Raw genomic sequence first — 454304 nt, forward strand, 5'->3', positions numbered from 1 at the left:
GCGCGGTCGATGGCAGGCTGCGCATGCTGACAACGGACGGCAAGGTCAGCGGCGAAGTCGCGGCCAGTCCGACGCCGGTGGTGGCCTTGGCCATGTCGGCGGACGGTGCGCTGATCGCTGCGGCCGGGATCGGCGGCACGGTGGCGATCATCGATCGCAAGTCGCGCAACCTGCTGCGCACCCTGGTTGGGCCCGGGCTGCCGGTGTGGGCGGTCGCCTTCCTTGCCGATCGCGAGACACTGATGACGGGTGGTGCGGACGGCAGAATCAGGCGCTGGAATGCCCGCACCGGCAATCCCATCGGTTCAAGCCTGATCGGCACACCGGCCGACCCGCTTGCGGCCTATGCCGGTGATCACGGCGCCGATGTGTTTCGGGCCTGTGTTGCCTGCCACACGCTCTCGGACAAGGAGGTGCAGCGTGCGGGTCCCACGCTTGCGGGACTCTACGGCCGCAAGATCGCTTCGGTGCCGGGATATCGCTTCTCTGATGCACTGAAGACGATGGACATCGTCTGGACGCCGGAAACCGTCGCACGATTGTTCGAAATCGGGCCGAATGCCTACACCCCCGGCACGAAGATGCCGGAGCAGCGCATCGGCTCGGCCGAGGACCGGCGCGCGCTGACCGACTTTCTGGGCCGCGCGACGTCGAGATGATTGCATTGCGCCGATTCGACGGCGTCCGCTTTAGTCCTTGCCGTTGCGTTCGCGGAGATAGTCATCCGTCGTTCGCGGCGGCGTTCGTTCCGGAACGCCCTTGAACGGATCGAATTGCTGTTCGCTCATGACCACGACGCGGCAGTCCGCGCACATCCTGAGCGCCTCGATTCGCTTGTCGCCGGCCGGATACATCCAGTGCCGGCCTTCGAGCTTGGCGGCGATGCGTTCGATCGTGCTCTTGACGCCGAAGGGCGTGCCGCAGCGGACGCAGAGCGCGGGCTCCTCTTCCTTGATGACAACGGCAGGCGCGCGTGCCGCCCGGAAATCGATCTGCGGCTTGAGGCTGATGACCTTTTCCGGACAGGTGCTCTGGCACAGGCCGCACTGCACGCAGGCATCCTCGATGAATTTCAGCACCGGCCGCTCGGGATCGTCGCGCAATGCGCCGGTCGGGCAGGCCGAGACGCAGGACAGGCACAACGTGCAGCCATCGGTCTCGACGCTGATTGCGCCGACCGGCGCACCTTGCGGCAGCGCGATGACGTCGACCGGCTGCGGCGCCAGCCGGTGCAGCTCGCTGAGGGCGAACCGCAAGAGGTCGCGCCGCTTGCCGACGGTCTTGAAAGTTGCCGGCGTCGGGACCGCGGCGAGCGTGCCGATATCAGTCAAATGCGCGCCGAGCGCGTCGGGATCGTCGGTTTCGACGGTGGCGAGGCGACGGCCCGCAAATCCAAGGCCGCCGAGGATCGCCTCAGCCATCGCGATCGTCTGCGTCAATCCGGTCACGTCGTGGCGCGACTTGCCACGGAGCAGGAAGCGCACGGCAGAGACGCCATAGGCGAAGGCGCCGACGATCGCCTCCAGCCCGACCTGCGTGAGCTCGTTGACGGCAAAGGGAAGCACGTTCGCCGGCAGGCCGTCGCCATGCCGCGCGAGGGCGTCGATCAACGGCGTGCCGTGCGGGCTGTCGTGAAAGAGCAGCACCGCATTGGCGCCGCCGGCCTCGCGATAGGCGAGCAGCATGGCGCGAACTTTATGGAGCTGCGTATCGGCGGGCGGCAGCGCGTAGGAGACCGCGCTGGTCGGGCAGGCCGCCGCGCATTGGCCGCAGCCCGCGCAGATATTCGGATCAATTGCGACATGATCGCCGACGGGCATGATCGCCCCGGTCGGGCAAAGATCGAGACAGCGATGGCAGCCCGTGCGCTTCGAGCGCGAATGGGCGCAAAGCGCGGGCGCAACCTCGACATACTTCGGCTTGTCGAAGCTGCCGACGAGATCGCGCGCGGTCAGCACGGCGCGCAGCACCGCGGCGGGATCTTTCGCGTCGGCGCGGAGATAGCCGTCGCGCAGGTCGTGGGCGGGAAACAGTGGCGGACCGCCGGAAAGATCGAGCACGATATCGCAGCGCGAGGTGACCCCGCTTCGCGGCGGGTCGAGCACAAAGCGATCGCGCGAGGAGGGGCGGGGACGCGCATAATCGTCGATGACAAGTTCGAATGCGCCGAAATGTCCCTTCGCGGAGCGGATCGTGCCCTTCACGATCGGGAACACCGTGGCAACCGGCGGCACCGTGTCATCGAGCTGCTTCAGCATCACGGTGACGTCGAGGTGATCGGCAAGCAGGCGGCCGGCCTCGATCGCGGCCTCATTGCGCCCGTAGATCAGGATGACGCCCTCGCTCGACAAGGTGACGAGAGGATAGTCCGGGGCGGGGATGGAGGCGGATGCAAGCAGAGCGGCCATTTTTGCGCCGGCGTGCGCGCCGTCGCGGGACCAGCCGGCCGTCTCGCGGATATTGACGAAGCCGATCGCATCAGGCCGCTCGCCGGCCTCGTCCGAAAATTGCGCCGCCTGCTGCGTGCAGGCGACCGTCAACTCGCCTTCTGTCGCGGCCATGTTGCGGAAATGATCGAGCTCCGCCCCGCAGAGGTGGCGGAAGCTCTTGACCTCGCTGTTCGGACATGCGCGCCGGATCGCAGCCACGTCGAGGCGCATCGTGTCTTCGCACGAGCAGATCAGGATGGTCTTCGACGGCTGCTCCAGGTTAACTCCTCCGCCTTTCGGACGACGACGTCGGACTCGCGCCGGCCCTCCGCCTCGTATAGACATTATCCATCGGGAAGAAAAGGAAAGTGGAGGACGGCCTGCCGTCGATCCCAGTGAGCCATGTTTCCGCGGCGGAACCGATCCACCTGCCGCCGCCGTTCACATTGGTGCGATTGCGCGAGAGCGGCGACGCTTTTGCCCATGCATGCCGCATCGCACCGGAGAGCGGCGCCGGAACGCTCGTCTATGTCGGCCGCTTCGACCTCGCCGAGTTCGCCGTGGTGCTCGAGCCGGCCGAGCCGTTGCGCAGTGCGCGGCGTGCGTTCTACGCAGGCATGGTCGCGCTCACCGACGCGCTTCGCGCCTATGCACCGCCGAGCAAGCCGATCACGATCGGCTGGCCGGATGCGGTCAGGATCGACGGGGGGCTGGTCGGCGGCGGACGGATGGGTTGGTGTTCCGGAGCTGACGAGGACGCGCCGCCGCCCTGGCTGGTCTTCGGCGCCATGATACGGACGGTTGCCATGAACGATGACGATCCAGGCGTCCACCCGCTGGCCTCGGCGCTTGACCAGGAAGGCTTTGGCGAGGCGGGCGCGGCGCAGATCACGGAAAGCTTCGCCCGGCACCTGATGCTGGCGCTGGACGGCTGGCGGGTCGACGGCTTCGACAGCGTCGCGCGCGACTATCTCACGCGAATGCCGCGTGAGAGGCAGACAGTGCAACGCATCGATGATTGCGGCGACCTCCTGACGCGCCGCATCGGGACGGAGACGATCGAACGGAGCGATCTGGTCCGGGCGCTCGCGGCGCCGTCCTGGCTCGATCCGGCCCTCGGAGGACCGCGCCTGTGAAACTCCTGCGCACGATCGCGCTCGATCCCTCCGACACCTTCGTGTTCGACGTGGCGGCAGAGCCGGGCGAATGGGCCGTCTCCGGCGCCTTCCGCTTCTGGGATTGCGATGGCGCGAAGCTCGAGGGCAAGGCCCGCGCGGCGTTTCGCGGTGGTTTCCTCGGGGTGCAATCCTGGGGCTGGTCGACGCTGGCGCAGATCGTTCCGGCGACCGCCGACGATTACCACGGCCTGGTCGATCTGCTGGCGAGGCAATTGGTCGATCGTTTCGGCGCGCCGGATATGGCGGCGGCGAAAACGGCCGCGGAAGAGGAGGTCGCTTTCGCCCAGTCGCTCTGCAGCCATCCCATCAGCTCGCTTATTGCAGTGCACCGCACCTCGAGCGACGGGGAGGTCCGCGAGTCGTTCCGCCGGCTGCAGCTCCGGGAAGGGCAGGGGCATGGCAAGGCGTTCTCGTTCATGGAGATGGAGGACGACGTCCAGCCGGACGGCGATCTCAGGCTTGCGGATCTCGGCCGGGAGCCGACCGTCCGATGAACGATTTCTGGATCGCCTGTGGTCATCATCTGCTCGATCGCGACGAGGGCGGCGGCCTGCGTGTCACGGACGAATTTCTCAAAGCCTATTTTGCCCGTCCCGAGCTGATGCCGCCGGACGACGCGTGCCCGGTCGAACGCCGGCTGCACCGCGATTTGCTCGCTGACCCGCGCCAGGCCGTCGGCGCCGGCGAGATCGCCGCGATTGCCGATGCGGATGCCAGGGAGAATTGGCAGTTCGTGCTGGCGTTCCGCGATCTTCTGCTGCGGCATCCGACGCTCGAAGCCGCCTATCTTGCCTGGGTGCGCTCAGGGGCGAACGATCTGCCGCCGCTGTTCGTCAACCAGCTCGTGCACGTCATCCTGCGCAACGCGCTCGACGGCTGCGACGACCCGTTCGTGCTGCGCGCGGCCGAATTGTTCTTCCGGATCCAGCGCGTTCTCCCACATGAGCACGCTTTGTTGCTGGGAGACGAGGAGGTCGTCGGCGGCCGGAGCCCGACCCCGGTGCTCTCGCTGATGTCGATGCTCGGCGCTACCACCGATGCGGTGGTCGAGGTGTTGGGCGAGGAGAATGCCGAGGCCTATTGGCACCGGAGCGACCAGTTCGACATGGCCCTCGACCTGACCGCCGATGGCCGCGGACCTGTAGCGCTGGCGCAGGCGATGACGCGTTGGGTCTCCCATCTGCTCGGCATCGATGTCGTGATCGAGCCGCTACGGGCGCTGCACGAGGCGAAGCTGACCTGGTATGTCGGGCTCGATGCCGATGCCACGAGGCTCGGCGACCGTCTGTGGCACGGCGAAGAGCTCGGCGAGCGCGACGCCGACCGTGTGCTCGCGCTGTTCCGGCTGACGTTTGCGGATTCCAGCCGTGCCCTCGACGATGTCGGGGGTGAGCCGGTCTACCTGATCCTATCGATGACGGCGGATCAGAAGCTGCGGATGAAGCCACAGAATCTGGTGACCGGGTTGCCGGTGAAGCGGCTGGAGATGGCGACATGAGCCCCGCGGCATTGCCGTCCCTCTCGATTGCCGTCGGCGTCGTGGTCGAGCGGCGCAAGGCCGACTCGCCTTGGGTCGATTTCATCTGGCGCGGAATTGCCGTCCTGCCGGACGAGCCGTCGACCCAACCCTGGACCGTGCTTCGCGAGCAGGACGGCACGACCCTGTTCTATGCCGGAAGCGCGACCATCGATCTCTATCCGTCGGAGACGGCGCGCTATCGCGACAATCTCGCCTCCGGCGGTCCGAGCATCTGGGTCGTGCTGTCGCCCGCGGAAGGCGCCTGGCCCTATACCGTCACCGCGGTGACCGCCGACCCCGCCGAGGGCGAAGGCTGTACCGAAGCCGCCGACAATCTCGTCGAGGCCGTGCCGATGCCGGAGGTGCTGCGCGAAGCGATTGAAAGCTTCGTGGCCGAGCACCATGTCGAGCGGGAGTTCGTCAAGCGCAAGCGGCGCCGTGCCGACCCGGAGGCGCTGGCGCGGCGCGAACATGAAGGCGGACAGGAATGAGTGAGGAGGACTTCCTTGCGCGTTGGTCCCGCCGCAAACAGCAATCGCGAGCGGAGCCGGCAAAGCCTGCCCCGGCGCAGCCCGCGCCGCCGCCCGAATCAAAAGGTGACGAGACTGAATTCGACCTATCGAGTCTGCCCTCGATCGACGAGATCAATGCTGCCACCGACATCACGGCTTTCCTCGGCAAGGGGATTCCTCGGGAGTTGAGCCGTGCGGCCCTTCGCCGCGCTTGGGCGACCGATCCCGCGATTCGCGACTTCGTCGGGCTTGCGGAGAATGCATGGGACTTCAACGACCCGACGGCGATGCCGGGATTTGGCCCGCTGGATTGCTCCTCGGAGGAACTGGCAGCACTGGTCGATCGCATCGTCGGCGGCGTGCGCGAGGCGGCTCAGTCTGCGGCCCAGTCTCTTGCCGAGGCATCGATCGAACCGGCGGATTCTCCGGCGGAATCGCATCAAGCCGATGTGGCACTTGTTTCCAATGTCGTTGAGCCGCCCGATGAGACGCGGCACCTGGCAATCCCTGCTGCAGTGCAACCGACAGTGGGTGACAGACCCGTGGATTCTGCGGAGCCGGTGAGGTCCCGCACGCATGGTGGTGCACTGCCGCGCTGACCCACGACCAAAGGCTATAGGGACAGGCTATGGCAGGCGATTGACCGTTGCAGGAACCCGGATTACGCTACCTACTGCTTTGTAACAAAAGCGATAATCGAGCAGACGGGACTTGGATGGGAGGTCCACGTGCGGGATGACGGGCTTGATCGAGCGATCGATGCCGCAGGCGGCATCGCTCAGCTTGCACGCAAAATAGGCATTAGCCAGCCCTCCGTGTCGAATTGGACCCGTGTGCCCGCACAACGGGTGGTTGCAGTCGAAACGGCGACCGGCGTCTCCCGAAACGATCTGCGGCCCGATCTTTACGGTGAGCCAGCCGGCTCCGCCGAACTCTTCGATTCCATCGATGCGGCGCGCGCGCAGGAATACGCCTTGCTCGCGGTGCTGCTGTCTGCGCCTCCGTCGAAGCGCCTGCTCGATCAGCTCGCCGCGCTCAGCGGAGACGCGACGCCGCTCGGGCGCGCGCATGCGGCGCTTGCCGAGGCCGCCTCGAACGCCGTCCCAGCGAAGGTCGAGCGGGAGTATTTCGATTTGTTTGTCGGGCTCGGCCGCGGTGAATTGCTGCCCTATGCTTCCTATTATCTCACGGGCTTTCTCAACGAACGGCCCTTGTCGCGCCTGCGCGGCGACCTGATGACGCTCGGCATCGAGCGTATCGCCAACGATTCCGAACCCGAAGATCACGCCGCCATCTTGTGCGAGATCATGTCGGGCCTTGCCGATGGCCGCTTCGATGCCTCGCACGAGGCGCAGCGCGCCTTCTTCGAAAAGCACGTGTCGCCATGGATGGGGCGGTTGTTCGCCGACATCGAGAACGCGGGGACTGCCCGTTTCTATCGCGCAGTCGGCGCGCTCGGCCGCAGTTTCATCGAAATCGAGACGGAAGCATTTACATTCGCCAGCTGACCGAGGCGCTTCGGTCCGGGAGAGATGCGATGAGTGACGAGACGAAAGCAAAGGTCGGACGCCGCGATTTCCTGCGCAAGGTCGGCTTGGGTACCGCCGGTGCCGGCGCGGCGCTTGCGACACCGTTGGTCGGGTCCGCCCAGGCCGACAATGAAACCAACGATGAGAAGCGCAAGGCGCGCTACAAGGAATCCGATCACGTGAAGACGTTCTACCGCGTCAATCGTTATCCGGCCTGAGAGGGAGGCTGCCGTGCTTATCAAGCGAACACACCAGCGTTCCGATCGCCGCGGTTCCGTCGCCGAATCCCTTGCGGGGCAGGGCGGGGGACTTGATCGCCGCACATTCCTGCGCAAATCCGGTCTGGCCGGCGGCGCGCTCGCCGCGCTCGGGGCCATACCGGTCGGCAACGTGCGAAAGGCGGAGGCGGCCGCCGCCGGCCCGCTCGCGGCCGGCGCCACCGTCAAGAAGAGCATCTGCACGCATTGTGCCGTGGGCTGCACGGTGACGGCGGAAGTCCTCAACGGAGTCTGGATCGGGCAGGAACCGAGCTGGGATTCGCCGATCAACCGTGGCTCGCATTGCGCCAAGGGCGCCTCGGTGCGCGAGCTCGTGCATAGCGATCGCCGCCTGCGCTATCCGATGAAGCTGGTGAACGGGCAGTGGACGCGCGTGTCGTGGGACACGGCGGTGAACGAGATCGGCGACAAGCTGCTGCAGGTTCGCGAAAAGTCGGGCAGCGATTCCGTCTATTGGCTCGGCTCGGCCAAGATGACCAACGAAGGAGCCTACCTGTTCCGCAAGCTCGGCGCGTTCTGGGGCACCAACAACACCGATCACCAGGCGCGGATCTGCCACTCCACCACCGTCACCGGCGTCGCCAATACCTGGGGCTATGGCGCGATGACGAACAGCATCAACGACATGCGCAACTCCAAGACGATGCTGTTCATCGGCAGCAACGCGGCGGAAGCGCATCCGGTCAGCATGCAGCACCTGCTCGAATCCAAGGAGCTCAACAAGGCGAATTTCATCGTCTTCGATCCGCGCCTGACCCGCACCGCGGCACATGCCACCGAATATGTCCGCATCCGTCCCGGCACCGACATTCCGGTGCTCTACGGCATGATGTGGCACATCCTGAAGAACGGCTGGGAGGACAAGGAATTCATTGCCCAGCGCGTCTACGGCTTCGACGACCTGCGCAAGGAGGTCGAGAAATGGAATCCGCAGGAGGTCGAGCGCGTCACCGGTGTGCCCGCCGCGCAGCTCGAGCGCGTCGCCAAGACATTCGCGACGGTCAAGCCCGCGACCATCATCTGGTGCATGGGCCAGACCCAGCACACCGTCGGCACCGCCAACGTGCGGGCGAGCTGCATCGCGCTGCTGATGACGGGCAACGTCGGCAAGGCCGGGGCCGGCGCCAACATCCTGCGCGGCCATGACAACGTGCAGGGCGCGACCGATGTCGGGCTCGATATCGTGACGTTGCCGTTCTACTACGGCCTCGCGGAGGGCGCCTGGAAGCACTGGTCCCGGGTCTGGGAGGTCGACTACGACTATCTCGTCTCGCGCTTCGACGAGAAGAAGCAGATGGAGACGCCAGGCATCCCGCTGACGCGCTGGTTCGATGCCGCGCTGTTGCCGAAGGCCGACGTCGCACAGAAGGACAACGTCAAGGCCGTGTTCGTGCAAGGCCATGCCAGCAACAGCATCACGCGCATTCCCGAATCGCTGAAAGGCCTGAAGGCGCTCGAGCTGCTGGTGATCGCCGATCCGCACCCGACCACCTGGGCGTCTCTGGCGGTCGAGGCCGGGCGCAAGGACGGCGTCTATATCCTGCCCGTGGCGACGCAGTTCGAATGCGCGGGATCGCGCGTCGCCTCCAACCGCTCGATGCAATGGGGCGAGCAGATCGTCAAGCCGATCTTCGAATCCAAGGACGACCTCGAGATCATCTATCTGCTGGCGAAGAAGTTCGGCTTCGCCGACAAGATGTTCAAGAACATCAAGGTCGAGAACAATCTTCCGGTCCCCGAGGACGTGCTGCGCGAGATCAACCGTGGAAGCTGGTCGACCGGTTATTGCGGCCAGTCGCCGGAGCGCATCAAGGCGCATATGAAGAACCAGCACAAGTTCGACCTGGTGACGATGCGCGCGCCCAAGGACGATCCGGAAGTCGGCGGCGATTATTACGGCCTGCCTTGGCCGTGCTGGGGTTCGCCCGAGGTGAAGCATCCCGGCTCGCCGCTGCTCTACAACAACAATCTGCACGTCATGGACGGCGGCGGCGCATTCCGTCCGCGCTTCGGCATCGAGCGCGAGGAGAAGCTGCCCGACGGCACGACGCGGAAGGTGAGCCTGCTCGCCGACAAGTCTTTCTCCAAGGGATCGGAGATCGAGGACGGCTATCCCGAGTTCACGCTGGCGAGCCTGAAGAAGCTCGGTTGGGACACGGATCTCACCGAGGCCGAGATGGCGACCATCCAGCGGGTCAACCCGGCCAATCCGGATGCGGTGTCTTGGGCGCTCGACCTCTCCGGCGGCATCCAGCGCGTCGCGCTGAAGCATGGCTGCGTGCCCTTCGGCAACGGCAAGGCGCGCATGAATGCGTTCGGTCTACCGGATCCGATCCCGGTGCACCGCGAGCCGATCTACACGCCGCGCGTCGACCTCGTCGAGAAGTATCCGACCTTGCCCGATGCCAAGCAGTTCCGTCTGCCCAACATCGGCTTCTCGGTGCAGAAGGCGGCGGTGGAGAAGGGGATCGCCAAGCAGTTCCCGCTGATCCTCTCCTCCGGACGTCTCGTCGAATACGAAGGCGGCGGCGAGGAAACCCGCACCAATCCGTGGCTCGCCGAATTGCAACAGGACATGTTCATCGAGATCAGCCCGGCTGATGCCGCTGACCGCGGCATCAAGGACGGCGGCTGGGTCTGGGTGAGCGGCGCTGAGAACAACTCGCGGGCCAAGATGAAGGCGATGGTGACCGAACGCGTCGGCAAGGGCGTCGCCTGGATGCCGTTCCATTTCGGCGGCTGGCTCGGCGGTAACGACCTGCGCAAGAACTATCCTGCCGGCACCGACCCGATCGTGCTGGGCGAGAGCGCCAACACGATCACGAGCTACGGCTACGATCCTGCAACCGGCATGCAGGAGCCGAAGGTCACCCTTTGTCAGATCGTCGCAGCCTGAGAGGAGCACGCACATGGCTCGGATGAAATTTCTCTGCGACGCTGATCGCTGCATCGAGTGCAACGCCTGCGTCACCGCCTGCAAGAACGAGCACGAGGTGCCCTGGGGCATCAACCGGCGGCGTGTCGTCACCATCAACGACGGCAAGCCGGGCGAGCGCTCGATCTCGATGGCCTGCATGCACTGCACGGACGCGCCCTGCGCGGCGGTGTGTCCGGTGAACTGCTTCTACACCACGGCCGATGCCGTGGTGCTGCACTCCAAGGACCTCTGTATCGGCTGCGGCTATTGCTTCTACGCCTGTCCGTTCGGCGCGCCGCAATATCCAAAGGTCGGAAACTTCGGCTCGCGGGGCAAGATGGACAAGTGCACCTATTGCGCCGGCGGCCCGGAGGCCGACGGCAGCAAGGAGGAATACGCGAAATACGGTGCGAACCGGCTGGCCGAAGGCAAGCTGCCGCTCTGCGCGGAAATGTGCTCGACCAAATCGTTGCTTGCGGGCGACGGCGAGATCATCGCGCAGATCTACAAGGAGCGCGTCATGAAGCGCGGCTACGGCTCCGGTGCGTGGGGCTGGAAGACCGCATATCGCGAGGCGATCGAGTCCTGAGGTGGCAACAGAAGGGCGCGCAAATACCGGGGAGGACGTGATGGCGTCATTTGGAAGGTTCATTCGCCTGGCGTTCGGCGTTTGCACGCTGCTTCTCTTGGCGATGGCGGCGCCTGCGAGTGCTCAGCAGGTCAATCCGACTGCAAGCGCGGTCAAGGAGCAGCAGCTTCTGCAGGAGCTGAACCGGATTCAAGGGCGTGTCAGCATTCCGGATCAGCGGTCCGGCGTTCTCGAGCAGCCGCAGGGGCGGGAATGGCGGGAATTCCGCATGGTGACGCTGCCCTGGATCGGCGGCGTTGCCATCATCGGCATGATCGCCCTGATCATGATCTTCTATCTCACCCGCGGCATGGTTCGACTGGAAAGCGGCCGCTCGGGCCGCACCATCGTGCGCTTCAACGGTTTCGAACGTTTCGTGCACTGGATGACGGCAACCTGCTTCATCATCCTGGCGATCTCTGGCCTCAACGTCACCTTTGGCCGGCAACTGCTATTGCCGCTGATCGGTTTCGAGGCCTTTTCCGAATGGTCGCAATGGGCCAAATACGCCCACAATTATCTGAGTTTCCCGTTCACGCTGGGGGTCGTCCTGATCTTCCTGATGTGGATCGGCGGCAACATTCCCAGCAAGGTGGATATCGAATGGGCCAAGCGGGGTGGCGGCCTGATCGGGCATGACCATCCGCCGGCCAATCGCTTCAATGGCGGCCAGAAAATGATCTACTGGATCGTCGTGATCGGTGGTGGGCTCGTCGCGGCGAGCGGCTATGCGCTGATGTTCCCGTTCTACGGCACGGGTATCGAAAGCATGCAGATGGCCCAGATCGTCCACTCCATTGTGGCGGTCCTGTTCGTCGCGGCGATGATCGGGCACATCTATATCGGCACCATCGGCATGGAAGGTGCGTTCGCGGCCATGGGCTCGGGCGAAGTCGACGTCAACTGGGCGCGCGAGCACCACAGCCTCTGGCTCGACGAGCAGATGGCGCGAACGGGACCGAACGACGGGCAGCGGCAACCCGCGACCGCAGCGGCCGAATAAAGCGAGCCTGCCCGCCTACCGCAGCTCTTTCGCAAACAAAACGGAGCGGTCCTGCAGCTCCTGCTCGGGAAGCTTGTCGGCCCGTCCCGTTTGCATGTCTTGAATGGACGCCATGCCGGGCTGACCGAAGTGAGGCACTGGATGCGGCCTGAATACGCTATTGGCCGCACCGGCGAGAAGCATGGCTGCGATTAGCGAGAGCATGAGGAGTTTCATGCGCGTCTCCGTCTGCCATCTCCACCCGGCACGATGAATACATCCGGATCGTCGAATCGGATGTGAGCCGCTTCACAGCGATGGGTTCCGTGGGCCGAGCTCCCCTGACGACAGTCAACTTCGGCGTCAAACTGGACATCTGCTTGCCAATACGAGCGCCCATCCCGCATCGGCGCGGTGATCCGCTGAGGCGGAATTCCCCCATCAGGCCAGCCATTTGGCTCGCATTCCGTCGGCTCGTCAGGGATCAGCGCGAAACTGGTCCGGCTCTTGCTCTTGTCAGTATGAGAAATCTTGATAAACGTCATACTGTAAAGGCGGGCGAATGGAACGAGTAGCGATGCGGACTTTGCGGGCGGTCGAGCCCGGAACGGTGGCGCTGCTTGGCGGGCTCGTCGCCGCCAACATCGCCGCATGGGCCTGGGCCTTCACGCTGTTCGGCGAGCGGCCGACGGTGATGGCGACCGCCTTGCTGGCCTGGGTGTTCGGCCTGCGTCACGCCGTCGATGCCGACCACATTGCCGCGATCGACAACGTCGTGCGCAAGCTGATGCACGGCGGCGAGACGCCGCGCAGTGTCGGCCTCTATTTCGCGCTCGGCCATTCCACCGTTGTCGTGGTGGCGACCATGCTGCTGGCACTGGGCGTCGTGAGCCTTGGCGGCGACAGCCTGCTCAAGGAGGTCGGCGGTCTCATCGGCACCTCAGTCTCGGCGCTGTTCCTGCTTGCGGTTGCCGCGATCAACCTCGTCATTTTCGTCGGCCTGTGGCGGACGTTTCGCGCGGCGCGGGAGCATGGCGTTCACGATGCTGCGCAGCTCGATGCGCTGCTTGCCAGCCGCGGTATTCTGGCCCGGCTGCTCGGCCCGATGTTCCGCCTGGTCACGAAGCCCTGGCACATGTACCCGCTCGGCTTCCTGTTCGGCCTCGGCTTCGACACCGCAACGGAGATCAGCCTGCTCAGCATCTCCGCCAGCGAAGCCGCGCGCGGCGCCTCGCTCGCCGATGTGCTGGTTTTCCCCGCGCTGTTCGCTGCAGGCATGGCGCTGGTCGACGCGGCCGATTCCGCGCTGATGGTGAGCGCCTATCGCTGGGCCTTCGTCGATCCCTTGCGCAAGCTCTGGTACAACCTCACGATCACCGGCGCCTCCGTCGCGGTTGCACTGTTCATCGGCGGGATCGAAGCGCTCGGCCTGATCGGCGAGCGGCTCGGTCTCTCCGGCGGCGCATGGGCGCTGGTCGAGGACCTCAACGAGTCGCTTGCCAATGTCGGCTTTGTCGTGATCGCGCTGTTTGCGGTCGCATGGCTCGTCTCGGTCGTGCTCTATCGCCGCATGTTCGGGAACGAGCCTCGCCGCGCCGGCACGAAAGTTTTGGAATGCACCGATGCGACCGAGGCGGCCTGAGCACGGTCGTCACGGCGTCGCTTTGACGGCACTCTCGGTCTTGGCGCTGCTCGCGGATGACGGCCGCGCCCTCGCACAGAGCAATGACGCCTCACGCGAACTGCCGCCGGTCGAGGTCAGTGGCGGCGCCGCGCCCGGGCGCAAGATGACGGCCGCATCGCGCCGTGCCGCCAGACCGCCCGCGGCCGGCCGCCGCATCTTCGTGTCTTCCGCGACGGCGCAGGCGTCGGATCCGCGCAGCGCCGGCTCGGGTGCAAGGGCCGCAGCCGGCATGGCCAGCGAGATCACCGTCTCCGGCGACGAGATCAACGCACGCCCGTTCACACGGCCGGGCGAGGCGCTCGAAGCCGTGCCCGGTCTGATCGTGACGCAGCATTCCGGCGAGGGCAAAGCCAACCAGTATTTCCTGCGTGGGTACAATCTCGACCACGGCACCGATCTGGCGATCATCGTCGACGGCGTCCCCGTCAACATGCGCACCCACGCGCATGGCCAGGGCTATGCCGATCTCAACTGGCTGATCCCGGAAACCATCGCCGCAATGGACGTGCGCAAGGGACCTTACTTCGCCGACGAAGGCGACTTCGCCTCGGTCGGAAGCGTTCACATCGGCCTGATCGACAGCACAAGGCGGCTGGCGCAGGTGAGCGCCGGCGGCTTCGGTTACCGCCGTCTGCTCGGCATGGATTCCGCGAAAGTTGGCGACGGTTCGCTGCTGGTGGCCGGCGAGATCGGTACCTACGACGGCCCGTGGGACGATGCGGACAAATTGCGAAAGCTCAACGGCCTCGTGCGCTACAGCCAGGGCACCGCGACCGACGGCATGTCGGTCACCGGCATGGCCTACGTCAACAAATGGAATTCGACCGACCAGGTGCCGCAGCGCGCCATCACCAGCGGGCTGCTCGGCCGGTACGGTTCGGAAGATCCGAGCGACGGCGGTCATGCCAACCGCTTTGCGCTGTCCGGGCGCATCGCGCAGACCGACGACATCGGTTCATGGAAGGCCAACGCCTATCTGGTGAAGAGCCAGCTCGACCTCTTCAACAATTTCACTTACTTCCTCGACGATCCCGTGCTCGGCGACCAGTTCCACCAGCACGACGACCGCTTGATGACGGGCGCCAACCTCTCGCGCACGCTGAACGGCTCCTTTGCCGGCCTGCCGATGCAGACCATTTTCGGTCTGCAATCGCGCTATGATGCGATCGACCTCGCGCTCACCAATACGTTCCGGCGCGGCTTCATCGGCAATATCCGCAGCGACAAGGTCGGCGAGGGCAGCGTCGGGGTCTATGCCGAAAACACGGTGCGCTGGACCGACTGGCTCAGGACGACGTTGGGCTGGCGCGGCGATTATTACGCCGCCGACGTCACTTCTCTGTTCAACGCCGCAAATTCCGGCCGCGCCGATGCCGCGCTCGGCAGCCCGAAATTCAGGATGGTGCTTGGTCCGTTCGAACGGACCGAATTCTTCCTCGGCGCCGGCTACGGCATGCACTCGAACGACGCCCGCGGTGCGACCACGACGGAAGATCCCACCGATCCCGCGACAAGGCTCACGCCGTCGCCGCTCCTGGTGCGCACCAGAGGCGCGGAGGTCGGGGTTCGCAGCAGGATCATTCCCGGCCTCGACAGCTCTCTCAGCCTCTTCATCCTGGACCAGGATTCCGAGATCCTGTTCTCCGGCGATGCCGGCGATACCGCGGCAACCCGCGCCAGCCGCCGCTACGGCTTCGAGTGGACCAATCATTACCGGCCACGGTCCTGGATCGACATCGATGCCGATCTCGCAATGACGCATGCGCGCTTCCGCGGCCATGACGGCGAGCAGGCCGCGGTCTATGCCTCGCTCGCCGGCTATCCCGAGGCGCAGATCGGCAATGCGCCTGGCAACTACATTCCCAATGCCCCCGCGATGGTGGCATCGGCCGGAATAACGCTCGGCGAGAAGACCGGCTGGTTCGGCAGCGCGCGCTGGCGCTACATCGGCGCGAGCCCGTTGACCGAGGACAATGCGTTCCGCTCGCGACCGACCGGCCTCGTCAACGCGCGGCTCGGCTACCGCAGCGAGAACGGCTGGCGCATCCAGTTCGACGTGCTCAACCTCTTCAACAGCAAAGCGAACCAGATCACCTATGCCTATGGCTCGCTGTTGAAGACCGACACGCTCTACAATCTCTGCACATCAGGCACCGCACCGGCGGCCGTTTGTCAGAACGGCGTGATGGACTACGTGCTGCATCCGGTGGAGCCACTGACGTTCCGCGTCACTGTGGCCGGGACGTTTTAGGTTCATTGCGCGAGCGGTTTACCGGGCGAGCCTGCCAAAGCAATGACCTTCACCGTTGGTCGGACATCGTCAGCCGGTTGCGGGCTGGAGGGCGGGTCCTGCGCCCGGCGATGGCCGGCACGAGCGTTGGCGCTTCCCCGGCCAGACGGAGCGCGAAATAGGCAATGGTCGCTTGAAGGCCGTCCTTCAATGCCACCCGCGGACGCCATCCCAGAATCTTCTCGGCGGCATCGATCACGGGCTTGCGGCGCTTGGGATCGTCCTTCGGCAGGGGCTCGAAGCGCAGCGGCGACGCCGATTCGGTGCATGCCAGCACTTCACGGGCGATGGCCTCGATCGTGACCTCGTGCGGATTGCCGAGATTGCATGGGCCGGTGACCGAGGCGGGGCTCTCCATCAGGAGCTGAAGCCCCCGCACGAGATCGTCCACGAAGCAGAAGCTGCGCGTCTGCGTGCCCTTGCCGTAGATCGTGATCGGCTCTCCGCGCAAGGCCTGCACGATGAAGTTGGAGACGACGCGGCCGTCATTCTCGAGCATGCGCGGCCCGTAGGTGTTGAAGATGCGCGCGACCTTGATCTCCGTCCCGTGCATCCGCCGATAGTCGAACATCAGCGTCTCCGCGGCCCGCTTGCCTTCGTCGTAACAGGCCCGCGGCCCGACCGGATTGACGTTGCCGAGATAGGATTCCGGCTGCGGATGCACCTCCGGGTCGCCGTAGACCTCGCTGGTGGAGGCCTGAAGAATCCGGGCGCCCTTCTGCCGTGCAAGCTCGAGCAGGTTGATCGAGCCGAGCACGCAGGTTTTCATCGTCCCGACCGGATCGACTTGATAGTGGCGGGGCGATGCCGGGCAGGCGAGGCTGTAGATCCGGTCGATCCCGCCCTCGATCTCGATGGGATCGCGCACGTCATGCTCGATGAAGCGGAAGTTCGGATGGTTGAGCAGGGGCCGGATGTTGTCGGTGGTTCCCGTGAACAAATTGTCCAGGCAGATCACCATGCTGCCGCGTTGCAGGAGCGCGTCGCAGAGATGCGATCCGATGAAGCCGGCGCCGCCGGCGACCAGGACCGTCGGCGAGCGGCGGGATGCGTGGATGCGGGTCTGGAGCGTCATGACGTGGCCTTTCAGAGTTGGGCGACCTGCATGGGACGAACAACAGGGAGTGGTGCCGTCTTGCGGCGGCGCCGCGCGGCTGCCTCGGCATAATAGGTCTCCAGCTGCCGTGCGCGATGGTCGGGCGTGTGGTCGGCGAGAACCCGCCGCCGCGCGTTGTGTGCGATCGTGCGCCGTTGCTCGTCCGGCATATCGCGCAGGATCTCGACGACCTCGCGCGGGCTGGCTGCCAGCAGGATTTCCTTCGAGGGCGCGAAGATCGTCTCGATCCCCGGCCAGCGGTCCGAGATCACGGGCGTGCCGCAGGCTGCCGCCTCGAACAGCCGGACGGACGGGGAGAAGCCCAACGCCTTCATGTCGGCGCGGGTGGCGTTCAGCGTGAAACGCTGCGCCGCGTAGAACTCCGGATGCTGCTTTGGCGAGAGGTGCTCGATCCGAGTGACGTTGGCGGGCCAGGCGATATTGTCCGGATATTGCGCACCGGCGACGACGAATTGATCCGACGGCAGCGTGCGCGCTGGTGCAAGCAACAGCTCCTCGAGAACGGGCTGCCGGTCCTCGCTGTAGGTGCCGAGATAGCCGAGCGCCCATTTCGGCGGCGCCTGCTTCGGCGCGTAGATCTCAGCATCTGCGCTGCAATAAAGCACACGCGCGAGCGGACTGCCGTAGCCCTGCTCGATCATGCCGGGCACCGGTCCGCCGCTGAAGGAGAGATAGAGATCGAAGCGCGGGATCATTGCCGCCGAGAGATAATCGAGGCCTTGCTCCAGCCGCGCCAGAGTGACCGGCGTGTCGATGTCGTAGAACGCCGTGACGCCCCTCGCGTGGGTCGTGGTCCACTCGGCGAGCGCGATGCCGTCAGGGACATAAGAGCCGATGATCACCAGATCGGCATCGCGGATCAGCTTGCCGAACTGGCGCGGAACATCCCTCAACGATTGGTACAATTCGACAGTCCAGGCCGAGGGCTTGGTCAGGTCACGGTGCTCCCGATACCAGGGCACGTCCCGCTCCAGGAACGTGATGCGGTGACCTCGTCGCGCCAGCGCTTCGATCAGGGCGCGGTAGGTCGTGGCATGACCGTTGCCCCAGGACGAAGTGACCGAAAGACCGATGACGACGATGGAGAGGTTCATTCTGCTGCCTCGATTCGGGAGCTGCTGGCGACGAAGAGATCGTTGAACTGGCGGGCGCGCTGCCGATAGGTGTGTTGGCTGAGGATGCGCACGCGGGCGCGCTGCGCGATCGCGCGTGCCCGTCCCGGATCCAGCGCGGCAAGGTGTTCGGCGACGGCGGCCCCGTCAGCCGCGACCAGAACCTCGCGGTCCGGTTCGAGGAAATGATCGATGCCGGCCCACTGATCGGTGATCAGGCAGGCGCCGGCGCCGATCGCTTCGAACACCCGCGTCGGCGGCGAGAAGCCGTAGCGCGCCATGCTGTCGCGATTGACGTTGAGCGTGGCGAGCGCGGAGCCGAAGAACGCGTTGTGGTCTGCGGTGCCGACATGGCCGACCTTGCGCAGATTGGCCGAGACGTTCTTGTCGTCCCAGCCGGAGCCGCCGAGTACGAAGGACTTCTCGGGCAGGCGGCGTGCAACGTCGAGGAAGAAATGCTCGACGCGCCTCTCGCGGTCGGGCAGGCGGTTCGCCAGCAGGCTGAGATCGCAGGCGAAGCGCGGATTGGGCGGCGACGGAAAATGCGTGGCCGGATCGAGCGCGTTGTAGATCGGTACACAATCCCGCGCGCCCACAGATCGATACGCGGATACGACCGGTTCGCCGCCGCCATAGGTCAGGACCATATCGTAGCACGGGATCGCGCGACGCAGATGATGCTGCGGATCGCTTTCGATCGCCTCGAGCGTGGCGGGAGCATCGACGTCCCAATAGATCCGCGTCAGCCGCGACGGCACCGCGGCGACGGCGTTCTCCAGCTCGAGATCGAAGACGCCGACGCCGCTGGCCTTGACCAGCATGTCGGCCGATTGTGCGGCGGTGTCGAGCGCACGGCGCCAGCCGTCGGCGGTCGCGGGATAGACGATCACCCTGGCCCAATCCGGTTCGTCGATGTCGCGATGCGACTGGCGGTCGAAGGCGTCGGGCTCGTAGAAGGTGACCTCGTGGCCGAGCGCCGCGATCTCCTTCAGCATGCCGCGATAGTAGGTGGCGGCGCCGTTCCAGTAGGACGAGACGAGGCTGGATCCGAAGAAGCAGATCTTCATGCGACGGCTCCGATGTCGTGCTGAGGCCGTGCCGAGCGGCCCGTATCCCTGAGGTCGGTGACGATGTCGATGAGCTGCTCGGCGCGGTGGCGGCACGTATGGCGATCTCGGATGACCTTCAGGCCGGTCTCCACCATCGCGGCAGAGAGGTCCGGATCGTCGAGGACGGTGCGAAGCGCATGCTTCATCTGCGCGCCGTCGGCAATGCTGAGATAGGCACCCTCTGGGAACAGGCCTTCCTCATCCGACCAGGGTGCTGAAACCAGGGGAATGCCGCAAGCCAGCGCCTCGAAGACGCGAATGGTCGGGATGCCCGGAAGCAGGGCGACGTAAGGCCCGCGCGGCACATGGATGGTCGCGCGCGCGCCGGCGAAGGCGACGGGGGCCCGGTGCGCCGGCAGCCAGCCGCCGTAGCGGATGCCTGCGCACCTGATGGTGTGGAGCGCGTCATCGGAGTAGCGGACGCCATGGACGCTGGCGCGGAGCTTCAGCTCCGCCACGGGCTTGACCAGGAACTCGTTCAGCTCGGCGCTGCGCTCGCCATCTCCCCAATTGCCGATCCAGACCAGATCGTCGCTCCGCTCCACTTGCGGCAGTGGATGATACAGCGCGACATCGGCGGCCTCGTGCCAGGTGAAGACCCGGTCGGCCCAGCCGAGCTTCAAATAGATCTGCCGAAGCACCTCGCCGAAGGCGAGCACACCGTCGAAGCCGTCGAGGTCGAATTGCGCAAGCTCCTCGGGCGCGCTGACGGCACGGTGATGAGTGTCGTGAAAGAGCAGGGTGAAGGACCCACCTTGCGCCCGCCTGCGCCCGATCTGCGCGAGGAGATCGGGCGAATTCCATTCATGCACGATGACGAGATCGGCGCCCTCTAGCGCCCGGTCGAGATCGAGGCCGGTATCGTAGCGGCGGATGTCGATGCCGGAAAAGACCGCCGGGATGTCGTCCATGGCACGACTGCCGCCTTCGCGGATCGCGTTCAGCCGGCTCCAGCCGTCGATGGGTTCGAACACGACGACCTCGTGCCCGAGCGCATGGAGCTCGCGCGCATAGCCGCGCAGGAAATGTGCGTTGCCGTTGTTCCAGCACGAGGTGAAGGCATGATAGAACAGGACGCATTTCATGCGCGCACCTCGATTTGGCTGGCCGCCGCGCTCGTCCCGCGCGATGCGATCAGGTCCCGGTAGAGACCCAGATAGGCGCTCGTCATGCGCGTCAGCGAATAGGTCAGGGATTGCTCATAGGCAGCGCGCTGCAGCTTTGCTCGACCCATCTCGTCAGCGCAAAGCTCTGCCAGGACCCGATGCAGCGCCTCGTTGTCGGCCGGATCGACGAACAAGGCTGCGCCGCGCCACAACTCCCGGAACGTCGGGATGTCGGAGAGGACCAGCGCGCAGCCGGCGGCGGCGGCTTCCAGCACCGAGAGACCGAACGGTTCATAGAGTGCGGGGCTGACGAAGATCGCTGCATGCTGCAGGCGCGCCTCCAGCTCTTCATGCGGCAGCTCTCCGAGCCAGGTGACGCCAGCTGGCAGGCGTGCTTCGATAGGACCGGCCACCTCGACCGGCCAATCCAGCCCGGGCGCGGCGGCGGCGAGCGCTTCGATGTTCTTGGCTCGGTCCCACAGCCGTCCTGCTGCGAAAATCAAGTCCTGCTTCCGTCCAGCGAGGGCGCGCGGCGTCATTCCGTTCCAGATCACCGCGCCGCGCGATTGCGGCTGGTAGATCGCCGTGATGTCGTCGTGGAAGGCCCGGCTCGGACAGACCCAGGCGTGCGCCGCGTCGAGCGCAGCGGCGACCCGCTCGCTGTAGCGGCGCCATTTGGGCTCGCCAAGCCAGGCCGTATCGCGGCAGGCCAAGGCCCAGGAGTTCACGCAGGAATGCGCCACCAGTACCGTCGGGGCCTGCCATGCAAAGGTCGCCTCGCGAAAGCTGTTGAGATGCACGACGTCGGGCATCAACCTGGCTTCCAGGTTTGCAAGCACGCGCCTTGCGTCGGAAACGTTTTGGCCTTCCGGGTCTTGCCATTCGAGTGCGAGGTCCGTCTCGATCAGGTGAACGCTGGTCTCACGCAGCATCTGACGCTGATTGACCCGTGCCCGCGGGCCCAGCGTCACGAGCGTGACGTCGGCGCGGGACGCAGCGAGACTGGCGGCGAGGGCGCAGGAATAGGTCCAGACGCCGCCGACCGTGTCGGTCGTCATCATGATCCTGATGTCGGCCCCACGGGTCATGAGGCCACCTGGAGTTCGAGGCTGTCGAGCGGCACCGGGCGATCGTTCTGCACGTCGCTGAACTGGTCGAATATCGCGAGATAGTGCCGGTGTGCGCGCTCCCAGGCGACATCGTCGGGCTCGCCCCAGAGCTTGCGGTAGTCGGGAGAGCCGGGATAGGGATAGAGCGGCACCGGATCGTTGGCCCAGACGCCGGCATCCTGCATCGTGCGGCGCCAGCGCTGCACCACGGGATCGTCGTCCTCGGGCACCTCGATCAGATTGGCCTGCACGAAGGGGACGTGGCGGCGGGCTTCGACCAGCCGTTCCGCGAGCTGATCCGTCGTCATCTTGCAATTCTTGGCGAGGGCCGCGCGCCCTTCCACGGTGAGGCTCTCGATGCCGGCTTCGATCGAGACGCAGCCGGCGCGCCCGAGCAGGGCGAGCATGTCGGGCTTCCAGAGGTCGATCCGCGTCTGCACGCCGAACTTCAGCCCGCGCGTCGTCAAGCCCTCGAGGAGCTCGCGATTGGGAAGGAAGATCTCGTCGATGAAGTAGACGTACTCGATGCCGTGACGGCGCAGACGATCGATCTCGTCGAGAATGACGGCAGGCGGCCGCTTGCGATAGGCGTTGCGGAAATTCTCCTTGGCGCAGAACGTGCAATTGTACGGACAGCCGCGCGAGGCCTCCACCTCGGCGCCCGGCGCCGTCGGCTCGGCCTCGAAGCGGTGATGATGGTGGTGGTGACGCCGGATCATCTCGTCAGGCCAGTCGAGCGCGGGCTGATCGCTGAACGCGACCGCCTGCGGGCCGCCATTGACCCGGAGCGACGCACCGTCGGCGAAGCACAGGCCGGGAAAGTCCCGTTCGCCATTGGCGAGACGCAGCAGCGACGCCTCGCACTCGCCCATCACGACGATATCGACGCCGAGCTTCCTCAGGGCGGTCTTCGGCGTAGTCGAGCCATGCGGGCCGACCGCGATCAGGGTCGGCGCAAGGTCCCGCACCGCGATGGCGAGCTGCTGCGGCACGCGCAGCTCGGGCGGCGCGCAGCGCCAGAACAAATAGGTCGGTGCGGTGGTGAAGACGATCTGGTCCGGTCCAAAGGCGCGCAGCTCGGCTTCGATGTCGCGGAGGGAGAGATCGAACATGTGCGCATCGAGCAGCAACGTGTCGTGGCCGGCCGCCTTCAGATAGTGCTCGGAGATGCCGAGCTCGAGTGGCAGGTGAGGGGAGCGGCAGCCGAAATAAATGCTGCCCGAAAAATCCCAGTTCGGATTGATGAGGGCGACCCGCGTCATGCCAGGGCCTCGCTTCTGTCCTGTGATCCGAAGCGGCTGTCGAGCCAGGTGTGGAGCGAGCGCAGGCCGTCGGCGAGCGGCATTTGCGGCGTCCAGCCGAGCGCGGTGGCGAGCGCCCGCGTGTCGGTCACGTACCAGGGCTGATCGCCCGGTCGCCAGTCGGCAAAGCGATAGCTGACCTTGTGGCCCGTCAGCTCGGTAATGTGGTCGATCAACTCGAGCAGGCTGACCGCATTGGCCGGACCGCCGCCGAGATTGAAGACGCGCCCGCGCGCCAGCGCGATGTGGTCGAGCGCCGCGAGCCAGGCGTTCACCGCGTCCGACACGTGCAGCGCGTCGCGGACCTGCTTGCCGTCGCCATAGATCGTCAGCGGATTGCCGCTGATGGCGCTGAGCAGGAAGTGTGCGATCCAGCCCTGGTCCTCGGTGCCGAATTGGCGCGGCCCGTAGATGCAGCTCATGCGCATCACCACGGTCTGAAGCCCGAAAACCCGGGCATAATCGTGGACGTATTGATCGGCGGTGCCCTTGGAGCAACCATAGGGGCTGTAGAAATCGAGCGGGGTGTTCTCCGAAATGCCGCCAGCGAGCAGGTCATTGACCGGCGTGTAGCGGCGGCCGGCGAGCGCGATCTCGCTGTCCTCGATCAGGCGTCCGTAAACCTTGTTGGTCGAGGCGAAGATCACCGGGGCCGAGGAATTGTGCGAACGGACCGCTTCCAGCACATTCAGCGTGCCGCGCGCGTTGATCTCGAAATCGGCCGAGGGGTCGCTGACGCTGTCGGTCACGGCGACCTGAGCGGCGAGGTGCAGCACGGCCCGTGCCTCGCGCACGGCGTCGATCACCGGAATCGGCTCGCGGATATCGGCCACCGTGATCGCAACGCGGTCGCCATGCCGGGATTTCAGCCATTGCGCATTCTCGCGCACGCCGGCGCGGGCGAGATTGTCGAGCACCAGCACACGGTCGCCGCGCTCGGCCAGACGGTCGGCGAGATTGCAGCCGATGAAGCCGCAGCCACCGGTGACCAGGACGGGTCTGTTGTCTTGTTCACTCATCACGCGACCAACCCTCGTTGCAGCAGCTCACGGGTCGCCCGCTCCGCCTGATCGTCGGCGATCTGGTCGGCGAGGTACCCGGCGAGCTCTTCAAGCCCGTCCTTGAACGCGACATGCGGCTCGAAGCCGAGCAGGTCGCGTGACTTGCCGATATCGGCAAAGCAGTGGCGGATGTCGCCGGCACGGTATTTCCGTGTGATTTCGGCAGCGATCTCGCACCGTCCCATCACCTCCGCCAGATCCTCGGCTACCGACAGAATGGTGCGGCTCTGGCCCGAGCCGACGTTGAAGACGTCCTGGGCGTGGTCGGATTCGAGTGCCATGCGGCAGGCGCGGGCGACATCGTGCACGTGGACGAAGTCGCGCCGCTGCAGGCCGTCTTCGAAGACGAGCGGCGGCCGGCCATTGAGCAGCCGCGCGGCGAAGATGGCCAGCACCCCGGTATAGGGATTCGACAGCGCTTGCCGCGGACCGAACACGTTGAAGAAGCGCAAGCCGACCGTCGGAATGCCGTAGGCCTTGCCCGTGATCAGGCACATCCGTTCCTGCGCATATTTGTTCAGCGCGTAGATCGAGCTCAGCGACGGCTGCTTGGTCTCAGGCGTAGGCACGGGATCAAGCGCATGGCCTGCATGATCCCGCAGTTCCCACTCGCCTTGGCGAAGCTGCCCGATCGGTCGTTCATCGCAAGCGACGACGTTGCCGACGGCATCGCGATAGAGGCCTTCGCCATAGATGCTCATCGAGGACGCCATCACCAGCCGTGCGACCGGTCGCTTCGCCAGCGCTTGCAGCAGCACGGCGGTGCCGAGCTCGTTCGTCCGGACATAGGGCTCGATGTCGTACATGCTCTGGCCGACGCCGACGGCGGAGGCGAGATGCAGGACCATGTCGGCGCCGCGCAAGGCCTGTTCGACGGCGACGCTATCCGTGACGTCACCGACCACGAGCTCGGCGTCGTCGGAGAGATAGGCGGGCCGCTGACGGTTGCCGCCATGGACTTGCGGAGAGAGATTGTCGAGAAGGCGGACATCATAGCCGGCCGCAAGCAGCGCGTCGGCCGTATGCGAACCGATGAATCCCGCGCCCCCAGTGATCAATACTCGCGTCATTCACCGCTCCGTGCCGCATGGGACCGATCCATTCGGACCAGCCGATGATGAGAGTTGAAGCGCGCTTTGCTTGGTCGGGCGACCTGCGCGCCAGTCACGTCTGGGAGTTAGAAGCGGGGCAAGGAATGTTCGTTCCTGCGAAACCTACAAACGAAAATTTCTCTAACCTGGATCAATAACCCAAGTGAATCCCGGCTAGAATCCCGGCTAGAAATGCGCGCCATGAGGCGGCGCCGGCAGGTCGAGATGTCTTGCAACGGTCGCGCCGATGTCGGCAAAGCCGGCGCGCCGGCCGATCGGAGCCGTTGACCGCGCGGTCCACGCCAGGATCGGGACCTGCTCGCGCGTATGATCGGTGCCGCTCCAGGTCGGATCGCAGCCATGATCGGCGGTGATGATGAGAAGATCGTCGCTTCGCAGCCGGCTCAGCAACTCGGGGAGGCGGGCATCGAAAGCTTCGAGCGCCGCTGCGTAACCGGCGACGTCGCGGCGGTGGCCGTAGAGCGTGTCGAAATCGATGAAGTTCGCGAACAAAAGCCCGCCTTCTGCAAGGCCTCTCAGCCCATCGAGCGCGGCATCGAAAAGCGCCGCATTGCCGTCGCCGCGCAGGTTTCGCCCGGTGCCGCGATGGGCGAAGATGTCGTCGATCTTGCCGATCGTGACGATGTCGCGGCCGGCAGTGTCAGCAAGGTCGAGGATGGTTCGCTCGGGCGGCGGCACCGAGAAATCGCGCCGGTGCGAGCTGCGCTTGAAGCTGTCCGCGCTCGTTCCGACGAACGGACGTGCGATGACGCGGCCGATGTTCAGGGGATCGACCAGCCGCCTCGCGACCGTGCAGACCTCATAGAGTCGCTCGAGCCCGAACGTCTCCTCGTGCGCCGCGATCTGGAACACGCTGTCGGCCGAGGTGTAGCAGATCGGCTCGCCGCTGCGCATGTGGCGCTCGCCGAATTCGGCGATGATGTCGGCGCCGGAGGCGTGGCAGTTGCCGAGGATGCCGGGCAGTCCGGCTTGTTCGCACAGCTTCGTTACGAGATCGCGCGGGAAGCAGGGCTGGATCTTTGGAAAATAGCCCCAGTCGAACGCGACAGGCACGCCGGCGATCTCCCAATGGCCGGATGGCGTGTCCTTGCCACTCGATATCTCGCTGGCGCAGCCATAGCGCGCATGTTGAACGCAGCCGTCGAGCCCGGGCGGGACGCGCCCCGTCGCAAAGCGGCAGGCCTCTCCAAGGCCAAGCCCCACGAGATTGGGCAGGCGCAACGGGCCGTCCCGTTGCGGACCATTGGCACGCCCGGCCATGCACGCATCCGCAATGTGGCCGACAGTGTCGGCACCTTCGTCGCCGTAATTGGCGGCGTCGGGCGCCGCGCCGATTCCGACGGAATCCATCACCAGGATCAGGGCACGCATGTCGGCTCCCTGAGCGGCGGGGAGGCGCCAATGGAAGAGGCGAGACCGGTCTTCGTGCAATAGCGCTCGACCATCCGCGCGCAGAAATCGGCGAACTCGTTCACGTCGAGCGGCGGGCTGGTGTGATGCGGTTCGAGGCCGCGGTGTTCCGGCGTGAAACAGAACGTCGCGGTGACATCGAACTCGGCCAGCGCATCCATCTGGCGATCGAACCAGTCCAGCGCATTGGGACGGAAGCTGTCGGCCCATGACAGGCCGGTCCGCAAGTGCCTGACGCCGAAGCGGCGCATCCAGCGCACGGCGTCATCGAGACGATGGTCCTCGAAATGAAACCACTGGCAGAGGCCCATGTCGGCGGCATATTGGCCGAACAGCTCCGCTGCGGCTTTCGGCGTTCCGTCTTCGCGCAGCAGGCCCATGTGGAAATGCCGGTAATAGGAGGACCCCTCCGCCTCCTTGTGCCGCGTGGTCGCCTCCCAGGCCGAAGGGAGATCATAGAGGCTGTACCAGTGGATGCGCGGCGCACGGCCGATCAGAAGGTCGGCGGTGCGCGACAGGCCCCAGGCTTGCACCTCCTCGGCGCCGAACGAGGAGACGCCGACCTCGGTCACCCAGACCGGGAGCGAGGTAACAGCCTTGATCTCCTCGATCTTCGCCGGCCATTCTCCGATCTGCCATAAATTCCAGTCGAGCGGAAAGCCGTGCACGGCGACGGCGTCGACGTGGTCGAGCACGCCGCGCGCCTGCATGCTGCGCATGAAGGACGGGTCGATCGGCGAGATGCCGCCGAGCACGCGCGGCAAGGTCGGATGCGCGCTGCGGATAGCTTTTCCCGCCGCGAGGGCAAGATTCGCGAACATCGTCCAGTCCGGGTCGATCAGCAGGTCCCAATGCGACTTGTTGTTCGGCTCGTTCCAGATCTTGGCAGCTTCGATCATCGACCCGCCTCCCGTAATGGATAAACCGGTCCGTCAGCCTGCGGCCGTACCGTGTGCCTGCACAGATAGACTTCCTCCTCCGGATGCGCCGCGATGGCAAAGCCGGCGCTGCGCAGCATGGCCTCGACGCAGGCGCGATTGGGCACCCACCAATTGGTGGGATCGTCGGCATATTTGTGCTCGATGAAGTGCAGCTTCGGGTAGCCGGAGGAATCGAACTGCTCGGTAGTCCAGAAGTCGTAGTTCTTTTCGATCGCATCGACATGGCTATCGCCGCGCAGCATCGACTGGAACAGCAGGAGATCGCCGGCGACGTGCTCATGGATCAGGTCCAGCGCCAGCAGCGGGTGTCGCAGATGGTAGAGCACGCCCATGAAGATCACGAGGTCGAACTTCTCACGGAGCTGCCCGACATCATAGGCCGACATCTTGCGGAATTCGATCCTGAGCCCGTTCACTTCGGCCGCGAAGCGGGCCTGGGCCAGATATTCTTCGTCGGTGTCGAGGCCGAGCACGCGTTCGGCACCGCGCCGCTTCATCTCCATGGCGTAGAAGCCGGCATTGCAGCCGATATCGAGCACGGTCTTGCCTTCGAGCCGGTCCGGGATGATGCCGGAGAAGCGCTGCCACTTCACATTGGGGTAGTCGCCGAGAAAGTGGGACGGCGCCGTCGGCACGCCCTTGAGGTCAAGATTGTGAAACCATGGCCCTAGCGCATCGACGCGCTGGCGGATTTCCTCACGGGACAGGGCCCCTCGGGTCATGCAATCGCTCCGTTATTCATTGAGACCGGCCGGGCCCCGTCCGATGAGGCGCGGGCCCGCAACGTGGAACGGCCCTCGACGCCCTCGGCGAGCAGGGCCATTGCCGTGCGATAGCCGTCGATGGTGCCGACATCGACATAGGATTCGCCGGCCTTGATGCCGATGCCGATGCCGCCGGCCGCAAGATAGGCATTGACCAGCGTCCCGAAATATTCGTCGCGGCGTTCGCGTGCGCGCCACAGCGACTGGAGCTGGCGGAAGCCGTGCGCCGACATCTTGAAAGCACCCCAGATCCAGCGCGAGGCTGCATTCGGCTGCTTGACCTGGATCTCCGTCACCTGCTCGCCGTCCAGCACCACCGCATCGAAGAATTCGGGGTGCTCGACCGGGAACAGCAGGAACGAGAGGTCTGCGTCGGGTAGGGATTGCAGGGCCGCCTTGGGAAACCAGACCGTGTCGGGCAAGCCGACCATGACGTCCTCGTGCTGCCCGACGACTGTGCTTGCCCTGAACACCGCGTCGCACAGGCCGGAGGCTTCGGGCTGCACCACATAGGCGAGCTCGGCGCTGCCGTAATGGTCGCCGAAATATTCGAGGATGTCGGACTTGCCGGGCGAGATCACGAAGCAGATCTTGTCCGCGCCGCCGAGGATGAGGCGCTCCAGCAGATATTCGGAGACGGCGCAGGGACGGTCGGTGCCGTCGTCGCGCCGGCTGCCGACCGGCAGCAATTCCTTCGAGAAGGCGAGCGGCTGGATACGGCTGCCGCGGCCTGCGGCCGGAACGATGCCCCACATGATCAGGCCTCCTCGATTTGTTGCCGGCTGACGCGGCTCGACGCAATCTGCTCGAGCATCGAGATCAGTTCACGCGCCCGCTTGTCGGATGTGTGCTGGTCCATGGTGCGGTCATAAGCGCGCAGGGCCATGCGTCTGAGCTCGGCATCCGGCATCGCGAGTGCGGCAAGCGCGTCGTGCTCATCGCGTGCGATCAGGATCTCCTCTCCGGGCGCGAAGAAGTCCGCAATTCCGGGCCAGTCGTCGCTGAGCAGCGGAGCACCGCATGCCGCGGCCTCGAACAGCCGGCCCGACGGGCACCAGCCCATCTCCGCCATGGCCCGGCGGGTGACGTTGAGGGTCAGCCGCGATGAGGCAAAGAACGGCGCGTGCTCGGACGGCGGTAGGTGCCGCACGAAATAGATGTTGGGCGACCATGGGAAATCGTCCGGATATTGCGCGCCGCCGATCAGGAAACGGAGATCCTGGCGCGCCCGCGCGGGCGCGACGAAAAGCGTCTCGAGCGTGCGCTGGCGGTCTTCGGAGTAGGTGCCGAGATAGGACAAATCGGCGCGATAATGCGGCTGCGGCGTAACCGGATGGTGGATGTCTGTGTCGACATGCCCATAAAGCGGCTGGGTGTCGCGCGCGCCGAGCCTGTTGCGGAATTCGTCCGCAACGTGAGGCCCTCCGGTAAAGCTGAGCACCAGCGCGAAGTCCCGCAGGCCGCGCGGGCCGATATAGGGGACAGCCTCGCCGGCGGTGAGCCTTGCCAGCGTGACCGGCGTATCGAGGTCGTAGAACACGGGAACGGCACGATCCTCGGCGAGGATCAGCTCGGTCGCGGCGATCGCATCGGGACAATAGGAGGTCACGATCGCGACGTCGGCGTCACGGATTTCGGCGATTGCCGCCTGCCGCACATCGTCCCAGTTAGCGAACAGCCGGAGCGCGCCGCCCGGCAGTTCGTAGAGATCGCGGGCACCGGCATAATAGGGCACGTCGCGCTCGAAGAAGACGACGCTGTGTCCCGAACGCGCGAGATGCTTGCAGAGGCCGCGCCACAAGGTGGCGTGACCGTTGCCCCAGGACGAGGAGATTGTCAGGCCGAAGATGACGATCTTCACGCCGGCACCCGCTTGTTGATCCCGGTGATCTTCATGCCGCTTCTGTCGGCGCGGAGCGTGCTGATGCTGGCCGGATCGATCTCGATCGAGAGAAACTGGTCGAGCGGCGTGCGCGAATAGTGCAGCAGCGCGGCGCGGATCGGCTCGGCGTGGCTGACGAGCACGACGGCGTCGAGATTGCGATCGCCACGCAACTGCTCCAGATGAGCGACCATGCGGCTCTGAAGCGACCGCATGCTCTCGCCGCCGGGCGGGCGGCTGGTGCCGCGTCGCTTATTCCAGCGTGACCATCGGGGATCCGGCGCCAGGTCGTCGAACGATCGTCCGGTCCATTCGCCATAATCGAGTTCGTCGAGGGCGGGAACGATCTCGACCGGCAGCCTGAAATGCGCCGCGAGGATGCATGCCGACTGCATACAGCGCCGTTGCGGACTGGACTGAATGAGCGATGGCCGCGGCGCGATGGTGCCGGCACAGCGCGCCATTTCCTCACAGCCGAGATCGTCGAGCGCGACGCCTTTCATCCGGCCGCACAGGATGCGGCCGAGCAGGGCGTGGTGACCGTGCCGGACGAGATGAATAATGCCAGCCATCACGCAAACGCCTTGTCGTCGATGAAGGCGCGCGTCCGCCGCCCGGCCTCCTCGTCGGTGAACTGCTGCGGCGGTGATTTCATGAAATAGCTGGACGGGCCGGTCAGCGCTCCGGCCTGGCCGCGGTCCATGGCGAGCTTGGCACAGCGCACCGCGTCGATCACGACGCCCGCCGAATTCGGGGAGTCCCAGACCTCGAGCTTGACCTCGGCGCTCAGGGGAACGCCGCCGAACGTCGTTCCCTCCAGGCGGATGAAGGCGAGCTTGCGGTCGGTGAGCCACGGCACGTGGTCGCTCGGTCCGACATGGATGTTGTCGGGGTCCATGGGGACGTCGAACTGGCTGGTCACGGCCTGGGTCTTGGAGATCTTCTTCGAGGCCAGCCGCTCCCGTTCGAGCATGTTCTTGAAATCGGTGTTGCCGCCGACATTGAGCTGGTAAGTGCGGTCGAGCCGCACCCCGCGCTCGCGGAACAGATTGGCGAGCACGCGATGCAGGATGGTGGCACCGACCTGGCTCTTGATGTCGTCGCCGACGATCGGCAGGCCCGCTTCCTCGAAGCGGCGCTGCCAATCCGGATTGGAGGCGATGAAGACCGGAATGCAATTGACGTAGCCGCAGCCGGCCTCGATGGCGCGCGCCGCATACCACTCGCTGGCGCGCTGCGAGCCGACCGGAAGATAGGAGACCAGGACGTCGGTGCGGGACATCGCCAGCACTTCGGACACGTCGGCCTCCGGCACCTCCGCAATCGGAACGTCGTCGGTGAGATAATGTCCGATGCCATCCAGGACCGGACCGCGCTGGACGATCACGCCTGTCGGCGCGACGTCGGAGAAGCGGTGCGTGTTGTTGGGCGGGGCGAAGATCGCATCGGCGACGTCGCGGCCGACCTTGTTGGCGTTGACGTCGAACGCCGAAGCGATCTGGATGTCGCTGATATGGTAACCGCCGAGGTCCGCGTTCATCAGCCCCGGGACCGGCTCGTTCGACTTGGCGTTGCGGTAGTAGGTGAGGCCCTGGACGAAGGAGCTCGCGCAATTGCCGACGCCGACGAGTCCGACGCGCACGCGGCGCCTGTGTTGGAGACGAGAATGCATGGAATGAAGCCCTCCGGAAGCACGCGGCGTCGGTGCAAGAGTCGGTGTAAGTACGTCGGCGAACGTGTGGAAGGTATGTTCGTTCCTGGAAAGGAGATGGCGGGCGGCACGCCTTGGCCGATTCCTCGCGTCAAAATGCGACGCGCTTAACATGGGATAAAATCCCGTACCGCCTGCTCGGAACGAACGACTTTCATGATGAAGATGAAGAAGATGAAGAAGATGAAGAAGATGAAGAAGATGATGCTCGCCTCGCGCGACCGCTTCGTACTATCGCGAAGAACAAATCACCCCGGCCCGCGTTTGTCGGCCAATGGTTCGATGCAGTGCGCGGGTTCATCGCCCGGCTAGTCAACGAGGGTGTGACATGACGTCCAAGGCGCAAAACAGCGAAGCTCACGAGACTACCGATCACAACGTCATCCAGAAATGGGCCGAGGAGCGCGGCGGGAGGCCGGCGACGGTGAAGGCGACGGAGGAGGATGGCCACGCAGGAATCCTGCGCATTGATTTTGATCCGCCGGACGAAGCGCTGGATCGCATCAGCTGGGACGAGTTCTTCGAAAAGTTCGATGAAGCCGGCATTGCGTTCCTGCATCAGGATCGAACCAAGGACGGCAAGCTCAGTCGATTCCACAAGTTCGTGCGACATTAGCGACCGCGCGACATGGCGGGCGGCTGGGCGGAAGCAATCAGGGCGGGCGATTTCGCACGCGCCTGGACGATCAACGATCGAGATTTGTTGGAGATCGCGCATCCGCCCAAGCACACCGGCCCGCGCCATCTCCAGCGGATCTGGCGCGGCGAGGACATGAACGATAAGCACGTGCTGGTGCGCTGCTATCACGGACTCGGCGACACCATCCAGTTCCTGCGCTTCATGAAGCCGCTTCGCGCGATTGCGCGCAGCGTCACCCTGTGGTGTCAACCCGAGGTGCTGCCGCTGGTCGAGGGCGCAGCGGGCGTCGATCGCGCCATCCCGCTGCATGATGGTGCGCCCGAGAGCGCTTTCGAGGTCGACATCGAGATCATGGAGGTACCGCACGCCATCAGAGCGCGCCGGGATCAGGTGGAGATGCGTGGTCCTTACCTGGCGCTGCCTCCAATTGCTCTTCCGCCGCTTCGGCGAGAACAAAGTCTGGCCGTCGGCCTGGTCTGGAAAGTCGGTGAGTGGGACAAGCGGCGGGAGGTTCCGGCCGTCTTGCTGCGCAATCTCGCGGGTCCCGGCGTGACGCTCCATTCGCTCCAGCGCGGCGCCAGCGCCGATGAGCTCGCGGCGATCGGGGCGCGGGACGTCAGCACGCCCGACATCATAGCGCTCGGCCACCGCCTGCGGCAGCTCGATCTCGTCGTATGTGTCGACACCATGGTGGCGCACCTTGCGGGCGCGCTGGGATGCGAGGCCTGGGTCTTGCTGCATGCCGATTGCGACTGGCGCTGGCCTCAATCCGGCGCGCGTTCGTTCTGGTATCCGAGCCTGCGGCTGTTTCATCAAACACGGCCGGACGACTGGGGTCCTGTCATTGCCGAGGTCCGAAACGGGCTGCAGGCCCGCCTCGAAGCAGGTAGAGCGACCGCAGCGATGTGATTTCCAGGCCATTCTTTCCAAGACATTGCTGAGGAACGAGCGCCGCCCACGCGCTTTGGAGCAACGTCTTCGCGAGGGAAAGACGCTCATGCAAAGTTCCGACGCCGGTGTGTCGACCGCCAGCCTGTCGCGCGTGACAGACGATATCTGGATCGTGAACGACAAGCCGATCAGCGCCGCCGGCCTGCAACTGCCCGTGCGGATGACCGTGATCCGCCTGTCGAATGGCGACCTCGTGCTGCATTCGCCGGTGAGATATTCGCCGGCTCTGCGCCAGGAGCTGGAGCGGCTGGGCACGATCAGATGCCTGCTGGCGCCAAATATTGCGCACTGGATGTTCCTGCCTGAATGGCAGAGGCAGTTGCCGCAGGCAGCGGTCCTTGCCGCGCGCGGCCTTGCGGCGCGCTGGCAGGTGCGGGCGGCGGGCCTGCGTATCGATCGCGAGCTTGGGGATACGACGCCGGAGGAATGGGCCGCCGATCTCGAAACGGTGTCGGTGAATGCTCCGATGTTCTCGGAGATCGAGCTGTTCGACAGACGGAGCCGGACGCTGGTTCTGACCGATCTCGTGCAGAACCTCGATCCCGACCACCTCAGCGCCTCGAATGCGGCTGCGGCGAACCTGCTCGGCATTGCCAGGCCGGACGGGAAGGCCCCGGTCTATCTGCGGCTGCTGCTCCGCCTCGGCGGCCGTTCGGCGCGAGCTGCGGCCGAGCGGCTCGTGAAGCTGGCTCCGGAGCGGGTGATCTTTGCGCATGGTGACTAGTTCGAAACACAGGGAACGGCACGCCTGCGGCGATCCCTGCGCTGGCTGCTTCCGGCGAAGGTCTCGGGACGCGAGCACAGGCAGATGGTCGGCACGCGCGTCGTCATCACCGGCGCCTCCAGTGGAATCGGCCGCGCCGCGGCGCTGGCGTTTGCGCGCGAGGGCGCAAGCGTGGTCCTCGCCGCACGCCGCGGCGAGGTCTTGATGCGGCTTGCTGCCGAGTGCGAGGCGCTCGGAGGCCGCGCGCTGGCCGTGCCAACCGACGTCACTGACGCGGAGGCGGTGCAGCGTCTGGCCGGTGCGGCGGACGAGGCCTTCGGCGGCATCGACGTCTGGATCAACAACGCCGGCACGGGCGTGTTCGGGGCCTATCAGGACGCGGACATCGTGCTTCATCGCCGGACCATCGAGGTCAATCTGCTCGGCACCATGCATGGCGCGTTCGCGGTGCTTCCGATCTTCCTCCGCCAGAACCGCGGTGTCCTGATCAACAACATCTCGCTCGGCGGCTGGGCGCCGACGCCCTTTGCCGCAGCCTACACCGCCAGCAAGTTCGGCCTGCGCGGCTTCACCGCAAGCTTGCGTCAGGAGCTCCGGGCTCATCCCGACATTCACGTCTGTGGCGTCTTTCCGTCCATGGTCGATACGCCGGGCTTCGTCCACGGCGCCAACGTCTCCGGACGAAGGCTCGATCCTGGTCCGCTGCTTTATCAATCCGAAGATGTAGCCCAGACCCTCTTGAGCCTCGTCCGCGCGCCGCGTGACGAGATGGCCGTGGGGTGGCCGGCGCGCGCCGGGCAACTGGCCTATGCGATTGCCCCTGAGATCACCGAGAATATCATAGGAGCTGCATTCCGCTGGCTACTGTCGCGCGCGCGTCCCGCAGCAAGGAACGAAGGCACCTTGCTCGAAGCGGGTCCGCAGGGCACGTCCGTCGACGGCGGCTGGCTGGTGCGGAAGCAGGTTCCGCCGGCCGCTGTGCTCAGCAAGGGGCTCGTGGTGCTCGGGATCGCTGCCGGCCTGGCATTCGCGGCATCGAGGGCGGGCCGTTCCAGGCCCCGCGCGAGGACGCGGCGGCGCCGCGCGTGAGTCCGCGGCAATCTCGCGCCGAGGACCCGACGGCGATGCCCCCGCCGGACCGCAGATGGCTCCGGCGCCGGAACGAAGCCCCGAAACCGCGCGTTCCTGCGGGAAACATCCGAGGACCAGACGTTGCCGCTCTATCATTTTGATTTGGTGGATTCTGAAACCGTAGCCGACGAGGGAGGTGCCGATTTGCCGGACGACATCAAGGCTCTGGATGTCGCCGAAGAGATTGCGCGGCGCCTGCTCGAGGAGCGTCCCGAGCTCAAGGGCCGCCACTTCTCGATCCTCGTCACGAACGAGGATGGTGAGGAAATCGGCCGGATGCCGCTGGATGTAGTGCACTGAAGCCGTGATCTGACATGACGTTCACGATTGGGGTGATCGCCGACACGCATGGACTGCTGAGGCCCGAGGCGGAGCGCTGCCTCGCCGGCGTCTCGCACATCATCCACGCCGGCGACATCGGCGCCCAGGCGGTGATGGACGGGCTTTGCCGCATCGCACCCGTCACCGCGATCAGGGGAAATGTCGACCGGGGCACGTGGGCTGAACGCTTTCCCGAAACACAAACGCTGCGCCTCGGCGGCCGCAGCTTCCACGTCCTGCACGACCTCAACGAGCTGACGATCGATCCTGCCGAGCTCGAAATCGACGTCGTGGTCTCAGGGCATTCCCACCGCGCGCGGATCGAAACCGTCAACGGCGTGCTTTATCTGAATCCAGGCAGCGCAGGGAAGCGACGCTTCAAGCTGCCGATTACGCTGGCAACGCTGGAGCTCGATTCCGGCGGGCCGCTGCGGCCCGTCATTCATGATCTCGACAGGGTCTGACGCTAGGCCGGCGACCGCCGCCTAGTGCGTCTTCGATTTCTGCCACCGCTCCAGATCCAGCGGCGGCCGTTCCGGATCGATCTGTTCCTTCTCGGGATTGCCTTGCCAGGGCTTGTTCGTCTGCCGGTGCGTCGGCATATCGGTCTTCCGGCGTGGATCGTCGAGCGGTGTCTCTCGCGGATCGGTTTCAGGTTCAGTCGCCTTTGGCATGTGTGCTCTCCGGGGGATTTGCGCGGTGCCGATAAGGCAACAACCCGAGCAGTATCAGCTCGTTCCAGCGGCTTTGTCATGGTTCCGGCTGCGGCGATCGGTTCAGGAACGACTCCGGGCGCAGTTCATTGCTCCGTATCAGGATCGCGAAGCGATACAGGAGCAAAAGATGTCAAAAATGCCTCCCGTCCCCGAAGAGCAGCGAAGCAACAAAGGGCCGGGTTCCGACCCCGTCGTCGAAACGGCGGAACGGGAGCCGGGCCGCGAGAACTTCGACACCCAGGGCCACCACGGCAATATCAAGCAGAACACGACCAATCAGGGCTATCAGCAAGACCGATGACGCTCGACCTCAACAAACCCAGTGAGAGACATGCGATGAGTAGAATGGGTCTCGTGCTGGTCGCCGTATTGGCGGCCGCCACCGCCGGTCCCGCATGGGGACAGGGTGGCGGCGGTGGCACGGGAGGAAGCGCCGGTGGCGGGGCGGCCGGGAGCACGTCCTCGGCGCCCGGAACCAACTCGGCCGGAACGGCTCAGTCGAGCGGTGGCGCAGGCCCAAGGGGATCGACGACGGTCGGGCGACCCGGCAATCCGGCAGGCGGCTCCAATGTCGGACGCATCGATGGGACCGTCACGCCCGGACCCTCGCTGCAGGGCGACGACCAGATTCGTTCGGAGACCTCCCGCGATTCCGAAGCGGATCGAAAGATCAAAGGCATCTGCAGGGGATGCTAAGCCTATGATGCTGACCCCTTGATCAGCAGGGCTATCGCATTTGAGATTTTCCCTGCGGCCATCCTTCGAGACGCCCGCTTGAGGCGGGCTCCTCAGGATGAGGTCGGAGTGCGCGGCAGCAGTTTCAACGGGCACTGACACCGATTAGCCTCATCCTGAGGAGGCGCGTCAGCGCCGTCTGGAAGGACGAGGCGTGCGCGCAGACCGCCGCCACAAGTCATATGCGATTGCCCTGCCTCTGATCAGGACGCCGGCTTGACCGGCGTCCAGTCTAGGTCCGCATCATCGCGAGGCTCGGCTCGACCAACCCCGCCTCATCGGCTTTCTCCAGCGCTTCCTCGTTGGTCGGAAACGTGCGGCTCATCTTCTCTCCGTCCTTGAGCAGGGCGTATGCCATGATCGCCTCTCTGGCTTCCGTCGCTACGCACTATGCGATTTCCCTGAGGTTACTCAGGGTCGACAATCCGAGGCCACCCAAAGCAAGCAAGAACGATCTTCTCGGCATGTGCATCTCCAACATGTGAGCGACAGACGCAGCGTGATATCGAACGTTCCTATCGGGAATGAAGCCGATAACCAATCGCGCACGCGTGCCGACGAATGTCTGGCTCGCCTAACGTATGTTAGTCCCGATGAATTGGCACGATTGATCGCAAGCTCGATCCCAGTGAGATGCTGATTGCCATAGGAACGTGCGCGTGCGGCATGGCTTGATTCCGCATCGGAAGTGCCGAGCCGCGCACGAGTTCACCACATGCAAGACAGACAAAGCGATTTCCCGACGTCCGCAGGCGTCCTTCTCGGACTTGGCCTCGGCGCATTCTTCGACGGCATCGTCTTTCATCAGCTGCTGCAATGGCATCATATGTTAAGCGGTTGGTATCCGCTCAATTCCATCGAGAACATCACCCTCAATACGACTTGGGACGGCATCTTTCACAGTACCGCCTACGTCCTAGTGCTCGCCGGGCTTTTTCTGCTGTGGCAGCGGACACGCCGAAGCGCGCCGCGGTGGTCCGGCTCGCAGTGTTTCGGGACGATCCTGATCGGGTGGGGCATCTTCAATCTCGCTGAAGGCGTGGTCGATCACCAGATCCTGAGATTGCATCAGGTGAACGAGACCGTGCCCGACGACCAGCGCATTTTCTGGGATATCGGCTTCCTGCTGTGGGGGGCTGCGATGATCTTCATGGGCGTTGCCATGGCACGCGTGGGGGCGCAGGAGGGAGTGCATGCGAAAGGCAGCCTACAGGGTCGTTAGAAACACGCCGCCGGCTCTGGTCTACGTGATCTTTCTGCTGCTGCTCGTGCTCGCAACGGCACCAGCGTTTCGACCAGTGCTGTTCGGCCTCTCCATCGACGATCTCTTGCAGTTGCGCTGTTTTTCGCCGGTCTGAGCGCGGAGGTGACCATGGTGGAGTTCAGGCTTCCTAGAAATTCCCGCGCCCCCACGCGAGGCGCCACTTCGCAAAAAGGAACCATGGCTGCGGCGCTCGCTTATCAGACGCGAGTTGGAGGCGCCTGATGGGAAAGAAGCAATTTGCCGCTCTGCCGTTTCGTCTGGACAAGTCGGAGCTGCGGGTGATGCTGATCACGACCAGGCGCAAGCGCAGGTGGAGCGTCCCAAAGGGATCGCCGATGCGCAACAAGGAGCCGCACCTGACGGCTGCGTTCGAAGCCTATGAGGAGGCGGGCCTGGTCGGTGTCGTGGCCACGCGCGCACTGGGCAGCTTCAAGCATCGCAAGCGAAAAGGTGATCGCAAGCGGACCATGAGCGTTGCCGTCTTCCCCATGAAGGTGCACGGGCGGGAGCGCTGGTGGCCCGAGAAGGGCGAGCGGGAGGCGATCTGGGTCTCGCCGAAGACGGCGGCGCGCCTGGTGCACAAGGCGCAGCTCCGGCGCCTGATCGCCCGGTTCGCGGCGCAGACGGCGCGCGAGACATCCTCGCCGCTCGGCCGGTGAGGGGTGGTCCGGGATTAGGAACGCGTCGCGCGCCCAATCATTCAAGGTTGATGGACCAACAAACCACGGGGCTCATATCTGAGGAGCGGCCGCCTCACGACATCCTGGCAGCGGCGATCGAGCGACGCCGCGCTGTCCTGTTTGTGGGCGCCGGTGTCTCGATGGCCGTCGGCCTGCCGTCCTGGCAGTCCCTGATCGATCATCTCCTTGACGATCTCGGCCTCGATCGCAACGTCATCGATGGAATGCATGGCGGCTATCAGATGCTCGCGGAATATTATCGGATCAAGCGCGGCGGGATCGGCCCGCTGCGCAGCTGGCTCGACCGCAATTGGCGTGTCGACCCTGAGAAGATCGCCGCTTCAGAGCTGCACCGGATGATCGTCGAGCTGGACTTTCCGGTCATCTACACCACCAATTACGACCGCAATCTCGAAACCGCGTTCGACGTGCTGAACAAGCCCTTTGCGAAGATCAGCAACGCGAAGGAGATCGCGAGCGCGCGTGCCGGTGTCACCCACATCATCAAATTCCACGGCGACTTCGACGACGATGCTTCGCTGGTTCTGACCGAGACCGACTTTCTCAACCGGCTCGCCTTCAATTCCCCGCTCGATATCCGCTTTCGCGCCGATGCGCTGGGCAGCACGCTGCTCTTCGTCGGATACAGCATGTCCGACCCGAACATTCGGCTGTTGCTGCACCGGATCTGGCAGATCTGGGACGAGTCCGGGCACAGCCAGGACCGGCCGAGATCCTTCGTGTTCGTCGCGCAGCGCAATCCGGTGCAGGAGGCCGTGCTCGCGAACTGGGGCATAACCACGATCGCCCGCCCGACGGCATGGCTGCCGATGACGGTCTCAGGCGGTTGCTGCGCGACATTCGCGAGCGGCGTGACGGCAGGACAGCGCCTAGCTCGGGTCCCGACACCGAGAGACATCGTTAAAGCGTGATGAGATCAGGTTTGATTGCGACAAGGTAAGTGCACTCCCTCTCCCGCTTGCGGGAGAGGGCTGGGGAGAGGGTGTTTCCGCAATGGGATGGCCGCCTAGAGGAGAACGCCCTCACCCGCGCCTTCGGCGCGACCTCTCCCGCAAGCGGGAGAGGTTGCACCGAGCCCGTGGCAATCGATTCAACCTAAAGCCATTCCGCTTTAGGGCCGCCGCACGCTGCAGATCTCGTTCGGGGCTGGAGTGAGGCTTGCGGCATATTGCATGTCCAGAAAGCCGGCGCGCCAGCGCTGCGCCATGGCCGTCCCCGACAGGTCGAAGGATTTTTCCGGCCCGGCTTCCTCGCGGCCCGGGCGGTAGCTCAGGAGATAGACCTCGTCGTCGTAGTGGAGGTCCTGAAGCTCGGCGCGAAGCTGACGGGCCTCCAGCGCGTAGCCGAGGCGCTGGAAGGTCTGGTTGCCGAAGGTCAGGTCGCTCTTCCGCTCGGAGGCGGCCTCGAGCCCGTTAGGGACCTTGCCATCGCGCGGAAACAGATCGATCACATAGAGGCGGAGCGGGCCTGCAGTTTCGAGGATCGGATCGAACGGCGCGTTCAGCGAGAACCCACCGTCGCAAAGCCAGCGGCCGGCGATCTGCACCGGAGCGAATTCGGGGAGATACCCGCAGCTGGCCAGGATATGGTCCATCTCGATCCGCTCCGACGCGGAGTCGAAGAACACGGCATCGCCGCTCTCGACGTCCGTGGCGCAGATCGTGATCCGCAGATCGCCGCCGTTCAGACGTCCGAAATCGATCAAGCGCTGCAGGCGTTGCCGGGTCGGGCCGAGATCGTAGAGGCCGCCGTAGTGAGACGCCGGAATGGGGAGGCGGGGGTGGAAGAAACCGGAATGACCAAGCACGCGCGTATTGATCGAGCTCAGCCACGCGAAGGTATGGCGGCCCGCGTTCGGCACGTCGGATGGACTGCTTGGTGCATGCCAGTAGCTGCGTAAATTTCGCAGCCGATCGTCGCGCGGGCTCCCCGCGATCAGCGCGGCCGTGATGGCCCCGGCCGACGAACCGGTCACCCAGTCGATCGGCAGCCGAAGAGAGGTGAGTGCTTCGAACACACCACCATGATAGGCGCCGAGGCCGAGACCGCCGGAGAACGCGATGGCGGTGAGAGGACGCTCGGCTGCGGATGCGCCGCCTGGCTCAGCTGCACGGTCGGTCAAGACGGGCGCCAGTTGCCGGTCAGGTGGTCGCGCCGATCACCGGTACCTCCTGCAATGGCGCGCACGGCCGTAGCGGAGATTGATCGCGGGAGCGGCGGCGAGCAATCGACATTCATTTCAAAGCTCCAATGCCGACAATGAACGCGGCTCTTGATGCGGTGTTCCAAGGGCTTCGAACGACACGCATCCAAAACAATCTCCGAGCCTCGGCAACGCGGCTACTCGGGCAGAGGCGTATCGGCGATGTCCAGCAGCGCGCCGAGGCCTTGGCGGAGGCGCCGCGTCGCGATGCTGTCGTTGGCAAGGCCGAACACCACGAGCGAGCGCGCGGTCACCGCGTAAGCATGCCCGAACTCGAACTCGGCCATCGGTGCGTCGGGCCGATTGGTATCGATCAAACCCAGCCAGCTGTGTCCTTCGGTGACCTCCGGCAGGGTGAAGTTCACGACGTCGTGGTGCGCGTTGTAGACCAGCAGCATGGTCGCGTCCGAGCCGCGCCGCTTGATCCCGGTCTCCTGCGCGCGGCCGTCGAGCAGCATGCCGAAGCATTTGGCGTTGCCGTCCTGCCATTGCTCCGTCGTCATCTCCTCGCCGGACGGCGACAGCCAGGTGACATCCTTGACGTCGAGCTCCTCGTTGTGCGAGCCGACCAGGAAGCGGCTGCGATATAGGATCGGAAACGCCTTGCGGGTGGCGATCAGCTTGCGCACGAACTCGCGCAGGCTGCGGCCGTTCGCGGTGATGCCCATCCAATTGAGCCAGGTGGTCTCGTTGTCCTGGGCGTAAGCGTTGTTGTTGCCGTTCTGGGTGTGCCCGAACTCGTCGCCTGCGAGCAGCATCGGCGTGCCGTGGGACAGCAGCATCGTCGCCAGCAGATTCCGCTTCTGGCGCTCACGCAAGGCGGTGATCTCGGGGTCGTTGGTCGGCCCTTCGGCGCCGCAATTCCAGGAATGGTTGTTGCTGTGACCGTCGCGATTGTCCTCGCCATTCGCCTCGTTGTGCTTGTCGTTGTAGGAGACGAGATCGTTGAGGTTGAAGCCGTCATGCGCGGTGACGAAATTGACGCTGGCCCAGGGCCGGCGTCCGCGCTTGTTGAAGAGGTCGCCGGAGCCCGAGACGCGCTTGGCGAAGTCGGCCAGCGTGCCTGGATCGCCCTTCCAGAAGGCGCGCACGGTGTCCCTGAACTTGTCGTTCCACTCGGCCCAGCCCGGCGGAAACTGACCGACCTGGTAGCCACCGGGCCCGATGTCCCAGGGTTCTGCGATCAACTTGACGCTGGAGAGCACGGGGTCCTGGCGGCAGGCGTCGAGGAAGCCGCCGCCTTCATCGAAGCCATAGGGTTCGCGCGCCAGGATGGTGGCGAGATCGAAACGGAAGCCGTCGACCCGCATCTCGGTCGCCCAGTAGCGCAAGGAATCGGCGACGAGTTGCAGCACACGCTGATGCGAGAGATTGACGGTGTTTCCGGTACCGGTGTCGTTGATGTAGTAGCGCTTCTCGTCCGGCAGCAGGCGGTAATAGCTGGCATTGTCGATGCCCTTGAACGACAGGGTCGGGCCGAGCTCGTTGCCTTCGGCGGTGTGATTGTAGACGACGTCGAGAATGACCTCGATGCCATGGGCGTGAAACTGGTTGACCATGGCCTTGAATTCGTTGGCCGACGTCGCCTTCAGATAACGCGGCTCCGGCGCGAAGAAAGCAATGGAGTTGTAGCCCCAGTAATTGCGCAGGCCTTTCTCGACCAGATAGCTGTCGTCGACGAAGGCATGGATCGGCAATAGCTCGGCGCTGGTGATGCCGAGCGAGCGCAAGTAAGCCGGGATTTCCGAATGTGCGAGGCCCGAGAACGTGCCGCGGTCGGCTTCCGGCACCAGCGGATGCAGCTGGGTGAAGCCCTTGACGTGCATCTCGTAGACGATCGTGCGCTCCCACGGCACTTCCGGCTTGCGCGCCACGCCCCAGGTAAAGGCGGGATCGATGACGCGGCATTTCTGCATCAAGGGCGCGCTGTCGCGTTCATCATAGGACAGATCCTTGTCGGCGTGATCCAGCCGGTAGCCGAACAGCTCCGGCCCCCAGCGGAGCTGGCCGACCAGCTGCCTGGCATAGGGATCGAGCACGAGCTTGTTGGGATTGAAGCGGTGGCCGGCGTCGGGTTGGTAAGGACCATGGACGCGATAGCCGTAGACGGTGCCGGGGCGAGCGGAGGGCAGATAGCCGTGCCAGACCTCGTCGGTATATTCGGGCAGCTCGATACGCTCGAGCTCGGCTTCGCCGGTATCGTCGAACAGGCAGAGCTCGACCTTGGTGGCGTGGGCGGAGAACAGAGCGAAATTGACGCCGAGCCCATCCCAGGTGGCGCCGAGCGGGAAAGGTCTGCCTTCGGTGATCCGGGTGCGGCGCAGGCGTGAGGCCGTCCGCGTCAGGGCGTCGTCTGAATGTGCTGGCTGGTCCATCTCTGCCCCCGAGTTGCCCGTCAGGATGTCGGCGCAGTCGCGGTAATGGGCTCCACGTCGGCCGGCTTAGACGGCGCGTTGGCTTTTTGCAGAGCCGCCTCCTTGCTGATGGCCGGAATGGAGTTGCCGATCCGCCCGACGATCGCGATCAGCTCAGCGTCCGAAAGTCCGAGCCGTTTCTTGACGAGGCGCACCTGGGCGCGGTCGGTCAGGTCGAGCTTGTTGCGGATCAGTTGCGGCTTCGGGCGGCGCATGGCCACGGCTCCTGTCTGGGGTGGTAACCGTCGCGCTGCTGATTCCGTTCCCGTTGCGCTGCAAATGTCCGGCGTAGGCGCCGTGGAGGAACGAACGCACACGGCTCCGCTTTGTCGCTCCGACGCGCGCAATTGCATGCCGAGGTGGGCATGCCGCGAAAGGGGATGGGCTTGAGTCAAAGACTGGGAATGGCCGAGCAAAGTCGGCGCCATGGTCCTCAGATCGTCGATCATGGGGTTTCGTTCAACCTGTGGGCGCCGACGGCGCGATCGGTCGAGCTGCTCGAAATCGGCCAGCCGCCACGGAAGATGCCGCGCGATGCGGACGGCTGGTATCAGCTGTTGAGCCAAACTGCGCGCGCCGGCACGCGCTATCAGTTCAGGATCAACCAAGACCTCGTCGTGCCCGATCCCGCCTCATGCTTCCAGCCGGACGACGTCGGCGCGCCGAGCGAGGTGGTCGATACGGCCGCGTTGAGGGACCCGGTGCTCTATCCGGGCCGTCCCTGGGCGGAAGCGGTGATCTACGAGCTGCATGTCGGCACGTTCAGCGAAGAGGGGACCTATGCCGGCGTCGAGAAGAAGCTGCCTTATCTTCGCGATCTCGGCATCACCGCCATCGAGCTGATGCCGCTCAACGACGTCCCCGGGCGGCACAATTGGGGCTATGACGGCGTGCTCCTGAACGCGCCGAATGCCCGCTATGGCCGGCCGGAGGATCTCAAGCGGCTGCTGCGCGCCGCGCATGCCCTGGACATCATGATCTATCTCGACGTCGTCTATAACCATTTCGGGCCGCAGCTGAACTATCTGCATCTCTGTGCGGAGAACTTCTTCAACCCGCGCCACACCACCGGCTGGGGGCCCGCTGTCAACCTCGAAGGAGCCGACGGCGCGTTCGTGCGCGGGTTTCTGATCGAGAATGCCCTGATGTGGCTGCGCGATTATGGGTTCGACGGCCTGCGCTTCGATGCCGTTCATGCGCTGAAGGACGACTCGAAACGTCATTTCCTGGTCGAGCTCGCCGAGACCCTGCGCAGCCAGCTGGCGGGCCGGCGCATCCATCTGATGCTGGAGAACGAGGCCAATCAGGCGCACCTGCTCGCGCGTTCGCAGGGACGAGCGACGTACTACGATGCGCAATGGGGCGACGACTTCCACAACGCGCTCCATGTCCTGCTCACGGGCGAGGACGAAGGTTATTACCGGGCGTTTGCGGACAAGCCGCTCGAGCATTTGGCGCGATCCCTGACCGAGGGCTTTGCCTATCAGGGCGAGGTGTTTCCCCTGCACGAGGCGCCGCGCGGCGAGCCGAGTGCTCATCTGCCGCCCGAAGCGACCATCTTCTTTGCCCAGAATCACGACCAGGTCGGCAACCGCGCCTTGGGGGAACGTCTGTCCCGGCTGGTCGGTCCGGACAAGCTGGAGCTGGCCCTCGCACTGGTTCTGCTCAGCCCGCATATTCCGATGCTGTTCATGGGCGAGGAAGCGGCAGCCGAAACGCCCTTCCTGTTCTTCGCCGACTGGACCGGCGAAGCCGCCGAACTGACACGGGAAGGCCGCCGCAAGGAGTTTTCGCACTTCAAGGCGTTCGCGACGCCCGAAACGCGCGCCGGGATCCCGGACCCGTGCGACGAAAGAACCTTCCGCGCCTCCAAGCTGGACTGGACCAGCATCGAGCAATCGCCTTCCGGCACCAGGTTCCGGGCATTGACGACGCAGCTATTGAAGATGCGGCATGAGAAGATCGTGCCGCTCATCAAACGCGGGTTCGTCTCGGCGCAGCGACAATTGCTCGGCGCGGATCCTCAGATGGGCGGCGTGGATGTGCGCTGGCAGACGGAGCAGGGCGACGTTCTGCAGATCGTCGCCAATTTCGCCGACCACGAACTGCCGATGCCGTCGCTGGTCGACGGCGAGAGCCTGTGGCGATTGCGCCGCCATGTCGCCGGAGCACTTGGGCCCGGCGACATCATCGTGAGGCTTGGCCGCAAGCGCTGACGCAAGACGAGGTCAGCGCTCTCAGCCTAACTGCCGGCACGGCTCGCGACGGCCGGTGTGGGCGAGGTCGCGAACTTGCCGAGCCCGAGGTAGACGAGGCCCGCCACGCCGATTCCGAACAACCAGCTCAGATCGGCGCCGCCGAGCAGATGGATCGAGATCGGCCCCTGCAGCGCGCTGACGAGGCCGTCCTGCACCAGCCATCCGGCAACGAGGCCGGCGAAGAACGCGATCATGCCGGCCCAGTTGATGTCGCCATAGGCGCTGCTCTCCGGCGAGCGATAGAGCTCGGCCACCTCGATCTTGCCCTTGCGCTTGATGAAGAAGTCGGCGAGCACCACGCCGGCCCACGGGCTCATCCATAACAGCAGGCTGATCATCCAATGGTCGAACGCCTTCGCGAAGGACGGCGCGAAGATGAAGTAGAGGGTAACCAGATAGCCGGCAACACCGACGATCACGGTGAGCCAGAAGCGCGAGAGCTTCAGCCCCGCGCTCAGGGCCGCCAGCGCCGCCGAATAGACGTTGAGGATGTTGGTGGCGATCGGGCCGTGCAGCACCATCAGGAGGACAAGGATGCTGACAGGACCGCCGAACACCGCGCTGACCATCTTGGCGGGGTCCGTGTCCAGCGTCGTCGAGGCAATGGTCGCGCCGAGAATGCCGAGCCAGACCGTCGGCACGAACATGCCGACATAGCTGTACCAGAACACGGCTTTCGACGGCGTGGAGCGCGGCACGAAGCGCGAATAGTCGGAGGCCCAGGTGACCCAGGAAATGCCCCAGCCGACGCCGATTGCGGTCATTAGCATCGTCAGCATCGCCAGATGCGCGCCGGGCGGCAGCGAGGTGGTCAGGTTCCAGTTGACGACGCCGGGCCGCGTCCAGGCCAGCACGCTCATCAGCACCATGATGGCGATGGTCGGCGGCACCGTGTACTTCTCGAAGGTGCGGATCGCGTAGAAGCCGTAGACGCCGATCATCACCTGCACCGCCATCACCAGCGTGATGACGATCATCTCGACCAGCCAGGTGTCGGGCACGCCGAACTGGCCGAGGATGCCCATCGAGACCTTGACCGGGAAATAGGTGTTCACGCCGATCCAGCCCAGCGTCATCAGGAACATCAGGATGCTCGGCAGGTAGGCGCCGCGGACGCCGAAGGCGGACCGGCTCAGCACCATCTGGTTGACGCCGGTCTTGTGCCCCATCACCGTGAAGGTCGCGAAGATCGCGCAGCCCACGATGTTGCCGAGCACGATGACTGCGATCGTCTCCATCAGGCCGAGCTTGAGGATGATGCCGAGCGCGCCGAGCGCCCAATTCACCGGCGCGATGTTGGCGCCGGCCCAGATCCACATCTGCTGCGGCCCGGAGGAGTCCCGGTCCGCGTCGGGAATTGGCTCGATGCTGTGAATATCAGCGCGAAGTTCGGAATCCGTCATGACATCCCCCAATACGAAGCACGCTTCGCATCATCGCAGCATAAATCGTGCCATGGGTCGCGGAGCGGCCGGGCAGGGTGCGTTTCGATGCCGGACGCAGCGAGGCTCGCCTCGGATGCAATTGCGTTTTCGAGCGCGGGGCATGCTGACGCGTCGGCCTGCCGCGGCACGCCGGACCCGCCGGATAGTGGCGATCGATGCACGGCCGGGCAGCGGTACGATGATAAATTAAGCAGCCCAACTCAAAAGCGCAGCACTCGCCTCTAGTCGAATAGGGCAGCGGCGCTGTCGCGACTGGGATGGCCGGCCACGATGCGCTGCATCATCTCGATGAAGAGCGCCTGTTCCCGCTGGCTCAAATCGCCGAGCGTTGCGCGATGCGCCCGCCGTGCTGCGCCCTCGATTTTAACCAGCAGCGCGGCGCCGGCCGGCGTCAGGCGGCACAATCGCGCGCGCCGATCGTCCTTGTTCACCGCGCGCTCGACCAGGTTGCGCGCAGCGAGGCGCTTCAAGGCGCCTGTTGTCGTGGTGCGATCGAGCGCGATATCGGCCGCCAAAGTGGTCTGATCGGCGGTTTCGCGCACCGCCAGCGCCGAGAGCAGGCTGTATTGCAGCGGCGTGACCTCGAATTCGCCGCAGGCTTCCTGAAACAGCGCGACGTGAATCTGGTGCAGCCGGCGGATCAAATAGCCGGGCCGTTCCGACAATGGCCAGGGGCGGTGCTTGCCCCCGCTGCGACTTTTCCTGGCTTGCCGCAATGCACGCTCTCCCAACCCCAGACCGTTCGCGCTTAGCTCGATTCGAACGCGCTCGCTACATCAGGATCATGGCACGAAGCTTGCTTTTGTCCAAATGCGAAGCATGCTTCGTAACGTCCAAATGCGAAGCATGCTTCGTAACGTCCAAATGCGAAGCATGCTTCGTAATTCGAGAGCGGGGCAACCGCCTGCGCAAGAGCCTGAGGAGAGCGCCATGTCCGTCACTGCCAGCTTCGATCTTCTGCTCCGGGGTGGCCGCGTGATCTGTCCGGCCTCCGGCGTCGATGGCCTCAAGGACGTCGCCATCCGCAATGGCAAGATCGCGGCGGTCGCATCCGACATTCTGCCGACCAGCGCGAAGGAGGTCGTCGATGTCAGCGGCAAGCTGGTGCTGCCCGGGCTGATCGACACCCACGCGCACGTCTATCAATATGTCTCCGGCCGTTTCGGCATGAACCCCGACATGGTGGGCGTGCAGTCCGGCGTGACGACGCTGGTCGACCAGGGCGGTCCGTCCTGCATGACGCTGCCGGGCTTCCGCCATTTCATCGCGGAAGCCTCGGCCTCGCGCGTCTATGCGTTTATCTCCGCCTATCTCGTCGGCGGTCTCGAGGGCCATTTCTATCCGCAGCTCTACAGCCCCGACGGCGTCGACATCGATGCGACCGTCAAGGCGGCAACCGCCAATCTGGATCTCGTGCGCGGCATCAAGGCTCATGCCGAGATCGGCGGCTTCGCGCGCTGGGGCATTCGCGTCATCGAAATGGCGGCCGAGATCGGCAAGCGCGCCGACCTGCCGGTCTATGTGCATTTCGGCCAGCTCTGGGGCCTGCCCGAGAGCGGCGCCAACGGCGAGGATGCCGACACCATCCTCACCCGCGTCATTCCGCTGTTGCGCGAGGGCGACATCCTCGCGCATCCCTTCACGCGCCATCCCGGCGGATTCGTCAATCGCGAGGGCGAGATGCATCCGGTGATCCAGGCCGCGCTCGACCGCGGCCTCAAGGTCGACGTCGGCCACGGCAGCCATTTCTCCTATCGGCTCGCGAAAAAGGCGATCGCCGCCGGCATCATTCCGACCACGCTCGGCGCCGACATCCACGGCTACAACACCCATGTGCCCGCGCCGGCGGGAACGCCCGACCAGCACGAGGACGATGAGAACCATCCCTTCGCGGGACAAGCCAAGTTCAGCCTGGTCCAGGCGATGAGCTCGATGATGGCGCTCGGCCTGTCGCTGGAGCAGGTGGTGCCGATGGTCACCTCCAATCCCGCAAGAATGCTTGGCCGCAGCGAGGAGATCGGTGCGCTCAAGATCGGCATGGACGCCGACGTCTCCGTGCTCACGGAGAGAAACGGCCGCTTCGTCCTCAAGGACAACGAGAACAACGAGGTGATTGCCGAGCGCCTGCTGCAGCCGGCGTTCTGCCTGCGCGCCGGCACCCGCTTCGACGCGGTCGCGCCGATCCTGCCGCAAGCCGTCGCGGCATAAGGCCGGGCGGTGGAGGAGAACGCGAAGTTGCGCAACGAGCGAGAATTTCGATCGGGCAGGACGGGGCAGGGCGTTGGCGCGCGGCTGCCGCGCAAGGAAGACGACCGCCTGATGCGCGGCCGCGGCCAATATGTCGGCGACGTCAGGCTCGCCGGTCTTCAGGACGTCGCCTTCGTGCGCAGCCCGCTGGCGCATGCGCGCATCCGCGGCATCCATGTGCCCGAACGCCATCGCGGCAGCGTGTTCACGGCAGCCGATCTCGTCGGCATCAAGCCGATAAGGGCGGTGTCGGGGCTGCCGGGCTTCAAGATCTCTGAGCAGCCGGTGCTGGCGACCGGCAAGGTGCGTCAGGTCGGTGAGCTCGTGGCGATGTGCCTCGCGCCGACCCGCGCCGAGGCCGAGGACATCGCGGCGGCCGTGACGCTCGATCTGGAGGAGCTGCCCGCAATCCATGACATGCTGAAGGCGCGCGAGCCCGGCTCGGCGCTGGTGCACGAACATTGGGGCGACAACGTCTTCCTGGAGACCAATTACGAGATCGACATCTCCGCAGCGCTCGACGCGCCGATCAAGGTGACGCGCGAGATCTCGACGGCGCGGCAATGCATGTCGCCGCTGGAAGGCCGCGGCGTGGTCGCGACCTTCGACAAGAGGCTCGACCAGCTCACACTGCATTCGGCGGCGCAGATGCCGCACATCACGCGCAGCGGCCTCGCCGAATGCCTCGGCATGGAGGAGGGGCAGATCCGCGTGATCTCGCCCGACGTCGGCGGCGGTTTCGGTCACAAGGGTATCCTGTTGCCCGAAGAGGTCTGCCTGTCCTGGCTGACGATGCGCTGCGGCCATCCCGTGCGCTGGCTCGAAGACCGCCGCGAGCATCTCGTCGCCAGCTCCAATTGCCGCGAACATCATTACAAAATCACTGTCTATGCTGACCGTGACGGCACGCTGCGCGGCATCGACTGCGAAGCGACGGTCGATTCCGGCGCCTACTCGTCCTATCCGTTCTCGGCCTGCCTGGAGGCCGCGCAGGTCGCCAGCATCCTGCCCGGCCCCTACAAGATGCCGGCCTATCGCTGCCGCACCTTCTCGGTCGCCACCAACAAATGCCCGATCCTGCCCTATCGCGGCGTCGCGCGCACCGGCGTCTGCTTTGCGCTGGAATTGATGCTCGACCTCGTGGCGGCGGAAGCCGGCCTCGAGCCCGGCGAGGTCCGGCTGCGCAATCTGGTGCGCCCCGAACAGATGCCGTTCGACAACATCACCAAGAAGCATTTCGACAGCGGCGATTATCCGGAAGCGATGCGCCGCGCGCTTGCGGCCATCGACATCGGCGCCATCCGCGCCAGGCAAAAGCAGGGTGACGCCGGCGGCCGCCGCATCGGCGTTGGCGTCTCCATCTATTGCGAGCAGGCCGCGCACGGCACCTCGGTCTATTCCGGCTGGGGTATCCCGATGGTGCCGGGCCATGAGCAGGCCACGGCGCGCCTGACGCCGGACGGCGGCCTCGAACTGCGCGTCGGCGTGCACTCGCACGGGCAGGGCATGGAGACGACGCTCGCCCAGGTCGCACACGAAATCCTCGGTGTGGATGTCGCGAACATCCGGATCCTCCTCGGCGACACCGCGATGACGCCGTATTCGACCGGCACCTGGGGCTCGCGCTCGATGGTGATGGCGGGTGGTGCGGTCGCGACCGCCTGCCGCGAGCTCGGCGAACGTGCGCGCCGCATCGGTGCGAAACTGTTGCAGCACGATCCGGCCTCCGTGGTGTTGCAGAACGGCGAGGTGCGCGGCGTCAACGGCAGCGTCAGCCTGAAGGCGATCGCCCACACTTGGTACCGCCGCCCGCAGGATTTGCCGCCAGACGTCGATCCGGGCGGGCTCGAGGTCACGCAAGGCTACAAGCCCGTGCGCGACAGCGGCACCTTCAGCTATGCCGCGCATGCAGCCGTGGTCGCGGTCGATCCTGATCTCGGCGAGGTGGAGATCCTCGACTATGTGATCGTCGAGGACGGCGGCGTGCTGGTCAATCCGCTCGTCGTCGACGGCCAGATCTATGGCGGCCTCGCGCAAGGCATCGGCACCGCGCTCTACGAGGAAATGCCGTTCGACGCATCCGGCCAGCCGCTGGCAACGACGCTCGCGGATTACCTGCTGCCCGGCCCGACCGAGGTCCCGGCCGCGCGCCTCGACCACATGGAGACGCCGTCGCCCTATACGCAATTCGGGGTGAAAGGCATCGGCGAGGGCGGCGCCATCGCGCCGCCCGCCGCGATCGCCAATGCCGTCAACGACGCGCTGCGCCCGCTCGGCGTCGAGCTGATGCAGTCGCCGATCACGCCGCATCGCGTCGTCGCGGCGGTGCTGGCTGCGCGTGCGGCTGAGAGGAGCGCGGCATGAAACCGGCGCCCTTTGCTTACGAGCGCCCGCGCGATCTCGATGCGGCTCTGTCGATGCTGGCCGCAAGCGGCGGATCGGCGAAGATCATCGCCGGAGGCCAGTCGCTCGGCCCCATGCTCAATCTGCGGCTGGTGCAGCCGGAGCTGATTATCGACATCTCGGGCCTTGCCGAGCTCAAGCGCGCAGAAGTCTCCGGCGACGAGCTTGTGCTCGGCGCCCTCGTCACCCATGCCGATATCGAGGACGGCCGCACCGCCGACGTGACCCGCGGAGCCATGCGGGCCGTCGCCGCCAATATTGCGTACCGCGCGGTCCGCAATCGCGGCACCATCGGCGGCTCGCTCAGCCATGCCGATCCTGCCGCGGACTGGATTTCGGCGCTGGCGGCCCTGGGCGCGCGCGTGACATTGCGCAGTCTTGCCGGTGCGCGATCGATGGCGGTCGAAGCGTTTGTGGTCGGTGCGCTGGAATCTGCGTTGCATGCCGGCGAGATCGTCGAGGCGGTCCACGTGCCGGCGCGATCGGCGACGGCGCATTGGGGTTATGCCAAGAGCTGCCGCAAGACCGGCGAATTTGCGCACGCGATCGGTGCGGTGCTGGTCGATCCCGCCGCCGCCTCGGCGCGTATCGTCATCGGTGCAATCGACACGGCGCCGATCGTCGTCACGAATGCCGAGCTGTTCGGCGGGCGGATCGCCGCGGACTACAAGCAGCGTTTCGATGTTCGTGTCGCCGACGCGCTCCTCGCAAAAGCCGGCATCGACGATGCCGCGCAGCGCCACATCCATGTCAGCGTGCTGAAGCGCGCCGTTCTGGAGGCCGCGGCATGACCACAATCGCGCTTCAGGTCAATCGCCGCGCGGTGGAGCTGCCCGCCGAGCCGCGCACCAGCCTTGCCGATTTCGTCCGCGACAGGCTCGATCTCACCGGCACGCATCTCGGCTGCGAGCACGGGGTCTGCGGCGCCTGCACCGTGCTGCTCGACGGCGTGCCGGCGCGCTCCTGCATCACCTATGCGGCGGCCTGCGAGGGCGCCGATGTCACCACGATCGAAGGCCTCGACGAGGACGAGATCACGACCGAGCTGCGCGCTGCCTTCACCCGCGAGCATGCCCTGCAATGCGGCTATTGCACGCCCGGCATGCTGGTCTCGGCGCGCGACCTGGTGCTGCGTCTGCCCGACGCCGACGAGCGCCAGATTCGCATTGGCCTCAGCGGCAATCTCTGCCGCTGCACCGGCTATGTCGGCATTGTGCGCGCGGTGCAGTCCGTGATCGAGGCAAGGCGCGCGCGCAACGTCGCGCCACAGGCAGGCGGCGGCCGCACCATCCTTGGTCCTGCCGGCTCGGGGCGAGCGGCAACCGCCCGGAACGAGCTGCGGCCTGCGCGGCACGCGCCAGCTCCGGCACTGGAAAGTGCCACCCTAAGCAGCATCCCCGACTTCACGCCGGCAACAATACTCGATCAGCGCTTCACGTTGCCGTATCCGCCGGCAAAGGTGTTCGCGATATTCGAGGACATTGCAAGCATCGCCGCCTGCCTCCCTGGCGTATCGCTGTCGTCGACGCCAAAGCCGGAGCGCGTCGAAGGATCGATCCGCGTCAGGCTCGGACCGATCGGAGTAAGCTTCGAGGGTGCCGCGCGCGTCGAGCGGGATCCCGCGACACTCTCGGGGCGCATCGTCGGCATCGGCACCGACCAGCGCAGCCATTCCGCGACGCAGGGCGAGATCCGTTACCGCCTGCTGCCGCTGGAAGGCGGCGCGGCGACCGCGGTCGAACTGTCGATCGGCTACACGCTCACGGGAATGCTGGCTCAGGTCGGTCGTCCCGGCCTGGTGCGAGACCTTGCAAAACGTCTCGTTGCGGAGTTCGCCGCCAATCTCGACCGCCACATGTCCGGCGCCTCGTCGGGGCAGGCAGCTCCGGCGGAGCTCAGCTTCTGGTCGATTGCATCGGACGTCTTGCGAGCCCGGCTCGCGCAAATGTTTCGCCGCGCCTTCGGAAGAGGTGGCGCGGAATGATCGGCGCGCCGGCGCCGCGGAGTGACGAAGTCTGGACTGCCCTGACATCAACAGCGTGGGATTTGGAGAGACAAACATGACACGAACACTCGGACTGGTTCCGGCAATCGCGTTGGCGACGGCCTTGTTCGGCGGCGCCGCGGGGGCGCAGACCATCAAGATCGGCGTCAACGAGCCGCTCACCGGCGCGTTCGCGGCCTCAGGCACTTACGTCGTCAACGGGGCCAAGATCGCCGCCGACGAGATAAATGCCAAGGGCGGCATCCTCGGCAAGAAGATCGAGCTCGTCATCGAGGACAACAAGAGCAACCCGACGGAGGCCGCCGCCGTCGCCGAGAAGCTCATCACCAGCGACAAGGTGCCGGTCCTGATGGGCGCCTGGGGCTCGAGCCTGACGCTCGCGGTGATGCCGAAGCTGATGGAATACGAGACGCCGATGGTGGTGGAGACCTCGTCCTCTGGCAAGATCACGACGACGGGCAATCCCTTCATCTTCCGCATCTCGCCGCCCCTCGGCGATCGAGGCCGCGGCGTTCAAGGGCATCGTCGACAAGCTCGCGCTCAAGAAGGTCGACTTCCTCGTCATCAACAATGACTGGGGCCGCGGCACCGCCGAGGACTTCAGCAAGATGATGAAGGAGAAGGGCATCGGCATCGGCCTGGTCGAGACCATGGATCAGGGCGCGCAGGACATGAGCGCGCAGCTGTCCAAGATCAAGAGCTCGGACTCCGAGACCGTCATCGTCACCACCGCCGTCGACCAGCTCACGCTGATTTTCAAGCAGGCCGCCGCCCTTGGTCTGAAGAAGCGCATCATCACCACCGGCGGCTCGCAGAACCCGGACCAGATCATCGCCCAGGCGGGAGCGGCCGCCAACGGCACCATGCATCTGACGACCTTCCTGCCCTGGTTCCCGGACAAGACGCCGAACCCGGAAGCCACCAACTATTTCATCGCGGAATGGAAGAAGCGCGGCTTCGACTTCGCGGGCTGCACCGAGAGTTTCCGCGGCTATGACGGCATCCGCACCGTCGCCGCCGCGATCGAGAAGGCCGGCAAGGCCGAGCCGGCCGCGATCAAGGCGGCGCTCTGGAATATCAACATCAAGGGGCTGAACGGTGACATCGTGTTCCGCAAGTCCGGGCCCGAGGGCAAGGAAAGCGGTCAGAGCCAGCCGAACGTCTATCTCATCGAGATCGCCGACGGCAAGATCGAGATGAAGACGCTCTAACGCGCGATGAGATCAGATTCGATGCAGCAACGAGGAGGTGCGCTCCCTCTCCCGCTTGCGGGAGAGGGTTGGGGAGAGGGTGTCTCCGCGGTGGGATTCCCCAAGAGGATAGAACCCTCACCCGGCGCTTCGCGCCGACCTCTCCCGCAAGCGGGAGAGGTAATGCAGAACATCCGGGAACAATCTTGAGCGAATTCCTCCAGCATCTGATCAACATGCTCGTGCTCGGCGGCACCTATGCGCTGCTGGGTATCGGGCTGACCTTGATCTTCGGCATCATGAACGTCGTGAACTTCACGCATGGCGTGCTCTACACGTTCGGCGCCTACATCATGTTCATCGTGGTGCAGCAGCTCGGGCTGAACTTCTTTCTCGCGCTGCCCGTGGCCGTGCTGGCCGGATGGCTGCTGGGTGCGGCCATCGAATTGACATTGCTGCGTCCGCTGCGCGGCTCCGACATCGACACCACCATGCTGGTGATGATCGGCGCCTGGATCGCGATGCAGTCGGGCACGCTGTGGATCTGGGGCGGAGTCGCAAAAGCGGTGGCGACGCCATTTCCGGAGGCGCCGCTGGTGCTGGGGCCGGTCTCCGTTTCATGGCTGCGCCTGTTCGTGCTCGCCGCGGCGGCCATGTTGATCCTGGTGACTTATCTGCTCATCAACAAGACCAGCCTCGGCCGCGCGATGCGGGCGACCTTCCAGGATCACGACACGGCGTCCCTGATGGGCGTGAACGTCGACATGATCTACACCTCGACCTTCGCGATCGGCTCCAGCCTCGCCGCCGCCGCGGGCGCGCTGCTCGGGCCGGTCTACGTGATCTTTCCGCAGATGGGCGATCTCGCCGCGGTCAAGGCTTTCGCCATCGTCATCCTCGGCGGCCTCGGCAACATCACGGGCGCGGTGATGGGCGGCTTCATCCTGGCGCTGGCCGAGGAGCTCGGCGCCGGCTACGTCTCGTCAGGCTACCGCGATGCCATGGGCTTTCTCATCATCATCGCGGTGCTGATCTTCCGGCCGACAGGCCTGTTCGCGCGCGCGGAGCGCGTCGGATGAAGACGATCGTCACGATTCTCGCCGTTGCGGCGCTGGCCTCGGTGCCGCTCTGGCTGCGCGATCCCTATCTGCTCAACGCGCTGATCACGACCGGCATCTTCGTCATCGGCGCGATGAGCCTCAATCTGCTGCTCGGCTTCACCGGCCAGCTCAGCCTCGGTCATATCGCCTTTTTCGGCATCGGCGCCTATGTCAGCGCGCTGACTTCGCTCGGTTTCGACATCGGCCTGCCCGGAGGCTTTCGTCTTGTCCACGCACCATGGCCGCCGATCGTAGGCTTCGTGCTGGCGATCCTGATTGCAGGATTGTGCGGCTATTTCGTCGGTCTGTTGTCGTTCCGCGTCCGCGGCGCCTATTTCGTCATTGTGACGATCTCCTTTGCCGAGGTGGTCCGGCTGGTCGCGCTGAACTGGGTCGAGCTGACGCAGGGCCCGTTGGCGCTGACCAATATCCCGTCCATCGCGTTGCCCTTGCCCGGCTTTGGCGAGCTGACGCTGCGCACGAAATTCCACAACTATTATCTCGTCCTGGTCGTTGCGCTCATCGCCTATCTCCTGATCGCGCGCCTCGTTCATTCCCATTTCGGCCGCTCCATGCGTGGCCTGATGGAGAACGAAACGCTGGCCGTCTCGGTCGGCATCGACGTGACCAGGACGCTGACGATCGCTGCGGTGATCTCCGCCGCGATCGCCGGCGCGGCCGGGAGCCTCTATGCGCACTACATCCGGATCATCGATCCCGAAGTCTTCGCCTTCATCAACACCGTCACCATGGTGATCATGGTCATCAGCGGCGGCAAGGGCTCGCTGGCGGGTCCCGTGGTCGGCGGCCTGATCTTCGGCCTGCTGCCGGTGGCGCTACGTCCGGTGATGGCACCGGAAGCGCAGTGGATCGCCTATGGCGGCGTGCTGATCGCCATCCTATTCGTGTTGCCGCGCGGCATCGTGCCGTCGCTGGCGCAGCGGTTGACCCGGCGACGGCGCGGGACGACGGCGCTGGCACCGGTGACGCTCACTGAAACCGGCGCCAAGGAGCCGGCGTGATGACTGCGCGCAGCATCGCCATGACCATCGATCAGGTCGCGGTCCGCTTCGGCGGGCTGGTCGCGATCTCCGACATGAGCTTTGAGGTCGGCGAGGGCGAGATCGTCAGCCTGATCGGGCCGAACGGCGCCGGCAAGACCACCGCCTTCAACGTCATGACCGGTTTCCTGACGCCGAGCGCAGGCGGAGTGACCTATCGCAACACTGCACTCGGCGGATTGAAGCCGCATGAGATCGCCGATCTCGGCCTGATCCGCACCTTCCAGCGCACCAGCGTATTCCCGAACGACACCGTCTATGACAACCTCCTGATCGGCCTGCACCGGCAGGGCCGGGTCCGGCTGCTCGACGCCATCCTCGGCCTGCCAGGCGCGCGCGCCTCGGAGCGCAAGCTGCGGCAGCGCGCGAGCGAGCTGCTCGAATGGGTCGGGCTCGAACGCCGCGCCCACGATGCGGCAGGCTCGCTCTCCTACGGCGAGCAGCGCTTGGTCGGCGTCGCGCTGGCGCTGGCGGCCGAGCCGTCGATGCTGCTGCTCGACGAGCCCGTCTCCGGCATGAACGCCTCGGAGACGCACCGTTTCGTCGAGCTGATCCGCAGCATCCGCGACCGCGGCATCACGATTTTGCTGGTCGAGCACGACATGCCGATGGTGATGACCGTCTCGGACCGTATCGTGGTGCTCAACTATGGCCGCATCATCGCCGAAGGGACGCCGGATGTGATCCGCAACGATCCTGCTGTCATCGAAGCCTATCTTGGACATGGAGCAGGACGTGCTTGAGATCCGCGACATGGTCTGCGGCTACGGTGGCGTCACCGCGCTGCGCGGCATCTCGCTCGACGTGAAGGCCGGCCAGCTGGTCGCCCTGATTGGCGCCAACGGAGCCGGCAAGAGCACGACGCTGCGTGCGATTTCCGGCCTGGTGCCGCCGCGCTCGGGCCAGATGAAGTTCGAGGGCATCGACATCACCGGTGCGAGGCCGCCGCGCGTGCTGGCGAGCGGCATCGCCCATTGCCCGGAAGGGCGGCGCGTGTTTCCGCATATGAGCGTCGAGGAAAATCTCGACATGGGGGCTTACCTCCGTCGCGGTTCGGGTGAGATCGCGGCCGACCGCGATCGCATCTACTCGGAATTCCCGCGGCTCGCCGAGCGGCGCAGGCAGGCCGCGGGCACGCTGTCCGGCGGCGAGCAGCAGATGCTCGCGATCGGCCGCGCGCTGATGTCGCGGCCGCGGCTGATCATGTTCGACGAGCCTTCGCTCGGGCTCGCCCCCAACATCGTCGAGCGCACCTTTGCGATCATCCGCGGCATTCGCGATGCCGGCACCACCGTGCTGCTGGTCGAGCAAAACGCCTTTGCCGCGCTCGAGATGTGCGATCATGCCTATCTGCTCGAGAACGGCCGCATCGTGCTGTCGGGCGCCGGCACTGAGCTGATCGCGAACGAGCATGTGCGCAAGGCCTATCTCGGTGGCTGACGACGCCGGGTGGATTGCCGTCTGCGATCTCGACCGGCTGAAGGCGGAGACCGTCGTCCGCGTCGCCGGGCGCGACCTGCTCGTGATCTGGAACGAGGGCAACGTCGTCGCCTGCGAACGTGCATGCCCGCACGAGCAGGCGGATCTGGCCTTGGGGCAGGTGACGGCCGGGCGCCTCAATTGTCCCCGCCATGCGGCATCATTCGATTTGCGCGATGGCGAAATCAGTGCGGGATGGCCGAGCCGGCCGCTGCGGCTTTATCCGGCGCGGATCATGGACGAGCGAATCTGGATTGAGCTGCAGGAGCGGCAGCCTGGGCGATGATGCCATCATGCCCCTGTTTTGCCCGACGAGTCAAAGCGGCAAAGGCGGTGTCGATCGGCCCTCAAACAATTCGCCTTTGCAAACAACGACATCGCTACTGTGCATGGGGTTGTTTTTCGCACTTTTAGTCCAGCAGCCGCCGCGCGGCCTCCACCAGGACTCCGTCCGGACGGCGCAAAGCCTCGAGAATGGTGAAATGGTCGGCGCCTTCGACCGAGATGAGCTTGCCCGGCGCTCCCGCCGCCACGCGCCTGTCGTAGAGATTGATGGAATCGCAGACGAGCGCCGGCAGCTCGCTGCTGCCATAGGCGATGTCGAGGCGCTTCCGGGTGACGGGCAGGCGCAGTGGCGACAGCGTGGCGATCTCCTCGTCCGTCAGCTTCAGAGCGTCGTTCAGCCCCGTATCGCGGATCGGCGCGAGATCGTAGACGCCCGAGAGCGCGAGCCCCGCATGGACGCGCGGATGATCCAGCGCCATTGCGACGAGATGGGCGCCGGCGGACCAGCCCGACAGCACGACCGGCCCGGCAACGCCGTAGGACGCGCCGTGCGCCGCGAGCCAGTCGAGCGCGCGCGGGATCTCGGCGACGATCTCGCTGAGGGACACCTCGGGCGCCAGCGAATAGCCGGGGATCGCAACCGACCAGCCATGCGCGGCGACGCCTTCGACCAGCATGGCGAACAGCTCGCGCGAATTGCGCTGCCAGTAGCCGCCATGCAGGAACACCAGGCAGGGCGCATCAGGCTTTGCGGCCGGATAGAGGTCGATCTTGTTGTTGGCCCGCTCGCCATAGGGCAGGTCGAGATGCGACTTGAGCGTGCCCCGCAGCCGGCTTGAGGCCTCGTTGCGCTCCGCGATCAGGGCCGGGCTGTTCTTGACCGCCGCGTTGTTGTCATAGGCCGCGCTGCGCTCCGCCCGGGACAGTTCGGACCAGCGGTCGCGGGGGTCGAGCGGCCGAATTGTCGAATAAGCGTTCTCAACCATGGGGAGTCTCCGTTTGCGTCAGGCACTGCGCAAGATCGCTTCGATCTCTTGCGCTGCTGCGAGCAGCGAGCGGTCTTGCCCGCGCGCCGCGATGATCTGAAGGCCGAAGGGAAGCCCGCGCCGATCCGTTCCGCACGGAATCGAGATCGCCGGCAGGCGGGCATGATTGACGAAGGGCGTGAACACCGCGTGGGCTCGCGGGCTTGCGGGGTTTCCGCCGATCATATCAGGGCCGAGCTGCGTCAGCGGCCAGGCGACGCAGGGGACGGTCGGCGCCAGCAGCAAGTCAATTTCGGTGAAGAAGGCGGCGAAGGCGTTGGCGATCGCGGTGCTCGCAAGCAGCGCTGCAGCGACCTCCGCACCCGACCAGGAGAGACCTCGCTCGATCTGCTTGGCGACGTCAGGATCGAGGACAGTCGGATCTTTGCGAAAGCTATCGCCATGGAGCGCCGCGAGGCCCGCATGCTGCAGCGGCATGATCGCATCCTCCGTGGCGCCTGCCGGCCAGATGGGATCGCGTCGTGTAATGTGCAAACCTGCTGCGGAAAGCCGGTCGACCGGCGGCGGCGAGGCCACTCGCGACGACGTCGTCGATCGCGACGCCGAGACCAAGGCGCGGCGAGAACGCGATGCGCTGACCGCCGATGTCTCTGGCCTGCAGCGCAACGATGGCCGAATCCGGATCGCGCGGATCGGCGCCGGCCATGGCTTCAAACGCCAGCGCGATATCGGCCGCGTCCGATGCGATCGGCGCGATGACGGAGAGGCCGAAGAACGGTTCGGCGAAACCTGGCCCATAGGGGATCGCGCCATAGGACGGCTTGAAGCCGGCGACCCCGACATGCGCCGGCGGCCTGCGGCTGGAGCCGCCTGCATCGGTGCCGATCGCGAGCGGCACCAGGCCGGCCGCAACCGCTGCGGCCGGGCCGCCGGATGAGCCGCCGGGCGTCAGCGCGGGATCGAGCGGATGCCGCGTCGGCCCATATAGCTGCGAGGTCGTAACGCCCTTGCAGGCGAATTCGGATGTTGCGCCGATACCGACGACGACGGCGCCGGCCTTGCGCAGCCGCTCGACCGCGATGGCATCGCGCGGCGCGATGAAATCGCAGAATAGGCGCGAGCCCTGCGTCACGCGCCAGCCGCCGACCCAGATGTTGTCCTTGACGATCACGGGAACACCGGCGAGCGGCATGATCTCGCCCATACGCAGGCGGTCATCGACCGCCGCAGCATCCGCCAGCGTGCGCGCAGGATCGATCGCGACGACCGCGTTCAAGGCCTTGGCGGCCTCGATGCGGCCAAGCGCGGCTTTCGCGGTCTCGACGGCATTGGTCCGCCCGGCGCTGACTTCGGCAGCGATCTCGCGCGCGTTATTTGTCCGCGTTGTCATGGCCTCCCCAGATCAACGCCAATGTACCGCCAAGGACAAGGCACGCCAGCGCGAAGAAGGCCATGCCGAGGCGGGCCACGCCATCGAGGATCGACACCAGCGCGGGCGCGGCAAGGAGACCGACGTAGGACGCGGTCAGCACCGCGCCGGTGGTCTCGCCGATCCGGTCCTGCGGGGCGAGGCGGGCGATCTCGGCGACGAAGACGCCGTTCCAGCCCGACGCCGTCAGGCCGAATAATGCGGCGATGATGAATTGTCCGCTGCGGCCGAGCGAAGCGCCGTTCAGGCCGAGCAGCGCGGCGCAGAAGGCCATGCCGAGGCCGATGACGACGAGGACGGCGCGCGAGGCATCGAGCCGCATGGCGACATAGCCCCAGCCGAGACGGCCGACGAGACCGCCGGCTTGCGCGCAGGCGAGCGCCATGCCGGCTTCGATATGGCTGAGCCCGAGCTCGCGTGTGCCGAGCGTGACGAACACCGTGTTGAGCGACACCTGCATCGCGCTGAACGGCATCGAGGCCAGCGCCAGCATCGCGATCCGCCGGTCCGCGATCACCAGCGCCAGCCGCGCGCGGAGATCGAGCTTCGGCGGGGGGGCGACCTTGCCGGCATAGGCCGGCCGCAACCGTTCGAACAGCGCGATCGCAAGTAGGGCGGCGAAGCCCACGGCCGCATAGCACCAGACCGGCCCGAACGCGATGGCGATCGCCGGCAGCGCCAGCGAGCCGCAGACCGCGCCGATCTGGTTACCGGTCTGACGCACCGAGAACACGAAGGCGCGCCGCTCGGCGGTCACGAGGCGCGCCAGCAGCGCCGCGCTCGCCGGCGTCTCCGGCCCCATGGCCAGGCCGATGCAGAGGCCCGCGGCCAGCAGCGCGGCGCTCGTTCCGAGCGAAGCCAGGGCCATGCCGACGACGATGGCCGCCGCGCACAGGCTCGCGATCCGCAGCGAGCCCAGCCGCGCGATGAAGCCGCCGCCCCAGAACGAGGCGGGGATGCCGACCGCGAACACCGCGGCGGAGAACATCGAGAGCTGCCAGACCTCGATATGGGCGCGCGGGGCCACCACGCCGGGCGCGAACAAGGCCAGCGCGACCAGGGCCTGCAGCGCGGTCATCGCGCCCAAAGCAGGCAACAAGGCCGGCAGCAGCGCGGGCGCTGGCCGAGCGGCCGTGTTTCCGTCTACCATGGCAACGTGCTCATGGGAGGAACATTGTGGCAGGCGGTATTTCCATTCACGCGGTCGATGTAGCGAGCGGGCGCCCGGCGCAGGGGCTGCGCGTCGAGATCTGGCGGATCGATCCGGATTCCCAGCGCATCGCCGAGGGGCGGCTCGGCGCCAACGGCGTGCTCGATCATGCCGTCGCGCAAGGCGCAGGTGTGACGGAGGGCGCGTACGAGGTGCTGTTTCATCTCGGCGAATTCTTTGGCGAGCGCGACGGCTTCCTCACCGTGACGCCGTTCCGCTTTCGCATCAAGAACGTTGACGAGCATTTTCATTTGCCGCTGAAATTTACGCGCTGGGGCTATTCGTTGTTCCGCGGCGCCTGATCAGTTGGTCAGCCGCCGCGACAGGCCGGTGACGCGCTCCATGACCGCGACCAGCGCGACGGTGGCGATGATCAGCACGCCCGACAACGCGGCGATGGTGACATCCAGCTTGCCTTCGAGATCCTGCCACATCCGGATCGGCAGCATATCGGTGGCGGCATCGCGCAGGAACAGCGAGACCGGCACGTTGTCGAAGGAGGACATGAAGGCAATGAAGGCGCCCGCGATGATGCCCGGCCGGATCAGCGGCAGCACGATGCGGCGAAAGGTGTAAAGCCGGCTCGCGCCGAGCACGGCCGAGCTTTCGAGCAGGGTCGGCTCGAGCTGGGCCAGGGCTGCGATTGTATTGCGCACGACATAGGGCACGCAGACCACGGTGTGGCCGATCACCAGCGTCAGCGGCGACACCGGCAGGCCCACCAGCGAGAACAGCATCAGGGCGGCGAGGCCGAAGGCGAGCGCCGGCAGCACCAGCGGCGACATGAACAGCGAATCGAGCAGCCGCGCCGACAGCGTCCGTGACCGCGAGATCGCAAGCGCCGCGGCGACGCCGAGCACGACGGACAGGCCGGTCGCCCACATCGCCACGATCAGGCTGTTCTTGGCGGCGAAGTGCAACTGCCAGGCATTCCACAGCTCGACGTACCAGCGCAGCGAATAACCCGGCGGCGGGAATCGCAGCGAGAAGCCGCTCGTGAAGGAGACGATCAGCACCACGAGCGAGGGGGCAATGATGATGAGAAGCGCGATCACCGCGATCACGCCCATGACGAGCTCGAAGCTGATCGCCTCGAGCGTGCGCTTGCGGCCGCTCATCATGCGCCTCCATAGCCGCGCGACATGCGGCCGAGCGTGGTGAAGACCGAGACGACTGCGAGCACGGCGAGCAGGAAGATGATCGAGATCGCGGCCGCGAACGGCCAGTTCTGCAGCGTCGAGGCCTGCTGGTAGAGATACATCGGCATGAACAGCATCTGCCCGCCGCCGATCAGCGACTGGGTGATGAAGGCGGTGATCGCGGCGGCATAGGTCAGCGTGCAGCCGGCGATGACGCCCGGCAGCGAGAGCGGCAGCACGATCCGGAAGAAAGTGCGCCAGCTTCCGGCGCCAAGCGAGCAGGAGGCATCGTCGAGATTGGGATCGATGCGGCTGAGCGCGGTGATCAGCGGCAGCGTCATCAAGGGCATCTGCACCTGTGCCAGCGCGATCACCACGCCGAACTGGGTGTAGAGCAGCTTGAGCGGGGTATCGATCAGGCCGAGCGATTGCAGCGTCGCGTTGATGATGCCCTGGCGACCCAGGATGACGATCCAGGCGAAGGTCCGGACCACGACACTGGTCAGAAGCGGCAGCAGCACGATCAGGATGATGACGGTCTGAAGCTTTGGCCCGACCCGCTGATACAGCCAGGCGATGGGAATGCCGAGCACCAGGCAGACGGCGGTCACCTCGGCCCCCAGCAGCAGCGTCGAGCCGAGCACGCCGAGGCTGAAGGGATCGGTGAGGAAGTGCAGGTACTGGCCGAGCCCCCAATGGAGCCCGGCCGTGTCGTTGTGCAGCGAGAGCCAGAACAATTGCAGCAGCGGCGCGACGAAGAAGATCAGGAAGAACAGCGCCAGCGGCGCTGCCAATCCCATTCCGTAGGACGTCACGTCCCGTGCTGCCGGCGCTGCGCCCATGGTCTAGATCTTGATCTCGCGGTTGAAGCGCTCGATCCAGGCCGAGCGCTGCTCGTTGATCTTCTTCCAGTCCTGGAACACGAACTTCTTCTTCAGTTCAGTCGTGTCCTTGGCCAGCACGCGTGCGATCTCGCCGCCCATCGCCACCTTGGAATTGGTCGGCACGATCAGGTAGGGCGGGTTCATCAGCGTGGTCTGCACCTCCGGCATCAGCGCCGCCTCGATCAGCTTGAAGGCGAGCTCGCGGTTCGGCGAGTTCTTGACGATGTGGATCGTGGTCTTGAAAGCGATGGCGCCTTCCTTCGGTGCCACGAACTCGACCGGCACGCCGCGCGCCTTGAGGATCTGGATGGCGTTGAAATTGCCGGGCGAGATGTCGATCTGGCCCTGCTGGAACAGGGTGGCGAGCGCGCCGGGATTGGCGGCGACCGCGGCGAGATTGGGCTTGAGCTCCTCCAGCGCCTTGAAGCCCGGATCGACGTTGGCCTCCGAGCCGCCGCGCATCTTGGCGATCTCGACCAGCCAGCCGGTGCCGAGCGTCGAGTTGAGGTTGGTGATGCCGACGCGGCCCTTGAACTCCGGCTTCCAGAGATCGGCCCATGACGTCGGCGGCGTTTTGACCGCTTCCGGATTGTAGGTGAGGCCGACAACCTGGAAGAACGGGGCGGGGCCCATCGGCTCCTGCGCCTCGGCGATCAGGTCCTTGTAATAGGCGCTCTTCTCGACCGGATAGGGCTCGACCAGATCCTGGCCGACGGCGACGAGGGCGGGGCCGGGATCGTGCAGCATGACGTCGATCGGCGGATTTGCTTTCGCCGCGTTGACCTTGGCGATCTGGTCGACCGAGAGCATGGGATCGAGCACCATCGCGGCGTCCGCGTTGGCCTTGCGGAACGCCGGCACCAGCACGGCCTTGTGCGCTTCCTCCCAGCTTCCGGTGAAGGTCGCAAACACCAGCGGGCGGGCCTGGGCGTAGCTCAGGCCTGGAAACGCCTTCATGGCCCCGAGCGTGAGCGCCGTGGTCAGCAGGCTTCTGCGATTCATGATCATATCAAACTCCCCTCTGGACAAAGACTAGATCTAAAGCGTTGCGGGAAAGGCGTTGGCGAGCGATGGGGCGAGCGGTGCGAGGCGCACCGCCGCGCCGTTCTCCAGGGCGCGCGTCTCGCCGATGCGGGCCTGAGAAACCTTGACGCCGGAGCCATCGGCCGTGGTGACCTCGTGCACGACGGTGGCGCCCAGCGGCAGCGACATGCCAACGACGCCGGCAAAGCCGGTCTCGTCGCCGACGAATTGCAGGTGCTCGGGGCGGATGCAGACGGTGACGCGGCCGCCCTCGCTGAGCGCACCGCCTGCGGGACGCGCGATGATCTCCGCGCCGGCATCGAGACGCACCTTCGCTGCCGTGCGGTCCGCTGAGACCACGATGCCGGGCATGCGGTTGGTGGAGCCGACGAAGGTGTTGACGAACAGCGTCTGCGGACGGTCGTAGACGTCCGATGGCGAGCCGAACTGCTCGAGCTTGCCATGGCTCAGCACGGCGACGCGATCGGCCATCGACAGCGCTTCTTCCTGGTCGTGCGTCACGATCAGCGTGGTGATGCCGGAGACGCGCTGCAGCCGCTTGACCTCAATCTGCATGTCCAGCCGCAAATTCTTGTCGAGCGCGGCGAAGGGCTCGTCGAGCAGCAGGATCGACGGCTTGATCGCGAGCGCGCGGGCGAGCGCAACGCGCTGCTGCTGGCCTCCGGAGAGCTGCCGCGGCAGCCGCTCGGCCATAGCAGGCAGTTGCACCAGCTCCAGCAGGCGCTGCGCTTCGCGCTGGCGCGTCGCCTTGTCGATGCCGCGGGCGGCGAGGCCGTAGGCGACGTTCTCGCTGATCGACAGGTGCGGGAACAGCGCGTAGTTCTGGAATACGATGCCGACGGCGCGCTTGTTCGGCGGCAGCGCATCGACGATGTCGTCGCCGATGATGATCCTCCCTTGCGTCTGCGCGATGAAGCCGGCGATGATGCGCAGCAGCGTTGTCTTGCCGCAGCCGGACGGGCCGAGCAGGGCGATGATCTCGCCGCCCTTGATGTCGAGATTGATGTTCTCGACCGCAAGCGCGCCACTCGGATACCGGTGGGTGACCGCGTCGACGACGAGCGATCGGCCGCTTGGCGCATCAACCATGGTGTTGCCTCCCGTTGCCCCAGAGGAGAAAGCAAGTCTTGTGCCCGCACCTGTCGCTTTTCGGCGAGCGTTTTGGCATGGTGACCCCATGACATCGGATCGATCGATATGCGACCTCACGGCGACAGAGCTTGCGCGCGCCATTGCGAGGGGCGAAGTGTCCTCCCGCCAGACCGTCGAAGCGCATCTGGCGCGGATTGCGAGCCTCGACAGTCGATTGGCGGCGTTCATGACGGTGGATGCGGACGGCGCCCGGCGCGCCGCGCAGATCTGCGATGCCGCCTCTGCGCCGATCGGTCCGCTGCACGGCGTGCCCATTGCGATCAAGGACCTCACCGACACTGCGGGACTTGCGACGACTTACGGATCCCTGCTGTTCGGCGATCACGTCCCGGCCGAGGATGATCTCGTCGTGGCGCGGCTTCGGCGCGCCGGCGCGATCATTCTGGGCAAAACCAACACGCCGGAGTTCGGCTTCGGCGCGGTCTGCACCAACAGATTGTGCGGGCCGACACGCAATCCGTTCGATCCGGCGCTGACCTCCGGCGGATCGTCCGGCGGCTCTGCCGTCGCGGTCGCATCCGGCATGGTGCCGCTGGCGCATGGCACCGATTTCGGCGGCTCGGTGCGCACGCCCGCCAGCTTCTGTGATGTCGCCTCGATCCGGCCGACACCCGGCCGTATTGCATCGCCGCGCCGGCCGCTCGGCTGGGACATGCTGTCGACCCACGGCTTCCTCGCCCGCGGTGTCGATGATCTCGAACTCGCGCTGTCGGTCTGCGCCGGGGGCGACGCGAATGATCCGCTCTCGCTCGGCAGTACCGATGATAATCGACCGATCCCCGACCGTGCCCGGATTGCTGTCACGCCTGATTTCGGTGTCGCGCCGGTTGCGCGGGAGGTCCGTACGCGCTTCGCGACGGCTTGCGAGGCGTTGGCGCGTGTTGCCGATATCGTGCGGTCCTCGCCGGATTGCGGCGGGGCGATCGAAGCCTTCCGCACGCTCCGCGCCGCGCACGTCGCGAGCAGCTATGGCGAGCTGCTGCGGACGCGGCGTGCGGAGCTCACGCCGACGGTGATCTGGAACATCGAAGCCGGCGCAAACCTGTCCGCACAGGACTACCTCGACGCCGAGCGGCGCCGCACCGCGATCTACCGCAGCTTTCGCGAGCTGTTCACCGCTGCCGATTTCCTGGTCGCGCCGGCCGCGTCCGTCTTGCCCTGGTCGAATGAGATCGCCGACGTCACGGCCATCGACGGGGCCGCGCTGGAGACGCCGATCGACTATCTCGCCGTGACCTTCATCGTGTCGCTGGTCGGCTTCCCGGTGCTGACCCTCCCGGTGCCGCGCGGGGAGAACGAGCGGCCCTTCGGCATGCAGATCATTGCGCCGCCCGGACGCGAATCCCCCTTGTTTGCCTTCGGCCGCGTGCTCGAGAACGAACTGGGTTTTTCGCATCGCCGGCCGCCTCTCTGATCAGCTGTCTCGATGCTCGAGCCGGGCGGCGAGCGCATCGGCAAGCCCGGTGGTCGGTTTGGCTGCGGGGCGGCGGAACGTGCCGGCAATGGCCTTGCGCAAACGCAGCGCGTGCAGCCCCTCGGCCTGCTTGACTGACGCTATGACCTGATCGACCACGGGGACGGGGATCCGGCCCGCGACGCGCTCGGCAAGGCCCGAGAGCGGGGCGCCGGCAAAGATCAGCACATCGGCCTCGTCCTCGACGACAGCGCGCCGGGCGAGCTCGACCAGCATGTCTTCCTTCTCAGTGCCGACCTCGGAGATCGCCTGAAACGGCGTATCCAGCATACGGATGCCGGCGCAGCGCTCCCACAGCCCGTGGGCACGGACGCATTCCTCGTACCAGGGCCCCAGCGCCTGCGCGAAGGTGACGATGGCGAAGCGGCGTCCGGCCATGCACGCGGTCAGCATCGCGGCTTCCGCCATGCCGACCACGGGAATGTCGAAGGTCTCGCGCGCGGCGAACAGGCCGGGATCGCCGAAGGCCGCGATGATCGCGGCATCGACCTTCTTGTGCTGCTCGGCCAGCATCTCCAGCGCGATGGCGCCGCCGATCTGCGCTTCGGTGCGCGTGGCGATGTAGGGCACGCCGCGGGTCGCGGTGCACGGGATCAGCTCGGTGCCTGCCGAGGCGGCACGCTGCCCCACCCCCAGCATCAGCTGCGTGACCTCGGTGCTGGTGTTTGGGTTGAGCAGGAGCAGCTTCATGATCACGCCGCCGGCCGCTTGGCCTGAGAGGCGGCGAGGACTTCCAGCAGCGCCGTACCGGTGCGCGCGACGTGCGCGCCGAGCAGGCGTCCGGCCGCCTCGCCGTCGCGCGCTTCGAGCGCGGCCAGGATGTCGGCGTGCTCGTCGACCGAATTGCTCCAGCGCCTGTCGGCGCCGAGCGCGAGATAACGCGCACGTTCGGCGCGCGAGATCAGCGTCTCGTGCGCCTCGCGCAGCGGCGTGTTGCGGGCCATGCGGACGATGGCGTTGTGGATCTCACCGTTGAGGGCGAAATAATCGTCGAGCTTGCCGCTGCGGTGATGACCCTCCATCCGGGTCTGCAGCGTGCGCAGGCGGGCGAGATCGCGCTCGGTGGCGCGCTCCGCGGCGAGCTCTGCGGCGAGCCGCTCGATGCCGGCGAGCGCCTCGAACAATTCCGAGATGCCGTCGACCGCGATGTCGGCAATGCGCGGACTGCGGTTGGGACGGAGCTCGATCAATCCTTCCGCCGCGAGCACCTTCATCGCCTCGCGCAAGGGGGGTGCGCGACACGCCGAGCTCCTTCGACAGCTTGGTCTCCTGAGTCTGCGAGCCCGGCGGCAGCTCGCCACGAATGATCATCGTCCGCATTCGCGCGGCGGCACGCTCATGCAGGCCCATCCGCTTGAGCTTGGGCGACTTACGCGCCGGGTTCGTTTCGGATTTTTGCTGCACGCGAGGCTTCCTGCTTGCAACTCATCCTAGCCACACCGAGCCGAACGCGATGCTCAAATAGGCGACGTATGTGGCGTAAAACAAATGCATATCGAACAAATTGTATGCAGTATGCAAATTGCGGGTTGCGCACGGCGCTGGGGATGCCGATGATCGTTTCGAGGGAGCGTTGATGCTCCCTGCGGCAACGGAGCGACTGTGATCGATGTCAGCCATGCGCAAGCGCCTCGGCATGATCACGCCGTCCTCCAACTCGGTGCTCGAGCCCGTCACCAGCGCCATGCTGGCGGGCACCCCCGGCGTCACCGCGCATTTCTCTCGCTTCCGCGTCACCCAGATCGCGCTCGATGCCGCCGCGCTGAGCCAGTTCGACGCATCCGTGATGCTTCCGGCCGCGGATCTGCTGGCCGATGCCAAGGTCGACGCGATCGCCTGGAATGGCACGTCCGCAAGCTGGCTCGGCATCGGCCGCGACCGCAGCCTGTGCGAGGCGATCGCGGCCCGCACGAATGTGCCGGCGACGACGTCGACGCTGGCCTGCATCGATGCGGCCCGCGCGCTCGGCGCGAGGCGCGTCGGCCTGGTCTCGCCCTATACCGACGACGTGCAGCGGCGCATTGCCGACGTCTGGGCCGAGGAGGGGATCGCCCCGCATGCCGAGCGGCATCTCGGCTTGCGTGACAACTTTTCCTTCGGCGAGGTCGCGCCGGCGACGATCGCAGGCATGATACGCGACGTGGCGGCGGAGGGGGCTGACGCGATCGTCATTCTCTGCACCAATCTCGATGGTGCGGCGCTTGCGGCCACGCTTGAGCGGGAGCTGGACATCGCCGTGCTCGATTCGGTCGCGGCCACATTGTGGCGGACCCTTGGTCTCGCCGGCGGCGATGTGACGGCGCTTGCGCAATTGGGACGGATCTTCCAGACAATGCCAAATATCAGGTGACGGAGACATCAGTGACGCAGCTCGACCTCGCCATCCGCGGCGGCACCATCGTGACGGCCAGCGACGAGTTTCGCGCCGATATCGGCATTCGCGACGGCCGCATCGTCAGCATCGCCGATAGCATCGAAGGCGCGGCCCGCGAGATCGATGCGACGGGCCTATTGGCGCTGCCGGGCGGCATCGACAGCCACGTCCACATCTCGCAGCCCTCGGGCCCCGACGTGGTGATGGCCGACGATTTTGCCTCGGCGACGCGCGCAGCCGCAGCCGGCGGCAACACCATGGTGCTGCCCTTCGCGCTGCAGGAGAAGGGCACCTCGCTGCGCAGCTGTGTCGAGAACTATCGCAAGCTCGCCGAAGGTGAGTGCTACATCGATACAGCCTTCCATCTCATCATCTCCGATCCGACTGCCGTGGTGCTGGGGCAGGAGCTGCCGGCGCTGGTCAAGGACGGCTACACCTCGTTCAAGGTGTTCATGACCTATGACGACCTCGTGCTCAGCGACAAGCAGCTGCTCGAAGTGTTCGAGGTCGCGCGCCGCGAGGAGGCGCTGGTCATGGTCCATTGCGAGGGCTACGACGCCATCCGTTTCCTGACCAGCAAGCTGGAGCGCGAAGGTCATATCGCGCCGTATTATCACGGCACCTCGCGGCCGCAGGCGGTCGAGCGCGAGGCGACGCACCGGGCCATCAGCCATGCCGAGGTGATCGGCGTTCCCATCATGATCGTGCACGTCTCCGGACGTGAGGCGATGGAGCAGGTACGCTGGGCCCAGCAGCGCGGTCTGCCCGTTCATGCCGAGACCTGCCCGCAATACATCACGCTGACGGCCGACGACATGAAAGGCCTCAACATGGACATCACCGGCGCGAAATATGTCTGCTCGCCGCCGCCGCGCGATGTCGAGAGCCAGGAGGCGATCTGGGAGGGCATTACGTCGGGCGTGTTCCAGACCTTCTCGTCCGATCACTGCCCGTTCCGCTACGACGATCCCAAGGGCAAGCTGACGCCGAACGCCCGCACCTCGTTCCGCTGGGTGCCGAACGGCATCCCCGGCGTCGAAACGCGGCTGCCGATCCTGTTCTCCGAAGGCGTCTCGAAGGGCCGCATCACCCTGCAGAAGTTCGTCGAGTTGACCGCGACCAACCACGCCCGCATCTATGGCCTCTATCCGCGCAAGGGCTCGATCGGCGTCGGTTTCGATGCCGACATCGTTCTTTGGGATCCCAAGTTGAAGAAGCTGATCCGGCAGGCCGATCTGCATCACGGCGCGGATTACACGCCCTGGGAAGGTTTCGAGGTCACGGGATGGCCGGTGACGACGATCGCCAGGGGACAGGTGGTCTGCAGCCAGGGCCGGATCGTCGGCACCAAAGGTGCAGGCCAGGTGCTGAGCCGGGGCAAATCGAGCCTGATCTGATCCGGCTCGACACGCCGCCATCACGCTTCAAAGCGGAACGGCTTTGGTTGAATCGATGGAAGCGGCTCGTTCACCTCTCCCGCTTGCGGGAGAGGTCGCGCCGAAGGCGCGGGTGAGGGCTTTCTCCTCTTGGGGATTGTCCCATTGCGGAAGCACCCTCTCCCCAACCCTCTCCCGCAAGCGGGAGAGGGAGTGCACCTCCCTCGTTGCAGCGATCAAGACTAGTCTCATAGCGCTTCAGAAGGTCGCGGCCATTGCAGCGAGCCTTTGATGCGCCCGCTCGCGGGCGGCATCGATCGGCGCTTGCGGTCCCGTGGTTGGACCGATCAGCACGAAGCGGACATTGCTGATCCCGATGAAGCGCAGGATTTCCCGCAAGTAGGGCGTTGCCATATCGATGCGGCCGCGGTTCATGCCGGTGGCAAAATCGCTGCCGCTGGCGATGATGACCAGTGTCGGCCGATCCTGCAGCAGCGGGAGATATCCCTGCGATGGATCGAACCGAAAGGTGAGGCCGGGCTGGACGATGATGTCGAACCACTGCTTGAGCTTGTAGGGAAGGCCGAAGTTCCACATCGGGGTCGAGATCAGCACCCGGTCGGCGAGCGAGAAGCGCAGCGCCATTCGCTCGGCCTCGGCGAAGCTCTGACGTTGCGCCTCGGTGAAGGCTTGAGCCTTCATGCGCGCGTATTTAGCTTCGACGATGGGACCCGCAAACTCCGGCATCCGCTCGCGCCAGATGTCCACGACATCGACGTCCCAATCCGGCCGGGCGTGACGGAAGCCGTCGAGAAAGACCCGCGCGCCGGCCGTCGAGACGGACTCGGCGCGCGGCGAGCAGGACAGGTGCAAGAGCTTTGCCACAGCTCATCCCAGCGCTCTGATCACGGCATCGGCCCTGGTCACGACCGCGACGTTCTGCATCGCGAAGTTGATCGAGGCGTTGTGCCAGTCGGCATTCATGGTCGAGCAGCAATCCTCGGGCACGATCATGAAGTAGCCCTTGTCAGCACCGGTCCGCGCCGTGTGCTCGATCGACATGTTGGTCCAGGCGCCGGTATTGATGATCATGTCGCGGCCGGTCGCTTTCAAGATCGTCTCCAGCCGCGTGCCTTCCCAGGCGCTCATCCGCATCTTCTCGACGACGAAATCGCCGGGCCGGGGCTCGAGGCCCGAAACCGGGGCCGCGCCCCAGCTCCCGCGCACCATCGCCTTGCTGTCGACGAGACCTTCGAACAGCGGAGCGTTCAGCGTGACGCCAGGTGCGCCGGGCTCGACCACGAACCAGACATGGATGATGGTGACGCCGCGGGCGCGTGCGGCTTCCGCCAGGCGCCGCACATTCTCCACGACATGCTGTTGCTTGGCGTGACCGGGCGCGCCGGACTCGGCGAAGGCGCCGCCGTCCATGATGACGTCGTTCTGGAGATCCTGAATGATCATGGCGCAGCGTTGCGGATCGAGCCGCATCTCGCCCTCGGTCAGAATAGGCGCGGCTGGCGATGAGCTCGGGCTTGTTCCGCCGCCAGCGCGCCTGCCGCTCATATAGGGCTCATGCCGCGGGCCGACCTTGGTCGGGATCGCATACACCGAATGGGTCGAGGTGAGATAGAGCGTGCGGAAATCCGGCCCGCCCCAGGCGAGGTTGGCGACGAGCTCGGGCACGCGGACCTTGCCGAGCAGTTCGCCGCGCGGCGAATAGACCCAGACCCCGCCGGGGGCGGTGACCCAGACATTGCCGTGCTGATCGCACTTCATGCCGTCGGGCAGACCGGGTTCGAGCTCGGATTTGATGCCGCTCGCAAACACGCGCGCATTGGACAGCGAGCCGTCGTTGTTGACTTCGAATACACGGATCAGGGCTTGCACCGTGTCGTTGACATAAAGCAGCTTCTCGTCCGGCGAGAAGGACAGGCCGTTCGGCTGGTCGAACAAATTGCGCTCGGCCACGAGCTTCGGCTCGCCGCCCGGCACGACGCGGTAGACGCCCTGGAAGCCGAGCTGGCGCGGCCGCTCGACGCCGTAGACCGGCATGCGGCCGTACCAGGGATCGGAGAAATAGATCGCGCCGGATGAGTGCACGCAGACGTCGTTCGGGCTGTTGAGCTCCTGTCCGCCGAAATGCGAGGCCAGCACCTCGCGCCGTCCGTCCGGGCGTTCGCGGATCAGCGACGAGGTCGCGTGCTCGCAGACGATCAAATTGAGCTCGGCGTCATAGGTCATGCCGTTGCATTTGTTCGACGGGCGTTTGACCTCGATGACGCCGCGCCGCGCATCCCAGCGCCGCCGCACGTCGGCCGGCATGTCCGAGAACAGCAGATAATGGTCGACCGGATGCCAGATGGGCCCTTCCGTGAAGTCGAAGCCGGTGCCGATCTGTGCGACCGGCGCATAGGGGTCGATCAGGGTCTCGAACTCGCTTCGCAACGTCACATGCGTCATTGGACGATCCTCGACCTCAAGCCGGGAACCAGTTGCGCTGGGGGAGCGACTGCACGATCGGGCCCGGGACCTGATCATGCAGCCGCCCCACGACGTTGCCGCCTTCGATCTTGGCGGGCCGGTCGTGGACCGGGAGCAGGTAGCGCGAATTGCTGAGCAGCTTCTTGATCGCCGCCTTTTCTGCGCGCTTGGTGGTGCCATGGTTGCCGGTGGTGCGCGGCTCCCAATCGTGGATCTCATGGAAAGGCGTGACGATCTGGTCGTTGAAGTCGTAGATCACGTCGCCGCAGATGGTGGCGATGCCATCGGCGGTGTGGACGATGATGTTCATCGAGCCCTCGGTGTGCGCGTTGGCGGCATCGCAATAGACGCCGGGCATCAGCTCGATCGGCCCGGTGATCTCGAGGTCCAGGAAGCGCAGCGCGCTCTTGGTGTGCAGCCTGTCGATCAGGTGCTTGATGTCGGGGGCCGGATATTGCGGATGCATCAGGCCGGAGACGGAATATTCGAGTTCCTTGCGGTTGAGCACGACAGTCGTGTTCATCGGGAACAGATCGTCCTTGCCGGCATGGTCGATGTGCAAATGGGTGTGGCAGACGAAGCGGACGTCGCCCATGCGCACGCCGTGGCGCGCGAGCTGGTTCTCGATCATGTTCTCGTGGTACTGGAGCCCCCGCATGCCCAGCGTCTCCATGATCTGGTTGGAGCGATAGCCGGTGTCGACGACAACAGGATATTTGCCGCCGAGGATCAGGAAGCCGAGAGTGAGGACGCGGCGGGTGCGGCCGCAGTCGCGGCCGAGCACCAGGAAGCTCGATTCCAGCTCGATATCGCCGTAGTCCAGGATCTTGATCTCCAGCGCCATTCGTTTCCCTCCCGTCTCGTTTCTTGTCTGTCAAAGCCGATAGACGCGCGTCGCGGTCGTCCGGAAGATCGCATCCTGCTGCTCCGCACTGAACGGGGCGGCAGCCGCGCGAAAGGCTGCGACGAGCTCGCGATAACTGGTCCATAATTTCTCGATCGGAAAATTGGAGCCGAACAGGCAGCGCTCGGCGCCGAAGATCGCGACGGTATCAGTGAGCACGGCGGCGATATGCGCGGGATCGTTGCGATGGATGAAGGTGCCGAGCCCGGACAGTTTCGAGACGACGTTCGGACAACTCGCGAGCCGGGCCATCCCGGCGCGCCAGGCCGCCCGTCCAGCCGGCGAGAGATCCTCGAGCATGCCGGCATGCTGGAGGATGAAGGTCACGCCGGGACAGGATTCGGCCAGCTGCGCAGCATCCGGCATCTGCGGCGTGAACACCTGCAAATCGAAGCTCCAGCCGTAATCGGAAAGACGTGCGACGTTGCGACGGATCGTCGGGTCGGTGCAGAGATCCGGACGCGCTGCGAAGCGATAGAGCGGGTTCTCGTGCCAATGCAGCTGCATGCGCACCCCGCGCACCAGCGGATAGCGCTTGAGGCGGTCGAGCTGCGGGCGGACGTCGTCGGCCGCGAAATTGGCGTAGGCGACGATGGCGTGCGGCCAGCCGTGTTCGTCGGCCGTGCGCTGCACCCAGGCAGCCTCCTCCTCGAAATGCTCGGGCGCCCAATTGGTCTGCACATAGACGGAACGAATGACGCCGCTGTCCTTGAGATCGTCGAGATATTCCTGGATCGGATAATCGCACCGGATTGGCTCGTACGGTCCGAAGATGCGGGACTGCATGGGGCCGGTCAGCCAGGGCAGGTCGGCCTGCCGCCAGATGTGATGATGGCCGTCGACAATATTGTTCACGCAGCTCTCCTTCCCAGTGCCAGGACGTGGGCGACGATCGATGCGCTCGACCCGCCGTCCACGAGATCGTCGACGAAGCGTTCGATCGCGACCAGCGCTTCTGTCTGCGGACGGAACGCGGGGCCTGTCGCGAGCGGCGTCAGCCAGCTCAGCCGCCACGCCCGCCGCGATAATTTCGCGACGGCGTCGCGAAGGGCGTCGGGCTCGCCGCGCTCGAGCCCGTCGGAGACGATGATCACAGCGGCGCCGCGGGCGTAGCCGCCGAACCTCGGGACCGCCAGAAACGCCTGCAGCGCGTCGCCGATCCGGGTGCCGCCGTCCCAGTCGCTGACCAGATGCGCCGCGGCGCTGAGCGCCTGCTCGCGCCGTTTCAGCCGCAGCGCGCGGGTGACACGGGTCAGCCGCGTGCCGAAGGTGAAGACCTCGACATTGGGCGCGGCCTGCACCAGCGCATGAGCAAGTTTCATATTCTCCTCGGTGCGGCTTTTCATCGAGCCGGAGACGTCGATCAGCAGCAGGACCTTCCGCGGGCGTCGCCGCCGCTTCATGTGACCGAGCCGCAGGATCTCGCCGTCGCTGCGGACAGAGTCGCGTAAAGTGCGGCGCAGGTCGGCGAAGGGGCCGCGGCGCGCCCGCATGCGGCGGTGGCCGCGCCGCCGCGGCAGGCGCCGCGGGGCCTCGCGTGCCAGCCGTCGGAGCGCATCGGTCGTGGAGAGCTGCGCGAAGCGGCGCTCGACCAGCGCCTCGGTGCGCGATGCAGTCAGGCCGGACTCGTTGGAATCGTCGGAGAGCAGGGGCTCCTCGTCGCCGCGACCTTCCTCCTGAAGGCGTACGGTCTCGTCGTCCTCGCCATTTTCGGCATGCTCGATCGCCTCGCTGCCGCGGAAATGCAAGTCGAACAGCCGATCGAAAGTGGCGCGACGTTCGGGCGGCGGGGCGAGGGTGGCGAGCGCAGATTGCCTGATGTCGTCGAGCTTGCGCGGTCCGAGCAGCGCGATCGCGGCGAGGAACGCAGTGGTCTGCTCCGGTGCAACGGCAAAGCCGTTGGCGCGCAGCAGCGCGACGAAGGAAACAAAGGTGCGGGCAGCGCGCGGGAGCTGTGGCTCGTTGCTCATGCGGTCGCCTCCGCGAGCATGGCGTCGAGCCGGGGCGCGATGAAGTGCAGGTCCTCTTCGTCCTTCAGCGCCACGCCGATCGAGCGCTTGAAGGCATCGGGCCAGCGTGCGCCGCCCTTGTTGAGGAGGGTCGCGGCCTCGGCCCAGTCGACGGCTTCGGCGATGCCGGGGGCCTTGCTCAGCGGTTCGCGCCGCAATCTCTCGACGGCCGCGACGACGGCGCGGGCCGTGGTTTCGGCGACGCTGGAGGCGCGCATCATGATGATGCGTGCCTCGCGCTCCGCCGTCGGATAATCGATCCAGTGATAGACGCAGCGGCGGCGCAAGGCCTCGTGCAGATCGCGGGTCCGGTTCGAGGTGAGCACGACGACCGGCCGCTCGGCCGCGCGGACCGTGCCACGCTCGGGAATCGAGATCTGGAAGTCGGATAGGAATTCGAGCAGGAAGGCCTCGAACTCCTGGTCGGCGCGGTCGATTTCGTCGATCAGGAGCACGGTGGAATCAGGTGCGCGCAGCGCCGCCAGCATCGGCCGCTCGATCAGGAACGTCTCGCCATAGATGTCGATGCTCTCATCGCCGGCCTGACGGATCGCAAGCATCTGGCGCGGGTAGTTCCACTCATAGAGCGCGGCAGAGGCGTCGATGCCCTCGTAGCATTGCAGGCGGATCAGGCGGCGGCCGAGCACCGCGGCGATAGCTTTGGCAGCCTCCGTCTTGCCGACGCCGGGCGCGCCTTCCAGTAGCAGTGGCTTACCGAGCGCGAGGCCGAGATAGGCGGCGGTCGCAAGGCCCTCGTCGGCGAGGTAATAGGCCGCGCGCAGCGCCTTCTCCAGCGCCTCCGGGCTGTCGATGCCGACGATGTTGCTGCGAACCGCCACGGCCGATCCTTTAGCGCCGCGCCTGCGGCCGCGCGCCGCCCTGCGCCTTGATCGCCCGCAGCACCTTTTCCGGCGTGATCGGCAGGTCGTCGATGCGAACGCCGACCGCGTTGAAGATCGCATTCGCCACTGCGGGCAGCACCGGGTTGGCGCACATTTCGCCAGGGCCTTTTCCCCCGAACGGACCGTCAGGGGCGGGACGCTCCAGCACGGCAATGTCGTGCGGGCAGATGTCGCCGGGACCGGGCATCAAATATTCGACGAAGTCGCGCGGCCCGTGGACGGGATCGGGATAGTATGGCTCAGGCGTCTCGTAGAGTGCATGGCTGACGCCCATCCAGGCGCCGCCGACCAGTTGCTGCTCGACCAGGCGCGGATTGAGCGCACGGCCGAGCTCGTAAGCCGAGTCCATCCGTACCATCGCGACCTCGCCGGTCTCGTCGTCCACCTCGACCTCGGCGACGAGGCAGGCATGGGCATAGCAGGTCGCGGGCGACATCTCGCCCGTTTCAGGGTCGACGTTGGAGAGCGGCACCAGGAAGATGCCGCGGCCCGAGATGGTCTTGCCCTGTTTGAACTGCGCGGCGATGGCGACATCCTTGGTCGAGATCGAGCGGTGCGGCGCGCCCTTGACATGGATGTTGCCGCGTCCATCGGTCTCGAGATCGGCGGCGTTGACCTCGAGCTCCTCGGCGGCGGCCTCCATCATCACGCCGCGCGCCTCGCGGGCGGCGGCCATCACGGCGTTGCCGACGCGATGGGTGCCGCGCGAAGCGAACGAGCCCATGCAATGCGGGCCGGTGTCGGAGTCCGCCGTGTCGACATAGACGTCCTCGACGGGCACCCCCAGCGTCTCCGCGCAGATCTGCCGCGTCACCGACTTCATGCCCTGGCCGAGGTCGATCGACGACAGCGCCACGGTGAACTTGCCGCTCGGGTTGGAATGCACCAGCGCCTGGCTCGGATCGCCGCCGAGATTCATGCCGATGGGATAATTGATCGACGCCATGCCGCGTCCGCGATGCCGGGTCATCTAGCGCCTCCTGGTGCCGAAGACGGAGGAGAAACGGGTCGCGCCGTGCGAAGGTGCAGCCGGGCGGGGCGGGGGAGGAGGTGGCACCGGCGGCGGTGGCTCGCGCGGCGGCTCCCGCGTCGCGGTCACCGGCGCGCGGTCATAACTCGTGCGCTGCTGCGCAGGCGCGGCCGGCCGCGTCCGGGAATCCGTCGGTGTCGGCGGGATCACGGCGCGGCTGCCGCCGCCGTCCTTGCGCGAGGAGGCTCGCCTGAACTCGTCGCGGATCGGCCATTTGGCCTTTTCCGCCGCAACCTGGACGCACTCGATCAGTGCCGTGTTCTTGGCCTCGCGCCGATGCGCCTTCATGTCGCCGTCGCGATAGGCGTTCAGAATCCGGAACTCCATCGGGTCCATGCCGACGAGGTTTGCGAGCTTGTCCATCTGGCATTCGATGGCAAAGTCCATCGCGGTAACGCCGAAGCCGCGCATGGCCGTGGCCGGCGTGCGGTTGGTGAAGACGCAATAGACGTCGCCATAGACATTCGGGATGGTGTAGGGACCCGGCAGGTGCGCGGCGCATTTCACCGCGGCATAGCTCGACAGCCGCGTATAGGCGCCGCTGTCGAAATAGGCGCGGATCTTGCGCGCGACGATGCGGCCGTCGCGCATCACGCCGTCCTTGATGTAGATGCGTTCGGCGCCGCGCGGCGGGCCGTATTGCATCTCCTCCTCGCGGCCGAACACGTAGCGGACGGGGCGCCCTGTCAACATGGCGCCGAGGATCGCGAGCGGCTCGGTCAAGGTGTCGACCTTGCCGCCAAAGCCGCCGCCGACGGTGCCGCCGATGAAGTGGAAGGTGTTGGAGGGCACGTCGAGGATCTTGGCGCAGGTGTCGACCGAGAAGAACAGCGCCTGGGTCGAGGTGTAGACGACGTAGCGGCCGTTCGTGTCGGGCGCGGCGATGGCGCCGTTGGTTTCGGTCGGCGCGTGCTCGATCGGCGACATCTGGTAGCGCTGTTCGAGCACGTGGTCGGCGGTTGCGAGCGCGGCATCAGCGTCGCCGAAGCGCAGGCGCTGGTGGTCGTAGACGTCATGATAGATGAAGGCGTTCTTCGGATAGGTCTCGTTGACGACAGGCGCACCCGGCTTCAGCGCATCCTCGACGTCGAAAACGGTCGGCAGCGGCTCGTAGTCGATCTTGACCTTTGCGATCGCCTCGAACGCCTCGCGCTCGCTGTCGGCGACGATGGCGAGGATCGGCTCGCCCTTGTAGCGGACCTTGTCGACCGCCAGGGACGGCTCGTCGTCCTTGCCGAAGTTGATCAGGCTGAGCAGCGTGTTGAGGTTGCGTGGCACGTCCGCGCCGCGGATGATCCGGCGCACGCCGGCCGAGCGCTCGGCCTCGGTGGTATCGATGCGGCGCAGCCTTGCATGGGCCTGGGTCGACCGAACGACCTTCAGGTGCAGCATGCCCTGCAGCTTGTGGTCGTTGAAATAGCTGGACGTGCCCGTGATGTGGCCGAGCATGTCCTGCCGCTGCGTGCCCTTGCCGATTTCCTTCAAATTATCGTCACGCTCGTCGGCGAAGATGTCCTTGCGCAGTTCCAGCATGGTCTGACCTCAGGCGCTGGCCCGGCCGCCAGCGGCGGCGAGGATGGCATTGATGATGGGCTCGTAGCCGGTGCAACGGCAGATGTTGCCGGAGATCGCCTCGATCACCTCAGTCCGGCTCGGGGCGGGATTGCGGTCGAGGAGCGCCTTTGCGGCCATCAGCATGCCCGGCGTGCAATAGCCGCACTGGGCGGCGAAATTGTCGGCGAAGGCGCGCTGCAGCGGATGCAGGTTCGGGCCTTGCTTCATACCGTCGAGCGTTTCGACCGAGCGGCCCGCGACGGTCTCGGCGAGAGTCAGGCAGGAGAGGTGAAGCTCGCCGTCGATCAGGACGCTGCAGGTGCCGCAGCCACCCTGGCCGCAGCCGAATTTCGGCGTCATGTCGCCGATCAGCTCGCGCAGCGCGACGAGCAGATTGGTGCCGCCGTCGACGAAGATCGCGACGTCGCGGCCGTTGTGGCGAAACTGCAGGGGGATCTTTGTCATGGCGAGCTATTCCTGTCCCGACAGCAGGCGCCGCAAATGCACGCCGACGATCTCGCGGCGGTACCAGGCGCTGCCGAGCGCGTTGTCTGAGGGCGTTGTTCCTTCTGTAGCCGCCGAAGCAGCAGCTGCGATGGTCGCAGCATCCAACGAGCGGCCCTCCAGCGCGCGCTCGGCGGCGCGAGCGCGGATCTGGGTCGGCGCCATCGAGCCCAGCGCAATCCGCGCACCCGCGATCCGTCCGCCGCTGACCGGCAGATGCGCGGCAAGTGTAATCACCGAGCCGCCCTTCGGCTTGATGCGCGCGATCTTGCGATAACGAAACGCCTCGCTGCTTGCCGGCCGCGTGCAGGACACCGACAGCACCAACGTCCCTACCTGGCGCTCGCGCCCCTGCAAAAACTCCTCGATCGGAATATCGCGCGAGCCGAAGCCGCCTTGAACCGCAATGGTGGCGTCGAGCGCCAGCAGCGCCACGGTGAAATCGCCGTAAGGGTTCGGCGCGAACAGATTGCCACCGATTGTGCCCATATTGCGCACGGCGGGACCGCCGATCGAGCGGGCAGGGGCATGCAGGAAGGCGAGGTCGCGCTCGGCGAGCACGCGCGCGAAGGTGACGCCGGCACCGAGCGTGATGCGCGGGCCTGAGGCATCGATCCGGGTCAGCGCCTGGTCATGCGCCCGGACGATCGTCGAGATCGACACGTCGCCTTCGTTCAGCGCGCGCATCACCAGCGTGCCGCCGCCGAGATAGCGCGCGCTCCGGTCCGACGACAGCGCGCCAGCCGCCTCGCTCGCATTCGCAAAGGTTTTTACCGTCACGGCCATGGCTTAAGCGGCCTCCTTCAGATGGCGGCGGATCGCTTCGAATCCGGCCTGATAGATGTCTTCGGCGACCATGTGGGTGATGCGGTCCTTGTCCTCCGGCTTCGTCGTGAAACGCGATTCCCAGTGCCAGAAGGTGCGGTCGCCGTCGGTCACCGGCAGCAGCCGGACATGGGCGACGTAATTGAACATCGGGACCGGCGTATCGAGCAGGCAATAGCTGAAGGTCTGCTCGAGATCGGACAGTGCCAGCAGCTGCTCGCGCAGCTCCGAGCCGTCCTTCAGCTTGAATCGCCGGACGCAGCCGATCTTGTCGGAAGACTGCGCGCGTTCGATCGCGGAGGTCGCCACCGCCGGATGCCAGCGATCGTGACCGTTGAAATCGCGCAGCACGTCCCACACCGCCTCGGTCGGTGCGTCCAGGATCGTGCTTTTGACGATATGCGGCACGGCTAGCCCTCTGTTGTTCTCTTCACCTCGCCCCGCTTGCGGGGAGAGGCATAGGCCGCCTGCGGCGGCCGTTTTGAAGGACGCCGAAGCAAGGCTTCGGCGCTGGCGAAGCGCCGGGTGAGGGGGAGTCTCCGCGAGTCCAACTGCCTCCGTCCCCGGAGAGGCTCCCCCTCACCCCAACCCTCTCCCCGCAAGCGGGGAGAGGGGGCGCAGTGTGCCTTGATCGAAACAGGTCGGATCACGTCAGCCTCCGAACACGCGCTTCAGGGCGTCGAAGCCGCCCTGGAACACGCCGCCGCCGATGTTGTTGACGAGCTCGGTCTCCCGTTCCGGCGCGCAGTCGAATTCGGCGGTCCATTCCATGAACGTCTGGTCGCCGTCGGTGACGGGTGTCAGGCGCAGGGTGGCGACGTAGTTCTCGACGCCCATCGGCGATTCCAGGATCGAGTAGGTGCAGAACATGTCGTAGTCGGAGAGGCCGAGCAGCTTCTCGCGGATGCGGTCGCCATTGCGCAGCCGGAAATCCCTGACGCAGCCGATCTTGTCGGAGGGCTCGCCGCCCTCGATCCGGCTTTCGGCGATGGCAGGATGCCAGTTCGGCAGGCCATTGAAATCGCGCACCCGCGCCCAGACGCGATCGTTGCGGGCGTTGACGACGGTGGAGACGTAGACGCGGGCCATCGCTTAAGACCTCAGCTCTTCTTCCGCGGCCCGCGCTCGGCCGGTGGCTCGCCGCCCTCGGCCGCAGGCGGGGAGGCTGCCGGCTTGTCGCCACCGCTCCCGCCGCCACCGCTCTTGCGCGCGGCCTCCTTGATGCCCTGCATGTCGCGGGCCTCGCGGATCAGGCCGGGCATCTTGGCGAGGCTGCCGCCTTCGACGCCGATGTCGGACAGGATGGAGTCGATCAGCGGCGCCTGGACGCGATAACGCAGGGCCGAGTCGATCACCTCGTCGGTGGCGCTGCGACCGCCATTGCCGTTGCCATGGCCGTTGCCGTTGAGGCCGTCGACCTGGAGGATGCGGATGCCCTCGATCTTCTCCATCGGCTTGACGCTCTCGCGCACGATGCCTTCGATGCGGTCGAGCAGCTTTCTGCGGAACAGCGAGTAGCGCGCCTGGTCGGTCAGCACGTTCTCGGCCTCGTTCAGCATGCGTTGAGCTTCGGCCTCGACCGCGGCGCGCACGCGCTCGGCCTCGGCGGCGATGCGGGTCTCCTCCGCCTGTTTCTCCGCCAGCAGGACCTCGACAGTCTTGCGCCGCTTGGCGATCTCGCTCTCGCGGGCGGTGACGACGCGCTCGGCGGCTTCGGTCGCCCGGATCCGCGCCTCCTCGGCGGCGGCGCGCGCGGCCGACTCCTCCAGCGACTTCTGATGGATGGCGATGGCCTTCTCCATCAGCACCGTCTCGACGTCCTTCTCGCGATTGACCTCGAGCTTGCGCAGCTCGCGCTCGCGGCCGATGCGGGCCTCGTCGAGGCCGCGATCGGACGCGATGCGGGCGCGCTCGACTTCCTCACGGGAGGCGATCTCGGCTTCCTGCAGGGACTGCACGCGGGCGACCTCGAGCTGCTCGATGGCACGGCGACGCTCGATGCGAGCGGCTTCCAGGGCTTGCTCGCGCGAGACGTCGGTGGTCTCGACCTCCTTGCGGGCGACGATCTCGGCCTGCTTGACCTGGCGATCGGCATCGATCCGCTCGGACTTCTTGGTCGACAGCGCGATGACGCGGTCCTCGTCGGCGATCTCGATCGCCTTCTTCTGCTCGATATTGAGCACCTCGCGCTTTTTGGAGGCATTGATGCGCTCGGCCTCGAGCGCCAGGTCGACCGTGATGCGCTGCCGCTCGATGGCGTCGCGCCGCTTCAGCTCGGCGGCATCCAGGATCCCGGTCCGTTCGATCTCAAGCGCGCGCGTTTCACGCTCGGCCTGGATGCGCTCGGCCGCAACCGCCTTTTCCTGGGCGATGCGGGCCGCCTCGATCGCCTCGCGCGAGGCGATGTCGGCTTCCTCGACGGCGCGGTTGCGGGCGATCTCTAGCGAGCGCACGCGCTCCTCCTGGGCGATGCGCGAAGCTTCCGTGGTCTCGCGCGCGACGATGCCGGCGACGTCGAGCGCCTGGTTGCGCTCGATCTCCAGCTGCCGCGTGCTCTGCTCGGCGGCGATGCGCTCGGCAGCGAGCGTCCGCTCCCGCGCAATGCGGGCCGCCTCGACCGCGCGCTGGGCCTCGATTTCGGCCTCCTGGATGGTTCGCACCTGCTGGATCTCCAGTGCGCGGGTCCGCTCGTCGGAGGAGATGCGTTCGACATTGACGATCAACGTCTGGGCGATGCGGGCCTTTTCGGTGGCCTCGCGTGCGGCAATCTCGGCCTCGTCGACCGCGCGCGTCCGCTCGATCTCGCGGCGGCGTGTCTCCTCTTCATTGGCGATGCGGGCATCGGTGACGACGCGGTCCTGCTGGATGCGGGCCTTTTCGATGGCCTCGCGGGCGGCGATCTCGGCTTCCTCGACCGTGCGCATCCGCTCGATCTCGCGCTGGCGCACTTCGCGTTCGGACGCGATGCGGGTGGTGTCGATCGAGCGCTGGTTGGCGATCCGGGTCTTCTCGATCTCCTCGCGCGCCAGCAGCTCCTTCTCCTCGATGGTGCGGGTCCGCTCGATCTCCTTCTGGCGGGTCTCGCGCTCGGAGGCGATGCGGGCCTCTGCAATCGCCTGCTCATTGGCGATGCGGGCGCGCTCGATGGCCTCGCGGGCGGAAATCTGCGCCTGCTCGGCCTCGGTCTCGCGCAGGGCCCGCTCGCGCGCGACTTCGGTGCGCTGAAGCGCACGGCGCATCTCGATGTCACGTTCCTGCTCAAGGCGCGCGGTCTCGCTCTCGCGCTCGATCTCCAGCGCCTGCCGTTCGGCCTCGAGGTTGCGGGAGCGGATCTTGATCATCGAATCCTGCTCGATGTCGTTGCGCAGCTTCCGCCTGGCCTCGATGTCCTCCATCAAGCGGGTCAGGCCTTCGGCGTCGAAACGGTTCGAAGGGTTGAAGAACTCGAGGTCTGTCTGGTCAAGATCGGTGATCGCGACCGATTCCAGCTCGAGGCCGTTCTGGGCGAGAGCTTCCGCCGCTTCGGTCTTGACCCGCGCGACGTAGTCGCCGCGACGCTCGTGCATTTCCTCCATGGTCATCTCGGAGGCGACCGAGCGGATCGCGGAGATGAACTTGCCGGCCAGCAGTGCGTGGAGCTGCCCGGGTTCCAGGGTGCGGCGGCCGAGTGTCGCCGCGGCGATCGACACGGCTTCCCGGGTCGGCTGCACGCGGACATAGAAGTCGGCTTCGATGTCGACGCGCATGCGGTCGCGGGTGATCACGGCATCCTGCTTCGAGCGCACGATGCCCATCGGCAAGACGTTCATGTTGACAGGCGTGTAGTCGTGGATGAACGGCAGCACGAAGGCGCCGCCATTGATCACCACGCGTTCGCCGAGGAATCCGGTGCGGACGAACGATGTCTCCTTGGAGGAGCGGTGGTACAGCCAGTTCACGATATAGACGCCAACCACGATCACGATGATCGCGACGATCAGCCAGAGGATCAATTCACCGACCAACATCCCTGACATCTTTCCCTCCCTCGAACTCTTCAGGCGTTATCGTGCGCCGATCGCCTTGAATTGCCGCACTTGTTCCGTCAGCGCCCGCTCCACCGGCAGCCGCTCCATCGAGGACGCCCCGTAGAAGCCGTGGCAATGACGGGTATTCTTCATGATAAAGTCCGCGTCGGCGGGATCGGCGATCGGCCCGCCATGCGCCAGCACCAGGATGTCCGGATTGACGCTGAGCGCGGCGGTCGCCCAGGTGTCGATCTGCGCCGCGGCAGTCCTTGAGCTTCGGCGCGGTCTGCGCACCGATCGTGCCGCCGGTCGTCAGGCCCATGTGGCAGACGATGATGTCGGCGCCGGCGATCGCCATCGCCGCGGCTTCCTTTTCGCTGAACACGTAGGGCGTCGTCAGCATGTCCTTGTCGTGCGCCTTGGCGATCATGTCGATCTCGAGCGCATAGGACATGCCGGTCTCTTCGAGATTGGCGCGGAAGGTGCCGTCGATCAGGCCGACGGTCGGAAAATTCTGGACACCGGCAAATCCGAGCGCCTTCAGCTGGTCGAGAAAGACGTCCATGTCGCGGAAGGGATCGGTGCCATTGACGCCCGCAAGCACCGGGGTCTGGCCGACCACGGGGAGCACCTCGTTCGCCATTTCCAGCACGATGGCGTTGGCATCGCCATACGCCATCAGGCCCGCCAGCGAACCGCGTCCGGCCATGCGGTAGCGGCCGGAATTGTAGATGACGATGAGGTCGACGCCGCCGGCTTCCTCACATTTGGCTGAGAGCCCGGTGCCGGCCCCGCCGCCGACGATCGGCTCGCCGCGCTTTGCCATGTCGCGAAACCTTTTCAGCAGCGCCGCGCGTTCAAACCTGGCCATCGGTCACCTCGCGAGTCTCCGCCGCACCCCGGTGCGCCCGAACAGGGTTCGGAACGCACCGACGATGGCGGCGGCGAAATCGGGATCGTTGATGTTCTTAGGGATGCGAATGAGCTGGCGGTTGCCGGTCTGCCGCACGGTGCGCTCCAGCGTGCGGAACAGCGCGGCATCGGCATCCGGATCCCAGAACGGCTGGCCGAGCGCGTCGAGCGCGGAGACGCCGCCCTCGGGCATGAAGAAACGCACCGGGCCGTCCATCTGGTTGAGCCGCTCGCCGATCCAGCGGCCCATGCGCTCGTTCTCTTCCACCGTCGTCCGCATCAACGTCACCTGCGGATTGTGGACGTGGAATTTGCGGCCGCGATAGCGCTCGGGAATGGTGTCGGGCGCGCCGAAATTGACCATGTCGAGTGCGCCGACCGAGCCGACATAGGGCAGGCGGCTGCCGATGATCGCGCCAAAGCGGTCCTCGGTCGCCGGAAACACGCCGCCCATCAAGAGGTCGCAGACCTCGGTCGTGGTGAGGTCGATCACGCCGGCGAGCTGGCCGGACTCCACGAGCTTCTCCATCGAGCGTCCGCCGACGCCGGTGGCATGGAAGACCAGGCACTCGAAATCGTCGCGCAGGTCGGCGGCGATCTTCTGCACGGCCGGCGTGGTGACGCCGAACATGGTGATGCCGATTGCGGGCAGCCCGCCGGCCTCTCGCGCCGTTGCGGCACGCGTGTCGAGCCGCGCCTTGACCATGCCGGCGAGCGCATTGGCCCCGTTGGCGAGCACCGCGCGCGAGATCGAGTTCAGTCCCTGCACGTCGGTGACCGAGTACATCATCGTGATGTCGGCCGGGCCGACATAGGGCCCGACATCGCCTGATGCGACGGAGGAAATGATCAGCTTGGGCACGCCGACGGGCAGGGCGCGCATGCCGGGGGCGACCAGCGAGGCCGCGCCCGAGCCTCCGGCGGAGATCACGCCGGCGACATTGCCCTGGCGCCGCAGCCAGTTGGCAAACGCATCCGCCATTGCTGTCACGGCGGCACCACGGTCGGTGCCGAATACGGCGGAGCCGCCGCGGCCGTGGTTCAGGGCGATCTCCTGCGCCGAGACATCGCAGGATGAATGCTTGCCGCTGGTCGAGACGTCGACCAGCCGCGTCCGCAGGCCGCTTTCGGCTATTATGTCGCGGATGTAGCGCAGCTCCTGGCCCTTGGTATCGAGCGTGCCGACGACCAGCACCACTGGCGGGCCCGAAGCCTGCGTCGCCACCGGTTCGCGCTTGCGCCGCGCGGTCTCGTCGAGCCGCGCGACTTGCGTCGAGAGCGTCCGCGCGGCGGCCTCGATGCGGGCGATCGGCACCGGTTGCGACCATCGCGTCGGCAGCGTCGGGTTGGAGATGTAGATGCGGACCGGTCCGTCGCGGCGTGGCGCCGGCGCGGGTTTCGCCTCAGTGCCGGATGTGGCGATGTCGATATCCGGTTCGAGCTCCGCATGAAGCCCGACGCCGAGCAGGCGCTGCTGGAGCTCGCGGTCCGCGGCAAGGCGCGCGGAGTCGATGATGCGGTTGATGCGGCCGTTGACCATGATCGCGACGTTGCGCGAGATCGCGGTGGCGACGCCGATGTTTTGCTCGATGACGAGCACGGACATGTCACCGTCTTCGCCCAGCCGCAGCAGCATCTCCTCGACCTGCGTGACGATGACGGGCGCGAGGCCTTCGGTCGGCTCGTCCATGATGAGCAAATGCGGGTTGGTGAGCAGCGCGCGCGAGATCGCCAGCATCTGCTGCTCGCCGCCGGAGAGCTGACCGCCGCCGTGGCCCTTGCGCTCGGCGAGGCGCGGGAATGTGTCGTAGATCCGCTCGACGGTCCAGGCGCCCGAACGCAGGCCGCCGGCGAGCTGCAGATGCTCGTCGACGCTGAGCGAGCGCCAGAGACGGCGTCCCTGCGGCACGTAGCCGACGCCGAGCCGGGCGATCTGGGCCGGCGGCCGGCGCGTGACATCCTCGCCGCGGACGCGAATCGAGCCGCCGCTCACGCCGACCAGTCCCATGATCGCCTTGCACAGCGTGGTCTTGCCCATGCCGTTGCGGCCGACGACGGAGAACACGCCGCTGTCCAATGTGAGATCAACGCCTTGCAGCGCATGCGAGTGGCCGTAGTAGACGTCGAGGCCGCGAACCTCGAGCGCCGGATTGCTGCGGCGGAGCTCATTCATGGCCGCCCCCGAGATAGAGCTCCTGCACCTCGGGGTCGGACTGGATCTCCTCCGGCAGGCCTTCCTTGAAGACGCGGCCGTTGTGCATCATCGTAACGCTCTCGACGACGCGCAGCGCAACGTCCATGTCGTGCTCGATGATGATGTAGCCGATATGGGCCGGCAGGGAGGTCAGGATCTCGATCAGCTCGGCTCGCTCCGTGGGCGACAGGCCCGCGGCCGGCTCGTCGAACAGCACGAAGCGCGGGGCGCCCGCGAGCGCCAGCGCGATCTCGAGCTGGCGCTGCTGGCCGTGGGCGAGCTCGGCCACGCGCTGGTCCTTCACGGCGGAGAGATGCACGGCCTGCACCAGGTTGTCAGCCGCATGCATCAGCGCATCGTTCTGCCCCGGACGCAGGAACGAGAAGCGCCCGCGCGAGACGCCGCGGCAGGCGAGATAGACGTTGTCCTGCACGGTGAGGCCCGGGAACAGCGCCGAAATCTGGTAGGTGCGGCGCAGCCCGCGGCGGATGCGCTCATAGGGCGGGAAATGCGTCACGTCCTCGCCGAAGAAGCGGATGGTGCCGGAGGAGGGCGGGAAGTCGCCCGTGATGCAGTTGAACAGCGTGGTCTTGCCGGCACCGTTCGAGCCGAGCACGGCGCGCCGCTCGCCCGGCCGCACGGTGATGGTGACGTCGGTCAACGCGGCGAGCGCGCCGAACAGCCGCGTCACGCCGCGCAGCTCGAGCGCTGCGCCGGCACCGACGGCGGAGAGGCGTTGGGCGACGCTATCCATGGCCGCGCCCTCCACCGGAGCGGCTCGCCTCGCGCCGTTGATGCTGACGCCAGCGCTGCCACAGGCCGATGACGCCGTCCGAGGACCAGAATACGATGGCGAGGAAGCCGAGTCCGATCAGCAGGCGGAATCGGTTGCCGTCGAGTCCGAGCCGGACCAGGAAGTCGAGCGCGAAGGTCCGCAGCAGCACGAAGATCAGTGCGCCGATGAAGGGCCCGATCGGGCGGGTGATGCCGCCGACGACGGCGATGATCAGGACGTCGATGCACGCGCCGACGCTGACCGAACCCGGCGAGATCTGGCGATAGTTCCAGACTTGGAGCACGCCGGCCAGCGCGGCGACGAAAGATGCGAAAGCATAGGCTGCGACGCGGTGCGCATTGACGTTGAAGCCGAGCGCCGCCATGCGCCGCGGATTGTCGCGCACACCCTGGAGCGCCAGGCCGAACGGCGCCCGCGAGAGGTATTCGACCGCGAAATAGCAGAGCGCGGCGACCGCGAGCACGATGTAATAGAAGGGAATGTCGGCGCGCCAGTTCACGCCCCAGAAGTGCGGCGTGGCCACCGTGTTGATGCCGGTATGACCGTTGAAGATCGCCCAGTTCTGGTTGGTGAAATAGTAGAAGGCCGCTCCGATCGCGAGCGTGATCATGATAGTGTAGATGCCTTCGGTCCGGACCGCGAGCGCGCCGCCGAGCGTGCCGAAGGCGGTCGCCAGCGCCAGCGCCATCGGCACCGCGAGCCACCAAGGCCAGCCCAGGCTGATATTCGGATTGCCGCTGACGCCGAACACCGCGACCATGTAGGCCGAGAAGCCCGCGATGGTGAGCTGCATCAGGCTGACCATGCCGCCATAGCCGGCGAGGAACATCAGGCTCAGCGCCACGGTGCCGAGGATCAGCGTGGTCGCGAAGATCTCGATCAGAAAAAAGCTGCTCGCGATCAGCGGCATGATCAGGAGAATGGCCGCGACGGCCCAGGCAGCGGGGTTGTTGATCTCCGGCCATGTCCGGGCGGGGGGCTGCGCCTTGGTGGCGCGGCCTAGGGCAACTGGGGCATCGTGGGCGAGCGACATCTCAGCGCCTCGCCAATAGGCCTTGCGGCCTGATCGCCAGCACCAGCACCATGATCAGGAAGGTCACGACGATGGCGTAGGTCGGGATGTAGACCGAGCCGAGCTGCTCGGCGAGGCCGATGATCAGCGCGCCGAGCGCGGCGCCCGGGATCGAGCCCATGCCGCCCACGATCACAACCACGAGGGACGCCAGCAGGAAACGGATGTCTTCGCCGGGCGACAATGACTGGAAGGTGCCGCCGACGACGCCGGCGATGCCGGCAAGCCCCGCGCCGAAGGCGAACACGCCGACGAAGACGAGCTGGATGCGCACGCCCGTCGCGGCGAGAATATCGCGGTCGTCCACGCCGGCGCGGATGATCATGCCGATCCGGGTGCGGTTGAGCGCGAGCCACATCGCGACGCCGATCACCACGGAGGCCACGAAGATCACGAGCCTGACGAGTGGATATCTGAGGTAGACCGGATCGCCCGAGGATTTGATCGCAGTCACCAGCGGCAGCTCGATGGGACCGATCAGCCATTTCGGGGTCTGGATCTGGTAGAAGTCGCCCCCGCAGGCCCACAGCATGAGATCGGCAAACACGATCGAGAGCCCGATCGTCACCATGGTTTGCCTGAGATCCTGGCCCTCCATCCGGCGGAACACGATCACCTGCAGCAGCACGCCGACGACAGCGGTCAGGATGAAGGCGACGACGAAGCCGAGGATCCAGGAGCCGGTCGATGAGCTGATGGCGTAGCCGATATAGCCGCCGAACAGATAGAGCGAGCCGTGCGCGAGGTTGACGTTGCGCATCAGGCCGAAGATCAGCGTGAAGCCGCTGGCGACCAGGAAGTAGAGGCCGCCAAGCGTGATGCCATTGAACACCGCGTTGAGGAAGACGCGCTTGCGGCCGATCGCCTCTTCCAGCCCCGGCGGCCAGACTGCGAAGATCAGCCAGAGCGCGACCGCAATCGCGATGATCGTAATCAGCGCCCAGGCCGGATGGCGTTCGACGAAGCGGCTCATGGCTTCACCTCGCCCCGCTTGCTGGGAGAGGTCGGCGCGTAGCGCCGGGCGAGGGAGACTCTCCGCGAGTCAAACTGCCGCCGCACTTGCGGAGACTCCTCCTCACCCAGACCCTCTCCCCGCAAGTGGGGCGAGGGGGCATGCAAGCCGTTGCCGGCTGCTGGCCCTGCCATGAGCGAACGTCCTCCCGTCACGCGCGATCCTCTTTTCCGGGATCGCGTTGCCGGCATCCTAGCCAAGCGGCGAGGGCGACGTTTGATCGTGAGTATCTTTTCGTGGCCTGCGCTCAGGCGCGCAAAACCTTGGCGGCGCGACGATAATCGGTCGGGGCCATCCCGACATTGGCGGCAAAAAAGCGCGTGAAACCGCTCTGCGAGGAGAAGCCGAGATCGAAGCCGATGTCGGCGATCGGTGTCTCGCTCGCCACCAGCGCTTCGAGCGCCTGTTCCATGATCAGCGTGTTGAGGTAGAGGTTTGGCGTGACGCCGGTCTGCACGCGGAACAGGCGGTAGAAATGCGGTCGCGACAGGCCGGATTCGCGCGCGATGGTGTCGAGCTCGATTTCAGCGCCGGGGCTCTCCGACATCATCTTGATGCACTTGCGGACGCGAAAATCGGTGACGCCGCCTGCGCGCGGATCGCGCGCGATCTCGGCCTGCTGCCAGCTTTCGTCGTAGCAGATGTCGATCAGTCGCCTCAGCTCGGAATCGAGACTGGAGAGCGATGGTGCGCCGCACACGAGCGCGGCGGTCCGCCTGATGTGCTTGTCGAGTGCTGGCGTGCGCTTGAACTGGGTGCGGCCGAAGCGCAACCGGTCGGAACCGGAGGCATCCGGCGCAAACCATTCGGCGTTGACGTAGAGCACGAAGAAGATGGCGCCGCCGTCAAGATCGGTCGGCAGAAAGTTGTGCGGCTCCCAGGGATTGACGGCGACGACCGACGTCTCGGTGAGATCGTAATGCCCGTCGGAGACGTCGATGCATGCCGACATGCCGCCGACATGGAAGATCAGATGACCTTCGCGATGGGCGTGGATATTGAAAGGCCGGTTCAACTGATAAACCGTCGCCCGGCCGAAGCGGCCGTGGAAGACGGCGAGCGCACGGCTCATGCCTTCCCCTCCCGAGCATTCTTGTCTTTTCGGCCAGCCTTCAACAACACCGCCGAGATTGCAAGAGCGGAGAGCGACCGCGTCAGCGAGTCGCTCCCCGGTTGCGTCTGCCTGACGTGATGCGTCAGTATTTCTTACATTCCGGCACGGTGCGGCTCGGCAGCCCGATCTTGGAGAACACGGCCGGGTCGTAGCCGAGCGTCTGGTTCACGTTGGGGATCACCTTCACGACCTTGCTGAACAGCGCGCCCTTGCCGTCGTCGACGACTTCGGTGACGAAGTTGGTGCCGATCGCCTGGCGGTTGGAGTCGAGCTTGATCTTGCCGTTCGGTGCGTCGAGCTCGATCTTCGCCAGCGCTTCCTTGTACTTGGCCTGGTTGTTGGAGAGATCGCCGTTAACCTGACGCAGTGCGAGGATCAGCGCCATGGTCGAATTATAGTAGTTGGTGGCGAGCAGCGACGGGCTCGGGAAGCGCTTGTTGGGCGGGAAGGCGTCCTGATAGGCCTTCACGAACTTCTGCCAGCCCGGATCCTCCCAAGTGTCGGCCTGGCCGCTCGCCGCGATGGTTCCGATCAGCGCGTTCTTGGCGTTGCCCTTCGACGACAGGATGGTCTGGTCGATCATGATGGAACCGCCCATCAGATGCGCCTTGCCGCCGGCCTGCTGATACTGGTTGAGGAAGTTGACGGCGTCGGCGCCGCCAAGCCCGAGATAGATGGCGTCGACGTCGTCGGGCAGGGCAGCGATGACGGAGGCGAAGTCCTTCGTTCCCAGCGGCACCCATTGCCGGTTGGTGACCTGTCCGCCCATGCCGCAGAACTCGAGCACCAACCCGAACACCTGGGTATAGATGAAGGAATAGTCCTCGCCGACGGTCGCGATCTTGCGATACTTCTTCTCTTCATAAGCGTATTTGCCGAGGCCGATCTGCCACTGCGCGCCGTCCATGTTGTAGCGGAAGAAGTTCGGTGCCGGGTCGACATAGGTCGTTTCCTGTGCACCGGATGCGGCATTGATGAACGTCAGCCCGGGATGGCTCTTGGCAAAATTCTTCACCGCGATGCCTTCGTCGCCGGAGAGTGGCGACAGCAGGATCTGCACCTTGTCCTGCTCGATCAGCTTGCGCACGGCGCGCACGGCGGAGTCCGGCGTTGCATCGGTTGAAGCGACGATGAATTCGAGTTCCTTGTCGCCGACCTTCTTGCCGAGCACGTTGAGCGCGGTCTGGTGGCCGCGCATGCCGTCCTCGCCGAGCACCGTGTAGGTGCCCTCGAGCGTTGCGGTCACGCCCACCTTGATCTTTTCCTGGGCGATCGCCGCGCCCGAAAGAAACAGGCTGCTCAACGCGAGCAGTCCGATGCTGCATTTCGACATGTGCTCCTCCCTGTGTCATCGCTTGTTGCCGCGACGAACCGTATGGTGCCCGTGGCTCTCGAAGCCCGCGGCTTTGGAGGAAAGCTAACCGAAGTCGGATGCGCTGCACCCATCGCGGCCTCGTTCGGCTTGACTGGCAGTCTCATTTTTGAATGTTGCGGCGCGAGTGATTTTCGCGGTGCAGCAGGACGCCGCGCTAGCTGTAATCTTCGCCGAGAAACTGGTTGATCGCATCGAACGCCTGCAGACGGTTCTTCTCCAGCAGCACCATGTGCGTGCCTTCGCCGATCTCGACCCATCGCCGATATGGCGCATGCTTCAGCGAAAGGAACAGGTCCTGCGCCGAAGCGATGGTCACGTCCTGATCCCATTCCGCGTGGACCAGGAGCACGGGCACGCGAATGTCGCCGGCGTCGTAGAGCCTCTTGCCGGCGGCCCAGTATTCGCGGATGTCCAGGATCGGGCCGTTGACCGCACGCATGATGGGAGGCGCTTGCGCGCTGCCTAACGGGTCGGTCGCGAGCGAGATATTGGCCCAGCGCTCGAAGCCGCCCGCCGGGATCAAGCTCGATCGTGCCGCTTCCGGCGCAGCCGAGAGCCAGCGCGTCCTGAAGTCCAGCACCGGAACGTTGCGATAGCCGCCGAGGCGCCCGCCTGCATCGATCGGAGCCGGACCCTGCAGCACCCAAAGCGGCGCGACCAGCGCGAGCTTGATGACCTTGTCGTTGTTGCCTGCGGTGTAAGCGCCGGCCACCGAGCCGCCCCAGGACATGGCAACCAGATTGAGGCGCGCGATCCTGCGTTGCTTGAGGATGTACGCGACGGCGCTGGCGAGGTCACGCACGCCGGCCTCGGTGCGCACGAGCGGTTCGGACTGCTCCGGCGGCGCGTCCATCTCGGACGGGCGGGTCGATTGGCCATAGCCGCGCACGTCGAGCGCGAAGACGTCGTACCCATGGCCGGCGAGATGATCCATGAACGAGAGGCCGTCGAGTGGCGTATCGAAAAGGCTTCCCGATGAATAGGTCGCGCCGTGCATCATCAGGATGGTTCGCTCGGCGGAGAAGGTCTCGAGCGCCACGGGGCGCTTGTTGCGCAGGTGAAGCGAAATTCCGGCCGTGTCGCTCGGGATCATGAGATCCTCGACCACGATCTCGGGCCTGTCGACGCGCGCGCTGGCGTGCTGGTTCATGATCGCTCTCCGTTCAGACGAATTGCCAGGTGAAGTGTCCTCCGGTGCGGCTGACGCGGCCGACCGATGACTGTGCGAAATGGGTGGTGAAGATGGTCACCCGCTCGGCAGCATTCTCCAGCACGAAGGCGCGCGAGCGCAACGCGGCTTCCGGGAATTCGCAGAAGCAGGAATTGAGCGAAGGCTCATAGACCTGGAGCGGGTGGTGCATCACGTCTCCGGCGAACAGCGCCTCCTCGCCGCGCGAGACGAGGCGGATGGAGGCGTGATCGACGCTATGACCGGGTGTCGGAACGAACGAGATGCCTTCGAGTACCTCGCGTCCGTCCACCGCGATGAGCTTGGCAAGTCCGGCCTCGACCACCGGCCGGACGCTGTCGTCATAGACACGGTCGGCCGGCTTGCGCAGCGCCGGGCCGAGGGACGGGGCAGGGCGGGCCGTTCCGGTCGGCTCTGTGCCCGTCGCGAGGCTCTCGCCATAGGCCTGCTCGATCGCAGAGAAGACGTAGGTCGCATTCGGGAAGGTCGGGACCCAGCGTCCGTCGACGAGGCGGGTGTTCCAGCCGACGTGATCGCCATGCACGTGGGTGAGCAGCACGTAATCGACCTGCTCCGGCGTGACACCCGCTGCGGCGAGCCGCGCCAGGAACGGCTCGTTGAGCCGGTGAAGCGGCGGAATCTCCGGTCGGTGCTTGTCGTTGCCGGTGGCCGTGTCGATCAGGATCGTGTGGTGCGGCGTCTTGACCAGCCAGCTGTGAATGCTTTGGATGAAGGTGCCTGTCGCAGCATCGAACGAGCCCGCCTCCAGGCGGTCGCGATGGCGCCCCAGCGCCTGCGGCTCGCCTTCCGGATAGAGCGCGTCGAACTTGAATGCGGCAAGCCGCAACTCGTCGATCCGCGTGATGGATGCTTCGCCGATCTGATAGGTCTTGGCCGCGTGAATCATCAAGATGTCCTCCACTGGACCGTGGCGTAGGGCTGGTTGCCCGGGCCGCGGTGACGGTGAGGTACGAAGCGAGCCGGGCCTTGGGGAGAGTCGCGGGCTCGATAGGTCCCATCGACATGGTCGATATCGGAAAGGAAGCTGGCCCAGCTTTTCACGCCGGCGTTTTGGCCCTAACCCTCGTATCGCGGCTCGTCGCGGTCGCGACATGCCCCAGACGGAGGTGCCACCGATGCAGGATGCGGAACACGGCCGGGGTCGGCCGGCCGATGATAACGATCTCGCCGAGATCGATCTTGGTCTGTTGCTGGCTCTGGAGGCTCTTCTGCGCGAGCGGAACGTGACGCGCGCGGCCTCCCGGCTCAATATCGGGCAGCCTGCGCTCTCGGCGCGGCTGAACCGGCTGCGGCAGATCTTTGCCGATCCGCTGTTCGTATCCGCCGCGAGCGGGCGCGGCGTCGTGCCGACGACGCGGGCGGTGGAGTTGCAGACGGCGCTTGCGGACGTGCTCGGCAAGCTTCGTCGCATGGTGGAGGGACCGGCCGTGTTCGACCCCGCCCGCAGCCAGCGCACCTTCGTCGTTGCCATCCACGAGAACCCGGCCGTGACGCTGGCGCCCGGCCTGGTCGCGCGCTTGACCGCGATGGCCGAGCGGGCGCGGCTCGCCCTCGTTCACCCCGCGCGCGATGTCGTGGATCAGCTCGAAAGGGGAGAGATCGACATCCTGGTGACGGGAGCCGACCGCGCACATGGCGAGCTGATGCAGCGGCCGCTGTTCGAGGACGGCTTCCTGTCCGCACAGCGCAAGGGTCATCCGCGCGGCAACGGCCCGCTCGATCTCGACAGCTTTTGCGCGCTTGACCATCTGCTGATTTCCGCCGATGGCGGCGGTTTCTCGGGCCTGGTCGACGACGCGCTGGCGGTGCTCGGCCGCTCCCGGCGCGTTGCCGTCTCGATCCAGACCTATGCGCTGGCGCCGGTCATCCTTGCGCACAGCGACTGCATCTGCACCCTTCCGCGGCGCTTCCTGATCCGCTTCGCCCACGAGCTCGATCTCACGCCACCGCCGCTCGATCTGCCGCCCGCTCGCATCGTCGCGCTGTGGCATCCGCGCAATCAGGAGGACAAGGGCCACGCCTGGCTTCGCGAGTGCTTATACCAGGCGGCTGCTGCTTGATCGCGATGGGCCCTCACGTCGGGACGAGCGGGCGCTGCTCAGGCTGTAAGTTCTGATTTCTGAAATGAGGTCGGCCAGCTTGCATTCGTCGGGTCCGGTATGCCGCCTGCCGCCTTCCTGAGCTGCGTGCCGAGATGGGCAGGTGTCTCGAAGTATTGCCGGATCGGCATTATCGCCGGCTTTCGTCCCTGCCCACGCTGACGATTGACAAGCGAATTATTACATGTCTAAAAATATGCAAATTCATATAATCCGTGAGATGCCTGAATGGACGTGCATCCGCTCAAGCTCAAGGTCAGGTCGTATGTCGCGGAGACGCCGTTCATACGGAGCCTTGTGTTTGGTGTGGAGGACGGCGTCGTGCCGCAATGGCAGGCAGGCGCGCATCTCCGCGTCGCGCTCCCGAATGGCGGAGACCGGCCGTACTCGCTGATGGCGTTGCCGGGACTTCCTGAAGATGCGCTGGCGCTTGGTGTCCTGCGCGAGGAGGCCTCGAGCGGCGGCTCGCAGTTCATGCACGCGCTCAAGGTCGGCGACGTCGTGAAGGCGAGCGCGCCGGTCAACAATTTTCGCCTGCACGAGGGAGCAGCGCCGGCGCTGCTGTTCGCCGGTGGCATCGGCATCACGCCCGTTCTGTCGATGGCGGCGGAGCTGGCGGCGCGGGGAAGCTCATATCGCCTGCACTATGCGGGGCGCACGCAAGGATTGCTGGCGTTCCTGCCGCAATTGCAGGAGATCTGCGCCGGAGGGCTGTCTGTCCACTACGACAGCGATGAATCCCGCCTCGACATTGCCGCGGCGCTCGGCGGTGCCGCAGCAAACGCCCACGTCTATGTCTGTGGCCCTTCGGGCATGATCGAGGCGGTGAAGGCGGCTGCGGCCGCCGCGGGTGTGTCAGCCGACCGCGTTCACTACGAGCTCTTCAAATCCGAGCAGCCGTCGTCGCCTGACCGGCCGTTCGAGGTCGAGATCAAGTCGACCGGGCAGGTCGTCGGCGTTGCGGCGGGGCAGACCATCATCGAGGCACTGGAGGCGGCCGGCTTCGACGTGCTCTACGATTGCCGGCGCGGCGATTGCGGCATCTGCCAGTGCGGCGTGATCGCGGGAGTCCCCGATCATCGCGACGTCATCCTCAGCGACGAGGAGAGAGCGTCCAACAAGGTCATGCAGATCTGCGTGTCACGTGCGAAGTCGGAACGTCTGGTGCTGGATCTCTAGGGGAGGCGAGGAACGCCATGAAAAGATACGGCGGGAATGCCCGCGCGATTGCGGCGCTGGTGCGCGAGGCCGAGGTGCATCGCGACGTCTATGTCGCCCCCGAGATCTTCGAGCTCGAGATGGAGCACCTGTTTCCCAACAGCTGGGTCTATGTCGGCCACGCGAGTCAACTTGCAAAACCCGGCGATTTCATCACGGCCAATATCGGCCGACAGCCGGTCATGGCCAGCCGCCATACCGACGGCTCCATCCATGTGTTCTACAATCGCTGCCCGCACAAAGGCGTGAAGATCGCGTCCGAACCCTGCGGCAACACCGGAAAGTTCTTCCGCTGCCCTTATCACGCCTGGTCTTTCAAGACTGACGGCTCCCTGCTCGCGATCCCGCTGAAGAAGGGCTACGAGGGCACCGGCTTCGGCGACACCCAGGCCAATGAAGGGTTGTCGAAGGTCAGGAACGTCGTCATTTACCGCGATTTCATCTTCGCTCGCTTGAGCGATGACGGCGTCTCCTTTGAGGATTATTTCGGCGAAAGTCTTTCGACCATTGACAACATGATCGACCGCTCGCCGGAGGGCAAGCTCGCGGTCCAGGCGACGCCGATCCGCTACATGCACACGTGCAATTGGAAGATGCTGGTCGAGAACCAGACCGACACTTGCCATCCGATGGTGGCGCATGAGAGCTCGGCCGGCACCGCGGTCAAGGTCTGGAAGCGCGAGCAGGGCGATTCCACGGAAACGCCGATGGCGGTGCAGCTCTACGGCCCCTTCATGAGCCCGTACGAGTTCTACGAGCAGAGCGGCATCCGGATCTGGCCGAACGGCCACGGCCACACCGGCGTCGCCAACTCCATCCATTCGAACTACTCTGATATCCCGGGCTATCTCGACCAGATGGTCGCGGCCTATGGCGAGCAGCGCGCGCATGAGATCCTTGGCGAGGTCAGGCACAACACCGTCTACTTCCCGAACATCATGGTGAAGGGCGCTGTCCAGATCCTGCGGAATTTCATCCCGATCGCGGTCGACAAGACGCTGGTCGAGAGCTGGGTCTATCGCCTGGTCGGCGCCCCCGACAAGCTTTACGAGCGCGCGTTGATGTACAACCGCTTCATCAACGCGCCGACCTCGATCGTCGGCCACGACGACCTCGAGATGTATGAGCGGGCGCAGGAAGGACTGAAGTCCAACGGCAATCAATGGGTCAATCTGCGGCGGCTCTACGACGGCCACGAAGAGCAGAACGTCACGGCGGTGATCAACGGCACGTCCGAGCGGCAGATGCGGAACCAGTTTCACGCCTGGGCGAAATTCATCACCATGGGCATGGGCGAGCGCATCGAGGCTGCGGAATGATCGGCGAGAAGACCATCACGGACTTCATCTATCGCGAGGCCGAGCTGCTCGACACGATGGAGTGGCAGGCCTGGCTCGATCTGTTTCACCCCGAAGGGCGTTACTGGATGCCGCTGGAATGGCAGCAGCAGGATCCGGTGCTGCAGCCGTCACTGATGTATGAGGATCTTTTGCTCCTGAAGGTGCGGGTCGAGCGGCTCGCCGGCGAGCGCACCTTCAGCCAGAAGCCGAAGAGCCGTTGCCATCATCTGCTCCAGGCACCGCGGATCGTCGCCTGCGATCCTGCTGCCGGATTGTTCAAGGCACGGACTTCCTACATCTACACCGAGACGCGCGGCGATATGCTGGAACGCTATTCGGGATGGGCCTCGCACGAGCTCGTGCAGGTCGGCGATGCCCTGAAGATCAAGCTCAAGCGGGTCGATCTCGTCAATTTCGATGCGCCGTTCGGCAACATCCAGCTTTTCATGTGAGACTGCCTTGACCGCGGCGACCACTGTCCATGCCCGTTTTCAAGAGACCGCGCTCCGCCGTGGCGAGGCGGGCTTCCTCAACGTGCTGCCGGAGACCGCAGGCATCTACGGCATTGCGGCGGGCGAGATTTCCTACCGCGCGATGCTCGACCGGGTCGAGCGCCGTCGCGTAGCGTTTGCGAGCCGCGGCTACGGCGAAGGCCACCGGGTCGGGCTGCTGCTCCAGAACAGGCCCGTCTTCATCGAGCTGTGGTTCGCGCTCAATGCGCTCGGCGTCTCGGTGGTGCCGATCAATCCGGACCTCCGTCTCAGCGAGCTCGAATACATCATCGGGCATTCCGAGATGAATGCCGCGTTCGTCCTCACCGAACGGCGCGAGGAGGTGGCGCTGGCCGCGCGTCAGGCCGGCCGGCCGATCCCTGTCGTGGACGATCAGGACGACGTTCCCGCGCCCTTCGGCGGTGCGCGGGCCCTCGACCTCGGCAAGCGAGGGAAGCGAATGCGCGCTGCTCTATACGTCGGGGACGACGGGCCAGCCCAAGGGCTGCGTCCTCACCAACACCTATTTCCTGCATTGCGGAAACTGGTATCGCGACGTCGGCGGGCTGATCGACCTCAAGCCAGACGGCGAGCGTATGATCACGCCGCTGCCGCTGTTCCACATGAACGCGATGGCGGTGTCTCTGATGGCGATGCTGTCGGTCGGCGGCTGCCTGACCATGCTCGATCGCTTCCACCCGCGCAGCTGGTGGGCCTCGGTGCGCGACAGCCGTGCCACCTGCCTGCATTATCTCGGCGTGATGCCCTCGATGCTGATGAGTGCGCCGCCATCGGAGCTGGACCGCGCGCACAGCGTGCGCTTCGGCTTCGGCGCCGGCGTCGACAAGCTGCTGCATGCCACGTTCGAGCAGCGCTTCGGCTTCCCGCTGCTGGAGGCCTGGGCGATGACCGAGACCGGCAGCGGCGGCGTCATCGCCGCCAATGTCGAGCCGCGCAAGATCGGCACCAGCTGTTTTGGTCGCCCGGCCCCCGAGATCGAGGTTCGGATCGTCGATGACGGCGGCAATGATGCCCCGCTCGATGTGCCCGGCGAGCTGTTGGTGCGGCGCGCCGGCGCTGATCCGCGCTACGGCTTCTTCCGCGAATATCTCAAGAACGAGGCTGCCACCATCGAGGCGTGGGCCGGCGGCTGGCTGCACACTGGCGATATCGTGTCGCGCGATGCGGACGGCGACCTGCACTTCGTCGATCGCAAGAAAAACGTGATCCGTCGCTCCGGCGAGAACATCGCCGCGGTCGAGGTCGAATCCGTTCTCAACCGCCATCCCGCGATCCGGCAGGCCGCGGTTGCGGCGACGCCGGATCAGGTGCGCGGCGACGAGGTTGCGGCGGTCATCATCGCTGAGAAGGCCGGCGCGGACCGCGCGCTCGCCGAAGAGATCGTGCGCTGGAGCCTTGAGCAGATGGCCTATTACAAGGCGCCGGGCTGGATCTGCTTCGCCGACAGCCTGCCGTTGACCGCGACCGAGAAGATCCAGCGCGGCGGGTTGAAGGATTTTGTCGGGAAGCTGATGCGCGAAGGCGCGTTCTTCGACCTGCGCGACCTCAAGAAGCGGCAAGTCTGATCAAGAAGGTCTGATCAAAGAAGGGTCTGATCATGAGCGAGATCCGCACCACCCTCATCACCGGCGGCAATTCGGGGATCGGCGAGGCCCTGGCGAAGAAGCTCGTCGCGCGCGGGCAGCGCGTGGTCTCGATCGGGCTGGAGCAGCCCGGCTGGACCCATGATCTGCTCGCGGCCTATCGCGCCGACCTCACCGATATCGAACAGACGCGTGCGATCGCGCAGGAGATCTGCCGCGATCACGCCGTCGACAGCCTGGTCCACAATGCCGGGGTCATCCTGCCGAACCTGCTGCCCGACGCCAAGCCGGAAGACATATTGATGCTCGCGCAGTTGCATCTGGGCGCGCCGATGCTCCTGACCCAGGCGGCGCTGGAAGGGATGCGTGCGCGCCGCTTCGGGCGCATCGTGTTCGTCTCTTCGCGCGCCGCGATGGGGGCAGTGACGCGCTCGGCCTATTCGGCCACCAAGGCCGGCGTGCACGGCATGGCAAGGACCTGGGCGCTGGAGCTTGCCGCGAGCGGCATCACCGTGAATGTCGTCGCGCCGGGGCCGATCCTGACCGATAATTTCTGGGGCATCATCCCGAAGGGCTCCGAGCAGCAGGAGCGGATGGCGCGCAACGTTCCGGTCGGGCGGCTCGGCTCGCGCGAGGATGTCGCACACGCAATCTCGTTCTTCCTCGACGAGCACTCCGATTTCGTCACCGGCCAGGTGCTCTATGTCTGCGGCGGCACCAGCCTCGTCGGCCTCGGGCCTTGACGCGCGCGCTCTAGATCTGGTTCTGGCGGATATTCTCGACCATCTTGGCCAGCACCCGTGCGCAGACCTCGATGTCGTCGGGCTCGATGCCCGCGACCAGCTTGTCGTAATTGTTCGCCATGATCGGCCAGATCTTGCGCAGCAGCGCTTCGCCCTCCGGCGTCAGGCCGACGACGCGGCGGCGCTGGTCCTCCTCGGCGATCTCGCGCTTGACGAGGCCCGACGACACCATGGACTCGACCATGCGGCTCGCCGTCGACTGCTCGGTCACCGCGAGAACGGCGACCTCGTTGACGGTAAGGGTCTTGTAGATGAACAGCACCGACAGCGTCCGGAACACGACGTTGTTGATGCCGTGCTCGCTCAAATCGCGGTTCTGATCCAGGTTCCAGCGATTGGCGAGCCGGTTGAACAGATACGGAATGTAGGTTTGCAGCTGGTCCCTCGTCCTCGGCGGACCCGACTTCCATCTGCTCTTGGATTCTCTGGCCATTATCTCTTGCGACTTTGCTTCTTGCTCTCGGTGTGAAGTTTCGAGGACAGCGATTTCAGCACGGACAACGCGGCGTCCAGCTCCCGGGCCGAGACGTTCTCGAGCCGTTTGGCGAGATGCTTCTTGTGGATTTCGGCCGCCTTCCGGAACAGCGCTTCGCCTTTCGGCGTCAGGCGCACGATGAAGGACCGCCGGTCCTCGCTCGACATCTCCCTGCTGATGAGGTCGTCGGCGAGAAGACGTTGTACCAGCCCCGAGACATTGCCGCCGGTCACCTTCAGATTTTGCGACAATTGCCCGAGCGCCAGGCCATCCTGGTAACGATCGAGCTGGGCCAGCACGTCGAATTTTGCCAGCGACAGGCCGAACTCCGAATTCAGCATCGAATTGAGCGAGGCGAACAGCTCACCGTGCAGCGACAGCAATTGGAGCCAGAGCCGGGTTTCGATCTGCCCAGGGACGGGAACAATGTTCTCCTTGAGTGCTGCCGGCATCGCATGACCATCGAGTACAGAATGTCTCGTCGAGTGAAGGGAATTACCGCGGGTCGTTCGCTCCGATTAACAACCTGAGAATCGTAGTCAAGCCGTCCGATCCTGACCTCCTGCGGGGCGAACGGCAATCCAAGCCTGTGTCCGGCGCCCGTGGAATCATGCGAAAGTCTTGATGGTCTGGATCACGCCGTCGAGCGCCGTTCCTGCGCTGTCCTTCAGCGCGGCCTCCCGCAGGCGGCGCGCCCAGTCGGCGGCATCCTCGCGGCGCTCCACCAGCTTGATCGCCGCGAGCGTCCTGTCGAATTTCGACAGCCCCCGGCTGTGAGTGTCTGAATAGCCTTTGACGAGGCGTCGGCATTGCAGGATCTCGACACCGAGCTGGTAATTGGTGCCGACAGCCTCGGTCGCGGCCTTGAGCCATGAATCCCGATGCGCCGTCTCGACGGCGTGACGCAGCGAGCGGCGGCGCAGGCCGCGCATCCCGCCGACGACATAGAGGGCCAGGAACCAGGGCAGCGAGTAGGTTCGCACCCGGCGTCCCCGGTTGACGCGGCGATCGAGCCAGCCGAGCAGGCGCGGCCGCGCGCCGAGCCAGCGGCCGAAGCCTGCCGGCAGCATGCCCATCACTTCCTCCATGCGGGGATGCATGAACTCGGTGGTCTGGAGCACCTGTCCGTTCGACATCTCGAGCTCGCTCTCGATGCGCGCGCGGCGGCCGGCGCGCGTCTTGAGGTCGGCGACGCGGATGACGTCGTCATAGGTCATGGCGTTGGCGAGGTACTTTGCCGCGGTTTCCGTGAAGGCATAGGCATGTGCGCCACCGCCGGCGTTTCGGTCGGCTGCGTGCAACCTCTTGAGGATGTCGAGATATTCGCCGCCATAGGCGATGTCCTGGAAGTCGATGACCTTCCGCAAGCCTGCACGAGCCATGCCGAGTGCAGGCTCGGACAACTCCTGATTCAATCTTGCGACAAGCTCACCGAGCTGCGGATCGGGCGTCGCCAAAGAGGGGGTATCGTCGGCCGGTTTGGTTGGCGCGGGCACCGCAACTTCGGTCGGGCCGGTCTTGACCCGCTCGAAGGCGGCCTCGAAAGTCTCGACGCTGGCCTTCGCGCCTTTGCCGCCGGTGCGGATGACGTCGAGATAGCTGTCGCGGCTGAACGGCAGCACGCCTGCGCCTGCGAGCGCGCCGAACATCGCGGCCGAGATGACGCTGCCATGCGCGATCGCCAGCGCGTTCAGATCGAAGATGATCTCGGTCTTCGCCGCAATGCCGATGGCGCCGGTCACGGCGCCGCCGTCGGCGATGCCGTTGCCTGGGGCGATCTTCTCGCCGATCGCGAACGACCGGTGGTTGGACGCGATCAGCGTGGTGCGATCCGGCGTCACGAGGCCACGCAGGATCGATCGCCCGGCCTCCATGAATTCGGCCGCCATCACCACGTCGACGTCGCCCGGGGTCGGCATCAGCGACAGGATCGGCTTGCGGCCGTCGAGCGGCGGCATCGCCTCGATATAGTAGATGGTGGCGCCGGTGCGCTGGGCGACGCCGGGCACCGAGGTGGACTGCGCGACCCAGCCATGGTTCTCGGCGAGCTGAACGATCCAGTCGGTCAGGACGCCGCCGCCCTGACCGCCCATCGCGACAATCGCGATCGAGATCGGCCGCTCGGTCGCTTCGCCTGCGGCGGGGAGGGCCAGCCGGACCGTCTCGTCCCTCATGCCAGTGCCTCGAGCGCCGGCCGCCGGCGGTCGCGCCGACGCTGCAGCCAGCCGATCACGCTCATGGCGAGCTTGGATTTGAACATGTCCCAGCGAGTCGGATTATGGATGACGTCGGCTCGATAGAACGAGGGGCAGAGCACGGCGGCCTCGGCGACTTCGCCGCAATTGCCGCAACCGACGCAGGAATTGTCGATCGCCGCGACCGGATCGTCGCGCAGGGGGTCGTCGAGCTGCTTCACCGACAGTGACGGGCAGCCGGAGAGGCGGATGCAGGCATGGTCGCCGGTGCAGACGTCTTCGTCGACGCCAAAGCGCTCCTTGACGATGCGCGTCCCGTCTTTGATCGCCTTGTTGATCTGCGGCTTCACGCGCCGCTGCTTGTTCAGCATGCATTCGGAGGAGGCGACGATGACCTTCGGGCCTTCCTCTTTCGTCGTCAGCGCTTCCTTCAGCGTGTCACGCATCTTACCGACGTCGTAGGTGCGGTCGAGCTGGCGCACCCACTGGCCGCCGATGCCCTTCACCGCCTGCACGATGGAATTGTTGGTCTTGCGGCGCTTGTTGACCGCGCGTGACGACAGGATGTCCTGACCGCCCGTCGCCGAGGTGTAGTAATTGTCGACGATGACGAACACGCCGTCATGCTTGTTGAACACGGCATTGCCGATGCCGCTGGTCAGTCCATTGTGCCAGAAGCCGCCGTCGCCCATCACCGCGATCGAGCGCTTGTCCGCCTTGACGTTGAAGGCCGAGGTCGAGGCCGGGCCGAGGCCGAAGCCCATCGTGGTCGCGCCGATGTTGAACGGCGGCAGGATCGAGAACAGATGGCAGCCGATGTCCGCGGAGACGTGGTGCTGGCCGAGCTCTTCCTCGACCAGCTTCATGGCGGCGAAGATCGGCCGTTCCGGACAGCCGGTGCAAAGCCCGGGCGGGCGCGCCGGCACCACCTGCTTGAGCTTCTCGACCGCGGGGTGATTGAGCACGGGCGCTGCGTCCGGCGCCGGCGGCCGGTTGCCGAGCAGCCGCGGCTCGGTCTTCTCCAGGAATTCCCTGACGCCGCCGAGCAGCACCTGCGCGGTGTAGTCGCCGCCCATCGGCAGCACGTCCTTGCCGTGAACGCGCGCCTGGATGTCTTTGCGGCGCAAGACCGTATTGATCGCCTGCTCCAGATATTCCGGCTGGCCTTCCTCGACGATGAGCACGGCGTCCTTGTCGAGGCAAAATTCCGCAACCTCAGTGTCGATCACGGGGTAGGTGACGTTCATGATGTAGAGCGGAATCTGGGTGTTGCCATAGGCATCCGACAGCCCGAGATATTGCAGCGCGCGGATCACGTTGTTGTACATGCCGCCCTGCATGATGATGCCGACCTTGCCCCGCTTCGGCCCCATCCATTCATTCAGCTTGTTGTCCCGAATGAATCCGACAGCCGCGGGCATCCGCGTCTTGATCTTCTCCTGCTCGTGCTCATAGGCCGCCGGGGGCAGCACGATGCGGTTGACGTCACGCTTGGGATTGTTGAGCGCGTCCCTGATGGTGTGCGCCGGCCTGACATTGTCCTTGCAGGCGAAGCTGCCGTGCATGTGGCAGGCGCGCACGCGCACCTCCAGCATGACCGGCGTGTTGGAGACCTCGGAGAGCTCGAAGCCCTTCTCGATCAGATTGACGATGCATTCATGCTCGGGGCGGGGATCGAGCAGCCACATCTGCGACTTCATCGCGAAGGCGTGGGTACGCTCCTGCATGATGGAGGAGCCTTCGCCATAGTCCTCGCCGACGATGATCATGGTGCCGCCGGTGACACCGCCCGAGGCGAGGTTGGCAAGAGCGTCGGAGGCGACGTTGGTACCGACGGTCGACTTCCACGCAACCGCGCCGCGCAAGGGATACATCACCGATGCGGACAGCATCGCCGCGGCGGCGGCTTCATTGGCCGAGCTCTGGAATACGACGCCGAGATCGTCGAGCACATCCTTGGCGTCGGCCAGCACGTCCATCAGATGCGAGATCGGCGAGCCCTGGTAGCCGCCGACATAGGCGACGCCCGATTGCAGCAGCGCCTTGGTGATGGCGAGGATGCCTTCGCCGCGGAACGTGTCGCCATCGCCGAGCCTGAGATCCTCGACCTCGCGAGCAAAAGACCGTTCAGCCATTGCACCCTCCAGAAATATGCGATAGCATACGTTTACATGTGAAGTAAGTCAACGCCGCGCCATGCTATCACGCTTGCGGATGCTCCCTCCGACAAGGCGGTGATGAGCCAGCGACAGGGTAGGGCTGATGCTGAAGCTGCCTCGCTTTAAAGCCGCCGCCGTCCAGGCTTCACCAGTCTATCTCAACGCGAGCGCGACCGCGGAGAAGGCGGCTTCACTGGTCCGTGAGGCCGCAGCCAATGGGGCGAAGCTCGTCGCGTTCCCCGAAGTGTTCGTTCCCGGCTATCCCTATTGGAACTGGATCACCGATCCCGTTACCGGCAGTGCATGGTTTGAGAAGCTCGCCAAGGCGTCGGTGCTGGTGCCGGGGCCGGAGGTCGACGTCGTCCGCAAGGCCGCGCGCGATACGGGATGCCACGTCGTGCTCGGCGTGAACGAGCGCAGCCCGGTCTCGCTCGGCGCGATCTACAATACGCTGGTATTCATCGGGCCTGACGGCGCCTTACTCGGCAAGCATCGCAAGCTGGTGCCGACCTGGGCAGAGAAGCTGACCTGGACCGGCGGTGACGGATCGAGCCTGCGCGTCTATGATACCGAGATCGGGCGTCTCGGAGGCCTGGCCTGCGGCGAGAACACCAACACGCTGGCTCGCTTTGCGCTGCTCGGGCAGGGCGAGCTCGTGCACGTCGCCAGCTACATCTCGCTTCCGGTCGCGCCCCCCGACTATGACATGGCGGAGGCGATCAAATTGCGCGCGATTGCCCACTCCTTCGAGGGTAAGATCTTCACGATCGTTTCCTGCTCGACCGTGTCGGAGGAGATCATCGCGGCGATGGAGACCGTCGTTCCCGACGCACGCGCACGTCTGCAACGGAAGTCGAGCGCATTCTCCGGCATCATCGGCCCGGACGGGCGCGTGGTCGGCGATCCCCTGATCGACGATGAAGGCATCGTCTATGCCGACATCGACCTCGAGCGCTGTATCCAGCCGAAGCAGATGCACGACATCGTCGGGCACTATAACCGGTTCGACATTTTCGATCTGCGGGTCAACCGGCGTCCCCTGACGCCGCTGGGCCTCGCGGACAGCGAGGGCGATGCCGCGGAGCAGGGTTTTGTGCCGATCCCGCTGAGATCGGAATGATGATGAGATTGGGCCCGGCTGCCAACCGCAAAGAAGGTGCGCTCCCTCCCCCGCTTGCGGGGGAGGGTTGGGGAGAGGGTGTCTCCGCGTCGGGGTTGTCGAGCATTGCGGAGGATGCCCCTGCGCGGCGAGAGCCCTCACCCGCCGCGCTCTGCGAGCGCGTCGGCCTCTCCCGCAAGCGGGAGAGGCGAAGCACTCCCGCGGCCCGATCAACTCGACCCAGATTCATCATGCGCTAGGCGACGCCACGACACAGGACTTGGAGGATAGGATGCGCGAGAACGTGATCGGCCGGGCCAATGTCGAGGACACCCCCGAGCTCGAGGCCTATTACAAGGATCTCGAAAGGTACGAAGCCGGAGCGCTCTGGACGGTCGCCAACAAGATCGAGCCGTGGGCGCCGCAATCGGCCTCGGTTCCCGTGCTCTGGCGCTACAAGGATCTGCGCGAGCACGTGCTGCGCTCGGTCGAGCTGGTCTCGCCCGAGAAAGCCGGCCGGCGGGTGATCTATCTCAACAATCCCGGGCGGCGCGACGTGTCGGCCGCGGTCGGCTGGCTCTATTCCGGATTGCAGGTGATGCATCCCGGCGAGGTCGCCACGGCCCATGCCCACTCTGCCTCGGCGCTACGCTTCATCATGGAGGGCGCGGGCGCCTATACCATCGTCGACGGTCACAAGATGACGCTGGGCGCGCGGGATTTCGTGCTGACGCCGAACGGCACCTGGCACGAGCATGGCGTCGAAGGCAACGGCTCGGTCTGCATCTGGCAGGACGGCTTGGACATCCCTCTCGTCAACGCGCTGGAAGCCAATTTCTTCGTCGTGCATCCGAACATCCAGCAGGAGCCGTCCGGCTATCCCGTGGACGACATGACCCGGACCTGGGGCAATCCCGGTCTGCGGCCGGCGGACTCGCGCTGGTCGAAGGGTTATTCGCCGATGTTCAAATATGAGTGGGAGCCGACCTATGAGTCCTTGCAGAAATATGCGGTCGCGACCGATGGCTCGCCCTATGACGGCATCCTCATGAACTACGTCAACCCGGTCACCGGCGGGCACGTGATGCAGACGATCGGTGCCAGCATGCAGCTGCTGCGCCCCGGCGAGAAGACCAAGTCGCATCGGCACACCGGCAGCTTCATCTACCAGGTCGCCAAGGGGCGCGGCTATTCGATCATCGGCGGCAAGCGGCTCGAATGGGAGGAGCGCGACATCTTCTGCGTTCCGTCCTGGGCCTGGCACGAGCACGGCAATGCCTCAGCGAGCGAGGATGCCTGCCTGTTCTGCTTCAACGACCTGCCCGTCATCGAAGGCCTCGGGCTCTATCGGGAAGAGGCCTATGGCGACAATGGCGGTTACCAGTCGGTTGCGGCCTGACATGCCCTTGCAGAATTCAACCAGAACAGCCGGATAGAAGCTTTCATGCGTCTCGTCACCTACACCTTGGGCTCCAGCGGTGCCCGTCTTGGAGCCCTGGTCAATGGACTGGTCGTCGATGTCGAGCACCTTGGTGCGTCCAGCGGCGTGACATGGCCGGGTGACATGCTGTCGTTCATCGACAACAGCGTGACCCTGCTGCCAGCGCTCAGGGATGCACTGGCGGACGCCAACGGCCGCTTCCCGGCCGGCTCGGCGGTCGCGGTCGAGGATGTCAAGCTGCAGGCGCCGATCCCGCGGCCGCGGAAAAACATCTTCGGCATCGGGCTGAACTACCGGGCGCATGTGGCGGAATCCGCCAAGAGCCTGGATACGGACAAGGACCTGCCGAAGCAGCCGGTCGTCTTCTCCAAGCCGCCGACCTCCGTGATCGGCCCGGGCGCGGCGATCCAGCACAATGCGAAGATGACGCAGCAGCTCGACTGGGAAGTCGAGCTCGCCGTCATCATCGGCAAGACCGCAACGCGCATCACGACCGACAGGGCGATGGACCACGTCTTCGGTTATTCGGTGATGATCGACATTTCCGCGCGCGACAATCGCCGCGCCGGACAGTGGATTTTCTCCAAGGGCATGGACACTTATGCGCCGTTCGGCCCGTGCATCGTGACCGCGGACGAAATTCCTGATCCACACGATCTGCGGCTGTGGCTGACCAAGAACGGGGTCATGAAGCAGGACTCCAACACCAAATACATGATCTTCGACATTCCGGTGCTGATAGCGGACATTTCGTCGGGCATGACGCTCGAGCCGGGCGACATCATCGCCACGGGTACGCCTGAAGGCGTCGGCGCCGGCATGAGCCCGCAGGAATGGCTTTGGCCGGGCGACGTGGTCGAGGCCGGCGTCGACGGCGTCGGCGTCATCCGCCACCCCGTTGTTGCGATCTGATGACGAGTTTTTCGTTCGATCGCGTGCTCAGGTTCGGAGACTGCGATCCCTCGGGGATCGCGTACTTCCCGTCCTATCTGAACATTCTCAATGGCGTCGTCGAAGATTTCTGGGCGCGGATCGGCTTTCCATGGCCGGAGCTGATCACAGTCCGGAAGATCGGAACGCCCACGGTGCACCTTGATTGCGATTTCTCCCGGCCGTCGATGTTCGGCGATCTCCTGACATTCAACCTGCGCATCATCAGGGTCGGTGGGTCATCTCTCCATCTCGAGCATGTCATTTCCGGCGCGAATGGCCCGCGCTGGCGCGCGCGCCAGATCCTTGCTGCGACCTCGCTGATCGATCATCATGCGATCCCATGGCCCGATGACATTCGCCTCGCACTGATGGCGCATGTGAGTGTGGGCGAGGGGACCGAGGCAACGCCCGCGTGATCTCGCTGTTCATGACATTCTCCGATTCCACGGGCGAACGGCGAGTTCGTCCCGATGAGGTTACCTCTGTGGCGGAGCGCGTCGGATCGATCCCAGGCATGACCGAGGCCCTGCTGTTCGCGCCGCTCGAACAGTCGGTCGACCATCCTTACAAGGCCGACGGCGCCGGCCCCGCCTTTGCGCTGCAACTCCGGTTTCCCGACCTGTTTGCCTGCGAGGCGGCAATGGACCGCGGCGGCGTCCTCGCCAGCCTCGCGACAGGGGCCGGGCTATCCGGCCTCGCCGGACTCCATGTCGCACACCAGGTGATGCTGACGCGCCCGTTTCCGGTCGATGTCGCAGAGCATCCGGCGGGAACGACGACCCCGTGCAGTTACCTCGTGCACTATCCCGGCCCGGCCGAGGATATGAACGCCTGGAACCTGCATTATCTGGAGCACCACCCGTCGATCATGCGGACCTTCCCGAACGTTCGCCAAATCGAGATCTACACCCGCATCGACTGGGTCGACCGGCTACCGTCGCGGCGCGTCGAGCACATGCAACGCAACAAGCTGGTGTTCGACAGCCCGCAAGCCCTCGCGCACGCACTCGGCTCCGACGTGATCAAGCACATGCGTGCCGACTTCGTGAAATTCCCGCCATTCGCAGGCGGCAACAAGCATTTTCCGATGCTGACCAGGGTGGTGGCGGCGAGGTCCTCGGCCGTGTACCCATAACCCGGCGGCGTGATGCGGTCAAAAGCAACGTCTGCTTTGCTCCTATAGCGACCGAGTTCGTGCGGCGGCGCAGTATGTCGCGATGGGCCCAAAGCGCATAGCGCGGTCGGTGTTTGTTTTTTCGCGCGCTGGAATTGGAGGCATCGACCATTTGGGGCCGTTCCAATCGATGCGCAGCCGACAATATGGGCGAGGGCATCGAACCGGGTTCGCTCGCGAATGGCATAAGAGGGCTGGCAACACGCGACAATTATAGTAGCGTTGTTGCAAGAAGAAGCGCACGGCGGCTGAAACCGGGCGCAACAATAAAACAGGGAGGATTTTCAATGCAGTTTCTCAAGGCTGCGGTTGCGGCCGGGCTTGTAGTTGCGGCCTTTACGGGCACCTCGCTTGCGCAGAACAAGCCGTCGGAGCTCAAAATCGGCATCACGACGTTCCTGTCGGGCCCCGCGTCAGTCTTTGGTGTGCCGGCGAAGGCCGCGGCGGAGATGATCGCGGAGGACCTCAACAAGAAGGGCGGCATCGGCGGCGTGCCGGTCAAGCTCTCCTTCATCGACGAAGGCGCGGGAGGCGAAGCGCTCGTCTCGAACTACCGACGCGTTGTGCAGGACGAAAAGGTCGATGCCACGTTTGCTTCGATCTCGTCGGGCAGCTGCACCCAGTTGGTGCCCGTCGCCGAAGACCTCAAAGTCATGAATTTCATGTGGGACTGCGGTGCGGCCTCCATCCTCGAAACCAAGAAGTACCGGTACAATTTCCGGACTCAGGCGAACGGCACGCCGGAAATGCTGGCCGTGCTCCTTTACCTGCTCAAGACCAAGCCCGATTTTAAGACGATCGCGGTGGTCAATCAGGATTATGCATGGGGTCGGGAGAGCTGGGAGATCTTTTCGACCGCGCTTAAGGCGATGAAGCCGGACGTGCAAGTCGTCGCGGAGCTCTTCCCGAAGTTCGGCGCACCGGACTACTCCACTGAAGTCTCCCGTCTGTTGGCGCTGCGGCCGGATGTGGTTCTGACCACGTCTTGGGGCGGAGATCTCGACACGCTGGTCCGCCAGGCCGGTCAACGCGGCCTGTTGCAGCAGTCGACCTTCGTGCTCGGGATCGGCGAATCATCGATCCAGCGGTTGGGCAAGGACTTGCCCGAAGGCCTGATCGTCGGCGCGCGCGGAGACCACTGGTTCCTGCATCCCGAGAAGAAGAACGACGCGGCCTTCAAGGCGTTTAATGAAGCCTTCAAGGCGAAGACCGGTGCATGGCCGATCTATCCGGTCTATCACATGGCGCAGGCATTCAAGGCTCTGCAGACCGCCTACGACAAGGCGATCAAGTCCAACGGCGGCAACTGGCCCACGCGCGAACAGGTCGTCGACGCGACGGCGGGTATTGAGTTCGCCACCGGCTTCGGCCGTCCGATTACGCTGCGGCCCGAGGACAACCAGGGTCTCGAAGCTCAGCTGGTCGGCGTCACCAAGTCCGTTCCGGGGTACGACTTCAAGCTGCTCGACAACATGATGATCTTCGATCCGAAGATGATCACCAACCCGGCGGGCGTACGGTCGGTTGAGTGGCTCAAGACGCTCAAGCCGGACTTCGTCAAGATGGACGTGCCGACCTTCAAAGCTCAGTAACGGCACGCTCGACTTTTGATCCCCGTCCTCCGAGCCGCGTCCCGGAGGACGGACCTTTTTCGAAGGCCATCATGAACTCGACACTTGCTATCTTGGCGATCCTCGATGGGATCAGCTACGCCGCACTGGTGTTCTTGGTCTCTGTCGGGCTCAGCCTGATTTTCGGCGTGCTGCGCGTGGTCAACGTCGCGCACGGTTCGCTGTACGCGTTCGGCGCCTACCTGGCTGCGACGTTCAGCCTTGCAATCGCGCCGATCTCGCCTTGGCTCACCTATCCCGCGCTGCTGGCCGCCTCCATCGTGATCGGCGTCGTGTGCGGCGGTTTCATCGAACGGTTTCTGCTGCGACCGCTCTCTGGACAGGAGGACGTCCTCCAGCTTCTGATCACTTTCGCCGCCTTCATGATCATGGACAACCTGCAGCGTCTGATCTGGGGCGTGCAGCCCATCTTCGCCGCGGAGCCGTTGAGACTACTTCCCAACATCGCCGTGTTCGGCGTCAGCTACACGTCATACCAGGTCATTCTGCTGCCCGGCGTCGCATTGGCGACGCTGTTCGGGCTCCGCTACTTCCTGCGCAGGACCCTGTCGGGAGCGGTGATCCTTGCGGTCACGGAGGACCGCGAAGCTTCGACGGCCATTGGGATTGACGCAAAACGCGTATATTTCGTCACTTTCGTCATCGGAGCGAGTCTGGCCGCGTTGGGAGGAGCGCTGGCCTCGCCGACCACCTCGCTGGTCCCCGGTATGGGCGCCGATATGATCGTGCTTTCCTTTGCCGTCGCTGCGACCGCTGGTCTCGGCCAGATCGAGGGCACCGCGCTCACCGCGCTGATGATCGGCCTGACCCGTGCCTTCGTGATCTATCTCCAGCCGGAATTCGAAGTTCTCGTTCCCTATCTGCTGATGGTGCTGGTGCTTCTGGTGCGTCCGTTCGGCCTGTTCGGCGCCGTGCAGGTAAGGAAAATATGATGAGCGGTCGCATCAAGCCGGTCACCACGATCGCGACTATCTTCTTTCTGGCCAGCGCCGTCGCGCCCCTTTTTGTAGCGAGCTGGGCAACCTTGTTCGCGTTGATCCTAGCGAAGGGCATCGTCGTTCTCGGTATCATTCTTCTGCTGCAGGCGGGACAGGTGTCGTTCGGACATGCAATGTTCTTCGCTACCGGGGCATATACCGCGGCGTTCTGGGGCAAGTACGTCGGTGGCGGCGACATCGTGCTCTTCATCGCGCTGGGCGGCATAACCTCCGCCGTCTTCGGCCTCATCGTCGGGCTCTTCGTCGTGCGCTACCGGGAGATCTTTTTTGGAATGCTGAATCTGGCGTTTTCGATGGTGCTGTGGTCGCTGCTGGAGAAGATGTTTCATTACACCAACGGCGCCGACGGCATCCGGGTCCCTCGTCCGGCCCTGTTGGGGCTGTCGTTTACGCCCGAAACCTTCCAGTACGTCATTCTTTACGTGAGCCTCTTGATCGCGGTCGTCGCCTTCTACGGCGTGCAACGCTATCTCGATAGCCCGCTCGGACACATGCTGCGTGCCGTCAAATCGAACGAGACCCGGCTCGAGTATCTCGGGACGTCCGCACGGCGCGTGCTTCTGATAGGTTACGTAATCTCGGCTTTTCTCGGCGGCATCGGCGGCACGCTGGTGGCGATCATCCAGCAGATCGCCACGCCCGAGTTCGGGTTCTGGACGAAGTCGGGCGAGTTCGTCTTCATCGCGATCCTCGGCGGCAGCGCCCACGCCTTCGGAGCGTTCGCCGGCGCGGCGATGTTCGAGTGCGTGCGCTTCTATGCGGCGGCCCACCTGGCCGACACCTGGCAGCTGATCCTCGGCGCGGTCTTGATCGTCATCATTCTCTATGCGCCTAACGGACTGATCGGTCTCAGGCAGCGCTACGGCCAGGCGAAGCAGGGAGGACATTGATGGCCAACGTCCTCCTTTCCGCGAAGGGCATCAAGATCCGGTTCGGTGGTGTCGTCGCCGCCGACGGTATCGATCTGGATGTGCTCCAAGGCGAGAACCTCGCGATCATCGGACCGAATGGCGCCGGAAAGACCACCTTCCTCAACATCTCGACGGGTTATCTGCGGCCGCAGGCCGGAACCATCACCTTCCTTGGCCAGGAAATCACCGCGCAGCTCCCGCGCACGATCACCAAGCTCGGCATCGCGCGGGCCTTTCAGATACCGCAGCTCTTTCTTGATCAGACTGTGATGGAGAACATGCTGATCGCCGCGGCCTCGCGGCTGGGAAGCCCTTCCGGCTTCACGGCCCTTTCCGCCCTGCCTGAGCTGCCTGAAATGGAACGCCTTCTGGATCTCGTCGGCGTCAAGTCGTACGCGTCTCGCAAGGCGAGGGAGCTCCCCGAGGGACAACGCAAGCTGGTCGACATCGCTCTGGCGCTGGCGCTAAAGCCCAGACTGCTGCTGATGGACGAGCCCACCTCGGGCGTCGCCTCCGCCGAAAAGCTGGAGATCATGGACATCCTGACGTCCGCGCTCGCCAAGGAGAAGGTGACCTCGGTCTTCGTCGAGCACGACATGGACATGGTGGAGCGCTATGCCCACCGAGTCGCGGTGTGGAACGTCGGGAAGATCCAAAAGGTCGGCACGCCCGCGGAGGTTCTGGCCGATCCCAAGGTCCGCGAACAGGTGATCGGCATATGACGGCGATGCTGGACTTCGAGAACGTCAACGTCGCGATCGCCGATGCGCCGGTGCTGCGCAGCGTCAGCTTCTCGCTGCCGCCGGGCGCGACCGCCGCGCTCATCGGGCGAAACGGCGCCGGCAAGACCACGACGGTACGGACCATCATGGGCTTCACGAAGGCGAGCGGCATCGTGCGCCTGGGCGGTCAGGACCTGGGGCATGTTCCTCCGCATCGCCGGCCCTTCTTAGGCATCGGCTACGCCCCCGAGGACCGTCGTCTCTTCTCGGCCTTTACGGTGGAAGAAAACATTCTTCTGCCCGGTCGCGTCGCTAAACTTGGCGCGGACGAGGCGCGCCGGCGGCTGGAGCGAACCTACTCCGTCCTGCCGGAACTCAAGGAACTTGCGAGTCGCCCGGCGGGCTCCGTCTCGGGCGGCCAAGGCAAGATGGTCGCCCTCGGGCGCGCCCTGATGCTAGGCACCCGCCTCGTCATTCTGGACGAGCCGTTCCAGGGACTCGCCCCTGTGCTGGCGCAGAGGTACGCCGAAGCGCTGCGTCGGCTTCGTTCGCAGGACCGGGACATTACCCTGCTGATCACCGAGTCGAACCCAAAGCTGCTCGAGACTTTCGCCGACGTGACGCTGACGATCGAGCGCGGCGAAATCGAAAGCCGGTTCCTTGCGTAGCGCTCGCCCGGTTCGGCGCGCGAAACAGACGGTCAAGCCAAGCTCCACGAGCTGCTCAACTCGCACCAACTGGAATTGGGGCGATGATGGCATTATGCCCCTGTTTTGCCCGACGGAACAACCTGTTTTCGTAAAATCCGCAAGGCTCGCCGCCAAGTCATTGAAATCGCTGTCACCGGCTACTGTGCATGGGGTTGTTTTCGACGTTTCTGTTTTCAGCGAGCGGGCCTGATCCAGGGCCGGCGCTAGTGTCCGCCGAGATAGGCCGTGATCAGCCGGGGATCGTGGATGAGATCCTTGGCGGGGCCGGACTGCACGATCTCGCCGGTCTCGAGCACATAGCCGTAGTCGGCCGTCTCCAGCGCGGCGCGGGCGTTCTGCTCGACCAGCAGGATCGAGACGCCGAGATCGCGCAGCGAGGCGATGGTGCGGAAGATCTCGCGCACGATCAGCGGTGCGAGGCCGAGGCTCGGCTCGTCGAGCATGAGCAGCTTCGGCTTGGCCATCAGCGCGCGCCCGAGCGCCAGCATCTGGCGCTCGCCGCCGGAGAGGGTGCCGGCGGCCTGGCGCTGCCGCTCCTTCAGGCGCGGAAAGCGATCATAGACCTCGTCCAGCGTCTTCTGGACGCCCGAGCGGTCGCGCAGGCTGTAGGAGCCGAGCAGGAGATTGTCGGCGACCGACATGTCGGAGAACAGCTCGCGCTTCTCCGGCACGAGGCACAGCCGACGCTCGACGCGGTCCTCGACGGACATCCTGCCGATGTCGTTGCCCTGAAAGACGAGGCGGCCGCGGGAGGCGAGCAATCCGATAGCGGCCATCAGCAGCGTGGTCTTGCCGGCGCCGTTCGGGCCGATCACGGTGACGATCTGGCCTTCCTCGACCGACAGCGAGACGTTGCGGACCGCTTCGACATTGTCGTAGCAGACGGTCACATCCGTCATGGAAAACATCTCGCTCACGCGACGCCTCCGAGATAGGCCTCTTGAACCCGTTCGTCGCTCCGGATCGCGGCAGGCGCGCCCTCGCAGAGCTTGGAGCCGAAGTCGAGCACGACGATGCGGTCGACCAGCGACATCACGAACTCCATGTCATGTTCGACGATCAGGATGGTCAGATGATCCGACCGCAGCGAGCGGAGCAGCTCCGCAAGCCTGAGCTTCTCCTGGCGACGCAGGCCCGCGGCGGGCTCGTCCAGCACCAGCAGCGCCGGGTCTGCGGCGAGCGCGCGCGCGATCTCCAGGATGCGCTGGTTGCCGAGCGGCAGATTGCCCGCGAGCTCGAACGGCTTGTCGCCGAGCCCGACGCGCTCGAGCTGCTTCAAGGCCTCGTGCCGGGTGCTGGCTTCCTCGCGCTGGTTGAGGCGGAGGGCGCCGGCGAACAGGCCCGTGCTGGTGCGCGCGTAGGTGCCGAGCATGACGTTCTCGAGCAGGCTCATGCGCGGCCGCAGCTTCACATGCTGGAAGGTCCTGGCGATTCCGTCCCTCGCGATGCGGGATTGTGGATCGCGCGTGATGGCGCGTCCGGCAAAGACGATCTCGCCCTTGTTGACCCTGAGTGCGCCCGTCAGGCAGTTGAACATCGTGCTCTTGCCGGCGCCGTTTGGGCCGATGACGGCGAGGATCTCGCCGGAGCGGACTTCGAAGCTGACATTGTTGACGGCGACGAGACCGCCGAACCGCCGTTCGGCGCCGTCGACCTTCAGAAGCAGTTCGCCCGGTTTCGGCTGGGGACGGCGGGGCAGTGGCGGGGCGGCTGGCGGCCGTTCGCGCTTGATCTTCGGCAAGTAGCGCGCGACGAACGGCACGATGCCCTGCCGCGCCCATTGCAGGAACAGGATGAACAGCGCGGAGAAGGCGACGATCTCGAGCTGGCCGGACGCGCCCTTGGCGATCAGCGGCAGATAGTCCTGCACGCTGTTCTTGAGTAGGGTGACGATAGCGGCGCCCACGACGCCGCCGAGCAAGCTGCCGGCGCCGCCGACCATCGACATCATCAGATATTCGATGCCCATGCCGGCCTCGAACGGGCCCGGGCTGATGAAGCGGCTCATATGGGCGTAGAGCCAGCCGGAGAGCGAGGCGAGGAAGGCCGCGATCACGAACGTCACGAGCTTGATCCGGAACGCGTTGATGCCGAGGCTTTCGACCAGGATATTGCCGCCGCGCAGCGCGCGCATGGCACGGCCGACCCGGGAGTCCAGGAGATTGTAGCCGAGGAAAAGCACCACGACGACGATGCCCCAGATCAGGAAATAGATCTGGGCGCTCGAGACGAGCGCGAATGATCCGATACTGATCGGCGGGATCGACGAGATGCCGTTGAAGCGCCCGAGTCCCTCGACATTGCCGAACAGGAAGCCGATGGCGAGCCCCCAGGCGACGGTCGAGAGCGACAGGAAATGGCCCTGGAGCCGCAAGGTGACGACGCCGAGGACGGTCGCGACACCGCAGGTCAGCGCCACCCCGAACACGAGGCCGAGCCACGGCGAATATCCATTCAGAGCAGAGACCCAGGCCGTGGCATAGGCCGCGACGCCGACGAAGGCGGCCTGTCCGAAGGACACGATGCCGCCGACGCCAGTGAGCAGGGCAAGGCCGATCGCGACCAGCGAATAGATGCCGATATAGTTCATCAGCGTGATGCTGAAGGGGTTGAGGACGAATGGCGCGAGCGCGAGGCACGCTACCGCCGCCACCGCCGCGAGCTGAACGTGAAGGCGCGTCATTCCTCGATCTCCTCCTCGGAATGCAGCGAGGCGAGGGATCGCCAGATCAGGATGGGGATCAGAAGCGAGAACACGATGACATCCTTCAGCGCGCTGCTCTCGAAGGATGCGAAGCTTTCGAGGATACCGACGCCGACCGCGCCGATGGCCGCGCCGGGATAGCTGGTCATGCCGCCGACGATGGCGCCGACGAAGGCCTTGAGGCCGAGCAGGAAGCCGGAATCGTAGAATATGGTGTTGACGGGCGCGATCAGGATTCCGGAGACGCCGGCCATCAGCGAGCCCAGGAGATAGGCGATGGTGCCGGCGCGGGCGGGACGTATGCCCATCAGGCGGGAGCCGGTCCGGTTCACGGCCGTGGCGCGGAGCGATTTACCGACCAGCGTGAAGTCGAAGAAGAGATAGAGCAGGCCAGAGAAGACGAGGGCTGCGATCACGATCAGCATGGTCTGGCCCGAGATCAGCACGCCCGCAAGCTCGGTCGACAATGACGTCAGCGGCTCGGTCCTGACACCCTCGGGACCGAAGAAGAGCAGCCCAAGGCCGACCAGCGCGAAGTGCAGGGCGACGGAGACGGTCAGGAGCAGCAGCACCGTTCCGTCCGCAATGGGACGGAAGACGATCCGGTCCAGCAGCGGGGAGATGGGGGTGATCAGCATCAAGGCCAGCACGAGCCTGATGGCGAGCGGCGGATCGGCGCGCATGGTCAGCCAGGCGAGACCAACAACGGCCAGCGGCAATGCGAGATAGAAGAAGAGAGCGCGCGGAAGCAGCTGACGCTCGCCATTGCGCAGCAGCGAGACGATTTCGATCAGGGTTGCGAGGCACGCAAGGATGAGGACCAGCGCGCCCGTGCCCGGAAAGCGCTTAGCGTCGAGCGCCGCCAGCGTCAGCGCCGTGAAGGCCGCGATGTCGCCAAAGGGAATGAAGATGACCCGTGTCACGGTGAAGATGAGGACGGTCCCGATCGCCACCAGCGCGTAGACTGCGCCGGTGGCGATCCCGTCGATCGCAAGAATGGCTGCGATGTCGCTCGTCATTGAGAACGCCGTCCCCTTGTTCTGGTGGCCTGCCGCTGTCCGACTACGGCGCGTATTTCCAGGCGCCGCCGGTCAGGCGCACCACGACCAGCGCGCGCTCATCGACGCCGGTCACCGAGCCGGGCTTGAAGTTGTAGATGGCGTGCACGCCGGGCAGCTCCTTGGTGCTGAGAATCGCGTCCCGCAGGGCGGCGCGAAATTCCGCCGTGCCGGGCTTCGCCGTCTTGAGCGCGCGCTCTGCTGCGTTGGCGAAGATCAGCCAGGCGTCGAACGAGTACGCGGAGAAGCCGTCCGTGGTGGGGATGTTATGGACCTTTTGGTAGACGCTGCGGAAATCCAGCGCGATCTTCTTGGCGAAGTGTTCGTCGGGCAGCTGCTCGGCCACGATGACCGGGCCGGCGGAGACCTGGATGCCTTCGGCCGCCTTGCCGCCGACGTTCACGAAGTCCGGATTGACGAGCGCCACCGTGCCGTAGGTGTTTCCCTTGAAGCCGCGCTCCGCGAGGCTGAGGAGCGGCAGCGCACCTTGGGTCCCCGAGCCACCATCCAGGACGGCGTCCGGCCGCGCCGCAAGCACTTTGAGGATCTGCGCGGTGACCGAAGTGTCGGTGCGCGCATAGCGCTCGTTGGTCTGGATCTTGACGTCGCCGGCGGCCTCCGCCGCCTTGGCGCCGTTGTAGACGAGGTCCCCCCAGGCGTCGGAGAAGCCGATATAGCCGATGTTCTTCATGCCATCGCGCTTCATGCGATCGGCGATGATCTTGACGAGGAGGGATGCAGGCTGCGGCACCGACACCACCCACTGCTCGGGTGTTTCCGGCAGTTTGCCGATCGGCGAAACCGCGATCATCGGCACTTTCAATTCGCTCGCCACTGCCGCCATGGCGATGGTCGAGGGCGCCGTCGCCGTGCCGATCAGGAGGTCGACCTTCTCTTCTTCCACCAGCTTGCGGGCGTTGCGGGTCGCGGCCGACGGGTCGGAGCCGTCGTCGAGCTGGATCAGGCGGATGGTCTCGCCGTTGACGGTCTTCTTGTATTCATAGGCCGCGTTGATGCCGCGCCCGTAGGGGATGCCGATCGACGAGCCGTTGCCGCTGAGCGAGGTGACGAAGCCGATGGTGATATCGGCCCGCGCGGCGGGGGCTGTGACGATGCCGGCAGCAAGTGCAAGTAAACTCAGAGCCTTGCGCATATGCGTTCTCCTCCGTTGATGCTGGATAGGAATGCTTCGATGCTGCCGCGCGGGGTCACCGAACGACGAACCGACCGATTGAAAACATTGCTGCGGCGCCAAATACCGGGCGCGACCGAAGAGAGTGTGCTGGCCCGGCGCTCAGCAGTCATGATGTTGCGTGCCGCGCGAACGATAGGCCCACCGGCACATGCAAGCGGGCGTTTTCCGGAGCGATGAAAGGTCGTCGATGCCGCCGCGATGCGCGACCGGCGATGCTGCTGCTAAGGCCGGCTGTTCGAGCACGGCGACTGTCCACACGATCGAGTCTCTCAAAATCGGTGCCCTGCAACATCATTGTCATGGCCACCGGTCCTTGACCGGCGAGGAATTACTTAAAGCCTAAAGTAACTCCGGTGGCGCCGTCAACACGTGTCACGGGGCTGTCAGAAGAAAATGTTGTTGCATACAATTTCGTCAGTGTGCGGCGCTTCTGCGCTATTCCACCGATCAAAAACGCTGTGCTCGCCTTGGCCCCGACGGTACTGGTCACCGTCGCGGCCGCGCGCATTTGACGCGTCAATTAGTTTATGATTGAAATATATTCATCGGCAGCCGACGACCGATCCTCCGATCACCGCTTGAGGAGAAGGACGATGCGCATCTTCTGGCAGAGCTTTGTTGATGCGAGCGTGAATGCGCCCTACATGGCGCGGCTGTCGGAATACCTGAACGACATCGCTGCGCCAGGCACGGCGGTCCACGTCCAGGGCATCAGTCCGCCGGACCGCGAGTTCGGACGGCTCGCGGAATTGCGCTGTGCGGTCCAGGCAATCGACAACGGCATCGCAGCGGAGGAGGGTGGGTTCGACGCCTTCGTCATGGGGCATTTCCAGGATCCCGGACTCTACGAGTTGCGCTCGGCGCTCGACATTCCCGTGATCGGGACTGGCGAGGCGACGTTGCTGGCGGCCTCTCAACTCGGGCGGCGGCTAGGTCTTGTGACGCTCGATCCCGTCTTCGAGGTCTTGCACTATGAGCAGGCTGAGCGTTACGGCCTCGGCGATCGCGTCGTCCATGTGACCGGCCTTGGCTGCAGGCCGGATGATTTCGCCGATGCGTTCGCCGGAAACGCTGCCGCGCAAGCCCGCATGGTCAAGGATTTCGTCGCCTGCGCGCTCCCGCTGGTGGAACGCGGCGCGGATGTCGTGATCCCGGCCGGCGTGTTGCCAGGCCTCTTGATCGGGCGGGAGCATGGCCTGAAGGTCGGCTACGCTCCGGTGGTCAACTGCGCGGCCGTGGCGCTCAAGAGTGCCGAGATGTGGGTGCAGCTCCGGAAGCTCAATGGCACCGAGCCCAGCCGCGGGCCGAGCTTCAGGCGGGCCAGCGCCCAGGCCCGCGATGACTTCCGCGCGCTACTTGCCCGTAACAGCCGCTAGTGCTCGAAAAACCGTTCCTGGAGAACAAATAATGATGACCCCCGAAAAGATCCTGTACGAGACCGAGGTGACGGCGACCGGAGGCCGGGATGGCAAGGCGGCCAGCGCTGACGGTCTGCTCTCGGTGTCCCTGTCCTTGCCGAAATCGATGGGTGGTCCCGGTGGCGAAGGCACCAATCCCGAGCAGCTCTTTGCGGCCGGCTATGCCGCTTGCTTTCTCGGCGCGGTCAGGCTCGTCGCGCGCACGCGGAAGGTAGTGCCCTCTGCCGAGCCCTCCGTGACTGCGAAGGTTGCGATGGGGCCGGTGCCCGTCGGATATGCCCTCGCTGTCGAGCTGAAAGTCAACCTGCCCGGTGTCGAGAAGGCCGTGGCCGAAGAGGTCGTTGCCGGTGCGCATGAGCGTTGCCCCTATTCCAACGCAACCCGCGGCAATATTGACGTGAAACTGACGGTGGTCTGAGGCGGATGAACGAGGACGGTCGGTGACCAACACCTTGCGCGCACCATATGACGGCGTGGTGATCGCGGCTCCCGTCACGATTCCCTATGTGCGCTACTCCATCGAGAGCGCGCAATGGTGGATCGGGCGGGCGCTGAGCGCGCTCGTCGCGCAGGCCGGCATCAAGGCCTCCGATATCGACGGCCTGTGCGTCTCCAGTTTCACCATGGGCACGGACAGTGGCGTCGGCTTGACGCAGCATTTCGGGCTCTGCGTCCGGTGGTTGGACACGATCCCGCTCGGCGGCGCCAGCGCCATCGCGGCGCTGCGCAAGGCCGCGCGCGCGGTTCAGGCGCGCGATGCCGACATCGTGGGGTGCGTCGCTGGCGACACCAATCACGTCGATTCGTTCAGGCTGACGCTGGAGAATTTCTCGCGGTTCAATCAGGACGCCGTCTATCCTTACGGCGCGGGCGGCGCCAATGCCAGCTTTGCGCTGATTGCGCGCAACTATATGCGAATGTTCGGCGTCGCGCGCGAGGACGTCGGCAAGATCGCTGTCGCCCAGCGCGCCAATGCCCTGCGCAACCCGCATGCGCTCATGAAGGCGCCGCTCACGCTCGAGCAATACCTGGCGGCCCGGCCGATCTCCGATCCGATCCACCTGTTTGATTGCGTGATGCCCTGTGCGGGCGCGGAAGCTTTCCTCGTGATGCGCGATGAGACGGCTTCATCCCTGAAGCTGCCCGCCGCGCGACTCCTTTCGACGATCGAGCGGCACAATGCCTTTGCCGACGATCCGATGCAGGTGCGCGGCGGCTGGGCGATGGATGTCGGCGAGCTCTATGCGATGGCCGGCGTCAAGCCTGACGATCTCGATGTCGTGCAGACCTATGACGACTATCCCGTCATCACGATGATGCAGTTCGAGGATCTCGGATTCTGCAAGAAGGGCGAGGGCGCTGAGTTCGTGCGCCAACACGATCTCACCATCGACGGCGACTTCCCGCACAATACCTCGGGCGGACAGCTCTCGGTCGGGCAGGCCGGTGCCGCCGGCGCCTATCTCGGCCTCGTTGAAGGGCTGCGGCAGGTTCTGGGCAGTGCCGGTCCCACGCAAGTCAGGAATGCGAGCCTCGCTCTGGCCTCCGGGTTCGGTATGATCAACTATGATCGTGGTCTCGCCTCGGGTGCCGCGATCCTTGCTGGACCTTCGCGATGATAGAGCCGATCAAGCCCCCCCGGCGCAAGAACCCGCTGCTGCGGACGCGGCTACCGGCCTCGCCACCACGACCGCGCAGCAGGATGTCGCACGGGTTCACGCGTGCGGCCGCCGAAGGCCGCTTTATGCTGCAGCGCTGCGAGGCTTGCGGCGCCTTTGCCTATCCGGCGCGCGAAGCCTGCCCGTCTTGTCTTTCGGCCGGCCTCGCTTTCGTCGATGCGCCGCGGCGAGGTGTACTGCTTGCCGAGACAACGGCACGGGTGCCGAGCGACGTCTATTTCCGCGAACGGGCGCCGTGGCGGATCGGCCTCGTCAAGATGGATTGCGGTCCGACGATCGTCGCACATCTTCATGCCGACTGCGCAGAGGGCGCGGCCGTCAGCATGTCGCTGCAACTCGACAAGAGCGGCCAGGCGGTGGCCTTTGCCCGTCCCGAAGGGGAGACTCCCAACATGGCAGACGACAAGCAGTGGCGGGAGATGACGGCCGATCCGAAATTTCGTCGCGCGCTCGTCACCAACGGCCGCAGCGTCATCGGTCAGGAAGCCGTCGCCGCCTTGACGGCGGCGGGCGCCAAGACGGTGTTCGTCGGCGTTGCCGAACCATGGCGGCCGTTCGCCGGCGAGGAGCGGCTGCGGGGCCAGGAGGGGATCGAGATCGTGACTCTCGATGCGGCTGACGAAAAATCGGCTAGCGATCTTGCGGCCGATATCGGCGGCAAGGTCGATATTCTCGTCAACACGACGGAATATGTCCGGCCGGGCGGCCTGCTCGATCGCAGAGGCACGAGCATCGCACGGGACGAGATCGATCAGGCCTATCTCGGCTTCATCAATCTCGCTCAAGCCTTTGGCCCCACCATGCGGATGCGCGGTGCCGACGGCATCAACAGCAGTGCCGCATGGGTCAATATTCTCTCGGTCTATGCACTGGCGAACTGGCCCGCCTTCGGCGCCTACTCGGCCTCGCAAGCGGCGTGCCTGTCGCTGTCGCATTGCTTGCGCGCGGAGTTGCGGCCCGGCGGCGTCCGGGTAATGAACCTGTTCACCGGCCCTGTCGACACCGAATGGTTCCAGACCGTGCCGCCGCCGAAGGTCGCGCCGCGCGTGATCGCGCAGGCGATCGTCTCGGGCCTCAAGAGCGGGCTCGAAGAGATGTATGTCGGAGATGTCGCCGAGGAGATCCGACAACGTCTCGCGGCCAATCCGAAAGCGCTCGAGCGCGAGCTTGACAGATAGCAAGCGGATTTCAACCGAGCTGGAGGACGTGACCATGCAAAGCAAGAGTCTCCTAGAGCTGGCGAGTGCGATTTCTTCCGGCGCGGTGCGCGTCGTCGATCTGACCTTCACACTCAGTCCGGACTTTCCGGTCATCGTCCTCCCGCCGGAGTTCGGTCAGGCCGCGCCTGTCCGCATCCAGGAAATATCGCGATACGATGGTCGCGGCCCGGCCTGGTACTGGAACAACGTTACGTTCGGCGAACACACCGGCACGCATTTCGACGCGCCGATTCACTGGTTCACCGGCAAGAACCTGCCGAACAATGCCGTCGACACGATGCCCGCCAAGGACATGATTGCACCGGCCTGTGTCATCGACTGCTCGGCGCAGGCAGCGCAGGATCCCGATTTCCTGCTGACCGTCCCGATTGTCGAAGCCTGGGAAGCCAGGCACGGCCGTATCCCCGAGCGGAATTGGGTGCTGCTCAGGACCGACTGGTCGAAGAAAGGCTGGCGCGATTACTCCAATCTCGGGGACGACGGCGCGCATACGCCGGGCCCGAACCCGGCGGTGATGAAGTGGCTGGTGGAGGAGCGCGGTGTCATCGGTTTCGGCACCGAAACCATCGGCACGGATGCGGGGCAGGCCGGGCACTTCGAGCCGCCTTATCCCGCGCATCACTTTCTGCACGGCGCGGGCCGCTACGGCCTGCAATGCCTGTGTAACCTGGATCAGCTTCCGGCCACCGGCGCCGTCATCGTGGCCTCGCCACTGAAGATCCAGAACGGTTCCGGCAGCCCGCTTCGAGTCATCGCTCTGGCGTCGTCGACCTGAGCCCAATCCATGGCGCTCGCCAATCAGACCAAGAAATTCTCACGTAAGACAGGTGCCATGAACTTGATCAAGAGCCTGGTGGCTTTCACTGCATTGCTGCTTGCCGTTCCGCAATTCGCGCAGGCCGAGATCCTCGTCGGATTCGTCACCGGCCTCAGCGGGCCGGTATCATCGATTGGTATTCCCAACGCGAAGGGGATCGCGGCAGGTCAGGTCTATATCGGCGAAATCGGCGGCGAGAAGCTGCGGGTCATCCAGCTCGACGACGGCTCCGATCCGACCGCGTCGGCACGCAATGCGCGCAAGCTGGTGGAACAGGAGAAGGTCGATATCCTGATCGGCACGTCCGGCGCTCCCCAGACGCTCGCGATGGCGACCGCGGCCATCGAGATGAAGATTCCGATGATCGCGGTGTCGCCGATCGCACCGGTGCCGTCAGGCGACGGCGGTCCCTGGGTCGTGCAGACGCCGCAGCCGACGCCGCTTCTGGTGCGAGGAATCGTCGACCACATGAAGGCCAAGGGCCTGATGACCGTCGCCTTCATCGGTTTCTCCGACGCGTTCGGCGATCTCATGTACAATTCGCTCGAGCAGAGTGCGAAGGCCGCTGGCATCAAGGTCGTCGCCAACGAACGCTATGCCCGGTCGGACTCCTCGGTGACGGCTCAGGTGCTGCGCGCACTCGCCGCGCGTCCCGACGCCATCATGCTCGGCGGCACCGGCACGCCAGGCGCGCTGCCGGTCATCGCGCTGTCCGAGCGGGGATATAAGGGACCGCTCTATGGCAATCACGGGCTGATCAGCGCCGATTTCCTTCGTCTGGCCGGCAAGGCCGCCAACGGCATCATGTGCCCGACGGGACCTGTGACCGCGGCGGAGCAGCTTGCGGCCAGCAATCCGATAAAGAAGGTCGCCCTGGATTTCCGCGCGGCCTTCGAAAAGGCCAACGGCGAGGCGCCGACGGATTCATTCTCGTCCTATTCCTTCGACGGCTGGCTGATCTTCGCCGACGCCGCCAAGCGTGCGCTGGAAACCGGTGCCAAACCAGGCTCACCTGAGTTCCGTACCGCGATTCGCCAGGCGCTGTTCACCACCAAAGAGGTGGTCGGGACGCAGGGCGTCTACACCTACACGCCGGCGGACCGGCATGGGGTCGACGATCGCTCGCGCATCATGGTTCAGATCGAGGACGGCAAGTACAAGCTGTTGCCTTGAGGTGCGAGCATGGTCGCAATGGAGAAAGATGCGCTGGCGAACATCAGCGAGGTGGTCGGCGGTGAGGACGTGACGCCTGCCTGGGCGCGCGCGATGGCGTCGTTTCCGCCGTCTGAGCGCATCCTCTCGACGATGCTCACGCGGCAGGCGGAGCGTTACGGCGACCGCCTTCTGCTCGTGGCCGGGGAGACGCGTTGGACCTTTGCGCAGGCTGCGGCGATTGCGGCTGCGTCGGCCCAGACGCTGGTCGATGCCGGGATCAAGCCGGGCGACCGGGTCGCGCTGATGTGCTCGAACCGTCCGGAGTTCTTGCAGGTCTATCTCGGCTGTGCGTGGCTGGGGGCGATCGCCGTCCCGATCAATACCGCGTTGCGCGGCTTCCAGCTGTCACACATTTTCCGCAACTCGCAACCCGCGCTTCTCGTCGTCGAGGCTCAGTTCGCCAGCGCGGTCGATAGTGTCGAGGCGGATGTCGAGCTGCCGCCTCGGACCTGGATCATCGGAGCTGGCGCCGACGCGGTCGGTGCCAGGATTTCCGCGGTCCCGCTGCCGCCTCTTGGCGCCGCAGCCCCGGCGGGCGCCGTCCGTCCCGGTGACACCGTTGCGATCCTCTATACGTCGGGCACCACGGGGCCTGCGAAGGGTGTGTGCTGTCCGCAGGCGCAGCTGTTCTGGTGGGGCATCTATTCGGCGCGCGCGCTCGGAATCCGCGAGGGCGATGTGCTGTTCACGACGCTGCCGCTGTTCCACACCAACGCGCTGAATGCGTTCTATCAGGCGCTGCTGAACGGATGCACGTACGTGCTCGAGTCGAAGTTCTCTGCTTCCGGCTTTTGGGCTGCCGCGCGACACCACAATGCGACGGTCGGCTATCTGCTCGGTGCGATGGCGTCGATGCTCCTGGCGCAGCCGAAGAGCGCAGACGAGTCAATGCATCGTCTTCGTGTCGCGCTTGGCGGCGGCGTGCCGCCGCAAATCCACGGCCCGTTCCGCGAGCGCTTCGGCGTACCGCTGGTCGACGGCTACGGGTCGACCGAGACGAATTTTGTGTTCGCCGGCACGATCCCGTCGGATCGGGCGGGGACTATGGGGTACCTGGCCGATGGCATCGAGGCGCGGATCGTCGACGAGAATGATTCCGCGCTGCCTGATGGAGAGGCCGGCGAGCTCGTGCTTCGCGCGAGAGAACCCTTTGCGTTCGCGTCCGGCTATTTCGGCATGCCGGAGAAGACCGTGGAGGCCTGGCGAAATCTCTGGTTCCACTCCGGCGATCGGGTCGTTCGCGATTCCGACGGGCATTATCGCTTCGTCGATCGCATGAAGGATTCCATCCGCAGGCGTGGCGAGAACGTGTCCTCGTGGGAAGTCGAGCAGGCCATCCAGGCGCATCCCGCGGTCGCTGCCTGCGCGATCTACCCGCTGCCATCGGAGTTGGGTGAGGATGAAGTTGCTGCTGCGATTCTGCTGGAACCGGGCCACTTGCTACAGCCCGTCGACATCGTCAGGCATTGCGAAGGGCGGATCGCCTATTTCGCTATTCCGCGTTATGTGCGAATCCTCAGTCAGATGCCGCTGACGGAGAACGGCAAGATCAAGAAGGGCGTACTGCGCGATGCCGGCGTCACGACGGATACATGGGATCGCGAAGCGGCCGGAGTGAAGGTACGACGCTGACATCGTATTCGCTTAAGGTTTTTGCAGGGCGTCCCTGACGGCGGCCTTGAGTTCGTCGAGTTCGCCGATCAATCCATCGAACCGGTCTGCCGGGAAATCCGCCAGCAGCTCGGCAAGCCATGCGCCGTGGCTCTTGGCCATTCGCCTGAAGATCTTGCGGCCTTCGACCGTCATACAGACGATCTGCACGCGCCGGTCGAGGTTCGACGCCGTGCGGGTGATGTATCCATCTGCGACCAGGCGGTCGACGATTGGCGTGAGGTTCCCGGCCGAGACCATCAGGCGCTTGGGCAGCTCTCCCAGCACAAGTCCGCTTGGTTCGCGGTCGAGCTGGGCGAGAACGTCGAAGCGGGGCATCGTGAAGTCGAACTCTTCGCGAAACCGGCGCCGCAACTCGCCTTCGATGAGGGACGTGCAGGCGAGCAGTCGGAGCCAAAGGCGTGTCTGAGCCCTGTACTCGGCCTCCTGATCCGTCTCATTCCTGGCCGAAACAGGCGTGGACTCCTTCGCGAGTGCCAATCGAATCTCCCGGGCTTCGTGGCTCATGAAAGCTGGCGCAGCTCTCGTGGACGTCGGCAAGATAGTTCGTGCCAAAAGTAAATTCAAGGCTGCCTCCGAAGGATCCGGAATCGGCGCCGCCGTGCATCCGATTTACACTGAATTTCATGATCGGTGCTGCGGTGAGGGGCTTGCCTCCAACGTCTTTGCAGAACCGTCTTGACAATGCACGCATCGAGGAAATATTTTATACTTAAAATAATTGGGTGAGAGCTCGGCGCAACGCGCGAAAGCGAGGGATCATGCGCATAGTCTGTATCGGCGGCGGGCCGGCCGGCCTCTATCTGGGCCTCCTGATGAAGCGTCGACATCCGGAGCATGTCATCACGGTCGTCGAGCGCAACAAGCCCTACGATACGTTTGGCTGGGGGGTGGTGTTCTCCGATGCCATGATGTCTGCGATGCGCCTTGCCGACCCCGAGAGCGCGGCCGAGATCGAGAACGCCTTCAATCATTGGGACGACATCGAGCTCGTCTTCAAGGGGACGCGCCAGCGTACTACCGGCCACGGCTTCATCGGCATTGGTCGCAAGCATCTGCTCAACATTCTCCAGAGGCGCTGCGAGGCTCTGGGTGTCGAGCTCGCCTTCGAGCGCGAGGTGGAGTCCGATCTCGAATTTCCCGACGCCGACCTGATCGTCGCCTGCGACGGGGTCAACTCCAGGATTCGTGCCCGCTATGCCGAACAGTTCCAGCCGGATATGGTGATCCGGCCGAACCGCTACATCTGGCTCGGCACCAAGAAGGCGTTCGACGCCTTCACGTTCGATTTCCAGAGGACCGAGCACGGCTGGTTCCAGGCACATATCTACAAGTTCGATGCGGAGACCTCGACCTTCATCGTCGAGACCACGGAAGAAGCCTACAATGCTCACGGGCTGGGCGAGCTCGATCAGCAGGAGTCGATCGACTTCTGCGAGAAGATCTTTGCGGAGACGCTCGACGGTGCGAAGCTTTTGACCAACGCCCGCCATCTGCGCGGCTCGGCCTGGCTCAATTTCAGCCGCCTGATCTGCGGCAAATGGAACGTGTTCAACGGCCGCTCCCACGTCGTGCTGATGGGCGACGCCGCGCACACCGCGCATTTCGCCATCGGGTCGGGCACCAAGCTCGCGCTCGACGACGCCATCGAGCTCGCCAACCAGTTCGATCGCCATGGTCACGGACGCGAGGGCATCCCGACCGTGCTGGAGGCCTACGAGGAAGTGCGTCGCGTCGACGTGGCGCGCATCCAGAACGCCGCGCGCAATGCCATGGAATGGTTCGAAGTAGTCGGCCGGCGCTATGCTGATACGCTCGAACCGCCGCAATTCTTTTATTCGATGCTGACGCGTTCGCAGCGCATCAGCCATGAAAACCTGCGCCTGCGCGACCGTGCCTGGTTGGAAGGATTCGAGCGATGGTTTGCCGCGCGCTCGGGCATCGTCGTCAAGGACGGCGAACGGGTACCGCCGCCGATGCTGACGCCGCACCGCGTGCGCGGCCTCACGCTGGCGAACCGCATCATGGTTTCACCGATGGCGATGTATTCGGCGAAGGACGGGCTCATCAACGACTTCCACATCGCCCACCTCGGAGCGCGCGCCATGGGCGGCGCCGCGTTGATCTTTGCCGAGATGACCTGCGTCTCGCCGGATGCCAGGATCACGCCGGGCTGTCTCGGGCTCTGGAATGATGAGCAAGCGGCACAATGGCGCCGGCTGGTCGATTTGATCCATAGCGTCGGACACGCCAAGGTCGGCATCCAGCTCGGCCATGCCGGGCGGAAGGGATCGACCCGGCTCGCCTGGGAGGGGATTGACCAGCCGCTGGCTTCGGGCAATTGGCCGCTGATCTCGGCTTCCGCGCTGCCCTATCTGCCGCACAGCCAGTTGCCGCGGGAGATGAACCGCAGCGACATGGACCGCGTCCGCGACAATTTCGTCGCCGCAACGCACCGTGCTGCCGACGCCAAGGTCGATTGGCTCGAGCTTCATTGCGCCCATGGCTATTTGCTGTCGAGCTTCCTCTCGCCGCTGACCAACCGGCGGACCGACGAATATGGCGGCAGCCACGAAGCTCGTGCGCGCTTTCCGCTGGAGGTGTTCAGGGCGATGCGCGCGGCATGGCCATCCGATCGGCCGATGTCGGTGCGGCTGTCCTGCCATGACTGGACCGAAGGCGGCAACACGCCGGCGGACGCCGCGATCTTCGCTGCGATGTTCAAGGAGGCGGGAGCAGACGTGATCGATTGCTCCTCGGGACAGGTCTGGAAGGAGGAACGGCCGATCTACGGCCGCCTGTTCCAGACGCCATTCGCCGATCTGATCCGCAACGAAGTCGGCATCGAGACGATTGCAGTCGGTGCGATCTCCGAGGCCGATCACGCCAACTCGATTCTCGCGGCTGGCCGCGCGGATCTCTGCGCGATTGCGCGGCCGCATCTCGCCGACCCGGCCTGGACGCTGCACGAAGCCGCGCGCATCGGCATCACAGCGGTCAACTGGCCGAAGCAGTATCTGTCCGCCAAGGGACAATACGAAGCCAATCTGGCGCGTGCTGCTGCCGTGGCCGCGCAGTGAGCGAAGGAGGGGATCGGATGAACTCCGTGGTAAAGATGATCCGGCGCGAATGGCTCGACTGGCCGTTCTTCGAGTCCCCCCATCTTGCGATCGGCGAGGCGCTCGATCGCTTCGTGCAGTCGGGAGCCCTTCACAAGATCGATCACAATGATGTGGATGGTGCCTGTCGCAAGCTTGTGCGTGCGATGGGCGAGGCGGGGTTGCTCGATTGCGCGGTCGCGGCGCCCGATGGCGATGCGACGTCGATCGATTCCCGCTCGATCTGCCTGTCGCGCGAGTCGCTGGCCTATGCCGATGGCCTCGCGGATTTTGCTTTCGCCATGCAGGGGCTTGGCTCCGGAGCGATTGCTCTGGGTGGCTCGGCAGAGCTGCGCAAGGCCGTGCTGCCGAAGGTGCGTTCCGGCGAATGGCTCGCGGCCTTCGCGCTCTCCGAGAAGGAGGCGGGGTCGGACGTCGCGGCGATGTCATGTACGGCGCGGGCCGACGGCGACAACTACGTCATCGACGGCGAGAAGACCTGGATCTCGAACGGCGGTATTGCCGACGTCTATACGCTGTTCGCTCGAACGGGCGAGGCGCCGGGCGCCCGCGGCATTTCGGCCTTCGTCGTCTTTCCGGATGATCCCGGTTTTAGCATTGCCGAGCGCATCGACGTCATCGCGCCGCACCCGCTGGCGACGTTGCGCTTCACCAATTGCCGGATTCCCGCCAGCCGTAGGCTCGGCGCGCCCGGGGGCGGGTTCAAGCTCGCGATGCAGACGCTGGATATTTTCCGCGCATCGGTCGCCGCCGCAGCCCTCGGCTTTGCCCGTCGCGCGCTCGACGAGGCATTGTCGCATGCCCGCAGCCGAAACATGTTCGGTGCGACGCTGGGGGATCTTCAACTGACCCAGGCCGCGCTCGGCGACATGGCGACCGACACCGACGCGGCGGCGCTGCTGACCTACCGCGCGGCCTGGCGCCGCGATGTGCAGAAGCTTCCGACGACGCGCGAAGCCGCCATGGCGAAGCTGACCGCCACCGAGACCGCGCAGCGCGTCATCGACCGTGCCGTCCAGATGTTCGGCGGCCGCGGCGTGCGCAAGGGAGAGGTCGTCGAAGGTCTCTACCGCGAAATCCGCGCGCTGCGCATCTACGAGGGCGCGACCGAGGTCCAGAAATTGATTGTCGCCCGCGAGCTGTTGAAGCCGCGCTGAGAGGATTGAGAACTACGCATGAGCACGATCAGCAAGCCGGAAGCCCCCGTTGCGCGTGGTCTGCAACTGCTTCAGCCCAGCGGCTGGCCGCAGCCGAAGGGGTATGCGAACGGTGTCATGGCTGAAGGACGACTCATCGTGACGGGTGGTGTGGTCGGTTGGGACGCCGCCGGGCGATTTGCCGACGGACTCGTTGCGCAGGTCCGCCAGACGCTCGAAAACATCGTCGCGATCCTGGCAGAGGGCGGCGCGCGGCCGGACCATCTCGTGCGCCTGACCTGGTACGTCGTGGATATGGACGAATATGTGTCGAACCTGAAGGCGCTCGGCAAAGTCTATCGCGAGGTCATTGGCGCCCATTACCCCAGCATGGCGCTGGTGCAGATCGTGCGTCTCGTCGAGCCATCCTCGCGTGTCGAGATCGAGGCGACGGCCGTCGTCCCGCGCTGACGAAGGCGTCGGCCGCAGGCCCGAGGCGAGACCGCGACGATGGAAAGCTCTCCACGGCGCCCGTGATGGATTGGAGCGAGAGCTCGATATTTTCAACGCTAAGGGGCGGCGTGTGCACGATGTGTGCACCGGGAGATGCACAAAAATCTATCGACTGCAAATCTGAGCAGACGGTCTGAGGCGTGATACTGAGCTCGGCTTCCGCGCGATCGAATTGACGAGAGCAGTGCAGCGACTACAACAGGCGTTTCGCCGCCGGTCATGAGTGAGAAAGAAGCCCAATGTTCCTGACCGAGAACGATCTGAATGAATTGGTGGCATGGCGACGCCATCTTCACGCCGTGCCGGAACTGTCGGGACAAGAGGCAAAAACCGCGGAAGCCGTGCGGGCCCGTCTTCAGGCGGCGGGTGCCGACAGGATCGTTTCGGGCCTCGGTGGTCACGGCGTGCTTGGAATCTACGATGGACGTGAGTCTGGCCCGACGATTATGCTTCGGGCCGAACTGGATGCACTGCCGATTCAGGAAAAATCAGAACTCAAGCATCGATCACCGGTAGCAGGAAGTGCCCATCTCTGCGGTCATGATGGTCATATGGCAATTCTGGCGGCCGTAGCGCAAAATCTGAGCCAGCAACGTCCAAGCCGAGGTCGCGTAGCGCTCCTGTTTCAGCCGGCCGAGGAGGACGGGTCCGGTGCGGCCGCCGTTCTGGCTGATGCGAAGTTTGAGCAGGTGCGGCCCGACTTTGTCTTCGCGCTGCATAACCTTCCCGGGCTCGGTCTTGGACAGGTCTCCCTTGCCGAGGGCTTGGTGAATTGCGCCTCGCAAGGAATGCAGATCAGATTATCAGGACGAACCACGCACGCGTCGAATCCGGAGCTCGGTATCTCCCCGAAAGACGCACTCGCCAGGCTCCTGCTGGAGATTCCCGCACTTGGGCACGGTACGGAGCTGGACGACGACTTCTCAATGCTGACGGTCACCCATGCAAGACTTGGGGAGCCTGCGTTCGGTATCGCGCCGGGCTTCGGCGAGTTGTGGGCGACACTGAGAACATGCACCGACGTGATGATGGAACGGCTCCGCCTGGAGGCGGAAGACTTGGTTCGACGCGTGACGGCCGGTGAGGGGCTGAGCACGGAAATCGCTTATCGCGACGTCTTCAATCATTGCGCAAACCACGTCGATGCTGTTGCCCATCTTAGAAATGCGCTGGACGCAGAGGGGGTGCGACATTCGGCGGAGGGCCTCCCACTGCGCGGCTCCGAGGACTTCGGACGTTTTGGCTTCCGTTCGAGGTCGGCGATGTTCTTCCTGGGAGCCGGCAAAGAGCATCCCGGGTTGCATGAGTCGAACTACGACTTTCCGGATCAGTTGATAGAAATTGGTGCAAGAATATTCATTCGCACCATACGCAACCTACTTGGCTAAATCGAGAATTCCGGACGGAATGACAGCGGATCGCCTGCGTGTCACACGTTGGATCGGCGATTAGAACGATTTGAAACTAGAAGCATTCGAAAATTTGCAGTGAAGTTCGAAACAGGAAATCGCTTCTCCGATCACGACGGTTTTTGTCGTGCAACCTTAGATAATTTCTAGGTCTCAATTTCTTCTCGCAGCACAGTCGTATGTTAGGAAGCGACGGGGACGTGCTTGCAAGTGGAATTGGGGCGCAGGAATGACGCGTGAACTCTCGGCCAGGAAAATCGTGCGTACACTATCGTTGGGCGCGGTGAGTTATCTCGCGCTGTCGATGGAATCTTCGGGTGACCTTCAGCGTGCGGTTGCGCAATCCAATCTGCCGCCCGTGACCGTGGATGCCCCCAAGCCGAGAGTTCGTCAGCCGGTCCAGAGATCACAGCCGACGCGCGCCTCGCGTGGACAGCGATCCGTCGCCGCGGCGGCTCCGCGCCAGGCTGCACCCGTTCCCTATGTGGTGCCTTCGACCGGTACGGTCGGCACGGTGCCGCCCGCTTACGCAGGCGGCCAAGTCGCAACCGGCGGAAGCCTCGGTCTGCTCGGCAATCGCGGTGTGATGAACACGCCATTCAACCAGACGAGCTATACGGCGGAGTTGATACAGAACCAGCAAGCGCGCACAGTAGGGGACGTTCTGTTCAACGATCCCTCGGTCCGAACGAAGACGCCCGCTGGCAACGGCATTGATGGTGTGTACATCCGGGGCTTTTGGCACGACAGTGGCGACTATTCGATGAATGGTCTCTACGGAATGGCACCGTTCTACTCAACGTCCGCCAATTTCCTTGAACGTGTTGAGGTTCTGAAGGGGCCGAGCGTGCTTCTCGGAGGGATGCCGCCCGCAGGGGCCAATGGTGGCAGCATCAATCTGGTAACGAAGCGAGCTCCCGACTTCGACATCACTCAGCTCACCGCATTGTATATCTCAAAGTCTCAATTCGGACTGCAAACCGATATTAGCCGACGATACGGCGAGCATAAGGAATGGGGAGTCCGCTTCAACGGCATGGGACGGGGTGGATCGACAGCGTATGACCGACAAACCGACCAGTTTGGAAACGCGGTGCTCAATCTGGACTACCGCGGCGAGCGTGTCCGCTTTTCCACCGATCTGGGCTATCAGGCCGAGAATCTCAAGCCGCCCTTGCGATTTCTAACGTTCACCACCAGCCCTCCCTTTGCGACCACAATTCCGGTGCCCGCACTTCCAAAGCCCGGAGCGAACTACATGCCGGACTGGGCAACTTGGAAGCCGCGAGATTCCTTCGCACTGACCCGGGGCGAAGTCGACCTAACGGAGTCCGTGACTGTCTATGGTGCGGTCGGATATCACAAGAGCGAGATTGACTACATTTACCCTTCGCCACGTATCACGAACGCAAACGGTAACTGGTCGGCCGTTCCTTTCAGTGGAAGTGATGTCTATGACAACTATACGGGCGAGGCGGGGCTGCGCGCCTCGGTCGATACCGGCCCCATCAATCATCTGTTGACGGTCAACTACTCTGCTTTCGAGCGGGACTACAGCTCGTTCGGCAGGGCCGGTACTGCTATCAGTTCAAACCTGTACAATCCGCTCCCGATTCCTTTTCCAAACTTTGTTACTGTCGCCCAAAATCTGCAGACGCAGACGAAGCTTACCAGCGTCGGTATCGCTGACACGATGTCGATGCTCGACAACAGGCTGCAGCTCGTAATCGGCGCAAGGCGGCAGACAGCAGCTGTAGACAGCTTGAACCTGCTGACCTCAGCCAAGTCGAGTGTCGAGGTGCCGACTTGGAGCCCCGGCTATGCGGTCATTGTCAAGCCGGTGGAGAACATCTCCCTCTACGCAAATTACATCGAAGGTCTAAAGGCGCCGGAAGTTGTTGTCGGAGCCCAGGTGTATTCGAACGTGGGCGACATTGTTCCTCCCGCTCAAACCAAGCAGAAGGAAGTCGGCCTGAAGGTTGATATGGGTCGGATCGGCTTCACGGCGAGCGCATTTGACATCACCAGTCCGAACATCATCTCCGTCGCGGTGCCGGGGCAGGCGCTCCCTGCGAGGCGACTTTCCGGCGAGCAGCGCAACCGCGGCATCGAGCTGATGACCTTCGGAGAAGTGACGCCGACGTTCCGAGTGCTCGGTGGCTTGAGCTTCATCGACGGTGAGGTCGTCAGACAGGCAGTGTCCGCGGGAACGATCATTTTCAACTACAATGGAAAGGTTCCGGTGGGCGTGTCAGCGTTTAACGTCAACATGGGTGCCGAGTGGGATACCCCATTCTTGCCTGGGCTGACTATGACCGGCCGTGTAATCTATACCAGCGAGAGCTACGCCAACGATGCTAACACCCAGGAGCTTCCTGCGTGGACGCGGGTCGACCTTGGCGCGCGCTACACCTTCCTGTCGCCTTGGAACGGCAAGCCGATAGTCATTCGCGCAAGCGTTGAGAACGTGTTCAACGAGGCGTATTGGAACTCCTATCGCACCGTGAGTAGCGCTGTGTCACTCGGTGCCCCGCGCACCTACCTCCTATCGACGACGTTCAATTTTTGAAAGCTAGTCCTTAGTGCTCTGCTGCGTGCCGCCGCGGATCTCGTCCGCGGCGGTTTTTCGTTGGGTCAATGACTAACAAGTTGCACGTCTTGGGTTTGATGACAGCACAACTAAGCGCCGCACGCGACAAGATGTGAGATCAAGCAGTGTCGGGAAAGTTCCTCCTTGCGCGGTTAGAATTGCAGCAATCTGCGGCGCCTCCTGAAATCGCAATATTTTCCCGTGTGTTGGGCCGCAAGCGCGGAGGTTGCATTGTGTCCGTGCGTCGCCAGTTTTGAGGTCTTAAAAAGAGTCACGTCGATATTGCTTTGACCATCGTCTGCTTCTGACCTACTCAAACATTACTGCTTTCGCTTTCCGAAGAGAGGATCGCGCCATGATGGTGTTCGACAGAGACGACGTCACCTTCACCGTCGTCGTCAATCACGAAGAGCAATACTCCATCTGGCCGACGTTCAAGGAGATTCCGACCGGCTGGAAGGCAGTGGGGAAGACCGGCAGCAAGAAGGAATGCCTCGACCACATCGAGCAGGTGTGGACCGACATGCGTCCGCTCAGCTTGCGCAAGTTCATGGACGACGACGCGGCGTCTCAGCAGTCGTCTTAGGCGGCGGTGCCAGGTCTTCCGATGCGGCTTCTTTGTCTGCCTTACTCCGGCGGCAGTGCCATGTTCTATGCGCGGTGGCGAAGGCTGCTGCCGTCATGGATCGACGTTCGGCCGGTGGAATGGCCCGGGCGCGGCGCGCGCACGGACGAGCCGCTGGCGACCGATCCGCGGGTGCTGGCAGCGCAGCTGGCTGGCGAACTCGTCGCGCAGCTCGACGGGCCCTACGTGTTGTTCGGGCATAGCCTCGGTGCCGTGATCGCGTTCGAGCTCGCACATGGCCTGCTCGATCGCGGAGTGCCTGCGCCGGCCATTCTCTTCGCCTCGGGTGCGGAAGCGCCGGCGGTTCGGGACGGCAGCAAGTGGCGCCATCCCCTGAGCGACGAAGCGCTGATGCAGGAGTTGCGTAATCTTCAGGGCACGCCCGACGAGGCGCTGTCGAATGCCGAGTTGATGCGATCCGCGCTGCCGGTGCTGCGCGCAGACTTTCTGATGTGCGGGGCCTATGTCTACCGGCCGCGGCGTCCATTGCCGTGCCCCGTACACGTTTTTGGCGGAGCGGACGACGAGACCAGCCGCGAAGCACTCGAGGCTTGGCGGCAGGAGACCTCGGCGTCATTCACGCTCGATATTCTGCCCGGGCATCACTTCTTCATTCACACAGAGCAGGCCGAACTGATCGACCGGATCGGCTGGGCGCTGGCCCGGCAATCGGGGCGATCGATTGCTTCGCATCGGAGCGAGGATCATGAGCGCGTTCTCCGTCCAGCCACTCATTGACGGCAAGACTCTTCCCATGCTGCTTAGGGCAGGTGAGGCCGGGCGGCCGCTCGGCGAAGCTCTTCCCGTGCTGCGTGCGACGATCGACCGGTACCTGACCGACAGTGGCGGCATCGTGTTTCGCGATTTCTCACTCGATGGTCCCGATGCGTTTCGGGCCTTCGCGGCCGATTTCGGTCATCCGCTGCTGACCTACGAGTTCGGGTCGACGCCGCGTTCGCAGGTGACCTCAGGCGTCTACACGTCCACGGAGTATCCGCCGCACCAGCATATCCCGCTGCATAACGAGCAGGCCTATACCCGCGATTGGCCGATGAAGATCTGGTTCTACTGCATGCAGCCGGCGCTGGAAGGCGGCGAGACGCCGATCGCCGACAGCCGCGCCATCTATCGCGACATGCCGCCGGCCATTCGCGAGCGGTTCGCCGAGAAGGGCGTGATGTATGTGCGGAACTACGGCAACGGGCTCGACGTCGACTGGCAGCAGGTGTTCGGCACCGACTCCAGATCGGAGGTGGAGGCTTACTGCGCTCGCCACGACATCGAATGCGAGTGGAAGGAAGACGGCGAGCTCCGCACGCGCCAGATCTGTCAGGGCACGGCGCAGCACCCGATCACCGGTGACTGGGTCTGGTTCAACCAGGCGCATTTGTTCCACGTCTCCAATCTCGAGCCGGAGGTGCGCGAGAGTCTGCTCGACGTGGTCGAGGACGAAGCCGATCTGCCGCGCAACGTGTTCTACGGCGACGGTTCGACGATCGAGGATGAGACGCTGTCAACGGTCCGGACCGTTCTCGAGAAGCACAAGATCAGCTTTCCCTGGCAGGCCGGCGACGTCGTGATGCTCGACAACATGCTGACCGCGCACGCGCGGGCCCCGTTCAAGGGGCCGCGCAAGGTGATCGTCGCTATGGCCGAAGCTCATCGGCAAGGGTGATCGGCGGCAGGTCTCATTCGGCGGCGGGTATTTCCGGCACGCGGCCGGACAGGAATTCGAGAACATGGACAGATCCAACCTCGTCGAACGCTTGCGCGAGCACGCTGCCTTGCGACCGGAGCAGGTGGCGTTGCGGTTCCTCGAAGGCGACGACGTCGCCGGCGAGCTGACGTTCGCTGCGCTCGACGCTCGGATCAGGGCACTTGCGGCGTGGTTTCAGCAGGTGGGCGGGGCGGGCGAACGGGCGGTGATTCTGCTTCCGAGCGGAATCAACTATGCCGTCGCATTCTATGCCTGCCTGTATTCGGGCGTGATCGCCGTTCCGGCCTTTCCGCCTGAGGGCGGTCCCGAGCGCTATGCAGGACGACTCAACAGTATCCTGCGGGATGCCGCGCCTCGCTTCATCCTGGTGGAGACCGGGCTGCGCGGTCTCGACGCGGCATTGCCCGAGCTCGCCGACGTGCAGATCGTTGCGGTGGACACGATTTCGCCCGATCGCGCGGCGGACTGGTGCGAGACGAGGCCTGCCGCCGATGCGATCGCGTTCCTCCAGTACACATCCGGCTCGACCTCGCAGCCGAAGGGCGTTTGCGTCTCTCATGGCAATCTGGCGGCCAACGAGCGCGCCATTGAAGCGGCCGCTGGCGGAACGCTGGACGATGTCTTCGTGAGCTGGCTGCCGCTCTATCACGACATGGGACTGATCGGCGGGCTCCTGAATCCGTTGTTCACGGGCTTTACCGGCGTCCTGATGTCGCCGCGGAATTTCCTCGAGCGGCCACGACGTTGGCTCGAGGCCATCGACCGCCACGGCGGCACGATGAGCGGGGGTCCCGACTTCGCGTACTCGCTCTGCGCCGACCGCATTTCGGATGAGACCATCAGTCGGCTGGATCTAAGCCGGTGGAAGTTTGCGTTCTCGGGCTCGGAGTTTGTCCGCCGGACGACCCTCGAGAAGTTCGGCAATCGGTTTGCGCGGGCCGGGTTCGATCGACGGGCGTTGACGGCTTGCTATGGCCTTGCGGAGGCGACGCTGCTGGTCACGGCCGGCGATATCACCGCCGAGACCGTCAGCTATACGCTCGACACCGCGGAACTCGCTGCCGGCCGCATCGCGAGCGCCAGCGAAGGCACGGACCTCGTGGCATGCGGTCGAACTGCCGCTGGTCACGCCGTGCGCATCATGCGTATCGACGGCTCCGCCGAGGCCGAGGCGAATGAGGTAGGCGAGATCTGGGCCGCGGGTCCCAGCGTCGCGCATGGATATTGGAACAATGCCCAGGCCACACATCAAGCCTTCGTGGAGCGAGATGGCGCGCGTTGGCTTCGGACCGGAGACATCGGTTTCATTCGCGACGGTGCGCTCGTGGTGGCCGGTCGTCTCAAGGACCTGCTGATCGTTCGCGGGCAGAACGTCTATCCGACGGACGTGGAGCAGGCGGTCGAAGCCGAGGTCGAATCCGTCCGCAGCGGACGGGTTGCCGCCTTTCCCGTCGAGGTCGATGGGCGTGAGGCCATCGGAGTGGCGGCGGAGTTCAGCCGCGCCGTGCTCAAGCGCAGCAACCCGGAAGCGCTCGCACATGCGATCGGCGAAGCCGTCCTCCGGCAGGCTCAGGAATATCCGGCGGTGATCGTTCTGCTGAACCCGCAAGCGATGCCGCTGACCACGAGCGGCAAGCTGCAGCGGTCGGCCTGCGCAACGCGTCTCGCCGACAACACGCTCGACAGCTTCGCGGTGTTCGAGAGAGGGCGTCGCCGCGGCACTGCATCCCTGACGGTGCCGGCGACTGATACCGAGCGCGCCGTCGCCTCGATCTGGTGCGACGCACTTGGCGTCGCGGCGGTGCATCGCGAGGACGATTTCTTTGTGCTGGGCGGAAACTCGATCGCGGCTGGCCAAGTTGCCGCGGCGATCCGCGACCGCCTAGACGTGGAAGTAGAGCTGCGCACCTTCTTTGACGCGCCGGCGCTTGCGGCCTTCGCTGGCCGGATCGATGTTTTGGCGGGCACCGGGGCTGGCCGGGCGCTCCCGCCGATCCCATGGGCCGTCGCGGCCGATCGCGCGATGCTGTCGCACGCGCAGGAGCGGCTCTGGTTCCTCTGGAACATGGACCCTGCTGGGACAGCCTATACCGTTGCGAGCACAATCGGTCTGAAGGGACGGCTCGATCATGCCGTACTATCGCGCGCTCTCGGCGAGATCGTCCGTCGTCACGAGATTTTGCGGACTACATTCATCGCCAGGGACGGTCGCGGAACGCAGCTCATCCACGATGTCATGAGCATCGGCGTCTGGCACGAGGATCTCCGCTCCTATTCTGTGCGGGAGCGCTCCGAGCGTGCGGAGACGATCAGGCGATCCGAGCTCGGGAAGCCGTTCGATCTCGTGAACGGGCCATTGTTGCGCGCCGTGCTGCTTCAATTCGCGGACGATGCGTATGAATTGCTGCTGCTGGCCCATCACATCATCGTCGATGGCAGGTCGCTTGATGTGTTGCTCGAAGAGCTGGCCGCTCTCTATCGAGCCGGTACTGGTCAAGGCGCAGGCGTGCCGCCGGTTCCGTCAATTCAATATGCTGATTTCGCAGCCTGGCAGCGAAGCTGGCTTGCGGGCGGCGAGGGCGATCGGCAGCTCGCCTATTGGCGCGCCAAGCTCGGCGATGCTCACCCGGTGCTGGCGCTGCCGCATGATCGGCGGCGCCCGACGATCCAGAGCCATGCCGGCGATACGATCGGTCTGGCCATCGACGCCGTGCTTGCGTCCCGGCTCCGGGAGATCGCCGGCAAGCAGCGCGTCAGCGTCTTCATGCTACTGCTCGGCGCATATTACGCGCTGCTCCATCGCTACACCGGGCAGAGCGATTTGCGTGTCGGCGTGCCGGTCGCTGGGCGTCGGCATACGCAGCTCGAACGACTGATCGGATGTTTCGTCAACACGTTGGTGCTGCGGGCCGAGATGACCGCCGAAGCGAGCTTCACGAGCCTGTTGCGTCAGGTCAGGGAGTCGGTGGTCGAGGCGCTGGCGCACCAGGATCTTCCGTTCGAAATGCTGGTCGACGGCCTCAAGTCCGAACGCAGCGGTGGGCAAAATCCCCTGTTCCAGGCGAAATTCAACTACATGACGGCGCCGGGCGGTTTCTCCGGTGTAGAGGGGCTCGCTGCCGACATCGACATTGTCGATCTCGCTGGTTCGCATTTCGATCTCGCCCTCGACGTCATCGATGGCGTCGGCATGAAGGTCACGTTCAACTACGCCACCGATCTGTTCGATCGTCCGACTATCGCGCGATTGGCGACGCAATTCGGTTCGATGCTGCGCCAGATTGCCGACAATGCCGAGCGGCGGATATCGGACTTCGTCATCGACGACGGACACCGGCAGACCGTGCCTCGTGAGGCTGCGGCGTTCGGCTTCGCCGATGTGGTGAGCCTTCATCGCGCGGCGACCGCGGATCGACAGACCGCCATCGCCATTCGATGCGGCCGGGAACAATTGACCTTTGCGGCGCTCGAGCAGCGGTCAAACCGTATCGCGCACGCCCTCATCGCCAAGGGCGTGGCACGCGAGACACCGGTTGCGCTGTGGATCGAGCGCTCTCCGGCCTTTGTCATCGCCTTGCTCGGTGTGCTGAAGGCGGGCGGCTCTTATGTCCCGCTCGATCCGAAATGGCCGTTGGAGCGCGTCCGCCGTATCCTGACCGACGGCGGCATCGACATCATGCTTGCGGCGGGCGACAAATTGGCGGATGCGCGCGAGCTGGGCTGCCTGGTGCTCGACGCGGAGGCGGAAGCGGCGCGCGCCGAGGTGTCGAGCCTGCCGCTCGACACGACCATTCATCCAACGCAGACCGCTTACGTCATCTATACCTCCGGATCGACCGGCGCGCCTAAGGGCGTCAGCGTCTCGCACGGGGCCTTGGCCAATTACGTGCAAGCTCTGCTGCAGCGCCTGAAGCCGCGGCCGTCGGCGAGCATGGCGATGGTTTCGACGGTGGCGGCCGACCTCGGCCACACTGTCCTCTTCGGTGCGCTCGCATCCGGCGGCACGCTGCATCTGTTGTCACCGGAGGCCGTGTTCGACGCCGATGCATTTGCGCAAGCGATGCGCGAGGGCGAGGTCGACATTCTCAAGATCGTCCCGAGCCATCTGCGAGGGCTACTTCAGGCCTCGCGCTCGGCCGATCTGCTCCCCCGCGATGCGCTCGTCCTGGGCGGCGAGGCGTGCGATGGCGCGCTGCTGGACGACGTCCGGCGTTTGCGGCCGGAATGCCGGATCCTGAATCATTACGGGCCCACGGAAACGACCGTCGGTGCGGTGACGCATGAGTGCGCGGCAGGCCGCGGGGACGGTAAGGTTCCGATCGGTCTGCCTCTTGCCAATCTGCGCGTCCATGTCCTCGATGACGCCTTGAACGAGGTGCCGCTCGGTGTCGTTGGCGAGCTCTATGTCGGCGGCGCTGGGCTGGCGCGGGGCTATCGCGGCGCGGCGGGCCTGACCGCGGAACGCTTCGTGCCGGATCCGTTCGGCGCCGCGGGCGAGCGCCTCTACCGAACCGGGGATCGTGTCCGCTGCGACCGCCAGGGTCGGCTGATATTCCTGGGTCGTTCTGATGACCAGATCAAGTTGCGCGGCTATCGCATCGAGTTGGGCGAGGTCGCGCGCGTCATCAAGGCGCTGCAGGGGATCGGTGACGCAGTGGCCGTTTCACGGCCAATCGGTGCGGGTGAACGCCAGGAGCTGATCGCCTATTGCGTGGCTGAGAGCGGCGCCGCTCCACAGGCCGATGCGATCAAGCAACAGCTGGCTGCAATCGCGCCGGACTATATGGTTCCGTCACACATCGTCATGTTGGCGCAATTGCCGCTGACGCCCAATGGAAAGATTGATCGTCGCGCCTTGCCCGAACCGGCCGAACAGGGGGCGCCGGCCGGCTATGCCGCGCCTGCGGGGGATATTGAAATTGCGATCGCGGCGGTCTGGTGCGAGGTGCTCGTTCGCGAGCGCGTCGGCCGCAATGACAATTTCTTTGAACTCGGCGGCGATTCGATTCTGAGCCTGCAGATCATCGCCCGCTTGCGCAAGCGCGGCATCCGGCTGACTCCGAAGCAGATCTTCAGCCAGCAGACGGTTGCCGGGCTGGCGACGGTCGCCGTGATATCGGAGGGGACGACCAAGAAGGAGAGACCGGCGGCGAAGGCGTTAGTCGGCGACACCGCATCTGGCATGCCCCATCTGATGCCGATTCAGACGCGCTTCTTCGCCGAGGACATTGCCAACCGGGATCACTGGAACCAGGCGGTTCTGCTGCTGCCCCGTATGCAGGTCGATTGGGAGACGCTGCGGCGCGCGCTTGCGGCCATCTCGGACCATCACGATGCGCTGCGTTTGCGGTTCAAGCAGGTGGATGGCGCCTGGCGGGCGGAGCAGGGGCCGGCACCGGGGTCATCCGAACTGTTATGGATTCACGCGGGCGTTGGCGGCGCGACGGAGGTCACGGCGCTCGCCGGTGCCGCGCAGGAAAGCCTCTCACTGTCTTCCGGACCGCTGCTGCGCGCGGTCGGCATGGACCTGGCGGACGGTAGCCAACGCTTGCTGCTTGCGATCCATCATCTCGTCGTCGATGGCGTGTCCTGGCGTATCCTGCTGGAAGACCTGGCGTTGGCCTATGACCAGCTGCAGCGTGGCAGTCCCGTCGCGCTGCCGCCGAAGAGCGACTCCTTTGCCTCGTGGAGCGAGCGGCTGCATGCTTATGCGGGAACGGTGGAGATCGCGGCCGAATTGCCGTATTGGCTGGATCGTGGTGCCGGAGCGCGCCTGCCATGCAACGACGACCATGGCGATGTCGATCGCGTCGGTGATGGCGGCGAGGTGTCCTTGGTGTTGGATGCCGACCTGACGTCACAGCTGCTCGAACAGGCGCCGGCTGCCTATCGGACCCAGGTCAACGATCTCCTGCTCGCCGGTCTCGTGCGTGCGGTGTCACGCTGGAGCCAGCACGACGAGATCACCGTGGAGCTCGAAGGCCACGGCCGCGAGGAGATCTTCCCGGATGCAGATGTGTCCCGCACCGTCGGCTGGTTCACGACGGCCTTTCCGGTCCGGCTGAAAGATGCAGGCGACGAGGCGTCGCTGATCAAGGCGGTGAAGGAGACGCTTCGCGCGATTCCGAACCGCGGGATCGGCTATGGCGTACTGCGCCATCTCGGCTCCGAGCAGCAGCGCTATGCTCTGGCGCAATTGGCGGAGCCGCAGATCGTCTTCAACTATCTAGGCCGCTTCGACGCCAACATAGGGATCAACCAACACTTCTCCTTCGCAGCGGAGAGTGCTGGTCCCTCGCGTAGCGCCACGGCACCCATGCGCGGCTGGCTGAACATCACTGGCCTCGTGCGTGAAGGCCGATTGGAATTATCTCTCGGATACGGACGCAAGCGCTACCGGCACGCGACGGTCGAGCGGCTCGCCGCACATTACAAAGACGCACTGCGCGAACTGATCGCCCATTGCTGCAATGGAACGTTCGGCCTCACGCCATCGGATGTCCCGCTGTCTGGGCTCGGTCAAGCCGACCTCGATCGGTTGGCTGCGAACTTGGATCTTCGCGGCATTGAGGACATCTATCCGCTCTCGCCGATGCAGCAGGGCATGCTGTTTCATGCGTTGCGCGATGGTGCCAACGACGCCTATGTGAATCAGGTCGGGCTCGAGCTGTTCAGCGTCGATGCCGGCAAGCTGAAGGCCGCGTGGCAGATGGTCAGCGACCGGCATGCGGCCCTGCGGACGGGGTTTGTCTGGCAGAACCTGTCGGGCGCAGCGCAGCAGATGGTGCATCGTCATGTGACGGTGCCGTTCGTCGAGGAGGATTGGCGCGGCAGCGCGCCTGCGGATCTGCAAGCCGCGCTGGCGGAGATATCCCGGCGTGAGCGCGAGATGGGCTTCGATGTTTCGCAGCCGCCGCTTCAGCGTATCCGTCTGATCCGTCTCGGCGACGACAGGCACTGGCTGATCTGGACCCATCATCACATCTTCGTCGATGGTTGGAGCTCGGCCCGGCTGGTGGCGGAGGTGTTGCAGCAGGTGAGCGGCCGCCCGCTGCCGGCCGTGCAGGGCGGCTATCGCGACTACATTGCATGGTTGCAGGATCGCGATCGCGAAAGCGCCGAGCGGTTCTGGCGGGAGGCTTTGGCAGGGCTCGAGGTGCCCACATTGCTCGCAAACACATTGGCGCCCCCCAAGACATCCCTGGCCGAAGGCCATGCCAGCGTCGGGCTTGCGGTGGACGCAGCGCTGACCGAGCGGCTGAAGTCCTTTGCAAAGCGCGAACGGGTGACGCTCAATACGCTCATCCAGGGCGCGTGGGCACAGCTGCTGCGGCGTCATTCAGGGCAGTCGGCGGTCTCTTTCGGCGTGACGATCTCGGGTCGTCCGGCCGAATTGTCCGGTTCAGAGGAGATGGTGGGTCTCTTTATCAACACGCTTCCCATCGTCGACGCGACCAGCCCACAAGCTATCGTGGGCGATTGGCTGCGCCAGTTGCAGGAACAGAATTTGGCGCTGCGCGAGCATGGCTGGACGCCGCTCTACGACATTCAGCGTCTCGCCGGCCGTGCCGGGCAGCCGCTGTTCGACAGTATCCTGGTGTTCGAGAACTATCCGATCGACGAGGGGGTGCTGCGAGGCGGCGAAGGTGGTCCGCGGCTGGGACGTGTGGCGCATGTGACGCCGACGAGCTATGCGCTGGCGGTCGCGGTGTTCGCTGCAGGCGATCGGCTGAACATTGAATTCAACTATGACCGGTGCCGGTTCGACGAGGCGGCGATCCTGCGCCTCCGCGACATTCTCCACGGCCTGCTGGAACGGATCGCGGCGAATGCGGAACGTGCGCTCGGTGCTCTCTCTGCGGCAGTCGAGCAGGACGCGCGACGAGCTCTCGAATGGAGTGGCGCAGCGCGGCTGACCTCCGCATCATCCTGCGCCGACGTCGTGATGCATATCGAAGCGCAGGCCGCGCAGGCGCGGTCTGCCATTGCCATCGTCTGCGGCGACCAGCGCATCTCCTATGGCGAGTTGAACGCGCGTGCGAACGCGCTCGCACGACGCCTTCGCCTCTGGAACGTCGGTCCGGATCGGCTGGTCGGCATTGCCTTGAGCCGAAGCCCGGACATGATCATCGCGCTGCTCGCGGTTTTGAAGGCGGGCGGCGCCTATTTGCCGCTCGATCCGGATTATCCGGCCGAGCGGCTTGCCTACATGCTGCGTGACGGCGGCGCGGCGCTGGTCCTGACGCAAGGCGCGCTGCTCGAGTCGCTTGTACCGGTGTTGCGCGAAGCCGGGGTCGAGGCGCTCTGCATCGAGGAACCATCGCCGTGCGCCGGCGAGGACGGCGGGAACCTCGACATCGAAATCCATCCGGACAGCCTGGCCTATGTCATCTACACGTCCGGGTCGACCGGCGCGCCGAAAGGCGTGGCGGTCGCGCGCGGACCGCTGGCGATGCATTGCGAAGCCATCGGCCGGCTGTACCGCATGACCTCGCGTGACCGCGAGTTCCAGACGGCATCGATCAATTTCGACATCGCCCACGAGCGATGGCTGGTGCCGCTGATGACGGGCGGTTCGCTCGTCCTGCCTTCGAAGCCCGGTCTTCTGATTGACGATCTCGTCAGCGAGATGACCCGCAATGCGGTGACCTCGATCTTCCTGCCGCCGGCCTATGCGGATCAATTGAGCGCGGCATTGCGGCAGGGCGGGCGCAGGCTGGCGATCAGGGCCTGTATCGTCGGCGGCGAAGCCTGGTCCGATACCGGGGTCAGGGCATTTCGACAAGCTGTCAATATCGATCTTCTGGTCAACGCCTACGGCCCGACCGAGACGGTGATCGCGCCGACGGCGTGGATCGTCGACGCCGCCGCGTTGACACCTCACCAGCCCGCACCGATCGGACGGCCCGTCGGTGCGAGGTCGGCGCACATTCTCGATTCCGACCTCAATATCGTTCCCGTCGGGGTCACCGGCGAGCTCTTCATCGGTGGTGTCGGCCAGGCCCGCGGCTATCTGAACCGGGCTGCACTGACCGCGGAGCGGTTCGTCCCCGATCCGTTCAGCGACGATGGCACGCGCCTCTATCGCACCGGCGATCTCGCGCGCTGGCGCGACGACGGCGTGATTGAGTATGTCGGCCGCGCCGACCAGCAGGTGAAGATCCGCGGCTTCCGTATCGAGCTCGGAGAGATCGAGGCGCGTCTGCTCGAGCAGCGTGGCGTGCGTGCGGCGGCCGTTGTGGCAGGCGAAGGCCGGACCGGGCGCCAGTTGTTCGCCTATGCGAGTGGCGGGCCGTCGCTCGACGGCCGCGCCTTGCGCGATGCACTATCCGCCGTTCTGCCTGACTACATGGTGCCGTCGTCGGTGACGGTGCTGGAGCAGTTGCCGCTCACCCCCAACGGGAAGATCGATCGGCGTGCACTGCCGGCGCCGGGCGAGGATGCGTTGGCGGGTCGCACCTACGAGGCACCCGAGGACGAGATCGAGCTGGCGCTGGCTGGGATCTGGGCGGAGCTGCTCGACGTCGATCAGGTCGGACGCAACGATCACTTCTTCGAGCTCGGCGGACATTCCTTGCTCGCCGTGCGGGTGCTGAGCCGGGTGTCGCAGGAGATCGGCGTCTCGATCGCGGTCTCGGATCTGTTCGCTCATCCCGATCTTGCGTCATTTGCCCGGGTCGTGTCGATCAGGCTGATCGAGCAAGAATTCGATGCCGAAGAGCTCCAGGAACTGGTGGGAACGGAGCAGTGAGCATGGCTGACACGGCAAAGCCGAGCCTACGCGATCTGGATCCCCAGCAGATGAGAAAGCTCGTCGCGCTGGCCAGGAATCGCGGCCGGAGTGACGCTGGCGCTATTCCGGTGGTGGCGCGGAGCGGATCGTTGGAAATGTCCTTTGCGCAGCAGCGGCTCTGGCTGCTGGCGCAGCTCGATGGTACGAATTCCAGCTATCACATTCGCGGAGCATTGCGGCTTACGGGCGAGCTCGATCTCGAAGCCTTGCGTTGCAGCATCGACCGTGTGTTCGCGCGCCACGAAGCCCTGCGCAGCGTCTTTCGCGTAGTGGACGAACGGCCGCGCGTGGTGCTGCTGCCCAGGGATGCGCGTGTGCCGCTGCTCGAACATGATCTGAGTAGCCGGGACGATCGCGAGCAGGAGCTGGCGCGCCTCTGCCGCGAGGAGGCCGCGACGCCGTTTGATCTCGCCGCAGGACCGTTGGTCCGCGGTCGCCTGATCCGGATGGCGGAGGGAGAGCATCTCTTCTTGCTTACCCAGCATCACATCGTCTCCGATGGCTGGTCGATCGGCGTGCTCATGCGCGAGCTCGGCGCTCTCTACCGGGCATTCGCCGCCGGCAAGGACGATCCTCTGCCGCCATTGGCAATTCAGTATCCAGACTATGCCGCCTGGCAGCGACAATGGCTGTCGGGCGAACGCTTGCAGCGGCAGTTCGACTATTGGCGAGAAGCGCTCGCGGATGCTCCTGCAATGCTCGAATTGCCGACAGACCGGCCGCGTCCGCCAATCAGGTCGCTCGCCGGTGCGTCCCTGCCGATCGAAATCGATACGGAGCTCGCATCCGGCATCAAGCGACTGAGCCAGTCGAATGGTGCCAGCGTTTTCATGACGCTGCTGGCGGCCTGGGCAGCGGTGCTGTCGAGACTCTCCGGGCAGACGGAGGTCGTGATCGGGACGCCGACGGCGAACCGAAACAGGCCGGAGATCGAGGGCCTGATCGGATTCTTCGTCAACATGCTGGCTCTCCGCGTCGATCTCGCGGCCGAGCCGAGCGTCGCCGAGCTACTCCGCCGTGTGCGCGCGGCGGCGCTCGCGGCGCAGGATCATCAGGATCTGCCGTTCGAGCAGGTCGTCGAGATCGTTCAACCGCTGCGACGGTTGGAGCAGACGCCGGTCTTTCAGGTCGTGTTCGCCTGGCAAGGCAGCGACATGGGACCCCTCGAGTTGCCTGGCCTGAAGGCCGAGGTCGCTGATATTCCGCTGCAACAGGTCAAGTTCGATCTCGAGCTCAACCTCGGCGAGATGGACGGGCGCATTGTCGGCTCCCTGAATTATGCGACGTCGCTGTTCGACGAAGCGACGATCACGCGCTATCGGGGCTATCTGTTGACCGTGCTGCGGGCCATGATCTCCGATGCGAATCAGGTGGTCGACCGGATCGATATCATTGGTGTCGATGAGCGCAGGCGCGTTCTCGACGCGTGGAACGAGACGGCCACGCCGTTTCCCTCCGAAAGCTGCATTCACGATCTATTTGCGGAGCAGGTGAGAAGGGCGCCGGACGCCATTGCGCTGGCATACGAGGACGTTCGTCTGAGCTATAGCGAGCTCGATGCGCGAGCGAACAGGCTTGCGCGGCACTTGATCACCTTGGGAGTGGTGCCGGATCAGCCCGTTGCGATCTGCCTGCCGCGGGGCATCGCAATGGTGGTGAGCCTGCTGGCCGTGCTGAAGGCGGGCGGCGCCTATCTGCCGCTCGATCCCGCTTATCCTGCGGAGCGGCTACGTCAGATTGTCGATGATGCGAGGCCGCGCCTGTTGATCGCAGACGGCACAGGACGCGCGATCATTCCGGATGGGACTTGCGAGATCGTCGATCCCGATGCAGGCGCGGGGCAGGCGGCGTCGGATCCGGGTGCTCTCCTCAAAGGACTGACTGCGCGAAGCCTTGCCTACATCATCTACACGTCCGGCTCGACTGGCCGGCCGAAGGGGGTGATGGTCGAGCACCGCGGCCTGGTGAATCTGGCGTTGGCGCAGCGGGCGTTGTTCAACGTCAATTCGAGCAGTCGCGTCGTGCAGTTTGCCTCGCTCAGCTTCGATGCCAGCATCTGGGAAATCGTCATGGCGCTGTGCTCGGGCGCCGCGCTGTTTCTGACCGGCACGCGCGAGCATCAGGACACCGCGGCATTGTTCGGCTATCTCGCGGACAACGCGATCACGCATGCGACGTTGCCGCCGGCGATGCTGCACGGGCGGACCGATCTCGAACGGCTCGCCTCGTTGCGGGTTCTCGTTCTTGCCGGTGAATTGCCCAACGCCGAGCTGGCCAAGGGATTGCCTCCTGGTATTGCCGTCTTCAACGGTTATGGGCCGACGGAGGCAACGGTTTGCGCCACGAGCTGGTTGCGGCATCAGGGTTTTGACGGCGGCGCCACCCCGATCGGTCGACCGCTGCCGAATGCGCGAATCTATCTCCTGGACCGGTTCGGTGCGCCCGTTCCGCTCGGTGCCGTCGGCGAAATCTACATCGGCGGAGTCGGAGTCGCGCGCGGTTATCTCGATCGCGCCGATCTGACGGCAGAGCGCTTCGTGCGCGATCCCTTCTGCGGCGGTGCGGATGCGCGCATGTATCGCACCGGCGATCTCGGCCGCTATCTCCCGGACGGCAATATTGCGTTTCTCGGCCGCAACGACCACCAGGTCAAGATCCGTGGCTTTCGCATCGAGCTCGGCGAGATCGAGTTTCGGCTCAACGAGCATGCCGACGTTGCCGATTCAATCGTACTGGTGCAGCGGGATCACGGTGGTGACACGCGGCTTGTCGCCTATGTCGCCGTACGTCGCCGCAATGGCGCGGGGCTCGATGCCAATGAATTGGTCAGCGCGTTGCGCGATCATCTGCGTGCCTGTCTGCCGGACTACATGGTGCCGTCGGCGTTCGTGAGTCTCGATGCACTCCCGCTCACGCCGAATGGCAAGGTCGACCGCAAGGCGCTGCCGGCGCCGGAGAACGATGCATATGCGCGACGCCGTTTCGAGCCGCCGCGAGGCGAGGTCGAACAGGTCGTCGCAAATATCTGGGCCGAGCTCTTGGGCATCGATCGGATCGGACGCAGTGACCACTTCTTCGAGCTCGGCGGCCACTCGCTGCTCGCAGTGCGCATGCTGGAGCGATTGCAGCGGCATGCGCTGAGGGCGGATGCGCGCATGCTGTTCGCGAAGCCGGTGCTGGCGGACTTTGCCGCCAGCCTCGATGGCGGCGTAGAAGCCGACGTTCCGGTTAATCGGATCACCCGGCAGACGACGGCGATCACACCGGATTTGTTGCCGCTGATCGCGCTAACGCAATCCGATATCGACAGCATTGTGGCCGGCGTTCCCGGCGGCGTCGCCAACATCCAGGACGTCTACGGCCTGTCGCCGCTTCAGGATGGCATCCTCTTCCATCACCTGCTGGCGAAGGAGGGCGATCCCTATCTGCTGATTGGCCGGATGGCCTTTGCCGACCGCGACCTGCTCGATCGCTATCTCGATGCGGTCCGGCAGGTGATCGCCCGTCACGACATTCTGCGAACGTCCCTCGTGTGGAACGGACTGTCCACGCCGGCTCAGGTGGTTTGGCGGCAGGCGCCCTTGGCCGTCAGCGAGGTCGTGCTGGACGGCGAAGGTCCGGCGGATGAGCAGCTGGCCCGCCGTTTCGATCCGCGATTCCATCGGATCGATCTCGGACAGCCGCCGCTGCTGCGCTTTGCACTCGCCGCCGATCCAGAAGGCGGGCGCTGGCTGCTCCTGGTTCTGTTGCATCACCTCATCGGCGACCATTCCACGCTTGAGGTGATGCACGACGAGGTCGTGAAGATCCTGTCCGGGCGAAGTCACGAATTGCCGCCGCCCTATCCGTTCCGGAATCTGGTGGCACAGGCGCGCGAATCGGCGGCGACCGCGGAGCATGAGCGCTTCTTCCGCGGCATGCTCGCCGACATCGACGAGTCGACCACGCCGTTTGGGCTGGACCGGGTGCACGGCGACGGTGCCGGCGTGGCCGAAGCTCGGCTGATGCTGCCCGAGAGCTTGAATGCAAGGCTTCGTTTGCAGGCGCGGCGGCTGGGCGTCAGCCTCGCCAGCCTTTGCCACCTCGCTTGGGGACAGGTGGTGGCGCGAACCAGTGGGTGCGAGCATGTGGTGTTCGGGACTGTTTTGTTCGGTCGCATGCAGGCCGGCGCGGGCGGCGATCGCACCATGGGCCTGTTCATCAACACCTTGCCGCTGCGGCTCGATTTCGACGACACCGCGGTCGAGGACAGCGTTCGTGATGCGCATCGTCGGCTGACCGAGCTGATGGCACACGAGCACGCCTCGCTGGCGCTCGCGCAGCGATGCAGCGGCGTCGCGGCACCCGCGCCTCTGTTCAGCGCGATCCTGAACTATCGGCACAATGCAACGCCGGCGGATCTGGCTGCCAACAGGGAGCACTCCGGGATCGAATGGCTCGGTGGCGAGGAGCGCACCAATTATCCCCTGATGCTGGCCGTCGAGGATTATGGTCAAGCGCTTGGTCTGACCGCTCAGATCGTCGATCCGTTCTCGGCTGATCGCATCTGCGCCCTGATGCAGCAAGCGCTGGACCAGCTGGCCGATGCGCTGGAGCATGCGCCGCGTGCGCCGGTCCGCCAGCTCGACATTGTGCCTCGCGAGGAGCGTCAGCTTTTGCTGGAGGTGTGGAATCGGGCGCAGGCGCATGATCCGCAAGTCCGATCATTCGTCACGCAGTTCGAGGCACAGGTCCGGAAGTCGCCGCAGGCGATCGCGCTGGCGTTCGGCGAGGCGGAGCTGAGCTATGCAACGCTGAATGCACGTGCCAACCGGCTGGCGCGGCGATTGCGAGATCACGGCGTCGGGACCGACGTCGTGGTCGGGCTGGCGCTCGACCGCGGCGTCGAGATGCTGGTCGCGCTGCTGGCGGTGCTGAAGGCCGGCGGGGCCTATTTGCCGCTCGATCCGGATTACCCGCCGGAGCGGCTGGCGCACATGCTGCGCGACAGCGGCGCGGCGCTGGTGCTGACGCAAGAGAGATTGCACGATCCGTTCGCAGGCATTCTGGCGGAGACCGGCGCGGAGGCCTGGCTAGTCGATGGAGAGGACGGCGAGGGCGGCGATGCAGGCAATCTCGATGTCGCCGTTCACGGCGAGAGCCTCGCCTATATGATCTGCACTTCGGGCTCGACCGGTCTGCCCAAGGGCGTGATGGTTCGCCACGACGCCGTGACCAATTTCCTGGCGACCATGGCGGAGCAGCCCGGCATGACGGCCGGCGACCGCGTGCTGGGGCTGACCTCGCTGTCCTTCGACATCGCGGTGTTGGAGCTGTGGCTGCCGCTGAGGATCGGCGCCTGCGTCGTGCTGGCGGATCGCGCGGCCGCGCATGATCCTGCCAAGCTCAAGGCGATCGTGGAGCGGCATGGCGTGTCCCTGATCCAGGCCACGCCGTCGACCTGGCGGATGCTGCTCGATCATGACGGTCCTGCGCTGCCGGCGAGCTGCCGGGTGCTGTGCGGCGGCGAGGCGCTGCCGCCGGATCTGGCGCGGCGGCTGGTGGCCCAGGCCGGCGAGGTCTGGAACCTGTACGGCCCGACCGAGACCACGGTGTGGTCGGCGCGCCATCGGCTCGATGCGATGGACCATCGTCCGCTGCTGGGCCGCCCGATCGGCAACACCACGCTTTACGTTCTCGACGGTGACCTCAACCTCGCGCCGGTCGGCGTCGCTGGCGAGCTCTATATCGGCGGGAGCGGGCTCGCGCGGGGCTATTGGCAGCGCGGCGGCCTGACGGCGGAGCGCTTCATCCCCGATCCCTTCGGTCCGCCGGGGGCGCGACTGTACCGCACCGGCGACGTGGCGCGGTGGCGATCCGAAGGCGTGCTCGATTACGTCGGCCGTGCCGATTACCAGGTGAAGATCCGCGGCTTCCGCATTGAGCTCGGCGAGATCGAGGCGCGGCTACAGGCGCAGGATGGTGTCCGCGCGGCTGTCGTCGTGGCGCGCGAGGCCGGCGCCGGCCGCCAGCTGGTCGGCTATGTCAGTGGCGAAGCGCTGGATGGCGCGGTGCTCAAAACGGTGCTGTCCTCGGTGCTGCCGGACTACATGGTTCCGGCACGGATCGTGGTGCTGGAGCGTCTGCCGCTGACGCCGAACGGCAAGATCGACCGCAAGGCCTTGCCGGCGCCGGATCAGCTTGTGGCGTCCGCCCAGCATGTGGCGCCGCGCACACCGGCGGAGGTCGCATTGGCCGCGATCTGGGCCGATCTGCTGCGCCAGCCCAACATCGGCGTCACCGACAACTTCTTCGAGCTCGGTGGTGATTCCTTGATTGCGGTCCAGCTCGTTAGCCGCATCAAGCGCGATCTCGGCCACGACCTGCCGCTCAATCGTCTGTTTGAATTGACGACCGTTGAAACCATGGCTGCTGCGCTGGGCCTGGAGAGCGAGACCGACAAGCGAAGCGACGACATCGTAGCGATGCTCGACCTGTTGAAGGAAGTCGAACTGTCCCATGAGTGACACGGCAACCACGCAAAAGCAGCAGCTGCGCGACATTTCACGGCGCTTGATGCGTCTCGATTCCGGCAAGCAGCACGCGTTCCTGTCGCAGCTCGCGGCGAAGGGCGTCAACCTCGCCATGCTGCCGATCGTGCGCCAGGAGCGAAAGCGGGCGCCGCTGTCCTTTGCGCAAGCGCGCCTCTGGTTCCTGTGGCGGATGGATCCGTCCAGCGCGGCCTACAACATATCGGCGACGGTGCGCGTGCGCGGCCAGCTGCAACCACGCGCATTGCAACAGGCGTTCGATATGCTCGTCGCCCGCCACAGCACGCTTCGCACTGTGTTTCGGCAGGAAGGGGAGCAGGCCGAACAAATCGTCCACGATCCGCAGCCGGCCGTATTGCGGCACGTGATCCTCGCTGGCGACGACCGCGAACGGCAGGCGCGTTCGTTGGCACGGCAGGAGGCCTCGCTGCCGTTCGATCTCGAGGCGGGCCCGCTCATGCGTGCGGCGCTGCTGACGCTGGACGAGAGCGACCATATCCTCGTCGTCAGCCTGCACCATATCGTGGCCGACGGCTGGTCGATGGGCGTGCTGGTTGACGAGTTCTGGAAACTGTACGCGGCATTCGCTTGCGGTGAAGAACCGGCCCTGCCGGAGCCGGAGATTGACTATGCCGACTACGCCGAATGGCAGCGGCTCTGGATGAGTGCGGTCGATGGCGAACGGCAGGTCGGCTACTGGACCAGGCGTCTCGCCAATCCGGCCGTGCTCCAGCTGCCGATCGACCGGCCGCGCCCGGCGGTTCCGGACCTGGCGGGATCGGCACATCGCATCCCGCTCGAACCGGCGCTAGCCAATGGCTTGCGCGCGCTCGCGCGGCGGCATCGCACGACCCTGTTCGCCGTCCTGCTGGCGAGCTTCAAGCTGCTGCTCTATCGCTACACCGGGCAGTCCGACATCAACATCGGCGTGCCCGTCGCCAACAGGCATCGCGGCGAAGCGCGCGGCGTGATCGGTCTGTTCGTCAATACCCAGGTGCTTCGCACGCAGATCGACGGCCGCGCGGCGATCGCGGACTTCATTGCGGCGGTTCATGCGGCCACTGTCGAGGCACAGGAAAACCAGGACCTTCCGTTCGAACGTCTGCTCGAAATCCTTCAGCCCACGCGCAGCCTGAGTCAGAATCCACTGTTCCAGGTCCTCTACAATCACCAGCGCCGTCGGGCGTCGGCTAGTTCATCGGATCGGACCGGTCTCCAGATCGAGACGATCGATACGGAGGTCGATGCCGTCAAGTTCGAACTCGCGCTCGATACCGAGGAGGGGCTGTCAGGCGAGATCCGTGCCATCTTCACCTATGCAACGGCGCTGTTCGAGACGGCGACGATCGAGCGCCTCGCCGCGCATTGGACCACCCTCCTGAAGGCCATGGTTGCCGACGACGCGCAAGGGATCGCCGATGTGGCGTTGCTGTCCGAACAGGAATTGGGGCTGTTGCGGCAATGGAATTGCGCCGACGACGAAACGGCAAGCTCATCGTTCACACCGGTGCATCGGACGGTTGCACGGCTGGCCGCCGAAACGCCCGACGCGCCGGCGCTGGTCTTCGGTGACGATGAAATCAGCTATGCCGAGCTCAACCGCCGCGCCAATCGGCTCGCGCACCACCTGATCCGCCTCGGTGTCGGGCGCGACGACCTTGTCGGCGTCTCGGCACGGCGTTCGCCAGGCCTCATTACGGCGCTGCTCGCCATCTTGAAGACGGGTGCAGCCTATCTGCCGCTCGATCCCGAGCATCCGGTCAGACGACAGGTCGGCACCCTGCGCGATGCCGGCGCGCGTGTCGTGCTGGTCGACGCAGATAGTTCGGCGTTGACGCCGCCGCCAGCTGGCGTCGTGGTCGTTCCGCTCGGTGCGATCAATCTCGCCACGGAGAGCGAAAGCGATCCCGAGATCGCGGTGGTGCCAACCAGCCTTGCCTATGTGATCTATACCTCCGGCTCCACCGGCATCCCCAAGGGCGTCGCGGTCGAACACGGTCCGTTCGCCATGCACTGCGAGGTGACGGCCGGGCTCTACGACATGGATCGGCACTCGCGCGAGCTGCACTTCCTGTCCTTCACCTTCGATGGCGCCCATGAGCGGCTCTGGACCGCACTGACCTGCGGCGCGGCGCTCGTGATGCGGGATGCGGACCTGTGGTCGGCCGAACAGACCATCGAAGTTCTGCGCCGGCAGCGCGTCACCAATGCCGGGTTCCCGCCGGCCTACCTGCAACAGCTCGCCGATTTCGCGATGTGGCGTGGCAATCCGCCGCCAGTCGAGCTGTACTCGTTCGGCGGCGAGGCGATGCCCAAGGCTGGCTTCGACAAGGTCAAGCGCGCGCTCAAGCCGCGGGCATTGATCAACGGCTACGGGCCGACCGAAACCGTGGTCACGCCGCTGGTATGGAAGGTCGATGCGAGCGAGGAGATCGACGGCAACTATGCCCCGATCGGTCGCCCGGTGGGCCGCCGCTCGGCGTACATCCTGGACAATGATCTCAACGTCGTTCCGATTGGCGTAACTGGCGAGCTGTTCATCGGCGGTGAGGGGCTGGCGCGCGGCTACCGGCAGCGAGCCGAGCTGACGGCGGAGCGCTTCGTCCCTGATCCGTTTGGCGCACCGGGCGCGCGTCTGTATCGCACCGGCGATCTGGCACGCTGGCGTGCCGATGGCGTCATCGAGTATGTGGGCCGGTCCGATCATCAGGTGAAGATCCGCGGCTTCCGGATCGAGCTCGGCGAGATCGAGGCATGGCTGATGCGGCAGGCCGGCGTGCGGTCGGCCGTGGTCGTTGCCCGTGAAGCCGGCGTCAGCCGTCAGCTGGTCGGCTATGTCGCCGGCGATGGACCGTTCGACGAAGCGGCGATGCGCGCGGCGCTCTCGGAGGAGCTGCCCGACTACATGGTGCCGGCCCGCATCGTGCGATTGGACCGGCTGCCGCTCACCGCGCACGGCAAGGTCGATCGCGACGCCCTGCCGGCACCGGAGATGCCGGCCGCAATCACCGCGCATGTCGCGCCGCGCTCCGCAGCCGAGACGGTGCTCGCTGCGATCTGGGCCGAGCTGCTCGGCCAGCCCGTCATCGGCGTCACCGACAATTTCTTCGAGCTCGGCGGCGATTCCATCATCTCGCTGCAACTGGTCGGTCGGGCGCGCCAGGCGGGCCTGCTGATCGAGCCGCGTGACGTCTTCCGACATCAGACCTTGCAGGATCTGGCGCGCGTGGCGCGGAGTGAAGACAAGGCGGAGATCGTCGCCGCTGAGCTCGATCTCGACGGCCGCGAGCACCTGCTGCTGCCGATCCAGTTGCGGTTTCTCGGTGAGGATGCAGGGGACCGTCATCACTGGAATCAGGCCGTCCTGCTGATGCCGAAGTCGCGGCTCGACTGGAAGCTCGTCGAGCTCACGCTTGCCGCTCTCGTCGCGCATCATGAGGCCCTGCGCTTGCGCTTCGAGGAGATTGATGGCGGTTGGCGCGCAATTTATGGCTCGCCGCCGGCGATCTCGGAGCTGCTCTGGATTCGCAGCGACGTTCGCGATGCCGCCGAGGTCACGGGAGTTGCCGCGTCGGCTCAGGCCAGCCTGTCGCTGGCCGGGCCGCTGCTGCGTGTGGTCGGCATGGATCTCGCGGATGGCAGCCAGCGGCTTCTGGTGGTGGTGCATCATCTGGTCATCGACGGCGTGTCATGGCGGGTGCTGCTCGAAGACTTTGCGGCGGCGTACGATCAGCTCCGCCAGGGCGCGGCTTCAGTCGCGCTGGCGAGGAGCGACTCTTATGCATCCTGGGGCGCGCGATTACAGGCCTATGCTGCGACCGACGAGCTGGCAGCCGAGCTCGACTATTGGCTGGAGCGGGGATCGCATGCCGCGTTTCCCTGCGATGACGATCATGGCGGGGTCGACCGGGTTGCAGACGGCGAGGAAGTCCTGCTGGCGTTCGACGCCGGATTGACCACGCGGCTGCTGAAGGAAGCCCCGACCGCTTACCGCACCCAGGTCAATGATCTCCTGCTGGCGGCACTTGCGCGAGCCGTGTCGCGCTGGGGCGGGGTTGAGGATGTCGTCGTCGAGCTCGAAGGCCATGGCCGCGAGGACGTCTTCGACGGTGCGGACGTGTCCCGCACCATCGGCTGGTTCACCACGGCATTTCCGATGCGCCTGCCGGGCGGCTCGAGCGACGACGCCTCTCTGATCAAATCGATCAAGGAGGAGCTTCGGGCGGTTCCCAACCGCGGCCTGGGGTACGGCGTCCTGCGTCATCTCGGCACCGAGTCGCAGCGGAGCGCCCTGGCGGCACGTCCCGAGCCGCGCATCGTCTTCAACTATCTCGGCCAGTTCGATTCCAGCATGGGAGAGAGTGCCCCGTTTCGCCTCGCGCCCGAGAGCTCGGGGCCGATGCGCAGCGAAAGCGCGCCGCTTGGCCGCTGGGTCAGCATCAACGGTCAGGTCGGGGAAGGACAGTTGCGCCTGTCGTTCAGCTATGGCCGTAGGCGTTACCGGCGCGCAACCATCGAACGTCTCGTCGAGCATTACGCGGCGGCCCTGCGCGAACTCGTCGCGCATTGCACGGGCGGCGCCCGCGGCATCACGCCGTCGGACTTCGCCTTGTCGAACCTCAAGCAGGCTGATCTCGACGCGCTGGTCGCAGCGATCGACTGCCGCGAGATCGAGGACATCTATCCGCTGTCGCCCATGCAGCAGGGCATGCTGTTCCATGCCCTGCGTGATGGCGAGAGCGGCAATTACGTCAACCAGATCGGCCTCGAGATCCGTGGTCTCGAGGCCGGCAGGCTGCGCGCAGCCTGGCACGAGACCAGTTCGCGCCACGCCGTGTTGCGAACCGGATTTGCGTGGCGCGAGCTGTCGGGGGCCGCGCAGCAGGTGGTCTATCGCTCTGCGCCTTTGCCATTCGAGGAAGAAGACTGGCGCTCGCGGACGGCCGCCATGGAAGAGGAGGAGCTGCGGGTTGCGCTCGCGGGTATTGCGCAAGCCGAACGTACCAGGGCATTCGATCTGTCTCAGGCGCCATTGCAGCGGGTGCGGCTGATCCGGCTCGACGACGCGCGCCACTGGCTGATCTGGACCCACCACCATATCCTGCTCGACGGCTGGAGCGCCGCGCGTCTGATGGCCGAGATCCTGCAGCACGAGCGCGGCGCACGCTTGCCAGCAGTGAAGGGCCGCTATCGCGACTACATCGCGTGGCTGCAAAGGCAGGACCGCGAGGCGTCGACCTCGTTCTGGCGATCGGCCTTGGCCGAATTGGACGAGCCCAGCTTCCTAGCGGACACGCTGGGAGAACCTGCGGCCAACGGTGCTTCCGGCCATGGCTCGTCTGACCTGCTGCTCGCGGCCGACCTGACGGCAAGCCTGCAAGCCTTTGCGCGGCGCGAGCGCGTCACGCTGAACACGCTGGTGCAAGGCGCTTGGGCGCAGCTGTTGCGTCGCCACACCGGCGAGCGCGCGGTCTGTTTCGGTGCGACGGTCTCGGGCCGGCCGGCGGAGATCAGCGGGGCCGAGGAGATGGTCGGCCTGTTCATCAACACGCTGCCCGTCGTCGATCAGGCAAGCCCGCAAACCGAGATCGGAGCGTGGCTGCGCGATCTCCAGGCGCGCAACATGGATCTGCGCGATCACGGCTGGATGCCGCTGTACGAAATTCAGCGTCTTGCCGGCCGTTCCGGACGCGCGCTGTTCGACAACATCCTCGTGTTCGAGAACTATCCGATCGATCAGGCGCTGCGGGGCGAGAGCGAAAGCGGACGCCGGTTCGGCCGGGTCGAGCAGGTCTCGATCACCAACTATGCGCTGACGGTGGCGGTCTTCGCCAAGCCCGACGGCATCAATCTGGGCTTTCGCTACGATCGCAGCCGCCTCGACGACGATCATATCAGATATCTGCAGGCCTCGCTGTCGCAACTGCTGGCCAGGATCGTGGCGGACGCCTCGCGGCCGCTGGGCGCGCTGGACAGCCTCGATGCCGATGAGGAGCAGAGATTGCTCGGCTGGGGCGGCAGCGCCGAGCGAGCACCGAAGTTTGGCGACACTATCGTCGCGCAGATCGAAGCCCGGGCCGCGGCTTCGCCATCGTCGATCGCGTTGATCTTCGGTGAACGGCAGATCAGCTATGGCGAGCTGAACGCGCGTGCCAATCGCCTGGCCTGGCGGCTGCGGGAGCACGGGATCGGTCGCGACCGGCTGGTCGGCGTAGCGCTCGAACGCAGCGTCGAACTGATCGTTGGCGTCCTGGCTGTGTTGAAAGCCGGCGGCGCCTATCTGCCGCTCGATCCCGACTATCCCTCCGAACGCCTGCTTCATATGCTGCGCGACAGCGGAACGGCACTGGTGCTGACTCAGGAGCTGCTGCTCTCGCATCTCGCGCCGGTGATCATGGATGCTGGCGCCGAAGCCTGGACGATCGACAAGGAGGGCGAAGCTAACATCGAAGCGCCTGCCGGCAATCCCGATGCGGCGCTTCAGCCGGACAACCTGGCTTATGTGATGTACACATCAGGTTCGACCGGCGTGCCCAAGGGCGTGGCCTGTTCGCATCGCGCGCTGGCGGCGCGGCTTGGCTGGATGCAGGGGGAGTATCGTCTCGATCCTGCCGAGACCTTGCTGCACAAGACCCCGTTCAGCTTCGACGTCTCGGTTTGGGAGATATTGTGGCCGCTCGCAACCGGCGCGCGGCTCGTGATCGCGGCTCCAGGCGCGCATCGCGAGCCGCGACTCCTGGCGGACGCCGTCATCGCCCACGACGTGACGACGCTGCACTTCGTGCCGCAGATGCTCGAGCATTTCGTGACCGAGCCCGGCGCGGCGCGCTGCACCTCGCTCAAGCGCATGTTTGCTGGCGGCGAGGCGCTGTCGCTCGATCTCATGACGCGTGTACGTGCGGCGTTCCCCAATGTGCGGTTCGACAATCGCTACGGTCCGACCGAGGCTCTCATCAACGCCACCTACTGGACCTGTCGCGACGAAGGGGCGACGCGCGTGCCGATCGGACGACCCATTCCCGGCGTGACGATCCGCATCCTCGACGCCGATCTGAACATGGTTCCGGCAGGCGTGACCGGCGAGTTGTTCATCGGCGGGGCCGGTTTGGCGCGAGGCTATTGGCGGCGCGAGAAGCTGACGGCGGAGCGCTTCATTCCCGATCCCTTCGGGGAGCAAGGCGAGCGGCTCTATCGGTCAGGAGATCTGGCGCGCTGGCGCGCCGATGGCGCGATCGACTATGTCGGACGCGCGGATCACCAGGTCAAGATCCGCGGCTTCCGCATCGAACCCGGCGAGATCGAGGCGCGGCTGCTCGATCAGCCCGGCGTTCGCTCCGCCGTCGTGGTGGCGCGCGATGTCGGCATGGGCCGTCAGCTCGTCGGCTATGTCAGCGGCAGCGGCCAATTGACGGAGGCAGGCTTGCGGACCGCGCTGTCGGCCGTGTTGCCCGACTATATGGTGCCGTCGAGAATTGCGGTCCTGGAGCGGTTACCCTTGATGCCGAGTGGCAAGGTCGATCGCCACGCGCTGCCGGCGCCCGACATGGCCCATGGCCATCCGGAGCATCAGGCGCCGCGCACGCCGGCCGAGATCGCTTTTGCGGCGATCTGGGCGGAGCTGCTCGGTCGTCCGTCCGTCGGCCTCACCGACAATTTCTTCGAACTCGGCGGCGATTCCATCATCTCGCTCCAGATGGTCAGCCGCGCCCGGCGCGCCGGATACCTGATCGAGCCCCGCGACGTATTCCAGCATCAGACGCTCGAAGCTCTGGCGCGCGCGGCGCGGACCGAGCAGCGCACGGGGACGCTCGCCGATCAGGGGCAGGTCACCGGCCCGCATCCGCTCTTGCCGATTCAGTCCCGCTTCTTTGCGGAGGACATGGAGAACCGGGATCATTGGAACCAGGCGGTGCTGTTGCAGCCGAGAGAGCGTCTCGACTGGAACGTGATGCGGCGCGCACTCACCGCTGTGGTCGATCATCATGACGCACTGCGCCTCCGCTTCGCGCAGAGGCAGGGGAACTGGTGTGCCGAGCACGGCGCTGCTCCGGCAGCGGATGCGCTGCTCGGGGTGCGGCAGGCGATCGACCGGGCCGCCGTGACGGCGCTGGCATCGTCGGCGCAAGCAAGCCTGTCGATCGCCGGCGGAATGCTGTTGCGGGCAGTCGGAATCGATGTCGCCGATGGCAGCCAGCGTTTTCTGATCGTGATCCACCATCTCGTGGTCGACGGGGTGTCATGGCGCATTCTGCTGGAGGACATCGCCGCAGCTTACGCGCGGCTAGGAAACGGCGACGCCACGGTTGTGCTTCCGCCCAAGAGCCACGCCTACGCACTGTGGGGACAGCGCTTACGGACCTACGCAACGTCGCCTGAACTGGCGGCGGAATTGCCTTACTGGGCCAGCCGCGGCGCGCATGCGGACATTCCCTGCGACGACGATCATGCCGACCTCGATCGCATGGCGGATGCCGATGAAATCCTGCTGTCGTTCGAAGAGCAATGGACGCGGCGCCTGCTGACGGATGCGCCGTCGGCTTATCGGACGCAGATCAACGATCTCCTTCTTGCCGGCCTTGCACGCGCCGTCTGGCAGTGGAGCGGACGGGACGACGTTCTCGTCGAGCTTGAAGGACATGGCCGCGAGCCTCTCGCTGGCGATCTCGACCTCTCGCGCACGGTCGGCTGGTTCACGACGGCCTTTCCTGTGCGGTTGGCCGGTGGCTCAGAAGATCCTTCGTCATTGATCAAGACCGTGAAGGAGGAGCTTCGCGGCATTCCCGGCCGCGGACTGGGCTACGGCGTATTGCGTTATCTTGGCTCTGAAGAGCAACGTTTGGCGCTATCGCACGCCGGCGAGCCGAGGATTGCGTTCAATTATCTCGGCCAAATCGACGGAGGCGATGAGGCGGCGCTGTTCAGGATGGCAGCGGAAAGCGCCGGCCCATCGCGGGATGCATCGAGCCCGCTGCGACACTGGCTGATGGTGAACGGCACGGTGCGCGATAGTCGGTTGCTTCTATCGTTCGGCTTCGGCCGCAAGCGCTATCGGCGCGAGACGGTCGAGCGGCTAGCCGCGTTGTACGAGGCTGCGTTGCGTGAGCTGGTCGATCACTGCACCAGCGGCGCGTGCGGCCTGACACCATCGGATGTGGCATTGTCGGGGCTGGGTCAGATCGAGCTCGACAGGCTTGCGCTCGATTGGCGCGAGATCGAGGACATCTATCCATTGTCGCCGATGCAGCAGGGCATGTTGTTCCATGCGATGCATGACGGCGAGAGTGGACTCTACGTCAATCAGGTCGCGGCGGAAATCCGAGGACTCGATGCCGAAAAGCTGCGCCGCGCCTGGCAGGCGGCCAGCGATCGTCACGCGGTGCTGCGGACGGGATTTATTTGGCGTGACCTGTCCGGCGCGCCGCAACAGGTCGTCTATCGACGGGCCGAAGTGCCCTTTGTCGAGGACGACTGGCGAGCACGGAGCGCGACGTGGGACCAGGCGCAACTGGATGCGGCGCTGGCCGACGTTTCGCGGCAGGAGCAGGCCGCCGGGTTCGACCTGTCGCGACCACCCTTGCAGCGGGTCCGGTTGATCCGGCTCGGCGACGACAGGCATTGGCTGATCTGGACGCATCATCACATCCTGCTCGACGGGTGGAGCTCGGCGCGGCTGATCGCCGAGGTGATGCAGCATAACGGCGAGGGACGCCTGCCGGCATTGCACCACCGCTATCGCGACTACATCGCGTGGCTGAAGGCCCGTGACAGCGAGGCGTCGGCGGCCTTCTGGCGCAATGCGACGGCAGAGCTGGACCAGCCGAGCTTCCTGGCAGGCAGCCTCGTCGAACCGACGGGCTCCCAATTGTTTGGCCACGGCACGCTCGCGCTGGAGCTGGATTCTGTACTGACCGGACGCTTGCAGGAATTCGCGGCGCGCGAGCGGATCACCATGAACACGCTGGTGCAGGCGGCATGGGCGCAGTTGCTGCGACAGCATACCGGGCAGGGCACCGTCTGCTTCGGTGTCACCGTGTCGGGCAGGCCGCCGGAACTCGCCGGCGCCGAAGAGATGGTCGGCCTGTTCATCAACACGTTGCCGGTCATCGACGGTGTCGGCCCACAGCAGACCGTTGGATCATGGCTGCGCGAGTTGCAGGATCGCAATCTGGCCTTGCGCGAATTCGGCGCGACGCCGCTCTATGAGATCCAGCGGCTGGCAGGGCGCCCCGGACGGCCACTATTCGACAGCATCCTGGTGTTCGAGAATTACCCGGTCGACCGCGCGCTGATCGGACAGGATCGGCAGATCCAGGTCGGCGAGACCCGGATCGTCGAGACCAGCAATTATCCCTTGTTCGCCAGCATCGGCGTCGATGAGCGCCTGCGCCTCGTCTTCAACTATCAGCGCAAATATTTCGACGAGGCCCAGATCGCACGGCTGCAGCGGACCTTTGTGCGGCTGATCGAGGCGCTGAGCATGGATGCCGATCGACCGGTCGGGATGATCGCGGCCCGCGATCCCGCGGATGACGTCCTGCTCGCACGGGCGAACGATACGCGCCGGGATGAACCGCGCGAGGGGATCATTGCGCAGTTCGAGGCGCAAGTCCGGAAGTCGCCGCAGGCGATCGCACTGGTGTTCGGCGAGGCGGAGCTGAGCTATGGCGCACTGAATGCGCGTGCCAACCGGCTGGCGCGGGGATTGCGCGATCGCGGCGTCGGGACCGACGTCGTGGTCGGGCTGGCGGTCGACCGCGGCGTCGAGATGCTGGTCGCGCTGTTGGCGGTGCTGAAGGCCGGCGGGGCCTATCTGCCGCTCGATCCGGATTACCCGCCGGAGCGGCTGGCGCACATGCTGCGCGACAGCGGCGCGGCGCTGGTGCTGACGCAAGAAAGATTGCACGATCAGTTCGCAGCCATACTGGCGGAGACCGGCGCGGAGGCCTGGCTCGTTGATGGACAGGACGGCGAGGGCGGCGATTCCGGCAATCTCGATGTCGCCGTTCACGGCGAGAGCCTCGCCTATGTGATCTACACTTCGGGCTCGACCGGTCTGCCCAAGGGCGTGATGGTTCGCCATGATGCCGTGACCAATTTCCTGGCGACCATGGCGGAGCAGCCCGGCATGACGGCCGGCGATCGCGTGCTGGGACTGACCTCGCTGTCCTTCGACATCGCAGTCCTTGAGCTCTGGTTGCCGCTGACGATCGGCGCCTGCGTCGTGCTGGCGGATCGCACGGCCGCGCATGATCCCGTCAAGCTCAAGGCAATCGTGCAGCGGCATGGCGTGTCCGTGATCCAGGCAACGCCGTCGACCTGGCGGATGCTGCTTGATCATGACGGTCCTGCGCTGCCGGCGAGCTGCCGGGTGCTGTGCGGCGGCGAGGCGCTGCCGCCGGATCTGGCGCGGCGGCTGGTGGCCCAGGCCGGCGAGGTCTGGAACCTGTACGGCCCGACCGAGACCACGGTGTGGTCGGCGCGCCATCGGCTCGATGCGATGGATGATCGTCCGCTGCTGGGCCGCCCGATCGGCAACACCACGCTTTACGTTCTCGACGGTGACCTCAACCTCGCGCCGGTCGGCGTCGCCGGCGAGCTCTATATCGGTGGGAGCGGGCTCGCCCGCGGCTATTGGCGGCGCGGCGCCCTGACGGCGGAGCGCTTCATCCCCGATCCGTTCGGTCCGCCGGGGGCGCGGCTGTACCGCACCGGCGATGTGGCGCGGTGGCGGTCCGACGGCGTGCTCGACTATGTCGGCCGTGCCGACCACCAGGTGAAGATCCGCGGCTTCCGCATCGAGCTCGGCGAGATCGAAGCGCGGCTGCAGGCGCAGGATGGTGTTCGCACGGCCGTGGTGGTGGCGCGCGAGGCCGGCGCCGGCCGCCAGCTGGTCGGCTATGTCAGTGGGGAAGCGCTGGATGGGGCGGCGCTCAAAACGGCGCTGTCCTCGGTGCTGCCCGACTACATGGTCCCGGCGCGGATCGTGGTGCTGGAGCGTCTGCCGCTGACACCGAACGGCAAGATCGACCGCAAGGCATTGCCGGCGCCGGATCAGCTCGCGGCGTCCGCCCAGCATGTGGCGCCGCGCACGCCGGCGGAGGCCGCATTGGCCGCGATCTGGGCCGATCTGCTGCGCCAGCCCCACATCGGCGTCACCGACAATTTCTTCGAGCTCGGCGGTGATTCCATCATCTCTCTGCAGATGGTGAGCCGCGCGCGGCGCGAAGGCGTGCTCATCGAGCCGCGCGATGTGTTCCGGTATCAAACCATCGAGGCGCTGATTGCGGCGTCCCGAGATGTCGAGCCAGATAAGGAAGACCCCGCATCGGAGGGTGGCTCGCTGGCGGGACTCTCCAGGGAGCAGCTCCAACGGCTCGATCTGGACTGGAGCCGCGTCGAGGACGTCTATCCGCTGTCGCCGATGCAGCAGGGCATGCTGTTTCACAGCCTGCGCGATGTCGGCAGCGGCGTTTATGTCAATCAGGTCAGTGTCGAGATCCGAGGCCTCGACCCGGAACGGCTCGGCACAGCGTGGCGCGAGGTGAGCGCGCGTCATCAGATACTGCGGACCGGTTTCCTCTGGCGTGAGCTCTCCGGCTCTCCGCTGCAAGCCGTCTATCGCGACGCCATCGTGCCGTTCGCACAGGAGGACTGGCGCGGGCAGGCGATCAGGGATGAAAGAATTGCGGCGGCCCTTGCCCATGAGCGCGCCGCCGAATTCGACCTCCAGAGGCCACCGCTCCAGCGGGTGCGGTTGTTGCGGCTCCAGGACGACCTGTATCGGCTGATCTGGACCTATCATCACATCCTGATGGACGGCTGGAGCTCGGCAAGGTTCGTCGGAGAAGTCCTGGAGTGCTATTACGGCGGCGCTGCTGCCGCGAACGCCACGCGCTACCGCGACTATATCGCCTGGCTGCAGGCGCAGGACGCCAAGGCTGCCGAAGCTTTCTGGCGGGAACAGCTCAGGAGCTTCGATCAACCGACGCAGCTCTCCGATGCCTTCGGCGCGCGCCGCCATCAGGCATCCGGTCACGAGCGCTGTTACACGCGTCTCGGAGAGGCCGCGACTGCCGAGCTGAAGGCGTTCGCGCGGCGCGAACGGATCACGCTGAACACGATCGTCCAAGGCGTGTGGGCGCTGCTGCTGCAACGCTATACGGGCCAGAACACAGTGACGTTCGGCGTAACCGTGGCCGGTCGTCCGGCCGGTCTCGACGGATCGCAGCAGATGCTTGGCCTCTTCATCAACACGCTGCCCGTGATCGAAACGCTTCCGCCCGAAAGCCCGATCGGAGAATGGCTTCGCGCGCTGCAGGACCGCAATTCGGCGATCCGGGACTACGAGCACACGCCGCTCTATGACGTCCAGGGCTGGGCCGGCCGTGCCGGTCAGACCATGTTCGACAGCATTATCGTGTTCGAAAACTATCCGATCGAACGCAGCATGCACCGCGGCGCAGGCGCGTTGCAGTTCAGCGGCCTGAAGAATGTCGACGTGACGAACTATCCGATGGACCTGTCGGTGCTGGTCGAAGACACGCTCCAGGTCGAATACACCTATATGCCGAGCCATTTCACCGCGGTGCAGGCGACCCAGATCAAGGTGCAGTTCGAGCACTTGCTGGCGGAGCTGACGCGGGATGCCGCGGCCTTGCTTGGTAGCATCGATCCCGTCACGGAGCTCGATGCCGCTCTTGCAGATCGTTGCAATCGGCACGCGACGTCAAGCGCTCCCCTGGCGCTGGTGCATGAGGCGATCAGCAGCCATGCGCGGCGTTATCCGGAGCGGACGGCGCTGACCATTGGCGGCTCGGTGCTCTCGTTCGGAGACCTCGAGCGCAGGGCCAACCGCCTGGCTCATCACCTGATCGCCCGGGGGCTTAAGCCCGAGCAGCGCGTGGGCGTTGTGGTGGAGCGAACTGCTGCCACGATGATTGCGCTGCTGGCCGTGCTCAAGGCGGGTGGGGCCTACGTTCCACTCGATCCCGAGCTACCCTCGGAGCGGCGCGCGTTCGTCATGCGCGATGCCGCAATCGCGTTCCTGTTAACGGGTCCGCTCGAAATCGAGGGCAGCCCGGACGGCATGGAGCGAATTTCCTTGTCTTCGTTTGAGTTCGACGCGGGACCGGACCATCCGCCGCAGCCCGAACTGCATCCGGAAAACCTAGCCTATTTGATCTACACCTCGGGCTCGACGGGGACGCCAAAGGGCGTGGCCGTCGCCCACGGTCCGCTGGCGATGCACTGTCGCGTCACGGGCAGCCTCTACGAGATCGACGAAAGCTCCTGCGAGCTGCATTTCCTATCGCTGGCCTTCGACGGCGCCCATGAGCGCTGGCTCACGGTTCTGTCGCATGGCGCACGGCTGTTGATGCGTGACGCCGAATTGTGGACGCCGGAACAGACAGTCGAGAACCTGCACGCCCATCGCGTCAGCCATATCGGATTGCCGCCGGCCTACCTCCAGCAGGTCGCCGATTGCGTCGAGCAGAGCGGCAATCCACCGCCGGTCAAGCTCTACTCGTTCGGCGGCGAGGCGATGCCGAAGGCGGGCTTCGACAAGGTCAGGCGCGTTCTCAAGCCACGCATTCTGATCAACGGTTATGGCCCGACGGAAACCGTCGTCACGCCGCTGGTCTGGAAAGTCGATGGCGCGTCCGAGTGCGACACGCCCTACGCGCCGATCGGCCTGCCGGTCGGAGACCGCCGCGCCTACATTCTGGATGCCGCACTCGACATCATTCCCGCCGGGGTCGCCGGCGAGCTTTATCTCGGCGGCTTCGGCCTGGCGCGCTGCTATCACGGCAAGGCCGGCATGACCGCAGAGCGCTTCGTCCCTGACCCATTCTCGTCGACCCCGGGAGCGCGGCTGTACCGCACCGGCGATCTGGCGCGGTGGCGCGAGGATGGCACCGTCGAATATCTCGGCCGCAGCGATGACCAGGTCAAGGTCAACGGCTTCCGGATCGAGCTCGGGGAGATCCAGACCTCGCTGCTCCGTCATGAGGCGATTGCGCAGGCGGCGGTGGTGGCAGTGCCGAGCGCAGCCGGAAATCAGCTCATTGCCTATGTCGCACCGAAGGCGGCAGATGACGCCGCGCCCGAGGCGGCCGAGAGGCTGGTCGAGCGCTTGACCGGTTTCCTGAAGCTGATCCTGCCGGCCTATATGGTGCCGGCGCGGATCATGGTGCTGGAGCGGTTGCCGACTTTGTCGAGCGGCAAGATCGACCGGCGTGCATTGCCGGCTCCCGATGCGTCGATGCGGAGCTTCGTCCCTCCGCAAGGCCTGGCGGAGACCGCGATGGCGCGCCTGTGGTCCGAGATCCTGGACGTGCCGCAGGTCGGGGTCACCGACAATTTCTTCGAGCTCGGCGGTAATTCGATCCTGTGTCTCAAGGTCGTGGCGCGGGTTCGTCAGGACAAGACGTATGGGATCGAGATCAAGCTGCGCGATCTGCTCCAGAAGCCCACGATCCGCGCCTTGCTCGCCGGCAGCGCGACCGCGGCGTCCGCCGTCGCACCCGCCCCATCGGCGCTGCTGCCGCTGAATGCCGCGGTTCGCGGCGTGAACCCGGTATTCGCCGTGCATGGCGGCTTTGGCACCGTCTTCGACTATGGGCCGCTGGCACGCCGCCTCGAAGGGCACCGGCAGGTGATCGGGCTGCAATCGAGAATGCTGGTCGATTCCTCGTGGACCGACGCCTCCCTCGAAGCCATGGCCGTGGACTACGCGGCCGAGATCCGGCGGATGCAGCCGCGCGGTCCCTACAGCCTGGTCGGCTGGTCCTTGGGAGGACTGCTGGTCGGTCTCGTCGCGGCCGAACTCGAACGCGGCGGTGAGCGCGTCGATCGTCTCGCGCTGGTCGACAGCTTCGTGCCGCGGCGGCCGGACGGACCGAGCCCGCAGGAGGCGATTGCCCACTGGGCCGACGATCTCGCCGGATTGCTCTCGGCGGTCCTCCCGAACGCTGCGGCCTCTCGCATCAAGGCGCAGGTCGAGGCATGGAAACGTGCTGATCTGCCGGAGACGCCGGGGCACATTCGCGACCTCGTTGCTTCTGTTGTGGAGCAGGGCAGGAGCGTGAGAGCGGACGATGCATCGCTCGGCGCGGATGATTTGTCCGCTGCATTCGCAGTCGGACGGCACCTCAACAGGCTGGCGCAGAACGCCGCGCTGCCGCGGGGCCTCGAAGCCACGCCGCTCTGCTGGTGGACCTCGACCCGTCTGGCGCAGCGTGATCGGCTGGAATTGCAGTTGCCGAAGGCGGTCGATCGCGGCTTCGTCGGCGACAACCATTTCACGATCCTGAGGGATGCCGGCCTGCTCGATGAGATCTGCGGTCTGCTCGTGCCGGCGGCGGCGTCGACGATCGCGCAGGATACGGTCCCGGAGCCGGCGGAGTAAGCCTTTGAGTCTTGATCCAGATATCGCGGCATTGCTCGAGATGGTGCAGGCCGGCACCGAAAGCGGCGCGCGCGTTCCGTTTCCGCAATTGACTGCTGCGCAGGCGCGGGCCGATTTCGATGCGTCCTCGCCGCTGCTCGATGTCGATCCGCCGGCGCTTGCCTACGAGCGGCGTTTGTCGCTGCCGGTGCGGGATGGCGCGACGATCGAGGCGCGGCTCTATGCGAGCGCGCAGCCGAGCGAACGCACTCCCATTCCGGTCCTTCTCTACATGCATGGCGGCGGCTTCGTCGTCGGCAGCCTCGATTCGCATCAGCCATTGTGCCGCGGCCTCGCCAAGGACAGCGGTGCGGCCGTGCTCTCGGTCGGCTACAGGCTCGCACCGGAGCACAAGTTTCCGACCGCCTTTGAGGATGCCGTCGATGCGCTAGCCTGGATCGGCCTCGAGGGCCGCGCGATCGGGCTCGATCCGCGCCGGGTCGCCGTCGGCGGCGACAGCGCCGGCGGAACGCTTGCCGCCGCGCTCGCGATCGAAGCGAGGACAAACACGGACCTTCCGCAGCCGGTGCTTCAGATTCTCGCTTATCCCGGCCTCAGCTCCCGACAAACCTCCGCATCCTACGAGCACTACGGTACCGGCCATCTCCTGGAGCGCAGCACTGTCGATTGGTTCTTCCGGCTATATCTCCGCGACGAGTCGGATCGGGACGATTGGCGTTTCGCACCGCTCGCAGCGGATGATCTGTCGGGCCTCGCTCCTGCGTTCATCGTCCTCGCCGAGTTCGATCCCCTGGTGGACGAGGGGCGCGATTATGCAGCACGCTTGGCGGCGGCCGGCGTTCCCGTCGATCTGCACGTTTATCCCCGCATGATCCATGAATTCCTGCGCATGGGGAATGTCGTGGCCGATGCCTTGCGGGCGAGGGCGACGATCGGGCGGGCGCTGGCCAAGGCCTTTCTCGCCGCTGGCGAAAAGGCGGCCTGATATGGCAATGCAGTGTGAACGAGAGTATGTCATGATCATCATCTCTCGCGCTTCTGTGCGAGAGGCGCCTGAACGGATCCCATGAGCACGTCTATTCCAGACCATAGGCTGTCCCGCCGTGCGCTCCTCGGCGCGGGCGCAGCGATCGGAGGCACGGCCCTTGCGGGTACATGGCCCATGGCGTTTGCCCAAACTGCTGGATCGCAATCCGGGCTCCGGGTCGCTGCGCTCGGCTGGGCCTGTGCCCAGACGATCCTGGCGCTCGGCGTCGTGCCGCTTGTGATTCCGGAGATCGAGCGCTATGGCCGGCTCGTCGTCGAGCCGCCTGCTCCGCCCAGCGTTCAGGAGGTCGGTCTGCGTTCGGAGCCAAACCTCGAACTGCTGCAGAGTTTCGCCCCCGACATCATCGTTATCGATCCCAGCATTGCGGCCGCCATACCGCGGCTCAAGCTGATCGCACCGGTCGAAACGTTCACGATCTTCAGACCCGGCGGGCATCCCCTCGACACGGCGCGCCGTTCGACGCTGGAGCTTGCCAAGCGCCTCGGGGTGCAGTCCGCGTGCGAAGCCTATTTCGCCCGTTTCGACGTCGCCATGGCCGGCTATCGTGAGCGGCTCCAGAGTCGCGGCGGCAAGCCGCTCTATCTCGTCAGCGAGATCGCGCGCAACCGCGCGCTCGTGTTCGGTCCGAACAGCCTCTATCAGGAGGTGCTCGATCAGTGCGGATTGAGGAATGCCTGGACCGGACAGAGCGGCCCATGGGGCCATACCAGTGTTGGGCTCGAAGTGCTCGCCGCGGTTCCGGACGCGCGGCTGGTGTTGATGACCTCGCGGGTCGCCGATGTCGAAGCGCTACTGAAGGCAAGCCCTGTGCTTCAAACCCTGCCGTCTCTTCGGTCGCATCGGCTGACGGTCCTGGGTAATCAGTTTTTCTATGGGGGCGTGCCGGCGGCCGAACGTTTCGCCCGCCTTCTCGCCGAACGTCTGCCGCGGGAAAGCCATGAGCAAGGCTGAGGCACTGCCGGCCCGGTCCGGCTTGGAGATGCATCCGGCGGTGCTGATCGGCTTGCTGCTGGCAGCCGCGGCCGCGCTGACCTGGCGCAACCTGTCCGGATATCTGCCCGCCGGCGCCTGGCTGCCGGTGTTGTGGCGGCCGGAGGTCACCGATCCCCAGCAGATGCTCGTGCACTACACCGTTTTTCCGCGCATCGCAGTGGCGCTGCTGGCCGGCGCAGCCCTCGGTCTTGCCGGCACGGTCTCTCAGCAGGTGTTGCGCAATCCGCTTGCAGAGCCGAGCACCATCGGCGTCCTGAACGGCGCCTATCTTGCGCTGGCCGTGACGACGCTGTGGGCGCCGTCGCTGCTGGCCTTCGGCCGGGAGTGGATTGCGCTGTGCGGCGGGTTCGCTGCGTTCCTGTGCGTGTTCGGGCTGACCTGGAAGCGGGCGCTGTCGCCCGTCGTCCTGGTGCTCGCCGGATTGATCGTCAGCTATTACTGCGCGGTGACCACCCAGGCGCTGGTGCTGCTCAACCACGAATATCTGATCGGTCTGTTCATCTGGGGCGTCGGCTTCCTCAATCAGCAGGATTGGAGCAACGTCACGTTCCTGGCGCCGCGGCTGCTGATTTCGATCGTGCTGATCGCGGCGATGGTTCGTCCGCTGACCCTGCTCGGCTTCGACGACGAGACCGCGCGCAATCTGGGCCTCGGATTGACGAGGGCCCGGGTCTTCGCGCTCGTCATCGCGATCGCGCTCAGTGCGTCAGTCGTCAGCGTGGTCGGCGTCATGGGATTTGTCGGTTTGTCCGCGCCGGCAATCGTCATGCTGTCGGGCGCGCGCCGCTTTCGCGACCGGCTGATCTGGGCGCCACTTTGCGGCGCCCTGCTGCTGTGGCTGACGGATCAACTCGTGCTTCTGATCCCGCCCGGCTATCGCGAAATGCCGGCCGGTGCAGTGACTGCCCTGATCGGCGCGCCAATGCTGCTCGTGCTGCTGCCGCGGCTGCGGGCCGCCATGCCGATGGGAAACCTCACGCCATCCGCTCCGGCGCGGCTCGATCATCCCTGGCGCGTGATCCTTTCGGCCTTAGTCGTGCTGCTGCTTGCCGTCTGGATCGCACTCGCCCTCGGGATCGGCTCCGACGGCTGGCGCTGGAGCGGCCTGTCGGGCTTGCAGGAGTTCTGGCCGTGGCGCTGGCCGCGCGTGGTGTCGGCGCTGGCAGCAGGCGCGACGCTGGCGGTCGCCGGTACGCTGCTGCAGCGGATGACCGGAAACCCAATGGCCGCGCCGGAGGTCATGGGCATCAGCTATGGCGCCGCGATGGGCGTAATCGTTCTGCTCTATCTCTTTCCCGCCCACACCCGGCTGGAGCAGATTGCGGCGGCCGGGATCGGCGCCTTCATCGTGCTGGCGCTGGTGCTGCTGTTCAGCCGGCGGTCCGAGTTCAGTCCGGAGCGCGTGCTGCTGGCAGGCGTCGCCATGAGCGCGGCATTCGGCGCGATCATTGCCTTGGCACTGGCGACGGGTGATCCCCGCATTGGCACGCTGCTGTCGCTGCTGACAGGCTCGCTCTACCAGATCGGCCCGGCCGAGGCCGCAATCCTTGCCGCCGCGGCGCTTGTTCTGCTGATCATGGTGCCAATGCTGTCCCGTTGGCTCGATATCCTGCCGCTCGGACCTGCGACCTCGCGTTCGATCGGCATCTCGCTGACGCGGAGCCGTGTCATCATCATGCTGCTGACGGCGTTGCTGACGGCAACGGCCACGCTGATGGTTGGTCTTCTGAGCCTGGTCGGCTTCATCGCACCGCATATGGCGCGGATGATGGGGGCGCAGCGTGCGCTGCATCAGGCGGCGCTGGCCGCGTTGATCGGGGCGATCCTGATGGTCACGGCGGATTGGGCCGGACGCATGGTGATCTTTCCGTTCCAGATGCCCGCCGGCATCTTCGCCATGATGCTTGCCGGACCTTATCTCATCTGGCTGCTGCGGCCGCAGCGAGGTTGACTGCGCTCACCGCGCGAAGCTGATGAGATGGCCATGGTCCGGCGACGGCATCACGCCCATGGGGATGCCGTAGATGGTTTCGAGCTCGGCCGGCGTCATGATCTTGTCCGGCGTGCCGCGCGCGATCAGCTTCCCGGAATGCAGCGCGATGATCTCGTCGCAGAACCGGGCGGCCATGTTGACGTCGTGGAGCACCACGACCACGCCGAGATTGCGCTCGCGGGCGAGCTGCCTGACCAGCGACAGCACTTCGATCTGATGAGCGATGTCGAGCGCCGAGGTCGGCTCGTCGAGCAGCAGGCACTCGGCGTCCTGCGCAACCAGCATGGCGATCCACACCCGCTGGCGCTCGCCGCCGGACAACGTATCGAGCAGGCGATCCGCAAAGGGTTCGATATGGGTTAACGCCATGGCGTTTGCGACCTTCTCGCGGTCGATGTCACCGAACCGTCCGAGCGCGCCGTGCCAGGGATAGCGGCCGAGTGCGACCAGCTCTTTGACCAGCATGCCGGCGGCGGGCGGCGTCTGCTGCGGCAGGTAGGCGACCTTGCGGGCATAGTCCCGATCGCTCCAGGCGCGCAGTGCGCGGCCTTCGAAACGAATCGTTCCTGACGAGCTCGGCTGCTGGCGCGCCAACAATTTCAGCAGGGTCGACTTGCCGGAGCCATTATGGCCGATCAGCCCGACGACGCTGCGTGCGGGAAGGGATAGCGTCAGCGGTTCGAGCAGCGCGCGCCCGGCCACTGCGAAGCCGACCTGGTCGAGCTGGAACAAGGGCGCAGGCGCTTCCAGCGAGGCCTGCGTGACGTCGGTCGGCGAGGCGAGCGTCCGTTCGCTCGTCTGCGCATGTTGGATCGTCATGGTTGGCGCAGGCTCCAATAGGCGACGGCCAGCAGTTGGTCGCGGGAAAGCTTTCGCTCATCGCGCAGATGGTTGCGCAGGGCCTTCAACGCCTGCGCCTCACACGCGACCCAGGCGAAGACGTCCTGATGGTCCGGCCATCGCACCGCCTTGACGGCGTCGACCAGGAGCTGCGTCGTCCCGGCCGGGCGGCCCTCGCGATGCAACCAGCGGATCGCTACCCCGGCCGGGGCGACCAGCGGAACTTCCTCGCGCCGATCCGCGACCTCGATAAAGGCCTCACCCGTCGCCGTCGCCGGCAGCGTCTCCAAGATTCGCGCGATGGCGGGCAGGGCGGTTTCGTCGCCCGCCAGCAGCATCCAGCGCGCCGGACAAATGCCCCGGCCGAGCGGGCCGGCCATGCCGCAGATGGCGCCGGCCGTCGCGTTCACGGCGAACGCCGAGCCCGGCCCGGCATGATCATGGACTACGAAGTCGATGTCGATCTCGCGGCTCTGCAAGTCGATGCGGCGGATCGTGTAATAGCGGGTGACGGGCCTGCGGTCGGGCTCCGGCCACAGGATACGTCCGTCGGGCGCGGGCCACGGCCATTCGGGCTTGGCGAGGCCCTCCGGCGGGAAGTACAGCCGCACGTGCAGGTCGTCGTCATTCACGAAACGGGCGATATCGTCGCCCGTGAAGGTCAGCCGCCGCATGTGCGGCGTCAGGGTGATCGCGGACTTCAGCCGCACTTCACGGAAATTGGCCAGCGTGCCGCCGCTGGATTCGTGACCGGACCAAATGATGGTCGGAGCAATGTCGCCCGCGAACTCGATCACATGCGAGGCGACGACCGAGCGCAGCATTTCCAGATTGCCCTTGTCGTTGGCCTCGACGCGGATCTTGAGCGCTTCGGCCTCGACGGCGAGGGAACTGGTGCCGAACGGCAGTTTCGCCACCATGAGACCGTCCCGGTCCTCGAAGGCGATGTCATGCTCGGCCAGATGATCGATCATCCGCGCGGCGAGGCCGGCGGCGTCGGGAAGCGCGATGCGGGTTTCGGAGATCAGCAAGTCCAAACTCATTCTCCACCGGCCCTGTCCGATGCCAGCCTGCAAGCACTTCGATGTCCGGATGTCGCGGCCTGGCACGGCTCTGGATCATAAATCCTGCTCGCTCGCCGGCTGCGATGCAAAAGCGATACTACCCGCATCATATTAAAGGCATTGCCGATCCCAAATTAGAATCCATCGAAAGAGCAGCGAAAATAAGCGCTGGAGTTGCGGGGCCGCCATCATGTATTCGCATCACTTCGGCACGACTTGTCCGGCCATATAGGTTCGCTTCAGGTCTCCTTCAGCGCGGCTCTCATCATGAACTCACGAAGCGGCCTGACGACGCAGATCCTGCAGCTCCTGCGGCCTTTATTGGCCACTCGTGCTCGGCGGCAGCGTTCTGGGAGTGGTCGGCGGTGCCTCCGTCGCGGCATTGCTCGCGGTCGTGAATCACGGGCTTTATGCCACGCAGGCCGACGTGGTAACGCTGTTTTTCGCCTTCGCTGGCCTGTGCCTTCTGATCCTGGTCGGTTCCATCGGCGCCGACATCAGCGCCAATTATGTCGGACAGCGGATCATCGCCGAGCTTCGCAAGTCGCTCGCCGCCAAAATTCTGGCTGCGCCCATCGATCAGCTCGAAATCTACCGGACTCATCGCCTGATCCCGGTTCTCACGCAGGACGTCGACACGATCAGCGATTTCGCGTTCTTCTTTTCGTCCTTTTTCGTGTCGCTCGTGATCGCGCTCGGCTGCATGGTTTACCTGGCGGTGCTGTCTTGGCAGCTTTTCCTGATCACGGGAGCAGTCATCGTGCTGGGATCGCTGGCGCATGGATATGCGAGGACGCGCGGCGTTCGCGGCTTCAGCACCGCGCGAGAGGCCGAAGATCAGCTGCACAAGCAGTATCGTGCGATCGCCGAAGGTGCCAAGGAGCTGCGCCTTAATCGCGTGCGCCGTCGGCGCGTCTATGTCGAGCAGCTCCAGCAGACCGTCGACCGGATTAGCTCGGTGCAGATCAGGTCGATCAATCTGTTCGTGACGGCGCGGGCGTTCGGGACGATGCTGTTCTTTGTCGTGATCGGCGTGGCGCTGACCTTGCGACCGTTCCTGTGGCCCGACAGTCCCGCTGCGGTGTCCAGCGGCTTCGTGCTGGTGCTGCTCTTTATGCGCGGGCCCATCGACCAGGTCATCGGCATCCTGCCGGCGCTCGGCCGCGCCCAGGTCGCGATGCGCCGCATTGCGGGGCTCTCGGAGCAGTTCTCGACCCCCGAGCACGATCTGCTGGCCAGTGCTCCCGCTGCACCCGGCAAGTCCGCCATCGAATCCATCGAGCTTCGCGGCGTCACCTATGCCTTTCGCGCCGTGCCGGGCAGCGATCCCTTTGTTCTCGGGCCGGTTGATCTGCTCGTTCGGCAAGGCGACATCGTCTTCATCGTGGGGCAGAACGGCAGCGGAAAGACGACCCTGATCAAGTTGTTGCTAGGCCTTTATGCTCCGCATGGCGGCGCCGTGCTGCGGGACGGTTCGCCGGTCCTGACGGAGACACGCGACGATTACCGCCAGCTCTTCACGACCATCTTCTCCGACTATTATCTGTTTGAGGATCTCATTCGTGGAGAGGGCGTGGTTCCTGATGTCGCGGAACGCTATCTCCAGCGGCTGGAGGTCGCGCACAAGGTCTCGATCGAGAACGGCGTGTTCACGACGACGGACCTGTCGACCGGACAGCGCAAGCGATTGGCGCTGATGAATGCATGGCTCGAGGAAAGACCCGTGCTCGTGTTCGACGAATGGGCCGCAGATCAGGATCCGGCGTTCCGGCACATCTTCTATACGGAGCTGCTGCCCGATCTGAAGCGTCTCGGAAAGACCCCATCATCGTGATTTCACACGATGATCGCTATTTCGGGATTGCGGATCATCTAGTGCGGCTGCGCGACGGCAAGATCGTCGGAAGCGAGACGAAAGCAGATAACGTCGCAGGCGTTTCCGCGGTTCCAATTGACGCGCCGCTTTAGAGCTATTGTGACGGAGCGAGTGCTCTTTGTCACATGCAACAACAGCATGCGATCCCGTTCTGCGACAGGCCGTCAGATTTGTAGAGAATCTAATCTGCGTGTGCGCGCATTTGTTGTCAGCCTGTAGGCGAGTGATCTACACCACGCATCAGCGATGATTGAAATGCGAGGGCCGGATGAACAAGGCTTCGGATTCCGGGACCGGACCTCGTGCGTTCCCGGTCGGCCCATATTCTGGCCAGACCGTTTTCCAGGAGGGCGATCGCCTTCGCGTCGTGGCCGCCGATGTGACCGCGTTGGAACTGCGTCTGCGCGAGCGCGTCGATCACATCGAGATCCTGAATGCCTCGGACGACCGCGAGGTTGCGGCACGGGCGGTGTCGGCGTCCGCCGAGGCGCTGTTTGCCTGGCGACCTGGCGCCGATCGGCTCGTTCTGGACTTCGCTGGAAGAGCGCCGCTTGCACGAGAGCTGACCGAGAGTGGTCTTGCCATCATGTCCGAGGGGCGACTGGTGCTGCTGCCCGAACTGGTCATGCAGCGGCGGGACAACTGGCTGGTCAACCCCGGGCGACCGCCATTGCCGCAACTCCACGTCATGACGGACGGCAAGCGCCATCCGCGCCGCGCCGCAAAGCCGACGGGAAAGGTGTACGGCCGTTTCATTCCCTGGCTGTCGGAGGTCATCTCGTTTCGTGTGGCCGATCTCGAGAATGATCTCGATTTGTTGCACCGCTGGATGAACGACCCTCGCGTCGATGCATTCTGGAACGAGGCTGGCGATCTCGACAAGCATCGGCGATATCTGGCCGGCATCCTGGCCGATCCCCATATGCTGCCGTTGATCGGCTGCTTCGGCGAGCAGCCGTTCGGCTATTTCGAGCTCTATTGGGCCAAGGAAAATCGCATCGCGCCGTTCTATGATGCCGACGACTACGACCGGGGATGGCACGTGGTCGTAGGGGAGAACGCTTTTCGCGGCGGTCGTTACATCAGCGCGTGGCTGCCGTCACTGATGCACTACATGTTCCTCGACGATTGCCGTACGCAGCGGATCGTCGGGGAGCCGGCCGCGGCGCATACGCAGCAGCTTCGCAATCTCGATCGCTCGGGGTTCGCGAAGATCAAGAATTTCGACTTTCCCCATAAGCGCGCGACCCTGGTCATGCTGTTGCGCGAACGCTTCTTCGGCGATCGGCTTTGGCTTCCGGCAGCCGCCGGCCCAACGGTCTCGTCTTAAAGCGCAAGCGGAGCGCGGATTCATGTCCCATCAACTTGCGATCGAGCACGATGTCGTTGGCGTCGGATTCGGGCCTTCCAACCTCGCACTCGCCATCGCATTGGACGAATGCGCGAAGCGATCACGGCTGAAATGCACGCCGCTGTTCGTGGAGAAGCAGCCGCACTTCACCTGGCATGGCGGCATGCTGCTTCCGGGCAGCGACATGCAGATATCGTTTCTCAAAGATCTGGTCTCCTTGCGCGATCCGACCAGTTCCTTCACCTTCGTGAACTACCTGCATAAGCGCGGCCGCCTGCTGGATTTCATCAACTGCCGGACGTTCTATCCGAGCAGGGTCGAGTTCAACGATTACCTGCAGTGGGTGGCGAGCCATTTCAAGTCGCAGGCCGCTTACGGCGAGACCATCGTCGCCGTCGAGCCGGTGACGGCCGGGCAGACGGTGACGTCGTTGCGGGTGCATTCGCGCTCGCTCGCCGGCGGGGAGACTGTGCGGCTGGCGCGAAATCTCGTGGTCGCGGTGGGAGGCCAGCCCTATGTTCCGCAGGTGTTTGCCAAGGCTGCCGACGATCGCAGGCTGCTGCATTCCAGCCGCTATCTCGACCTGATCGAGCGCGTTGTCCCGCGCGGTCGGACCGTGCGCGTGGCCGTCGTCGGTGGCGGACAGAGCGCGACCGAGGTAACGGTTGATCTTCAGGGCCGATGTCCCGAAGCGCATATCGATCTGATCTTCCGCGGCCATGCTCTCAAGCCGTCCGACAGCAGTCCCTTCGTCAACGAGATCTTCAACCCCGACTATACGGACTTCGTCTACGCGCAGCCTGCCGACCGGCGGGATGCGATCGTCCGCAACTTCCGGAACACCAACTATGCGGTCGTCGATTCCGACCTGCTGGACCAGCTGTATCGGCTGCTCTACCAGCAGCGCGTCGGCGGCGACGCAAGGGTCGTGTTGCGTCCCCGCAGCGAGATTACCAATGTGGATACGGGACCGGACGGCATCGAGATCGGCGTGATCGACAAGTTTCGCGGCGAAAACCGTCGTTCGACCTATGACGTGGTCGTTCTGGCGACGGGATACGACAGGGATACGCCGCACGGGTTTCTCGAACCGATCCGCCGCTACATTCGCGATGCGGCGCTGGATCGCAACTACCGGCTCGTGACCAATCCGGCGTTCCGGCCGCAGATCCACCTCCAGGGCTATTCGGAATCCTCCCACGGCCTGAGCGACACGCTGCTTTCGGTGATTGCCATGCGGTCGCAGGAGATTGCGGAGTCTCTGCTCGCGACAATCTCGCGCCGGGAACTCATTGCCTAGAACACGATCCGGGAGAGATCGCAGCTCCAAAAGCCTTGCGCGGATGGAGATCGAAGCGCAGCACGAATCGTCCCGTTCTCATTACACAATAGCTGGCGTTCTCGCGGTCACCCTGCAGGCGTGTTCCGCTGTCGCTTTGGGGTTCCCAATCTAGAACCTGTCTAATCGAGATCAACCGCAGCGTGTATGTGTGAGACAACGCCGATTGGCTTTGCTAGAGGAGTTCTTAGAACGATCTTGGAACGTCTGAAAGTTAGCTGGAATTGACCGTGAGGAAAGCTCTCGTTCCCAAGCAGGGGCAAAGCCTTCTCCCTGAGCGAATTGCAGGCATTCTGGTTCACAGTCCGCTTGCAGCGTTGGTTGGCAAAGAGCCCGTGACGCGCATGCACTACCTCCTCGAGATTGCGTCGCTTCACACCAAGACCGAGCTCCTGGCGCAGCCGGGCTTGGGACGTTCAGGCGTGCGTCGCATCGAGAACTGGATGGCCTCTCACGGACACCGCATGCGCGACGTGAATGAGAGTCTCGATAGCGTCATCTGCCGCTTTGCGTTCCGACGTTCTTCCGTTCGGAAAGGAAACGTTCGTTCTCTCCCCTTATCGGCGTCGCCCTCGCGTTTCACGCGGGCAGCTGGTGGCTAAGGCGGTACATGCGTGGGCACAAAGCAGGTCGATTGTTTTCAGACGCTGTCTCACGAGCTTGAGCATTGGACCGGCGCTCCCTGTCGAAGCCAGCGAGCTCGCCCGAGTGCTCGCGCGCGAGCTGCTGCTTGAGCTTGGTGTAGCGCCGCAGCGTGTCCACGACATGTGCACCGGGAGATCAAGGCAAATCTTCCGGCGGGCCACGTGAGCATGCACTTCGCGCGCTACTCGCTGGCAGCGGACTAGTCGCGCTCGACGTTTCGCGTTCGAGCGCGGCGCCGCGCCGTGCTGCCGCGAACCGCCTGCCGTCTGGTCTGGCGCCGGCCTTCCCCGCGCCGATTGGCTCGCAGAGCGTGCCGTCGGGCCCGGCTCAGTCATGAAATCCGCTATTCCCGTCGGGGCCTCGAAAGTCTATATGATCCATATGTTGTCTCATCGCTTTTCCGTGGCCCCCATGATGGATTGGACCGACCGGCATTGCCGGGTGTTCCACCGTCACCTGACGCGGTGGGGATTGCTCTATACCGAGATGCTAACGACCGGCGCGATCATTCATGGCGACCGGGTGCGGCTGCTTGGGTTCGACGCGGTCGAGCACCCCGTGGCGCTTCAGCTCGGCGGATCGGATCCGCGCGAACTCGCGGCGGCGGCACGGATCGGCGAGGACTTTGGTTATGACGAGATCAATCTCAATGTCGGCTGCCCGTCCGATCGTGTGAAGGATGGCCGTTTCGGCGCCTGTCTAATGGCCGAGCCGGAGCTGGTGGCGAGGTGCGTCGACGCGATGAAGCGCGTGGTCGCCGTTCCCGTCACGGTGAAGTGCCGCATCGGCATCGATGATCAGGATCCGGAGGTCGCGCTCGATGCGCTCGCGCGTGCGGTGGTCGCCGCAGGCTGCGATGCGTTGATCGTGCACGCCCGCAAGGCCTGGCTCAACGGCCTGTCGCCGAAGGAGAACCGCGATATCCCGCCGCTCCACTATGATCGCGTCTACCGGCTGAAGCGCGCGATGCCCGATGTGCCCGTCATCATCAATGGCGGCGTTCGGAGCATCGACGAGGCAAAGGCGCATCTTGCCCATGTCGACGGCGTGATGCTCGGCCGCGCCGCCTATCAGGAGCCGTGGCGGCTGCTCGCGGTCGACCACGAAATCTTCGGCGGGCCGGCGCCGCACGCCACCATGCAGGACGCGCTCGAGGCGATGATGCCCTACATCGAAGAGCAGCTCGCGCACGGCACGCGGCTGCACGCGATCACGCGGCATTTCGTCGGCGCATTTCATGCTGTGCCCGGCGCGCGTGCGTTCCGCCGGCATCTGGCCGAGCAGGGTGTGAAGCCCGGCGCCGGTCTCGACGTGCTACGCGAGGCGATCACGTGTGTCGGGGCCCGCGCGCCGGCTGAGGCGGCCTAAATGAGCGGGAGCATGATCCGGAAAAGTGCGCAGCGGTATTCCGAAAAGATCATGTTCAAACAACTACCTAAAGCGCGATGACGATTCATCCTGATCGCATCGCGCTTTAGTCGACCGCCGTACGCGCGCGGCGGGGACTGCGCTGCTGCTCCGGATACCCTGTCAGCATCAGCGTGTCGGCGCGCACGCCCCAGCTTTCCAGCCGGTCGAGGAAGCTCATGCCGAGCAGATTGGTCTTCATCTGGCCGCGCTGCACGACAAGGGCCGGCACCGACTTCTCGACCAGCTTGCCGACGGCGAGACGGTCGAGCGTGAGCCGCGCCGCCTTGGTGTGGCCGCCCGCGGTCTCGAGATCGACGTCGTATTCAAGCATCTCGAGCGGCAGCCCGATCGCCCTTGCGGTTTCCCAGGTCAGTACCACCGACGTCGCGCCGGTATCGATCACCATCGGCGCAGTGACGCCGTTGATCTTCGCGCGCAGCGTGAATTCGCCGCCCTGGCCGCGCGGGATCTGCACGGCCGGCGCCGGGGAGGCGGCTTGTGCGCGAAAAATATGCGAGACCTTGTGGCTGGCGCGCGCGATCTGGTCGGGATCGCCATAGGCGACGACGGCACCTGCCGTGCCGGCGAGCATGATCAGGACGAGCAGGAAGCGGATCATCGCGCGCCTCCAAGGGCACGCAGGCGGATCAGACGTGCTTTGGGGATCCAGCGATCGGCACCAGTCCGGCTTTCGTCATGCGCTCCGGCAACAGGGCCATGATCGCGCGCCGGTCCGCGCTCTCCATGGCGTGCCAGCGTGCGATCTCCGGCAAGGTGCGGCCGCAGCCGAAGCACAGCTTGGTCTTGGGATCGATCATGCACACGGCGACGCACGGCGTTTCTTTGCTCATACGGACATAGTGAGGGATGATCGGGCATGTCTGCAAGCATCTCGTTAAGAGCCTGTGCCGGCACTCATGATCGGCTTGTGCCGCGGCCGGCGTTTCTCGTCCGGCACGACGGAGCTCTCCGGCTGGAGCGGTGGAGAATCGTCCGAGAGTGGGGCAAGCGCGCTCATCACGCGCTCCGGCGGGAACGTGACGATCACCTCGGTGCCGATGCGCAGCTTCGATTTCAACGTGAACGTGCCGCCGTGCAGGTCAATCAGGTTCTTGGCGATCGGCAGGCCGAGGCCGGCGCCCTGTTCAGCCGACTTGATCGAGTTGGAGCCCTGGCCGAACGAGGCGAGCACGACCGGGATCTCGTCCTCGGGTATGCCGGAGCCGGAATCCCTCACCGAGAGATATTGTCCGCCGGAGGCGGTCCAGCCGGCCTTGAGCCAGATCTCGCCGCCCTGCGGGGTGAACTTGATCGAATTGGAAAGCAGGTTGAGCACGACCTGGCGGATCGCGCGCTCGTCGGCCCAGAGCCGCGGCATCGCCTGCTCGAACACTTCGTGGATGGTGATGCCGCGGCTCGAGGCACGCAGCTTCATCAGATGATGGCAATCGGCGACGATACCGACCAGGGACACCGCTTCCTCATTGAGCTCGTAACGGCCGGCTTCGATCCGCGACAGATCGAGGATCTCGTTTATGAGGTTGAGCAGGTGCACGCCGGAATTATGAATGTCGGCGGAATATTCCTTGTAGACCGGTACCGCATGCGCGCCGAAAATCTCGCTCTTCATCACCTCTGAGAAGCCGAGGATGGCGTTCAGCGGCGTCCGCAGCTCGTGGCTCATCTGCGCGAGGAAGCGCGACTTGGCGACGTTGGCGGCTTCGGCGCGGTGGCGCGCTTCGTCCGAGATTGCCTTGGCCTGCTCCAGCTCGCCGATCAGCGCGTCCTTTTCCGCTCGCGCTTCCAGCGTGGCGAAGGTGGAGGAGTGCAGGCGGTGCGCCAGAAGCACGAAATAGCCTTCGGCGGCGAGCGACAGCGCTGCCAGGATGTAATTGTCCAGCGATCCGGTCGTCACGAAGCTCAGCGCCATCGCAACCGCGACCGGCGCCGTGGCGGCAAGGGCTGCGATCGGCAGATTGGCCGCGAGCATGCTCGATACTGCGATCACCAGCAGCATCAAGAACATCATCAGCGTTTCCGTGACCATGTCGAGCACGGGATGGATCAGGATCGCCATCCAGCACAGGCCATAGAGCAGGTCGAGCACGACGAAGCGCGTCCGCCATGCGCGTGTCGCGGCCGGAGAGGCGGGCTCGGTCAGGAAGCGCCGGCAACTGCGGATCATGGCGCTGTGGATGCAGAGCATGCCGGCGGTCCAGGCCGCGGCCGGGATCGGCTGCATCCATAGCCCGAACAGCACGCCGGTCGCCACCACCAGGAGCATCACGACATAGGAGGCCGACAGCCGGGTCTGGGCGTATTGCCGCAGCATCTCGGCGTCGAAAGCCGGCCGGGTTCCACTGGTCGACGTTAACTTGTCGCGCGCCTCGCGCACCCGCTGCGCCGCAGCCCTTCGGCTGCTCGCCGATGGCGCGCTCACCGGCTCGGCCGGAAGCTGCACGACCTCAGGCATTTCAGCGGGGTTACTCATCAAGCAACACGGATTCCTGCCCACGCCGGACGCGGGCTTTCTGCATTGTCTATCTCTGGCAAGAAATCCTTAAGAGCTGACTTAAGGAGCTAAAGAATTACGTTAACCGAGCGTTAATTCATACGCAGTCCGGGCGGCCGCCTTCATCAACCCGCGCTTCGATCATCTGAAGAAAACGAGCGTGACCAACCCGAAGACCGGCAGCAGCAGGACGGAGGTCCAGGCCATGTATCCGAAGAAGCCGGGCATTGCGACACCACCCGCTCGGGCAATTGCGTACACCATGAAATTGGGCGCGTTGCCGATGTAGGAGTTTGCGCCCATGAATACCGCCCCTGCGGAAATCGCGGCAAGGGTGAGGGCGCCGTTCGTCATCAGATGCTTGGCATCGCCTCCGGCGAGCTCAAAGAAGACCAGATAGGTCGGCGCATTGTCGAGAAAGGATGAGAGCAGGCCGGTCAACCAGAAATATGCGGCATTGTTCGGCGTGCCGTCGGCGTTGGTGACCATGTTTACGACGGGGGCAAACGCGCCGGATTTGCCGGCGTTGAGAATCGCGAGCACGGGAATGATGGTGATGAAGATCGCGGCAAACAGCTTTGCCACTTCGATCATGGGGCCCCAAGAGAAGCCGTTCGCGTCGTGGTCCTCCTTCGAGGTGACGGCGAGAGATGCGAACACGACTCCGATCATCACGGCATCGCGCAGGACATTCTGCAGCTGGAGGTGCGTGCCGAGAACTTCAAATCCGCCGAGGTCCAGCTTGGCACTCAAGAGGATCGCAGCGACGATGACTCCCATCAAAGCGAAGTTGAGGCCGCCGCTGATCCGCAAGGGATTGTCCGGAGTTGGGTCCGGTTTGACGCGGCCTTCCTTGCGATAGAAATAAGTGTCGATGCAAAAGAACAGGGCGAGCAGAATCCAGGCTGCGAACGTGGTCTGGGGGAACAGGTGAGTCGTCGTCCAGAAGAAGTCCACGCCGCGCAGAAAACCCAAAAAAAGCGGCGGATCTCCCAGCGGCGTGAGCGAGCCGCCGATGTTGGATACCAGAAAGATGAAGAAGATCACGACGTGCGCGTTGTGCCGCCGATCGTCATTGGCGCGGATCACCGGTCGGATCATGACCATTGAGGCGCCGGTCGTGCCGATGACGCTCGCGATCAGAGTGCCGAGAGCGAGCAGCAGCGTATTCAGGACGGGGGAGCCGTGAAGATTGCCGCGCACCACGATTCCGCCGGCGACGGTAAACAGAGCGAGGAGCAGCAGAATGAACGGGACGTATTCGAGCAGCGCCGTATGAACGAGCGCTTGGACGGTTGGAAGCGGGCCGTACCAGATTGCAAGCGGCAGCGCGATCAGGGCGGCCCACATCGCGGCAATCTTGCCTTGGTGATGCTCCCAGAAGTGAGGCGCTGCGAGCGGAAATATGGCGATCGAGAGCAGCATCCCCGCGAATGGAAGCGCCCATTGCGGGCCAATGCTGGCACCATCGAGCGATGCGGCAAGCGCCTGCGCGGGAGATCCAACCAGAATCAGGAGCGCGACCGGAAGCAGGCGCGCAACAACAAGGATGGCGGCAATCACGCTAGGCAAGGCTTCCCCCCGGAAGTTTATGATTTCGGTCGGCGCGCTTGACGGAAGTTCGTCGCGGCCGAAGCCGCGGCGAAGTTCGAAGCCGGCTTCTCCGAACCAGGTCGCAACAGAGCGTCAGCGTTGCAGGCGTGCGAGCAGGCTCGACGTATCCCACCGCTTGCCGCCCATCTTCTCGACCTCGGAATAGAACTGATCGACCAGCGCAGTCGCCGGCAGATTGGCGCCGTTGCGGCGGGCTTCGGCCAGGGCGATCGAGAGGTCCTTGCGCATCCATTCGACGGCGAAGCCGAAATCGTACTTGCCCTCGTTCATCGTCTTGTAGCGGTTCTCCATCTGCCAGGACTGGGCGGCCCCTTTCGAGATGGTCTCGATCACTGCGGCGACGTCCAGGCCGCTCTTCTTGGCGAAATGGATGCCCTCGGAGAGGCCCTGCACCAGACCGGCGATGCAGATCTGGTTGACCATCTTGGTCAGCTGGCCGCTTCCGGCGGGCCCGAGCAGCTTGCACATCCGCGCATAGGCGCCCGTGATGATCGGCTCGGCGCCGGAATAGGCGTCCTGCGCGCCGCCGCACATCACCGTCAGCACGCCGTTCTCGGCGCCGGCCTGGCCGCCGGAGACGGGGGCGTCGACGAATTTGAAGCCGGCTTTGACGGCGGCTGCGTCGAGCTCACGAGCGACCTCGGCGGAGGCAGTGGTGTGGTCGACGAAGGTCGCACCCTTCTTCATGCCGGCGAAGGCGCCGTCGGGGCCGATCGTGACCGCGCGCAGATCGCTGTCGTTGCCGACGCAGCACATCACGAAATCCTGCCCCTCGGCGGCGGCCTTCGGCGTCGGCGCGGTCTTGCCGCCGAACTTGTCCGCCCATTCCTTCGCCTTGGCCGCGGTGCGGTTGTAGACGGTGACCTCATGGCCCCCTTTTTTCACGAGGTGTCCGGCCATGGGGAAGCCCATCACGCCAAGACCGAGGAAAGCGACTTTAGCCATAGTGGTACCTTGTCCGTAGTTCGGGTTTACGGTTCTTGCCAAGCGAGGGATGCCTGGGTTCCGCGGTGAGGGCGGACCGGAGGCGCACCATAAACCCTTGAGGCCAGAGGGCAACGGCTTCGTTTGGCAGCCTACCGTGCTAGGGTGGCGACCCAAGGACTTCAAAACAAGGGAGCGAGAGCATGGGCGGCGTGAGCGTGGGCGTCCTCGATCATTTCAACATCCGGACCCGGAATCTGGCCGAGACCGTCCGCTTCTATGAAGACGTGCTGGGCCTGGAAAAAGGCGCGCGGCCGAACTTCGCCTTCCCGGGCGCCTGGATGTACAGCGAGGGCAGGCCGGTGGTTCACCTCGTCGACATTTCCCCGACCGACGAGCCACAAAAGCCGGATTCCGGCGTTGTCCACCATGTCGCCTTCGCCAGTCGCGGCTTTGACGGTATGAAACAGCGGCTGGCGTCAAAGAAGATCAAGTTCGAGGCCCGCCAGGTGCCCGGTGGCGATCTCTGGCAGATCTTCGTCCACGACCCCAACGGGGTCATGATCGAGCTGAACTACGAGGCTGCCCTGGAGCAGGGGGAGGCGCCGGCCGAAAAGACGGACGATATCGGCAGACAGTAGCCTTTTGGGCGTTTCCGCTCTAATGGGGCATCCTCAACTGCAGGAGATGCGCTTTGAGCGTGACGCAGCAACAGGTTCTCGATAGCCTCGCCAGGGTCCAGTCGCCCCGCGGGGTCGCGCTCCCCCATGCCAATGTGCTGAGCGCGATCAGCGCCTCCGACGGCAAGGTGTTCTTCTCGATCAATGTCGACGCCGCCGAGGCAAGGGCCTGGGAATCCGTCCGGGCCGAAGCGGAAGCCGCCGTGCGCAGCATTCCCGGCGTCACCACCGTCATGGTGGCGCTGACCGCCGAGCGCAAGCCGGGCTCCGCGCCGCCGCCACCCCCGCAGCCGAGCCGCGGCGCGCCCGGCGTGCAGCCGGCCCATGCCCACAAGCCGCCGCAGGGCGGTGGGTCGCCGATGGCGCGGCAATCGGAAATTCCCGGCGTTGCCGCCGTAATCGCGGTCGCCTCCGGCAAGGGCGGCGTCGGAAAGTCGACCACGGCGCTCAATCTGGCGCTCGGCCTGCGCGACCTCGGCCTCAAGGTCGGGCTGCTCGATGCCGATATCTACGGCCCCTCGGTGCCGCGCCTGACGGGCCTGCGCGACAAGCCGGAGCTGAACGACGAGCGCAAGATGATTCCGCTTCGGCGCTTCGGGCTCGCGATCATGTCGATCGGCTTCCTGGTCGAGGAGGAGACCGCGATGATCTGGCGCGGCCCGATGGTGATGTCGGCGGTGACGCAGATGCTGCGCGACGTCGAATGGGGCAAGCTCGACGTGCTGGTCGTCGACATGCCGCCGGGCACCGGCGATGCCCAGCTCACGCTGGCGCAGAACGTGCCGCTCAAGGGCGCCGTGATCGTCTCGACCCCGCAGGACCTGTCCCTGATCGACGCGCGGCGGGGACTTGCCATGTTCAAGAAGGTCAACGTGCCCGTGCTCGGCATCGTCGAGAATATGAGCTACTTCCAATGCCCGCATTGCGGCACCAAGTCGGATATTTTCGGCCATGGCGGGGCGCGGCACGAGGCCGAGAAGCTCGGCGTCCCATTCCTGGGCGAGATCCCCCTGCACATGGCGATTCGCGCCACCTCGGACGCCGGCAATCCCGTGGTCGACAGCGAGCCGGACGGCCCTCATGCGGCGATCTACCGCGCCATTGCCGGCCAGGTCCGGGACCAGCTCAAGGGTGTCATCGCCGCCGCCTGAATGGGGTCGCCGCGGCAGGCTCCGGGACATGCGACTTTCGTAGAGCCCCGTCATGCCATTGTCGCGTTCCGAAACCGGGCTGGCCGTGTTAAAGGCCCCCCGCAGTCAAGCCCCTTCGGTTCGACGCGCCCTCAACGCGTCGCCGGAACGAGCGGCGGCAAGAAGAGAAGTCAAGGGGAAACGCCCCAGCAAGGAGAGACCTGAAGATGAAGCGTCGTGATTTTCTCAAAGTGTCGGCAGCAGGCGCGGCGGCGACCGCGGTGGCCTCGCCGGCGATCGCGCAATCCTCGCCCGAGGTGAAGTGGCGCCTGACTTCGAGCTTCCCGAAGTCGCTCGACACCATCTATGGCGGCGCCGAGCAGGTGGCGAAGTACGTCGCCGAGATGACTGACAACAAGTTCCAGATTCAGGTGTTCGCCGCCGGCGAAATCGTCCCCGGCCTCCAGGCGCTCGATGCGACCTCGAACGGCACGGTCGATATGTGCCACACCGTGTCGTACTACTACGTCGGCAAGGACCCCACCTTCGCGATCTTCGCCTCGGTGCCGTTCGGCCTCAATGCGCGCCAGCAGAATTCGTGGCTCTATCAGGGCGGCGGCAACGAGCTCGCCAACGAGTTCTTCAAAAAGTCGAACGTGATCGGCTTCCCGTGCGGCAACACCGGCACCCAGATGGGCGGCTGGTTCCGCAAGGAGATCAAGACTGTTGCCGACCTCTCCGGCCTCAAGATGCGCATCGGCGGCATCGCCGGCCAGGTGCTGCAGAAGGTCGGCGTGGTGCCGCAGCAGCTCGCTGGCGGCGACATTTATCCCGCGCTGGAAAAGGGCACGATCGACGCCGCCGAGTGGGTCGGCCCCTATGATGACGAGAAGCTCGGCTTCGCCAAGGTCGCCAAGTACTACTATTATCCGGGTTTCTGGGAGGGCGGTCCGACCGTCCACGCCTTCGCCAACCTGGAAAAGTTCAATGCGCTGCCGAAGAACTACCAGGCGATCCTCACCAACGCGACGGCGACCGCCAACAGCTGGATGGCTGCGCGGTACGACATGCAGAACCCGGCGGCGCTGAAGCGCCTGGTCGCTGGCGGCACCCAGCTGCGTCCGTTCACCAACGAGGTGCTGGAAGCCTGCCTCAAGGCGACCAACGAGCTGTGGGCCGAGGTCTCCGGCAAGAACGCCGACTTCAAGAAGTCGATCGAAGCCATGCAGGCCTACCGCTCCGACGAATATCTGTGGTGGCAGGTTGCCGAATATACCTACGACAGCTTCATGATCCGCTCGCGCACCCGCGGCTGATCTACGGCTTAGGTCGTAAGACCGGAAAGGCCCGGCCTCGCTCGCGAGGCCGGGCTTTTTCTTTGCCGCAGTGAAATCGGGATGGCATTCGGTCCCGTGATGTTCCATGCTGTCGGCAAGCCTCGCAAAGAAGGCTCCACAATTAGATCCATCAGGGTAGGAAATCATGAAGAGAAGAGACTTCATCAAGGTCACAGGACTTGGTGCGGCCGGCGCCGCCACGCTCGCGGCTCCCGCGATCGCGCAGTCGTTGCCGGAAATCAAATGGCGCATGCCGACGAGCTGGCCGAAATCGCTCGACACGCTGTTTGGCGGCGCCGAGATGATGTGCAAGATGGTCGCCGAGGCGACCGACAACAAATTCCAGATCCAGATCTTCGCGGCCGGCGAAATCGTGCCGGGCCTGCAGGTGCTCGACGCCGTGCAGAACGGCACCTGCGAGATCGGCCACACCGCGTCCTATTATTATTTCGGCAAGGACCCGACCTTCACCTTCGGCTCGGCCGTGCCGTTCGGTCCCAACATGCGCATCAACCAGGCCTGGTACATGCTGGGCGGCGGCCGCGACGTGCTCAACGAGTTCTACAAGGGCTACAACGTCATCTCGCTGCTCGCGGGCAACACCGGCTGCCAGATGGGCGGCTGGTTCAGGAAAGAGGTCAACACGCCCGACGATCTCAAGGGCATGAAGTTCCGCATCGGCGGCTTCACCGGCCGCGTGCTCCAGAAGCTCGGCGTGGTGCCGCAGCAGCTCGCCGGCGGCGATATCTATCCGGCGCTGGAGAAGGGCACGATCGACGCCGCCGAATGGGTCGGGCCTTATGACGACGAGAAGCTCGGCTTCTACAAGATCGCGCCGCACTACTACTATCCCGGCTGGTGGGAAGGCGGTCCGATGCTGATGGCTTTCGTCAACCTCGATAAGTGGAACGCGCTGCCGAAATATTACCAGAGCGTGCTGGAGCAGGCCGGCCACTACGCCAACAATTACATGATGGCGCGCTACGACAACGCCAATCCGCTGGCGCTGAGGAAGCTGCTGGCGGGCGGCACCAAGCTGCACGCCTTCTCGCCCGCGATCATGGATGCCTGCTACAAGGCCGCCAAGGAGCTGCACGCCGAAGTCGCTGCGACCAACCCGAACTTCAAGAAAGTGAACGACTCGCTCGCCAAGTTCACGAGCGACGGCTATTCCTGGTTCCAGGTCGCCGAGGTCGGCTACGACATCTTCATGGCGCGGCGCTCGCAAAGTTGATCGCCCTTTGCATGCAGCGTCCCGGAGCCATGGCTCCGGGACGCTGTCGTTTCGGCGTTCGAAGGGCGTCCAAACAAAAGCTGCAAAACAACCCCATGCACAGTAGACGGGGACAGGTTTATCAATGACTTGGCGGCGCAGCGCAAGCTTTCTGCTGAATTACCGAACTCCCGCTTGATGCGTCGGGCAAAACAGTGGTAGAAGCCGATGATCGCAGAATCCGCATTGCGGCTCGGCTGCCAGGCCCAGGGGATCCGATGAGCTTCGATCCCGATCAAGTTCAAAGCGCATTGCGCCGGGCGTGGTCGCTGTCGACGGCCAGCCAATGGACGGCGAGCAATCCGGCGGCAGGACAATGCAACGTCACCTCGCTGCTCGTTCACGAGCTCTTCGGCGGCGACTTGCTGAAGACGCCTCTTCCCGCCGGCGATCATTTCTACAACCGGATCGGAGGCGAGCGGTACGACTTCACGGCGTGCCAGTTTGATCAGCCAATCCCCTATGTGGATTTGACGGCCAGTCGGGCCGAGGCAGAGCTGGGAGCAACGGACGACCAGCTGGCTGCGCTCAGAGCGGCCTTCGAGGGGCAGCGTACCCCTTGACTGGTCAGTCGTACGCTTTTTCGCTGGCCGATGCGCTCGGAATGGTGGAAGAGAGCACCGATGCGGCGCGAGCCGTGCGATGACACCGGGCTATCAGCGGATATGCGATGCGGCTTCTGATCGTCGAGGACAATGCGGAGCTGTCGCGGCTCGTGGCTGGTGGGCTGGCCGCAGCCGGCTATGAGAGCGACATCGTGGGCAGCGCGGCCGAGGCGCGCGAGGCGGTGAACAGCGTCAGCTATGCCGCGATGATCCTCGACCTCGGCCTGCCCGACGGCGACGGCCTGTCGGTGCTGCGCGAGTTGCGTCACCAGATGGAGCCGCTGCCGGTTCTGGTGCTGACTGCGCGCGGCGGCTTGCAGGACCGTGTCACCGGCCTACGCAGCGGCGCCGATGATTATCTGGCAAAACCGTTTGCGATGGAGGAGCTGGTAGCGCGGCTGGAGGCCATCTTGCGCCGCCCCGGCCAGTTGCTCGGCCGCTCGCTCACTCTCGCCAACCTCGTCTATGACACCGAGAGCCGGCAGATCTTCGTCGACGACCAGCCGCGGATTATCTCCGCGCGCGAGACCTCGGTGCTCGAAATCCTGCTGCGCCGACAGGGGCGGGTGGTACCGAAGAAGAACGTCGAGGACCACATCTTCGGGCTCGACGGCGAGGTCGCCTCCAACGCGGTCGAGGTCTACGTGTCACGGTTGCGCAAGCAGCTGACCGAGCACGGCGCCAAGGTTGTGATCCATACTATCCGTGGCGTCGGCTATCTCATGACCGAGGAGAAATAACGTGCCCGCCGCGGGCCGTGCCGGATCGCTGACCTTCAAATCGCTGATCTCGCGCATCGTGTTCCTGCACATCGTCGCGGTCGCGGTGGTCGCGATCTTCCTGCCGCTGGTGTTGTTCTGGCTACTCAACTCCGAGATCGACCAGCTGCATCGCGATGCCATGCGCGCGCAGGCCGAGGTGCTGGCGGAGCGCATCGTCGCGCAGCCGGACGGCACGTTGACCTTCAACCTGCCCGACAGCCTCAAGGGTCTTTATTCGGACGCTTACGGCCGCTACCAGTTCGACATTCGCGATTCCGACGGAAGATCGCTGTTCTCCTCGCACCGGCGTTCCGCCGCTGCGGCGCCATCACGCTTCTCCGAGACCATCTCCGGCGCCGGCGTCACCCGGGACATTGCCGGCAGGACGGTGCGCATTCAAGTCGCCGAGGACCTCGCGCACCGCGACGTCATCATCGACGACATCATCTCGAACTTCTTCCGGCGGGTCGGCTGGATCACCATCCCCATCCTCCTGGTCCTGCTTGCCACCGACATCATCATCTTCCGCCGCGCGATCGCGCCGCTGTGGAAGGCATCGCAGGATGCCAGCAATATCGGCCCCGCGCGCACCGACATCCGGCTGCCGACGGCGCGGATTCCGCGCGAGATCGTGCCGCTGGTCACCGCCGTGAACCAGGCGCTCGACCGCCTCGAGGCCGGCTTTCGCGTGCAGCGGCAGTTCACGGCGGATGCCGCGCATCAATTGCGCACGCCGCTCGCAATCCTGCGCACGCGGATCGAGACGCTCGGCGACGGCGCCGAACGGCAGGCGCTGCATGCCGACATCGAGGCCATGAGCCGGATCGTCGCCCAGCTGCTGGAGATCGCCGAGCTCGACACCCTGGTGCTCGATCCCGGCGAGACCGCGGATTTGCGCGCCGTCTGTGCCGAGGTGGTCGGCTCGATCGCCCCGTTCGCGATTGCCCAACGCAAGGACATCGCGCTGAAGGGCACCGACGCGCCGGTCCTGATCCACGGCAATTCGGAGATGCTGCAGCGCGCGGTGTTCAATCTTGCCGAAAACGCCATCAAGTTCACGGCGGAGGGCACCACCGTCGAGGCCGAGGTGGGGGAGGACGGTTCGGTGCGCGTGCGCGATTCCGGCCCGGGGATTGCGGAGGCTGAGCGCGAGCTGATCTTCCAGCGCTTCTGGCGCGCCGACCGCCGGCGCAGTGACGGCGCGGGGCTAGGACTCTCGATCGTGCGCGCCGTGGCGGACGATCACGCCGCCACGGTCGCGGTGCAGAACCTCCCCGGCGGCGGTGCGGAGTTCACGCTGCGGTTTCGGCTGGCGAACAAAACTACCTCTTTACCCTCTCCCCTTGTTGTGCAGGGCAATCGCATATGACTTGTGGCGGCGATCTGCGCGCACGCCTCGTCCTTCGAGACGGCGCTGATGCGCCTCCTCAGGATGAGGCTAATCAGGGTCGGTGCCCGTTGAACGGCTGCCGCGCACTCCGTCCTCATCCTGAGGAGCCCGCCTAAAGCGGGCGTCTCGAAGGATGGCCGCAGCGAAGAACTTCAAATGCCTTAGTGCTGCCTAGTGGGAGAGGGTGGCGCGCCGCGTAGCGGCGAGACGGGTGGGGGGTTCTCTCCGCGAGTCTCACTCTCAATTGAATTCGCCGAGAGAGAGCCCTCATCCGGCGCTTCGCGCCACCTTCTCCCACAAGGGAGAAGGAAAGACGCGGAGCCGCTATTTCAGCTTGCCGGTGGACAGGTCCATGATCATGCGCGTCGTCAGATAAAGCCGCGGCACGATGCTGTCGATCTGCACATATTCGGCGTCGTTGGAGTGCGCGCCGAAGCTCGACAATCCCATGCCTTCCACCACCGCTCCCTTGGATTGCAGCGCGGCGAAAGCCGCGTCGGTGCCGCCGCCGATGGCCTTCTCGTCGACCTTGAGGGTCAGTCCGATCTCCCCATAGATCGTCTTGCCATAGGCCGCCACCCGGCGCGAGGCCTCGCTGGGTTCGAGCGGCGGGCGCCGCACCTCGAACTTCAGCTCGACCCTGGAATCGGGCAGCAGGCGATTCTTGATCTTGTCCTGCAGCGCCTTCTGCAACTCGTCGAAGTCGGACACCTTGAGGGCGCGCGCGTCGGCCTGGGCCGTCGCCTCGGCAGGGATCACATTACGGTTGGTCCCGGACTTGGACACCGTCCAGTTCAGCTTCAGGCCCTGCTCGGGCTTGGACAAGTCCTTCATCTGCAGCACCTGGTGCGAGAGCTCGTACAGCGCATTCACGCCGCCTTCGGGCCGTGCGCCGGCATGTGACGACTTGCCATGCACGGTGAGATAGGCCGAGCCGATGCCGCTGGTGGCGAGGCGCAGCGTGCCGTCGGTGCCGCCGCCTTCGAACGAGAACACCACGTCCTGATCCGATGCGAGCCTGGTGATGGTGCTGCGCCAGCCGGGCGAGGAGATCTCCTCGTCGCCGTTCGTGAGCACTGTGAGCGTGCCGTAATCCCTGAAGTTCAGCTTCTGCAGCAATGCCACGGTATGGAGAATGAGCGCGATGCCCTGCTTGTCGTCGGCAATGCCGAGCCCGTAGGCCTTGTCGCCGTCGATGCGGAACGGCTGGTCCTTCAGCATGCCCTTCAAGTACACCGTGTCCATGTGGGCAATCAGCATGATCTTCTTGGACCCCGTGCCCTTGAACACGGCGTGCACGGCCGGCCCGATCTTTTCGGGGGTGTCGTCGAGGCGATAGATGTCAGTCGGCTGCAGGATCTCCACCATGCCGCCGAGTTGCTTGAGCTGACCGGCAATGCGCTCGGCGATCTGGTTCAGGCCTTCGATGTCCTTGCTGCCGGATTCGATGTTGACGAGATCGCGCAGCGTGTCGAGCAGCGGCTGCGTTTCGTTCTGCGCCAGCGCATGGACGTCGGCGACCGGCTCGGCCTGCACCAGCGTTGCGGCAGACAGCCAGAGTGAGGCGATCAACGTTCCAAGGAACGTGGAAGCGGGGTGCGATCGGGGCATGAGCGGCCATCCATGCGGGGTGGGGGGACGGCCGGTATGCCTCCGATTTCGCTGCTTGTCACGCGCCGAGGCGCGTCATGCGCCGCGATAGCGGAGCATGACGGCGAGCCTCGTTCCCGCTACTTCTGCGGTGGGCCGAGATCCAGCGGCGGCAGCTCGATCTGCGGGACCTCGATCTTGATCGTAGAGGGATCGATATTCGTCTGCACGCCCTTGTAGTGCATCACCATCGACGGGAACGCGATCACGAGGCCGACCATGATGATCTGGATGACGACGAAGGGCACCGCACCCCAATAGATCTGGCCGGTGGTGACGGGGTCCATCCGCTTGCCGGTGACGCGATCGGTGTATCGCTCCTTCGGCGCGACGGACCGGAGATAGAACAGCGCGAATCCGAACGGCGGGTGCATGAACGAGGTCTGCATGTTGACGCCGAGAATGACGCCGAACCAGATCAGGTCGATGCCGAGCTTCTCGGCCGCCGGTCCCAGCAGCGGAATCACGATGAAGGCCAGCTCGAAGAAGTCGAGGAAGAAGGCCAGTACGAATACGAGCGCGTTGACGAAGATCAGGAAGCCGATCTGGCCGCCCGGCAGCGAGGTGAGCAGATGCTCGACCCAGACGTGACCGTTGACCCCGTAGAAGGTGAGCGAAAAGATGCGGGCGCCGACCAGGATGAACACGACGAAGGCCGACAGCTTGGCGGTCGATTCCGTGGCCTGCCGGATCAGGTCCCAGCTCAGCCGCCGCTTCACGGCACCTAGAATGAGGGCGCCGGCGGCACCCATCGCACCGCCTTCGGTCGGCGTGGCGATGCCGATGAAGATGGTGCCCAGCACCAGGAAGATCAGGAACAGCGGCGGCACCATGACGAAGGTGGTTTGCTGCGCCATCTTCGAGAGGAAACGGAATCCAGTCAGCTTGTCCACCACCCAGTTCAGCACGGCGACGGCGAATGCGAAGATGATGCCGTAGAACATGCTGAGCACGACGTAATCGGCGCCGCGAGTGGTTGAACTGCGCATCATGAACCATCCGAACGCGCAGCTCGCGAGGAACAGCACACCGAGCGAAACGAGGCCGCGATCGCCGTTGTCTTCGCGGAAGCCGATGGCGTCCTTCGGCAGGCCGGGCGTCGCCTTCGGCCAGATCATGCTGACGAGGAAAGCGTAGAGCGCGTAGAGGCCAGCGAGCACGAGGCCGGGGATGAAGGCGCCCTCGTACATGTCGCCCACGGACTTGCCGAGCTGGTCGGCCATCACGATCAGGACGAGGGAGGGTGGAATGATTTGCGCGAGCGTGCCGGAGGCGGCGATGACGCCGGCGGCCACGCGGCGATCATAGCCATAGCGCAGCATGATCGGCAGCGAGATCAGGCCCATCGAGATCACGGACGCCGCGACCACGCCGGTGGTCGCAGCGAGCAGCGCGCCGACGAAGATCACGGCATAGGCGAGGCCGCCGCGGATCGTGCCGAACAGCTGGCCGATGGTGTCGAGCAGGTCCTCGGCCATGCCCGACCGCTCCAGCACCAATCCCATGAAGGTGAAGAAGGGGATCGCGAGCAGCGTGTCGTTGTTCATCACGCCATAGACGCGCTCCGGCAAGGCCTGGAGGAAGTCGGGGTGAAACTGGCCGAGCTCGACGCCGATGATGGCGAAGAACAGGCCGACGGCGCCGAGCGAGAATGCCGCCGGATAGCCCAGCAGCAGCATGACGACCAGCGACACGAACATGATGGGCGCCATATTGGCGATGATGAATGCGGTCATGGATTCCCCTTACACCGTCGCCAACGGCTACTTCTTCTCGATCGCTTCGACGAGATGCTCGACTTCCGCTTCCAGCGCCGACACCTGTGATTCGTGCGGGTCCGGTATCAAGCCGCGCATCACTGCAATCCGCTTGATCAGCTCGGAGATGCCTTGCACCAGCAGAAAAGCGAACCCGATCATGATCAGGGCTTTGGCGGGCCATTGCGGCAGGCCGCCGGCATTGCCGGATTGTTCGTTGATCTGGAAGGAGCGAAGGAAGAACGGCACTCCGGTAATGATCATGACGATACAGATCGGAGTGAGGAAGAACACGTGACCGACGACGTCGATGACGTTGCGCGCCTTCTTCGGCAGCGTGTTGTTCACGATGTCGATGCGAATGTGCTCATTGTCGAGCAGCGTCCAGGGCGAACAGAGCAGGAAGACGATGCTGAACAGCACCCATTGCAGCTCGAGCCACGAATTGGACGACGTGTCAAACGTCTTGCGGATGATCGCGTTGACTGCCGAGATGATAACGGCGAGCACGATCAGCCACGCAATACGCTTGCCGGTCCAGCGCGTGAACGCGTCGATTCTGCTGCTCAACTTAAGGAGCGCTTGCAACGATAGGTCCTCCCCCGATTGTGCCCCGGCCGTCTTGACTGCGCCGAGATGGCGCGTGGCTTATCTCGCCGCGCAGGCATGAGGCCGCCGCACCAAACCAGCGGGCGTGCCGTCAGTCAATCGGAAGTTTGTTGATAGTTAAGGGGAATAAGGCCGGAACTGTACGGAGTTAGCCGCCCGTGACGCTCATGTGCCGGGAAACGCTCGGACGGTCGTGGCGGCGGTCGATGATGAAGTCGTGGCCCTTGGGTTTCAGGCCGATGGCGCGGTCGATCGCATCCGCAAGCAATAGATCGTCGCCGGATGCACGCAGAGGTTTGCGCAAATCGGAGGCATCCTCGTGGCCGAGGCAGGTGTGCAGCGTTCCGGTGCAGGTGATGCGCACACGGTTGCAGGATTCGCAGAAATTATGGGTCATCGGCGTGATGAAGCCGAGCTTGCCGCCGGTCTCGGCGACGCTGACATAGCGTGCCGGCCCGCCGGTGGTCTCGGCCAGATCCGTCAGCGTGAATTGCTGTGCGAGGCGGGCGCGCACCAGCGATAGCGGCAGATATTGGTCGATGCGGCCCGATCCGATCTCGCCCATCGGCATCACCTCGATCAGCGTCAGGCCCATGCCCTTACCGTGGGCCCAGCGCATCAGCTCGGGCAGCTCGTCCTCGTTGAGGTTCTTCAGGGCGACGGCGTTGATCTTCACAGCAAGCCCTGCAGCGCGCGCGGCCTCGATGCCCTCCAGCACCTTGTCGATCTCGCCCCAGCGGGTGATCTCGCGAAACTTCTTGGGATCGAGGGTGTCGAGCGAGACGTTGATGCGGCGGACGCCGCAATCGGCGAGCTCCCGCGCGTGCTTCGCAAGCTGGGTGCCGTTGGTGGTCAGCGTCAGCTCGTTCAACGCGCCGCTCGACAGATGCCGCGACAACGAGCGCACCAGCGACATCACGTTGCGGCGGACCAAGGGCTCGCCGCCGGTGAGGCGCAGCTTCTTCACGCCCTTGGCGATGAAGGCGGTACAGAGCCGATCGAGCTCCTCCAGCGTCAGCAGGTCCGCCTTGGGCAGGAACGTCATGTCTTCGGACATACAGTAGAAGCAGCGCAGGTCGCAGCGGTCGGTGACAGAGACGCGCAAGTAGGTGATGGTCCGCCCGAACGGATCGGTCATCGCGCTCGACAGCGCGGCGCGGGGGCTCGCAGGAAGTCCGTTCATAGCAAATGCCTTGTCACTTTACGGCGACGGGGCGCACCTCTGCTTCAGCGGTGCGGTCGAAACAATCTAAGCATCGGACGCGGTTAGGACAATCGGGTGGTATACGTGGGTGCGGCCCTGGCGTGGCCGCGCGTGGAATGCTGCGTCGGCTCGTCGGGTGTGGTTTGCAACCGGTTCCGCGCAAAGCCGGCGTCGGCCTCGGCCCGTTGGCAAACCGAGATATGCTCGCGCCCATGGCGGCGCGGGGAAGGCGGCCCTGTGGATAATCCTCTGGATGCCGGACTCTTTCTGATAAAAACTTTAGTTATATCAATGGGTTGTCGTAATCTTTGCCGTCATTAGGCTGCTAACGGCCGCCGGCAGGTCGCGCATGTGGTGGATCAGGCGGTCCGGCTTGAGCTCGGCGATCGGCACGTCGGTGTAGCCGAAGCTGACCCCGATCACGGGCACGCCGGCTCGCCGGGCGACACCGACATCGGTTCCGGCATCGCCGACCATGATGCTGGCCTTCACCTCGCCGCCGGCCCGGGCCACGGTCTCGCGAAAAATGGTCGGATCGGGCTTCTGGACACCAAAAGTGTCCGCCCCGCAGATCGCCGCGAAGCGGCGGCTGAGGTCGAGCTGGTCCAGCAGGCGCTTCGACAGCCATTCCAGCTTGTTGGTGCAGACCGCGAGGCGGTGGCCTTGCGCCGAAAACTGGTCGAGCGCGGCCTCGAGACCCTCGAAGGGGCGGGATTCCACCGCGATATGGTCGGCGTAATAAGCGATGAAATTCGCGGTCATCCGGTCCATGTCCGCGGGCGTGACGGTGCGGCCCTCCGCTTCCAGCCCCCGCTCGATCAGCTTGCGGGCACCGGCGCCGATCATGTTGCGGGCCGAGGCCATCGGCACCGGCGGCAGGCCTTCGCGGTCGAGCACGTAATTGAGGGCCGTGATCAGGTCGGGCGCCGTATCCACCAGCGTGCCGTCGAGATCGAAGACGATGGTGTGAGGGGACGTCGTCTTGAAGGAGGTCATGATTCCCCAGCGCTACCGGCCCGGTCCTATCCGCGCAAGGGGCGGGCCCATAAGATCACCTTATAGGCCTGTTCCCAGACCCTGTTCTCCGGGGAAAAACGAGGCTACATAGGCGCCCGAAACCGGCCGGAATCGGCCGAGACTTCACAAGGCAGGCGCACACGTGACCATGGACCAGTTGAAGCGGCAGGCTGCGGCGCGTGCGCTGGAGGAGGTGCGCGACGGCATGCAGCTCGGGCTCGGCACCGGCTCGACCGCCAAGCACTTCGTCGAGTTGCTCGGCGAGCGCGTTGCCGCCGGGCTCAAGGTGATCGGCGTGCCGACCTCCGAGGCGACGCGAGCCGATGCGGAACGCTGCGGCGTCAAGCTGACGACGCTGGACGAGATCGACCATCTCGACCTCACGATCGACGGCGCCGACGAGATCGATCCCGAGCTCAATCTGATCAAGGGCGGCGGCGGCGCGCTGTTGCGCGAGAAGATCGTGGCGGCCGCCTCGGACCGCATGATCGTGATTGCCGACGAGAGCAAATGGGTGCCGACGCTCGGCAAGTTTCCGCTGCCGGTCGAGGTCATCCCGTTCGGGCTCGGTGCGACGCGCCGCGCCATCGAAAAGGCATTTGCCGAATGCGGCGTTTCCGGGCAAATGGCGGTCCGCAAGGCCAAGGACGGCCACGTTTTCGTCACCGATGGCGGCCACTGGATCGTCGATGCCCAGCTCGGACGTATTACGGATCCTCCCGGTCTCGCCAAGGCGTTGAGCGCCATTCCCGGTGTGGTCGAGCACGGGCTGTTCATCGGCTTGGCCAGCTCGGCCGTTCTGGCGGGCGGCGGCGGAATCCGCGTGATTGAACGGCGCAAGCCGAAAGGAGACCAGGAATGAAGAACGTCTTGAAATTCTTGCCGGCTGCGGCTCTCGTTGCGGGATTGGCTCTTTCGGCCGCCCCGGCCGTGGCGCAGCAGGCGGGCCAGAAGGCTCCCGCGGCGCCGGCCCAGCCGAAGGCTTCGCCCGCGGCGATCGCGGCGGCCAAGGAAATTCTGCAGATCAAGAACGCCGCCGGGATGTATGCGGGCGCCGTGCCAGGCATGGTCGAGAAGACCAAGGGCGCGCTGATCCAGCAGAACCTCAATTACCAGAAGGACCTCAACGAGGTCGCCCCGATCGTGGCCCAGCAGCTCAACGGCCGCCAGAACGAGATCGGCGAAGGCATGGCGCAGATTTATGCCAGCGAGTTCACCGAGCAGGAGCTGAAGGACCTCGTCGTTTTCTACAAGTCGCCCCTGGGCAAGAAGCTGATCGAGGCCGAGCCGCGCGCGATCGGGCAGAGCATGGCGTTCATGAACACCTGGGCCCAGGGCTTCTCGGAAACCGTGATGGGCGCCTTCCGTGCCGAGATGCGCAAGCGTGGCAAGGAGATCTGAGCGCACCTATCTGAAGGGGCGTTCCTGAAAAGGGGTCGGAGTGGACAATGGCTGATTTCGACGTCGACCTCTTCGTCATCGGTGGCGGCTCGGGCGGCGTCCGTGCCGCCCGCATCGCGGCCGGCTACGGCGCCCGCGTCATGATCGCGGAAGAGTACCGCATGGGCGGCACCTGCGTGATCCGCGGCTGCGTGCCGAAGAAGCTGTTCGTGATCGGCTCGCATGTCCGTCAGGAACTCGAGGACGCCGCCGGCTTCGGCTGGACCGTTCCGCCCGCCAGCTTCGAATGGGCGACGCTGATCGCCAACAAGGACAAGGAGATCGCGCGGCTGGAGGCGGCCTACACCGCCAATGTCGAGAAATCAGGCGCGCAGATCGTCAAGTGCCGCGCGGTGATCGAGAACAAGCACACCGTCCGCCTGCTCGAGAACGACAAGAAGGTCACGGCGAAGTACATCCTGATCGCCACCGGCGGCGCGCCCAATCATGGCGCGGCGATCCCCGGCATCGAGCACGTGATCTCCTCCAACGAGGCGTTTCATCTTGCGAGGCTGCCGAAGCGGATCGTGATCCAGGGCGGCGGCTATATCGCGCTGGAGTTCGCCGGCATCTTCGCCGGCTTCGGCTCCGATGTGACGGTGATCTATCGCGGCGACAACATTCTTCGCGGCTTCGACGAGGATGTCCGGACCCATGTCCGCGCCGAGATGGAGAAGCATGGCATCACCATCCTCACCGGCTGCACCGTGACCAAGGTCGACCGCCACGGCGAGGACTTCACCACGCATTTGTCGAACGGCTCGAGCCTCGCCTCCGACCAGGTGATGTTCGCGATCGGCCGCCATCCGAACGTCGCCAATCTCGGCCTGGAGAATGCCGGCGTCGCCATCAATCCCGCGAACGGCGGCATCGCGGTCGACCATTTCTCCAAGAGCTCGGTCGACAGCATCTATGCCATCGGCGACGTCACCCACCGCTTCAACCTGACGCCGGTCGCGATCCGCGAGGGCCATGCCTTCGCCGACACGGTGTTCGGCAAGCGCGAGGTGCAGGTCGATCACGCCAATATCCCGACGGCGGTGTTCTCGCAGCCGGAGGTCGGCACGGTCGGCCTGACGGAAACCGAGGCGCGCGCGCAATTCAGCCACGTCGACATCTACAAGACGACGTTCCGGCCCATCAAGGCGACGATGTCCGGCCGCGACACCCGCGTGCTGATGAAGCTCGTGGTCGACGGTGCGACCGACCGCGTGCTCGGCTGCCACATCGTCGGCGATGCCGCCGCCGAGATCACGCAAGCCGTCGCGATCGCGGTGAAGATGAAGGCGACCAAGGCCGATTTCGACGCGACCATCGCGCTGCATCCGACCGCGGCCGAAGAGCTCGTCACCATGCGCACCCCGACCGCACGGCACGTGCGGCAGGCGGCGGAGTAGAGGCGAGCAGCTCTTGCTTAGTCTCCCCGTCGCTCCGCGAGGAGGCGGGCAAGCATGCCCATGATCCGCATGATGCGGTTCCGCACCTCCGTCCATTTTCCTGAGCAATGCGAGCGCGGAAGTTCCTGTCGGGAACACGCCATCGATCGGGTGCGGCTTGCTCAATTGACTTAAATCAAGTGCGCAAGGTGCTGGAAGAGAATTGATTGCCTCCGGTGCCGCTGGCGCGAGCATTCAATTCTGAAGACAGCAGTCGCCGGCACCTCACTACCCGGGAGGATGCTATGGTTCGATACAGTCTGATCGGCTTTGCGGCCGCGATCCTCGTTGCGGCCAGCCTTGTTCCTGATGATGCATTTGCACGCCGCGGTGGAGGTGGCGGCTTTCGCGGTGGGGGAGGTTTTTCACGGCGGCGGCATGAGCGCGCGGGGCTTTCATGGTGGCGGCATGAGGGCAGCCCACGTTCGAGGCGGCGCCGTTCATGCAGGACGCATCCACGGTGGTCGGGGCTATCGAGTGGCCGGAGGTCCACGGCCTTCGCACCCAATAGCAGGACGTCCAGGCTATCCAGGTCGTCCAATCGCCGGCCGGCCGGGACGACCGATCGCGGGTTACCCGGGATACGGTGGCGGCTATTATCGGCCGGGTTGGGGTTACGGTGCTGCCGCTGTAGGCGCCGCCGCGGCCGCGGGAGCCTACGGGTACTACAACAATTACAACAGCGGTTGCTACTACGATGCCTACGGCAGCTACGTCTGCCCTGGTCAATATCCGTATCAGTATTGAGAGAAGCGAGGGAGCGGGGCGGCCGTGCCCCTCGCTCTCTCAGCGACCGCTGCGAATAGGGGCAATCTTCTTCGCGGTGCCTTCGCATTTGCCCGTCAGTCTTGCCCTGAGCCAAGCGTCCAAGAAGCTTCTCTCGCTTGCTGGCTCAGACGGGGCACGAGCGATACATGGCCTGCAGCGGGCCTCCACTAAGAAATATCGTTCGCCGCGTTAACCCGCCGCGTTGGGCTATCCAGCGACGCACCGGCCCCGGATACATCGAATAAATCATGCGCGTCGCGCCGGGGTTTGTCACGGGCTGTCCGCGATGCCCAATGTCCCAAGCGGCGTGAAACGCGAGTTCTGCACGTGAAGTGACGCAAATCCTGTTCGAGGGCAAGGTCGCCAAGACAATCGTGCAGGCAGATGCGCAGAAGCCGTCGATCATTACGTCCCGACCTGAAGCGCGCAGCCGCTCATAACGATCGATATATTTTCCGATCCTTCCGCCGGGATCGTATGCGATCCGTACGGCGGCCGCCTCGCTTGAGCATGATCCAGCTAATACGAGCATTGTAATGAGAAGCCCCATCCAGCGTTTCATGCCTATCGCCCCAAAGGTCGACTGTTCCCTGAGCTCCATTTTGACAATCAGAACCGCAGGGAATTGATCTACATCAATTGGCGACAGGACATGAGCGGCTCAGTCGAGGGGCCAACTAGCAGCGCGCATCACGTAAGGAGGAAGGGGATGTGGGTCCTGATGTACGTCTTCTCCTACTCAGTCAGCCCCGCCGCCACCAGTGACAAGGCGGAATGGAGGCTCCTCCCAACCGTCGTGTTCCAGGAGTTCACGAGTGAGGAGCGATGCCGGAGGGCCAAGACTACACTTGAAGGCAGCTTGAGCGAGGCCGGAGCCAAGCTTAGAAGCGGTTTGGAAGATTTGAAGAGCCTAGGGAAAGCCGATCCAACGCAGATCATCATCGCATACAACGTCGAATGCCTTCCGAAGTAAACTTCGGCCATGGACCCGCCAGCGCAACAGCGGGAGGCGCGAAAGCATTCGGAAAAGAACCTGCCAATGTTCGTTGATGCAGCGGAGCGCGGCCAGGCCACGATCGATGATGACTGCCTGGTAGGGATGGCAGAGGCAACCTTGCGCATGCAGCACCCGCATCGGCAGATGGCATCCCGAACCTGTTCGCGAATGCGAGCGGATCGAGGCCCAGCGAGCGCAAGCCAACTCTGCGCGGTGAGGCCGAACGTTCACTTTTGGACCTTTGCCCGCAGGAGTTCGATGTAAGTTTGTCGGGCAGGTGGAAATGTAATCCATGCGATACCGTGTTTATCTTGTGCTCGCCGTGTCAGCCAGCATATTCACAATCGCAGCCGTTTCTGTCCTCGCCCTAAGCTTTTGATTGCCAACTAGCGTGCCCGACGCTCGCGACTATCGAAGAAGGGCCGTTCGAACTTCTGACCGCCGTCGCAGCGGAGGAGTCACGAGACACGACAAGAGGCAAATGACCGACATTTTGCTCAGCCCTCACGAGAAGCGCTTTCTTAGGCGCCTGGCTGCCGGGAAAACAGACGCGGAGATCGCTGTCCGGCTTGGAGGCAGCTGCAAGCAAATCGCAGAACAGCGAGCGCGATTGTTGGCGAAGCTCGGAATCACGGCTCCAGAGGAGATCGTCGACACAGCAAAGCGACTTGCGAGCTGGAGCACTTACAGAGGCGTTACGTAACTCGGGGCATCAGGCATCCTTGTCGCGCGGCCTGCTGCTCCAAGTACCAGTTCTGCGTCAGAAGGCCTCGGGCGCCTAACTGCGAGCCGCCTAGCCGTACAAATACCCGACCGGCTTGCCTTCCGTGCGCAGGGGACGCACGTCCTTTTGCGTAATGATCTGACCGGCAAGGCCGTCGATCTCGTCGCGCTGCGTCGCCGTCCAGCTGCGCAGCTCGTTCATTCCCTTGAGCAGGCCGAGGCGGAGGACCTGGGTGTTTTCGCCGGCGCCGATCAGGCTGATGGAATCCTTGCCCGCCGTCACCACGTCGCCGGCAGAGAGTTCAAAGCTCTCGCCGGACTTTTTCTTGAACTCGGCCGTGCCGCGAATGACGCGATAGATCACGACCTCGCCCTTGGCAAAGCAGGTCGCGTCCGCCGCGGCAGACGTGCTCTTCGGCAAGAGCGCGTGGCCACGCGGGTCGGTCGCGATGATGTGGCCGGTGACGAGACGCCCGCTCGGAATCTCGATGCCGATATCGCGCACGTAAACCGGCATCGCCGATCTGACAGGACCATCGGTGAGCGGCTTAAACAGCGCGTCGAGCGCCAGGGGATCCTGAAGCCAGAAGCCGGCATCGGCCGGGCGGTCATGCAGCGGATGGCTCCAGGCCACGCGCGGCGTTTCGTCCTCATTGATCTGATCCGGACCGACAATGGTCGGGTTCGGAAAGGTGGTGGGATCGGTGATGAAGGCTTCGAGGAATTTGCCGGAATAGCCCATCGAGATCGGATCGGGCACCACCGTCTGCGGCGTCTTCAAATTCTCTTCGGTCGACAGGCCCGACCAGGTGTAGAACAGCTGGCGATGCACGATCGCGCTTTGCAGCATCACCGCGCCCGGGCCGACATTGTACCAGCGGCCGTCATAGTCGAAGGTGAACGCGCCCGAGGTGACCAGCACAAGCTGAAAGCCGCCCGGCGGCAGATGCAAATGGAAGTCGGTAGGGCCGGTGTCGGGCCGATAGATCGGCAGATTGGTGGCGACCTCGTGCAGCAGGAAAGTTTCGTTGTTGGCGTGGAAGCCTTCGTTGGCGCGGTTGTAGAGCGCCTGCGGCCGGTAGGTCGCCTCGAAATTCGCATTCTTGTCGCGATCGATCGCCACGAAGTCCTGATCGTTGAGACGCAGCCGGGCGCCGTTCGGATGGGTGAGACCGGTGAATTTGATGTCTCCGGCAGCATGCACGTTCATGGCATTCTCCGATCTGAGGCCATTCATCCCGGAAGCCGAGCGCACGTGACTGGCCGCTCCTCATCGTGGCCGGGCAGGGACTTGGCCTGATGCTGTCTTGCGAATTTCAGGCCAGCCGGAGCGCAATGCGGCGCGCTGGTCCGCCGGCTGCACGCGACGCGCAAATAATCGAGATTGTACCTGAGGTTAGACAATAGGTGGCGCCGATCTCGCCCGACCTGTCCGGGCAAGCCGTCAGTGGGCGCAGCGGCTTGTCTTGTCTAATTTGTCGGCATGCCCTGCAAAAGCGCATGCAGCCGGCCCCGCGACGGGCGCCCGGCACGGTTCAGTCGAATGATCGCGGAAGCGCCGGCTCGGGTTTGCCGGACGGGCTGCCTGCCCATTTCGCCATGTCCATGGCGCGCGCGTCGAAGCCTTCGCACCAGAGGCAGCTCGGCTCCGTGTGACCGTGGGCCGTCAGCATCGGGACAAGCGCATGGCCGCAGCCGTTGCAGGGTGTGGTGCGATTCATGCGCTTCTCCAACGATCGCCGTAATTCAGGAATGGCATTTTCGTCGCGCAAGCTTGCGCGGGCGCTATGACGGTGCAGGAGCGCTGCGACGCACAGGCGCGCTCGTTCCCGACAGCGTAGAGGTAGCGATCCATTGTGACACGGCTGCGATGTCGTCGCCGCTGTCGCGATAGGCGCGAAGCTGGAATTCCGCCGAGCTGCCGCGCGCGACGATGGTGCGGCAGTGTTCGATCTCGGCGGAGCAGTTCAGTGCGGCTGCGTCTTCCGCAATGTCGTCGATCACCCCGGTGAGCAGCTCCGAGATCGTCACCGGCCCGTCCTTGGAGGCGAAGATGCAGTCGGTGCCGTAGCGCTGGGCGCGCCATTTGTTCTCGACCGCGATCGCGCGCTCGACCGCAGTGACCTCCCGGGACAGCTGAGGGCGCTGATAGAGATGCCGCGTCAGGCAGCGGTAGAGCGAGGCGATGGCAACCGCGTCGTCGACGAAGGTGCAGGTGTCGGGTGCGCGAAGCTCCAGCGTCGGATGCTTCATGGAGGGGCGCATCGCCCACCAGATGTGGCTTTCGTCGGGGATCACGCCGGAGCGCTGCAGCGCGCCGACATAAGCGTCGAAATCCTGCTTGCCTTCGAACAATTCGGGCAGGCCGGTGCGCGGCAGCTCGGAATAAGCCGCGAGGCGGTAGCCCTTCAATCCGGTCTTGTGCGAATTCCAGAACGGCGAGGACGCCGACAGCGCGATGAACAACGGCAGGTGCGGCAGCATAGCCCGCATCACCGCCATGCGCTTCTCGGGATCCGGCAACTGCACGTGCACATGCATGCCGCACATCATGTTGCGGTGCCCGATGCTGCGCAGATCCTCGATCATCTCCTCGTAGCGCGGTTTCGGGCTCGGCTGCGACATGCGCCAGACTGCGCTCGGGTGCGTGCCGCAGGCCATGATCACGAAGCCGTATTGCGCAGCGACGTTCGCGACCTCGCGTCGCAGGAAGCGCAGCTCCTCGCGCGCGTCGTTCACGTCGACATGAACGTTGGTTGCGACCTCGAGCTGCGATTGCAGCATCTCGCGCATGGCCTGGCCGCCGGTCGACCAGTTTGCCGATTCGAACAGCTCGTTGGGCGTGCGGATCGCGACCTCGAAGCTGCGGCGGTCAGCGAGGAAGTATTCCTCCTCGATGCCGAAGGAATATTCCGCCGGATTGCCGCCGCCGCCGGCAGAACGGATGACGACATGCTGCTTGTCCTCGGAAGGGGCAAGACGGAGCAGCTTTGAAACGTCTGAAGCAAATGTCATTGGCCACCGGCGCGGTCACTACCTGCGGGCGATAATCCGTCTGATTGTGGCCGGTTCCGCACCCGATGTACTGGAAATTGCAGGGTCGAACGGAACAATTTTGACGGCTTCGGACGCTCGCGCGATCAGGGCGTGGTTCGGCGGGACTTCCGCCCAGTCCGATTCCTTATCGAACGGCTCGGAGACGACGATGACTTGCCCGCCGTCCTCGCGGAAGTAGAGCGTGTTCGCGGCATCGTTCACCGAGACCCGAAATGCGTAGAGGTCGCGGCCGTTGGCAATCGCGCTGGTAAAGCGCAGCCGTTCGCGAAGCCCGCCTTCATTGACGAATCCGAGGAGCGATTGCAGCACGGACTGTGTCGCGCCGAGCGGATCGTGCTCGAGACCCGCCCCCATCATGGCCAGGAACACGGCTTCCGAATCCGTTGTGCCCAGCCGCGACGGATAGTAGGCATCGGGAATCAGCGCCTCGACTTTGCGCCGCAGCCGATTCCAGCTGCCGACGAACCCGTTGTGCATGAACATCCAGTGCCCGCAGGCAAAGGGGTGACAATTCTGCCGCGTCACGGCCGTGCCGGTTGCGGCACGCACATGAGCGAAGAACAGATGCGAGTGCAGATGCCGGCAGAGGTAGCGCAGGTTTTCGTCCGACCACGCCGGGCGCGTCTCGCGATAAAGGCCCGGCTCGGGGTGCTCGCCATACCAGCCGAGACCAAAGCCGTCTCCGTTCGAGCCCGCCGTGGACTGAAGCGAGCGGATGCTCTGCGCAATCAGCGAATGCTCGGGTTCGGTGACGTAAGGCTCGAACGAGGTGGTTTCGCCCCGGTATGCGATCCAGCGGCACATGCGGGTTCCTGCCAGGCGGTTGATGCGTCGCGAGGTGCATCAACACTTGTCGCGGACGCATGGTTCCAGCTGCGAAAGGGTCGCATGACCGATCCCGCGACGCCGAATGGATGCGGCGGCTGGTCGCAGCCAGTCCGCCTTGATTCCGACAAGCGTACCTATATTTCTGAAACGAACAAGAATCCGGGCCCCTCTGGCGAGGACGTCGACGTTTGTCGGCAAACCTCGCGATGTCGGATGACCAGTCCCGCGCGAATGCGATGGATCGGCCGATTGTCGGGCCCCTGTTTCGTTTTCTCCGACCATTCGTCCCCATCGCAGCTCCGTGCGGCTATTTCGCAAGTTAAGGGAGCTACGATGTCCGGAACCAAGTCCTCAAATTCGATCGAGATCACGGAACCGTCCAGCCTGAATGAGCAGGCCGCGGCCGCTGTGGTGATCGTGGGCGCGCTGGTCGCGGTTGCCGACCGGCGGGTCTCAGCCGTCGAACGCGACGAGGTGATCCGTTTCATCAGAGACCGCAAGCTGGCGCCGCACATCGGCGACGAACGGCTCCGTGCGATGTTCGACGAACTCGCCGAACGGCTCGAAGAGCCGGATTTTGCCAACGTCGTGATCGATACGCTGCGACCGGTTTCGAACCTGCCGCTGTCGTCGCATCTGGTGGAGCTGTCGGAGCGCGTTGCTGCCGCAGACGAGGACGTACATCCCCACGAAGTCCAGGCGATTAAATTGTTGCGCTTGCTGACGCTGGTGCTGCCGCGTGCGAAGCCGGTCGGGGCGAGTGCGCCGGGCCCCAAGCTGCAGGCCGCCTCGAAGGGGTAAGCATGAGCACGATTTCGAACGAGCGCGCCAGGCAAACCGAGGGGAACACCGACCAGATCGCCGGTGGCGACCCGCGCCTGGCCAAGCTCGTCGACCGCCTGCCGCCGCGCATGAGCGACACCCTGACCTATCTGCTCAAGCCGTCCAGCCGCTGGGTCAGGATCCCCTCGGGCACGCTGCTGGTCGTCGGCGGTGTGCTCTCCATCCTCCCGGTGCTCGGCGTCTGGATGCTGCCGCTCGGCCTTGCTCTGCTCGCCGAGGACGTGCCTGCGCTGCGCTCCTCCCGTTCAAAAGTCTTCGACTGGATCGAGCGGCGCAAGCCGCATTGGCTCGATCCGTCTGCCTCTAGGAATGATCAATCATGACTGAACTCATCACCGCCGAAGCGCTGTCCGCGCTGTTTCAAGTCATCCTGATCGATCTCGTGCTCGCCGGCGACAATGCCGTCGTCATCGGCCTTGCGGCTGCCGGCCTGCCGGCCGAGCAGCGCCGCCGCGCCATCATCGTCGGTATCGCCGCTGCCACCGCACTGCGTATCGCCTTCGCCGGCGTTGCGACCCAGCTTCTGCAAGTGATCGGCCTTCTGCTCGCCGGCGGCGTTTTGCTGCTCTGGGTCTGCTGGAAGATGTGGCGCGAGCTGCGCGAGCAGGCCGCGCATGCGAAAGAACTCGCATTCGATAGCGGCAGCGCAGGTGCTGCGCCGGTACAGCAGCCGGTACAGCGGAAGACTTTCGGCCAAGCAGCGGTGCAGATCGTCGCCGCCGACGTGTCGATGTCGCTCGACAACGTGCTCGCGGTCGCGGGCGCCGCGCGGGAGCATCCCTACATTCTGGCCTTCGGCCTGCTCTTGTCGGTTGGGATGATGGGCGTTGCCGCGGATCTGCTTGGCCGCTTGCTCCAGAAGCAGCGCTGGGTGGCCTATGTCGGCCTCGCCATCATCCTTTACGTCGCGTTTGAGATGATCTATCGCGGGACGCTGGAACTTGCACCGGTGATTGCGAGTCTCTGAGGCGACAATCTACCGCAATCCGGAGTGATCAATGACGTCCGAACCCAAAGCACCTTCGGCGCGGGCCGCGCCGTTGCCGCCGGTCGGCCTGCTTCCGAAGCTGATCTTCGGCTCGCGCTGGCTGCAGCTGCCGCTCTATGTCGGCCTCATCGTCGCCCAGGCCGTCTATGTGCTGTTGTTCCTGAAGGAGCTCTGGCACCTCGTCTTGCATTCGTTCGACGCCAGCGAGCAGCAGATCATGCTGGTCGTGCTCGGGCTGATCGACGTCGTCATGATCTCGAACCTTCTGATCATGGTAATCGTGGGTGGATACGAGACCTTCGTTTCCCGGCTGAACCTCAGCGGCCATCCGGACGAGCCGGAATGGCTCGGTCACGTCAATGCCAGCGTGCTCAAGATCAAGCTCGCAATGGCGATCATCGGCATCTCCTCGATCTCGCTGCTCAGGACCTTCATCGAGGCCGGCAATCTCGGCACGACCCGCAGCAATTTCACCGAGAGCGGGGTGATGTGGCAGGTGCTGATTCACATGACCTTCATCGTCTCGGCGGTCGGCATCGCCTGGGTCGACCGCCTCAGCGAGAGCGGCCATCGCAAGGTGGCCGAGCACGGCTGATAAGCTGGCCGCCCAATACCTCCCGAGCGGCCAATCCTGGAGCCCGCCTGATCGTCCGGTTGGGCGGGCTCTTCTTTCGAGATCGATAAAATTGTCTGCAATCGGTTCAGCGCCGGCAAACGCTGCCGACAAGAAGCAGGGCGCGTTAAACCGGGCCTTTGGAACCAATCGGCATCCTGCCCGCAAAAGGGCAGGGCATCGGCATGACAATTCTCAGGGAGATCGTCGCAGCGGTCGCGGGAGTCTACGCGCTCCTGCTGGTCTGTGACGCATTGTTCGGCGTCGGCGAGGCGCGCTTCGACGACGCTTATTACCGCGCCAGCTTCTACGCACCGCGGCCGAAGGAATTTCGGTTCGCGAGCGACACGCCGCCGGCGATCCGCGTCAGCGACGCCTTCGCGCAGTTCGCACCTAGCGACGCCAAGCCGAACCGGCGCTACTCGTCGCTGACGACGATCATCCGTTAGTGGATGACACCTTTTCCCTGCGGCCATCCTTCGAGACGCCCGCTTTAGGCGGGCTCCTCAGGATGAGGGCGGAGTATGTGGCGGCAGTTTCAACGGGCACCGACCCTGATTAGCCTCATCCTGAGGAGGCGCGTAAGCGCCGTCTCGAAGGACGAGGCGGGCCGCAGACCGCCGCTAAAAGTCATTTGCAATAGCCCTGATCCGGGAGAGGTGAACAACCTCATTCCCCCTGAATCCATTCCGCGACCCCGCGCCACAGCGTGTCGCGGTGCTCGGGGCGGAAGAAGCCGAAATGGCCTATTTTCTTGGCGCCGACGTCGGACGGTTTGACCATCAGCACCTCCGGCTTGATCGCAGTGAATCCGCTCGCGAGCAGCTCGACCGCGGGCCGCGTCGCCCAGGGATCGTCGGAGAAGCATAGCGAGCGCAGCTCGCCCTTGAACCTGGCGAAGTTCTCGAGTGCCGGCAGCTTTGAATCGAACAGATAGCGCGGGCTCGAGACCCATTCGGTCCATTGCAGGAAGACGCCCTTGGGCAAATCCTCGCCGACGCCGGCCCAGCCCGGTGCGTAACCGAGTGCATGGACCAGCGGCACACCGACAAAATTCATGAACGCGTAGACCCGGTATTTTTCCGGCGAGGTCATCAATCGCCATGTCGCGGCCTGCGAGGCCACCAAGGCGGCGCGCGAGATCTCGCTGTTGTTCGCGATCAGCCCGAGCGCCTGGCCGCCGAAGGAATGGCCGATATAGGCGAGCGGCAGGGCATGATAGCGCTCGCGCATCCAGCTGACCGCGGCGGTGACGTCGAGCGCAGCCCAGTCCGACATCGAGGCCCTGAAGCCGACCAGCGATTTCGGCTGGTTGTAGCCGACCATCGCCGGCAGGCGGGAATCGCCGATGCCGCGATAATCGTAGGTCAGCACCGCGCAGCCGCGATGGGCCAGGTAGGAGGCAAAGCCCCGATAGATCTTTCGCGGCACGGCGGTCGCCGAATTGATCAGGACGGCATGGCGCTTGGCGCCGCGCGGCAGGAACAGGGTGCCGGTCAGGGCATAGCCGTCGGCTGCCGGGAAGCTGATCTCGTCGATGAAAACGTCATCCAGTGCCGCGCCCATGGCGGTCGGTGTCCTGTCGGATTCCTCAAGCCTGCCCAAGCAAATGCGAATTCGGCTTTGGCCGCAAGGGTTTGCGCTGCGAAATGGATTTACAACTGGCGGGGCGTGGCCGGCCTGTGTATAAGGCGGCCCTCGCAACCCCTAGATCAGGTTGTGGTTTTTGCTTCACGGAGAGATTGCGATGTCCGAGCGGTGGACGCCCGAGTCCTGGCGCAGCAAGCCGGTGCTACAGGTGCCCGAATATCCCGACGCCAAGGCTCTAGCCGATGTCGAGGCGCAGCTTGCGACCTTTCCGCCGCTGGTGTTCGCAGGCGAGGCGCGCAATCTGAAGAAGGCCTTGGGCCGCGTTGCGGCGGGCGAAGCCTTCCTGCTACAGGGCGGCGACTGCGCCGAGAGCTTCGCCGAGCACGGCGCCAACAACATCCGCGACTTCTTCCGCGTGCTGCTGCAGATGGCGGTGGTGCTGACCTATGCCGGCGCGGTGCCGGTGGTGAAGGTCGGCCGCATCGCCGGCCAGTTCGCAAAACCGCGTTCGTCGGCGACCGAGAAGGTGAATGGCGTCGAGCTGCCGAGCTATCGCGGCGACATCGTCAACGACATCGCCTTCACCAGCGAAGCGCGCATTCCCGATCCGCAGCGCCAGCTGATGGCCTATCGCCAGTCCGCCGCGACGCTGAACCTGCTCCGCGCGTTCGCCACCGGCGGCTTCGCCAATCTCGGCAGCGTGCATCAATGGATGCTGGGCTTCCTCAAGGATAGCCCGCAGTCACGCCGCTACAAGGAGCTGGCCGACCGCATCTCGGACGCGCTCAACTTCATGCGCGCCTGCGGCCTCGACCTCGAGAGCCATCCGGAGCTGCGTGCCACCGATTTCTACACCAGCCATGAGGCGCTGCTGCTTGGCTACGAGCAGGCCATGACCCGCGTCGATTCCACCACCGGCGACTGGTACGCGACCTCGGGCCACATGATCTGGATCGGCGACCGCACCCGCCAGCTCGATCACGGCCATGTCGAATATTTCCGCGGCATCAAGAATCCGATCGGGCTGAAGTGCGGCCCCTCGCTCAAGGTAGACGAACTGCTGAAGCTGATCGACGTGCTCAATCCCGACAACGAGCCGGGCCGGCTGACGTTGATCGGCCGCTTCGGCTCCGACAAGATCGGCGAGCATCTGCCGAACATGGTCCGCGCCGTGAAGCGCGAGGGCCGGGTGGTGGTCTGGTCGTGCGATCCCATGCACGGCAACACCATCACCTCGACGTCCGGCTACAAGACTCGCCCGTTCGACCGCATCCTGTCCGAGGTCAAGTCGTTCTTCGCGGTCCACGCCGCCGAGGGCACCCATGCCGGCGGCGTGCATCTGGAGATGACCGGCCAGGACGTCACCGAATGTCTCGGCGGCGCCCGCGCGATCACGGACGAGGATCTCAACGACCGCTACCACACGGTCTGCGATCCCCGCCTCAACGCCGAGCAATCCATCGATATGGCGTTCCTGGTCGCGGAGCTGCTCAAGCAGGAGCGCGCCGGCAAGGCTCAGCCGATTCCGGCCGCAGCGGGGCTGTAAGACCTTGCTGCGGATCTGGAAGGCCACGATCAATTCCCGCAACGGGCTGGCCTTTGCGTTCCGGTCGGAGCAGGCCGTCCGCGAGGAGATCTTCGCGCTGCTGCTGTCGGTGCCGCTCGCCTGGTTCATCGGCGCCACGGCGATGCGCGCGGTCGAATTGGTGTGCTCTGTCGCTTTCGTGCTGACGGTCGAGCTGCTCAATACCGCGATCGAGAAGCTCGCCGACCGGCTGACCTTGGATCACGACAAGCAGATCGGCCGCGTCAAGGACATGGGCTCGGCCGCTGTTGGCGTTGCGCTCTTGATGACCGGCGCGTTCTGGATCATTGCCATCATCGAGCGACTGGGGCTCCTCTAGAGCGCGGAGACAATCCATTGCGCGTGGGTGTCCGAGGTCCCTTCACCTCTCCCCAACGGGGAGAGGTCGATTTGTGTCTCGCGATGCGGAGCATCGTCGAGCTCAAATCGGGTGAGGGGGCTCAGCTCCCACGAGACACCGTAACCCCTCACCCGAATTGCATCTCTGATGCAATTCGACCTCTCCCTTCGGGAGAGGTGAAAGCGAGCGCGCGATGACCGAACGTCTCGACACATTCGCGGTCACGCTCGCCCAGCTCAATCCGACCATGGGCGACGTGGAGGACAATGCGGCCAAGGCGCGCGCGGCGCGGGCGCAGGCCAAGTCCGACGGCGCCGATCTCGTGTTGTTTCCGGAACTGTTCATCGCCGGCTATCCGCCGGAAGACCTGGTGCAGAAGCCCGCCTTCCAGGCCGCCTGCCGCGCCGCGATCGAAAGCCTCGCGCGCGAGACCGCCGATGGCGGGCCTGCGATGCTGGTCGGCACGCCCTGGGTCGAGGAGGGCATGCTCTACAATGCCTGTGCGCTGCTCGACGGCGGGCGTATCGCGAGCCTGCGTTTCAAGTGCAACCTGCCGAATTACGGCGTGTTCGACGAGAAGCGGCTGTTTTCGCGCGGCCCTGCCGCCGGTCCCGTCACCGTGCGCGGCGTGCGCATAGGCGTGCCGATCTGCGAGGACATCTGGCTGGAAGAGTCCGAGGATTACGAGAACGTGGTCGAGACGCTGGCCGAGACCGGCGCCGAGATCATCCTGGTGCCGAACGGCTCGCCTTACGCCCGCGACAAGAACGACGTGCGCCTGTCGGTCGCGGTAGCGCGCGTCACGGAGAGCGGGCTGCCGCTGGTCTATCTCAACCAGGTCGGCGGCCAGGACGAGCTCGTGTTCGACGGCGCATCCTTCGCGCTCAATGGCGATCTCTCGCTCGCGGCGCAGCTGCCGGCCTTCGAAGAAGGCATCGTCACGCTGCGTTTCAGCAGAAACGGCGACGACTGGCGCTGCAGCGGGCCGATCGCCGAGCTGCCCGAGGGCGACAAGGCCGACTACGCCGCCTGCGTGCTGGGCTTACGCGATTACGTCGCCAAGAACGGCTTTCCAGGCGTGCTGCTCGGCATCTCCGGCGGCATCGATTCGGCGCTCTGCGCGGCGATCGCTGTCGACGCGCTCGGCGTCGACCAGGTGCATGGCGTGATGCTGCCTTACCGCTACACCGCGCCGCATTCGATCGCGGATGCCGGCGAGCTCGCCGGCCATCTCGGCATCCGCTACGAGGTGCTGCCGATCGCCGAAGCCGTGACCGGGTTCGAGACGATCCTGTCCGGCATCTTCAAGAACCTGCCGCCCGATATCACCGAGGAGAACCTCCAGGCCCGCACCCGCGGCACGCTGCTGATGGCGATCTCCAACAAGACCGGGCTGATGGTGGTGACGACCGGCAACAAGTCGGAGATGTCGGTCGGCTACGCCACGCTTTATGGCGACATGAACGGCGGCTTCAACCCGATCAAGGACATCTACAAGACGCAGGTGTTCCGCCTGGCAAGCTTGCGCAATTCCTGGAAGCCGGAGGGCGCGCTCGGCCCTGCCGGCGAGGTGATCCCGCCGGACATCATCACGCGCCCGCCGACCGCGGAGCTGCGCGAGAACCAGACCGACCAGGACTCGTTGCCGCCTTACGACGTGCTCGATGCCATCCTGGAGCGCCTGGTCGAGCGCGAGGAGCCGCTCGACCAGATCATCGCCGCCGGCTTCGACCGCGAGACGGTGACCCGGATCGACCATCTGCTCAACGTCGCCGAATACAAGCGCCGCCAGGCCGCGCCTGGGGTGAAGGTGACACCGAAGAATTTCGGCCGCGACCGCCGTTATCCCATCACCAACCGTTTTCGCGACAAGGGCCAGCCGTTGCCGGCGACGGATGAGGCGCTGGTGTCACGTGGAAGCACGGCGTCAATCGACGCATTCGAGGGGTGAAGCCTACCCTGAGCGACGGCAGGCGCTATGACGGGGTTGCGAAAAACAGCACCCTTAGGAAGCGCGTGTATTCGGATTCGAGCACCATGATCGCCACAAATACCAATACCGCGACCGGCGGCAGCAGGATGGCATAGGTCAAGGCCAGCCGCTCCCAGGCCATGTGCATGAAGACGGCGACGATCAGGCCGGCCTTCAACATCATGAACAGCAGGATCAGCGACCACCTCAGATAGCCATGCAGGCCAAAGTAGTCGACGAGGTAGGAGAACGTGCTGAGGACGAACAACCAACCCCAGACCACGAGGTAGAGCTTGATCGGGTGCTGTTGCCCCTCGGCGTGAACGGCTTCCGTTGCAACTGCGCCGTGCGCCGGAGCGTGGGGCCGTTCTTCCATGTGTACCGCCGCGTTTGTCATGCGCCGACCTCACCAAAGATAGAAGAATGCGAAGATGAACACCCACACGAGATCGACGAAGTGCCAGTACAGGCCCGTGATCTCGACGATCTCGTAATTCCCCCTTCGGCTCGTGAAGAAGCCGCGCCTCTCGACGTCGAAGTCGCCACGAAGGACCTTTCGCGCGATGGCGATCAGGAAGATCACACCGAAAGTCACATGGGTGCCGTGGAAGCCGGTGATCATGAAGAAGCTCGCACCAAACTGCGGGGCACCCCATGGATTGCCCCAGGGCCGGACGCCCTCCATGATCAGCTTTGTCCATTCGAAGGCCTGCATTCCGACGAAGGTCGCGCCGAAGGCTGCAGTGACCAGCATCAGGATTGCGGTTCTCACGCGATCGCGGCGGTAGCCGAAATTGACGGCCATCGCCATCGTACCGCTGCTGCTGATCAGCACGAAGGTCATGATGGCGATCAGGATCAGGGGCATGTGGTTGCCCCCGATATTGAGGGCGAAGACTTCGCTGGGATTGGGCCACGGCACGGTCGTCGACATGCGCGCCGTCATGTAGGAGAGCAGGAAGCAACTGAAGATGAAGGTGTCGCTGAGGAGGAAGATCCACATCATGGCCTTGCCCCAGGACACGTTCTTGAAGGCGCGCTGATCGGACGCCCAGTCGGCGGCGATGCCGCGCCAGCCTTCAAGCCGCGCAGGCGATTGGCCCGGATTTGTCAGCACGGTCTCAGCCATCTGGTCTCGCCTCCCTAGCTCAGCAATTGGCGGCAGATGTCGATGAAATCGTCGGTCCAGCCGGTGAGAAGACCGAGCAGGACAAGCCAGACCAACAGCAGGAAGTGCCAGTAGATGGCGCACAGCTCCACGCTCAAGCGCATGTCGGCGATCTCGGCGCCGCGCCACATCTTGGCCGAGGTTCGGCCCAAGGCCACAAGACCGCCCGTCAGGTGCAGCCCGTGCACTGCGGTCAACAGGTAGAAGAAGGAATTCGATGGATTGGACGCCACGAAATATCCCGCAGCCCCGAGCTGTTGCCAAGCCAGGAGCTGCCCGGCGAGGAAGATCACGGCAGATGCTCCGCCCGCGAGCAGACCGATCATGACGCCTTCGGTATCGTGTCGGCGCGCGGCCACGTTCGACCATTGCAGCGCGACACTGCTCAGGACCAGGACGCCCGTGTTGACCCACAGCAGCCGCGGCACCGGCAGCGGCCGCCAGTCCACCACGCTCATGCGCATCGAGTAGGCGCTGATGAAGAGGACGAACAAGGCGCTCGCGACCGCGAGAAACACGCCAAGTCCGATCTTCGCTGCCGGCCAGGTTATGGCATCGCCGCCGGGGAAGTCACCGGCCGGGCCTTCCTCCAGCCAGGGCTTGGCCGTCAGGCGCTGCTGCGACAGCCACCATCCGGCGATCACCGCAAGCACAGCCAGGAACAGGATGATGGCGCTCACGAAGCAGCTCCCTGAACGAGCTGAGTCGCACGCGGCGGCTGGTTCTGCGGAATGAAGTCCTCCGCGGCGCCGGGCACACTGTAATCATAGGCCCAGCGGTACACGACAGGGAGCTCCTTGCCCCAGTTGCCGTGCGCTGGGGGCGTCTCCGGCGTCTGCCACTCCAGCGTCGTCGCCCGCCACGGATTGCCGCCTGAGGCCTCACCTTTGAACAGGCTCCAGACAAGGTTGAACAGGAACACCATCTGGCTAAAGCCGACGATCAAGGCCACCACGGAGATGAAGGCGTTGAGTGAATGGGCCGAGGACGGGATGAACGTCGTATCTAGGAGTTCGAAATACCGGCGCGGGACTCCGAGCAGTCCAAGATAGTGCATGGGGAAGAAGATCAGGTAGGCGCCGAGGAAGGTGACCCAGAAGTGAAACTTGCCCATGGCCTCGTTCAGCATCCGCCCCGTGACCTTTGGGTACCAATGATAGATCGCGCCGAGCACGACCATGATCGGCGCCACGCCCATCACCATGTGGAAATGGGCGACCACGAACATGGTATCCGAGAGGGGCACGTCCACGACGACGTTGCCGAGGAAGAGGCCGGTGAGCCCGCCGTTCACGAAGGTGACGATGAAGCCGAGGGCGAACAGCATCGGCACCGTGAGATGAATGTCGCCGCGCCACAGGGTCAGCACCCAGTTGTAGACCTTGATCGCGGTGGGGATGGCGATGATGAGCGTCGTGGTGGCGAAGAAGTACCCGAATTGCGGGAACATGCCGCTCACATACATGTGGTGCGCCCATACGATGAAGCTGAGCGCGCCGATGGCTACGATCGCCCAGACCATCATGCGATAACCAAAGATGTTCTTGCGCGCATGCGTGCTGATCAGATCGGAGACGATGCCGAAGGCGGGCAGGGCGACGATGTAGACTTCGGGATGACCGAAGAACCAGAACAGGTGCTGGAAGAGCAACGGGCTGCCGCCGCCATGTTTCGATAGCGTGCCCATCTCGAGGAGGGCGGGCATGAAGAAGCTGGTTCCCAAGAGACGGTCGAACAGCAGCATGACCGAGGCAACGAACAATGCAGGGAACGCGAGGAGCGCCATGACGGTCGCCGTGAAAATGCCCCACACCGTCAGGGGCAGGCGCATCAAGGTCATGCCGCGCGTGCGCGCCTGCAACACTGTGACCACATAATTCAGCCCGCCCATGGTGAAGCCGATGATGAACAGGATCAGGGACGCGAGCATGAGAAGGATGCCCCAATCCTGTCCGGGCGTTCCTGAAAGGATTGCTTGCGGCGGGTACAGCGTCCAACCGGCGCCGGTGGGGCCGCCGGGCACGAAAGAATGTCGAGGCAAGCACCAGGACTGCGAGCAGGTAGATCCAGTAGCTCAGCATGTTCACATAGGGGAAGACCATGTCCCTGGCGCCGACCATCAGCGGGATCAGGTAGTTGCCGAAGCCGCCCAGGAACAATGCGGTGAGCAGGTAAATCACCATGATCATGCCGTGCATGGTGATGAACTGGAGGTACTGGTTGGCATCGATGAAAGAGAAGGTGCCGGGGAATCCCAGTTGCAGCCGCATCAGCCACGATAGCACCAGGGCCACCAGCCCGATGGCCGTGGCCGTCAGCGAATACTGAATGGCGATCACCTTGGCGTCCTGCGAGAACACATATCGTGTCCACCAGCTCCGCGGATGATAGAGCTCGACGTCAGGTACTTCGGCAGGCGGGATGCCGGGGATCCCTTCATATGGAACATCGACCATAGAACCTCCTCGGTCGTTCCCATCGGGGGGAGGCGCTGGCCTCTTGCGCCCGATCTGTCTTCGGCGGCAGCTTGCTACCTGCTGCCGGATTGATACGTCGTCTTCACGACGGCTTTTGCCGGCGATAATTCTGCGAACGTTTTTTGTTGCTCGAGCCAAGCGTGATATTCACGCTCTTCGTCGACGATGACCTTGGCCCGCATTTGATAGTGAGCAGTGCCACAAAGCTCCGCACAGAGGACATCGAAGGTTCCGGTTCGGATCGGCGTGATCCAGAAATAGGTCACCATGCCTGGAACCATGTCCATCTTGGCCCGGAATTCGGGCACGTAGAAATCGTGCAGGACATCAACCGAGCGGAGGAGAACCTTGACCGGCTTTCCGACTTGAAGGTGCAGGTCGCCGCTCTCGATCACGACATCGTCCTGCGCGTGCCGGTCGTCACGATTGAGCCCCATCGGATTGTCGGACGCGATGTTGCGGACATCCGATGTGCCCAACTGCCCATCCTTGCCCGGAAGGCGGAAGCTCCACTGCCATTGCTGGCCCATGACCTCGATCTCGGTGGCATCCGCAGGCACCGTCACGAACTGGTGCCAGACCACGAGGCCAGGCGCCAGCATGGCCGCGACGCCGACGCCGGTCCCGACGCTCAGCCACCATTCGAGCCTTTTGTTTTCCGGATTGTAGTCAGCCCTTCTTCCCTCTCTGTGGCGAAAGCGGAAGACGCAGTAAGCCATGAAGGCGATCACGGCGACGAAAACGAAGCCCGTGATCCAGAACGTGATGTTGATCGTGTGGTCGATATAGGCCCAGTTCGTGGCGATCGGCGTCCACCACCACGGGCTGTAGATGTGAAACAGCACCGAGCCGATCGCGACCAGAAGCAGTATCAGTGCGACAGCCATCCTGATCCATCCTTGCCATCGAAGGCTACGGATACGAATCCAGGGCGGAGCTCATGTCGGTCGCGATGGCTGGCCTTTCTTGGCATATGCCATCGCCGGCCTCTTGCTTCGCCCAGTCCACCGATCGCGAAATCAAGAGAACGCTCGCGACCTTCAACTCTAAGGGCGTCTGCGTCTAAAATGATCCCAGCCTAATCCGGCGTCAATAGAGCAATAGAGGTGCCCGAATTGGTGTGATTGCCCGTGCCGGCAAACCGACAAGCATCCGGTGCCCATGTTCGGTTTGGGTGATGCAACGCACAAATCCGTGCGGGTGCGCAATTCACCCAACCGTGAATGCAGCCGTGCTCCGCGCGCGCTAAGCTTGCCGGGCAGGTCGCGACGGGTTCCGTCCGGCCAGGCTCGGTTGCTGAACCTGGGTTGCCGTACCCGACCCCTCGCGTTTCCTGCTCGTCAGGCGGACACGCGTGGCTGAAGAGCGCGTGTTGTCGAAAACCGCGATTTTCAGCACGGGAGCGTCCGTACATGGCCACTCTGTACTCCCACGACGTCAGGCGGCGCGCATTCGGCGAAGCGACCTCCTATCCCATTCGCAAGATCAGCTTGTCCGACCTGACCGAGGTCCTGCGCCTGGGTTGGGGTGATTTCCAGGCGATGCCGAGTCACGCGATCGTCGTGTGCCTGATCTATCCCGTTCTCGGTCTCGTCCTGTTCAGGATGGTGCTCGGCTATTCGGTGCTGCCGCTACTATTTCCGCTGGCCGCCGGCTTTGCCTTGATCGGTCCTTTTGCCGCGATCGGTCTCTACGAACTCAGCCGTCGCCGCGAGCGCGGCGAGGAGGTCGAAGCATGGGATGCGATCAAGGTGCTGCGCGCACCGTCGTTCGGCGCCATGGTCGAACTCGGCGTGCTCCTGCTGGTCCTGTTCGGGGCTTGGATCGGTGCCGCGAACGCAATCTATGTCGCGATCTTCGGTCACGCTGCGGCCGCAAGCATACCCGACTTCGCAACGCGCGTGCTGACGACACCCGAAGGCTGGTCGCTCATCATCATCGGTTGCGGTGTCGGCTTCCTGTTTGCGGTTGTGGCATTGTGCGTCAGCGTCGTGTCATTTCCGTTGATGCTGGACCGTCATGCGACGGCGATCGACGCGATCCGCACGTCGCTCCGAGCGGTGGCGGCCAATCCGGTTGCGATGGCCGGATGGGGCCTCATCGTGGCGGCGCTGCTCGTGATCGGCTCGCTGCCGCTCTTCGTCGGTCTCGCCGTCGTTCTGCCGGTGCTCGGTCATGCCACCTGGCACCTCTATCGGCGGGTGGTCGAGCCCAATCCGAACCCACCGGATGCACCGCTTCCGTCCCGGAAGGGCAGGCGCTACGCAGCAGACTTTCCGGCCAATCTCTTCCCGTGGAGCCGCGAGGGCGAGCCGTAACAGCGGAACGGCCGCGCTGGGACGCCTGCGCGGAGCATGACAGAGCGACGGCCTACTTCTGCTGCTGCGGCAGGAAGGTCGGGCCGACCGAGCGGATCGGCTTGTTCTCTGACGCGGGGCTCGCGTCCGCGGGCGGCGTGGCGACCGGTGCGGCAGCAGTTGCTGGTGCAGGAGCCGCGCCTTTCTTGGCATTGGCAGGCTGCGGCGCGCCCTTGTTGAGCCGTTGCTGCTGCATCTTCCTGGCGCTTTCCTCGGTGACGATGATGTCGCCCTGCTGCTCGGCCGCGGCCTTGTCATCGGCCGATTTCAGCGCATCCGCCCAGGTCTGTCCCGCCGCCTTGCAGGAGCAGGACGGATTGAACTCGCTGCGGAATTTGAATGCGGTCGGCAGCGCCGAGTAGGGCTGGCCGCCGATCGAGACCGCCGCGTTCATGTCCTCGCCGGGATTGCGATGGCTGTAGAGCACGGCTTCCGCGGCCGGGCACAGCGCCTTGCAGGTCTTCTCATCGTCAGGGAAGCGCGCCGGCACGGTGGCAAAGGAGATCGGGAAATAAGCGCCGTCGCAGGTGCGCACGCAGACGGTGCGGAAGGTGCCGGATTGCGGGCCGAGATCGGAGGGCGGCATGGCTTGCGGATTGTTCGGGTTGTTGCCGCCGAACAGATTGCTGAGGAAGTTGCCGCCGCCCTGCTGCTGCACGGCATTGGCATATTGCGGGCCGCAATTATTCTGCGCCAACGCCATCAGCACCGAGCGGCGCTGGTTGTCGCGCTCCGGGTTGGCGCCGGGGCCGCCGCGCAGCCGCTCGAGACTGCCGGTGATCTGGTCCAGATTGGCGCGCATCTGCTGGATCTGGGTGTTGACCGGGCCGCACTGCGCCGACTGGCCGTTGAACAGCGAGAAGAAGCCGGAGGAATCGCAGCCCATGCGCTTGGCCTGCATGGTGACACGGTCGAGCTCGGCCTGCTGCTTGGCCTGGGAATCCTGGTAGCGGCGGATCTGCTCTTCGCGCGCGGCATCACCTCCGCCGCGATCGAGCGCGGCGAGTTGAGCTTCCAGCCGCACGCACATCGGGTTCGGTCCGAGCCCGTTCTGGCCGGGCTGGGGCGGCGGGCCGGCCTGCGCCAAAGCGCCATCGGCGAGCACGAGTGTGCCGAGGAGCACGGTGCAGGCAAGGAGGGAGCGGGCACGGAGGAGAGAGAAGAATTCAGGCATATCCGCCATTCTAGCGAGGTCACGGCCCAGCGTGATCATCCAAGTGAGGTGGGGGGGCCGAAGCGCGCCCTCCCAATAGCCGCTTCCTGCGGCATCGTCACGTCGTTTCAGGGGCCCAAGACTGGTCCTAAGGTCCACCAGCTCCGAGGGAATTCAGCGCTGGCAGGTGATTGCGACATACTCGTCGCAATGGCCATGGGAGCAGTTTGTGCCGGTTTTGGGGACGGAGCCGGTAATTTCGTCGGGATCGACCCGGCGATAACTCGATGCCTTTGCAAAATCTCGTGACTGGCAATAGGTGCGCGCGGCGGAGGCGCCGCACGTGTCGCCCTTGGCGAGGCACTGGTCGGCGATGATGAATACGCGGGTCTCGGCGCACGCCTGAGGTGCTGCAAGGAGCGAGGCGCCGAAAATGAGCGCGAGCAGGGATCGCATGAAATTACCGGGGGCAAAAAATTGGGAACCGCAGGTTCCAGAATGGCCTCAAATGGTTAGGGGATCATGAACCCTCCGGGCAGGCCGCGCCCCGTGCGGGGGCAAAAACGGCATTTTCGCGGCCCTTGACGCCGGGGCCTGTGGTGGCCCATATGTGCCCGCATGAACGGTCTCCTCGCCATTTGCGCCATTTGCCGCGAGATTACGAGCTAGCGATTCGCTGGCTGGAGCCGTCTTTTCTCAAAACACATTGAGAGCCTTGGACGCCCGGCCGAGAGGGATGGGTTGTCATGGAATTGCGTCTTTACGATACGCTGAGCCGGGAAAAGCGCACCTTCGTGCCGCTCGATCCGAACAACGTCCGCATGTATGTCTGCGGACCGACGGTCTATGACTTCGCCCATATCGGCAATGCGCGGCCGGTGATCGTGTTCGACGTGCTGTTTCGGCTGCTGCGCCACATCTACGGCGAGGCACACGTCAAATATGTCCGCAACATCACCGACGTCGACGACAAGATCAACGATCGCGCCGCGCGCGATTTTCCCGGCCTGCCGCTGAACGAGGCCATTCGCAAGGTCACCGAGCAGACCGGCAAGCAGTTTCATGCCGACGTCGATGCGCTCGGCGCGCTTCGGCCGAGCGTCGAGCCGCGCGCCACCGAGCATATCGGCGAGATGCGCGAGATCATCGAGAAGCTGGTCGCCGGCGGCTTTGCCTATGTCGCCGAGGACCACGTGCTGTTCTCGCCGCAGGCGATGAACGCGGCCAATTCCGCGCTGCCGCGCTATGGCGCGCTGTCGAAGCGCTCGCTCGACGAGATGATCGCGGGCGCGCGGGTCGATGTTGCGCCCTACAAGCGCGATGCGACCGACTTCGTGCTGTGGAAGCCGTCGAAGCCGGGAGAGCCGTCCTGGCCGTCGCCATCAGGCATCAAGGCGGAGGGACGTCCGGGCTGGCACATCGAGTGCTCGGCGATGGCCTGGAAGCATCTCGGCGAGCATTTCGACATCCATGGCGGCGGCATCGATCTCGTGTTTCCGCATCACGAGAACGAGGTCGCGCAGACCTGCTGCGCGTTCCACCGCGAGCGCATGGCGAACTATTGGATGCACAACGGCTTCTTGCAGGTCGAGAGCGAGAAGATGTCGAAGAGCCTCGGCAACTTCATCACGATCCACGAGCTGCTCAGGGATTGGCCGGGTGAGGTGCTGCGCCTCAACATGCTCAAGACGCATTACCGCTCGCCGATCGACTGGACCATGAAGTCGCTGGAGGAGAGCGCCAAGACGCTCGACGACTGGTACCGCGTTGCGGCCGATGTCGCGCCCGGCGAGCCGGCTCCGTCGGTGGTCGAACCGCTGCTCGACGACCTCAACACGCCGCAGGCGATCGCGGCGCTGCACGGCCTGCGCGGCAACGATATCGCAGGTCTTGCGGGCTCGTTGCGGCTGCTCGGATTCCTCTCCGAGAGCGCGGCGCAGTGGGAAGGGCGCAAGCAGCAGGCGAGCGGGGTCGACGCCAAGGAGGTCGAGCGCCTGCTCGCGGAGCGGACAGCGGCCCGTAGCCGGAAGGACTTTGGGGAGTCCGACCGCATCCGCGATCTGCTCGCTGCGATGGGCGTTGCGATCAAGGACTCCAAGGAAGGCACAACCTGGGAGATCGCCCGATGAAACGGCCCGACACGCCTTTCCCGCGGCACTGGCTCTATTACATTGCGCTGAAGCTCGCGCTGCTCGCCGGCGCGGTGGCGATCGTGCTCAAGCTTTATGGGATTTGGTGAGGACGATGGGACAGACTTTGCCAAAGCCCGCACTGAGGCCCTTCCTGCCGGCGGATGTGCCGATGCTCGCCGCGATCTTCGCCGCCAGCATCGAGGAGTTGACCGGCGACGATTATAGCGAGGCGCAGCAGGAAGCCTGGATGGCGGCGGCCGAGGACGAGGAGTTCGGCAAGCGGCTCGCGTCCGACCTGACGCTGATCGCGACGCTGGAAGGCTCGCCCGTTGGTTTTGCTTCGCTGCGCGGCAACGATCACATCCGCATGCTCTATGTGCATCCGGCCGTGGCCGGGCAGGGCATCGCGACCATGCTGGTCGACGCGCTGGAGAAGCTCGCAGGCGTCCGCGGCGCCACGAGCCTCTCGGTCGATGCCAGCGATACCGCGGAGGGTTTCTTCGCCAAGCGCGGCTACACCGCCCAGCAGCGCAACAGCATCACCATCAACGACGAGTGGCTCGCCAACACCACCATGAAGAAGACGCTCGGAGCGGGGCAATGAGCAAGCAGCGTCTCTATCTGTTCGACACCACGCTGCGCGATGGGGCGCAGACCAACGGCGTCGACTTCACGCTGGCGGACAAGCAGGTCATCGCGGCGATGCTCGACGATCTCGGCATCGACTATGTCGAGGGCGGCTATCCCGGCGCCAATCCGCTCGACACGGAGTTCTTTGGCTCCAAGCCCAAGCTCAAACATGCGCGCTTCACCGCCTTCGGCATGACGCGCCGGGCGGGCCGCTCGGTGTCCAACGATCCGGGCGTCGCGGGCCTCTTGGAAGCGAAGGCGGATGCGATCTGCTTCGTGGCGAAGGCGTCGGCCTATCAGGTCCGCGTCGCGCTGGAGACCACGAAGGAAGAGAACCTCGCCTCGATCCGCGACAGCGTCGCGGCGGCGAAGGCGGCCGGCCGCGAGGTGATGCTCGATTGCGAGCATTTCTTCGACGGCTACAAGGAAGACGCCGCCTTTGCGCTCGCCTGCGCCAAGGCCGCCTTCGATGCCGGTGCGCGCTGGGTGGTGCTGTGCGACACCAATGGCGGCACCATGCCGGATGAGGTCGAGGCCATCGTCAGAGACGTGACCAGGCACATCCCCGGCGATCACGTCGGCATCCACGCCCATAACGACACCGAGCAGGCGGTGGCCAATTCGCTCGCAGCGGTGCGTGCCGGCGCGCGGCAGATCCAGGGCACGCTGAACGGGCTCGGCGAGCGCTGCGGCAATGCCAATCTCTGCTCGCTGATCCCGACGCTGAAGCTGAAGACGGGTTTTGCCGACGCTTTCGAGATCGGCGTCACCACGGAGAAGCTGGCGACGCTGGTCAAGGTGTCGCGCACGCTCGACGACATGCTCAACCGCGTGCCGAACCGGCATGCGGCTTATGTCGGCGAGAGCGCCTTCGTCACCAAGACCGGCATCCATGCCTCCGCCGTGCTGAAGGATCCGCAGACCTACGAGCATGTGCTGCCGGAGCTGGTCGGCAATCACCGTAAGGTGTTGGTGTCCGACCAGGCCGGGCGCTCCAACGTCATCGCCGAGCTCGACCGCGCCGGCATCCCTTACGAGAAGAGCGATCCGAAGCTGACGCGTCTCGTCGAGGAATTGAAGGAGCGCGAGGCGGCCGGCTATGCCTATGAATCCGCCAACGCCTCGTTCGAGCTCCTGGCGCGCCGCACGCTCGGCAAGGTGCCGCATTATTTCGAGGTCGAGCAGTTCGACGTCAACGTCGAGCAGCGCTACAACGCGCTCGGCGAACGCGTCACGGTGGCGCTAGCGGTGGTGAAGGTCGACGTCGCCGGCGAGCATCTGATCTCGGCGGCCGAAGGCAACGGTCCCGTCAACGCGCTCGACGTCGCCCTGCGCAAGGACCTCGGCAAGTACCAGAAATTCATCGAGGGCCTGACGCTGATCGACTATCGCGTCCGTATCCTCAATGGCGGCACCGGCGCGGTCACGCGCGTGCTGATCGAGAGCGAGGACGAGAACGGCGATCGTTGGACCACGGTCGGGGTGTCCCCGAACATCATCGATGCCTCGTTCCAGGCGCTGATGGATTCGGTGATCTACAAGCTCGTGAAGTCGGGGGCGCCGGCGTAACCCCACGACGACTGTCATTCCCCGCGAAGGCGGGGAATCCAGTGCGCTGCGGCCCATCGATTTATCTACGGCTGTCACGGAGTACTGGATCGCCCGGTCAAGCCGGGCGATGACACCGAGGATGGGGAAAGGGCACGGCCATGATCGACCACATCTCCGTCGGCGTCAGCGATCTCGATCGCGCCGCAAAGTTCTACGAAGCCGCGCTCACCGCCCTCGGCCTTGCGCGCCTCGTCACCCGACCGCGGACGGTCGGGTTCGGCAAGGCCTATCCGGAGTTCTGGATCAATCTGCGCGAAAACATGCCGCGCGTGGCGCCGGAGAGCGGCGTGCACATCTGCCTGCGGGCGAAGACGACCGATCAGGTCGATGCGTTTCATGCGGCAGCGCTGTCCGCTGGCGGGGCATCAGACGGCGCGCCTGGCATCCGGCCGCACGATCGCGTGCGCTACTACGCGGCCTTCGTCACCGATCCCGACGGCAATCGCATCGAGGCCGTGACGTTCCCGGCAGCGTAGGGCGTTACAGCTTTCGCGCCACTTCCGGCGCGAGATCGCGCTCGCTGTCAGGAATCTGCGCAGCCGCGGCGCGCAGCCGCGGGATGATCTCCTCGACCTTGTCCGCCTTCAGGATATCGACGGTGAGGCCGGCGCGGATGAACTCGGTCTGGCGCATGTGGTACACCAGCGAGAGCAGCGGCTCCCAGAAATTGTCGATATTGGCGAGCAGCACCGGCTTGGCGTGACGACCGAGTTGCTGCCAGGTCAGCTGCTCCACCAGCTCCTCGAGCGTGCCGAGCCCGCCGGGCAGGGCCACGAAGGCGTCGGAGCGCTCGAACATCAGCCGCTTGCGCTCGTGCATGTCGGGCGTGACGACCATCTCCTGCACGCGCGTCAGCGCATTCTCGCGCATCCGCAGGAAGTCAGGGATGATGCCGGTGACCATGCCGCCGTGATCGAGCACGGAGGTTGCGACCGCGCCCATCAGGCCGAGCGAGCCGCCGCCATAGACGAGGCGGATCTTGCTTTCCGCCAGCGCTCTGCCGAGCGCCTTCGCCGCTTCAATGAAGTTGGGATTTGTTCCAGGGCCGGAGCCGCAATAGACACAGACAGTTTTGATCGTGCTCATTGGTGCCATGATGCATTGCAGCGAAGTGGCGTCAAGCCCAAACGGTGATTCGATACTTCCGGGAATTTACCGGTAAATCGCGACAAACAATCGAAGATTCGCCATCTGGCGGGGTGCGCGGGCATCGGGAAGGCTCTATATGACGGGCGAAAATCGTTAATCGCAGTTGCGCCCGCATCCGGCGGGCTTTCGGGTTTGTTGATGGACCAACCTCAATCGTTCGACGGCGCCGACGTTCCTGATCCTTCCGTGGCAGGATCGCAGGCCGGGGCCACGCTGATGGGCACGCTGGCACATCTGTGGCCCTACATCTGGCCGGGCGACCGTTTCGACCTGAAGATGAGGGTGGTCTGGTCGCTGGTGCTGTTGCTCGCCGCCAAGCTGATCACGCTCACCGTGCCGTTCAGCTTCAAATGGGCGACGGATGCGCTGACCGGCGCCAACACCGCGCCGGTCGCGGCCGACAATTGGCATCTCTGGGTGATCGCCTCGCCCTTGCTGCTGACCGCGAGCTACGGCGTGATGCGCATCCTGATGGCGGTGCTGACGCAATGGCGCGACGGCATCTTCGCCCGCGTCGCCATGCATGCGGTGCGAAAGCTCGCGACCCTCACCTTCATCCACATGCACGAGCTGTCGCTGCGCTTTCACCTCGAGCGCAAGACCGGCGGCCTCACGCGCGTGCTCGAGCGCGGCCGCGAGGGCATCGAGGTCATCGTGCGCATGGTGATCCTGCAGCTGATCCCGACCATCGTCGAGGTCTCGCTGCTGCTGGCGGTGCTGCTCTGGCAATTCGACTGGCGCTACGTAGTCGCGACCCTGATCACGGTCACGCTCTACATGTACTACACCTACGTCGCGACCGAGTGGCGGATCGGCATCCGCCGCAAGATGAACGATTCCGACACCGAGGCGAACACCAAGGCGATCGACTCGCTGCTCAACTACGAGACGGTGAAGTATTTCAGTGCCGAGGCACGCGAGGCGCAGCGCTACGACAGGTCGGTCGAGCGCTACGAGGAGGCGAGCGTCCGCACCTACACCTCGCTCGCGGTGCTCAATACAGGCCAGGCGGTGATCTTCACGCTGGGCCTGACCGCGACCATGCTGATGTGCGCGATCGGCGTGCGCAACGGCACCAACACCGTCGGCGATTTCGTGCTGGTCAACGCCATGATGATCCAGCTCTACCAGCCGCTGAACTTCATGGGCATGGTCTATCGCGAGATCAAGCAGGCGATCATCGACATCGAGAAGATGTTCGGCGTGCTCAGCCGCGAGGCCGAGATCAAGGACGCGCCTGGCGCGAAGCCGCTGGTCATCTCCGCCGGCACGGTGCGCTTCGAGGACGTGCGCTTTGCCTATGAGCCGGCGCGCCCCATCCTCAAGGGCATCAGCTTCGAAGTGCCGGCCGGCAAGACGGTTGCCATCGTCGGCCCCTCCGGCGCCGGCAAATCGACCATCTCGCGGCTCCTGTTTCGCCTCTATGATGTCTCCGGCGGCAGGATCCTGATCGACGGCCAGGACATCCGCGAGGTCACGCAGGCCAGCCTGCGCGCATCGATCGGCATGGTGCCGCAGGATACCGTGCTGTTCAACGACACCATCCGCTACAACATCCGCTACGGCCGCTGGGACGCGACCGATGCCGAGGTGGAGGAGGCCGCGCGGCTGGCGCAGATCGACCACTTCATCCGCATGGCGCCGAAGGGCTATGAGACCCAGGTCGGCGAGCGCGGCCTGAAGCTGTCGGGCGGCGAGAAGCAACGTGTGGCGATCGCGCGCACGGTGCTCAAGGCGCCGCCGATCCTGGTGCTCGACGAGGCGACCTCGGCGCTCGACACCCATACGGAGCACGAGATCCAGGGGGCGCTCGACCGCGTGGCGAAGAACCGCACCTCCCTGGTGATCGCGCATCGCCTGTCCACCATCGTCGGTGCCGACGAAATCATCGTGCTGGACCAGGGCCGCATCGCCGAGCGCGGCACTCACGCGAGCCTGCTCGCACAGGGCGGGCTCTATGCCAGCATGTGGAACAGGCAGCGCGAGGCCGAGGAGGCCCGCGAGAAGCTGGCCAAGATGGCCGACACCAATGCCGCGCCCAACCGGGAGCCGCCGCCGGTCGATGATAACCTGACGACGCCCGCGGCGGCGGAGTGACCTTGTCTCCGGTCCCAAGTCTGGCCTAAACAAAGTCTGGCCTAAACAAAGTCTGGCCTAAACAAAAGTCTGGCCTAAACAAGCCCGCGCGACGACCCCGTGGCATCAACCCCGACCGGCAAAAAGCAATGTCCATTCTCGATTCGATCCAGCGTCAGATCCCGCCGATCCACAAGGAGGGCTATCCCTTCATCGGCGCCTTTGCGCTGGCGAGCCTGCTCCTGTTCTGGCTGTGGTCGCCGCTGGGGTGGATCGGCACGATCCTGACCGTGTGGTGTGCGCTGTTCTTCCGCGATCCCGTCCGTGTGACGCCGGTGGGCGAGGGTCTCGTGGTGTCGCCGGCCGACGGGCGCGTCTCCATGATCACCATGGCGCTGCCGCCGGCCGAGCTTGGGCTGGGCGACCGGCCGCTGCCGCGCGTCTCGATCTTCATGAGCGTGTTCAATTGCCACGTGAACCGCGCGCCCGTGGCGGGCAGGGTGGATCGCATCGCCTACCGGCCCGGCCTCTTCATCAACGCCGAGCTCGACAAGGCGAGCGAGGACAACGAGCGCAACTCGCTGGTGATCACCACCCCGACGGCGCGGATCGGCGTGGTCCAGATCGCCGGTCTCGTCGCCAAGCGCATCGTCTGCTTCGTCAAGGAGGGGCAAGCGATCGGCGTCGGCGAGCGCTTCGGACTGATCCGCTTCGGCTCGCGCCTCGATGTCTACCTGCCGGTGGGCACCAAGGCGCTGGTCTCGGAAGGGCAGACCGCGATTGCCGGAGAGACGATCCTGGCCGACCTGGCCGGCGACGACCAGGCCCGCGCGTTCCGCGCCAATTAACCAATAGTCGGTGCTCGCAGGCGTTCCGCCGCAATGGCGGAGGGCGGCGCGGCTTGCTATATCTCGCCTTGAGATAAGGACGAGCCATGACGCCTTACGATTTCAAGGATCCCGACGTCCGCCGCCGGCGGTTCCGACCGATCCCGGTGCGGATGCTGGTGCCCAACGTCATCACGCTGCTGGCGATCTGCGCCGGCCTGACCTCGATCCGCCTGTCGATCGAAGGACGGATGACGCTCGCGGTCTATGCCATCGTGTTCGCCGCCGCGCTCGACGGCATCGACGGCCGCATCGCGCGCATGATCAAGGGGCAGTCGAAGTTCGGCGCCGAGCTCGACAGTCTCGCCGACTTCGTCAATTTCGGCGTGGCGCCCGGCCTGATGCTGTATTTCTGGCAGCTGCACGAGCTCGGCAATGCCGGCTGGATCGCCGCCATGGTGTTCGCGATCTCCGGCGGCCTGCGGCTTGCGCGCTTCAATGCCACCATGGACGATCCGAACAAGCCGGCTTTCGCCGCCAATTTCTTCACCGGCGTGCCGGCGCCCGCCGGCGCGATCACCGTGCTGCTGCCGATCTATGTCGCGTTCCTCGACGTCGGGCGCACACCTGCGGCGGTGACCGCGGCCTACACGCTTCTGATCGCGTTTCTGATGGTGTCGCGCCTGCCGGTGTTCTCCGGCAAGACCAAGCGGATGCGCGTGCCGCCCGAGCTGGTGCTGCCGGCCTTCGTCGCCGTGATCGTCTTCATCGCGCTCCTGATCGCCTATCCCTGGCACGTGCTGTCGATCGGCACGGTGCTGTACCTTCTCGCGCTGCCGCTCGGCTACAAATCCTATCGCGACCAGGCGCGCGCGATGGAAGCCACCGCGCCGGCGGGAGGCGAGGTCCCGTCACCGCCCTCGGCGCCGACGCTGGCGAATTTGTCGGAGCCGCCGCAAGACGACGATCGGCCCGGACGACTGCACTAAAACGCTCCTCGCGGATATCTGCCATGAAGTCTGCCCGAGTTGGGTCGAGATCCGATCTCGGCTATATCGCCCTTGTGCCGGCGGCATCGCGCAATCAATCGCCGCCAACCTGGGAGAGAACGCCGTGACCAATTCCGCGACCGGGCCGCTGCCCGCTTCCGTCCTCGAAGCGCTGGGCCGTTACGATACGCCGACGATCTGCAACGCCATGGAGATCGTGGCGCCCGAGCGGCGGCTGATCGGCTACACCACCAAGCAGCTGGTCTGTCCGTTTCCCGACCTGCCGCCGATCGTCGGCTATGCCCGCACGGTGACGATCCGCTCGGTTCTGAAGTCATCGCTTCCGGCCGAGGAGCAGTCCAAGCGCCGAATCGCATATTACGAATATGTCGGCACCGGCCATGGCCCGCGCATCTCGGTGATCCAGGACATCGACGGACCCGACGTCGGCTATGGCGCGTTCTGGGGCGAGGTACAGAGCAACGTGCACAAGGCGCTCGGCTGCCTCGGCGTCATCACCGACGGCTCGATCCGCGACATCCCGCAATGGGCGCCCGGGTTCCAGGCGCTAGCCGGCTCGATCGGCCCGTCGCACGCCTGGGTGCACGCGGAAAGCTTTGGCGGCGAGGTGCGCGTCGCCGGCATGACCGTGAAGTCGGACGACCTCATCCACGCCGACCGGCATGGCGCCATCGTGATCCCGCTTGACCTTGCCGCAAAGCTGCCGGAGGCCGCCGAACTGTGCGGCCGCCGCGAGACGCCGATCCTGGAGATCGCCCGCAGTCCCGACTTCTCGCTCGAGAAGCTCAAGGCCGCGTTGAAGCGCTCTGCGGAGATCCATTGACGGCTGCTGGAGCATGATCCGGAAAAGCGTGTAGCGGTTTTCCGAAAAGATCATGCTCAAACAATAACCTAAAGCGCGATAGACGATTCATCCTAATCGCATCGCGTTTTAGGGCAATCTACGGCCCGGACGACGGCCGAATGCCGCCTTGTTCTGTCAGAAGCAGGGCGACTTGATTCGGTTCTCCGAGCACGGCGGCGGCGCATCCGATCAGGGTGAAGCCGCCGGCAAGGTCCCAGAGGGTGATATCGTCTGCGCTGTTGGCGCTGCGCATCAACCGCGCTGCGAGCACGGCGAAGGCGGCCTCGATAAAGAGCAGCACGCTGAACGCCGGAAGCACGAGTTCCGGCTCGAGCAGGTGGAACGCCAGCGCCGCGGGCAGCGCCGTGAGTAGACCGAATAGCATCAACATCGCGCTGGCTCCGCGATTGGCCCTGTCGCAACGCTAGCAGACACTAACCGATGCCGGTCCACGATGTGGCGGAGGGCCGCAGCCGACCTGACGTCGTGGGCGCCTGATTATGGTTAGCGAAGGGTTGAAATTCCTATCGCTGGACGGCAACCGGGACAAATTGCGGCGGCAGGCGGCACATCGTCGAGACTTAACCTTTACGCGCCTTTAAGGGCGGCGCTCTAGGGTCTGCGATGCGGTTCGGGGTTGAGCCGCGCCAGCGGCCAGGACGGCCGTTGTTGCGTAGGCGTTGGAGTCGATCATGGATATCGCAACACTTGTCGGCCTCGTCGCAGGCGCCATTGTTGTGTCGTCGCTGATCCTGATGGGCGGTACGTTCGGGATGTTCTACGACATCCACGCCGTCATCGTCATCTTCGGCGGCTCGTTCGCAGCGACGATGATCCGCTTTCCTTTGTCTGCGATGATCCACGGCGTGCCGCTGGGCGCGAAGTTTGCCTTCACCCTGAGCCGCCTTTCGGCTCACGACCTTGTCGACGAGCTCGCCCGCATCGCGGAAATCGCCCGCAAGCAGGGCCCGGTCGGACTGGAAAAGGTCGAGACCGACGAGCCGTTCCTCGCCAAGGGCATCCGCTACGTCGCCGACGGTTACGATCTCGATTTCATTCGTGACAACCTGGAGCGCGACCGCGACAACTTCCTGATGCACCTCGACGAGGGCAGCAAGATCTACCGCGCCGTCGGCGACTGCGCCCCGGCGTTCGGCATGATCGGCACGCTGCTTGGCATGGTGCAGATGTTCTCCAACATGTCCGATCCCTCCAAGCTCGGTCCGTTCATGGCCACCGCGCTGCTGGCGACCCTGTACGGCGCCGTTGTCGCCAACCTGATCTGCTTGCCGATTGCCGACAAGCTGCACGGCAAGCTGCTGGACGAAGAGACCAACCGTACCCTGATCATCGACGGCATCCTGATGATTCGCGACTCCAAGAGCCCGACCCTGGTGCGCGAGATGCTGCTGGCCTATCTGCCGGAGAAGCATCGTCACACCGAAGGCGAGCCGGTGCCGGCTTGAGGCCGCCCGGATTTTGAGAGATGGCCAAGAAGAAGCGCGGCAATGCTCACGGCGGCGGCCACGGCTGGTTCGTGACCTTCGCCGACCTGATGGCGCTGCTGCTGGCGTTCTTCGTGATGCTGGTCGCGTTCTCGACGCAAGATGCCAACAAGCTGAAGATCGTCGCGGGCTCGATGCGCGAGGCGTTCGGCGTGCAGACCGAAGCGCGTTATTCCGGCATCGTCGAATCCGACGGCCTGCCGACGCGCCCGCGACTCAAGAACGTCGACCACATCCAGCCGGAAGATGCCTCCAACACCCCGACGCCCGATCAGGAAGACCGCGAAAAAACCTCCGGCGCGAAGATCAAGGTCGACCGTAATTTCGCGCTGGCCGCGGCCTCGCTGCGCCAGGCGTTGCAGGACATGCCCGAGCTGACCGAGATGTCCAAGCACATCATGTTCGAGGAGACCAAGCAGGGTCTCAACCTCGAGATCGTCGACCAGGACGGCCGCTCGATGTTCGCCGACGGCTCCAAGGTGCCCTACGACCGCACTCGACGCCTGGTCGAGAAGCTCGCGATCCCGCTCAAGGCGACGCCGCTCCGCGTCTCCATCGCCGGCCACACCGCGGCGGGGTTCGTGCCGACCCGCAGCGACTATGGCGCCTTCGATCTGTCGGCCGATCGCGCCAACGCCGTGCGCCAGATCCTCGAGCGCCAGGGCCTACCGCCGTCGCACATCTTCGCCGTCTCCGGCAAAGCCGATACCCAGCCGCTATTTCCGGACGATCCCTCGCTCGCCGCCAACCGGCGGGTGACCATCACCTTGATGCGCGAAGACCCACCGTTGCCGCCGAATCTCAAGCCGTAACCCCTTGCGCTACCATCTTACCTGAGGCATGTCGTCGCGCAGGCGATGAGCGTGGCTCTAGCGTCACAGCATCAGGCTCCGCGCCTGCTATGGTGGTGAGCCGATTGACAGGTGCACCGGAAGCGTCAAAAGGCGCCGGATCAATTTCTGGGACGAAGCGTTCTTCACCGTCATGACCGCGAGCATCACACAGGCCGAGACTCAGGACGGGCGGCCCACCCAAGGTTTTTGGGCCCTTACGCTAGGGAGCATCGGCGTCGTCTTCGGCGATATCGGCACTTCGCCGCTCTACGCATTCCACGAGGCGGTCAAGGCCGCGGCCCATGGCGAGCCGGTCTCGCGCGCCATCGTGCTCGGCGTGCTCTCGCTGATCCTGTGGGCGCTGCTGATCGTCGTCACCGCCAAATATGTCCTCTTGCTGCTGCGCGCCGACAACAACGGGGAGGGCGGCACGCTCTCGCTGATGGCGCTCGGCCAGCGCGCGCTCGGGCGGCGAAGCTGGGTTCTGCTCGCGCTCGGCGTGATCGGCGCTTCCATGTTCATCGGCGATTCCATGATCACGCCGGCGATCTCGGTGCTCTCGGCGGTCGAAGGTCTGAAGCTCGCAACCCCCGCGCTCAAGCCCTATGTCGTGCCGGTCACCGTCCTCATCCTGGTGCTGCTGTTTGCGGTCCAGAGCAAGGGGACCGCGCTGGTCGCCTCGGCCTTTGGGCCGGTGATGGTCACCTGGTTCACCGTCATTGCCATCATGGGGGCTGTCCACATCGCCGACGACCCGACCGTGCTGGCGGCGATCAATCCGTATTATGCGGTGCAGTTCGTGTTGTCGCACGGCGTGATCGGCCTCGTGACGCTCGGCGCGGTGTTCCTCGCGGTGACGGGCGGAGAGGCACTTTACGCCGATCTCGGCCATTTCGGCCGCAAGCCGATCCAGTCAGCCTGGATGTTCTTCGTGCTGCCCGCGCTCCTGATCAACTATTTCGGGCAGGGTGCGCTCGTGCTGTCCGATCCCAGCGCGATCGAGCATTCGTTCTATCGCATGGTCCCCGAGACACTGGTGCTGCCGCTGGTCGGGCTTGCGACGGCTGCAACCGTGATCGCGAGCCAGGCGGTGATCACGGGCGCCTATTCGCTGGTCCATCAGGCCGTGCAGCTCGGCCTGCTGCCCCGTTTCGAGGTGAGGTACACCTCCGAATCGCATGCCGGCCAGATCTACCTGCCGCGGGTGAACCGGCTGCTGCTGATCGGCGTGATGCTGCTGGTGCTTCTATTCCACACCCCCAGCAATCTGGCCTCGGCCTACGGCATTTGCGGTCTCAACCACCATGGTCGCCGATGGCATCATGGGATTCGTCGTGATCTGGAAGCTGTGGAATTGGCGCGCGGCTACCGCCGCAGCCCTGATCGTGCCTTTGGTCATCGTCGATTTGAGCTTCTTCAGCGCCAACCTGCTCAAGCTGCTCGATGGCGCCTGGGTGCCGCTCCTGTTCGGCGTCGTCATGGCCGGGACGATCTGGACCTGGCGCAAGGGCTCGGCGATCCTGATCCAGAAGACGCGCCGGATCGAGGTGCCGCTGGACGACCTGATCCGCAGCCTGGAGAAGCGGCCGCCGCACATCGTCAAGGGCACCGCGGTATTCCTGACCAGCGATCCCGCCTTCGTGCCAACCGCGCTCCTGCACAATCTCAAGCACAACAAGGTGCTGCACGAGCACAACGTGATACTGACCATCGAGACCGCGCAGACGCCCCGGGTCGATCTGTCGGAGCGGTTCAGGATGGAGAAGATCAGCGACAAGTTCTCCAAGGTCCGCTTGCGCTTCGGCTTCATGGAGCAGCCGAACGTGCCCAAGGCCCTCGCCATCGCACGCAAGCAGGGTTGGCAGTTCGACATCATGTCGACCTCGTTTTTCGTCTCGCGCAGGTCACTGAAGGCCTCGGCACAGTCGGGCATGCCGCTCTGGCAGGATCATGTGTTCATCGCGCTGAGCCGGTCGGCCAATGATGCCACCGACTACTTCCAGATCCCCACCGGCCGCGTGGTCGAAGTCGGAACCCAGGTCACTATCTAGAATGCAACTGGCGTAGCCATGCATATTTGCATGGCTACGACCCAGAATCGGGCTAGGCCATGCCGGTGGCGCAGGACTATAAGCCGCGCGCTCTTCCGCCATTGTGCAGTGAAGCATTTTAGAGGCCATCGGGCTCTCCCATGACAAGCGACGTAGCAGTTCCCGCCCCGGAAACGGTGGCGGCCAATGGGCATGGCGAGGCCCATACCACCGCCGGCTTCGGCGCGCTGACGCTCGGCAGCATCGGCGTCGTTTACGGCGACATCGGCACCAGCCCGCTCTACGCGTTCCGCGAGGCGGTGATGGCCGCCTCGGGCGCGGAGGGATTGCCGACGCCGGCCGCCGTTCTCGGCGTGCTCTCGCTGATTCTATGGGCGCTCATCGTGGTGGTGACGCTCAAATACGTCGTGATCCTGCTCCGCGCCGACAACAACGGCGAGGGCGGCACGCTGGCACTGATGGCGCTGGCCCAGCGGGCGGTTGGCACCGGCCGCGGCGGCGCGACCATTGTGCTGCTCGGCATCATTTCCGGAGCTTTGTTCTACGGCGATGCCGTGCTCACGCCGGCGCTCTCCGTGCTGTCGGCGATCGAGGGCATGAAGGACGTCACGCTCAGGTTCGAGCCCTACATCGTTCCGCTGACGGTGGTGATCCTGGTCGGCCTCTTCGCCGTGCAGTCCCGCGGCACGGCGCGCGTTGCCGCCTTCTTCGGCCCGATCATGTGCGTCTGGTTCACGGTCCTGGCGGTGGCGGCGATCCCTCAGATCGCCCAGCACCCGCAGGTGCTGCTCGCGCTCAACCCGCTCTATGCCGTGAACTTCATGCTGCACCATGGCGTCATCGGCTTCGTGACGCTGGGCGCTGTGTTCCTGGCGGTGACCGGCGCCGAAGCGCTCTATGCCGACCTCGGCCATTTCGGCAAGCGGCCGATCCAGACCGCCTGGCTCATCGTAGTGCTGCCCTCGCTGGCGCTGAACTATCTGGGGCAGGGCGCGCTGGTGCTCGGCGATCCCGGTGCCATCGTGAGCCCGTTCTTTCAGCTATTCCCGCAAGGCTTCCTCCGAGGCTGCATGGTCGTGCTCGCCACCATGGCGACCGTCATCGCGAGCCAGGCCGTCATCACCGGCGCCTATTCGCTGACGCGCCAGGCGATCCAGCTCGGGCTGCTGCCGCGCTTTGAAATTCGCCATACGTCGGAAGCCCATTCCGGCCAGATCTTCATTCCGCGCATCAACCAGCTGCTGCTGGTCGCGGTGGTGCTGCTAGTGCTGCTGTTCCGCTCGTCGAGCGCGCTCGCATCCGCCTACGGCATCTCCGTCACCGGTACCATGGTGGTCACGGCGATGATGGGCTTCGTCGTGGTCTGGAAGGGCTGGCGCTGGTCAGCGCTTGCCGCCGGCGCGCTGATTGCGCCGTTCCTGTTCCTCGATCTGACCTTCCTGAGCGCGAACCTGTTGAAGGTGTTTGAGGGCGGCTGGGTGCCACTGGCGCTCGGCGCGCTCATGATCATCCTCATGTACACGTGGCGGCGCGGCAGCCGGCTGCTATTTGAAAAGTCGCGCAAGCTCGAGTTCCCGCTCGCCGATCTCGTGGCAATGCTGGAGAAGCGGCCGCCGCAGCGAGTGCCTGGCACTGCGGTGTTCCTGACCTCGGACCCGCTCAGCGCGCCGACCGCGCTGATGCATAGTCTGAAACACTACAAGGTGCTGCACGAGAAGAACGTCATTCTCACCATCGAGACCGCGCAAACCCCGCGGATCGATCCGGCCGAACGGGTGAAGCTGGAGCAGATTTCACCGACCTTCTCCAAGGTGACGCTGAAGTTCGGCTTCATGGAATCGCCCAACGTGCCGAAGGCGCTCGCGATCGCCCGCAAGCTGGGCTGGCAGTTCGACATCATGTCGACCTCGTTCTTCCTGTCGCGGAGGGCGCTCAAGCCCGCCGCCCATTCCGGCATGCCGCGCTGGCAGGACCGGCTGTTCATCTCGCTCAGCCGCTCCGCCAACGACGCCACCGACTATTTCCAGATCCCGTCCGGCCGTGTGGTCGAGGTCGGCACGCAGGTGACGATCTAGGATTACGTTCGAGCAAGTGGCTCAAGTGTCCACCTCTCCCCATCGGGGGAGAGGTCGGATTGCGCAGCAAATCCGGGTGAGAGGCCGCAGCGTTCAATGAGACCGCAACCCCTCACCCGGATCGCATCTGTCAATGCGATCCGACCTCTCCCTACGGGAGAGGTGAAGTGCCCCGTAAGCCGCACTTCAAGTCGCTGCGATTTAGCTTTAACTTGCGCCGCGCGGCTCAAGCCTTTGTAGCGCTTGATTTTCGTCTCCCGAGAGGCGAGGTTGCCGCCGGCCGGGATCGCCCCGGTACGCGGCCCGCGACGTTGGAGGATGATGTGGCAAATCAAGTGCAGGATCTGACCCCGGACGAGGTCGCCAAGGGTGTCGCGGAAGGGCGCTATCTGCTCGTCGACGTCCGTGAGCCGAACGAGGTCGAGGCCGAGGCGTACCCTTACGGCGTCGTGGTTCCGCTCTCGACCTTCGATCCCAAGGCGATCCCCGATCCGGCCGGCAAGGAGGTCGTGTTCGCCTGCCGTTCGGGCAAGCGCTCGGTGACGGCCTCGCTGGCGGCGCAGGCGGCGGGCCTGCCTTACGATAAGCATCTGGCCGGCGGCATGCTGGGTTGGAAGGCGGCCGGGCTTCCCAGCAAGGTCGGTGGCTAACCGCGCAATGACGACCAAGAGCTCTTCGCTGAACAAGGTCTTCGCCGACCTTCCCGTCACCATCTTCGAGGCGATGTCGCAGGCCGCGCGCGACAACAATGCGATCAATCTCGGCCAGGGTTTTCCGGATGATCCCGGCCCCGAGGACATCCGCCGCGCCGCGGCCGAGGCCTCGCTGAACGGCTACAACCAGTACCCCTCGATGATGGGCCTGCCGGAGCTGCGCCAGGCGATCGCGACCCATTACAGCCACTGGCACGGCCTCAAGCTCGATCCGATGAGCGAGGTGATGGTGACCTCCGGCGGGACCGAGGCGCTGACCTCGGCGATCCTCGCGGTGGTCCAGCCCGGCGACGAAGTGGTCTGCTTCCAGCCGGTCTATGATTCCTATCTGCCGATCATCCGCCAGGCCGGCGGCATTCCGCGCCTGGTTCGCCTGGAGCCGCCGCACTGGCGGCTGAATGAGGACATGCTGAAAAGCGTGTTCAATTCAAAAACCAAGGCGGTGCTGTTCAACAACCCCCTGAATCCCAGCGCGGTGGTCTATCCGCGCGAGGACCTCGAGCTCTTGGCGCGCTACTGCCAGGAGTTCGACGTCATCGCGATCTGCGACGAGGTCTGGGAGCACGTCACCTTCGACGAGCACAAGCATGTCCCGCTGATCACCATCCCCGGCATGCGCGAACGCACCATCAAGGTCGGCTCGGCGGGCAAGATCTTCTCGCTGACGGGCTGGAAGATCGGCTTCGTCTGCGCGGCGCCACAGCTGTTGCGCGTCGCCGCCAAGGTGCACCAGTTCCTGACCTTCACCACCGCGCCGAACCTGCAGGCCGCCGTCGCCTATGGCCTCGGCAAGTCCGACGACTACTTCCTGTCGATGCGCAAGGATCTGACGCGAAGCAGGGACCGCCTGACCAAGGGCCTGGAGAGCCTCGGCTTTCCCGTGCTGAAGTCGCAAGGCACCTACTTCCTCACCGTCGACCTGTCGCCGCTCGGGCTCAACGAGAGTGACACCGAGTTCTGCTGGCGGATTGTGAAAGACTACAAGGTCGCCGCGATCCCGGTCTCGGCGTTCTACGAGCAGGACCCCGTGACCTCGGTGGTGCGCTTCTGTTTTGCCAAGAAGGACCAGACGCTCGACACCGCGCTGGAGCGGCTGTCGGACGCGGTGCGTGGACGCAAGAGGTAGATCGAGATGACGAACGTCGGCCGCCCCAGGCTTGGTTTCGCGATCGCTGCGGCACTGACGTTGCTCTCCGCCCCTGTTAGGGCCGAGGAGCGGGTCGTCAACTTCTACAACTGGTCCAACTACATGGCGCCTGAGGTCCTTGAAGCCTTCACCAAGGAGACCGGCATCAAGGTCGTGTACGACACCTTCGACGCCAACGAGACGCTGGAGACGCGCCTGATGGCCGGCAAGTCCGGCTATGACGTCGTGGTGCCCACGGCGTACTTCCTGCAGCGCCAAATCAAGGCCAACATCTTCCAGAAGCTCGACAAGTCGAAGCTCCCGAACCTCGCCAATGCCTGGCCGGTGGTGACGCAGCGCCTCGCCACCTACGACCCCGGCAATGTCTACGCCGCCAACTACATGTGGGGCACGACAGGCATTGGTTACAACATCGCCAAGGTGAAGCAGATCCTCGGCCCCGATGCCAAGATCGACAGCTGGGACATCGTCTTCAAGCCGGAGAATCTGGCGAAGCTCAAAGATTGCGGCGTGCACATGCTCGATTCCGCCGACGACATCTTCCCGGCGGCGCTGAGCTGGCTCGGGCTCGATCCGAACTCGACCAAGCAGGCCGACCTCGAGAAGGCCGCCGATGCCGTCGCCAAGGTCCGCCCGTCCGTGCGCAAGTTTCACTCCTCCGAATATCTGAGCGCGCTGGCGACCGGCGAGATCTGCTTCGTGGTCGGCTGGTCCGGCGACATCATGCAGGCCCGCGCCCGCGCCGCCGAAGCCAAAAGCGGCGTCGAGATCGGCTACACCATCCCGAAGGAGGGCGCGCAGATGTTCTTCGACAATCTCGCGATCCCCGCGGATGCCAAGAACGTTAGGGAAGCCTACGAGCTGATCAACTATCTCTATCGGCCTGATGTGGCCGCCAAGAACTCGGACTTCCTGTCCTATGCCAACGGCAACCTCGCCAGCCAGAAGCTGGTCGACCCGAAGATCCTGAACGACAAGAACATCTATCCGGACGAGGCGACGCTCGCAAAACTGTTCGTCATCACGGCGCGCGAGCCGGCCACGCAGCGGATCATCAACCGGCTGTGGACGAAGGTGAAGACGGGGCGGTAGTAGCGCCTGTCATTGCGAGGAGCGAAGCGACGAAGCAATCCAGACTGCTTCCGTGGAACGATTCTGGATTGCTTCGCTGCGCTCGCAATGACGGAGTATTTACCGCCACCTTCTGTGCAGCCACAGCCACTGCTCGGGATGCTCGCGAACCCAACTTTCAACGACGCTCGTGATCGCCTGCGTCGTGCCCTGGATGTCGATCCCGCCGTCGGCATCGCGCACCGGCTGGATCTCTTCAGTGAGCTCGCCGCGGAAGCGGCCGCCGGGCAGGCGGATGATGCGCACGCCGTGGATCGGGCATTCGACCTGGCGCAAGAGGCGCGCCAGCATCGGATTGGCGCGGGTCTTGCGGCCGAAGAACGTGACCTCGACGCCGGCTGTCAGATATTGGTCGATCAGCATGGCGACGTGCTTGCCGTCCTTCAGCGCCTGTGCGAGCCGCAGCGGTGCGTCGCGGCCGGCCGGGATCAGCGTGCCCATGTTGACCTGGCGCATCTCCTGGATGATGCGATCGGCCGAGGCGATGTTCGGGCGGCGATAGAGAATCGCGGTGTCCAGGCCATGCGCGACCGCCGCGAGCGCCGGCAATTCCCAGTTCGCAAGGTGCGCCGCGAAGATCAGCGCCGGCTTGCCGTCGTCGCGGATCTGGTCGAACAGCTCGATGCTGCGCGGGGAAATCTCCATGCGACTCTTCTCCGGGACATCGCGGGCGTAGTCCCAGACCTGATCGATATGGGCGAACTCGGCGCCGACGCGGCCGAGATTGTCCCAGACGCCCATCAGGATCCGTTCGATCTCCTCCGGTGACTTCTCGGGGAAGGCGGCGGCGAGGTTGGCGCGGCCGATGCGGTGCTCGCGCAGGCGCGGCCCGATCAGCTTGACGGCACGCGCGAAGAAGTCCGAGGTCTTGGCCGGATCGAAATAGCGCGTGGTGCGCAGCATCGCGACGGTCGCGGCGCCGATCAGGCTGCCGCCGAGCGATTTGGCAGCCTCCCGCGCGCGGGCCTTCGTGCTCGCAGGAAGCAGCGCCATGCGTCCGGTCAGGCCGGTTCGCGGGTCAGGATCAGCGAAGCGTTCTGGCCGCCGAAGCCGAACGAGTTCGACATCACCGCGGTCACGCGCGCATCGCGCGCCTTGTTGCCGACGACGTCGAACAGGATCGTGGGATCCGGATTGTCGTAGTTGATCGTCGGCGGAATGCGCTGATGCTCGAGCGTGAGCAGCGAGAAGATCGCCTCGACTGCGCCGGCGGCCGAGATGGTGTGGCCGACCATCGACTTGTTGGAGGTGACCGGAATCTTCTGCGCGAGCTCGCCGAAAACGGCCGACGTCGTGTTGAATTCCATCTTGTCGTTCTCGGGCGTCGCGGTGCCGTGCGCGTTGATGTGGTCGATCTGGTCCGGCGTCATGCCGGCATCGGCCAGCGTCTTGTTCATGCAGCCGATGATCGGCTTGCCGTCGGGCGAGGAGCGGGTGCGGTGGAAGGAATCGGTGAGCTCGCCGCAGCCGGCGATCACGCCGAGAATTTTTGCGCCGCGCGCGGTGGCGGCTTCATAGCTCTCCAGCACCAGCGCGCCGGCGCCTTCGGCCATCACGAAGCCGTCGCGGTTCTTGGAGAAGGGACGGGAGGCCGCCTGCGGCGGGTCGTTCTGGGTCGAAAGCGCCGACAGCAGCGAGAAGCGCACCAGCGCTTCCGGGTTCACGGTGCCGTCGGTCGCGACGCACAGCGCTGCGTCCGTCTCGCCGCGGCGGATCGCCTCGACGCCGAGCTGGATCGAGGTGGCTCCGGACGCGCAGGCCGTCGACAGCGAGATCGGCGAGCCCTTGGTACCGAAGGTCTCGGCAAGATGGGCAGCAACCGAGCCGAACATGAAGCGATGATGATACGCGCTGAACTTGCCGCCGCCGGAGATGCGGAGCAGATCGTCATAGGTGATGTCTTGCTGGCCGACGGCGCGACCGAGCTCGCGACGCTGCGGCCATTCGACCTCGACCGGCGCCACCGCGAGGAAAAGCGGACCCGGGAAATCGGCCTTGGCGCCGATGCCGGCCTGCTCCAGCGCTTCCTGCGTCACCAGCTCGGCCATCCGCTCGGACAGGGCGGTGGAAGAGAACGGATCGGCGCTGACGAAATCGACCGTGCCGGCCATCGTGGTCTTGAGGCCGTCGATCGGAAAACGCGTGATGGTGCGGATGCCGGATTCGCCGGCGACGAGCTTTGCCCAATTGTCGGATTTGCCGGCGCCGAGCGAGGTCATGATGCCCATGCCGGTGACGACGACGACGGGACGCCCGAGTTTGTCGCGTGGTGCAGTCATGTCGATCCCCGCTTGAGCTGATTAAACCGCCTCGACCAGCGCCATGCCTTCGCCGCGCCAGTGTCCGGCTCCCACCACCACGATCTGGGTGGGCGCACCCTGCATTTCAATCTCGGTCCCCGTGGAATCATTCGGCGGGAACAGCGCGCCGCGCGAGATCGACAATGCGGCGAGGGCAATGCCGAGCGGAAATTGCGTTTCCATGGCGTGGCCGAACACCGTGCCGGTCGAGCGCACCGGAAAGTCGGCATGGTTCTTCAGGAAGTCGCGCTCGTCCGAGGTCGCGGGCTCCGCCCCGGTCGCTCCGGTGATGATCGCGCCCTTGCCCTCGCGCCTGGGCAGCTTGGCCCACAGCTTCTCGAGCGTCGCGGCCATGTCGCCGGGCTGCTTGCGTTTGGCGAGGTCGGCGACGACGCTCGACAGCTTTGCGAACGGCTTGGCGCCGCGCGCTTCCGCATGCGCCTTCGATTCCAGCACCAGGAAAGCGCCGGCCGAGCCGAGCGCGAAGCCGGGATTATCCTTGCGGGCCCAGACGGGCGTGAACTTGTCCTTCAGGTTGAAATCGCCGAACTCGTAGAGGACGAGCAGGTCCTTGCGCTCGCCGTTGTACGAGCCGCCGACCAGCGCGATGTCGCTCTCGCCCGAGGCGATGCGCGCGAGCGCGATGCGGGCGGCATCGGCGCCGGCGACCTCTTCGCCCATGAAGGTGCGCGAGGTGCCACCCAGACCGTGCACGATGGCGATGTTGCCGGCGAGCAGGTTAGAGAGCTGGGCCAGGAACAGTGTCGGCCTCAGATCGCTCATCAGCCGTTCGTTGAGGAAACCCGGCGCGTTGGCGCCCTTGGCCTCGGCGGTGAGAATGCCGCTGTCGACGTTGATGTCGCGCTCTCCGCCGCCGGCGGCGACGACCATGTCGATTTTCGACAGGATGTCCTTGTTGCCTTTGATGCCGGCGGAATCGAGCGCAAGGCCAGCGGCATAGGTGCCGATGCGCTGCCAGGCTTCCATCTGGCGCTGGTCGCCCTTCTTCGGGATCTGGCTGTCGAAGGATACGGGCATCAAGGGATGCACGATGTAGGGCGCAAAGCCCTTCTCGTCGACATTGATGCGCTTCTCGGAAAGCGCGGCCCAGTTGGCGTCGAGGCCCTCGCCGAGCGAGGTGGCGAGCCCAATGCCGGTGATCCAGACCTCGGTCTGGCCCGGCTTCAAAGCGGGAGTGTCAGTCATGACGATACGGCCTGTTGCGGAAATCCGACGCGCTTGGCGATGGCGTCCATGTGGGAGCGCATATCCGCATTGGGGAAGGGAATCAGCGTGAAGGTGAGGGCCGAATTCGCGCGCAGCTTGCCGCCGACCCGGATCTTGGCCTCGGTCATGGCATAGCCGGAGCCTTCATGGGTGAGGCTCGCCTCGATGCTCATGAGATCGCCGGGGAAGACCGAGCCGCGGACCTTGGCCTCCTTCACGGCGGCCAGGATCGGCATGCGTTCGAACCTGAACACGCCGAGTTGAAGCCAGCCCGAGGCCTGCGCCATCGATTCGATCAGGAGCACGCCGGGCATCAAGGGATAACCGGGGAAGTGCCCCTCGAAGATGGTGCTTTCCTGCGGGACCTGCGCTTCGACGACGATCGTCTTCTCGTCGACCTTGAGGTCGACGATGCGATCGATCATGTGGAAGTATTCGAGTTGCATGACTGCGCCCTTAGGCGCTCGCGCCCTTGGCCGCAACCAGTTCGTCGATGCGGGCGCACAGGTTCTTCAGCACGAAATATTGCTCGGTGGTCGCCTTGCCGTCGTTGACCTCCTGAGTCCACTTCTCCAGCGGCAGCTTGATGCCGAACTGCTTGTCGATCGCGAAGGCGATATCGAGGAAATCGAGGCTGTCGATCCCGAGGTCATCGATGGCATGGCTATCCGGCGTGATCGTGTCGCGCGGGATGTCGCAGGTTTCAGCGATGATCGTGGCGACCTGATCGAATGTGGAGGACATCACTAAGCCTTTGATATATTGTAGGTATTTGTCAGATTGTCCAGAGTGGCACGGTGGCTGGGCATCGCGCCCTGATGACGCCCTCAAACCCCCCTCTGGCCGGGTCGAAAGCCCGTATATCGGAGCGCCGCCTTGAGTTCAATGGAGCCGGGCAGGCCCCCGGGGACTGCACCGGACGCGGCTGGGGATGCCGGCTGGGTCCGTCCGCCATGAGGTCCGTGCCGGGCCGGTCCTAAATATGCGGTGTCGTGATCTTGACGCAGTCGCGGCGGCCCATCAGCACGCAATCCTGGGTCCGGCGCAGGTCGGCGATGCTGACCGCGAGCCAGATCCCGATCGCCGTCAGCGCGATGGTGAAGGCGAGCGCTGCGATATTGGCAAGCATGCGCTGCCGGTAATTGTCGGGCTCGGCATGCGGCTGCTCGTAGCGCGACAGGTCCAGCCGTTCGGGCGTGAGGCGGAGCGGTTGCACGGAGCCATTGCCGCGCTGGACCCTTGGGGAAGGCGGGGTGCGCGGCCTGAACTGGAGCACCCGGTGCTCCTCATCAGAGCTTATGGGCCGCTGGTTGTTCATGGGGCGGGGATCACTCCGAAGCAGCGATCTAGATAGCATAGGTGAGGCACGCGTTGCAGTAAATCTTCGCAATGCTAGGCTGCATTTTGTGCGTTCGTACTATTTGCAACGAGGGCATAGCGACAGCCATTGAGGACGTCTTTTTACCGGCCGGTATCGACTTGTGATCTGCGCGTCTTCCGAACGGATTTTGCCACCGCGGGACCCGTGGCATAGTCGCGGGAACCCGAACCGTAGTTGCATGCCAGGGGCCTTCGATCATGACCACGACCAACGCGCGCGAGCCGAGAGTGCATCCGGTTCCGATCCTGTCGCTCCGGCCGACGCAGATGACGGTCGGCATGCGCGAGGTCAAGGAGAAGCGGAAGCGCTGGCGCGAGCATGGCAAGAAGAAGCAGGCGGATCTGCTCGGCAAGCACATGATCCCCGTCGTTTACGGTCCCGACGCGCGCTACTACGTGATCGATCATCATCACCTCGGCCGCGCGCTGCACGATGAAGGTGTCAAGGAGGTGCTGGTGACCGTCGTCGGCGATCTCAGGATGGTGGAGCGCGAGGCGTTCTGGGGCGTCATGGACAACAAGCGCTGGGTCTATCCTTACGACGCCAAGGGCGAGCGGCGCTCGTTCCGCGACCTGCCGAAATCGGTTGCCGACCTCAAGGACGATCCATTCCGCAGTCTTGCCGGCGAATTGCGCCGCATGGGCGGCTTCGCCAAGGACACCACACCGTTTTCTGAATTCCTGTGGGCCGACTTCCTGCGCCGGCAGGTCTCGCGCAAGGCGGTGGAGGCCGATTTCGACAATGCGCTCGAGAAGGCGATGGTCGCGGCCAGAAGCAAGAATGCGATCTATCTGCCCGGCTGGTGCGGCCCGGCGGACGACGACTAAGAGTAATCACATCAGTCGCGCTGGAAGATCCTGGCGCCGGGATAGGCGCGGCGGGCGTAAGTGACCACCAGCGCGCGGTCCTGGGTGTCCAGGAACGGCGTTCGGATCCGGCTCGATCCGACGATGAGGTGCCACAGGCCATTGAGCTTCTGGATCACGATCTTCATTTGCGTAGTCCTCGATGACTCCCATTGCAGCGAATGTTGCTCGTCGTCGCAGTGCCTGGGATCGCGCTCGCGGGTATCAAAATTCCCAATACGGCCGGCGCTGCAAAACACGTCTACTCTTGTTAGTTGGGTATGGATTGCGCCCAGATAAGTCGGATCTCATCACAGCCGCTTGAGCGAAATCAATTTCCCCGCCCACGAAACCGTCCTGAAACAGAGCAGTCCCATCTCTATGGAGTAGTCGAGCTCACACAGGAGGCGAACATGCGCCGTCTGGCTTTCGTAGTTGCCTTGCTCGCGGTCGCTTCGGCGGGAATCTCTGCATCCTTTGCCGCAGTCCACCACGCCAAGTCGTTGACGTTCGCGGAACGCTTTGCTCCGGCGCTCGAGTTGATGGCGAAGCGCTAGCCGCATACGGCCTCGCAGCCGTGAGCGATGCGGCGGCTGCGCGCTCCGAGGCGGACATCACGTCGCATCTGGCGAGCGATGATGGATGGGTCGGCTTGACCTGTCGCAAACCTGCCTCGCCCCGACCGGCTAAGCTCTGCCTGCATGGTTGCAGCGACAGCGTTGTGCCCCGATGCGGAGGGCCCGGGCTCCAAGTCAATGCAGATCTTGTCATGCAGACCTTGGAGGCACGGCCATGAGCGTCATCTTTCGCATTCTTTTCGTCCTCGCCGGCGCGATCACGGCGCTATTCGTCGCGCGTGACGCGCTGAACTTCACCATCATCCAGACCTTCGTTGCCGTCCTGCTCGCCACTGCAATCGTCGGAGCCGGCAGCTTCTGGAGCCTGCGGCGGAAATCGTGAGCGAGGTGCAACGCGAAGGTGCGGTCGGCCTGAGCGAGACCGACGCCCGGGCGAGGCTCGCGGCAGACGGCCCCAACGAACTGCCTCGGCCGGAACGACGCAGTCCGCTGCGCATCGTGGTGGAAGTGCTGCGCGAGCCGATGCTCCTGCTGCTGCTCTGCGGCGGGCTGATCTACCTCGTGCTCGGCGATCTCAAGGAGGCGGTGATCCTGCTGGCTTTCGGGGCGATGTCCATCGTGATCACGGTGGTGCAGGAAACCCGGACCGAGCGCGTGCTGGAAGCCTTGCGCGACCTGACCAGCCCGCGGGCGCTGGTGGTGCGTGACGGTGCGCGCCGGCGAATTGCCGGCCGCGAGGTCGTGCAGGGCGATCTTCTCGTCCTCGGTGAAGGCGATCGCGTCCCCGCCGACGCTGCGCTCGTCGAAGCGCGGGACTTGCAGATCGACGAGTCCCTGCTGACCGGCGAGTCGGTGCCCGTCCGCAAGAAGACCGCCGACAAGAGCAAAGTAGCCGCTCACCGGCCCGGCGGCGAGGATCAGCCATTCGTGTATTCCGGTTCGCTCGTCGTGCGCGGCGAGGGGCTGGCGCTGGTCGAGGCCACCGGGCCGCGCAGCGAGATCGGGAAGATCGGGCTGTCGCTTCGCGGCCTGCAGGCCGAGCCGCCGCGGCTTCAGCAACAGACCGCAAGGCTGGTGCGGCTTTGCTTTCTCGGCGGCGCCATCATCAGCCTGGCCGCGATTGTGCTCTACGGCGTCTCGCGCGGCGACTGGCTGCAGGCGCTGCTGGCAGGCGTCGCCATCGGCATGTCGATGCTTCCAGAAGAATTCAGCGTCGTGCTCACGGTGTTCATGGCAATGGGTGCGTGGCGGATTTCCCAGGCCCGCGTCCTGACGCGGCGAGCCGCGGCCATCGAGGTTCTCGGCTCAGCAACAGTCCTGTGTACCGACAAGACCGGAACGCTGACGCAGAACCAGATGTCGGTCGCCGAACTGCGCCTGCTGGACGGCGCGCGCCTGCGTGCGGAGGCGTCCGGATCGGATCAGGTCGGGCCCGAGTTCGCAGAGCTGGCGCGCTGCGGGGCGCTGGCAAGCTCTCCGGAGCCGTTCGATCCGATGGAGAAGGCGCTGCATGCGTTCGCGCGTGGTGTGCTGCGGGACGGCGACGCGACGGATAGCGGGCGGACGCTGGTGCGCACCTATGGTCTGCGCCCCGAGCTGCTCGCCATGACCCAGGCTTGGCGGACATCCGCGGCAGCGGAGCTCATTGCATGCGCCAAGGGCGCGCCGGAGGCGATTGCGCGCCTGTGCAGGCTGAACGAAGCCGATCGCGAGGCCGTGCAAGCTGCCGTCGGGGCCATGGCGAAGGACGGGCTTCGGGTGCTGGGGATGGCGGTTGCCGTTTGCGATGAGGCTTCCCTGCCGGCATCCCAGGAGGCTTTCGTATTTCGCTTCGTTGGGCTGGTCGGGCTTGCCGATCCGTTGCGGCCTCATGTTCCGGAGGCGGTTCGCGAGTGCCGTTCGGCCGGCATCCGCGTCGTCATGATCACGGGCGACTATCCGGCAACCGCCATGGCGATCGCCGCGCAAGCCGGGCTCGACGTCGATGAGGTCGCGACCGGGGAGCAGGTCAAGCTCGCTGACGACCGCGAGATCGAGGCACTCGTCAGGAAGGTGAACGTCTTCGCGCGGGTTCTGCCGGAGCAGAAGCTGCGGATCGTCCAGGCGCTGAAGCGCAGCGGCGAGATCGTTGCGATGACGGGCGACGGCGTCAACGACGCGCCGTCGCTGAAGGCCGCCCATATCGGAATCGCGATGGGTGGCCGCGGCACCGACGTCGCTCGCGAGGCATCCTCGATCGTCCTGCTCGACGACGACTTCAGCTCCATCGTCGCATCCATCCGCCTCGGTCGCCGGATCTACGACAATCTGCGCAAGGCCATGGCCTTCATCTTTGCCGTCCACGTGCCGATCGCGGGTCTTGCGCTGCTTCCCCTGGTGTTCGGGCTGCCGCTGGTGCTCGGCCCGGTGCACATTGCCTTTCTCGAGCTGATCATCGATCCGGTCTGCTCGCTGGTGTTCGAGGCCGAGCGGGAGGAGCGCGACGTCATGAAGCGTCCGCCGCGGCATGCCGATGCGGAGCTGTTCTCGTGGCCCCTGATCGCCTGGAGCGTTCTGCAGGGCGCGATGGCCTTCGCCTTGATCGCCGTGATCTTCGTCGCAGCGCTTCGTTCCGGCCTGCCGCCCGATGAGGCTCGCACCCTCGCATTCATTGCGCTCGTCGCCTGCGTCCTCGCGCTGGTGCTGGTCAATCGATCCTTCAGCGCATCGTTCCTGTCTGCCTTCTTCCGTCCGAACGCGGCCTTGCTCTGGATATTCCTCTTGATTGCGCTAGTTCTCGCCACAGCCTTGTTCTGGCCGCCGGCGTCCGGCCTGTTTCGCTTCGGTCCGCTGCATGTTGACGATTTGATGATCACGCTCGGCGCCGGACTATTGGTGCTCACGGAGCTCGAACTGCTGAAGCCGATTTGGGCGCGGCGGTTGCGATTTTAATCGCTCTCCCGCTGACCCGAGCTCGGCGAGGTCTCCGTCCGCTGCGGATCTTCCTTGCCGCCAAGCATGCGATGCAGCCGGCGCTCGAGGCGACGGCCAATCGTGAGCAGGACGAAGGCCAGCGCCAGGGCGACGACGACGACTCTCCACTGTCCGGCGCCGCAGACGATGCCGAGGCAGGCGGCAAGGAAAGTGCAGGCGGCGCTGGTGAGGCCTCGAACGCGAAACCCGGTGCTTTGGTGCACGATGACGCCGGCGCCGAGAAAGCCGATGCCGGTGAGGATGCCCTGGATGACACGGCTGGCGGCGTCGACGACCCTGGCCGGTTCGGCGAGCTGCAATGCGAGCAGAACCACGCTCGCGGTGGAGAGCCCGACGATGCCGAGCGTCTTCAGCCCGATCGGCTTGCCGTGCAGGTCGCGGTTGAGGCCGATCGCGCCGCCGGCAAGCGTGGCCGTGCCGAGGCGCAGCAGGATTTCGGGCCAATCGAGCTCGGTCATGGCGCCTCGATTACGTCTTCGGCAGGCGGCCCATCAGATAGAACTCCTCGTTCGGCCGCATGCCCGTGAAATTCGCCAGCCGGTTCGACAGAGCGAAGAAGGCGGAGATCGCGGCGATGTCCCAGATGTCGTCGTCGCTGAAGCCGTGGGGGCTAAGCGCGGCGAAATCGTCCTCGGAAACCCGCTGCGCGTCGGCTGAAACCTTCATGGCGAAATCGAGCATCGCCTTCTGCCGCGGCGTGATATCGGCCTTGCGGTAGTTGATCGCGACCTGGTCGGCAATCAGCGGGTTCTTGGCGCGGATGCGCAGGATCGCGCCATGGGCGATCACGCAGTACTGGCATTGGTTGGCCGCCGACGTCGCCACCACGATCATCTCGCGCTCGGCCTTGGTGAGGCCGCCGTCCTTCTCCATCAGCGCGTCGTGATAGGCGAAGAAGGCGCGGAACTCGTCAGGGCGGTAGGCCAGCGTCAGGAACACGTTCGGCACGAAGCCGCTCTTCTCCTGCACGGCAAGGAGGCGCGTGCGGATGTCGTCGGGCAGGGTTTCGAGGGCGGGGGCGGGAAAGCGTTGCGCGGCGGTCTTTGTCATGGGCATGGATTCCGGCTTTTAGGCGGGAACCATAGTCGATGCGGAAGGCGGGCTCAATCTGCCGGTCCGAAGTGGCCGCGACGAAGGTGTCAGGTGGGAACGACGTTCCATCCTCCGTCATTGCGAGCGCAGCGAAGCAATCCAGAATCCCCCGGCGGAAAGACTCCGGATTGCTTCGCTGCGCCCGCAATGACGATGTGGTTGGAGCGAGGCCTTACCGCAGCGGCTTCTTCAGCAGCGAGAAGCGGTCCGGGTCGAGGCCCATCGAGGGCTGCAGCATCGGGGCTTCGACGCTGGACATCGTCTTCGCGGGCGGTGCCGAGAACACGGGGTCGTTCGGCACGTCGCGCTGCGAGGTGGCGCCGCGCCAGCGTTCGAGCACGGCGCTGACGAAATGCATGTCGTGGCCGGAGGTGACGGAGGGCACGCTCGAGATGGTGGCCTCGCCGCGCGGCAATTGGTGCGGCGGCACCTCCTTGAAGCGCAAGCGGGTCGGCAGCGCCACGCCTTCGCCGAACGCCAGCACCTCGCGGGTGCCGAGCGACGGCACGAAGGAGAGCAGGTTCGCGGCGGCATCCGACACGGCGGCGCGCAGCAGTGCCTGGTCCCGGTCGTTGGCGAGGCGCATCGTGAACAGCGTGTTGCACTGGGAGATGATGGTGGCGTCGAGCTCGGCGGGGCGCTGGGTGATGAGGCCGAGATAGACGCCGTATTTGCGGCCTTCCTTGGCGATGCGCGATACCGCCTTGCGGGTCGGGCCGAAGCCGATGTTGCGGTCGGCGGAGGCGTAGCGGTGCGCCTCTTCGCAGACGAACAGCAGCGGCGAGACGCCGTCGCTCCACAGGCCGAAGTCGAAGGCCATGCGGCAGAGCACGGACACGACGGAATCGATCACCTCGGCCGGGAAGCCGGCGAGCTGCATCACCGTCATCGGCTTGCCGTTGGCGGGCAGGCGGAACAGATGGCTGATGACTTCGGCCATGGTGTCGCCGCCGACATTGGCGTTGTCGAACATGAAGGCGTAGCGAGGGTCGTTGCGCACCGCCTCGATGCGCGAGATCAGCTTGTGATAGATGATGCGCGAGGAGCGGTTCTCGAGCTTGCCCATGCGCTCATCGATCAGCGACAGCAGGTCGACCAGGCGATAGGGCACCGGCGTATCGACGGTGTAGCCGATCTGCTTGGGATCGATGCGCTTGAGGCCGATGCGGTCGGCGTTCTGGTACTGGGTGTAGACGCCTTTGGCGAGCGGGATCACTTCGGCGAGGATGTCGAGCTCTTCCGGCACGCCGGCGCGGCCGCCGAACAGCACGTCGACGATTTCCTCGAAGTTGAACAGCCAGAACGGCAGCTTCAGGTTCCGCGGGTTGAGCACCAGCGCGCGGTCGCCGAAGCAGCGGCCATACTCGTTGTGCACGTCGAGCAGGAAGATGCGCAGGTTTGGCCGCGCCTTCAGGATCTCGTTGAGCAGCAGCGAGACGCCGGTCGATTTACCGACGCCGGTCGATCCCAGCACGGCAAAATGCTTGGACAGCATTTCCTCGACGTCGACATAGGCGACGACCGAGCGGTCCTGCTGCAGGAAGCCGACATTGATCTGGTCCGAGCCGGTCGGCGCGTAGATCGTGCGCAGCTCCTGGCTCGTGATCAGGTCGACGGCATCGCCGATGGTCGGATAGTTGGTGACACCGCGCTGAAATTTGGCCTTGTCCGCGGCATTGAGAATCTCGCCGAGCAGGTCGACCGAGGCGATGGCGATGTAATTGTCCGAGCTCGACAGATTTTCGCAGGAGACCTCCGTGATCATCGCAACGATGACCGAGCTGGCGCAGCGAATGCTGACGAAACGGCCGACGGTGGCCCGCACCTCCGAGATCGGCATCCGGCTTTCCGCCAGAAGCCCAACCCGGGCGAGCGATCCGCGAACCGAAATCACGCGTCCAAAGGATGTCACGATGAATGAACCTGGCAAGAGCAAGGGGAGTTGCCCGGACTATGCGCGGCCGTCGCTGCACAAACGGTTAAACGCCGGACGCGCCGGCTCCGTTAAATCCGCGGTAATTCGGTCCGGAGCCTTGTCGCCAACGCCGGCTTAAGGACAGAATCACCCGGAAAATGCTGCATTCCGGGCCCTTCAGGTGAGATGGTCCTTAAGGAAGAGTTTACCATTCGGGCAGGCTGCCCGCTTCGTCCGGAGGACGGCGGTCAGGCGCCGATCGCCGCAAGGGACGTCGGTTGCTTTGTTGACTGGACCTAATGATTTGTACATTAGTACAAATGAGGCGCTGCGCAGAAAGCCCGGCGCTGCTCCAGGAGGATAACATGCAGCCCGAACCGATCCTCGATCTTGCCCATCTCGGCCACATGGAGCTGCTGACGCCGAAGCCCGACGAGAGCCTGAGGTTCTTCGTCGATGTGATGGGCATGACCGTCAGCGGCCAGAAGGGCGAGTCGGTCTACTTGCGCGGCTGGGACGATTACGAGCGCTATTCGCTCAAGCTCACGGCGTCGAAGACCTCGGGCATGGGCCACATGGCACTCCGTGCGCGCAGCCAGCAGGCGCTGGAGCGCCGTGTTGCGGCGCTAAAAGGATCCGGCTTCGATATCGGCTGGATCGACGGCGACATGGGGCAGGGGCCGACCTTCCGTTGCAGTGACCCCGATGGCCACATCGTCGAGCTCTATTACGAGACCGAATGGTATCAGGCGCCGCCCGAACTCAAGCCTGCGCTGAAGAACCAGGCGCAGCGCTTTCCCGCCCGCGGCGTCAATGTGCGCCGCCTCGACCATCTCAATTGTCTTGCCGTCGACATCAAGGCCAACCGCGAGTTCTTCGAGACCTATCTGGGCTGCCGCCTCACCGAGCAGATCGTGCTCAACGACGGCCGTGAAGCTGCGATGTGGCTGACGATGTCGAACAAGAGCTACGACTTTGCCTATTCGCTCGATCATTCGGGCGTGCCGGGCCGCTTCCACCACGTCACCTACGCGCTCGACAGCCGCGAGGAGATCCTGCGTGCCGCGGACATTTTTCTAGAGAACGGCGTGCACATCGAGACCGGCCCGCACAAGCACGCGATCCAGCAGACCTTCTTCCTCTATGTCTACGAGCCCGGCGGCAACCGCGTCGAAGTCGCCAATGCCGGCGCACGCCTCATCCTCGCGCCCGACTGGAAGCCGATCGTGTGGACCGAGGAGGAGCGCAAGAAAGGCCAGGCCTGGGGATTGAAGACGATCGAGTCGTTCCACACCCACGGCACGCCGCCGGTGGAGATGAAGCACGGATAGAGTATTCACGCAGTGTCATTCCGGGGCGACGCGAAGCGGCGAGCTATGATGCGCAATTGCGCATCTGAGAATCCATAACCCCGGCTGGTGGTTATGGATTCCAGGCTCCCTCGCCATGCTCGGGCCCCGGAATGACGTTAGTGAGTCGAACGTCGCACACGCGAGATCGTCTCGCGCACGCCGGTCCAGGCCGGCTGGTCCGGCGCGAACTGCTTGCGCAAAAACGTCACGAGCTCCTCGACCTGTGCATCGCTCATGCTGTTTCTGAACGCGGGCATGTAGCCGAGATCGCTGGAGACCGGGTCGGTAATGCCGTGCAGGATCACCTGCACGAGATTATCCGCCTTCGTGCTGTGAATGTTGCTGTTGAGCGCGAGCGACGGCCGGCTGCCGAACAGCGGCAGGCCGCCGACCTCGTGGCAGACGGCGCAGGCGCCCTGATAGAGGCGGGCGCCCGCGGAGGAGGCGACGGTCACTTGCGTTGCGCTCTCGAGCTTGGCGGCGAGCGCATCCGGCGCTGGTGTATCGGCCGTGTCGTTGAAGGAGTTCAGATAGACCGCCATCGCACGGATGTCCTGGTCGGGCAGAGCCTTGAGGTCGCGGATAACAGGCGCCATAGGTCCGGCGGCGACGCCGTGGTAACGCGACTGGCCGGTGCGCAAATAGGCGTAGAGCTCATCCTCGCTCCACGGGATCGGCGCGTGCGAGAGCGAGGTCAGCGCCGGCGCTTCCCAGCCTTCGGCGAAGCCGCCGGCAAGATAGGCGTTGCGTTGCTCGGCGCCGAGCGCGTTGCGGGGCGAATGACAGCCGCTGCAATGGCCGAGGCTCTCGACCAGATAGGCGCCGCGATTCCAGGCCTCGGACCTTGAGGGGTCCGACTTGAATTCGTGGGTCCGGTGGAACAGCGCGTTCCAGCCCGCCAGCAGCGGGCGCAGATTGAACGGGAAGGCGAGCGCATTCGCTGGCGTCGTCGCGCGCACCGCAGGCTGCGCCATCAGATAAGCGTAGAGCGCCTGCAGATCGGCGTCGCTGGTCTTTGCAAAATGCGTGTAGGGGAAGGCGGGATAGAGCTGGCGTCCGTCGCGATGCAAGCCGTCGCGCATCGCGCGCTCGAAGGCAGGGTAGGACCAGGCGCCGATCCCGGTCTCGACATCGGGCGTGATGTTGGTCGAATAGATCGTGCCGAATGGCGTCTCCAATGCGCGGCCGCCGGCGTTGAGCGCGCCGCCAATGCTGGTATGGCACTCCGCGCAATTGCCAAGCGCTGCAAGCTGCTCGCCGCGGGCGATGGTCGCTGCGGAATAGACCGATGCATCCGGACGGGTGATCGGCGCGATGGCCCGGCCGGGAAGGAGCGCCGCGCCGATGCCGATCGCGGCGGTACAGACGGCTGCGATCGTTGCGAAGATGCCAGCGCGCCTGGCGAACGGATTTTCCCAGATACGCGATTGAGGCGCGGCTGCCGGCGCAGGCAGGCACTGCGGTGTCGCCGATGTCTCGCCGCGCAGCCCCTTGAGGATGCGCTCAGGCGTGAACGGCGGCTCGCGAAAGCGCACGCCAGTGGCATCGAAGATGGCATTCGCAATCGCCGCCGCACTCGGCACCGAAGCAGACTCGCCGACGCCGAGCGGCGGCTGGTCCTGCCGCGGCAGCATCAAGACGTCGATCTTTGGCACGTCGGGGAACGGGATGATGGGGTAGGCACCCCATTCGCGCGCGGCCACAGTGCCGCGCTCGAACGACACCTCTTCCATCAGCGCGCGGCTGGTGGATTGGATGACGTTGCCCTGGATCTGGTGGCGCACGCCGTCCGGGTTGATCATCAACCCGGAATCCTGCCCCGCGACGACGCGCGTCACACTGACATCGCCGGTCGTCTTGTTCACCGCGACGTCGGCAACCCAGGCCGACCACGCCGCGCCATAGCCGGGAAACTTGCTGTGGACATAGAGCGCATAGGCAAAGCCGCGGCCGTGCACGACCTCGCCGTCCTTCTCCTCGCGAACGGGGCGGGGCGTCCAGCCCGCGCGCTCGGCCACCGCATTGACCAGATCGACCGCGCGCTGGTCTTTCAGATAGCGAAGACGATACTCGATCGGATCGACGCCGGCTTCGCTCGCGGCCTCGTCGATATAGGATTCATGCGCAAAAGTGTTCGGCAATGCCGAGACGCCGCGGAACCAGGAGGCCCGCACGATCGGCGGCGTGTCGTGGGCGACGACGCGCATGTGCTCGTAATCGTAGGGCGGGATCGCGGTGCGGTCGCCCATCTGGAGCACGGTGGGCTCGGGGGAGATGCGACCGGTCAGCAGCAGCGCCAGCGTCGGAGCGGCGTTCGAGGGGTAGCGCGTGGTGAGATCGTAAGCGGCGATGCTGCCGTCAGCGTCGAGGCCGCCATTGACGTCGATGAGCTGCGCGGTGCCTTTGGGCTCCCAGGCGTGCTCCTGCTCGCGCGTTAATTGCACGCGGACGGGACGGCCGACGGCGCGCGACAGCAGGAGCGCATCGGCGGAGACGTCGTCGGCGCAGTTGCGACCGTAGCAGCCGGCGGCCTCAAGCCGGATAACCTCGATCTCGCTCTCGGGGCGCTCGATCAGCAGCGCGAGGTCGCTGCGCAGCACGTGCGGGTTCTGCGTGCCCGACCAGACGCGGATGTTGCCGTCCTGGACGTCGGCGACGGCGCAGGAGGGGCCGATCGAGGCGTGCATCTGATACGGCCAGACGTAAGTGCGCTGCATCGGCTTGGCCGCGCTCGATATCGCCTTGTCGACCTCGCCCTTGTCGATCAGCGTGCGCGGCGTCGAGGGATTGGCGCGCAGGGCGGTCTCGACATCGCCAAGATCGGCAAGCGTCGGCGTCGGCTTCCAGCTCACCTTGAGCTGCTCTGCCGCACGGATCGCATTCTCCTCGCGCTCGGCGACGACGCCGACGAAATCGCCGATCCGCACGACGGCGACAAGGCCGGGAATGTCGCGCAGGGAGGATTCGTCGACCGCAATGAGGCTGGTGCCGACGAACGGTCCGGCATCGACGCCGGCATAGGGAGGCCGCACCACGCGGCCATGCACCATCCCGGGCACGCGGATGTCGTGCACGAAAGTCAGCTCGCCCGTGGCTTTAGCAGGTAGATCGACGCGCGGCACCGACTGGCCGACGATGGCGTAATCGCCGACCGGCTTGACCTGCACGTCATCGGCCAGCTCGAGGCGGATCGCCTCGTCGCCGATGAGCTCGCCATAGCTGATGCTGCGGTTGTCGTGGCCGCGAACGAGTCCGTCCTCGATCTTGAGCTCGGCTTCGGGCAAGTCCAGGCGTTCCGCGGCGCGCGCGATCAGAAAGTGCCGCGCTTGCGCCGCGGCCTTCCGCAGCGGCACGGCCGTGATCTGGATGGTTTCGCTCGCAATCGTCGCGCCCTGGTTCGGCACCAATGCCGTGTCGCCGAGCACGACGACGACGCGCGCAAAGGAGACGTCGAGCTCTTCGGCGACGATCTGGCCCAGCGCAGTGCGGATGCCGGTGCCGAGATCGACATGGCCGTTATAGGCCGTGACCGAACCGTCCGCGGTGATGCGGACGAAGGTCTCCGACGTGACCTCGTCCACGCTGCGCGCGACGACGAGCGAACCCCCGCGCTCAGCTCCGTTCGAAACAAAGGAGGCCATCAGTCTGCGGCCTCGGTGAGCTGGCCCGATGCGCGCATCACCGCGCGGAGGATCTCGACATGCGTCCCGCAGCGGCAGAGATTGTAGCGCAGCGCCGCCAGCGCCTCCTGCTCGGTCGGCCGCGGGTTGATCGCGAGCAACGCCTTGGTGGTCATGATCATGCCGTTGAGACAATAGCCGCATTGTGCGGCCTGCTCGTCGATGAAGGCCTGTTGCACGACGTCGGGCTTGTCGCTTGTGCCGAGGCCTTCGAGCGTCACGATGTCGCGCCCGGCGCAGCCGCTCACCGGAATCACGCAGGAGCGTGCCGCCAGTCCGTCGATCAGGACAGTACAGGTGCCGCATTCTCCCAAGCCGCAGCCGTATTTCGGGCCGTTCAGCGCGAGATCATTGCGCAGCACGTAGAGCAGCGGCGTGTCGCGCGCTGCCGTGACCTCGTGGATCCTGCCGTTCACGGTGAGGCGGATCGGTGTCTGCGTCATCCTCGTTCCCAAGCCCAAGACGATATCCAAGATCATGCAATCGCGAAAATCGGACGCCGCGACGATACCGTTTGTACACAAACGTGCAAGCCGTGCATGCCGCACTGCAGCGCGGCTGCCTTCTTTGTGGACAGTGCGGATAGGCAAATGAGGTTTTATGCGGCAGTGGCATCTTTTGCGCTGCACCGCCGCTTGACAGCCCCGGGGCAGCGCGCGCAACATCGTTCGTATACGAATGATAACTGCGATGTCCGCCGGCTCCGACATGGTGACAGAAACGACGAGCGCCGTCATCGACAAGATCCGCTGCGATGCTTGTCCGGTGATGTGCTACATCAAGCCGGGCGCGGCGGGGGCCTGCGATCGCTATGCCAATCACGACGGCAAGCTGGTCCGCGTCGATCCGCACGTCATCCTGGAGCGCACCGTCTCTCATGGCGGCAAGCTCGTCCCGTTCAGCCGCACCGAGGACTGGGACGGCAAGATCGTCCATGAGCCCTCGACTTTCGTGACGGCGATCGGCGCAGGCACGACCTATCCCGACTACAAGCCGGCGCCGTTCATCGTCTCTGCGGAGGTCGACGGCGTCGACATGGTCACTGTCGTCACCGAGGGCATCTTCTCCTATTGCGGCATCAAGGTGAAGATCGATACCGACCGCTATCTCGGCCCGGAGACCGCGACCGTGCGCGCGCAGGGCGAGGCGGTCGGCCACGTCACGACCAGCGAATACGGCTCGCAGATGCTCTCGCTCGGCGGCGTGCATCATCTCACCGGCGGCTCCAAGAAGGAGGGCCGCGTCACCTGCGACACGCTCATGGACCTCGCCAATTGCAAGGCGGTCGAGTTCACCATCGACGGCGGCGCCACCGTGGTGGTGCAGGCCGGGCAGCCGCCGATCGTCAACGGCGTGAAGGAAGAGCGCATGCGCGTCGGCTGCGGCTCGGCGACGATCGGCATGTTCGCCAAGCAATGGCACGGCAGGGTGGACGAAGTCGTCGTGGTCGACGACCACATCACCGGCGTGCTCTCGGAGCATCAGGCCGGCAAGCTGCTCGACATCGCCGACACCGGCATCAAGATGAAGGGGCGGCGCTCGACGCCGGGCCGCTATTTCCAGGTCGCCGATCCCGGCACCGGCTGGGGCGGCACCAACATCTCCGATCCGCTGGCGATCCTCGGCCCGTTCGATCCCAAGGAAGCCAAGCCCGGCCTGACCATGCTGATGGTCTCCACCACCGGCGAGCATTCGTCCTATTACGTGCTCGATGAGGCCTTGAAGCCGGTCGAGACCGAGATGCCGGACGATTTGAAGTTTTCGGTCGAGCGCATCCAGGAAAATTGCGAGCCCGCCTTGTGCACGGTGTTGTTCATGGCGGGCGCGGGCGGTTCACTGCGGGCTGGCGTCACCGACAATCCCGTGCGTTTGACTCGCTCGGTGAAGGACGCGCTGACGCGCGTCACCAGCGGCGGCGCGCCGGTCTATGTCTGGCCCGGCGGCGGCATCACTTATATGGTCGATGTGACGCAGATGCCGTCAGGCGCGTTCGGCTATGTGCCGACACCGGCCCTGGTCGCGCCGATCGAGTTCACGATGAAGCTGTCCGATTATGCCGCGCTTGGCGGACACATGGATTATGTGAAGCCGCTCTCCGAGGTGCAGAGCGGCGACGATGTCCGCCAATTGCCCTGGCAGAACCCGATTCCGGGGCCTCGCACATGATCAGGCGCCCGCAAATCGCATTGCTGTCTGATGGCCGGCGGCTGCATTTGCAGGATGGACCGATCGATCTGATCGTGGAGGCGAGGGGACGTACGGATGCGGTGCGGGTCGCCTATGAGGCTGCGGCGCTGCGGTTCACCGGATTGCTCGACGAGCTTTGCGCGGAATTGCCAGGGCTGCGTACGGCGGTCGGGGAGAAGACCTCGCTGAAGGGCGTTGTCGCCCGCCGCATGCACGCTGCTGTCGCGCCTTATGCCGCCGATTGCTTCATCACACCGATGGCGGCCGTTGCCGGCAGCGTCGCGGAGGAGATTCTGGCCGCGATGCTGCGCGCTGCACCGCTCGATCGGGTTTACGTCAACAATGGCGGCGACATCGCGCTGCATCTCGGCAAGGGTGAGCATTTTTCGGTCGGCCTGATGGATCGTCCCGACCACGACGGCGTGATGCGGAGGATGCGGATCGATGCGGACGATCCGGTGCGGGGCGTCGCGACCAGCGGTCGGCACGGCCGCAGCTTTTCGCTCGGGATCGCCGATGCCGTGACCGTGCTGGCCGCAACCGCTTCGCAGGCCGATGCGGCCGCGACCGTGATCGCCAATGCCGTCGATCTGCCCAGGCATCCCGCAATCATCCGACAGCCTGCGAACGAGCTTCAGCCCGACAGCGATCTGGGCGCGCGCCTCGTGACGCGCGGTGTCGGCGAGCTGTCTCACGATGAGATCGCCGCCGCGCTTGAATCTGGCGCGGAATGTGCACGGCAATTGTTCGATCGCAGACTGATCGAAGGTGCCGTGCTGCGGCTTTGTGGTGATATGCTTGTCATCGGAACAAAGGATATAGAAGAGCAACGATCGCGCCCGCGTGTGCTGGAGAACGCGGTCCATGCCTGAACAGGGAAGCGAAACATGAGCGCGATCATCCGCAAGATCGTCACCGTCGTCGAAGAGACGCAGATGGAGATGGGACGCCAGGTGTCGCCGCCGACCCGGCGTGCCGCCGCGATCGCCGTGATCGAGAATCCTTTCGCCGGAAAATATGTCGAGGATCTTTCGCCGCTGATCGCGATCGGCGAGGAGCTGGGCGAGCTCCTGTCGAAGCGCGCGGTGGCGGCGCTCGGTATCGATGGTGCCAAGGCACACAGCTACGGCAAGGCCGCGGCCGTCGGCGAGAACGGCGAGCTGGAGCACGCCGCCGCAATCCTCCACCCCAAGATGGGCGCGCCGGTGCGTAAAGTTCTGGGCAAAGGCGCGGCGCTGATTCCCTCCTCGAAGAAGCGCAGCGGTCCGGGCACGACGCTGGACATTCCGCTCGGGCACAAGGACGCGGCCTTCGTGCGCAGTCATTTCGACGGCATGGAAGTGCAGATCAACGACGCGCCGCGTGCCAACGAGATCATGGTCGCGGTCGCCGTCACCGACAGCGGCCGTCCGCTGCCGCGCGTCGGCGGGCTGACGGTCGCGGAGATCAAGGGCGAAGACGGTCTGAGATAGAAGTCGTAGGCGAGTTCAAACTGGAGGTTGGGATGCGAGCAAGAAATACTATCGTCGGCGCGGCCTTCGCGCTTCTGGCAGGCGGCATGGCTCATTCGGCCCTGGCGCAGGACATCAAGATCGGCGAGATCAACAGCTATTCGCTGCTGCCGGCCTTCACCGAGCCCTATCGCAAGGGCTGGCAGCTTGCGGTCGAGGAAGTCAACGCGGCCGGCGGCATCAACGGCAAGAAGCTCGTCGTCATCTCCAAAGACGACGGCGGCAAGCCTGCGGACGCGCAGACCGCGGCCAACGAGCTCGTCTCGAGCGAGGGCGTCGCGATGCTCGCCGGCACTTTCCTGTCGAACATCGGTCTCGCGGTCTCTGACTTCGCCAACCAGAAGAAGGTGTTCTTCCTCGCGGCCGAGCCGCTCACGGACGCCATCACCTGGTCCAAGGGCAACAAGTACACGTTCCGCCTGCGTCCCTCCAACTACATGCAGGCGGCGATGCTGGTGGAAGCTGCCAGCAAGCTGCCGGCGAAACGCTGGGCGACGATTGCGCCGAACTACGAATATGGCCAGTCGGCGGTCGCGGTGTTCAAGAAGCTGATGTCGGAGAAGCGCCCCGACATCCAATGGGTCGACGAGCAATGGCCGCCGCAGGGCAAGATCGACGCCGGCCCGGTGGTGCAGGCGGTTGCCGCGGCAAATCCGGAAGCGATCCTCAACGTCACGTTCGGGGCCGACCTTGTCAAGCTCGTGCGCGAAGGCAATACCCGCGGCCTGTTCAAAGGACGCGAGGTTGTTTCCTTCCTGACCGGCGAGCCGGAATATCTCGACCCGCTCAAGGACGAGACGCCCGAGGGCTGGATCGTCACCGGCTATCCCTGGTACTCGATCAAGACGCCCGAGCATGATGCGTTCCTGAAGGCTTACCAGGCCAAGTACAACGATTATCCGCGTCTCGGCTCGATCGTCGGCTATCAGACGATCAAGGCGGCAGCGGCGATCCTTGCCAAGGCAGGCTCGACCGATCCGGAGAAGATGATCGCGGCGGCGGAGGGGCTGTCGATGCCCTCGCCGTTCGGCGAGATCACCTTCCGCAAGATCGACCACCAGTCGACGCTCGGTGCCTTCGTCGGCAAGACCGCCCTGAAGGACGGCAAGGGCGTGATGGTGGATTCGTCCTACAAGAAGGGCGCGGACTATCTGCCGAGCGATGCCGAAGTCGCGAAGCTGCGGCCGAAGGATTGAGTTCTTTCTCCCTCGCCCCGCTCTTCGCGGGGAGAGGGCTGGGGTGAGGGGCTCTCTCCACGCCCCGCGCTGGTGGAGAGAGCCCCTCACCCGAATTGCTCCGCAATTCGACCTCTCCCCGCAAGAGCGGGGAGAGGTGACTTCAAACCTAACCCGGACCGAAGATGGCCTTTTACGTCGTACAGTTTCTGACCGGTCTCGCCAGCGCAGCGTCGCTGTTCCTGGTGGCCTCGGGCCTGTCGATCATCTTCGGCGTGACCCGGATCGTGAATTTCGCGCATGGCGCCTTCTACATGATCGGCGCCTACATCGCCTTCACGTTGACCGAGCGCCTGTCCGGCGCGTTCGGCTTCTGGGGCGGCATCGTGCTGGCAGCTTTCGCGGTGGCGCTGATCGGCGTCATCGTCGAGATGGTGCTGCTCCGGCGCATCTATCATGCGCCCGAGCTGTTTCAGCTGCTCGCGACGTTCGGCCTGACCTTGATGGTCGAGGATCTCGTCGTGCTGATCTGGGGGCCCGACGATCTCGTCGGCCGCCGCGCACCGGGCTTCAGGGGCGCGATCGACTTTTTCGGCCAGAACATTCCGAGCTACGATCTGTTCCTGATCGTCCTTGGTCCCGTCGTGCTCGGCATTCTCTGGCTGCTGTTCCAGCGCACGCGCTGGGGCGTCTTGGTGCGCGCGGCGACGCAGGACCGCGACATGGTGGCTGCGCTCGGCGTCAACCAAAAGTGGCTGTTCACGAGCGTGTTCGCCGTCGGCGTCTTCCTCGCAGCGCTCGGCGGCGCGCTCCAGATCCCGCGCGATGCCGTGCACCACGCGATGGATCTGCGGATCATCGTCGAGGTCTTCGTCGTGGTCGTGATCGGCGGCCTCGGCAGCATCGTCGGCGCTTTCGTCGCGGCGGTGCTGGTCTCCGAGCTGAATGCCTTCGGCATTCTGATCTTCCCGAAGATCTCCATCATCCTGGTCTTCCTGGTGATGGCGGTGGTGCTGATCGTGCGTCCCTGGGGCCTGTTCGGCAAGCCGGAGGCGGCCGCGCGCAAGACGCCGGGCCTCACCGTCAATCCCTGGCGTCCGCTGACGTCGAACGAGCGGCTGATGGCGCTTGCGGCGCTGATCGTCGCAGCGATGCTGCCGCTGTTCGCCGGCAATTATCTGCTGACCGTGGGCTCGGAGATCGCGATCTTCGTGATCTTCGCCGTCAGCCTGCACTTCCTGATGTCGGTCGGCGGCCTCGCATCGTTCGGGCACGCCGCCTATTTCGGGCTCGGCGCCTATGGCATCGCCTTCCTCGCCAAGATGGCGGGACTGCCGATGATCGTCTGCCTGCTGCTCGGGCCGCTGCTCGGCTGCATGGGCGCGGCCGTGTTCGGCTTCTTCGCGGTGCAGCTCTCCGGCGTCTATTTCGCGATGCTGACGCTCGCCTTCGCGCAGATCGTCTGGTCGATCGCGTTCCAGTGGGTGGACGTGACCGGCGGCGACAACGGCATTCTCGGCCTCTGGCCATCGAGCTGGGCGGCAAGTCCGTCGCGCTTCTATTGGCTTTCGCTCGGCGTCGCGGCGCTGGTGACCGTCGCGCTGCGGGCCATGGTGTTCTCGCCGTTCGGCTACGCGCTTCGTGCGACGCGCGACTCGGTTCTGCGCAGTGAAGCCATCGGCATCGATGCCAAGCGCATCCAGTGGACCGCGTTCGTGATCGCCGGCACGACCGCCGGCATCGGCGGCGCCTTGTTCGCCTACCTGAAGGGCAGCGTCTTCCCCGACAATCTCGGCATTTCGCTCTCGGTCGACGCGCTGGTCATGGTGCTGCTCGGCGGCGTCGAGACGGTCTCGGGCGCGGTGATCGGCGCCATCGTCTACAAGGCTTTGAACATCTGGCTGGTGAGCCAGACCGATCTGTCGAAGCTCGTGCTCGGCGGCTTCATCATGCTGATCGTCGTCGTCTTCCCCAAGGGCATCGTCGGCACGCTGGAGATGCTGGCGCAGCGCCGCAAGAAAGCATCGCCGCCGGGATCACCTTTGCTTGCCAAGCCGATCGAGTCTGCCGAATGAGCGTCGCACCTCCACTTCTCGCGGTCGAAGGCCTGACCAAATCCTATGGCGGCATCCATGCCGTGCGCGGCGTCTCGTTCTCGCTGCGGGCCGGCGAGATCCTGGCGCTGATCGGGCCGAACGGCGCGGGAAAGAGCACCTGCTTCGACATGCTCAACGGCCAGAACATGCCTGACAGCGGGCACGTTCGCCTCCTCGGCGAGGAAATTACGGGCCGGAAGCCGCGTGAGGTCTGGCGGCTCGGGGTCGGACGCACATTCCAGATCACCGCGACCTTCGCCACCATGACCGTGCGCGAGAACGTGCAGGTTGCGCTGATCTCGCACGGCAAGCAGCTGTTCAACCTATTCGGCTCGGCGCCGAAGTTCGACCGCGCCGAGGCCGGCCGCCTGCTCGAGCTGGTCGGCATGGGCGGCTATGCGGACCGGCCCTGCGGCGAGCTTGCCTATGGCGATCTCAAGCGGCTCGAGCTTGCGGTTGCGCTCGCCAACCAGCCCAAGCTGCTGCTGATGGACGAGCCGACGGCCGGAATGGCACCGCGGGAGCGCGTCGAATTGATGCGGCTGACCGCGCGCATTGCCCGGGAAAAATCCATCGGCGTGCTCTTCACCGAGCACGACATGGACGTGGTGTTCGAGCATGCCGACCGCATCCTCGTACTCAACCGCGGGACGTTGATCGCGGAGGGCTCGCCGGCGGAAGTGCGCGGCAATCCCCAGGTGCAGGCGGTCTATCTCGGCGAGGGCCTGGTCTACGATTCCCGCCACCGCGAGGGAGCCTCCACATGAAGCTCACGGTGCAGGACCTCAACAGCCATTATGGTCCGGCGCATATCCTGTTCGACATCGGCTTCGAGGTCGGCGAGGGCGAGGTCGTGGCACTGCTGGGACGCAACGGCGCCGGCAAGTCGACGACGTTCCGCTCGATCGTCGGCCTCGTCGCGCAGCGCTCCGGCCGCATCACGTTCGAGGGCAAGGACGTCTCGTCGAAGCCGACACACGAGATCGTGCGCGGTGGTCTCGGCTACGTGCCGGAGGAGCGGCGCATCTTCACGGACCTGACCGTCGAGGAAAACCTCGAAGTCGGCCGCCAGCCGAAGCGTCCGAACGCGCCGCACTGGACGCGCGAAAAGCTGTTCGCGCTGTTTCCAAACCTGGGCGAAATGAAGAACCGCCCGGGCGGACGAATGAGCGGCGGCGAGCAACAGATGCTCACCATCGCGCGCACGCTGATGGGCAATCCCTCGCTGGTGCTGCTGGACGAGCCGTCGGAGGGCCTGTCGCCGAAGATCGTGGAGCAGATGGTTGATGCCATCCTGACCATGAAGAAGGAAGGCGTCAGCATCGTCGTCTCCGAGCAAAATCTGCATTTCGCGCGGCTGATTTCGGATCGCGCCTACATCATCGAGCGCGGCCGCATCTGCTTCGGCGGCACCATGGCCGAGCTCGACGCGCGCCCGGATATCCGTGACGCGCATCTGTCGTTGTGAGGCAAGGGGAAGGGCGGGAGACGGATGGCGAGAAGCGTCGCGGCAAAGAAGAGCGTCAAACCGGCCAAAGCGCTTAACAAGCCGCCTTACGTGCTCGACGAACAGGTCGGCTTCATCCTGCGCCAGGTCTGGCAGCGCCACAGCTCGATCTTCGCCCGCGACATCGGCACCAACCTGACGCCGACGCAATGGGCGGCGCTGTCGAAACTGGCCGAGACCGGCCCGTGCTCGCAGAACCAGCTCGGGCGCCTGACGGCGATGGACGTCGCGACCATCAAGGGCGTGATCGATCGTCTCACCGCGCGCGGCCTCACCGAGACGAGCCAGGATCCCGAGGACGGCCGCCGCCTGCTGGTGAGCCTGACCCGCGCCGGACAGCAGCTTGCCGAAAAACTCGCGCCGAACGCGCTGGCGATCACCCGCGAGACGCTGGCGCCGCTCGAGGCGAAAGAGCGCGAGACGCTGATGATGCTGCTCAACAAGCTTCGATGAAGGTGCCGTAGGGTGGGCAAAGCGAAGCGTGCCCACCATCCTTCGTTTAACGGCAAGATTGGTGGGCACGGCACTTCGCGCCTTTTGCCCACCCTACGGCAGTTGAACAAGGTGCAGGAACTGGCGACTAACCTTGATGAAGGGTTTATCGAGGTTTTGGTCATGAGAGTTGCGACGCGCTTTGCGGTTGTCTTGAGTCTTGGTGTCGTGCTCGCCGGCCAATGCGTTCCCGCCTTGGCGGCGCAGCCTTACGAAGGCTTCTGGGCCTCGACCAAAAAGGACTGTCGCGATGAGGACAGTCCCAACCGCATGAGCATCGAGGGCGGCAATCGCCTCTACTGGTACGAGACGCGGTGCCGCGCCAGCGAGATCACGGCCGACGGAAGGCTCGGCTGGAAAATGAAGCTGGCCTGCGAAGGCGAGGGCGAAAAATTTCGCTCCAATCCTCGCGTCTCCATCGCTACGGATGGCAGGCTGGTGATGGACAACGGGCCGGTTGGGCGGGCCAAGCGCCAGACCTATGTGCGCTGTGAGATTGCGAAGAAGCGCTGATCTCTTACGTCTTTCCCGGCCATTTGGCGCGGTAGCGGATTTCGCTGCCGTCACCAAGCCGCCGCCACGTTCCAAATTCCGGCGTATGCGGCGCCCGGGCCGTCAAATCGATCGGATAGATCCGGCTCGGCTGGCCCTGGATGTTGATGGCGAGCTGCCGGTGCGAGGTTCGAAACGCCAGCTCGACTTCGCCGGCGATAACGGCTTGGTCGCCGTCGCGATAGAATGCGGCCGGACTGACTTCGCCCGGCATGGTGTTGATGTCGGTTTGCAATTCGATGGTGATGCCCTGCGCCGATGTCGGCACTGTAACCCCTGCCGGAAAGCGCACCTCGAACACGAGCAGGGGATTGGCGCCGTTGCGGTTGAGCCAGGGCGTTGCGGTCGCGTATGCGTACGCAATGTAGGCGCCGAGGCCGGCGGTGCAGAGCAGGGCGACGATGCCGAGCGACTTCAAGCTGTTCCGCGTGACACCGCCGATGCCTGCGTCCTGCCCTGTATCTTTGCCTGGACGCGTCACGAGACAATTGGCGAGAACCGCGCCGGCGATCGCGCCCATGGGCGAGTAGACGAACAGTCCCAGCAGACCCGATGTGATCGGGTCCGCACGGTTGCCGAAATCGAGCAGAGAAAACAGCACAAAGATCGCGATATAGCCCGCCACCGCGCCAGCGACGCCCACGGCTATCCGTGATTGGTCCTTCATGTCTGCCTCGATGGTCGAACAATGAACTGCCGCCGCCGAGGGCTGCCCGCGTTAGACGCAACAGGCTTGCGACTTGTTCAATGCCTTCGAGGGACAATGCGGAGCGGCGGGCCGCTCCGGCTGCATCACTTCGCCACCACCTCCGGCACCTTGCCGGCCGGCGGCGTGTTGCGGCTGCGCTGGGTGCGGACGATGCCATCGATGATGGTCATGCCGATGCCGGGCAGGTCACCGAGTTGGACGCTCTCCAGGATGTTCTTGCCAGGCGAGTGCTGGGCCTTGTCCATGATGACGAAGTCGGCGGAGCGGCCGACCTCGATCAGGCCGCAGTCGAGCTGGCGCATCCGGGCGGTGTTGCCGGTGGCAAGGCAGAACGCGATCTCGGCCGGCAACTCGCCGAGCGAAGACAGCATCGAGACCATGCGCAGAATGCCGAGCGGCTGCACGCCGGAGCCGGCGGGCGCGTCGGTGCCGAGGATGACGCGGTGCAGGTCGCCCATCTCGCGCGCGGTGCGCAGCGTGAACAGGGCCGAGCGCTCATTGCCGTTGTGCACGAGCTCGAGGCCGCGCTTGCAGCCCTCGCAGATGCAGCGGATCTGGTCGTCGGGCAGGGCGGTGTGGCCGCCGTTGATGTGGCCGACCACGTCGGTGTCGGCCTCCAGCACCACGTCCTTGTCGATCAGGCCGGAGCCGGGGATCGACGGGCCGCCGGTGTGGATGGTGCTCTGGATGCCGTATTTGCGCGCCCAGCCGACCATTTTCCGCGCGGTCGGGCCGTCCTTGACGCCGCCGAGGCCGACCTCGCCGAGCAGCTTGACGCCGTTGGCGGCCATCTCCTTGAAGTCTTCTTCCACCATCTCGCATTCGATCACCGGCGCGCCGGCGTGAACCTTCACGCCGCCGGGGCGCAAGGTCCAGAATGCGCGCTGGGCGAACACGGCCATGGCCTTGAGGCCGACGACGTCGCGGGGACGGCCGGGCATGTGCACCTCGCCGGCGGAGATCATGGTGGTGACGCCGCCGTGCAGATAGCTGTCGATCCAGTTGATCTGGTTCTGCCGCGGCGTCCAGTCGCCGGCGACAGGGTGGACGTGGCTGTCGATCAGGCCCGGCGCCACTGTGGTGCCGTTGGCGTCGACGATGGTGGTGGCGCCTTCGGTGTTGACGTCCTTGAAGCGGCCGATCGCGCTGATCTTGCCGTTCTCGGCGACGATGGTGTCGCCGTCCAGAATCGGCTTTTCCAAAGCGCCGGACAGGATCAGGCCGATATTGCGGATCACCAGCTTCGAGGGTCCGGTGGCCTGGGGTGCGTCATGCGCCATGGAAGGGCTCCTTATTCCTAACTGCAACGCTTCCGATCTTGGGCAGCCTTGACCGCGGGATCAAGCCGGATTATTCATTGGTATACGAATGATCGTGTACAAACGACGCATAGCTGCCGGCCTCGGAACCGCAATCGACGCGACAGGGAAGGTGAGATGAGCAATTTCAATCAGGAAAGCGTTTTGAGCGTCCACCACTGGACGGACACGCTGTTCTCCTTCAAGACCACCCGCAGCCCGACCTTCCGCTTCCGTAACGGCGAATTCACCATGATCGGGCTCAAGGTGGGCGAGAAGCCGCTGCTGCGGGCCTACAGCGTCGCCAGCGCTAATTACGAGGACACGCTGGAGTTCTTCTCGATCAAGGTGCCTGATGGACCGCTGACTTCGCGCCTCCAGCACTTGAAGGAAGGCGACGAAATCATCGTCAGTCGCAAGGCCACTGGCACGCTGGTGATCGACAATCTCGAAGAGGGGCGCAACCTCTACCTCATCGGCACGGGCACGGGCCTTGCGCCGTTCCTGAGCGTGATCAAGGATCCCGAGACCTATGAGCGGTTCGAGAAGGTGGTGCTGCTGCACGGCTGCCGGCAAGTCAAGGAACTCGCCTATGGCGAGATGATCACCGAGCATCTGCCGAAGGACGAATTGCTCGGCGAGTACATCCAGAACCAGCTGATCTACTACCCGACCGTGACGCGCGATCCCTTCCGCAACCGCGGCCGCATCACCGACCTCATCACCTCAGGCAAGCTCTTCGCCGATATCGGCCTGCCGGTGCTGGAAGCCGCCCACGACCGCGTCATGATCTGCGGCAGCCCGGCGCTGGTGGCGGACACCCGCGTCCTCTTGGGCGAGCGCGGCTTCGTCGAGGGCAATCACGGCGAGCCGGCCCAGTTCGTGGTCGAGAAGGCGTTCGCCGAGCGCTGAAGCGTTTCTGAGCGAAGTGGATACCGGTTCGCGCCAAGAAAACGCGCCCAAATAAGAATCTAGAACCCCGTTGCGGGGCTCCAGATCCGGAATTTCTGCGCGAGAAGATCGCATTTTCGCCACCGCCGGGGCGTTGCGGCGCCGATTCGGCGCACGATACTATGTGGGACCGAATCAGCGGAGTTCCCACATGGTTGCGGACAGCGACAGCAACATCGCCTGGCACCGGGTTCAATTGAAGAAAAACCGCGCCGAGCTGAAGGCGCTGGAGACCGCGCGCTTCACGATGGGCGAGATCGCCACCTCGAAGCGTAACGGCCAGAAGACGATCGCGGAACTCAAACGCAAGATCGCGCAGTCGGAGCGCGCGATCGCCGATCACGACAAACGTACGCGCCGTCCACTTGCAACGGACCTGCATAGCCTCAGCAATGGCAGCTGGAGCCATTGGGACGCCTACACCCAACAGCAGCGCAAGACCGGCCAGCGCTCCTCCGGGCGCGGATAGCCGCGGCTCGCCACGCCTGCGGCCGACGAGCAGACGCACTCTTGCGCCGGCTGCGTCGCGCACCATCTCGGTGATACGCCACCAATCGTTCCGGTGATCCCATGACAGTGCGCCTCGATTTCACCAGCGAGGCCTTCTTTCGCGATCCGCCCAAGGCGATCGCGAAATTGCGCATGTCCGCACCCGTGGTTGCGACGCGGTTTCCCATCATCGGCAATGTCTGGATCACCACGACCCATGACGCCACCGCGCAGGTCCTGAAGGACGGCGCGACCTTCACGTTGCGCAAGGAGGATGGCGATATCGCGGGCTTGCGCTGGTGGATGCCGAGGTTCGTCAGGACCATCGCCAACAACATGCTGACGATGGACGAGCCGGATCACACGCGGCTGCGCAGCATCGTGGACGAAGCGTTTCGCCGCCGCGCGATCGTCGCAATGGAGCCGCGCATCCGGGCCATCGCTGACGGTCTCGCCGACGAGCTGTTTGCGGAGGAATGTCCGGCGGATCTGGTCGAGCGCTACGCGCGCATCCTGCCGCTCGCGGTGATCTCGGAGCTGCTCGGCCTGCCGCTGGCAGACCGTCCAAAGTTCATCGCCTGGGCGAACGCGATGACCTCGCTGACGAATGCCGTCAGCTTCTTGTCCCTGCTGTTCGCGGTGCGCAAGATGCGCGCCTACCTCGAGCAGCAGTTGCAGATCGCGCGTGTCCAGGGCGGCGAGGGCCTGATCGCCGAACTGGTTCAGGTCGAGCGTGAAGGCGGCCAGATCACGCCGGATGAAATGGTTTCCATGGTGTTTCTGTTGCTCGGGGCGGGATCGGAAACCACCACCCATCTCATCAGCGGTTCCGTCTACGAGCTGCTCAGGAATCCCGAGCTGCGCGATTGGCTGGAACAGGATTGGAGCCGTGTCGGGCTCGCCGTCGAGGAGTTCCTGCGCTTCGTCTCACCGGTGCAATTCTCCAAGCCGCGCTACGTGCGGCGCGATGTCGAGGTCGAGGGCGTGCGCCTGAAGAAGGGCGATCGCGTCATGGTGATGCTCGCCGCTGCGAACATGGATCCCGCGGTACATGATCGTCCCGAGACCCTCGATCTCGAACGCAAGCCGAACCGCCATATTTCGTTCGGCACGGGAATCCACTTCTGTCTCGGCCATCAGCTCGCGCGCATCGAGGCGGCCTGTGCGCTGGAGGCGCTGTTCGTGCGTTGGCCGAAATTGAGTCTTGCCGTTGATGCCGCTGAAATCCGCTGGCGCAGGCGGCCGGGCTTGCGCGCGATCGCGAAGCTTCCCGTCACGGCAGAGGGCCGCGGAACAGAGACGACTGCACGCAGCGGAACGAGGGGCGATCGTTCCCTCATCGCGACGAACTGACGTCGACGGCGCCCTTTCGGAAAATCTTTGCCTGTTGTGATCGGCCAGGAACGGTGTGCCGTTCGTGCTGTTGTCATCCCGACATGACGCGGAGGGGAGTTCCTTGAGGCGCATGTCGCAGATCGACGTCTTAACGGGAGACCAGATCATGGCCAGCAAGATGCCACCTGTTCCACCGGACAATCAGAGCCGCAAGGGAACCGGCGATCGCAAGCAAATGTCCGCCGATCAGATGCCACACGGTCAGGAGCGCGTACAGAATCCGGATCAGCAGGGACAGCAGGGCAACATCAAGCAGAACACGACCAACCAAGGCTATCAGCAAGATCGCTGAGGAGGACGACATTCATGTCGACATCCACGAAGACACCGAACAGCATTCGACAGGGCGGACCCGGCGCCTCGCATGAGAACGCGAAGGCACCGCTTCAGGTGAAGAAGCCGCCGGCGGACGATCCGCAGCGCAGCCACAGCCGGGTTTCCGGCGGCGGTGGCGAGCGCGATTCCCATCACACGCACGACGAGGCCGGAAAGGGCGGAGGCAGGTGACATGACCAACAAGCAACCCAAGTTGTACGCGCCGACCGAAAAGGATCTGCATGACAACCCCCTGATCGGCGGGTCCAAGGGCGCGAACAGGGCAGGCGTTTCGCCTGACGACCTCGAAGACGTCCTGGGCGAGAACACGATCGAGGGCGACGTCGAGAACGACGTGAACGTCGGTGGCGGTATCGACAAGGATGTCGCGCGGAGCGGTTCGCCCCGAAGAGGCCGGTAAGATTTGGAGGCCCACAATGCAGGGCAAGAAGACTCACGAACAGCAAGTGCGCATCCTCGAGCGGAAGCCCGATGTTCCGGATGCGCGAGAACTTGAACAGGCCGCTGGTCATAACCCGCAAGACACGCGCGTCCATCGTGCCAACCCCGAAGCTCGTCACAGCGAGTTTCCAGTGAGCCGCGGCGGTCTCAACCAGGAGAGTGATCACAACAAGCACAACGATCCCGGTCAGAGCGGCCACAAGCCGCCCAAACCGACGGCGGCACAACAGAAGCACTAAATCATCGGAAGAGAGGAGAGACTGATGCCTGGTGGGCATGGCAGCAAGACGCACTTCAGATCGGGCATGCATGGCAAGGGCGACGGCACCGGCGCATTGACCGACGTGCCGAAGGAGATGATCGGCGACAACATGGTCCTGTCCAACCGAGATAAGAAACAGCATTCGGACATTCGCGGCATGGACGGCAAGTCCATCCAGACCGAACAATATCAGGACCACGCAGCAAACCGGCTCGATGAGAAGCCGGAGGCCGACGAGACCTGAGAGGGCGTTCGTTCCGCCAACTTGCGGACCGGTGTTCAGCCGGTCCGCTTTTTTGTGGGCGCAAGGTCACGCTCCCAGCCGAACACCGAACGGCCGTCGAGCTCCGGCGAGGCTGCACGTTCGCCGGCGATGAAAGCATCGACTGAGGGGCCGCGCGCGGTCCGCTCCAACCGCCGTGCCTGGTCGTCGAGGCGCTTGATCGCCTGCATCTCCTCGTCGCGTCCGAGCTTCGCGCTTCGGATCGCGCCCTTCAGCACCCGGATGGTCTCGTCATAGACCTTGATCGGAACGGGGTAGGGATGCCGGTCCTTGCCGCCATGGGCGAGCGAGAAACGGGCGGGGTCGGTGAAGCGATAGGGCGCGCCGTGCACGACCTCGGCGACCATCGCCAGCGAGCGCACCGTGCGCGCGCCGACGCCCGGCGTCAGCAGCAGCTCCGGAAAATCCACCGGGCCGCGTTCGGCTGCAGCGGCGAGCGTACCGTGCAAGCGGCGCGCGAACACGTCCTTGGGCCGCACATCATGATGCGCAGGCATGATCAGATGCGGCAGCATGCCTTGCGCCGGCGTGGACGAGGTCCCCGTGAGCCGCTCGAATTCGGAGACGATGCGATCCGGGCCGAGGTCGGAGAGCAGCTCGAGCTGTGCCGTCCGAGACAGATCGGCGCGATGATCGGTGAGATTGACGATCTCCCCCTGCTGCGGCCCGTCGATTGCGCTGTGCGGCGTATCGACAAAGCTTTTCAGCGCCTCGGAGTGCCAGTGATAGCGCCGCGCCTGCCGCTTGTCGCCGTTCATGCCCTGCTGCACCACCGTCCATTTGCCGTCAGTGGTGACGAAGAAGCCGTGCAGGTAAAGGTCAAAGCCGTCCTGGACCGCGGCGCTGTCGACCTTGGCGACCAGACGGCTGGCCCTGGTCAGCTTGACGCCGTCGAATCCGACGCGGTCGCCGAGCTGCAACAGCTCGTCCGGCGTCTTGCGCGAATGCTGACCGCGACCGCCACAGACGTAGATCCCGAGCTCGTCCTGGAGCGGTCCGAGCCCGCGCTTCAGCGCGCCGATCACCGAGGTGGTGATGCCGGAGGAGTGCCAGTCCATTCCCATCACGGCGCCAAACGACTGGAACCAGAATGGATGCGACAAGCGCTGCAGAAACGCGTCGCGGCCGTAATGATGCACGATCGCCTGGGTGACGATCGCCCCGAGCGAGGACATGCGACTTGCCAGCCAGGGCGGAACCCGCCCGGTATGAAGAGGAAGATCGGCGCTGCCGGTTCGTCGAGTCATGGCGACAAGCCTAGCGCAGCTCAGCGACGGTTGCACCTGCGGGATGCTGCATTGCACGGGGCGGGGGAGCGAAGCCGGCCGGGATGCGTTGTGCGGGTTGCGTGAATGCAATGATGGGGATGATCCATGGATTGGCAGGCTCTGACGGCCGATATCGACAGGATGTTCGGCTGGATACCGTCATGGTTCATCGGCCTCACCCTGGTTGCCGGCGCGATCCTTCTTGCCCTGCTCGCCTACCGGGTCGCCACATGGCTGCTCAACCGCGCTTTCGGAACGCGGCTTCCGCTCTTGAGCGTGTTCATCGAGCGCACCTCGGGCCCCGCGCAAATGGCGCTTTGCCTTGCCGCCGTCGCAATGGTGCTGCCGCTGGCGCCGCTCGACGATACGATCCGCACCCCCCTGACGCGGCTGTTCGTCGTGGCCTTTATCGCGCTGATCGGCTGGATCTCGATCCGGATCGTCGACATGAGCGCGGCGCGCTACTTGCAGAATTTTCGCGATGTCACCGAAAATTTCGTCGCGCGCAAGCACGTCACGCAGGTGCGCGTGTTCAAGCGCGTCACCGACACCATCATCGTCATCATCACGGTCTCCGCCGCGCTGATGACGTTCGACTCCGTGAAGCAATACGGAGTCAGCCTATTCGCCTCCGCAGGTGCTGCCGGCATCATCGTCGGCCTTGCCGCGCGCCCGCTGCTGAGCAATCTGATCGCCGGCCTGCAGATCGCGATCACCCAGCCGATCCGCATCGAGGATGCGGTGATCATCGAAAACGAATGGGGCTGGATCGAGGACATCGCCTCGACCTATGTCGTGATCCGGCTGTGGGATTGGCGCCGCATGGTGGTGCCGCTGTCCTACTTCATCGAAAAGCCGTTCCAGAACTGGACGCGCGACACCGCATCCCTCATCGGCGTCGTCGCGCTGCATGTCGACTACCGCGCCGACGTCCCGCGCATCCGACGCTGGCTGGAGGAGGCGGTGAAGCAGTCGAAGCTGTGGGACGGGGAGGTGGTGAATCTCCAGGTGATCGATGCCGATTCGCGCACCATCGAGCTTCGGGCGCTGGTCAGTGCCAGGAACGCACCGCAGTCGTGGGACCTGCGCTGCGAGATCAGGGAGAAGCTCATCGCCTTCATCCGCGACGAGATGCCGGAGGCGCTGCCGCGCGACCGCGCCATCCTGATCCCGTCGGGAGACGGAGAGGGCGATCTCGGACTGCGTCCCGCACCGCCGGAGAAGATGCGGGCGAGCGCCAGTCACTGAACGGCGCTTACGCGCCTGCGCCGTCCCGCTATGACCACGTTCTTGTTGACGAGACCTGATCTTTTGTACGATAGTACAAATCTCATGGTACGCAAGCCCACCAGCAAGGAAGCGGCCCGCAAGCCGAACATGCGCGAGGCGATCCTCGCCGCCGCGGAGGAGCTGTTCTCCACCAACGGCTTCAATGCCGTATCGGTGCGCGACATTGCGCAAGCTGCCGGGGCAAATCCGGGCAGCGTGACCTATCATTTCAAGACCAAGGACGGTTTGCTGCTGGAGATCTACCGGCGTCATTGCGGGCCGATGAATCTGCGCCGTTCCGAGCTGCTCGCGGCCGCAAAGCGCGTGCGCGATCTCCAGGACCGGCTGGAGGCGATCGTTCGCGCCTATGTGGTGCCGGCCTTCACCTCGGGCAGCGATCTCGCCGGTGGCGGGGCGCGTTTCACGCGGCTGCGCGCGGTGATGTCAGCGGAAGGCAACGAGGTCGCGCGAAAGATCATCGCGCAGACCTTCGACGACACCAGCCATGCCTTCATCGACGCGGTGCACGAGAGCCTGCCGCACATTCCGCGCACGGACATCGTCTGGCGCAGCCATTTCCTGCTCGGCGCGCTCTATTATTCGCTGGTGACGCCGGAGCGCGTGTCGCGCCTGTCGCGCGGCGAGGCCGACGGCAGCGATGCCGCTTGCGCCATCGAGCAGTTGGTGCAGGCCACCGTCGCGGCCTTCCAGGCGCCGGCGCTGGATGAGGCCGCGCCGGCGCGGCGGCGGCCGGTCGTCGCCGGCAAGGCGTGAAGCAAGAAATCTCGCTTCGGCGGTTCACCTCATGACGATGATGTACACGCCGACCATCCCACCGCCCGACCCGAACACGCGCACGCCGAAGTTCAGGCTGCCGCAGCTGTCGTGTGACGCGCATTGCCACATCTTCGGGCCCGGCGCGAAATACCCTTACGCGCCGGATCGCTCCTACACGCCGCCGGATGCACCGCTGGAGGATTTTCGCTTCCTGCATGCCAAGCTCGGCGTGGAGCGCGCCGTCATTGTCAATGCCAGCGTGCACGGCACCGACAACAGGGTGGCGCTCGATGCGATCGCTGAGAGCAATGGCGCCTACCGGGCCGTCGCCAATATCGATGGCGCCATCACCGAGCGCGACCTGCGCGTCCTGCACGAGGGCGGCTTTCGCGGCTGCCGCTTCAATTTCGTCCGCCATCTCGGCGGCGTACCCGACAAGCGCGTGTTCGACCGCATCGTCGCGATGGTCGCACCGCTCGGCTGGCACGTCGACCTGCATTTCGATGCGATCGATCTGCCCGAATATGCCGACATGCTCACAAGGCTGCCGCTGACTTACACCATCGACCATATGGGTCGGGTGAAGGCGGCCGATGGGCTAGACCAGCTGCCGTTCAAGATACTGATCGAGCTGATGCAGCGCGACGAGAAGTGCTGGGTGAAAATCTGCGGCCCGGAGCGGGTGTCCTCTATCGGTCCGCCGTTCACCGATGCGGTGCCGTTCGCGCGAAAGATCGTCGAGACCGCGCCGGATCGTGTCATCTGGGGCACAGACTGGCCGCATCCCAACGTCAAGGTGATGCCGAACGACGGCGATCTCGTCGATCTGATTCCGCTGTTCGCGCCGGAGCCGGAGGTGCAGACGAAGATTTTGGTCGACAATCCCGCGCGCCTGTTGGGGTTCGAGGCGTGACGACGTCATCGCGCCCGGCACGCTGCGCGGACATGCGCTGTGGACGCATGCATACGAACGAAAAGGAGTAGCCCATGAAAACAGGTCTCGTCGTCACCGCCCATCCCGGCGATTTCGTCTGGCGCGCCGGCGGCGCCATCGCACTGCATGCGAAGAAGGGCTATCGGATGAAGATCGTGTGCCTGTCCTTCGGCGAGCGCGGCGAGAGCCAGTTCGCCTGGAAGGAGCAGGGCGCGACGCTGGAATCGGTCAAGGCCGGCCGCAAGGACGAGGCGGAACGGGCGGCCAAGCTGCTCGGTGCCGAGATCGAGTTCTTCGATTGCGGTGACTATCCGCTGAAGCTCACCGACGCGCATTTCGACCGCATGGTCGACATCTACCGCGAGCTAAATCCGAGCTTCGTGCTGACGCATGCGCTGGAAGACCCCTATAATTTCGACCATCCGAACGCGGCGCATTTCGCGCAGGAGACGCGTGTGGTCGCGCAGGCCATGGGCCACAAGCCCGGCGCGCAGTACAAATATTCGGCGCCGCCGGTGTTCCTGTTCGAGCCGCACCAGCCCGAGCAGTGCAATTACAAGCCGGACACGATCCTCAAGATCGACGAGGTCTGGAAGGAGAAATACGAGGCGTTCCAGATCCTCGCTGCGCAAAAGCATCTCTGGGGCTATTACGAGCGCGTCGCGCTCAACCGCGGCATCCAGGGCAGCCGCAACACCGGCGTTGCCATGACCTATGGCGAGGCCTATCAGCGCCTGTTTCCGACGGTTGCGGACGAGCTGGCATGAAGCCGGTCCGCAACATCAAGCTGAAGGTCGTACTCGGCAGTCACCACCATGTGCAGGCGGTGAAGAGCGGGGCGCTCCGTTCCGACCTGTTCGATCTCGATTTCATCGAATACACGCCGACCAACACGGCGTTCAAGCCGATGGTGCGCGAGCAGGCCTTTGACGTCTGCGAGATGGCGATCGTCACCTATTTGATGGCGAAAGCGCACGGCAAGCCGCTGGTGCTGATGCCGGCGACCATGCTCGGCCGCTTCCAGCATTCCTACGCTCTCTATAATCCCGCGCATGGGACGCTCGGGCCCACCGATCTCGAAGGCAAGCGGGTCGGTATCCGCTCCTTCACGACCACGACGGGCGCTTGGATCAGGGGTATCCTCGCCAACGATTACGGCGTCGATCTCGACAGGATTCGCTGGATCACCTTCGAGAATCCGCATGTGGCCGAATATGTCGACACCACCGAGCGCGCGCCGAAGGACAAGAAGATCCTGCAGATGCTGCTCGACGGCGAGCTCGATGCTGTCCTCGGCGAAACCTCCGATGATCCCAAGCTGAAGCCGCTGTTTCCCGATCCGGCCGCGGAGGCCGCCCGATGGTATTCGCGGCGCGGCGTCGTGCCGGTCAACCATCTCGTGGTCGTGACCGAGAGCCTGGCGAAATCGCGCCCCGACGTGGTCGCCGGCGTCTATGATCTGCTCAAGCGGAACAAGGCGCAGACGGGACCGACGGCAACGCCGGACCTCGTTCCGTACGGGATCGAGGCCAACAGAAAACCGCTCGAGCTGATCATCGACTACGCATTCCAGCAGGCGCTGATCCCTCGCCGCTATTCGGTCGATGAGCTCTTTGACGAGACGACACGAGGACTGAACTGATGGCAGGTGATCCCAGGCGCTGGCAGATCGGGTTGGTCGGCTATGGCGAGGTCGGCAGGATTTTGGCCGAGGATTTGCGCCAGCAGGACATCAAGGTCTCAGCCTACGACATCAAGCTCGGAGGCGAGCAGGGCGCGTTGCTGCAAGGGCATGCGGCGAAATTCGGTGTCGCTCTTGCAACTTCTCACGCCGAGCTGGCCGCGAAGTCCGACTTCATCATCTCCGCCGTCACGGCGAGCCAGGCCGTGCCGGTCGCAAAGGCCTGTGCGGCAGCGATCAATCAGGGCACCTGGTTTCTCGATTTCAACTCGGCCTCTCCTGGTGCCAAGCAGCGCGCGGCGGCGCTGATCGATGGTGCCGCCGGGCGCTATGTCGAGGGCGCGGTGATGACCTCGGTGCCGCCTTATCGCATCAAGGTGCCTTTGCTGCTCGGCGGACCCGGCGCGAGGGAGCTCGAGCCGCTTCTGAATACGATCGGTTTCGCGGCCAAGGTTGCCAGTGACAAGCTTGGCGTGTCCTCGGCCGTCAAAATGTGCCGCAGCATCATGATCAAGGGCCTTGAGGCCATGGTCATCGAGAGCTTCACGACGGCGCGTGCCTATGGCGTCGAGGATGCGGTGCTGGCGTCGCTTGCGGAAACGTTCCCCGGCATCGATTGGGAGGAGCTGGGCGCCTATTGCTTCCAGCGCGTGATCGAGCACGGCCGCCGCCGGGCGGAAGAGGTGCGGGAGGTCGCCGAGACCGTGCGCGAGGCGGGCCTGACGCCGTGGTCGGCGCAAGGCACGGCCGAGCGGCAGGCCTGGATGGCCGATCTCGCCGATGAGGGGCAGTTCGGGTTGAGAGGCAGCGGGGAGTTCGCCCGCAGTGCGGACTGGCGCACCGAGGCGGACCGGATCCTGGCGAAGATCAATCGGACGAAATAGTCAGCTCAGGACCGGGTCGCGGGATTCGAAGCTCCCGACCTGGTCACGCGCGCGTTCGATGAGGTCGATCAGATTGCGGGCTTTACGGACGAGCTGCTCGGTGGCCGGCTGGGTGCGGAACTCCGCCAGCACGGCGCGAACGCACTTGCTAGCGGCATCGAGCGTCCAGAGCGTACGGTTCACGTCGGCCTGCGTCTGGATGGCCGAGATGTCGAGGCCCGAGAGAACGTGGCCGATGCCGTCCAGCCGATTCACCGCCGTATCGGTCGGCGTTCGGGCGTGGACGGAATCATCGATGCTGCTGAATGCGCTGAACAGACTCATACTTCCCCACTGAACGCAGATTGTCAGTGCACGTTCTAGTTACGACGGCGCGGCCTGCCTCGCAATGCGTTGAGCTACGGTCCGGGATTCTACCGAACTCGGGTCGGCGCGGACCGGCGGTAAAATCGAACTGCCGTGGCCCCGCGGCCCGATCAGGTCGTGCGCGCGATGCCCGAAATATCGGCCGCGAAACGCGCTCAGCTCTTGAACAGGGTCGGCCGCGGCCGTGCAAATGTCTGCTGGCCGCGCTTGAAGCCCATCAGGACGTCAGGCAGCTCGGCGATGGCGAATCGGCTGTCCTTGGTATCGACCACGATCAGATCGGCGGGATTGCCGACCTCGATGCCGTAGTCGGCGAGGTTCATCAGCCGGGCCGGCAGCCCGGTCACGAGGTCCAGGCAGGTGTCGAAGTCGCTGACCGAGGCGTGCGCGACGTTCGCATAGAAGTTCGCCATCCGCAGCAGCGAGGCATCGCCGAACGGCGTGAAGGGATTGAGCACGTTGTTGGTCGCGACCGAGCAGAGCACGCCGTCGCCGGCAAGCTTGTGGGCGAGGGTCAGCCCGCGCGGCGCGTTGTGCGTGGCCTCGCGCCCCATCAGATAGAGATCGGTCGCGGGCAGGACGGTGACCGCAACGCCTGACCTTGCCAGTTGCGCAGTGGCCGCCTTCATCCGTTCGGGGGGCAAGGCCGACAGTTTCGTGGCATGGCCGATCGCGACGCGTCCGCTGTAGCTGCGCTGCTCGGTCTGGCGACAGACCTCGTCGATATGCGACCAGGAGGGATCGAGGTCGAAATCGAGATGGAGATCGACGTCGATGTCGAATTCCTCAGCGAGATCGAAGATGCGCGCGAGATGGGCGTTCGGGTCGGTGTCCATGTAGGGACAACCGCCAATGACCTCGCCGCCTTCGCGCAGCGCCTGGGCCAGCAGCTCCTCGGCTCCGGGATCATTGGTGAGGCCTTCCTGCGGGAAGACGCAGAGCTCGAGATCGATCGCCCAGGCGTAATCGCGCTTCAGCGCCTTGACCGCCTCGAAGCCGCGAAGGCCGATGCGAGGGTCGATCTCGACATGCGTGCGCATGCGCGTCGTGCCGTTGACGATGGCGCGTTCGAGCACTCTGGCGCCGCGCGCGTAGACGTCCTCGATCGTGAAATCCTTCTTCATCGCGGCGACGGCGCGGATCGCCTCCGAGACGCTGCCGTGATCGTGGCCGCAGCGGCCGAGCAGGCAGGCCTTGTCGAGATGGATGTGGGTGTCGACGAAGCCGGGGAGGGCGAGGAGGCCGCCGACCTCGATCTCGGCGGCCTCGCACGCCAACTTCGGCGCGATCGCGGCTATGCGGCCGTCCTTCACGCCGATATCGACGGGTGCGGCGGAAGAGCGCAACAGCGCGTTGCGGAAGACCAGGTCGAAGGCGGCTTGGGTGGTCATGGCGTTGGATTCAGCTGCAGCAGCCTAGCCGAAGCCGCGGGAGGGGGCAGCTCCAGATTGTGTGCAGTGCTGAGGCCGTATTGTCTAAAAAATGTGCATGCACTTTGAGGCCCAGATTGTAAAATAGCGACGTCCCAAGAGAATCCCGCGATGTCTATTCCCGCAAAAGCCGAAAGCCCGATGACCGACGCCGAGATTGTCGAAGCCTATCTCACCGCTTCGATGATACCGGATCCCGATGCCGCTGCGGCCTATATGAAGCCTGGCACGGTGATCACGTTCACCGGTGGGCGCGCGTTCGACCATCCGCGCGGGCCGACCGGCTTCAACGCGAAGCGCTATCGCTGGGTCAAGAAGAAGATGGACCGGTTCGACGTCTGCCCGGGCGCGGACGAGACCGTCGTCTACAGCGTCGGCACGCTCTATGGCGAGTGGATGGACGGCACGCCGTTCGAGGGCAACCGCTATGTCGATCGCTTTGTCGTGAGGGACGGGCAGATCGTGAAGATGGACGTCTGGAACGATAGCGCCGAGCGCATTCTCGTTCAGCGCGGCATCGAGGCCTAACTCCGTCGAGCCAGCTTCGGCAGCTTGATCACCCGATTGCTCGTCACCTCGTCCGCATAGGGTGCGAGGATGTCGAGCAGATCGCGGCCGCGCTGCGGAGTGGGAGCGACCAGCGCACGATTGGCCACCGAATCCAGGTGATGATGCATCAATTCCATCACCTTGGCCGCATCGCCCTTGGCCAGCGCTGCGATGATGGCGCGGTGCTCGTTGATGGCGCATTCGGTGGAATGCGGCCGGCTGTAAAGCGACAGCGTCAGGCAGCAGCGATAGGCGACCTCGCTGACATAGCGCACCAGGATTGGGCTGTTCGTCATGTGCGCGAGCAGGATGTGGAATTCGGTCGCGAGGCGGATCGACACCGCATCCGTGCCGTCGCGGGCGCGATCTTCGGCATCGACATGGGCGTTCAGCTCGGCGATCTGCGCCTTGGTCAGCTTGCCCGCGAGCTGGCGCACGACGAGGCGTTCGAGCTCGATGCGAATGTCGAAGGCATCGCGCGCCTCCTGCCAGCTCGGCGTCGCCACTACGGCGATCCGGTTGCGGCGGAGCTCGACTAGGCCTTCGGCGGCGAGTTGGCCCAGTGCATGGCGGGCGATGGTGCGGCTGACGCCGAAACGTTCGCCGAGCGCATCCTCCGGCAGCTTGGCGCCTGGCTCCAGCGCCTGTTCGATGATGGCGCGCCGGAGCGCGCGGCAGATCACGCTGACCTTGTCCGACGATTCAGAAGTCTTGCTACTGGCGCGCGCCGCCATCGGCGAATCCCATGGGAGTGACATCTCTCTTTAGCACAGGCTCGCGTCGATTCAGCGCTCCAATTGCATGCAGTTTGGCCTCCGGACTGCCTAAATCGAATCCGGCGATTTGGCGCGGATTTCGGCTAGGCCATTGATTTCGCGGGGCTCGATCGCTGGCATCCAGCTTGCATGCACTTTTCCTGTGATGCGCATGCAACCCAACGCCCAATTCGACGGCCAGCCCGTTCCCGAAGGCTCGGCCACGCCCGCCATCGAGCTGTCCGAGGCCTCGGTCACCTTCGGGCGCGGCGACCGCGCCGTGCCTGCTTTGTCGAAGACCACGCTCAAGATCGCCGACGGCGAGTTTGTCGCATTGGTCGGCCCATCCGGATGCGGCAAATCGACCATTTTGCGGCTGGTCAGCGGCCTGGTGCAGCCGACCAGCGGCGTCGTCATCGTCGGCGGCCGCGAAGTGGCGGCGCGGGCGATGCGGGTCGGCATGGCCTTTCAGAACCCGACCATGCTGCCGTGGATGACGATCGAGCGGAACATCATGCTGCCGCTGAAGATCGTCGAGCCGTTCCGCTCGAAGTTCCGCAAGCTGCGCAAGACCGAATTCCGCGACAAGGCTAATGCCCTGCTGGAGCAGGTCGGCCTCAAGGGCTTCGGCAATCGCTATCCCTGGCAGCTCTCCGGCGGCATGCTCCAGCGCGCCAATCTCTGCCGCGCGCTGATCCACGAGCCGCGCATGCTGCTGCTCGACGAGCCCTTTGGCGCCCTCGACCAGTTCACCCGCGAGGAGCTATGGGCGATCCTCCAGAATCTCTGGATGACGCACAAGCCGACCGTGCTGCTGGTGACGCACGATCTGCGCGAGGCGGGCTTCCTTGCCAGCCGCATCTGCGTGATGAGCGCGCGCCCCGGCCGCATCCTCGACGACAGCCGCGTCGAATTCGCGCGGCCGCGCACGGTCGCGATGACGTTCGAGCCGGATTTCGTCGCGCTGAACCAGAAGCTGCGCGCCTTCATCGAGGATGCGCGCAGCGCCGCTGATCAGGGGGCAGGCTGATGTTCGGGATCGATGTCAGGCAGAAAGCGTGGTCGGCGGGGCTGATCGTGCTGTTCTTCGTCGCCTGGGAGCTGTTCTGCCTAATGTCCGGCATGTCCGACCTGGTGCTGCCGCGACCCTCGCAGGTGTTCGTGACGCTGGTCCAGCGCTTCCCGGTACTGTGGCCGCATATCGTGCAGACGCTGGCCACCACCATGCTCGGCTTCGTGCTTGGCGTCGCGCTCGGCGTCGCCCTCGGCGCGATCATCGGCGTGTCGAAGACGGCCTACGACACCTGCTATCCGCTGCTGATCGGCTTCTCCTCGATCCCCAAGGTCGCGGTGGTGCCGATCTTCGTGCTGTGGTTCGGCTCCGGCACGGTGCCGGCGGTGCTGACTGCGCTGTCGATCTGCTTCTTCCCGATCGTGGTCAACATCGCGACCGGCCTTGCTACCACCGAGCCCGAGCTTGAGGACGTCTTGAAGGCGCTCGGCGCCAGCAAGCTCGACATCCTCTGGAATGTTGGTCTGCCGCGCACCATGCCGTTCTTCTTTGCTTCGCTGAAGGTTGCGATCTCCTACGCCTTCGTCGGCGCGGTGCTGTCTGAGACGGTCGCCTCCAACCGCGGCATCGGCAACGTCATGATGACCGCGTCCTCCAATTTTAACGTGCCGCTGGTGTTCGCCGGCTTGTTCGTGCTCGCCGGGCTCGGTGTCGCGCTCTACGTCGTGTTCTCGCTGATCGAAGGGCAGGTCACCGGCTGGGCCACGCGCAAGAACGACGTGATCGCCACCTGATTTTTCCAACCGTCACGCAACGAAGCTTGAGGAGGTCTCGATGTTGAGAAACGTAACTGCCGCGCTGTTGGCATTGGCCCTGTCCACGGGGGCCGCAATCGCCCAGGAGACCACGATCAAGTTCACACTGGGCTGGAAAACCCAGGGCAGCGACGCTGCCTTCTTCTATGCCAAGGACAACGGCTTCTTCAAGGAGGAAGGCCTCAACGTCGTCATCGATCAGGGCGAGGGCTCCGGCGCCACCGTCACGCGTGTGATGTCCGGCGCCTATGACGCCGGCTTCGGCGACGTCAACGCCATCATCCAGAACGCCTCGACCAAGCCGCAGGAGGCGCCCGTCATGGTCTACATGATGTGGAACCAGCCGCCGTTCGCCATCGTCGCCAAGAAGAGCAGCGGCATCAACACCATCAAGGATTTCGAGGGCCGCACGCTCGGCGGTGCGCAGGGCACGCCGACGACGCGCTTGTTGCCGGTGTTCACCCGCAAGAACGGGCTCGACGGCGAGAAGATCAAGATCTCCAACATGGCGCCGAACCTGCAGGAGCCGATGCTGATCAAGGGCGACATCGATGCGGCCCTCGTCTTCAACATCACCAGCTATTTCAATCTGGTGCTCAACCGCCAGGATCCGGACAAGGACTTCAAATGGTTTTCGTTCGGTGAATATGGCCTCGATCTCTACTCCAACGGCGTGATGGTCTCCCGCAAGCTGATCGCCTCGAATCCGAAGGCCGTCGCGGGCCTGGTGCGCGCCATCAACAAGGGTGCGATCGCGATCGCCAAGGACCAGAATGCCGGCATGAAGGCGGCACTGAACTACGACAACCTCATTAACGCCGAGGTGGAGAAGCGCCGGCTGCAATATTCCTTCGAGAAGCTGATCGTCTCGCCGGAGATGAAGGAGATCGGCATCGGCGACATCAAGGACGACCGGATGACGCGCGCGATCGGCATCGTGGTCGAGGGCTATCAGCTCGCCCGTGCGCCGACGCCGGCGGAGGTGTTCTCGCGCGAATTCCTGCCGCCGCGCGGGGAGCGGGAGCTGGTGTACACTGCCAACTGAACTTGGAGGAACAGCCATGGCCACGGAGATCTCGGCAACCAGCCTGTTCCGTGGCCCTGACCGTGGCGTCAGCGAGAACGTCGTGCTGCGGCACGACGAGGGCGTCATCACCGAAATCTCGGAAGGAGCGGGGCCGGCGCCTCGCTCCTTCGTCATCCCCGCCTTCGTCAACGCCCATGATCATGCCCGTGCCACGGCGTCGTCCTTCGGTGCGGTCGGCATGCCCCTGGAAAGCTGGATTTTGCGAACCGCACTGGGCTCGCCGATCGATCCCTATCTGACAGCCGTCTCGGCATTGGCCCGTTCCGCCAAGGCAGGCTGCGCGGCGATGATGGTCCATTACACGCGTCCGAGCGGGACGATGCCGCTGCTGGACGAGGCCAAGGCCATCGCGAAAGCCGCATCCGACGTCGGGATTCGCATGGCGTTTGCAATGGCGGTGCGCGATCAGAATCCCATCGTCTACGGTGATGCCGAGCCGTTGCTTTCTGGGCTTGCCGGGGACGATCGCAAGACCATCGAGGATCTCTTCGTTCGCGCGCCGCTGTCGCCGAAGGCTTATATCGAGCTCACCGACGCAATTGCCGCAGCCACCGCCGGGCCGATGGTGGACGTTCAGTTCGGGCCGGCCGGTGTGCAATGGTGCTCGAAGCCGCTGCTGGAGGCGGTGGCGGAAAACTCCGCGCAGACCGGACGGCGCATTCACATGCACCTGCTGGAAACAGTTTATCAGCGCGCCTGGGCCGACCAGCACTTTCCGGACATGGTGCGTTGGCTTCGCGATATCGGCTTTCTCTCCGAGCGGCTGACGCTGGCGCATTGCATTCACGCCCGTCCGGATGAGCTGGAGATGATCGCCGCCTCCGGCGCGCGCATCGTCACCAATTTCAGCTCGAACATGCATTTGCGCTCGGGCCTCGCCCCGATCGCCGCCGCGCACAGATGCGGCTGCGCCATCACTGTGGGCGTCGACGGCCTGGCGCTGGACGAGGATGACGACATTTTGCGCGAGATGCGGCTGGTGCAGATGGTCCATGGCGGCCTCGGCTTCAAGGCGACATGGACGCCGCCCGAGATGTTTTCGCTCGCCATCCGCAACGGACGCCATGCGACCGGGGCGCCCGGGAATGGTGAGCTCGCGGCGGGCAATCCGGCCGACTACGTCGTGATCGATCTTGATCGGCTCGATCGAGACCAGATCATGCCGGTCGATCCCATGGCGCTGCTGTTTGCGCGTGGCAACGCGTCGCTGGTGAAGGAGGTGGTCGTCGCCGGCAGGACGATCGCGCGGGACGGGGTCTGCACGGACGTAGACCTGCCGGCCATCGAGCGCGAATTGCGGGCGATGTATCGCGCCAATGTCGGCAAGCTCGACAGCTTCCGGCGGATGTGGCCGTCCCTGTCGGATCGGCTGAGCGGCTGGTTCGAGCAGCAGCTGACCTGCGAGTGACGCGCCGATGGGCGCCGCGACGGAATGTATATCAAACAGCGATAGCTGGTAGACGCAGCCTCGTCTGGCGCATGACCGACCTCTAGGCTATCAGCTCCTCGATCGCTCGACACCAATCCCTTGAGGAGCCTCTGATGCGCCTACCGACCATTCTCCTGGCCCTGACATGTCTTGCCGGCGCAGCTTCGGCCGAAGACCTCACGGGCACGCTCCAGAAGGTGAAGGAGACCAAGAAGATCACGCTGGGCTATCAGGAGGCCTCCGTCCCATTCAGCTATCTCGACGGCAACCAGAAGCCGGTCGGCTTTGCCATGGACATCTGCCTTAGGATCGTCGAAGCCGTGAAGAAGCAGCTCGGCATGCCTGACATTTCGGTCGAGACGCTCGCGGTGACGTCGTCGAACCGGATTCCCTTGATGGTCAACGGCACGCTCGACCTGCATTGCTCGGCGACCACCAACAATGCGGAACGCCAGAAGCAGGTCGCCTTCACCAACACGCATTTCCTCAGCGCGACGCGGTTCGCGGCCAGGAAGGCGGCGAGCATCAAGACCATCGACGATCTCAAGGGCAAGGCGGTCACGGCGGTCGCGGGATCTGTGAACCTGACGCAGCTCGCCAAGGTCAATACCGAGCGCAATCTCGGCATCAACATCATGCCGGCCAAGGACCAGGCCGAGGCGTTCCTGCTGCTGGAGACCGACCGCGCCCAGGCCTATGCGCTCGACGACGTCCAGCTCGCGGTCGCGATCGCGCGGTCGAAGGAGCCGCAAGCTTACATGATCAGCGAGGAGGCGTTCTCCAAGCCCGAGCCCTACGGCATCATGCTGCGGCGGGAGGATGCGCCGTTCAAGGCGCTCGCCGATCGCGCCACCGCGGAGCTTTATGCCAGCCCCGAGATCGAGGTGCTCTACAAGAAGTGGCTGCAATCGCCGACGCCGCCGAACGGCCTCAACTACAACGTCCCGATGTCATCCGCCTTGCGCAACGCCTTCAAGAAACCGAGCTCGAGCGCCGATCCTGACGTGTACGCGGTAAACTGAGGCGAGGCGGCCGGGCGCTGACGGGCGTTATGCGACCCTGTACTCCCTGAATCGTTCGCGCAGCGCCGATTTCAGCACCTTGCCGGTGCCGGTCATCGGGAATTCGTCGAGGAATTCGACGGCGTCCGGCAGCCACCAGCTCGCGATCTTCGGACGCATGTGCTCGAGCAGCGTCTTGCCGTCGACGGTCGCTCCCTTCTTGCGGACGACGAGGAGCAGGGGGCGCTCCTGCCATTTCTCGTGGCTGATCGCGACGACGGCCGCTTGCAGCACGTCGGGGTGGGACAGGGCGATGTCCTCGAGCTGGATCGAGGAGATCCACTCGCCCCCGGACTTGATCACGTCCTTGGAACGATCGGTCAACGTGACGTGGCCTTGTGGGTCGATCACGGCCATGTCGCCGGTGATCAGCCAGCCGTCGCGGTCGAGGCCTTCGTCCAGCTTCATGTAGCCGGAGGCAACCCAGGGCCCGCGGGCGCGCAAATGGCCGACCGTCTTGCCGTCGCGCGGCAGCTCAATGCCGGCGTCGTCGACGATGCGCAAATGCGTGCCGAAGCAGGCACGGCCGGAGACCTGACGGCGGTCGAATTTCTCCTTCTCGCTGAGATGCTCCGAGCCCGGCCGCAGGCCCGGCATCGAGCAGCCCAGCGCCTCGGTCATGCCCCAGGCCTGGATGTAATCGACATTGTACTCGCGTTTGAGCTTCTCGACCATCGCGCGCGGCGGGGCCGAGCCCGACGACAACGTCGCGCGCAGGGTCGAGAATCTGTTGCCGGTCCGCCCAAGCCAATCGAGCAGGATCAGCCAGAAGCTCGGCACGCCCGCCGACAGTGTCACCTTCTCGCCTTCCAGCAATTCATAAAGCTTGTCCGGCTCGTAGTTGCGGCCGGGCAGCACGAGCTTCGATCCCGTATAGGGCGCTGTGAACGGCATATTCCAGCCATTGCCGTGGAAGAGCGGCGCCATCGGCATCATCACCTCGCGCACGCCTTCGACGTGTCCCGGCAGGAAGTCGAAATTGCAGCAGGTCATGGTCTGCAGGATCGCGGCGCGGTGCGAGTAGATCACGCCCTTGGGATTGCCCGTCGTGCCCGAGGTGTAGCAGATCGTCGAGGCGGCCTTCTCGTCGAACTCCGGCCAGGCGAAGCCGGCGTCGTTCTCGCGTTCCAGAAGCTCTTCGTAACAATGCACATTCGCAAGCTTCGTCTCCGGCATCCGCTCGCGCGAGGACATCACGACATAGGCCTCGACCGTCTTCAGCTGCGGCGCGATCGCTTCCACGATGGGCAGCGTGGCGCGGTCGATGAAGAGCAGGCGGTCCTCGGCATGATTGATGATGTAGACGAGCTGCTCGGGAAACAGCCTGGGATTGACCGTGTGCAGCACGTAGCCCATGCCCGGCGCGGCGTAGAACATCTCGAAATGCCGGTGTGTATTCCAGGCCAGCGTTCCGACGCGATCGCCTTGCTTCATGCCGAGCCGCTTCAGCGCCAGCGCCATGCGCTTGATGCGCGGATGCGCGTCTGAGTAGGTGTAGCGATGGATGTCGCCCTCGATCTCGCGTGCGACGATCTCGGCTTCGCCATGATAATCGGCCGCATACTGGAGCAGGCCGCTGATCAGCAGCGGCATGTCCATCATCAATCCCTGCATGGTCTCCCTCCGGATAGCCATGTCGTTGCATGGCGTAGGCTCGTGATTTGCGCTCGAGGTTAGCGGAACGTCACGCAGCGTTCACGCAAAAAACAATCAGCGTGATTGCATGCCGCGCTTTTTCGGCGCTAACGTGCGGTGAGCTGCCGCCGAAGCAGCATGCGCGGGAGGAATCGAATGTCAGCGGAAAGACACAAGACCGATGCAAGCGGCGCTTCTACGGTCGATATTTCCGCCCTCCGTGCCCGTTATCGCGACGAGCGCGACCGCCGTCTGCGCGCCGAGGGCAAGGCGCAGTATGTCGAGGTTGCGGGCGAGTTCGGCCGTTATCTCGACGACCCCTGGGCCGATCCCGGATTTGCGCGCGCGGCCATCAGCGAAACGACCGAAGTGCTCATCGTCGGCGGTGGCTTCGGCGGCCTGCTGTGTGGCGCGCGATTGCGCGAGGCCGGCATCGCGGATTTTCGTATCGTGGAAAAGGCCGCCGACTTCGGCGGCACCTGGTACTGGAATCGTTATCCCGGCGCCGCCTGCGATACCGAGAGCTATATCTACCTGCCGCTGCTGGAAGAGACCGGTTACATGCCGATCCGCAAATATGCCCGGGCGCCGGAGATCTACGAGCACTCGCGCCGCATCGGCCGTCATTTCGGGTTGTACGAGCGCGCGCTGTTTCAGACCGTTATCTCGCGGATGACGTGGCAGGAGCATGAGGCGCGTTGGCTGGTCGAGACCAACAGGGGCGACCAGATCCGCGCGCGCTTCGTCATCCTCGCCGGCGGACCGCTGAGCCGTCCGAAGCTGCCGGGCATTGCCGGCATCGAGACGTTCAGAGGTCACAGCTTTCACACCAGCCGCTGGGATTACGGCTACACCGGCGGCAACGCGGATGGTGGCCTGACCGGTCTTGCCGGCAAGCGCGTCGGCATCATCGGCACCGGCGCCACCGCCGTGCAATGCGTGCCGCATCTCGGCCGCTACGCCAAGGAGCTCTATGTGTTCCAGCGCACGCCGTCCGCGATCGGGGTTCGCGACGATCGTCCGACCGACCCGGCCTGGGCGCAGAGCCTCAAGCCAGGCTGGCAGCGCGAGCGCATGGACAATTTTACCGCCGTGATTTCAGGCGAGCCGTTCGAGCAGGACCTGGTGCAGGACGGCTGGACCGGCCTGCTCGGCGAGATCCTGCTGGCACCGCGCCGGCAAAAGCAGCCGGTGACCTCGATTGAGGAAGCGCTGAAGGTCATCGAGCAGGCCGACTACCGTAAGATGGAGGAGATCCGCGCGCGCGTCGACACCGTGGTCAAGGATGAGGCGACCGCGGCTGCGCTCAAGCCCTGGTACAAGGCGTTCTGCAAGCGGCCGTGCTTCCACGACGAATATCTGGACACCTTCAACCGTCCCAACGTGTATCTCGTCGATACCGGGGGAAAGGGCGTCGAACGCATCACCGAGAATGCCGTCGTCGCCGGCGGCAAGGCCTACGAGCTCGACTGCCTGATCTATGCCAGCGGCTTCGAGGTCGGCACCGATTACGCGCGCCGCATGGGCTTCGAGGTCTATGGCCGCAACGGCATGAGCCTGTCCGAGCGCTGGCAGGACGGCGTCAAGACGCTGCACGGCTTCTACAGCCGCGGTTTTCCGAACTGCTTCCTGATCGTCACCGTGCAGGCCGGCCAGAGCGCCAATTTTCCGCACATCATCGACGAGCAGTCGCAGCACATCGCCTATGTCATCAAGCAGGCGCGCGAGCGCAACGCACGCACCCTGGAGCCGACGCTTGCCGCCGAGAATGCCTGGGTCGAAGAGGTCGTCAAGGCCGCGCTCGGCCGGCAGACCTATCTCGCCGAATGCACGCCGGGCTACTACAACAACGAAGGCGTGTTCGATCCGATCGCGGCAAGAAACAGTCAATATTGGCGCGGGCCGGTGGCATTCCTGCGGTTGCTCGACAAATGGCGCAAAGAGGGCAACCTGGAAGGCCTCGAATTGTCCTATGATCAGGCCATGGAGTCGGCGCATTCCAGCGGGTAAGATTGCGCCGCCGAGCGGTACAGGACAGGAGAGGTCGGGCATGATCAGGGGCAGGGCTGTTGCGGGAGCGGTTCTTGGCGCAATGACGCTGCTCGGTTGCCTGGCATCCTCCGCCGAGGCCGCGCAATGCGGCAGCTCGCCGGCCGGCTTCGAGGCCTGGAAGCGCGAGTTCAGCGCGGAGGCGCAGGGCAAGGGCATCGGCCCCACCGCGCTGTCGGCGCTGATGCAGACGAACTATGCCAGCGCCACAATCGCGGCCGACCGCGGCCAGCGCAGCTTCTCGCTGACGCTGGACCAGTTCCTGGCCAAGCGCGGCGCCACCACCATCGTCGCCAAGGGCCGGCAGCTCAAGCAGTCGCAGGCCGCCTTGTTCGCCTCGATCGAGCAGCGCTATGGCGTCCCGCCTGGGCCGCTGATCGCGATCTGGGGCATGGAGACCGGCTTCGGCAGCCAGCGCGGCAACCAGAACATGCTGTCGTCGATTGCGACCCTCGCCTATGACTGCCGCCGTCCCGAATTCTTCACCGACCAGCTCTATGCCGCCCTGAAGCTGATCGACCGCGGTACGCTGTCGGGATCGACCCGCGGGTCCATGCATGGCGAGGTCGGCCAGACCCAGTTCATGCCCAAGAGCATTCTGGCCTACGGCACCGGCAATCTCGAAGTTGCGGCCAATGCGCTGAACTCGACCGCGAATTTCCTCAAAGCCCATGGTTGGCGTGCGGGAGCCGGATACCAGCCGGGCGAGCCCAATTTCGCTGCCATCGAGGCTTGGAATGCCGCTGGTGTCTATCAAAAGGCGATCGCGCTGATGGGCCGGCAGATCGACGAGGGCGGGAGTGCCGCGGCCTCACGCTGAGCTCTTGCTCAGCGACGTGTGATGCGACGGCGCGAGAAAGTTGTTGCCTTCTGGAACCGACGGCACGAGGTTTGCTTTGATCAAGTTCAGGGCTGGGCATGAGGAGACTCAACATGGCTACCCAGATCGTGATGGACCAAACTGGCGATACGCGCCACGAGTTTGATCCTGGCAACGCCGAGGCGCTGGCGCGAGCCGAACGGCGCTTTCGTGAGCTGACCGGAGCGGGCTTCACCGCCGCGCTTCGAACCGGACCCGGCGAAGTGACCCGGATCCGATCGTTCGATCCGACCGCGCAGGAAACGCTGTTCTATCCCCGCCTGGTCGGCGGTTGATCTGAGCTGCTCATGATCGCGGCAGTTTGGCTCCGCGCGCCGGCGCGTGCGCGCCTGCATGCGCTGCGTGAACTCTATCGCCGCTTCTTCGGCGAGAACACGCCGGATGCGCGCGGCCGCCGGCTTCTGGCCGAATGGCTGTCACCGGCGCAGCGCGCGCAATTCGAGCAATTTCGATATTTCGACGTCGTCGGTTGCGACACCGGCCGGACCTATCGCATCCACTACGGCACAGCCGCCAACGTCCACGAGGTCGATAGTGAGGGACGCGCCACGATGGGGTGGTGTTTCGTCCCGTCAGGCTTTCTGGTACCGGGCGATGTGATGTTGGCGCAGAAGATCGCGCTCGAAACGGACGAGAGGGGGGCGCTTGCGCTCGCCAACCGGTTTCCGCCGGCAACGCATTCCGAGCACTTCTACCGGAGGCCATTCTAAGAGCATGAAAAGTGCGGACGTCTTAGATCATGCTCAACGATTACCCAAAGCGCGATGACGATTCATACTAATCGCATCGCGCTTTAGCCTCGGGATGGAGGAACGCTCAGGAATGCGTGGTGCGATAGGCGTCGACCGCATGCGCCGCGAAGACGCCGACGCTGCACAGAGCGAGCAGGGCTGAGATCAGCTCGATCATAGCTCGTCCTCCCGCAGCGGCTGGGCAACGAGGTTCCGGCAGCACGAATATTCGTAGATCAGGTCGAGGATGAACTGCATATTGGCCGTCCCTGTATTTATTTTGACAACCACTTAATCGGCAATCTGTTTCAGGCGTGTTTCGTCGCATCGCGAAAGGGGTTTCGTCAGGAACCTTGCGCTGGTTTGTGCGCTGCGGGCCCGCTATATCCCTCATGGCTCAGGCGATTGAGCCGTCTCTTCGGGAGCGGCACGTCATTTTGCGAGGCAAAATCATGGCGCAGGTCGAGTGGTTCGACGATCTCACCATCGGAATGCAGTTCAAATCCCCCGAAGTCGTGGTCACCGAGGCCGACATCAAGCGCTTTGCCGCCGAGTTCGATCCGCAGCCAATGCATCTCGACCACGAGGCGGCAAAGCAGACCCTGTTCAAGGGGCTTGCTGCCTCGGGATGGCACACCGCCGCGATCGCCATGAACCTTGCGATCCAGACCCGTCCGTTCGGCCCGCATCCGCTGATCGGCGCCGGTGTGGACGGCCTGCGCTGGACCATGCCGGTGCGGCCCAACGACCGCCTGCATCTGGTCGGCGAGGTCATGAGCCTGACGCCGTCGAAATCGAAGCCGCAAGGCATCGCGCTGGTGAAATGGACCATGTTCAACCAGAACGGCGAGGAGGTTTACACCTTCACTCCGATCGCGATCGTGCCGCGGCGGGGATAGGACGGCCGCCGGCCGTTCGCCTTGCCCTCTTGCGAGCCGCCGGGAGAGGTGGTCATCTCGGCGCGGGGAACGCGCTGGAGGCCGACATGAAACGATCTCTTCTTGCCGCCGAAATTCTCGCTTGCGTCTTGAGCGCAACCGCCTCGAGCTCGAGGCCCGCGCTTGCGCAACAATCCAAGGTCGGCGACTGGACCATCGAGAAGCGCGCGCAGGACACCCATTGCAATGCCAGCCGCGGCTACAAGGACAAGGATGACGAGAACCGCGACTACGTCATCGTGATCACCTATTCCGAGCAGGCGATCGTGATCGTGATGATCTACGACGGTTGGGAATGGGACAAGGCCGGCGAGATCCTCCGGGCCGATGTCGGCACCGACGACGCCGATATCATGAAGAAGGCCAAGTGGGAGGTCATGGACAAGACCACGGTGCGGGGCATCTTCGAATACGACCAGTCGATCATGGATCGCCTCGCGAAGGCCAAGCGCCTCACGCTCGATTTCGAGGACGACGACGATGACAGCATCGAGATGCAGATCCCGCGGGCCGGCGAGGCGCTGGCGGCGCTGAAATTCTGCGAGGAGAACCGGAAATGATGGTCCCGCCGGGGGCGTGCCGCGGCGGGACGCTGTTCACTCGGCAGGCCCCTGGACCGGCGCCGCGCTGATGTCGCTGCCGTGATGGATCAGCGGCTTCATGCCGGTGACGGTTCTGAGCAGCACATAGAACACCGGCGTCAGGAACAGGCCGAACATGGTGACGCCGATCATGCCCGAGAACACGGCAACGCCCATCGCGCGCCGCATCTCCGAGCCCGCGCCGGTCGAGAGCACCAGCGGCAGCACGCCCATGATGAACGCCATCGACGTCATCAGGATCGGGCGTAGCCGCAAGCGGCTGGCTTCGATCGCAGCCCGGATCGGCGTGCGCCCGGCGAATTCGAGCTCGCGCGCGAATTCGACGATAAGGATCGCGTTCTTGGCGGAGAGGCCGACCAGCACGATGAGGCCGATCTGGGTGAAGACGTTGTTGTCGCCCTTGGAGATCCAGACGCCGAACATCGCGGCGAGCAAGCCCATCGGCACGATCATGATGATCGACAGCGGCAGGGTCAGACTCTCATAGAGCGCGGCCAGCACCAGGAACACCAGCAGGATCGCCAGCGGGAACACCCAGATGCCGGAATTGCCGGCTATGAACTCCTGATAGGTCAGGTCGGTCCATTCGAAGGCAAAGCCCGGCGGCAGCACCTCCGCCGCGATCCGCGTGGCTGCTTCCTGCGCCTGGCCCGATGAAAAGCCCGGCGCAGCCGCCGCGTTGATATCGGACGACAGGAAGCCGTTGTAGCGGATCGCGCGCTCCGGCCCCGCGCTCTGGCGGATGTTGAGCAGCGCCGACAATGGCACCATGTCGCCGGACGACGAGCGCACCTTCAACTGCCTGATGTCGTCGGCGCGGGCGCGGAACGGTGCGTCGGCCTGGACGCGGACCGAATAGGTGCGGCCGAACTTGTTGAAGTCGTTGACGTAGTAGGAGCCGAGGTAGATTTGCAGCGTGTTGAACACCTCGGTCACGGGCACGCCCAGCTGCAGCGCCTTGGTGCGGTCGATGTCGGCGAACAGCTGCGGCACGTTGACCTGGAAGCTGGAGAACACGCCGGCGATCTCCGGCGCCTTCTGCATCGCCGCGATGAAGGCGTTGGTGGCCTCATTCAGGGCGTCATAGCCGAGACCGGCGCGGTCCTCGATCTGCAGCTTGAAGCCGCCGATGGTGCCGAGGCCGTTGACCGGCGGCGGCGGGAACATGGCGATGAAGGCTTCCTGAATGCCGGCATATTTCTTGTTCAGCTCGGCCGCGATCGCAGGGCCGCTGAGCGAGGGATCCTTGCGCTCGTCGAACGGCTTCAGCGTCGAGAACACGATGCCGGCATTGGATGAGTTGGTGAAGCCGGAGATCGACAGGCCCGGGAAGGCTACCGAGCTCTCGACACCGGGCTGGGTCAGCGCGATGTCGCTCATCCTGCGGATCACCTCTTCGCTGCGGTCGAGCGTGGCGCCATCGGGCAGGCGGGCGAAGCCGACCAGATATTGCTTGTCCTGGCCCGGCACGAATCCGCTCGGCACCTGCTGGAACAGAAATGCGGTGAGTCCGACGAGGACCACATAAAGGCCCATCATCGCGGACTTACGCGAGATCACCTTGCCGACGCTGCCGCTGTAGTTCTCCGAGGACCGCGCGAACGCCTTGTTGAACCCGCGGAAGAACCAGCCGAGGCTCTTCTCCATGATCAGCGTCAGCCAGTCCTTCGGCTCGTTGTGGCCCTTGAGCAGCAGCGCCGACAACGCCGGAGACAGCGTCAGCGAATTGATGGCGGAGATCACCGTCGAAATCGCGATCGTCAGCGCGAACTGCTTGTAGAACTGCCCGGTGAGGCCGGAGATGAAGGCGAGCGGCACGAACACCGCGATCAGCACCAGCGCGATCGCGATGATCGGACCCGAGACCTCGCGCATCGCCTGATAGGTGGCATCGCGCGGCGACAGCCCGGACTCGATGTTGCGCTCGACGTTCTCGACCACGACGATGGCGTCGTCGACGACGATGCCGATGGCGAGCACCAGGCCGAACAGGGTGAGCGCGTTGATCGAGAAGCCGAACACGTGCATCACGGCGAAGGTGCCGACGATCGACACCGGCACTGCCAGCAGGGGGATGATCGAGGCCCGCCAGGTCTGGAGGAACAGGATCACCACCAGCACGACCAGCGCGATCGCCTCCAAGAGCGTGTGGATCACAGCCTCGATCGAGGAGCGGACGAACTGGGTGGGGTCGTAGACGATCTGATAGGACACGCCTTCCGGCATGTTCTTCTTGATCTCCGCCATGGTGGCGCGGACGTTGTCGGAGATCTGCAGCGCGTTGGAGCCCGGCGCCTGGGAGATCGGGATTGCCACCGCATGCTTGTTGTCGAGCAGCGAGCGCAGGCCGTATTCGGACGCCCCTAACTCGATGCGCGCGACATCGCGCAAGCGCACCACTTCGCCGCGCGTGCCGGTCTTGACCACGATGTCGCCGAACTGCTCTTCATTTGCGAGCCGGCCCTCCGCGTTGACGGAGAGCTGAAGATCGATGCCCTTGATGTTCGGGGAGGAGCCGACCACGCCGGCGGCGGCCTCGACGTTCTGCGCCTGGATCGCGCGCACGATGTCGCTGGCGGTCAGACCGTGCTCGGCCGCCTTCTGCGGATCGACCCAGACCCGCATCGAATAGTCGCCGGCGCCATAGAGCTGGACGTCGCCGACGCCGTCGATCCGCGCCAGCCGGTCCTTGACGTTGAGCACGGCGTAGTTGCGCAAATACGTCATGTCGTAGCGGCCGTTCGGCGACAACAGATGCACCACCATGGTGAGGTCGGGCGAGGACTTCTTGGTGATGATGCCGAGCTGGCGCACCACGGCCGGCAGGCGCGGCTCGGCCTGCTGCACGCGGTTCTGCACCAGCTGCGTCGCCTTGTCGGGATCGGTGCCGAGCCGGAACGTCACCGTCAGCGTCATCGCGCCGTCGGTGGTCGCCTGGCTCGACATGTAGAGCATGTTCTCGACGCCGTTGATCTGCTCCTCGATCGGCGTTGCCACCGTCTCCGCGATCACCTTGGGGTTGGCGCCGGGATAGGTCGCGCGCACCACGACGGAGGGCGGCACGACGTCCGGATATTCCGAGATCGGCATCGCGAACAGCGAGATCAGCCCGGCAAGGAAGATCAGGACCGACAGCACGCCGGCGAAAATCGGACGATCGATGAAGAACTTTGACAGATTCATGGCCTTGCCCCTGGGCAATATCCTGATGTTCTCCGAGACCTCCACTCGTCATTCCCCGGCGCGCGAAGCGCGAACCCGGAATCCAGAGGTGATGTGATCGGAGTTTCGTACGCTCGAGATCCCGGGTTCGCGCGATGCGCGCCCCGGGATGACGGGGTGCATTAACGCTGCACCACGTCCTGGTTGCTGTGGTTCGACGCCTGCTGCGGCCCCCGTGCGCCCATCGCCGCCACCTCCGTCTTGAGAAGGGCGCCCGGACGCACGCGTTGCAGACCGTTGACGACGATGCGGTCGCCGGACTTCAGGCCCGAGGTGACGATGCGAAGCCCATCGACGGCGCCGCCGAGCGTGACCGGCCGGTAGACGGCGCGGCTATCGTCGCCGACTGCCATCACGAACTTCTTGTCCTGGTCGGTGCCGATCGCGCGCTCGTCGATCATCACAAGCGCCTGTTGCTTCGGCTGGCCCATGCGCACGCGCGCGAACTGGCCGGGGATGAGACGCCCGTCGTCGTTGCGGAACACTGCGCGGACACGGATGGTGCCGCTCTGGCCGTTGACCTGGTTGTCGATCAGCTGGATGTTGCCCTTCGCGGACAAGCCGCCCGAGGTCGTCATCTCGACCGGGATCTGGTCGAGCTTGCCGCGTTGGCCGGAAGCATCGGCGATCGAGTTCAGCGCGCGCAGCACCACCTCTTCGTCCGCATCGAACGAGGCGTAGATCGGATTGACCGAGACCAGCGAGGTCAGCACCGGCGAGGCGGTGCCGGCGGCGACGAGATTGCCGACGGTGACCTCGATCTTGCCGACGCGGCCATCCACGGGGGCGCGCACTTCGGTGTAGTCGAGATTGAGCTTTGCGGTCTGGAGCGTTGCCTCGGCCGCCTTGACGTTGGCGATCGCTTCGCGATTGGCGTTGTCGCGCTGGTCGTAGTCGCGGCGGGTGACGACGGCGTTGCCGACGAGCTGCGCGCCGCGCTCGAGCTCGCTCTGGGTGAAGACGACGCGGGCTTTTGCGGCCTCGAGCTGGGCGGCAGCCTTGTCGACCTCGGCCGCATAGGGGGCGGGATCAATCTTGAACAGCACGTCGCCGGCTTTCACCAGCGCGCCCTCGGTGAAGTTCGCCGACATGATCGCACCCGCAACGCGGGGGCGGAGCTCGACACGGTTGATCGCCTCGAGCCTGCCGGAGAAATCGTCCCACAGCACGGTCTGCCGCGGCTCGATCATCGCGACGGTGACGGAAACGGCTTGTTCAGCTGCGGCCGCTGGTGCGGTCGCTTGTGCCGCATGAAAATAGCGGCCGGTCACGATCGAGCCGGCCGCGGCGAGGGCGCCCACGATGGCGACGCCGCCCAGAAGGCGGCGGAAACGGCCGGTGCGGGAGGTATTTTGGGAGGGATGCATTTGCGCGCTCCAGATATGTAGTGTTCACTACAGATGTGGAGCTGGATACCGCAGTGCAAGATACTTATGTACCAATCACTAAGAAAATTGTACGCCGATACCGCGACGATTGGAAGACACAAGAAAAAGAAAGCTAGAACAAATAGATAGGATCCAGCGTTAGGCTGAGACAGCACGCCGAATCCGAGGAGACAGGCACATGGGCATGGGACGCCCCCGCGAATTCGACGCCGAAACGGCGTTGGACCAGGCGATGGAAGTGTTTTGGCGCCATGGCTATGAGGGCGCGACAATTGCCCAGCTCACGGAGGCCATGGGCATTAATCCGCCCAGTCTCTACGCCTGCTTCGGCAATAAGGAAGGCCTGCTGAAGGCGGCGCTCGACCGCTACACCAAGCTGCGCAACACCTGGATGGACGAGGTGGTCGCAGCGCCCACCGCTCGCGAGGTGGCGGAGCGGATGCTGATGGGCATCGCCGACAAGCAGACCGATCCCGCCAATCCGCCCGGCTGCCTGCTCGTGCAGGGTGGCATCGCCTGCGGCACCGGCTCCGAGAACGTCCCGTTCGAGCTCGCCGCGCGCCGCGCCCAGAACGAGGACCAGCTCCGCGACCGCTTCATCCGCGCCAGGGCCGAAGGCGATCTCAAGGAGAGCGCCGATCCGGCCGCGCTCGCGCGCTATGTCTCGGCGGTGGCGGTCGGCATGGGCGTGATGGCGTCGTCAGGCGCCGATCGCGAAGCGCTGCGGCAGGTCGCCGATGTCGCAGTGCAGGCGGTCGAGGCGCAGTCGGCGGAGGCGATAGAGACGAGTGGCAGGGCGCTGCGCTGAACGACGATCTGCCCGCTCGCGAGCGCGATAGATCGCAAGGCCGCTTAGCTCAGGTCGTGCAGGTCCTTTCCAAGCGGCGGTGTCAGACGAAAGTTCGAGAACACGACTTCCAGTCCCGCCCGCTCGGGTGTGCAGGCCATCGGCCCCACAAGATAGGAGCTTGCTGCCGGAAACGGCGCTAGCCGCATGAGAGGCCAGGTCTTGCCGTCGGACGAGACTTGTAGACGAAGGACGCCGTCGGCGACGGTTGCGCGGACCCAGAAGTCTCCGGCATCATGCTCATAGGGTGCCGTTGCCCAGTCCGATCGCTCGTCGGTTAACACGCTTGCAAGCATGGCGCGGCCGTCCGACAGTTCGATGCCGGCCTTGACCCAATGTCGCGCATCGATGCGCACCATGATGCCCGCCTGATCGTAGAGCGCCTGGAAGTCGCCCTGTACACGCAAGCTGGCGGTGAATGCCTCGCCGGTTGGAAAGCCCAGGAAATGCCCGCTGTCACGATTAAAGCCGTAGTGGGTTTCGCGCCAGAAGTCGGTGCCTTTGTCCGTCACGACCTGGAGGCGATCGTCCTCTGCCGTCCATCGTTTCGGTTCGTTCAACCACACGCCGTCACTTCTGAGGAGAGTCATTTCCAACCTCGATTGCCGATGCCTGCCGGGTCTCGATCCATCTGCTGGACAAGCATGGCCTCGTGCAAACTGCTATCGCGCGCGTGCATAGAGTTCGGCCTCGGGCCATCGACAGTGGTGCCGATGTCGAGGCCGGCTCACGTTTCATAGCAGCCATGGCTTCCGACCGGTTAACGGCGTCGGCGCGAGTTGCGGATTCACGATCGGCGATCATGCAACTTTGCGCCTGTTCTGCCCGACGTGTCAAACGGCCCTCGCCGGCAGGACCCGCACCATGCGGCACGAAATTCTTCAATGATTCGTACTGTGCATGGGGTTGTTTTCGCATTTTTGTTTGAGCGTGCCCGGAGCCTGATCATCCAGCGCCGCGAACCGTGTCGATACGGGAACCCCTAAGAGTTTTTACATACAGTTCTGGCACGTTCCGCGCGTCAATATCCACAGCCTGCAGCGTGTCTCATTGCGCGCACGAAAAGATGGGGCCTACGGGCATCGAGGGGGCGTAAGCCATGACTGCACTTGCTTCGGACGCCGGTCGCGCCAGGAGTGGGATCGTGCCGATCCTGTTGTGCGTCGTGCCGTTCAGCCAGATTCCGCTCGATGCCTATACGCCCGGCCTGCCGCAGATGGTGGTGGATCTCACAGCTGACGCGGCCTCGATGCAGAACACCGTCACCGCCTACATGCTCGGCATGTCTCTGGCGCTGGTGCCGGTCGGTATCGCCTCGGACACCCTCGGCCGCCGAAACGTGCTGCTCGCAGGCCTGTCGGTGCTGATCGCGATGAGCATCGCCTGTGCGCTCGCCACCAGCGCGACGCTGCTGCTTGGCTTGCGCTTCCTGCAAGGCATCGGCGGCTGCACTTGTCTCGTCGTCGCCTATGCAGTCGCAGCTGATTGTTTCCGCGGCCGCGAGCTCACCGCGATCTCCGGCCTGTTGGGTGCCGCCTGGGGCCTTGCGCCGGTGCTGGCGCCGGCGGCCGGTGGCTTCATCGTCGAGCTGACCTCGTGGCGCGGCGTCTTCGTCGTCATTGCCATCGCTGCGGCGATCGTCGCCACGATCGTCGCATTTCTTCTGCCCGAAACATTGCCGGCAGAGCGGCGTGCGCCGTTCGATCCGCGCCGCACTGCCGGTATCTTGCGCGATGCGCTGGTCCGCCCGGGCTTCCTCGCCTTCGTGCTGGTCTTTGCCGCGGCGGCCAGCGCGCAGCTGGCGTTCGGCGTCGTCGCGCCGTTCTTCTACCAGACCGGTCTCGGCTATTCGGCGGCCATCTACGGCCTCGTCGCACTCGGGCTTGGCGGGGTCAATCTCGCCGGCGAGCTCGGCTGCGCGCATTTCGCGCGCGTCATGCCGGCGCGCTTGCTGGCCTTCGGCGCCTTCGCGCTGTTCCTCGCCGGCTCTGCGGTCCTGAGCGTAACGGGCATGACCCTAGGTCTGGATTTTACGTCGATCACCATCGGCGGCGCGCTGGTGCTCGGCGGCTGCGGCGTGCTGTGCCCGATGATGTACGGGATGGCGCTCGGCCTGTTCGAGCGCGACCACGGCCTGATCGGCGGCCTCATCAGCGCGCTCTGCTATCTCGCCGTGAGCGGTGCCATGGCGATCACGGCGGTGTTGCCCGAAGCGACGCAGGCGCCGATCGGATGGCTCTATCTCGGCCTCTGCGCCATTGCGGGGACGCTGCTCGCGATCTCGCTGCCGTCGGCGCGGCAAGCGACACACAGTTAAATAAGGAACCAAATCATGACCACGGTCGGAATTCGCGGCACGTTCTTCGATTTCGTCGACGATCCCTGGAAGCACGTCGGCAACGAGCCGGCCTCCGCGCGCTTTCACCAGGACGGCCTCATGGTCGTCACTGACGGCGTGATCAAGGCGTTCGGTCCTTATGACAAGATTGCCGCCGCCCATCCGGGCGTCGAGGTCACCCACATCAAGGACCGCATCATCGTTCCCGGCTTCATTGACGGCCACATCCATCTGCCGCAGACGCGCGTGTTAGGGGCCTATGGTGAGCAGCTCCTGCCGTGGCTCCAGAAATGGGTCTACCCGGAAGAGCTCAAATACCGGGATCGCGACTACGCGCGCGAGGGCGTGAAGCGTTTCCTCGATGCGCTGCTCGCCTCAGGCACCACCACCTGCCAGGCCTTCACGAGCTCCTCGCCTGTTTCGACCGAGGAATTGTTCGAGGAAGCGAGCAGGCGCAACATGCGCGTCATCGCGGGCCTCACCGGGATCGATCGCAACGCGCCGGCCGATTTCATCGATACGCCGGAGAATTTCTATCGCGACAGCAAGCGGCTGATCGCGCAGTACCACAACAAGGGCCGCAATCTCTACGCCATCACGCCGCGCTTCGCCTTTGGTGCCTCGCCGGAATTGCTGAGAGCATGTCAGCGCCTCAAGCACGAGCATCCGGACTGCTGGGTCAACACCCACATCTCCGAGAATCCGGCCGAATGCAGCGGCGTGCTGGTCGAGCATCCGGACTGCCAGGATTATCTCGGTGTCTACGAGAAGTTCGACCTGGTCGGTCCGAGATTCTCCGGCGGCCACGGCGTCTACCTCTCCAACAACGAATTCCGCCGCATGTCGAAAAAGGGCGCGGCGGTGGTGTTCTGCCCGTGCTCGAATCTGTTCCTCGGCAGTGGCCTGTTCCGCCTCGGCCGCGCCACTGATCCCGAGCATCGCGTCAAGATGTCGTTCGGCACCGATGTCGGCGGCGGCAACCGCTTCTCGATGATTTCCGTGCTCGACGACGCCTACAAGGTCGGCATGTGCAACAACACGCTGCTCGACGGCAGCATCGATCCGGCACGCAAGGATCTCGCGGAAGCCGAGCGCAACAAGCTCTCGCCCTATCGCGGCTTCTGGTCGATCACGCTCGGCGGTGCCGAAGGCCTCTACATCGACGACAAGCTCGGCAATTTCGAGCCCGGCAAGGAGGCCGATTTTGTCGCGCTCGATCCGAACGGCGGGCAGGTCGCGCAAGCGTGGCATCAATCGCTGATCGCCGACGGCGCCGGCCCGCGCACGATGGACGAGGCCGCGAGCATGCTGTTTGCCGTCATGATGGTCGGCGACGATCGCTGCGTCGACGAGACCTGGGTGATGGGCAAGCGTCTCTACAAGAAGGGCTGAAGTCGCCGCGATGAGCGCATCTCCTGACACAGCCGGCCAGCCGGTCGCTCTCGTCATCCAGCGCCGCATCGCCGACGACGGCTTTGCTGCGTTCGCCCGGTGGAACGGTGAGGTCGGCGAAGTGCTCAAGACCTGGCCCGGCTTTCTCAGCCTTGAGGTGGTGCCGCCGCAACCGCCGGCGCATGTGGACTGGGTGACGATCCTGCGTTTCGCGATCCCGGCTGCGGCACGTGCCTGGCTGCAGAGCGAGGTGCGGGCGAAGCTGATCGCGGAGGTGCAGCGCTTCTTCGTCGGTTCGGAGGACGTCCATATCCTGCCCGACACCGGCGTCCCGCGCGACAGCGCGGTCTCGGCCGTCATCTCATTCAAAGTCCCTGATGGGCTCGAGGACGCGTTCCTGAAATGGCAGCAGCGCATCCAGGCGGCGGAGGCCGAGTTCAAGGGATTTCTGCGGCACAAGATCGAGCGGCCGCTTCCGGGTCTGCATGACGAATGGATCATCATCCTGTCGTTCGATTCTGATGCCAACCTCAATGCCTGGCTCGACTCGCCGTTGCGGCAGACGCTGCTGAAGGAGGGGGCGCGCTTCAACGCCGGCATGAACGTGAAGCGGGCGAGCTATGGCTTCAATTTCTGGTTCCCGGCCGGCAAGACGTCGGCCCCCGAGCAAGGGCCCGGTTTCATCTGGAAGAGCAACCTGATCGTTCTCCTGGTGCTTTATCCCGTGGTCTACCTCTGGGGCTATTTCATCAGCGCGCCCCTGATCGACAGAAACGGCGTGCCGGTCTGGCTGTCGCTGTTCCTCGGCAATCTCGTCAGCACCCAGCTGCTCGGCTGGTGGCTGGTGCCCGCCGCCTTCAAGGCGCTCGACTGGTGGGTGACGCCGAAGGCTGCGATCAGTCGCCAGATCGCGGGGTACGTACTGCTCGCCGTGCTCTATGCCGCGTCGATGGGCCTGTACGCGCTGCTGCTCGCGTGGCATTGGGGACGGTGAGACCGTCAACCCATTGACGCGGAGGACGGTCGCGGGATATCGACGACCATGTTCGCCCTGACGTTTCTCGGGACATCGGCGAGCGTTCCCTCGGCGGAGCGCAACCATCCGGCGCTCCTCGTGGAAGCCGCAGGCAAGCGCGTCCTGGTCGATTGCGGCGAGGGCACGCAGCGCCAGCTGCTGCGCAGCGGCGCCGGCTTCCGGCGGCTCGACCGCATCCTGCTCACCCACGCCCATCTCGACCACGTGCTCGGCATCCCCGGATTGTTCTCGACGCTCGGCTTGCGGCAGACGTCCGAGATAATGACCGTTCACGGCGGCGCGGGCACGCTCGACCTCGTCACCCGCATGCTCGCCGGCCTGTGGGGCGCGGGCAGGGCGCCGATTGCCGTCCAGTTCGAAGCGCTGACCGAGGGACGAGCTATCGATACCGGTGAATTCGCCGTTGACTGTTTTCCGGTCCGCCACCGCGACACCGACAGCTTCGGCTTCATCTTCCAAAGCCCCGCGCGTCGTCATCTTCGGCCTGATCGCCTCATCGCGCTCGGTGTCCCCGACGGTCCCTTGCGCGGCGAGTTGGCCGCGGGCCGACCGATCGTGCTTGCCGACCGAACCATCGATCCGGAAGAGGTCCTGGGTCCTGCGAGCGGCGGCAGCAAGCTCGTCGTGATCGGCGACACCGAGACCACGGAGGGGTTGTCGCAATACGTCGCCGGCGCCGACATGCTGGTGATCGAGGCGACATTCCTTGATCGCGACGCGCCGACCGCGCGGAATTACGGCCATCTCACCGCGGCAGAAGCGGCCTCCTTTGCCGCCGCGAACAAGGTCGGACAGCTCGTGCTGACGCATATGTCGGGGCGCTACGAAGACGCAGAAATTCTCGCCGAGGCGGCAAAAATCTTCCCGAACACCCGGATCGCCGCAGACTTCGACCACATCGTCGTCTGATCAACGGCAGATGTGCGACGTGTCCCCCACAAGGGGCCGCGCGGACGACCTGTTGATCATCGAGCCGCTAGCAAGGCATCGATCGTCCGCTTTTTGTCGAGATCGCGGTCGGCCGGATTTCCTCTGTCATTGCAACACGACGGTCTTCAACTTGTAAGCCGCCGCGACACAGTCGTTCGGGAGACGATCTGGGCTCGTCGACAGATCCTGACCGACAAGTAACGTTGGGCGGACAGTGAAGCTAGGAACAGCAAGATCAGGCTCTGTCGCTGTTAGCATTAGCTTCTCGCGGTGCAGAGTCTCTGTCCGGAAAGCATTAAAGAGAGGCCATTCGGCCTGCATCAGCTTGAAACCAGTTCCGCTTAAGATCGGCACGGTGAGAAACATACATGCCACGGCGATGCTGATCGTATTGAGTTTGCCAAACGAAAGAAGAGACCCAATCCCGGCGAAGCCGCAGGCAAAACCAACGATTAGTAAAATCAGCACTTGATTGTTTGCTCTAGGAGCTAGATGGGTGCCCGTCGCGAAATACCCAACGAAGTGCGCGACGTATGAGCTGCCGAAGAGAAAAACTGCCAGACCAGCGAACAAAAACGCTTGCGCCGCGACATTACGCGGCTTGCGATGGAAAGAAGCCGCGCAAAGGTGGGCCGCCAGCGCCCACGGCATTGCGATGACGAGCGCTCTCGTCCAATCCAAGGGCGCCCGTTTGGCGGCCTCAAGTAGAGCTCCTAACACATTCCCGGCGGCTGGGAACTGCCCCATTCTCACGGAGTTTGCTGGCGCACCAAGAAGGATAGCGAATCCCGCCAACGTGGCTGCCAGCAATACGAGATGTGCTGCAGATTGGGGGCGCGGATGGCCTGATAGTCGCCTGAAGAGAAAAGAGCCGAGGACAATTCCGATCAACCAGATTGGCGTAAATTCGTTGCACAGTGCTGAAACAAACGAAAATGCAGCAAGCGTGCTGGTCTTCAGGGGGGAGAGTTCGTCGCCCTCCGCGGCGCTGACATAGAGCTCTGCCAAAACGATAGCGACCAGCGCCGCCGGGACCGCATAGCAAGCGACACCAGGCAGCCAGTACAGCAATTCGCGAGGATCCTCGCAGCTTGCAAAAACCGTCGCGACGAGGCTGAGAGACAGATAACCGAGCCGATCGGCTGGGACATGCCGATACAAACGTACCGCAACCCATACCATTGACCCTGCAAAAAGCAGGGCAAAAGCAATGAGTACTGAAGGGTAGACTTCGACGAGGTGCTGAACTGAACCGCGGGTTATTATTCCTGGTATTGTGATCAAGATCAACGGTACGACCCGACCGACGAGCGTTCGATAGAAGTCGCCGATTGATCCGACTAGGCCGTTGTCCCGGTAATTGTAGAAAAGGCAGTAATCATCAGATTCAGGATAAGCATAAGTGGCTGCAATCAAGAAGCTCGAAACAACGTATATTGGGACCGCCGCCGCGACAGCAAACAGGATTCCTGATTGAATGGCCTGGTTGCTGGGTCTGGATTTTACGATAGCGGAAGACATTCTCAAAGGGCTTCAAACGGATGATAAGGCTGGGCAAAGCATATTGCCTCGCAATTCCTCGTTGCAACCTGTTTTGGAGTGGCCTTCCATCCGTGGTTGCGCCTGTGCTATTGAGGTAACAAGGCAGAGCGAGGCATGGGGATGCAAGTGACGGACGTTGAGGGCGCTGTGGGGAGAGTGACATCCAGCCAGTTTTCACCACTGGGAATTTTCTTGATAAAGGTTTGCGCGGTCACTGTTGCAGCGATCGTTTTCGTCTATTTCTCCTTGGCAATTCTCGTTTCGACGGCTGAGGACAAATTCGCCGCGATGGGCGGTTCGGCTTTTTGGGTGTCCGTGGAATCTAAACTGGAGAAGCTCGCGTCTCAGCCAGATTTGCCGCCGGAGAAAAAGCAGAAGATCGTCGATACTCTTCGTAGGCTCTCTCAGAAATATCGACCCTACATAGATGCGTTGAAGGACTAGCGATCGAATCGCTCGTATCGCGCAAAAGGGCAAGCTTCCCGTATTCGGCCTAGCACCATGGGGAACGATTGATCAGCGATTGTCTTGACCTTGCGTCCCACATCACCTCTCAAGCTGACCAATCGTTGAACCAGGGACCGCCTCCAATTCTGTGACGATTCACGCTCGTGGATGACGGCGATTACCGCCCGAGGGGACGCCAGTCTTGGCCTTCTTAGCAGCCTGATACCGCTTCTTGGTGGCTACGAGCGATTGAGCGACCTATTGCTCAGGCTTTTCCGGTCAGCTTGGGCGTCCTCTGTAGCCTTGTTAACGGTTGCGGTGATAACTTGCGCCCGCTATCCGAGTATGTGTCTATGGACAAGGTCGAGGACGACGGTTGGCGTCTTTTTCTTAGGTATTTTGGGCTTTTGTCATTGGTCGCCGCGCTCTTGAAAGTTGGCAGTCTATACATCGATACGCGCGAAAACCTGAAAGAGTCAGAATGCCGAGTTGCCTATTGGGAGGACCGCGCCCGTGGCCAGCCCGAACCGACATATCCCTCTGGATGCCCCAGCTATCTGTATTTCTACGTCAGCGGGCGATAGATTAGATGATCCGCAACAGCTTTTCGCGACGATGGTAGGCTGAAGAAGGCCGAAGGCGGCACTGATGCCGCCCTGCGCAGTACCGGTAAAAGTTGATCCGGATGGGGCGCTGTGATGGTGCCGGTGGAGGTGCCGATCGAAACCAACCGCCGCAGTTGTCGAATTCGTTGGTCCTTGGCAGCGCTATGAGTGATCGCGCCCTTGGAGATCGCATCGACATCCTGAAATCGCTCCCACCGGGTGATGTCGTACCCCAGCACGCAGTCGAAATCGGCTCGGCCGAGCTGAACATCGCGGATCAGATCCTGCAGCCCGTCCAGTCCCCGAATGCGAAGCCGCTCCGGCCGGCGTCAGCATAGGTGCGCACGATGGTGATGTGCCGCCGGGCTGCGTGTGCGGCGATCGCCGCCATCTGGTTCTCGATCGAATATCTCTGGGCGTCTGACGACATGCGGACATGTTGCGCGGCTTTCAGTCCCCGCAACGTGTCGTCGTCGGGAGGTACGGTTATCCGCATGAACCGGGCCCTGCTTGACTGCCGCAGCGGAGATTGGGCCAGAGGTGCAAGGGAGGTTTCCCGCACTGGCTGGACCTGAGGCGCGATGGGTATTTCGAAGGGACTGCGGGGCAATCCTGAGCGCGCGCATGGGAGCGAACGGCATGAACGATCCCGGACGAGCCGCACGAAAAGGGAAGCCACTCAAGCCAGAAAAAGGCGTCTGGCGCGGCTAACGATCTGTAGCCGAAAACAGGCCGTCAGCCGGAGCCGGCATTCGGTCTGTTTTGGTAGCTTTCGGACTAGACCCAGAACGCCGAGGCGGCTATATGACCGGCCTGCAAGCTGCTGATTTGCAAACCTTTCAGCCGGCCTTGCAAAACCTCCGAAGAAAGCTGAGCAATTTCAAGCGCTTCGGTGGGGAATGGTGTAACGGTAGCACAACAGACTCTGACTCTGTTTGTCTTGGTTCGAATCCAGGTTCCCCAGCCAATTCCGGGCGGTTTTCCCCACGGTGCGGTTCCAAACCGTTCGGGCGTAGACGCCAGGTTCATCGCCACATCACCACACGCGGCGGTTTGCCTCACCTGACATTCGCGTTTCCAAGTCGGATCGCGGCCCGCTCTATCGTCCTTGGGCTGCACAACCCAAGGAGATCCGCAAATGCCCTATGTCGATGGTTTCGTTCTCGCCGTGCCGAAGGACAACATCGAGGCCTACAAGGCGATGGCGACGACCGCCTGCGCCATCTGGATGGAACACGGCGCGCTCGATTATGTCGAATGCATCGGCGATGACGTTCCCTATGGAGAGCTCACCTCGTTTCCGCGCGCGGTGATCGCGAAGGAGGACGAGATCGTGGTGTTCGCCTGGATCGTCTATCGGGACCGCGAGAGCCGCGATGCCATCAACAAGAAGGTGATGGCGGATCCGCGGCTGAAAATGGAAGGCATGCCGTTCGACGGCAAGCGCATGATCTATGGAGGCTTCACCACGCTGCTTCGGGCGAGCGACATCGTGACGTGAGGGGGCCCGCTACTTGATCTTGTCGTAGGCGGAAGCGAAATCGCCGAGCGGCATCGGGATCGCGATCGTCTCCTTGGCCATGTTCTGGAACGAGACCTTCAGCTGCTTGCCCGACCGCAAGGCGGTGAGCAGGTCCGGCGCAACCGGGGTCGAGGCGTAGCAGCCGCGGTTCTCGCAGGTCTGGATCTGGAGATCGAACGCCTTGCCTTCGTCGACCTGGAGCTTGGCCCCGACGGGAAGGTTGAGGCCGAGCGGCAATTGCAGAAGCGCGATCGGCGTGCGGGTGTCGGGCGCGATGCGGATGTTGATCAGGACGACGGTCTGGCCGGTCTTGGTCAGCACCGCGTTCTGCTCCATGGCGCATTCGAGCGCCGCGTCGCGGCTTGCGCTGGTGCAGCGGACGATCCAGCCGGGCTGTCCGGAAGCCCCGTCAGCCTGCGCCTGCGTCGGGGCAGGCGCGGGCTGCGCGGCCGGGGCGGGCGCGGCGTTCTTCTTGGCGCCCTGCTGGGCGTGTGCTGCGCCCGCTGACAACAGGACAGCAGCGACAAGGGCGACAAGTCTGGATTGCACAGGCATGGGAAACCGCATTTGCGAACCGGGGTCTCGCTGTAGCGTCGCGGCAGGCGCGGCGCAAGCTTACTCGGCGGCTTCCTTGACGCTGCGGTGCTCGGGCGTCTCCTCGCCTTCGTCGTCCGAACGGCCCCAGGTCGAGAACCAGTTGTTGAGCTGGTCGAGATAGAGATAGACGACCGGCGTGGTGAACAGCGTCAGCGCCTGGCTGACGATCAGGCCGCCGACCATGGCGTAGCCGAGCGGCTGGCGGATTTCGGCGCCGGTGCCGTGGCCGAGCATGAGGGGCACGCCGCCGAGCAGGGCCGCCATCGTCGTCATCATGATCGGACGGAAGCGCAGCAGTGCGGCCTGGCGGATCGATTCCTCCGGCGTCTTGTGCTCGTCGCGCTCGGCGGCAATCGCGAAGTCCACCATCATGATGCCGTTCTTCTTCACGATGCCGATCAGGAGGATGATGCCGATCAGCGCGATCAGGCTGAAGTCGAATCCGGCCGCCATCAGGATCGCGAGCGCGCCGACGCCGGCCGAGGGTAGCGTCGACAGAATCGTGATCGGATGGATGTAGCTCTCGTAGAGAATGCCGAGGATCAGATAGACCACGACCAGCGCGGCGAGGATCAGGAGCGGCACGGTGCCGAGCGATTGCTGGAATGCCTGCGCGGTGCCCTGGAAGCTCGAATTCAGCGTGGGCGGCGTCCCGAGCTCCGCCATCGCCTTCTGCACGGCCTCGGTGGCCTGGCCGAGCGCGACGCCTTGCGCGAGATTGAAGCTGATCGTGATCGACGGGAACTGGCCCTGATGGCTGATCGAGAGCGGGCGGACCGGATCGGTGGTCCAGCTCGCGAAGGTCGACAGCGGCACCTGGTCGCCGGTCAGCGGCGATTTCACGTAGAGCTTGTTCAGCGTCTCGAGATCGCCCTGCATCTCCGGCAGGACTTCCAGGATCACCTTGTAGGTGTTGAGCTGCGTGAAATATTGCGTGACCTGCCGCTGTCCGAAGGAATCATACAGCGTGTCGTCGATCAGCTGGGGCTGGATGCCGTAGCGGGCGGCGGTGTCGCGGTTGATCTTGAGCTGGACCGTCGTGCCCTGCGTCTGCTGGTCGGTCGCGACGTCGCGCAGCTCCGGCAGTGTCTGCATCTTGGCGAGGATCTTCGGCGCCCATTCGTTCAGCTCGTCCAGATTGGCGTCTTGCAGCGTGAATTCGAACTGAGTGCGCGTGGGTCGGCCGCCGAGCCGCACGTCCTGGGCCGCCTGCATGTAGAGGCGGGCGCCTTGGACCTTGTCGAACTGCGGACGCAGACGCGCGATGATCTGCTGGGCCGATGCGTCACGCTCATTGCGCGGCTTCAGCGTGATGAACAGGTTGCCGTTGTTGCCGGCACGGCCGCTGCCGCCGATCGACATGGCAACGCTGGCAACGTCGGGATCGGCCAGGATGATCTTGCCGAGTTGCTCCTGGCGTCTCACCATCTCCTTGAACGAGATGTCCTGCGAGGCTTCAGACGTGGCCGTGATCAGGCCGACGTCCTGCTGCGGGAAGAAGCCCTTGGGGATCAGCACGAACAGGTAGATCGACAGGCCGAGCGTGACGAAGAAGATCGCGAGCGTGGTGCGCCGCCAGGCGAGGGCGTGATCGAGCACATATTCGTAGCCGCGCAGCATCGCGTCGAAGGCGCGCTCGCTCCATTGATAGAAGCGGCCGTGCTGCACCTCGCCATGGGCGCGCAGGAAGCGTGAGGCCATCATCGGCGTCAGCGTCAGCGATACGAACATCGAAACGAAGATCGTCATCGCCAGCACCACGGCGAATTCGCGGAACAGGCGCCCGATAATGCCGCCCATCAGGAGCAGCGGGATCAGCACCGCGACCAGCGAGATGCTGATGGAGACGATCGTGAAGCCGATTTCCTTGGAGCCCTTGAAGGCGGCCTCCATCGGCGAGTCGCCTTCCTCGATGTAGCGCGTGATGTTCTCGAGCATCACGATGGCGTCGTCGACCACGAAACCGACCGCGATGGTGAGCGCCATCAGCGACAGATTGTCGAGCGAATAACCCACCGGCCACATCAGGGCGCACGCGCCCAGCAGCGCCAGCGGAACCGTGACGGTAGGAATGACCGTCGCCCAGAAGCTGCGCAGGAAGATGAAGATGACCATGACCACGAGCACAATGGTCAAGAGCAGCGTGAACTGGACGTCCTCGACCGCGGCACGGATGGTCGCGGTGCGGTCGCTGATGAGCTCGATCTTGATCGCGGGCGGGATCGCCGCCACGAGACGAGGGAGTGTCGCCTTGATCCTGTCGACGGTTTCGATGACGTTGGCGCCGGGCTGCTTGAAGATCACCAGGAACACGCCGCGCTTGCCGTTGGCCCACGCCGCCTGCTTGGCGTCTTCGGCAGCGGTGACCGCTTGGCCGATATCGCGGATTCGCAACGGAGCGCCGTTGCGATAGGCGATGATGACGTCGTTCCAGTCCTTCGCGTGGGTGAGCTGGTCGTTGGCGTAGATCGTATAGGCCCGCTTCTCGCCGTCGATATTGCCCTTGGGGCTGTCGACCGTGGTGATCGCGATCTGGCTGCGGATGTCCTCCATCGACAAGCCCTTGGCGACCAGCTTTGCGGGATCGACCTGAATGCGGATCGAGGGTTTCTGCTGGCCGCCGATGAAGACCTGGGCGACGCCCGAGAGCTGGCTGATCTGCTGGGCGAGCTGGGTGTCGACGGCATCGCTGACGCTGGTCAGCGGCAGCGTCTCCGATGTCGCCGACAGTAGCAGGATCGGCGCGTCGGCGGGGTTGACCTTGCGGTAGGTCGGGGGCGACGGCAGGTTCCTCGGCAACTGGCCGCTGGCCGCGTTGATGGCACCCTGTACGTCGTTGGCGGCGCCGTCGATGTTGCGGTTGAGGTCGAATTGGATGGTGATCGACGCCGTGCCCAGATAGCTCGTCGAGGTCATCTGCGCGATGCCAGGAATCTGGGCGAATTGCCGCTCGAGCGGCTGCGCCACCGACGAAGCCATGGTCTCGGGGCTGCCGCCGGGCAAATTGGCGGTGACCTGAATGGTCGGAAAGTCCACCTGCGGCAGGGGCGCGACCGGGAGCAGGGGATAGGCGACCAGGCCGACGAAGAGAATGCCGGCCATCAGCAGCGAGGTGCCGATGGGATATCGGATGAAAGGCGCCGAAATCCCGCCCCCGATCATTGCTGTCGAACCTTGTTCTGGGTCGGATCCGAGCTTGCTACCGCCGTCGACACCAGGCTTCCGGGCTGCACCTTGAACTGTCCACCGACGATCACCTGCTGACCGGGGCTCAATCCTTCCTCGATGACCGAATGACCGTCGATGCCATAGCTGACCTTGATCTTGTGCAGTTCGGCCTTGTTGTCCTGGTTGACCGTATAGGCATAGAGCCCGTTGGTGGAGCGCTGGACCGCGTCATCCGGAACGACCGTCGCATCATTCAGCGTTCGCACCAGGAGCCGCGTCGAGACCGATTGGCCCGGCCACAGCGTTCTTTCCTTGTTGTCGAACACCGCCTTGAGCCGGATCGTGCCGCTGCTCGCGTCGACCTGGTTGTTGATCACAGCGAGCTTGCCCTCGGCCAGCGTCCTCTTGCCGTCGGTGGTGAAGGCGATCACCTTGAGCGCGCCGGCCTTCTGGCCCTCGCTGATATAGGGGAGCTGGTCTTCCGGCGCGGTGAAGATCACGGCGATCGGCTCGACCTGCGAGATCGTGACGATGGCGGTCTGCGACGAAGCGTTGACGATGTTGCCGATGTCGACCTGACGCAGGCCTGCCACGCCGGTGATCGGCGCCTTGATCTGGGTGTAATCGAGCTGGGTCTGGGCGTTGGAGATCGCGGCATCGTCGGCGGCGATCTGGGCGGTGAGCTGAGCGACGGTGGAGCGCTGTGTGTCGACGCGCTGGGCGGTGGCGAATTCGCCGAGCTTCGTGGCGCGCTGGAGTTCGAGATTGGCATTGGCGAGACTGGCCTCGTCCTGCGCCTTCTTGGCCTTGGCTTGGTCAAGCGCGGCCTGATAGGGACGGGGATCGATCGAAACCAGGAGATCGCCCTGCTTGACGATCTGGCCTTCCCTGAATTCGAGCTTGTCGATCTGGCCATCCACACGGCTTCGGACCTGGACCGTGTTAAAGCCCTGAACCGTGCCGAGACCAGTGAGATAGACCGGAAAGTCGGTCTTCTGAACCGGCGCAACGCTGACCGGGACGGCGGAGGGGCGAGGCGGGCCTTTTTGTGCGGTCTGGGTTTTTCCAGCCTCGGACGTGCCGAATTTCTGCCAACCATAATAGCCCGCAGAAGCCACGGCCGCGATGATCAGAAGCCAAAGGATCGGCCGGGACTTGTTCATGTCGTCTCGTGTCGGCTCGTATGCCCTCGGCTACGACTATCGGGGCAATCGTACGGTTCCAGCATGATGTATAATACACGCCAACTTCCAGAGTAAACAGCACTATCGGGTGAGAATCCTAAACAATTGGAAAGCTTTGCACCGTGTAGGCAGCTCGCTGGCGCGGCGACGTGCAATGCCGCGTTTTCCCGCCGCGACCGGCCGGCGTGCAAGTCTTCCGCAGTGCGCGGAGCAGTGTGCTCGGGACGACCGGCCCCGCGCCGCGCCGCCTTTCGGATCTGCCGCAAGAACGGTGCTAAGTCGCGTCGTGGGCCGTTTCGGTTACCATGGATTTCGGCATCGCCCATTTCGGCGCCGCATCGACGGAGCAAAGCCTGGACGAGCTGAACGGCAAGCTGATCGCGTGCCAGATTCTGAAAGGGATTGATCGCGCGTGTCGCCAACGAGCAGCGCGATCCCTTGTGCTTTCTCACCGACTTTCGCGACGAGATCAAAGCCGTCGTCAACGGCGCCAACATCGCCGGCATGGACAGCACCGATCGCGTGCGCGCCGTTGCGCAGAAGACCGTCGACGAGTTGCTGTGGCTGATGAAACCCAGAGCGGCGATCGAGTGGCCAGCAATCGATTTGCGTCTAGGACGCACCCTTCGCTCAGAGAGCGGGGCAGTTTAGAATCGTTTTGATCTTGATCTATTCAAGGGTTCTCGCGAACGGCACGCATTGACCTGCAATTGTGTGGCCGATACCAACAGCCGACATTCGTTCGACGCGTGTGAACGACAGGAATTGGAGGGCCTTGTGCTCTATCCTCCAGCACCTCTCATCGCTCCCGTGACCAGGGCGACGCGGGTTGCGTCTTTCTTCTGGCTTCAGAGCATGATACGGGACAATCAAGCCCGGAGCATGATCTTTGACCTCGACACCGCGATTCAGGCGCTGGTGGAACGGCTCGGGCTTGACGATCCCGAAACGGTCAAATTGACGGGTATCTAGCACAATCTCATTCGCTACTGGGCCGAAGTATGAAGACCATGTCCTTCCAAGCAAGCCTTGCCGCAGCCTTGATGCTGGCGTCTGCCTGGCTCGCATCCCCCGTTTCCGCCCAGACGCAGAGCCCGCCGGCACCGGCCCCATCGACGGCTCAGCCGTCCGCTGCCGGAACCGTCCCCCCGGCAGCTGCGCCTGCGGCCTCGACGGCTCCCGCCGTCGTGGGCGCCGCCCCGGTGGCCGCCAATCCCGCGAGTGCGAAGCCCGAGGCGGCGGCCATGAAGGAATTGTCGCCCTGGGTGATGTTCATGTCGGCGGACGTCATCGTGAAGGCGGTGATGATCGGGCTCGCCTTCGCTTCGCTGATGACCTGGACCGTCTTCATCGCCAAGTCGATCGAGCTGTCGGTCGCCTCCGGCAAGCTGCGTTCGGCGTTGAAGAAGATTGCGGAGGCGCGCTCGCTTGCCGAAGCGCAGATGGCGCTCGGCACCAAGGAGGGCATCCTGCCGTCGTTCCTTGCGGCGGCGTTGCGCGAAGCGCGGATGTCGGCCGGCCTGTCCAGCGATGCCGGCATCAAGGAGCGCGCGGCCTCGAGCTTCTCAGAGATCGTGCGTGCGGAGCAGCGGCGCATCCGGATCGGCATGGGCGTGCTCGCGACCATCGGCTCGACCTCGCCCTTCGTCGGCCTGTTCGGCACGGTCTGGGGCATCATGAACAGCTTCATCGGCATCTCGAAGTCGCAGACCACGAACCTCGCAGTGGTCGCGCCCGGCATCGCCGAGGCGCTGCTCGCCACCGCAATCGGCCTCGTCGCCGCCATTCCCGCCGTCATCATCTACAACCACTTCTCGCGCGTGACGAAAGGCTATCTCGAACTCGTCAGCCGCGCCTCGGGCGCGGCGGGGCGGCTGCTGTCGCGCGATCTCGACCGCAGCCACGGCAGCGTGCATTCGCGCGCGGCGGAGTAGACCATGGCCGTTTCCCTCGCAGACAATGATGACGACGACGATTTCTCGGAAACGCATGACATCAACGTCACGCCGTTCATCGACGTCATCCTGGTGCTGCTGATCATCTTCATGGTCGCCGCGCCGCTGTCCACGGTCGACCTGCCGATCGATCTGCCGACGTCGAGTGCGACGCCGCAGAAGAAGCCGGACAAGCCGACCTATCTCAGCATCAAGCCCGATCTGACGCTCGCGATCGGGGAGAACGCCGTTCACCGGGCCGAGTTGATCGGAACCCTCGACGGCCTTTCCGAGATGAGCAAGGACAAGTACGTTTTCCTGCGCGCCGATCGCTCGGTGCCCTATGGCGAGTTAATGGGCGTGATGGAGCTCTTGCGCTCGGGCGGCTATACGCGGGTGAAGCTGGTCGCGCTGGAAGGCGCACCGGGGGCGCCTGTGGCAGGCGCCGCCCAGCCTTAAGAAGACGGAACGATGGCGGACGAACCGAGACCATCCCGGAAGCTCTGGATCCTGGCGGCGGCCGCCGCGCTCGCCCTGCATCTCGGCGGTGCTGCGCTCGCGCTGGCGCATTTGCACGGCGACGACGACGGCGATGGTCTCGGCGCGGCCGGAGCCGAGTTCGCGGTCGAGATGGCTTCGCCGGAGGCTCAGGAATCCGATTTGCCGACCGGACCAAACGACTCCGCGGCACAAGAGGAGCGCCCGGAGCTTCCGGAGCAGAAGGCCGAACTGAAGGAGACAGAACTTCCTCAAGATCGACCGCAAGAGGCCGAGGATCCCGATCGCATTGTCAGCGAAAAGGTTGCGAAGAAGGAGCAGGACGACGATCCAAAGGCGGCTGCCGTTGAAACGCCCGCCATGGAGGCTGCCCCAAAGCAGGTTGATATGGCCCGGCAAACGTTCGAGGACGCAACGCGCGAGGCCGAAAAGGCCCTGGCGCCGGTGGTTGGGCTCGGCAAGGACATCCTGAAGATCACGGTGGACTGGAACAAGAAAATCAGTGCGCGTATCAAGCAGCACCAGATCAATCCGGAAGGCAGAGAGAACGCCAATCAGAAGGTCACGGTGAGTTTCGCGCTCAACCGAAAGGGAAATGTGGTCTCGGTCGACGTGATCGCCTCGTCCGGCGACGCCGCCTACGATGCAGCTGCGATCTCGATGGTTCGCAAGGCGGATCCTTTCGAGCCGCCTCCGGTTCAACTGACCGAGGAGCGTTTCGAGCGCACCCTCGAGATCAACTTCGCGCCTGAGAAATCGAAGAAGACCGCCAACAAGAAGTCGGCTCAGCGCCAGTAGAGCCGGATCCCGACATAGACCACCACCAAGCAGGCGAAGATCAGCGCGACCGGGAGGGGGCGTTTCTGGGCTCCGCTGGCCGCGCCTGTCGCGAAGAAGCCAGCGTTCTTCGGCTTCGGCGCCGGACGCCGGAAAGCGGTAACATTATCCGCTGCCGGCTCGGCCTGGCGGGGACGGACATCGGGCGGTGTTCCAGCGCCACCCATCTCGACGTAATAGGCCTTGTAGATCGCACCGATGGTGGCCTCGGTGGCTTCGCCCTCGCTCATCTGCGCCAACAGGTTCCTGTAGCTGCTCAGGAACTCTTGGGCCTCCGGAGGCAGCGCGGACGCCCCGTTGAGCTTAGCCATCATCTTCCAGGTGGCGAAATCGGCGCGGGCGCGGGTGTCGGCGCGTCGCGCGATCAGCATATCGGCAGCTTTGACCAAGTCGGCCTCTGGCCTTTCGGCTCGTGTTCGGGTGTTCCGGTTCAACTACGCATTGCCGGTTAGGAAGAGAACAGCCTGAATCACATAACCGGTCAACGTCCGCAGTATTGCTGAAATAACATCAAGATTTAGACCTAACTGCGAGCCCGCCAGCGGCAGCAGGATCAAGAGCCCGATCAGGATCAACATACCGAACGGCTCGAGCCGGGCCAGCGGAAAGGCGAGGGCCCGCGGCAGCAGCCCAACCGCGACGCGGCCGCCGTCCAGCGGCGGGATCGGCATCATGTTGAAGACGGCCAGGATGGCGTTGATGATGAGGGCATTCTTGAGGTTGTCGGCAACCCATTTCGCCGCGCTCGCGGGCACCAGCGGCAGGGCATGGAAGGCGAGGGCGGTGGCGAGCGCCAGCAGGATGTTGGTCGCGGGTCCGGCCAGCGCTACCCAGACCATGTCGAGCCTGGGATTGTTCAGCTTGCGGAAGTTTACCGGCACCGGCTTGGCGTAGCCGAACAGGAACGGCGAATGCGCGAACAGCAGCATCGCCGGCAGGATGACGGTGCCGAACGGGTCGATATGCCTGATAGGATTGAAGCTGACGCGGCCGAGCTGCGCGGCCGTGTTGTCCCCGAGCCGGTCCGCGACGAAGGCATGCGCGGCCTCATGGAAGGTGATGGCGAGCACGAGGGGAAGCACCCACACCGACAGGTCATAGAAGGAAATGTTCACCAGCTCATCCGTTTCGTTTCGGCCCGCGCGATTTGCAAAGCTGGCCGTATAGGGCCACACACCTCTGCGATCCATCGTTATATGGCGTTCGATTCCGAAATTGCCCGTTGCAGATGATTTGCCAGCAATGCGGCCGGCCGCGACAGATTGCTCGCGCGGTGGAGGCGGATGTCCGCGGCCGGCAGCGGCGGCAGGCCGTCGCGTTCCGAGAGGACTCGGAGGCGCGGCGGCAGGGTGCCGGCCTTCACGACCGTGATGGCCAGGCCCTGTGCCGCAATCGCTTCGACCGCCGCAAGGGTCCGGCTGACGAAGGCGAGCCGCCAGGGGCGGGCGGCGGCATCAAGCGCCTCAGTGGCCCATTGCCGGAACAGGCAGCCCGGCGGATAGAGCGCGACGGACAGCGTGTCATGCGGCGCCCCAGCCGAGTATGACGCGGCTGCGGCCCAAACCGCCTGCTCGCGCCGCAGCAGCTCGCCCTCGCCGTGTCCTTCCGGATGCATGGCGATGACGAGATCATAGGCCTCGCCGAGCCGGGCCGGCATCGTGGCGGTCAGCCCGGTCTCGATCTCGACCCGGATCTCCGGATGGATCTTGGCGAATTGCGCCAGCAACGATGGAACGACGATGGTGCCGTAATCGTCCATCACCCCGAGGCGGATTATGGCCTCGCGCTTGCGGAGCGCATCGACCGCTTCTGCATTGAGTTCGAGAAGCCGCTTGGCATAGGCAAGCAGCTCCCGGCCGGCCGCGCTCAGTGCCACGCCCGACCTCGTGCGGTGAAACAGCCTGAGATCCAGCCGTTCTTCGAGACGCCTGATCTGGACGCTCACCGCCGATTGGGTGCGGTTCAACATCGCGGCCGCGCGCGTGAACGACCGATGCTCGGCAACGGCGAGGAAGGCCTTCAGAAGGTCGAGGTCGAGATCAGGCGAGGTCATGACGAAAGCTTATCCTGCTATGACGCAAATTCCATTCCCCGTTTTGGCGCGCCTCCTATGCTGCCCGCAAAGTCGATGGGAGGATTCGTGGGCGAGATCCTTGGCGTTCTTGCTGCCGTTTTGTCGAGCGGGCTCGGCGGGACCTCCGTCGGCGCGACGCGCTATCTCGTCGACAGCCTCGATCCGCTCGCGATCGGCTCGTTCCGGTTCGGCATCGGTTTTGTCCTGCTTCTGCCTCTGGCGCTGCTGCGCGGCGATCGCTGGCCGGAGCGGGGGGATTGGGCCGCCGCCGTCGGACTTGGCATTCTCTTCTTCGCGCTGTTCCCGATCCTGTTCAACGCCTCGCTGATCTTCACGACGGCGGCGCGCGGCGCGCTCGCGCTATCGACGCTGCCGCTGCTGTCGCTCGTGATCGGGGCCGCGCTCGGCGCCGAAGCCTTGACCTCGCGCAAATCCATCGGCGTCGTGACTGCGACGTTTGGCGTTGCGGTCGCGCTGCTCTCCGACCTCGCCTCGGCGCCGTCAGGCGCCTGGCGTGGCGATCTGCTGATGATGGCGGCTGCGCTGTGCATGGCGCTCTACGGCATCTGGTCGAAGCCGCTGATCCATCGCTCCAGCCCGATCGCCTTTACGACCATGAGCATGGCGGCGGGTGCATCCTGCCTCATCCTGCTTTCGTATGTCCGCGACAGCTTTGCTCCCGTCGCCGGCTTCGGCATGCCGCAATGGCTGGGAGCCTTCTATCTGGGTGCCTTCGGCGCGGCGCTGACCTTCTATCTCTGGGCCTTCGCGCTGGAGCGGACGACGCCGACGCGCGTCGCAATCTCGGTGACGGTCAACCCGATCACGGCATCGCTGGTCGGCGCCTGGCTGCTGAACGAGCCGCTGCGCTGGAATCTGGCGGCCGGCATCGTTGCGGTGTTTGCCGGGATCTGGATCGCAACGACGGAACGGCGCATCGAAGCGGCTGGCGCCTCAGGCTGATCGCGACCTCACGCTGGGATGGTCGTCTGATATTGCACCAGACCGTCGTTGAGCTTCACCCAGGCGAGCTTCTCGCTCACCCAGATGTGCTCGGTCGGGGCGAAGGCATTGCGATCGTCGAACGTGGCGAGCGCCACGCCTGCCAGCGTGCCGTTGCGCCGCCAGGCGAACAGGCGCGTGCCGCACTGCTTGCAGAACACGCGGTCGATGTTCTCGGACGATGCGTAGCGGGCGGTCTCGCCCTCGACGCTGAGCGCGCGCTGGTCGAACTGCGCGCGTGCGAAGTAGGGCGATCCCATCGCCTTCTGGCAGATGCGGCAATGGCAGATGCGGACGTTGAGCGGCTCGCCCTCCGCCTTGAACCGCACCGCGCCGCACAGGCAACCACCTTCGCGGATCATGATGTCCTCAATAGGTCGCGCGTCCGCCCGAGATGTCGAACACCGCACCGGTCGAGAAGGCGCAATCCTCGGATGCAAGCCAGGCCACCATCGCGGCGAGCTCTTCCACCAGCACGAAGCGTGCCTTCGGGATTTTCGAGAGCATGAAGTCGATATGCTGCTGCGTCATCTGGTCGAAGATCGCGGTCTTGGCGGCGGCCGGCGTCACCGCGTTGACGAGGATGTCATGGGCGGCGAGCTCCTTGCCGAGCGACTTCGTCAGCGCGATCAGGCCGGCCTTGGAGGCCGAATAGTGCGCGGCGTTCGGGTTGCCTTCCTTGCCGGCGATCGAGGCGATGTTCACGATGCGCCCGTATTTCTGCTTGAGCATTTCGGGCACGATCGCCTTTGAGACGATGAAGGGGCCGTCGAGGTTGATGCGCAGCACCTTGCGCCATTCCTCGAGCTCGGTCTCCCAGACCGGCTTGTTGACGCCGGCGATGCCGGCATTGTTGACGAGGATATCGATCTTGCCGAAGGCGGCCAGCGTCGCATCGCGGGCCTGCTCCACGGCCGCCGTGTCGGTGACGTCGACCTTGAAGACTTTCGTTTCGCCGCCGATCTCCTTTGCCGTCTTCTCGGCCAGCGCGGCGTCAAAGTCCCAGATCGCGACCTTGGCGCCGGAGGCGACGAAGCGCTCGGTGATGGCGCGGCCAAAGCCCTGCGCGCCGCCGGTGACGATCGCGACGCGGCCATTGAGATCGATCTTGTTCATGCCGGAGGCCTTCTTGCGTCAGAGCATGTAGCCGCCGTCGACGACGAGATCGACGCCGGTGGTGAAGGCGCTCTCGTCGCTGCCCAGATAGACCGCCATCGCCGCGATCTCCTCGGCGGTGCCGAGCCGGCCCATCTTCTGGCGGGAGATGAACATCTCCTTGCCCTGCGGGCCTTGCGCGGCGGCGCGGTCAAGCATCGAGGGCGTCTCGACCGTGCCGGGGCAGATCGAGTTGCAGCGGATGCCCTTGGTGATGAAGTCGAGTGCGACGGCTCGCGACAGCAGCGACACCGCCGCCTTCGACGAGCTGTAGACGTAGCGGTTCGCCGGCGGCCTCAAGGCCGCGCAGGACGAGATGTTGACGATGCTGCCGCCGCCGCCGGCGATCATGTCGGGCAGGAACGCCTTGATGGTCCGGTGCATCGACTTGACGTTGAGGTCGAACGAGAAATCGAAATCCTCTTCCGAGCACTCCAGGATGGTGCCGTGGTGCACGAAGCCGGCGGCGTTGAGCAGGATGTCGATCCTGCCGACGCGCTTGGCGAAGGCGTTGACCTCGGCCGTGTTGCGGACGTCGAGCTTTGCGACCTCGGCGATGCCTTCCTTCGTCAGGCTCGCGATGCCGGCTTCGTTGATGTCGGTGGCGATGACGGTTGCGCCTTCACGCGCGAATGCGATCGCGCAAGCGCGCCCAATGCCTGCCGCCGCAGCCGTGACGACGGCGCGCTTTCCCTTGAGGCGGTCTGCCATGTTGTTTCTCCTTGCGAATTTTTCTTCGTCATTCCGGGGCGCGCCTCTTGGCGCGAACTACGGTGCGCAATTGCGCACCTGAGAATTCATCGGGCCACAGCGTCGGTGGATGAATGGATTCCGGGCTCGCGACTGCGTCGCGCCCCGGAATGACCGTGTCAGTGATTGTCCCGCGCCACACCGAACGTGCCGGCGACGTTCTGGTACCTTGTGGCGAGCTCCATGCAGGCGCCGGTCGATTGCTGGCCGACGGTGTTGCGATAGATCTCCTGCCACGGCGTCTGGTTCGGCGGATGCTTGAAGCCGCCGCTGGCCTTGAGCTCGGCGTGGCGCTTCTTCAGCTCCTCGTCCGAGATCAGGATGTTGGCGCTGCCCTTGTTGAGGTCGATGCGGACCTTGTCGCCGGTCTTGAGGACGGCAAGCCCGCCATTGGCAGCCGCTTCAGGCGAAGCGTTGAGGATGGAGGGCGAGCCAGAAGTGCCGGACTGGCGGCCGTCGCCGATGCAGGGCAGGGACAGGATGCCGCGTTTGATCAGCGCCGCCGGCGGCTGCATGTTCACGACCTCGGCGCCACCTGGGTAGCCGATCGGGCCGGTGCCGCGGATGAACAGCACGCAGCGCTCGTCGATGTCGAGCGAGGGGTCGTCGATCCGTTCGTGATAATCCTCCGGCCCTTCGAACACGATGGCGCGGCCCTCGAAGGCATTGAGGTCCTTCGGATTGCTGAGATAGCGGTCGCGGAATTCCTTCGAGATCACGCTTGTCTTCATGATCGCGGAATCGAACAGATTGCCCTTCAGCACCAGGAAGCCGGCGTCCTTCACCAGCGGCTTGTCGTAAGCCCAGATCACGTCGTTGTCAGGTGCGGGCGCGTTCTTGCAGTTCTCGCCGATGCCGCGGCCGTTGACCGTGACGGCGTCCTCATGGATGCGCTTGTGCTTCATCAATTCGCGCACCACGGCGGGTACGCCGCCGGCGCGGTGAAATTCCTCGCCGAGATAGAAGCCGGCCGGCTGCATGTTGACCAGGAGCGGCACGTCGTGGCCGAACTTCTGCCAGTCCTCGATCGACAGCTCGACGCCGATATGGCGGGCGAGCGCGTTGATGTGGATCGGCGCGTTGGTCGAGCCGCCGATCGCCGAATTGATCACGATGCAGTTCTCGAACGCCTTGCGGGTCAGGATGTCGGAAGGCTTCAGATCCTCCCAGACCATCTCGACGATACGTTTTCCGGTCTCGTAGGCGATCTGGCCGCGCTCACGATAGGGCGCCGGGATCGCCGCGCAGCCCGGCAGCGAGAAGCCGAGCGCTTCGGCGAGGCCGTTCATGGTCGAGGCGGTGCCCATGGTGTTGCAATGGCCGACCGAGGGCGCCGAGGAGGCCACGATCTCCATGAACTCTTCATAGTCGATCTCGCCGGCCGCGAGCCGCTCGCGCGATTTCCAGACGATGGTGCCGGAGCCGGTGCGCTCGCCATTGTGCCAGCCGTTCAGCATCGGGCCGCCCGACAGCACGATCGCGGGCAGGTTCACCGTCGCCGCCGCCATCATGCAGGCCGGCGTGGTCTTGTCGCAGCCGGTGGTCAGCACTACGCCGTCGAGCGGATAGCCGTAGAGAATCTCGACGAGGCCGAGATAAGCGAGGTTACGATCGAGCGCCGCGGTCGGGCGCTTGCCGGTCTCCTGGATGGGATGGGTCGGGAATTCCATCGCGATGCCGCCGGCCTCGCGAATGCCTTCGCGGACGCGATGCGCGAGCTCGAGATGATGGCGGTTGCAGGGGGACAGATCGTTGCCGGTCTGGGCGATGCCGATGATCGGCTTGCCGGATTGCAGCTCGGCGCGGGTGAGGCCGTAATTCAGGTAACGCTCCATATAGAGCGCGGTCATGCCCGGATTGTGCGGGTTGTTGAACCATTCCTGCGAGCGAAGATGGCGGCGGGTACCGTTGCTGCCGGCGGCATGCCCATTGGTTGGTTTCTTTGTCATTGGTTTCTCCTGCAATGCAAACGCACTGACGCATGGTGTCGGCATATGCGGTGCCCAAACGGCGCGCGCGATGATCTGCCTTCCCGCTGGCGGGTCGTTTCCTCACGATTCCGATACTAGTCGTGGCTGCTTGGTAACGCTATCATTTTGTTCGCCGCGCCCGCGCCTGATACGGCTGGCCTGCTGTCCGAACGTCGCGCCGACGAGCTTTGCCGCTCGATCACCTTGAAGCCGAGATCGAGCACCGGCTGCTCCGGGCGGCGGCCCTCGATCGCGTCGATCAGCATGGTGGCGGCCGTCTTGCCCATCTCGTAGCGGTTGGTGCGGACGCTGGTGAGGGTGGGGACGGCGGAGGCCATGAATTCGAGATCGTTGAAGCCGACGATCGCGATCTGCCCGGGCACTGCGATCTCCCGGCGCCGGCATTCGAACAACACGCCGAGCGCGAGATCGTCATTGGCGCAGAACACCGCGTCGATGCCGGGCTCGCTCGCCAGCAGATCGGTGAACAGGGCGCCGCCGAGCGTCACCGAGGTCGGCGTCGCCGTCGTGACCACCAGGCGCTGGTCGAACGATCCGGCGTCCTTCATGGCCGAGACATATCCGTCCAGCCGCCGCTGCACCCTGGGATCCATCCGCGCGCCGACGAAGCCGACCTTGCGGTGACCTTGCTCGAACAAGTGCGCGATCGCCGCGCGGGCCGCATCATAGTGCGAAAAGCCGATCATCATGTCGACCGGGTCCGGGCCAATCTCCATGATCTGCACGATCGGACAGTCCGCGGCCTGAAGCATCGCGCGCGACTCCGCGGTCTGGTCGATCCCCGTGACGATCAGGCCGGCCGGCTTCTGCGCCAGAAACAGACGCAGCAACTTCTCTTCCTGGAGAATGCTGTAGCGCGTGTTTGACAACTGGATCGAGTAGCGGCTGCCTTCGGAGGCGTCATAGATGCCGCGCAGCACGTCCGAGAACACGTTGTTGGTGAGCGAGGGGATCAAGACACCGATGACCTCGGTGCGTTGCGAGGCGAGGGCGCGCGCGGCAAGGTTGGGCACATAGCCGAGCTCCTTGGCCGCGCTCTCGACCCGCGTCCGCTTGGCGACCGACAGGGCCTCCGGATTGCGGAAAAAGCGCGACGCGGTAATCGGGCTGACGCCGGCGAGCTCGGCCACTTCGGCCAGCCGGATTTTGCCTGACTTGGTGCGTTTTCGACCCATTTGCTGCTCTTAACACAGTCAGTCCCGCAAACAAAGGAACGTTGACAGCGCTACCAGCAACGACTAACCAAAGACAAATTGCCAAAACCGCACAAACTACCGACAATGTTGCCCGCTAATATCGGGCCTGGTTCGGTAAAGTCCGAAAAACAAGACGGTCGCGGCGCGAGAGGCGTCGTGGACTATCGAGGAGGGAGCTAGATGTCGTCTGTGCAAATCCGCGACGTGCGGAAATCGTTCGGCAATTTTGAAGTCCTGCACGGCGTGACGATTCCGATCGAAGACGGCCAGTTCGTCGTCCTGGTCGGCCCCTCCGGCTGCGGCAAGTCGACGCTTCTGCGCATGCTCGCCGGCCTCGAGAACATCACTTCCGGGACGATCTCGATCGGCGACCGCGTCGTCAACAATGTCCAGCCCAAGGAGCGGGACATTGCGATGGTCTTCCAGAACTACGCGCTCTATCCGCACATGACGGTTGCAGACAACATGGGCTTCTCGCTCAAGCTGCGGAATGCGAGCTCGGACGAGATCAACAAGCGTGTCAAGCGCGCCGCCGAGATCCTCGCGCTTTCGCCGCTGCTCGACCGCTATCCGCGACAGCTCTCCGGCGGCCAGCGCCAGCGCGTCGCCATGGGCCGCGCCATCGTGCGCGATCCGCAGGTGTTCCTGTTCGACGAGCCGTTGTCCAACCTGGACGCCAAGCTGCGTGTCGCCATGCGCACTGAGATCAAGGAGCTGCACCAGCGGCTGAAGACGACGACCGTCTACGTCACCCACGACCAGATCGAGGCCATGACCATGGCCGACAAGATCGTCGTCATGCACGACGGCATCGTCGAGCAGATGGGCACGCCGCTCGAGCTCTACGACAAGCCCGACAACCAGTTCGTCGCCGGCTTCATCGGCTCGCCCGCGATGAACTTCCTCAAAGGCCATGTGCGCGTCAATGGCGTCGCCACCTTCGAGGGGCCGAACGGTGTCAAGCTGCCGCTCAAGACCGCGCCGGCCAATTCCGACGGCCGTCCTGCGGTCTATGGCGTGCGGCCGGAGCACTTCACCATCGCCGATGACGGCGCCGAGGCCGAGATCATCGTCGTCGAGCCGACCGGCTCGGAGACGCAGGTGTTTGCCAAGCTCGGCGGCGAGCAGGTCGTCGCGGTCTTCCGCGAGCGTCACCAGTTCAATCCGGGCGACAAGGTGCGGCTGAAGCCCGAGCCATCGCTGGTCCATCTGTTCGACGATGCGACGGGCAAACGCATGAACGCCTAACGCATTAGACGACAAGGCATAGACAACAAAAAGCATCACAGGGAGGACAACATGCAAGACTTTACCCGCCGGTCTCTGCTTCAAGGCGGCACCGCTTTGGCTGCGACCGGCATGCTGACGGGGCCGGCACTGTTCGACTTCGCCAAGGCCTGGGCGCAGAGCGCGCCCTGGAAGGCCGAGCCGGGCGCCAAGCTGACGGTGATGCGCTGGAAGCGCTTCGTGCCGGCCGAGGACGATGCGTTCAACGCGATGGTGACGGCGTTCAAGGCCGCGACCGGCACCGAGATGAACACCTTCAGCGAGTCCTTCGAGGACGTGCAGCCGAAGGCCTCGGTTGCGGCCAATACCGGCTCCGGCCTCGATCTCGCCTGGGGTCTGCACACCCTGCCGCAGCTTTTCCCGACCAAAGTGCTGAAGATGAACGATGTCGCCGATTATCTCGGCAACAAATACGGCGGCTGGACCGATGCGGCGGCCAAAACCTGCAAGCTCGGCAACGACTGGCTCGGCATTCCCGTCGCGACCAACGGCGGTTACATGACCTACCGCAAGTCGGCGCTCGACAAGGCTGGCTTCAAGGAATTTCCGAAGGACTTCCCCGGCTTCCTCGAGATGTGCAAGGCGCTCAAGGCCAACAATACGCCGGCCGGCTTCGCGCTCGGTCACGCCTCGGGCGACGGCAATTCCTGGCTGCACTGGGTGCTGTGGGGCCACGGTGCCTACACGGTCGACCAGAACGACAAGATCGTCATCAATTCGCCGGAGACGGCGAAGGCGCTGGAATATTGCAAGGCGCTGTACGACAACTTCATTCCGGGCACGGCGTCCTGGAATGATTCCTCCAACAACAAGGCGTACCTCGCCGGCGAGCTCTATTGCACGGCGAACGGCATCTCGATCTACGTCGCCGCCAAGACCGATCCCAGCAAGAAGGAGCTCACCGAGGACACCTATCACGCGCTCTGGCCGGTCGGTCCTGTCGGCAAGCCGACCGAGCTGCAGCTGGCGCTGCCGATCCTCGCCTTCAACTTCACCAAATATCCGAATGCGGCGAAGGCCTTCGTCGCCTTCATGCTGGAGAAGGAGAACTACGAGAAGTGGCTGGCCGGCGCGCAGGGTTATCTGACGCAGACCCTGAACGCCTATGAATCGGCGCCGATCTGGACGGCCGATCCCAAGAACGCCGTGTTCTCGCAGGCTTCCAAGCGCACGCTGCCGGCGTCGGGCATCGGCACCGTCGGCGAGAAGGCGGCAACCGCGATCGCCGACTTCATCGTCGTCGACATGTTCGCCAATTACTGCACCGGCGCCAAGGATGTGAAGGGCGCGATGGCGGAAGCCGAGCGCCAGCTGAAGCGCATCTATCGCTGAACAGTCACGGGGCGGGCGGCTCTTCGGCCGCCCGCCCGTCAACATTTCGATCAGGGATATCGGGCATGGCTGATGTCGCAATTCCCCGGGCCAAGCCTCAGATGACCGAGGCTAGCGCCTGGACCCAGCTCAAATACAATCGCAACTGGCTCGGCTTCTGGTTCATGGTGCCGGCCATGGTGTTCCTGATCTTCTTCCTGGCCTATCCGCTTGGGCTGGGCATCTGGCTGTCCTTCACGGACACGCGCATCGGCAGGGTCGGACAGTTCATCGCCTTCGAGAACTACGAATGGTTGTGGGACGATTCCATCTTCTGGCTGTCGGTGTTCAACACGCTGCTCTACACCTTCGTCGCCAGCGCCTTCAAATTCGGCATCGGCCTTTACCTCGCGCTGCTGCTCAACGAGCACATGCCGTTCAAGGCGATGCTGCGCGCGATGGTGCTCATCCCCTTCATCGTTCCGACGGTGCTCTCCGCGCTCGCCTTCTGGTGGATCTTCGACTCGCAATTCTCGATCATCTCCTGGTCGCTGAAGCAGCTCGGCCTGATCAACCAGAACATCAACTTCCTCGGCGACACGACCTGGGCACGCATTTGCGTGATCTTCGCCAATATCTGGCGCGGCGTGCCGTTCGTGGCGATCACGCTGCTCGCAGGCCTGCAGACCGTCTCGCCCTCGCTCTATGAAGCGGCGACGCTCGACGGCGCTACGCGCTGGCAGAATTTCCGCTACATCACCTATCCGCTGCTGACGCCGATCATCGCCGTCGTGATGACCTTCTCGGTGCTGTTCACCTTCACCGACTTCCAGCTGATTTGGGCGATGACGCGTGGCGGCCCGGTCAACGCCACTCATCTGATGGCGACCCTGTCCTATCAGCGTGCGATCATCGCCGGCCAGCTCGGCGAGGGCGCCGCGATCTCCAGTGCGATGATCCCGTTCCTGCTCGCCGCCATCATGGTGTCCTGGTTCGGCCTGCAGCGTCGCAAGTGGCAACAGGGAGAAAACAATGACTGATCTCCCCACCTCGCGGATCGATCTCAAGGCCGTCCTGCATAGCTCGGCTCCGACAGTCGCGAAGGATGATCACAGCGAGGGCATGAGCTATCTGCAGTCGGTGCCGCGCAGGCTGGTGACGCTTTACCTGCCGCTCGCCATCATCGTCGTCGTCCTGCTGTTCCCGTTCTACTGGATGGCGCTGACCTCGGTGAAGCCCGACGAGCAGCTGCTCGACCTCGACAAGTACAATCCGTTCTGGACTTGGAATCCGACCTTCAAGCACTTCCACAAGCTGTTGTTCGAGAGCTACTATCCGTACTGGCTCTGGAACACGATGTATGTGGCGATCTGCGCGACGGTGCTCTCGATCATCGCCTCGGTGTTCGCCGCCTACGCCATCGTGCGCTTGCGTTACAAGGGCGCCAATCTCGTCGGCGGCCTGATCTTCCTCGCCTATCTGGTGCCGCCGTCGATCCTGTTCATTCCGCTCGCCACCGTCGTGTATCAGTACGGCCTGTTCGATTCGCCGCTGGCGCTGATCCTGACCTATCCGACCATCCTGATCCCGTTCTCGACCTGGCTGTTGATGGGCTATTTTAAGACCATCCCCTTCGAGCTCGAGGAATGCGCGCTGATCGACGGCGCGAGCCGCTGGCAGATCCTGGTCAAGATCGTCGTGCCGCTGGCCATTCCCGGCCTGATCTCGGCCTTCATCTTCTGCTTCACGCTGTGCTGGAACGAGTTCATCTACGCCCTGACGTTCCTGCAATCGACCAGCAACAAGACGGTGCCAGTCGCGATCGTCAACGAGTTCGTGGACGGCGATATCTATCGCTGGGGCTCGCTGATGGCGGGCGCGCTGGCCGGCTCGCTGCCGCTCGTGATCCTTTACGCCTTCTTCGTGGAGCATTATGTGTCGGCGATGACCGGCGCCGTGAAGGAATGATCGCGGGGCTTGCCGAGGGCGCGCCAATGCGTTTCAAGAGCGGCGCGCTTCGGCCAATAAGAAGGAGTTGAGCTCTTGCACATTCTGGTTCTCGGCGCCGCCGGCATGGTCGGCCGCAAACTCTGTGAACGGCTGCTGCGCGACGGCCGGCTCGGCAAGAGCGACATCACGAAATTGACCATGCACGACGTGGTCGAGCCCAAGAAGCCGGAGAAGGCCGGCTTCCCGGTCGACACCGTGTCGGGCGATTTCGCCGTCCCGGGCGCGGCCGAGAAGCTGATCGCAGGCCGCCCTGACGTGATCTTCCATCTCGCCGCGATCGTGTCCGGCGAAGCCGAGCTCGATTTCGACAAGGGCTATCGCATCAATCTTGATGGCACGCGGATGCTGCTCGATGCGATCCGCCTTGCGGGCGGCGGCTACAAGCCGCGCGTGGTGTTCACGTCCTCGATCGCAGTGTTCGGCGCGCCGTTTCCCGATGCGATCGGCGACGAGTTCTTCCATACCCCGCTGCTCAGCTACGGCACGCAGAAGGCGATCGGCGAACTCCTGCTCGCCGACTATTCCCGTCGCGGCTTCCTCGACGGCATCGGAATCCGCCTGCCGACCATCTGCATCCGGCCCGGCCTGCCCAACAAGGCGGCCTCGGGCTTCTTCTCCAACATCCTGCGCGAGCCGCTCGCCGGCAAGGAAGCGATCCTCCCGGTCTCCGAGGACGTCCGCCACTGGCACGCAACGCCGCGCTCCGCCGTCGGTTTCCTGCTTCACGCCGGCACCATGGATCTCGCCACCGTCGGTCCGCGCCGCAACCTGACCATGCCTGGCCTGTCGGCCACGGTCGGCGAGCAGATCGCCGCCTTGAAGCGGGTTGCGGGCGAGAAGGTCGCCGCGCGCATCAAGCGCGAGCCCGATCCCTTCATCGTCGGCATCGTCGGCGGCTGGCCGCGCAATTTCGACGCCAGACGGTCGCGCGAGCTCGGCTTCACCACCGCCGAGAAGACGTTCGACGATATCATCCGCATTCACATCGAAGACGAGCTCGGCGGCAATTTCGTCGCCTGACCTCGGACTGAGCGGGCCCTGATGATGGCAAGCGTTGCTTGCATCGGCGAATGCATGGTCGAGCTGCGGCAGGCCCAGGGCGGCGCGTCCGCCGGGCAGGGGCAGGGCGGTGGCCTGTACTCACGCGGCTTCGGCGGCGACACCCTCAACACGGCCGTGTATCTGGCGCGGCTGGACGTCAAGGTCGATTATCTCACCGCGCTCGGCGACGATGCCCTGAGCGATGAGATGGTCGCGGCCTGGAATGCCGAAGGCGTCGGCACGCGCCGTGTCGTGCGGCTCGCAGGCAAGCTGCCCGGCCTCTACATGATCCAGACGGACGGCGAGGGCGAGCGCCAGTTCTTCCACTGGCGCGACAGCGCGGCGGCGCGCCAGCTGATGAGCCTGTCCGAGACCGACGAGCTGCTCAACTCGCTGATGAGCTACGACGTCGTCTATCTCTCTGCGATCACGCTCTCGATCTACGACGCGGCCGGGCGCGAGCGCCTGTTCGGCGCGATCAAGCGCGCGCGCCTGCTCGGCACCCGCTTCGTGTTCGACACCAATTTTCGCGCGCGCGGCTGGCCGGACCGCGACGTCGCACGCGAGGTATTTGCTGCGGCGTTCGCGGCCGCCGACATCGTGCTGACCTCGACCGAGGATCTGCTCGCGCTCTGGCCCGGCGAAAGTCACGACCAGCTGATGGCGCGCATCCCAACCCCGGAACTGGTGTTCCGTCTGCCCGAGCCGGTGAGCCTGTTGCGCTACCCCGGCGGCGCCAGCGAGGTCCGCGCCGAGCCCATGACCAAGCCCGTGGTCGATACCACCGCCGCCGGCGATAGCTTCGCCGCCGCCTATATCGCGGCCCGGCTCGCCGGCGCCGAGCCGGTCGAGGCGGCCCTATCAGGACATCGGCTCGCCAGCCTCGTGATCTGCTATCCCGGCGCCATCATTCCAGGCTATGCCATGCCGCCGAAGAAGCGGCACCGGCCGGCGGCCTCCCGCCAGGCCACCAAGTGAACAGCGACCAAATGAATCGAGACCTATGACCACGGCTGCCCAACAGAACCACCTCGTCGCGCTGTTCAAGGCTGCGACCGTCATTCCCGTCCTCACCATCGAGCGCATCCAGGATGCGGTGCCCCTGGCGCGCGCGCTGGTTGCCGGCGGTGTCCGCACGCTGGAGGTGACCTTGCGCACCCCCGTTGCGATCGAGGCGGCGCGCGCGATGATGACCGAGGTCCCCGAAGCGGTCGTCGGCATCGGCACCATTCTCAACCCGTCCGATTTCAGCCGGGTCGAGAAGCTCGGCGTCGCGTTCGGCATCAGCCCGGGCCTGACCCCCGATCTGCTCAAGGCCGCGACCGACAGCTCCCTGCCGTTCGCGCCGGGCATTGCTACGGCCTCGGAGCTGATGATGGCGCTGTCTTGCGGTTTCGACGTCGCAAAGTTTTTCCCGGCGGAGCAGGCCGGCGGCATCAAGGGCCTCCAGGCCCTCGGCGGGCCGTTCCCGAACGTGCGGTTCTGCCCGACCGGCGGGGTGGGCGAGGCCAATGCCGCGACCTGGCTGGCCGAACCCAATGTCGTTGCGGTTGGCGGGTCCTGGCTGTGCCCAACGGCGGAGATCCGGGCCGGGAACTGGGCCGGCATAACTGCCATCTGCGAGCGGACCCTCAAGGCGCTGAAAGCCGCGTGAAGTCTTGCCATCCCTGGGCTAAGACTTAGCTCAGGACAAGACCTCAGGGAGAGACGACCATGACCGCCAGCATCGTCGGATGGGCGCATACGCCGTTCGGCAAGTTCGACACCGAAACCGTCGAAAGCCTCGTCACCCGCGTCGCCAATGAGGCGCTGGCGGACGCCGGCATTTCGGCCGGTGATGTCGACGAGATCGTGCTCGGCCATTTCAACGCCGGCTTCTCGCCGCAGGATTTCACGGCGTCGCTGGTACTGCAGGCCGATCCCAAGCTGCGCTTCAAGCCGGCGACCCGTGTCGAGAACGCCTGCGCCACGGGATCTGCTGCCGTGCATCAGGGCCTGCGCGCGATTGCCGCAGGGGCGGCCAAGATTGTCCTGGTCGTCGGCGTCGAGCAGATGACGCGCACCCCCGGTCCGGAGATCGGCAAGAACCTGCTCAAGGCCTCCTACCTCCCCGAGGACGGCGACACGGTCGGCGGTTTCGCCGGCGTGTTCGGCAAGATCGCCAGCTCCTATTTCCAGAAATACGGCGACCAGTCCGATGCGCTGGCGCTGATCGCGGCCAAGAACCACAAGAACGGCGTCGCCAATCCCTTCGCCCAGATGCGCAAGGACTTCGGCTTCGACTTCTGCCGCGCCGAGAGCGAGAAGAACCCCTATGTCGCCGGTCCCCTGAAGCGCACCGACTGCTCGCTGGTCTCGGACGGTGCCGCCGCCCTGGTGCTGGCCGATGCCGAGACGGCCAAGGGCATGACCAAGTCGATCGGCTTCCGCGCCACTGCGCACGCCCAGGACTTCCTGCCGATGAGTAAGCGCGACATCCTGCAGTTCGAGGGCTGCACGGTCGCCTGGCAGCGGGCGCTGGAGAAGGCCGGTGTCACGCTGTCCGATCTCTCCTTTGTCGAGACCCATGACTGCTTCACCGTCGCCGAGCTGATCGAGTACGAAGCGATGGGTCTGACGCCGAAGGGGCAGGGCGCCCGCGCCATCAAAGAAGGCTGGACGCTGAAGGACGGCAAGCTGCCGGTCAATCCGTCCGGCGGCCTGAAGGCCAAAGGCCATCCGATCGGTGCTACCGGCGTCTCCATGCATGTGATGACCGCGATGCAGCTCGCAGGCCAGGCGCCCGAGGGCATGCAGCTCAAGAACGCCAAGCTCGGCGGCATCTTCAACATGGGCGGGGCGGCCGTCGCCAACTACGTTTCGGTGCTCGAGCCGCTCAAGTAAGCTCTCGTAGGGTGGGCAAAGGCGCCAAGGCGCAGTGCCCACCGTCTTTCTTTGCGCCAGATCATGGTGGGCACGCTTCGCTTCGCCCACCCTACGGCTCCTGATTGATTTGCAGGGAATGCATCATGGGCAATGACTACGAAGACTCACTGTCGATGGACGCACTCAACGGCCGCATCGCGATCCTCGAGGACAATATCCGCCAGCTCATCGAGCAGGCCGCGGCCGCCTCGGGCGAGCAGAACGAGTCGCGCATCGCCGACCGGATCAGCCAGCAGAACGATGAGCTCGACCGGCTGCTCAAGATCCGCGAATCCCGCCAGAAGAAATAGCGGCCAACGTCGCCCCGCGGCGCATGCTGCCATACGCCGCTCGCCCTTGCGCGAGCGGCGGCACTGCCGTTAGCTGGACCGAAATCGCGAGGCAATTGAGCCCCGCGCGATCGGGAGCGAACGATGGGGCCGCTGAAAGGCATCAAGGTCGTCGACATGACCACCGTGCTGATGGGCCCTTATGCGACCCAGATGCTCGGCGATTACGGTGCCGACGTTATCAAGGTAGAATCGCTGGACGGCGACGTCACCCGCCTGATCGGCCCGATGCGTCACGCCGGCATGGGGCCCGTGTTTCTCAACACCAACCGCAGCAAGCGATCGATCTGCCTCGACCTGAAGAAACCGGCGGGCCGCGAAGCCGTGCTGCGGCTTTTGAAGGACGCCGACGTCCTGGTCTACAACGTCCGCCCGCAGGCGATGGCGCGGCTGCAGCTCGGCTACGACGTCGTCTCCGCCATCAACCCGCGCTTGGTCTATGCCGGCGTGTTCGGTTTCGGCCAGGACGGGCCCTATGCCGCAAAACCCGCTTACGACGATCTGATCCAGGGCGCCACCGCGTTGCCGGCGCTGATGGCGCAGACCGGCGATGGCGTGCCGCGTTACGTGCCGAACGCGCTCGTGGACCGCATTGTCGGCCTTACCGCGGTCGGCGCGATCTGTGCCACCCTGGTGCACCGCGACCGCACCGGCCGCGGCCAGCGTCTGGACATCCCGATGTTCGAGACCATGGCCGGCTTCGTCATGGGTGATCACATGGGCGGGCTCACGTTCGAGCCGCCGCTCGACAAGGGCGGCTATGCCCGCCATCTCTCGCGCGACCGCAGGCCCTACAAGACCTCGGACGGCTATCTCAGCGTCATCGTCTACAACGACAAGCAGTGGGAGAACTTCTTCAAGGCGACGGGGCGCGATGACCTTCGCGCCGATCCCAAGTTCGCAACTTTCGCCGGCCGCGCGGCCAATATTGACGTCGTCTATGCCGAACTCGCCCGCATCTTCGAGACGCGGACCACGGCCGAATGGATCGACCTGCTGACTGAAGCGGACGTGCCTGTCATGCCAATGCACGACCTCGCCTCGATCCTGCACGATCCGCATCTGGAGGCGACCGGCTTCTTCCCGGTGGTGACACATCCGACCGAAGGTCCGATCCGCAGCATGAAAGTGACGGCGACCTGGTCCGAGACAGAAGCCGAGCCGGTACGCATGGCGCCGCGGCTCAATGAGCACGGCGCCGAGATTTTGCGCGAGATCGGCTATTCCGCCGACGAAATCGCGGCCATGGTGCGCGACGGCGTCACGCGCGTGGCGCCGGAGTAGGGAGAGTGGAGATGACCACAACTCTCTCATCCGTCATTCCGGGGCGCGACGAAGTCGCGAGCCCGGAATCCATAACCACCATCGGGAGTATGGATTCCGGGCTCGCGCCTAACGGCGCGCCCCGGAATGACGGTGGAGAAAGCCCGCCATGAGCTTCATCACCGGCGTCGGCCTCACGTCGTTCGGCAAGCACGAGGGCTCCTCCTCGCTCGACCTGATGAGCGAGGCCGCGCAAGCCGCGCTCGACGATGCCGGCCTCGAGCGCACCGACATCGACGGCATTCTCTGCGGCTATTCCACCGTCTCCCCGCACATCATGCTCGCCACCGTCTTCGCCGAGCACTTTGGCATTCGCCCGTCTTACGCGCATGCCGTGCAGGTCGGCGGGGCCACGGGTCTTGCGATGACGATGCTCGCGCATCACCTCGTCGAAGCAGGCGTCTGCCGCAAAGTGCTCGTCGTCGCCGGTGAGAACCGGCTCACCGGGCAGAGCCGCGATGCCTCGATCCAGGCGCTGGCGCAGGTCGGCCATCCCGACTACGAGGTGCCGTTAGGACCGACCATTCCCGCTTATTACGGCCTCGTTGCGAACCGATACATGCACGAATACGGCGTGACCGAAGAGGACCTCGCCGAGTTCGCGGTGCTGATGCGTGCCCACGCCTGCATCCATCCCGGCGCGCAATTCCACGATCCCATCAATGTCGCCGACGTCATGGCCTCCAAGCCAGTGGCGATGCCGCTCAAGCTGCTCGATTGCTGCCCGGTCTCCGACGGCGGCGCGGCGTTCGTCGTCAGCCGCGAGCGAACCGGGGAAGCGGGCGTGCGTATCCGCGGCTGCGCCCAGGCCCACACGCATCAGCATGTCACGGCAGCGCCCGCCCTCAGCGAGCTTGGCGCCGAGATCTCCATCGCACGTGCAAAGGCGGCCACGGGTCTCGCGATTTCCGACGTGCGCTATGCCGCGATCTACGACAGCTTTACGATCACGCTTGCGATGCTGCTGGAAGACTTCGGTCTTGCCGGCCGCGGCGAGGCGGCCGCGCGGGTGCGCGCCGGCCATTTCAGCCGTGACGGCGCGATGCCGCTGAATACCCATGGCGGCCTGCTCAGCTACGGCCATTGCGGCGTCGGCGGCGCCATGGCGCATCTCGTCGAGGCGCATTTGCAGATGACGGGGCGGGCGGCCACCCGCCAGGTCCGCGACGCCTCGATTGTACTGCTGCACGGCGACGGCGGCGTGCTGTCGTCTCACGTCAGCATGTTCCTGGAGCGGGTCAGATGAGCGAACGTCTGGCGGACTGGACCAAGGGTGAAGAGGCCATCGCCTACCAGACCTGCACCGTATGCGGGCATGTACAGTATTTTCATCGGGCCTTCTGCGCAGCTTGTGGCGAATCAAACCCGCGCGAGCAGCGCGCCAGTGGCAAGGGCAGGGTGTATGCGACCTCGTTGGTCTGCCGCGCGGCAACGCTCGAGACGCGCGCGCACGTGCCCTACAACATCCTGCTGGTCGATTGCGCCGAAGGTTTTCGCATGATGGCCCACGGCGAGAATGACCTCGCCATCGGCGATTCGGTCATCGCGAGCTTCAAGCCGTTCGCCGGAAAGCTCGTGCCGTTCTTTGTCAGGCTGAAATAGTGTGGATCCGTCATTCGGGGGCGGTCATGTGACCGAGCCTGGAACGGGAATTCTGGGCTTGGCTTGTGCGAGAGCCACCCCGGAATGACGAAAACGCTGAGCGCCTGATCCGGAAAAGTGTGAAGCGGTTCTCCGAAAAGATCATGCGCAATCGAAATACTCTAACGCCCGTAGAACAAGATGCTGGCGATGACGAGCATCGCCGTCACCGCCAGCATATGCGCGAGCGCTCCCGAGGCTGCCCCCTTGGTGGCTTCCTTCATGCCGTTTTCTCCCTAGACTTGGGCATGACTCATCGTTGCGCGGTGAGCGCATACGACGGCCAATTGTTTTTACTCGGAACACCCCTTGCGAGTATCCGCCGCGATTTGTCCCCCCGCGGCGAATATCGACTGTGTCAGGGTCGATCAGCAATGCGGCGGCAATTTGACTCGATGATGTTGCTCCTGCGTCCCCGCGCGAATAGAGTCTTCGGGAACCTTCGCCGATGGCGACAAAAAGCATCAAAAGATCAGGGAAAACTTCAGGAAAATCATGGCCCGCATTCAGTACAGCGACCCGTCCAAGGCAACCGACCGCACCCGCGAAATCCTCGACAAGAACCGTCATGCCAACATCTTCCGGATGATGGCGCATTCGCCGAGTTACTTTGAGCAATATTGCCGCCTCGGGGGCGCAATCAGGCACAAGGGCGAGCTCGACCCCATCGTGCGCGAGCTTGCGATCACCCGTACCGGCATCCTGTGCGAGGCACCCTATGAGATCGTCGCGCACAAGCGCATCGGCAAGAATGTCGGCGTCACCGACGAGCAGAACGAGGCGCTCGAGAATTGGCAGGCCGCATCCTGCTTCAACGAGTTGCAGCGCGCCGCGCTCGCCTTCACCGATGAGATCGTGAAGCTGACGAAGCCGACGGATGCGACCTTCAAGGCGATCGCATCGAAGCTGACACCGGCCGCGCTGGTCGAGCTCCAGCTCTCGGTTGGCTTCTACATCATGACGTCGAAGTTCCTGGAGACATTCGAGATCGACCTCCAGCCCGTCACCGAGGTGGTGGGCTGATCCACAGCTCGGCTTGCGAGGGATGCTCATGACAATCGATGAATATGCGGCCTGGGCCGCAACTATTGCCAAAGTCGACGAGCATCCGTCCAACGAGCGGTTGTCTTATCTCGGGCTGGGCCTTGCCGCTGAGGCGGGCGAGGTCGCCGAGCACATCAAGAAGCTCCTGCGCGACGACTGGCTCGACAAGGCCGGTCTCGTCGAAGAGCTTGGCGATGTCGTCTACTACTGGGCCTGCCTGTGCGCCGCCACCGGCCAGCAGCCGTCCGCATTGCTCAACGCCAGTGCCGCCAAGATCAGGCGACGTATCAGCGAAGCGGCGAGCCGGTAGGTCAGGTGCGGACAGGGAAGCCGCTACACCTCTCCCCGTCGGGGAGAGGTGAAAACCTCTGCGCTCACGTCGAGGTCAGAATATCCACCTTGGCGTTGGCGACGATCAGGCGGTCGGCCAGGAGCTGGGCCAGGTTGCGCATGATGCATTCGCTGGCGCGGGGGTGCTGCTTGCGGAAGCGCTCGAAATCCTTCAGCGGCACCTCGCATGCCGTCGCTGCCATGTCGACGAACACGTCGGCGGAGCGGGTTTGCTCCAGCAGCGCCATCTCGCCGAACGCCATGCCGGCGGTGAGCGTCGCCAGCCTGACGCCGTCGGGCAAGGTGACGTGCACGGCGCCGCTGCGCAGGAAGTACAGGGCATCGGCGGGGTCGCCGGCCGTGAGGATCTTCGCGCCGGATTGATAGGTCCTGATGGTGCAGAGCGAGGCGAGATCCGTCAGCTCTTCCTCGCTCAGCCCTGTCAGCAGGGGCTGTTCGGCAAGCTCGGTGGTCTCGTGAAAATCGATCGAGCCGCCGTAGCGATAGACGATCTGGTCTTCGGCCCATTCGATCGCAGTGTCGAGCAGATAGAAGTCGCGCACGTTCTTCAGCTCGGCGGTCCATTCGCGTAAGGTATTCCATTCCTTGGAGGCGCGCCGGACGCCGGACAAGACCACCGTGACATTCAGCGCAGCCAATTCCTCGAACGCTTCGGCCACCAGCCGCGCGCCGGCCCGCGTAGTCGAGGTCACGCGGTGCAGATCGAAGATCACGAATTGCGGCCGCGGTCGTCCCGCGAGCCGGCGCGAGACGTAATCGACCGCCGACAGCGACAGCGTGCCGACCAGCTCGATGATGCGCACCTCCTGCTCGTGCGCGGCGAGAATCTCGCGCTCCTGCGGACGGCGCACGCGGCGCGACGGGCTCTTGCCGATGTCGTAGTCGGCGATGACGGCGTTGCGCGCATCGTCGCTGCGGTTGAGCATGTGCAGGTCGTAGTGCGAGGACAGCGCCTCGCAGACCTTGATGCCGCGCACGCTGTTGCCGTGCTTGTCGAGCTTTGGCGAATAGCTGCCGAGCCCGAGGCGGGCCGGGAGCGCGGCCAGGATGCCGCCGCCGACGCCGCTCTTGGCGGGGATGCCGATGCGGTAGATCCACTCGCCGGCATAGTCGTACATGCCCGACGAGGTCATCACCGAAAGAGTGCGCGAGATCGCGTAGGCGCTCAGCACCTGCTCGCCGGTGACCGGATTGATGCCGCGATTGGCGAGCGTCGCCGCCATGACCGCGATGTCGCGCGCGGTCACCAGCACGGCGCATTGCCGGAAATAGACGTCGAGCACGCCGGCGACGTTGTCCGAGATCACCGCGTTGGTCTTGAGCAGATAGCCGATGGCGCGGTTGCGGTCGCCGGTCTGGCTTTCGGAAGCATAGACCGCCTCGTCGACGGAGAGGTCGCGGCCTGCAAAACGGCTGAGCGCAAGGCGGATCTGCTCGAAAGCCTCCGCGCCCTTGCTGTCGTAGATCAACCCGGTGCAGGCGATCGCGCCGGCATTGACCATCGGGTTGAACGGATGGTTCTCCGAATTGAGCCGGATCGAGTTGAAGGGATCGCCGGAGGGCTCGACGCCGATCGCACCTTCGACCTTGCCGGCGCCGAGCAGGTCCAGCGCCAGCGCGAACACGAAGGGTTTCGACATCGACTGGATGGTGAAGGGCACCCTGGAGTCGCCGACTTCATAGACATGGCCGTCCAGCGTCGCGAGGCTGATGCCGAAATAGGCGGGGTCGGCCTTGCCGAGCTCGGGAATGTAATTGGCGACATGGCCCGACGTCTCGGCGGAGAACTCGCTGAGGCAATTGTCCAGGAACCGCAGCAGGGGCGGCTTCGAACGGGTCCAAGCGCTGGCGAGAGGCGAGAGCGGTTTCATCGCCACCCTTGTGCAACGCAATCAGGGTACGCGCAACCCGTCCGGCATCACAGGCTGGCGCCGGACCAGGAGAAGCGCGATCAGGATCGTCGGCAGCAGGATGCCAAGGCCGAGCAGCGTCACCTGCATCTGCGACAGCGGCATGATGCCGCCGCCGGGGGTCGCTACCACGAAGCCGCCGATCACCAGCAGCACACGGATGGGCCATTCCAGACTGCCTGTACCGCGCAAGTCGCCGACGAACGGCTGGTAGCCCTGGATGCCGCCGCAGATGAACAGCGTGCCGAGGGCAGCGAGGCCCATCAGGCCGAGGCCGGCGAGATAGGGGCTCGAGCCCTGCAGCACCAGCGCCGGATTGAGCACGAAGAAGAACGGCAGGAAATAGATGATGCTGCCGACCCACATCGATTCCCAGCCCGTCTTCATGGCCGGCGAGCCGGCGATGCCGGCGGCCGCGAAGGAGGCGATCGCGACCGGCGGAGTGATCGATGACAGCATACCCCAGTAGAAGATGAACATGTGCACGGCCATGCGGTTGAGGCCGAGCTTCTCCAGCGCCGGCGCGACCAGGATGGCGAGGAAAATGTAGCAGGCCGTCGTCGTCAGGCCGAGGCCGAGAATGAGGCTGGTGAGCGCGCACATGCCGAGCAGCAGGAAGGCATTGTCGCCGGCGATGTGCAGGAGGTCGTTGGCGAGGCTCGACACCACGCCCGTCATCGAGAACGCGCCGATCAAGAGGCCGCAGCCGGCGAGGATGCCGACCAGCTCGACGAAGGTGCGGCCGTTGACCTCCAGGAACTTGCCGATCGTCGCAAATGTCCAGCGCGTCTCCTTGGAGAAGAACTGGTTGAGGACCAGCAGCAGCGCGGTGGCGTAGAACGGCGCGTGGCTCTCGCGCTTGAAATAGAGCAGCATCACGATCAGAAGCGCGATGACGAAGACGTAGTACCAGCCGTCCTTGATCGTGTCCATGATCCGCGGCAGCTCGGCGCGCGGAATGCCCTTCAGCTTGTGGCGCGCGGCATAGGCATCGACCTGCATGAACAGGCCGACATAGTAGAGCACTGCGGGAATGATCGCGGCGACCGCGACGTCGGCGTAGCTGACGTTGAGGAATTGCGCGATGACGAAAGCGGTCGCGCCCATCACCGGTGGAGCCAGCACCGCGCCGGTCGAGGCGCAGGCCTCGATCGCCGCGGCATAGGACGCGCGGAAGCCGCTCTTTTTCATCACGGGGATGGTCATGGTTCCCGCCGTGAGCACGTTGGAGATGATCGAGCCCGACATCATGCCGAGCAGGCCGCTGGCAAAGATGCAGACTTTTGCCGCGCCGCCGCGAAAGGTGCCGCACATGGCGAAGGAAAGATTGATGAAGAATTTTCCGGCGCCCGTCATCATCAGCGCGGTGCCGAACACCAAAAAGCCGATCACGGTGTCGGCAAAGGCCTGGATGGGAATGCCGAGCAGGCTCTCGCCCGAGAGCACGTGATAGGCGGTCGCCTGCTCGAGCGTCGATTGCGTGCCACGGAACGGCCCGAGCCAGCCAGCCTCCGCGAACAGCGGATAGACGGTGAAGGGCAGCACGCTGAGGAGCAGGCTCCAGCCGCCGGTGCGGCGCGACGCCTCCATCAGCATCACCCACATCACGAGGCCTGCGGCGATCACCGTGTTGGGCGCGCCGCCGAATTCCCAGCCGGCCTCCGCCGCCTTGCGCACGTTAACCATCAGTATGAGCGCCGCCGCGAAGGTCACGACGAATAAGACGAGGTCATACCAGGGAACGCGGTCGAGCGGCGCGCGTCCGGTGCCCGGAAAGATCAGGAACGTGAATGGCAGCATCAACGCGATCAGGAGATAGAAATATTCCGTGTTGAGCTGGGTGTATCCGACGAAGAAGCGCAGCGAGAATTGCTGGTTGATGCAGAGCAGGATCGTCGCGGCGGTCGCAACAATCAGCGTCCAGCGCCACGCGCCGCGCAACGTGCGGACGCGCGTGACTTCCGCTTCCTGCATGTTGCCGGCGGCGCCATGGGGATCATCGAATACGACGCGCTTGGGCGCGTCTTGCGGGACGGTGGAAGTGGAAGAGGACATCATCGATCCCGCGCGTGGGCTGGTGAACGCAATTAGGCAAACGGCAGTTGTTTGAACCGCTCTGGTCCCGCGCTCAACCTCTCCCGCGTGCGGGAGAGGTCGGCGCGAAGCGCCGGGTGAGGGCTTTCTCCTCTGGGGGAATCCCACCGCGGAGGCACCCTCTCCCCAACCCTCTCCCGCAAGCGGGAGAGGGGGCGCACTTCTCGCGAGGCAACGATCACGCCTAACAACACCTCACTCTATTCCTCGAACCCGTTCGGCATGCCGGCTTTCGCTAGCGCCGCGGCACGCGCCTTCGTCCAGCCGTCGAGGAACGCCTTGTCGTCCGACGGCGGATTGGACTTGCCGTAATCGGCCCAGGCGGCCGCCAGCACCTCCTGCCGCTTGATCAGCTGGTTGTTGTGTGCCTCCTGAGCGTCGCTCCATTGGCCGGCCTCTTTCAACGCCTTCACCGCGCCGGGATGCACCGGCACCACCCAGTTCTTGGTCTGGCGGTTGGCCGCGAGTCCGCCGGCGCCAGGCGCGGAGTCCTTATAAGCGTCGTAGTTGACGATCATCGCCTTGGTGATCGCATAGACCTGGTCGGCCGGTTGCGAGGCGTAGGCGACGAAGATCGGATAGGGATAATTGCCGAGCTCGATCGGCTTCTCCGGCGAGATGCCGGCACCGCAAGTCGCAAGCTGCGGGAAGAAGAATGAGCCGACCTTCTGCATCCGCGTCCAACCCTCCTTGTCCTTGGCGGGCAGCGGCGGCCAGATCAACCCGCGCGGCGAAGCCTCGGCCTCCTTGGCGGGACCGGTGATGGTGGTGCCGAAGGCGGCATCGACGTCGTTGTTGATCAGCCCTTTCCACATCGCGCCGTAGCTGGCGAATTCGACAGCCTTGACGTCCTTTTGCGTCAGCCCGGCGAAGGCGAGCACCGCGAGCGAGTTCTGGTTTAGCGCGGGCGAGCCGACCACGAAGCCGACGCGCTTGCCCTTGAGGTCCTTCAGCTCCTTCACGCCGGTGTCGGCGGCCACCGCAAGCGAGGCGCAATTGCAGTCGACGGTCGAGAGCAGGGTCTGCAGCGGTTGCGGCCCCCATTCCTTCGAGCCGAACTCGAACACGCCTTCCTGCGCGAAGTAGGTGCCCGATCCCATCGCCGCGGACACCGCGCGCTTGGCGCGCAGCGGCGCGAGGCGCGCGACGTCGTTGCCTGCGGGGAGCACGCGCACGTCGGTGCCGTACTTGTCCTTCATCATCTTGCCGACGCCGACGGCGATGTTGAAGCCGGCGGTGCCGGTGTCATAGGCGGTGAAGGTCAATGTCGCCGGCAGCTTGATGTCTTCGGCGAACGAATAGCGTGTAGACGCAAAAGAAACGCCCGCCACCAGAGCAGGCGCGAGCACGAGCAGCCCACGAAGCATGTTTCCCTCCAATGATCCTCGCTTTGCCGCGAAGATTTTCATTCTTTGTTTGAAACAACGTTTTGTTTGAAACCGATCATGTCACCGCCATCAAGCGATGGCAACGTCGTACAGCGCGCGCGGGAATGCGACTGACACATTGTCGCGGAAAAGACCGGATAAGACGCTCAACTCGCGACGATCGCGATCGCCTGTCCCTCCGCAACGACGTCATCGACCTTTACCAGAAGCGATGTGATGGTGCCGTTTGCGGGCGAGGGCACTGGGATCTCCATCTTCATCGCTTCGACCACCACAACGTCATCGCCATCCGCGACGGTTCCTCCAACTTGCACGAGAGTCGCGCAGATGCGTCCCGCGACCTCCGTGACGATCTTAATTTCTGGCATGCCATCGCCTTTTTGTTGTCGTCGCAAAATGCCTGAGGTAGCGTCGTCTGCAAGTGGAATTTAATTCCGCACAGCGGAACACAACGGTAGGGATCATGGGACGACGTTCGGAGCGGTTGAGTAGGCAAGGTGCGCTCGCTGGCGAAGCCGGTGAGGGTGATGTGATCCAGGTGGTGTCGCGCGCGTTCGACGTATTGCGATGCTTCGAGGGCCACGAGGCGCGACTCGGCAATCTCGAGATTTCAAATCGCTGCGGTCTGCCGCGTTCGACGGTGTCGCGGCTCACGCATACGCTGACCCGCATGGGCCAGCTCGTGTATCTCCCACGCGACCAGAAGTATCGCATCGGCCCCAGCGCGGTGGCGATGAGTGCTTCGATGATGAAGGGCGCGCAGCTGCGCAGCATGATTCGCCAGCGGCTGCAGGAAGTCGCCGAGCAGCTGCCGGGCACGGTCGGGTTCGTCGTCCCCGACCGCTTCCATCTCGTCTATCTCCAGTTCGCGCGCTCGCCGAATGCGCTCGGTTTGCACGAGGGCACCGGCAGCCGCATCTCGATGGCCTCGACCGCCGCAGGCGCAGCCTATACCGCGGCCTTGGCGCCGGAAGTTGGAGATGCCTTCGTCGCAGACATGGAGCGCGAAGCCCCCGAAGCTGCGAAGATTCTCAAGCCCCGCATCGAGGCCAACCGGCAGATGCTGCGCGAGCGCGGCTATGTTGTCGCCTGCGGCCTCTGGAGTCCGCACATCAACGGCCTCGCGGTGCCGATCTGGTCGCCGCAGTACCAGACCTTCGTGGTCATCACGATCGGTCTTCTGTCGGCGATGTATGACGAGCAGCGTCTGCACGACGAAGTCGCACCGCTGATGCTCCAGCTTGGCCGCTCGCTCGGCAGCCTGATGGAAGGCGCGGAAGGCGACGCCTTCAACAACCGTATCTCGCGTAAGCCGGTCGCCATGGCCGTGCACAATAATAACAAGCCGATCCATTCGGAGGGAGTGAATGAACTGGAAGCCGGAACTCGACGAGCTCGCCCGGCGCGAAGCCTTCGCGCGGGAGATGGGCGGCGTTGACAAGGTCAAGCGACAGCATGACCAGGGCCGGCTGACTGTTCGGGAGCGTATCGACAAGCTGATCGACAAAGGCAGCTTTCACGAGATCGGTGCCGTCTCCGGCATCGGTGAGTACGATTCCAGCGGCGATCTGAAGAAGCTCACGCCGGCCAATTGCGTGTTCGGCCGCGCGCGCGTCGACGGCCGCACATTGGTCGTGGTCGGTGATGATTTCACCGTGCGCGGCGGCTCGGCGGATGCGTCGATCTCGGCCAAGCCGCTGATGGCGGAGGAGATGGCGCACGATTTCCGGCTGCCCATCGTCCGCATCATCGAAGGCTCCGGCGGCGGCGGCTCGGTCAAGACCATCGAGACCAAGGGCGCGGCCAATCTGCCCGGCGGCATCGGTGGCACGCGCTGGTATCGCTTCACGACGGAGAATCTGTCGCGCGTGCCGGTGGTCGCACTCGGCCTCGGCTCGGTGGCGGGCCTGGGCGCCGCGCGTCTTGCCGCCAGCCACTATTCCATCATGACACGGAAGTCCGCGATGTTCGTCGCCGGTCCGCCGGTGGTGAAGGCGCTGGGGCAGGACCTTACCAAGGAGGAGCTCGGCGGCGCTGACATCCAGACCCGCGCCGGCGCGGTCGATCACGCCGTCGACACTGAGGAAGAGGCGTTCGCCTGCGCGCGGCGCTTTCTCTCCTACCTGCCGTCGTCGGTCTACGAGCTGCCGCCGACCTTGCCCTGCACCGACAACCCCGAGCGCGGCGACGAAGCGCTGATGAACGCGGTGCCGCGCAACCGCAAGCAGGTCTACAAGATGCGGCCCATCATCGAGTCCGTCGTCGACAAGGGCTCGTTCTTCGAGGTCGGGAAGAACTTCGGCAAGCCGATCATTGTCGGTCTCGCGCGGCTCGAGGGCAGGGCGGTGCTGCTGCTCGCCAGCGACAGCTTCCACTATGGCGGATCCTGGACCGCGGATGCCTGCCAGAAGGTGGTGCGCTGGGTCGACTTCGCCGAGACCTTCCACCTGCCGGTCGTCTATCTCATGGATTGCCCCGGCTTCATGATCGGCCTCGATGCGGAGAAGGCCGCCACCATCCGCCACGGCGTGCGCGCCATGGCGGCGGTGAACCAGACCACCGTGCCCTGGTGCACCGTGATCCTGCGCAACGCGTTCGGCGTCGCCGGTGTCGTGCACCAGCCGGCCGACCGCTTCTCGATCCGCTATGCCTGGCCCTCGGCCTATTGGGGCTCGCTGCCGCTCGAAGGCGGCATCGAAGCCGCCTACCGCGCCGACATCGACGCGGCGGAAGACAAGGCGGCGAAGCTGAAGGAGATCGAGGAGCGGCTCAACAAGCTCCGCTCGCCGTTCCGCTCGGCCGAAAAATTCTGGGTCGAGGAGATCATCGATCCCAGGAAGACGCGATCGCTCCTGTGCGAGTTCGCGAGGCTGGCGGAGCCGCTGCGAAAGCCAGGGCCGCCGGAGAACTTTTCGATCAGGCCGTAGGCATCCCCGTGCCAAGCCGTGACGCTCGTGCCCCGGACGCAGCGCAGCGCTTCTTCAGCGGTGCGCTGCAGAGCCGGGGCCATGCAACAGCGTGCTCGCAGCCTCCTGGGTCCCGGCTCAGCGCAGCAACGCCTAAGGCGTTGCTGCGCGTCCGGGACACCCAAAGCCCTTCCAGTAGAAAACAATAACGCGCTAAGCTCCGCCAACAAGAACAAGAGGAAGCGCCAATCGTGTACGACTTCATCATCGTGGGCGGCGGCTCGGCGGGGTCCGTGCTGGCCCACCGGCTCTCCGCCAGGAGCGCCAACAAGGTCCTGCTCTGCGAAGCCGGTCAGGACACGCCACCCGGCAACGAGCCGGCCGAGATCAGGGACAGCTATCCCGGCACCGCCTATTTCGATCCGCGCTTTCACTGGACCGAGCTCAAGGTGACGACGCAAGTCGTCAGCCACAACAATGCCGAGGAGTCGCGGCCTCCCTTGCGCAAATACGAGCAGGCGCGCGTGCTGGGCGGGGGCTCGTCGATCAACGGGCAGATGGCCAACCGCGGCGCGCCGACCGACTACGATGAATGGGAGGCGCGCGGCGCCGAGGGCTGGTCGTGGGCCGACGTGCTGCCGTTCTTCAAGAAGGTGGAGCGCGACCTCGATTTCGACGGACCGTATCACGGCAAGGACGGCAGGATCCCGGTCCGCCGCATCCCGCGCGAGCACTGGACGCGGCATTCGGAGGCGTTCGCGCAAGCCTTCCAGCAGGCCGGCCATCAATTCGTGGCCGACCAGAACGGCGAATTCGTCGACGGCTTTTTCCCGGTGACGCATTCCAATCAGGCCGAGCAGCGCGTCTCGGCCGCGATGGGGTATCTCGATCGCGGCACCCGCGCGCGCGTGAACCTTGCGATCTCCACCAACACGCAGGTACGAGAGCTGCTGTTCGAAGGCACGCGCTGCGTCGGCGTGAAGGCGATGGTCGACGGACGCGAGCAGGAATTCCGCGGGCGCGAGATCATCCTCTCGAGCGGCGCCATTCATTCGCCGGCGCATCTGCTCCGCGCCGGCATCGGCCCCATCGGTCACCTCAAGGACCTGGGCATTCCCGTGCTGGCGGCCTTGCCGGGGGTCGGCCAACGGCTGATGGATCATCCCTCGATCTCGCTGTCGTCCTTTGTCCGCCGCGGCGCGCGCATGAACGAGCACACCAGGCGTCACATGCAGCTCGGCCTGCGCTACTCCTCCGGGCTGCCTGATGTGCCCAAGGGCGACATGTTCGTCGTCGTCATCAGCAAATCGGCCTGGCACGCCGTCGGCGCGCAGATCGGCTCGCTCCTGACCTTCGTCAACAAGACCTATTCCGAGACCGGACAGGTCAAGCTCGCCTCGCGCGATCCCTCCGCAGAGCCGATCGTCGAGTTCAATCTGCTGTCCGACCGCCGCGATCTCGATCGCCTGATGAGCGGTTTCCGTAAGATGGCGGCGATCCAGATGAGCGAGGTGGTCAGGAAGGTGACGGACAAGCCGTTTCCGGCCGCCTATACCGATCGCGTCCGCAAGATCGGCGTGGTCAACACCAGGAACAAGATTCTCACCACGATCGCCGCGGCCCTGATGGACGGGCCGGCGGCGCTGCGTCACTACATGATCGACAATTTCGTCGTCGAAGGCTTCACCTTCGATCAGGTGATGAACGATGACGAGGCCCTGGAAGCCTTCGTGCGCAAGGCGACGATCGGCGTCTGGCACGCCTCGTGCTCGTGCCGCATGGGCCGCACTGAGGATCCAATGGCGGTGGTCGACAATCAGGGCCGCGTCAAGGGCGTGCAGGGCCTGCGCGTCGTTGATGCCTCGATATTCCCGGTGGTGCCGTGCGCCAACACCAACTTTCCGGTGTTGATGTCGGCGGAGAAGATCGCGGCCGCAATGATGCAATGAGCGGCAGCGAGTTCTGGCGATCCGGGCAGTGCAGGGAGGAGGAGCGCTGATGGATACTTGCCTTGCGCGGACCGACTTGGTTGCATGCCGCGAGCTTGACGCGCTGATCGAGCATTCGAGCGCTGCGAGTTAATCATCTCAGGCGCTACGTGTAGGCTATGAGATCGTGCAGTCGTGGCGCACGATCGCAGCCATTTTCAGCCGCGCTTTAGGCCCATTTCAGCCAAACTGTTATTGGTTTCTCGTTGCCCGGGGCAGGGTCTCTCATTGGAGTCCTGCAATGTTCAAGCGAGTATTTTCTGCGTGCGTCCTCGTTATCCTGGGTTCTATCGCTTCGGAAGCGCGCCCTTATCGCATTCATCAAGCTCCTGAATGCAACGTCACCATGCCCTGCGACTTCTCCTATTCGCAGGCGCGACGCGAGCGGGCTTCCAGGCCCTCACTGGCTTCCAGATCTTCGCTGATTTCCAGGCCCACACTGCAAGCGTACCGCTCGACACAACTGACGGTGACTGATGCTGGGAGCACGACCACGCCGGCGACTGTCCACGGCGCTCGCGTCGTCGGTGGCCGTCCGGCCGGTTGTCCCTCCTCGTTCTGCGGCTGCGGCGCGGCTCTGCGCGTGTTCGGCCGTATCGTGCCGGAATTAAATCTTGCGTCCAATTGGCTCCGCTTTCCGCGGACATCACCCGCACCGGGAATGGTTGCTGCGCGACGAGGACACGTGTTCGTCCTTGAGCAGCACCTCGGAGGCGACGTCTGGATGGCCTATGACGCCAACTCGGGTGGGCGCGCGACGCGAATCCACGCGCGCTCGCTGCGAGGGTATACGGTTGTCAACCCGCGCGGCGGCTCGGTGGCTTGAGGACAGAGGATAGCACTCCAAAAACGGCGGACGGGTCGCAACAACTTTGCGACCCGCCAACGCCGGGCGCCGAGCCGATCACAGCCGGAGCACCTTGCCGGGATTCATGATGTTGTGCGGATCGAGCGCGCGTTTGATGGTGCGCATGATGTCGAGCTCGGTCTTCGAGCGGTAGTGGCTGAGCTCGTCGAGCTTGTCGATGCCGATGCCGTGCTCCGCCGAGATCGAGCCGCCCAGGGAAGTGACGAGATCGTTCACGGCGCGCGTGATGGCAGCCGTGTATTGGTTCAGCGTCTGCTGGTCCATGCCCTTCGGACCCATGAACGAAAAGTGCAGATTGCCGTCGCCGATATGCCCGAGCGGATAGGGCCGAATGGTCGGGAGAATGTCGAGCACGGCCTTGAGGCCCTTGTCGATGAACTCCGGGATTCTGGAGATCGCCACCGACACGTCGAAACTGATCCCCGGTCCCTCGGCGCGGGAGGCCTCCGCCATGGCTTCGCGGATGCGCCACATGTTGCGCGATTGACCGAATGTGTGCGCGATCGTCGCATCCAGCACGCGGCCGGCTTCGAGCTGATCGGCGAGAAACTGCTCCATCTTGCCGGACATGCCCTCGGTTCCGTCCTGCCGCGGGCGCGCCGACGACCATTCCAGCAGCAGGTACCAGGGCGTGTCCGCCTTCAGCGGATCCTGCGTGCCGGGAATGTGGCGCAGGGAAAGGTCAATGGCCGCCCGGCTGAGCAGCTCGCAGGAGCCGACATTGTCCTCGGATGCCGCGTGCGCCTCCGACAGGATTTCCAGCGCCGCGCGGGGATCGCGGACCGCCAGCCACGCCGTGCAGACGTCCTTCGGCGCCGGCCACAGCTTGAGCACGGCCTTGGTGATGACGCCCAGCGTCCCCTCGGCGCCCATGAACAGGTGCTTGAGGTCGTAGCCGGTGTTGTCCTTCTTGAGCGCGCGCAATCCGTCCCAGATCTCGCCGTTCGGCAAGACGACCTCGAGCCCCAGCACGAGATTGCGGGCATTGCCGTAGCGCAGCACCTGCACGCCGCCGGCGTTGGTGGAGAGATTGCCGCCGATCATGCAGGAGCCCTGGGCACCGAGACTGAGCGGCAGGAAGCGGTCGTGCTCGCTTGCTGTCTCCTGAAGCGTCTGCAACACGCAGCCGGCCTCGACCGTCATCGAATAGCCGACGGGATCGACATCCAGCACGCGGTTCATGCGGCCGAGCGACAGCACGATGCCGGTGTGCACAGGCCAGGGCGTCGCCCCACCCATCAGGCCGGTGTTGCCGCCCTGCGGCACGATCGCGACGCCATGCGCATGGCAGAGCCGGACCACTTTCGAGACCTCCTCGGTGCTGCCAGGGCGAACAACGGCCCCGGCGCCGCCAACCAGCAATCCCCGCCAATCCGTCACAAACGGCTGCTTGCCATGCTCGTCCTCGATCAGGCCTTTCTCGCCGACGATCGCGCGCAACGCATCGCGCATCTCGGCGGTCAAGGGGGCGGTTGGGATGACGGGTGGGGACGATGGGAAGGCAGCCGGCATTGTTTCCTCTGGCGCATCTTGGTGTGCACTGCGCACGGTGACGTGCGAAGGGCATTGTCCACGTTTGGCGCGAGGAGTCTAATGGGAATGTGGCCGAGCGCGTCTTGTGGATGGTGACGCCGCCGGGTCAGGCGTCACCATCACGATCGGGTCGTAGGCCGGCTTCAGGCCGTCGCGGGTTGCAGTTTCGGCTGCCGCGACAGCGCCAGCACGATCAGGGCCGCGAACACGCAGAGCGCGCCGGCGATGAAGAAGGCGGGCAGATAGCTCTGATAGACGGTCCGCGAGAAGCCTGCGCCAAACGCCGCGGCACCGGCGCCGAGCTGATGGCCGGCGAAGATCCAGCCGAATACCAGATTGGCGCGCTCGGGCCCGAACTTCTGCGCGGTGAGCCGCACCGTCGGCGGTACCGTCGCGATCCAGTCGAGACCATAGAACATCGCGAACACCGAGAGGCCGTAGAAGGAGAAGTCGCTGAAGGGGAGGAAGATCAGCGAGAGCCCGCGCAAACCGTAGTACCAGAACAGGAGCCAGCGGTTGTCGTAACGGTCGGACAACCAGCCCGACATGATCGTGCCGAAGAAGTCGAAGATGCCCATTGCCGCCAGCAGGCTCGCTGCCTGCACCTGCGGGATACCGAAATCGAGGCACATCGGGATCAGGTGCACCTGCACGAGGCCGTTGGTGGAGGCGCCGCAGACGAAGAAGGTCGCGAACAGAATCCAGAACGCCATCGATGTCGAGGCGTCGCGCAGCGTGCCGAGCGCAACGCCCGTGATCGAGCCGTGGCTGACCGGCGGCGCCGGCAAAGGTTCGGTGCCTTCGTCGCCGAACGGCCGCAGGCCGACGTCGCTCGGCCGGTCACGCATCGCGAGCAGCACCGCCAGCGACGAAATAACGAGCATGATGCAGACGAGGCCGAGCGCGAGACGCCAGCCATAGCGTTCGGTGAGGCTCGCCAGCAGCGGCAGGAACACGAGCTGCCCGGTGGCAACGCTTGCGGTCATGATGCCGATGACGAGGCCGCGTCTTGCCGCGAACCAGCGCGTGGCGATGGTCGCGCCGAGCACCAAGGCAGTCATGCCGGTTCCGATCCCGATCACCACGCCCCAGAGGGCGATGAGCTGCCAGACCTCCGTCATGCCGAGCGAGAGCACGAGCGCCGAGACCACGATCAGCTGGGCGGCCAGCGTGACGTTGCGCAGGCCATAGCGGTTGAGCAGGGCGGCCGCGAACGGCGCCATCAGCCCGAACAGGATGAAGCGGATCGACAGCGCGGACGAGATCTCCGCCGTGCTCCAGCCGAACTCCTTCTGCAGGGGAACGATGAACACGCCGGGCGCGCCGACCGTGCCGGCGCTGATCAGCGCGGTGAGGAAGGTCACGCCGACCATCACCCAGCCGTAGTGGACGTTGCGGCGGGACAGTGCTGCCGCGAGCCAGTTCGAGATCATCGGGCCTCAACGTGGATGGGCAGGCCGCAACAGACCTGCGTCAGTGTAGAGAATGACACGGGATGTGTCTGTCGCAAATGACAGAGTTCCCTCGTTTTCGGACGTCTGCGTCAGCGGGCGCGGCGCTCCACCGCAATCGCAGTGGCTTCGCCGCCGCCGATGCAGAGTGCGGCGATGCCGCGCTTGAGGTTATTGGCCTCCAGCGCATGCAGCAGCGTCACGATCAGCCGCGCGCCGGTGGCGCCGATCGGGTGGCCCAGCGCGCAGGCACCGCCGTTGATATTGAGCTTCTCGCGGGGAATGCCGAGGTCGCGCTGTGCCGCCATTGCCACCACGGCAAAGGCCTCGTTGATCTCGAACAGGTCGACGTCGCCCGCACTCCAGCCGACCTTGTCCAGCAGCTTGCGGATCGCCGGGATCGGCGCCGTGGTGAACCATTGCGGCTCCTGGCTGTGGGTGGCGTGGCCCTTGATCTCGGCGAGAACAGGCAGGCCGCCCCGGTCGGCAAGCGCGCGCTTCGTCAGCACCAGCGCGGCGGCGCCGTCGGCATTGGCGGAGGAGGCGGCCGGCGTGATGGTGCCGTTGGCGCGGAATGCCGGCTTCAATCCGGGGATCTTGGCGGGGTCGACCTTGAGCGGATGCTCGTCATTGGCGATCACGCGCGGGCCGGCCTTTTCGGTCAGCGTGATCGGCGCGATCTCGGCCTTGAACACGCCGCCCTCGACGGCCTTGCGGGCGCGGCTCAGCGTCTCCATCGCATAAGCGTCCTGGTCCTTGCGAGTGAATTGATAGGCTTCTGCCGTGGCCTCGCCGAAATCACCCATCGAACGGCCGGTCTCGTAGGCATCCTCCAGGCCGTCCATCATCATGTGGTCGATGATGCGGTCATGGCCGACGCGATAGCCGCCGCGCGCCTTGGCGAGCAGGTAGGGCGCGTTGCTCATGCTCTCCATGCCGCCGGAGACGACGATGTCGGCCGAGCCGGCGCGGATGATGTCGTGCGCCAGCATGGTCGCTTTCATGCCGGAACCGCAGACCTTGTTGACCGTGGTCGCGCCAGTGGCGTCGGGCAGACCGGCGCTTCGCGCCGCCTGCCGCGCCGGCGCCTGGCCTTGGCCTGCCGGCAGCACGCAGCCCATGAAGACCTCGTCGACCTTCTCCGGAGCGAGCTTGGCACGCTCCAGCGCCGCCCCGATCACGTGTGATCCGAGCTTGTGCGCGGGGAGCGGCGACAATTCGCCCATGAAGCGGCCGAGCGGGGTGCGTGCAGCAGAGACGATGACGACGGGTTCGGCCATGACGAGACTCCCTGGCGATGACGTGTAAGATTATGATCATCATATGATGCGACGCAAAAAATGCAACCGCGGCAGGGATGAGAAAATGTCGTGGGCCGGATGAGATTTGGTCGTGCGATTGGGGGGAGGTTGTGCGGGATGGGGATCAAGCGCTGGTCGTTCCACACACACCGTTGTCATCGCCCGGCTTGACCGGGCGATCCAGTATTCCAGAGGCGGCTATGATTGAGCCGAGAGGCTGCGGCGTACTGGATGCCCCGGTCAAGCCGGGGCATGACACCTTTGAAATGGAAAGAGTCTAACCCATCACAGCGCGCCTATCGCTTCCGGTTCACAAACGCGCCCATCAGCCGCGTCGGCTCGTCCGTCAGGAACGACTCGCCGAACACTTTCACGCTGAGGTTCACCGACTCCGTCAGCGGAAGTTCCTCCCATTGCCGCAGCAGTGCCTTCTGCGATCGCAGCGCCTCAGGGCCGCAATCGAGCAGCGCCTTCACTAGATGCTCGACCTCGGCATCCAGTTCGCCGGGCGCGGCGATCTTGTCGACCAGGCCCCATGCCAGCGCCGTCGGCGCATCGATATTCTCCGCCGTCATCACCAGCCAGCGCGCGCGGGCCCAACCGATCAGGCGCGGCAACAGCGCGGCATGGATCACCGAGGGGATGCCGACACGCACCTCCGGCATGCCGAAATGAGCGTCGTGCGCGGCGATGCGGAAGTCGCAGGCCGCGGCCACTTCGAGCCCGCCGCCGAGGCACCAGCCGGGCATGCGTGCGATCACCGGAGCAGGAAACTGGCGAACTGCCTCGCAAAGATCGCGCAGGCGGCTGATGAAGGCCTCGGCGGATGTCTGGTCGAGCCCGGCCATCTCCTTGATGTCGGCTCCGCCGATCAGGCTCTTCTCGCTCTGTCCGCGCAGCACCACGACGCGGATGCTGTGGTCGGATGCGAGCTGCTGCAGGCCTTCGCGCACGGCGTCGGTGACCGGCGAGCCGAGAATGTTGAGCGGGCCGGCGTTGCAGATCGCGACATGAACGACGCCGCGCGCATCGCGCGTCACGCCGCAATGATTGTTGAGCATTTCCATCGTCAAGTCTCGAAGCTTTCGTGGACATGCGCGGGGCGCGCCGGTCGGGATCACTTCCGGGCCGAAACACGCTTCTTGTCAAGCGGCAGGGAAGGCGGGTTGCCAGCGTGAAGTCCGTGGCATAGTATGATATCTATCATGTAAAGAGGCTGCCATGACCGGTGACGATCAACCCGACCTGTTTTCGCCTGCGCAGCGGCGCGAGCGCGTGGTGGACTGGCAGGTGCCTGCGCCGGTGGCGCGGGCGGCCATGGGCCTGTCGGGCATGGACACCATGCTGGGCATCCGCGACGGCCGGCTGCCGCCGCCGCCCTTTGCCAAGCTGATCGGGTTCACCATGGCCGTGGTCGAGCCGGGCCGGATTGTCATGGAACTGGAGCCGCGCGAGGATCTCGAAAATACCATCGGTCTGCTCCACGGAGCGACCGCGGCCGCGTTGCTCGATACCGCCATGGGCTGTGCCATTTCGACCCGGCTCGAAGCCGGCCTGGGCTCGGTGACCCTCGAGCTGAAGCTGGCGTTCCTGCGTCCGCTCTCAGTGCGTTCCGGGCTGATCTCGGCCGAAGGCAAGGTGATCAAGCTTGGACGCCAGACCAGCTATACCGAGGGCTTCGTCCGTGACGGCAAGGGCGCACTTGCGGTGCACGCAACCGCGACGTTTTCCATGATCGGCGGCAACTTGACATGAATTAATGCACCCATTTCGTCATTTGCGTGTTATGAGATGATCTCCGACATCCAATGAGCTCCGCATGCGCTATTCCCGGGAACACAAGCAGGAAACCCACGACCGCATCGTGAAGAAGGCCTCGGTGCGGCTGCGGGAGAAGGGTGCCCACGGTATCGGCGTCGCCGACCTCATGAAGGAGGCGGGCCTGACCCACGGCGGCTTTTACGCGCATTTCGATTCCCGCGAGGCGCTGGTGATCGAGGCTTTTGCCTACGCGATGGACCGTTCGATGGAACACTGGCGCAAGCTCACCGGCGAGGTCGCTCCGGAAAAGCGGCTGGCGCTGATCGCGGAAAGCTATTTGTCCACGCTGCATCGCGACAATCCCGGTCACGGCTGCTCGATTCCCGCGCTGGGAGCCGAGATCGCCCGCGAGAGCCCGAAGACACGCAAGGCCTTTGCCGGCAAGCTGGACGAGATGATCGAGGCCCTGACCGACACCATCCCGAACATGCCGCGCAAGGCGGCACGCAAGCAGGCGATCGCGACGCTGGCGACGATGGCGGGCACCATGCTGCTCGCGCGCATCGCCGGCTCGAGCGAATTGTCCGACGAGATGCTGAAGGCGGGCCGAGACCACGCGCTCGAGGGAGCGAAGCGTGAGCCCGCGAAAGCGACGATGCTGAAGAAGACGAAGAACTAGGCGAGGTGCCGTAGGGTGGGCGCGTTAGCGCCGTGCCCACGATCTTCCCTCCACGATTGAACCAGTTGTGGTGGGCACGCCACGAACCGCGCATCCGCGCGTCTCGCTGCTTTGCCCACCCTGCGGGAGTGGCAGTCTACCGCCCCGCAAACAACGCCCGCTCGCGCTCCACGATCTCGCTGATGTAATCGGCCACGGCCCTGATCCGCGCCAGGTCCTTGCTGTCGGCGTGCATCAGCATCCAGAACGTTCGCGTGATCGAGATCTCGTCCGGCAGCACAGCCACGAGCTGCGGATAGTCGCTCGCCATGAAATGCGGCAGCACCGCGATGCCGAAGCCTGAAAGCGTGGCGTTGAGCTGGGCGATCAGATTGGCGCTGCGGAAGCGCGCCGAGATTCGCGGCGACACCTGCGGCAGATAGTCGAGTTCCGGCGTGAACAAGAGTTCCTCGATGTAGCCGACGAAGCGGTGCTGCGTCAGATCCTGCCGCGAGGCGATTTTGGGGAAGCGGTCGAGATAGGTGGGGGCCGCGTAGAGCCCGAGGCGGTAGTCGAGCAGCTTGCGGCCGACGATGCGGCCTTCCTTGGGCATGGTCAGGCTGATGGCGATATCGGCCTCGCGCTTGGAGAGGCTGAACAGCCGCGCGGTTGCCACAAGTTGCAAATCGAGATCGGGATAGCGGTCCGCGAACGGCGTCAGCCGCGGCGCCAGGAAGGCGGTGCCGAACCCATCAGGCGCGCCGATCCGCACCGTCCCGGTCAGCCGCGCCACAGAGCCGCCGACCTGCTCCTGATTGGCAACAATGGTCGATTCCATGGCTTCGGCGCTGTCGGCGACGCGCTGGCCGGCCTCGGTGAGGAGGTAGCCGGTCTTGCGCCGGTCGAACAGCTTGGCCGAGAGGTGCTTCTCCAGCCGGTCGACGCGGCGGATCACGGTGGCATGGTCGACCCCCAGCTGTTTTGCCGCAGCCGACACCGAGCCGCCCCGCACGAAGCGAAAGTCGTCCCAATCGATAGCGCCTTGATCCAGCATTTTCGCACATCTATGGTGCATTATCTCAGACTTGAATCCTATAAAATGCAGGTCAATAGGATTTGTCAAAGCGACCACGCTCGGCCTGAAGGAGATCATTCCATGCGTTCAATCGGACATTTCATCGGTGGCAAGGAGGTCAAGGGCACCTCTGGCCGCACCGCCGACGTTTTCGAGCCGATGACCGGTGACGTTCAGGCCAAGGTGGCGCTGGCGTCCAAGGCCGAAGTCCGCGCCGCCGTCGAGAACGCGCGTGCCGCACAGCCCGAATGGGCCGCGACCAACCCGCAGCGCCGCGCCCGCGTCATGATGAAATTTGTCGAGCTGGTCCAGCGCGATTACGACAAGCTCGCCGAGCTGCTCGCGCGCGAGCACGGCAAGACCGTCCCCGACGCCAAGGGCGACATACAGCGCGGCCTAGAAGTCGCGGAATTCGCTTGCGGCATTCCGCATCTGATGAAGGGCGAGTACACCGAAGGCGCCGGCCCCGGCATCGACATCTATTCGATGCGCCAGCCGCTCGGCGTCGTCGCAGGCATCACGCCGTTCAATTTCCCGGCGATGATCCCGATGTGGAAGTTCGCGCCCGCGATCGCCTGCGGCAACGCCTTCATCCTCAAGCCGTCGGAGCGCGACCCCGGCGTGCCGATGCTGCTCGCTGAACTCATGATGGAAGCGGGCCTGCCGGCCGGCATCCTCAACGTCGTCAACGGCGACAAGGAGGCGGTCGACGCCATCCTCGACGATCCCGACATCAAGGCCATCGGCTTCGTCGGCTCGACGCCGATCGCGCAGTACATCTACGAGCGCGCCGCGCAGACCGGCAAGCGCTGCCAGTGCTTCGGCGGCGCCAAGAACCACGCCATCGTCATGCCCGACGCCGACATGGACCAGGCCGTGGACGCGCTGATCGGCGCCGGCTACGGCTCGGCCGGCGAGCGCTGCATGGCCGTTTCCGTCGCGGTCCCCGTCGGCAAGTCCACCGCCGACCGCCTGATGGAAAAGCTGATCCCGCGCGTCGAGTCGCTCAAGATCGGCACCTCGATCGATCCGTCGGCCGACTACGGTCCGCTCGTGACCCGCGAGGCGGTCGAGAAGGTCAAGAGCTACATCGACATCGGCGTCAAGGAAGGCGCGACGCTCGCCGTCGACGGGCGCGGCTTCAAGATGCAGGGCTACGAGAACGGCTTCTATCTCGGCGGCTCGCTGTTCGACAACGTCACCAAGGACATGCGGATCTACAAGGAAGAGATCTTTGGCCCGGTGCTCTCGGTGGTGCGCGCGCACGACTATAAGGAAGCGCTGGCGCTGCCGTCGGACCACGACTACGGCAATGGCGTTGCCATCTTCACCCGCGACGGCGACGCCGCGCGCGACTTCGCGGCCAGGGTCAACGTCGGCATGGTCGGCATCAACGTGCCGATCCCGGTGCCGATCGCCTATTACACTTTCGGCGGCTGGAAGAAGTCCGGCTTCGGCGATCTCAACCAGCACGGCCCGGACTCGATCCGCTTCTACACCAAGACCAAGACGGTGACCTCGCGCTGGCCGTCGGGCGTCAAGGAAGGCGCGGAGTTCTCGATTCCGCTGATGAAGTAATCCTCTTAAGGAGCGAGGCCGGATGCAGTTCGCTCTGAATGAGGATCAGATCGCGGTTCGCGACATGGCATTGGCGTTTGCGGCCGAGAAGATCGCGCCGCACGCGCTGCGCTGGGACGAGGAGAAGCATTTCCCCGTCGAGGTCATGCGCGAGGCTGCCACGCTCGGCATGGGCGGCATCTACATCCGCGACGATGTCGGCGGCTCCGCCATGGCGCGGTTCGACGCGGCGCTGATCTTCGAGGCGCTGGCGACGGGTTGCCCGACCACCTCGGCCTTCATCTCCATCCACAATATGGCGAGCTGGATGATCGATGCCTTCGGCAGCGATACCCAGCGCCACCAATGGCTGCCGAAGCTCTGCACCATGGAGCTGATCGCCAGCTACTGCCTGACCGAGCCGGGTGCCGGCTCCGATGCGGCAGCGCTCCGCACCCGCGCGGTGCGCGACGGCGACCATTATGTGCTCAACGGCCAGAAGCAGTTCATCTCTGGCGCCGGCGGCACCGACCTGCTGGTCGCGATGGTCAGGACCGGCGGTGATGGCCCCGGCGGCATCTCGACCGTTGTCATCGACGGCAAGACACCCGGCGTCTCCTTTGGCGCCAACGAGCGCAAGATGGGCTGGAACGCACAGCCGACCCGCGCGGTGATATTCGAGAACGCCCGCGTGCCTGTGGCCAATCGCCTGAGCGAGGAGGGCACAGGCTTCAAGATCGCGATGGCCGGCCTCGACGGCGGCCGTCTCAACATTACGGCGTGCTCGCTCGGCGGCGCGCAAGCTGCGCTCGACAAGGCGCGCGCCTACATGAAGGAGCGCAAGGCGTTCGGCAAACGGCTCGACGAATTCCAGGCGCTGCAATTCCGTCTCGCCGACATGGCGATCGAGTTGGAGGCCGCGCGCACCTTCCTGTGGCGCGCCGCCGCGGCGCTCGATCGCAAAGACCCCGACGCCACCATGCTCTGCGCCATGGCGAAACGCTTCGGCACCGATGTCGGGTTCGAGGTTGCCAACCATGCGCTGCAACTCCACGGCGGCTACGGCTACCTCAGCGAATACGGCATCGAGAAGATCGTGCGCGACTTACGCGTGCACCAGATCCTCGAAGGCACCAATGAAATCATGCGGCTCATCGTGGCGCGCAAACTGATCGAGGGCGCGCGATGAGTTCAGTGGAAGAGGGCGATCTAGTCGCCCGCGTCGAGGGCGCGGCCGGCATCATCAGGCTCAATCGTCCCAAGGCGATCAACGCCGTCACGCTTGAGATGTTTCGCGACATCGACAAGGCGCTCGATCGCTTCGAAGCTGATCCTGCAGTTGCCGTGATCCTGCTGGAAGGCGCCGGCGAGCGCGGGCTCTGCGCCGGCGGCGACATCCGCGCGCTCTGGGAAAGCTCGAAAGTCAATGGCGATCTCGGCAAGATCCTGTGGCGCGAGGAGTACATCCTCAATGCCCGGATCAAGAAATTTCCAAAACCCTATGTCGCCTTCATGGACGGCATCGTGATGGGCGGCGGCGTTGGCTTGTCCGCCCATGCCAGCCACCGGATCGTCACCGATCGGACGAAGCTCGCGATGCCCGAAGTCGGCCTCGGCTTCTTCCCCGACGTTGGTGGTACCTATCTGCTGTCGCATTCGCCGGGCGAGATCGGCACCTATTTCGGGCTGACCGGCCAGACCATGAACGGGCCGGACGCGATCCATGCGAAGTTTGCCGATTGGGTGGTGCCGGCGGCAAGATTGCCGGAGCTGCGCGAGGCGCTGACCGAGCTGCGGTCCGGTGCGACCGCAGCCGATTTCAGCAAGCTCATCGACGGCTTCGCCACCGGCGAGACTGCGGGGCCGGTCGCCGCCAGGGAGCCGGTCATCGATGCATTGTTCGGCTTCGACCGCATGGAGGACATTTTCGCTGCGTTAAAGCGCGATGGTTCCGAGTTCGCGCTGGCCACGCTGAAAACGCTGAACGAAAAGTCACCGCGCGGCATGGTGGTGACGCTCAAGCTGCTGCGGCTGGCGCGCACATCGTCGAGTCTGGAAGAGTGCCTGGTGCGCGAATACCGCGCCGCGCTGGAAGTGTTTCGGAGCGACGATTTCCGCGAGGGCGTGCGCGCCGCCGTGATCGACAAGGACCGCAACCCGACCTGGTCGCCGCCGCGGATCGAGGATGTGACGCCGGAGATGCTTGCACCCTATCTCGCCGACATCGGCCCGGACGAGCTGAAGTTCAATTAACAACGCGACAGCGGAGGAAACGACAATGGCCACGATCGCATTCATCGGTCTCGGCAACATGGGCGGCCCGATGGCGGCCAACCTCGTCAAGGCCAGCCACAAAGTGGTGGCGTTCGATCTCGTCGAGGCCTCGCGCAATCAGGCCAAGGCCGATGGCGCCAGCATCGCCGACAGCGCCCCCGCCGCGGTGAAGGGCGCCGATGTCGTCGTCACCATGCTGCCCGCAGGCAAGCACGTGCTCGGCGTCTGGAACGACGTCGTGCCCGCCATGACCAAGGGGGCGCTGATCATCGACAGCTCCACCATCGACGTTGAAAGCGCGCGGTCCGCGCATGCGCTCGCCGCCAAGCACGGCGTGCTCTCGGTCGATGCGCCCGTGTCCGGCGGCACCGGCGGTGCCAAGGGAGCAACGCTTACCTTCATGTGCGGCGGTGAGGACAAGGCATTTGCCGCGGCAAAGCCCGTGCTCGAGAACATGGGCAAGAAGATCGTGCATTGCGGCGGCGCCGGAGCGGGCCAGGCCGCAAAGATCTGCAACAACATGATCCTCGGCATTTCCATGATCGCGGTGAGCGAAGCCTTTGCGCTCGGTGAGAAGCTTGGGCTCTCGCATCAAGCGCTGTTCGACGTCGCTTCGACCTCGTCCGGCCAATGCTGGTCGCTGACCACCTATTGCCCGGTACCGGGCCCGGTGCCGACCTCGCCGGCCAACAACGATTACAAGCCGGGCTTTGCCTCGACTCTGATGGTGAAAGACCTCACCCTGGCGCAGGAGGCGGCCAAGGCTGCGGGCGCAGCGACGCCGCTCGGCAAGCATGCCCAGGAGATCTATCAGTCTTTCGACGCAGCCGGCCAGGGCGGGGTGGATTTTTCCGGAATTATCAAGCACGTTAGGAGTTTAGCCGGGAAAGCTTGATGACCACATTCCAGGAAGCACGCGCGTTCCTTCTGCAACACCGCACGGATTACGAGGCAGCGGTCAAAGGCTTCCGCTGGCCCGATCCGGTTCCTTTCAACTGGGCGCTCGACTGGTTCGACGTCGAGCTCGCGGCCAATGAGGACAGCAAGGATCGGCCCGCGCTCTGGATCGTCGATGCCGCTCAGGACAAGCAGACGAAGCTGTCCTTTGCGGCGCTTTCGAAGCGCTCGAACCAAGTCGCGAATTTCCTCCGCGCACAGGGGTTGAAGCGCGGCGATCATCTGCTGCTCCTGCTCGGCAATGTGGTTCCGCTGTGGGAGACCATGCTGGCGGCGATGAAGCTTGGCGTCGTCGTCATTCCGGCGACCACGCTGCTGACTGCCGACGAGCTGCGCGACCGGCTCGATCGCGGCAAGGCCAGGGCGGTGGTCGCCGCGCAGGATCAGGTGACGAAATTCGCCAGCTTGGGCGCCGAGAACGTCGTGCGCATCGTCGTCGGCGCGGCCTCCGACGGCTGGATTGCATATGACGAGGCGACAAAGGCCTCCGAGAGTTTTGCGCCTGATGGTCCGACCAACGCCGACGATCCGATGCTGCTGTATTTCACCTCGGGCACGACGGCGAAACCGAAACTAGTACGCCACAGCCAGCGCAGCTATCCCGTCGGCCATCTCTCCACGATGTACTGGATCGGCCTGAAGCCCGGTGACGTCCATCTCAACATATCTTCGCCCGGCTGGGCCAAGCACGCCTGGAGCTGCTTCTTCGCGCCGTGGAATGCGGGCGCGACTGTATTCGTGGTGAACCAGCCGCGCTTTGATGCGAAGGCGCTGCTTGCCACCATCGGCCGCTGCGGCGTCACCACGCTGTGCGCGCCGCCGACGGTGTGGCGGCTGTTCATCCAGGAGAACCTTGCCTCGTTCAAGGTGGCGCTTCGCGAGGTCTGCGGCGCCGGCGAGCCGCTCAATCCCGAAGTGATCGACCAGGTGCAGGCCGCCTGGGGCCTCACCATCCGCGACGGCTACGGCCAGACCGAGACCACGGCGCTCGCCGGCAATTCGCCGGGCCAGCCCATCAAGATCGGCTCGATGGGCCGGCCGCTGCCAGGCTATCGCGTGCAGATCAGCGATGCCGATGGTAACCCGGCCAAGGAAGGCGAGGTGACGCTGGTGCTAGGCGCCGACCGCCCCGCGGGCCTGATGCAGGGCTATCAGAGTGACGACGGCAAATTGTCCGGCGCCGAAGGCGCGCTCTATCGCAGTGGCGACGTCGTGTTCGCAGATGAGGACGGCTACTTGACCTTCGTCGGCCGCTCCGACGACGTGTTCAAGTCGTCCGACTATCGCATCAGCCCGTTTGAGCTGGAGAGCGTGCTGCTCGAGCACGAGCTCGTCGCCGAAGCTGCGGTGGTGCCGAGCCCGGATCCGATCCGGCTTGCGATTCCCAAGGCCTTCGTGCTGCTGACTGCGGGCGCAGAACGCTCGCCGGAAACCGCGCTATCGATCTTCAGGCACCTGCACGCGCGTCTGGCGCCGTTCAAGCGCATCCGCCGCCTCGAAATCGTCACCGAGCTGCCGAAGACCATCTCTGGAAAGATCCGCCGCGTCCAGCTACGACGGCTCGAACGCGACGACGATCGGGGCGATCCCTTGCGCGGCCGGGAATTCCGCGAGGAGGATTTTCCGGAGCTGGCGAAGACACGGGGCGAAACGTAGTGGAGCTTGTCATTCCGGGGCGATGCGCAGCATCGAACCCGGAATCCATTTTGCGGCAGAGCTTGCTGTCAAATGGATTCCGGGCTCGCGCTTCGCGCGCCCCGGAATGACGGCAATCGGAGTTGCCATGAACGAAGTCTGGAAGAAGCCGCCTGTTACGCTCGAGGCCTATCAGGCCATGGTCGGCAAGGAGATCGGCGTGTCGTCATGGCATCTGATCGACCAGCCCCGCATCGACAGCTATGCCGACGTGATCGAGGATCACCAGTTCATCCACGTCGATCCGGAACGCGCGAAGAAGGAAACCGCGTTCGGCACCACCATCGCGCACGGTTTTCTCACGATGTCGCTGCTGTCGATCATGTCCTACGAGGTGATGCCCGTGATCGCGGGCACCACGATGGGCGTGAATTACGGCTTCGACAGGTTGCGCTTCATCTCGCCGGTGCGCTCGGGCAAGCGCGTGCGCGGCCGCTTTGTGCTGGCGGAAGCCAAGCTCCGCAAGCCGAACGAATTGCAGTCCCGCACCAACGTCACGGTGGAGATCGAGGGCGAGGACAAGCCGGCGCTCGTCGCCGACTGGCTTGGGTTGATCTATTTCGCGTAAGTCCCTGGCCCGTCGTTGCCGGGCTTGACCCGGCAACCCATCGCTGCTCAAAAGCCTGTCGATTTTGATGGATGGCCGGGTCAAGCCCGGCCATGACGGCTAACATCTGGGAAACGCACTCATGGCAATCAGGTTCGACGGACGCGTCGCCATCGTCACTGGCGCGGGCAATGGTCTCGGACGCGCGCATGCGCTGGGGCTGGCGAGCCGCGGCGCGAAGGTCGTGGTGAACGATTTCGGCGGCGCGCGTGACGGCACCGGCGGCTCGCTGTCGCCGGCCGAAGCGGTGGTCGAGGAGATCCGCAAAGCCGGCGGCACCGCGATGGCCGACGGCGCCGACGTCTCCAATTTCGAGCAGGTCACCGCGATGGTCGAGCGCGCCACCAAGGAATGGGGCAGCGTCGATCTCTTGTGCGCCAATGCCGGCATCCTGCGCGACAAGTCGTTCGGCAAGATGGAGGTGGCCGATTTCCAGAAGGTGCTGGACGTGCATCTGGTCGGCACCTTCTATTGCTGCAAGGCGGCGTGGGCCGGCATGCGCGAGCGCAATTACGGCCGCATCGTGCTGACGACCTCGTCCTCCGGCCTCTACGGCAATTTCGGCCAGGCCAATTACGGCGCCGCGAAAACCGGCATGGTCGGCCTGATGAACGTGCTCGCCGAGGAGGGCCGCAAGAACGACATCCGCGTCAACATCATCTCGCCGACGGCGGCGACGCGCATGACCGAAGAGCTGCTGCCGCCGCAGGCGCTGCAACTGATGAAGCCGAACGCGATCACGCCCGCGGTCGAGTACCTGCTGAGCGAGGATGCACCGACCCGCACCATCATGGGCGCGGGCGCCGGCTCGTTTGCGGTGATCAAGATTTTGGAGAGCGAAGGCATCAACCTGCCGGAGAGCGAGTGGACGCCGGATGCGATCGCCGCGCATTTCGCCGAAATCAGCGACATGTCGAAGGCCAGGGCCCTGCAGGGCGCGTTCGAGCAGACGCAGAAATACGTCGCGCAGGCCGCAGCGCGAGCGGGGATCAAGCTTTAAGCGCGGCATAATCTCAGTCTCAGTCGTCATGGCAGGGCTTGACCCGGCCATCCACGTCTTCGTACCCGCGAACATCGCTCTTGTGGATGCCCGGGACAGGCCCGGGCATGACGACCTTTGGTTTGGCACGCGGCTCGGCCTAAACTCACGCCATGACCATCACCGCCCCCCATATCGCCGTGATCGGCGCAGGTCCCGCCGGACTGATGGCGGCGGAAGTGCTGGCGCAAGGCGGCGCCTTGGTCACCGTCTACGATGCGATGCCGTCCGCCGGGCGCAAATTCCTGATGGCCGGCCGCGGCGGGCTCAATCTCACCCACAGCGAACCGCTGCCGCAGTTCATGGCGCGCTATCGCGAGGCCGCACCGAAACTGCAGGCGGCGGTCGGGGCATTTTCGCCGGATGCACTGCGCGCCTGGAGCGAGGCGCTGGGCGAGCCGACCTTCGTCGGCAGCAGCGGACGCGTGTTTCCCAAGGCGTTCAAGGCCTCGCCCTTGCTGCGCGCCTGGCTGCGGCGGCTCGATGCCGCCGGCGTCCGCTTTGCGTTTCGCCATCGCTGGATCGGCTGGGACGGCGAGGGCCGGCTTATCTTTCAGACGCCGAAAGGCGTCTCCGCTATTGAAGTGAGCGCCACGCTGCTCGCGCTCGGCGGCGCAAGCTGGCCACGCCTGGGCTCGGACGGACATTGGGTCGACATCCTCGCCGCAAAGGGCATTGCCGTCTCAAAACTGCGGCCGGCCAATTCCGGCTTCACGGTCGCGTGGTCCAAAGTCTTCCGCGACCGTTTCGAAGGCCAGCCGCTCAAGGGCGTGGCGCTGACGCTTCGCGCGCACACGGTTCGCGGAGAGGCGATGATCACCCGCAGCGGTATCGAAGGCGGCGCGATTTACGCGCTATCGGCGGAACTGCGCGAGGTCGTGCTGAATCTCGGCCAGGCGACGCTGATGATCGGGTTGCGGCCCGATCTCGACGCCGCTGCGCTGACGACGCGGCTGTCAGGCACGCGCGGCAAGCAATCGCTGGGGAACTTTTTGCGCAAGGCCGCCCAGCTGTCGCCGGTTGGTATCGGATTGATGCAGGAGGCCGCCATCGCCTCCGGCCGCCCGCTGGCCGCGTTCTCGCCGGCGGAGCTCGCAGATCTGGTCAACGCTGTTCCGGTTCAGCTCACCGGAGTAGCGGCGATCGACCGCGCGATCTCGACGGCAGGCGGAATTCTGTTCGACGAGCTCGACGAGCACTTCATGCTGCGCAAGCTGCCGGGCACGTTTGCGGCCGGCGAGATGCTGGATTGGGAGGCGCCGACGGGCGGGTATCTCCTGCAGGCCTCGTTCGCGACGGGAGCCGCTGCGGGCAGGGGCGTGCTGGCGTGGCTGAAACGCTAACCACCGTCATTGCGAGCGCAGCGAAGCAATCCAGTGTCTCTCCATGGAAAGATTCTGGATTGCTTCGTCGCAAGAGCTCCTCGCAATGACGGCCGTGGGGACGCGCGCCTACCGCAGCTTCCCGCGCGCCGCGACCGGCAGCGTGCCGATGATGTCCTCGCCGCGCACCATCACCACCTCGTCCATCATGTTGACGACGACGCAGACGTGGTTCGGCACGATGCGGACGACGTCGCCGACATTAGGCCGCGTGTTGCTGCGGGAGAGATCGAGAAAGCCGTGCTCCTCGGCGAATTTGGCGATCTTCGCCTCGGGATGCTCCAGGATCAGCCCGTGGCCGTCGAGTCCGCCGGTGTCCGTGGTCAGCGTCTTCGAGCCGGCGTCGAGAATGCCGCGCTCGGGCGCGGCGCGGCTCACCACCGTCGAATAGATGTGCAGTGCGCAATCATCCCAGGTCGCCGAACCTGCGGCGACCTGCATGCGATCGTTGTAGATGTAGGTGCCGAAGCGGTGCTCGGTGCCGCCCTTGAGCTTGCCGATGTTGACGAGGTTCGGCGTGCCACCCGTGGAGACGATCTTGGCGTCAAGCCCGTGAGCGCGTACGCCGGCCAGCGCCTCGTCGTAGAATTTCTGCGCATCGCCCCAGCCTGTTTCGGTCGGATAGAGCATGAAGCCGGCAAACTCCAGTCCCTTGGATGCCGCGATCTCGCGTGCCAGGGCAATCGCCTCTGCCGGCGTTTCGACGCCGGCACGCTTGCGCCCGGTGTCGCATTCGACCACGACCGAGAGCGGGCGGCCTGACGCCGCAGCCGCCTTGAGCAGGCCGGCGACGACCGTCCAATTGTCGGCAGCCACCGTCATGTTGGCCTTCGCCTGCAATGCGCCGAGGCGGGCCATCTTCTCCTCGCCCAGCAGATTGTAGCTGATTAGGATGTCGTCGATGCCGGCATTGGCCATGATCTCGGCTTCGCCCAGCTTCTGGCAGGTGATGCCCTTGGCGCCGGCCGCAACCTGCATCTTGGCGATGGTCGGGTTCTTGTGGGTCTTGATGTGCGGACGGTTGGCGATGCCGGCGTCATCGCAGGCCTTCTGGATCCGCGCGATGTTGCGCTCGACCCTGTCCATGTCGATGACGGCACAGGGCGTGCCGTATTCGCGGGCGATCTTGGCGGCAAGAGTTGTTGTCATGAGTTATGCCTGTTCAATCTCTTCACGGAGCATTTCGAGTTCGAGCCAGCGCTCTTCGGCGGCCGACAGCTCTTCGTGGGCCTTCGCGATGGCAGCCGAGGTGTCGTCGAATTTTTTGCGATCTTTCGCATAGAGACTGGGATCGTCGAGCACGCGCTGCAATCTTGCAATATCGGCGTGCAGCGCTTCCATCTTCTTCGGCAGCGTCTCCAGCGCGTGCTTCTCGTTGAAGCTGAGCTTCCGCTTGGGCGCCGACGAGGGAGCGGCAGCGCGCTCCTCTTTTTTCTCCACGGGAGCTTGCGCCTTCGGCGCCTCGCGCTTCAAGTCGGCGCCACGTTGGCTCAGCATGTCGCTGTAGCCACCGGCATATTCGATCCACTTGCCGTTACCCTCCGGCGCAATCACCGAGGTGACGACGCGGTCGAGGAAGTCGCGGTCGTGGCTGATGAGGATCACGGTGCCTTCGTAGTCGCCAAGCATCTCCTCGAGCACGTCGAGCGTTTCGAGATCGAGATCGTTGGTCGGCTCGTCCAGCACCAGGAGATTCGACGGCTTTGCCAGCGCGCGCGCCAGCATCAGCCGGCCGCGCTCCCCGCCCGAGAGTACCTCCAGCGGTGTGCCGCGCTGCTCCTGCGCGAACAGGAAGTCCTTCATGTAGCCGACGACGTGCTTCGGCTTGCCGCCGACCATGATTTGATCGCCGCGACCGCCGGTGAGCGCTTCCGCCAGCGTCGATTTCGGATCGAGGCTTTCGCGGTGCTGGTCGAGCGTCGCCATCTCCAGATTGGCGCCGAGACGTATCGTCCCGGAATCCGGCTGCATGCCGCCGGTGAGCAGGTTGACCAGCGTGGTCTTGCCGGCGCCGTTCGGCCCGATGATACCGAGCCGGTCGCCGCGCTGGATCCGGGTCGAGAAGCTCTCGACGATCTTGCGCTCGCCGTAGGATTTCGTGATGCCCTTGGCGTCGATCACCAGCTTGCCGGACTGCTCGGCTTCGCTGGCTGCGAGGTTGGCGCTGCCGGCGGTGCCGCGATAGTTGCGGCGCTGGGCGCGCAGCGCATGCAGATTGGCGAGCCGCTTGACGTTGCGCTTGCGGCGGCCGGAGACGCCGTGGCGCAGCCAGTGCTCCTCGTCGACGATCTTGCGGTCGAGCTTGTGCTGGTCGCGCTCCTCCTCGGCCAGCACCTCGTCGCGCCAGCTCTCGAACGAGGCAAAGCCGCGGTCGATCTGCTTGATCCTGCCGCGGTCGAGCCAGGCGGTGGAGCGCGAGAGATTGGTCAGGAAGCGGCGGTCGTGGCTGATGATGACGAGCGCGCTGCGCCTGGAGTCGAGCTCCTGCTCCAGCCATTCGATGGTGGCGAGATCGAGATGGTTGGTCGGCTCGTCCAGCAGAAGAATGTCGGGCGAGGGCGCCAGCACGAAGGCTAGCGCCGCGCGGCGTGCCTCGCCGCCGGAGAGGTTGTGCGGGTTCTCCTCGCCGGTGAGGCCGAGCTGCTCCAGGAGATAGCGCGCCTGGTGCTGGTCGTCCCCCGGCGCGAGCCCGGACTCGACATAAGCGAGCGTGGTCTTGTGGTCGCCGAAGTCGGGCTCCTGCGGCAGATACCGCACGGTGGCGCCGGGCTGCACGAAGCGTGTGCCGGCGTCAGGCTCGACCAGGCCGGCCGCGATCTTCAGCAGGGTCGACTTGCCGGAGCCGTTGCGGCCGATCAGGCAGACCCGTTCGGATGGCGCGACGTTGAGCTCGACTCCCGACAGCAGCGGCGTGCCGCCGAAGGTCAGCCTGATATCTTTGAGTTGGATCAGCGGCGGGGCCATGGCTAACCTTGGCTCGTTGCGGCCTGATCTGCGCGGCGGCGCTGGATCCGGCGCAGCGTCTGGTCGAGCGCCGAGAGGAACGCGGAGCGGTCTCGCGGCGAGAACGAGCGCGGGCCGCCGGTGACTTCGCCGGCCGATCGCAGGTCCGTCATCAGATTGCGCACCGCCAGCGTCATCCCGGTGAACGGCTTGCCGTTCGGCGCGATCACGTCGGCGCCCGCCTTGACGCAGCGGCTGGCCAGCGGAATGTCCGAGGTCACCACGACGTCGCCAGGTTTCGCGCGCTCGGCGATCCAGTCGTCGGCGGCATCCATGGCGCTGCCCGCGGCAATGCGCTCGATGAGTGGGTCTTGCGGCACGCGAATGAAATTGCCGGCGACCACGCTCACGGGCACGCCGTGCCGGATCGCGACGCGATAGATTTCGTCCTTCACCGGACAGGCGTCGGCGTCGACATAGATGCGGGTCGGGGTCTCGGTCATTCCGCCGCGTGGTACCGCATTCGGGCCGCAAAGGCGAGGGGATTGACCCCAGTTCCTCAGGCCCTACGATCGCTCCTGAAACAACAATAACAGGGAAAGGCCAGTCATGCCGAACCGGCTCGAAACCTATCGCGTCGAGGCCTACAACACCGCCAAGCAGTCCGAAAACAAGATGCACGACGACAATGTGGCCCGCCGCTTCGGCTTTTCCGGCGGACTGGTCCCCGGCGTCGACGTCTTTGCCTACATGATGCACGTGCCGATCGCGCGCTGGGGCTGCGATTTCCTGTCTCGCGGGCTGGTCGAGGCCCGCTTCATCAAGCCGGTCTATGACGGCGAGACCGCCGATGTCGATGCCACCGAGCACAACGGCCTGCTGACCATCGAGGTGTTCAGCCGCACCGAGCTCTGCGCGACCGGCACGGCCTCACTGCCGACCGCCGTGCCAACGTTGTCGCTCAGTGACTATCTCGAAGTCCCCGCCATCGCCGAGCGCAAGCCTGTCAGTCCTGCGACGTTCGAGCTGGGCAAATGGCTGGGCACCACGCCGCGCCGCTGGGCAGGGCAGGATGCGGCCGACTATCTCGCCGATGTCAGGGAGAAGGATCCGATCTTCGCGCGCGAGGGGCTCGGCCACCCCGGCCTGATCCAGCGCGTTATGAACCGCGTGCTGGTGGACAACACCATCCTGGGTCCCTGGATCCACGTCGGCAGCCGCATGCAGTTGCTGTCCGCCGCGCGCGCCGGCGACGAGATCACCGCGCGGGCAAAAGTCACCGCGAACTACGAGAAGAAGGGCCACCGCTTCGTCGAGTTCGACGCGCTGGTCGTCGCTAACGGCACGACGCCGCTCGCGCTTTGCCAGCACACCGCAATCTACCAGCCGCGCGAGCAGGCGGCGGCGTAGGCTGGAAGGCAAAGCCGCCGCTCCAAAGACGGTGTCATTCCCCGCGGAGGCGGGGAATCCAGTACGCCGCGGCGGATGTGGTGAAAGCGAGGTCTCCAACGCGCGCCTCTGGAATACTGGATCGCCCGCCTTCGCGGGCGATGACAGCATTGTTGTAGAGTTGGAAGGGCAGCCTTAAGCCGCTTTCGCCTTCGCCTCCTGGATCGCGCGCCACACCCGCTCTGGGGTCAGCGGCATGTCGATGTGCTTGATGCCGTACTCCGACAGTGCATCGAGCACCGCGTTCACCACCGTCGACAGGCTGCCGGCGCAGCCCGCTTCGCCGCAGCCCTTGCTGCCGAGCGGATTGGTGGTGGCGGGCACCGGGTGATCGCCGACCGTCATGTTGGGGACGTCCTCCGCGCGGGGCAGGGCGTAGTCCATCAGCGAGCCCGTGATCGGCTGGCCGCTCTCGTCGTAGCGGATGTGCTCCATCAGCGCCTGGCCGATGCCCTGGACCACGCCGCCATGGAGCTGGCCCGCGACCAGCATCGGGTTGATCACCGTGCCGAAATCGTTGACCGCGCTGTAGCGCACGATCTGCACTATGCCGGTGTCCGGGTCGATCTCGACCTCGGCGACGTGGCAGCCGTTCGGGAACGCCGAGGCGACTGGATCGCTGGTGTGGTCGACATCGAGGCTGTCAGGCACGCCCTCCGGCACTTTGCCGTCATGCAGACGCTTGGCAAGCTCCATGATGTCGATGCTGCGATCGGTGCCGGCGATCGTAAAGCTGCCGTCGGCAAACTCGATATCGGCTTCGGACGCCTCCAGCATATGTGCGGCGGCGCGCTTGCCTTTCTCGATGACGAGCTTTGCGGCACCCACGATGGCCTGGCCGGTCGCAGTGATCGAGCGTGAGCCGCCGGTGCCGTTGCCGGCGTGGACGATGTCGCTGTCGCCCTGCACGAGCTTCACGTTCTCGAAGGGGACGCCGAGCTGCTCGCACAGCACCTGCGCAAACGGCGTGGCATGGCCCTGGCCGTAATCGAGCGTGCCGGTGATGAGCTGCACGGTGCCATCGGGATCGAACACGATCTTGCCGAGCTCGGGGCTCGGCGGCGCCGTGACTTCGAGATAGGAGCCGACCGCAATGCCGCGCAGCTTACCGGCCTTCTTGCTCTCCTTCTTGCGCTTGGCGAAGTTCTCGTGGTCGGAGATTTCGAGCGCCTTGTTGAACACGGCCTGGAAGTCGCCGCTGTCGTAGGTGACGCCGGAGGACGCCGCGAACGGGATCTGGTTCGGCTTGATGAAGTTGCGCTTACGCAAGGTCAGCCGATTGATGCCCATCTCGTCGGCGGCGCGGTCGATCAGCCGCTCCATGTAATAGTTCGCCTCGGGCCGGCCGGCGCCGCGATAGGCCCCCATCAGCGTGGTGTTTGTCAGTACCACCTTGATGTCGACCGCCATCAGCGGCGTGCGATAGACGCTGGAGAAGTTCTTGCCGGTGTTGAGCGAAAGCGGCCCCGGCGCGACGCCGGTGATGTAGGCGCCGAGATTGCCGTAGCCGGAAAGCTTCGCCGCGAGGAAGTGCCCCTCGGCATCGAGCGCGAGCTCGGCATGGATCTTCTGCGCGCGGCCGTGGCTGTCGGAGAGGAAGCTGGTCGAGCGCTCGTCCAGCCACTTCACCGGGCGTCCCAGTGCCTTCGCCGCATAGAGAATGCACATGTACTCGGGATAGTTGATGTTCTTCATGCCGAAGGAGCCGCCGACATTGGCGGTGAGGATGCGCACCTTCTCGTTCGGCACCTTCAGGTTCTTGGCGAGGTTGGCGCGGTTGCCGGCAACGCCCTGCGTCGGCACCTGAAGCGTGTAGCGCTCGGTCTTCTTGTCGTAGGAGGCAAGCCCCACGCGCGGCTCCATCGAGACGACGGCAACGCGGGTGTTCTCGATGTCGAGCTTGGTCACATGAGCGGCGCTGGCGAAGGCGGCGTTCACCTTGTCCATGTCGCCATAGTGGTAGTCGAGCGCGACGTTGTTGGGGATGTGGTCATAGAGCTGCGGCGCGCCGGGCTGGGCGGCTTCCTCGGGGTCGGTCACCGCCGGCAGCGGCTCAATGTCGAGCTCGACCGCCTCGGCCGCGTCGCGCGCCTGGGCCAGCGTCTCCGCCACCACGAAGGCGACGGGATCACCGACGAAGCGGACCTTGTCGGTCGCCAGCGGTTGGCGGTTGGTCTGGAGGAGGGGCGTACCATCGCGGCTCTTCAGCGGCAGGCCGCAGGTGAAGGGACCGTAGCCGGCGGCATCGAGATCCTTCCCGGTCCACGCCCCCACCACGCCCGGCATCGCCTTGGCGGCATCGAGGCCGATGCTGCGGATGATGCCATGGGCATGGGTCGAGCGGACGACCACGGCATAGGCCTGGTTGGGCAGGTTGAAATCGTCGGTGTAGCGGCCCTTGCCGCGCACCAGCGTGTCGTCCTCCTTGCGGCGGACCGGTTGCCCGACGCCATACTTTTGCAGTGCAATAGCGTTCTCGAGCGTCGACGATTTGGTGTATTCTTGCATGGGAATTGACCTGAAAAGCCGGTATTTGCGCATTTTCGCGGCAGCGGAGCACCGGACTCCCTCAGATAACCCACCACCCCCGTTCACGACAACGCACGATTGGACATGGTCCCATGTGATGCGTTGTTGCGCAGGCCTGCCGCGCTGCTAATGTTTCAGGCGAATAATCAATTCCAGACCGGCCCGACCGGCCGCGGAAAGACAGTTTGTATGAATGACCACACGCGGCTCCGCGACGGCCATGCGCCGCATAGCGAGCTGGAGGGGTCGATGGCGGCGGTGGCGTTGGCCACCAATCCGGCCGTCGGCGCGCAGGCGCCGGGAACCGGCGTCTATGCGGCGCTGGACCTCGGCACCAACAATTGCAGGCTGCTGATCGCCTGTCCGACTCAGGACGGCTTTCGCGTGGTCGATTCCTTCTCGCGCATCATCCGGCTCGGGGAGGGCGTCTCGGCGACGGGGTGCATCAGCGACGCCGCGATCGAGCGCGCCATCGCCGCGCTCAGCATCTGCCGCGACAAGATCAATCTGCGGAAGGCGCGTCGGCTGCGGCTGATCGCGACCGAAGCCTGCCGCGCGGCTTCGAACGCGGAAGGTTTCCGCAGCCGCGTTGCGGCCGAGACCGGCATCGAGCTCGAGGTGATCGACCGCGAGACCGAGGCCGCGCTCGCCGTGCTGGGCTGCTCGCCGCTGGTCGATCCCAGGGGGCGGGGCGCGATCCTGTTCGACATCGGCGGCGGCTCCACCGAGCTGGTGCGGATCGAGCGCGACCCCGAAAAGCCGGAACCGCGCATCAAAGCCTGGATGTCGATTCCCTATGGCGTGGTCACGCTCGCCGAGCAGTTCGGCGGACGCGACGTCACGCCGGAGATCTATGCGGCGATGGAGCAGGAGGTCGCAAGCCACGTCGCGCCATTCGCCGAGGAGCACGGCCGCGATCTCGCCGACATGCACCTGCTCGGCACGTCGGGCACGGTGACGACGCTCGCCGGCATCCATCTTAACCTCGCGCGCTACGACCGCCGCCGCATCGACAGCATCTGGATGAACGATGCGGACATCACCACGACCATCAACAAGCTGCTCGGCATGAGCTACGAGGAGCGTGCCGCCAACAGCTGCATCAGCGTCGAGCGTGCCGATCTCGTGCTGGCGGGCTGCGCCATCCTCGACGCTATCCGCCGCGCCTTTCCGCTGCCGCGCCTGCGTGTCGCCGACCGCGGGTTGCGCGAGGGCATGCTGGTCGAGATGATGCGCGAGGACGGCGCGCTCAGGAGCTGGTGAGTATGGCCAAGGACACCACCGGCCGCTTGCACGTCCAGGTCAAGACCGGCGGCAAGCGCAAATTGTCGTCGAAGCTGTGGCTGGAGCGGCAGCTCAACGATCCCTACGTCGCCAAGGCCAAGGCGGCGGGCTATCGCTCGCGCGCCGCGTTCAAGCTGCTGGAGATCGACGACAAGTTCCGGCTTCTGAAGCCCGGCATGGCCGTGGTCGATCTCGGCGCGGCGCCCGGCGGCTGGAGCCAGATCGCCGCCAAGCGCGTCGGCTCCACGGAAGGCAAGGGCAAGGTCGTCGCCATCGATCTGTTGGAGATGCCGGAGATTCCGGGCGTCGATTTCGCGCAGCTCGACTTCATGGACAACGACGCGCCTGAGAAGCTCACCGCGATGCTGGGCGGCAAGGCCGACGTCGTGATGTCCGATATGGCCGCCAACACCACCGGCCACCGCAAGACCGACCAGCTCCGCATCGTCGGCCTGGTCGAGACGGCGGCGGCCTTTGCCTGCGACGTGCTCAAGCCCGGCGGCACGTTCCTGGCGAAAACGTTCCAGAGCGGCGCCGATGCCGAGCTGCTCGCCCAGCTCAAGCGCGACTTTGCCACCGTGCGTCACGTCAAGCCGGCGGCGAGCCGGCAGGATTCCTCGGAGCGCTACGTGCTGGCGACGGGATTTCGGGGTGGGGGAGCGGCGTAGCCTGTGGTACTCCGTCATTGCGAGGAGCTCTTGCGACGAAGCAATCCAGACTTGCTTCGCGGATGCAGTCTGGATTGCTTCGCTTCGCTCGCAATGACGAAAGACTACCCCAATCTCTGATCCCGCACGTCCTGCGTATCCTCGGATGCCGCCTTGACCGCGGCCTTCTCCGCACCCTTGCCGGCGCCCTTGCGGCTCGCGATCTCCACCGCCTTGCGTCCCGAAATTTCGTGGCCGGCGTCCGCGGGCATCTGCCAGAAGAACCAGCTCGAGGCCGCCGAGGTCAGCGCGACCACGACGAAGGCCGGCGCGAACACCGTGGCGTTGAGCTCGCTGACATGGCTGAACCACATCGTGGTCTCGACACAGGCCGCGCCGACGGCGACGCCGGCCGAGATCGCGAGCTGCTGGTTGACGCTGACGAGGGTCGTGGCGCGGCTCATTTGCGCGGTCTCGACGTCGGCATAGGCGACGGTGTTGATCGCGGTGAACTCAAGCGAGCGAAAGAAGCCGCCGACCACCAGGATCACCATGATGATGAGCAGCGGCGTCGTCACCGTGAACAGCGCGCAGACGCCGAGGAAGAACGCGCTGATGATCGCGTTCACCGTCATCAAATTGCGGAAGCCGAACGTGCGGATGATCCGCGCAGCCAGCGTCTTCATGCCCATGGCCCCGAGCGAGGAGGCGAAGGTGACGAGGCCGGAATGGAACGGCGACAGGCCGAAGCCGATCTGCATCAGGAGCGGCAGCAGGAACGGTAGTGCGCCGATGCCGAGCCGGAACAGGAAGCCGCCGAACACGGCGGCGCGCAGCGTCGGCAGCTTCAGGAGCGAGAAGTCCAGCACCGGCGATCCGGTCCGCCGCGCATGGATGACGTAGAGCGTCATCGAGATCGCACCGCCCACGATCAACGCGGCGACGGTGCTCCATGGCAGAAGGTTGAGGCCGGCAACGGAAAGGCCGAAGGCGATGCCTGCGAGCCCCAGCCCAGAGAGCACCATGCCGTAGAGATCGAACGGCTCCTGCGTCTCGCTCTTGATGGGATCGATGAAGCGCAGCGCCATGAAGATGCCGAGCAGCCCGATCGGGATGTTGATCAGGAATATCCAGTGCCAGGATGCGTAAGTCGTGATGAACCCGCCGAGCGGCGGGCCGATCACCGGGCCGATCAAGGCGGGGACCGTCACCCAGGCCATGGCGTTGACCAGCGCGCTCTTGTCGACCGAGCGCAGCAGCACGAGGCGTCCGACCGGCGTCATCATGGCGCCGCCCATGCCTTGCAGGATGCGTGCGAACACGAAATCCGTGACCGAGGTCGAGAGCGCGCAGCCGACCGAGCCGACCATGAACACGCCGACCGCGATCGCGAACACCATCCGCGCGCCGAACCGGTCGGCGGTCCAGCCGCTCGCCGGAATGAACACCGCGAGCGACAGCAGATAGGAGGTGATCGCGAGCTTCAGCGTCAGCGGGCTGGTGCCGATGTCGGCCGCGATCGCCGGCAGCGAGGTGGCGATCACGGTCGAATCCATGTTCTCCATGAACAGAGCGGTGGCCACGATCAGCGGAATGACGCGTTGCTTGTCGACCATGAGGGTAATGAAATTGGAAGGAGGGGTGGAGTTGCGGCTTATCACCGCCGTCCGCCGCCGACCATTGCGGATCCACGCATGGCACCTAAATCCCGCGTAACAACGGTGTGACCCACAGCCTCCGTCATGCCGGGGCGTCGCTTCTCGCTCCGCCGTCATTCCGGGGGGCGCGCCCCTTGGCGCGAGCCCGGAATCTATTGGGCCGCAGCGTTGCTGCCAGATGGATTCCGGGTTCGCGACTTCGTCGCGCTCCGGAATGACGGTCAGGGTTGGGCTGGCGCATGGGCTGTGCCCGCCGATTTCGGCCTAAAAACCCCTGTGCATGGCTGGCCAGCGGCCCGAATTGCTTTGATTCGTCACGCGGCCGTGCTATCGACCCGCGTCAACCCCACCGATGGGCTCCGATTCTCAAGGCGTTGCCGCAAGGGACGCCGAGGGCGGCGCTCATCCATTAGCATTTGCGGCAGGGCCGCAGGAAGGAGTTGGCAGATGGCCACGGTGCAACTTCAGGGCATCCGCGAAGCCTTTACGTTCGACGACGTGCTGTTGAAGCCTGGCCTGTCCGACGTCATGCCGGGCGAGGTCGACATCCGCTCCCGCGTCACCCGCGCCATCCCGCTCAACATCCCGATCATGGCCTCGGCCATGGACACCGTCACCGAGGCCCGCATGGCGATCGCCATGGCGCAGGCCGGCGGCCTCGGCGTCATCCACCGCAACTTCGATCCCGAAGGGCAGGCCGCCCAGGTGCGGCAGGTCAAGCGCTACGAGTCAGGCATGGTGGTGAACCCGCTCACCATCAGCCCCGACGCCACGCTCGACGACGCGCTCAAGCTGATGAGCGACCACGGCATCTCCGGCATTCCCGTCGTCACCGGCGCCGGCAAGAACACGCCCGGCAAGCTGGTCGGCATCCTCACCAACCGCGACGTGCGCTTTGCCACCGACCGCCGGCAAAAAGTCTCCGAGCTGATGACGCATGAGGGGCTCGTCACGGTCCGTGAGAATGTCAATCAGGACGAGGCGCGGCGGATGCTGCACCAGCACCGCATCGAGAAGCTGCTGGTCGTCGACGATCAATATCGCTGCGTCGGGCTCATCACCGTGAAGGACATGGAGAAGGCGGTTGCCCATCCGCTCGCCTGCAAGGACGGGCAGGGGCGTCTTCGCGTCGCTGCCGCCACCACGGTCGGCGATACCGGCTTCGAGCGCACCGAGCGGCTGATCGATGCCGGCGTCGACCTCGTCGTCGTCGACACCGCGCACGGCCATTCCCGTCACGTGCTGCAGGCGGTGAACCGCATCAAGCGCCTGTCCAATTCGGTGCAGGTCGTCGCCGGCAACGTCGCCACCACGGAAGGCGCGCAGGCGCTGATCGACGCAGGCGCGGATTGTATCAAGGTCGGCATCGGCCCGGGCTCGATCTGCACCACGCGCATCGTCGCCGGCGTCGGTGTGCCCCAGCTCACCGCGATCATGGATGCGGTCGAAGCGGCGAAGAAGGCCGATGTCCCCGTCATCGCTGACGGCGGCATCAAATATTCCGGCGACCTTGCGAAAGCGCTCGCGGCCGGCGCCGACATTGCCATGGTCGGTTCGCTGCTCGCCGGCACCGACGAGACGCCCGGCGAAGTGTTTTTGTGGCAGGGCCGTTCCTACAAGGCCTATCGCGGCATGGGCTCGGTCGGCGCGATGGCGCGTGGATCGGCCGACCGCTACTTCCAGCAGGACATCAAGGACACGCTCAAGCTCGTGCCCGAAGGCATCGAGGGCCAGGTGCCCTACAAGGGCCCGGTCGGCAACGTCATGCACCAGCTCGCCGGCGGCTTGCGCGCCGCGATGGGCTATGTCGGCGCACGCGACATGAAGGAGCTGCACGACAAGTCCCAGTTCGTCCGCATCACCGGCGCGGGCCTGCGCGAAAGCCACGTCCACGACGTCACCATCACGCGCGAGAGCCCGAACTATCCGGGCGGGGGTTAGGCGCTTCTCGGTGTCATCGCCCGCGAAGGCGGGCGATCCAGTACGCCGCGGCTTCTCGGTTCAACAACGATTGTCTAGGAGTACTGGATGCCCCGCGTTCGCGGGGCATGACGGCGCCTATGTGGCGTGCGCGCATCGAGCCTGCGCGAAGCAATCCAGTCCTTTTGTGTTGACGCGGCTGGATTGCTTCGCTTCGCTCGCAATGACAGAAAAGTGGAGGAAGCCATGGCCCAAGGTCAACATAGCGCCAAACGCATCGTTCTCGCCGCGCGTCCCGTCGGCGAACCCAAGCCGTCTGATTTTCGCCTGGAGGAATTCGCAGTTCCGATGCCAGGGCAGGGCGAAGTCCTGCTGCGCACGATCTGGCTGTCGCTCGATCCCTATATGCGCGGGCGCATGAGCGAAGGGCCGTCCTACGCAGCTCCGGTGCCGGTCGGCGGCGTGATGGAAGGCGAGGCGGTCAGCGAGGTCGCGGCCTCCAACAATCCCGATTTCGCGGTCGGCGACATCGTGCGCATCCGCTCCGGCTGGCAGACCCATGCGATCTCGAACGGCAAGGGCCTGATCAAGGTCGATCCCAAGCTCGGGCCGATCTCGACCTCGATAGGTGTGCTCGGCATGCCCGGCATGACCGCCTATACGGGCCTGCTCGACATCGGCAAGCCGCAACCGGGCGAGACCGTCGTCGTTGCCGGTGCGTCCGGCGCGGTCGGCTCGGCAGTGGGGCAGATCGCCAAGATCAAGGGCGCCCGTGCGGTCGGCATCGCCGGCGGCAAGGACAAGTGCGACTACGTGGTGAAGGAGCTCGGCTTCGATGCCTGCATCGATCACCGCGATCCCGATCTCGCCGCCAAGCTGAAGGACGCCTGCCCTGGGGGTATCGACGTCTATTTCGAGAATGTGGGCGGTGCCGTGTTCGAAGCGGTGTTTCCGCTGCTCAACCCGTTTGCGCGCGTGCCGGTGTGCGGCCTGATCGCCCATTACAACGACACCGAGGCCAAGCCGCCGAAATGGGCGGCCAGCCTGATGCGCGCGACGCTGACCAAGCGGCTGACCTTCCGCGGCTTCATCGTCTCCGACTTCGCCGCCCGCCACGGAGACTTCCTGCGCGACATGTCCGGCTGGGTTCGCGACGGCAGGGTCAAGTACAAGGAGTTCGTCACCGAGGGCCTGGAAAGCGCCCCCGGCGCCTTCATAGGCCTGCTGAAGGGGGCCAATTTCGGCAAGCAGCTGGTCCGGGTCGGGCCGGACAAGGCCTAGGCATGATCCGGAAAAGTGCGAAGCGGTTTTCCGGAAAGATCATGCCCAAACAACAACCTAAAGCGCGGGCGCATTCATCGCGCTTTAGGCGACAGGGAATGGGACTCACGTGGCTCCGCGGCCACACACCGCGTGGGGATAGTTAAGAAAGAGTCACCAAATGGTCACACCTGCCCGCAAAAGCCGCGGGTGTGACCCCCTGTTCATTGACGGCCGGACGAAGGCATTGAATCATCGCGCATATTTTAGGTGCTGCCATGTTAGAGATTGGTATTTTCTGCGTCATCCTCCTGGCCGCCGGCTATTGGGCGACCATGTTCATCATGGGCCGTCGCGACGACGTCATCCATGGCAAGTTCGTTCACGCCGAGGACGAGGGCGAATTCGCCCCGGCCGCAATGCCTGCGCCTCCGCCATTCCCGAAGCGTCCCGTGAAAGCTGCGCAGCGCCCCGCTGCTCAGCCAGCCGGCACCGAGGCTAAGCCGGTGAACAGCGCCGCGCTGCAATCGCTGCTCGCCGCGATCCAGCAGGATCTCAAAAGCGTGGCTTGAGTCTTCCGCGAGGCCGCAACACACGAGCGGCTGAGGTTCAGCCGCACATGTGCGCCATGGCTGTGACGGTGCGCTACAGCATAGCGGTTTTCCGAGTAGCGGTTTTCCGAAAAGATCATGCTCAAACAGTAACCTATAGCGCGATCACGATTCATCTTAATCGCATCGCGCTTTAGGCGGCGTGCCGCATGCGTTCGATACTCTGGGTAATATGGTTTCCTGCGTCGTCAGCCACCTTCAAAGACATGTCCGCCATCCGGCGGCTGGTATCGAGGGCGCTTCTGATCGAATCGCGCATCAGATCGGTCTGCACAGCCGCCAAATCCTGCGGAGTTCGGCAGCGCCAGAGTTCATTCATACGGTCCATGGTCCTCTCGATCTGCTGTCGAACGAAATCGAAGTACTCGCGTGAGACGCCGTTCATTCCTTTGACGACCGCGGTTGTAGAGTACATGATTGCTTCAGCGTTGCGGACCGATCGTTCTGTTGCCTGCTCCGTTTCATTGCCCGTCACACCGAACGTGCGACCAAGCTGATCAGCAGACCGGCCCAACATCACAGTGGCCATGTCGACGCCGAAGCGCCAACTGTTTTGCAACATCTCGGCATTCTGTTGCAGCAGGTGACTGCTGGCTTGGGCTACCTCCTCGCTGGCCTCAGCGGTAGCTAAGCCGATCCGTCTGGTTTGCTCAGCGGTCCTTTCGGCGGCGCGGCGCATTGTGTCCTCAGGGCTTTGCGTAGACTTTTCCTCCTGGCGTGGATTAGCCATCTGTTGCTCCTTGGTTATTGTTGGTGACGTCGGATCCTCTCCGTCACAGGTGCGATCCTTAGCGGCCAACGTGGGCATTTCTCGACCGTTCCGGGGCACGTGATTTTTAATCAATCCTCCGCGATCGCGCGCAGGAACGAGCGCTTCAACTTCCAATTACTCCATGGATTGGTTCACTTGCTTGGCACCGCGGGTCTCATGTTCTTACCCTCGATCATCAAGGGTCACTAATGACCACCGCTGAAACCGTGTTGCTCATCGCTGCCTTGTTATTAGCGCTTCTCGTCGTCGGTAACATCGGCTTCTCCAAACTGGCCGAGTGGAGGAATCCACCAATCGGCAAGTTCCTCGAATGCGACGGCGTAGTGCTCCACTATGTCGATCGCGGTGATCCGGCCGCTCCTTGCGTCGTGCTGCTCCATGGCAACGGATCCATGATCCAGGACTTCACGATCAGCGGTCTGGTCGATCTTCTTGCCCGCACCAATCGCGTGGTGTGCTTCGATCGCCCAGGCTTTGGCTATAGTCAGCGGCCGCGGCTCCGAATATGGACCGCGGCAGCTCAAGCCGCTCTGTTGGCGAAGGCGCTCAATCAACTTGGAATCCGCAATCCCGTTGTGCTCGGCCATTCTTGGGGCGCCTTGGTCGCTATCGCTCTCGCCGTGCGAAAGGATTATCCGACCCAAGGTCTTGTGCTTGCGTCAGGGTACTATTTCCCGACCGGCCGATTGGACGTGTGGCTGATGTCAGGTCCAGCCATACCGGTCCTGGGCGACTTGGTCAGTTACACTGTCGCGCCGATCGTTTCGTGGGCCGTCCTGCCAGGAGCTCTCCGCAAGATCTTTGCGCCCCGTTCTGTCCCGCAGACGTTCAGGAATGAATTTCCAGCGTCTTTGGTGCTCAGGCCCACACAGTTGAGGGCGGCTGCGGAGGAAAGTGCACTCCTCATTCCAACTGCAACACAATTCCAAGCTTATTATCCAGCCATCGGCGAGCGAGTGCAGATATTCCACGGAACAGAGGACCAAGTGATCGAATTCAGACAAGCGCAGGATTTACATCAAGCACTGCCTCGGTCCGATCTTCACCTTGTTCCAAATGCCGGGCATATGGTCACGTACGCAGACCCCGCCGCCATCGTGGAGGTCGTCAATTCAATGACGAACTCCTGAGATCGGCAGCGACGGCCGTCACTGGGCCTTGCCGCGTGCAGGCGCAGCAGCCGGCCGCAACTCCATTCTTGATATGCCTGCTGCGACGTTCACACCTGTCTGCGCCTGGACGGACACCGGCTGCAAGGCGATCGTACGATCCGAGCCGCCCACCAGGAGGTTGGCACCAACTCCGGCGCCGACAGTGCCGCCGGCGGTCGCGCCCGCATAAGTTCCGGCCAAGGCTGCCCGGCGAACTGTCGTTGGCGCAAACACGGTCCAAACGAGCTGACCGCCGGACGTGGCTCCTATGTCGAGACCAAGCGTGCTGACGGTGCCTTCGTAAGCCTCGCGCGCCCTGCCTCGTGCCGATGCATAGATGCAACTCAGCTGCCGTTGTCCCGCAACAATCATGCCGACTCCGGGCGATATGTTGCACGTGAGTGTGCCGACTCTCGAGCGCCCAGCCTCCTGCGCCGTTGCCGGAACCATCGTGAGGGCGAGTGCCAAGGCCGCGCAAGCCGTTGCCAAATTGGTCAGTCTCGCTTCATTCAGCGTTGTCCTGGTCATGGGGCCTCCATCGACGTAGTCTGATCGTCCTTCAATGCGCGCGGAGCCAGCGATGTTCCTGTTGGTCGCAAGCCGAAGCTCCAGAACCACGAGACGGGCCTCGCTTACGGGTTCGGGATGTGGAGCACGCGTGTCCGGCTCTGCGCTAGGTGTTGAGTGACAGGTGGACATCAAGCGCGCCTACTGCACGCAGCCGATTTTATCAGTGCCCGTCGCCCATCTGGATCAGCAGTTCCTCGATGTCGACATCGACTTGGCCGGCGGCCCTGACGTGGCGGACCTCGAGACTGTCGGGCTGGAAGCGGTATTCGACCAGGCCGACCTCCTTGATCGCGATCCGGTCCTGGCGCTGATCGTTGATGACGAAGCCCGCCGACGGCGCCCAGACGTGGCGGATGTTGCGGAAGGTGAAGTCGCGGCGCTGGTGCACGTGGCCGCTGGCAATGAGACGCAGGTCGACCTTGCCGAACATCTCGATCAGCCGCGCCCGCGCTGGCTGCGGCACGTAGCGGATCGACGTCTCCGGCGTCTCGGGATCGTCGGGCAGGTTGAGGAAGAGGGGCTTGTGCAGGAACAGCGCGACCGGCCTGCCGTTCGCTTGCGCGATCTCGCAACAAAGCCAGTCGAACTGCTCGGCCTCGAAGGCGAGCCCTGAGTTCATCACCAGTGAATTGAAGCCGATGAAGCGCCAGCCCGCGGCGTCAAACGCCCAATGATCTTCGCCGATGATGTCGCAGAACTGCTGGCGGTGCGTCTCGCTGACCGGCGGCTTCGGCGCCGGCCCGATCGCGGTCGGATTGTCCCCGATATCGTGATTGCCGGGGAGATAGCGGCAGGTGACGGGCAGCGCGTCGTGCAGACCTTTGGCAAACTCGACGTCGTCGCGGTTGGTCGGCCCGTCGAACGAGACGTCGCCGGTGTTGACGACGAGATCGGGCCTACCGGCGTCGATGTGCTCGCTGATCGCCGCGAAGTTGGCGATCAGGCCGGGAAAGCGCCGGCCGAGATGGGTATCGGAAATCTGCGTGAGACGAAATTCGGACATGCGATCATCCTACCCGTCGCCGCGCGTCGGAACGATGACGGCGCGGGCATGGATCGCAGCGAACAAAGTTTAAAGCACGCGGTAGCGGATGGTGTAGCCGTCCTGCGGGGCGATGGTACCGGCGAGCGGGGCGGCAATGCGGTCGGCGAGGTGCCAGGGGCCGAACTGGCCGGAGCGATGCGGCTCGGCCGGCAGGCGGAGGCGGAACTCGAAGACGCCCTTGCCTGAGAGGTTCACGACGAGAACGCGATCGGCCGTGCGGTGGTTGAGCACCACTGCGCCGCGCAGCACGGCCCGGCCGTCCGAGAGGTCGCGCACGCCGTCCACCAGCGCCAATGTCTGGTTGCGGTCGGTGTGCAGCTCGATCTGGCTGTCACTCACCGCCGTCAGCATCTCCCGGGGCATGCGGATCTCGAACTCGACGGCGGGCTTGGAGGGGTTGAGACCGAGATAGGCGAGCGCCGCGTGACGCATGTCGTAGGCGGCAAAGGCGAACAGCGCGAGCGCGGCCAAGGTCGCCAGGCCATGCCGGGCGACGTCCCGCCAGGTCCGATAGCTCAGGCGGAAGTAGACCGTCATGGCCAACGCGACCGCGAGCGCTGCCGCAATCCCCGACAGCGCCGACATCAGGAGGCCGAGCTGGCCCGCGGCGGCTTCGCTGAACAAGCTGGACAAGGAATTCATGGCTGGCTCGCCTCGGGGCCCAAAGGGCCGAATCGCTTTAACAATCTGGGGTTGGTCGCGGAAGCGGGAACGCCGGTTCAAGTCATTCATTGTCAGCGCCAAAAGTCGCGGCTAATGACGGCGGCGGCATTTCGCCTTTACGGGAAAGTTCCGATGTCCGTTCAAATGGTCCTGCTGCCGGTCTTCGTGCAGGTCGCTCTCACCTTCGCGCTGCTGATCGGCATGGTCCTGGCGCGCCGCAAGACCCTGGTCTCCGGCGAGACCAAGATCCGCGACATTGCGCTCGGCGAGCCGAACTGGCCGAAGGGCGCCACACAAATCGCCAATTGCTACCGCAACCAGTTCGAGCTGCCGGTGCTATTTTACGTACTGATCGCACTGGCATTACCCCTGCGCCGCGCCGATTTCTTCATCGTGCTGATGTCCTGGGTGTTCGTGGTGACGCGCTTTGCTCATGCCGGCGTGTTCGTTTCCTCCAACGATCTCGGCCGCCGCTCCACGGTCTGGCTCGCTGGCGTGCTGGTGCTGCTCGCGATGTGGATCTACTTCGCGCTGAAGCTTTTGCTGCTGATCTAGGCGCTGCGCACCACTTGAAAGAACCCGAATGACCCCCGCTGCCCGGCTGTCCGCAGCCATCGAACTGATCGACACCATCGAGAGGGACCGCGTGCCCGCGGCGAAGGCGCTGAAGGAGTGGGGCACCGCGCACCGCTTCGCCGGTTCCGGCGACCGCGCGGCCATCGCTGGCCTCGTCTGGGATGTGCTGCGCCGCTACGCCTCGAGCGCCTGGCTGATGGATTCCGATACCGCGCGGGCCCGGCTGATCGGCATGCTCCGCCTCGAGCGCAAGATGGACACGGCGACCATGGGCGCCTTGTTCGACGGCAGCCGCTTTGCGCCGGCGCCGCTGACCGAGGCCGAGCAGGCTGCGCTCGCCTCGCGCTCCCTCCAGGACGCCCCGGCCGCCGTCGCCGGCGACTACCCGGAGTGGCTCGACCCGCACCTTGCAAAAGTGTTCGGCGAGGACCGTGCGGCGGAGGCCGCCGCGATGGCGAGCCGGGCGCCGCTGGACCTGCGTGTCAATACGCTAAAATCCAACCGCGACAAGGCGCTGAAGGCGCTTTCTCATCTTCATGCAAAACCGACGCCCTGGTCCGCAACCGGCCTGCGCATCGAGCTTTCGGCCGATGCGCGCAACCCCGGCATCCAGGCGGAAGAGGATTTCATCAAGGGCGCAATTGAAGTGCAGGATGAGGGATCGCAGCTTGCAGCCCAATTCACCGCGGCAAAACCCGGCGAGCAGGTGATCGATCTCTGCGCTGGCGCCGGCGGCAAGACGCTGGCGCTGGCCGCCCTGATGCAGGGCAAGGGCCGGCTGATCGCGACCGACCGCGACAAGCGCCAGCTCGCGCCGATCCACGAGCGGCTATCGCGCGCCGGCGTCCACAACGCCGAAATCCGCACGCCCAAGGGCGAGGCCGAATCGCTTGCCGACATCCGCACCACGGCCGACCTCGTCGTGATCGACGCGCCCTGCACCGGAACCGGCACCTGGCGCCGCAACCCCGATGCCAAATGGCGGATGCGCCCCGGTGCGCTGGAGATCCGCCTGCGCGACCAGGCCGATGTGCTGGAGCGCGCGGTTCCGCTGGTCAAGCCGGGCGGCCGCATCGCCTACATCACCTGCTCGGTGCTGGCGGAGGAGAACGGCGAGCAGGTGAGGGCGTTTGTCGGCCGACATGGCGAGTTCTCGGTCGTCCCGCCCGAGCAGACCGCAAGCGTGCTCTGGGACAAGGCGGAAGCCTTTGGCGAGGCCGCGCTGCAATCCGCCGAGGGCTGGCTGATGACACCGCGCCGGACCGGGACGGATGGGTTTTTCGTGTCGGTGCTGAAGAAGAAGGGCTGATCGACGTTGTCATTCCGGGGCGCGCGTAGCGCGAGCCCGGAATCCATCGTGCGGCGGTCTCCGCGGGTCAATGGATTCCGGGTTCGCCCTGCGGGCGCCCCGGAAGGACATCAAAAACAAAAGCCCCGCAGACCGATCCCGGTCGCGGGGCTTTCGAGTTCCAACGTTCTGCCGGTACGTCCGCGGTCAGAACGGTGCGAGGGCGTTAGCCGACGCGGAGATTGTCAGCCGACGACTTGCCGCTGCGGCGGTCGGCGACGATGTCGAACGAGACCTTCTGACCCTCGTTGAGGGAGGAGAGGCCAGCGCGCTCGACGGCGCTGATGTGAACGAACACGTCCTTCTGGCCGTCATCCGGCTGGATGAAACCATAACCCTTTTGGGTGTTGAACCACTTCACGGTGCCCATAGCCATGGGAATTTCCTTGTTTAGTTAGAGAGGTACGCACGCGGACCGGTACGCAGCATTGCGCCCATAGTCCCTGATGAGTCGATGTTTGGAGAATTCATCTGAAGCGTGCGCGCCCGTCAGCAACGAAGCGAAGCGGCCCAGTCGTTCGGCCAAGTATCGATGATCACAATATAGCGAGAATTTGGGGCCACTTCAAGGCACCACCCGTGGCCCGAAACGTCGCGCCACTTTGCTATTTTGCGGTGCAAATCAACCGTCGAGCGCGCCTCAGTCGACGATGAAGAGCGTCGCCCCCTTCGTCGTCGAGGACCGGTGCGCGGCGTCGCCGAAGTCCGATACCTGGTAGCTCATCCCCGCCGTGAGCGTGAATTTGCGCCCGTCGCGCAACTCGGAGTCGAGCTCGCCCTTCAGCACGTAGAGCACGTGGCCGCGATCGCACCAATGATCGGCCAGATAGCCCGGCGAGTATTCCACCATCCGCACGCGGAGTTCGCCGATGTTGAGCGTGCGCCATGTGGCCTCGCCGCTCTCGCCGGGATGCGCGGTCGGCTCAACCTTGCTCCAGTCGGTGACGGTAAAGGGGGAGGTGGGGAGCTTCATGGGGGAATCCTGATTTGGATGGACCGTCGGGTGGTCGTGCACGTTACGTGGGCGGCGAGGGCGTCAGCGTGCAGCCGGCCGCCTCTTGCATCCTGCTCGCATTGATGACCCAGACCAGCAGGGCCGCGGCGCTGATGCCGGAACCCAGCATGCAAACGCCGCTCCAACCTGCCACAGCGTAGACCATGGTCGCCGCGATTCCGCCGGCTGCGCTGCCGATAGAATAGAACACCATATAGGTCCCGACCAGCCTGCTTGCTGCGTCGGGACGCGCGGCGACGATCAGGCTCTGGCTGGTCACATGTACGGCCTGCAGCCCGAGATCCAGCATGATCACGCCCAGGACGACGAACCAGAGCGAGACTTGCAGGCAGGCGATCGCGGCCCAGGCGCCGAGCATCAGCACCAACGATAGTCCGGTCGTGCGTTGGGCCCATCCAAGGTCGGCGAGACGACCGGCGTTGCGCGCGCCGAGTGCTCCGGCGAAGCCGGCGACCCCGAGCAGCCCAATCGTTGTGTGCGACAGCGCGAAAGGCGGCGCCGACAGCGGAAGCACGATCGACGTCCAGAACACGTTAAGATCGGCGAAGATCAGGAACGCGAACAAGGCGCGCTCCCGCAGGATCGGCTCCTCCGCGAACAGCGCCGCCGTCGAGCGCAACAGCGATAGATACGAGGAGCCTGCCATTGCCGTGGGCGCGCCGCGCGGCAGGACTTGCAACAGCAAGACGGCCATCGCGAGCATGAGGCCGGCCGAAACCAGGTAGACCATGCGCCAGCCGCCGACATCGGCCAGAGCGCCCGAGGCGAAGCGCGCGAGCAGGATTCCGCCGACGACGCCGCTGGTGACGGTCCCGATGGCGCGGCCCCGCCCGTCCGGCGTTGCGAGCGTTGCGGCAAAGGCGACCAGGATCTGCACGACCACGGCAAGCACGCCGACCAGCGTCAGTCCCGCGAGCAGCACAGCGGCGTGGGATGCGGTGCCGACGACCAGGAGTCCGGTCGCCGACAGTGCAATCTGGCCGGCGATCAGACGACGGCGATCCCAGAGGTCGCCGAGCGGCACGATCAAGATCAAGCCGCACGCATAACCGATCTGCGTGAAGGTCACGACCATGCCGATCGCTGCGGGAGCGATTCCGAGGTCCGCGGCCATCGAGTCGAGCAGGGGCTGGGCGAAGTAGATGTTGGCGACGCTGAGGCCGCAAGCCAGCGCAAGCAGCAGCGCCAGCGCGGAGGAAAGCCCGTACCCGGCCGTCCCGGCACTATCCTTGGGGTTGCCTGGGGCGAGATCATTGCTCGTCATCCGTCATCTCCGGCACGCTTTCTGGTCTCATTATAAGACCAGTTGCGGGCGGCGCCGTCTAGTCTTATTTTAGAACCAGATCGGAGTGGGAGCATGAAGCGGACAGGTTTTTCCGGGGCCGACTGCCCGGTGGCGCGTGCGCTCGATGCAATCGGTGACTGGTGGTCGCTCCTCATCGTGCGCGATGCCTTCGACGGGCTGCGCCGGTTCGGCGATTTCCAGAAGAATCTCGGCATTGCCAAGGGCATGCTCAGCGCGCGCCTGCGCAAGCTGGTAGAGCTCGACGTGCTCGAGATGGTTCCGGCGTCCGATGGCAGCGCGTATCAGGAATACGCACTGACGAGGCGTGGACGCGACTTGTTTCCCGTCATTGTCGGTCTGCGCCAATGGGGCGAGGCACATCTCTACGGGCGCAGCGAGGCACATTCCGAGCTGGTGGACCAGGCCGGCCAACGGGTGGGGCAGCTGGTGCTGCCGTCGCGAACCGGCCGGCCGCTGACATGGTCCGATACGAAGGTGAGGAAGGTGAGCACGCGCAAGCGCTGATGTCTCTGCGCGGATCAATGCGCTAGATGGTTCGCCGAGCCCTGCACGATCAGCCCGGCCTCGTTCACCCGCAGATATTCGCAGATCTTCTTGCCCCGTTCGTTCTGGTAGAACACCACGAGGCTGTCCGGGCTGACGAACAGGTCGATCAGCGAGAAATGCAGGTTCGGCACCAGGGGAAGCGCCTTGCCCCAATAGGCGCGAAGCGCATCCTTGCCGCGCACGGTGCCGCTGGGGTCGAATCCCAGCATCGGAATGCGGTCAGACGTCATCACGGCCGCCTCGTCGTAGAGCGTGAGCACGCGCTCGAGGTCGCGCGCATTCCAGGCCTCGACCCAAGCCCGGCCGAGCGCGGCAAGCGTTGACGGCTGATGGTGCTGTGACATGGCATTTCTCCCTGATCGGCCCCTTTGTATGATAGGTCAATAATACTTACCTATATATGTCGTCTTGTCCATGCCCAAAGAAGCATGTGGGCCCGCCGCGACCGCGGTTGCGGCCCGGGCCGCACCAGCGTATTGGCTGGCCATGACAGCAGCACAGAACGACCGCTCCGCGTCGACGCCCTCGGTGGCCTCGGCGCACGACAAGATTCTCATCGTCGACTTCGGCAGCCAGGTGACGCAGCTGATCGCGCGTCGCGTGCGCGAGGACGGCGTCTATTGCGAGATCGTCCCGTTCAACAAGGCGGAAGCCGCCTTCGAGGAGATGAAGCCGAAAGCGGTGATCCTGTCCGGCGGCCCGGAATCGGTCCACGAGGCCGGCTCGCCCCGCGCTCCGCAATTGATCTTCGACTCCGGCGTGCCGGTGATGGGCATCTGCTACGGCCAGATGACCATGGCGGCCCAGCTCGGGGGCGAGGTCGAGGGCGGCCATCACCGCGAATTCGGCCGCGCCGATGTCGAGGTGAAGGCCGAGAGCCAGCTGTTCGCGGACGTCTGGTCGTCAGGCAGCAAGAACCAGGTCTGGATGAGCCATGGCGACCGCATCACAAAAATGCCGCCGGGCTTCTCGGTCGCCGGCACCTCGCCGAACGCGCCGTTCGCGATCATCCAGGACGAGAAGCGCAAATATTACGGGCTGATGTTCCATCCCGAAGTGGTGCACACGCCCGACGGCGCAAAGCTGATCCGCAACTTCGTGCGCAAGATCGCCGGCCTCACCGGCGACTGGACCATGCGCGCCTTCCGCGAGGAGGAGATCGCAAAGATCCGCGCGCAGGTCGGCAAGGGCAGGGTGATCTGCGGCCTCTCCGGCGGCGTCGATTCGGCCGTGGCGGCCGTGCTGATCCACGAGGCCATCGGCGACCAGCTCACCTGCGTCTTCGTCGACCACGGCTTGATGCGCCTCAACGAGGCCGAGCAGGTCGTCGACCTCTTCCGCCACCACTACAACATCCCGCTCGTGCACGTGGATGCCTCCAGGCAATTCCTCGGCGAACTCGGGGGCGTCACCGACCCTGAAGCCAAGCGCAAGACCATCGGCCGCCTCTTCATCGAGGTGTTCGAGGCTGAGGCCAAGAAGATCGGCGGCGCCGATTTCCTGGCGCAAGGCACGCTCTATCCTGATGTGATCGAGAGCGTCTCCTTCACCGGCGGCCCCTCGGTCACCATCAAGTCGCACCACAATGTCGGCGGCCTCCCCGAGCGCATGAACATGAAGCTCGTCGAGCCCCTGCGCGAGCTGTTCAAGGACGAGGTGCGCAAGCTTGGCCGTGAGCTCGGCCTTCCCGAAATCTTCGTCGGCCGCCACCCGTTCCCGGGCCCGGGCCTCGCCATCCGCTGCCCCGGCGAGATCACCAGGGACAAGCTCGACATCCTGCGCAAGGCGGATGCGGTCTACATCGACCAGATCCGCAAGCACGGCCTCTACGACGAGATCTGGCAGGCTTTTGCCGTGCTGCTTCCGGTCAAGACCGTCGGCGTCATGGGCGACGGGCGCACCTACGACTACGTCGTGGGCCTCCGTGCCGTGACCTCCACCGACGGCATGACCGCGGACTTCTACCAGTTCGACATGAAGTTCTTAGGCGAGACCGCGACGCGCATCATCAACGAGGTGAAGGGCGTGAACCGGGTGGTGTATGACGTGACGAGCAAGCCGCCGGGGACGATTGAGTGGGAGTAGGGGGCGCGGATGGCCGAAGAGGAATTCTCACGGGTACCGGTTTGGCAAATTCCTCGACGAAATCCTGGCTACATCTACATCATTGAAGCTGGAGGCCTCCTTAAGATCGGCAAATCTAAGCATCGTGAATCCCGCATTCGCGATGCTCGAACTTGGTTGCCCGATATGATCCTTGTTGGAGTCAAGCCGTTCTGGAATGTAAACTATCTAGAGAAGGAGTTGCACGAAGGACTAGCCCAGTGGTGGTACGAATGGCGAGTGGTTTCTTCCAGGTGCGGACCCCTATCGCGAGAACTTTCTTTCTAACTTTCGAGCATTCTCTGACAGCGAAAACCAGCGTGATATGAATTCAGTGAACTTCTCTTACTGGATGCATGACGTGGCTGAAATAGCTATGGAGCGTGCATATCGTGGGCAAGCTCTGCGAGCATTTCAGCGAGACGTTTCCGAAATGAAGAAGAAGCAAAAATAGCGCGCATCTCGGCGTGTAGTTTCCAGTCATAAATTGGGGCAGCAAATTACGTGCGATGCATCTTCTGTAAAATGCCGTCGGACACCTCGATAAGTGTCGAGCATATTGTTCCGCACTCCTTCGGTAATAGGAAGGCCATTCTTCCCAAGGGTATCGTTTGCGATCCGTGTAATAACTATTTTGCACGTAAAATAGAGCAGCCCCTTTTAGCTGATCGCTCTTTTCGCAATCTCCGCGCATGGTACCAAGTTCCCAACAAACGGGGACGGCCGCCAGCGCTTCACGGCGTTCTTGCCGGTACTGAGTTAGAGATCGGCCTCCGTCTCCGAAATGGTGCGCTCGAGATCAAGCCAGAGCGTCAAAGCCAAGCCGAGGAAATTCGTGAACACCTAACGTCAGAGGGGGCGCCGCCATTTCTATTTGAGCTCCCGATGGACCCGCCTAAAGCCCTGATGTCGAGATTACTCGCCAAGATGGCCTTGGAAATGTTCAGCCTTCGATTCTTTCACGATCTTCAGCTGATTGATCAGCTGATCGAAGATGCCCACTGGGATAGAATTCGGCGATGGGCTCGATTTGGTGACAACTTCGACCATTGGCCGTACGTTCAGCGCAGCGTCTACCCCGAAGAGACCTTAATGCGTCACCCCGACACGGGTCTCTGGGTCCAGGCCGGCTACAGTATCGATTTGTTCATAACAAAGCGACGCGAAACTTTCTTGGCGTTCGTTCTTTATGGCCATGAATTTGTGATCAATTCTGGTGGCCCGTCCATCAAGGGCTATGAAGAATGGTTGGAGCATCACGGTGGCATTAGTCCGCTCGTGGAGCGGCTGGGTATGCGACTCGATCGCCACAGCGCGCCACCAAAGGTATTTCTTAAAGGCGATGCGCTCTTGCGAGCAGGAATTGAGTTCGACAAGGCACAAGGAATATCGGGCCTTTAAGTAAGGAGTTGGGTCACGCTACTATGTTTTTAACGCTGCAAGGCGTGATCGAACGCGATCTAACCACTTATCATACCACCACCAGTCGCCGGGTCGAAGTTCTACGCCATATTGATGTGCTGGGTTCTTTGCGTCTTCTGCCTTCCAAAGAAGCTGATGAGCATGTTGATTGAACTTTGGATGGCCTTCGTGGCGCAGGATTTCTACGATGTCCTTTGGTTTGTACTTTTTTCGCTCAGATTCCTTGACTAGCACTCGAGTTATCTCTTGCCCCTCGGCGGAATCTGGTCGGATAAACTCGACTACTTGGTCTGCCTTTCCTTTCGAATTTACGGATCGCTCAACGTAAGCGACGCGGTATGCATATTTTGGATCGCGAACAATCTCGTCTGGTAGGCTGTCTTCATAATCTGTGTGTGCTGCAATCAGATGGTGAGGAAGGTTCGTGTCCTTGAGGAGTAGGTCGCGTTGATTTTTGCCAATACCCGAGAACTGTAGCGCGACGCCTAGTTCACGATCCAATCCATACTCAGCGCCAAACAGCGATTTGACGGCATTGCTGAAGTTCAAACATGTCGCTTGCAGCTTCGCGCTGATGAGGTCGTCGATCCGCCTTGTCATTTGATGCTCGATTTCGTGGCGGATTTCGATTAAGAACTTGAGATTGGCTTTGGTCGCTGCATCCAGGGGGCAACTTGGGTCTCCTAGGCAAGTCTCTAGCTCCCAGTGCTTATCGGCCCCGTGTCGAGTTTTCAGGAGTTCGCCTGTCCGTCGGTCCGTGTAACGATAATCTACCCCTGTGCGTTTGAAGTGCGCGTGCATTAGATAGGTCCAGGCGATCACAGCCGTGACAATGAATACCTCGGACTTAAAATAAGCGCGCGGGTTGTTGTACCCTTGCACTGCATGGAGCATTGCTTCGCGCGCCTTAATCAGAAGCTCGTCCCCAACGAGGTGAAGGCCGCTGCTGTCTACATTAGGCCAAGCTTCGAGGAATGAGGCTAACTCTCCAGGCTTGCCGGCGCAGTGGCGGCGTGTGTTTTCTCATCTCGGATGTCTTTGATCCGGGCGTGATTTATCGATCGAGTGGGGCGGGTGAAGTAAGCGAGAATGTCTTGATCTGTCTTTTTAGGCGGCGTCGCCATCATTGCCTTGATGATGGCGACTTCCCATCGATCAAGGCGGTTGTTTCGATTTCGAGCCATCGCCAATCCGGTTTGATTTGAGCTGCGTGATTCTTCAATCATTGATTGCAGGTTCGCATTCGTCGAGTCCAGTCGACGAAAGTAGCTTGATCCTTTCAATAAATTGCCCCTGTCCCGATTGTTGCGCAGGTGCCCCGCACTTCCGCCGGATGTCTGCGAACCGCTCCCATGATACGACCTGCGCGTCGTCCTTCTGGAGCCCGCCCTGATGTCAGTCGCGCCCACTGCTACTTCTTTCGACTCCGACCCCGAAACCCTCGGCTGGATGCGCGGCTTCCCACCGTCCCCCGACCGCACCATCACCTTCCACGACGGCTCCTTCCGCAATTTCCCCGAGCTGCGCTGGGCCTGGAGCAACATCCGCCAGCTCGTTCCCACCGTGAACGTCTGGCGCGGAGCTGGACCTGCGTCGCCTCTGCCGCGGGCGGAGCAGGACATCGCCGCGGTCGCCTCGGTCACGATGGACGGGCGTCCCATGACTTTCGAGAAGATGCTGGAGGAGACCTACACCGACGGCATCGCGGTGCTCCACCGGGGCAGGCTGATCTATGAGCGCTACTTCGGCGCGTTGAAGCCGCACAAGCCGCATATCGCGATGTCGGTGACGAAGTCGTTCACCGGCGTGCTCGCAGGGATTCTGGTCGCGGAGGGCAAGATCGATCCGCAGGCGCCCGTCACGGATTATGTGCCGGAGCTGAAGCCAAGCGCGTTCGGCGATGCGCGCGTGCACGAGGTCATGGATATGACCACGGGGCTGCTCTACACCGAGGTCTACACCGACAAGAACTCGGACGTGTGGGGTCTCAGGCGCGCCAACGGCATGGCGCCGATCCCGACGGATTATGATGGCCCGACCACTATCTTCGATTTCCTCATCGCGCAGAAGAAGCAGGGCGAGCACGGCAAGGCCTTTGCCTACAAGACCGTCAACACCGACGTGCTGGCGTGGATCGTCAGGCGCGCCAGCAACATGACGCTGTCCGATCTGCTCTCCGAGCGCATCTGGCAGCCGATGGGCGCGGAGGAGGATGCGCATTATCACGTCGACCGCATCGGCACCGAGAGCGGCGGCGGCGGTCTCTCCACGACCTTGCGCGATCTCGCCCGCTTCGGCGAGACGATGCGCAATCACGGCCGCTTCAACGGGCGGCAGATCGTGCCGTCGCAGGTCGTCGAGGACATCGCGCGCGGCGGCGATCCCGAAAAATTCAAGCCGGCCGGCTACACCACGCTGCCGGGTGCCTCCTACCGCAATCAATGGTGGGTGACGCACAACGACCACGGCGCCTACATGGCGCGCGGCGTCTACGGCCAGGGCATCTACATCGATCCCAAGGCCGAGATGGTGATCGCGCGCTACGCCTCGCATCCGATGGCGGGTAACGCCGCCAACGATCCCGTGACGCTGCCGGTCTATATGGCGCTGGCGAAGGCGCTAATGACGGGCGGGTAGGGTGGATTAGCCTGCGGTTGCGCGAAGCGCAGCCCGCCGGCGTAATCCACCACCTCTCGTCGCGCCGTGTTGGCAGATGGCGGATTACGCCTTCGGCTAATCCGCCCTACGAGCTGCCGCTGAAGTAGCGACCTCGGCCTTCATCGTTCGAGACGCCCGCTTGTGCGGGCTCCTCACCATGCTGGCCGCAAGACGAGACCTCATCCTGAGGGCCCGCCAGAGGCGGGCGTCTCGAAGGATGGGCCGCGGGTGAGCTCGTGCCTCAGTCGCGCGCCTCCTGCCAATGCGGATAGGTGACGTAGGCGGTGAGGGCGCCTTGCTCGTGCGAGCGGATGGTGACCGTCTCGCCCTTCGGCATATGGACGATCTCGCCGGGACCGGCGGTGACGGTGCTGCCGTCGCTCGTGACCGAGAGCTTCCCTTCGAGGACGATCATGACATCGTCGACCTTCATCGTCTCCTCGAGATTCTGGTTCGGCGCGTAGCGGCCATAGCCGATCGTGATCGGTCCGCCGTGGCGCTGGTCGACCATGTTGGCGACGAAGATATCGCCGTCCTGTCCCGGTGAACGCTCGAGCGAAGCGTCGGCGAGGGCGAATTTGCGTACTTTCATATGGTCGTTCCATCTCGTGTGGCTGGGGGAGGGGCACCAATAGACGCCGTGGCCGTTCTTTGGTTCCGGTTTGACGCGGTCGAGCGCTGGCAATATAAGAATTGACTTATATAAGTTGTGACCGATATTGCTTCCGGCGGAAGAACGACAGGGAGAACCGAAAATGCAGATCGACGTCGCCAGGGTCTTGGGGCTTGTGACGCGCTCGGTGAGGAGCTTCGAGAAGGACGGCAAGCCGGCCAGCGCGGTCACGCTGACGCGGCTTTACGACACCAGCTTGGACGATCTCTGGGACGCCGTGACCAGCAGGGAACGCATCCAGCGCTGGTTTGCGCCGGTGGAAGGCGACCTTCGCCTTGGCGGACGATACCAGGTCAAGGGCAATGCCGGCGGCACCATCACGTCCTGTAAGCCGCCGAGCCATTTCGCCGCGACCTGGGAATTCGGCGGCTCCACGAGCTGGATCGACGTCAGCCTGACAGCCGAGCGAAGCCAGGCGCGCTTGACGCTTGAGCACACCGCAATCATCGAGGATCATTGGAATCAGTTCGGCCCGGGTGCGGTCGGTATCGGTTGGGACCTCGCGCTTGCGGGCCTGGAGCGATATCTTGCGACCGGGGCATCGGTCGATCATGAAACGGCGGAGGCCTGGATGGTCTCGCCCGAGGGCAAGGAATTCATGACGACGAGCGGCGAATCTTGGCGTGCGGCGCATGTCGCGAGCGGGATCGACCCTGACGAGGCGAAGCAGCGCTCTGACCGCACCATCGCGTTCTACCGCGGCGAGACGCCGCCCGACATCGTTCATCCCGGCACGGGAAGCTGATGCACGCCTTCGAAGTCCTCGCCGATCCCGTGCGCCGTCGCATCCTCGAGCTGCTCGGCCTCAAGGAGATGGCATCCGGCGAGGTCGTCGAAATCATTGGTGCCGAGTTCGGCATCACTCAGGCGGCGGTCTCGCAGCACCTCAAGGTGCTGCGCGAGAGCGGCTTTGCGAGCGTCCGGGCGGAGGCGCAAAGGCGGCTCTATTCGGTCGACGCGGCCGGGTTGCAAGCGGTCGATGCCTGGGTCGGCCAGTTCAGGACTTTCTGGGAGCCGAAGCTGGACGCGCTCGCCACCGAGATCGCGCGCGGCAAGCGCGAGCGCCGCAATGCGCCGATCACCAAGCGGAGCGGCAAGAGGGCTTGAGGGAGTTGCGAACCTGGTGGTGAAGGAGCAAGTTCACGCAGGATGCGGGCCCGGCTCGCAATACTCGATCAGCAATTCGGTGAGAACCCGTATCTTCCGTGCGGGATGCTGGCCCGGAGGGCGGATCACATAGGCACCCGCCGGGGGCGGGGGATAGCGCGTCATCACCGGCACAAGCGCTCCGGACGCGACATGTTCATGGGTGAGGCGGTCGGGAAGGTAGGCGATCCCGAGTCCTGCCATTGCGGCGGCGAGGAGAGCTGTGCCGTTGTCGGCCTTGAAGCGTCCCTGCGGACGAACCGTGATGATCTTGTCGCCATCCATGAGTTGCCACGCTTCGGTGCCTTGCATCAGCGCCTCATGGGCGACGAGCTCCTCCGGCGACTCCGGCGATCCGTTGGCCTTGATGTAGTCAGGGCTCGCGAGAAGCTTCCCGTGGATTGGTCCGATGCGTCTCGCAATCAAATTGGAGTCCTGAAGATAGCCAATCCGTATCGCACAATCATAGCCCTCCGCGATGAGATCGGCGAAGCGATCGCTGTAGCAGGTGTGGATCTGGAGATGCGGATGGCGGCGGGCCATTTCTGCAAGGATGGGAGCGAAGTGGGTCGGGCCGAAAGAAAGCGGCACTGCAACGCGCAAGCGGCCGCGCAGCTCTCCGGCGGGTAGGATCGCTTCCCTCGCTGCATCGATCTCGGCGCGGACCCTGGCTGCATAGTCTCGGAACGTGAGGCCGGCTTCCGTGAGAGCGGCCCCGCGGGTCGTTCTTGCAAGAAGTTGGACGCCAAGTTCCGCTTCGAGCCGGAGAAGCCGACGACTGACGATCGATTTCGCGACCCCCAGCCGGGCCGCAGCGGATGAAATTCCTCCGGCGTCGGCAACTTCGACGAATGTCCGTATTTCTTCGAGATCCAACAGCGTTCCCCATTCGGCGACACAGCGTTCCGCGGCGGCACACTATCGTATCGCATTCGGGAACGCCAATGTCAGTGTCGGGCTACGTCGCTGCTGACGTGCGCCTCCGAACCAATGCCGCTCACGACGGCAGTAAAGGATGCAACGATGACTTTTCGTAACGGCCTTGCTTCGCTTCTCCGGCCCGAAGATTCAGTGCTCGTCTTGATTGACCACCAGCCTTACCAGCTTGCGAACGTGAACAGCCATGAACCACAGATGGTGATCAACAATACGGCCGGTCTGGCCAAGGCCGCCAAAGCCTTCGGCGTCCCCACGATCCTGACCACGGTGATCGCTGAACGGGGTGGTCTCCTTTTCCCTCAGATCACGGAGGTTTTCCCCGGCCAGGAGGTGATCGACCGAACCTTCATCAACACTTGGGAAGATCGAAGGGTGGTGGACGCAGTCAAGGCCACGGGCCGCAAGCAGCTCATCATCGCTGGCCTGTGGACCGAGATCTGCGTCGCCATGCCGGCGATCCAGGCGCGCGGCGAAGGCTGGGATGTAACGGTGGTCACCGACGCGTCTGGCGCCGTTTCGGTGGAGGCCCATCAGGTGGCAATCCAGCGCATGATCGCGGCGGGCGTGAATATGATGACTTGGCTGGCGGTCGCTGCCGAATGGCAGCGCGACTGGGCTCGGATCGATCAAGCTGTCGCGCTCACGAAGGTGATCACGGAACATGCCGGCGGGAGCGGCATCGCGTATCTATGGGAGCAGCAATTGCTCAACACGCCTGTGCCCCGGTGAGCGGGATGATCTGAGCGTGTGTGGAGCCAGCGGCTGCGCGAAGCGTGGGCCGCTGGCGCAGTCCACCCGCCCGGCCTCCGGCGCTGGCGCATAGCGAATTCACTTAGCCGGTCGTCAGGGTCTCTGCATCTTCTCGAACTTCTTGACCAGCCGTTCCCGTTTCAGCCGCGACAGCCGCTGGATCCAGAATAGGCCGTCGAGCTGGTCGATCTCGTGCTGGTGACAGACGGCGCGCAAGCCTTCCGATTCCTCGGTGTGCATGTTGCCATCGAAGTCCTGATAGCTGATGCGCACGCGCGCGTGTCGCTGCACCTCGTCATTGACCCCCGGCATCGAGACGCTGCCTTCGCGATGCATGATCATCTCGGGCGAAGCCCATGTAATCTCCGGATTGACGTAGGTCTGCGGGCCGTACTTGTCGAGCTCCAGCACCACGACGCGCAAGGGCACACCGATATGCGGCGCCGTGATGCCGATGCCGGGCGCGGCGCGCATCGTGTCGAGCAGATCCTGCGCGAGCTGGCGTAAGCCATCGTCGAACGCGGTGACGGGGCGGGCAGGGCTCGCGAGCCGGCGGTCGGGGTAGCGGACGATCGGCCGAATGGTCATGCAAGCTCCTACCACTCACTCACGGATCATTGAAGCACCTCTCGCTTGACCACCTACCTACTGGAAGGTAGCTAAGCGCCATGAGCACCGCTCCCTCGACCGCCGATGACATTCTCGCTTGCGCCCGCACGCTGATCATTGCCGGCGGCTACAATGGCTTCAGTTACGCTGACATCGCTGATGTCGTCGGCATCCGCAAGCCGAGCATCCACCATCATTTCGCCAGCAAGGTCGACCTGGTCCGCACCCTCGTGGCGCGCTATCGCGAGGAGGCCCAGGCGGGACTGTCGGCGCTCGAGCGCAATGTCGCCGACCCCGCCGAGCAGCTCAAAAGCTACGTCGCGTATTGGGAGGCGTGCATCAAGGATGCGTCGGCTCCCTTCTGCGTCTGCGCGCTCCTTGCCAGCGAGCTTCCCATCCTGCCCGAGGAAGTCGCGCTCGAAGTCCGCGCGCACTTCCGCTCCGTGTCGTCGTGGCTGGCTTCGGTGCTGGAGCGTGGCAAGCGGCAAGGCCGGCTCCAACTCTCCGGCACCGCGCGGGCCGAGGCGGAGGGATTCATGGGCGACCGTTCACGGCGCGATGCTGTCGGCACGCGCTTATGGTGATCCAAAAATCTTCGGGACCATCACCCGGCCGCTGCTCGACCGACTCTCCACCAGGCACTGACGAAATCGGTCCAGCCCGGGCAGGGCGGCGCTTCGGCGCGGCATGTAAACTACCAACTAGTAGGTAAGGAGCAGGAATGAGAAACGACGAGATGGCTTTGGGCGCGGCCGAACAGGCGCAATGGCTGAAACAGTACTACTTCGTGCGTGCCGCGTTTTCCGTCGCTTGGGTCATTGCGGCCTTCGCGATTGCGCCGTCGTCGTCGGCGATCGCAGCGACGTTGCTCGTCGCCTACCCGGCCTGGGACGCCGCCGCCAACTATCTCGACGCGCTCAGGAGCGGCGGCTTGAACCAGAACCCCACGCAAGGCCTGAACGTGCTGGTCAGCCTCGCGACCACCATCGCGGTCATCGTGGCCTTGCAGGTCAGCATGAACTGGGTGCTCGGCATCTTCGGAGCCTGGGCGATCCTGTCCGGATTGCTCCAGCTCGGCACGGCCGTGCGGCGTTGGAGGCGTTTCGGCGCGCAATGGACCATGGTGCTCAGCGGTGGCCAGTCGGCCCTGGCGGGCGGCTTCTTCGTCTTCCAAGCCACAATGCCCGCGGTGCCGTCGATTGCGAATGTCGCGGGCTATGCCGCGGTCGGAGCACTCTATTTCCTGGTCTCGGCGGTCTGGCTCACGGTCGGCACCTGGCGCCGAAGCGCGGCCCTGTGAGCCGCAATGTCACTTACGGATAAGGCGTGCCGTCCTTGTGCAGGAAGCGGCCGTCCGATGCCGGACTCATCATGTCGATGTCGGAGCAGGTGATGAGGTCGGCTTGCGAGCGCGAGCCGACTTCGAGATAGACCGCCGTCACGCGCGACCTGTTGATCATGTGATGGCCGTTGCCGCTCGCCTTGGGGAAGGCGGCGCAATCGCCGGCGCGCAGCACGGTTTCGCCGCCATCCTCGATCAGCGTCACCTCTCCTTCGAGAATGTAGACGAACTCGTCCTCGTGCGAATGCCAGTGCCGCTGGCTCGACCAGCCGCCCGGCGGCAGGCGCATCAGGTTGACGCCGAAATCCGACAGGCCTCCGGCGTCGCCAAGCCGCTTGCGAACGCGCTCGGCGCAAGGCGCGCTAAAGGGCGCCGGATAACCGGAGCCCTTGCGGGCCGGCACGGTGGCGACGTCGATTTTGGGCATGGAGGAAATTCCTGCAAGACACAACAGACCGTGAATCACAGCGGTGGGGCCTGATCGCGGCGGCGCGAAGGATGATCACGTTGGACATCATGGAGGAGATCGACGGCCGTGGGATGATGTCACTGTCCGGCTGTTTTGCCCGACGTGTCAACCGGTCGGGTGATGATGTCGGCCGTCGAAGAGGGGGAGGCGACAAGTTGGCGGTTCCTGCGAGTAAGTCATTGATCCCGCTAGCGCCGGCTACTGTGCATGGGGTTGTTTTTCGAGTCTTGTTGGCAGGTCACGAAAGCGTGCGGCAAAAATGACGTCGGACTGTCGGCCGGCGCAGTTCCCATTCGTCTTCCACGCGAGACAGATCTGACGGGAGACTGAAATGACTTCTTCCAACTATCGCTGGGTGATCGTCGCCGCTGGCGGCGTGCTCGGCTGCGTCGCGATCGGCGGCATGTTTTCGCTGCCGGTGTTCCTGCAGCCGATCACCAAGGACACCGGCTGGTCGGTGACCGGCATCTCCAGCGCGATGACGATCGGCTTTCTGGCGATGGCCTTCACCAGCATGGCCTGGGGCACGCTGACGGACCGGTTCGGGCCGCTGCCGGTGGTGCTGACCGGATCAATCGTGCTGACGCTCAGCCTGTTCGCGGCGAGCCACGCCACCTCGCTTCTCGTGTTCCAGATCGTGTTCGGCCTGTTGGTCGGCGCGGCCTGCGCGGCGATCTTCGCACCGATGATGGCGACCGTCACCGGCTGGTTCGACACCAATCGCGGCCTTGCGGTGTCGCTGGTCTCGGCCGGCATGGGCATGGCGCCGATGACGATGTCGCCGCTGGCGGCCTGGCTCGTGTCCGGCCACGACTGGCGCACCTCGATGCAGATCATCGCGCTCGTGGTCGGCGCGATCATGATCCCGGTCTCGTTCCTGGTGCGCCGTCCGCCGGCGCTCGCGCAAGGCCCGGCCGCGCCGGCCGGCGGAGCCACCGAACAAAACGAAATGTCGATGGGCGAGGCTCTGCGCTCGCCGCAATTCCTGATCCTGCTCGCCACCAACTTCTTCTGCTGCGCCACGCATTCCGGCCCGATCATCCACACCGTCAGCTATGCGGTGAGCTGCGGCATCCCGCTTGTCGCGGCGGTGACAATCTACAGCATCGAGGGATTTGCCGGCCTCGGCGGGCGCATCGCCTTCGGCCTGATGGGCGACCGCTTCGGCGCCAAGCGCGTGCTGGTCTCGGGCCTGCTGCTGCAGGCCTTCGGCGCGCTCGCCTATGTCTTTGCGCAACAGCTCACAACGTTCTATGCGGTCGGCGCCATCTTCGGCTTCATCTATGCCGGCACCATGCCGCTCTACGCCGTTCTGATCCGCGAGAACTTCCCGCTCAAGATGATGGGCACGGTGATCGGCGGCACGGCGATGGCCGGCAGCCTCGGCATGGCGACCGGCCCGCTCGCCGGCGGCCTGATCTACGACGCCTTCTCCAGCTATGCCTGGCTCTACATTGCCTCCTGGGCGATGGGCTTAGGGGCCTTCCTGATGGCGATGACGTTCCGCCCCTTCCCAAAGCCGCAAGGCGAGGTGGCGCCGGCGGCGGCGTGAATTCGAGATCGAGGCGCGGCGTCACAGCTGCGCCTCGATCGCGGCCTTGTCGATCACCGACCAGACCTGCCGGATCTTGCCGTCGTGAAATTCGTAGAAGGCGTTTTCGCAGAAGGACACGCGCCGCCCGTTGACGGCAAGACCGAGGAATGCCCCGACCGGCGTGCAGTCAAACTTCAATCGGGCGGCGATGCGGGGAGGATCGCAGATCAGCATCTCGATCTGGAACTGCAGATCGGGGATCTCCCGAACATCCCGTTCCAGCATCGCGCGATAGCCGTCGAGCCCGAGCGGCCGCGCGTTGTGGGCGGCATCATCATGCACGAATTGTCCGAGCGCCGGCCAATCCCGCCGATTCAGGCAAGCGATGTAGGCGCGGTAGATGTCGGCGAGGTCGTCTCTCATCATATCGAAGCTCCCACGGCCTCGACCAACGCGCGAGGACCGCGAACCGGTCCAGCGTCAGAGGCGCTTTTCGAAGAAGAGGTCCGGATAGGGATCGTCGTTGAAGCGCGGGATCTCGCGCCAGCCCGTGCTGCGATAGAGCCGGCCGGCTTCGGGCAGTGCGCTGTTGGTGTCGAGCCGCAGCAGCGCGATTCCGAACTCGCGCGCGGCGCTCTCGGCCGCATCCATCAGGCGGCGGCCGAGCCGCAACCCGCGCGCGGCGGGCGCGACCCACAGCCGCTTGATCTCGGCGTAGCCGTGATCGGTGCCCTTCAAGCCGACGCAGCCGATCGGCAGCGTATCCGACATCGCAACGAGGAATGTGCCGCGCGGCCGGCGCATGTCATTGGCGTCGGGGTCGCGTGACAGCGAGACGTCAAAGCCCTGGCTGAAGCGGCGGCCGAGCTCGGCATAGTACTCGCCGAGGCAGTAGCGCGCTTGCTCGCAGCGCGGATCCATCTCGTCCAGCGCGACGCGCTCGCGCGTCAGCGCGGAGGCGATCAGGTCCATCGCCGCCAGCAACGCATCGCGTTGCGAATGTTGCGCGAGGAGGCCTTCGGCCTGCGCGTTGGACAGTGCCTCGTAGGCTGTGAACTCGCGCCGGCCCGCCCGCGTCAGCTTTGCCATACGCCGCCGCGCATCGTCCTCGTGCGCGATGGTCTCGATCAGCCCTTCGTCCTCGAGGCTGCGGAGCAGCCGGCTCATCAGCCCGGAATCGAGACCGAGATAGTCGCGGATCTCCGCCACGTCCGATCGCCCGTGCCCGATCGCATTGAGCACGCGCGCGGCACTCAGCGGCCGGCCGCGCCCGAGAAACGACGTATCGAGTGCTCCGACGGCAGAGGTGACGGCGCGGTTGAAGCGGCGGACGCGGGCGGCGGGATCGAGCATGATATCTGACTTTAGTCAGGTATCGCGGCTTGTCAATCGAGCGAGAGCTGATCGAGTTGCAGTTGCGCGCCTCTTTGTGAGTTGTTCTCGTGTCGCGAGCCGTTACCATGCGGCCGCTCGGGGAGTCTGAATTCACAACGAGCGGAGGCGACATTGGGCGGGATGGAACGCAAAGCGAAGGGATCGGACCTTTTCGTCGCGGCGTTGGAGAATGAGGGTGTCGACCGCATCTTCGGCATTCCCGGCGAAGAGAATCTCGATCTTGTCGAATCGCTGCGTGCTTCGAGAATCGAGCTGATCCTGACCCGCCACGAGCAGGCCGCGGCCTTCATGGCCGCAACCCACGGGCGGCTGACCGGCAAGCCCGGCGTTTGTCTGTCGACGCTCGGCCCGGGTGCTCTCAACCTGTCGACGGGCGCCGCCTATGCGCATCTCGGTGCCATGCCGATGATCCTGATCACCGGCCAGAAGCCGATCATGAGCAGCCGGCAGGCCCGCTTCCAGATCGTGGACGTGGTCGCGACCATGAAGCCGCTGACCAAGCTGTCGCGGCAGATCGTCAGCGCCTCCAGCATTCCAACCGTGGTGCGCGACGCCTTTCGCGTCGCGATGGAGGAGCGGCCCGGGCCGGTGCATCTCGAACTGCCCGAAGACGTTGCCGGCGACGAAGTGCCTGATGTCCCGGTGATCCCCGTTCACCCGATCGAAATCCCGATTGCTCATCGCGCCGCGCTCGACCGCGCCGCCGAGATGATCATGGCCGCAAGGCGCCCGCTGGTGATGATGGGCGCTGCGACCAGCCGGCCGCGGTCGACACACGGCATCGCAAGCTTCGTGCGGCGGACCGGCATTCCGTTCTTCACGACGCAGATGGGCAAGGGCACCGTGCCTGGCGGCACCAATCTCTACATGGGCACTGCCGCCTTGTCCGAGCGCGACTATGTGCACGATGCCATTGACGCGGCCGACCTGATCGTCGCAATCGGCCACGACCCGATCGAGAAACCGCCATTCATCATGGGCCCTTCGGGGCCGAAGGTGATTCACGTCAGCTACACGCCGGCGAGCGTCGAGCAGGTCTACTTTCCGGACGCCGAGGTCGTCGGCGACGTCGGCCCGAGTCTGGAGCTGCTGGCGGATCGGCTCGAAGGCAAGCTGCCGCAAGCGGCGGCGCTGCTGCCGTTGCGGGAGGAAATCCTTGCTCACATCGCCGATCGCGCCACCGAGGCGCGCTGGCCGCCGACGCCGCAGCGTATCGTGCACGACATCCGCCAGGTGATGCCGGAGAACGGCATCGTCGCGCTCGACAACGGCATGTACAAGATCTGGTTCGCGCGCAACTATCGCACCCGCGTCGCCAACACGCTGCTGCTCGACAATGCGCTGGCGACCATGGGCGCCGGCCTGCCGTCGGCGATGATGGCCGCGATGCTCTATTCTGACCGCCGTGTGCTTGCGGTTGCCGGCGACGGCGGCTTCATGATGAACAGCCAGGAGATGGAGACGGCGGTCCGCCTCAAGCTCAACCTAGTCGTGCTGGTGCTGGAGGACAACGCCTACGGCATGATCCGCTGGAAGCAGGCCGTCGACCGCTTTGCCGATTACGGCATGACTTTTGGCAATCCGGATTTTGCGCTGTACGCCAGGGCTTATGGCGCCAAAGGTCACCGCATCGAAAGCATCGACAGCTTCGGCCCGACGCTCGATGCCGCCTTCAGGGAGGGCGGCGTGCATCTGGTCTCGATCCCGGTCGATTATTCGGAGAACGTGCGCGTACTCGTCGACGAGTTGCGGTCGCATGAGAAGGCGAAAGCGTGATTTGACGATGCGAGCTATTTCCACATTCGTCATTGCGAGCGGCAGCGAAGCAATCCAGAATCTTTCCGCGGTGGCAGTCTGGATTGCTTCGCTGCGCTCGCAATGACGGAGACTGTGGCGGAGACCCTCCGTCGATCCGACAACCACACTTGTCTCGCATGCCCGATCGCCGACACTCTCAAACACTCACCAACCACAGGAATATGAAATGACCCGCATTCGTTGCGTCACCGAGATGGGCATGGGCGTCGACGTCCACGGCAGGGACGCCACCAAGGCGGCCAAGCGCGCGGTGTCGGACGCCATCAGGCATTCCAGCCTCGGCTTCTTCCGGATGATCGGCAAGACCGCGAACGACATGTTCGTGGACGTCACGATCGGCGTGCCGAATCCAGAAGCCGTCGACAAGGAAGCCGTCGCCAAGGAACTGCCTTACGGCACCGTGACCGTCACTGCGGTCAAGGGCGGGCTGGAGATCCCCTCGGCCACGGAAGTGGCCAACGATCCCATCCTGATCGCCAATGCGGCCGTGATCGTCAGCTTCGACAAGGATTAGGCCGATGTCCGCGAGTGATGAAGCGCTGCTGGATCGCCCGATCTGGAGCGCGTTGACGACGAGCCAGAAGCATCTCGCCGAGGGCGGCCCGCGGGCTCTGCGCTATCCCGTGGACATGGCGCCATTTGCCGATCTGGCGGACATGTCCGCAACGAGTTTTGCGGCGCTCGGCGATCTCATGTCGGGCTCGCAAGTTGCGGTGCTGTTCACGCCCGAGCCGGTCGAAATTCCCGCCGGCTTCAAGGTGCTGCTCGCCGAGCCCGGCGAGCAGATGATCGGCTCGCCCGCCGACGCCTCGCTGCACGATGCCGAGATTGTCCGCCTCGGCGCGACTGACGTTCCCGCCATGATGGCGCTGACCGAGCTGACCAAGCCTGGGCCCTTCGCGGCGCGGACGCACGAGCTCGGCACCTTCCTCGGCATCCGTGCCCGCGGCGAGCTGGTCGCCATGGCCGGCGAGCGGATGAAGCCCGGCAATTTCACCGAGATGACGGCGGTCTGCGTGCATCCCGATCATCGCGGTCGCGGATACGCACAGGCGCTGCTTGCCGCCATCGCGCGGCAGATCGAGGCGCGCGGCGAAATTCCGTTCCTGCACGTGTTCGCGAGCAATACGTCTGCCATCGCGCTGTACCAGCGGCAGGGCATGCGGATACGGCGCCGCCTGCAGGTAACCGTGCTGATGAAGCAGGGATGAGCTGCACCGTGGGCTTCATATCCTGAGAAATCGCGCTATATCGATCTCAACCACAATTGGGGGGAGCACATGGACGCCAGGACGCCTGATTTTTCCGCCGTACGGACGGCGATGCAGCGCTACGTCCATCAGGAGATCATTCCCGGCGTATCCTGGGCGGTGCTGCGCGGCCGCGAGGTGGTCGATCAGCAATGCGTCGGCTTTGCCGACCGCGAGGCCAATACTGCGTTGCGGCCAGACCACATCTTCCGCGCGTTCTCCAACACCAAGATCTTCGTCACCTGCGCGATCATGCTGCTGGTCGAGCAAGGCCGCATCGGCCTCGATGACGCAGTCGAAAAATTCCTGCCGCAACTCGGCAGTCGCAAGGTGCTGAAGCAGGGCGCTTCGAGCCTTGCCGATGTCGAGCCGGCGAAGAGCCCGATCACGATCCGCCAGCTGCTGACCCACACCTCCGGCCTCAGCTACGGCATCTTCGATCCCGGCACGGTGCTGTTCAAGGGTTACAACGAGGCGCGGGTGCTCAATCCGCTGACGCCGCTCAGCGACATGATCGACAAGCTCGCCGATCTGCCGCTGTCCTATCACCCCGGCACGGCCTGGGAATATTCCGTGGCGACCGACGTGCTCGGCCGTGTGGTCGAGGTCGTCTCGGGCCAGCCGCTCGATGCCTTCCTGAGGGCGCGCATCTTCGATCCCCTCGGCATGACCGATACCGGCTTTTATGTCCCCGAGACACAGCAGGGCAGGTTGGTCGCGCTCTACAACGGCGCCGACGTGCTCGACCCCATGAAGCCCGGCCTCACGCGGGCCGACCATCTGCCTTACCCGCAAGCCTACCGGCGGCCGCTGCCGCGGCTCTCGGGCGGCGGCGGTCTGGTCTCGACCTTGCCGGACATGCTCGCACTGTTGCGTGCGCTGCTGCCCGGGTCGGATGCGCTACTGAAGCCGGAGACGCTGCGGCAGATGATGACGAACCAGCTGCCCGCAGGCCAGACTATCCGATTCGCCAATCTCGGGCCGATTCCCGGCAAGGGCTTTGGTCTCGGCGGCGCCGTCACCTTCGCGCCGACACCGCTCGATCCGCCGAACTCAACCGGCGAATTCCAATGGGGCGGCCTGGCCGGCACCCATTGGTGGATTTGCCCCGAGGCCAATACGGCGGGCGTGCTGATGGCCCAGCGCTATATGGGCTTCTGGAATCCGTTCTTCTTCGAGTTCAAGCGCCTGGCCTATCAGGCGGTCGGAGCCTGATCGCAAAAAATCTTCCGTCAGCGCGAATCCTTCTTGGCCGTCGCGTCCTCTTGTTGGTCGAGGCAATCGGTCTCGGCCCATATCGGAGGATGTGATGGGATTCTATCGAAAGAACATCGGCGGACTGCATCAGGCGGTGCGGGTCGTCCTGGGGATTGCGGTGGCGGCTGCGGCGTTCGTTTATCTTGCCGGCGCGACGGCATGGCTGGTCGCGCTCGGTGGCGCCGGTTTCGCACTGACCGGTCTTGTCGGTTATTGCCCGATGTGCGCGATGGCAGGCATCGGCAAGGGAGGGATGTCGTGAGCGCGGCGGCGATCTCGCCAAATCTTTTCGAGGCCGCGCGGCTCGGCGATGCCGAGGCGATTGCGCGTCTGCTCGAGACGACGCAGCCGGACATCCGTCGCTATGCGCGCGCGACCTGCCGCAGCTCGGCGGACGCCGAGGATGCGACGCAGGAGGCGCTGTGGATCCTGTTCCGCCACGTCGGCACCATTCGTTCGCTGCTGGCATTGTCGGCCTGGCTGTTCAGCGTGGTCCGGCGCGAATGCCTGCGGCTCGCGCGCCGGACCGGCCTTGTGCCGGCGGTCGATGGCGCCGAGGCGGAGGCCGCACTGCTGTTGCGCCCCGAGGCCGATCTGCGGCTCGACGTCGCCGCGGCCTTCGGGGCCCTGCCGCCGCACTATCGCGATGTCGCGCTGATGCGCGACGTCAAGGAAATGACGATCGACGAGATTGCCGCCACGCTCGGCGCGAGCAGGCAGACCGTGAAGGCGCGGCTGCATCGCGCCCGCGCCTTGATGCGCGAATATCTGACGAGATGAGAGACGACCGGATTCAAAGGAAAAAAATGGAGTGACGTGGACGGGAGACGTCGCCTCCCGCCCACGGTTTCGCTTTAGTCCTTCCAAGGATCGAACTCGCCTTCGCCGGCCATGGCGACGGCGAACGGCCGTAGCGTGTGCAGCACGCGCACGGTGCCGGCATGCTGCGCCAGCACGTCCGGCAGGCGGCGATAGGCCATCGGGCTCTCGTCGAGGTCGGCACCGATCAAGGTGACGCCGCGCTCGTTCAGCCAGCGGTCCATCTCCTCGCGCGAGAAGCGCCGCTTCGCCTCGCGTCGTCCGAACAGGCGGCCGGCGCCGTGTACGGTCGAGTAGAGCGAGGCCTTGGCTTCCGGGCTGTCGACGCCTTCGAGGATGACGGCGTCGTCGCCCATAGAGCCGCCGACGAACCCCTTCTGGCCGGGAAACGCCGGCGTCGCGCCCTTGCGCACCACCCACAAATCCTTGCCGTCGTGGGTCTCACGCCAGGCATAGTTGTGGTGGTTGTGCACGCTCTCGGTGACGCTGCCGCCGATGATCCGGCGGACGCGCTCGACCACCCACTCGCGGCCCGCATAGGCATAACGCCCGGCGAGCTGCATCGCCGCGATGTAGCGGCGGCCGAGTTCGCTGTCCTCGTCGACCACGGCGGGCGGGACGTTCATGCCGTCCTTGCCGCCGGCGGCCTTGAGGTAGCGCGTCGCGGAGGTGTGCCCGAGGCCGCGGCTTCCGAAGTGGACGCCGATCCAGACGAAGCCTTCCTCGTCGCGCATGAGGTCGACATAGTGGTTGCCCGATCCGACCGTGCCGAGCTGCTTCACCGCCTTCTGACGGTAGTCCTCCATGTCGCTTTCGCGCCAGGCGTCGCCGTCGTCGAACAGGTCGTGCTCGGCCCGTTTCGCGTTGGCACGGCCGACGCCGAACGAGATCACCTTGGCGACGTCGCGGATGATCGTGGGAGCGATCCCCGCGATGTCGTCGAAGCGCGTGTCGAGCCGAGCCGCCATGTTGCCGCAGCCGATGTCGAAGCCGACGCCGGAGATGCTGATCTGCTTCTCATAGGCGATGACCCCGCCGACCGGCTGCGCATAGCCGAGATGGCCGTCGGCGCAGATCACGCCGGAGACGACGTTGCCGATGGCCATGCAATTGCGCATCTGCGCAATCGTCGCCTCCTCGTGGGGTCCGAACACCTTCAGCGGCGCATTCTGGAAACGGGCGTCTTGCGTCCGGAACGCGGCGATCGAGCTCGCGGTCGCGTTGGCCTCGCGGGCAAGATGCTCCTTGCGCGCGGCGTCCTTGTACAGGCACCAGGCCGGCTGGCCGCGTCCTTCGCCGACGCGCGAGTCGGGATCGACACCGGCGGCGAGGCAGAGCTCGCGGGCGCGTTCCATGTAGGGATCGGGTCGTCGCATGGTCCGAGATCCTTGTCATTCCGCGCGCACCATAACGGGGCGGGCGGATCATTTCAGAAATTTCGCTGACCCCGGGCGCATCTCGCGTCCGGGGCCGTTGTCGTTGCGCATCAGTTCAACGCCGTCTCCGACGCCGCGATCCACGCGACCACGGCCTCGGAGAAGCCGTTGACGCGGGTCCAGGCGCCATGACCGACACCGTGCTGATACGAGGCCACGTTGACGATCGTGCCGCGCGCCTTGGGCTCGGGCACCTGGTCGTGGCTCTGCTCGTCGGTGAAGACGATGAGGCGATCGCCCTTGCGGTCGATCTCCGTCACCGCCTTGCCGAGATAGGTTCCGCCATGCGGCTGCGAGTTGATGATCGCATCCCGCAGCGCGAAGCCGCGGCGGGGAGGGACCTTCACGACCTCGTTGGAGAAGGTGAAGATCTCGACCTCGTCGCAGATCTCGCGGGCGAGAATGGCAAGGCCACACGCCGCCTCCGCGCGCGTCATTTCCGACTGCGCGGAGAGCGTTGCGAACATCGAGCCGGACACGTCGATCAGGAGCCGGGTGCGGCCCGGAAGCCGCACATGGTCCTTGATCGACTTGAGCATCGCAGCCTCGAGCTCGGGCTCGAAGTCCGGCGCATAGCGCGCCGCCGTGATGAAGCGATAGGGCAGGATACGATCCGTCCGCATCGCCTCGATCGCGCCTGCGATGGTCTCGCGCGGGACCTGCGCGTTCTGCATCAGGCGCAGATTGCGCAGTAGCGCCAGGCCGCCGAGCTTTCGCTCGGCGATCAGCCGCTCGAAGGTCTCGCGCTTGTTGTTGCCGGCCGAGAGCGAAACCTCCCAGGTGTCGGGGGAGGCGAGCTCGCCATCGACGAGCTGCTTCCACACCTTCGCCTGATCGGCGTCTTTCGGCTTGGCGTGCACCAGGAACAGAACGTCCCTGATCCGCACCGCGCCGTCGCGGTCCCACTTGGCGAGCTGATAGGCGTCGAACTTGGTCAGCGCGCGGGCAAGACCCTTCTTCACCTGCGCCGAGACCGGCTGGCGCTTGCGCTGCTGCATCGGCCCCAGCGCATCCGCCCAGTAGATCGCGAGCAGCTCCGTCATCTCGTCGGGACGCTGGATCACCTGGGCGAGCGTGTCGGCAACGAGGGTGCGGTGCTTCTCGCTGCGCGCCATCTCGCGGATGACGAGCAGCGGTGCGTGCCGCAGCTTCATCACCTCGCGGGCCTCGATTGCGAGCTGCGCGACGCGCTCCGGCGCGACCTCGGGCACGAGGGCCTTGATGCGGTCGGCAATCGCAACGCCGTCCTCGTAGAACTGGTCCTCCCACAGGAGGCAGTTCATCAGCGCGCGCTTCAGCTCCATCTCCGGGGTGAAGCGCACAGCGCGCGCACCCTCCCGCGTGAGGGCGCGAACGATCTTGTTGAGCCTGACCATGATGGCCTCCTCTTGGGTTGATGGGCGAATGAAAAGGGGTGCCGGGGAACAGGCGAGGCTGTTCGTGCTCTACCCACTGAGCTACGGACTTTCGTCCGGGAGGATTTGAACCTCCGACACCGAAGTAACAGCACTCTTCACCACCGGCGGTGGCTAGGGGACACGATCCGGGAACGGGCGATTGCTGTACCCGACGAGCCGAAGCTCGCCGGAAAGCGCTCTATCCTCTGAGCTACCGGTGCATGGGACACCGGGCGGGATTCGAACCCGCGACCTCTCGCGTTGCAGGCGAAGTAACAGAAATCTTCACCACGGATCGTGATGGGGTTGGCGGGGAACGGGCGATGCTGTTGCTGCCCTTGCGGGCGGTCGTTTTACTGACGAAGTAACAGACATCTTCACCACCGCCAGGCCGGTGCTTTCGCATCGGCCATTGATGGGTACGCTGGGGAACGGGCGATATCGGCTTTCAGTGACGACAACACAGTCTCTGTCCCCAACGGACGGATCCTGCGCCGGGCCGCGTGCGTACCTTTTCCGAGGCCGCATCCCGGTGCGTGTGTCAAGGGCGGGAGGCATCACCCGCTTTGCCTTGCGGAGAAGTATCCGAGATCTTCACCACCAGCGTCGGTTGAGCCGCAATCTCTCACGGCAAACTAAGTTACAAAAGTTCTATCGCGGCGCTGTCGACGCGCCGCACATTGCGAACCCTTTGGGCTCGCTCTGCCATCGGTGTCCGGCTCATCGCCTCGTTCCCTCCGGCAGGCCCCGCGCACTTGGGCACGCGCCTCTCCAGCGCGAGCCCCGAGATCCGGGTCTCTCGTTCCGGCCATGGCCGGGATGTTCGGTGGAGCCGCGCGGCGGGCAACAAAAAACCCTCCGGAGCGGCAGGCTCGGGAGGGTCCGTGAGAAGCGGACTGTCGATCTTGCGGTCAGGCAAGATCGCTCCCATGAGCCGGGCATGCGCAATCGAATAGCTTGGGGCTATTCGGCATGCGGACAATTCTTTCGTAGCGGTACGACATCGCTCGGTTCATGGTGTCTGTCGCAAGCGGAAGTGCTTGCGAGGGCGCGGGACATACGCCCGCAACTTGCGGATGTCAAGCGAGACGCGCGCGGAAACTGAAATTGACGGACGCATGACTTGCAAAAACTATCTGGGGCTCGACGGATTTCGCTTTGGCTGGGTCGCAGCGTGGATCGATGAGCGCGGCGATCAAGGCTTCGATTATTCGCCAAGCCTGATGCGTCTGCTCGCAATCCCGCACGCCCGCGCGATGGTCGACATGCCGATCGGACTGAACACGAGCGGCTACCGCGCCTGCGATTTGCGCGCACGCGAACTGATCGGCCCAGCCGTGTTTCTCGGCGCGCGCCGCGACCTCTGGACGTTCCAGGACATGGCGGCGGCCAATCGCCATTACTGGACGCACGAAGGCGAGGGCAGGGGCGTGTCGGCGCAGCTGTGGAATATCAGGGACAAGATGAGGGAGGTCGACGAGGCCATGACGCCGGCGCGGCAGGCGACGATCGGCGAGGCGCATCCGGAATTGATCTTCTGGAATCTGGCAGGGCGCGTGCGGCTCGAACCGAAGACCTCGCCGCGCGGGCGAGAACAGCGTATCGCGCTTTTGAGAGGCCGCGGCTTCACTGAGGTCGAGAGATGGCTCACGCTTCGCCACGGCACCGGGATCGGTCGCGACGATCTCATCGACGCCTGTGCCTGCGCCGTCGCAGCGCGCGACAGCACGCAATCCGTTGGTGACGGCACGGCCGATTCGCGCGGACTACGGATGGAGATCAACTTCTGAAGGCGATCAGCCCTGCCGCTCGCCTTTACCTTCCAGCTGGCAGCGACTATTGCGGCTTGGCGTCGAGCGGACGTCTTCGTCGTCCAATCTTGTTGCTCTCGCTTCGTACTCGTCGGCCATCGCCTGCAACCGCTGCGCGGCTTTGCTGTGCGTGAGATCGTTCGCGACGCGGCGACAGCGTTCAGCGTGGTCGAGCAGGGCGCGTTTCTCGATGTTCATCGAGCGACAACGCGCGAGGCGGCCATTGGTCCCTTTGGGAGCCGCCGGAACAGAGCGATGCCGTCGCAGCGAGATCGGGAAAAAATAGCAATATTTTGTTGCCGCCTGGAACGTGGCGCCTGAGCCGACGTTCTATGCCCGAGGCTGTCGAGGGATATAAAATACCATGTACGACGTGTGCCAATTGGCGACCGCGATGCTCGCGATCGCCTTTACGGCCCTGCTGCTGATCACGGGTCAACGGTTCATCGAGTCTCGGCTGCAGTATGAAGCAATGCCCCCGTTCGTGGCGATGGCGACACTGCCGCCTTAGCACAGCCGGAAGTGACTTGCGCGGTGCGGTATCTTGCCTAGATTGAGCACGCCTCAGTCCATGCACCCAGAGTCCCGATGTCCGATCTGTCCGTCTTCCCCATCACCAGGCGTTGGTCCGCCAAGCACCCCGAACTGCTCCAGCTCTATTCGTTGCCGACGCCGAACGGCGTCAAGGTCTCGATCATGCTGGAGGAGATCGGGCTACCTTACGAGGTCCACCTGGTTGATTTTGGCAAGGACGATCAGAAGACCGCCGAATTCCTCTCGCTCAATCCGAACGGCAAGATCCCGGCGATCCTCGATCCGAACGGGCCCGGCGGCAGGCCGCTGCCGCTATTCGAGTCCGGGGCGATCCTGCAATATCTCGCGGAGAAGACGGGCAAGCTGCTGCCGCAGGATGCCGCGCGCCGTTATCAGACGCTGCAATGGCTGCACTTCCAGATGGGCGGCGTCGGGCCGATGTTCGGCCAGGTCGGCTTCTTCCACAAATTTGCCGGCAAGGATTACGAGGACAAGCGGCCTCGCGACCGCTACGTCGCCGAAGCCAAGCGCCTGCTCGGCGTGATGGAGGCGCATCTCGCCGGCCGGCAATGGTTCATGGATGACGACTACACCATCGCCGACATCTCCATGCTCGGCTGGGTGCGCAATCTCATCGGCTTTTATGGCGCCGGCGATCTCGTCGAGTTCAGTCAGTTCAGGGCGGTCGGCGCCTGGCTCGAGCGCGGGCTTGCGCGCCCCGCGGTGCAGCGCGGGCTCAACATTCCGGCAAGGTCCTGACAAGACCCTGAGGCTAGAACAGCCGTCCGCCGTTCGGCACCGGCTTGCTCGGCTGCACCAGCACGACCTTGCCGTCGGCATCGGGGAAGCCGAGCGTCAGCACCTCGGAGACGACCGGGCCGATCTGGCGCGGCGGGAAATTGACGACGGCCGCGACCTGTTGGCCCACGAGGGTTTCGAGCGGGTGGTTTTCGGTGATCTGGGCCGAGCTCTTGCGCACGCCGATGGCGGGGCCGAAATCGATCCACAGCCGCCAGGCCGGCTTGCGCGCTTCCGGAAACGGCTTGGCGTCGACGATGGTGCCGACACGGACGTCGACCGCGAGGAAAGTGTCGAAGTCGATGGTCGGTGCGGCCGCCGCTGCGGGATCGTGGGTGACGTGCATGGGATGTCCGTTCGGTGGGTGACGCGTCTCGCGACATTGTCGCGCGACGCGGAGTTTCGTACAACGCCACGCACATCACCGCTACGTCATGCGCGAGGACCGTCTTGCCCACCATCATCTACGGCATCAAGAACTGCGACACCATGAAGAAGGCCCGCGCCTGGCTCGATGGCCATGGCGTGGCTTACGCGTTTCACGACTACAAGGCGGCGGGTGTCGAGAAGGACAGGCTGAAGCAGTGGAGCGACAAGGTCGGTTGGGAGACCCTGCTCAATCGCGCCGGGACGACCTTCAAGAAGCTGCCCGACTCCGACAAGGAAGGCCTCACCGAGAAGAAGGCGCTGGCCTTGATGCTAGCGCAACCATCGATGATCAAGCGGCCGGTGCTCGAAATCGGCGGCAAGCTGTTGGTCGGCTTCAAGCCGGATATCTATGCCAAGGAGGTCGGTGGCAAGGCGCGCTGACGGCTAGTTCAGCTCAATGATCTCGTTGGAGATGACGGGGCCCGGCCGATCCGAGAACTCGACCGGATCGGCGGGTGCGATGCGGCCGGGGGCGCGATGAAACAGCTCGCGATCGATCACGGCCCGCAGCTTCGGGCGCGGCAGCGCGTCATTTCCGCGCATCAGATTCTTGATCTCGAAGCCGCCGTCCTCGCAGAAGGTCTTCACTGACGCGATGACGTGGCTGACCTTGCCGTCTGTCAGGAACGGCAGCAGCAGCCGCTCATACGCGACGATGCGGCCATAGGTGTCGTCGACGTCGGCAACGCTGTAGACCGGAAGGCCGCGCGCGACGCATTCATGATAGATCGGCACCACGTGCGGCGCGAGCCGCGGTCCGACGTAATCATCGAGCGAAACGCCTTTTCCGGTATGCCCATAGGCGCGCGAGATGCGGGTGCCCTCGCTCTGGATGACGAGGCGCGGCGTCGGCGTCGAAAGCTCCACCGTATAGTAGATGAGCTCCAACAGCTCCTCCTCGAGCCGCGCGGGCTGATACTCCCAGATCGACGGAGCGATCTTCTGGAGCGCATAAAGTCGCAGCCACGTGTTGAGGAGGTCACGCTGCCGGATCGACTTGACGACGGAGGGAGCCGCGCTTGCAAAATCCAAGACAATATTCTCCGCGCGTGAAAACCCCGGGATGATCGGGCCTGCGGGAAAATTTTCGATGAAGGCTGGCGCGGGAGACGAAAGACCGTTAACGACAGCTTGATGGCCGGTGCCTTGCGAACCGGAAAGGCCGGGCAGGCACGACATCGACCTCTGCGACTAAGGGAGCATTTGTACCCCGGCCGGAGGCCTGACCTGCTCAGCTTTCCGCCTTGCCTAACCCCCGTCACCTCCGGCATATTCCGCGCCCGGAGGCGGCGCCCCGGTGGGCTGCAAGTCCTCCGGACAGCCGAAGCAACAAGGACAGCGCCGCGCGCGGGCAGGGGGAAAACTGTTTGGCCGATGAGTTCATTCTCGAAACGGAAGGCTTGACCAAGGAGTTCGCGGGCTTCTTCGCCGTCCGCGACGTTGCGCTCAAGGTTCGCCGTGGGAGCATTCATGCGTTGATCGGCCCGAACGGGGCCGGCAAGACGACCTGCTTCAATCTCCTGACCAAGTTCCTCAAGCCGTCGGCCGGGAAAATCCTGTACAAGGGGCAGGACATCACCGCGATGGCGCCGGCGGATGTGGCCCGCATGGGGCTGGTCCGTTCGTTCCAGATTTCGGCGGTGTTTCCCCATCTCACCGCGCTCGAGAACGTCCGTGTCGCGCTGCAGCGCCAGCATGGCTCCTCGTTCGATTTCTGGCGCTCCAAGACCGTGCTCAACCGCTTCAACGATCGCGCCCGCGAGCTGCTCAACGATGTCGGCCTCAGCGAGTTCGCCAACACGCCCGCGGTCGAGATGCCCTATGGACGCAAGCGCGCGCTCGAGATCGCAACCACGCTGGCGCTCGACCCCGAGATGATGCTGCTCGACGAGCCGATGGCCGGCATGGGCCACGAAGACATCGACAAGATCGCGGCGCTGATCAAGCGTATCTCCGCGAAATACACCATCCTGATGGTCGAGCATAACTTGAGCGTCGTGGCCAACCTCTCTGACATCATCACCGTGCTGACGCGCGGGCAGGTGCTCGCGCAGGGCCATTACTCCGAGCTCACCAAGGACGAGCGCGTCAAGGAAGCTTACCTGGGAGCCGGTCATGCCTGACACTGCGATCGCCGAGGCTCCGGCCAGGGCTGCGACGGGCGGGAACATCCTGCAAGTCCGCAACCTGGAAGCCTGGTACGGCGAGTCTCACATCCTGCACGGGATCAACTTCGACGTGAACGCGGGCGAGGTCGTCACCCTGCTCGGGCGCAACGGCGCCGGCAAGACGACGACGCTGAAGTCGATCATGGGCATCATCGGCAAGCGCACCGGCTCGGTGAAGTTCAACAACCAGGAGATCATCCGCGCGACCTCCGACAAGATCGCGCGCATGGGCGTCGCCTTCTGTCCGGAAGAGCGGGGCATATTCTCCAGCCTCGACGTGCGCGAGAATTTGATGCTGCCGCCGGTGGTCCGCGAAGGCGGTTTGCCGCTCGACCAGATCTTCGAGCTGTTCCCGAACCTGAAGGAGCGGCTGAACAGCCAGGGCACCAAGCTGTCGGGCGGCGAGCAGCAGATGCTGGCGATCGCGCGCATCCTGCGCACTGGCGCGAGCTTCCTGATGCTGGACGAGCCGACCGAGGGTCTTGCACCCGTCATCATCCAGCAGATCGGCCATACCATTGCGCGGCTCAAGAAGGAGGGCTTCACCATCCTCCTGGTCGAGCAGAACTTCCGCTTCGCCTCCACCGTCGCCGACCGCTACTACGTGGTCGAGCACGGCAAGATCATTGACGGGTTTTCCAATTCGGAGCTTGCCGCCAACATGGACAAGCTCCACACCTATCTCGGCGTGTAGCCGAGCAGGCCGAACGATCGAGAGTAACTATCAAAGGAATATTGGGAGGTCGGATTATGAAGCACAGCATTTCGGCAATGTTGCTCGGGACGGCCCTGGCGCTCGGCGCGGCAGGCGGCGCGGTCGCGCAGGACAAGAACATCAAGATCGGCGTGCTGACCGACAATTCAGGACTTTATGCCGATCTCGGTGGCGCCGGCTCGACCGTCGCCGCACAGATGGCGATCGAGGATTCCGGGCTCGCTGCCAAGGGCTGGAAGCTCGACCTGATCTCCGCCGACCATCAGAACAAGCCCGACATCGGCTCCACGATTGCTCGGCAATGGATCGACGTCGAGAAGGTCGACATCTTCATGGATGTCCTGAACTCCGGCGTTGCGCTGGCGGTGAACAATATCGTCAAAGAGAAGAATTCCATCCTGATCAACACAGGTGCGGCGACGTCGGATCTCACCAACGCGCAATGCTCGCCGAATACGGTCCACTGGGTCTATGATACCTATATGCTGGCCAACAGTACCGGGCAGGCGCTGGTGAAGGCGGGCGGCGACACTTGGTATTTTCTCACCGCAGACTACGCCTTTGGCCATGCCCTCGAGCGCGACACCGCCGCGGTCGTGGTGAAGTCGGGCGGCAAGGTGATCGGCAACGTCAAGCATCCCCTGAATACCGCTGACTTCTCGTCGTTCCTGCTTCAGGCGCAGGCCTCCAAAGCCAAGATCATCGGCATGGCGAATGCCGGCGGCGACACCACCAACACCATCAAGCAGGCGTCCGAGTTCGGCATCGTCTCGGGCGGCCAGAAGCTTGCGGGCCTGCTGCTCTTCATCACCGACGTGCACTCGCTTGGTCTGAAGGTGGCGCAGGGCTTGAACTTCACCGAGACCTTCTATTGGGACATGAACGACGGCACGCGCGCCTTCTCCAAACGCTTTTCCGAGCGCATGAAGAACAAGGCGATGCCTTCGATGGTGCAGGCCGGCGTCTATTCGGGCCTGCTGCACTATTTCAAGGCGCTGGAGGCGATGGGCGGCAATCCGCATGACGGGGCCAAGGTGGTCGCCAAGATGAAGGAGATGCCGACCGACGATGCGTTGTTCGGCAAGGGAACGATCCGTGCGGACGGTCGCAAGCTGCATCCGGCCTATCTGTTCGAGGTCAAGAAGCCCGAGGAATCCAAGGGCCCCTGGGACTATTACAAGCTGATCGGCACGACCCCCGGCGACCTGGCCTTCCGGCCGCTGTCGGAAAGCGCCTGTCCGCTGGTGAAGAAGTAACGTGAACGCTACAGGCCGGCGCGCAGCGGTGCCGGCCTGTTGTTGAGGAATAGAAGGGACCGGGTGCGGGATCGATGCAGGCTCTCTACGCTCAGCTACTGGTGGGACTGATCAACGGCTCGTTCTACGCGCTGCTCAGTCTCGGGCTTGCCGTCATCTTCGGCATGCTCAACATCATCAATTTCGCCCATGGCGCGCTCTACATGATGGGCGCTTTCGTCGCCTATTTCCTGCTGAACCTCGGCGGCATCAACTATTGGTGGGCGCTGCTGCTGGCGCCGATCATCGTCGGCATCTTCGGCATGATCCTGGAGCGGACCATGCTGCAATGGCTGACCGGGCTCGATCATCTCTACGGCCTGCTCCTGACCTTCGGCATCGCGCTGATCGTGCAGGGCGTGTTCCAGAACTATTTCGGCTCCTCGGGCCTGCCTTACGCCATTCCCGACCAGCTCAGGGGCGGCATGAATCTCGGCTTCATGTTCCTGCCGATCTACCGCGGCTGGGTCGTCGTGTTCTCGCTGGCGGTGTGCCTTGCGACCTGGTTTTTGATCGAGAAGACGCAGCTCGGCGCCTACCTGCGCGCCGCCACCGAAAATCCGACGCTGGTGCGTGCCTTCGGTATCAACGTGCCGCGCATGATCACGCTCACTTACGGTCTCGGCGTCGGCCTTGCCGCGCTCGCCGGCGTGCTCTCGGCGCCGATCAACCAGGTGCGGCCGCTGATGGGCGCCGACCTCATCATCGTCGTGTTCGCGGTGGTGGTGATCGGCGGCATGGGCTCGATCATGGGCTCCATCATCACCGGCTTCGCGCTCGGCGTGATCGAGGGCCTGACCAAGTATTTCTATCCCGAGGCGTCCAACACCGTCGTGTTCGTGCTGATGGTGCTGGTGCTGCTGGTGAAGCCGACGGGATTGACGGGAAGGGCGGCCTGAGATGACAACCCTGACGGACGACACGCTTCCTGTGACCCCGCGTGCGATGCGCGACGAGATGATTGTATTCGCTGTGATGGCGCTGCTGCTCGCAGCGGTGCCGTTCACGGGCGTCTACCCCTTCTTCGTAATGCAGGCGCTGTGCTTTGCGCTGCTCGCCTGCGCCTTCAATCTGCTGGTCGGCTATGGCGGCTTGCTGTCGTTTGGCCACGCGATGTTCTTGGGCACGGCCGGCTATTGCAGCGCGCATGCGCTGAAGGTCTGGGCACTGCCGCCCGAGCTCGGCATTCTCGTCGGCGTCGCCGCGGCGTTCGTGCTGTCGATCGTCACCGGCTACATCTCGATCCGTCGCCAGGGCATCTATTTCTCGATGATCACGCTGGCCCTGTCGCAGCTCCTGTACTTCATCTATCTCCAGGCCCCGTTCACCCATGGTGAGGACGGCATCCAGGGCATCCCGCAGGGACGCATGTTCGGCCTGCTCGATCTGTCCAAGCCGACGGTGCTGTATTATGTCGTGCTGGTCGGCTTCCTCGCCGGCTTCCTCCTGATCTTCCGCATCATCAACTCGCCGTTCGGCGAGGTGCTGAAGTCGATCCGCGAGAACGAGCAGCGCGCGATCTCGCTCGGCTACCGTACCGACCAATACAAGTTCCTGGCCTTCGTGCTGTCGGGGACGCTCGCCGGCTTTGCCGGTGCGCTGAAGGTGTTCGTGGCCCAGAACGCTTCGCTCACCGACGTGCACTGGACGATGTCGGGCGAGGTCGTGCTGATGACGCTGGTCGGGGGGCTCGGCACCGTTTTCGGTCCCGTGGTCGGCGCCTTCGTCATCATCGCCATGCAGCAATATCTGGCGGGCTTCGGCCAGTGGGTGACGGTGATCCAGGGCGTGATCTTCGTGGTCTGCGTGCTCACCTTCCGCCGCGGCGTCGTCGGCGAAATCGCGCATTACCTCCGGCGTTCGCTTTAAGTAGTTGATATTGCATCAATTTCATTGATGCATGAAAGCGGTGGATGACCCGGCTCCGCGGGCGTGAGGCGACACGCGCGCGGATCGAAAATGGTCTATGACAGTTTTATGACAGCCCTCGCGGGCCTGACCATTTTCCAACCGGTAGCCTATTCCCATGATGCGATGGTTTCGTGCGTTCCTGCCCAGGGAAGAGCGGTTCTTCGACCTGTTCGATCGGCATGCCCAGACCGTGATTCAGGGCGCAGTCGCGTTGCAGGGCATGCTTAAGGGGGGCGAGGAGACGCCGGTCTATTGCCAGCGCGTCAACCAGTTCGAGAACGACGCCGACAACATCACCCGCGAGGTGCTGACGGCGGTACGCCGCACCTTCATCACCCCGTTCGACCGCGGCGACATCAAGAACCTGATCACGTCGCTGGACGATGCCATCGACCAGATGCAGCAGACGGCCAAGGCCGTGATGCTGTTCGAGGTGCGCAGCTTCGAGCCGCCGATGCGCGAGATCGGCGGACTCTTGATCGAATGCGCCAATCTGGTCGGCCGTGCGCTGCCGCTGATGCAGGAGATCGGCAAGAACGTCGCCATGCTGACCGCGATCACCGAGGAGCTCGGCAATCTCGAGGGCCGGGTCGACGATCTCCACGACATCGGCCTGAAGGAGCTGTTCCTCAAGCACCGCGACGGCAATGCGATGGATTTCATCGTCGGGGCCGAGATCTACGACCATCTCGAGAAGGTGGCCGACCGTTTCGATGACGTTGCGAACGAGATCAACAGCATCGTCATCGAGCAGGTGTAGGGCCTCGCCGTGGATGCCGCGTTGGGTCTTCCCGTCCTGGTCGGCTTGATCGCCGTCGCGCTGCTGTTCGATTTCCTGAACGGCCTGCACGACGCCGCCAATTCGATCGCGACCATCGTCTCGACCCGCGTGCTGCGGCCGCAATTCGCGGTGTTCTGGGCCGCGTTCTTCAATTTCATCGCCTTCCTGGTGTTCGGGCTGCACGTCGCCCAGACCATCGGCACCGGCATCATCGATCCCGCGGTCGTCGACGCCCAGGTGATCTTCGCAGCCCTCGTCGGCGCCATCGTCTGGAACCTCGTGACCTGGGCGCTCGGCATTCCATCGTCGTCGTCGCACGCGCTGATCGGCGGGCTCGTGGGCGGCGGCTTGGCCAAGGCCGGTATTTCGGCCGCGGTATGGAGCGGCCTGTCCAAGACCGCGCTGGCGATCGTGCTGTCGCCGCTGGTTGGCTTCCTGCTCGCAATGGCGCTGGTTGCGATCGTGTCCTGGGCCTCGGTACGCTCGACGCCGTTCGCGGTCGACCGCGCCTTCCGCATCCTGCAATTCGTCTCCGCGTCGCTCTATTCGCTCGGCCATGGCGGCAACGACGCGCAGAAGACCATGGGCATCATCGCCGTGCTGCTCTATTCGCAGGGCTATCTCGGCAGCGACTTCTCGGTGCCGTTCTGGGTGGTGCTGTCCTGCCAGGCGGCGATGGCGTTGGGCACGCTGATGGGCGGCTGGCGCATCGTCCGCACCATGGGCCTGCGCATCACGAAATTGACCCCCATGCAAGGCTTTTGCGCCGAGACGGGAGGCGCGGTGACCCTGTTCATGGCGACCTATCTCGGGGTTCCCGTCTCGACCACCCACACCATCACCGGCGCTATCGTCGGCGTCGGTGCCGCCCGCCGCGTCTCGGCCGTGCGCTGGAACGTCGCAAGCTCCATCGTCTATGCCTGGGTGATCACGATCCCGGCCTCGGCCATTGTGGCCGCCCTGACCTGGTGGGTGGTCCAGCTCGTCAGGTGACGAGCTTCAGTCCGATGATGCCGGCGACGATCAGGCCGATGCTGGCGAGGCGGAAGGCCGTCGCCGGCTCGCCGAACAGAACCATGCCGAGCGTCGCCGTACCGACCGCGCCGATGCCGGTCCAGACCGCATAGGCGGTTCCGACCGGCAGTGATTTGAGCGCGAGCCCGAGCAGGATGACACTGCCGGCCATGGCGACCAGCGTGACCACGGACGGGACAAGCTTGCTAAAGCCCTCGGTGTATTTCAGGCCAATGGCCCAGGTGATCTCGAGGAGACCGGCGACGAACAGGATGCTCCAGGCCATGGCGACCCTCCATTCAAGGCAGGGTCGTCCCCGCGGCTGGTGTGCTGATGGGCAGGGAGGTCGTCCTCCCAAAAGGGGGATATGGGGCTGGCCGGAAACCTTCGCAATCACCAAATGAGGCTTGATCAGGCCCGTTTTCCCTGCCACACGCTCCCGCCATGTCCGACATCGCCGCCACCACAGCCGAATCGCCGGCCCGTTCCCCGCTTGCCGCCGAGGTGGCGAGGCGGCGGACCTTTGCGATCATCTCTCACCCCGACGCCGGCAAGACCACGCTGACCGAAAAGCTGCTGCTGTTCGGCGGCGCCATCAACCTCGCCGGCCAGGTCAAGGCCAAGGGCGAGCGGCGCAACACCCGTTCTGACTGGATGAAGATCGAGCGTGAGCGCGGCATCTCGGTGGTGACCTCGGTGATGACCTTCGAGTTCGAGGGCCTCGTCTTCAACCTCTTGGACACGCCGGGCCACGAGGACTTTTCGGAAGATACCTATCGTACGCTGACGGCGGTCGATTCCGCCGTGATGGTGATCGACGCGGCCAAGGGCATCGAGGCGCGCACCCGAAAGCTGTTCGAGGTGTGCCGTCTGCGCGACATTCCGATCATCACCTTCATCAACAAGATGGACCGCGAGAGCCGCGACGTGTTCGAGCTGCTCGACGAAATCGAGAAGACGCTTGCGCTCGACACCACGCCGATGACCTGGCCGGTCGGCCGCGGCCGCGACTTCCTCGGCACCTATGACGTCGTCAATGGCGGCGTGCGCCTGCTCGAAGGCGGCGGCGCCAAGACCGGCGCGGCGCTCGAGATCGAGATCGAAGAGCTCGCCAAGCTCAACGCCAATCTCGACGTCTCCGCCGTGAAGGACGAGCTCGAGCTCGTCACCGAGGCGTCGAAGCCGTTCGAGCTCGACGCATTCCGCGAAGGCCACCTGACGCCGGTCTATTTCGGCAGCGCGCTGCGTAATTTCGGCGTCGGAGACCTCCTGGAGGGCCTCGGCAAGTTCGCGCCCGAGCCGCGCGCGCAGGACAGCGACCAGCGCAAGGTCGAGGCCACCGATCCCAGGATGAGCGCCTTCGTGTTCAAGATCCAGGCCAACATGGATCCCAACCACCGCGACCGCATCGCGTTTGCGCGCCTGTGCTCGGGCAAGCTCAGCCGCGGCATGAAGGCGAAGCTCGTGCGCACCGGCAAGAGCATGCCGCTGTCGAGCCCGCAATTCTTCTTCGCGCAGGACCGCTCGGTCGCGGACGAAGCCTTCGCCGGCGACGTCGTCGGCATTCCCAACCACGGCACGCTGCGCATCGGCGATACGCTGACGGAGGGCGAGGATTTCAACTTCGTCGGCGTGCCGAGCTTCGCGCCGGAAATCGTCCGCCGTGTCCGTCTCACCGACGCGATGAAGGCGAAGAAGCTGAAGGAAGCCCTGCAGCAGATGTCGGAAGAGGGCGTGGTGCAGGTGTTCCGCCCCCGCGACGGCGCCCCGGCGCTGGTCGGCGTGGTCGGCGCGCTGCAGCTCGACGTGCTCAAGGCGCGGCTCGAGGCGGAATATTCGCTGCCGGTCGAGTTCGAGGTCAGCGAGTTCCAGCTGGCGCGCTGGGTCTCCTCGGAGGACCGCAAAAAACTCGACAGCTTCATCGCCGCCAATAATTCGAGCATTGCCGACGATGTCGATGGCGATCCCGTCTATCTCGCCCGGAACGAGTTCTACCTCGGCTACACCAGGGAGCGCGCCGAGGGCATCGAGTTCAGCAACGTCAAGGATGTCAAGAAGAAGGGGTAATCTTTCCCAGACCTTTTCCGTGAAGCAGGACAGCGAGGTCGACGGTCATGAGGCGGCGCGAATTCATCATGCTCGCTGCAGGCGCGGCGGCCTATCCGCTGAGCACATCCGCGCAGGGGAATGTGCGGCGGATCGGTGTGTTGGCGGGAGGCAGAGCGAGCGATCCGGAGAGCCAGGCCGGCTACCAGAAACTGAGACAGCGTCTGGGCGAGCTCGGTTGGGAACAGGAGCGCAACATCCATATCGAGTATCGCTGGTGGGCCGGCGATCCGAATGTCGCCGATGCCCAGGCGGCGGAGCTCGTGAAGTGGGGGCCGGATGTGCTTCTGGCAATCGGCACTCCGTCCGTGGAAGCCCTGAGGCGACGCGCGCCGATCTTGCCGATCATCTTCACCGTCGTTGCCGATCCGGTGGGTGCCGGTTTCGTTCAAAGCCTGGGCAAGCCGGGCGGAAATATTACGGGCTTCACGACTTTCGAGCCTGAAATGGCCGGCAAGTGGCTGCAATTGCTCAAGCAGGCGGCCCCGGCGATACGACGGGTTGCCGCAGTCTTCAATCCGCGCACGGCGCCCATGATCTTGATGCCGTCCGTGGAAGCGGCCATTCCGGCAGTCCAGCTCCAGCTCGTTCCGGCGCCGGCGCACAACGCCGCCGAGCTCGAACAGGCGATCTCCCGCTTTGCAGAGCAGCCAGACGGCGGGCTGCTGATCTTTCCCGACGCATTTCCACTCGTTCATCGGCAATTGATTCTGAACTTGGCGGCCGCGCATCGTCTGCCGGCGATGTATCCGTTCCCGTCCTTCGTCACGGACGGCGGGCTGATGTCTTACGGAGTCTCGATTACGCAGCTCGTCGGTCGCTCGGCGGATTATGTCGACCGCGTCTTGAGAGGAACCCGTCCCGCAGACTTGCCAGTCCAACAACCGAATGAATTCCAGTTCCTGCTCAATCTCAAGACAGCCAATGCGTTGGGACTGAATTTACCGCCCACGCTGGTGGCGCAAGCGGATCAGATTGTCGAGTGAAGCGAACCATCGCGGCCAGCCTTGAAGCTTTTATAGCCGTCGCCACCTGTTGCAAATGCCATTGCGGTCCCGGTACATGTGGCGCTGCATTCTTGTTCTTGCCTTGCTGGCAATGACCTCGATCGCCGTCGACGCGCAGCGACGCCAGATCAATCCGATTCCGTTCGCGCACGAACCTTGCAGCGTGCTCGACGGCGAGCCCTGCACGCCGTCCTATTGCAGCCCGCTCGAGCCCGGCCCCTGCATTCCCGAGATCGACTACCCTTACGGCCAAAACCTCCAGCTCACGATCGAGAGCGTGCCTGCCGAGGCCGACCGCGCCAAATACCAGAAGCCCGATCACGATCTCGACACGATCGGCGACCTCTTCGCCGCGCTGCGCAGCTGCTGGTCGCCGCCATCGGACCAAGCGCGCGCGGGCATGCAGATGTCGGTGCGTTTCAGCTTCAACAAGAACGGCAGTCTGATCGGTCCGCCGCGCCTCACATACGCGACTGCGGGTGTGCCGGCGGACACCCGGACGACCTATCTGAACGCCATCAATGCATCGCTGAAGGCCTGTCTGCCGTTGAAGTTTACCAGCGGTCTCGGCGGGGCGTTGGCCGGTCGACCCATCGCAATCCGTTATGTCGACAATCGGGAGCCCGGCAAATAGCGCGCGAGTTGCGACCATCGGCCAATCGATGATACCTCAGTGATGGGGGCTGCTTTGTGGGGAGGATGTCGTGGGTCTGCTGGTCATGATCCTGGGGCTGGTGCTGTTTTTTGCATCCCATATTTTCACAACCAAACGAAAGGCGCGCGCGCAGGCGATCGCGAGGCTGGGCGAGGGGACCTACAAGCTCCTCTATTCGGCGGTTTCGCTCGCGGGGCTGGCGCTGATCATCTGGGGCTATGCCCACTACCGCAGCTCCGGCTGGATCGACGTCTGGTATCCGCCGAAGGCGATGAAGCACATCACGCTCGCCCTGATGCTGCCTGCAGTCATCCTCGTGGTGGCGTCCTACATGCGTGGCCGCATCTATGCGACGTTGAAGCATCCGATGTTGGCCGGCATCAAGCTGTGGGCGGCGGCGCATCTGCTTGCCAATGGCGATCTCGGCTCCATCATCCTGTTCGGCTCGTTCCTTGCCTGGGCGGTCTATGACCGCATCTCGCTGAAAGCTCGCACCGACGCCGGTGCCCCGCCGATTCCGGTCGGCGGCCCGACCAACGATCTGATCGCCGTCGCGGTCGGCGTGGTCGCCTATCTGGCCCTGGCCTTCGCGTTCCATCCGGTGGTGATCGGCGTGCCCGTGATCGGGGTCTAGCCGGTCAGCACAAGACGAAACCCGCATGTCCATGCGGGGAAGATAACAAGAGCAACAAGCCGAGGGCATCCCCATGGACTGGTCGCGAGCTCAGATCCCGCCGATGCGGCTCGAGGCGCGGTTTGGCGATCGGGTTGTGCCGGCATTTCTTGATCGGCCTTCGAGCCTCTGGGCGATGATCGCGGAGGCATGCGGCCGCAATGCCGATGGCGAAGCGTTGATTTGCGGCAATGTCCGCCTGAGCTGGCGGCAAACAATGGAGCAAGCCGCGCGGATCGCTGCCGGATTTCGCAAGCTGGGATTGCAGCGCGGCGATCGCGTTGCCATCCTGCTCGGCAATCGCATCGAATTTCCGCTGCTGCTGTTTGCCGCCGCGCATGAAGGGCTCGTCACCGTGCTGCTCAGCACGCGCCAGCAGAAGCCGGAGATCGCCTATGTGCTCGCGGATTGCGGTGCCAAGATCCTGATCCACGAAGCCGCGCTCGCCGAGCGGCTGCCCGATGCGCATGATGTGCCCGACGTGATCCACCGCATCGCAGTCGCCGATGATCCGGCTCTGTCGCGTTTCGCAGTGCTCGCCGACAACCCGCCGGCATCGGCGCCGATCGAGGTGAGCGAAGAGGACACCGCGATGATCCTCTACACCTCCGGCACCACGGGCAAGCCGAAGGGCGCGATGCTGGCCCATTGCAACATCGTCCATTCCTCGATGGTGTTCGTGTCCTGCCTGCAATTGACGCAAACCGATCGCTCGATCGCAGCGGTGCCGCTCGGCCATGTCACGGGCGTCGTCGCCAACATCACCACCATGATCCGCTGCGGCGGCGCGCTGATCATCATGCCGGAGTTCAAGGCCGCCGATTACCTTAAGCTCGCCGCGCGCGAGCGCGTCACCTACACGGTGATGGTGCCGGCGATGTACAATCTCTGCCTGCTCCAGCCCGATTTCGACGGCTATGATCTCTCGAGCTGGCGCATCGGCGGCTTCGGCGGCGCGCCGATGCCGGTCGCCACCATCGAGAAGCTCAAGGCGAAGATTCCCGGCCTGAAGCTGATGAACTGCTACGGCGCGACCGAAACGACCTCGCCCTCGACCATCATGCCGGGCGAGCTGACGGAGCGCCATATCGACAGCGTCGGCCTGCCGTGCCCCGGCGCGCGCATCGCCGTGATGGGCCCGGACGGGCGCGAGCTGCCTCCCTGGGAGATCGGCGAGCTCTGGATCCAGAGCGCCTCCGTCATCAAGGGCTACTGGAATAATCCGAAGGCCACCGCCGAAAGCTTCACGGGTGGGTTCTGGCACTCCGGCGACCTCGGCTCGATTGATGCGGAAGGATTCGTTCGCGTGTTCGACCGGCAGAAGGACATGATCAATCGCGGCGGCCTGAAGATCTATTCGGCCGAGGTCGAATCCGTGCTGGCCGGCCATCCCGCCGTGGTCGAGAGCGCGATCATCGCCAGGGCCTGCCCGGTGCTGGGCGAGCGCGTCCACGCCGTGGTGGTGACGCGACAGCCGGTGACCGATACGGACCTGCGCGCCTGGTGCGCCGAGCGCCTGTCCGACTACAAGGTTCCCGAAACCATGGCGATCACGGCAGACCCGTTGCCGCGCAACGCCAACGGCAAGGTGCTGAAGCGCCAGCTGCGGGAGCTGCTGGGAGCTTGAGCCGGGCAGGGGCATCCGGGATGTCCCGGGTGGTTAACGCCTTGATCGGGCTCGCTTTGCCTTGCCACCGCCATATCGTTAGGCTACCTCGCCGCCACACGGGGACGGGATTCCTGACGCGAACGCTTTGGCGCGCGCACCCGGACGGGCATGGGATTGGCATAAGTGTCTGAATTATTTGACGAAGTAAACGAGGAAGTACGTCGCGAACAGTTCAAGAAGCTGTGGGACAAGTATTCGATCTACTTCATCGCGTTGATGGTGCTGATCGTCGCCGGCGCAGGTGGCTGGCAGGGTTATAGGTACCTGGAGGCCCAGAAGGCCGCCGAGGCGGGCGCCGCTTTCGAGAAGGCCGCCGAGCTGTCCGAGCAGGGCAAGCATGAGGACGCCGAGAAGGCCTTCACCGAGCTCGCCGCCAAGGCGCCGTCCGGCTATCGCACCCTGGCGCGGCTGCGTGCTGCGGCCGAGGCCGCGAGCCGCGATCCCAAGGCGGCCGCGAAGATGTATGACGACATCGCCGCCGACCGCAGCATTGGCGGCGAGTGGCAGGATCTGGCCAAGATCCGCGCCGCGGGGCTCCTGCTCGACAGCGCCGGCTATGCCGACATCCAGCAGCGGCTGGAAGCTTCCGCCGCGCCGAAATCGACCTTCCGCCACACCGCCCGCGAGATGCTGGCGCTGTCGGCCTGGCGTAACAACGACATGACTGGAGCCCGCAAATGGCTCGAGGCGATTGACGGAGACGGCGAAACACCGCCCGGCCTGCGTTCTCGCGCCGAGGCGCTTCAGGCTTTGTTGCCACCCGTCGCCAAAAGCTGACGACGGTTCTCTGACGTAACGAGACACCAAGATGCGCCGCACGCCACGCTTGATCGCAGCCGCCGTCCTGATCGCCTTCACCGGCGTCCTGGGCGGCTGCTCCAGCTTCGATCCGAGCGATCTGCTCGACTTCCTCGACACCAAGAAGAAGCTGCCGGGCGACCGCAAGCCGGTCTTCCCCGAGGGCGTGCCGGGGCTCGAGCAGGGCGTGCCGAGGGACCTGTACAAAGGCGCACAGCAGCAGCAGCCCGATCCCAACGCACCTGCCGTCGCGGCATTGCCTGCCGAGCCCGAGCCGGCCAAGCCGGCGAAGGGGGCCAAGGCAAAGCAGACCAGGCAGCCCGCCACGGCCGCCGCGCCGGCCGAAGCACCCGCCGGTGAGGTCGATGGCGAGGCGCAGCCGGAGGCAGCGCCCGCGACGTCCGCTCCGCCGCCCAAGCACAAGATCGTCCGCAGGCGCACCACCGCGCCGCCGCCGGATCAGCCGGCCCAGCAGGCGCAGCCAACCCAGCAGGCGCAGCCGACCAAGCCCCCCCAGCAGCAATCGCAGAGCGCCTTCCCGGCACCGCTGCCGAGCGGCAGCTTCTCCCGCTAGAGCATGATCCGGAAGCGTGTGAAGCGGTTTCCGAAAAGATCATGCTCAAACAATATTTCCCGTTGCATTGACAGGCGCAGCCCCGGCAGCGCACGAATGACCGATGTCCTTCACGATCGCCATCATCGGCCGGCCCAATGTCGGCAAGTCGACGCTGTTCAACCGCCTGGTTGGGCAGAAGCTCGCGCTGGTCGATGATCTGCCGGGCGTCACCCGCGACCGCCGCGAAGGCGAGGCCAGGCTCGGCGATCTCCACTTCACCATCATCGATACCGCCGGCCTCGACGAGGGCGCCAAGGGCTCGCTGACCGCGCGCATGCAGGAGCAGACCGAGACCGCGATCGCGCAGGCCGATGCGCTGTTCTTCGTCATCGACGCCCGCATCGGCCTCACGCCGACCGACCGCGCCTTCGCCGATTTCGCCCGCAAGGCCGACAAGCCGGTACTGCTCATCGCCAACAAGAGCGAGGGCAAGCACGGCGATGCCGGCGCGATGGAGGCGTTTGCGCTCGGCCTCGGCGATCCCATCCAGATCTCGGCCGAGCATGGCGAGGGCATGGGCGAGCTTTACGACTCGCTCGCGAGGCTAATGCCCGAACCCGTCGAGGAAGACGACGATGAGGACGACGCGCCGATCTCGGAGGAAGAGGCCGCGACGCGCCCGATCCGGGTCGCGATCGTCGGCCGGCCCAATGCCGGCAAGTCGACGCTGATCAACCATCTGCTCGGCGAGGAGCGCCTGCTGACGAGCCCGGAGGCCGGCACCACGCGCGATGCCATCGCGGTCGAGATCAACTGGAAGGGCCGCGATTTCCGTGTGTTCGACACCGCGGGCCTCCGCCGGCGCTCGCGCATCGAGGAGAAGCTGGAAAAGCTCTCGGTTGCGGACGCACTGCGCGCGGTGCGCTTTGCCGAAGTGGTCGTGCTGATGATGGATTCGCAGAACCGCTTCGAGGAGCAGGACCTGCGCATTGCCGACCTGATCGAGCGCGAGGGACGGGCGGTCGTGCTCGCCGTCAACAAATGGGATCTGATGGAGACCAAGGGCGGCGGCGCGATCTCGGGCCTGCGCCGCGATGCCGATCATTGGCTGCCGCAGCTCAAGGGTGTGCCCATCGTCGCTGTCTCGGGCCTGATGGGCGAGGGCATCGATCGCCTGATGCAGGCGATCCAGGACGCCTATGCGATCTGGAACAGGCGCGTGCCGACGGCAGCGCTCAATCGCTGGTTCGAGCAGGCGATTCAGGCCAACCCGCCGCCGGCGGTCTCCGGCCGCAGGCTGAAGCTGAACTACATCACCCAGACCAAGGCGCGCCCGCCGAGCTTCGTGCTGTTCTGCTCGCGCGCGGACGCCGTGCCGCAATCCTACTTGCGCTATCTCACCAATTCCATGCGCGAGACCTTCGAGCTGCCGGGCACGCCCGTGCGCATCACGCTGCGCGAGAAGGCCAATCCGTTCGCGCACAAGCGCAAGCGGCCGTCGTGAGCGACGGCGCCGGCGGGGCGGTGGTGCAGCACGCAGCGCCGGCCCCGCGCGGCGCGGTCGCCTTCATCTTCGTCACCATCCTGCTCGACATGGTCGCGCTCGGCGTGATCATGCCGGTCCTGCCGAAGCTGATCGAGAGCTTCGTCGACAACGACACCGCTCATGCCGCGCGCATCTTCGGCCTGTTCGGCACCGCCTGGGCCTTGATGCAGTTCGTGTTCTCGCCGGTGCTTGGCGCGCTGTCCGACCGTTTCGGACGGCGGCCAGTGGTGCTGCTGTCGAATTTCGGGCTCGCGGCCGATTACGTCTTGATGGCGCTGGCGCCGTCGCTTGCGTGGCTGTTCATCGGCCGCGTGATCTCCGGCATCACCTCGGCGAGCATCTCGACCGCCTTCGCCTATATCGCCGACATCACGCCGCCGGAACGGCGTGCGGCGGTCTTCGGCCGGATCGGTGCGGCCTTCGGCGCCGGCTTCATCTTGGGGCCGGCGCTCGGCGGCCTGCTCGGCGATATCGATCCGCGCCTGCCGTTCTGGGCCGCGGCGGCCCTGAGCTTCGCCAACGCGCTCTATGGCCTGTTCGTGCTGCCGGAGTCGCTTGCGCCCGACAAGCGCGCGGCGCTGCGCTGGCGCAGCGCCAATCCGCTCGGCGCGCTGCATCTGCTGCGCTCCAACGCGGTGCTGGCCGCGTTGTCGATCGTCAATTTCATCGCGCAGGTCGCGCACGTCGTGCTCCCCTCGACCTTTGTGCTCTACGCGACCTATCGCTACGGCTGGGATGCCAAGACGGTGGGCCTGACGCTCGCCATGGTCGGCATCTGCGCCATGGTGGTGCAGGGCTTTGCGATCGGCCCCATCGTGCGCGCGCTTGGCGAGCGCAACGCGCTCCTGCTCGGCCTCTGCTGTGGCGCGGTCGGCTTCGTGGTCCTCGGCGCCGCGCCGACCGGACCGCTATCCTGGCTCGGGATTCCCATTCTGGCTCTGTGGGGCATCTCCGGTGCCGCCTCGCAGGCGCTGATGACGCGGCTCGTCGCGCCGGATCAGCAGGGCCAGCTGCAGGGCGCGACCGCGAGCGTGCAGAGCGTGTCGCAGCTCGTCGGCCCGTTCCTGTTCACGCTGACATTTTCCTATTTCATCGGCGCCAGCGCGCCGCTGCATCTGCCCGGCGCACCGTTCCTGCTCGCCGCGGTGCTGATGGTGGTGTGCGTGGCGATCGCGGTGCGGTCGCTGGGTGCGACCAGGACAGTCTCGTAGGGTGGGTTAGCCTCGCGGTTCGCGCGAAGCGCAAACCGCGAGGCGTAACCCACCTCTTTCATTTCCGCGGAGGCGGAAGAGGTGGGTTACGCCAGCGGACTGCGCTTTGCGCAGCCGCATGCTAACCCACCCTACGATCCTACTTCTTCACCAGCGGGCAGTCGCTGTCCTTGAGCGGCTTGGCCGCATCTTCCGGCGCGATGGTGGCGACCAGCTTGTAATAATCCCACGGTCCCTTCGACTCCTCGGGCTTCTTCACCTCGAACAGATAGGCGGGGATGAGGCGGCGTCCGTCCTGGCGCAGCGGGCCCTTGCCGAACAGCGGATCGTCGGTCGGCAGCTCCTTCATCTTGGCGACGACCTTGGCGCCGTCACGCGGATTGCTGCCGAGCGCTTCCATCGCCTTCAGGTAATGCAGGATCTCGGCATAGAGGCCCGCAACCGTCATCGAGGGCATCGAGCCCTTGGGCGAGACCTTCTGGAAACGCTTCGACCATTCGCGGGTCTGGTCGTTGAGGTCCCAGTAGAACGACTCGGTGAAGGTCAGGCCCTGCGCGGTCTTCAGGCCGAGCGAGTGCACGTCGTTGATGAACAGCAGCAGCGCGGCGAGCTTCTGGCCGCCCTGGACGATGCCGAACTCGGCGGCCTGCTTGATCGCGTTGGTGGTGTCGCCGCCCGCATTGGCAAGGCCGATGATCTTGGCCTTGGAGGACTGCGCCTGCAGCAGGAACGAGGAGAAGTCCGCCGTGTTGAGCGGGTGCTTGACGCCGCCGAGCACCTTGCCGCCGGTCGCGGTGACGACCGCGCCGGTGTCACGCTCCAGCGCATGGCCGAAGGCATAATCCGCGGTGAGGAAGAACCAGCTGTCGCCGCCCGCCTTGGTCAGCGCCTTGCCGGTGCCGTTGGCGAGCATGTAGGTGTCGTAGGTGAAGGACACGGTGTTGGGCGTGCAGGCCTTGCCGGTGAGGTCGGCGGTCGCGGCGCCCGAATTGAGCAGCACCGCGTTCTTTTCCTTGACGAGGTTGCTGACCGCGAGCGCGACGCCGGAGCTCGGCGTGTCGGCGATGGCGTCGACCTTGTCGGAATCGATCCATTGCCGGGCGATGTTGACGCCGATATCGGGCTTGTTCTGGTGATCGCCGGAGAGCACCTCGATGGTCCAGCCCTTGGCCTTCAGGCCGGAATCCTCGACCGCCATCTTCACGGCCGCCACCGAGTTCGGGCCGCCGATGTCGGCATAGAGGCTCGACATGTCGTTGAGCACGCCGATCTTGATGGTCTTGTCTTGCGCGAATGCGGATGTGGCAAAGCCGAAAGCGGCACAGGCCAGAAGAGCCGCGGCGCGGCGTGCGGGCATCGTCATAAAGGCTTCCTCCATTGTCAAATATGCGGACGGCTCTCTTCGGGAGCCTTGTTCCAATTGACGCTCTACCGTGTCCCATGGCCGACGGCAATGCACCTAAAGCCGGATGACGCTGCGTCGTAGCGTCATCCATCGGTTAACTTTTGGGCAAAATGCGTTGAGACGCTATTTTCAGTGTGTTCGATGTCGGCTTGAATTTCTAAATGCGCTTTCCGGTATCGAGCTCGGCGGTACGGTCATTACCGCCGGCATGACGTCCAAGGCGTCGGAGGGCAATCAGGCCGGCGCGCGGAAGCTCATCAGGGCGCGGGTCTTGTAATCGTAGAATTTGCCGGTCTCGGTCCAGTCGGGCGTGCACAGCGGCACGATGAATTCTGCGACCTGCTCGGGCGTGTCGAGCGTCGCCGGATCCTCGCCGGGCATCAGGGTGGCGCGCATGCGGGTGCGCACCGGGCCCGGATTGAACAGATTGACGCGCAGCTTGGTGTTCGCGGTTTCCTGCGCCCAGGCACGCGCCAGCGTCTCCAGTGCGGCCTTGGACGCGGCGTAGGGGCTGACGTAAGCGGTGGCCTTGTTGGCGGCACCCGAGGTGATGAACACGGCGCGGCCGGCATCGGATTGCCTGAGCAGCGGTTCCATGCAGCGGATCAGCTGGAAGTTCGCGGAGACGTTCACCGCCATCACCTCGTTGAAGGTCTTCAGCTCAATATGGCCGATCGGCGAGGAGGGGCCGAGCACGCCGGCATTGCCGACCAGGATGTCGAGCTTGCCGTAGCGCTCGTACAGGCCGGCGCCGAGACGCGCGATGCCGTCGGAATCGGTGAGGTTGAGCGGCACCAGGGTGGCGCTGCCGCCGTCTTTGCGGATCTCGTCGTCGAGCTCTTCCAGCCCTCCTTGCGTACGCGCCGTCGCCACGATATGCGCGCCGGCCTTGGCCAGCGCGATTGCGGTGGCATAGCCGATGCCGCGCGAGGCGCCGGTGACGAGAGCGATACGGTTGGCGAGAGGTTTGGTCATCGTCGAATACTTCCGTCATGCCCGGGCTCGTCCCAAGCATCCACGTTCTTTGCGGCGGGTATTACAGACGAAGATGGCCGGGACAAGCCCGGCCATGACGAAAAGAAGTCTCGGATGAGCCCCCGGGGACGATCCTTGGTCAGCTCGCCTCGGCCAGCAGCGACAATTGCCGCGGCTGCGGCTCGGTCTGGGTCTGGTCGGTGAGGTGGGTCGGATAGACGCCGGTGAAGCAGTGATCCGCAAACTTCGGATTGGCGGGGTCTCGGCCTGGCTCGCCCATGGCGCGGTACATGCCGTCGATCGACAGGAAGGCGAGCGAGTCGGCGCCGATGAGCTCGCGCATCTCCTCCAGCGAATGCGTCGCCGCCAGCAGGCCGCCACGGTCGGGCAGGTCGATGCCGTAATAATCGGGATAGAGGATCGGGGGCGAAGCGAGGCGGAAGTGCACTTCCTTGGCACCGGCATCGCGCATCATGCGCACGATCTTCTTGGAGGTGGTGCCTCGCACCAGGGAGTCGTCGATCAGGATGATGCGCTTGCCTTCGATCGCGGCGCGGTTGGCCGAGTGCTTCATGCGCACGCCGGATTCGCGGATCGCCTGCGTCGGCTGGATGAAGGTGCGGCCGACATAATGGTTACGGATGATGCCGAGCTCGAACGGCACTCCGGAATACTGGCTGTAGCCGACCGCGGCGGGCACGCCGGAATCCGGCACCGGCACCACGACGTCGACCGGCACGTGGCTCTCGCGCGCTAGCTGCGCGCCGAAATTCTTGCGCACCTCGTAGACCGAGCGGCCGTGCACGATGGAATCCGGCCGCGAGAAGTAGATGTATTCGAAGATGCAGGGGCGCGGCGCCATCGGCGGGAACGGCTTGTGGATGTCCTGGCCGTTCTCGTCGAACACGATGACTTCGCCGGGCTCGATGTCGCGCACGAAGCGGGCGCCGATGATGTCAAGCGCGCAGGTCTCGGAAGTCAGGATCGGACAGCCGTCGAGCTCGCCGAGCACCAGCGGGCGGATGCCGCGCGGATCGCGCGCGCCGACCAGCTTCTTGTTGGTCAGCGAAACCAGCGCATAGGCGCCCTCGATCTCGCGCAGCGCGTCGATGTAGCGCTCGATGAAGCGGACGCGCTTGGAGCGAGCCACCAGGTGCAGGATCACCTCGGTGTCGGAGGTCGATTGCATCATGGCGCCGTTCTTGACGAGCTCGCGGCGCAACGTCAGGCCGTTGGAGAGGTTGCCGTTGTGAGCGACCGCGAGACCGCCGGCATTGAGCTCGGCGAACAGCGGCTGCACGTTGCGCAGGATGGTGGCGCCGGTCGTGGCGTAGCGGACATGGCCAACCGCCACACTGCCGGGCAGGCGGTCGATCACCTCGCGGCGGGAGAAGGTGTCGCCGACGAGGCCGAGGCGGCGTTCGGAGTGGAAGCGGCTGCCGTCGTAGGAGACGATGCCGGCGGCCTCCTGGCCGCGGTGCTGGAGCGCGTGAAGACCGAGCGCAGTGATGGCGGCCGCATCAGGGTGGCCGTAGATGCCGAAGACGCCGCATTCCTCGCGAAGCGTATCGCCTTCCAGATCGTCCTGAAGCTCAAGCGCCGCCGGGCCTGGACCGGCGTTTGGATCGAGATCAAGCAGGGCGTCCTGGTCAGGGTGTCGCATCTCGTTCTCGCCTCTCTTTTGGGGCTCTATCAACGCGCCGCAGGTTTCTCGATCAGCTTTTTCATGCCGTCACGAGCCGACTTACTGTACCCGTCGCCACTGCCCGAAGGCTGCTGCTCGGATTCAGCTTGATCATCATCTGGTTTGTTTTTCTTGAATCTCTTCAAGATGGTGTTCTCGGGGTCGTCAGGCAAGAGGGCCATCAGCCAATCGCCGGTTCCCTGCAGCACCACGCGGGACTTGGCCCCGCTGACCCAATCCGGACGCTGCTTGTCCGGCACCAGCCAGGTGAAGAACAGGAACGCGACCACGACGATCAAAAGCCCGCGAGCCAGCCCAAACAGGAAGCCGAGGGTCCGATCCAGCGCGCCGATCCGCGAATCCAGGATCATGTCGGAAATCCGGACCGTGATGACGGAGACCACGACCAGGGTGCCGATGAACACGCCGGCCACCACGACGACGCTCGCGACCGTGTCGTTGTTGAAATAGGTCTTGGCGGTCGGCAGCAGCTTCGAGAACGAATACAGCGTCACGATCGCCGCGGCGCCCCAGGCCGCGATCGACAGGATTTCGCGCATGAAGCCGCGAACCATCGCGAGCAGGCCCGAGATCAGCATCACACCGAGCAGGATCAGGTCGAGGATGGTTACTGGCATCGGCTGGTCTGGTCCGCTCGTACTTCAAAGGTGCTCTAGCGAATCGGTGCTTGGCCGCTGCCCTAAAAGAAGGGCAGACGGCGTTCCCGGCAAGGCCGCAACCACGCAATCCCATGCTGCTTTTGTGACGGCTGTATAGCGGCGGAGGCCTCCGGCGTCACCTCCACCTAACCCTCTCCACGGCGGAATCTGGCCGGTGTGGCATTTTTCTCTGGCTGTGCACTGGATTCGCCCCGACGGGAGCCCCGCGCTGCGATCTCGGCCACCAATGTCGTCAGGCTGTTCACCGCGTTCAGGGAGAGCCCGGCGTCGCCGCCGGCATCGCCGCGCGCCGATTCGGGCAGCACGGCGCGCTGGAAGCCGAGTTTTGCCGCCTCCTTGAGCCGGGCCGGGGTCTGCGCCACCGGCCGCACCACGCCCGACAACGAGATTTCGCCGAAATAGACGGCATCGGTGGGTAACTGCGCATTAACCAGCGATGACACCAAGGCTGCGGCGGCGGCGAGGTCCGCCGCCGGCTCGTGGATGCGCAGGCCGCCGGCAACGTTCAGATAGACGTCGTGGCCGGACAGCTTGACCCCGCAATGGGCCTCCAGCACCGCCAGCACCATCGAGAGCCGGCTCGGATCCCAGCCGACCACGGCCCGGCGCGGGGTGCCGAGCGAGGTCGGGGCTACCAGTGCCTGCAATTCGACCAGCACGGGCCTCGTGCCCTCGATGCCGGCAAAGACCGCAGTGCCGGGCGTGCCGAGATCGCGCTCCGACAGGAACAGCTCGGAGGGGTTGGTGACCTCGCGCAGGCCGAGGCCCGTCATCTCGAACACGCCGATCTCGTCGGTCGGCCCGAAGCGGTTCTTCACGGCGCGCAGGATGCGGAATTGCTGCGAGCCTTCGCCCTCGAACGACATCACCGCGTCGACCATATGCTCGACCACGCGGGGGCCGGCGATCTGGCCGTCCTTGGTGACGTGGCCGACCAGGATGATGGCGGCCCCGGTCTTCTTGGCGAAGCGGATCAGCGCCTGCGCCGAGGCGCGCACCTGCGTTACCGTGCCGGGCGCCGATTCCACCGTGTCGGTCCACATGGTCTGGATCGAGTCGATCACGATCAGCCGAGGCACCGCGCCCTCCGACAGCGTCGAGACGATGTCCTCGACCGAGGTTTCGGCCGCGAGCTGGACCGGCGCGTCCGACAGCCCGAGCCGCTCGGCGCGCAGGCGCACCTGGGCGACCGCCTCTTCGCCGGAGATGTAGACGACGCGGTGGCCGGCGCGCGCGAGCAGGCTGGTCGCCTGCGTCAGCAGCGTCGACTTGCCGATGCCGGGATCGCCGCCGACCAGCAGCACCGAGCCGCGCACGAAGCCGCCGCCGGTAACGCGGTCGAGCTCGGTCATCCCCGAGGACAGGCGCGGCGCGTCCGGGCTCTTGCCGGCGAGACTCTCCAGCGCGAAGGTTCTTCCCTTGCGCTTGGAGCGGATCGACACCGGCACGCTGCCGCTGGTGTCTTCTTCCGCCAGCGTATTCCACTCGCCGCAGGACTCGCACTTGCCCTGCCAGCGGTTATAGGCCGCGCCGCAGTTCTGGCAGACGAAGGAAAGTGTGGATTTGGCCATGGGGGAGCGCGAGTCGCGGGTTTCAGATGTGCTGATAGCACGGATTGGCCGGCGATCGCCGGCGCTTCGAATATCTCAATTCGGCACGGGAGATATACCTTTCGTTAGCCCTGCGCCGCTGTGCCCGGTGCGATTTTGCCAATTCTTAGCGGACGTGGGTCCAATCTCGGAACCAATGGGGGCGGCAAAATTGACGAGATTCCTGCGAATATTGCTCGCGGCGGGCATGGTCTGCGGCGTTTTTGGGTCGGTTGGCGGTAGCATCGCCAAGCCCCTCAACATCGTCTTCGTCAATCCCGGCAAGTCTGGCGAGGTCTATTGGGACATGGTCGCGCAGACCATGCAGGCCGCCGGCCGCAAGCTCGATGCGCATGTCGAGGTGCTGACCAGCGAGCGGAACTACCGCACCATGCAGGAGCTCGGCTTCGGCGTGGTGGCCCGTCCCGACAAGCCCGACTTCCTCATCCTGTCGAACGAGGAATCCGCCGCCGTTCCCATCCTGGAGGCGGCCGAAGCCGCGGGCGTCAAGACGCTGCTGCTTTCGAACACGCTGATCGGCGAGGACGCCGTGCGCCTTGGACCGCCGAGGCAAAAGCTCAAGACCTGGCTGGGCGACATCACGACCGATCTTCAGACCGCGGGCGCGCGGATGGCCAATGCGCTGATCACCGCGGCGCGTGCCGAGAAATGGCAGAGCGCGGACGGCAAGATCCACATTCTCGGCATCGGTGGCGACGAGACCACGCCCGCCTCGATCGCCCGCAACGCCGGCCTCACGCTCGCGGTGGATGCTGCGTCCGACGTCGTGGTGGACCGCATGCTGTTCGCCAACTGGACGAAGTCCGAGGCCGAGCGGGTCACGGCAAACTACCTGAGCTGGGCCGCGCGCAAGCAGATCCGGCCCGCCGGGATCTGGGCCGGAAACGATCCGATGGCGCTCGGCGCGCTGCGCGCGACGATCGCCGCCGGCCTTGTGCCCGGCGAGAACATCCAGGTGGTCGGCCTCAACTGGTCGGAGGATGCTCTGCGCGAGATCAAGGCGGGCCGCATGCTCCTGACCGATGGCGGGCATTTCCTGCTCGGCGGCTGGTCCGTCGTTCTCCTGCGCGATTATGCCGATGGCTGCGATTTTGCTGCCGTCTCGCCCCGCGTCGAGGTCAAGACGTCGGCGATCACGCGCGACAATATCGCTTCGGTCGCCGACCTCATCAAGACCCGTGCGTTCGACCGGATCGACTTCGCGCGGTTCCGGGCGAAGGCCGGGCGCTGCGGCCGATATGACTTTTCCCTCGATGCGCTCATCTCGTCGCTGCCGGTCGCCGAAGGCGTTGCCGACTGATGCGCAAGGCGATGACCGAGCCGGATCGCAACGAGCAGGCAGCGCCGCCGCGCTTGCGCTCGGTCGTCCACGCGATGATCTGGGCCACCGTGCCCGTTCTGCTGCTGGTGCAATTGCTCGCCTCCGCCGGCGTCGAGGCATCGAGCTTCTGGTCGCAGCTCAGGCAACTCGACGCCCGCATGGCCCGCGTCGCCGAGAGCCGGGCCGAGCTGATCGCCGAGCCGCTCTGGAAGATGCGCTACGACCAGGTCACGGGCGTGCTCAACGAGATCATGCACGACGAGAC

General features: G+C 64.7%; 404 protein-coding genes, 2 tRNA genes and 12 pseudogenes (1 of these 418 running past the window's edge). 248 read left to right on the plus strand and 170 right to left on the minus strand.

Annotated features, from left to right (window positions below; genetic code table 11):
• Positions 1–659 (plus strand): c-type cytochrome (locus tag ACVWYQ_RS00005; RefSeq protein WP_456725325.1); only part of this gene is annotated, 659 nt, incomplete at its 5' end.
• A gap of 30 nt (positions 660–689) precedes the next feature.
• Here ACVWYQ_RS00005 and ACVWYQ_RS00010 read toward each other — a convergent pair.
• Positions 690–2660: a 4Fe-4S binding protein gene (locus tag ACVWYQ_RS00010; RefSeq protein ID WP_456725326.1), complete on the minus strand. Its 1971-nt coding sequence runs from the start codon at positions 2658–2660 to the stop codon at positions 690–692.
• A 164-nt stretch (positions 2661–2824) separates the two neighbouring features.
• Between ACVWYQ_RS00010 and ACVWYQ_RS00015 the strand changes: the two genes are divergently transcribed.
• The 10 genes from ACVWYQ_RS00015 (at position 2825) to ACVWYQ_RS00060 (ending at position 11993) form a co-directional block, all read left to right on the plus strand.
• Positions 2825–3565: a biotin/lipoate--protein ligase family protein gene (locus tag ACVWYQ_RS00015; protein ID WP_456725327.1), complete on the plus strand. Its 741-nt coding sequence runs from the start codon at positions 2825–2827 to the stop codon at positions 3563–3565.
• Positions 3562–4101 (plus strand): DUF6505 family protein, encoded by a 540-nt coding sequence (locus ACVWYQ_RS00020; protein ID WP_338122613.1) that lies wholly within the window; start codon positions 3562–3564, stop codon positions 4099–4101. Before ACVWYQ_RS00015 ends, ACVWYQ_RS00020 begins: the two co-directional genes overlap by 4 nt.
• The gene (locus ACVWYQ_RS00025; RefSeq protein ID WP_404542052.1) at positions 4098–5105 is read left to right on the plus strand and encodes a DUF6352 family protein; all 1008 of its coding nucleotides are present in this window, start codon (positions 4098–4100) and stop codon (positions 5103–5105) included. The genes ACVWYQ_RS00020 and ACVWYQ_RS00025 overlap by 4 nt, the downstream gene beginning before the upstream one ends.
• Positions 5102–5617 (plus strand): DUF3305 domain-containing protein, encoded by a 516-nt coding sequence (locus tag ACVWYQ_RS00030; protein ID WP_404542050.1) that lies wholly within the window; start codon positions 5102–5104, stop codon positions 5615–5617. The genes ACVWYQ_RS00025 and ACVWYQ_RS00030 overlap by 4 nt, the downstream gene beginning before the upstream one ends.
• Positions 5614–6237 (plus strand): DUF3306 domain-containing protein, encoded by a 624-nt coding sequence (locus ACVWYQ_RS00035; RefSeq protein WP_404542048.1) that lies wholly within the window; start codon positions 5614–5616, stop codon positions 6235–6237. The genes ACVWYQ_RS00030 and ACVWYQ_RS00035 overlap by 4 nt, the downstream gene beginning before the upstream one ends.
• Before the next feature lie 129 nt (positions 6238–6366).
• Positions 6367–7146 (plus strand): molecular chaperone TorD family protein, encoded by a 780-nt coding sequence (locus ACVWYQ_RS00040; RefSeq protein WP_404542045.1) that lies wholly within the window; start codon positions 6367–6369, stop codon positions 7144–7146.
• Positions 7147–7175: 29 nt separating this feature from the next.
• Positions 7176–7385 carry a twin-arginine translocation signal domain-containing protein gene (locus tag ACVWYQ_RS00045; protein ID WP_404542043.1) on the plus strand — a complete coding sequence of 70 codons (210 nt, stop codon included), beginning with the start codon at positions 7176–7178 and terminating at the stop codon, positions 7383–7385.
• Positions 7386–7398: 13 nt separating this feature from the next.
• Positions 7399–10341, plus strand: coding sequence for a formate dehydrogenase subunit alpha (locus ACVWYQ_RS00050; RefSeq protein ID WP_271541090.1), 2943 nt, complete (start codon positions 7399–7401; stop codon positions 10339–10341).
• 13 nt (positions 10342–10354) lie between these two features.
• Positions 10355–10951 (plus strand): formate dehydrogenase FDH3 subunit beta, encoded by a 597-nt coding sequence (fdh3B, locus tag ACVWYQ_RS00055; protein WP_036005105.1) that lies wholly within the window; start codon positions 10355–10357, stop codon positions 10949–10951.
• Between the two features lie 40 nt (positions 10952–10991).
• The gene (locus ACVWYQ_RS00060) at positions 10992–11993 is read left to right on the plus strand and encodes a formate dehydrogenase subunit gamma (RefSeq protein ID WP_128262429.1); all 1002 of its coding nucleotides are present in this window, start codon (positions 10992–10994) and stop codon (positions 11991–11993) included.
• A 15-nt stretch (positions 11994–12008) separates the two neighbouring features.
• Here ACVWYQ_RS00060 and ACVWYQ_RS00065 read toward each other — a convergent pair whose 3' ends face one another.
• Positions 12009–12209: a hypothetical protein gene (locus ACVWYQ_RS00065; RefSeq protein WP_036023649.1), complete on the minus strand. Its 201-nt coding sequence runs from the start codon at positions 12207–12209 to the stop codon at positions 12009–12011.
• 340 nt (positions 12210–12549) lie between these two features.
• On the opposite strand from ACVWYQ_RS00065, the gene ACVWYQ_RS00070 reads away from it, so the two are divergent.
• Both ACVWYQ_RS00070 and ACVWYQ_RS00075 read left to right on the plus strand, forming a co-directional pair.
• The gene (locus ACVWYQ_RS00070) at positions 12550–13614 is read left to right on the plus strand and encodes a HoxN/HupN/NixA family nickel/cobalt transporter (protein ID WP_271541087.1); all 1065 of its coding nucleotides are present in this window, start codon (positions 12550–12552) and stop codon (positions 13612–13614) included.
• Positions 13595–15907: a TonB-dependent receptor gene (locus tag ACVWYQ_RS00075; RefSeq protein WP_404542040.1), complete on the plus strand. Its 2313-nt coding sequence runs from the start codon at positions 13595–13597 to the stop codon at positions 15905–15907. Before ACVWYQ_RS00070 ends, ACVWYQ_RS00075 begins: the two co-directional genes overlap by 20 nt.
• A gap of 49 nt (positions 15908–15956) precedes the next feature.
• Here ACVWYQ_RS00075 and ACVWYQ_RS00080 read toward each other — a convergent pair whose 3' ends face one another.
• The 15 genes from ACVWYQ_RS00080 to ACVWYQ_RS00150 all read right to left on the minus strand — a co-directional run bounded on the left by ACVWYQ_RS00080 (position 15957) and on the right by ACVWYQ_RS00150 (position 31642).
• Positions 15957–17021 (minus strand): UDP-glucuronic acid decarboxylase family protein, encoded by a 1065-nt coding sequence (locus tag ACVWYQ_RS00080; RefSeq protein WP_271541083.1) that lies wholly within the window; start codon positions 17019–17021, stop codon positions 15957–15959.
• Between the two features lie 11 nt (positions 17022–17032).
• Complete coding sequence (locus tag ACVWYQ_RS00085) at positions 17033–18157, minus strand: CgeB family protein (RefSeq protein ID WP_404542038.1); 1125 nt, start codon at positions 18155–18157, stop codon at positions 17033–17035.
• Complete coding sequence (locus ACVWYQ_RS00090) at positions 18154–19242, minus strand: CgeB family protein (RefSeq protein ID WP_456725328.1); 1089 nt, start codon at positions 19240–19242, stop codon at positions 18154–18156. The genes ACVWYQ_RS00085 and ACVWYQ_RS00090 overlap by 4 nt, the downstream gene beginning before the upstream one ends.
• Positions 19239–20369, minus strand: a complete 1131-nt coding sequence (locus ACVWYQ_RS00095; RefSeq protein ID WP_456725329.1) for a CgeB family protein — start codon at positions 20367–20369, stop codon at positions 19239–19241. The genes ACVWYQ_RS00090 and ACVWYQ_RS00095 overlap by 4 nt, the downstream gene beginning before the upstream one ends.
• Positions 20366–21478 (minus strand): glycosyltransferase family 4 protein, encoded by a 1113-nt coding sequence (locus ACVWYQ_RS00100; protein WP_404542031.1) that lies wholly within the window; start codon positions 21476–21478, stop codon positions 20366–20368. Before ACVWYQ_RS00100 ends, ACVWYQ_RS00095 begins: the two co-directional genes overlap by 4 nt.
• Positions 21475–22761 (minus strand): TIGR04295 family B12-binding domain-containing radical SAM protein, encoded by a 1287-nt coding sequence (locus ACVWYQ_RS00105; RefSeq protein WP_404542028.1) that lies wholly within the window; start codon positions 22759–22761, stop codon positions 21475–21477. The genes ACVWYQ_RS00100 and ACVWYQ_RS00105 overlap by 4 nt, the downstream gene beginning before the upstream one ends.
• The gene (locus ACVWYQ_RS00110) at positions 22758–23819 is read right to left on the minus strand and encodes an NAD-dependent epimerase/dehydratase family protein (protein WP_404542026.1); all 1062 of its coding nucleotides are present in this window, start codon (positions 23817–23819) and stop codon (positions 22758–22760) included. Before ACVWYQ_RS00110 ends, ACVWYQ_RS00105 begins: the two co-directional genes overlap by 4 nt.
• Positions 23819–24931, minus strand: a complete 1113-nt coding sequence (locus ACVWYQ_RS00115; protein ID WP_404542024.1) for an SDR family NAD(P)-dependent oxidoreductase — start codon at positions 24929–24931, stop codon at positions 23819–23821. The genes ACVWYQ_RS00110 and ACVWYQ_RS00115 overlap by 1 nt, the downstream gene beginning before the upstream one ends.
• A gap of 207 nt (positions 24932–25138) precedes the next feature.
• On the minus strand, positions 25139–26344 hold the full coding sequence (locus ACVWYQ_RS00120) for a phosphopentomutase (protein WP_404542022.1): 1206 nt from the start codon (positions 26342–26344) through the stop codon (positions 25139–25141).
• Entirely contained in the window at positions 26332–27282 is a 951-nt protein-coding gene (locus tag ACVWYQ_RS00125) for a glycoside hydrolase 5 family protein (RefSeq protein WP_404542020.1), read from the minus strand. Before ACVWYQ_RS00125 ends, ACVWYQ_RS00120 begins: the two co-directional genes overlap by 13 nt.
• Entirely contained in the window at positions 27279–28046 is a 768-nt protein-coding gene (locus tag ACVWYQ_RS00130; protein WP_404542018.1) for a TIGR04290 family methyltransferase, read from the minus strand. The genes ACVWYQ_RS00125 and ACVWYQ_RS00130 overlap by 4 nt, the downstream gene beginning before the upstream one ends.
• On the minus strand, positions 28043–28843 hold the full coding sequence (locus ACVWYQ_RS00135) for a sugar phosphate nucleotidyltransferase (protein WP_456725330.1): 801 nt from the start codon (positions 28841–28843) through the stop codon (positions 28043–28045). Before ACVWYQ_RS00135 ends, ACVWYQ_RS00130 begins: the two co-directional genes overlap by 4 nt.
• Positions 28844–28845: 2 nt before the next feature.
• Complete coding sequence (locus tag ACVWYQ_RS00140; RefSeq protein WP_456725331.1) at positions 28846–29949, minus strand: CgeB family protein; 1104 nt, start codon at positions 29947–29949, stop codon at positions 28846–28848.
• On the minus strand, positions 29946–30542 hold the full coding sequence (locus ACVWYQ_RS00145) for a histidine phosphatase family protein (protein ID WP_456725332.1): 597 nt from the start codon (positions 30540–30542) through the stop codon (positions 29946–29948). Before ACVWYQ_RS00145 ends, ACVWYQ_RS00140 begins: the two co-directional genes overlap by 4 nt.
• The gene (locus tag ACVWYQ_RS00150; RefSeq protein ID WP_271541054.1) at positions 30542–31642 is read right to left on the minus strand and encodes an inositol-3-phosphate synthase; all 1101 of its coding nucleotides are present in this window, start codon (positions 31640–31642) and stop codon (positions 30542–30544) included. Before ACVWYQ_RS00150 ends, ACVWYQ_RS00145 begins: the two co-directional genes overlap by 1 nt.
• A 113-nt stretch (positions 31643–31755) precedes the next feature.
• Between ACVWYQ_RS00150 and ACVWYQ_RS00155 the strand changes: the two genes are divergently transcribed.
• From ACVWYQ_RS00155 to ACVWYQ_RS00180, 6 genes and pseudogenes are all read left to right on the plus strand, one after another.
• On the plus strand, positions 31756–32013 hold the full coding sequence (locus tag ACVWYQ_RS00155) for a hypothetical protein (protein ID WP_456725333.1): 258 nt from the start codon (positions 31756–31758) through the stop codon (positions 32011–32013).
• Entirely contained in the window at positions 32010–32297 is a 288-nt protein-coding gene (locus tag ACVWYQ_RS00160; RefSeq protein ID WP_157282700.1) for a hypothetical protein, read from the plus strand. Before ACVWYQ_RS00155 ends, ACVWYQ_RS00160 begins: the two co-directional genes overlap by 4 nt.
• 12 nt (positions 32298–32309) lie before the next feature.
• A complete protein-coding gene (locus tag ACVWYQ_RS00165) occupies positions 32310–33230 on the plus strand; it encodes a glycosyltransferase family protein (RefSeq protein ID WP_404542006.1) in 921 nt (306 codons plus the stop codon).
• An 88-nt stretch (positions 33231–33318) separates the two neighbouring features.
• A pseudogene (locus ACVWYQ_RS00170) lies at positions 33319–35085 on the plus strand (SDR family oxidoreductase).
• A gap of 123 nt (positions 35086–35208) precedes the next feature.
• Positions 35209–35427, plus strand: a complete 219-nt coding sequence (locus tag ACVWYQ_RS00175; protein ID WP_157282706.1) for a DUF6894 family protein — start codon at positions 35209–35211, stop codon at positions 35425–35427.
• A 14-nt stretch (positions 35428–35441) separates the two neighbouring features.
• Positions 35442–35912, plus strand: coding sequence for a metallophosphoesterase family protein (locus tag ACVWYQ_RS00180; protein ID WP_275501109.1), 471 nt, complete (start codon positions 35442–35444; stop codon positions 35910–35912).
• A 21-nt stretch (positions 35913–35933) separates the two neighbouring features.
• Here ACVWYQ_RS00180 and ACVWYQ_RS00185 read toward each other — a convergent pair whose 3' ends face one another.
• Complete coding sequence (locus tag ACVWYQ_RS00185) at positions 35934–36122, minus strand: hypothetical protein (RefSeq protein ID WP_036023690.1); 189 nt, start codon at positions 36120–36122, stop codon at positions 35934–35936.
• A 25-nt stretch (positions 36123–36147) separates the two neighbouring features.
• On the opposite strand from ACVWYQ_RS00185, the gene ACVWYQ_RS00190 reads away from it, so the two are divergent.
• Complete coding sequence (locus ACVWYQ_RS00190) at positions 36148–36465, plus strand: hypothetical protein (protein WP_275510229.1); 318 nt, start codon at positions 36148–36150, stop codon at positions 36463–36465.
• Between the two features lie 35 nt (positions 36466–36500).
• Positions 36501–36860, plus strand: coding sequence for a hypothetical protein (locus ACVWYQ_RS00195; RefSeq protein WP_275509344.1), 360 nt, complete (start codon positions 36501–36503; stop codon positions 36858–36860).
• Positions 36861–37131: 271 nt separating this feature from the next.
• Here the strand turns inward: ACVWYQ_RS00195 and ACVWYQ_RS00200 are convergent, their stop codons facing one another.
• Positions 37132–37257 (minus strand): hypothetical protein, encoded by a 126-nt coding sequence (locus tag ACVWYQ_RS00200; RefSeq protein WP_456725334.1) that lies wholly within the window; start codon positions 37255–37257, stop codon positions 37132–37134.
• A gap of 357 nt (positions 37258–37614) precedes the next feature.
• On the opposite strand from ACVWYQ_RS00200, the gene ACVWYQ_RS00205 reads away from it, so the two are divergent.
• From ACVWYQ_RS00205 to ACVWYQ_RS00220, 4 genes are all read left to right on the plus strand, one after another.
• On the plus strand, positions 37615–38121 hold the full coding sequence (locus tag ACVWYQ_RS00205; protein ID WP_404541995.1) for a DUF2243 domain-containing protein: 507 nt from the start codon (positions 37615–37617) through the stop codon (positions 38119–38121).
• Positions 38093–38257, plus strand: a complete 165-nt coding sequence (locus tag ACVWYQ_RS00210; protein WP_271541032.1) for a hypothetical protein — start codon at positions 38093–38095, stop codon at positions 38255–38257. The genes ACVWYQ_RS00205 and ACVWYQ_RS00210 overlap by 29 nt, the downstream gene beginning before the upstream one ends.
• A gap of 127 nt (positions 38258–38384) precedes the next feature.
• Positions 38385–38822, plus strand: a complete 438-nt coding sequence (locus tag ACVWYQ_RS00215; RefSeq protein WP_157287658.1) for an NUDIX hydrolase — start codon at positions 38385–38387, stop codon at positions 38820–38822.
• A 50-nt stretch (positions 38823–38872) separates the two neighbouring features.
• On the plus strand, positions 38873–39775 hold the full coding sequence (locus ACVWYQ_RS00220) for an SIR2 family NAD-dependent protein deacylase (protein ID WP_404541991.1): 903 nt from the start codon (positions 38873–38875) through the stop codon (positions 39773–39775).
• Between the two features lie 200 nt (positions 39776–39975).
• Here ACVWYQ_RS00220 and ACVWYQ_RS00225 read toward each other — a convergent pair whose 3' ends face one another.
• The 3 genes from ACVWYQ_RS00225 to ACVWYQ_RS00235 form a co-directional block, all read right to left on the minus strand.
• A complete protein-coding gene (locus ACVWYQ_RS00225) occupies positions 39976–40986 on the minus strand; it encodes a patatin-like phospholipase family protein (protein WP_404541989.1) in 1011 nt (336 codons plus the stop codon).
• 218 nt (positions 40987–41204) lie between these two features.
• Entirely contained in the window at positions 41205–43442 is a 2238-nt protein-coding gene (gene glgX, locus ACVWYQ_RS00230) for a glycogen debranching protein GlgX (protein ID WP_404541987.1), read from the minus strand.
• A gap of 20 nt (positions 43443–43462) precedes the next feature.
• A complete protein-coding gene (locus ACVWYQ_RS00235) occupies positions 43463–43696 on the minus strand; it encodes a DUF3606 domain-containing protein (protein ID WP_057029914.1) in 234 nt (77 codons plus the stop codon).
• 189 nt (positions 43697–43885) lie between these two features.
• On the opposite strand from ACVWYQ_RS00235, the gene treZ reads away from it, so the two are divergent.
• The gene (gene treZ, locus ACVWYQ_RS00240; RefSeq protein ID WP_404541985.1) at positions 43886–45697 is read left to right on the plus strand and encodes a malto-oligosyltrehalose trehalohydrolase; all 1812 of its coding nucleotides are present in this window, start codon (positions 43886–43888) and stop codon (positions 45695–45697) included.
• Positions 45698–45723: 26 nt separating this feature from the next.
• On the opposite strand, the gene ACVWYQ_RS00245 is transcribed toward treZ, so the two are convergent.
• A complete protein-coding gene (locus tag ACVWYQ_RS00245) occupies positions 45724–47142 on the minus strand; it encodes a cytosine permease (RefSeq protein ID WP_404541982.1) in 1419 nt (472 codons plus the stop codon).
• A gap of 263 nt (positions 47143–47405) precedes the next feature.
• Positions 47406–47900: a MarR family winged helix-turn-helix transcriptional regulator gene (locus ACVWYQ_RS00250; protein WP_246732540.1), complete on the minus strand. Its 495-nt coding sequence runs from the start codon at positions 47898–47900 to the stop codon at positions 47406–47408.
• Between the two features lie 214 nt (positions 47901–48114).
• On the opposite strand from ACVWYQ_RS00250, the gene ACVWYQ_RS00255 reads away from it, so the two are divergent.
• The 10 genes and pseudogenes from ACVWYQ_RS00255 to ACVWYQ_RS00300 all read left to right on the plus strand — a co-directional run bounded on the left by ACVWYQ_RS00255 (position 48115) and on the right by ACVWYQ_RS00300 (position 58955).
• A complete protein-coding gene (locus ACVWYQ_RS00255; protein WP_404541979.1) occupies positions 48115–49392 on the plus strand; it encodes an amidohydrolase/deacetylase family metallohydrolase in 1278 nt (425 codons plus the stop codon).
• Between the two features lie 111 nt (positions 49393–49503).
• Positions 49504–51795 (plus strand): xanthine dehydrogenase family protein molybdopterin-binding subunit, encoded by a 2292-nt coding sequence (locus ACVWYQ_RS00260; RefSeq protein ID WP_404546255.1) that lies wholly within the window; start codon positions 49504–49506, stop codon positions 51793–51795.
• On the plus strand, positions 51792–52625 hold the full coding sequence (locus ACVWYQ_RS00265; RefSeq protein ID WP_404541976.1) for an FAD binding domain-containing protein: 834 nt from the start codon (positions 51792–51794) through the stop codon (positions 52623–52625). Before ACVWYQ_RS00260 ends, ACVWYQ_RS00265 begins: the two co-directional genes overlap by 4 nt.
• Entirely contained in the window at positions 52622–53818 is a 1197-nt protein-coding gene (locus tag ACVWYQ_RS00270) for a xanthine dehydrogenase family Fe-S subunit (protein ID WP_404541974.1), read from the plus strand. Before ACVWYQ_RS00265 ends, ACVWYQ_RS00270 begins: the two co-directional genes overlap by 4 nt.
• A 76-nt stretch (positions 53819–53894) precedes the next feature.
• Positions 53895–55050, plus strand: a pseudogene (locus tag ACVWYQ_RS00275) (ABC transporter substrate-binding protein).
• 185 nt (positions 55051–55235) lie between these two features.
• Positions 55236–56108: a branched-chain amino acid ABC transporter permease gene (locus ACVWYQ_RS00280; RefSeq protein WP_404541972.1), complete on the plus strand. Its 873-nt coding sequence runs from the start codon at positions 55236–55238 to the stop codon at positions 56106–56108.
• Entirely contained in the window at positions 56105–57151 is a 1047-nt protein-coding gene (locus ACVWYQ_RS00285; RefSeq protein WP_404541970.1) for a branched-chain amino acid ABC transporter permease, read from the plus strand. Before ACVWYQ_RS00280 ends, ACVWYQ_RS00285 begins: the two co-directional genes overlap by 4 nt.
• On the plus strand, positions 57151–57933 hold the full coding sequence (locus tag ACVWYQ_RS00290) for an ABC transporter ATP-binding protein (protein ID WP_404541968.1): 783 nt from the start codon (positions 57151–57153) through the stop codon (positions 57931–57933). Before ACVWYQ_RS00285 ends, ACVWYQ_RS00290 begins: the two co-directional genes overlap by 1 nt.
• Complete coding sequence (locus tag ACVWYQ_RS00295) at positions 57926–58630, plus strand: ABC transporter ATP-binding protein (RefSeq protein ID WP_404541966.1); 705 nt, start codon at positions 57926–57928, stop codon at positions 58628–58630. The genes ACVWYQ_RS00290 and ACVWYQ_RS00295 overlap by 8 nt, the downstream gene beginning before the upstream one ends.
• Positions 58623–58955 (plus strand): Rieske (2Fe-2S) protein, encoded by a 333-nt coding sequence (locus ACVWYQ_RS00300; protein ID WP_404541964.1) that lies wholly within the window; start codon positions 58623–58625, stop codon positions 58953–58955. Before ACVWYQ_RS00295 ends, ACVWYQ_RS00300 begins: the two co-directional genes overlap by 8 nt.
• 124 nt (positions 58956–59079) lie before the next feature.
• Here ACVWYQ_RS00300 and ACVWYQ_RS00305 read toward each other — a convergent pair whose 3' ends face one another.
• The 3 genes and pseudogenes from ACVWYQ_RS00305 to ACVWYQ_RS00315 all read right to left on the minus strand — a co-directional run bounded on the left by ACVWYQ_RS00305 (position 59080) and on the right by ACVWYQ_RS00315 (position 62519).
• The gene (locus tag ACVWYQ_RS00305; RefSeq protein ID WP_404541962.1) at positions 59080–59940 is read right to left on the minus strand and encodes an alpha/beta hydrolase; all 861 of its coding nucleotides are present in this window, start codon (positions 59938–59940) and stop codon (positions 59080–59082) included.
• Positions 59941–59958: 18 nt separating this feature from the next.
• A pseudogene (locus ACVWYQ_RS00310) lies at positions 59959–61330 on the minus strand (amidase).
• Positions 61311–62519 carry an MFS transporter gene (locus ACVWYQ_RS00315; protein WP_456725335.1) on the minus strand — a complete coding sequence of 403 codons (1209 nt, stop codon included), beginning with the start codon at positions 62517–62519 and terminating at the stop codon, positions 61311–61313. The pseudogene ACVWYQ_RS00310 and the gene ACVWYQ_RS00315 overlap by 20 nt, the downstream one beginning before the upstream one ends.
• Before the next feature lie 26 nt (positions 62520–62545).
• Between ACVWYQ_RS00315 and ACVWYQ_RS00320 the strand changes: the two genes are divergently transcribed.
• On the plus strand, positions 62546–62881 hold the full coding sequence (locus ACVWYQ_RS00320; RefSeq protein WP_275501149.1) for a hydroxyisourate hydrolase: 336 nt from the start codon (positions 62546–62548) through the stop codon (positions 62879–62881).
• Here the strand turns inward: ACVWYQ_RS00320 and ACVWYQ_RS00325 are convergent, their stop codons facing one another.
• From ACVWYQ_RS00325 to ACVWYQ_RS00340, 4 genes are read right to left on the minus strand one after another with little or no spacing between them, the layout of a single operon-like run.
• Positions 62882–63697 (minus strand): ABC transporter permease, encoded by an 816-nt coding sequence (locus ACVWYQ_RS00325; protein WP_271540989.1) that lies wholly within the window; start codon positions 63695–63697, stop codon positions 62882–62884. It abuts the gene before it with no gap.
• Positions 63697–64560: an ABC transporter permease gene (locus ACVWYQ_RS00330; protein WP_404541954.1), complete on the minus strand. Its 864-nt coding sequence runs from the start codon at positions 64558–64560 to the stop codon at positions 63697–63699. The genes ACVWYQ_RS00325 and ACVWYQ_RS00330 overlap by 1 nt, the downstream gene beginning before the upstream one ends.
• 3 nt (positions 64561–64563) lie before the next feature.
• Positions 64564–65610 carry an ABC transporter substrate-binding protein gene (locus ACVWYQ_RS00335; RefSeq protein ID WP_404541952.1) on the minus strand — a complete coding sequence of 349 codons (1047 nt, stop codon included), beginning with the start codon at positions 65608–65610 and terminating at the stop codon, positions 64564–64566.
• A 30-nt stretch (positions 65611–65640) separates the two neighbouring features.
• Positions 65641–66735, minus strand: a complete 1095-nt coding sequence (locus ACVWYQ_RS00340) for an ABC transporter ATP-binding protein (RefSeq protein WP_404541950.1) — start codon at positions 66733–66735, stop codon at positions 65641–65643.
• Between the two features lie 88 nt (positions 66736–66823).
• On the opposite strand from ACVWYQ_RS00340, the gene ACVWYQ_RS00345 reads away from it, so the two are divergent.
• Positions 66824–68212: an amidase gene (locus ACVWYQ_RS00345; protein WP_404541948.1), complete on the plus strand. Its 1389-nt coding sequence runs from the start codon at positions 66824–66826 to the stop codon at positions 68210–68212.
• On the opposite strand, the gene ACVWYQ_RS00350 is transcribed toward ACVWYQ_RS00345, so the two are convergent.
• From ACVWYQ_RS00350 to ACVWYQ_RS00360, 3 genes and pseudogenes are all read right to left on the minus strand, one after another.
• Positions 68213–68962 carry an aspartate/glutamate racemase family protein gene (locus ACVWYQ_RS00350; protein ID WP_404541946.1) on the minus strand — a complete coding sequence of 250 codons (750 nt, stop codon included), beginning with the start codon at positions 68960–68962 and terminating at the stop codon, positions 68213–68215.
• Positions 68963–68964: 2 nt separating this feature from the next.
• Complete coding sequence (locus tag ACVWYQ_RS00355) at positions 68965–69486, minus strand: GntR family transcriptional regulator (RefSeq protein WP_456725336.1); 522 nt, start codon at positions 69484–69486, stop codon at positions 68965–68967.
• Positions 69487–69550: 64 nt separating this feature from the next.
• Positions 69551–69622: pseudogene (locus ACVWYQ_RS00360) on the minus strand (GntR family transcriptional regulator); the annotation flags it as partial.
• A 259-nt stretch (positions 69623–69881) separates the two neighbouring features.
• Between ACVWYQ_RS00360 and ACVWYQ_RS00365 the strand changes: the two are divergent.
• Both ACVWYQ_RS00365 and hydA read left to right on the plus strand, forming a co-directional pair.
• Entirely contained in the window at positions 69882–70622 is a 741-nt protein-coding gene (locus ACVWYQ_RS00365; protein ID WP_456725337.1) for a maleate cis-trans isomerase family protein, read from the plus strand.
• Positions 70623–70633: 11 nt separating this feature from the next.
• Positions 70634–72043 carry a dihydropyrimidinase gene (hydA, locus tag ACVWYQ_RS00370; RefSeq protein ID WP_404541941.1) on the plus strand — a complete coding sequence of 470 codons (1410 nt, stop codon included), beginning with the start codon at positions 70634–70636 and terminating at the stop codon, positions 72041–72043.
• Between the two features lie 237 nt (positions 72044–72280).
• On the opposite strand, the gene ACVWYQ_RS00375 is transcribed toward hydA, so the two are convergent.
• The 22 genes and pseudogenes from ACVWYQ_RS00375 to ACVWYQ_RS00480 all read right to left on the minus strand — a co-directional run bounded on the left by ACVWYQ_RS00375 (position 72281) and on the right by ACVWYQ_RS00480 (position 96812).
• On the minus strand, positions 72281–72907 hold the full coding sequence (locus ACVWYQ_RS00375) for an FMN-dependent NADH-azoreductase (RefSeq protein WP_271540972.1): 627 nt from the start codon (positions 72905–72907) through the stop codon (positions 72281–72283).
• 3 nt (positions 72908–72910) lie between these two features.
• Complete coding sequence (locus ACVWYQ_RS00380) at positions 72911–74485, minus strand: isochorismatase family protein (protein ID WP_404541938.1); 1575 nt, start codon at positions 74483–74485, stop codon at positions 72911–72913.
• 16 nt (positions 74486–74501) lie between these two features.
• The gene (locus tag ACVWYQ_RS00385; protein WP_157282405.1) at positions 74502–75350 is read right to left on the minus strand and encodes an MBL fold metallo-hydrolase; all 849 of its coding nucleotides are present in this window, start codon (positions 75348–75350) and stop codon (positions 74502–74504) included.
• A 30-nt stretch (positions 75351–75380) separates the two neighbouring features.
• Positions 75381–76265: an amidohydrolase family protein gene (locus ACVWYQ_RS00390; protein ID WP_404541935.1), complete on the minus strand. Its 885-nt coding sequence runs from the start codon at positions 76263–76265 to the stop codon at positions 75381–75383.
• Positions 76262–77380: a vWA domain-containing protein gene (locus tag ACVWYQ_RS00395; protein ID WP_404541932.1), complete on the minus strand. Its 1119-nt coding sequence runs from the start codon at positions 77378–77380 to the stop codon at positions 76262–76264. Before ACVWYQ_RS00395 ends, ACVWYQ_RS00390 begins: the two co-directional genes overlap by 4 nt.
• Positions 77377–78258 carry an AAA family ATPase gene (locus ACVWYQ_RS00400; RefSeq protein ID WP_271540785.1) on the minus strand — a complete coding sequence of 294 codons (882 nt, stop codon included), beginning with the start codon at positions 78256–78258 and terminating at the stop codon, positions 77377–77379. The genes ACVWYQ_RS00395 and ACVWYQ_RS00400 overlap by 4 nt, the downstream gene beginning before the upstream one ends.
• Positions 78259–78268: 10 nt before the next feature.
• The gene (locus ACVWYQ_RS00405; protein ID WP_036013333.1) at positions 78269–79291 is read right to left on the minus strand and encodes a xanthine dehydrogenase family protein molybdopterin-binding subunit; all 1023 of its coding nucleotides are present in this window, start codon (positions 79289–79291) and stop codon (positions 78269–78271) included.
• Positions 79292–80884, minus strand: a complete 1593-nt coding sequence (locus ACVWYQ_RS00410) for a xanthine dehydrogenase family protein molybdopterin-binding subunit (protein WP_456725338.1) — start codon at positions 80882–80884, stop codon at positions 79292–79294.
• Positions 80885–80893: 9 nt separating this feature from the next.
• Positions 80894–81370, minus strand: a complete 477-nt coding sequence (locus ACVWYQ_RS00415) for a (2Fe-2S)-binding protein (RefSeq protein ID WP_109144206.1) — start codon at positions 81368–81370, stop codon at positions 80894–80896.
• A 6-nt stretch (positions 81371–81376) separates the two neighbouring features.
• Positions 81377–82195 (minus strand): FAD binding domain-containing protein, encoded by an 819-nt coding sequence (locus ACVWYQ_RS00420; RefSeq protein WP_271540782.1) that lies wholly within the window; start codon positions 82193–82195, stop codon positions 81377–81379.
• A gap of 3 nt (positions 82196–82198) precedes the next feature.
• Positions 82199–82642: an SRPBCC family protein gene (locus ACVWYQ_RS00425; protein ID WP_271540781.1), complete on the minus strand. Its 444-nt coding sequence runs from the start codon at positions 82640–82642 to the stop codon at positions 82199–82201.
• 243 nt (positions 82643–82885) lie between these two features.
• Positions 82886–83323, minus strand: coding sequence for an SRPBCC family protein (locus ACVWYQ_RS00430; RefSeq protein WP_011086163.1), 438 nt, complete (start codon positions 83321–83323; stop codon positions 82886–82888).
• 11 nt (positions 83324–83334) lie between these two features.
• Positions 83335–86250: a flotillin family protein gene (locus tag ACVWYQ_RS00435; protein WP_404541925.1), complete on the minus strand. Its 2916-nt coding sequence runs from the start codon at positions 86248–86250 to the stop codon at positions 83335–83337.
• A gap of 27 nt (positions 86251–86277) precedes the next feature.
• Positions 86278–87112 (minus strand): annotated as a pseudogene (locus ACVWYQ_RS00440) (phosphoenolpyruvate hydrolase family protein).
• Between the two features lie 3 nt (positions 87113–87115).
• Positions 87116–89326, minus strand: coding sequence for a Tm-1-like ATP-binding domain-containing protein (locus tag ACVWYQ_RS00445; RefSeq protein ID WP_456725339.1), 2211 nt, complete (start codon positions 89324–89326; stop codon positions 87116–87118).
• The gene (locus tag ACVWYQ_RS00450; RefSeq protein WP_036023786.1) at positions 89319–90101 is read right to left on the minus strand and encodes an ABC transporter ATP-binding protein; all 783 of its coding nucleotides are present in this window, start codon (positions 90099–90101) and stop codon (positions 89319–89321) included. Before ACVWYQ_RS00450 ends, ACVWYQ_RS00445 begins: the two co-directional genes overlap by 8 nt.
• Entirely contained in the window at positions 90094–91176 is a 1083-nt protein-coding gene (locus tag ACVWYQ_RS00455) for a branched-chain amino acid ABC transporter permease (protein WP_271540777.1), read from the minus strand. Before ACVWYQ_RS00455 ends, ACVWYQ_RS00450 begins: the two co-directional genes overlap by 8 nt.
• 1 nt (position 91177) lies before the next feature.
• Positions 91178–92188: a branched-chain amino acid ABC transporter permease gene (locus ACVWYQ_RS00460; RefSeq protein WP_404541917.1), complete on the minus strand. Its 1011-nt coding sequence runs from the start codon at positions 92186–92188 to the stop codon at positions 91178–91180.
• A gap of 286 nt (positions 92189–92474) precedes the next feature.
• Positions 92475–93299: a helix-turn-helix domain-containing protein gene (locus ACVWYQ_RS00465; RefSeq protein WP_157282395.1), complete on the minus strand. Its 825-nt coding sequence runs from the start codon at positions 93297–93299 to the stop codon at positions 92475–92477.
• 124 nt (positions 93300–93423) lie between these two features.
• A complete protein-coding gene (locus ACVWYQ_RS00470) occupies positions 93424–94674 on the minus strand; it encodes an ABC transporter substrate-binding protein (protein ID WP_036013367.1) in 1251 nt (416 codons plus the stop codon).
• 196 nt (positions 94675–94870) lie between these two features.
• Positions 94871–95866 (minus strand): alpha/beta hydrolase, encoded by a 996-nt coding sequence (locus ACVWYQ_RS00475; RefSeq protein ID WP_404541914.1) that lies wholly within the window; start codon positions 95864–95866, stop codon positions 94871–94873.
• A gap of 13 nt (positions 95867–95879) precedes the next feature.
• Positions 95880–96812, minus strand: coding sequence for an MBL fold metallo-hydrolase (locus ACVWYQ_RS00480; protein WP_404546253.1), 933 nt, complete (start codon positions 96810–96812; stop codon positions 95880–95882).
• A gap of 229 nt (positions 96813–97041) precedes the next feature.
• On the opposite strand from ACVWYQ_RS00480, the gene ACVWYQ_RS00485 reads away from it, so the two are divergent.
• From ACVWYQ_RS00485 to ACVWYQ_RS00510, 6 genes and pseudogenes are all read left to right on the plus strand, one after another.
• The gene (locus ACVWYQ_RS00485; protein ID WP_271540774.1) at positions 97042–97986 is read left to right on the plus strand and encodes a LysR family transcriptional regulator; all 945 of its coding nucleotides are present in this window, start codon (positions 97042–97044) and stop codon (positions 97984–97986) included.
• Between the two features lie 267 nt (positions 97987–98253).
• Entirely contained in the window at positions 98254–99204 is a 951-nt protein-coding gene (locus ACVWYQ_RS00490) for a PDR/VanB family oxidoreductase (protein ID WP_404541912.1), read from the plus strand.
• A gap of 17 nt (positions 99205–99221) precedes the next feature.
• Positions 99222–100562, plus strand: a complete 1341-nt coding sequence (locus ACVWYQ_RS00495; protein ID WP_404541908.1) for a Rieske 2Fe-2S domain-containing protein — start codon at positions 99222–99224, stop codon at positions 100560–100562.
• The gene (locus tag ACVWYQ_RS00500; protein WP_404541907.1) at positions 100559–101035 is read left to right on the plus strand and encodes an aromatic-ring-hydroxylating dioxygenase subunit beta; all 477 of its coding nucleotides are present in this window, start codon (positions 100559–100561) and stop codon (positions 101033–101035) included. The genes ACVWYQ_RS00495 and ACVWYQ_RS00500 overlap by 4 nt, the downstream gene beginning before the upstream one ends.
• A pseudogene (locus ACVWYQ_RS00505) lies at positions 101001–102660 on the plus strand (ATP-dependent acyl-CoA ligase). The gene ACVWYQ_RS00500 and the pseudogene ACVWYQ_RS00505 overlap by 35 nt, the downstream one beginning before the upstream one ends.
• A 32-nt stretch (positions 102661–102692) precedes the next feature.
• Positions 102693–103421, plus strand: a complete 729-nt coding sequence (locus ACVWYQ_RS00510; RefSeq protein WP_271540769.1) for an SDR family NAD(P)-dependent oxidoreductase — start codon at positions 102693–102695, stop codon at positions 103419–103421.
• Between the two features lie 10 nt (positions 103422–103431).
• Here ACVWYQ_RS00510 and ACVWYQ_RS00515 read toward each other — a convergent pair whose 3' ends face one another.
• From ACVWYQ_RS00515 to ACVWYQ_RS00530, 4 genes are all read right to left on the minus strand, one after another.
• Entirely contained in the window at positions 103432–103914 is a 483-nt protein-coding gene (locus ACVWYQ_RS00515; RefSeq protein ID WP_036013385.1) for a MarR family winged helix-turn-helix transcriptional regulator, read from the minus strand.
• Entirely contained in the window at positions 103914–104408 is a 495-nt protein-coding gene (locus tag ACVWYQ_RS00520; RefSeq protein ID WP_404652274.1) for a MarR family winged helix-turn-helix transcriptional regulator, read from the minus strand. The genes ACVWYQ_RS00515 and ACVWYQ_RS00520 overlap by 1 nt, the downstream gene beginning before the upstream one ends.
• Before the next feature lie 156 nt (positions 104409–104564).
• Positions 104565–106130: an indolepyruvate oxidoreductase subunit beta family protein gene (locus tag ACVWYQ_RS00525; RefSeq protein ID WP_404541902.1), complete on the minus strand. Its 1566-nt coding sequence runs from the start codon at positions 106128–106130 to the stop codon at positions 104565–104567.
• Entirely contained in the window at positions 106127–108286 is a 2160-nt protein-coding gene (locus tag ACVWYQ_RS00530) for a thiamine pyrophosphate-dependent enzyme (protein WP_404541900.1), read from the minus strand. The genes ACVWYQ_RS00525 and ACVWYQ_RS00530 overlap by 4 nt, the downstream gene beginning before the upstream one ends.
• Before the next feature lie 127 nt (positions 108287–108413).
• On the opposite strand from ACVWYQ_RS00530, the gene ACVWYQ_RS00535 reads away from it, so the two are divergent.
• The 10 genes from ACVWYQ_RS00535 (at position 108414) to ACVWYQ_RS00580 (ending at position 117887) form a co-directional block, all read left to right on the plus strand.
• A complete protein-coding gene (locus tag ACVWYQ_RS00535) occupies positions 108414–109430 on the plus strand; it encodes a carbon-nitrogen hydrolase family protein (RefSeq protein WP_271540765.1) in 1017 nt (338 codons plus the stop codon).
• Positions 109431–109701: 271 nt separating this feature from the next.
• The gene (locus ACVWYQ_RS00540) at positions 109702–110808 is read left to right on the plus strand and encodes a cupin domain-containing protein (RefSeq protein WP_404541897.1); all 1107 of its coding nucleotides are present in this window, start codon (positions 109702–109704) and stop codon (positions 110806–110808) included.
• Positions 110809–110853: 45 nt separating this feature from the next.
• Positions 110854–111762 carry a fumarylacetoacetate hydrolase family protein gene (locus ACVWYQ_RS00545; protein WP_404541894.1) on the plus strand — a complete coding sequence of 303 codons (909 nt, stop codon included), beginning with the start codon at positions 110854–110856 and terminating at the stop codon, positions 111760–111762.
• On the plus strand, positions 111762–112199 hold the full coding sequence (locus tag ACVWYQ_RS00550) for an acyl-CoA thioesterase (protein WP_404541891.1): 438 nt from the start codon (positions 111762–111764) through the stop codon (positions 112197–112199). The genes ACVWYQ_RS00545 and ACVWYQ_RS00550 overlap by 1 nt, the downstream gene beginning before the upstream one ends.
• A gap of 98 nt (positions 112200–112297) precedes the next feature.
• The gene (locus tag ACVWYQ_RS00555) at positions 112298–112918 is read left to right on the plus strand and encodes a hypothetical protein (protein ID WP_404541889.1); all 621 of its coding nucleotides are present in this window, start codon (positions 112298–112300) and stop codon (positions 112916–112918) included.
• Positions 112919–113244: 326 nt separating this feature from the next.
• Complete coding sequence (locus ACVWYQ_RS00560; RefSeq protein ID WP_157282381.1) at positions 113245–114549, plus strand: ABC transporter substrate-binding protein; 1305 nt, start codon at positions 113245–113247, stop codon at positions 114547–114549.
• A gap of 71 nt (positions 114550–114620) precedes the next feature.
• Positions 114621–115520, plus strand: a complete 900-nt coding sequence (locus tag ACVWYQ_RS00565) for a branched-chain amino acid ABC transporter permease (protein WP_036013410.1) — start codon at positions 114621–114623, stop codon at positions 115518–115520.
• On the plus strand, positions 115520–116476 hold the full coding sequence (locus ACVWYQ_RS00570; protein ID WP_225131369.1) for a branched-chain amino acid ABC transporter permease: 957 nt from the start codon (positions 115520–115522) through the stop codon (positions 116474–116476). The genes ACVWYQ_RS00565 and ACVWYQ_RS00570 overlap by 1 nt, the downstream gene beginning before the upstream one ends.
• The gene (locus tag ACVWYQ_RS00575; protein WP_128262344.1) at positions 116476–117219 is read left to right on the plus strand and encodes an ABC transporter ATP-binding protein; all 744 of its coding nucleotides are present in this window, start codon (positions 116476–116478) and stop codon (positions 117217–117219) included. The genes ACVWYQ_RS00570 and ACVWYQ_RS00575 overlap by 1 nt, the downstream gene beginning before the upstream one ends.
• Complete coding sequence (locus tag ACVWYQ_RS00580) at positions 117216–117887, plus strand: ABC transporter ATP-binding protein (RefSeq protein ID WP_404541884.1); 672 nt, start codon at positions 117216–117218, stop codon at positions 117885–117887. Before ACVWYQ_RS00575 ends, ACVWYQ_RS00580 begins: the two co-directional genes overlap by 4 nt.
• Before the next feature lie 245 nt (positions 117888–118132).
• Here ACVWYQ_RS00580 and ACVWYQ_RS00585 read toward each other — a convergent pair whose 3' ends face one another.
• From ACVWYQ_RS00585 to ACVWYQ_RS00600, 4 genes are read right to left on the minus strand one after another with little or no spacing between them, the layout of a single operon-like run.
• Positions 118133–118846, minus strand: coding sequence for an ABC transporter ATP-binding protein (locus tag ACVWYQ_RS00585; RefSeq protein WP_109144179.1), 714 nt, complete (start codon positions 118844–118846; stop codon positions 118133–118135).
• On the minus strand, positions 118843–120612 hold the full coding sequence (locus ACVWYQ_RS00590) for a branched-chain amino acid ABC transporter ATP-binding protein/permease (RefSeq protein WP_271540757.1): 1770 nt from the start codon (positions 120610–120612) through the stop codon (positions 118843–118845). Before ACVWYQ_RS00590 ends, ACVWYQ_RS00585 begins: the two co-directional genes overlap by 4 nt.
• Complete coding sequence (locus tag ACVWYQ_RS00595) at positions 120609–121652, minus strand: branched-chain amino acid ABC transporter permease (RefSeq protein ID WP_271540756.1); 1044 nt, start codon at positions 121650–121652, stop codon at positions 120609–120611. The genes ACVWYQ_RS00590 and ACVWYQ_RS00595 overlap by 4 nt, the downstream gene beginning before the upstream one ends.
• Positions 121653–121695: 43 nt before the next feature.
• Positions 121696–122844 carry an ABC transporter substrate-binding protein gene (locus ACVWYQ_RS00600; protein WP_271540755.1) on the minus strand — a complete coding sequence of 383 codons (1149 nt, stop codon included), beginning with the start codon at positions 122842–122844 and terminating at the stop codon, positions 121696–121698.
• A 635-nt stretch (positions 122845–123479) separates the two neighbouring features.
• Between ACVWYQ_RS00600 and ACVWYQ_RS00605 the strand changes: the two genes are divergently transcribed.
• Genes ACVWYQ_RS00605 through ACVWYQ_RS00635 form a run of 7 tightly spaced genes read left to right on the plus strand, consistent with a single transcriptional unit; the run spans position 123480 to position 130867 of the window.
• On the plus strand, positions 123480–124262 hold the full coding sequence (locus ACVWYQ_RS00605; RefSeq protein ID WP_404541879.1) for an aspartate/glutamate racemase family protein: 783 nt from the start codon (positions 123480–123482) through the stop codon (positions 124260–124262).
• 31 nt (positions 124263–124293) lie between these two features.
• Positions 124294–124722 carry an organic hydroperoxide resistance protein gene (locus ACVWYQ_RS00610; RefSeq protein ID WP_333919222.1) on the plus strand — a complete coding sequence of 143 codons (429 nt, stop codon included), beginning with the start codon at positions 124294–124296 and terminating at the stop codon, positions 124720–124722.
• Between the two features lie 22 nt (positions 124723–124744).
• Entirely contained in the window at positions 124745–125923 is a 1179-nt protein-coding gene (locus tag ACVWYQ_RS00615) for a thiolase family protein (RefSeq protein WP_271540754.1), read from the plus strand.
• Entirely contained in the window at positions 125920–127161 is a 1242-nt protein-coding gene (locus ACVWYQ_RS00620) for an SDR family NAD(P)-dependent oxidoreductase (protein ID WP_404541877.1), read from the plus strand. The genes ACVWYQ_RS00615 and ACVWYQ_RS00620 overlap by 4 nt, the downstream gene beginning before the upstream one ends.
• 34 nt (positions 127162–127195) lie before the next feature.
• The gene (locus ACVWYQ_RS00625; RefSeq protein ID WP_404546251.1) at positions 127196–127978 is read left to right on the plus strand and encodes a cyclase family protein; all 783 of its coding nucleotides are present in this window, start codon (positions 127196–127198) and stop codon (positions 127976–127978) included.
• Between the two features lie 57 nt (positions 127979–128035).
• Positions 128036–129193: an ABC transporter substrate-binding protein gene (locus ACVWYQ_RS00630; RefSeq protein WP_404541875.1), complete on the plus strand. Its 1158-nt coding sequence runs from the start codon at positions 128036–128038 to the stop codon at positions 129191–129193.
• An 18-nt stretch (positions 129194–129211) separates the two neighbouring features.
• Positions 129212–130867 (plus strand): ATP-dependent acyl-CoA ligase, encoded by a 1656-nt coding sequence (locus tag ACVWYQ_RS00635; protein ID WP_404541872.1) that lies wholly within the window; start codon positions 129212–129214, stop codon positions 130865–130867.
• 12 nt (positions 130868–130879) lie between these two features.
• Here the strand turns inward: ACVWYQ_RS00635 and ACVWYQ_RS00640 are convergent, their stop codons facing one another.
• Positions 130880–131386: a MarR family winged helix-turn-helix transcriptional regulator gene (locus tag ACVWYQ_RS00640; protein ID WP_128262334.1), complete on the minus strand. Its 507-nt coding sequence runs from the start codon at positions 131384–131386 to the stop codon at positions 130880–130882.
• Between the two features lie 281 nt (positions 131387–131667).
• Between ACVWYQ_RS00640 and ACVWYQ_RS00645 the strand changes: the two genes are divergently transcribed.
• From ACVWYQ_RS00645 to fhuB, 14 genes are all read left to right on the plus strand, one after another.
• Positions 131668–133986 carry a bifunctional salicylyl-CoA 5-hydroxylase/oxidoreductase gene (locus ACVWYQ_RS00645; RefSeq protein WP_271540751.1) on the plus strand — a complete coding sequence of 773 codons (2319 nt, stop codon included), beginning with the start codon at positions 131668–131670 and terminating at the stop codon, positions 133984–133986.
• Between the two features lie 17 nt (positions 133987–134003).
• A complete protein-coding gene (locus ACVWYQ_RS00650; protein WP_271540750.1) occupies positions 134004–135182 on the plus strand; it encodes an acyl-CoA dehydrogenase family protein in 1179 nt (392 codons plus the stop codon).
• An 18-nt stretch (positions 135183–135200) separates the two neighbouring features.
• Complete coding sequence (locus ACVWYQ_RS00655; RefSeq protein WP_157282368.1) at positions 135201–135632, plus strand: RidA family protein; 432 nt, start codon at positions 135201–135203, stop codon at positions 135630–135632.
• A gap of 281 nt (positions 135633–135913) precedes the next feature.
• The gene (locus ACVWYQ_RS00660) at positions 135914–137062 is read left to right on the plus strand and encodes an amidohydrolase (protein WP_404541868.1); all 1149 of its coding nucleotides are present in this window, start codon (positions 135914–135916) and stop codon (positions 137060–137062) included.
• Between the two features lie 250 nt (positions 137063–137312).
• A complete protein-coding gene (locus ACVWYQ_RS00665) occupies positions 137313–139652 on the plus strand; it encodes a TonB-dependent receptor (RefSeq protein WP_404541866.1) in 2340 nt (779 codons plus the stop codon).
• A 376-nt stretch (positions 139653–140028) separates the two neighbouring features.
• Positions 140029–140259: an MbtH family protein gene (locus ACVWYQ_RS00670; RefSeq protein ID WP_128262328.1), complete on the plus strand. Its 231-nt coding sequence runs from the start codon at positions 140029–140031 to the stop codon at positions 140257–140259.
• 21 nt (positions 140260–140280) lie between these two features.
• Positions 140281–141036 (plus strand): thioesterase II family protein, encoded by a 756-nt coding sequence (locus ACVWYQ_RS00675; RefSeq protein ID WP_456725340.1) that lies wholly within the window; start codon positions 140281–140283, stop codon positions 141034–141036.
• The gene (locus tag ACVWYQ_RS00680; RefSeq protein ID WP_404541862.1) at positions 141005–141973 is read left to right on the plus strand and encodes a TauD/TfdA family dioxygenase; all 969 of its coding nucleotides are present in this window, start codon (positions 141005–141007) and stop codon (positions 141971–141973) included. The genes ACVWYQ_RS00675 and ACVWYQ_RS00680 overlap by 32 nt, the downstream gene beginning before the upstream one ends.
• A 64-nt stretch (positions 141974–142037) precedes the next feature.
• Positions 142038–151766 carry an amino acid adenylation domain-containing protein gene (locus ACVWYQ_RS00685; RefSeq protein ID WP_404541860.1) on the plus strand — a complete coding sequence of 3243 codons (9729 nt, stop codon included), beginning with the start codon at positions 142038–142040 and terminating at the stop codon, positions 151764–151766.
• 2 nt (positions 151767–151768) lie between these two features.
• Entirely contained in the window at positions 151769–158314 is a 6546-nt protein-coding gene (locus ACVWYQ_RS00690; RefSeq protein WP_404541857.1) for an amino acid adenylation domain-containing protein, read from the plus strand.
• Positions 158307–174746, plus strand: coding sequence for a non-ribosomal peptide synthase/polyketide synthase (locus tag ACVWYQ_RS00695; protein ID WP_456725341.1), 16440 nt, complete (start codon positions 158307–158309; stop codon positions 174744–174746). The genes ACVWYQ_RS00690 and ACVWYQ_RS00695 overlap by 8 nt, the downstream gene beginning before the upstream one ends.
• Positions 174747–174750: 4 nt before the next feature.
• A complete protein-coding gene (locus ACVWYQ_RS00700; protein WP_456725342.1) occupies positions 174751–175731 on the plus strand; it encodes an alpha/beta hydrolase in 981 nt (326 codons plus the stop codon).
• A gap of 177 nt (positions 175732–175908) precedes the next feature.
• Complete coding sequence (locus ACVWYQ_RS00705; protein WP_271547258.1) at positions 175909–176745, plus strand: ABC transporter substrate-binding protein; 837 nt, start codon at positions 175909–175911, stop codon at positions 176743–176745.
• Complete coding sequence (gene fhuB / locus ACVWYQ_RS00710; protein ID WP_456725343.1) at positions 176732–178738, plus strand: Fe(3+)-hydroxamate ABC transporter permease FhuB; 2007 nt, start codon at positions 176732–176734, stop codon at positions 178736–178738. The genes ACVWYQ_RS00705 and fhuB overlap by 14 nt, the downstream gene beginning before the upstream one ends.
• 6 nt (positions 178739–178744) lie before the next feature.
• On the opposite strand, the gene ACVWYQ_RS00715 is transcribed toward fhuB, so the two are convergent.
• Both ACVWYQ_RS00715 and ACVWYQ_RS00720 read right to left on the minus strand, forming a co-directional pair.
• Positions 178745–179599: an ATP-binding cassette domain-containing protein gene (locus ACVWYQ_RS00715; protein ID WP_271547256.1), complete on the minus strand. Its 855-nt coding sequence runs from the start codon at positions 179597–179599 to the stop codon at positions 178745–178747.
• Positions 179596–180651, minus strand: a complete 1056-nt coding sequence (locus ACVWYQ_RS00720; protein WP_456725344.1) for a DUF2218 domain-containing protein — start codon at positions 180649–180651, stop codon at positions 179596–179598. The genes ACVWYQ_RS00715 and ACVWYQ_RS00720 overlap by 4 nt, the downstream gene beginning before the upstream one ends.
• A gap of 388 nt (positions 180652–181039) precedes the next feature.
• Between ACVWYQ_RS00720 and ACVWYQ_RS00725 the strand changes: the two genes are divergently transcribed.
• The 4 genes from ACVWYQ_RS00725 to dusA all read left to right on the plus strand — a co-directional run bounded on the left by ACVWYQ_RS00725 (position 181040) and on the right by dusA (position 187263).
• Entirely contained in the window at positions 181040–182518 is a 1479-nt protein-coding gene (locus ACVWYQ_RS00725) for a cyclic peptide export ABC transporter (protein ID WP_456725345.1), read from the plus strand.
• 310 nt (positions 182519–182828) lie between these two features.
• Complete coding sequence (locus ACVWYQ_RS00730; RefSeq protein WP_271547253.1) at positions 182829–183890, plus strand: GNAT family N-acetyltransferase; 1062 nt, start codon at positions 182829–182831, stop codon at positions 183888–183890.
• 22 nt (positions 183891–183912) lie between these two features.
• Complete coding sequence (locus tag ACVWYQ_RS00735) at positions 183913–185211, plus strand: lysine N(6)-hydroxylase/L-ornithine N(5)-oxygenase family protein (RefSeq protein ID WP_271547252.1); 1299 nt, start codon at positions 183913–183915, stop codon at positions 185209–185211.
• A 1065-nt stretch (positions 185212–186276) separates the two neighbouring features.
• The gene (gene dusA / locus ACVWYQ_RS00740; protein ID WP_271547284.1) at positions 186277–187263 is read left to right on the plus strand and encodes a tRNA dihydrouridine(20/20a) synthase DusA; all 987 of its coding nucleotides are present in this window, start codon (positions 186277–186279) and stop codon (positions 187261–187263) included.
• A gap of 106 nt (positions 187264–187369) precedes the next feature.
• Here the strand turns inward: dusA and ACVWYQ_RS00745 are convergent, their stop codons facing one another.
• The 5 genes from ACVWYQ_RS00745 to ACVWYQ_RS00765 all read right to left on the minus strand — a co-directional run bounded on the left by ACVWYQ_RS00745 (position 187370) and on the right by ACVWYQ_RS00765 (position 192376).
• Positions 187370–187924 (minus strand): TIGR02281 family clan AA aspartic protease, encoded by a 555-nt coding sequence (locus tag ACVWYQ_RS00745; RefSeq protein ID WP_036001607.1) that lies wholly within the window; start codon positions 187922–187924, stop codon positions 187370–187372.
• A 28-nt stretch (positions 187925–187952) separates the two neighbouring features.
• Complete coding sequence (locus ACVWYQ_RS00750; RefSeq protein WP_271547251.1) at positions 187953–188156, minus strand: DUF1289 domain-containing protein; 204 nt, start codon at positions 188154–188156, stop codon at positions 187953–187955.
• A gap of 44 nt (positions 188157–188200) precedes the next feature.
• A complete protein-coding gene (locus tag ACVWYQ_RS00755) occupies positions 188201–189796 on the minus strand; it encodes a sensor histidine kinase (protein WP_271547250.1) in 1596 nt (531 codons plus the stop codon).
• Positions 189797–189958: 162 nt separating this feature from the next.
• Positions 189959–191389: a sodium:proton antiporter gene (locus ACVWYQ_RS00760; RefSeq protein ID WP_456725346.1), complete on the minus strand. Its 1431-nt coding sequence runs from the start codon at positions 191387–191389 to the stop codon at positions 189959–189961.
• Between the two features lie 114 nt (positions 191390–191503).
• A complete protein-coding gene (locus tag ACVWYQ_RS00765; RefSeq protein WP_271547249.1) occupies positions 191504–192376 on the minus strand; it encodes an NAD(P)-dependent oxidoreductase in 873 nt (290 codons plus the stop codon).
• 182 nt (positions 192377–192558) lie between these two features.
• Between ACVWYQ_RS00765 and ACVWYQ_RS00770 the strand changes: the two genes are divergently transcribed.
• The 7 genes from ACVWYQ_RS00770 to ACVWYQ_RS00800 all read left to right on the plus strand — a co-directional run bounded on the left by ACVWYQ_RS00770 (position 192559) and on the right by ACVWYQ_RS00800 (position 199510).
• Positions 192559–192996 (plus strand): VOC family protein, encoded by a 438-nt coding sequence (locus ACVWYQ_RS00770; RefSeq protein WP_271547248.1) that lies wholly within the window; start codon positions 192559–192561, stop codon positions 192994–192996.
• Positions 192997–193049: 53 nt separating this feature from the next.
• A complete protein-coding gene (locus tag ACVWYQ_RS00775; RefSeq protein WP_157282350.1) occupies positions 193050–194186 on the plus strand; it encodes an Mrp/NBP35 family ATP-binding protein in 1137 nt (378 codons plus the stop codon).
• A 206-nt stretch (positions 194187–194392) separates the two neighbouring features.
• Entirely contained in the window at positions 194393–195481 is a 1089-nt protein-coding gene (locus ACVWYQ_RS00780) for a TRAP transporter substrate-binding protein (RefSeq protein ID WP_157282349.1), read from the plus strand.
• 166 nt (positions 195482–195647) lie between these two features.
• Positions 195648–196736: a TRAP transporter substrate-binding protein gene (locus ACVWYQ_RS00785; RefSeq protein ID WP_271547247.1), complete on the plus strand. Its 1089-nt coding sequence runs from the start codon at positions 195648–195650 to the stop codon at positions 196734–196736.
• A 257-nt stretch (positions 196737–196993) separates the two neighbouring features.
• Positions 196994–197338, plus strand: a complete 345-nt coding sequence (locus tag ACVWYQ_RS00790; protein WP_275500216.1) for a YunG family protein — start codon at positions 196994–196996, stop codon at positions 197336–197338.
• A 107-nt stretch (positions 197339–197445) separates the two neighbouring features.
• Positions 197446–198120 carry a response regulator transcription factor gene (locus ACVWYQ_RS00795; RefSeq protein ID WP_157282346.1) on the plus strand — a complete coding sequence of 225 codons (675 nt, stop codon included), beginning with the start codon at positions 197446–197448 and terminating at the stop codon, positions 198118–198120.
• Position 198121: 1 nt separating this feature from the next.
• Positions 198122–199510: a sensor histidine kinase gene (locus tag ACVWYQ_RS00800; protein ID WP_404541842.1), complete on the plus strand. Its 1389-nt coding sequence runs from the start codon at positions 198122–198124 to the stop codon at positions 199508–199510.
• Positions 199511–199855: 345 nt separating this feature from the next.
• Here the strand turns inward: ACVWYQ_RS00800 and ACVWYQ_RS00805 are convergent, their stop codons facing one another.
• The 5 genes from ACVWYQ_RS00805 to ACVWYQ_RS00825 form a co-directional block, all read right to left on the minus strand.
• Positions 199856–201142 (minus strand): M20/M25/M40 family metallo-hydrolase, encoded by a 1287-nt coding sequence (locus ACVWYQ_RS00805; RefSeq protein WP_456725347.1) that lies wholly within the window; start codon positions 201140–201142, stop codon positions 199856–199858.
• 119 nt (positions 201143–201261) lie between these two features.
• Positions 201262–202917 (minus strand): TRAP transporter large permease, encoded by a 1656-nt coding sequence (locus ACVWYQ_RS00810; protein ID WP_271547243.1) that lies wholly within the window; start codon positions 202915–202917, stop codon positions 201262–201264.
• A gap of 27 nt (positions 202918–202944) precedes the next feature.
• Positions 202945–203526 (minus strand): TRAP transporter small permease subunit, encoded by a 582-nt coding sequence (locus ACVWYQ_RS00815; RefSeq protein WP_157282343.1) that lies wholly within the window; start codon positions 203524–203526, stop codon positions 202945–202947.
• Positions 203527–203695: 169 nt separating this feature from the next.
• Complete coding sequence (gene moaA / locus ACVWYQ_RS00820; RefSeq protein ID WP_157282342.1) at positions 203696–204730, minus strand: GTP 3',8-cyclase MoaA; 1035 nt, start codon at positions 204728–204730, stop codon at positions 203696–203698.
• A 309-nt stretch (positions 204731–205039) separates the two neighbouring features.
• Entirely contained in the window at positions 205040–205747 is a 708-nt protein-coding gene (locus ACVWYQ_RS00825; protein WP_157282341.1) for an HAD family hydrolase, read from the minus strand.
• 163 nt (positions 205748–205910) lie between these two features.
• On the opposite strand from ACVWYQ_RS00825, the gene rpiA reads away from it, so the two are divergent.
• From rpiA to ACVWYQ_RS00845, 4 genes and pseudogenes are all read left to right on the plus strand, one after another.
• Complete coding sequence (gene rpiA / locus ACVWYQ_RS00830) at positions 205911–206630, plus strand: ribose-5-phosphate isomerase RpiA (RefSeq protein ID WP_456725348.1); 720 nt, start codon at positions 205911–205913, stop codon at positions 206628–206630.
• Positions 206627–207169, plus strand: a complete 543-nt coding sequence (locus ACVWYQ_RS00835; protein ID WP_275500209.1) for a DUF2059 domain-containing protein — start codon at positions 206627–206629, stop codon at positions 207167–207169. Before rpiA ends, ACVWYQ_RS00835 begins: the two co-directional genes overlap by 4 nt.
• A gap of 47 nt (positions 207170–207216) precedes the next feature.
• Positions 207217–208605, plus strand: coding sequence for a glutathione-disulfide reductase (gor, locus tag ACVWYQ_RS00840; RefSeq protein WP_456725349.1), 1389 nt, complete (start codon positions 207217–207219; stop codon positions 208603–208605).
• 284 nt (positions 208606–208889) lie between these two features.
• A pseudogene (locus tag ACVWYQ_RS00845) lies at positions 208890–209391 on the plus strand (hypothetical protein).
• A 145-nt stretch (positions 209392–209536) separates the two neighbouring features.
• Here ACVWYQ_RS00845 and ACVWYQ_RS00850 read toward each other — a convergent pair.
• The gene (locus tag ACVWYQ_RS00850) at positions 209537–209974 is read right to left on the minus strand and encodes a hypothetical protein (protein WP_271547282.1); all 438 of its coding nucleotides are present in this window, start codon (positions 209972–209974) and stop codon (positions 209537–209539) included.
• A gap of 147 nt (positions 209975–210121) precedes the next feature.
• On the opposite strand from ACVWYQ_RS00850, the gene ACVWYQ_RS00855 reads away from it, so the two are divergent.
• Complete coding sequence (locus tag ACVWYQ_RS00855) at positions 210122–210385, plus strand: hypothetical protein (protein ID WP_271547236.1); 264 nt, start codon at positions 210122–210124, stop codon at positions 210383–210385.
• Positions 210386–210890: 505 nt separating this feature from the next.
• Positions 210891–211112, plus strand: coding sequence for a LuxR C-terminal-related transcriptional regulator (locus tag ACVWYQ_RS00860; protein WP_157282336.1), 222 nt, complete (start codon positions 210891–210893; stop codon positions 211110–211112).
• A gap of 90 nt (positions 211113–211202) precedes the next feature.
• Here ACVWYQ_RS00860 and ACVWYQ_RS00865 read toward each other — a convergent pair whose 3' ends face one another.
• The 4 genes from ACVWYQ_RS00865 to ACVWYQ_RS00880 form a co-directional block, all read right to left on the minus strand.
• A complete protein-coding gene (locus ACVWYQ_RS00865) occupies positions 211203–212342 on the minus strand; it encodes a hypothetical protein (protein ID WP_404541828.1) in 1140 nt (379 codons plus the stop codon).
• A 325-nt stretch (positions 212343–212667) separates the two neighbouring features.
• Positions 212668–212853: a hypothetical protein gene (locus tag ACVWYQ_RS00870; protein ID WP_128262302.1), complete on the minus strand. Its 186-nt coding sequence runs from the start codon at positions 212851–212853 to the stop codon at positions 212668–212670.
• 64 nt (positions 212854–212917) lie between these two features.
• Positions 212918–214147, minus strand: coding sequence for a carboxylate-amine ligase (locus ACVWYQ_RS00875; RefSeq protein ID WP_157282333.1), 1230 nt, complete (start codon positions 214145–214147; stop codon positions 212918–212920).
• Between the two features lie 18 nt (positions 214148–214165).
• Positions 214166–214993: a class II glutamine amidotransferase gene (locus tag ACVWYQ_RS00880; protein ID WP_157282332.1), complete on the minus strand. Its 828-nt coding sequence runs from the start codon at positions 214991–214993 to the stop codon at positions 214166–214168.
• Between the two features lie 357 nt (positions 214994–215350).
• Here ACVWYQ_RS00880 and ACVWYQ_RS00885 point away from each other — a divergent pair, with 357 nt between their 5' ends.
• From ACVWYQ_RS00885 to ACVWYQ_RS00905, 5 genes are all read left to right on the plus strand, one after another.
• Positions 215351–215818, plus strand: a complete 468-nt coding sequence (locus ACVWYQ_RS00885; RefSeq protein WP_128262299.1) for a tellurite resistance TerB family protein — start codon at positions 215351–215353, stop codon at positions 215816–215818.
• 2 nt (positions 215819–215820) lie between these two features.
• On the plus strand, positions 215821–216183 hold the full coding sequence (locus tag ACVWYQ_RS00890) for a hypothetical protein (protein WP_036034483.1): 363 nt from the start codon (positions 215821–215823) through the stop codon (positions 216181–216183).
• Positions 216180–216827 (plus strand): TerC family protein, encoded by a 648-nt coding sequence (locus tag ACVWYQ_RS00895; protein ID WP_128262298.1) that lies wholly within the window; start codon positions 216180–216182, stop codon positions 216825–216827. Before ACVWYQ_RS00890 ends, ACVWYQ_RS00895 begins: the two co-directional genes overlap by 4 nt.
• Positions 216828–216858: 31 nt before the next feature.
• Positions 216859–217443 carry a TIGR00645 family protein gene (locus ACVWYQ_RS00900; RefSeq protein WP_275500202.1) on the plus strand — a complete coding sequence of 195 codons (585 nt, stop codon included), beginning with the start codon at positions 216859–216861 and terminating at the stop codon, positions 217441–217443.
• 203 nt (positions 217444–217646) lie between these two features.
• Positions 217647–217910: a hypothetical protein gene (locus tag ACVWYQ_RS00905; RefSeq protein ID WP_404541824.1), complete on the plus strand. Its 264-nt coding sequence runs from the start codon at positions 217647–217649 to the stop codon at positions 217908–217910.
• A 220-nt stretch (positions 217911–218130) separates the two neighbouring features.
• Here ACVWYQ_RS00905 and ACVWYQ_RS00910 read toward each other — a convergent pair whose 3' ends face one another.
• On the minus strand, positions 218131–219027 hold the full coding sequence (locus ACVWYQ_RS00910) for an alpha/beta hydrolase family protein (protein WP_404541822.1): 897 nt from the start codon (positions 219025–219027) through the stop codon (positions 218131–218133).
• Between the two features lie 181 nt (positions 219028–219208).
• On the opposite strand from ACVWYQ_RS00910, the gene ACVWYQ_RS00915 reads away from it, so the two are divergent.
• The 3 genes from ACVWYQ_RS00915 (at position 219209) to ACVWYQ_RS00925 (ending at position 222927) form a co-directional block, all read left to right on the plus strand.
• Positions 219209–220597 (plus strand): class II 3-deoxy-7-phosphoheptulonate synthase, encoded by a 1389-nt coding sequence (locus ACVWYQ_RS00915; protein ID WP_036001515.1) that lies wholly within the window; start codon positions 219209–219211, stop codon positions 220595–220597.
• A gap of 4 nt (positions 220598–220601) precedes the next feature.
• Entirely contained in the window at positions 220602–220955 is a 354-nt protein-coding gene (locus tag ACVWYQ_RS00920; protein ID WP_271547229.1) for a diacylglycerol kinase, read from the plus strand.
• Positions 220956–221169: 214 nt separating this feature from the next.
• Positions 221170–222927, plus strand: a complete 1758-nt coding sequence (locus ACVWYQ_RS00925) for an NAD+ synthase (protein ID WP_404541819.1) — start codon at positions 221170–221172, stop codon at positions 222925–222927.
• A 25-nt stretch (positions 222928–222952) separates the two neighbouring features.
• Here ACVWYQ_RS00925 and ACVWYQ_RS00930 read toward each other — a convergent pair whose 3' ends face one another.
• From ACVWYQ_RS00930 to ACVWYQ_RS00950, 5 genes and pseudogenes are all read right to left on the minus strand, one after another.
• On the minus strand, positions 222953–223345 hold the full coding sequence (locus ACVWYQ_RS00930) for a cytochrome C oxidase subunit IV family protein (RefSeq protein ID WP_271547227.1): 393 nt from the start codon (positions 223343–223345) through the stop codon (positions 222953–222955).
• Positions 223346–223354: 9 nt separating this feature from the next.
• Positions 223355–224077 carry a heme-copper oxidase subunit III family protein gene (locus ACVWYQ_RS00935; RefSeq protein ID WP_275500199.1) on the minus strand — a complete coding sequence of 241 codons (723 nt, stop codon included), beginning with the start codon at positions 224075–224077 and terminating at the stop codon, positions 223355–223357.
• 14 nt (positions 224078–224091) lie between these two features.
• Positions 224092–224796: a cytochrome c oxidase subunit 3 gene (locus tag ACVWYQ_RS00940; protein ID WP_271547225.1), complete on the minus strand. Its 705-nt coding sequence runs from the start codon at positions 224794–224796 to the stop codon at positions 224092–224094.
• Positions 224793–226572 (minus strand): annotated as a pseudogene (locus ACVWYQ_RS00945) (cbb3-type cytochrome c oxidase subunit I). The gene ACVWYQ_RS00940 and the pseudogene ACVWYQ_RS00945 overlap by 4 nt, the downstream one beginning before the upstream one ends.
• A 74-nt stretch (positions 226573–226646) precedes the next feature.
• Complete coding sequence (locus tag ACVWYQ_RS00950; protein WP_456725350.1) at positions 226647–227480, minus strand: cytochrome c oxidase subunit II; 834 nt, start codon at positions 227478–227480, stop codon at positions 226647–226649.
• Positions 227481–228005: 525 nt separating this feature from the next.
• Between ACVWYQ_RS00950 and ACVWYQ_RS00955 the strand changes: the two genes are divergently transcribed.
• The gene (locus ACVWYQ_RS00955; RefSeq protein WP_456725351.1) at positions 228006–228911 is read left to right on the plus strand and encodes a DUF2189 domain-containing protein; all 906 of its coding nucleotides are present in this window, start codon (positions 228006–228008) and stop codon (positions 228909–228911) included.
• Between the two features lie 52 nt (positions 228912–228963).
• On the opposite strand, the gene ACVWYQ_RS00960 is transcribed toward ACVWYQ_RS00955, so the two are convergent.
• Both ACVWYQ_RS00960 and ACVWYQ_RS00965 read right to left on the minus strand, forming a co-directional pair.
• Positions 228964–230133 (minus strand): DUF2865 domain-containing protein, encoded by a 1170-nt coding sequence (locus ACVWYQ_RS00960; protein ID WP_456725352.1) that lies wholly within the window; start codon positions 230131–230133, stop codon positions 228964–228966.
• A 144-nt stretch (positions 230134–230277) separates the two neighbouring features.
• The gene (locus ACVWYQ_RS00965) at positions 230278–230559 is read right to left on the minus strand and encodes a hypothetical protein (protein ID WP_271547222.1); all 282 of its coding nucleotides are present in this window, start codon (positions 230557–230559) and stop codon (positions 230278–230280) included.
• 290 nt (positions 230560–230849) lie between these two features.
• On the opposite strand from ACVWYQ_RS00965, the gene cysS reads away from it, so the two are divergent.
• From cysS to ACVWYQ_RS00985, 4 genes are all read left to right on the plus strand, one after another.
• Complete coding sequence (gene cysS / locus ACVWYQ_RS00970; RefSeq protein ID WP_271547221.1) at positions 230850–232232, plus strand: cysteine--tRNA ligase; 1383 nt, start codon at positions 230850–230852, stop codon at positions 232230–232232.
• 115 nt (positions 232233–232347) lie between these two features.
• Entirely contained in the window at positions 232348–232839 is a 492-nt protein-coding gene (locus ACVWYQ_RS00975) for a GNAT family N-acetyltransferase (protein WP_271547220.1), read from the plus strand.
• Complete coding sequence (gene cimA, locus ACVWYQ_RS00980; protein WP_271547219.1) at positions 232836–234434, plus strand: citramalate synthase; 1599 nt, start codon at positions 232836–232838, stop codon at positions 234432–234434. The genes ACVWYQ_RS00975 and cimA overlap by 4 nt, the downstream gene beginning before the upstream one ends.
• Positions 234435–234574: 140 nt before the next feature.
• Positions 234575–234952: a VOC family protein gene (locus ACVWYQ_RS00985; protein WP_271547218.1), complete on the plus strand. Its 378-nt coding sequence runs from the start codon at positions 234575–234577 to the stop codon at positions 234950–234952.
• A gap of 4 nt (positions 234953–234956) precedes the next feature.
• On the opposite strand, the gene ACVWYQ_RS00990 is transcribed toward ACVWYQ_RS00985, so the two are convergent.
• Positions 234957–235562 (minus strand): LOG family protein, encoded by a 606-nt coding sequence (locus ACVWYQ_RS00990; RefSeq protein WP_271547217.1) that lies wholly within the window; start codon positions 235560–235562, stop codon positions 234957–234959.
• A 201-nt stretch (positions 235563–235763) separates the two neighbouring features.
• Here ACVWYQ_RS00990 and ACVWYQ_RS00995 point away from each other — a divergent pair, with 201 nt between their 5' ends.
• The 4 genes from ACVWYQ_RS00995 to ACVWYQ_RS01010 all read left to right on the plus strand — a co-directional run bounded on the left by ACVWYQ_RS00995 (position 235764) and on the right by ACVWYQ_RS01010 (position 240361).
• The gene (locus ACVWYQ_RS00995; RefSeq protein ID WP_456725353.1) at positions 235764–237722 is read left to right on the plus strand and encodes an ABCB family ABC transporter ATP-binding protein/permease; all 1959 of its coding nucleotides are present in this window, start codon (positions 235764–235766) and stop codon (positions 237720–237722) included.
• A gap of 104 nt (positions 237723–237826) precedes the next feature.
• Positions 237827–238549 (plus strand): phosphatidylserine decarboxylase, encoded by a 723-nt coding sequence (locus tag ACVWYQ_RS01000; RefSeq protein ID WP_404546248.1) that lies wholly within the window; start codon positions 237827–237829, stop codon positions 238547–238549.
• Positions 238550–238635: 86 nt separating this feature from the next.
• Entirely contained in the window at positions 238636–239517 is an 882-nt protein-coding gene (locus ACVWYQ_RS01005) for a CDP-alcohol phosphatidyltransferase family protein (protein WP_036001453.1), read from the plus strand.
• A 124-nt stretch (positions 239518–239641) separates the two neighbouring features.
• Positions 239642–240361 (plus strand): RraA family protein, encoded by a 720-nt coding sequence (locus ACVWYQ_RS01010; protein ID WP_036001451.1) that lies wholly within the window; start codon positions 239642–239644, stop codon positions 240359–240361.
• A 118-nt stretch (positions 240362–240479) separates the two neighbouring features.
• Here ACVWYQ_RS01010 and ACVWYQ_RS01015 read toward each other — a convergent pair whose 3' ends face one another.
• The gene (locus tag ACVWYQ_RS01015) at positions 240480–240773 is read right to left on the minus strand and encodes a hypothetical protein (protein WP_404541794.1); all 294 of its coding nucleotides are present in this window, start codon (positions 240771–240773) and stop codon (positions 240480–240482) included.
• 301 nt (positions 240774–241074) lie between these two features.
• Here ACVWYQ_RS01015 and ACVWYQ_RS01020 point away from each other — a divergent pair, with 301 nt between their 5' ends.
• The 7 genes and pseudogenes from ACVWYQ_RS01020 to ACVWYQ_RS01050 all read left to right on the plus strand — a co-directional run bounded on the left by ACVWYQ_RS01020 (position 241075) and on the right by ACVWYQ_RS01050 (position 249798).
• On the plus strand, positions 241075–241848 hold the full coding sequence (locus tag ACVWYQ_RS01020; RefSeq protein ID WP_036001447.1) for a motility protein A: 774 nt from the start codon (positions 241075–241077) through the stop codon (positions 241846–241848).
• A gap of 20 nt (positions 241849–241868) precedes the next feature.
• A complete protein-coding gene (locus tag ACVWYQ_RS01025; RefSeq protein ID WP_271547215.1) occupies positions 241869–242699 on the plus strand; it encodes an OmpA/MotB family protein in 831 nt (276 codons plus the stop codon).
• A gap of 172 nt (positions 242700–242871) precedes the next feature.
• Positions 242872–244771 (plus strand): annotated as a pseudogene (locus ACVWYQ_RS01030) (potassium transporter Kup).
• 140 nt (positions 244772–244911) lie between these two features.
• Positions 244912–246846, plus strand: coding sequence for a potassium transporter Kup (locus ACVWYQ_RS01035; protein WP_271547213.1), 1935 nt, complete (start codon positions 244912–244914; stop codon positions 246844–246846).
• Positions 246847–247169: 323 nt separating this feature from the next.
• Positions 247170–247496, plus strand: a complete 327-nt coding sequence (locus ACVWYQ_RS01040) for a rhodanese-like domain-containing protein (RefSeq protein WP_025035596.1) — start codon at positions 247170–247172, stop codon at positions 247494–247496.
• Positions 247497–247503: 7 nt separating this feature from the next.
• The gene (locus tag ACVWYQ_RS01045; protein WP_271547212.1) at positions 247504–248685 is read left to right on the plus strand and encodes an aminotransferase; all 1182 of its coding nucleotides are present in this window, start codon (positions 247504–247506) and stop codon (positions 248683–248685) included.
• 6 nt (positions 248686–248691) lie between these two features.
• The gene (locus ACVWYQ_RS01050; protein WP_404541791.1) at positions 248692–249798 is read left to right on the plus strand and encodes a polyamine ABC transporter substrate-binding protein; all 1107 of its coding nucleotides are present in this window, start codon (positions 248692–248694) and stop codon (positions 249796–249798) included.
• Positions 249799–249897: 99 nt separating this feature from the next.
• Here ACVWYQ_RS01050 and ACVWYQ_RS01055 read toward each other — a convergent pair whose 3' ends face one another.
• From ACVWYQ_RS01055 to ACVWYQ_RS01080, 6 genes are all read right to left on the minus strand, one after another.
• Positions 249898–250830 (minus strand): lipid A biosynthesis lauroyl acyltransferase, encoded by a 933-nt coding sequence (locus ACVWYQ_RS01055; protein WP_404541788.1) that lies wholly within the window; start codon positions 250828–250830, stop codon positions 249898–249900.
• A gap of 8 nt (positions 250831–250838) precedes the next feature.
• Positions 250839–252116 (minus strand): beta-ketoacyl-ACP synthase, encoded by a 1278-nt coding sequence (locus ACVWYQ_RS01060; RefSeq protein WP_157282307.1) that lies wholly within the window; start codon positions 252114–252116, stop codon positions 250839–250841.
• A 21-nt stretch (positions 252117–252137) separates the two neighbouring features.
• Positions 252138–253343, minus strand: a complete 1206-nt coding sequence (locus ACVWYQ_RS01065; RefSeq protein WP_271547209.1) for a beta-ketoacyl-ACP synthase — start codon at positions 253341–253343, stop codon at positions 252138–252140.
• The gene (locus ACVWYQ_RS01070; protein WP_157282305.1) at positions 253340–253810 is read right to left on the minus strand and encodes a 3-hydroxyacyl-ACP dehydratase FabZ family protein; all 471 of its coding nucleotides are present in this window, start codon (positions 253808–253810) and stop codon (positions 253340–253342) included. The genes ACVWYQ_RS01065 and ACVWYQ_RS01070 overlap by 4 nt, the downstream gene beginning before the upstream one ends.
• A 10-nt stretch (positions 253811–253820) precedes the next feature.
• Positions 253821–254108, minus strand: a complete 288-nt coding sequence (locus ACVWYQ_RS01075) for an acyl carrier protein (RefSeq protein WP_007592476.1) — start codon at positions 254106–254108, stop codon at positions 253821–253823.
• Positions 254109–254340: 232 nt separating this feature from the next.
• Entirely contained in the window at positions 254341–254682 is a 342-nt protein-coding gene (locus ACVWYQ_RS01080; RefSeq protein WP_157282304.1) for a hypothetical protein, read from the minus strand.
• 260 nt (positions 254683–254942) lie between these two features.
• Here ACVWYQ_RS01080 and ACVWYQ_RS01085 point away from each other — a divergent pair, with 260 nt between their 5' ends.
• Entirely contained in the window at positions 254943–255572 is a 630-nt protein-coding gene (locus tag ACVWYQ_RS01085) for a ParB-like protein (protein WP_157282303.1), read from the plus strand.
• 11 nt (positions 255573–255583) lie between these two features.
• Here ACVWYQ_RS01085 and ACVWYQ_RS01090 read toward each other — a convergent pair whose 3' ends face one another.
• A complete protein-coding gene (locus ACVWYQ_RS01090) occupies positions 255584–255739 on the minus strand; it encodes a hypothetical protein (RefSeq protein WP_198399655.1) in 156 nt (51 codons plus the stop codon).
• 264 nt (positions 255740–256003) lie between these two features.
• On the opposite strand from ACVWYQ_RS01090, the gene ACVWYQ_RS01095 reads away from it, so the two are divergent.
• From ACVWYQ_RS01095 to ACVWYQ_RS01105, 3 genes are all read left to right on the plus strand, one after another.
• Positions 256004–256147 (plus strand): hypothetical protein, encoded by a 144-nt coding sequence (locus ACVWYQ_RS01095; RefSeq protein WP_192859586.1) that lies wholly within the window; start codon positions 256004–256006, stop codon positions 256145–256147.
• A gap of 235 nt (positions 256148–256382) precedes the next feature.
• On the plus strand, positions 256383–256550 hold the full coding sequence (locus tag ACVWYQ_RS01100) for a hypothetical protein (RefSeq protein WP_271503424.1): 168 nt from the start codon (positions 256383–256385) through the stop codon (positions 256548–256550).
• Positions 256547–259099, plus strand: coding sequence for a cation-translocating P-type ATPase (locus tag ACVWYQ_RS01105; RefSeq protein ID WP_404541784.1), 2553 nt, complete (start codon positions 256547–256549; stop codon positions 259097–259099). The genes ACVWYQ_RS01100 and ACVWYQ_RS01105 overlap by 4 nt, the downstream gene beginning before the upstream one ends.
• On the opposite strand, the gene ACVWYQ_RS01110 is transcribed toward ACVWYQ_RS01105, so the two are convergent.
• The 3 genes from ACVWYQ_RS01110 to ACVWYQ_RS01120 all read right to left on the minus strand — a co-directional run bounded on the left by ACVWYQ_RS01110 (position 259096) and on the right by ACVWYQ_RS01120 (position 262145).
• Positions 259096–259599: an MgtC/SapB family protein gene (locus ACVWYQ_RS01110; protein ID WP_271547205.1), complete on the minus strand. Its 504-nt coding sequence runs from the start codon at positions 259597–259599 to the stop codon at positions 259096–259098. The genes ACVWYQ_RS01105 and ACVWYQ_RS01110 overlap by 4 nt on opposite strands.
• 10 nt (positions 259600–259609) lie before the next feature.
• A complete protein-coding gene (locus ACVWYQ_RS01115) occupies positions 259610–260191 on the minus strand; it encodes a peroxidase-related enzyme (protein WP_271547204.1) in 582 nt (193 codons plus the stop codon).
• A 214-nt stretch (positions 260192–260405) separates the two neighbouring features.
• Positions 260406–262145, minus strand: a complete 1740-nt coding sequence (locus ACVWYQ_RS01120) for an ATP-binding protein (protein WP_271547203.1) — start codon at positions 262143–262145, stop codon at positions 260406–260408.
• 368 nt (positions 262146–262513) lie between these two features.
• Between ACVWYQ_RS01120 and ACVWYQ_RS01125 the strand changes: the two genes are divergently transcribed.
• Complete coding sequence (locus ACVWYQ_RS01125) at positions 262514–263479, plus strand: catechol 2,3-dioxygenase (RefSeq protein ID WP_271547202.1); 966 nt, start codon at positions 262514–262516, stop codon at positions 263477–263479.
• 137 nt (positions 263480–263616) lie between these two features.
• Here ACVWYQ_RS01125 and ACVWYQ_RS01130 read toward each other — a convergent pair whose 3' ends face one another.
• Positions 263617–267141, minus strand: coding sequence for a molybdopterin cofactor-binding domain-containing protein (locus ACVWYQ_RS01130; protein WP_404541781.1), 3525 nt, complete (start codon positions 267139–267141; stop codon positions 263617–263619).
• Positions 267141–267623, minus strand: a complete 483-nt coding sequence (locus tag ACVWYQ_RS01135) for a (2Fe-2S)-binding protein (RefSeq protein ID WP_157282298.1) — start codon at positions 267621–267623, stop codon at positions 267141–267143. Before ACVWYQ_RS01135 ends, ACVWYQ_RS01130 begins: the two co-directional genes overlap by 1 nt.
• Positions 267624–267888: 265 nt before the next feature.
• Between ACVWYQ_RS01135 and ACVWYQ_RS01140 the strand changes: the two genes are divergently transcribed.
• The 9 genes from ACVWYQ_RS01140 (at position 267889) to ACVWYQ_RS01180 (ending at position 276661) form a co-directional block, all read left to right on the plus strand.
• Complete coding sequence (locus ACVWYQ_RS01140; RefSeq protein WP_456727119.1) at positions 267889–269346, plus strand: 6-hydroxynicotinate reductase; 1458 nt, start codon at positions 267889–267891, stop codon at positions 269344–269346.
• Positions 269343–270239, plus strand: a complete 897-nt coding sequence (locus ACVWYQ_RS01145; protein ID WP_404541778.1) for a UPF0280 family protein — start codon at positions 269343–269345, stop codon at positions 270237–270239. Before ACVWYQ_RS01140 ends, ACVWYQ_RS01145 begins: the two co-directional genes overlap by 4 nt.
• 15 nt (positions 270240–270254) lie before the next feature.
• On the plus strand, positions 270255–270839 hold the full coding sequence (locus ACVWYQ_RS01150) for an amino acid synthesis family protein (protein WP_025035619.1): 585 nt from the start codon (positions 270255–270257) through the stop codon (positions 270837–270839).
• 32 nt (positions 270840–270871) lie between these two features.
• Positions 270872–272074, plus strand: a complete 1203-nt coding sequence (locus ACVWYQ_RS01155; protein WP_157282295.1) for an ABC transporter substrate-binding protein — start codon at positions 270872–270874, stop codon at positions 272072–272074.
• Positions 272075–272238: 164 nt separating this feature from the next.
• Complete coding sequence (locus ACVWYQ_RS01160) at positions 272239–274128, plus strand: ABC transporter permease (protein WP_057028848.1); 1890 nt, start codon at positions 272239–272241, stop codon at positions 274126–274128.
• Positions 274125–274916, plus strand: coding sequence for an ABC transporter ATP-binding protein (locus ACVWYQ_RS01165; protein ID WP_275500159.1), 792 nt, complete (start codon positions 274125–274127; stop codon positions 274914–274916). The genes ACVWYQ_RS01160 and ACVWYQ_RS01165 overlap by 4 nt, the downstream gene beginning before the upstream one ends.
• On the plus strand, positions 274913–275617 hold the full coding sequence (locus ACVWYQ_RS01170) for an ABC transporter ATP-binding protein (RefSeq protein WP_036034395.1): 705 nt from the start codon (positions 274913–274915) through the stop codon (positions 275615–275617). Before ACVWYQ_RS01165 ends, ACVWYQ_RS01170 begins: the two co-directional genes overlap by 4 nt.
• A gap of 24 nt (positions 275618–275641) precedes the next feature.
• Positions 275642–276109: a MarR family winged helix-turn-helix transcriptional regulator gene (locus ACVWYQ_RS01175; protein ID WP_157282292.1), complete on the plus strand. Its 468-nt coding sequence runs from the start codon at positions 275642–275644 to the stop codon at positions 276107–276109.
• Positions 276110–276271: 162 nt separating this feature from the next.
• Complete coding sequence (locus tag ACVWYQ_RS01180) at positions 276272–276661, plus strand: hypothetical protein (protein ID WP_404546246.1); 390 nt, start codon at positions 276272–276274, stop codon at positions 276659–276661.
• A 4-nt stretch (positions 276662–276665) separates the two neighbouring features.
• Here ACVWYQ_RS01180 and ACVWYQ_RS01185 read toward each other — a convergent pair whose 3' ends face one another.
• On the minus strand, positions 276666–277367 hold the full coding sequence (locus ACVWYQ_RS01185) for a hypothetical protein (protein WP_404541773.1): 702 nt from the start codon (positions 277365–277367) through the stop codon (positions 276666–276668).
• Between the two features lie 125 nt (positions 277368–277492).
• Positions 277493–278689 (minus strand): amidohydrolase family protein, encoded by a 1197-nt coding sequence (locus ACVWYQ_RS01190; protein ID WP_157282290.1) that lies wholly within the window; start codon positions 278687–278689, stop codon positions 277493–277495.
• Positions 278690–278845: 156 nt separating this feature from the next.
• Between ACVWYQ_RS01190 and ACVWYQ_RS01195 the strand changes: the two genes are divergently transcribed.
• The 8 genes from ACVWYQ_RS01195 (at position 278846) to ACVWYQ_RS01230 (ending at position 282825) form a co-directional block, all read left to right on the plus strand.
• On the plus strand, positions 278846–279619 hold the full coding sequence (locus ACVWYQ_RS01195; RefSeq protein WP_157282289.1) for a ferredoxin--NADP reductase: 774 nt from the start codon (positions 278846–278848) through the stop codon (positions 279617–279619).
• 190 nt (positions 279620–279809) lie between these two features.
• The gene (locus ACVWYQ_RS01200) at positions 279810–280127 is read left to right on the plus strand and encodes a hypothetical protein (protein WP_456725354.1); all 318 of its coding nucleotides are present in this window, start codon (positions 279810–279812) and stop codon (positions 280125–280127) included.
• Positions 280128–280228: 101 nt separating this feature from the next.
• Positions 280229–281500, plus strand: coding sequence for a cytochrome P450 (locus ACVWYQ_RS01205; protein WP_456725355.1), 1272 nt, complete (start codon positions 280229–280231; stop codon positions 281498–281500).
• A gap of 148 nt (positions 281501–281648) precedes the next feature.
• The gene (locus tag ACVWYQ_RS01210) at positions 281649–281834 is read left to right on the plus strand and encodes a hypothetical protein (protein ID WP_036001413.1); all 186 of its coding nucleotides are present in this window, start codon (positions 281649–281651) and stop codon (positions 281832–281834) included.
• Between the two features lie 14 nt (positions 281835–281848).
• Positions 281849–282049, plus strand: coding sequence for a hypothetical protein (locus ACVWYQ_RS01215; RefSeq protein ID WP_036001325.1), 201 nt, complete (start codon positions 281849–281851; stop codon positions 282047–282049).
• A gap of 1 nt (position 282050) precedes the next feature.
• A complete protein-coding gene (locus ACVWYQ_RS01220) occupies positions 282051–282278 on the plus strand; it encodes a hypothetical protein (RefSeq protein WP_271547194.1) in 228 nt (75 codons plus the stop codon).
• A gap of 16 nt (positions 282279–282294) precedes the next feature.
• Positions 282295–282558: a hypothetical protein gene (locus ACVWYQ_RS01225; protein ID WP_036022354.1), complete on the plus strand. Its 264-nt coding sequence runs from the start codon at positions 282295–282297 to the stop codon at positions 282556–282558.
• 24 nt (positions 282559–282582) lie between these two features.
• Positions 282583–282825, plus strand: a complete 243-nt coding sequence (locus ACVWYQ_RS01230) for a hypothetical protein (protein ID WP_036001316.1) — start codon at positions 282583–282585, stop codon at positions 282823–282825.
• A 35-nt stretch (positions 282826–282860) separates the two neighbouring features.
• Here ACVWYQ_RS01230 and ACVWYQ_RS01235 read toward each other — a convergent pair whose 3' ends face one another.
• Positions 282861–284111: a DUF763 domain-containing protein gene (locus ACVWYQ_RS01235; RefSeq protein WP_271547193.1), complete on the minus strand. Its 1251-nt coding sequence runs from the start codon at positions 284109–284111 to the stop codon at positions 282861–282863.
• Positions 284112–284237: 126 nt separating this feature from the next.
• Between ACVWYQ_RS01235 and ACVWYQ_RS01240 the strand changes: the two genes are divergently transcribed.
• The 6 genes from ACVWYQ_RS01240 to ACVWYQ_RS01265 all read left to right on the plus strand — a co-directional run bounded on the left by ACVWYQ_RS01240 (position 284238) and on the right by ACVWYQ_RS01265 (position 289677).
• The gene (locus tag ACVWYQ_RS01240) at positions 284238–285380 is read left to right on the plus strand and encodes a mechanosensitive ion channel family protein (RefSeq protein ID WP_128262252.1); all 1143 of its coding nucleotides are present in this window, start codon (positions 284238–284240) and stop codon (positions 285378–285380) included.
• Between the two features lie 84 nt (positions 285381–285464).
• Positions 285465–286175 carry a TetR/AcrR family transcriptional regulator gene (locus ACVWYQ_RS01245; RefSeq protein ID WP_271547192.1) on the plus strand — a complete coding sequence of 237 codons (711 nt, stop codon included), beginning with the start codon at positions 285465–285467 and terminating at the stop codon, positions 286173–286175.
• A 31-nt stretch (positions 286176–286206) separates the two neighbouring features.
• The gene (locus ACVWYQ_RS01250) at positions 286207–287091 is read left to right on the plus strand and encodes an amidohydrolase family protein (RefSeq protein ID WP_271547191.1); all 885 of its coding nucleotides are present in this window, start codon (positions 286207–286209) and stop codon (positions 287089–287091) included.
• Positions 287092–287165: 74 nt separating this feature from the next.
• Entirely contained in the window at positions 287166–287879 is a 714-nt protein-coding gene (locus ACVWYQ_RS01255) for a PIG-L deacetylase family protein (RefSeq protein ID WP_271547190.1), read from the plus strand.
• The gene (locus ACVWYQ_RS01260; RefSeq protein ID WP_271547189.1) at positions 287876–288754 is read left to right on the plus strand and encodes a substrate-binding domain-containing protein; all 879 of its coding nucleotides are present in this window, start codon (positions 287876–287878) and stop codon (positions 288752–288754) included. Before ACVWYQ_RS01255 ends, ACVWYQ_RS01260 begins: the two co-directional genes overlap by 4 nt.
• Positions 288754–289677, plus strand: a complete 924-nt coding sequence (locus tag ACVWYQ_RS01265; protein WP_404541766.1) for a DUF1932 domain-containing protein — start codon at positions 288754–288756, stop codon at positions 289675–289677. The genes ACVWYQ_RS01260 and ACVWYQ_RS01265 overlap by 1 nt, the downstream gene beginning before the upstream one ends.
• Here ACVWYQ_RS01265 and ACVWYQ_RS01270 read toward each other — a convergent pair whose 3' ends face one another.
• Both ACVWYQ_RS01270 and ACVWYQ_RS01275 read right to left on the minus strand, forming a co-directional pair.
• On the minus strand, positions 289678–290001 hold the full coding sequence (locus tag ACVWYQ_RS01270; RefSeq protein ID WP_271547187.1) for a hypothetical protein: 324 nt from the start codon (positions 289999–290001) through the stop codon (positions 289678–289680).
• Positions 290002–290198: 197 nt separating this feature from the next.
• Positions 290199–291434, minus strand: coding sequence for an amidohydrolase family protein (locus ACVWYQ_RS01275; RefSeq protein WP_456725356.1), 1236 nt, complete (start codon positions 291432–291434; stop codon positions 290199–290201).
• 150 nt (positions 291435–291584) lie between these two features.
• Here ACVWYQ_RS01275 and ACVWYQ_RS01280 point away from each other — a divergent pair, with 150 nt between their 5' ends.
• Entirely contained in the window at positions 291585–292001 is a 417-nt protein-coding gene (locus tag ACVWYQ_RS01280) for a nuclear transport factor 2 family protein (protein WP_157282281.1), read from the plus strand.
• On the opposite strand, the gene ACVWYQ_RS01285 is transcribed toward ACVWYQ_RS01280, so the two are convergent.
• Entirely contained in the window at positions 291998–292756 is a 759-nt protein-coding gene (locus ACVWYQ_RS01285) for a GntR family transcriptional regulator (protein ID WP_157282280.1), read from the minus strand. The two genes, ACVWYQ_RS01280 and ACVWYQ_RS01285, sit on opposite strands and share 4 nt — an antisense overlap.
• A 193-nt stretch (positions 292757–292949) precedes the next feature.
• On the opposite strand from ACVWYQ_RS01285, the gene ACVWYQ_RS01290 reads away from it, so the two are divergent.
• The 5 genes from ACVWYQ_RS01290 to ACVWYQ_RS01310 all read left to right on the plus strand — a co-directional run bounded on the left by ACVWYQ_RS01290 (position 292950) and on the right by ACVWYQ_RS01310 (position 298142).
• A complete protein-coding gene (locus tag ACVWYQ_RS01290; protein WP_271547185.1) occupies positions 292950–293807 on the plus strand; it encodes an ABC transporter ATP-binding protein in 858 nt (285 codons plus the stop codon).
• A complete protein-coding gene (locus ACVWYQ_RS01295) occupies positions 293807–294583 on the plus strand; it encodes an ABC transporter permease (RefSeq protein ID WP_157282278.1) in 777 nt (258 codons plus the stop codon). The genes ACVWYQ_RS01290 and ACVWYQ_RS01295 overlap by 1 nt, the downstream gene beginning before the upstream one ends.
• Before the next feature lie 40 nt (positions 294584–294623).
• Positions 294624–295649 carry an ABC transporter substrate-binding protein gene (locus tag ACVWYQ_RS01300; RefSeq protein ID WP_275500122.1) on the plus strand — a complete coding sequence of 342 codons (1026 nt, stop codon included), beginning with the start codon at positions 294624–294626 and terminating at the stop codon, positions 295647–295649.
• A gap of 16 nt (positions 295650–295665) precedes the next feature.
• Complete coding sequence (locus tag ACVWYQ_RS01305; RefSeq protein ID WP_456725357.1) at positions 295666–297099, plus strand: amidohydrolase family protein; 1434 nt, start codon at positions 295666–295668, stop codon at positions 297097–297099.
• Positions 297100–297233: 134 nt separating this feature from the next.
• Positions 297234–298142: an amino acid ABC transporter substrate-binding protein gene (locus tag ACVWYQ_RS01310; RefSeq protein WP_456725358.1), complete on the plus strand. Its 909-nt coding sequence runs from the start codon at positions 297234–297236 to the stop codon at positions 298140–298142.
• A 27-nt stretch (positions 298143–298169) separates the two neighbouring features.
• Here ACVWYQ_RS01310 and ACVWYQ_RS01315 read toward each other — a convergent pair whose 3' ends face one another.
• Positions 298170–299795 (minus strand): long-chain fatty acid--CoA ligase, encoded by a 1626-nt coding sequence (locus ACVWYQ_RS01315; protein WP_456725359.1) that lies wholly within the window; start codon positions 299793–299795, stop codon positions 298170–298172.
• Positions 299796–299972: 177 nt separating this feature from the next.
• Here ACVWYQ_RS01315 and ACVWYQ_RS01320 point away from each other — a divergent pair, with 177 nt between their 5' ends.
• The 6 genes from ACVWYQ_RS01320 to ACVWYQ_RS01345 all read left to right on the plus strand — a co-directional run bounded on the left by ACVWYQ_RS01320 (position 299973) and on the right by ACVWYQ_RS01345 (position 304974).
• Complete coding sequence (locus ACVWYQ_RS01320) at positions 299973–301826, plus strand: flavin-containing monooxygenase (protein WP_456725360.1); 1854 nt, start codon at positions 299973–299975, stop codon at positions 301824–301826.
• A 40-nt stretch (positions 301827–301866) separates the two neighbouring features.
• The gene (locus ACVWYQ_RS01325; protein WP_036001257.1) at positions 301867–302685 is read left to right on the plus strand and encodes a lytic murein transglycosylase; all 819 of its coding nucleotides are present in this window, start codon (positions 301867–301869) and stop codon (positions 302683–302685) included.
• 113 nt (positions 302686–302798) lie between these two features.
• Positions 302799–303020 carry a hypothetical protein gene (locus ACVWYQ_RS01330; RefSeq protein WP_007592399.1) on the plus strand — a complete coding sequence of 74 codons (222 nt, stop codon included), beginning with the start codon at positions 302799–302801 and terminating at the stop codon, positions 303018–303020.
• Positions 303021–303032: 12 nt separating this feature from the next.
• Positions 303033–303455, plus strand: coding sequence for a hypothetical protein (locus ACVWYQ_RS01335; RefSeq protein WP_036001255.1), 423 nt, complete (start codon positions 303033–303035; stop codon positions 303453–303455).
• A 473-nt stretch (positions 303456–303928) separates the two neighbouring features.
• Complete coding sequence (locus ACVWYQ_RS01340; RefSeq protein WP_036001252.1) at positions 303929–304375, plus strand: MaoC family dehydratase; 447 nt, start codon at positions 303929–303931, stop codon at positions 304373–304375.
• 86 nt (positions 304376–304461) lie between these two features.
• Positions 304462–304974, plus strand: coding sequence for a hypothetical protein (locus ACVWYQ_RS01345; protein WP_456725361.1), 513 nt, complete (start codon positions 304462–304464; stop codon positions 304972–304974).
• Between the two features lie 36 nt (positions 304975–305010).
• Here the strand turns inward: ACVWYQ_RS01345 and ACVWYQ_RS01350 are convergent, their stop codons facing one another.
• Together ACVWYQ_RS01350 and ACVWYQ_RS01355 are read right to left on the minus strand one after the other, a co-directional pair.
• Positions 305011–308199 carry an efflux RND transporter permease subunit gene (locus ACVWYQ_RS01350; protein WP_456725362.1) on the minus strand — a complete coding sequence of 1063 codons (3189 nt, stop codon included), beginning with the start codon at positions 308197–308199 and terminating at the stop codon, positions 305011–305013.
• Between the two features lie 161 nt (positions 308200–308360).
• The gene (locus ACVWYQ_RS01355) at positions 308361–309605 is read right to left on the minus strand and encodes an efflux RND transporter periplasmic adaptor subunit (protein ID WP_271547176.1); all 1245 of its coding nucleotides are present in this window, start codon (positions 309603–309605) and stop codon (positions 308361–308363) included.
• Between the two features lie 199 nt (positions 309606–309804).
• On the opposite strand from ACVWYQ_RS01355, the gene ACVWYQ_RS01360 reads away from it, so the two are divergent.
• Positions 309805–310434, plus strand: coding sequence for a TetR/AcrR family transcriptional regulator (locus tag ACVWYQ_RS01360; protein ID WP_456725363.1), 630 nt, complete (start codon positions 309805–309807; stop codon positions 310432–310434).
• 44 nt (positions 310435–310478) lie between these two features.
• On the opposite strand, the gene ACVWYQ_RS01365 is transcribed toward ACVWYQ_RS01360, so the two are convergent.
• On the minus strand, positions 310479–311063 hold the full coding sequence (locus tag ACVWYQ_RS01365) for a DUF1349 domain-containing protein (protein ID WP_157282267.1): 585 nt from the start codon (positions 311061–311063) through the stop codon (positions 310479–310481).
• A gap of 509 nt (positions 311064–311572) precedes the next feature.
• Here ACVWYQ_RS01365 and ACVWYQ_RS01370 point away from each other — a divergent pair.
• Genes ACVWYQ_RS01370 through rnz form a run of 4 tightly spaced genes read left to right on the plus strand, consistent with a single transcriptional unit; the run spans position 311573 to position 316148 of the window.
• Entirely contained in the window at positions 311573–312790 is a 1218-nt protein-coding gene (locus tag ACVWYQ_RS01370; RefSeq protein ID WP_157282266.1) for a multidrug effflux MFS transporter, read from the plus strand.
• 15 nt (positions 312791–312805) lie between these two features.
• Entirely contained in the window at positions 312806–314203 is a 1398-nt protein-coding gene (guaD, locus tag ACVWYQ_RS01375) for a guanine deaminase (RefSeq protein WP_456725364.1), read from the plus strand.
• A 10-nt stretch (positions 314204–314213) separates the two neighbouring features.
• On the plus strand, positions 314214–315197 hold the full coding sequence (locus ACVWYQ_RS01380) for an antibiotic biosynthesis monooxygenase (protein ID WP_456725365.1): 984 nt from the start codon (positions 314214–314216) through the stop codon (positions 315195–315197).
• A gap of 48 nt (positions 315198–315245) precedes the next feature.
• Positions 315246–316148, plus strand: a complete 903-nt coding sequence (gene rnz / locus ACVWYQ_RS01385; protein WP_404541744.1) for a ribonuclease Z — start codon at positions 315246–315248, stop codon at positions 316146–316148.
• Positions 316149–316274: 126 nt separating this feature from the next.
• On the opposite strand, the gene ACVWYQ_RS01390 is transcribed toward rnz, so the two are convergent.
• Positions 316275–317690 (minus strand): DUF6056 family protein, encoded by a 1416-nt coding sequence (locus ACVWYQ_RS01390; protein WP_271547170.1) that lies wholly within the window; start codon positions 317688–317690, stop codon positions 316275–316277.
• 141 nt (positions 317691–317831) lie between these two features.
• Between ACVWYQ_RS01390 and ACVWYQ_RS01395 the strand changes: the two genes are divergently transcribed.
• Positions 317832–318155, plus strand: coding sequence for a hypothetical protein (locus ACVWYQ_RS01395; protein WP_404541741.1), 324 nt, complete (start codon positions 317832–317834; stop codon positions 318153–318155).
• Between the two features lie 568 nt (positions 318156–318723).
• Here the strand turns inward: ACVWYQ_RS01395 and ACVWYQ_RS01400 are convergent.
• Positions 318724–319002: a hypothetical protein gene (locus ACVWYQ_RS01400; RefSeq protein ID WP_404541738.1), complete on the minus strand. Its 279-nt coding sequence runs from the start codon at positions 319000–319002 to the stop codon at positions 318724–318726.
• A 38-nt stretch (positions 319003–319040) separates the two neighbouring features.
• Positions 319041–319259 carry a recombinase family protein gene (locus tag ACVWYQ_RS01405; RefSeq protein ID WP_404541736.1) on the minus strand — a complete coding sequence of 73 codons (219 nt, stop codon included), beginning with the start codon at positions 319257–319259 and terminating at the stop codon, positions 319041–319043.
• 397 nt (positions 319260–319656) lie between these two features.
• Here ACVWYQ_RS01405 and ACVWYQ_RS01410 point away from each other — a divergent pair.
• Both ACVWYQ_RS01410 and ACVWYQ_RS01415 read left to right on the plus strand, forming a co-directional pair.
• Positions 319657–319730 (plus strand) — tRNA-Gln (locus tag ACVWYQ_RS01410).
• A gap of 171 nt (positions 319731–319901) precedes the next feature.
• Complete coding sequence (locus tag ACVWYQ_RS01415) at positions 319902–320264, plus strand: DUF1428 domain-containing protein (protein WP_271547167.1); 363 nt, start codon at positions 319902–319904, stop codon at positions 320262–320264.
• Between the two features lie 9 nt (positions 320265–320273).
• On the opposite strand, the gene ACVWYQ_RS01420 is transcribed toward ACVWYQ_RS01415, so the two are convergent.
• The 3 genes from ACVWYQ_RS01420 to ACVWYQ_RS01430 are packed head-to-tail and all read right to left on the minus strand — an operon-like array spanning position 320274 to position 325213.
• Positions 320274–320840, minus strand: coding sequence for an invasion associated locus B family protein (locus tag ACVWYQ_RS01420; protein WP_157282261.1), 567 nt, complete (start codon positions 320838–320840; stop codon positions 320274–320276).
• A gap of 60 nt (positions 320841–320900) precedes the next feature.
• Entirely contained in the window at positions 320901–324044 is a 3144-nt protein-coding gene (locus ACVWYQ_RS01425) for a multidrug efflux RND transporter permease subunit (protein ID WP_157282260.1), read from the minus strand.
• Entirely contained in the window at positions 324041–325213 is a 1173-nt protein-coding gene (locus ACVWYQ_RS01430) for an efflux RND transporter periplasmic adaptor subunit (protein WP_271547166.1), read from the minus strand. Before ACVWYQ_RS01430 ends, ACVWYQ_RS01425 begins: the two co-directional genes overlap by 4 nt.
• A gap of 374 nt (positions 325214–325587) precedes the next feature.
• Between ACVWYQ_RS01430 and ACVWYQ_RS01435 the strand changes: the two are divergent.
• The 5 genes and pseudogenes from ACVWYQ_RS01435 (at position 325588) to ACVWYQ_RS01455 (ending at position 328464) form a co-directional block, all read left to right on the plus strand.
• Positions 325588–325885 (plus strand): annotated as a pseudogene (locus ACVWYQ_RS01435) (hypothetical protein).
• A gap of 126 nt (positions 325886–326011) precedes the next feature.
• Positions 326012–326206 (plus strand): annotated as a pseudogene (locus ACVWYQ_RS01440) (PKHD-type hydroxylase); the annotation flags it as partial.
• 29 nt (positions 326207–326235) lie between these two features.
• Entirely contained in the window at positions 326236–327168 is a 933-nt protein-coding gene (gene exbB / locus ACVWYQ_RS01445) for a tonB-system energizer ExbB (RefSeq protein WP_157282259.1), read from the plus strand.
• 3 nt (positions 327169–327171) lie between these two features.
• Positions 327172–327627, plus strand: coding sequence for a TonB system transport protein ExbD (exbD, locus tag ACVWYQ_RS01450; RefSeq protein WP_036001202.1), 456 nt, complete (start codon positions 327172–327174; stop codon positions 327625–327627).
• Positions 327628–327639: 12 nt separating this feature from the next.
• On the plus strand, positions 327640–328464 hold the full coding sequence (locus ACVWYQ_RS01455; RefSeq protein WP_275509500.1) for an energy transducer TonB: 825 nt from the start codon (positions 327640–327642) through the stop codon (positions 328462–328464).
• Here the strand turns inward: ACVWYQ_RS01455 and ACVWYQ_RS01460 are convergent.
• From ACVWYQ_RS01460 to ACVWYQ_RS01470, 3 genes are all read right to left on the minus strand, one after another.
• Entirely contained in the window at positions 328452–328874 is a 423-nt protein-coding gene (locus ACVWYQ_RS01460; protein ID WP_157282410.1) for a hypothetical protein, read from the minus strand. The two genes, ACVWYQ_RS01455 and ACVWYQ_RS01460, sit on opposite strands and share 13 nt — an antisense overlap.
• Positions 328875–328937: 63 nt before the next feature.
• Positions 328938–329618 (minus strand): site-2 protease family protein, encoded by a 681-nt coding sequence (locus tag ACVWYQ_RS01465; protein ID WP_275500102.1) that lies wholly within the window; start codon positions 329616–329618, stop codon positions 328938–328940.
• A 77-nt stretch (positions 329619–329695) separates the two neighbouring features.
• The gene (locus tag ACVWYQ_RS01470) at positions 329696–330556 is read right to left on the minus strand and encodes a LysR family transcriptional regulator (RefSeq protein ID WP_275500100.1); all 861 of its coding nucleotides are present in this window, start codon (positions 330554–330556) and stop codon (positions 329696–329698) included.
• Positions 330557–330643: 87 nt separating this feature from the next.
• On the opposite strand from ACVWYQ_RS01470, the gene ACVWYQ_RS01475 reads away from it, so the two are divergent.
• The gene (locus tag ACVWYQ_RS01475) at positions 330644–331540 is read left to right on the plus strand and encodes a DMT family transporter (protein WP_404541732.1); all 897 of its coding nucleotides are present in this window, start codon (positions 330644–330646) and stop codon (positions 331538–331540) included.
• 8 nt (positions 331541–331548) lie between these two features.
• Here the strand turns inward: ACVWYQ_RS01475 and ACVWYQ_RS01480 are convergent, their stop codons facing one another.
• The 5 genes from ACVWYQ_RS01480 to gntR all read right to left on the minus strand — a co-directional run bounded on the left by ACVWYQ_RS01480 (position 331549) and on the right by gntR (position 336650).
• Positions 331549–331941: a GFA family protein gene (locus ACVWYQ_RS01480; RefSeq protein WP_271547161.1), complete on the minus strand. Its 393-nt coding sequence runs from the start codon at positions 331939–331941 to the stop codon at positions 331549–331551.
• 7 nt (positions 331942–331948) lie between these two features.
• Complete coding sequence (locus tag ACVWYQ_RS01485; RefSeq protein ID WP_404541730.1) at positions 331949–332695, minus strand: SDR family NAD(P)-dependent oxidoreductase; 747 nt, start codon at positions 332693–332695, stop codon at positions 331949–331951.
• 18 nt (positions 332696–332713) lie between these two features.
• Entirely contained in the window at positions 332714–333445 is a 732-nt protein-coding gene (locus ACVWYQ_RS01490; protein ID WP_271547159.1) for an SDR family oxidoreductase, read from the minus strand.
• Between the two features lie 158 nt (positions 333446–333603).
• Positions 333604–335433, minus strand: coding sequence for an IlvD/Edd family dehydratase (locus ACVWYQ_RS01495; protein ID WP_036001184.1), 1830 nt, complete (start codon positions 335431–335433; stop codon positions 333604–333606).
• 116 nt (positions 335434–335549) lie between these two features.
• Complete coding sequence (gntR, locus tag ACVWYQ_RS01500; RefSeq protein ID WP_157282252.1) at positions 335550–336650, minus strand: HTH-type transcriptional regulator GntR; 1101 nt, start codon at positions 336648–336650, stop codon at positions 335550–335552.
• A gap of 201 nt (positions 336651–336851) precedes the next feature.
• On the opposite strand from gntR, the gene ACVWYQ_RS01505 reads away from it, so the two are divergent.
• From ACVWYQ_RS01505 to ACVWYQ_RS01570, 14 genes are all read left to right on the plus strand, one after another.
• Positions 336852–337919 (plus strand): ABC transporter ATP-binding protein, encoded by a 1068-nt coding sequence (locus ACVWYQ_RS01505; RefSeq protein WP_157282251.1) that lies wholly within the window; start codon positions 336852–336854, stop codon positions 337917–337919.
• A 51-nt stretch (positions 337920–337970) separates the two neighbouring features.
• Positions 337971–339290 (plus strand): ABC transporter substrate-binding protein, encoded by a 1320-nt coding sequence (locus ACVWYQ_RS01510; RefSeq protein ID WP_404541726.1) that lies wholly within the window; start codon positions 337971–337973, stop codon positions 339288–339290.
• A gap of 101 nt (positions 339291–339391) precedes the next feature.
• The gene (locus ACVWYQ_RS01515; protein WP_404546243.1) at positions 339392–340309 is read left to right on the plus strand and encodes a carbohydrate ABC transporter permease; all 918 of its coding nucleotides are present in this window, start codon (positions 339392–339394) and stop codon (positions 340307–340309) included.
• Entirely contained in the window at positions 340302–341237 is a 936-nt protein-coding gene (locus tag ACVWYQ_RS01520; RefSeq protein WP_036034295.1) for a carbohydrate ABC transporter permease, read from the plus strand. The genes ACVWYQ_RS01515 and ACVWYQ_RS01520 overlap by 8 nt, the downstream gene beginning before the upstream one ends.
• A gap of 75 nt (positions 341238–341312) precedes the next feature.
• Entirely contained in the window at positions 341313–342299 is a 987-nt protein-coding gene (gene denD, locus ACVWYQ_RS01525; RefSeq protein ID WP_157282249.1) for a D-erythronate dehydrogenase, read from the plus strand.
• 24 nt (positions 342300–342323) lie between these two features.
• Positions 342324–343298 carry a sugar kinase gene (locus ACVWYQ_RS01530; RefSeq protein ID WP_404546241.1) on the plus strand — a complete coding sequence of 325 codons (975 nt, stop codon included), beginning with the start codon at positions 342324–342326 and terminating at the stop codon, positions 343296–343298.
• 25 nt (positions 343299–343323) lie between these two features.
• A complete protein-coding gene (eda, locus tag ACVWYQ_RS01535; protein WP_404541722.1) occupies positions 343324–343974 on the plus strand; it encodes a bifunctional 4-hydroxy-2-oxoglutarate aldolase/2-dehydro-3-deoxy-phosphogluconate aldolase in 651 nt (216 codons plus the stop codon).
• Positions 343975–344033: 59 nt separating this feature from the next.
• Complete coding sequence (locus tag ACVWYQ_RS01540) at positions 344034–345203, plus strand: acetyl-CoA acetyltransferase (RefSeq protein ID WP_157282247.1); 1170 nt, start codon at positions 344034–344036, stop codon at positions 345201–345203.
• A gap of 125 nt (positions 345204–345328) precedes the next feature.
• On the plus strand, positions 345329–345535 hold the full coding sequence (locus ACVWYQ_RS01545; RefSeq protein ID WP_404541720.1) for a hypothetical protein: 207 nt from the start codon (positions 345329–345331) through the stop codon (positions 345533–345535).
• A gap of 123 nt (positions 345536–345658) precedes the next feature.
• Positions 345659–346858, plus strand: coding sequence for a CaiB/BaiF CoA transferase family protein (locus ACVWYQ_RS01550; protein ID WP_404541717.1), 1200 nt, complete (start codon positions 345659–345661; stop codon positions 346856–346858).
• A gap of 148 nt (positions 346859–347006) precedes the next feature.
• Complete coding sequence (locus ACVWYQ_RS01555) at positions 347007–348143, plus strand: thiolase family protein (protein WP_404541715.1); 1137 nt, start codon at positions 347007–347009, stop codon at positions 348141–348143.
• Positions 348140–348499 carry a Zn-ribbon domain-containing OB-fold protein gene (locus ACVWYQ_RS01560; protein ID WP_404541713.1) on the plus strand — a complete coding sequence of 120 codons (360 nt, stop codon included), beginning with the start codon at positions 348140–348142 and terminating at the stop codon, positions 348497–348499. Before ACVWYQ_RS01555 ends, ACVWYQ_RS01560 begins: the two co-directional genes overlap by 4 nt.
• 534 nt (positions 348500–349033) lie before the next feature.
• Positions 349034–349561, plus strand: coding sequence for a carboxymuconolactone decarboxylase family protein (locus ACVWYQ_RS01565; protein WP_157282243.1), 528 nt, complete (start codon positions 349034–349036; stop codon positions 349559–349561).
• Between the two features lie 28 nt (positions 349562–349589).
• Positions 349590–349892, plus strand: coding sequence for a nucleoside triphosphate pyrophosphohydrolase family protein (locus tag ACVWYQ_RS01570; protein WP_036022497.1), 303 nt, complete (start codon positions 349590–349592; stop codon positions 349890–349892).
• Positions 349893–349956: 64 nt separating this feature from the next.
• Here ACVWYQ_RS01570 and glsA read toward each other — a convergent pair whose 3' ends face one another.
• From glsA to ACVWYQ_RS01590, 4 genes are all read right to left on the minus strand, one after another.
• Entirely contained in the window at positions 349957–351804 is a 1848-nt protein-coding gene (glsA, locus tag ACVWYQ_RS01575) for a glutaminase A (protein ID WP_404541710.1), read from the minus strand.
• Between the two features lie 21 nt (positions 351805–351825).
• On the minus strand, positions 351826–353901 hold the full coding sequence (locus ACVWYQ_RS01580; protein WP_456725366.1) for a TRAP transporter permease: 2076 nt from the start codon (positions 353899–353901) through the stop codon (positions 351826–351828).
• 236 nt (positions 353902–354137) lie between these two features.
• Complete coding sequence (locus ACVWYQ_RS01585) at positions 354138–355304, minus strand: TAXI family TRAP transporter solute-binding subunit (protein ID WP_271547150.1); 1167 nt, start codon at positions 355302–355304, stop codon at positions 354138–354140.
• A 167-nt stretch (positions 355305–355471) separates the two neighbouring features.
• Positions 355472–355693: an acetyl-CoA carboxylase biotin carboxyl carrier protein subunit gene (locus ACVWYQ_RS01590; protein WP_225155874.1), complete on the minus strand. Its 222-nt coding sequence runs from the start codon at positions 355691–355693 to the stop codon at positions 355472–355474.
• A 95-nt stretch (positions 355694–355788) separates the two neighbouring features.
• Here ACVWYQ_RS01590 and ACVWYQ_RS01595 point away from each other — a divergent pair, with 95 nt between their 5' ends.
• From ACVWYQ_RS01595 to ACVWYQ_RS01610, 4 genes are all read left to right on the plus strand, one after another.
• Entirely contained in the window at positions 355789–356763 is a 975-nt protein-coding gene (locus ACVWYQ_RS01595) for an IclR family transcriptional regulator (RefSeq protein WP_157282238.1), read from the plus strand.
• Positions 356693–358252 (plus strand): acyl-CoA carboxylase subunit beta, encoded by a 1560-nt coding sequence (locus ACVWYQ_RS01600; RefSeq protein WP_271547149.1) that lies wholly within the window; start codon positions 356693–356695, stop codon positions 358250–358252. Before ACVWYQ_RS01595 ends, ACVWYQ_RS01600 begins: the two co-directional genes overlap by 71 nt.
• 230 nt (positions 358253–358482) lie before the next feature.
• Positions 358483–360180, plus strand: coding sequence for a GMC family oxidoreductase (locus ACVWYQ_RS01605; RefSeq protein WP_271547148.1), 1698 nt, complete (start codon positions 358483–358485; stop codon positions 360178–360180).
• Between the two features lie 280 nt (positions 360181–360460).
• Complete coding sequence (locus ACVWYQ_RS01610) at positions 360461–361045, plus strand: hypothetical protein (protein ID WP_271547147.1); 585 nt, start codon at positions 360461–360463, stop codon at positions 361043–361045.
• 78 nt (positions 361046–361123) lie between these two features.
• On the opposite strand, the gene ACVWYQ_RS01615 is transcribed toward ACVWYQ_RS01610, so the two are convergent.
• The 4 genes from ACVWYQ_RS01615 to ACVWYQ_RS01630 all read right to left on the minus strand — a co-directional run bounded on the left by ACVWYQ_RS01615 (position 361124) and on the right by ACVWYQ_RS01630 (position 366439).
• Positions 361124–362599, minus strand: a complete 1476-nt coding sequence (locus tag ACVWYQ_RS01615; protein WP_271547146.1) for an FAD-binding oxidoreductase — start codon at positions 362597–362599, stop codon at positions 361124–361126.
• 164 nt (positions 362600–362763) lie between these two features.
• Entirely contained in the window at positions 362764–364053 is a 1290-nt protein-coding gene (locus ACVWYQ_RS01620; protein WP_271547145.1) for an MFS transporter, read from the minus strand.
• 110 nt (positions 364054–364163) lie between these two features.
• Entirely contained in the window at positions 364164–365351 is a 1188-nt protein-coding gene (locus ACVWYQ_RS01625; protein ID WP_271547144.1) for an acetyl-CoA C-acyltransferase, read from the minus strand.
• A 317-nt stretch (positions 365352–365668) separates the two neighbouring features.
• Entirely contained in the window at positions 365669–366439 is a 771-nt protein-coding gene (locus ACVWYQ_RS01630) for an enoyl-CoA hydratase (protein ID WP_271547143.1), read from the minus strand.
• A gap of 154 nt (positions 366440–366593) precedes the next feature.
• On the opposite strand from ACVWYQ_RS01630, the gene ACVWYQ_RS01635 reads away from it, so the two are divergent.
• Positions 366594–367127, plus strand: a complete 534-nt coding sequence (locus ACVWYQ_RS01635) for a PaaI family thioesterase (RefSeq protein ID WP_157282220.1) — start codon at positions 366594–366596, stop codon at positions 367125–367127.
• A gap of 64 nt (positions 367128–367191) precedes the next feature.
• Positions 367192–367812, plus strand: coding sequence for a TetR/AcrR family transcriptional regulator (locus ACVWYQ_RS01640; protein WP_157282218.1), 621 nt, complete (start codon positions 367192–367194; stop codon positions 367810–367812).
• 136 nt (positions 367813–367948) lie between these two features.
• Here the strand turns inward: ACVWYQ_RS01640 and ACVWYQ_RS01645 are convergent, their stop codons facing one another.
• Entirely contained in the window at positions 367949–368845 is an 897-nt protein-coding gene (locus tag ACVWYQ_RS01645) for a LysR family transcriptional regulator (RefSeq protein WP_456725367.1), read from the minus strand.
• A 102-nt stretch (positions 368846–368947) separates the two neighbouring features.
• Here ACVWYQ_RS01645 and ACVWYQ_RS01650 point away from each other — a divergent pair, with 102 nt between their 5' ends.
• From ACVWYQ_RS01650 to ACVWYQ_RS01685, 8 genes are all read left to right on the plus strand, one after another.
• The gene (locus tag ACVWYQ_RS01650) at positions 368948–370444 is read left to right on the plus strand and encodes a CoA-acylating methylmalonate-semialdehyde dehydrogenase (RefSeq protein ID WP_036001072.1); all 1497 of its coding nucleotides are present in this window, start codon (positions 368948–368950) and stop codon (positions 370442–370444) included.
• Positions 370445–370466: 22 nt separating this feature from the next.
• Complete coding sequence (locus ACVWYQ_RS01655; protein WP_404541702.1) at positions 370467–371612, plus strand: isobutyryl-CoA dehydrogenase; 1146 nt, start codon at positions 370467–370469, stop codon at positions 371610–371612.
• Entirely contained in the window at positions 371609–372676 is a 1068-nt protein-coding gene (locus tag ACVWYQ_RS01660; RefSeq protein WP_271547140.1) for an enoyl-CoA hydratase/isomerase family protein, read from the plus strand. Before ACVWYQ_RS01655 ends, ACVWYQ_RS01660 begins: the two co-directional genes overlap by 4 nt.
• Positions 372672–373592, plus strand: a complete 921-nt coding sequence (gene mmsB / locus ACVWYQ_RS01665; RefSeq protein WP_271547276.1) for a 3-hydroxyisobutyrate dehydrogenase — start codon at positions 372672–372674, stop codon at positions 373590–373592. Before ACVWYQ_RS01660 ends, mmsB begins: the two co-directional genes overlap by 5 nt.
• Positions 373592–375310 carry an AMP-binding protein gene (locus ACVWYQ_RS01670; protein ID WP_271547139.1) on the plus strand — a complete coding sequence of 573 codons (1719 nt, stop codon included), beginning with the start codon at positions 373592–373594 and terminating at the stop codon, positions 375308–375310. Before mmsB ends, ACVWYQ_RS01670 begins: the two co-directional genes overlap by 1 nt.
• Before the next feature lie 127 nt (positions 375311–375437).
• A complete protein-coding gene (locus tag ACVWYQ_RS01675; RefSeq protein ID WP_404541700.1) occupies positions 375438–375917 on the plus strand; it encodes a MaoC family dehydratase in 480 nt (159 codons plus the stop codon).
• A gap of 121 nt (positions 375918–376038) precedes the next feature.
• Positions 376039–376956 (plus strand): SDR family NAD(P)-dependent oxidoreductase, encoded by a 918-nt coding sequence (locus ACVWYQ_RS01680; protein ID WP_404541698.1) that lies wholly within the window; start codon positions 376039–376041, stop codon positions 376954–376956.
• A gap of 152 nt (positions 376957–377108) precedes the next feature.
• A complete protein-coding gene (locus ACVWYQ_RS01685; RefSeq protein WP_404541695.1) occupies positions 377109–378338 on the plus strand; it encodes a BaiN/RdsA family NAD(P)/FAD-dependent oxidoreductase in 1230 nt (409 codons plus the stop codon).
• A 108-nt stretch (positions 378339–378446) separates the two neighbouring features.
• Here ACVWYQ_RS01685 and ACVWYQ_RS01690 read toward each other — a convergent pair whose 3' ends face one another.
• Genes ACVWYQ_RS01690 through ACVWYQ_RS01700 form a run of 3 tightly spaced genes read right to left on the minus strand, consistent with a single transcriptional unit; the run spans position 378447 to position 381823 of the window.
• On the minus strand, positions 378447–379526 hold the full coding sequence (locus ACVWYQ_RS01690) for a D-TA family PLP-dependent enzyme (RefSeq protein WP_404541693.1): 1080 nt from the start codon (positions 379524–379526) through the stop codon (positions 378447–378449).
• A 3-nt stretch (positions 379527–379529) separates the two neighbouring features.
• Positions 379530–381341 carry an ABC-F family ATP-binding cassette domain-containing protein gene (locus ACVWYQ_RS01695; RefSeq protein WP_404541691.1) on the minus strand — a complete coding sequence of 604 codons (1812 nt, stop codon included), beginning with the start codon at positions 381339–381341 and terminating at the stop codon, positions 379530–379532.
• A gap of 2 nt (positions 381342–381343) precedes the next feature.
• Entirely contained in the window at positions 381344–381823 is a 480-nt protein-coding gene (locus tag ACVWYQ_RS01700; RefSeq protein WP_456725368.1) for a YaiI/YqxD family protein, read from the minus strand.
• Positions 381824–381929: 106 nt separating this feature from the next.
• Between ACVWYQ_RS01700 and ACVWYQ_RS01705 the strand changes: the two genes are divergently transcribed.
• Positions 381930–382730, plus strand: coding sequence for a hypothetical protein (locus tag ACVWYQ_RS01705; protein ID WP_404541686.1), 801 nt, complete (start codon positions 381930–381932; stop codon positions 382728–382730).
• Positions 382731–382904: 174 nt separating this feature from the next.
• On the opposite strand, the gene ACVWYQ_RS01710 is transcribed toward ACVWYQ_RS01705, so the two are convergent.
• A complete protein-coding gene (locus tag ACVWYQ_RS01710) occupies positions 382905–385277 on the minus strand; it encodes a xanthine dehydrogenase family protein molybdopterin-binding subunit (protein WP_404541684.1) in 2373 nt (790 codons plus the stop codon).
• A 210-nt stretch (positions 385278–385487) separates the two neighbouring features.
• On the opposite strand from ACVWYQ_RS01710, the gene ACVWYQ_RS01715 reads away from it, so the two are divergent.
• Both ACVWYQ_RS01715 and ACVWYQ_RS01720 read left to right on the plus strand, forming a co-directional pair.
• On the plus strand, positions 385488–386561 hold the full coding sequence (locus tag ACVWYQ_RS01715; protein WP_404541682.1) for a Ppx/GppA phosphatase family protein: 1074 nt from the start codon (positions 385488–385490) through the stop codon (positions 386559–386561).
• 2 nt (positions 386562–386563) lie between these two features.
• Positions 386564–387250 carry an RlmE family RNA methyltransferase gene (locus tag ACVWYQ_RS01720; protein WP_157287760.1) on the plus strand — a complete coding sequence of 229 codons (687 nt, stop codon included), beginning with the start codon at positions 386564–386566 and terminating at the stop codon, positions 387248–387250.
• A 104-nt stretch (positions 387251–387354) separates the two neighbouring features.
• On the opposite strand, the gene ACVWYQ_RS01725 is transcribed toward ACVWYQ_RS01720, so the two are convergent.
• Positions 387355–388845, minus strand: coding sequence for an MFS transporter (locus ACVWYQ_RS01725; RefSeq protein ID WP_109144054.1), 1491 nt, complete (start codon positions 388843–388845; stop codon positions 387355–387357).
• Between the two features lie 489 nt (positions 388846–389334).
• On the opposite strand from ACVWYQ_RS01725, the gene guaB reads away from it, so the two are divergent.
• From guaB to ACVWYQ_RS01740, 3 genes are all read left to right on the plus strand, one after another.
• The gene (gene guaB, locus ACVWYQ_RS01730) at positions 389335–390828 is read left to right on the plus strand and encodes an IMP dehydrogenase (protein ID WP_404541679.1); all 1494 of its coding nucleotides are present in this window, start codon (positions 389335–389337) and stop codon (positions 390826–390828) included.
• A 225-nt stretch (positions 390829–391053) separates the two neighbouring features.
• On the plus strand, positions 391054–392088 hold the full coding sequence (locus tag ACVWYQ_RS01735) for an NADP-dependent oxidoreductase (protein WP_404541677.1): 1035 nt from the start codon (positions 391054–391056) through the stop codon (positions 392086–392088).
• A 257-nt stretch (positions 392089–392345) separates the two neighbouring features.
• A complete protein-coding gene (locus ACVWYQ_RS01740; RefSeq protein ID WP_128262189.1) occupies positions 392346–392639 on the plus strand; it encodes a hypothetical protein in 294 nt (97 codons plus the stop codon).
• 172 nt (positions 392640–392811) lie between these two features.
• Here the strand turns inward: ACVWYQ_RS01740 and ACVWYQ_RS01745 are convergent, their stop codons facing one another.
• Entirely contained in the window at positions 392812–393408 is a 597-nt protein-coding gene (locus ACVWYQ_RS01745; protein ID WP_036001015.1) for a phasin family protein, read from the minus strand.
• A 230-nt stretch (positions 393409–393638) separates the two neighbouring features.
• Between ACVWYQ_RS01745 and ACVWYQ_RS01750 the strand changes: the two genes are divergently transcribed.
• Positions 393639–394580, plus strand: coding sequence for an alpha/beta fold hydrolase (locus tag ACVWYQ_RS01750; protein ID WP_036022562.1), 942 nt, complete (start codon positions 393639–393641; stop codon positions 394578–394580).
• Between the two features lie 18 nt (positions 394581–394598).
• Here the strand turns inward: ACVWYQ_RS01750 and ACVWYQ_RS01755 are convergent, their stop codons facing one another.
• The 3 genes from ACVWYQ_RS01755 to ACVWYQ_RS01765 all read right to left on the minus strand — a co-directional run bounded on the left by ACVWYQ_RS01755 (position 394599) and on the right by ACVWYQ_RS01765 (position 396858).
• Positions 394599–395300, minus strand: a complete 702-nt coding sequence (locus ACVWYQ_RS01755; protein WP_456725369.1) for a DUF992 domain-containing protein — start codon at positions 395298–395300, stop codon at positions 394599–394601.
• 31 nt (positions 395301–395331) lie between these two features.
• Positions 395332–396174, minus strand: a complete 843-nt coding sequence (locus tag ACVWYQ_RS01760) for a metallophosphoesterase family protein (RefSeq protein WP_404541675.1) — start codon at positions 396172–396174, stop codon at positions 395332–395334.
• 69 nt (positions 396175–396243) lie between these two features.
• Complete coding sequence (locus tag ACVWYQ_RS01765; RefSeq protein WP_404541673.1) at positions 396244–396858, minus strand: acriflavin resistance protein; 615 nt, start codon at positions 396856–396858, stop codon at positions 396244–396246.
• 153 nt (positions 396859–397011) lie between these two features.
• Between ACVWYQ_RS01765 and ACVWYQ_RS01770 the strand changes: the two genes are divergently transcribed.
• Both ACVWYQ_RS01770 and ACVWYQ_RS01775 read left to right on the plus strand, forming a co-directional pair.
• Positions 397012–397434: an MAPEG family protein gene (locus ACVWYQ_RS01770; RefSeq protein ID WP_404541672.1), complete on the plus strand. Its 423-nt coding sequence runs from the start codon at positions 397012–397014 to the stop codon at positions 397432–397434.
• Positions 397435–397462: 28 nt separating this feature from the next.
• Positions 397463–398764, plus strand: a complete 1302-nt coding sequence (locus ACVWYQ_RS01775) for an RsmB/NOP family class I SAM-dependent RNA methyltransferase (protein ID WP_404541670.1) — start codon at positions 397463–397465, stop codon at positions 398762–398764.
• Between the two features lie 205 nt (positions 398765–398969).
• Here ACVWYQ_RS01775 and ACVWYQ_RS01780 read toward each other — a convergent pair whose 3' ends face one another.
• The 3 genes from ACVWYQ_RS01780 to ACVWYQ_RS01790 form a co-directional block, all read right to left on the minus strand.
• Entirely contained in the window at positions 398970–399179 is a 210-nt protein-coding gene (locus tag ACVWYQ_RS01780; RefSeq protein WP_008141931.1) for a cold-shock protein, read from the minus strand.
• Between the two features lie 264 nt (positions 399180–399443).
• On the minus strand, positions 399444–399776 hold the full coding sequence (locus ACVWYQ_RS01785; RefSeq protein WP_404541668.1) for a DHCW motif cupin fold protein: 333 nt from the start codon (positions 399774–399776) through the stop codon (positions 399444–399446).
• Positions 399777–399819: 43 nt separating this feature from the next.
• Positions 399820–401082 carry an MFS transporter gene (locus tag ACVWYQ_RS01790; RefSeq protein WP_271547121.1) on the minus strand — a complete coding sequence of 421 codons (1263 nt, stop codon included), beginning with the start codon at positions 401080–401082 and terminating at the stop codon, positions 399820–399822.
• 93 nt (positions 401083–401175) lie between these two features.
• Between ACVWYQ_RS01790 and ACVWYQ_RS01795 the strand changes: the two genes are divergently transcribed.
• Positions 401176–401628, plus strand: a complete 453-nt coding sequence (locus ACVWYQ_RS01795) for a winged helix-turn-helix transcriptional regulator (protein ID WP_404541666.1) — start codon at positions 401176–401178, stop codon at positions 401626–401628.
• Positions 401629–401642: 14 nt separating this feature from the next.
• On the opposite strand, the gene ACVWYQ_RS01800 is transcribed toward ACVWYQ_RS01795, so the two are convergent.
• The gene (locus tag ACVWYQ_RS01800; RefSeq protein WP_404541664.1) at positions 401643–402014 is read right to left on the minus strand and encodes a nuclear transport factor 2 family protein; all 372 of its coding nucleotides are present in this window, start codon (positions 402012–402014) and stop codon (positions 401643–401645) included.
• Positions 402015–402156: 142 nt separating this feature from the next.
• Here ACVWYQ_RS01800 and guaA point away from each other — a divergent pair, with 142 nt between their 5' ends.
• The 3 genes from guaA (at position 402157) to ACVWYQ_RS01815 (ending at position 405174) form a co-directional block, all read left to right on the plus strand.
• A complete protein-coding gene (gene guaA / locus ACVWYQ_RS01805; protein WP_404652086.1) occupies positions 402157–403755 on the plus strand; it encodes a glutamine-hydrolyzing GMP synthase in 1599 nt (532 codons plus the stop codon).
• A 9-nt stretch (positions 403756–403764) separates the two neighbouring features.
• Entirely contained in the window at positions 403765–404061 is a 297-nt protein-coding gene (locus tag ACVWYQ_RS01810; protein WP_456725370.1) for a GIY-YIG nuclease family protein, read from the plus strand.
• Between the two features lie 216 nt (positions 404062–404277).
• Positions 404278–405174: an HNH endonuclease gene (locus ACVWYQ_RS01815; RefSeq protein WP_456725371.1), complete on the plus strand. Its 897-nt coding sequence runs from the start codon at positions 404278–404280 to the stop codon at positions 405172–405174.
• Between the two features lie 21 nt (positions 405175–405195).
• On the opposite strand, the gene ACVWYQ_RS01820 is transcribed toward ACVWYQ_RS01815, so the two are convergent.
• Positions 405196–406089, minus strand: a complete 894-nt coding sequence (locus ACVWYQ_RS01820; RefSeq protein WP_456725372.1) for a DUF3644 domain-containing protein — start codon at positions 406087–406089, stop codon at positions 405196–405198.
• Positions 406090–406175: 86 nt separating this feature from the next.
• Positions 406176–406421: a hypothetical protein gene (locus tag ACVWYQ_RS01825; protein WP_456725373.1), complete on the minus strand. Its 246-nt coding sequence runs from the start codon at positions 406419–406421 to the stop codon at positions 406176–406178.
• Between the two features lie 166 nt (positions 406422–406587).
• Here ACVWYQ_RS01825 and ACVWYQ_RS01830 point away from each other — a divergent pair, with 166 nt between their 5' ends.
• Positions 406588–407832: a serine hydrolase domain-containing protein gene (locus ACVWYQ_RS01830; RefSeq protein WP_456725374.1), complete on the plus strand. Its 1245-nt coding sequence runs from the start codon at positions 406588–406590 to the stop codon at positions 407830–407832.
• Positions 407833–408094: 262 nt separating this feature from the next.
• Here ACVWYQ_RS01830 and ACVWYQ_RS01835 read toward each other — a convergent pair whose 3' ends face one another.
• Entirely contained in the window at positions 408095–408445 is a 351-nt protein-coding gene (locus tag ACVWYQ_RS01835) for a cupin domain-containing protein (protein ID WP_456725375.1), read from the minus strand.
• 163 nt (positions 408446–408608) lie between these two features.
• Between ACVWYQ_RS01835 and ACVWYQ_RS01840 the strand changes: the two genes are divergently transcribed.
• Together ACVWYQ_RS01840 and ACVWYQ_RS01845 are read left to right on the plus strand one after the other, a co-directional pair.
• Complete coding sequence (locus ACVWYQ_RS01840; protein ID WP_456725376.1) at positions 408609–409271, plus strand: SRPBCC family protein; 663 nt, start codon at positions 408609–408611, stop codon at positions 409269–409271.
• Positions 409271–409633 (plus strand): ArsR/SmtB family transcription factor, encoded by a 363-nt coding sequence (locus tag ACVWYQ_RS01845; protein WP_456725377.1) that lies wholly within the window; start codon positions 409271–409273, stop codon positions 409631–409633. Before ACVWYQ_RS01840 ends, ACVWYQ_RS01845 begins: the two co-directional genes overlap by 1 nt.
• Positions 409634–409666: 33 nt before the next feature.
• On the opposite strand, the gene ACVWYQ_RS01850 is transcribed toward ACVWYQ_RS01845, so the two are convergent.
• On the minus strand, positions 409667–410548 hold the full coding sequence (locus ACVWYQ_RS01850; protein ID WP_456725378.1) for a LysR family transcriptional regulator: 882 nt from the start codon (positions 410546–410548) through the stop codon (positions 409667–409669).
• A gap of 147 nt (positions 410549–410695) precedes the next feature.
• On the opposite strand from ACVWYQ_RS01850, the gene ACVWYQ_RS01855 reads away from it, so the two are divergent.
• Positions 410696–411340 (plus strand): hydrolase, encoded by a 645-nt coding sequence (locus tag ACVWYQ_RS01855; RefSeq protein WP_456725379.1) that lies wholly within the window; start codon positions 410696–410698, stop codon positions 411338–411340.
• Positions 411341–411454: 114 nt separating this feature from the next.
• Here ACVWYQ_RS01855 and ACVWYQ_RS01860 read toward each other — a convergent pair whose 3' ends face one another.
• A complete protein-coding gene (locus ACVWYQ_RS01860) occupies positions 411455–411949 on the minus strand; it encodes a peptide deformylase (RefSeq protein ID WP_456725380.1) in 495 nt (164 codons plus the stop codon).
• A gap of 80 nt (positions 411950–412029) precedes the next feature.
• On the opposite strand from ACVWYQ_RS01860, the pseudogene ACVWYQ_RS01865 reads away from it, so the two are divergent.
• Positions 412030–412615, plus strand: a pseudogene (locus tag ACVWYQ_RS01865) (TetR/AcrR family transcriptional regulator).
• Between the two features lie 76 nt (positions 412616–412691).
• Positions 412692–413270 (plus strand): DUF308 domain-containing protein, encoded by a 579-nt coding sequence (locus ACVWYQ_RS01870; protein WP_456725381.1) that lies wholly within the window; start codon positions 412692–412694, stop codon positions 413268–413270.
• Positions 413271–413283: 13 nt separating this feature from the next.
• Here the strand turns inward: ACVWYQ_RS01870 and ACVWYQ_RS01875 are convergent, their stop codons facing one another.
• Positions 413284–413739 (minus strand): cupin domain-containing protein, encoded by a 456-nt coding sequence (locus ACVWYQ_RS01875; protein ID WP_456725382.1) that lies wholly within the window; start codon positions 413737–413739, stop codon positions 413284–413286.
• 373 nt (positions 413740–414112) lie between these two features.
• Between ACVWYQ_RS01875 and ACVWYQ_RS01880 the strand changes: the two genes are divergently transcribed.
• Positions 414113–415333 (plus strand): MFS transporter, encoded by a 1221-nt coding sequence (locus tag ACVWYQ_RS01880; protein WP_456725383.1) that lies wholly within the window; start codon positions 414113–414115, stop codon positions 415331–415333.
• Between the two features lie 21 nt (positions 415334–415354).
• Here the strand turns inward: ACVWYQ_RS01880 and ACVWYQ_RS01885 are convergent, their stop codons facing one another.
• Both ACVWYQ_RS01885 and ACVWYQ_RS01890 read right to left on the minus strand, forming a co-directional pair.
• On the minus strand, positions 415355–415741 hold the full coding sequence (locus ACVWYQ_RS01885; protein ID WP_271547107.1) for an ester cyclase: 387 nt from the start codon (positions 415739–415741) through the stop codon (positions 415355–415357).
• 54 nt (positions 415742–415795) lie between these two features.
• The gene (locus tag ACVWYQ_RS01890) at positions 415796–416668 is read right to left on the minus strand and encodes a bifunctional helix-turn-helix transcriptional regulator/GNAT family N-acetyltransferase (RefSeq protein WP_271547106.1); all 873 of its coding nucleotides are present in this window, start codon (positions 416666–416668) and stop codon (positions 415796–415798) included.
• Positions 416669–416830: 162 nt separating this feature from the next.
• On the opposite strand from ACVWYQ_RS01890, the gene ACVWYQ_RS01895 reads away from it, so the two are divergent.
• The 6 genes from ACVWYQ_RS01895 to ACVWYQ_RS01920 all read left to right on the plus strand — a co-directional run bounded on the left by ACVWYQ_RS01895 (position 416831) and on the right by ACVWYQ_RS01920 (position 421815).
• Positions 416831–418486 carry an acetolactate synthase large subunit gene (locus tag ACVWYQ_RS01895; protein WP_456725384.1) on the plus strand — a complete coding sequence of 552 codons (1656 nt, stop codon included), beginning with the start codon at positions 416831–416833 and terminating at the stop codon, positions 418484–418486.
• 208 nt (positions 418487–418694) lie between these two features.
• Positions 418695–419042, plus strand: a complete 348-nt coding sequence (locus ACVWYQ_RS01900; RefSeq protein WP_128262042.1) for a Lin0512 family protein — start codon at positions 418695–418697, stop codon at positions 419040–419042.
• A 4-nt stretch (positions 419043–419046) separates the two neighbouring features.
• Entirely contained in the window at positions 419047–419739 is a 693-nt protein-coding gene (locus ACVWYQ_RS01905) for a GNAT family N-acetyltransferase (RefSeq protein WP_404652073.1), read from the plus strand.
• 69 nt (positions 419740–419808) lie between these two features.
• Positions 419809–420993 (plus strand): serine hydrolase domain-containing protein, encoded by a 1185-nt coding sequence (locus ACVWYQ_RS01910; RefSeq protein ID WP_404652072.1) that lies wholly within the window; start codon positions 419809–419811, stop codon positions 420991–420993.
• 94 nt (positions 420994–421087) lie between these two features.
• The gene (locus tag ACVWYQ_RS01915) at positions 421088–421297 is read left to right on the plus strand and encodes a YgaP family membrane protein (protein ID WP_197958279.1); all 210 of its coding nucleotides are present in this window, start codon (positions 421088–421090) and stop codon (positions 421295–421297) included.
• A complete protein-coding gene (locus ACVWYQ_RS01920; protein ID WP_404541633.1) occupies positions 421294–421815 on the plus strand; it encodes an RNA polymerase sigma factor in 522 nt (173 codons plus the stop codon). The genes ACVWYQ_RS01915 and ACVWYQ_RS01920 overlap by 4 nt, the downstream gene beginning before the upstream one ends.
• A 74-nt stretch (positions 421816–421889) precedes the next feature.
• On the opposite strand, the gene ACVWYQ_RS01925 is transcribed toward ACVWYQ_RS01920, so the two are convergent.
• The 3 genes from ACVWYQ_RS01925 to ACVWYQ_RS01935 all read right to left on the minus strand — a co-directional run bounded on the left by ACVWYQ_RS01925 (position 421890) and on the right by ACVWYQ_RS01935 (position 424905).
• Complete coding sequence (locus tag ACVWYQ_RS01925; RefSeq protein ID WP_404541631.1) at positions 421890–423230, minus strand: RtcB family protein; 1341 nt, start codon at positions 423228–423230, stop codon at positions 421890–421892.
• A gap of 110 nt (positions 423231–423340) precedes the next feature.
• Positions 423341–424666, minus strand: coding sequence for a TROVE domain-containing protein (locus tag ACVWYQ_RS01930; protein ID WP_404541628.1), 1326 nt, complete (start codon positions 424664–424666; stop codon positions 423341–423343).
• A 90-nt stretch (positions 424667–424756) separates the two neighbouring features.
• Positions 424757–424905 (minus strand) — tRNA-OTHER (locus tag ACVWYQ_RS01935).
• A gap of 900 nt (positions 424906–425805) precedes the next feature.
• Here ACVWYQ_RS01935 and ACVWYQ_RS01940 point away from each other — a divergent pair.
• Complete coding sequence (locus ACVWYQ_RS01940; RefSeq protein WP_404541626.1) at positions 425806–426477, plus strand: DUF429 domain-containing protein; 672 nt, start codon at positions 425806–425808, stop codon at positions 426475–426477.
• 6 nt (positions 426478–426483) lie between these two features.
• Here ACVWYQ_RS01940 and ACVWYQ_RS01945 read toward each other — a convergent pair whose 3' ends face one another.
• Positions 426484–426696 carry a hypothetical protein gene (locus ACVWYQ_RS01945; protein WP_404541624.1) on the minus strand — a complete coding sequence of 71 codons (213 nt, stop codon included), beginning with the start codon at positions 426694–426696 and terminating at the stop codon, positions 426484–426486.
• A 166-nt stretch (positions 426697–426862) separates the two neighbouring features.
• Between ACVWYQ_RS01945 and ACVWYQ_RS01950 the strand changes: the two genes are divergently transcribed.
• Positions 426863–427009: a hypothetical protein gene (locus ACVWYQ_RS01950; RefSeq protein ID WP_275515944.1), complete on the plus strand. Its 147-nt coding sequence runs from the start codon at positions 426863–426865 to the stop codon at positions 427007–427009.
• Positions 427010–427086: 77 nt separating this feature from the next.
• Positions 427087–427791 carry a glutathione S-transferase family protein gene (locus tag ACVWYQ_RS01955; RefSeq protein ID WP_157284542.1) on the plus strand — a complete coding sequence of 235 codons (705 nt, stop codon included), beginning with the start codon at positions 427087–427089 and terminating at the stop codon, positions 427789–427791.
• Between the two features lie 13 nt (positions 427792–427804).
• Here the strand turns inward: ACVWYQ_RS01955 and ACVWYQ_RS01960 are convergent, their stop codons facing one another.
• A complete protein-coding gene (locus ACVWYQ_RS01960) occupies positions 427805–428176 on the minus strand; it encodes a tRNA-binding protein (RefSeq protein ID WP_157284543.1) in 372 nt (123 codons plus the stop codon).
• Positions 428177–428280: 104 nt separating this feature from the next.
• On the opposite strand from ACVWYQ_RS01960, the gene ACVWYQ_RS01965 reads away from it, so the two are divergent.
• Entirely contained in the window at positions 428281–428640 is a 360-nt protein-coding gene (locus tag ACVWYQ_RS01965; RefSeq protein ID WP_036000881.1) for an ArsC family reductase, read from the plus strand.
• A 3-nt stretch (positions 428641–428643) separates the two neighbouring features.
• Here the strand turns inward: ACVWYQ_RS01965 and ACVWYQ_RS01970 are convergent, their stop codons facing one another.
• A complete protein-coding gene (locus tag ACVWYQ_RS01970) occupies positions 428644–429291 on the minus strand; it encodes a hypothetical protein (protein ID WP_404541621.1) in 648 nt (215 codons plus the stop codon).
• A 335-nt stretch (positions 429292–429626) separates the two neighbouring features.
• Between ACVWYQ_RS01970 and ACVWYQ_RS01975 the strand changes: the two genes are divergently transcribed.
• The 7 genes from ACVWYQ_RS01975 to ACVWYQ_RS02005 all read left to right on the plus strand — a co-directional run bounded on the left by ACVWYQ_RS01975 (position 429627) and on the right by ACVWYQ_RS02005 (position 436122).
• A complete protein-coding gene (locus tag ACVWYQ_RS01975) occupies positions 429627–430382 on the plus strand; it encodes an ABC transporter ATP-binding protein (RefSeq protein ID WP_197958268.1) in 756 nt (251 codons plus the stop codon).
• Positions 430375–431121 carry an ABC transporter ATP-binding protein gene (locus tag ACVWYQ_RS01980; protein ID WP_036022650.1) on the plus strand — a complete coding sequence of 249 codons (747 nt, stop codon included), beginning with the start codon at positions 430375–430377 and terminating at the stop codon, positions 431119–431121. The genes ACVWYQ_RS01975 and ACVWYQ_RS01980 overlap by 8 nt, the downstream gene beginning before the upstream one ends.
• Positions 431122–431177: 56 nt before the next feature.
• The gene (locus ACVWYQ_RS01985; protein WP_036000846.1) at positions 431178–432398 is read left to right on the plus strand and encodes an ABC transporter substrate-binding protein; all 1221 of its coding nucleotides are present in this window, start codon (positions 431178–431180) and stop codon (positions 432396–432398) included.
• Between the two features lie 74 nt (positions 432399–432472).
• Entirely contained in the window at positions 432473–433336 is an 864-nt protein-coding gene (locus ACVWYQ_RS01990; RefSeq protein WP_036000843.1) for a branched-chain amino acid ABC transporter permease, read from the plus strand.
• Between the two features lies 1 nt (position 433337).
• Entirely contained in the window at positions 433338–434306 is a 969-nt protein-coding gene (locus ACVWYQ_RS01995) for a branched-chain amino acid ABC transporter permease (RefSeq protein WP_157284548.1), read from the plus strand.
• A 157-nt stretch (positions 434307–434463) separates the two neighbouring features.
• Positions 434464–435108, plus strand: coding sequence for a DUF47 domain-containing protein (locus ACVWYQ_RS02000; RefSeq protein WP_157284549.1), 645 nt, complete (start codon positions 434464–434466; stop codon positions 435106–435108).
• Positions 435109–435117: 9 nt separating this feature from the next.
• Positions 435118–436122, plus strand: coding sequence for an inorganic phosphate transporter (locus tag ACVWYQ_RS02005; protein ID WP_271547091.1), 1005 nt, complete (start codon positions 435118–435120; stop codon positions 436120–436122).
• Here the strand turns inward: ACVWYQ_RS02005 and sugE are convergent.
• The gene (gene sugE, locus ACVWYQ_RS02010) at positions 436115–436429 is read right to left on the minus strand and encodes a quaternary ammonium compound efflux SMR transporter SugE (RefSeq protein WP_157284551.1); all 315 of its coding nucleotides are present in this window, start codon (positions 436427–436429) and stop codon (positions 436115–436117) included. The two genes, ACVWYQ_RS02005 and sugE, sit on opposite strands and share 8 nt — an antisense overlap.
• Positions 436430–436587: 158 nt before the next feature.
• On the opposite strand from sugE, the gene ACVWYQ_RS02015 reads away from it, so the two are divergent.
• The 9 genes from ACVWYQ_RS02015 (at position 436588) to ACVWYQ_RS02055 (ending at position 446364) form a co-directional block, all read left to right on the plus strand.
• Positions 436588–438210 (plus strand): peptide chain release factor 3, encoded by a 1623-nt coding sequence (locus ACVWYQ_RS02015; protein WP_036022662.1) that lies wholly within the window; start codon positions 436588–436590, stop codon positions 438208–438210.
• 47 nt (positions 438211–438257) lie between these two features.
• The gene (locus tag ACVWYQ_RS02020; RefSeq protein WP_271547087.1) at positions 438258–439235 is read left to right on the plus strand and encodes an ABC transporter substrate-binding protein; all 978 of its coding nucleotides are present in this window, start codon (positions 438258–438260) and stop codon (positions 439233–439235) included.
• Positions 439236–439311: 76 nt separating this feature from the next.
• On the plus strand, positions 439312–439890 hold the full coding sequence (locus ACVWYQ_RS02025; protein WP_271547085.1) for a hypothetical protein: 579 nt from the start codon (positions 439312–439314) through the stop codon (positions 439888–439890).
• A gap of 70 nt (positions 439891–439960) precedes the next feature.
• Positions 439961–440545 carry an NnrU family protein gene (locus ACVWYQ_RS02030; protein ID WP_271547083.1) on the plus strand — a complete coding sequence of 195 codons (585 nt, stop codon included), beginning with the start codon at positions 439961–439963 and terminating at the stop codon, positions 440543–440545.
• A 73-nt stretch (positions 440546–440618) separates the two neighbouring features.
• The gene (locus ACVWYQ_RS02035) at positions 440619–442211 is read left to right on the plus strand and encodes a class I adenylate-forming enzyme family protein (protein WP_271547081.1); all 1593 of its coding nucleotides are present in this window, start codon (positions 440619–440621) and stop codon (positions 442209–442211) included.
• A 165-nt stretch (positions 442212–442376) separates the two neighbouring features.
• Positions 442377–443030: a tetratricopeptide repeat protein gene (locus ACVWYQ_RS02040; protein ID WP_271547079.1), complete on the plus strand. Its 654-nt coding sequence runs from the start codon at positions 442377–442379 to the stop codon at positions 443028–443030.
• Positions 443031–443061: 31 nt separating this feature from the next.
• Positions 443062–443625 (plus strand): hypothetical protein, encoded by a 564-nt coding sequence (locus ACVWYQ_RS02045; protein ID WP_271547077.1) that lies wholly within the window; start codon positions 443062–443064, stop codon positions 443623–443625.
• Positions 443626–443728: 103 nt separating this feature from the next.
• Positions 443729–445111 carry a ribosome biogenesis GTPase Der gene (gene der / locus ACVWYQ_RS02050; RefSeq protein WP_271547075.1) on the plus strand — a complete coding sequence of 461 codons (1383 nt, stop codon included), beginning with the start codon at positions 443729–443731 and terminating at the stop codon, positions 445109–445111.
• Positions 445108–446364, plus strand: a complete 1257-nt coding sequence (locus tag ACVWYQ_RS02055; RefSeq protein WP_271547073.1) for a TCR/Tet family MFS transporter — start codon at positions 445108–445110, stop codon at positions 446362–446364. The genes der and ACVWYQ_RS02055 overlap by 4 nt, the downstream gene beginning before the upstream one ends.
• A gap of 139 nt (positions 446365–446503) precedes the next feature.
• Here the strand turns inward: ACVWYQ_RS02055 and ACVWYQ_RS02060 are convergent, their stop codons facing one another.
• From ACVWYQ_RS02060 to radA, 5 genes are all read right to left on the minus strand, one after another.
• Complete coding sequence (locus ACVWYQ_RS02060) at positions 446504–447727, minus strand: ABC transporter substrate-binding protein (protein WP_157284558.1); 1224 nt, start codon at positions 447725–447727, stop codon at positions 446504–446506.
• A 276-nt stretch (positions 447728–448003) separates the two neighbouring features.
• On the minus strand, positions 448004–448744 hold the full coding sequence (locus tag ACVWYQ_RS02065) for an SDR family NAD(P)-dependent oxidoreductase (RefSeq protein WP_271547071.1): 741 nt from the start codon (positions 448742–448744) through the stop codon (positions 448004–448006).
• A gap of 139 nt (positions 448745–448883) precedes the next feature.
• The gene (purF, locus tag ACVWYQ_RS02070; RefSeq protein WP_157284560.1) at positions 448884–450407 is read right to left on the minus strand and encodes an amidophosphoribosyltransferase; all 1524 of its coding nucleotides are present in this window, start codon (positions 450405–450407) and stop codon (positions 448884–448886) included.
• 29 nt (positions 450408–450436) lie between these two features.
• On the minus strand, positions 450437–451066 hold the full coding sequence (locus ACVWYQ_RS02075; protein WP_036000794.1) for a CvpA family protein: 630 nt from the start codon (positions 451064–451066) through the stop codon (positions 450437–450439).
• 167 nt (positions 451067–451233) lie between these two features.
• Positions 451234–452679, minus strand: coding sequence for a DNA repair protein RadA (radA, locus tag ACVWYQ_RS02080; RefSeq protein ID WP_271547065.1), 1446 nt, complete (start codon positions 452677–452679; stop codon positions 451234–451236).
• A 226-nt stretch (positions 452680–452905) separates the two neighbouring features.
• Between radA and ACVWYQ_RS02085 the strand changes: the two genes are divergently transcribed.
• The gene (locus tag ACVWYQ_RS02085) at positions 452906–454018 is read left to right on the plus strand and encodes an ABC transporter substrate-binding protein (RefSeq protein ID WP_404546237.1); all 1113 of its coding nucleotides are present in this window, start codon (positions 452906–452908) and stop codon (positions 454016–454018) included.
• 11 nt (positions 454019–454029) lie between these two features.
• Positions 454030–454304, plus strand: partial view of a putative bifunctional diguanylate cyclase/phosphodiesterase gene (locus tag ACVWYQ_RS02090; RefSeq protein WP_404546235.1) — the 5' end (the start) only. The gene runs 1777 nt beyond the window's last position; only the first 275 of its 2052 coding nucleotides appear in the window; its start codon is at positions 454030–454032; its stop codon lies off the right edge, out of view.

It is taken from the genome of Bradyrhizobium sp. USDA 3397 (assembly GCF_054060965.1).

Excerpts from the sequence above, each read along its gene's own strand:
- rnz (WP_404541744.1), top strand. The coding sequence starts at position 315,246 with ATGTTCGCCCTGACGTTTCTCGGGACATCGGCGAGCGTTCCCTCGGCG.
- ACVWYQ_RS01405 (WP_404541736.1), bottom strand. The coding sequence starts at position 319,259 with ATGCGGATAACCGTACCTCCCGACGACGACACGTTGCGGGGACTGAAA.
- ACVWYQ_RS00690 (WP_404541857.1), top strand. The coding sequence starts at position 151,769 with ATGGCTGACACGGCAAAGCCGAGCCTACGCGATCTGGATCCCCAGCAG.
- ACVWYQ_RS00650 (WP_271540750.1), top strand. The coding sequence starts at position 134,004 with ATGAACTCCGTGGTAAAGATGATCCGGCGCGAATGGCTCGACTGGCCG.
- cysS (WP_271547221.1), top strand. The coding sequence starts at position 230,850 with ATGGAATTGCGTCTTTACGATACGCTGAGCCGGGAAAAGCGCACCTTC.
- ACVWYQ_RS00600 (WP_271540755.1), bottom strand. The coding sequence starts at position 122,844 with ATGCGCAAGGCTCTGAGTTTACTTGCACTTGCTGCCGGCATCGTCACA.
- ACVWYQ_RS00995 (WP_456725353.1), top strand. The coding sequence starts at position 235,764 with ATGGACCAACCTCAATCGTTCGACGGCGCCGACGTTCCTGATCCTTCC.
- ACVWYQ_RS00060 (WP_128262429.1), top strand. The coding sequence starts at position 10,992 with ATGGCGTCATTTGGAAGGTTCATTCGCCTGGCGTTCGGCGTTTGCACG.
- ACVWYQ_RS00290 (WP_404541968.1), top strand. The coding sequence starts at position 57,151 with ATGACTGCGCGCAGCATCGCCATGACCATCGATCAGGTCGCGGTCCGC.
- ACVWYQ_RS01915 (WP_197958279.1), top strand. The coding sequence starts at position 421,088 with ATGGGATTCTATCGAAAGAACATCGGCGGACTGCATCAGGCGGTGCGG.
- ACVWYQ_RS00510 (WP_271540769.1), top strand. The coding sequence starts at position 102,693 with ATGAGCGAGATCCGCACCACCCTCATCACCGGCGGCAATTCGGGGATC.
- ACVWYQ_RS00765 (WP_271547249.1), bottom strand. The coding sequence starts at position 192,376 with ATGGCTAAAGTCGCTTTCCTCGGTCTTGGCGTGATGGGCTTCCCCATG.
- ACVWYQ_RS01765 (WP_404541673.1), bottom strand. The coding sequence starts at position 396,858 with ATGAATTCCTTGTCCAGCTTGTTCAGCGAAGCCGCCGCGGGCCAGCTC.
- ACVWYQ_RS00385 (WP_157282405.1), bottom strand. The coding sequence starts at position 75,350 with ATGGCGCTGGAGATCAAGATCCTGGACTACGGCGATATCGAGCTGGAA.
- ACVWYQ_RS00130 (WP_404542018.1), bottom strand. The coding sequence starts at position 28,046 with ATGACCCGAGGGGCCCTGTCCCGTGAGGAAATCCGCCAGCGCGTCGAT.
- ACVWYQ_RS01345 (WP_456725361.1), top strand. The coding sequence starts at position 304,462 with ATGAAACGATCTCTTCTTGCCGCCGAAATTCTCGCTTGCGTCTTGAGC.
- ACVWYQ_RS01185 (WP_404541773.1), bottom strand. The coding sequence starts at position 277,367 with ATGAAGGACCAATCACGGATAGCCGTGGGCGTCGCTGGCGCGGTGGCG.
- ACVWYQ_RS00780 (WP_157282349.1), top strand. The coding sequence starts at position 194,393 with ATGAAGCGTCGTGATTTTCTCAAAGTGTCGGCAGCAGGCGCGGCGGCG.
- fhuB (WP_456725343.1), top strand. The coding sequence starts at position 176,732 with ATGAGCAAGGCTGAGGCACTGCCGGCCCGGTCCGGCTTGGAGATGCAT.
- ACVWYQ_RS01615 (WP_271547146.1), bottom strand. The coding sequence starts at position 362,599 with ATGCCGGCTGCCTTCCCATCGTCCCCACCCGTCATCCCAACCGCCCCC.
- ACVWYQ_RS01930 (WP_404541628.1), bottom strand. The coding sequence starts at position 424,666 with ATGGTCAGGCTCAACAAGATCGTTCGCGCCCTCACGCGGGAGGGTGCG.
- ACVWYQ_RS00655 (WP_157282368.1), top strand. The coding sequence starts at position 135,201 with ATGAGCACGATCAGCAAGCCGGAAGCCCCCGTTGCGCGTGGTCTGCAA.
- ACVWYQ_RS00420 (WP_271540782.1), bottom strand. The coding sequence starts at position 82,195 with ATGGCCGTGACGGTAAAAACCTTTGCGAATGCGAGCGAGGCGGCTGGC.
- ACVWYQ_RS00955 (WP_456725351.1), top strand. The coding sequence starts at position 228,006 with ATGGCCACTCTGTACTCCCACGACGTCAGGCGGCGCGCATTCGGCGAA.
- ACVWYQ_RS01580 (WP_456725366.1), bottom strand. The coding sequence starts at position 353,901 with ATGATGTCCTCTTCCACTTCCACCGTCCCGCAAGACGCGCCCAAGCGC.
- ACVWYQ_RS00575 (WP_128262344.1), top strand. The coding sequence starts at position 116,476 with ATGGCCAACGTCCTCCTTTCCGCGAAGGGCATCAAGATCCGGTTCGGT.
- ACVWYQ_RS00075 (WP_404542040.1), top strand. The coding sequence starts at position 13,595 with ATGCGACCGAGGCGGCCTGAGCACGGTCGTCACGGCGTCGCTTTGACG.
- ACVWYQ_RS00195 (WP_275509344.1), top strand. The coding sequence starts at position 36,501 with ATGAGTAGAATGGGTCTCGTGCTGGTCGCCGTATTGGCGGCCGCCACC.
- ACVWYQ_RS01620 (WP_271547145.1), bottom strand. The coding sequence starts at position 364,053 with ATGATCTCGAACTGGCTCGCGGCAGCACTGTCCCGCCGCAACGTCCAC.
- ACVWYQ_RS00415 (WP_109144206.1), bottom strand. The coding sequence starts at position 81,370 with ATGACAAAGATCCCCCTGCAGTTTCGCCACAACGGCCGCGACGTCGCG.
- ACVWYQ_RS01645 (WP_456725367.1), bottom strand. The coding sequence starts at position 368,845 with ATGCTGGATCAAGGCGCTATCGATTGGGACGACTTTCGCTTCGTGCGG.
- ACVWYQ_RS01495 (WP_036001184.1), bottom strand. The coding sequence starts at position 335,433 with ATGACAAAGAAACCAACCAATGGGCATGCCGCCGGCAGCAACGGTACC.
- ACVWYQ_RS01470 (WP_275500100.1), bottom strand. The coding sequence starts at position 330,556 with ATGACCTCGCCTGATCTCGACCTCGACCTTCTGAAGGCCTTCCTCGCC.
- ACVWYQ_RS01780 (WP_008141931.1), bottom strand. The coding sequence starts at position 399,179 with ATGGCTATGGGCACCGTGAAGTGGTTCAACACCCAAAAGGGTTATGGT.
- ACVWYQ_RS00305 (WP_404541962.1), bottom strand. The coding sequence starts at position 59,940 with ATGGTTGAGAACGCTTATTCGACAATTCGGCCGCTCGACCCCCGCGAC.
- gntR (WP_157282252.1), bottom strand. The coding sequence starts at position 336,650 with ATGGGTCGAAAACGCACCAAGTCAGGCAAAATCCGGCTGGCCGAAGTG.
- ACVWYQ_RS00215 (WP_157287658.1), top strand. The coding sequence starts at position 38,385 with ATGGGAAAGAAGCAATTTGCCGCTCTGCCGTTTCGTCTGGACAAGTCG.
- ACVWYQ_RS01045 (WP_271547212.1), top strand. The coding sequence starts at position 247,504 with ATGACGACCAAGAGCTCTTCGCTGAACAAGGTCTTCGCCGACCTTCCC.
- ACVWYQ_RS00110 (WP_404542026.1), bottom strand. The coding sequence starts at position 23,819 with ATGAGTGAACAAGACAACAGACCCGTCCTGGTCACCGGTGGCTGCGGC.
- ACVWYQ_RS01370 (WP_157282266.1), top strand. The coding sequence starts at position 311,573 with ATGACTGCACTTGCTTCGGACGCCGGTCGCGCCAGGAGTGGGATCGTG.
- ACVWYQ_RS00745 (WP_036001607.1), bottom strand. The coding sequence starts at position 187,924 with ATGATCCGCTTCCTGCTCGTCCTGATCATGCTCGCCGGCACGGCAGGT.
- ACVWYQ_RS01940 (WP_404541626.1), top strand. The coding sequence starts at position 425,806 with ATGACTTGCAAAAACTATCTGGGGCTCGACGGATTTCGCTTTGGCTGG.
- ACVWYQ_RS00770 (WP_271547248.1), top strand. The coding sequence starts at position 192,559 with ATGGGCGGCGTGAGCGTGGGCGTCCTCGATCATTTCAACATCCGGACC.
- ACVWYQ_RS00355 (WP_456725336.1), bottom strand. The coding sequence starts at position 69,486 with ATGAAGGTGCTCGCGGCGGAAGGATTGATCGAGCTCCGTCCCAACCGC.
- ACVWYQ_RS01080 (WP_157282304.1), bottom strand. The coding sequence starts at position 254,682 with ATGAACAACCAGCGGCCCATAAGCTCTGATGAGGAGCACCGGGTGCTC.
- ACVWYQ_RS00395 (WP_404541932.1), bottom strand. The coding sequence starts at position 77,380 with ATGAGCAACGAGCCACAGCTCCCGCGCGCTGCCCGCACCTTTGTTTCC.
- ACVWYQ_RS00670 (WP_128262328.1), top strand. The coding sequence starts at position 140,029 with ATGATGGTGTTCGACAGAGACGACGTCACCTTCACCGTCGTCGTCAAT.
- ACVWYQ_RS00595 (WP_271540756.1), bottom strand. The coding sequence starts at position 121,652 with ATGACGAGCGACATCGCAGCCATTCTTGCGATCGACGGGATCGCCACC.
- ACVWYQ_RS01570 (WP_036022497.1), top strand. The coding sequence starts at position 349,590 with ATGACAATCGATGAATATGCGGCCTGGGCCGCAACTATTGCCAAAGTC.
- ACVWYQ_RS00430 (WP_011086163.1), bottom strand. The coding sequence starts at position 83,323 with ATGGCCCGCGTCTACGTCTCCACCGTCGTCAACGCCCGCAACGATCGC.
- ACVWYQ_RS00365 (WP_456725337.1), top strand. The coding sequence starts at position 69,882 with ATGTCAGCCATGCGCAAGCGCCTCGGCATGATCACGCCGTCCTCCAAC.
- ACVWYQ_RS01275 (WP_456725356.1), bottom strand. The coding sequence starts at position 291,434 with ATGACCACCCAAGCCGCCTTCGACCTGGTCTTCCGCAACGCGCTGTTG.
- ACVWYQ_RS01245 (WP_271547192.1), top strand. The coding sequence starts at position 285,465 with ATGGTACGCAAGCCCACCAGCAAGGAAGCGGCCCGCAAGCCGAACATG.
- ACVWYQ_RS01395 (WP_404541741.1), top strand. The coding sequence starts at position 317,832 with ATGCAAGTGACGGACGTTGAGGGCGCTGTGGGGAGAGTGACATCCAGC.
- dusA (WP_271547284.1), top strand. The coding sequence starts at position 186,277 with ATGTTGTCTCATCGCTTTTCCGTGGCCCCCATGATGGATTGGACCGAC.
- ACVWYQ_RS01280 (WP_157282281.1), top strand. The coding sequence starts at position 291,585 with ATGTCTATTCCCGCAAAAGCCGAAAGCCCGATGACCGACGCCGAGATT.
- ACVWYQ_RS01390 (WP_271547170.1), bottom strand. The coding sequence starts at position 317,690 with ATGTCTTCCGCTATCGTAAAATCCAGACCCAGCAACCAGGCCATTCAA.
- der (WP_271547075.1), top strand. The coding sequence starts at position 443,729 with ATGTCCTTCACGATCGCCATCATCGGCCGGCCCAATGTCGGCAAGTCG.
- ACVWYQ_RS00530 (WP_404541900.1), bottom strand. The coding sequence starts at position 108,286 with ATGGCTGAACGGTCTTTTGCTCGCGAGGTCGAGGATCTCAGGCTCGGC.
- ACVWYQ_RS00925 (WP_404541819.1), top strand. The coding sequence starts at position 221,170 with ATGACCGAACGTCTCGACACATTCGCGGTCACGCTCGCCCAGCTCAAT.
- ACVWYQ_RS01840 (WP_456725376.1), top strand. The coding sequence starts at position 408,609 with ATGCAGATCGACGTCGCCAGGGTCTTGGGGCTTGTGACGCGCTCGGTG.
- guaA (WP_404652086.1), top strand. The coding sequence starts at position 402,157 with ATGACAGCAGCACAGAACGACCGCTCCGCGTCGACGCCCTCGGTGGCC.
- ACVWYQ_RS01545 (WP_404541720.1), top strand. The coding sequence starts at position 345,329 with ATGGGCAATGACTACGAAGACTCACTGTCGATGGACGCACTCAACGGC.
- ACVWYQ_RS01630 (WP_271547143.1), bottom strand. The coding sequence starts at position 366,439 with ATGGAAATGCTCAACAATCATTGCGGCGTGACGCGCGATGCGCGCGGC.
- ACVWYQ_RS01515 (WP_404546243.1), top strand. The coding sequence starts at position 339,392 with ATGACCGAGGCTAGCGCCTGGACCCAGCTCAAATACAATCGCAACTGG.
- ACVWYQ_RS01170 (WP_036034395.1), top strand. The coding sequence starts at position 274,913 with ATGAAGCTCACGGTGCAGGACCTCAACAGCCATTATGGTCCGGCGCAT.
- ACVWYQ_RS01890 (WP_271547106.1), bottom strand. The coding sequence starts at position 416,668 with ATGCTCGATCCCGCCGCCCGCGTCCGCCGCTTCAACCGCGCCGTCACC.
- eda (WP_404541722.1), top strand. The coding sequence starts at position 343,324 with ATGACCACGGCTGCCCAACAGAACCACCTCGTCGCGCTGTTCAAGGCT.
- ACVWYQ_RS00245 (WP_404541982.1), bottom strand. The coding sequence starts at position 47,142 with ATGACGGATTCCGAACTTCGCGCTGATATTCACAGCATCGAGCCAATT.
- ACVWYQ_RS01550 (WP_404541717.1), top strand. The coding sequence starts at position 345,659 with ATGGGGCCGCTGAAAGGCATCAAGGTCGTCGACATGACCACCGTGCTG.
- ACVWYQ_RS01820 (WP_456725372.1), bottom strand. The coding sequence starts at position 406,089 with ATGCTCCATGCAGTGCAAGGGTACAACAACCCGCGCGCTTATTTTAAG.
- ACVWYQ_RS00605 (WP_404541879.1), top strand. The coding sequence starts at position 123,480 with ATGCGCATCTTCTGGCAGAGCTTTGTTGATGCGAGCGTGAATGCGCCC.
- ACVWYQ_RS01335 (WP_036001255.1), top strand. The coding sequence starts at position 303,033 with ATGATCGCGGCAGTTTGGCTCCGCGCGCCGGCGCGTGCGCGCCTGCAT.
- ACVWYQ_RS01905 (WP_404652073.1), top strand. The coding sequence starts at position 419,047 with ATGTCCGCGAGTGATGAAGCGCTGCTGGATCGCCCGATCTGGAGCGCG.
- ACVWYQ_RS01745 (WP_036001015.1), bottom strand. The coding sequence starts at position 393,408 with ATGGCTAATCCACGCCAGGAGGAAAAGTCTACGCAAAGCCCTGAGGAC.
- ACVWYQ_RS00260 (WP_404546255.1), top strand. The coding sequence starts at position 49,504 with ATGCGCGGCCGCGGCCAATATGTCGGCGACGTCAGGCTCGCCGGTCTT.
- ACVWYQ_RS01320 (WP_456725360.1), top strand. The coding sequence starts at position 299,973 with ATGTCAGCGGAAAGACACAAGACCGATGCAAGCGGCGCTTCTACGGTC.
- ACVWYQ_RS00810 (WP_271547243.1), bottom strand. The coding sequence starts at position 202,917 with ATGACCGCATTCATCATCGCCAATATGGCGCCCATCATGTTCGTGTCG.
- ACVWYQ_RS00580 (WP_404541884.1), top strand. The coding sequence starts at position 117,216 with ATGACGGCGATGCTGGACTTCGAGAACGTCAACGTCGCGATCGCCGAT.
- ACVWYQ_RS01640 (WP_157282218.1), top strand. The coding sequence starts at position 367,192 with ATGCGCTATTCCCGGGAACACAAGCAGGAAACCCACGACCGCATCGTG.
- ACVWYQ_RS00210 (WP_271541032.1), top strand. The coding sequence starts at position 38,093 with ATGCGAAAGGCAGCCTACAGGGTCGTTAGAAACACGCCGCCGGCTCTG.
- ACVWYQ_RS00785 (WP_271547247.1), top strand. The coding sequence starts at position 195,648 with ATGAAGAGAAGAGACTTCATCAAGGTCACAGGACTTGGTGCGGCCGGC.
- ACVWYQ_RS01900 (WP_128262042.1), top strand. The coding sequence starts at position 418,695 with ATGACCCGCATTCGTTGCGTCACCGAGATGGGCATGGGCGTCGACGTC.
- ACVWYQ_RS02065 (WP_271547071.1), bottom strand. The coding sequence starts at position 448,744 with ATGACCAAACCTCTCGCCAACCGTATCGCTCTCGTCACCGGCGCCTCG.
- ACVWYQ_RS00325 (WP_271540989.1), bottom strand. The coding sequence starts at position 63,697 with ATGAGCGGCCGCAAGCGCACGCTCGAGGCGATCAGCTTCGAGCTCGTC.
- ACVWYQ_RS01825 (WP_456725373.1), bottom strand. The coding sequence starts at position 406,421 with ATGATTGAAGAATCACGCAGCTCAAATCAAACCGGATTGGCGATGGCT.
- ACVWYQ_RS01300 (WP_275500122.1), top strand. The coding sequence starts at position 294,624 with ATGTTGAGAAACGTAACTGCCGCGCTGTTGGCATTGGCCCTGTCCACG.
- ACVWYQ_RS01265 (WP_404541766.1), top strand. The coding sequence starts at position 288,754 with ATGGCAGGTGATCCCAGGCGCTGGCAGATCGGGTTGGTCGGCTATGGC.
- ACVWYQ_RS01995 (WP_157284548.1), top strand. The coding sequence starts at position 433,338 with ATGACAACCCTGACGGACGACACGCTTCCTGTGACCCCGCGTGCGATG.
- ACVWYQ_RS01355 (WP_271547176.1), bottom strand. The coding sequence starts at position 309,605 with ATGCATCCCTCCCAAAATACCTCCCGCACCGGCCGTTTCCGCCGCCTT.
- ACVWYQ_RS01610 (WP_271547147.1), top strand. The coding sequence starts at position 360,461 with ATGTTCAAGCGAGTATTTTCTGCGTGCGTCCTCGTTATCCTGGGTTCT.
- moaA (WP_157282342.1), bottom strand. The coding sequence starts at position 204,730 with ATGAACGGACTTCCTGCGAGCCCCCGCGCCGCGCTGTCGAGCGCGATG.
- ACVWYQ_RS00895 (WP_128262298.1), top strand. The coding sequence starts at position 216,180 with ATGACTGAACTCATCACCGCCGAAGCGCTGTCCGCGCTGTTTCAAGTC.
- ACVWYQ_RS01015 (WP_404541794.1), bottom strand. The coding sequence starts at position 240,773 with ATGTTGATGCTATTCGGTCTACTCACGGCGCTGCCCGCGGCGCTGGCG.
- ACVWYQ_RS00315 (WP_456725335.1), bottom strand. The coding sequence starts at position 62,519 with ATGGTAGACGGAAACACGGCCGCTCGGCCAGCGCCCGCGCTGCTGCCG.
- ACVWYQ_RS00120 (WP_404542022.1), bottom strand. The coding sequence starts at position 26,344 with ATGCGTGCCCTGATCCTGGTGATGGATTCCGTCGGAATCGGCGCGGCG.
- ACVWYQ_RS01705 (WP_404541686.1), top strand. The coding sequence starts at position 381,930 with ATGCCGAACCGGCTCGAAACCTATCGCGTCGAGGCCTACAACACCGCC.
- ACVWYQ_RS00460 (WP_404541917.1), bottom strand. The coding sequence starts at position 92,188 with ATGAGCCGCTTCGTCGAACGCCATCCGGCCTGGGCGCTGATTACGATC.
- ACVWYQ_RS01130 (WP_404541781.1), bottom strand. The coding sequence starts at position 267,141 with ATGGCCTCCTTTGTTTCGAACGGAGCTGAGCGCGGGGGTTCGCTCGTC.
- ACVWYQ_RS01260 (WP_271547189.1), top strand. The coding sequence starts at position 287,876 with ATGAAGCCGGTCCGCAACATCAAGCTGAAGGTCGTACTCGGCAGTCAC.
- ACVWYQ_RS00630 (WP_404541875.1), top strand. The coding sequence starts at position 128,036 with ATGAACTTGATCAAGAGCCTGGTGGCTTTCACTGCATTGCTGCTTGCC.
- ACVWYQ_RS01980 (WP_036022650.1), top strand. The coding sequence starts at position 430,375 with ATGCCTGACACTGCGATCGCCGAGGCTCCGGCCAGGGCTGCGACGGGC.
- ACVWYQ_RS00065 (WP_036023649.1), bottom strand. The coding sequence starts at position 12,209 with ATGAAACTCCTCATGCTCTCGCTAATCGCAGCCATGCTTCTCGCCGGT.
- ACVWYQ_RS01090 (WP_198399655.1), bottom strand. The coding sequence starts at position 255,739 with ATGAAGATCGTGATCCAGAAGCTCAATGGCCTGTGGCACCTCATCGTC.
- ACVWYQ_RS00620 (WP_404541877.1), top strand. The coding sequence starts at position 125,920 with ATGATAGAGCCGATCAAGCCCCCCCGGCGCAAGAACCCGCTGCTGCGG.
- ACVWYQ_RS01680 (WP_404541698.1), top strand. The coding sequence starts at position 376,039 with ATGGCAATCAGGTTCGACGGACGCGTCGCCATCGTCACTGGCGCGGGC.
- ACVWYQ_RS01135 (WP_157282298.1), bottom strand. The coding sequence starts at position 267,623 with ATGACGCAGACACCGATCCGCCTCACCGTGAACGGCAGGATCCACGAG.
- ACVWYQ_RS00410 (WP_456725338.1), bottom strand. The coding sequence starts at position 80,884 with ATGCTGGAACTGCGCAAGGACATCTTCGCCGACGAGCGTGACGATAAT.
- ACVWYQ_RS00405 (WP_036013333.1), bottom strand. The coding sequence starts at position 79,291 with ATGACCCGGCATCGCGGACGCGGCATGGCGTCGATCAATTATCCCATC.
- ACVWYQ_RS01715 (WP_404541682.1), top strand. The coding sequence starts at position 385,488 with ATGAATGACCACACGCGGCTCCGCGACGGCCATGCGCCGCATAGCGAG.
- ACVWYQ_RS01830 (WP_456725374.1), top strand. The coding sequence starts at position 406,588 with ATGTCAGTCGCGCCCACTGCTACTTCTTTCGACTCCGACCCCGAAACC.
- ACVWYQ_RS00490 (WP_404541912.1), top strand. The coding sequence starts at position 98,254 with ATGGACGTGCATCCGCTCAAGCTCAAGGTCAGGTCGTATGTCGCGGAG.
- ACVWYQ_RS00910 (WP_404541822.1), bottom strand. The coding sequence starts at position 219,027 with ATGGGCGCGGCACTGGATGACGTTTTCATCGACGAGATCAGCTTCCCG.
- ACVWYQ_RS00705 (WP_271547258.1), top strand. The coding sequence starts at position 175,909 with ATGGCGTTTGCCCAAACTGCTGGATCGCAATCCGGGCTCCGGGTCGCT.
- ACVWYQ_RS01960 (WP_157284543.1), bottom strand. The coding sequence starts at position 428,176 with ATGCACGTCACCCACGATCCCGCAGCGGCGGCCGCACCGACCATCGAC.
- ACVWYQ_RS00220 (WP_404541991.1), top strand. The coding sequence starts at position 38,873 with ATGGACCAACAAACCACGGGGCTCATATCTGAGGAGCGGCCGCCTCAC.
- ACVWYQ_RS00950 (WP_456725350.1), bottom strand. The coding sequence starts at position 227,480 with ATGGCTGTCGCACTGATACTGCTTCTGGTCGCGATCGGCTCGGTGCTG.
- ACVWYQ_RS00070 (WP_271541087.1), top strand. The coding sequence starts at position 12,550 with ATGCGGACTTTGCGGGCGGTCGAGCCCGGAACGGTGGCGCTGCTTGGC.
- ACVWYQ_RS01845 (WP_456725377.1), top strand. The coding sequence starts at position 409,271 with ATGCACGCCTTCGAAGTCCTCGCCGATCCCGTGCGCCGTCGCATCCTC.
- guaB (WP_404541679.1), top strand. The coding sequence starts at position 389,335 with ATGGCCACGGTGCAACTTCAGGGCATCCGCGAAGCCTTTACGTTCGAC.
- ACVWYQ_RS00085 (WP_404542038.1), bottom strand. The coding sequence starts at position 18,157 with ATGAACCTCTCCATCGTCGTCATCGGTCTTTCGGTCACTTCGTCCTGG.
- exbB (WP_157282259.1), top strand. The coding sequence starts at position 326,236 with ATGAAGACCATGTCCTTCCAAGCAAGCCTTGCCGCAGCCTTGATGCTG.
- ACVWYQ_RS00625 (WP_404546251.1), top strand. The coding sequence starts at position 127,196 with ATGCAAAGCAAGAGTCTCCTAGAGCTGGCGAGTGCGATTTCTTCCGGC.
- ACVWYQ_RS00535 (WP_271540765.1), top strand. The coding sequence starts at position 108,414 with ATGCTGAAGCTGCCTCGCTTTAAAGCCGCCGCCGTCCAGGCTTCACCA.
- ACVWYQ_RS01735 (WP_404541677.1), top strand. The coding sequence starts at position 391,054 with ATGGCCCAAGGTCAACATAGCGCCAAACGCATCGTTCTCGCCGCGCGT.
- ACVWYQ_RS01880 (WP_456725383.1), top strand. The coding sequence starts at position 414,113 with ATGACTTCTTCCAACTATCGCTGGGTGATCGTCGCCGCTGGCGGCGTG.
- ACVWYQ_RS00485 (WP_271540774.1), top strand. The coding sequence starts at position 97,042 with ATGCAGGATGCGGAACACGGCCGGGGTCGGCCGGCCGATGATAACGAT.
- ACVWYQ_RS00750 (WP_271547251.1), bottom strand. The coding sequence starts at position 188,156 with ATGAGCAAAGAAACGCCGTGCGTCGCCGTGTGCATGATCGATCCCAAG.
- ACVWYQ_RS00835 (WP_275500209.1), top strand. The coding sequence starts at position 206,627 with ATGAAGAACGTCTTGAAATTCTTGCCGGCTGCGGCTCTCGTTGCGGGA.
- ACVWYQ_RS01025 (WP_271547215.1), top strand. The coding sequence starts at position 241,869 with ATGGCCAAGAAGAAGCGCGGCAATGCTCACGGCGGCGGCCACGGCTGG.
- ACVWYQ_RS00960 (WP_456725352.1), bottom strand. The coding sequence starts at position 230,133 with ATGGCGGATATGCCTGAATTCTTCTCTCTCCTCCGTGCCCGCTCCCTC.
- ACVWYQ_RS01035 (WP_271547213.1), top strand. The coding sequence starts at position 244,912 with ATGACAAGCGACGTAGCAGTTCCCGCCCCGGAAACGGTGGCGGCCAAT.
- ACVWYQ_RS01690 (WP_404541693.1), bottom strand. The coding sequence starts at position 379,526 with ATGACAACAACTCTTGCCGCCAAGATCGCCCGCGAATACGGCACGCCC.
- ACVWYQ_RS01530 (WP_404546241.1), top strand. The coding sequence starts at position 342,324 with ATGGCAAGCGTTGCTTGCATCGGCGAATGCATGGTCGAGCTGCGGCAG.
- ACVWYQ_RS00520 (WP_404652274.1), bottom strand. The coding sequence starts at position 104,408 with ATGCCGGCAGCACTCAAGGAGAACATTGTTCCCGTCCCTGGGCAGATC.
- ACVWYQ_RS02000 (WP_157284549.1), top strand. The coding sequence starts at position 434,464 with ATGATGCGATGGTTTCGTGCGTTCCTGCCCAGGGAAGAGCGGTTCTTC.
- ACVWYQ_RS00470 (WP_036013367.1), bottom strand. The coding sequence starts at position 94,674 with ATGTCGAAATGCAGCATCGGACTGCTCGCGTTGAGCAGCCTGTTTCTT.
- ACVWYQ_RS01990 (WP_036000843.1), top strand. The coding sequence starts at position 432,473 with ATGCAGGCTCTCTACGCTCAGCTACTGGTGGGACTGATCAACGGCTCG.
- ACVWYQ_RS01560 (WP_404541713.1), top strand. The coding sequence starts at position 348,140 with ATGAGCGAACGTCTGGCGGACTGGACCAAGGGTGAAGAGGCCATCGCC.
- ACVWYQ_RS00795 (WP_157282346.1), top strand. The coding sequence starts at position 197,446 with ATGCGGCTTCTGATCGTCGAGGACAATGCGGAGCTGTCGCGGCTCGTG.
- ACVWYQ_RS02075 (WP_036000794.1), bottom strand. The coding sequence starts at position 451,066 with ATGCCAGTAACCATCCTCGACCTGATCCTGCTCGGTGTGATGCTGATC.
- glsA (WP_404541710.1), bottom strand. The coding sequence starts at position 351,804 with ATGAAACCGCTCTCGCCTCTCGCCAGCGCTTGGACCCGTTCGAAGCCG.
- ACVWYQ_RS00560 (WP_157282381.1), top strand. The coding sequence starts at position 113,245 with ATGCAGTTTCTCAAGGCTGCGGTTGCGGCCGGGCTTGTAGTTGCGGCC.
- ACVWYQ_RS01295 (WP_157282278.1), top strand. The coding sequence starts at position 293,807 with ATGTTCGGGATCGATGTCAGGCAGAAAGCGTGGTCGGCGGGGCTGATC.
- ACVWYQ_RS00730 (WP_271547253.1), top strand. The coding sequence starts at position 182,829 with ATGAACAAGGCTTCGGATTCCGGGACCGGACCTCGTGCGTTCCCGGTC.
- ACVWYQ_RS01115 (WP_271547204.1), bottom strand. The coding sequence starts at position 260,191 with ATGACAAAGACCGCCGCGCAACGCTTTCCCGCCCCCGCCCTCGAAACC.
- ACVWYQ_RS00555 (WP_404541889.1), top strand. The coding sequence starts at position 112,298 with ATGACCGAGGCCCTGCTGTTCGCGCCGCTCGAACAGTCGGTCGACCAT.
- ACVWYQ_RS02015 (WP_036022662.1), top strand. The coding sequence starts at position 436,588 with ATGTCCGACATCGCCGCCACCACAGCCGAATCGCCGGCCCGTTCCCCG.
- ACVWYQ_RS00185 (WP_036023690.1), bottom strand. The coding sequence starts at position 36,122 with ATGCCAAAGGCGACTGAACCTGAAACCGATCCGCGAGAGACACCGCTC.
- ACVWYQ_RS00975 (WP_271547220.1), top strand. The coding sequence starts at position 232,348 with ATGGGACAGACTTTGCCAAAGCCCGCACTGAGGCCCTTCCTGCCGGCG.
- ACVWYQ_RS00200 (WP_456725334.1), bottom strand. The coding sequence starts at position 37,257 with ATGGCATACGCCCTGCTCAAGGACGGAGAGAAGATGAGCCGCACGTTT.
- ACVWYQ_RS01225 (WP_036022354.1), top strand. The coding sequence starts at position 282,295 with ATGCAGGGCAAGAAGACTCACGAACAGCAAGTGCGCATCCTCGAGCGG.
- ACVWYQ_RS01590 (WP_225155874.1), bottom strand. The coding sequence starts at position 355,693 with ATGCCAGAAATTAAGATCGTCACGGAGGTCGCGGGACGCATCTGCGCG.
- ACVWYQ_RS01290 (WP_271547185.1), top strand. The coding sequence starts at position 292,950 with ATGCAACCCAACGCCCAATTCGACGGCCAGCCCGTTCCCGAAGGCTCG.
- ACVWYQ_RS01255 (WP_271547190.1), top strand. The coding sequence starts at position 287,166 with ATGAAAACAGGTCTCGTCGTCACCGCCCATCCCGGCGATTTCGTCTGG.
- ACVWYQ_RS00500 (WP_404541907.1), top strand. The coding sequence starts at position 100,559 with ATGATCGGCGAGAAGACCATCACGGACTTCATCTATCGCGAGGCCGAG.
- ACVWYQ_RS01720 (WP_157287760.1), top strand. The coding sequence starts at position 386,564 with ATGGCCAAGGACACCACCGGCCGCTTGCACGTCCAGGTCAAGACCGGC.
- ACVWYQ_RS00235 (WP_057029914.1), bottom strand. The coding sequence starts at position 43,696 with ATGCGCCGCCCGAAGCCGCAACTGATCCGCAACAAGCTCGACCTGACC.
- ACVWYQ_RS00345 (WP_404541948.1), top strand. The coding sequence starts at position 66,824 with ATGACATCGGATCGATCGATATGCGACCTCACGGCGACAGAGCTTGCG.
- ACVWYQ_RS01220 (WP_271547194.1), top strand. The coding sequence starts at position 282,051 with ATGACCAACAAGCAACCCAAGTTGTACGCGCCGACCGAAAAGGATCTG.
- ACVWYQ_RS00915 (WP_036001515.1), top strand. The coding sequence starts at position 219,209 with ATGTCCGAGCGGTGGACGCCCGAGTCCTGGCGCAGCAAGCCGGTGCTA.
- ACVWYQ_RS01240 (WP_128262252.1), top strand. The coding sequence starts at position 284,238 with ATGGATTGGCAGGCTCTGACGGCCGATATCGACAGGATGTTCGGCTGG.
- ACVWYQ_RS01365 (WP_157282267.1), bottom strand. The coding sequence starts at position 311,063 with ATGACTCTCCTCAGAAGTGACGGCGTGTGGTTGAACGAACCGAAACGA.
- ACVWYQ_RS01585 (WP_271547150.1), bottom strand. The coding sequence starts at position 355,304 with ATGCTTCGTGGGCTGCTCGTGCTCGCGCCTGCTCTGGTGGCGGGCGTT.
- ACVWYQ_RS00135 (WP_456725330.1), bottom strand. The coding sequence starts at position 28,843 with ATGTGGGGCATCGTTCCGGCCGCAGGCCGCGGCAGCCGTATCCAGCCG.
- ACVWYQ_RS00435 (WP_404541925.1), bottom strand. The coding sequence starts at position 86,250 with ATGTCAGGGATGTTGGTCGGTGAATTGATCCTCTGGCTGATCGTCGCG.
- ACVWYQ_RS01305 (WP_456725357.1), top strand. The coding sequence starts at position 295,666 with ATGGCCACGGAGATCTCGGCAACCAGCCTGTTCCGTGGCCCTGACCGT.
- ACVWYQ_RS00205 (WP_404541995.1), top strand. The coding sequence starts at position 37,615 with ATGCAAGACAGACAAAGCGATTTCCCGACGTCCGCAGGCGTCCTTCTC.
- ACVWYQ_RS00660 (WP_404541868.1), top strand. The coding sequence starts at position 135,914 with ATGTTCCTGACCGAGAACGATCTGAATGAATTGGTGGCATGGCGACGC.
- ACVWYQ_RS00465 (WP_157282395.1), bottom strand. The coding sequence starts at position 93,299 with ATGAGCCGTGCGCTCGCCGTCTTCCACGGCCGCTTCGGCCGGGCGACG.
- ACVWYQ_RS01555 (WP_404541715.1), top strand. The coding sequence starts at position 347,007 with ATGAGCTTCATCACCGGCGTCGGCCTCACGTCGTTCGGCAAGCACGAG.
- ACVWYQ_RS01795 (WP_404541666.1), top strand. The coding sequence starts at position 401,176 with ATGAAGCGGACAGGTTTTTCCGGGGCCGACTGCCCGGTGGCGCGTGCG.
- ACVWYQ_RS01635 (WP_157282220.1), top strand. The coding sequence starts at position 366,594 with ATGACCGGTGACGATCAACCCGACCTGTTTTCGCCTGCGCAGCGGCGC.
- ACVWYQ_RS01430 (WP_271547166.1), bottom strand. The coding sequence starts at position 325,213 with ATGAACAAGTCCCGGCCGATCCTTTGGCTTCTGATCATCGCGGCCGTG.
- ACVWYQ_RS01060 (WP_157282307.1), bottom strand. The coding sequence starts at position 252,116 with ATGACTGCACCACGCGACAAACTCGGGCGTCCCGTCGTCGTCGTCACC.
- ACVWYQ_RS01065 (WP_271547209.1), bottom strand. The coding sequence starts at position 253,343 with ATGACTGACACTCCCGCTTTGAAGCCGGGCCAGACCGAGGTCTGGATC.
- ACVWYQ_RS01150 (WP_025035619.1), top strand. The coding sequence starts at position 270,255 with ATGAGCGCGATCATCCGCAAGATCGTCACCGTCGTCGAAGAGACGCAG.
- ACVWYQ_RS01125 (WP_271547202.1), top strand. The coding sequence starts at position 262,514 with ATGCAGCCCGAACCGATCCTCGATCTTGCCCATCTCGGCCACATGGAG.
- ACVWYQ_RS01740 (WP_128262189.1), top strand. The coding sequence starts at position 392,346 with ATGTTAGAGATTGGTATTTTCTGCGTCATCCTCCTGGCCGCCGGCTAT.
- ACVWYQ_RS01490 (WP_271547159.1), bottom strand. The coding sequence starts at position 333,445 with ATGGCAGACCGCCTCAAGGGAAAGCGCGCCGTCGTCACGGCTGCGGCG.
- ACVWYQ_RS01755 (WP_456725369.1), bottom strand. The coding sequence starts at position 395,300 with ATGTCCACCTGTCACTCAACACCTAGCGCAGAGCCGGACACGCGTGCT.
- ACVWYQ_RS01215 (WP_036001325.1), top strand. The coding sequence starts at position 281,849 with ATGTCGACATCCACGAAGACACCGAACAGCATTCGACAGGGCGGACCC.
- ACVWYQ_RS00285 (WP_404541970.1), top strand. The coding sequence starts at position 56,105 with ATGAAGACGATCGTCACGATTCTCGCCGTTGCGGCGCTGGCCTCGGTG.
- ACVWYQ_RS00115 (WP_404542024.1), bottom strand. The coding sequence starts at position 24,931 with ATGACGCGAGTATTGATCACTGGGGGCGCGGGATTCATCGGTTCGCAT.
- purF (WP_157284560.1), bottom strand. The coding sequence starts at position 450,407 with ATGCGACACCCTGACCAGGACGCCCTGCTTGATCTCGATCCAAACGCC.
- ACVWYQ_RS00805 (WP_456725347.1), bottom strand. The coding sequence starts at position 201,142 with ATGCCCCGATCGCACCCCGCTTCCACGTTCCTTGGAACGTTGATCGCC.
- ACVWYQ_RS00080 (WP_271541083.1), bottom strand. The coding sequence starts at position 17,021 with ATGACGCTCCAGACCCGCATCCACGCATCCCGCCGCTCGCCGACGGTC.
- ACVWYQ_RS01600 (WP_271547149.1), top strand. The coding sequence starts at position 356,693 with ATGAACTGGAAGCCGGAACTCGACGAGCTCGCCCGGCGCGAAGCCTTC.
- ACVWYQ_RS00935 (WP_275500199.1), bottom strand. The coding sequence starts at position 224,077 with ATGGCTGAGACCGTGCTGACAAATCCGGGCCAATCGCCTGCGCGGCTT.
- ACVWYQ_RS02045 (WP_271547077.1), top strand. The coding sequence starts at position 443,062 with ATGCGCCGCACGCCACGCTTGATCGCAGCCGCCGTCCTGATCGCCTTC.
- ACVWYQ_RS01685 (WP_404541695.1), top strand. The coding sequence starts at position 377,109 with ATGACCATCACCGCCCCCCATATCGCCGTGATCGGCGCAGGTCCCGCC.
- ACVWYQ_RS01875 (WP_456725382.1), bottom strand. The coding sequence starts at position 413,739 with ATGCCCAAAATCGACGTCGCCACCGTGCCGGCCCGCAAGGGCTCCGGT.
- ACVWYQ_RS01505 (WP_157282251.1), top strand. The coding sequence starts at position 336,852 with ATGTCGTCTGTGCAAATCCGCGACGTGCGGAAATCGTTCGGCAATTTT.
- ACVWYQ_RS00035 (WP_404542048.1), top strand. The coding sequence starts at position 5,614 with ATGAGTGAGGAGGACTTCCTTGCGCGTTGGTCCCGCCGCAAACAGCAA.
- radA (WP_271547065.1), bottom strand. The coding sequence starts at position 452,679 with ATGGCCAAATCCACACTTTCCTTCGTCTGCCAGAACTGCGGCGCGGCC.
- ACVWYQ_RS01460 (WP_157282410.1), bottom strand. The coding sequence starts at position 328,874 with ATGCTGATCGCGCGACGCGCCGACACCCGCGCCCGCGCCGATTTCGCC.
- ACVWYQ_RS01075 (WP_007592476.1), bottom strand. The coding sequence starts at position 254,108 with ATGTCCTCCACATTCGATCAGGTCGCCACGATCATCGCTGAAACCTGC.
- ACVWYQ_RS01110 (WP_271547205.1), bottom strand. The coding sequence starts at position 259,599 with ATGACCGAGCTCGATTGGCCCGAAATCCTGCTGCGCCTCGGCACGGCC.
- ACVWYQ_RS02020 (WP_271547087.1), top strand. The coding sequence starts at position 438,258 with ATGAGGCGGCGCGAATTCATCATGCTCGCTGCAGGCGCGGCGGCCTAT.
- ACVWYQ_RS01455 (WP_275509500.1), top strand. The coding sequence starts at position 327,640 with ATGGCGGACGAACCGAGACCATCCCGGAAGCTCTGGATCCTGGCGGCG.
- ACVWYQ_RS00180 (WP_275501109.1), top strand. The coding sequence starts at position 35,442 with ATGACGTTCACGATTGGGGTGATCGCCGACACGCATGGACTGCTGAGG.
- ACVWYQ_RS01425 (WP_157282260.1), bottom strand. The coding sequence starts at position 324,044 with ATGATCGGGGGCGGGATTTCGGCGCCTTTCATCCGATATCCCATCGGC.
- ACVWYQ_RS01140 (WP_456727119.1), top strand. The coding sequence starts at position 267,889 with ATGGTGACAGAAACGACGAGCGCCGTCATCGACAAGATCCGCTGCGAT.
- ACVWYQ_RS00525 (WP_404541902.1), bottom strand. The coding sequence starts at position 106,130 with ATGAGGGACGAGACGGTCCGGCTGGCCCTCCCCGCCGCAGGCGAAGCG.
- ACVWYQ_RS00665 (WP_404541866.1), top strand. The coding sequence starts at position 137,313 with ATGACGCGTGAACTCTCGGCCAGGAAAATCGTGCGTACACTATCGTTG.
- ACVWYQ_RS02060 (WP_157284558.1), bottom strand. The coding sequence starts at position 447,727 with ATGACGATGCCCGCACGCCGCGCCGCGGCTCTTCTGGCCTGTGCCGCT.
- ACVWYQ_RS01205 (WP_456725355.1), top strand. The coding sequence starts at position 280,229 with ATGACAGTGCGCCTCGATTTCACCAGCGAGGCCTTCTTTCGCGATCCG.
- ACVWYQ_RS01510 (WP_404541726.1), top strand. The coding sequence starts at position 337,971 with ATGCAAGACTTTACCCGCCGGTCTCTGCTTCAAGGCGGCACCGCTTTG.
- ACVWYQ_RS00540 (WP_404541897.1), top strand. The coding sequence starts at position 109,702 with ATGCGCGAGAACGTGATCGGCCGGGCCAATGTCGAGGACACCCCCGAG.
- ACVWYQ_RS01480 (WP_271547161.1), bottom strand. The coding sequence starts at position 331,941 with ATGATCCGCGAAGGTGGTTGCCTGTGCGGCGCGGTGCGGTTCAAGGCG.
- ACVWYQ_RS00515 (WP_036013385.1), bottom strand. The coding sequence starts at position 103,914 with ATGGCCAGAGAATCCAAGAGCAGATGGAAGTCGGGTCCGCCGAGGACG.
- ACVWYQ_RS00105 (WP_404542028.1), bottom strand. The coding sequence starts at position 22,761 with ATGACGCGGGTCGCCCTCATCAATCCGAACTGGGATTTTTCGGGCAGC.
- ACVWYQ_RS01050 (WP_404541791.1), top strand. The coding sequence starts at position 248,692 with ATGACGAACGTCGGCCGCCCCAGGCTTGGTTTCGCGATCGCTGCGGCA.
- ACVWYQ_RS01270 (WP_271547187.1), bottom strand. The coding sequence starts at position 290,001 with ATGAGTCTGTTCAGCGCATTCAGCAGCATCGATGATTCCGTCCACGCC.
- ACVWYQ_RS01485 (WP_404541730.1), bottom strand. The coding sequence starts at position 332,695 with ATGAACAAGATCGATCTCAATGGCCGCGTCGCGATCGTCACCGGCGGC.
- ACVWYQ_RS00335 (WP_404541952.1), bottom strand. The coding sequence starts at position 65,610 with ATGATCATGAATCGCAGAAGCCTGCTGACCACGGCGCTCACGCTCGGG.
- ACVWYQ_RS01760 (WP_404541675.1), bottom strand. The coding sequence starts at position 396,174 with ATGTCCGAATTTCGTCTCACGCAGATTTCCGATACCCATCTCGGCCGG.
- ACVWYQ_RS00095 (WP_456725329.1), bottom strand. The coding sequence starts at position 20,369 with ATGAAATGCGTCCTGTTCTATCATGCCTTCACCTCGTGCTGGAACAAC.
- ACVWYQ_RS01155 (WP_157282295.1), top strand. The coding sequence starts at position 270,872 with ATGCGAGCAAGAAATACTATCGTCGGCGCGGCCTTCGCGCTTCTGGCA.
- ACVWYQ_RS01955 (WP_157284542.1), top strand. The coding sequence starts at position 427,087 with ATGTCCGATCTGTCCGTCTTCCCCATCACCAGGCGTTGGTCCGCCAAG.
- ACVWYQ_RS01860 (WP_456725380.1), bottom strand. The coding sequence starts at position 411,949 with ATGACCATTCGGCCGATCGTCCGCTACCCCGACCGCCGGCTCGCGAGC.
- cimA (WP_271547219.1), top strand. The coding sequence starts at position 232,836 with ATGAGCAAGCAGCGTCTCTATCTGTTCGACACCACGCTGCGCGATGGG.
- ACVWYQ_RS00450 (WP_036023786.1), bottom strand. The coding sequence starts at position 90,101 with ATGGATAGCGTCGCCCAACGCCTCTCCGCCGTCGGTGCCGGCGCAGCG.
- ACVWYQ_RS01910 (WP_404652072.1), top strand. The coding sequence starts at position 419,809 with ATGGACGCCAGGACGCCTGATTTTTCCGCCGTACGGACGGCGATGCAG.
- ACVWYQ_RS01800 (WP_404541664.1), bottom strand. The coding sequence starts at position 402,014 with ATGTCACAGCACCATCAGCCGTCAACGCTTGCCGCGCTCGGCCGGGCT.
- ACVWYQ_RS01785 (WP_404541668.1), bottom strand. The coding sequence starts at position 399,776 with ATGAAGCTCCCCACCTCCCCCTTTACCGTCACCGACTGGAGCAAGGTT.
- ACVWYQ_RS00100 (WP_404542031.1), bottom strand. The coding sequence starts at position 21,478 with ATGACCCGTGGGGCCGACATCAGGATCATGATGACGACCGACACGGTC.
- ACVWYQ_RS00265 (WP_404541976.1), top strand. The coding sequence starts at position 51,792 with ATGAAACCGGCGCCCTTTGCTTACGAGCGCCCGCGCGATCTCGATGCG.
- ACVWYQ_RS00475 (WP_404541914.1), bottom strand. The coding sequence starts at position 95,866 with ATGAACCAGCACGCCAGCGCGCGCGTCGACAGGCCCGAGATCGTGGTC.
- ACVWYQ_RS00350 (WP_404541946.1), bottom strand. The coding sequence starts at position 68,962 with ATGAAGCTGCTCCTGCTCAACCCAAACACCAGCACCGAGGTCACGCAG.
- ACVWYQ_RS01285 (WP_157282280.1), bottom strand. The coding sequence starts at position 292,756 with ATGGCGGCGCGCGCCAGTAGCAAGACTTCTGAATCGTCGGACAAGGTC.
- ACVWYQ_RS00885 (WP_128262299.1), top strand. The coding sequence starts at position 215,351 with ATGTCCGGAACCAAGTCCTCAAATTCGATCGAGATCACGGAACCGTCC.
- ACVWYQ_RS00985 (WP_271547218.1), top strand. The coding sequence starts at position 234,575 with ATGATCGACCACATCTCCGTCGGCGTCAGCGATCTCGATCGCGCCGCA.
- ACVWYQ_RS01595 (WP_157282238.1), top strand. The coding sequence starts at position 355,789 with ATGGGACGACGTTCGGAGCGGTTGAGTAGGCAAGGTGCGCTCGCTGGC.
- ACVWYQ_RS01675 (WP_404541700.1), top strand. The coding sequence starts at position 375,438 with ATGAACGAAGTCTGGAAGAAGCCGCCTGTTACGCTCGAGGCCTATCAG.
- ACVWYQ_RS00480 (WP_404546253.1), bottom strand. The coding sequence starts at position 96,812 with ATGATTCACGCGGCCAAGACCTATCAGATCGGCGAAGCATCCATCACG.
- ACVWYQ_RS01005 (WP_036001453.1), top strand. The coding sequence starts at position 238,636 with ATGACGCCTTACGATTTCAAGGATCCCGACGTCCGCCGCCGGCGGTTC.
- ACVWYQ_RS01415 (WP_271547167.1), top strand. The coding sequence starts at position 319,902 with ATGCCCTATGTCGATGGTTTCGTTCTCGCCGTGCCGAAGGACAACATC.
- ACVWYQ_RS00875 (WP_157282333.1), bottom strand. The coding sequence starts at position 214,147 with ATGACATTTGCTTCAGACGTTTCAAAGCTGCTCCGTCTTGCCCCTTCC.
- ACVWYQ_RS01660 (WP_271547140.1), top strand. The coding sequence starts at position 371,609 with ATGAGTTCAGTGGAAGAGGGCGATCTAGTCGCCCGCGTCGAGGGCGCG.
- ACVWYQ_RS01350 (WP_456725362.1), bottom strand. The coding sequence starts at position 308,199 with ATGAATCTGTCAAAGTTCTTCATCGATCGTCCGATTTTCGCCGGCGTG.
- ACVWYQ_RS01895 (WP_456725384.1), top strand. The coding sequence starts at position 416,831 with ATGGAACGCAAAGCGAAGGGATCGGACCTTTTCGTCGCGGCGTTGGAG.
- ACVWYQ_RS00870 (WP_128262302.1), bottom strand. The coding sequence starts at position 212,853 with ATGAATCGCACCACACCCTGCAACGGCTGCGGCCATGCGCTTGTCCCG.
- ACVWYQ_RS00550 (WP_404541891.1), top strand. The coding sequence starts at position 111,762 with ATGACGAGTTTTTCGTTCGATCGCGTGCTCAGGTTCGGAGACTGCGAT.
- ACVWYQ_RS00855 (WP_271547236.1), top strand. The coding sequence starts at position 210,122 with ATGTGGGTCCTGATGTACGTCTTCTCCTACTCAGTCAGCCCCGCCGCC.
- ACVWYQ_RS01360 (WP_456725363.1), top strand. The coding sequence starts at position 309,805 with ATGGGCATGGGACGCCCCCGCGAATTCGACGCCGAAACGGCGTTGGAC.
- ACVWYQ_RS00965 (WP_271547222.1), bottom strand. The coding sequence starts at position 230,559 with ATGCGATCCCTGCTCGCGCTCATTTTCGGCGCCTCGCTCCTTGCAGCA.
- ACVWYQ_RS00565 (WP_036013410.1), top strand. The coding sequence starts at position 114,621 with ATGAACTCGACACTTGCTATCTTGGCGATCCTCGATGGGATCAGCTAC.
- ACVWYQ_RS01235 (WP_271547193.1), bottom strand. The coding sequence starts at position 284,111 with ATGACTCGACGAACCGGCAGCGCCGATCTTCCTCTTCATACCGGGCGG.
- ACVWYQ_RS01835 (WP_456725375.1), bottom strand. The coding sequence starts at position 408,445 with ATGAAAGTACGCAAATTCGCCCTCGCCGACGCTTCGCTCGAGCGTTCA.
- ACVWYQ_RS01310 (WP_456725358.1), top strand. The coding sequence starts at position 297,234 with ATGCGCCTACCGACCATTCTCCTGGCCCTGACATGTCTTGCCGGCGCA.
- ACVWYQ_RS01625 (WP_271547144.1), bottom strand. The coding sequence starts at position 365,351 with ATGGCCGAACCCGTCGTCATCGTCTCTGCTGCACGCACCCCGCTCGGC.
- fdh3B (WP_036005105.1), top strand. The coding sequence starts at position 10,355 with ATGGCTCGGATGAAATTTCTCTGCGACGCTGATCGCTGCATCGAGTGC.
- ACVWYQ_RS01380 (WP_456725365.1), top strand. The coding sequence starts at position 314,214 with ATGAGCGCATCTCCTGACACAGCCGGCCAGCCGGTCGCTCTCGTCATC.
- ACVWYQ_RS01750 (WP_036022562.1), top strand. The coding sequence starts at position 393,639 with ATGACCACCGCTGAAACCGTGTTGCTCATCGCTGCCTTGTTATTAGCG.
- ACVWYQ_RS00695 (WP_456725341.1), top strand. The coding sequence starts at position 158,307 with ATGAGTGACACGGCAACCACGCAAAAGCAGCAGCTGCGCGACATTTCA.
- ACVWYQ_RS01775 (WP_404541670.1), top strand. The coding sequence starts at position 397,463 with ATGACCCCCGCTGCCCGGCTGTCCGCAGCCATCGAACTGATCGACACC.
- ACVWYQ_RS00790 (WP_275500216.1), top strand. The coding sequence starts at position 196,994 with ATGAGCTTCGATCCCGATCAAGTTCAAAGCGCATTGCGCCGGGCGTGG.
- ACVWYQ_RS01315 (WP_456725359.1), bottom strand. The coding sequence starts at position 299,795 with ATGCAGGGATTGATGATGGACATGCCGCTGCTGATCAGCGGCCTGCTC.
- ACVWYQ_RS01655 (WP_404541702.1), top strand. The coding sequence starts at position 370,467 with ATGCAGTTCGCTCTGAATGAGGATCAGATCGCGGTTCGCGACATGGCA.
- ACVWYQ_RS00330 (WP_404541954.1), bottom strand. The coding sequence starts at position 64,560 with ATGGGCGCAGCGCCGGCAGCACGGGACGTGACGTCCTACGGAATGGGA.
- ACVWYQ_RS00715 (WP_271547256.1), bottom strand. The coding sequence starts at position 179,599 with ATGACGATCCAACATGCGCAGACGAGCGAACGGACGCTCGCCTCGCCG.
- ACVWYQ_RS00860 (WP_157282336.1), top strand. The coding sequence starts at position 210,891 with ATGACCGACATTTTGCTCAGCCCTCACGAGAAGCGCTTTCTTAGGCGC.
- ACVWYQ_RS01790 (WP_271547121.1), bottom strand. The coding sequence starts at position 401,082 with ATGACGAGCAATGATCTCGCCCCAGGCAACCCCAAGGATAGTGCCGGG.
- ACVWYQ_RS00645 (WP_271540751.1), top strand. The coding sequence starts at position 131,668 with ATGCGCATAGTCTGTATCGGCGGCGGGCCGGCCGGCCTCTATCTGGGC.
- ACVWYQ_RS01020 (WP_036001447.1), top strand. The coding sequence starts at position 241,075 with ATGGATATCGCAACACTTGTCGGCCTCGTCGCAGGCGCCATTGTTGTG.
- ACVWYQ_RS00445 (WP_456725339.1), bottom strand. The coding sequence starts at position 89,326 with ATGAATGAGCTCCGCCGCAGCAATCCGGCGCTCGAGGTTCGCGGCCTC.
- ACVWYQ_RS00675 (WP_456725340.1), top strand. The coding sequence starts at position 140,281 with ATGCGGCTTCTTTGTCTGCCTTACTCCGGCGGCAGTGCCATGTTCTAT.
- ACVWYQ_RS00380 (WP_404541938.1), bottom strand. The coding sequence starts at position 74,485 with ATGACGCATGTGACGTTGCGAAGCGAGTTCGAGACCCTGATCGACCCC.
- ACVWYQ_RS01160 (WP_057028848.1), top strand. The coding sequence starts at position 272,239 with ATGGCCTTTTACGTCGTACAGTTTCTGACCGGTCTCGCCAGCGCAGCG.
- ACVWYQ_RS01095 (WP_192859586.1), top strand. The coding sequence starts at position 256,004 with ATGCGCCGTCTGGCTTTCGTAGTTGCCTTGCTCGCGGTCGCTTCGGCG.
- ACVWYQ_RS00165 (WP_404542006.1), top strand. The coding sequence starts at position 32,310 with ATGGCGGGCGGCTGGGCGGAAGCAATCAGGGCGGGCGATTTCGCACGC.
- ACVWYQ_RS01210 (WP_036001413.1), top strand. The coding sequence starts at position 281,649 with ATGGCCAGCAAGATGCCACCTGTTCCACCGGACAATCAGAGCCGCAAG.
- ACVWYQ_RS00900 (WP_275500202.1), top strand. The coding sequence starts at position 216,859 with ATGACGTCCGAACCCAAAGCACCTTCGGCGCGGGCCGCGCCGTTGCCG.
- ACVWYQ_RS01070 (WP_157282305.1), bottom strand. The coding sequence starts at position 253,810 with ATGCAACTCGAATACTTCCACATGATCGATCGCATCGTCGACCTCAAG.
- ACVWYQ_RS01925 (WP_404541631.1), bottom strand. The coding sequence starts at position 423,230 with ATGCGACGACCCGATCCCTACATGGAACGCGCCCGCGAGCTCTGCCTC.
- ACVWYQ_RS01180 (WP_404546246.1), top strand. The coding sequence starts at position 276,272 with ATGAGAGTTGCGACGCGCTTTGCGGTTGTCTTGAGTCTTGGTGTCGTG.
- gor (WP_456725349.1), top strand. The coding sequence starts at position 207,217 with ATGGCTGATTTCGACGTCGACCTCTTCGTCATCGGTGGCGGCTCGGGC.
- ACVWYQ_RS01325 (WP_036001257.1), top strand. The coding sequence starts at position 301,867 with ATGATCAGGGGCAGGGCTGTTGCGGGAGCGGTTCTTGGCGCAATGACG.
- ACVWYQ_RS01100 (WP_271503424.1), top strand. The coding sequence starts at position 256,383 with ATGAGCGTCATCTTTCGCATTCTTTTCGTCCTCGCCGGCGCGATCACG.
- ACVWYQ_RS01695 (WP_404541691.1), bottom strand. The coding sequence starts at position 381,341 with ATGGCCCCGCCGCTGATCCAACTCAAAGATATCAGGCTGACCTTCGGC.
- ACVWYQ_RS00680 (WP_404541862.1), top strand. The coding sequence starts at position 141,005 with ATGAGCGCGTTCTCCGTCCAGCCACTCATTGACGGCAAGACTCTTCCC.
- ACVWYQ_RS01985 (WP_036000846.1), top strand. The coding sequence starts at position 431,178 with ATGAAGCACAGCATTTCGGCAATGTTGCTCGGGACGGCCCTGGCGCTC.
- ACVWYQ_RS00735 (WP_271547252.1), top strand. The coding sequence starts at position 183,913 with ATGTCCCATCAACTTGCGATCGAGCACGATGTCGTTGGCGTCGGATTC.
- ACVWYQ_RS00685 (WP_404541860.1), top strand. The coding sequence starts at position 142,038 with ATGGACAGATCCAACCTCGTCGAACGCTTGCGCGAGCACGCTGCCTTG.
- ACVWYQ_RS00145 (WP_456725332.1), bottom strand. The coding sequence starts at position 30,542 with ATGGCTGGCATTATTCATCTCGTCCGGCACGGTCACCACGCCCTGCTC.
- glgX (WP_404541987.1), bottom strand. The coding sequence starts at position 43,442 with ATGGACCAGCCAGCACATTCAGACGACGCCCTGACGCGGACGGCCTCA.
- ACVWYQ_RS00255 (WP_404541979.1), top strand. The coding sequence starts at position 48,115 with ATGTCCGTCACTGCCAGCTTCGATCTTCTGCTCCGGGGTGGCCGCGTG.
- ACVWYQ_RS00160 (WP_157282700.1), top strand. The coding sequence starts at position 32,010 with ATGACGTCCAAGGCGCAAAACAGCGAAGCTCACGAGACTACCGATCAC.
- ACVWYQ_RS00495 (WP_404541908.1), top strand. The coding sequence starts at position 99,222 with ATGAAAAGATACGGCGGGAATGCCCGCGCGATTGCGGCGCTGGTGCGC.
- ACVWYQ_RS00825 (WP_157282341.1), bottom strand. The coding sequence starts at position 205,747 with ATGACCTCCTTCAAGACGACGTCCCCTCACACCATCGTCTTCGATCTC.
- ACVWYQ_RS00865 (WP_404541828.1), bottom strand. The coding sequence starts at position 212,342 with ATGAACGTGCATGCTGCCGGAGACATCAAATTCACCGGTCTCACCCAT.
- ACVWYQ_RS00850 (WP_271547282.1), bottom strand. The coding sequence starts at position 209,974 with ATGAAACGCTGGATGGGGCTTCTCATTACAATGCTCGTATTAGCTGGA.
- ACVWYQ_RS00090 (WP_456725328.1), bottom strand. The coding sequence starts at position 19,242 with ATGAAGATCTGCTTCTTCGGATCCAGCCTCGTCTCGTCCTACTGGAAC.
- ACVWYQ_RS01190 (WP_157282290.1), bottom strand. The coding sequence starts at position 278,689 with ATGGCGCATGACGCACCCCAGGCCACCGGACCCTCGAAGCTGGTGATC.
- ACVWYQ_RS01670 (WP_271547139.1), top strand. The coding sequence starts at position 373,592 with ATGACCACATTCCAGGAAGCACGCGCGTTCCTTCTGCAACACCGCACG.
- ACVWYQ_RS00270 (WP_404541974.1), top strand. The coding sequence starts at position 52,622 with ATGACCACAATCGCGCTTCAGGTCAATCGCCGCGCGGTGGAGCTGCCC.
- sugE (WP_157284551.1), bottom strand. The coding sequence starts at position 436,429 with ATGGCCTGGAGCATCCTGTTCGTCGCCGGTCTCCTCGAGATCACCTGG.
- ACVWYQ_RS01055 (WP_404541788.1), bottom strand. The coding sequence starts at position 250,830 with ATGGCGCTGCTTCCTGCGAGCACGAAGGCCCGCGCGCGGGAGGCTGCC.
- ACVWYQ_RS01230 (WP_036001316.1), top strand. The coding sequence starts at position 282,583 with ATGCCTGGTGGGCATGGCAGCAAGACGCACTTCAGATCGGGCATGCAT.
- ACVWYQ_RS00890 (WP_036034483.1), top strand. The coding sequence starts at position 215,821 with ATGAGCACGATTTCGAACGAGCGCGCCAGGCAAACCGAGGGGAACACC.
- ACVWYQ_RS00010 (WP_456725326.1), bottom strand. The coding sequence starts at position 2,660 with ATGCGCCTCGACGTGGCTGCGATCCGGCGCGCATGTCCGAACAGCGAG.
- ACVWYQ_RS00150 (WP_271541054.1), bottom strand. The coding sequence starts at position 31,642 with ATGCATTCTCGTCTCCAACACAGGCGCCGCGTGCGCGTCGGACTCGTC.
- ACVWYQ_RS01145 (WP_404541778.1), top strand. The coding sequence starts at position 269,343 with ATGATCAGGCGCCCGCAAATCGCATTGCTGTCTGATGGCCGGCGGCTG.
- ACVWYQ_RS01650 (WP_036001072.1), top strand. The coding sequence starts at position 368,948 with ATGCGTTCAATCGGACATTTCATCGGTGGCAAGGAGGTCAAGGGCACC.
- ACVWYQ_RS02025 (WP_271547085.1), top strand. The coding sequence starts at position 439,312 with ATGTGGCGCTGCATTCTTGTTCTTGCCTTGCTGGCAATGACCTCGATC.
- ACVWYQ_RS02035 (WP_271547081.1), top strand. The coding sequence starts at position 440,619 with ATGGACTGGTCGCGAGCTCAGATCCCGCCGATGCGGCTCGAGGCGCGG.
- ACVWYQ_RS00025 (WP_404542052.1), top strand. The coding sequence starts at position 4,098 with ATGAACGATTTCTGGATCGCCTGTGGTCATCATCTGCTCGATCGCGAC.
- ACVWYQ_RS00610 (WP_333919222.1), top strand. The coding sequence starts at position 124,294 with ATGATGACCCCCGAAAAGATCCTGTACGAGACCGAGGTGACGGCGACC.
- ACVWYQ_RS01885 (WP_271547107.1), bottom strand. The coding sequence starts at position 415,741 with ATGATGAGAGACGACCTCGCCGACATCTACCGCGCCTACATCGCTTGC.
- ACVWYQ_RS01340 (WP_036001252.1), top strand. The coding sequence starts at position 303,929 with ATGGCGCAGGTCGAGTGGTTCGACGATCTCACCATCGGAATGCAGTTC.
- ACVWYQ_RS00930 (WP_271547227.1), bottom strand. The coding sequence starts at position 223,345 with ATGACAAACGCGGCGGTACACATGGAAGAACGGCCCCACGCTCCGGCG.
- ACVWYQ_RS01870 (WP_456725381.1), top strand. The coding sequence starts at position 412,692 with ATGAGAAACGACGAGATGGCTTTGGGCGCGGCCGAACAGGCGCAATGG.
- ACVWYQ_RS00990 (WP_271547217.1), bottom strand. The coding sequence starts at position 235,562 with ATGAGCACGATCAAAACTGTCTGTGTCTATTGCGGCTCCGGCCCTGGA.
- guaD (WP_456725364.1), top strand. The coding sequence starts at position 312,806 with ATGACCACGGTCGGAATTCGCGGCACGTTCTTCGATTTCGTCGACGAT.
- ACVWYQ_RS00455 (WP_271540777.1), bottom strand. The coding sequence starts at position 91,176 with ATGTCGCTCGCCCACGATGCCCCAGTTGCCCTAGGCCGCGCCACCAAG.
- ACVWYQ_RS00635 (WP_404541872.1), top strand. The coding sequence starts at position 129,212 with ATGGAGAAAGATGCGCTGGCGAACATCAGCGAGGTGGTCGGCGGTGAG.
- ACVWYQ_RS00590 (WP_271540757.1), bottom strand. The coding sequence starts at position 120,612 with ATGACGCGCCTTCACGTTCAGCTCGCGGCGGTGGCGGCGGTAGCGTGC.
- ACVWYQ_RS01165 (WP_275500159.1), top strand. The coding sequence starts at position 274,125 with ATGAGCGTCGCACCTCCACTTCTCGCGGTCGAAGGCCTGACCAAATCC.
- ACVWYQ_RS01565 (WP_157282243.1), top strand. The coding sequence starts at position 349,034 with ATGGCCCGCATTCAGTACAGCGACCCGTCCAAGGCAACCGACCGCACC.
- ACVWYQ_RS00045 (WP_404542043.1), top strand. The coding sequence starts at position 7,176 with ATGAGTGACGAGACGAAAGCAAAGGTCGGACGCCGCGATTTCCTGCGC.
- ACVWYQ_RS01710 (WP_404541684.1), bottom strand. The coding sequence starts at position 385,277 with ATGCAAGAATACACCAAATCGTCGACGCTCGAGAACGCTATTGCACTG.
- ACVWYQ_RS00340 (WP_404541950.1), bottom strand. The coding sequence starts at position 66,735 with ATGGTTGATGCGCCAAGCGGCCGATCGCTCGTCGTCGACGCGGTCACC.
- ACVWYQ_RS01725 (WP_109144054.1), bottom strand. The coding sequence starts at position 388,845 with ATGGTCGACAAGCAACGCGTCATTCCGCTGATCGTGGCCACCGCTCTG.
- ACVWYQ_RS01200 (WP_456725354.1), top strand. The coding sequence starts at position 279,810 with ATGGTTGCGGACAGCGACAGCAACATCGCCTGGCACCGGGTTCAATTG.
- ACVWYQ_RS00545 (WP_404541894.1), top strand. The coding sequence starts at position 110,854 with ATGCGTCTCGTCACCTACACCTTGGGCTCCAGCGGTGCCCGTCTTGGA.
- ACVWYQ_RS00755 (WP_271547250.1), bottom strand. The coding sequence starts at position 189,796 with ATGAGTAACCCCGCTGAAATGCCTGAGGTCGTGCAGCTTCCGGCCGAG.
- ACVWYQ_RS01330 (WP_007592399.1), top strand. The coding sequence starts at position 302,799 with ATGGCTACCCAGATCGTGATGGACCAAACTGGCGATACGCGCCACGAG.
- ACVWYQ_RS01945 (WP_404541624.1), bottom strand. The coding sequence starts at position 426,696 with ATGAACATCGAGAAACGCGCCCTGCTCGACCACGCTGAACGCTGTCGC.
- ACVWYQ_RS00030 (WP_404542050.1), top strand. The coding sequence starts at position 5,102 with ATGAGCCCCGCGGCATTGCCGTCCCTCTCGATTGCCGTCGGCGTCGTG.
- ACVWYQ_RS01810 (WP_456725370.1), top strand. The coding sequence starts at position 403,765 with ATGGCCGAAGAGGAATTCTCACGGGTACCGGTTTGGCAAATTCCTCGA.
- ACVWYQ_RS00880 (WP_157282332.1), bottom strand. The coding sequence starts at position 214,993 with ATGTGCCGCTGGATCGCATACCGGGGCGAAACCACCTCGTTCGAGCCT.
- ACVWYQ_RS01250 (WP_271547191.1), top strand. The coding sequence starts at position 286,207 with ATGACGATGATGTACACGCCGACCATCCCACCGCCCGACCCGAACACG.
- ACVWYQ_RS01770 (WP_404541672.1), top strand. The coding sequence starts at position 397,012 with ATGTCCGTTCAAATGGTCCTGCTGCCGGTCTTCGTGCAGGTCGCTCTC.
- ACVWYQ_RS00570 (WP_225131369.1), top strand. The coding sequence starts at position 115,520 with ATGAGCGGTCGCATCAAGCCGGTCACCACGATCGCGACTATCTTCTTT.
- ACVWYQ_RS01950 (WP_275515944.1), top strand. The coding sequence starts at position 426,863 with ATGTACGACGTGTGCCAATTGGCGACCGCGATGCTCGCGATCGCCTTT.
- ACVWYQ_RS01195 (WP_157282289.1), top strand. The coding sequence starts at position 278,846 with ATGAGCAATTTCAATCAGGAAAGCGTTTTGAGCGTCCACCACTGGACG.
- ACVWYQ_RS01855 (WP_456725379.1), top strand. The coding sequence starts at position 410,696 with ATGACTTTTCGTAACGGCCTTGCTTCGCTTCTCCGGCCCGAAGATTCA.
- ACVWYQ_RS01085 (WP_157282303.1), top strand. The coding sequence starts at position 254,943 with ATGACCACGACCAACGCGCGCGAGCCGAGAGTGCATCCGGTTCCGATC.
- treZ (WP_404541985.1), top strand. The coding sequence starts at position 43,886 with ATGGCCGAGCAAAGTCGGCGCCATGGTCCTCAGATCGTCGATCATGGG.
- exbD (WP_036001202.1), top strand. The coding sequence starts at position 327,172 with ATGGCCGTTTCCCTCGCAGACAATGATGACGACGACGATTTCTCGGAA.
- ACVWYQ_RS01540 (WP_157282247.1), top strand. The coding sequence starts at position 344,034 with ATGACCGCCAGCATCGTCGGATGGGCGCATACGCCGTTCGGCAAGTTC.
- ACVWYQ_RS01700 (WP_456725368.1), bottom strand. The coding sequence starts at position 381,823 with ATGACCGAGACCCCGACCCGCATCTATGTCGACGCCGACGCCTGTCCG.
- ACVWYQ_RS00905 (WP_404541824.1), top strand. The coding sequence starts at position 217,647 with ATGACAATTCTCAGGGAGATCGTCGCAGCGGTCGCGGGAGTCTACGCG.
- ACVWYQ_RS01420 (WP_157282261.1), bottom strand. The coding sequence starts at position 320,840 with ATGCCTGTGCAATCCAGACTTGTCGCCCTTGTCGCTGCTGTCCTGTTG.
- ACVWYQ_RS01175 (WP_157282292.1), top strand. The coding sequence starts at position 275,642 with ATGGCGAGAAGCGTCGCGGCAAAGAAGAGCGTCAAACCGGCCAAAGCG.
- ACVWYQ_RS02085 (WP_404546237.1), top strand. The coding sequence starts at position 452,906 with ATGGTCTGCGGCGTTTTTGGGTCGGTTGGCGGTAGCATCGCCAAGCCC.
- ACVWYQ_RS00125 (WP_404542020.1), bottom strand. The coding sequence starts at position 27,282 with ATGATCGAAGCTGCCAAGATCTGGAACGAGCCGAACAACAAGTCGCAT.
- ACVWYQ_RS01520 (WP_036034295.1), top strand. The coding sequence starts at position 340,302 with ATGACTGATCTCCCCACCTCGCGGATCGATCTCAAGGCCGTCCTGCAT.